Annotated in this window: 411 protein-coding genes, 10 tRNA genes, 7 rRNA genes, 1 other RNA gene and 3 pseudogenes (2 of these 432 only partly in view); 145 read left to right on the top strand and 287 right to left on the bottom strand. The window is 58.4% G+C overall.

Annotated elements, in window-relative coordinates; all coding sequences use genetic code 11:
• On the bottom strand, nucleotides 1-193 hold the 5' portion of the coding sequence (locus ACL2XG_RS19325) for a LysR family transcriptional regulator (protein ID WP_410013385.1). 698 nt of this gene lie to the left of the window's left edge; 193 of the gene's 891 nt are visible here — the first part of the coding sequence; it begins with the start codon at nucleotides 191-193; the stop codon falls past the left edge of the window.
• A gap of 196 nt (nucleotides 194-389) precedes the next feature.
• Here ACL2XG_RS19325 and ACL2XG_RS19320 point away from each other — a divergent pair, with 196 nt between their 5' ends.
• Nucleotides 390-1118 (top strand): pirin family protein, encoded by a 729-nt coding sequence (locus ACL2XG_RS19320; protein ID WP_410013384.1) that lies wholly within the window; start codon nucleotides 390-392, stop codon nucleotides 1116-1118.
• Between the two features lie 65 nt (nucleotides 1119-1183).
• Here the strand turns inward: ACL2XG_RS19320 and rnpB are convergent.
• Nucleotides 1184-1560: RNase P RNA component class A (gene rnpB, locus ACL2XG_RS19315), an RNA gene on the bottom strand.
• 25 nt (nucleotides 1561-1585) lie between these two features.
• Nucleotides 1586-2455, bottom strand: a complete 870-nt coding sequence (gene rsmI, locus ACL2XG_RS19310; protein ID WP_413721517.1) for a 16S rRNA (cytidine(1402)-2'-O)-methyltransferase — start codon at nucleotides 2453-2455, stop codon at nucleotides 1586-1588.
• Between the two features lie 62 nt (nucleotides 2456-2517).
• Between rsmI and ACL2XG_RS19305 the strand changes: the two genes are divergently transcribed.
• The 4 genes from ACL2XG_RS19305 to dolP are packed head-to-tail and all read left to right on the top strand — an operon-like array spanning nucleotide 2518 to nucleotide 6072.
• Entirely contained in the window at nucleotides 2518-4506 is a 1989-nt protein-coding gene (locus ACL2XG_RS19305; protein ID WP_413721518.1) for a penicillin-binding protein activator, read from the top strand.
• Nucleotides 4464-4859, top strand: a complete 396-nt coding sequence (locus tag ACL2XG_RS19300) for a YraN family protein (protein WP_413721519.1) — start codon at nucleotides 4464-4466, stop codon at nucleotides 4857-4859. Before ACL2XG_RS19305 ends, ACL2XG_RS19300 begins: the two co-directional genes overlap by 43 nt.
• Nucleotides 4860-4896: 37 nt before the next feature.
• Nucleotides 4897-5487 carry a DnaA initiator-associating protein DiaA gene (gene diaA, locus ACL2XG_RS19295; protein WP_162366285.1) on the top strand — a complete coding sequence of 197 codons (591 nt, stop codon included), beginning with the start codon at nucleotides 4897-4899 and terminating at the stop codon, nucleotides 5485-5487.
• 9 nt (nucleotides 5488-5496) lie between these two features.
• Nucleotides 5497-6072, top strand: coding sequence for a division/outer membrane stress-associated lipid-binding lipoprotein (gene dolP / locus ACL2XG_RS19290; RefSeq protein WP_413721520.1), 576 nt, complete (start codon nucleotides 5497-5499; stop codon nucleotides 6070-6072).
• 41 nt (nucleotides 6073-6113) lie between these two features.
• Here the strand turns inward: dolP and mtgA are convergent, their stop codons facing one another.
• The 4 genes from mtgA to ACL2XG_RS19270 all read right to left on the bottom strand — a co-directional run bounded on the left by mtgA (nucleotide 6114) and on the right by ACL2XG_RS19270 (nucleotide 11063).
• Nucleotides 6114-6842 carry a monofunctional biosynthetic peptidoglycan transglycosylase gene (gene mtgA / locus ACL2XG_RS19285; protein WP_413721521.1) on the bottom strand — a complete coding sequence of 243 codons (729 nt, stop codon included), beginning with the start codon at nucleotides 6840-6842 and terminating at the stop codon, nucleotides 6114-6116.
• The gene (elbB, locus tag ACL2XG_RS19280) at nucleotides 6839-7492 is read right to left on the bottom strand and encodes an isoprenoid biosynthesis glyoxalase ElbB (RefSeq protein ID WP_410013377.1); all 654 of its coding nucleotides are present in this window, start codon (nucleotides 7490-7492) and stop codon (nucleotides 6839-6841) included. The genes mtgA and elbB overlap by 4 nt, the downstream gene beginning before the upstream one ends.
• A gap of 229 nt (nucleotides 7493-7721) precedes the next feature.
• Nucleotides 7722-10055, bottom strand: coding sequence for an aerobic respiration two-component sensor histidine kinase ArcB (gene arcB, locus ACL2XG_RS19275; protein WP_413721522.1), 2334 nt, complete (start codon nucleotides 10053-10055; stop codon nucleotides 7722-7724).
• Nucleotides 10056-10136: 81 nt separating this feature from the next.
• Nucleotides 10137-11063: a TIGR01212 family radical SAM protein gene (locus tag ACL2XG_RS19270; protein WP_413723500.1), complete on the bottom strand. Its 927-nt coding sequence runs from the start codon at nucleotides 11061-11063 to the stop codon at nucleotides 10137-10139.
• A 678-nt stretch (nucleotides 11064-11741) separates the two neighbouring features.
• Here ACL2XG_RS19270 and gltB point away from each other — a divergent pair.
• Both gltB and ACL2XG_RS19260 read left to right on the top strand, forming a co-directional pair.
• A complete protein-coding gene (gltB, locus tag ACL2XG_RS19265; RefSeq protein ID WP_410013374.1) occupies nucleotides 11742-16202 on the top strand; it encodes a glutamate synthase large subunit in 4461 nt (1486 codons plus the stop codon).
• A gap of 10 nt (nucleotides 16203-16212) precedes the next feature.
• Entirely contained in the window at nucleotides 16213-17631 is a 1419-nt protein-coding gene (locus ACL2XG_RS19260) for a glutamate synthase small subunit (protein WP_410016723.1), read from the top strand.
• 103 nt (nucleotides 17632-17734) lie between these two features.
• Here the strand turns inward: ACL2XG_RS19260 and sspB are convergent, their stop codons facing one another.
• The 5 genes from sspB to zapE form a co-directional block, all read right to left on the bottom strand.
• Nucleotides 17735-18232 carry a ClpXP protease specificity-enhancing factor gene (gene sspB, locus ACL2XG_RS19255; protein ID WP_410013373.1) on the bottom strand — a complete coding sequence of 166 codons (498 nt, stop codon included), beginning with the start codon at nucleotides 18230-18232 and terminating at the stop codon, nucleotides 17735-17737.
• A gap of 3 nt (nucleotides 18233-18235) precedes the next feature.
• A complete protein-coding gene (gene sspA / locus ACL2XG_RS19250; protein WP_410013372.1) occupies nucleotides 18236-18877 on the bottom strand; it encodes a stringent starvation protein SspA in 642 nt (213 codons plus the stop codon).
• 336 nt (nucleotides 18878-19213) lie between these two features.
• Nucleotides 19214-19606 (bottom strand): 30S ribosomal protein S9, encoded by a 393-nt coding sequence (gene rpsI, locus ACL2XG_RS19245; protein WP_162366275.1) that lies wholly within the window; start codon nucleotides 19604-19606, stop codon nucleotides 19214-19216.
• Between the two features lie 15 nt (nucleotides 19607-19621).
• Entirely contained in the window at nucleotides 19622-20050 is a 429-nt protein-coding gene (rplM, locus tag ACL2XG_RS19240; RefSeq protein WP_410013371.1) for a 50S ribosomal protein L13, read from the bottom strand.
• Nucleotides 20051-20293: 243 nt separating this feature from the next.
• Nucleotides 20294-21421: a cell division protein ZapE gene (gene zapE / locus ACL2XG_RS19235; RefSeq protein WP_413721523.1), complete on the bottom strand. Its 1128-nt coding sequence runs from the start codon at nucleotides 21419-21421 to the stop codon at nucleotides 20294-20296.
• 210 nt (nucleotides 21422-21631) lie between these two features.
• Between zapE and zapG the strand changes: the two genes are divergently transcribed.
• From zapG to degS, 3 genes are all read left to right on the top strand, one after another.
• Entirely contained in the window at nucleotides 21632-22036 is a 405-nt protein-coding gene (gene zapG / locus ACL2XG_RS19230; protein ID WP_410013369.1) for a Z-ring associated protein ZapG, read from the top strand.
• A gap of 166 nt (nucleotides 22037-22202) precedes the next feature.
• Nucleotides 22203-23582 (top strand): serine endoprotease DegQ, encoded by a 1380-nt coding sequence (degQ, locus tag ACL2XG_RS19225; protein WP_410013368.1) that lies wholly within the window; start codon nucleotides 22203-22205, stop codon nucleotides 23580-23582.
• A gap of 341 nt (nucleotides 23583-23923) precedes the next feature.
• Complete coding sequence (gene degS, locus ACL2XG_RS19220; protein WP_410013367.1) at nucleotides 23924-24991, top strand: outer membrane-stress sensor serine endopeptidase DegS; 1068 nt, start codon at nucleotides 23924-23926, stop codon at nucleotides 24989-24991.
• A 106-nt stretch (nucleotides 24992-25097) separates the two neighbouring features.
• On the opposite strand, the gene murA is transcribed toward degS, so the two are convergent.
• From murA to mlaF, 7 genes are all read right to left on the bottom strand, one after another.
• Nucleotides 25098-26357 (bottom strand): UDP-N-acetylglucosamine 1-carboxyvinyltransferase, encoded by a 1260-nt coding sequence (gene murA / locus ACL2XG_RS19215; protein ID WP_410013366.1) that lies wholly within the window; start codon nucleotides 26355-26357, stop codon nucleotides 25098-25100.
• Between the two features lie 65 nt (nucleotides 26358-26422).
• Nucleotides 26423-26683 carry a BolA family iron metabolism protein IbaG gene (gene ibaG / locus ACL2XG_RS19210; RefSeq protein WP_413721524.1) on the bottom strand — a complete coding sequence of 87 codons (261 nt, stop codon included), beginning with the start codon at nucleotides 26681-26683 and terminating at the stop codon, nucleotides 26423-26425.
• A 92-nt stretch (nucleotides 26684-26775) separates the two neighbouring features.
• Complete coding sequence (mlaB, locus tag ACL2XG_RS19205; protein WP_413721525.1) at nucleotides 26776-27084, bottom strand: lipid asymmetry maintenance protein MlaB; 309 nt, start codon at nucleotides 27082-27084, stop codon at nucleotides 26776-26778.
• Complete coding sequence (gene mlaC, locus ACL2XG_RS19200; protein WP_410013363.1) at nucleotides 27077-27712, bottom strand: phospholipid-binding protein MlaC; 636 nt, start codon at nucleotides 27710-27712, stop codon at nucleotides 27077-27079. Before mlaC ends, mlaB begins: the two co-directional genes overlap by 8 nt.
• A 14-nt stretch (nucleotides 27713-27726) precedes the next feature.
• Complete coding sequence (gene mlaD / locus ACL2XG_RS19195; protein ID WP_410013362.1) at nucleotides 27727-28299, bottom strand: outer membrane lipid asymmetry maintenance protein MlaD; 573 nt, start codon at nucleotides 28297-28299, stop codon at nucleotides 27727-27729.
• A 4-nt stretch (nucleotides 28300-28303) separates the two neighbouring features.
• Entirely contained in the window at nucleotides 28304-29089 is a 786-nt protein-coding gene (gene mlaE / locus ACL2XG_RS19190; protein WP_410013361.1) for a lipid asymmetry maintenance ABC transporter permease subunit MlaE, read from the bottom strand.
• 7 nt (nucleotides 29090-29096) lie between these two features.
• Nucleotides 29097-29906: a phospholipid ABC transporter ATP-binding protein MlaF gene (gene mlaF, locus ACL2XG_RS19185; protein WP_410016722.1), complete on the bottom strand. Its 810-nt coding sequence runs from the start codon at nucleotides 29904-29906 to the stop codon at nucleotides 29097-29099.
• Between the two features lie 251 nt (nucleotides 29907-30157).
• Between mlaF and ACL2XG_RS19180 the strand changes: the two genes are divergently transcribed.
• The 11 genes from ACL2XG_RS19180 (at nucleotide 30158) to npr (ending at nucleotide 38200) form a co-directional block, all read left to right on the top strand.
• Nucleotides 30158-31123 carry a calcium/sodium antiporter gene (locus ACL2XG_RS19180; RefSeq protein WP_410013360.1) on the top strand — a complete coding sequence of 322 codons (966 nt, stop codon included), beginning with the start codon at nucleotides 30158-30160 and terminating at the stop codon, nucleotides 31121-31123.
• 34 nt (nucleotides 31124-31157) lie between these two features.
• A complete protein-coding gene (kdsD, locus tag ACL2XG_RS19175) occupies nucleotides 31158-32144 on the top strand; it encodes an arabinose-5-phosphate isomerase KdsD (RefSeq protein ID WP_410013359.1) in 987 nt (328 codons plus the stop codon).
• A 14-nt stretch (nucleotides 32145-32158) separates the two neighbouring features.
• Entirely contained in the window at nucleotides 32159-32722 is a 564-nt protein-coding gene (gene kdsC / locus ACL2XG_RS19170) for a 3-deoxy-manno-octulosonate-8-phosphatase KdsC (RefSeq protein ID WP_413721526.1), read from the top strand.
• Complete coding sequence (gene lptC, locus ACL2XG_RS19165; RefSeq protein ID WP_413721527.1) at nucleotides 32719-33288, top strand: LPS export ABC transporter periplasmic protein LptC; 570 nt, start codon at nucleotides 32719-32721, stop codon at nucleotides 33286-33288. Before kdsC ends, lptC begins: the two co-directional genes overlap by 4 nt.
• Nucleotides 33266-33847 (top strand): lipopolysaccharide ABC transporter substrate-binding protein LptA, encoded by a 582-nt coding sequence (gene lptA, locus ACL2XG_RS19160; protein WP_410013356.1) that lies wholly within the window; start codon nucleotides 33266-33268, stop codon nucleotides 33845-33847. The genes lptC and lptA overlap by 23 nt, the downstream gene beginning before the upstream one ends.
• A 14-nt stretch (nucleotides 33848-33861) precedes the next feature.
• Complete coding sequence (gene lptB, locus ACL2XG_RS19155) at nucleotides 33862-34587, top strand: LPS export ABC transporter ATP-binding protein (protein ID WP_410013355.1); 726 nt, start codon at nucleotides 33862-33864, stop codon at nucleotides 34585-34587.
• Between the two features lie 47 nt (nucleotides 34588-34634).
• Nucleotides 34635-36068, top strand: a complete 1434-nt coding sequence (rpoN, locus tag ACL2XG_RS19150; protein WP_410013354.1) for an RNA polymerase factor sigma-54 — start codon at nucleotides 34635-34637, stop codon at nucleotides 36066-36068.
• Nucleotides 36069-36091: 23 nt separating this feature from the next.
• On the top strand, nucleotides 36092-36379 hold the full coding sequence (hpf, locus tag ACL2XG_RS19145; protein ID WP_162366255.1) for a ribosome hibernation promoting factor: 288 nt from the start codon (nucleotides 36092-36094) through the stop codon (nucleotides 36377-36379).
• A gap of 106 nt (nucleotides 36380-36485) precedes the next feature.
• On the top strand, nucleotides 36486-36965 hold the full coding sequence (gene ptsN / locus ACL2XG_RS19140; RefSeq protein WP_410013353.1) for a PTS IIA-like nitrogen regulatory protein PtsN: 480 nt from the start codon (nucleotides 36486-36488) through the stop codon (nucleotides 36963-36965).
• Between the two features lie 111 nt (nucleotides 36966-37076).
• Nucleotides 37077-37931: an RNase adapter RapZ gene (gene rapZ / locus ACL2XG_RS19135; protein WP_410013352.1), complete on the top strand. Its 855-nt coding sequence runs from the start codon at nucleotides 37077-37079 to the stop codon at nucleotides 37929-37931.
• Complete coding sequence (npr, locus tag ACL2XG_RS19130) at nucleotides 37928-38200, top strand: PTS phosphocarrier protein NPr (protein WP_410013351.1); 273 nt, start codon at nucleotides 37928-37930, stop codon at nucleotides 38198-38200. Before rapZ ends, npr begins: the two co-directional genes overlap by 4 nt.
• Here the strand turns inward: npr and ACL2XG_RS19125 are convergent, their stop codons facing one another.
• The 9 genes from ACL2XG_RS19125 to ACL2XG_RS19085 form a co-directional block, all read right to left on the bottom strand.
• Nucleotides 38201-40114: a BglG family transcription antiterminator gene (locus ACL2XG_RS19125; RefSeq protein ID WP_413723501.1), complete on the bottom strand. Its 1914-nt coding sequence runs from the start codon at nucleotides 40112-40114 to the stop codon at nucleotides 38201-38203.
• Nucleotides 40115-40120: 6 nt separating this feature from the next.
• A complete protein-coding gene (gene dagF / locus ACL2XG_RS19120; protein ID WP_410013350.1) occupies nucleotides 40121-40861 on the bottom strand; it encodes a 2-dehydro-3-deoxy-phosphogluconate aldolase in 741 nt (246 codons plus the stop codon).
• Complete coding sequence (locus ACL2XG_RS19115) at nucleotides 40858-41976, bottom strand: DgaE family pyridoxal phosphate-dependent ammonia lyase (RefSeq protein WP_413721528.1); 1119 nt, start codon at nucleotides 41974-41976, stop codon at nucleotides 40858-40860. Before ACL2XG_RS19115 ends, dagF begins: the two co-directional genes overlap by 4 nt.
• The gene (locus ACL2XG_RS19110) at nucleotides 41960-43102 is read right to left on the bottom strand and encodes an amidohydrolase/deacetylase family metallohydrolase (RefSeq protein WP_413721529.1); all 1143 of its coding nucleotides are present in this window, start codon (nucleotides 43100-43102) and stop codon (nucleotides 41960-41962) included. The genes ACL2XG_RS19115 and ACL2XG_RS19110 overlap by 17 nt, the downstream gene beginning before the upstream one ends.
• An 86-nt stretch (nucleotides 43103-43188) precedes the next feature.
• Nucleotides 43189-43836, bottom strand: coding sequence for a DUF4310 family protein (locus tag ACL2XG_RS19105; protein ID WP_410013347.1), 648 nt, complete (start codon nucleotides 43834-43836; stop codon nucleotides 43189-43191).
• Nucleotides 43837-43856: 20 nt separating this feature from the next.
• On the bottom strand, nucleotides 43857-44633 hold the full coding sequence (locus ACL2XG_RS19100; protein WP_410013346.1) for a DUF4311 domain-containing protein: 777 nt from the start codon (nucleotides 44631-44633) through the stop codon (nucleotides 43857-43859).
• Nucleotides 44634-44664: 31 nt separating this feature from the next.
• Nucleotides 44665-44961 (bottom strand): DUF4312 family protein, encoded by a 297-nt coding sequence (locus ACL2XG_RS19095; protein ID WP_410013345.1) that lies wholly within the window; start codon nucleotides 44959-44961, stop codon nucleotides 44665-44667.
• The gene (locus ACL2XG_RS19090) at nucleotides 44961-45326 is read right to left on the bottom strand and encodes a glycine-rich SFCGS family protein (protein ID WP_413721530.1); all 366 of its coding nucleotides are present in this window, start codon (nucleotides 45324-45326) and stop codon (nucleotides 44961-44963) included. The genes ACL2XG_RS19095 and ACL2XG_RS19090 overlap by 1 nt, the downstream gene beginning before the upstream one ends.
• A gap of 19 nt (nucleotides 45327-45345) precedes the next feature.
• Nucleotides 45346-45690 (bottom strand): glycine dehydrogenase, encoded by a 345-nt coding sequence (locus ACL2XG_RS19085; RefSeq protein WP_410013343.1) that lies wholly within the window; start codon nucleotides 45688-45690, stop codon nucleotides 45346-45348.
• Nucleotides 45691-46361: 671 nt separating this feature from the next.
• On the opposite strand from ACL2XG_RS19085, the gene ACL2XG_RS19080 reads away from it, so the two are divergent.
• Nucleotides 46362-50459 carry a dermonecrotic toxin domain-containing protein gene (locus tag ACL2XG_RS19080; RefSeq protein ID WP_413721531.1) on the top strand — a complete coding sequence of 1366 codons (4098 nt, stop codon included), beginning with the start codon at nucleotides 46362-46364 and terminating at the stop codon, nucleotides 50457-50459.
• A 48-nt stretch (nucleotides 50460-50507) separates the two neighbouring features.
• Here the strand turns inward: ACL2XG_RS19080 and cybC are convergent, their stop codons facing one another.
• The 3 genes from cybC to ACL2XG_RS19065 form a co-directional block, all read right to left on the bottom strand.
• Nucleotides 50508-50876 carry a cytochrome b562 gene (cybC, locus tag ACL2XG_RS19075; RefSeq protein ID WP_410013341.1) on the bottom strand — a complete coding sequence of 123 codons (369 nt, stop codon included), beginning with the start codon at nucleotides 50874-50876 and terminating at the stop codon, nucleotides 50508-50510.
• A 36-nt stretch (nucleotides 50877-50912) separates the two neighbouring features.
• Complete coding sequence (pmbA, locus tag ACL2XG_RS19070; protein WP_413721532.1) at nucleotides 50913-52253, bottom strand: metalloprotease PmbA; 1341 nt, start codon at nucleotides 52251-52253, stop codon at nucleotides 50913-50915.
• Between the two features lie 202 nt (nucleotides 52254-52455).
• Nucleotides 52456-53610 (bottom strand): Gfo/Idh/MocA family protein, encoded by a 1155-nt coding sequence (locus ACL2XG_RS19065; RefSeq protein WP_413721533.1) that lies wholly within the window; start codon nucleotides 53608-53610, stop codon nucleotides 52456-52458.
• Between the two features lie 273 nt (nucleotides 53611-53883).
• On the opposite strand from ACL2XG_RS19065, the gene ACL2XG_RS19060 reads away from it, so the two are divergent.
• Entirely contained in the window at nucleotides 53884-54798 is a 915-nt protein-coding gene (locus ACL2XG_RS19060; protein ID WP_410013338.1) for a BadF/BadG/BcrA/BcrD ATPase family protein, read from the top strand.
• Between the two features lie 12 nt (nucleotides 54799-54810).
• The gene (locus ACL2XG_RS19055; RefSeq protein WP_413721534.1) at nucleotides 54811-55929 is read left to right on the top strand and encodes an ROK family protein; all 1119 of its coding nucleotides are present in this window, start codon (nucleotides 54811-54813) and stop codon (nucleotides 55927-55929) included.
• Nucleotides 55930-55934: 5 nt separating this feature from the next.
• On the opposite strand, the gene ACL2XG_RS19050 is transcribed toward ACL2XG_RS19055, so the two are convergent.
• A complete protein-coding gene (locus tag ACL2XG_RS19050) occupies nucleotides 55935-57020 on the bottom strand; it encodes an ABC transporter ATP-binding protein (RefSeq protein ID WP_413721535.1) in 1086 nt (361 codons plus the stop codon).
• 12 nt (nucleotides 57021-57032) lie between these two features.
• Nucleotides 57033-57635, bottom strand: a complete 603-nt coding sequence (locus ACL2XG_RS19045; RefSeq protein WP_413721536.1) for a GNAT family N-acetyltransferase — start codon at nucleotides 57633-57635, stop codon at nucleotides 57033-57035.
• Between the two features lie 556 nt (nucleotides 57636-58191).
• Here ACL2XG_RS19045 and ACL2XG_RS19040 point away from each other — a divergent pair.
• The 4 genes from ACL2XG_RS19040 to yjgA all read left to right on the top strand — a co-directional run bounded on the left by ACL2XG_RS19040 (nucleotide 58192) and on the right by yjgA (nucleotide 61923).
• Complete coding sequence (locus tag ACL2XG_RS19040; RefSeq protein WP_413721537.1) at nucleotides 58192-59547, top strand: extracellular solute-binding protein; 1356 nt, start codon at nucleotides 58192-58194, stop codon at nucleotides 59545-59547.
• Between the two features lie 81 nt (nucleotides 59548-59628).
• Complete coding sequence (locus tag ACL2XG_RS19035; RefSeq protein ID WP_413721538.1) at nucleotides 59629-60498, top strand: carbohydrate ABC transporter permease; 870 nt, start codon at nucleotides 59629-59631, stop codon at nucleotides 60496-60498.
• Nucleotides 60498-61313, top strand: a complete 816-nt coding sequence (locus ACL2XG_RS19030) for a carbohydrate ABC transporter permease (RefSeq protein ID WP_410013332.1) — start codon at nucleotides 60498-60500, stop codon at nucleotides 61311-61313. The genes ACL2XG_RS19035 and ACL2XG_RS19030 overlap by 1 nt, the downstream gene beginning before the upstream one ends.
• Nucleotides 61314-61371: 58 nt before the next feature.
• A complete protein-coding gene (gene yjgA / locus ACL2XG_RS19025) occupies nucleotides 61372-61923 on the top strand; it encodes a ribosome biogenesis factor YjgA (protein ID WP_410013331.1) in 552 nt (183 codons plus the stop codon).
• Nucleotides 61924-61930: 7 nt separating this feature from the next.
• Here the strand turns inward: yjgA and ACL2XG_RS19020 are convergent, their stop codons facing one another.
• The 5 genes from ACL2XG_RS19020 to aaeX all read right to left on the bottom strand — a co-directional run bounded on the left by ACL2XG_RS19020 (nucleotide 61931) and on the right by aaeX (nucleotide 67067).
• Entirely contained in the window at nucleotides 61931-62197 is a 267-nt protein-coding gene (locus ACL2XG_RS19020) for a hypothetical protein (RefSeq protein WP_410013330.1), read from the bottom strand.
• Between the two features lie 110 nt (nucleotides 62198-62307).
• Nucleotides 62308-63765 carry an NAD-dependent succinate-semialdehyde dehydrogenase gene (locus tag ACL2XG_RS19015; RefSeq protein WP_413721539.1) on the bottom strand — a complete coding sequence of 486 codons (1458 nt, stop codon included), beginning with the start codon at nucleotides 63763-63765 and terminating at the stop codon, nucleotides 62308-62310.
• Between the two features lie 175 nt (nucleotides 63766-63940).
• Nucleotides 63941-65908: a p-hydroxybenzoic acid efflux pump subunit AaeB gene (aaeB, locus tag ACL2XG_RS19010; protein WP_413721540.1), complete on the bottom strand. Its 1968-nt coding sequence runs from the start codon at nucleotides 65906-65908 to the stop codon at nucleotides 63941-63943.
• Nucleotides 65909-65923: 15 nt separating this feature from the next.
• Nucleotides 65924-66856 carry a p-hydroxybenzoic acid efflux pump subunit AaeA gene (gene aaeA / locus ACL2XG_RS19005; RefSeq protein ID WP_413721541.1) on the bottom strand — a complete coding sequence of 311 codons (933 nt, stop codon included), beginning with the start codon at nucleotides 66854-66856 and terminating at the stop codon, nucleotides 65924-65926.
• A 7-nt stretch (nucleotides 66857-66863) separates the two neighbouring features.
• Nucleotides 66864-67067, bottom strand: coding sequence for a p-hydroxybenzoic acid efflux pump operon protein AaeX (gene aaeX, locus ACL2XG_RS19000; RefSeq protein WP_413721542.1), 204 nt, complete (start codon nucleotides 67065-67067; stop codon nucleotides 66864-66866).
• A 347-nt stretch (nucleotides 67068-67414) separates the two neighbouring features.
• Between aaeX and aaeR the strand changes: the two genes are divergently transcribed.
• Nucleotides 67415-68341, top strand: coding sequence for an HTH-type transcriptional activator AaeR (gene aaeR, locus ACL2XG_RS18995; protein ID WP_410013325.1), 927 nt, complete (start codon nucleotides 67415-67417; stop codon nucleotides 68339-68341).
• Between the two features lie 19 nt (nucleotides 68342-68360).
• Here the strand turns inward: aaeR and tldD are convergent, their stop codons facing one another.
• The 8 genes from tldD to csrD all read right to left on the bottom strand — a co-directional run bounded on the left by tldD (nucleotide 68361) and on the right by csrD (nucleotide 81101).
• Nucleotides 68361-69806 carry a metalloprotease TldD gene (gene tldD, locus ACL2XG_RS18990; RefSeq protein WP_413721543.1) on the bottom strand — a complete coding sequence of 482 codons (1446 nt, stop codon included), beginning with the start codon at nucleotides 69804-69806 and terminating at the stop codon, nucleotides 68361-68363.
• Between the two features lie 123 nt (nucleotides 69807-69929).
• A complete protein-coding gene (gene yhdP, locus ACL2XG_RS18985; protein ID WP_413721544.1) occupies nucleotides 69930-73739 on the bottom strand; it encodes an AsmA2 domain-containing protein YhdP in 3810 nt (1269 codons plus the stop codon).
• A gap of 97 nt (nucleotides 73740-73836) precedes the next feature.
• Nucleotides 73837-75306: a ribonuclease G gene (gene rng / locus ACL2XG_RS18980; protein ID WP_410013322.1), complete on the bottom strand. Its 1470-nt coding sequence runs from the start codon at nucleotides 75304-75306 to the stop codon at nucleotides 73837-73839.
• Nucleotides 75296-75889, bottom strand: coding sequence for a Maf family protein (locus tag ACL2XG_RS18975; RefSeq protein ID WP_413721545.1), 594 nt, complete (start codon nucleotides 75887-75889; stop codon nucleotides 75296-75298). Before ACL2XG_RS18975 ends, rng begins: the two co-directional genes overlap by 11 nt.
• Before the next feature lie 8 nt (nucleotides 75890-75897).
• The gene (gene mreD, locus ACL2XG_RS18970) at nucleotides 75898-76386 is read right to left on the bottom strand and encodes a rod shape-determining protein MreD (RefSeq protein ID WP_410013320.1); all 489 of its coding nucleotides are present in this window, start codon (nucleotides 76384-76386) and stop codon (nucleotides 75898-75900) included.
• Complete coding sequence (gene mreC, locus ACL2XG_RS18965; protein WP_413721546.1) at nucleotides 76383-77633, bottom strand: rod shape-determining protein MreC; 1251 nt, start codon at nucleotides 77631-77633, stop codon at nucleotides 76383-76385. Before mreC ends, mreD begins: the two co-directional genes overlap by 4 nt.
• Nucleotides 77634-77727: 94 nt before the next feature.
• Entirely contained in the window at nucleotides 77728-78771 is a 1044-nt protein-coding gene (gene mreB, locus ACL2XG_RS18960; RefSeq protein ID WP_004385136.1) for a rod shape-determining protein MreB, read from the bottom strand.
• A 395-nt stretch (nucleotides 78772-79166) separates the two neighbouring features.
• Nucleotides 79167-81101: an RNase E specificity factor CsrD gene (gene csrD / locus ACL2XG_RS18955; protein WP_413721547.1), complete on the bottom strand. Its 1935-nt coding sequence runs from the start codon at nucleotides 81099-81101 to the stop codon at nucleotides 79167-79169.
• 204 nt (nucleotides 81102-81305) lie between these two features.
• Between csrD and msrP the strand changes: the two genes are divergently transcribed.
• From msrP to fis, 10 genes are all read left to right on the top strand, one after another.
• Complete coding sequence (gene msrP / locus ACL2XG_RS18950; RefSeq protein WP_410013317.1) at nucleotides 81306-82310, top strand: protein-methionine-sulfoxide reductase catalytic subunit MsrP; 1005 nt, start codon at nucleotides 81306-81308, stop codon at nucleotides 82308-82310.
• On the top strand, nucleotides 82311-82910 hold the full coding sequence (gene msrQ / locus ACL2XG_RS18945; RefSeq protein WP_410013316.1) for a protein-methionine-sulfoxide reductase heme-binding subunit MsrQ: 600 nt from the start codon (nucleotides 82311-82313) through the stop codon (nucleotides 82908-82910).
• A 241-nt stretch (nucleotides 82911-83151) separates the two neighbouring features.
• On the top strand, nucleotides 83152-83604 hold the full coding sequence (aroQ, locus tag ACL2XG_RS18940; RefSeq protein ID WP_413721548.1) for a type II 3-dehydroquinate dehydratase: 453 nt from the start codon (nucleotides 83152-83154) through the stop codon (nucleotides 83602-83604).
• A 21-nt stretch (nucleotides 83605-83625) separates the two neighbouring features.
• The gene (gene accB / locus ACL2XG_RS18935; RefSeq protein ID WP_410013314.1) at nucleotides 83626-84090 is read left to right on the top strand and encodes an acetyl-CoA carboxylase biotin carboxyl carrier protein; all 465 of its coding nucleotides are present in this window, start codon (nucleotides 83626-83628) and stop codon (nucleotides 84088-84090) included.
• A gap of 11 nt (nucleotides 84091-84101) precedes the next feature.
• Nucleotides 84102-85451: an acetyl-CoA carboxylase biotin carboxylase subunit gene (gene accC, locus ACL2XG_RS18930; protein WP_410013313.1), complete on the top strand. Its 1350-nt coding sequence runs from the start codon at nucleotides 84102-84104 to the stop codon at nucleotides 85449-85451.
• 131 nt (nucleotides 85452-85582) lie between these two features.
• Nucleotides 85583-85825: a YhdT family protein gene (locus ACL2XG_RS18925; RefSeq protein WP_410013312.1), complete on the top strand. Its 243-nt coding sequence runs from the start codon at nucleotides 85583-85585 to the stop codon at nucleotides 85823-85825.
• A complete protein-coding gene (gene panF, locus ACL2XG_RS18920; RefSeq protein WP_410016720.1) occupies nucleotides 85815-87260 on the top strand; it encodes a sodium/pantothenate symporter in 1446 nt (481 codons plus the stop codon). The genes ACL2XG_RS18925 and panF overlap by 11 nt, the downstream gene beginning before the upstream one ends.
• Nucleotides 87261-87281: 21 nt before the next feature.
• Nucleotides 87282-88163 carry a 50S ribosomal protein L11 methyltransferase gene (prmA, locus tag ACL2XG_RS18915; RefSeq protein ID WP_413721549.1) on the top strand — a complete coding sequence of 294 codons (882 nt, stop codon included), beginning with the start codon at nucleotides 87282-87284 and terminating at the stop codon, nucleotides 88161-88163.
• A 250-nt stretch (nucleotides 88164-88413) separates the two neighbouring features.
• Nucleotides 88414-89379: a tRNA dihydrouridine synthase DusB gene (dusB, locus tag ACL2XG_RS18910; protein ID WP_410013310.1), complete on the top strand. Its 966-nt coding sequence runs from the start codon at nucleotides 88414-88416 to the stop codon at nucleotides 89377-89379.
• A gap of 23 nt (nucleotides 89380-89402) precedes the next feature.
• Nucleotides 89403-89699: a DNA-binding transcriptional regulator Fis gene (gene fis / locus ACL2XG_RS18905; RefSeq protein WP_410013309.1), complete on the top strand. Its 297-nt coding sequence runs from the start codon at nucleotides 89403-89405 to the stop codon at nucleotides 89697-89699.
• Nucleotides 89700-89773: 74 nt separating this feature from the next.
• On the opposite strand, the gene ACL2XG_RS18900 is transcribed toward fis, so the two are convergent.
• The 5 genes from ACL2XG_RS18900 to cspA all read right to left on the bottom strand — a co-directional run bounded on the left by ACL2XG_RS18900 (nucleotide 89774) and on the right by cspA (nucleotide 92053).
• On the bottom strand, nucleotides 89774-90463 hold the full coding sequence (locus tag ACL2XG_RS18900) for a hypothetical protein (protein ID WP_410013308.1): 690 nt from the start codon (nucleotides 90461-90463) through the stop codon (nucleotides 89774-89776).
• A gap of 134 nt (nucleotides 90464-90597) precedes the next feature.
• Nucleotides 90598-90744 carry a hypothetical protein gene (locus tag ACL2XG_RS18895; protein ID WP_413721550.1) on the bottom strand — a complete coding sequence of 49 codons (147 nt, stop codon included), beginning with the start codon at nucleotides 90742-90744 and terminating at the stop codon, nucleotides 90598-90600.
• 88 nt (nucleotides 90745-90832) lie between these two features.
• On the bottom strand, nucleotides 90833-91219 hold the full coding sequence (locus ACL2XG_RS18890) for a carboxymuconolactone decarboxylase family protein (protein ID WP_413721551.1): 387 nt from the start codon (nucleotides 91217-91219) through the stop codon (nucleotides 90833-90835).
• Nucleotides 91220-91222: 3 nt separating this feature from the next.
• The gene (locus ACL2XG_RS18885) at nucleotides 91223-91585 is read right to left on the bottom strand and encodes a MerR family transcriptional regulator (protein ID WP_413721552.1); all 363 of its coding nucleotides are present in this window, start codon (nucleotides 91583-91585) and stop codon (nucleotides 91223-91225) included.
• 255 nt (nucleotides 91586-91840) lie between these two features.
• Nucleotides 91841-92053, bottom strand: coding sequence for an RNA chaperone/antiterminator CspA (gene cspA, locus ACL2XG_RS18880; RefSeq protein ID WP_410013305.1), 213 nt, complete (start codon nucleotides 92051-92053; stop codon nucleotides 91841-91843).
• 587 nt (nucleotides 92054-92640) lie between these two features.
• Here cspA and ACL2XG_RS18875 point away from each other — a divergent pair.
• From ACL2XG_RS18875 to ACL2XG_RS18860, 4 genes are all read left to right on the top strand, one after another.
• A complete protein-coding gene (locus ACL2XG_RS18875) occupies nucleotides 92641-93666 on the top strand; it encodes an amino acid ABC transporter substrate-binding protein (RefSeq protein ID WP_410013304.1) in 1026 nt (341 codons plus the stop codon).
• Between the two features lie 78 nt (nucleotides 93667-93744).
• Nucleotides 93745-94923, top strand: coding sequence for an amino acid ABC transporter permease (locus ACL2XG_RS18870; protein ID WP_410013303.1), 1179 nt, complete (start codon nucleotides 93745-93747; stop codon nucleotides 94921-94923).
• Between the two features lie 15 nt (nucleotides 94924-94938).
• Nucleotides 94939-96045, top strand: coding sequence for an amino acid ABC transporter permease (locus ACL2XG_RS18865; RefSeq protein ID WP_410016718.1), 1107 nt, complete (start codon nucleotides 94939-94941; stop codon nucleotides 96043-96045).
• A gap of 8 nt (nucleotides 96046-96053) precedes the next feature.
• A complete protein-coding gene (locus tag ACL2XG_RS18860) occupies nucleotides 96054-96815 on the top strand; it encodes an amino acid ABC transporter ATP-binding protein (protein WP_410013302.1) in 762 nt (253 codons plus the stop codon).
• A gap of 24 nt (nucleotides 96816-96839) precedes the next feature.
• Here ACL2XG_RS18860 and ACL2XG_RS18855 read toward each other — a convergent pair whose 3' ends face one another.
• Nucleotides 96840-98012 (bottom strand): ROK family protein, encoded by a 1173-nt coding sequence (locus ACL2XG_RS18855; protein ID WP_410013301.1) that lies wholly within the window; start codon nucleotides 98010-98012, stop codon nucleotides 96840-96842.
• Nucleotides 98013-98275: 263 nt separating this feature from the next.
• Between ACL2XG_RS18855 and ACL2XG_RS18850 the strand changes: the two genes are divergently transcribed.
• From ACL2XG_RS18850 to ACL2XG_RS18830, 5 genes are read left to right on the top strand one after another with little or no spacing between them, the layout of a single operon-like run.
• Complete coding sequence (locus ACL2XG_RS18850; RefSeq protein WP_410013300.1) at nucleotides 98276-99529, top strand: extracellular solute-binding protein; 1254 nt, start codon at nucleotides 98276-98278, stop codon at nucleotides 99527-99529.
• A gap of 10 nt (nucleotides 99530-99539) precedes the next feature.
• Nucleotides 99540-100442, top strand: a complete 903-nt coding sequence (locus ACL2XG_RS18845; protein WP_410013299.1) for a carbohydrate ABC transporter permease — start codon at nucleotides 99540-99542, stop codon at nucleotides 100440-100442.
• Nucleotides 100439-101278 (top strand): carbohydrate ABC transporter permease, encoded by an 840-nt coding sequence (locus ACL2XG_RS18840; protein WP_410013298.1) that lies wholly within the window; start codon nucleotides 100439-100441, stop codon nucleotides 101276-101278. The genes ACL2XG_RS18845 and ACL2XG_RS18840 overlap by 4 nt, the downstream gene beginning before the upstream one ends.
• 23 nt (nucleotides 101279-101301) lie before the next feature.
• A complete protein-coding gene (locus ACL2XG_RS18835) occupies nucleotides 101302-102252 on the top strand; it encodes a carbohydrate kinase family protein (RefSeq protein ID WP_413721553.1) in 951 nt (316 codons plus the stop codon).
• A 3-nt stretch (nucleotides 102253-102255) separates the two neighbouring features.
• The gene (locus ACL2XG_RS18830) at nucleotides 102256-103347 is read left to right on the top strand and encodes an ABC transporter ATP-binding protein (RefSeq protein ID WP_410013296.1); all 1092 of its coding nucleotides are present in this window, start codon (nucleotides 102256-102258) and stop codon (nucleotides 103345-103347) included.
• 30 nt (nucleotides 103348-103377) lie between these two features.
• Here ACL2XG_RS18830 and ACL2XG_RS18825 read toward each other — a convergent pair whose 3' ends face one another.
• Nucleotides 103378-104130 (bottom strand): SDR family NAD(P)-dependent oxidoreductase, encoded by a 753-nt coding sequence (locus tag ACL2XG_RS18825; protein ID WP_410013295.1) that lies wholly within the window; start codon nucleotides 104128-104130, stop codon nucleotides 103378-103380.
• A 208-nt stretch (nucleotides 104131-104338) separates the two neighbouring features.
• On the opposite strand from ACL2XG_RS18825, the gene ACL2XG_RS18820 reads away from it, so the two are divergent.
• Complete coding sequence (locus ACL2XG_RS18820) at nucleotides 104339-105262, top strand: AraC family transcriptional regulator N-terminal domain-containing protein (protein WP_413721554.1); 924 nt, start codon at nucleotides 104339-104341, stop codon at nucleotides 105260-105262.
• A 482-nt stretch (nucleotides 105263-105744) separates the two neighbouring features.
• Nucleotides 105745-106263 carry a hypothetical protein gene (locus tag ACL2XG_RS18815; RefSeq protein ID WP_410016717.1) on the top strand — a complete coding sequence of 173 codons (519 nt, stop codon included), beginning with the start codon at nucleotides 105745-105747 and terminating at the stop codon, nucleotides 106261-106263.
• 426 nt (nucleotides 106264-106689) lie between these two features.
• On the opposite strand, the gene rrf (ACL2XG_RS18810) is transcribed toward ACL2XG_RS18815, so the two are convergent.
• From rrf (ACL2XG_RS18810) to ACL2XG_RS18780, 7 genes are all read right to left on the bottom strand, one after another.
• Nucleotides 106690-106805 (bottom strand): 5S ribosomal RNA (gene rrf / locus ACL2XG_RS18810).
• 35 nt (nucleotides 106806-106840) lie between these two features.
• Nucleotides 106841-106916, bottom strand: a tRNA-Thr gene (locus tag ACL2XG_RS18805).
• A 58-nt stretch (nucleotides 106917-106974) separates the two neighbouring features.
• Nucleotides 106975-107090: ribosomal RNA gene (rrf, locus tag ACL2XG_RS18800) — 5S ribosomal RNA — on the bottom strand.
• Nucleotides 107091-107216: 126 nt separating this feature from the next.
• Nucleotides 107217-110130 (bottom strand): 23S ribosomal RNA (locus ACL2XG_RS18795).
• Between the two features lie 377 nt (nucleotides 110131-110507).
• Nucleotides 110508-110583, bottom strand: a tRNA-Ala gene (locus ACL2XG_RS18790).
• Between the two features lie 190 nt (nucleotides 110584-110773).
• A tRNA-Ile gene (locus ACL2XG_RS18785) sits at nucleotides 110774-110850 on the bottom strand.
• 75 nt (nucleotides 110851-110925) lie between these two features.
• Nucleotides 110926-112468: ribosomal RNA gene (locus ACL2XG_RS18780) — 16S ribosomal RNA — on the bottom strand.
• The 16S, 23S and 5S rRNA genes sit together here with 3 tRNA genes alongside, the layout of an rRNA operon.
• A 479-nt stretch (nucleotides 112469-112947) precedes the next feature.
• Between ACL2XG_RS18780 and ACL2XG_RS18775 the strand changes: the two genes are divergently transcribed.
• Nucleotides 112948-113490: a gamma carbonic anhydrase family protein gene (locus ACL2XG_RS18775; protein ID WP_410016716.1), complete on the top strand. Its 543-nt coding sequence runs from the start codon at nucleotides 112948-112950 to the stop codon at nucleotides 113488-113490.
• An 80-nt stretch (nucleotides 113491-113570) separates the two neighbouring features.
• On the opposite strand, the gene aroE is transcribed toward ACL2XG_RS18775, so the two are convergent.
• Genes aroE through dprA form a run of 5 tightly spaced genes read right to left on the bottom strand, consistent with a single transcriptional unit; the run spans nucleotide 113571 to nucleotide 117111 of the window.
• Nucleotides 113571-114389, bottom strand: a complete 819-nt coding sequence (aroE, locus tag ACL2XG_RS18770; RefSeq protein ID WP_410013293.1) for a shikimate dehydrogenase — start codon at nucleotides 114387-114389, stop codon at nucleotides 113571-113573.
• A 15-nt stretch (nucleotides 114390-114404) separates the two neighbouring features.
• On the bottom strand, nucleotides 114405-114974 hold the full coding sequence (gene tsaC / locus ACL2XG_RS18765) for an L-threonylcarbamoyladenylate synthase type 1 TsaC (protein WP_413723502.1): 570 nt from the start codon (nucleotides 114972-114974) through the stop codon (nucleotides 114405-114407).
• Complete coding sequence (locus ACL2XG_RS18760; protein WP_410013292.1) at nucleotides 114964-115521, bottom strand: topoisomerase DNA-binding C4 zinc finger domain-containing protein; 558 nt, start codon at nucleotides 115519-115521, stop codon at nucleotides 114964-114966. The genes tsaC and ACL2XG_RS18760 overlap by 11 nt, the downstream gene beginning before the upstream one ends.
• 23 nt (nucleotides 115522-115544) lie before the next feature.
• Complete coding sequence (locus ACL2XG_RS18755; RefSeq protein WP_410013291.1) at nucleotides 115545-116018, bottom strand: DUF494 family protein; 474 nt, start codon at nucleotides 116016-116018, stop codon at nucleotides 115545-115547.
• On the bottom strand, nucleotides 115990-117111 hold the full coding sequence (dprA, locus tag ACL2XG_RS18750; RefSeq protein ID WP_413721555.1) for a DNA-protecting protein DprA: 1122 nt from the start codon (nucleotides 117109-117111) through the stop codon (nucleotides 115990-115992). The genes ACL2XG_RS18755 and dprA overlap by 29 nt, the downstream gene beginning before the upstream one ends.
• A 126-nt stretch (nucleotides 117112-117237) precedes the next feature.
• On the opposite strand from dprA, the gene def reads away from it, so the two are divergent.
• From def to mscL, 5 genes are all read left to right on the top strand, one after another.
• The gene (gene def / locus ACL2XG_RS18745) at nucleotides 117238-117753 is read left to right on the top strand and encodes a peptide deformylase (protein ID WP_410013289.1); all 516 of its coding nucleotides are present in this window, start codon (nucleotides 117238-117240) and stop codon (nucleotides 117751-117753) included.
• A 22-nt stretch (nucleotides 117754-117775) separates the two neighbouring features.
• Entirely contained in the window at nucleotides 117776-118723 is a 948-nt protein-coding gene (gene fmt, locus ACL2XG_RS18740) for a methionyl-tRNA formyltransferase (protein WP_413721556.1), read from the top strand.
• Between the two features lie 82 nt (nucleotides 118724-118805).
• Nucleotides 118806-120131 (top strand): 16S rRNA (cytosine(967)-C(5))-methyltransferase RsmB, encoded by a 1326-nt coding sequence (gene rsmB, locus ACL2XG_RS18735; protein ID WP_410013287.1) that lies wholly within the window; start codon nucleotides 118806-118808, stop codon nucleotides 120129-120131.
• A gap of 10 nt (nucleotides 120132-120141) precedes the next feature.
• Complete coding sequence (trkA, locus tag ACL2XG_RS18730) at nucleotides 120142-121518, top strand: Trk system potassium transporter TrkA (RefSeq protein ID WP_413721557.1); 1377 nt, start codon at nucleotides 120142-120144, stop codon at nucleotides 121516-121518.
• Nucleotides 121519-121626: 108 nt separating this feature from the next.
• Complete coding sequence (gene mscL / locus ACL2XG_RS18725; protein ID WP_413721558.1) at nucleotides 121627-122085, top strand: large-conductance mechanosensitive channel protein MscL; 459 nt, start codon at nucleotides 121627-121629, stop codon at nucleotides 122083-122085.
• Nucleotides 122086-122150: 65 nt separating this feature from the next.
• On the opposite strand, the gene ACL2XG_RS18720 is transcribed toward mscL, so the two are convergent.
• The 30 genes from ACL2XG_RS18720 to rpsJ all read right to left on the bottom strand — a co-directional run bounded on the left by ACL2XG_RS18720 (nucleotide 122151) and on the right by rpsJ (nucleotide 136781).
• Nucleotides 122151-122405, bottom strand: coding sequence for an alternative ribosome-rescue factor A (locus ACL2XG_RS18720; protein ID WP_410016714.1), 255 nt, complete (start codon nucleotides 122403-122405; stop codon nucleotides 122151-122153).
• A gap of 148 nt (nucleotides 122406-122553) precedes the next feature.
• The gene (locus tag ACL2XG_RS18715; protein WP_410013284.1) at nucleotides 122554-122931 is read right to left on the bottom strand and encodes a DUF1992 domain-containing protein; all 378 of its coding nucleotides are present in this window, start codon (nucleotides 122929-122931) and stop codon (nucleotides 122554-122556) included.
• A gap of 175 nt (nucleotides 122932-123106) precedes the next feature.
• Nucleotides 123107-123502, bottom strand: coding sequence for a 50S ribosomal protein L17 (gene rplQ, locus ACL2XG_RS18710; protein ID WP_132923640.1), 396 nt, complete (start codon nucleotides 123500-123502; stop codon nucleotides 123107-123109).
• 40 nt (nucleotides 123503-123542) lie between these two features.
• The gene (locus ACL2XG_RS18705; RefSeq protein WP_162368674.1) at nucleotides 123543-124532 is read right to left on the bottom strand and encodes a DNA-directed RNA polymerase subunit alpha; all 990 of its coding nucleotides are present in this window, start codon (nucleotides 124530-124532) and stop codon (nucleotides 123543-123545) included.
• A 25-nt stretch (nucleotides 124533-124557) separates the two neighbouring features.
• On the bottom strand, nucleotides 124558-125178 hold the full coding sequence (rpsD, locus tag ACL2XG_RS18700; RefSeq protein WP_011412065.1) for a 30S ribosomal protein S4: 621 nt from the start codon (nucleotides 125176-125178) through the stop codon (nucleotides 124558-124560).
• A 30-nt stretch (nucleotides 125179-125208) separates the two neighbouring features.
• Nucleotides 125209-125598, bottom strand: coding sequence for a 30S ribosomal protein S11 (rpsK, locus tag ACL2XG_RS18695; RefSeq protein WP_131867908.1), 390 nt, complete (start codon nucleotides 125596-125598; stop codon nucleotides 125209-125211).
• Nucleotides 125599-125614: 16 nt separating this feature from the next.
• Nucleotides 125615-125971, bottom strand: a complete 357-nt coding sequence (gene rpsM / locus ACL2XG_RS18690) for a 30S ribosomal protein S13 (RefSeq protein WP_162368675.1) — start codon at nucleotides 125969-125971, stop codon at nucleotides 125615-125617.
• Between the two features lie 147 nt (nucleotides 125972-126118).
• Nucleotides 126119-126232 carry a 50S ribosomal protein L36 gene (gene rpmJ / locus ACL2XG_RS18685; protein WP_132923644.1) on the bottom strand — a complete coding sequence of 38 codons (114 nt, stop codon included), beginning with the start codon at nucleotides 126230-126232 and terminating at the stop codon, nucleotides 126119-126121.
• Nucleotides 126233-126265: 33 nt separating this feature from the next.
• On the bottom strand, nucleotides 126266-127597 hold the full coding sequence (gene secY / locus ACL2XG_RS18680) for a preprotein translocase subunit SecY (RefSeq protein ID WP_162368676.1): 1332 nt from the start codon (nucleotides 127595-127597) through the stop codon (nucleotides 126266-126268).
• Between the two features lie 7 nt (nucleotides 127598-127604).
• Nucleotides 127605-128039, bottom strand: coding sequence for a 50S ribosomal protein L15 (gene rplO / locus ACL2XG_RS18675; protein WP_162368677.1), 435 nt, complete (start codon nucleotides 128037-128039; stop codon nucleotides 127605-127607).
• A gap of 3 nt (nucleotides 128040-128042) precedes the next feature.
• The gene (gene rpmD, locus ACL2XG_RS18670) at nucleotides 128043-128222 is read right to left on the bottom strand and encodes a 50S ribosomal protein L30 (protein WP_162368678.1); all 180 of its coding nucleotides are present in this window, start codon (nucleotides 128220-128222) and stop codon (nucleotides 128043-128045) included.
• A gap of 6 nt (nucleotides 128223-128228) precedes the next feature.
• On the bottom strand, nucleotides 128229-128729 hold the full coding sequence (gene rpsE, locus ACL2XG_RS18665; protein WP_162368679.1) for a 30S ribosomal protein S5: 501 nt from the start codon (nucleotides 128727-128729) through the stop codon (nucleotides 128229-128231).
• 14 nt (nucleotides 128730-128743) lie between these two features.
• Nucleotides 128744-129097, bottom strand: coding sequence for a 50S ribosomal protein L18 (gene rplR / locus ACL2XG_RS18660; protein WP_162368680.1), 354 nt, complete (start codon nucleotides 129095-129097; stop codon nucleotides 128744-128746).
• Nucleotides 129098-129106: 9 nt separating this feature from the next.
• A complete protein-coding gene (gene rplF, locus ACL2XG_RS18655; RefSeq protein WP_413721559.1) occupies nucleotides 129107-129640 on the bottom strand; it encodes a 50S ribosomal protein L6 in 534 nt (177 codons plus the stop codon).
• A gap of 13 nt (nucleotides 129641-129653) precedes the next feature.
• Nucleotides 129654-130046, bottom strand: coding sequence for a 30S ribosomal protein S8 (rpsH, locus tag ACL2XG_RS18650; RefSeq protein WP_410013282.1), 393 nt, complete (start codon nucleotides 130044-130046; stop codon nucleotides 129654-129656).
• Between the two features lie 33 nt (nucleotides 130047-130079).
• Nucleotides 130080-130385, bottom strand: coding sequence for a 30S ribosomal protein S14 (rpsN, locus tag ACL2XG_RS18645; RefSeq protein WP_410013281.1), 306 nt, complete (start codon nucleotides 130383-130385; stop codon nucleotides 130080-130082).
• A gap of 12 nt (nucleotides 130386-130397) precedes the next feature.
• Complete coding sequence (gene rplE, locus ACL2XG_RS18640) at nucleotides 130398-130937, bottom strand: 50S ribosomal protein L5 (protein ID WP_162368684.1); 540 nt, start codon at nucleotides 130935-130937, stop codon at nucleotides 130398-130400.
• 14 nt (nucleotides 130938-130951) lie between these two features.
• Nucleotides 130952-131266, bottom strand: coding sequence for a 50S ribosomal protein L24 (rplX, locus tag ACL2XG_RS18635; protein ID WP_162368685.1), 315 nt, complete (start codon nucleotides 131264-131266; stop codon nucleotides 130952-130954).
• A gap of 10 nt (nucleotides 131267-131276) precedes the next feature.
• Nucleotides 131277-131648: a 50S ribosomal protein L14 gene (gene rplN, locus ACL2XG_RS18630; RefSeq protein WP_132923655.1), complete on the bottom strand. Its 372-nt coding sequence runs from the start codon at nucleotides 131646-131648 to the stop codon at nucleotides 131277-131279.
• Between the two features lie 169 nt (nucleotides 131649-131817).
• Complete coding sequence (gene rpsQ / locus ACL2XG_RS18625; RefSeq protein ID WP_410013280.1) at nucleotides 131818-132072, bottom strand: 30S ribosomal protein S17; 255 nt, start codon at nucleotides 132070-132072, stop codon at nucleotides 131818-131820.
• A complete protein-coding gene (gene rpmC / locus ACL2XG_RS18620) occupies nucleotides 132069-132263 on the bottom strand; it encodes a 50S ribosomal protein L29 (RefSeq protein WP_410013279.1) in 195 nt (64 codons plus the stop codon). Before rpmC ends, rpsQ begins: the two co-directional genes overlap by 4 nt.
• On the bottom strand, nucleotides 132263-132673 hold the full coding sequence (gene rplP, locus ACL2XG_RS18615) for a 50S ribosomal protein L16 (protein ID WP_162368688.1): 411 nt from the start codon (nucleotides 132671-132673) through the stop codon (nucleotides 132263-132265). Before rplP ends, rpmC begins: the two co-directional genes overlap by 1 nt.
• Before the next feature lie 12 nt (nucleotides 132674-132685).
• A complete protein-coding gene (gene rpsC / locus ACL2XG_RS18610) occupies nucleotides 132686-133387 on the bottom strand; it encodes a 30S ribosomal protein S3 (protein WP_162368689.1) in 702 nt (233 codons plus the stop codon).
• 17 nt (nucleotides 133388-133404) lie between these two features.
• The gene (gene rplV / locus ACL2XG_RS18605) at nucleotides 133405-133737 is read right to left on the bottom strand and encodes a 50S ribosomal protein L22 (protein ID WP_011412083.1); all 333 of its coding nucleotides are present in this window, start codon (nucleotides 133735-133737) and stop codon (nucleotides 133405-133407) included.
• A gap of 14 nt (nucleotides 133738-133751) precedes the next feature.
• Nucleotides 133752-134030: a 30S ribosomal protein S19 gene (rpsS, locus tag ACL2XG_RS18600; protein ID WP_132923660.1), complete on the bottom strand. Its 279-nt coding sequence runs from the start codon at nucleotides 134028-134030 to the stop codon at nucleotides 133752-133754.
• Nucleotides 134031-134044: 14 nt separating this feature from the next.
• Nucleotides 134045-134869, bottom strand: coding sequence for a 50S ribosomal protein L2 (gene rplB, locus ACL2XG_RS18595; RefSeq protein WP_410013278.1), 825 nt, complete (start codon nucleotides 134867-134869; stop codon nucleotides 134045-134047).
• A 17-nt stretch (nucleotides 134870-134886) separates the two neighbouring features.
• Nucleotides 134887-135189 (bottom strand): 50S ribosomal protein L23, encoded by a 303-nt coding sequence (rplW, locus tag ACL2XG_RS18590; RefSeq protein WP_162368692.1) that lies wholly within the window; start codon nucleotides 135187-135189, stop codon nucleotides 134887-134889.
• Entirely contained in the window at nucleotides 135186-135791 is a 606-nt protein-coding gene (gene rplD, locus ACL2XG_RS18585) for a 50S ribosomal protein L4 (RefSeq protein WP_410013277.1), read from the bottom strand. The genes rplW and rplD overlap by 4 nt, the downstream gene beginning before the upstream one ends.
• A gap of 16 nt (nucleotides 135792-135807) precedes the next feature.
• Nucleotides 135808-136437 carry a 50S ribosomal protein L3 gene (gene rplC, locus ACL2XG_RS18580; RefSeq protein WP_410013276.1) on the bottom strand — a complete coding sequence of 210 codons (630 nt, stop codon included), beginning with the start codon at nucleotides 136435-136437 and terminating at the stop codon, nucleotides 135808-135810.
• A gap of 32 nt (nucleotides 136438-136469) precedes the next feature.
• On the bottom strand, nucleotides 136470-136781 hold the full coding sequence (gene rpsJ / locus ACL2XG_RS18575; protein ID WP_001181005.1) for a 30S ribosomal protein S10: 312 nt from the start codon (nucleotides 136779-136781) through the stop codon (nucleotides 136470-136472).
• Nucleotides 136782-137127: 346 nt separating this feature from the next.
• On the opposite strand from rpsJ, the gene ACL2XG_RS18570 reads away from it, so the two are divergent.
• Nucleotides 137128-137871, top strand: a complete 744-nt coding sequence (locus ACL2XG_RS18570) for a prepilin peptidase (protein WP_413721560.1) — start codon at nucleotides 137128-137130, stop codon at nucleotides 137869-137871.
• A gap of 141 nt (nucleotides 137872-138012) precedes the next feature.
• On the opposite strand, the gene bfr is transcribed toward ACL2XG_RS18570, so the two are convergent.
• The 11 genes from bfr to fkpA form a co-directional block, all read right to left on the bottom strand.
• Nucleotides 138013-138492, bottom strand: a complete 480-nt coding sequence (gene bfr / locus ACL2XG_RS18565; protein WP_410013274.1) for a bacterioferritin — start codon at nucleotides 138490-138492, stop codon at nucleotides 138013-138015.
• 73 nt (nucleotides 138493-138565) lie between these two features.
• On the bottom strand, nucleotides 138566-138760 hold the full coding sequence (bfd, locus tag ACL2XG_RS18560) for a bacterioferritin-associated ferredoxin (RefSeq protein ID WP_410013273.1): 195 nt from the start codon (nucleotides 138758-138760) through the stop codon (nucleotides 138566-138568).
• A 174-nt stretch (nucleotides 138761-138934) separates the two neighbouring features.
• Nucleotides 138935-140119 (bottom strand): elongation factor Tu, encoded by a 1185-nt coding sequence (gene tuf, locus ACL2XG_RS18555; protein WP_410013272.1) that lies wholly within the window; start codon nucleotides 140117-140119, stop codon nucleotides 138935-138937.
• A 71-nt stretch (nucleotides 140120-140190) separates the two neighbouring features.
• A complete protein-coding gene (gene fusA / locus ACL2XG_RS18550; protein ID WP_410013271.1) occupies nucleotides 140191-142299 on the bottom strand; it encodes an elongation factor G in 2109 nt (702 codons plus the stop codon).
• 96 nt (nucleotides 142300-142395) lie between these two features.
• On the bottom strand, nucleotides 142396-142866 hold the full coding sequence (gene rpsG, locus ACL2XG_RS18545) for a 30S ribosomal protein S7 (RefSeq protein WP_011412093.1): 471 nt from the start codon (nucleotides 142864-142866) through the stop codon (nucleotides 142396-142398).
• A gap of 94 nt (nucleotides 142867-142960) precedes the next feature.
• Nucleotides 142961-143335: a 30S ribosomal protein S12 gene (gene rpsL / locus ACL2XG_RS18540; protein ID WP_162367223.1), complete on the bottom strand. Its 375-nt coding sequence runs from the start codon at nucleotides 143333-143335 to the stop codon at nucleotides 142961-142963.
• Nucleotides 143336-143592: 257 nt separating this feature from the next.
• Nucleotides 143593-143880 (bottom strand): sulfurtransferase complex subunit TusB, encoded by a 288-nt coding sequence (gene tusB / locus ACL2XG_RS18535; protein WP_413721561.1) that lies wholly within the window; start codon nucleotides 143878-143880, stop codon nucleotides 143593-143595.
• A gap of 14 nt (nucleotides 143881-143894) precedes the next feature.
• Nucleotides 143895-144254, bottom strand: a complete 360-nt coding sequence (gene tusC, locus ACL2XG_RS18530) for a sulfurtransferase complex subunit TusC (RefSeq protein ID WP_413721562.1) — start codon at nucleotides 144252-144254, stop codon at nucleotides 143895-143897.
• A 9-nt stretch (nucleotides 144255-144263) separates the two neighbouring features.
• Nucleotides 144264-144650, bottom strand: coding sequence for a sulfurtransferase complex subunit TusD (tusD, locus tag ACL2XG_RS18525; RefSeq protein ID WP_413723503.1), 387 nt, complete (start codon nucleotides 144648-144650; stop codon nucleotides 144264-144266).
• A 2-nt stretch (nucleotides 144651-144652) separates the two neighbouring features.
• On the bottom strand, nucleotides 144653-145375 hold the full coding sequence (locus tag ACL2XG_RS18520) for a transcriptional regulator (protein WP_410013268.1): 723 nt from the start codon (nucleotides 145373-145375) through the stop codon (nucleotides 144653-144655).
• A 282-nt stretch (nucleotides 145376-145657) separates the two neighbouring features.
• The gene (gene fkpA / locus ACL2XG_RS18515) at nucleotides 145658-146527 is read right to left on the bottom strand and encodes an FKBP-type peptidyl-prolyl cis-trans isomerase (protein WP_410013267.1); all 870 of its coding nucleotides are present in this window, start codon (nucleotides 146525-146527) and stop codon (nucleotides 145658-145660) included.
• A gap of 329 nt (nucleotides 146528-146856) precedes the next feature.
• On the opposite strand from fkpA, the gene ACL2XG_RS18510 reads away from it, so the two are divergent.
• Nucleotides 146857-147075 carry a protein SlyX gene (locus ACL2XG_RS18510; RefSeq protein WP_162367218.1) on the top strand — a complete coding sequence of 73 codons (219 nt, stop codon included), beginning with the start codon at nucleotides 146857-146859 and terminating at the stop codon, nucleotides 147073-147075.
• An 82-nt stretch (nucleotides 147076-147157) separates the two neighbouring features.
• Here the strand turns inward: ACL2XG_RS18510 and slyD are convergent, their stop codons facing one another.
• The 4 genes from slyD to kefG all read right to left on the bottom strand — a co-directional run bounded on the left by slyD (nucleotide 147158) and on the right by kefG (nucleotide 150424).
• On the bottom strand, nucleotides 147158-147745 hold the full coding sequence (slyD, locus tag ACL2XG_RS18505; protein WP_410013266.1) for a peptidylprolyl isomerase: 588 nt from the start codon (nucleotides 147743-147745) through the stop codon (nucleotides 147158-147160).
• Between the two features lie 94 nt (nucleotides 147746-147839).
• Nucleotides 147840-148043, bottom strand: coding sequence for a YheV family putative zinc ribbon protein (locus ACL2XG_RS18500; RefSeq protein WP_410013265.1), 204 nt, complete (start codon nucleotides 148041-148043; stop codon nucleotides 147840-147842).
• Nucleotides 148027-149871, bottom strand: a complete 1845-nt coding sequence (gene kefB, locus ACL2XG_RS18495) for a glutathione-regulated potassium-efflux system protein KefB (protein WP_410013264.1) — start codon at nucleotides 149869-149871, stop codon at nucleotides 148027-148029. The genes ACL2XG_RS18500 and kefB overlap by 17 nt, the downstream gene beginning before the upstream one ends.
• The gene (gene kefG / locus ACL2XG_RS18490; protein ID WP_413723504.1) at nucleotides 149864-150424 is read right to left on the bottom strand and encodes a glutathione-regulated potassium-efflux system ancillary protein KefG; all 561 of its coding nucleotides are present in this window, start codon (nucleotides 150422-150424) and stop codon (nucleotides 149864-149866) included. Before kefG ends, kefB begins: the two co-directional genes overlap by 8 nt.
• 132 nt (nucleotides 150425-150556) lie before the next feature.
• Between kefG and ACL2XG_RS18485 the strand changes: the two genes are divergently transcribed.
• Nucleotides 150557-152482, top strand: a complete 1926-nt coding sequence (locus ACL2XG_RS18485; protein ID WP_413721563.1) for an ABC transporter ATP-binding protein — start codon at nucleotides 150557-150559, stop codon at nucleotides 152480-152482.
• 5 nt (nucleotides 152483-152487) lie between these two features.
• Here ACL2XG_RS18485 and ACL2XG_RS18480 read toward each other — a convergent pair whose 3' ends face one another.
• Nucleotides 152488-153090, bottom strand: a complete 603-nt coding sequence (locus tag ACL2XG_RS18480; protein ID WP_410013262.1) for a LysE family translocator — start codon at nucleotides 153088-153090, stop codon at nucleotides 152488-152490.
• Between the two features lie 121 nt (nucleotides 153091-153211).
• Between ACL2XG_RS18480 and ACL2XG_RS18475 the strand changes: the two genes are divergently transcribed.
• Together ACL2XG_RS18475 and ACL2XG_RS18470 are read left to right on the top strand one after the other, a co-directional pair.
• Nucleotides 153212-153454 carry a YheU family protein gene (locus tag ACL2XG_RS18475; RefSeq protein ID WP_410013261.1) on the top strand — a complete coding sequence of 81 codons (243 nt, stop codon included), beginning with the start codon at nucleotides 153212-153214 and terminating at the stop codon, nucleotides 153452-153454.
• A 104-nt stretch (nucleotides 153455-153558) separates the two neighbouring features.
• On the top strand, nucleotides 153559-154428 hold the full coding sequence (locus ACL2XG_RS18470) for a phosphoribulokinase (RefSeq protein WP_410013260.1): 870 nt from the start codon (nucleotides 153559-153561) through the stop codon (nucleotides 154426-154428).
• A 418-nt stretch (nucleotides 154429-154846) separates the two neighbouring features.
• On the opposite strand, the gene ACL2XG_RS18465 is transcribed toward ACL2XG_RS18470, so the two are convergent.
• A complete protein-coding gene (locus ACL2XG_RS18465; protein ID WP_410013259.1) occupies nucleotides 154847-155269 on the bottom strand; it encodes an OsmC family protein in 423 nt (140 codons plus the stop codon).
• On the opposite strand from ACL2XG_RS18465, the gene ACL2XG_RS18460 reads away from it, so the two are divergent.
• The 3 genes from ACL2XG_RS18460 (at nucleotide 155229) to ACL2XG_RS18450 (ending at nucleotide 158343) form a co-directional block, all read left to right on the top strand.
• Nucleotides 155229-155417: a hypothetical protein gene (locus tag ACL2XG_RS18460; RefSeq protein ID WP_410016823.1), complete on the top strand. Its 189-nt coding sequence runs from the start codon at nucleotides 155229-155231 to the stop codon at nucleotides 155415-155417. The genes ACL2XG_RS18465 and ACL2XG_RS18460 overlap by 41 nt on opposite strands.
• A gap of 167 nt (nucleotides 155418-155584) precedes the next feature.
• Nucleotides 155585-156217 (top strand): cAMP-activated global transcriptional regulator CRP, encoded by a 633-nt coding sequence (gene crp, locus ACL2XG_RS18455; protein ID WP_034895576.1) that lies wholly within the window; start codon nucleotides 155585-155587, stop codon nucleotides 156215-156217.
• Between the two features lie 53 nt (nucleotides 156218-156270).
• Nucleotides 156271-158343 (top strand): YccS/YhfK family putative transporter, encoded by a 2073-nt coding sequence (locus ACL2XG_RS18450; RefSeq protein WP_410013258.1) that lies wholly within the window; start codon nucleotides 156271-156273, stop codon nucleotides 158341-158343.
• Nucleotides 158344-158359: 16 nt separating this feature from the next.
• Here the strand turns inward: ACL2XG_RS18450 and argD are convergent, their stop codons facing one another.
• Together argD and ACL2XG_RS18440 are read right to left on the bottom strand one after the other, a co-directional pair.
• Nucleotides 158360-159586 (bottom strand): bifunctional acetylornithine/succinyldiaminopimelate transaminase, encoded by a 1227-nt coding sequence (gene argD, locus ACL2XG_RS18445; protein WP_410013257.1) that lies wholly within the window; start codon nucleotides 159584-159586, stop codon nucleotides 158360-158362.
• Between the two features lie 158 nt (nucleotides 159587-159744).
• Nucleotides 159745-160320 carry an aminodeoxychorismate synthase component II gene (locus ACL2XG_RS18440; RefSeq protein ID WP_413721564.1) on the bottom strand — a complete coding sequence of 192 codons (576 nt, stop codon included), beginning with the start codon at nucleotides 160318-160320 and terminating at the stop codon, nucleotides 159745-159747.
• Nucleotides 160321-160520: 200 nt separating this feature from the next.
• On the opposite strand from ACL2XG_RS18440, the gene ACL2XG_RS18435 reads away from it, so the two are divergent.
• Nucleotides 160521-162296, top strand: a complete 1776-nt coding sequence (locus ACL2XG_RS18435; protein ID WP_413721565.1) for an ABCB family ABC transporter ATP-binding protein/permease — start codon at nucleotides 160521-160523, stop codon at nucleotides 162294-162296.
• A 241-nt stretch (nucleotides 162297-162537) separates the two neighbouring features.
• Nucleotides 162538-162921 carry a DUF427 domain-containing protein gene (locus ACL2XG_RS18430; RefSeq protein WP_413721566.1) on the top strand — a complete coding sequence of 128 codons (384 nt, stop codon included), beginning with the start codon at nucleotides 162538-162540 and terminating at the stop codon, nucleotides 162919-162921.
• Nucleotides 162922-162941: 20 nt separating this feature from the next.
• Here the strand turns inward: ACL2XG_RS18430 and ACL2XG_RS18425 are convergent, their stop codons facing one another.
• The 3 genes from ACL2XG_RS18425 to ppiA all read right to left on the bottom strand — a co-directional run bounded on the left by ACL2XG_RS18425 (nucleotide 162942) and on the right by ppiA (nucleotide 164423).
• Nucleotides 162942-163544, bottom strand: coding sequence for a putative adenosine monophosphate-protein transferase Fic (locus ACL2XG_RS18425; protein ID WP_410013253.1), 603 nt, complete (start codon nucleotides 163542-163544; stop codon nucleotides 162942-162944).
• Nucleotides 163534-163701 (bottom strand): YhfG family protein, encoded by a 168-nt coding sequence (locus ACL2XG_RS18420; RefSeq protein ID WP_410013252.1) that lies wholly within the window; start codon nucleotides 163699-163701, stop codon nucleotides 163534-163536. The genes ACL2XG_RS18425 and ACL2XG_RS18420 overlap by 11 nt, the downstream gene beginning before the upstream one ends.
• A 149-nt stretch (nucleotides 163702-163850) precedes the next feature.
• Entirely contained in the window at nucleotides 163851-164423 is a 573-nt protein-coding gene (ppiA, locus tag ACL2XG_RS18415; protein WP_413721567.1) for a peptidylprolyl isomerase A, read from the bottom strand.
• 317 nt (nucleotides 164424-164740) lie between these two features.
• Between ppiA and tsgA the strand changes: the two genes are divergently transcribed.
• A complete protein-coding gene (gene tsgA / locus ACL2XG_RS18410) occupies nucleotides 164741-165934 on the top strand; it encodes an MFS transporter TsgA (protein ID WP_413723505.1) in 1194 nt (397 codons plus the stop codon).
• Between the two features lie 36 nt (nucleotides 165935-165970).
• Here the strand turns inward: tsgA and ACL2XG_RS18405 are convergent, their stop codons facing one another.
• A complete protein-coding gene (locus ACL2XG_RS18405) occupies nucleotides 165971-166576 on the bottom strand; it encodes a LysE family translocator (RefSeq protein ID WP_410013250.1) in 606 nt (201 codons plus the stop codon).
• A 41-nt stretch (nucleotides 166577-166617) separates the two neighbouring features.
• Nucleotides 166618-166833, bottom strand: coding sequence for a DUF1127 domain-containing protein (locus ACL2XG_RS18400; RefSeq protein ID WP_413721568.1), 216 nt, complete (start codon nucleotides 166831-166833; stop codon nucleotides 166618-166620).
• Between the two features lie 176 nt (nucleotides 166834-167009).
• Here ACL2XG_RS18400 and ACL2XG_RS18395 point away from each other — a divergent pair, with 176 nt between their 5' ends.
• Nucleotides 167010-168434: a PLP-dependent aminotransferase family protein gene (locus ACL2XG_RS18395; protein ID WP_413721569.1), complete on the top strand. Its 1425-nt coding sequence runs from the start codon at nucleotides 167010-167012 to the stop codon at nucleotides 168432-168434.
• Between the two features lie 10 nt (nucleotides 168435-168444).
• On the opposite strand, the gene ACL2XG_RS18390 is transcribed toward ACL2XG_RS18395, so the two are convergent.
• From ACL2XG_RS18390 to pilM, 12 genes are all read right to left on the bottom strand, one after another.
• Nucleotides 168445-169728 carry a cytosine deaminase gene (locus ACL2XG_RS18390; RefSeq protein ID WP_410013247.1) on the bottom strand — a complete coding sequence of 428 codons (1284 nt, stop codon included), beginning with the start codon at nucleotides 169726-169728 and terminating at the stop codon, nucleotides 168445-168447.
• Nucleotides 169729-169893: 165 nt separating this feature from the next.
• Nucleotides 169894-170898 (bottom strand): tryptophan--tRNA ligase, encoded by a 1005-nt coding sequence (gene trpS / locus ACL2XG_RS18385; RefSeq protein ID WP_413721570.1) that lies wholly within the window; start codon nucleotides 170896-170898, stop codon nucleotides 169894-169896.
• Nucleotide 170899: 1 nt separating this feature from the next.
• Nucleotides 170900-171598 carry a phosphoglycolate phosphatase gene (locus ACL2XG_RS18380; protein ID WP_410016710.1) on the bottom strand — a complete coding sequence of 233 codons (699 nt, stop codon included), beginning with the start codon at nucleotides 171596-171598 and terminating at the stop codon, nucleotides 170900-170902.
• Complete coding sequence (rpe, locus tag ACL2XG_RS18375; protein WP_410013240.1) at nucleotides 171591-172322, bottom strand: ribulose-phosphate 3-epimerase; 732 nt, start codon at nucleotides 172320-172322, stop codon at nucleotides 171591-171593. The genes ACL2XG_RS18380 and rpe overlap by 8 nt, the downstream gene beginning before the upstream one ends.
• Before the next feature lie 22 nt (nucleotides 172323-172344).
• Entirely contained in the window at nucleotides 172345-173184 is an 840-nt protein-coding gene (gene dam / locus ACL2XG_RS18370; RefSeq protein ID WP_413721571.1) for an adenine-specific DNA-methyltransferase, read from the bottom strand.
• An 83-nt stretch (nucleotides 173185-173267) separates the two neighbouring features.
• Nucleotides 173268-174470 carry an SPOR domain-containing protein gene (locus tag ACL2XG_RS18365; protein ID WP_413723559.1) on the bottom strand — a complete coding sequence of 401 codons (1203 nt, stop codon included), beginning with the start codon at nucleotides 174468-174470 and terminating at the stop codon, nucleotides 173268-173270.
• Nucleotides 174471-174591: 121 nt separating this feature from the next.
• Nucleotides 174592-175677 carry a 3-dehydroquinate synthase gene (gene aroB / locus ACL2XG_RS18360; RefSeq protein ID WP_413721573.1) on the bottom strand — a complete coding sequence of 362 codons (1086 nt, stop codon included), beginning with the start codon at nucleotides 175675-175677 and terminating at the stop codon, nucleotides 174592-174594.
• A 41-nt stretch (nucleotides 175678-175718) separates the two neighbouring features.
• Nucleotides 175719-176240, bottom strand: a complete 522-nt coding sequence (aroK, locus tag ACL2XG_RS18355; RefSeq protein WP_131866394.1) for a shikimate kinase AroK — start codon at nucleotides 176238-176240, stop codon at nucleotides 175719-175721.
• 335 nt (nucleotides 176241-176575) lie between these two features.
• A complete protein-coding gene (gene pilQ, locus ACL2XG_RS18350; RefSeq protein WP_413721574.1) occupies nucleotides 176576-177820 on the bottom strand; it encodes a type IV pilus secretin PilQ in 1245 nt (414 codons plus the stop codon).
• A gap of 15 nt (nucleotides 177821-177835) precedes the next feature.
• A complete protein-coding gene (locus ACL2XG_RS18345) occupies nucleotides 177836-178771 on the bottom strand; it encodes a hypothetical protein (protein WP_413721575.1) in 936 nt (311 codons plus the stop codon).
• Complete coding sequence (locus ACL2XG_RS18340) at nucleotides 178758-179312, bottom strand: PilN domain-containing protein (protein ID WP_413721576.1); 555 nt, start codon at nucleotides 179310-179312, stop codon at nucleotides 178758-178760. The genes ACL2XG_RS18345 and ACL2XG_RS18340 overlap by 14 nt, the downstream gene beginning before the upstream one ends.
• Nucleotides 179312-180148, bottom strand: coding sequence for a pilus assembly protein PilM (pilM, locus tag ACL2XG_RS18335; RefSeq protein WP_413721577.1), 837 nt, complete (start codon nucleotides 180146-180148; stop codon nucleotides 179312-179314). Before pilM ends, ACL2XG_RS18340 begins: the two co-directional genes overlap by 1 nt.
• Nucleotides 180149-180277: 129 nt before the next feature.
• On the opposite strand from pilM, the gene mrcA reads away from it, so the two are divergent.
• Nucleotides 180278-182839, top strand: coding sequence for a peptidoglycan glycosyltransferase/peptidoglycan DD-transpeptidase MrcA (gene mrcA / locus ACL2XG_RS18330; protein ID WP_410013232.1), 2562 nt, complete (start codon nucleotides 180278-180280; stop codon nucleotides 182837-182839).
• 714 nt (nucleotides 182840-183553) lie between these two features.
• Here the strand turns inward: mrcA and nudE are convergent.
• Complete coding sequence (nudE, locus tag ACL2XG_RS18325) at nucleotides 183554-184105, bottom strand: ADP compounds hydrolase NudE (protein WP_410013231.1); 552 nt, start codon at nucleotides 184103-184105, stop codon at nucleotides 183554-183556.
• A gap of 422 nt (nucleotides 184106-184527) precedes the next feature.
• Between nudE and ACL2XG_RS18320 the strand changes: the two genes are divergently transcribed.
• The 4 genes from ACL2XG_RS18320 to pckA all read left to right on the top strand — a co-directional run bounded on the left by ACL2XG_RS18320 (nucleotide 184528) and on the right by pckA (nucleotide 189982).
• The gene (locus ACL2XG_RS18320; protein ID WP_410013230.1) at nucleotides 184528-186663 is read left to right on the top strand and encodes an IgaA/UmoB family intracellular growth attenuator; all 2136 of its coding nucleotides are present in this window, start codon (nucleotides 184528-184530) and stop codon (nucleotides 186661-186663) included.
• 176 nt (nucleotides 186664-186839) lie between these two features.
• Nucleotides 186840-187262, top strand: coding sequence for a ribosome-associated heat shock protein Hsp15 (hslR, locus tag ACL2XG_RS18315; RefSeq protein WP_410013229.1), 423 nt, complete (start codon nucleotides 186840-186842; stop codon nucleotides 187260-187262).
• A 29-nt stretch (nucleotides 187263-187291) separates the two neighbouring features.
• Complete coding sequence (gene hslO / locus ACL2XG_RS18310; RefSeq protein ID WP_410013228.1) at nucleotides 187292-188170, top strand: Hsp33 family molecular chaperone HslO; 879 nt, start codon at nucleotides 187292-187294, stop codon at nucleotides 188168-188170.
• A 192-nt stretch (nucleotides 188171-188362) separates the two neighbouring features.
• Nucleotides 188363-189982 carry a phosphoenolpyruvate carboxykinase (ATP) gene (gene pckA, locus ACL2XG_RS18305; protein ID WP_413721578.1) on the top strand — a complete coding sequence of 540 codons (1620 nt, stop codon included), beginning with the start codon at nucleotides 188363-188365 and terminating at the stop codon, nucleotides 189980-189982.
• A 349-nt stretch (nucleotides 189983-190331) separates the two neighbouring features.
• Here the strand turns inward: pckA and envZ are convergent, their stop codons facing one another.
• The 3 genes from envZ to greB all read right to left on the bottom strand — a co-directional run bounded on the left by envZ (nucleotide 190332) and on the right by greB (nucleotide 193194).
• A complete protein-coding gene (gene envZ / locus ACL2XG_RS18300; protein ID WP_410013226.1) occupies nucleotides 190332-191699 on the bottom strand; it encodes a two-component system sensor histidine kinase EnvZ in 1368 nt (455 codons plus the stop codon).
• On the bottom strand, nucleotides 191696-192415 hold the full coding sequence (gene ompR, locus ACL2XG_RS18295; RefSeq protein ID WP_003853014.1) for a two-component system response regulator OmpR: 720 nt from the start codon (nucleotides 192413-192415) through the stop codon (nucleotides 191696-191698). The genes envZ and ompR overlap by 4 nt, the downstream gene beginning before the upstream one ends.
• A 293-nt stretch (nucleotides 192416-192708) precedes the next feature.
• Complete coding sequence (gene greB, locus ACL2XG_RS18290; protein ID WP_410013225.1) at nucleotides 192709-193194, bottom strand: transcription elongation factor GreB; 486 nt, start codon at nucleotides 193192-193194, stop codon at nucleotides 192709-192711.
• 237 nt (nucleotides 193195-193431) lie between these two features.
• Here greB and ACL2XG_RS18285 point away from each other — a divergent pair, with 237 nt between their 5' ends.
• The 6 genes from ACL2XG_RS18285 to ACL2XG_RS18260 all read left to right on the top strand — a co-directional run bounded on the left by ACL2XG_RS18285 (nucleotide 193432) and on the right by ACL2XG_RS18260 (nucleotide 202032).
• A complete protein-coding gene (locus ACL2XG_RS18285; RefSeq protein ID WP_410016709.1) occupies nucleotides 193432-195756 on the top strand; it encodes a Tex family protein in 2325 nt (774 codons plus the stop codon).
• Between the two features lie 398 nt (nucleotides 195757-196154).
• Nucleotides 196155-196379 (top strand): ferrous iron transporter A, encoded by a 225-nt coding sequence (gene feoA, locus ACL2XG_RS18280; RefSeq protein WP_413721579.1) that lies wholly within the window; start codon nucleotides 196155-196157, stop codon nucleotides 196377-196379.
• 84 nt (nucleotides 196380-196463) lie between these two features.
• The gene (gene feoB / locus ACL2XG_RS18275) at nucleotides 196464-198770 is read left to right on the top strand and encodes a Fe(2+) transporter permease subunit FeoB (protein ID WP_410013223.1); all 2307 of its coding nucleotides are present in this window, start codon (nucleotides 196464-196466) and stop codon (nucleotides 198768-198770) included.
• Between the two features lie 12 nt (nucleotides 198771-198782).
• Nucleotides 198783-199031, top strand: coding sequence for a FeoC-like transcriptional regulator (locus ACL2XG_RS18270; protein ID WP_410013222.1), 249 nt, complete (start codon nucleotides 198783-198785; stop codon nucleotides 199029-199031).
• Nucleotides 199032-199314: 283 nt separating this feature from the next.
• Complete coding sequence (locus tag ACL2XG_RS18265) at nucleotides 199315-201000, top strand: alpha-amylase family glycosyl hydrolase (RefSeq protein WP_413723506.1); 1686 nt, start codon at nucleotides 199315-199317, stop codon at nucleotides 200998-201000.
• A gap of 66 nt (nucleotides 201001-201066) precedes the next feature.
• On the top strand, nucleotides 201067-202032 hold the full coding sequence (locus tag ACL2XG_RS18260; RefSeq protein ID WP_410013221.1) for a LysR family transcriptional regulator: 966 nt from the start codon (nucleotides 201067-201069) through the stop codon (nucleotides 202030-202032).
• Here the strand turns inward: ACL2XG_RS18260 and mdcH are convergent.
• The 10 genes from mdcH to bioH all read right to left on the bottom strand — a co-directional run bounded on the left by mdcH (nucleotide 201998) and on the right by bioH (nucleotide 210569).
• Nucleotides 201998-202927, bottom strand: coding sequence for a malonate decarboxylase subunit epsilon (gene mdcH, locus ACL2XG_RS18255; RefSeq protein ID WP_410013220.1), 930 nt, complete (start codon nucleotides 202925-202927; stop codon nucleotides 201998-202000). The two genes, ACL2XG_RS18260 and mdcH, sit on opposite strands and share 35 nt — an antisense overlap.
• A gap of 6 nt (nucleotides 202928-202933) precedes the next feature.
• The gene (locus tag ACL2XG_RS18250; RefSeq protein ID WP_413721580.1) at nucleotides 202934-203578 is read right to left on the bottom strand and encodes a malonate decarboxylase holo-ACP synthase; all 645 of its coding nucleotides are present in this window, start codon (nucleotides 203576-203578) and stop codon (nucleotides 202934-202936) included.
• Between the two features lie 17 nt (nucleotides 203579-203595).
• Entirely contained in the window at nucleotides 203596-204555 is a 960-nt protein-coding gene (locus ACL2XG_RS18245; protein ID WP_410013218.1) for an AEC family transporter, read from the bottom strand.
• Nucleotides 204556-204726: 171 nt separating this feature from the next.
• Nucleotides 204727-205533: a biotin-independent malonate decarboxylase subunit gamma gene (mdcE, locus tag ACL2XG_RS18240; protein WP_410013217.1), complete on the bottom strand. Its 807-nt coding sequence runs from the start codon at nucleotides 205531-205533 to the stop codon at nucleotides 204727-204729.
• On the bottom strand, nucleotides 205530-206366 hold the full coding sequence (locus ACL2XG_RS18235; RefSeq protein WP_410013216.1) for a biotin-independent malonate decarboxylase subunit beta: 837 nt from the start codon (nucleotides 206364-206366) through the stop codon (nucleotides 205530-205532). Before ACL2XG_RS18235 ends, mdcE begins: the two co-directional genes overlap by 4 nt.
• Entirely contained in the window at nucleotides 206359-206658 is a 300-nt protein-coding gene (gene mdcC / locus ACL2XG_RS18230; protein ID WP_410013215.1) for a malonate decarboxylase acyl carrier protein, read from the bottom strand. Before mdcC ends, ACL2XG_RS18235 begins: the two co-directional genes overlap by 8 nt.
• Before the next feature lie 25 nt (nucleotides 206659-206683).
• Complete coding sequence (locus ACL2XG_RS18225) at nucleotides 206684-207535, bottom strand: triphosphoribosyl-dephospho-CoA synthase (protein WP_410013214.1); 852 nt, start codon at nucleotides 207533-207535, stop codon at nucleotides 206684-206686.
• Complete coding sequence (mdcA, locus tag ACL2XG_RS18220; protein WP_410013213.1) at nucleotides 207535-209196, bottom strand: malonate decarboxylase subunit alpha; 1662 nt, start codon at nucleotides 209194-209196, stop codon at nucleotides 207535-207537. Before mdcA ends, ACL2XG_RS18225 begins: the two co-directional genes overlap by 1 nt.
• Nucleotides 209197-209441: 245 nt before the next feature.
• Nucleotides 209442-209711 (bottom strand): DUF1471 domain-containing protein, encoded by a 270-nt coding sequence (locus ACL2XG_RS18215; RefSeq protein ID WP_410013212.1) that lies wholly within the window; start codon nucleotides 209709-209711, stop codon nucleotides 209442-209444.
• 69 nt (nucleotides 209712-209780) lie between these two features.
• On the bottom strand, nucleotides 209781-210569 hold the full coding sequence (bioH, locus tag ACL2XG_RS18210) for a pimeloyl-ACP methyl ester esterase BioH (protein WP_413721581.1): 789 nt from the start codon (nucleotides 210567-210569) through the stop codon (nucleotides 209781-209783).
• A gap of 40 nt (nucleotides 210570-210609) precedes the next feature.
• Between bioH and gntX the strand changes: the two genes are divergently transcribed.
• A complete protein-coding gene (gene gntX, locus ACL2XG_RS18205; protein WP_413721582.1) occupies nucleotides 210610-211296 on the top strand; it encodes a DNA utilization protein GntX in 687 nt (228 codons plus the stop codon).
• 59 nt (nucleotides 211297-211355) lie between these two features.
• Complete coding sequence (nfuA, locus tag ACL2XG_RS18200; protein ID WP_410013209.1) at nucleotides 211356-211931, top strand: Fe-S biogenesis protein NfuA; 576 nt, start codon at nucleotides 211356-211358, stop codon at nucleotides 211929-211931.
• A gap of 121 nt (nucleotides 211932-212052) precedes the next feature.
• On the opposite strand, the gene malQ is transcribed toward nfuA, so the two are convergent.
• The 5 genes from malQ to glpE form a co-directional block, all read right to left on the bottom strand.
• Complete coding sequence (gene malQ, locus ACL2XG_RS18195) at nucleotides 212053-214155, bottom strand: 4-alpha-glucanotransferase (RefSeq protein ID WP_413721583.1); 2103 nt, start codon at nucleotides 214153-214155, stop codon at nucleotides 212053-212055.
• A gap of 9 nt (nucleotides 214156-214164) precedes the next feature.
• Complete coding sequence (malP, locus tag ACL2XG_RS18190; RefSeq protein WP_413721584.1) at nucleotides 214165-216570, bottom strand: maltodextrin phosphorylase; 2406 nt, start codon at nucleotides 216568-216570, stop codon at nucleotides 214165-214167.
• Nucleotides 216571-216907: 337 nt separating this feature from the next.
• Nucleotides 216908-217666, bottom strand: a complete 759-nt coding sequence (locus tag ACL2XG_RS18185) for a DeoR/GlpR family transcriptional regulator (RefSeq protein WP_410013206.1) — start codon at nucleotides 217664-217666, stop codon at nucleotides 216908-216910.
• A 24-nt stretch (nucleotides 217667-217690) separates the two neighbouring features.
• A complete protein-coding gene (gene glpG, locus ACL2XG_RS18180) occupies nucleotides 217691-218530 on the bottom strand; it encodes a rhomboid family intramembrane serine protease GlpG (protein WP_410013205.1) in 840 nt (279 codons plus the stop codon).
• 324 nt (nucleotides 218531-218854) lie between these two features.
• Complete coding sequence (gene glpE / locus ACL2XG_RS18175; protein WP_410016707.1) at nucleotides 218855-219187, bottom strand: thiosulfate sulfurtransferase GlpE; 333 nt, start codon at nucleotides 219185-219187, stop codon at nucleotides 218855-218857.
• 179 nt (nucleotides 219188-219366) lie between these two features.
• Here glpE and glpD point away from each other — a divergent pair, with 179 nt between their 5' ends.
• Nucleotides 219367-220878, top strand: coding sequence for a glycerol-3-phosphate dehydrogenase (gene glpD / locus ACL2XG_RS18170; protein WP_410013204.1), 1512 nt, complete (start codon nucleotides 219367-219369; stop codon nucleotides 220876-220878).
• A 185-nt stretch (nucleotides 220879-221063) separates the two neighbouring features.
• On the opposite strand, the gene glgP is transcribed toward glpD, so the two are convergent.
• The 6 genes from glgP to asd all read right to left on the bottom strand — a co-directional run bounded on the left by glgP (nucleotide 221064) and on the right by asd (nucleotide 232057).
• The gene (gene glgP / locus ACL2XG_RS18165; RefSeq protein WP_413721585.1) at nucleotides 221064-223511 is read right to left on the bottom strand and encodes a glycogen phosphorylase; all 2448 of its coding nucleotides are present in this window, start codon (nucleotides 223509-223511) and stop codon (nucleotides 221064-221066) included.
• Nucleotides 223512-223537: 26 nt separating this feature from the next.
• Nucleotides 223538-224968 (bottom strand): glycogen synthase GlgA, encoded by a 1431-nt coding sequence (gene glgA / locus ACL2XG_RS18160; protein ID WP_410013202.1) that lies wholly within the window; start codon nucleotides 224966-224968, stop codon nucleotides 223538-223540.
• Nucleotides 224969-225019: 51 nt separating this feature from the next.
• Nucleotides 225020-226306: a glucose-1-phosphate adenylyltransferase gene (gene glgC / locus ACL2XG_RS18155; protein ID WP_410013201.1), complete on the bottom strand. Its 1287-nt coding sequence runs from the start codon at nucleotides 226304-226306 to the stop codon at nucleotides 225020-225022.
• Between the two features lie 13 nt (nucleotides 226307-226319).
• Complete coding sequence (glgX, locus tag ACL2XG_RS18150) at nucleotides 226320-228305, bottom strand: glycogen debranching protein GlgX (RefSeq protein WP_413721586.1); 1986 nt, start codon at nucleotides 228303-228305, stop codon at nucleotides 226320-226322.
• Nucleotides 228305-230488, bottom strand: coding sequence for a 1,4-alpha-glucan branching enzyme (gene glgB, locus ACL2XG_RS18145; protein ID WP_413721587.1), 2184 nt, complete (start codon nucleotides 230486-230488; stop codon nucleotides 228305-228307). The genes glgX and glgB overlap by 1 nt, the downstream gene beginning before the upstream one ends.
• Before the next feature lie 465 nt (nucleotides 230489-230953).
• Nucleotides 230954-232057, bottom strand: coding sequence for an aspartate-semialdehyde dehydrogenase (gene asd / locus ACL2XG_RS18140; protein WP_410013198.1), 1104 nt, complete (start codon nucleotides 232055-232057; stop codon nucleotides 230954-230956).
• Between the two features lie 74 nt (nucleotides 232058-232131).
• Here asd and ACL2XG_RS18135 point away from each other — a divergent pair, with 74 nt between their 5' ends.
• Entirely contained in the window at nucleotides 232132-232269 is a 138-nt protein-coding gene (locus ACL2XG_RS18135) for a hypothetical protein (RefSeq protein WP_410013197.1), read from the top strand.
• Nucleotides 232266-232859, top strand: coding sequence for a YhgN family NAAT transporter (locus tag ACL2XG_RS18130; RefSeq protein ID WP_410013196.1), 594 nt, complete (start codon nucleotides 232266-232268; stop codon nucleotides 232857-232859). The genes ACL2XG_RS18135 and ACL2XG_RS18130 overlap by 4 nt, the downstream gene beginning before the upstream one ends.
• 91 nt (nucleotides 232860-232950) lie before the next feature.
• Here the strand turns inward: ACL2XG_RS18130 and gntT are convergent, their stop codons facing one another.
• The 5 genes from gntT to pldB form a co-directional block, all read right to left on the bottom strand.
• The gene (gene gntT, locus ACL2XG_RS18125; protein ID WP_413721588.1) at nucleotides 232951-234270 is read right to left on the bottom strand and encodes a gluconate transporter; all 1320 of its coding nucleotides are present in this window, start codon (nucleotides 234268-234270) and stop codon (nucleotides 232951-232953) included.
• A 285-nt stretch (nucleotides 234271-234555) separates the two neighbouring features.
• The gene (gene gntR / locus ACL2XG_RS18120) at nucleotides 234556-235551 is read right to left on the bottom strand and encodes a gluconate operon transcriptional repressor GntR (protein WP_410016706.1); all 996 of its coding nucleotides are present in this window, start codon (nucleotides 235549-235551) and stop codon (nucleotides 234556-234558) included.
• 320 nt (nucleotides 235552-235871) lie between these two features.
• On the bottom strand, nucleotides 235872-236567 hold the full coding sequence (locus ACL2XG_RS18115; protein ID WP_410013194.1) for a pirin family protein: 696 nt from the start codon (nucleotides 236565-236567) through the stop codon (nucleotides 235872-235874).
• A 196-nt stretch (nucleotides 236568-236763) separates the two neighbouring features.
• Entirely contained in the window at nucleotides 236764-237561 is a 798-nt protein-coding gene (gene yigL / locus ACL2XG_RS18110) for a sugar/pyridoxal phosphate phosphatase YigL (RefSeq protein ID WP_413721589.1), read from the bottom strand.
• Between the two features lie 9 nt (nucleotides 237562-237570).
• Entirely contained in the window at nucleotides 237571-238605 is a 1035-nt protein-coding gene (pldB, locus tag ACL2XG_RS18105) for a lysophospholipase L2 (protein WP_413721590.1), read from the bottom strand.
• Nucleotides 238606-238754: 149 nt separating this feature from the next.
• Here pldB and rhtB point away from each other — a divergent pair, with 149 nt between their 5' ends.
• A complete protein-coding gene (rhtB, locus tag ACL2XG_RS18100; RefSeq protein ID WP_413721591.1) occupies nucleotides 238755-239372 on the top strand; it encodes a homoserine/homoserine lactone efflux protein in 618 nt (205 codons plus the stop codon).
• Here the strand turns inward: rhtB and rhtC are convergent.
• From rhtC to pldA, 3 genes are all read right to left on the bottom strand, one after another.
• Nucleotides 239359-239982 carry a threonine export protein RhtC gene (gene rhtC / locus ACL2XG_RS18095; RefSeq protein ID WP_413721592.1) on the bottom strand — a complete coding sequence of 208 codons (624 nt, stop codon included), beginning with the start codon at nucleotides 239980-239982 and terminating at the stop codon, nucleotides 239359-239361. The two genes, rhtB and rhtC, sit on opposite strands and share 14 nt — an antisense overlap.
• A gap of 141 nt (nucleotides 239983-240123) precedes the next feature.
• Nucleotides 240124-241956, bottom strand: a complete 1833-nt coding sequence (recQ, locus tag ACL2XG_RS18090; protein WP_410013189.1) for an ATP-dependent DNA helicase RecQ — start codon at nucleotides 241954-241956, stop codon at nucleotides 240124-240126.
• A 64-nt stretch (nucleotides 241957-242020) separates the two neighbouring features.
• Complete coding sequence (gene pldA / locus ACL2XG_RS18085; protein ID WP_410013188.1) at nucleotides 242021-242890, bottom strand: phospholipase A; 870 nt, start codon at nucleotides 242888-242890, stop codon at nucleotides 242021-242023.
• 268 nt (nucleotides 242891-243158) lie between these two features.
• Here pldA and rarD point away from each other — a divergent pair, with 268 nt between their 5' ends.
• A complete protein-coding gene (gene rarD, locus ACL2XG_RS18080; protein ID WP_413721593.1) occupies nucleotides 243159-244100 on the top strand; it encodes an EamA family transporter RarD in 942 nt (313 codons plus the stop codon).
• Here rarD and ACL2XG_RS18075 read toward each other — a convergent pair.
• The 9 genes from ACL2XG_RS18075 to ACL2XG_RS18035 form a co-directional block, all read right to left on the bottom strand.
• A complete protein-coding gene (locus ACL2XG_RS18075) occupies nucleotides 244038-245093 on the bottom strand; it encodes an AbrB family transcriptional regulator (RefSeq protein WP_410013186.1) in 1056 nt (351 codons plus the stop codon). The genes rarD and ACL2XG_RS18075 overlap by 63 nt on opposite strands.
• Before the next feature lie 127 nt (nucleotides 245094-245220).
• Nucleotides 245221-246171: a magnesium/cobalt transporter CorA gene (corA, locus tag ACL2XG_RS18070; RefSeq protein ID WP_410013185.1), complete on the bottom strand. Its 951-nt coding sequence runs from the start codon at nucleotides 246169-246171 to the stop codon at nucleotides 245221-245223.
• A gap of 378 nt (nucleotides 246172-246549) precedes the next feature.
• Nucleotides 246550-248712, bottom strand: a complete 2163-nt coding sequence (gene uvrD / locus ACL2XG_RS18065) for a DNA helicase II (protein ID WP_410013184.1) — start codon at nucleotides 248710-248712, stop codon at nucleotides 246550-246552.
• Nucleotides 248713-248770: 58 nt separating this feature from the next.
• Nucleotides 248771-249487 (bottom strand): 5-amino-6-(5-phospho-D-ribitylamino)uracil phosphatase YigB, encoded by a 717-nt coding sequence (gene yigB / locus ACL2XG_RS18060; RefSeq protein ID WP_413721594.1) that lies wholly within the window; start codon nucleotides 249485-249487, stop codon nucleotides 248771-248773.
• On the bottom strand, nucleotides 249487-250398 hold the full coding sequence (gene xerC / locus ACL2XG_RS18055) for a tyrosine recombinase XerC (protein WP_410013182.1): 912 nt from the start codon (nucleotides 250396-250398) through the stop codon (nucleotides 249487-249489). The genes yigB and xerC overlap by 1 nt, the downstream gene beginning before the upstream one ends.
• The gene (locus ACL2XG_RS18050) at nucleotides 250395-251099 is read right to left on the bottom strand and encodes a DUF484 domain-containing protein (RefSeq protein WP_410013181.1); all 705 of its coding nucleotides are present in this window, start codon (nucleotides 251097-251099) and stop codon (nucleotides 250395-250397) included. Before ACL2XG_RS18050 ends, xerC begins: the two co-directional genes overlap by 4 nt.
• Nucleotides 251096-251920 (bottom strand): diaminopimelate epimerase, encoded by an 825-nt coding sequence (dapF, locus tag ACL2XG_RS18045; RefSeq protein WP_410013180.1) that lies wholly within the window; start codon nucleotides 251918-251920, stop codon nucleotides 251096-251098. Before dapF ends, ACL2XG_RS18050 begins: the two co-directional genes overlap by 4 nt.
• A 69-nt stretch (nucleotides 251921-251989) precedes the next feature.
• Nucleotides 251990-252181: an LPS translocon maturation chaperone LptM gene (gene lptM / locus ACL2XG_RS18040; RefSeq protein WP_410013179.1), complete on the bottom strand. Its 192-nt coding sequence runs from the start codon at nucleotides 252179-252181 to the stop codon at nucleotides 251990-251992.
• Nucleotides 252182-252322: 141 nt separating this feature from the next.
• On the bottom strand, nucleotides 252323-254875 hold the full coding sequence (locus ACL2XG_RS18035) for a class I adenylate cyclase (RefSeq protein ID WP_413721595.1): 2553 nt from the start codon (nucleotides 254873-254875) through the stop codon (nucleotides 252323-252325).
• A 295-nt stretch (nucleotides 254876-255170) separates the two neighbouring features.
• Here ACL2XG_RS18035 and hemC point away from each other — a divergent pair, with 295 nt between their 5' ends.
• The 4 genes from hemC to hemY are packed head-to-tail and all read left to right on the top strand — an operon-like array spanning nucleotide 255171 to nucleotide 259332.
• Nucleotides 255171-256121, top strand: a complete 951-nt coding sequence (gene hemC, locus ACL2XG_RS18030; protein ID WP_410013177.1) for a hydroxymethylbilane synthase — start codon at nucleotides 255171-255173, stop codon at nucleotides 256119-256121.
• Nucleotides 256118-256858 carry a uroporphyrinogen-III synthase gene (gene hemD / locus ACL2XG_RS18025; RefSeq protein WP_410013176.1) on the top strand — a complete coding sequence of 247 codons (741 nt, stop codon included), beginning with the start codon at nucleotides 256118-256120 and terminating at the stop codon, nucleotides 256856-256858. The genes hemC and hemD overlap by 4 nt, the downstream gene beginning before the upstream one ends.
• A 23-nt stretch (nucleotides 256859-256881) precedes the next feature.
• Nucleotides 256882-258090, top strand: a complete 1209-nt coding sequence (hemX, locus tag ACL2XG_RS18020) for a uroporphyrinogen-III C-methyltransferase (RefSeq protein WP_413721596.1) — start codon at nucleotides 256882-256884, stop codon at nucleotides 258088-258090.
• Nucleotides 258091-258093: 3 nt separating this feature from the next.
• Nucleotides 258094-259332, top strand: a complete 1239-nt coding sequence (hemY, locus tag ACL2XG_RS18015) for a protoheme IX biogenesis protein HemY (protein WP_410013174.1) — start codon at nucleotides 258094-258096, stop codon at nucleotides 259330-259332.
• A 608-nt stretch (nucleotides 259333-259940) separates the two neighbouring features.
• Here hemY and lpxL read toward each other — a convergent pair.
• Complete coding sequence (lpxL, locus tag ACL2XG_RS18010; protein WP_410013173.1) at nucleotides 259941-260864, bottom strand: LpxL/LpxP family Kdo(2)-lipid IV(A) lauroyl/palmitoleoyl acyltransferase; 924 nt, start codon at nucleotides 260862-260864, stop codon at nucleotides 259941-259943.
• A 476-nt stretch (nucleotides 260865-261340) separates the two neighbouring features.
• The gene (locus ACL2XG_RS18005) at nucleotides 261341-262186 is read right to left on the bottom strand and encodes a fumarylacetoacetate hydrolase family protein (RefSeq protein WP_413721597.1); all 846 of its coding nucleotides are present in this window, start codon (nucleotides 262184-262186) and stop codon (nucleotides 261341-261343) included.
• 500 nt (nucleotides 262187-262686) lie between these two features.
• Between ACL2XG_RS18005 and ACL2XG_RS18000 the strand changes: the two genes are divergently transcribed.
• The 8 genes from ACL2XG_RS18000 to tssG all read left to right on the top strand — a co-directional run bounded on the left by ACL2XG_RS18000 (nucleotide 262687) and on the right by tssG (nucleotide 273945).
• Nucleotides 262687-263325 (top strand): two component system response regulator, encoded by a 639-nt coding sequence (locus ACL2XG_RS18000; protein WP_410013171.1) that lies wholly within the window; start codon nucleotides 262687-262689, stop codon nucleotides 263323-263325.
• 164 nt (nucleotides 263326-263489) lie between these two features.
• Entirely contained in the window at nucleotides 263490-265970 is a 2481-nt protein-coding gene (locus ACL2XG_RS17995) for a type VI secretion system Vgr family protein (RefSeq protein WP_413721598.1), read from the top strand.
• 10 nt (nucleotides 265971-265980) lie between these two features.
• On the top strand, nucleotides 265981-268656 hold the full coding sequence (locus tag ACL2XG_RS17990; RefSeq protein WP_413721599.1) for a DUF2169 domain-containing protein: 2676 nt from the start codon (nucleotides 265981-265983) through the stop codon (nucleotides 268654-268656).
• Nucleotides 268653-269732: a pentapeptide repeat-containing protein gene (locus ACL2XG_RS17985; RefSeq protein ID WP_413721600.1), complete on the top strand. Its 1080-nt coding sequence runs from the start codon at nucleotides 268653-268655 to the stop codon at nucleotides 269730-269732. The genes ACL2XG_RS17990 and ACL2XG_RS17985 overlap by 4 nt, the downstream gene beginning before the upstream one ends.
• Before the next feature lie 23 nt (nucleotides 269733-269755).
• Nucleotides 269756-270388, top strand: a complete 633-nt coding sequence (locus ACL2XG_RS17980; RefSeq protein ID WP_413721601.1) for a DUF3540 domain-containing protein — start codon at nucleotides 269756-269758, stop codon at nucleotides 270386-270388.
• Between the two features lie 39 nt (nucleotides 270389-270427).
• On the top strand, nucleotides 270428-270979 hold the full coding sequence (tssE, locus tag ACL2XG_RS17975) for a type VI secretion system baseplate subunit TssE (protein WP_413721602.1): 552 nt from the start codon (nucleotides 270428-270430) through the stop codon (nucleotides 270977-270979).
• A 3-nt stretch (nucleotides 270980-270982) separates the two neighbouring features.
• Nucleotides 270983-272842 carry a type VI secretion system baseplate subunit TssF gene (tssF, locus tag ACL2XG_RS17970; protein WP_413721603.1) on the top strand — a complete coding sequence of 620 codons (1860 nt, stop codon included), beginning with the start codon at nucleotides 270983-270985 and terminating at the stop codon, nucleotides 272840-272842.
• Entirely contained in the window at nucleotides 272839-273945 is a 1107-nt protein-coding gene (tssG, locus tag ACL2XG_RS17965; protein WP_410013164.1) for a type VI secretion system baseplate subunit TssG, read from the top strand. Before tssF ends, tssG begins: the two co-directional genes overlap by 4 nt.
• Before the next feature lie 2 nt (nucleotides 273946-273947).
• Here tssG and ACL2XG_RS17960 read toward each other — a convergent pair whose 3' ends face one another.
• The 10 genes and pseudogenes from ACL2XG_RS17960 to ACL2XG_RS17915 form a co-directional block, all read right to left on the bottom strand.
• Complete coding sequence (locus ACL2XG_RS17960) at nucleotides 273948-274370, bottom strand: hypothetical protein (RefSeq protein ID WP_413721604.1); 423 nt, start codon at nucleotides 274368-274370, stop codon at nucleotides 273948-273950.
• A gap of 7 nt (nucleotides 274371-274377) precedes the next feature.
• On the bottom strand, nucleotides 274378-274905 hold the full coding sequence (locus ACL2XG_RS17955) for an Hcp family type VI secretion system effector (protein WP_410013162.1): 528 nt from the start codon (nucleotides 274903-274905) through the stop codon (nucleotides 274378-274380).
• A 36-nt stretch (nucleotides 274906-274941) separates the two neighbouring features.
• Complete coding sequence (tssC, locus tag ACL2XG_RS17950; protein WP_410016705.1) at nucleotides 274942-276420, bottom strand: type VI secretion system contractile sheath large subunit; 1479 nt, start codon at nucleotides 276418-276420, stop codon at nucleotides 274942-274944.
• A 60-nt stretch (nucleotides 276421-276480) separates the two neighbouring features.
• Nucleotides 276481-276948, bottom strand: a pseudogene (gene tssB / locus ACL2XG_RS17945) (type VI secretion system contractile sheath small subunit); the annotation flags it as partial.
• 5 nt (nucleotides 276949-276953) lie between these two features.
• Nucleotides 276954-277970, bottom strand: a complete 1017-nt coding sequence (gene tssA, locus ACL2XG_RS17940) for a type VI secretion system protein TssA (protein ID WP_413721605.1) — start codon at nucleotides 277968-277970, stop codon at nucleotides 276954-276956.
• Nucleotides 277967-281521: a type VI secretion system membrane subunit TssM gene (gene tssM / locus ACL2XG_RS17935; RefSeq protein ID WP_413721606.1), complete on the bottom strand. Its 3555-nt coding sequence runs from the start codon at nucleotides 281519-281521 to the stop codon at nucleotides 277967-277969. The genes tssA and tssM overlap by 4 nt, the downstream gene beginning before the upstream one ends.
• Nucleotides 281522-281537: 16 nt before the next feature.
• A complete protein-coding gene (gene icmH, locus ACL2XG_RS17930; protein WP_413721607.1) occupies nucleotides 281538-282716 on the bottom strand; it encodes a type IVB secretion system protein IcmH/DotU in 1179 nt (392 codons plus the stop codon).
• A complete protein-coding gene (gene tssK, locus ACL2XG_RS17925; RefSeq protein WP_413721608.1) occupies nucleotides 282713-284062 on the bottom strand; it encodes a type VI secretion system baseplate subunit TssK in 1350 nt (449 codons plus the stop codon). The genes icmH and tssK overlap by 4 nt, the downstream gene beginning before the upstream one ends.
• Nucleotides 284052-284564, bottom strand: coding sequence for a type VI secretion system lipoprotein TssJ (tssJ, locus tag ACL2XG_RS17920; RefSeq protein ID WP_413721609.1), 513 nt, complete (start codon nucleotides 284562-284564; stop codon nucleotides 284052-284054). Before tssJ ends, tssK begins: the two co-directional genes overlap by 11 nt.
• A gap of 26 nt (nucleotides 284565-284590) precedes the next feature.
• Nucleotides 284591-284983: a DUF4150 domain-containing protein gene (locus ACL2XG_RS17915; protein WP_410013156.1), complete on the bottom strand. Its 393-nt coding sequence runs from the start codon at nucleotides 284981-284983 to the stop codon at nucleotides 284591-284593.
• 253 nt (nucleotides 284984-285236) lie between these two features.
• Between ACL2XG_RS17915 and ACL2XG_RS17910 the strand changes: the two genes are divergently transcribed.
• Complete coding sequence (locus ACL2XG_RS17910; RefSeq protein ID WP_413721610.1) at nucleotides 285237-285401, top strand: hypothetical protein; 165 nt, start codon at nucleotides 285237-285239, stop codon at nucleotides 285399-285401.
• 28 nt (nucleotides 285402-285429) lie between these two features.
• Here the strand turns inward: ACL2XG_RS17910 and ACL2XG_RS17905 are convergent, their stop codons facing one another.
• The 5 genes from ACL2XG_RS17905 to bcsR all read right to left on the bottom strand — a co-directional run bounded on the left by ACL2XG_RS17905 (nucleotide 285430) and on the right by bcsR (nucleotide 294733).
• Nucleotides 285430-288696 carry a cellulose synthase subunit BcsC-related outer membrane protein gene (locus ACL2XG_RS17905; RefSeq protein WP_413723507.1) on the bottom strand — a complete coding sequence of 1089 codons (3267 nt, stop codon included), beginning with the start codon at nucleotides 288694-288696 and terminating at the stop codon, nucleotides 285430-285432.
• A 99-nt stretch (nucleotides 288697-288795) separates the two neighbouring features.
• Entirely contained in the window at nucleotides 288796-291144 is a 2349-nt protein-coding gene (bcsB, locus tag ACL2XG_RS17900) for a cellulose biosynthesis cyclic di-GMP-binding regulatory protein BcsB (RefSeq protein ID WP_413721611.1), read from the bottom strand.
• 10 nt (nucleotides 291145-291154) lie between these two features.
• Nucleotides 291155-293767 carry a UDP-forming cellulose synthase catalytic subunit gene (gene bcsA / locus ACL2XG_RS17895; RefSeq protein ID WP_410013153.1) on the bottom strand — a complete coding sequence of 871 codons (2613 nt, stop codon included), beginning with the start codon at nucleotides 293765-293767 and terminating at the stop codon, nucleotides 291155-291157.
• Complete coding sequence (gene bcsQ, locus ACL2XG_RS17890) at nucleotides 293764-294483, bottom strand: cellulose biosynthesis protein BcsQ (RefSeq protein ID WP_410013152.1); 720 nt, start codon at nucleotides 294481-294483, stop codon at nucleotides 293764-293766. Before bcsQ ends, bcsA begins: the two co-directional genes overlap by 4 nt.
• 43 nt (nucleotides 294484-294526) lie before the next feature.
• Nucleotides 294527-294733, bottom strand: coding sequence for a cellulose biosynthesis protein BcsR (gene bcsR / locus ACL2XG_RS17885; protein ID WP_410016703.1), 207 nt, complete (start codon nucleotides 294731-294733; stop codon nucleotides 294527-294529).
• A gap of 109 nt (nucleotides 294734-294842) precedes the next feature.
• On the opposite strand from bcsR, the gene bcsE reads away from it, so the two are divergent.
• From bcsE to bcsG, 3 genes are read left to right on the top strand one after another with little or no spacing between them, the layout of a single operon-like run.
• Nucleotides 294843-296564 (top strand): cellulose biosynthesis protein BcsE, encoded by a 1722-nt coding sequence (gene bcsE / locus ACL2XG_RS17880; protein WP_413723558.1) that lies wholly within the window; start codon nucleotides 294843-294845, stop codon nucleotides 296562-296564.
• A complete protein-coding gene (gene bcsF / locus ACL2XG_RS17875) occupies nucleotides 296561-296785 on the top strand; it encodes a cellulose biosynthesis protein BcsF (RefSeq protein ID WP_413721613.1) in 225 nt (74 codons plus the stop codon). The genes bcsE and bcsF overlap by 4 nt, the downstream gene beginning before the upstream one ends.
• Entirely contained in the window at nucleotides 296778-298430 is a 1653-nt protein-coding gene (gene bcsG, locus ACL2XG_RS17870; RefSeq protein WP_413723508.1) for a cellulose biosynthesis protein BcsG, read from the top strand. Before bcsF ends, bcsG begins: the two co-directional genes overlap by 8 nt.
• Before the next feature lie 73 nt (nucleotides 298431-298503).
• Here the strand turns inward: bcsG and ACL2XG_RS17865 are convergent, their stop codons facing one another.
• Nucleotides 298504-298743 (bottom strand): hypothetical protein, encoded by a 240-nt coding sequence (locus ACL2XG_RS17865; protein ID WP_410013149.1) that lies wholly within the window; start codon nucleotides 298741-298743, stop codon nucleotides 298504-298506.
• A gap of 352 nt (nucleotides 298744-299095) precedes the next feature.
• Here ACL2XG_RS17865 and kdpF point away from each other — a divergent pair, with 352 nt between their 5' ends.
• Genes kdpF through ACL2XG_RS17835 form a run of 6 tightly spaced genes read left to right on the top strand, consistent with a single transcriptional unit; the run spans nucleotide 299096 to nucleotide 307169 of the window.
• Nucleotides 299096-299179, top strand: a complete 84-nt coding sequence (gene kdpF, locus ACL2XG_RS17860; protein ID WP_410016701.1) for a K(+)-transporting ATPase subunit F — start codon at nucleotides 299096-299098, stop codon at nucleotides 299177-299179.
• Nucleotides 299179-300864, top strand: coding sequence for a potassium-transporting ATPase subunit KdpA (gene kdpA / locus ACL2XG_RS17855; protein ID WP_413721614.1), 1686 nt, complete (start codon nucleotides 299179-299181; stop codon nucleotides 300862-300864). The genes kdpF and kdpA overlap by 1 nt, the downstream gene beginning before the upstream one ends.
• A gap of 18 nt (nucleotides 300865-300882) precedes the next feature.
• On the top strand, nucleotides 300883-302931 hold the full coding sequence (gene kdpB, locus ACL2XG_RS17850; protein ID WP_410013147.1) for a potassium-transporting ATPase subunit KdpB: 2049 nt from the start codon (nucleotides 300883-300885) through the stop codon (nucleotides 302929-302931).
• An 11-nt stretch (nucleotides 302932-302942) separates the two neighbouring features.
• Nucleotides 302943-303518: a potassium-transporting ATPase subunit KdpC gene (kdpC, locus tag ACL2XG_RS17845; protein ID WP_413721615.1), complete on the top strand. Its 576-nt coding sequence runs from the start codon at nucleotides 302943-302945 to the stop codon at nucleotides 303516-303518.
• Nucleotides 303519-303526: 8 nt separating this feature from the next.
• Complete coding sequence (gene kdpD / locus ACL2XG_RS17840; protein ID WP_410013145.1) at nucleotides 303527-306217, top strand: two-component system sensor histidine kinase KdpD; 2691 nt, start codon at nucleotides 303527-303529, stop codon at nucleotides 306215-306217.
• Between the two features lie 28 nt (nucleotides 306218-306245).
• Nucleotides 306246-307169, top strand: coding sequence for a nucleoside hydrolase (locus tag ACL2XG_RS17835; protein ID WP_413721616.1), 924 nt, complete (start codon nucleotides 306246-306248; stop codon nucleotides 307167-307169).
• 16 nt (nucleotides 307170-307185) lie between these two features.
• On the opposite strand, the gene ACL2XG_RS17830 is transcribed toward ACL2XG_RS17835, so the two are convergent.
• The 17 genes from ACL2XG_RS17830 to trxA form a co-directional block, all read right to left on the bottom strand.
• Nucleotides 307186-308019 carry a YdcF family protein gene (locus ACL2XG_RS17830; protein WP_413721617.1) on the bottom strand — a complete coding sequence of 278 codons (834 nt, stop codon included), beginning with the start codon at nucleotides 308017-308019 and terminating at the stop codon, nucleotides 307186-307188.
• Between the two features lie 136 nt (nucleotides 308020-308155).
• A tRNA-Pro gene (locus ACL2XG_RS17825) sits at nucleotides 308156-308232 on the bottom strand.
• 35 nt (nucleotides 308233-308267) lie between these two features.
• Nucleotides 308268-308354 (bottom strand) — tRNA-Leu (locus ACL2XG_RS17820).
• 14 nt (nucleotides 308355-308368) lie between these two features.
• Nucleotides 308369-308444: transfer RNA gene (locus ACL2XG_RS17815), tRNA-His, on the bottom strand.
• A gap of 63 nt (nucleotides 308445-308507) precedes the next feature.
• A tRNA-Arg gene (locus ACL2XG_RS17810) sits at nucleotides 308508-308584 on the bottom strand.
• 183 nt (nucleotides 308585-308767) lie between these two features.
• Nucleotides 308768-309508: a lipopolysaccharide N-acetylmannosaminouronosyltransferase gene (gene wecG, locus ACL2XG_RS17805; RefSeq protein WP_413721618.1), complete on the bottom strand. Its 741-nt coding sequence runs from the start codon at nucleotides 309506-309508 to the stop codon at nucleotides 308768-308770.
• Between the two features lie 27 nt (nucleotides 309509-309535).
• Complete coding sequence (wzyE, locus tag ACL2XG_RS17800) at nucleotides 309536-310882, bottom strand: ECA oligosaccharide polymerase (RefSeq protein ID WP_413721619.1); 1347 nt, start codon at nucleotides 310880-310882, stop codon at nucleotides 309536-309538.
• Entirely contained in the window at nucleotides 310879-311961 is a 1083-nt protein-coding gene (locus ACL2XG_RS17795) for a TDP-N-acetylfucosamine:lipid II N-acetylfucosaminyltransferase (protein WP_413721620.1), read from the bottom strand. Before ACL2XG_RS17795 ends, wzyE begins: the two co-directional genes overlap by 4 nt.
• A complete protein-coding gene (wzxE, locus tag ACL2XG_RS17790) occupies nucleotides 311958-313208 on the bottom strand; it encodes a lipid III flippase WzxE (RefSeq protein ID WP_413721621.1) in 1251 nt (416 codons plus the stop codon). Before wzxE ends, ACL2XG_RS17795 begins: the two co-directional genes overlap by 4 nt.
• 1 nt (nucleotide 313209) lies before the next feature.
• The gene (gene rffA, locus ACL2XG_RS17785; protein WP_410013138.1) at nucleotides 313210-314340 is read right to left on the bottom strand and encodes a dTDP-4-amino-4,6-dideoxygalactose transaminase; all 1131 of its coding nucleotides are present in this window, start codon (nucleotides 314338-314340) and stop codon (nucleotides 313210-313212) included.
• A gap of 4 nt (nucleotides 314341-314344) precedes the next feature.
• A complete protein-coding gene (gene rffC / locus ACL2XG_RS17780) occupies nucleotides 314345-315109 on the bottom strand; it encodes a dTDP-4-amino-4,6-dideoxy-D-galactose acyltransferase (RefSeq protein WP_413721622.1) in 765 nt (254 codons plus the stop codon).
• A gap of 42 nt (nucleotides 315110-315151) precedes the next feature.
• Nucleotides 315152-316414, bottom strand: a complete 1263-nt coding sequence (gene wecC, locus ACL2XG_RS17775; protein WP_413721623.1) for a UDP-N-acetyl-D-mannosamine dehydrogenase — start codon at nucleotides 316412-316414, stop codon at nucleotides 315152-315154.
• Complete coding sequence (wecB, locus tag ACL2XG_RS17770; RefSeq protein WP_410013135.1) at nucleotides 316411-317541, bottom strand: non-hydrolyzing UDP-N-acetylglucosamine 2-epimerase; 1131 nt, start codon at nucleotides 317539-317541, stop codon at nucleotides 316411-316413. Before wecB ends, wecC begins: the two co-directional genes overlap by 4 nt.
• A gap of 106 nt (nucleotides 317542-317647) precedes the next feature.
• A complete protein-coding gene (gene wzzE / locus ACL2XG_RS17765) occupies nucleotides 317648-318694 on the bottom strand; it encodes an ECA polysaccharide chain length modulation protein (protein ID WP_413721624.1) in 1047 nt (348 codons plus the stop codon).
• Nucleotides 318691-319803 carry a UDP-N-acetylglucosamine--undecaprenyl-phosphate N-acetylglucosaminephosphotransferase gene (gene wecA, locus ACL2XG_RS17760; protein WP_413721625.1) on the bottom strand — a complete coding sequence of 371 codons (1113 nt, stop codon included), beginning with the start codon at nucleotides 319801-319803 and terminating at the stop codon, nucleotides 318691-318693. The genes wzzE and wecA overlap by 4 nt, the downstream gene beginning before the upstream one ends.
• Before the next feature lie 274 nt (nucleotides 319804-320077).
• Entirely contained in the window at nucleotides 320078-321337 is a 1260-nt protein-coding gene (rho, locus tag ACL2XG_RS17755) for a transcription termination factor Rho (protein ID WP_162367083.1), read from the bottom strand.
• 435 nt (nucleotides 321338-321772) lie between these two features.
• Complete coding sequence (gene trxA / locus ACL2XG_RS17750) at nucleotides 321773-322099, bottom strand: thioredoxin TrxA (protein ID WP_162367082.1); 327 nt, start codon at nucleotides 322097-322099, stop codon at nucleotides 321773-321775.
• Between the two features lie 118 nt (nucleotides 322100-322217).
• Between trxA and rhlB the strand changes: the two genes are divergently transcribed.
• A complete protein-coding gene (rhlB, locus tag ACL2XG_RS17745; protein WP_410013132.1) occupies nucleotides 322218-323513 on the top strand; it encodes an ATP-dependent RNA helicase RhlB in 1296 nt (431 codons plus the stop codon).
• 5 nt (nucleotides 323514-323518) lie between these two features.
• Nucleotides 323519-325018 carry a guanosine-5'-triphosphate,3'-diphosphate diphosphatase gene (gene gppA / locus ACL2XG_RS17740; RefSeq protein ID WP_410013131.1) on the top strand — a complete coding sequence of 500 codons (1500 nt, stop codon included), beginning with the start codon at nucleotides 323519-323521 and terminating at the stop codon, nucleotides 325016-325018.
• A 103-nt stretch (nucleotides 325019-325121) separates the two neighbouring features.
• Here the strand turns inward: gppA and rep are convergent, their stop codons facing one another.
• From rep to ACL2XG_RS17695, 9 genes are all read right to left on the bottom strand, one after another.
• On the bottom strand, nucleotides 325122-327149 hold the full coding sequence (rep, locus tag ACL2XG_RS17735; protein WP_413721626.1) for a DNA helicase Rep: 2028 nt from the start codon (nucleotides 327147-327149) through the stop codon (nucleotides 325122-325124).
• Between the two features lie 266 nt (nucleotides 327150-327415).
• Nucleotides 327416-328993 carry an IS66 family transposase gene (gene tnpC / locus ACL2XG_RS17730; RefSeq protein ID WP_413721627.1) on the bottom strand — a complete coding sequence of 526 codons (1578 nt, stop codon included), beginning with the start codon at nucleotides 328991-328993 and terminating at the stop codon, nucleotides 327416-327418.
• Between the two features lie 30 nt (nucleotides 328994-329023).
• On the bottom strand, nucleotides 329024-329371 hold the full coding sequence (gene tnpB, locus ACL2XG_RS17725; RefSeq protein WP_413721628.1) for an IS66 family insertion sequence element accessory protein TnpB: 348 nt from the start codon (nucleotides 329369-329371) through the stop codon (nucleotides 329024-329026).
• Nucleotides 329368-329769 (bottom strand): transposase, encoded by a 402-nt coding sequence (locus ACL2XG_RS17720; RefSeq protein WP_413721629.1) that lies wholly within the window; start codon nucleotides 329767-329769, stop codon nucleotides 329368-329370. Before ACL2XG_RS17720 ends, tnpB begins: the two co-directional genes overlap by 4 nt.
• A gap of 396 nt (nucleotides 329770-330165) precedes the next feature.
• Nucleotides 330166-330315, bottom strand: coding sequence for a hypothetical protein (locus ACL2XG_RS17715; protein WP_413721630.1), 150 nt, complete (start codon nucleotides 330313-330315; stop codon nucleotides 330166-330168).
• A gap of 257 nt (nucleotides 330316-330572) precedes the next feature.
• On the bottom strand, nucleotides 330573-341942 hold the full coding sequence (locus ACL2XG_RS17710; protein ID WP_413721631.1) for a hemagglutinin repeat-containing protein: 11370 nt from the start codon (nucleotides 341940-341942) through the stop codon (nucleotides 330573-330575).
• A gap of 75 nt (nucleotides 341943-342017) precedes the next feature.
• Nucleotides 342018-343742: a ShlB/FhaC/HecB family hemolysin secretion/activation protein gene (locus ACL2XG_RS17705; protein ID WP_413721632.1), complete on the bottom strand. Its 1725-nt coding sequence runs from the start codon at nucleotides 343740-343742 to the stop codon at nucleotides 342018-342020.
• Nucleotides 343743-344245: 503 nt separating this feature from the next.
• Nucleotides 344246-344995 carry an SDR family oxidoreductase gene (locus tag ACL2XG_RS17700; protein ID WP_410013126.1) on the bottom strand — a complete coding sequence of 250 codons (750 nt, stop codon included), beginning with the start codon at nucleotides 344993-344995 and terminating at the stop codon, nucleotides 344246-344248.
• A gap of 330 nt (nucleotides 344996-345325) precedes the next feature.
• Nucleotides 345326-345523 (bottom strand): hypothetical protein, encoded by a 198-nt coding sequence (locus ACL2XG_RS17695; RefSeq protein WP_410013125.1) that lies wholly within the window; start codon nucleotides 345521-345523, stop codon nucleotides 345326-345328.
• 80 nt (nucleotides 345524-345603) lie between these two features.
• Between ACL2XG_RS17695 and ACL2XG_RS17690 the strand changes: the two genes are divergently transcribed.
• A complete protein-coding gene (locus ACL2XG_RS17690; protein ID WP_413721633.1) occupies nucleotides 345604-345879 on the top strand; it encodes a helix-turn-helix transcriptional regulator in 276 nt (91 codons plus the stop codon).
• On the top strand, nucleotides 345876-347096 hold the full coding sequence (locus tag ACL2XG_RS17685) for a type II toxin-antitoxin system HipA family toxin (protein ID WP_413721634.1): 1221 nt from the start codon (nucleotides 345876-345878) through the stop codon (nucleotides 347094-347096). The genes ACL2XG_RS17690 and ACL2XG_RS17685 overlap by 4 nt, the downstream gene beginning before the upstream one ends.
• A gap of 129 nt (nucleotides 347097-347225) precedes the next feature.
• Here the strand turns inward: ACL2XG_RS17685 and ACL2XG_RS17680 are convergent.
• Together ACL2XG_RS17680 and ilvC are read right to left on the bottom strand one after the other, a co-directional pair.
• Nucleotides 347226-347708 (bottom strand): annotated as a pseudogene (locus tag ACL2XG_RS17680) (hypothetical protein).
• Nucleotides 347709-348185: 477 nt separating this feature from the next.
• Nucleotides 348186-349664, bottom strand: a complete 1479-nt coding sequence (gene ilvC, locus ACL2XG_RS17675) for a ketol-acid reductoisomerase (protein ID WP_410013120.1) — start codon at nucleotides 349662-349664, stop codon at nucleotides 348186-348188.
• 183 nt (nucleotides 349665-349847) lie between these two features.
• Here ilvC and ilvY point away from each other — a divergent pair, with 183 nt between their 5' ends.
• Nucleotides 349848-350735 carry an HTH-type transcriptional activator IlvY gene (ilvY, locus tag ACL2XG_RS17670; protein WP_410013119.1) on the top strand — a complete coding sequence of 296 codons (888 nt, stop codon included), beginning with the start codon at nucleotides 349848-349850 and terminating at the stop codon, nucleotides 350733-350735.
• 206 nt (nucleotides 350736-350941) lie between these two features.
• Here the strand turns inward: ilvY and ilvA are convergent, their stop codons facing one another.
• The 6 genes from ilvA to ilvL form a co-directional block, all read right to left on the bottom strand.
• The gene (gene ilvA, locus ACL2XG_RS17665; protein ID WP_410013118.1) at nucleotides 350942-352486 is read right to left on the bottom strand and encodes a threonine ammonia-lyase, biosynthetic; all 1545 of its coding nucleotides are present in this window, start codon (nucleotides 352484-352486) and stop codon (nucleotides 350942-350944) included.
• 5 nt (nucleotides 352487-352491) lie between these two features.
• A complete protein-coding gene (ilvD, locus tag ACL2XG_RS17660; protein ID WP_410013117.1) occupies nucleotides 352492-354342 on the bottom strand; it encodes a dihydroxy-acid dehydratase in 1851 nt (616 codons plus the stop codon).
• A 64-nt stretch (nucleotides 354343-354406) separates the two neighbouring features.
• On the bottom strand, nucleotides 354407-355336 hold the full coding sequence (ilvE, locus tag ACL2XG_RS17655) for a branched-chain-amino-acid transaminase (protein ID WP_410013116.1): 930 nt from the start codon (nucleotides 355334-355336) through the stop codon (nucleotides 354407-354409).
• 21 nt (nucleotides 355337-355357) lie between these two features.
• Nucleotides 355358-355615 (bottom strand): acetolactate synthase 2 small subunit, encoded by a 258-nt coding sequence (gene ilvM / locus ACL2XG_RS17650; RefSeq protein ID WP_410013115.1) that lies wholly within the window; start codon nucleotides 355613-355615, stop codon nucleotides 355358-355360.
• The gene (gene ilvG / locus ACL2XG_RS17645) at nucleotides 355612-357258 is read right to left on the bottom strand and encodes an acetolactate synthase 2 catalytic subunit (protein WP_410013114.1); all 1647 of its coding nucleotides are present in this window, start codon (nucleotides 357256-357258) and stop codon (nucleotides 355612-355614) included. The genes ilvM and ilvG overlap by 4 nt, the downstream gene beginning before the upstream one ends.
• 156 nt (nucleotides 357259-357414) lie before the next feature.
• Nucleotides 357415-357516 carry an ilv operon leader peptide gene (gene ilvL, locus ACL2XG_RS17640; protein WP_162367070.1) on the bottom strand — a complete coding sequence of 34 codons (102 nt, stop codon included), beginning with the start codon at nucleotides 357514-357516 and terminating at the stop codon, nucleotides 357415-357417.
• Nucleotides 357517-357898: 382 nt separating this feature from the next.
• Here ilvL and ACL2XG_RS17635 point away from each other — a divergent pair, with 382 nt between their 5' ends.
• Entirely contained in the window at nucleotides 357899-359422 is a 1524-nt protein-coding gene (locus ACL2XG_RS17635) for a YifB family Mg chelatase-like AAA ATPase (RefSeq protein ID WP_413721635.1), read from the top strand.
• Nucleotides 359423-359448: 26 nt separating this feature from the next.
• On the opposite strand, the gene ACL2XG_RS17630 is transcribed toward ACL2XG_RS17635, so the two are convergent.
• Nucleotides 359449-359787 carry a DUF413 domain-containing protein gene (locus ACL2XG_RS17630; RefSeq protein ID WP_410013112.1) on the bottom strand — a complete coding sequence of 113 codons (339 nt, stop codon included), beginning with the start codon at nucleotides 359785-359787 and terminating at the stop codon, nucleotides 359449-359451.
• Between the two features lie 120 nt (nucleotides 359788-359907).
• Between ACL2XG_RS17630 and hdfR the strand changes: the two genes are divergently transcribed.
• Entirely contained in the window at nucleotides 359908-360726 is an 819-nt protein-coding gene (gene hdfR / locus ACL2XG_RS17625; protein WP_410013111.1) for an HTH-type transcriptional regulator HdfR, read from the top strand.
• Between the two features lie 32 nt (nucleotides 360727-360758).
• Here the strand turns inward: hdfR and yjfF are convergent, their stop codons facing one another.
• The 16 genes from yjfF to ubiD all read right to left on the bottom strand — a co-directional run bounded on the left by yjfF (nucleotide 360759) and on the right by ubiD (nucleotide 378822).
• Complete coding sequence (yjfF, locus tag ACL2XG_RS17620) at nucleotides 360759-361820, bottom strand: galactofuranose ABC transporter, permease protein YjfF (protein WP_410013110.1); 1062 nt, start codon at nucleotides 361818-361820, stop codon at nucleotides 360759-360761.
• On the bottom strand, nucleotides 361813-362829 hold the full coding sequence (gene ytfT / locus ACL2XG_RS17615; RefSeq protein ID WP_413721636.1) for a galactofuranose ABC transporter, ATP-binding protein YtfT: 1017 nt from the start codon (nucleotides 362827-362829) through the stop codon (nucleotides 361813-361815). Before ytfT ends, yjfF begins: the two co-directional genes overlap by 8 nt.
• 14 nt (nucleotides 362830-362843) lie before the next feature.
• On the bottom strand, nucleotides 362844-364346 hold the full coding sequence (gene ytfR, locus ACL2XG_RS17610; RefSeq protein WP_410016698.1) for a galactofuranose ABC transporter, ATP-binding protein YtfR: 1503 nt from the start codon (nucleotides 364344-364346) through the stop codon (nucleotides 362844-362846).
• A gap of 322 nt (nucleotides 364347-364668) precedes the next feature.
• On the bottom strand, nucleotides 364669-365625 hold the full coding sequence (gene ytfQ, locus ACL2XG_RS17605) for a galactofuranose ABC transporter, galactofuranose-binding protein YtfQ (protein WP_410013108.1): 957 nt from the start codon (nucleotides 365623-365625) through the stop codon (nucleotides 364669-364671).
• Between the two features lie 780 nt (nucleotides 365626-366405).
• Nucleotides 366406-366481: transfer RNA gene (locus tag ACL2XG_RS17600), tRNA-Trp, on the bottom strand.
• Between the two features lie 8 nt (nucleotides 366482-366489).
• Nucleotides 366490-366566, bottom strand: a tRNA-Asp gene (locus ACL2XG_RS17595).
• Between the two features lie 274 nt (nucleotides 366567-366840).
• Nucleotides 366841-366956 (bottom strand): 5S ribosomal RNA (gene rrf / locus ACL2XG_RS17590).
• Between the two features lie 124 nt (nucleotides 366957-367080).
• Nucleotides 367081-370073, bottom strand: a 23S ribosomal RNA gene (locus ACL2XG_RS17585).
• 315 nt (nucleotides 370074-370388) lie between these two features.
• Nucleotides 370389-370464: transfer RNA gene (locus ACL2XG_RS17580), tRNA-Glu, on the bottom strand.
• Between the two features lie 114 nt (nucleotides 370465-370578).
• Nucleotides 370579-372121, bottom strand: a 16S ribosomal RNA gene (locus ACL2XG_RS17575).
• 348 nt (nucleotides 372122-372469) lie between these two features.
• Entirely contained in the window at nucleotides 372470-373045 is a 576-nt protein-coding gene (hemG, locus tag ACL2XG_RS17570) for a menaquinone-dependent protoporphyrinogen IX dehydrogenase (protein WP_413721637.1), read from the bottom strand.
• Nucleotides 373046-373058: 13 nt separating this feature from the next.
• Nucleotides 373059-374510, bottom strand: coding sequence for a Trk system potassium transporter TrkH (gene trkH, locus ACL2XG_RS17565; protein ID WP_410013105.1), 1452 nt, complete (start codon nucleotides 374508-374510; stop codon nucleotides 373059-373061).
• A 47-nt stretch (nucleotides 374511-374557) separates the two neighbouring features.
• Nucleotides 374558-375172 (bottom strand): IMPACT family protein, encoded by a 615-nt coding sequence (locus ACL2XG_RS17560; protein WP_410013104.1) that lies wholly within the window; start codon nucleotides 375170-375172, stop codon nucleotides 374558-374560.
• Nucleotides 375172-376503 carry a Xaa-Pro dipeptidase gene (pepQ, locus tag ACL2XG_RS17555; protein WP_410013103.1) on the bottom strand — a complete coding sequence of 444 codons (1332 nt, stop codon included), beginning with the start codon at nucleotides 376501-376503 and terminating at the stop codon, nucleotides 375172-375174. Before pepQ ends, ACL2XG_RS17560 begins: the two co-directional genes overlap by 1 nt.
• A 78-nt stretch (nucleotides 376504-376581) precedes the next feature.
• A complete protein-coding gene (fre, locus tag ACL2XG_RS17550) occupies nucleotides 376582-377283 on the bottom strand; it encodes an NAD(P)H-flavin reductase (protein ID WP_413721638.1) in 702 nt (233 codons plus the stop codon).
• A 51-nt stretch (nucleotides 377284-377334) separates the two neighbouring features.
• On the bottom strand, nucleotides 377335-378822 hold the full coding sequence (ubiD, locus tag ACL2XG_RS17545) for a 4-hydroxy-3-polyprenylbenzoate decarboxylase (RefSeq protein WP_410013101.1): 1488 nt from the start codon (nucleotides 378820-378822) through the stop codon (nucleotides 377335-377337).
• A 192-nt stretch (nucleotides 378823-379014) separates the two neighbouring features.
• Between ubiD and rfaH the strand changes: the two genes are divergently transcribed.
• Entirely contained in the window at nucleotides 379015-379506 is a 492-nt protein-coding gene (gene rfaH / locus ACL2XG_RS17540; RefSeq protein WP_410016697.1) for a transcription/translation regulatory transformer protein RfaH, read from the top strand.
• Nucleotides 379507-379582: 76 nt separating this feature from the next.
• Here the strand turns inward: rfaH and hemB are convergent, their stop codons facing one another.
• The 13 genes and pseudogenes from hemB to ACL2XG_RS17475 all read right to left on the bottom strand — a co-directional run bounded on the left by hemB (nucleotide 379583) and on the right by ACL2XG_RS17475 (nucleotide 391188).
• Complete coding sequence (gene hemB / locus ACL2XG_RS17535; protein WP_410013100.1) at nucleotides 379583-380602, bottom strand: porphobilinogen synthase; 1020 nt, start codon at nucleotides 380600-380602, stop codon at nucleotides 379583-379585.
• A gap of 106 nt (nucleotides 380603-380708) precedes the next feature.
• Nucleotides 380709-381488, bottom strand: coding sequence for a Sec-independent protein translocase subunit TatC (tatC, locus tag ACL2XG_RS17530; RefSeq protein ID WP_410013099.1), 780 nt, complete (start codon nucleotides 381486-381488; stop codon nucleotides 380709-380711).
• The gene (gene tatB / locus ACL2XG_RS17525) at nucleotides 381488-382147 is read right to left on the bottom strand and encodes a Sec-independent protein translocase protein TatB (RefSeq protein ID WP_413721639.1); all 660 of its coding nucleotides are present in this window, start codon (nucleotides 382145-382147) and stop codon (nucleotides 381488-381490) included. Before tatB ends, tatC begins: the two co-directional genes overlap by 1 nt.
• A 150-nt stretch (nucleotides 382148-382297) precedes the next feature.
• Nucleotides 382298-382531, bottom strand: a pseudogene (gene tatE, locus ACL2XG_RS17520) (twin-arginine translocase subunit TatE); the annotation flags it as partial.
• Nucleotides 382532-382590: 59 nt separating this feature from the next.
• Nucleotides 382591-384228 carry a ubiquinone biosynthesis regulatory protein kinase UbiB gene (gene ubiB / locus ACL2XG_RS17515; RefSeq protein WP_410013097.1) on the bottom strand — a complete coding sequence of 546 codons (1638 nt, stop codon included), beginning with the start codon at nucleotides 384226-384228 and terminating at the stop codon, nucleotides 382591-382593.
• Nucleotides 384225-384830 (bottom strand): ubiquinone biosynthesis protein UbiJ, encoded by a 606-nt coding sequence (ubiJ, locus tag ACL2XG_RS17510; RefSeq protein WP_413721640.1) that lies wholly within the window; start codon nucleotides 384828-384830, stop codon nucleotides 384225-384227. The genes ubiB and ubiJ overlap by 4 nt, the downstream gene beginning before the upstream one ends.
• Before the next feature lie 12 nt (nucleotides 384831-384842).
• Nucleotides 384843-385601, bottom strand: coding sequence for a bifunctional demethylmenaquinone methyltransferase/2-methoxy-6-polyprenyl-1,4-benzoquinol methylase UbiE (ubiE, locus tag ACL2XG_RS17505; RefSeq protein WP_413721641.1), 759 nt, complete (start codon nucleotides 385599-385601; stop codon nucleotides 384843-384845).
• 74 nt (nucleotides 385602-385675) lie between these two features.
• A complete protein-coding gene (gene rmuC, locus ACL2XG_RS17500; RefSeq protein ID WP_413721642.1) occupies nucleotides 385676-387313 on the bottom strand; it encodes a DNA recombination protein RmuC in 1638 nt (545 codons plus the stop codon).
• A 70-nt stretch (nucleotides 387314-387383) separates the two neighbouring features.
• Entirely contained in the window at nucleotides 387384-387914 is a 531-nt protein-coding gene (locus ACL2XG_RS17495; protein ID WP_410013094.1) for a DedA family protein, read from the bottom strand.
• Between the two features lie 140 nt (nucleotides 387915-388054).
• The gene (gene udp, locus ACL2XG_RS17490; protein ID WP_410013093.1) at nucleotides 388055-388819 is read right to left on the bottom strand and encodes a uridine phosphorylase; all 765 of its coding nucleotides are present in this window, start codon (nucleotides 388817-388819) and stop codon (nucleotides 388055-388057) included.
• 103 nt (nucleotides 388820-388922) lie between these two features.
• A complete protein-coding gene (locus ACL2XG_RS17485) occupies nucleotides 388923-389432 on the bottom strand; it encodes a hypothetical protein (RefSeq protein WP_410013092.1) in 510 nt (169 codons plus the stop codon).
• Nucleotides 389433-389774: 342 nt separating this feature from the next.
• Complete coding sequence (locus tag ACL2XG_RS17480) at nucleotides 389775-390284, bottom strand: hypothetical protein (protein ID WP_413721643.1); 510 nt, start codon at nucleotides 390282-390284, stop codon at nucleotides 389775-389777.
• A gap of 121 nt (nucleotides 390285-390405) precedes the next feature.
• Complete coding sequence (locus ACL2XG_RS17475) at nucleotides 390406-391188, bottom strand: hypothetical protein (RefSeq protein ID WP_413721644.1); 783 nt, start codon at nucleotides 391186-391188, stop codon at nucleotides 390406-390408.
• 251 nt (nucleotides 391189-391439) lie between these two features.
• Here ACL2XG_RS17475 and ACL2XG_RS17470 point away from each other — a divergent pair, with 251 nt between their 5' ends.
• Entirely contained in the window at nucleotides 391440-392267 is an 828-nt protein-coding gene (locus ACL2XG_RS17470; RefSeq protein ID WP_413721645.1) for a dienelactone hydrolase family protein, read from the top strand.
• A gap of 32 nt (nucleotides 392268-392299) precedes the next feature.
• Here the strand turns inward: ACL2XG_RS17470 and metE are convergent, their stop codons facing one another.
• Nucleotides 392300-394576, bottom strand: coding sequence for a 5-methyltetrahydropteroyltriglutamate--homocysteine S-methyltransferase (metE, locus tag ACL2XG_RS17465; RefSeq protein ID WP_413721646.1), 2277 nt, complete (start codon nucleotides 394574-394576; stop codon nucleotides 392300-392302).
• Nucleotides 394577-394678: 102 nt separating this feature from the next.
• Here metE and metR point away from each other — a divergent pair, with 102 nt between their 5' ends.
• The gene (gene metR, locus ACL2XG_RS17460; protein ID WP_410013087.1) at nucleotides 394679-395614 is read left to right on the top strand and encodes an HTH-type transcriptional regulator MetR; all 936 of its coding nucleotides are present in this window, start codon (nucleotides 394679-394681) and stop codon (nucleotides 395612-395614) included.
• Here metR and ACL2XG_RS17455 read toward each other — a convergent pair.
• On the bottom strand, nucleotides 395520-396419 hold the full coding sequence (locus tag ACL2XG_RS17455) for a carboxylate/amino acid/amine transporter (protein WP_410013086.1): 900 nt from the start codon (nucleotides 396417-396419) through the stop codon (nucleotides 395520-395522). The two genes, metR and ACL2XG_RS17455, sit on opposite strands and share 95 nt — an antisense overlap.
• A gap of 144 nt (nucleotides 396420-396563) precedes the next feature.
• The gene (gene ggt / locus ACL2XG_RS17450; RefSeq protein ID WP_413723509.1) at nucleotides 396564-398240 is read right to left on the bottom strand and encodes a gamma-glutamyltransferase; all 1677 of its coding nucleotides are present in this window, start codon (nucleotides 398238-398240) and stop codon (nucleotides 396564-396566) included.
• 215 nt (nucleotides 398241-398455) lie between these two features.
• Between ggt and ACL2XG_RS17445 the strand changes: the two genes are divergently transcribed.
• Entirely contained in the window at nucleotides 398456-398749 is a 294-nt protein-coding gene (locus ACL2XG_RS17445) for a DUF2756 domain-containing protein (RefSeq protein WP_413721647.1), read from the top strand.
• Nucleotides 398750-398940: 191 nt separating this feature from the next.
• Here ACL2XG_RS17445 and ugpQ read toward each other — a convergent pair whose 3' ends face one another.
• The 10 genes from ugpQ to ACL2XG_RS17395 all read right to left on the bottom strand — a co-directional run bounded on the left by ugpQ (nucleotide 398941) and on the right by ACL2XG_RS17395 (nucleotide 410345).
• Nucleotides 398941-399690, bottom strand: a complete 750-nt coding sequence (ugpQ, locus tag ACL2XG_RS17440; protein WP_410013084.1) for a glycerophosphodiester phosphodiesterase — start codon at nucleotides 399688-399690, stop codon at nucleotides 398941-398943.
• Nucleotides 399687-400763 (bottom strand): sn-glycerol-3-phosphate import ATP-binding protein UgpC, encoded by a 1077-nt coding sequence (locus tag ACL2XG_RS17435; RefSeq protein WP_413721648.1) that lies wholly within the window; start codon nucleotides 400761-400763, stop codon nucleotides 399687-399689. The genes ugpQ and ACL2XG_RS17435 overlap by 4 nt, the downstream gene beginning before the upstream one ends.
• 6 nt (nucleotides 400764-400769) lie before the next feature.
• Nucleotides 400770-401615: a sn-glycerol-3-phosphate ABC transporter permease UgpE gene (gene ugpE / locus ACL2XG_RS17430; RefSeq protein WP_410013082.1), complete on the bottom strand. Its 846-nt coding sequence runs from the start codon at nucleotides 401613-401615 to the stop codon at nucleotides 400770-400772.
• Nucleotides 401612-402502, bottom strand: a complete 891-nt coding sequence (ugpA, locus tag ACL2XG_RS17425) for a sn-glycerol-3-phosphate ABC transporter permease UgpA (RefSeq protein ID WP_410013081.1) — start codon at nucleotides 402500-402502, stop codon at nucleotides 401612-401614. Before ugpA ends, ugpE begins: the two co-directional genes overlap by 4 nt.
• 65 nt (nucleotides 402503-402567) lie before the next feature.
• Nucleotides 402568-403887 carry a sn-glycerol-3-phosphate ABC transporter substrate-binding protein UgpB gene (ugpB, locus tag ACL2XG_RS17420; protein WP_413721649.1) on the bottom strand — a complete coding sequence of 440 codons (1320 nt, stop codon included), beginning with the start codon at nucleotides 403885-403887 and terminating at the stop codon, nucleotides 402568-402570.
• 1577 nt (nucleotides 403888-405464) lie between these two features.
• Nucleotides 405465-406184: a high-affinity branched-chain amino acid ABC transporter ATP-binding protein LivF gene (gene livF / locus ACL2XG_RS17415; RefSeq protein WP_410013079.1), complete on the bottom strand. Its 720-nt coding sequence runs from the start codon at nucleotides 406182-406184 to the stop codon at nucleotides 405465-405467.
• Nucleotides 406184-406963, bottom strand: a complete 780-nt coding sequence (gene livG, locus ACL2XG_RS17410) for a high-affinity branched-chain amino acid ABC transporter ATP-binding protein LivG (protein ID WP_410013078.1) — start codon at nucleotides 406961-406963, stop codon at nucleotides 406184-406186. Before livG ends, livF begins: the two co-directional genes overlap by 1 nt.
• Entirely contained in the window at nucleotides 406960-408231 is a 1272-nt protein-coding gene (locus tag ACL2XG_RS17405; protein WP_410013077.1) for a high-affinity branched-chain amino acid ABC transporter permease LivM, read from the bottom strand. The genes livG and ACL2XG_RS17405 overlap by 4 nt, the downstream gene beginning before the upstream one ends.
• Nucleotides 408228-409154, bottom strand: coding sequence for a high-affinity branched-chain amino acid ABC transporter permease LivH (livH, locus tag ACL2XG_RS17400; RefSeq protein WP_331120756.1), 927 nt, complete (start codon nucleotides 409152-409154; stop codon nucleotides 408228-408230). Before livH ends, ACL2XG_RS17405 begins: the two co-directional genes overlap by 4 nt.
• A gap of 81 nt (nucleotides 409155-409235) precedes the next feature.
• The gene (locus ACL2XG_RS17395) at nucleotides 409236-410345 is read right to left on the bottom strand and encodes a branched-chain amino acid ABC transporter substrate-binding protein (RefSeq protein ID WP_410013076.1); all 1110 of its coding nucleotides are present in this window, start codon (nucleotides 410343-410345) and stop codon (nucleotides 409236-409238) included.
• A gap of 399 nt (nucleotides 410346-410744) precedes the next feature.
• Between ACL2XG_RS17395 and panM the strand changes: the two genes are divergently transcribed.
• Nucleotides 410745-411146 (top strand): aspartate 1-decarboxylase autocleavage activator PanM, encoded by a 402-nt coding sequence (panM, locus tag ACL2XG_RS17390; protein WP_410013075.1) that lies wholly within the window; start codon nucleotides 410745-410747, stop codon nucleotides 411144-411146.
• Nucleotides 411147-411230: 84 nt separating this feature from the next.
• On the opposite strand, the gene ACL2XG_RS17385 is transcribed toward panM, so the two are convergent.
• From ACL2XG_RS17385 to ftsY, 5 genes are all read right to left on the bottom strand, one after another.
• Nucleotides 411231-411734, bottom strand: a complete 504-nt coding sequence (locus tag ACL2XG_RS17385) for a hypothetical protein (protein WP_413721650.1) — start codon at nucleotides 411732-411734, stop codon at nucleotides 411231-411233.
• A gap of 357 nt (nucleotides 411735-412091) precedes the next feature.
• Nucleotides 412092-412949, bottom strand: coding sequence for an RNA polymerase sigma factor RpoH (gene rpoH / locus ACL2XG_RS17380; protein ID WP_410013073.1), 858 nt, complete (start codon nucleotides 412947-412949; stop codon nucleotides 412092-412094).
• 212 nt (nucleotides 412950-413161) lie between these two features.
• Nucleotides 413162-414148: a permease-like cell division protein FtsX gene (gene ftsX, locus ACL2XG_RS17375; protein WP_410013072.1), complete on the bottom strand. Its 987-nt coding sequence runs from the start codon at nucleotides 414146-414148 to the stop codon at nucleotides 413162-413164.
• The gene (ftsE, locus tag ACL2XG_RS17370) at nucleotides 414138-414806 is read right to left on the bottom strand and encodes a cell division ATP-binding protein FtsE (protein ID WP_410013071.1); all 669 of its coding nucleotides are present in this window, start codon (nucleotides 414804-414806) and stop codon (nucleotides 414138-414140) included. The genes ftsX and ftsE overlap by 11 nt, the downstream gene beginning before the upstream one ends.
• Before the next feature lie 45 nt (nucleotides 414807-414851).
• Entirely contained in the window at nucleotides 414852-416273 is a 1422-nt protein-coding gene (gene ftsY / locus ACL2XG_RS17365; RefSeq protein ID WP_413721651.1) for a signal recognition particle-docking protein FtsY, read from the bottom strand.
• Between the two features lie 227 nt (nucleotides 416274-416500).
• Between ftsY and rsmD the strand changes: the two genes are divergently transcribed.
• Together rsmD and ACL2XG_RS17355 are read left to right on the top strand one after the other, a co-directional pair.
• Nucleotides 416501-417109, top strand: coding sequence for a 16S rRNA (guanine(966)-N(2))-methyltransferase (gene rsmD / locus ACL2XG_RS17360; protein WP_410013069.1), 609 nt, complete (start codon nucleotides 416501-416503; stop codon nucleotides 417107-417109).
• Nucleotides 417099-417386 carry a DUF1145 family protein gene (locus ACL2XG_RS17355; RefSeq protein WP_410016695.1) on the top strand — a complete coding sequence of 96 codons (288 nt, stop codon included), beginning with the start codon at nucleotides 417099-417101 and terminating at the stop codon, nucleotides 417384-417386. The genes rsmD and ACL2XG_RS17355 overlap by 11 nt, the downstream gene beginning before the upstream one ends.
• 16 nt (nucleotides 417387-417402) lie before the next feature.
• Here the strand turns inward: ACL2XG_RS17355 and ACL2XG_RS17350 are convergent, their stop codons facing one another.
• Complete coding sequence (locus ACL2XG_RS17350) at nucleotides 417403-417726, bottom strand: DUF1820 family protein (protein ID WP_410013068.1); 324 nt, start codon at nucleotides 417724-417726, stop codon at nucleotides 417403-417405.
• Nucleotides 417727-417951: 225 nt separating this feature from the next.
• Here ACL2XG_RS17350 and ACL2XG_RS17345 point away from each other — a divergent pair, with 225 nt between their 5' ends.
• Nucleotides 417952-418578 carry a lysoplasmalogenase gene (locus ACL2XG_RS17345; RefSeq protein ID WP_413721652.1) on the top strand — a complete coding sequence of 209 codons (627 nt, stop codon included), beginning with the start codon at nucleotides 417952-417954 and terminating at the stop codon, nucleotides 418576-418578.
• Here ACL2XG_RS17345 and tusA read toward each other — a convergent pair whose 3' ends face one another.
• Nucleotides 418579-418821 carry a sulfurtransferase TusA gene (tusA, locus tag ACL2XG_RS17340; protein ID WP_410013066.1) on the bottom strand — a complete coding sequence of 81 codons (243 nt, stop codon included), beginning with the start codon at nucleotides 418819-418821 and terminating at the stop codon, nucleotides 418579-418581.
• A 181-nt stretch (nucleotides 418822-419002) separates the two neighbouring features.
• Here tusA and ACL2XG_RS17335 point away from each other — a divergent pair, with 181 nt between their 5' ends.
• From ACL2XG_RS17335 to ACL2XG_RS17325, 3 genes are all read left to right on the top strand, one after another.
• Entirely contained in the window at nucleotides 419003-419668 is a 666-nt protein-coding gene (locus tag ACL2XG_RS17335; protein ID WP_410013065.1) for a 7-cyano-7-deazaguanine/7-aminomethyl-7-deazaguanine transporter, read from the top strand.
• 47 nt (nucleotides 419669-419715) lie between these two features.
• Nucleotides 419716-420150, top strand: a complete 435-nt coding sequence (locus ACL2XG_RS17330) for a GNAT family N-acetyltransferase (RefSeq protein ID WP_410013064.1) — start codon at nucleotides 419716-419718, stop codon at nucleotides 420148-420150.
• 81 nt (nucleotides 420151-420231) lie between these two features.
• Complete coding sequence (locus ACL2XG_RS17325) at nucleotides 420232-420789, top strand: DcrB family lipoprotein (RefSeq protein WP_410013063.1); 558 nt, start codon at nucleotides 420232-420234, stop codon at nucleotides 420787-420789.
• A gap of 25 nt (nucleotides 420790-420814) precedes the next feature.
• On the opposite strand, the gene ACL2XG_RS17320 is transcribed toward ACL2XG_RS17325, so the two are convergent.
• Complete coding sequence (locus tag ACL2XG_RS17320; protein WP_410016694.1) at nucleotides 420815-422029, bottom strand: MFS transporter; 1215 nt, start codon at nucleotides 422027-422029, stop codon at nucleotides 420815-420817.
• A 409-nt stretch (nucleotides 422030-422438) separates the two neighbouring features.
• Between ACL2XG_RS17320 and aegA the strand changes: the two genes are divergently transcribed.
• The 9 genes from aegA (at nucleotide 422439) to ACL2XG_RS17275 (ending at nucleotide 433907) form a co-directional block, all read left to right on the top strand.
• Complete coding sequence (gene aegA, locus ACL2XG_RS17315; protein ID WP_413721653.1) at nucleotides 422439-424451, top strand: formate-dependent uric acid utilization protein AegA; 2013 nt, start codon at nucleotides 422439-422441, stop codon at nucleotides 424449-424451.
• Nucleotides 424452-424469: 18 nt separating this feature from the next.
• The gene (locus tag ACL2XG_RS17310) at nucleotides 424470-424997 is read left to right on the top strand and encodes a 4Fe-4S dicluster domain-containing protein (RefSeq protein WP_413721654.1); all 528 of its coding nucleotides are present in this window, start codon (nucleotides 424470-424472) and stop codon (nucleotides 424995-424997) included.
• 161 nt (nucleotides 424998-425158) lie between these two features.
• Complete coding sequence (locus ACL2XG_RS17305; RefSeq protein WP_413721655.1) at nucleotides 425159-426442, top strand: acid phosphatase; 1284 nt, start codon at nucleotides 425159-425161, stop codon at nucleotides 426440-426442.
• Between the two features lie 247 nt (nucleotides 426443-426689).
• Nucleotides 426690-428192 (top strand): glycine betaine/L-proline transporter ProP, encoded by a 1503-nt coding sequence (gene proP / locus ACL2XG_RS17300; RefSeq protein ID WP_410013059.1) that lies wholly within the window; start codon nucleotides 426690-426692, stop codon nucleotides 428190-428192.
• A 96-nt stretch (nucleotides 428193-428288) separates the two neighbouring features.
• Nucleotides 428289-429218 (top strand): LysR family transcriptional regulator, encoded by a 930-nt coding sequence (locus ACL2XG_RS17295; RefSeq protein WP_413721656.1) that lies wholly within the window; start codon nucleotides 428289-428291, stop codon nucleotides 429216-429218.
• A gap of 103 nt (nucleotides 429219-429321) precedes the next feature.
• Complete coding sequence (locus ACL2XG_RS17290) at nucleotides 429322-430518, top strand: MFS transporter (protein WP_410013057.1); 1197 nt, start codon at nucleotides 429322-429324, stop codon at nucleotides 430516-430518.
• Nucleotides 430519-430562: 44 nt separating this feature from the next.
• Nucleotides 430563-431180 (top strand): TetR/AcrR family transcriptional regulator, encoded by a 618-nt coding sequence (locus ACL2XG_RS17285; protein ID WP_413721657.1) that lies wholly within the window; start codon nucleotides 430563-430565, stop codon nucleotides 431178-431180.
• 253 nt (nucleotides 431181-431433) lie between these two features.
• Nucleotides 431434-432573, top strand: a complete 1140-nt coding sequence (locus ACL2XG_RS17280) for a hypothetical protein (RefSeq protein WP_413721658.1) — start codon at nucleotides 431434-431436, stop codon at nucleotides 432571-432573.
• Nucleotides 432574-432755: 182 nt separating this feature from the next.
• On the top strand, nucleotides 432756-433907 hold the full coding sequence (locus ACL2XG_RS17275) for a hypothetical protein (protein WP_413721659.1): 1152 nt from the start codon (nucleotides 432756-432758) through the stop codon (nucleotides 433905-433907).
• A gap of 15 nt (nucleotides 433908-433922) precedes the next feature.
• On the opposite strand, the gene ACL2XG_RS17270 is transcribed toward ACL2XG_RS17275, so the two are convergent.
• On the bottom strand, nucleotides 433923-435134 hold the full coding sequence (locus ACL2XG_RS17270) for an NAD(P)/FAD-dependent oxidoreductase (RefSeq protein WP_413723510.1): 1212 nt from the start codon (nucleotides 435132-435134) through the stop codon (nucleotides 433923-433925).
• A gap of 288 nt (nucleotides 435135-435422) precedes the next feature.
• Here ACL2XG_RS17270 and pitA point away from each other — a divergent pair, with 288 nt between their 5' ends.
• Complete coding sequence (gene pitA, locus ACL2XG_RS17265; protein WP_410013053.1) at nucleotides 435423-436928, top strand: inorganic phosphate transporter PitA; 1506 nt, start codon at nucleotides 435423-435425, stop codon at nucleotides 436926-436928.
• Between the two features lie 82 nt (nucleotides 436929-437010).
• On the opposite strand, the gene uspB is transcribed toward pitA, so the two are convergent.
• Nucleotides 437011-437346 carry a universal stress protein UspB gene (uspB, locus tag ACL2XG_RS17260; RefSeq protein WP_410013052.1) on the bottom strand — a complete coding sequence of 112 codons (336 nt, stop codon included), beginning with the start codon at nucleotides 437344-437346 and terminating at the stop codon, nucleotides 437011-437013.
• 583 nt (nucleotides 437347-437929) lie between these two features.
• Here uspB and uspA point away from each other — a divergent pair.
• Nucleotides 437930-438373 (top strand): universal stress protein UspA, encoded by a 444-nt coding sequence (gene uspA / locus ACL2XG_RS17255; protein ID WP_162367300.1) that lies wholly within the window; start codon nucleotides 437930-437932, stop codon nucleotides 438371-438373.
• 86 nt (nucleotides 438374-438459) lie between these two features.
• Here the strand turns inward: uspA and rsmJ are convergent, their stop codons facing one another.
• A complete protein-coding gene (rsmJ, locus tag ACL2XG_RS17250) occupies nucleotides 438460-439248 on the bottom strand; it encodes a 16S rRNA (guanine(1516)-N(2))-methyltransferase RsmJ (RefSeq protein ID WP_413721660.1) in 789 nt (262 codons plus the stop codon).
• Nucleotides 439248-441290 (bottom strand): oligopeptidase A, encoded by a 2043-nt coding sequence (gene prlC / locus ACL2XG_RS17245; protein WP_410013050.1) that lies wholly within the window; start codon nucleotides 441288-441290, stop codon nucleotides 439248-439250. Before prlC ends, rsmJ begins: the two co-directional genes overlap by 1 nt.
• Before the next feature lie 342 nt (nucleotides 441291-441632).
• Here prlC and ACL2XG_RS17240 point away from each other — a divergent pair, with 342 nt between their 5' ends.
• Nucleotides 441633-442055 (top strand): DoxX family protein, encoded by a 423-nt coding sequence (locus ACL2XG_RS17240; RefSeq protein WP_410013049.1) that lies wholly within the window; start codon nucleotides 441633-441635, stop codon nucleotides 442053-442055.
• A 105-nt stretch (nucleotides 442056-442160) separates the two neighbouring features.
• Here ACL2XG_RS17240 and ACL2XG_RS17235 read toward each other — a convergent pair whose 3' ends face one another.
• A complete protein-coding gene (locus ACL2XG_RS17235) occupies nucleotides 442161-442565 on the bottom strand; it encodes an ASCH domain-containing protein (protein ID WP_413721661.1) in 405 nt (134 codons plus the stop codon).
• Between the two features lie 196 nt (nucleotides 442566-442761).
• Between ACL2XG_RS17235 and ACL2XG_RS17230 the strand changes: the two genes are divergently transcribed.
• The 4 genes from ACL2XG_RS17230 to gorA all read left to right on the top strand — a co-directional run bounded on the left by ACL2XG_RS17230 (nucleotide 442762) and on the right by gorA (nucleotide 448378).
• The gene (locus ACL2XG_RS17230) at nucleotides 442762-444978 is read left to right on the top strand and encodes a glycoside hydrolase (protein ID WP_413721662.1); all 2217 of its coding nucleotides are present in this window, start codon (nucleotides 442762-442764) and stop codon (nucleotides 444976-444978) included.
• 264 nt (nucleotides 444979-445242) lie between these two features.
• On the top strand, nucleotides 445243-445695 hold the full coding sequence (locus ACL2XG_RS17225) for an RcnB family protein (protein WP_410013046.1): 453 nt from the start codon (nucleotides 445243-445245) through the stop codon (nucleotides 445693-445695).
• Between the two features lie 306 nt (nucleotides 445696-446001).
• Nucleotides 446002-446844, top strand: a complete 843-nt coding sequence (locus tag ACL2XG_RS17220; RefSeq protein WP_410013045.1) for a 23S rRNA (adenine(2030)-N(6))-methyltransferase RlmJ — start codon at nucleotides 446002-446004, stop codon at nucleotides 446842-446844.
• Nucleotides 446845-447025: 181 nt separating this feature from the next.
• Nucleotides 447026-448378, top strand: coding sequence for a glutathione-disulfide reductase (gene gorA / locus ACL2XG_RS17215; RefSeq protein WP_413721663.1), 1353 nt, complete (start codon nucleotides 447026-447028; stop codon nucleotides 448376-448378).
• A gap of 81 nt (nucleotides 448379-448459) precedes the next feature.
• Here the strand turns inward: gorA and ACL2XG_RS17210 are convergent, their stop codons facing one another.
• Nucleotides 448460-448780 carry a hypothetical protein gene (locus ACL2XG_RS17210; RefSeq protein WP_410013043.1) on the bottom strand — a complete coding sequence of 107 codons (321 nt, stop codon included), beginning with the start codon at nucleotides 448778-448780 and terminating at the stop codon, nucleotides 448460-448462.
• A 213-nt stretch (nucleotides 448781-448993) separates the two neighbouring features.
• Between ACL2XG_RS17210 and ACL2XG_RS17205 the strand changes: the two genes are divergently transcribed.
• A complete protein-coding gene (locus tag ACL2XG_RS17205; RefSeq protein WP_410013042.1) occupies nucleotides 448994-449422 on the top strand; it encodes a MarR family winged helix-turn-helix transcriptional regulator in 429 nt (142 codons plus the stop codon).
• Nucleotides 449419-450816: a DHA2 family efflux MFS transporter permease subunit gene (locus ACL2XG_RS17200; RefSeq protein ID WP_413721664.1), complete on the top strand. Its 1398-nt coding sequence runs from the start codon at nucleotides 449419-449421 to the stop codon at nucleotides 450814-450816. Before ACL2XG_RS17205 ends, ACL2XG_RS17200 begins: the two co-directional genes overlap by 4 nt.
• A 27-nt stretch (nucleotides 450817-450843) precedes the next feature.
• Here ACL2XG_RS17200 and ACL2XG_RS17195 read toward each other — a convergent pair whose 3' ends face one another.
• Nucleotides 450844-452217, bottom strand: a complete 1374-nt coding sequence (locus ACL2XG_RS17195; RefSeq protein ID WP_413721665.1) for a cation:proton antiporter — start codon at nucleotides 452215-452217, stop codon at nucleotides 450844-450846.
• 235 nt (nucleotides 452218-452452) lie between these two features.
• Here ACL2XG_RS17195 and ACL2XG_RS17190 point away from each other — a divergent pair, with 235 nt between their 5' ends.
• Nucleotides 452453-453574: a GNAT family N-acetyltransferase gene (locus ACL2XG_RS17190; RefSeq protein ID WP_410016692.1), complete on the top strand. Its 1122-nt coding sequence runs from the start codon at nucleotides 452453-452455 to the stop codon at nucleotides 453572-453574.
• Nucleotides 453575-453625: 51 nt separating this feature from the next.
• On the opposite strand, the gene ACL2XG_RS17185 is transcribed toward ACL2XG_RS17190, so the two are convergent.
• The 4 genes from ACL2XG_RS17185 to ACL2XG_RS17170 form a co-directional block, all read right to left on the bottom strand.
• Nucleotides 453626-455458, bottom strand: a complete 1833-nt coding sequence (locus ACL2XG_RS17185) for an ABC transporter ATP-binding protein (protein WP_410016691.1) — start codon at nucleotides 455456-455458, stop codon at nucleotides 453626-453628.
• Nucleotides 455459-455758: 300 nt separating this feature from the next.
• The gene (locus tag ACL2XG_RS17180; protein WP_410013039.1) at nucleotides 455759-457027 is read right to left on the bottom strand and encodes an arginine deiminase; all 1269 of its coding nucleotides are present in this window, start codon (nucleotides 457025-457027) and stop codon (nucleotides 455759-455761) included.
• A 15-nt stretch (nucleotides 457028-457042) separates the two neighbouring features.
• On the bottom strand, nucleotides 457043-458551 hold the full coding sequence (locus ACL2XG_RS17175) for an amino acid permease (RefSeq protein WP_413721666.1): 1509 nt from the start codon (nucleotides 458549-458551) through the stop codon (nucleotides 457043-457045).
• Between the two features lie 497 nt (nucleotides 458552-459048).
• A protein-coding gene (locus tag ACL2XG_RS17170; protein WP_413723511.1) for an ATP-binding protein crosses the window boundary here: on the bottom strand, nucleotides 459049-461373 show its 3' portion. Its footprint extends 291 nt past the window's final position; 2325 of the gene's 2616 nt are visible here — the last part of the coding sequence; the start codon falls outside the window, past its right edge; its stop codon occupies nucleotides 459049-459051.

Here is a 461373-nt window from a genome sequence, read left to right as displayed (position 1 = left end):
TGGTAAACTTGGTGCGATGCCCCGAACGGTCGAACAGCACCACATCCAGCTCTTCTTCCAGTTTTTGCATGGTATAGCTTAGCGCCGAAGGTACCCGGCCCAGTTCATCCGCCGCCGCGGCAAAACTGCCGCGCCGGTCGATGGCATCCATCACCCGTAATGCTTCCAGCGTTAACGCCCGTTCTCTAGCCATGCCCGGTCTCATTCAGGAAATTTGAATATACTGACCAGATTAACTTGCTAACAATCCGCCGTCCATACCCTTACTATTTATAGAGTAAAGTTTTGGCGCCGCCGTCCCTATGCCGCCAGGCGGATAATAAACACGCCATCCGACCCTACACATAAAAAATGGGCAGCTTGTCCATAGAAAATAAGCAGACAGAGCCATGATTACATTCAGAACGGCAAAACAATGCGGCCATGCCGACTACGGCTGGCTCCAGGCGCGTTACACCTTTTCCTTCGGTCATTTTTTCGATCCCAAGATGCTCGGCTACGCTTCCCTGCGCGTGCTGAACCAGGAGGTGCTGGCGGTCGGCGCCGCCTTTCAGCCGCGCGCCTATCCGCAGGTGGATATTCTTAACCTGATCCTTCAGGGACAGGCGGAATACCGCGACAGCGAGGGCCGCCATATCCAGGCCGCCACCGGCGACGCCCTGCTGCTGTCGGCACGCAACGGCGTCACCTATAGCGAACAAAACACCGGTTCGACGCCGCTGACCCGGCTGCAACTGTGGATGGACGCCTGCCCGACGCGGGAAAACGCCGCGGTCCAGCGCCTGGCGATACCCGACCAGCCCCATTTGCTGCTGGCCTCGCCGGATGGCGAAGGCGGCAGCCTCCAATTGCGTCAACAGGCCTGGATACATCACGTGGAACTGGCGGCGGGCCAAAGCCTGACCTTGGAATTAAGGGGATCGCGCGCTTACCTGCAATCGGTGCATGGCACGATTCACATCGATAACCCGGCGACAGATAGCCCCGCTCACCGCGAGGACACCGCCAATCCCACCTTGCTGACCTGCGGCGACGGCGCTTTTATCCACAATGAGCGCCGCGTCCGGCTACAGGCGCAAACGCCGCTGCGGGCGTTATTGATCGACCTGGCGGAATAAACGCGAAGGGGGGTTGCCGGGCAAAAAAAAACCCCATGCCATAAATAAGCATGGGGCTAACGCGATAATAGAGTTGACCGGTAAGCCGGGTTCTGTCGAGGACAATCATTCATCTAGGCCAGCGCTCGCGCGCTGGCTCAAGCAGCCTACCCGGGTTCAGTACGGGCCGTACCTTGTGAACCCCTATTTGGCCTTGCTCCGGGTGGAGTTTACCATGCCGCAAACTGTTGCCAGCCGCGCGGTGCGCTCTTACCGCACCCTTTCACCCTTACCTGATCCCGCTTGCGCGGGCCATCGGCGGTTTGCTCTCTGTTGCACTTGTCGTGGGTTTGCACCCCCCAGGCGTTACCTGGCACCCTGCCCTATGGAGCCCGGACTTTCCTCCCCATGACGTTGCTTCCCGAAGGAAGGTCGGTCAAGCGGCGATTGTCTGGTCAACTCCGGCGCGGAGTATAAAAGCTTTTCGATCAATTGTCATCCCCAAGCTGGTCCAGGGCATAACGATAAAGGGCATTTTTTTTCACGCCGTGGATTTCGGCGGCCAGGGCGGCGGCTTTATTCAGCGGCAGCTCCTTTTGCAGCAGGCCGAGCGTACGCAGCGCCTCCGGCGGCAGGGCGTCGTCCTTGACCTGGAAACCTTCGACGATCAGCACCATTTCGCCGCGCGCGCGATGCTCATCCTCGCCGACCCAGGCCAGGAGTTCGCCCACCGGCGCGCCGTAGATGCTTTCCCATGTCTTGGTCAGCTCGCGCGCCAGCACCACGTAGCGCGCCGGCCCCCATACGGTGACCATATCCTGCAGGCTCTCAAGCAGCCGATGGGTGGATTCGTAGAAGATAAGGGTGCGCGGTTCCTGTTCCAGGGCCAGCAGCGTATCCTGGCGGCCTTTGCGCTTCGCCGGCAGGAAACCCTCGTAGCAGAAACGATCGGAAGGCAGGCCGGCGGCGGACAGCGCGGTAATGGCCGCACAGGGACCCGGCAGCGGCACCACCCGGATACCCGCCTCGCGGCAGCGGCGGACCAAATGATAGCCCGGATCGTTGATCAACGGCGTGCCAGCGTCGCAGACAAGTGCGATACTCAGTCCTTCCTGCAGCTTTGCCAGCAAAACATCCGCTTTTTGCTGTTCGTTATGATCATGTAACGCGAACAGGCGCGCATTTATGGCAAAATGTTGTAACAATAGGCCGGTATGACGGGTATCTTCAGCAGCAATCAAGTCGACCCGCTGGAGTGTCGACAGCGCCCGCTGGGTGATGTCTTCCAGATTACCAATGGGAGTCGGTACCACATAAAGCGTTGATGCGGAAATATCTGCTTGTTGGTGTTGATTCATTGTCTCATCCGGATTGCCGATTTAATATTGAGCATCTTGAAAAAAACATCACTGGATACAGAATGCTTTACTCATATGTCATGGGTTTTAAAACAGGGCGTGTTCTACCCGTCGTGCTGGCTGCGCTGATCCTCGCCGCGTGTTCCAGCCAGGCGCCGCAGGCCCCTGCCGGCGGCGGCCAGGCCAAGCCCGGCGCCAATGCCGGCGCCAACGCCGATTATTACCTGCAGCAAATGCAGCAGGCGGGCAATGATAATAGCAAGACCGACTTTCAATTACTCGCCATTCACGCCCTGATCGGCGAAGGCAAGACCGATCGGGCGCAGCAGTTGCTCGGCACGCTACCCCAAGCGATGACCGATGTCCAACAGCGCGAGCAGCTTTTGCTGTCCGCCGAGCTTGCCGTCGCGCAAAAACGGCCGCAGGACGCAGCCGCCGCGCTGCAAAAACTCGACCCCGGCCAGCTTTCCCAGGAGCAACAGGCGCGCTTCCTGCAGGTGCGTATTGCCGCGGGCGCCGGCCAGCAGCCGTCGCTGGATTTGCTGCGCGCCTATATTGCCCAGGAGCCGCTGTTGGCCGACCCGGCGGCGCATCAGCAAAATATCGACCAGACCTGGCAAGCCCTGCTGGCCTTTTCAGCCCAGCCGCAGGCAAGCCTGGTGATTAACGCCAATGAAAATGTTCTCCAGGGCTGGCTGGATCTGCTGCATGTCTACCAGGACAATAAACAGGATCCCGCCCTGCTGAAAGCCGGCATCAAGGATTGGCAGACCCGTTATCCGCAGAACCCGGCGGCCAAGACCCTGCCGACCCAGCTCAACCAGGTCCTGAACTACCAGCCCTCGTCGGTCGGGCAAATCGCCCTGTTCCTGCCGATGAACGGCCAGGCCCAGGTGTTTTCCAATGCCATCCAGCAGGGATTCAACGCCGCGAAAAACGGCCTGAATACGGCCGCCGCCCCGGTGCCGCCCACCGATGCCTCCGCGGGCCAAACCTCGCAGGCGGTCACCGCGCCGGCCGACGCCACGGCGGCCGACGCCGCCACCGCCGTTACCGCCGGACCGGCAAGCAATGCGCAAGTGAAGGTCTATGATACTTCCAGCCAGCCGCTGCCGGCGCTGCTGGCACAGGCGCAGCAGGATGGCGCCACCCTCATTGTCGGGCCGCTGCTGAAAAATGAGGTGGAACAACTCTACAGCAGCCAGAGCACGATGAATATCCTGGCCCTCAACCAGCCCGAGCATCTGCAGAACCGGGCGAATATCTGCTATTTCTCCCTCTCGCCGGAAGATGAAGCCCGCGACGCCGCCAACCATATCTTCCAGCAGCACCGGCAACAGCCGTTATTGCTGGTGCCGCGCGGGTCGCTGGGCGATCGCGTCGTCAAGGCCTTTGCCGAGGCCTGGACCAAAGCCGGCGGCGGCACCGTGCTTGAGCAGCGTATCGGTTCCGTCGGCGAGCTGAAACAGGCCATCAACAGCGGCGCCGGCATCCAGCTTTCCGGCCAGCCGGTATCCACCGCGGCGCCGTCGGAACCGCAGTCGGTGACCATTGCCGGTCTGACCATCCCGGCGCCGCCAAGCGATGCGGCGATCTCGCCTTCCGCCGGCGGCGGCGTCGACGCGGTGTATATTATCGCCACGCCGTCCGAGCTGGCGCTGATCAAGCCCATGATCGACATGCGCACCAGCTCGCGCTCGCGCCTGGGCCTGTATGCCAGTTCGCGCAGCTACCAGGCCGAGGCCGGCCCGGACTACCGCCTGGAAATGGAAGGGCTGGAATTCAGCGATATCCCGCTGCTGGCGGGCGCCAATCCCGGACTGCTGCAACAGACCAGCGCGCAGTTCAAGGAAGATTATTCACTGGTGAGGCTGTACGCCATGGGCATGGACGCCTGGACGCTGGTTAACCATTTCTCCGAAATGCGCCAGATCCCAGGCTTCCAGGTGGCGGGCGAAACCGGCCAGCTCTCGGCGACACCGGATTGTGTCATCAACAGGAAGCTATCTTGGCTGAAATACCAACAGGGAAAACTGGTACAGGCACTCTAAACCGGCAGCGGTCCGGCGCGCGGGCGGAATATCTGGCGCGCCGGTATCTGGAAAACGCTGGCATGCGCTTCGTCGCCGCCAATATGCGGGTGCGCGGCGGCGAAATCGATTTAATCATGCGGGAATCCCGCGCCTGGGTATTCGTCGAAGTGCGTTATCGCCGTAATAACGCATTCGGCAGCGCCGCTGAAAGCGTCACCTTCCGCAAGCAGCGCCGGTTATTGCTGGCGGCGGCGGTCTGGCTGGCGCGTCGGGGCGAAAGCCTGGAAACATCCTCTTGCCGTTTCGATGTCCTGGCCATTACCGGTTGCCGCGTAGAATGGCTGGTAAACGCCTTCGGCGCAGCGGGATAACCGCTACTTCATTTATCACAGATTAGGCTTAACTACCGTGCTGGAAAGAATCAAAGGTTGTTTTACAGAAAGTATCCAAACCCAAATCGCGGCGGCGGAAGCCTTGCCCGACGCCATCTCCCGCGCCGCCACGGCCTTGGTGCAAGCGCTGCTCAGCGGCAATAAAATCCTGTGCTGCGGCAACGGGACATCCGCCGCCAACGCGCAGCATTTCGCCGCCAGCATGATCAACCGTTATGAAACCGAGCGGCCCAGCCTGCCGGCCGTGGCGTTAAACGCCGACAGCGTAGTGCTGACCGCTATCGCCAACGACCGCCTGCATCAGGAAATCTATGCCAAGCAGGTGCGGGCGCTCGGCCAGGCCGGCGATATCCTGCTCGCCATTTCCACCCGGGGCAATAGCCGTGATATTGTGAAGGCGGTGGAGGCGGCGGTAACGCGCGATATGACCATTATCGCCCTGACGGGTTACGACGGTGGCGAACTGGCCGGCCTGCTCGGGCAGCAGGACGTTGAAATCCGTATTCCTTCACACCGCAGCGCGCGCATACAGGAGATGCATATGCTGACGGTTAATTGCCTGTGCGATCTTATTGACAATTCATTGTTTCCTCACCAGGACGATTAAGGAGCTTACATGAAGGTTCGTTTCCCCTTTGTACTGCTGTTCACCGCCCTGTTGCTGCAGGGATGTGTCGGTGCGGTAGTCGTCGGCAGCGCGGCGGTGGCAACGAAAACCGCCACCGATCCCCGCACGGTAGGCACCCAGGTCGATGACGGCACGCTGGAAGCCCGCGTCGGCAACGCCCTGGCCAAAGACGCGCAGATCAAGAAAGAAGCGCGTATTGTGGCCACCGCCTACCAGGGCAAGGTGTTGTTGACCGGCCAGGCGCCCACGGCGGAACTGGCCAATCGGGCCAAACAAATCGTGGTAGGCGTGGACGGCGCCACGGAAGTGTATAACGAAATTCGCCTGGGGCAGCCGGTCAGCCTGGGACGCGCCTCGATGGATACCTGGATCACCACCAAGATCCGCTCGCAGCTGCTGGCCAGCGATGCGGTGAAATCATCCAATGTCAAAGTGACCACCGAAAATGGCGAAGTCTTTTTGCTGGGACTGGTGACCAATGAAGAGGGTAAGGCGGCGGCGCAAACCGCCAGCCAGGTCAGCGGCGTCAAGCACGTCACCACCGCGTTTACCTATATCAAATAAATAGCGGGGCGGGTTCTCCCGCCCGCCCTTTCCCCTGGAGCTCAGCGCAGGCGATTTTCCCTCAGGTAGTCCTCTCCCCCCATCTGGCGCATCTGGCGCATGATCCATTGCTGGCGCATCTGCACATAACGCGACGGGGCATTGGCGCGAAAAAGCAGCGGATTCGGCAATACCGCCGCCAGCAACGCCGCTTCCGCGGCGGTCAACCGGCTGGCGGGCTTGTGGAAAAAACGCTGCGCCGCCGCTTCCACGCCAAAGGTCCCCTCGCCAAATTCGGCGATATTCAGATATACCGTCAAGATACGCCGTTTGGTCCAGAGTCCTTCCATGGCCAGGGTAATACCGGCTTCCAGCCCCTTGCGCGTCCAGCTGCGTCCGTTCCATAACAGCAGGTTCTTCGCCGTCTGCTGGGAAATGGTGGACGCGCCGCGCATCCGCTGGCTGCGTTCATTATGCGCCGCGGCCGCCTGGATGGCGTCGATATCAAATCCCCAATGCCGGGCGAACTTCTGGTCCTCGGCCGCAATCACCGCCAGCGCCATGTTCGGCGAAATATCGCCCATGCCGACCCAGTCGGAATGGGCGACATAGGCAAAATCGCCGTGCAGCCAGGCGCCCAGTTGCCGTTCCATCATCACCGCCGAAAAGGGCACCGGCAGAAAAGCAAACAGCACCACCGCCGCCAGCCACGCGCCGACAAGCGCAGCGCACCCCGCCAGCAGCCATTTCGCCGCGCGCCATGCGGAAAACCGGCCGCCTGCGATCCTCATGCGGTGAATTCCAGTACCCGCGCCACCAGTTTATCGATGCCCTTCGCCGCCTCGGTGATGGAGGTGGCCAGCATATAGCCGGGCGTGGTGATCACTTTATTGTCGGCATCGACCACAATATCATCCACCGGGCACACCACATGGATGCCCCCCATGTCTTCGATCATTTCCGCGGTATCGTTATCCGTGCCGATGGTTAACCGCAGCGGCGTATCAATCAGTTTCGGCAACAGCGCCGGGGCGATGCAAATAAAACCGATTGCTTTACGTTGTTTATGTATTTCCTGCGTCAGGCGACGCAAATCGGCATCCACGTCGCCCTCGTTCCCTTTGCCGGCGATATCGCTCAGGTTCAGCACGGCGCCGAATCCCCCCGGCACGATCAGCGCGTCCAGCTCATCGGCGCGCGCCTCCGCCAACGGACGTATCTGGCCGCGCGCGATACGCGCGGATTCAACCAGGACATTGCGTTTTTCGGTCATTTCCTCGCCGGAAAAATGATTAATAACATGGGCCTGGAGTTTATCCGGCGCAAAACACACCGCCTGCGCCCCGGCGCGGTCCAGGGCCAGTAACGTCAGTACCGCTTCGTGAATTTCACTACCGTCATTCACGCCACATCCGCTTAAAACGACGCCAACGCGTTTCATAAATATCCTCGCTTCCATCAGGCCGGTGAAAATATTATTTCTATTGACAAAGTCTATTCTACATCCCAAATTTTAATGGTTCTTGTAACATTACAGCGTTCTTTTGCTATGTTGATAATTAACGCTTAACGAATTTTACCACCCCGCCAACCAACAACACCTGAGAATGGGCGGGCAACAGTTTCCCTGGTGTTGGCGCAATCTTCGCGCACCCCGGCCTAGGTCGGGGTCATTTTTTTTCAGCCTTACGTACCCACTCCCGCAGCGTCTGCACATCGTTACGCCACTCCTGCCCCAGTTCGTCCACCCACTCCTGCACGTTATCCCACCAGGCCGGCAGTTCCGGCGATTGGATCTGCTGGGCCAACTGCTGCAGGTGCAGCAGGCCGATGGAGCCGGCGGCGCCTTTGATCTTATGGCCTTCCTCGGCGATGCCGTGCCGATCGCGCGCGGTCATATTGGTCGACAGCAGAGTCATATACCCCGGCATCATCTTCTCGAACATCTCCAGGCCCTGGTATATCAGGGACGGTCCCACCAAGTCCAGATACTGCTCCAGCATCGCGGTGTCCAGTATGGCCTGCGCCGCCGGCGCTCCGGCGGCATCCTCCGCGTCGGCGGGCCGATCGCCGGGATGATCCCAGAAGCGCTGGATGACCTCGGTCAGGGCCGATACCGCCAGCGGCTTGCTCAGCACATCATCCATGCCGGCATCGAGGTACTCCTGTTTGTTTTTCAGTACGTTGGCGGTCAGGGCGATCAGCGGCGGCAAATCCCGTCCGGCGTAGCGCCGGCGCAGCTCGCGGGAGATATCCAGCCCGGTCATATCCGGCAACTGGATATCCAGCAGCACCAGGTCATATTCATCGGGATCAAACATCTCCAGCGCGTCGCGGCCGGTCATCGCCACATCCACGCTGCTGCCCAGTTTTTCCAGCACCGAACGCGCCACCACCACATTCAGCTCAATGTCCTCCACCAGCAGTACGTTGAGCGCCGGCAGCGGCAGGTCATCTTCGTCGTCCTTCGGCTCAGGCCGCACTTCCGGCGCCGTGATGGACAAGCTGAAACACGAGCCTTTGCCCGGCTGGCTTTTTACCTGGATATCGCCGCCCATGGCTTGCGCCAGGCGTTTTGACACCGCAAGGCCGATGCCGGTACCGGTGGCGGGCTTGCCGCCGTTCTGATCCTTGACCTGGTAATACATGGCGAAAATCTTGTCCTGCTCGTCCTCGGGAATGCCGATACCGGAATCCTCCACGTCAAAGCACAGCAGATCGTCTTTTTCGCGCCGGACGCGAATAATAATTTCACCGCTGCGGGTAAATTTCACCGCGTTGCCAATCAGATTCCACAGGATCTGGCGCAGGCGGGTGCCGTCGGCAAGAATGGCGTCCGGCAGCGGCGCGCAGGGCTGCATCACCAGCGTCAGCCCCTTGGGCTGCACCAAAAGGCCGGACAGGTTCTCCAAATCGGTCAGGAAGGCGTTGAAATCCATCGGCTGGTTATCCAACTGCACCTTGCGCCGCTCCAGTTTATCCATTTCGATAATATCGTTGAAGATATTGCCGAGGGTGATGGCGCTGACGTGAATGGTCTTCAGATAATTGAGCTGCTCCTGATCCAATTGGGTATCGAGCAGGATGCGGCTTAAGCCGACGATGCCGTTAAGCGGCGTACGCAGCTCGTGGCTGATCGTTGAGATAAAGGTGGTCTTCTCCCTGCTGGCGTTCTCCAGCGCGTCCTGGTAGCGCTTACGCTCGGTTATATCGCGGCCGAAACCCATCAGGCCGTGTCGTTTGCCCACCCGGTCGTAAAAAGGCACCTTGCGCAGTTCAAAACAGGCCTTGCGTCCGTCGGGATAGACCAGCCACTGCTCGTAGGTCAGCGAGACATTATGGCGGAACACCTTCTCATCGGTTTCGATCACTTTTTCCGCGATATCCGGCGCATACACATCGCGTGGGGTCAAGCCTACCAGTTGCTTCTCGCTTTTCCCCACCAACAGTTCCGTCGCGCGGTTGCAGCCGGAAAATTCCTTGTTTTCATTGCGGTAATACACCAGGTCGGGCGAGGCGTCCAGGAAAGAGCGCAGCAGCGAAGACTGTTGTTCCAGCTCGATTTGCGCCTGTTCGCGCCGGGCCATTTCCTCGGTCAGTTTATCCATGGCGCGCTGGCGGGCGTCCTCCGCCTTCTCGCGATCGGCAATCTCCTGGTTCAAATGCGCGATATTGTCCTGCAACTGCTGGTTGAGCTGCAGGTCGCGGTTGCGCATTTCCTCCAGTTTATCCACCAGCCGCGCCAGCCGCTGGCGGGATTCCTCCAGTTGCTCAACCACCACCGAGAGAAAATACACCGCCCAGGGCGTGATCAGCAGGCCGAAAAAGATCGAGCGCACCACGTCGATGCTTTCAACCTCGCCGCGCAGCAGCATGGTCACGGCCATCTGCACAATCATGGCCAGCACCACCAGCGCCGACGCCAGCAGCAGCGAAAAACGGACCAGCCCCAACTTGACCATCAGGTCGACGTAATATTGCGCCAGCAGGCGGATTTGCTTCATAGCGGTTTCCTTGGGTGACGATGCCGTCAATCATACCGTAAAAAACGATACCGTAGGTGACGTCGCGGGGGGAGAAGGCGGTCAGGCCCCGGGCAAGAACGGCATGCCCAGGGCGCTGCCCTGGCCGCCCTGCGCCTTGAGGTCATTATACAGCGCATTCATCCCGTTCCAGTGATTGGCGCACCACAAAGGTGCAAGCAGGGTCGGCGGACGGGCGCTGGCGCTAATACGGTGGAAAATCACCTGCGCGGGGGTATGGCGGATCATCTCGCCGGCAATGGCGGTATAGTCCTCCAGGCTTAGCGCGGCAAGACGCCCCGCCCGCCAGGCCCTGGCCATCACGCTGCCCTCGACCAGCAGCAGCGGATGCAGCTTCAGGCCGTCGACGCCCGCCGCCAACACCCGATCGAGGGTGGACAGGCATTCCGCCGCCCCCTCGCCCGGCAAGCCGACAATCAGGTGCGTGCACACGCGCAGGCCCCGCGCCCGCGCCGCCGCCACGGTATGGCGATAACAGGCAAAATCATGACCGCGGTTGATACGGCGCAGGGTTTTATCCTGCGCGCTTTGCAGCCCCAGTTCCAGCCAGACCTCATACCCCTGGCGCTGGTAGCCGGCCAGCAAGTCCAGTACCTCGGGCGGCGCGCAATCCGGACGGGTGCCGACGCAGATGCCGACGATATCGGCCTGCGCGAGGGCCTCGCGGTAGAGACGGTCTAAAACCCTCACTTCTGCATAAGTACTGGTATAGGCCTGAAAATAGGCCAGGTAGCGTTTGGCCCGGTCGGCGTTGCGCGCCTGGCCGGCTACCTGCTCGCCGACGCTGCGGAACTGGCTTTGTTCGTCGGCAAAAGAGGCGACATTGCAAAACGTGCAGCCCCCGCGTCCGAGGGTACCGTCGCGGTTGGGACAGCTAAACCCCCCGTGCAGCGAGAGTTTATACACTTTCTGGCCGTAGCGGCGCAGAAGATCGCCGCCAAACATATTGACTACCTGCAGCAACTGCATATTCTGGTTATCCCGGCCGGTTGAGGTCGTCCAGACTAGCCGGTTTGCCCGCCGGCCGTGATGATATCGATCAATACCCATCGCCGTCGCCGGCCGCATCGCATATTTATGCAAAGAAGGTGAGAATAAAATCAATTCTCATCGATTAAAATTTCTTATTTTCTCCCGGCGAATCATTCATAATGTCACTATCGCGACAAAACAGAGCCATACACGCCAGAAAACACGCTAGCCAGCAGATCCTGCTGTTATGGGGCCAGGCACTAGCATGGTGCAGAGATACTAGCGCTGCACTACAGTGAGACAGCGCATATCGGCGCCGGCCGCTCCCGCCGTCCAGACGACGGTCAAACCGGCTTTAATTAGATTATTATCAACTGGTTAATAGTGTTTTCAGGCGATTTAAGCCCCTTTATGACGGGATTTGACCTGCGTGGTGTTTATCGTTAATTTGGAAGGCCGCTGGAAGAATTCTGGACGGGTTAACGACTCGTCATAGTTATGCAGTTATGAAGACTCCTTCTTAAAGCAAGTCGTTTATCACGAGCAAAGACCGCCACGATGAGGTTACCTGGAGAGAGTGGAACAGCTGGACGTTTAATCCGCTGCCGCTCAATACGGATACGCCTCCTCGCAGTAGGTTGTGAGAGTCACCTGGAGCCTGGGGAGGTCCACGATATGTTGTACGATGAATCCCAAGAGAAGGACAACTGCGGCTTCGGCCTGATTGCCCATATAGAAGGCGAGCCCAGCCACAAGGTGGTCCGAACCGCTATTCATGCGCTGGCCCGTATGCAGCATCGTGGCGCCATCCTGGCCGACGGCAAGACCGGCGACGGCTGCGGCCTGCTGTTGCAAAAACCCGATCGCTTCTATCAGATGGTGGCGCTGGAGCGCGGCTGGCGGCTGGCTAAAAACTACGCCGTCGGCATGATATTCCTGAGCCGCGATGAAGACGAGGCCCGCGCCAGCCGCCGGATTGTCGAAGAGGAACTGCAAAACGAAACGCTGTCGATAGTCGGCTGGCGCGAGGTTCCCATCAATCCCGATGTGTTGGGTGAAATCGCGCTCTCCTCGCTGCCCCGTATCGAGCAGATTTTTGTCAACGCCCCGGCGGGCTGGCGTCCCCGTGATATGGAACGCCGCCTGTACGTGGCGCGCCGCCGTATCGAAAAGCGAGTGGCCGACGACAGTTTTTACGTCTGCAGCCTCTCCAATCTGGTGACTATTTATAAAGGCCTGTGCATGCCGGCGGACCTGCCGCGCTTTTACCTGGATCTGGCGGACCTGCGGCTGGAATCGGCCATTTGCCTGTTCCACCAGCGCTTCTCCACCAATACCGTGCCGCGCTGGCCGCTGGCGCAGCCGTTTCGCTACCTGGCGCACAACGGCGAAATCAATACCATCACCGGCAACCGGCAGTGGGCGCGGGCGCGCGCCTATAAGCTGAAGACGCCGCTAATCCCGGATTTGCAGGACGCCGCGCCGTTCGTTAACGAAACCGGCTCCGACTCCAGTTCGCTGGATAATATGCTCGAGCTGTTCCTGAGCGGCGGCATGGACCTGATCCGCGCCATGCGCCTGCTGGTGCCGCCGGCCTGGCAGAACAATCCCAATATGGACCCGGAGCTGCGCGCCTTTTTCGATTTTAACTCCATGCACATGGAACCCTGGGACGGACCGGCGGGGCTGGTGATGTCCGACGGCCGTTTCGCCGCCTGTAACCTGGACCGCAACGGCCTGCGCCCGGCGCGTTATGTCATCACCACCGATAAGCTTATCACCTGCGCCTCCGAAGTGGGCATCTGGGATTACCAACCCGACGAAGTGGTGGAAAAAGGCCGCGTCGGACCGGGCGAGCTGATGGTGATCGATACCCGCAACGGGCGTATCCTGCACTCGGCGGAAACCGATAACGACCTGAAAAGCCGCCATCCCTATAAAGAATGGATGGAAAAGAACGTGCGCCGCCTGACGCCGTTTGAGGAGTTGTCCGACGATCAGGTCGGTCACCGCGAGCTGGACAATACCCTGCTGGAAACCTACCAGAAGCAGTTCGGCTATTCCAACGAGGAGCTGGACGCCATTTTGCGCGTACTGGGCGAAAACGGCCAGGAAGCCACCGGCTCCATGGGCGACGATACCCCCTTTGCCGTGCTGTCGAGCCGCCCGCGCGTGATTTACGATTATTTCCGCCAGCAGTTCGCCCAGGTGACCAACCCCCCCATCGACTCGCTGCGCGAAGCCCATGTCATGTCGCTGGCCACCTGTATCGGCCGGGAAATGAACGTGTTCTGCGAAGCGGAAGGCCAGGCGTTCCGGCTGGCGTTTAAATCGCCGATCCTGCTCTACTCCGATTTTACCCAGTTGACCACCCAGGAAGAGCATCATTACCGCGCCGACAAGCTGGATATCACCTACGATCCCAGCGAGCGCAATATGCACGAGACGCTGCTCAAGCTGTGCGACGACGCGGAAGAGAAAGTGCGCCAGGGCACGGTGCTGCTGGTGCTGACCGATCGGGCCATTTCCCCCACCCGGCTGCCGGTGCCCGCGCCGATGGCGGTGGGCGCCATCCATACCCGCCTGGTGGAAAAAAACCTGCGCTGCGACGCCAACCTGATCGTGGAAACCGCCAGCACCCGCGACCCGCATCATTTTGCGGTGCTGATCGGCTTTGGCGCCACGGCCATCTATCCGTACCTGGCCTATGAAACCCTGGCGGCCATGATCGACAGCGGCACCATCGAAAAAGATTACCGTACCGTGATGCTGAACTACCGTAACGGCATCAATAAGGGCCTGTACAAGATCATGTCCAAGATGGGCATCTCCACCGTGGCGTCGTACCGCTGTTCCAAGCTGTTTGAGGCCGTCGGCCTGCATCGCGAACTGACGGATCTGTGTTTCCAGGGCGTGGTCAGCCGTATCGGCGGCGCCAGCTTCAGTGAATTTGAACAAGATTTGCTGAATCTCTCCAAACGCGCCTGGCTGAAACGCAAACCGCTGGATCAGGGCGGCCTGCTGAAGTATGTCCACGGCGGCGAATACCACGCCTACAACCCGGACGTGGTCAAGACCCTGCAGCGGGCGGTGCAAAGCGGCGAGTACGGCGAATACCAGCAGTACGCCAAGCTGGTCAACGAACGTCCCATCGCCATGCTGCGCGACCTGCTGGCCATCAAGCCCGACGGCAACGCCGTGTCCCTGGACCAGGTGGAGCCGGCGGAAAACCTGTTCAAACGTTTTGACACCGCCGCCATGTCCATCGGCGCCCTCAGCCCGGAAGCCCATGAATCGCTGGCGCAGGCCATGAACAGCCTGGGCGGCTTCTCCAATTCCGGCGAAGGCGGCGAAGACCCGGTCCGCTACGGCACCAATAAGGTCTCGCGCATCAAACAGGTCGCCTCCGGGCGCTTCGGCGTCACGCCGGCCTACCTGGTCAACGCCGATGTTATCCAAATCAAGGTGGCGCAGGGCGCCAAGCCGGGCGAAGGCGGCCAGCTGCCGGGCGATAAGGTGACCCCGTATATCGCCAAGCTGCGTTATTCGGTGCCCGGCGTGACGCTGATTTCCCCGCCGCCGCATCATGATATTTATTCCATCGAGGATCTGGCGCAGCTGATTTTCGATTTAAAACAGGTCAATCCAAAGGCGCTGATTTCGGTCAAACTGGTTTCCGAGCCCGGCGTGGGCACCATTGCCACCGGCGTGGCGAAGGCCTATGCGGATTTAATCACCATCGCCGGCTACGACGGCGGCACCGGCGCCAGCCCGCTGTCGTCGGTAAAATATGCCGGTTGCCCGTGGGAACTGGGCCTGGTGGAAACCCAGCAGGCGCTGGTGGCCAATGGCCTGCGCCATAAGATACGCCTGCAGGTGGACGGCGGCCTGAAAACCGGCCAGGACATCATCAAGGCGGCGATCCTGGGCGCGGAGAGCTTCGGCTTCGGCACCGGTCCGATGGTGGCGCTGGGCTGTAAATACCTGCGCATCTGCCATTTGAACAACTGCGCCACCGGCGTGGCCACCCAGGATGAAAAGCTGCGCCGCGATCATTATCACGGCCTGCCGGAACTGGTGACCAACTACTTCCGTTTTATCGCTCGGGAGACCCGCGAAATCATGGCGGAGCTGGGCGTGACCCGGCTGGTGGATCTTATCGGCCGCACCGATTTACTGCTGGAGCTGGACGGCATTTCCGCCAAGCAGCATAAGCTGGACCTGTCGCCGCTGCTGAAAACCGCCACCCCGCATCCGGGCAAGGCGCTGTATTGCACGGAAAGCAGCAATCCGCCGTTCGACAAGGGACTGATGAACAAAACCCTGGTCGAACAGGCCATGCCCCATGTGGAGCTGCGCCAGAGCAAGACGTTTTATTACGATATCCATAACACCGATCGCTCGGTGGGCGCCTCGTTGTCCGGCGCCATTGCCGCGCAGCACGGCGACCAGGGCTTATCCGCCGATCCGATCAAGGCCTTTTTCACCGGCACCGCGGGCCAGAGTTTCGGCGTGTGGAATGCGGGCGGCGTGGAGCTGACCCTGACCGGCGACGCCAACGATTATGTCGGCAAAGGCATGGCCGGCGGCAGTATCGTTATCCGTCCGCCGGTGGGCTCGGCGTTTCGCAGCCATGAAGCCACCATTATCGGCAATACCTGCCTGTACGGCGCCACCGGCGGCAAACTGTTTGCCGCCGGCCGCGCCGGCGAGCGCTTTGCGGTGCGTAACTCCGGCGCCATCACCGTGGTGGAGGGCATCGGCGACAACGGGTGTGAATATATGACCGGCGGCATCGTCTGCGTGCTGGGCCGTACCGGCGTCAATTTCGGCGCGGGCATGACCGGCGGCTTCGCGTATGTCCTCGACGAAGAAGGCGATTTCCGCAAGCGGGTGAATCACGAACTGGTGGAAGTGCTGGACGTGGAGCAATTGGCCATCCATGAAGAACACCTGCGCGGCCTGATTACCGAACATGTCCAGTTGACCGGCTCCCATCGCGGGGAAGAAATCCTGGCCGACTGGCCGGCCTGGGCATCGAAATTTACCCTGGTCAAACCAAAATCGAGTGATGTGAAAGCGTTGCTGGGTCACCGCAGCCGTTCTGCGGCAGAGCTTCGCGTGCAAGCGCAGTAAGAGGTTAATGATGAGTCAAAATGTTTATCAATTTATCGACTTGCAGCGTGTGGATCCGCCTAAAAAACCGCTCAAGATCCGGAAAATTGAGTTTGTGGAAATCTACGAGCCGTTCTCGGAATCGCAGTCCAAGGCGCAGGCGGACCGCTGTATTTCCTGCGGCAACCCTTACTGTGAGTGGAAATGCCCGGTACATAACTACATTCCCAACTGGCTGAAGCTCGCCAACGAAGGCCGGATTATCGAAGCGGCCGAGCTGTCGCACCAGACCAACAGCCTGCCGGAAGTGTGCGGACGCGTGTGCCCGCAGGATCGCCTGTGCGAAGGCTCCTGTACGCTGAATGACGAATTCGGCGCGGTCACCATCGGTAATATCGAACGCTATATCAACGATAAGGCGATTGAAATGGGCTGGAAGCCCAACGTGTCGGGCATTGTGTCCACCGGCAAGCGGGTGGCGGTGATCGGCGCCGGTCCCGCGGGGCTGGCCTGCGCCGACGTGCTCACGCGCAACGGCGTACAGGCGGTGGTGTTCGACCGCCATCCGGAAATCGGCGGCCTGTTGACCTTCGGCATCCCGTCGTTCAAGCTGGAAAAAGACGTGATGATCAAACGCCGCGAGATATTCAGCGAGATGGGCATTGAATTTCGGCTGAATACCGAAGTCGGCAAAGACATCATGATGAGCGATCTGCTGGGCGAGTTTGACGCGGTGTTCCTGGGCGTCGGCACCTATCAGTCCATGCGCGGCGGCCTGGAAAACGAGGACGCGCCCGGTGTTGTGGACGCGCTGCCGTTCCTGATAGCCAATACCAAGCAGCTGATGGGCTTTGAAAACCCCGAGTCGGCGCCTTACGTCAGCATGGAAGGCAAACGCGTGGTGGTGCTGGGCGGCGGCGATACGGCGATGGACTGCGTGCGCACCTCGATACGCCAGGGCGCAACCCATGTGATCTGCGCCTATCGCCGCGATGAGGAAAACATGCCCGGCTCGAAACGCGAGGTGAAAAACTCGCGCGAGGAAGGGGTGGAATTTATGTTCAACCTGCAACCGGTCAGCATCGAAATCGATGCCGCCGGTAAAGTGTGCGGTGTGAAGATGGTACGCACCGCCATGGGCGAACCGGACGCGCACGGCCGTCGGCGCGCCGAGATTATCGCCGGGTCGGAGCACGTGCTGGCGGCGGATACGGTGGTCATGGCGTTTGGTTTCCGTCCGCACAGTATGCAGTGGCTGGCGGATTTCAGCGTCGAGCTGGACAGCCAGGGACGGATTATCGCGCCGGAAGGCACCGAAACCGCGTTCCAAACCAGTAATCCGAAGATTTTCGCCGGCGGCGACGCGGTGCGGGGTTCCGATCTGGTGGTGACCGCCATTGCCGAAGGCCGCAAGGCCGCAGATGGCATCATGAACTACCTGGAAGTGTGATTGCCGCTAAGGCCCTCCCGCTCCGCCAGGGGCGGGAGGGCCTTGCCGTTACGGGCACGGATGAAATCGTTCCCGCCGTGATGGGCGCAGAGGGGCCTTTGGCTTATTTCACGACCCGCAGCGACGGACGCCCGCCACGCGGCGGCGTTGGCGGCTCGTCATCGGGATGATAGTCATCATCGCTATCAGGACGGTCGCCGTCAATAATGGACATGACCGTTTCCGGCGCGTTACCCAGGGTCGACGCATCTTCCGCCACGCCATTTTGCTCATAGCCGACTTCCGGCTCAAACATGGTGCCGGCGCCGTTTTCGCGGGCATAAATGGCCAGCACGGCGGCAATGGGCACATTGACCTGACGCGGGATACCGCCGAAGCGCGCGTTAAAACTCACTTCGGCGTTGGTGAGCTCGAGGCTTGCCACCGCCCGGGGGGCGATATTGAGGACGATTTGTCCGTCACGGGCAAATTCCATCGGCACCGAGACGCCGTCCACCGTGACATCCACCACCAGGTGCGGCGTCAGGTGGTTGTCCAGCAGCCACTCATAGAACGCCCGGAGCAGGTAGGGGCGGCGTGGGGAGAGTTGAGAGACTTCCATACCTTAGCCCCGGGTTTGCAGGCGCATTTCGCGCTCAGCTTCGGTTAAGGAGGCCAGGAAGGCGTCACGCTCGAATACGCGCGTCATATAGCCCTTGAGCTCCTTGGCGCCGGCGCCGGCCAACTCGATCCCCATCTGCGGCAAACGCCACAGCAGTGGGGCCAGGTAGCAATCCACCAGGCTGAACTCTTCGCTCATGAAGTACGGCGCTTCGTTAAATACCGGCGCTACGGCCAGCAGCTCTTCACGCAGCTGGCGGCGGGCGCCTTCCGCTTCCTGGGCGCTGCCCTGCTCGACCTTGCGCATCAGGGAGTACCAATCGTTTTCGATGCGATGCATCATCAAACGGCTGGTGCCGCGCGCGACCGGATAAACCGGCATCAACGGCGGATGGGGAAAACGCTCGTCAAGATATTCCATGATGATGCGCGATTCATACAGGGTCAGTTCGCGATCGACCAGGGTCGGCACGGTGCGGTAAGGGTTGAGGTCAATCAGGTCCTGCGGTAGATTATCAAGTTCTACCTGCTCAATTTCGACACTGACACCTTTTTCCGCCAGTACGATGCGTACTTGATGGCTAAAAATGTCGGTCGGGCCAGAAAACAGCGTCATCACCGAACGTTTGTTGGCAGCGACAGCCATGAAAACCTCCAAGTTTATCTAGAAAATACCGCGAATAGCCAACTAACCCGGCTACTATCCTGAAATTGTTTGACTGTTAATTCACCTGGCGCCACGCTGCCCATCGCAACCGCGGCAAGCGCTGCTTGCGGCATCATGATAAATCGCCGGCGACATCAACAGACATAAAAGTGTTTAACAGTTTACCAGATTTTTGCATGTTTAGGGGGATGGCGTGTGGCAAATCGCGTTGAATACATCGACGCAATCAGATATTTGGCGTTAAATCAACGCTCGGGAAATAAAAAAGCCCGGACCGTGCCGGGCTTTGTCAGCTGTAATAATAACAGCCGGGAATTAACGTTTGGAGAACTGCGGACGACGACGTGCTTTACGCAGACCGACTTTCTTACGTTCAACCTTACGGGCATCGCGGGTAACGAAGCCGGCTTTGCGCAGTTCTGCGCGCAGCGATTCGTCATATTCCATCAGTGCACGGGTGATACCGTGACGGATTGCGCCTGCCTGACCGGAAATGCCACCGCCGGTAACGGTGATGTACAAATCCAGCTTTTCAACCATGTCGACCAGTTCCAGCGGCTGACGAACTACCATGCGGGCAGTTTCGCGACCGAAGTATTGATCCAGACTACGCTGGTTGATAACGATGTTACCGCTACCCGGCTTCATGAAGACGCGTGCGGAGGAGCTTTTGCGGCGACCAGTGCCGTAGTATTGATTTTCAGCCATTGCCTATAATCCCGATTAAATGTCCAGAACTTGCGGTTGCTGAGCCGCGTGGTTGTGCTCGGTACCCTTGTAAACTTTCAGTTTACGATACATTGCACGACCCAGCGGGCCTTTTGGCAGCATGCCTTTAACCGCGATTTCAATCACACGCTCAGGGTGGCGGGCAATCATCTCTTCAAAGGTCGTTTCTTTAATACCGCCGATGAAACCGGTATGATGATAATAGATTTTGTCGGTACGCTTTTTGCCGGTGACGGCAACTTTTTCGGCGTTCAACACGATGATATAATCACCGGTATCAACATGCGGCGTAAATTCCGGTTTATGCTTCCCGCGCAGGCGACTGGCCAGTTCAGTAGCAAGACGACCCAGGGTTTTACCGCTGGCGTCGACAACATACCAGTCGCGTTTGACGGTTTCTGGTTTTGCTGTAAATGTTTTCATTAAAAGCTTACCCAATTAAAGTTACACGTTGGTGAACACCCAAACGCTTCAATGAATAGTTATGAGGCTCACACGGCTATCTAGTCCAGCAAACCTACCCCTTCGAATAGCCGTTGCTGGCGCGATCGAAGTTTTCGGGAAAAAAACTTCTTGTAACGTGGGGTCGCAAGATTATAGAGAAGACGAGGCCAAAGGTCGACTGTTATTTACGATTCCAGCCCAATCAGTCGGCGGGCGCGCCGCTCACGGCAAGTGCGGCAGGGCCAGGTACTCTTCGCTTTGCATCTCCTGCAGGCGCGACAGGCAGCGCTGGAATTCAAAACGCAGCAACTGGCCCTGGTACAAAGACGCCAGCGGCGCGTCGGCGGCAATCACCAGCTTAACCTGCCGTTCGTAGAACTCATCCACCAGGGCCACAAACCGCCGGGCGGTATTTTCATCCTGCGGGCCCATCGCATGCACATTGTGCAGCAGCACGCTGTGATAAAGGCGGGACAGGACAATATAATCATTCTGGCTGCGGGCGCCGGCGCACAGCGTGGCGAAATCCAGGGCCACCACGCCGTCCCGGGCGCCGAGCGTCGGCAACGGACGATGATTGACCGTCAGCACCGGCGCGCCGTCCGGCCGTGCGCCGGCCAGGCGGGTGAAAATGCGCGCCATATCGGCGGCGGTCTGCTGATCCAGCGGCGTCAGGTAGAGGCTCGCCTGGGTCAGGGTGCGCAGCCGGTAATCAATGCCGGCGTCTACGTTCATCACCGCGCAATGGCGTTTGATTAGCGCGATGGCCGGCAGAAAGCGGGCGCGCTGCAGACCGTTGCGGTACAGGTCGTCCGGCGGGATATTGGACGTGGCGACCAGGGTGATGCCGCGGGCGAACAACGCCTGCATCAGCGTACCCAACAGCATGGCGTCGGTAATGTCCGCGACAAAAAACTCGTCAAAACAAAGCACGTCGGTTTGCGCCTTGAAATCATCGGCAATCAGTTCCAGCGGGTCTTCATGCCCCTGCAAACGGTTCATCTCCTCGTGCACCCGCAGCATAAAGCGGTGGAAGTGCAGGCGCAGCTTACGTTCTCCCGGCAGGCTTTGAAAAAAAAGATCCATTAACCAGGTTTTTCCGCGCCCTACCCCGCCCCACATATATAATCCCTGTACGGGTTCGACGGCTTCGACGTTTTTTTTGCCGCGCAGGCGCTGGCCCAGGCGCCCCAACAGCCCGCCGGCGGCCGGCGCGGCGGCGGGCTTCGCCAGCAGTTGGCGGTGAAGGTGTTCAAGCTTATCGACGGCCGCTGCCTGGACGGCGTCGGCCTGGTATTCGCCTCCTGCCAGCATCTGCTGGTAGAGGGATAATGGCGATGTGACATGCATGGCGGCAAACGATCCCTGATACGATTATTTGTAACACTTTTGTTGCGGCCAGCTTAAACAGCCGCGCCGCGGAACACAAGGGCAACAAATAACAATGCTTTGCCCGCGGTGACGCTATCGGGATTCCCCACCGACCGGGTAAACGGTTATAGTGGGAAGTATAGAGTGTGAAAACCCTACGGGACAACGAAGTCAAATATAGGAGTCATTATGACCTGGGAATATGCGCTGATTGGATTAGTGGTCGGTATCATCATCGGTGCGGTCGCAATGCGGTTCGGCAACCGCAAACTACGTCAGCAGCAAACGCTGCAGCATGAGCTGGAAAAGAGCAAGGCGGAGCTGGAGGAATACCGCGAGGAGCTGACCGGCCATTTCGCCCGCAGCGCCGAACTGCTCGATAACATGGCCGACGATTACCGCCAGCTTTACCAACATATGGCCAAAGGCTCCAATAGCCTGTTGCCCAACCAGACCGGCGAGGATAATCCGTTCCGTTACCGCCTGACCGAGGCGGAATCGGATAACGATCAAATCCCGGCGGGCATGCAGCCGCGGGATTACCCCGCCAGCGCCACCGGCCTGCTGCGGGGCACGCGGGAACCACGTAAATAACTTTACAATAAGGCGGGATATCGCCAGCCCCCGCTGACATAACCTTACTGCGCCACCGCTGAACTTTAGCCGTCCCAACAGGGTCATAGAAGAACAAAAAGTGGCGTTTTAACATGGTTAATGATTAATGGCGTCGTTCACGGACAGCAAGCGAGTAATAAGTTTAATGAAAACCACACCTTTATTCAGCGCATTGGCACTTTGCATCTCATTCGGCTTAACCTCTTCCCTGCCTGCCCAGGCGGCGCTGCCGGCCGCGGTACCCGGGCAGACCATGCCCAGCCTGGCTCCCATGCTGGAAAAAGTGCTGCCGGCGGTGGTCAGCGTACATGTGGAAGGTACCCAGCAGGTGCAGCGCCCGACCCTGCCGAAGGAATTCAAATACTTTTTCGGCCCGGGCACCCCGCAGGGCGATCAGCAGCCCGGCGATTCCCGTCCGTTTGAAGGCCTGGGCTCCGGCGTTATCATCAACGCCGCCAAGGGGTATGTCATCACCAACAACCATGTGGTGAACGGCGCGGATAAAATCAAGGTGCAGCTTAACGACGGCCGCGAGTTCGACGCCAAGCTGGTCGGACGCGACGAACAGACCGATCTCGCGCTGCTGCAGCTGCCGGACCCGAAAGGCCTCAGTGAAATCAAGATGGCCGATTCGGACAGCCTGCGGGTCGGCGATTTTGCCGTGGCGGTGGGCAACCCCTTCGGCCTGGGGCAGACCGCCACTTCCGGTATTATTTCGGCGCTGGGGCGCAGCGGCCTGAACCTGGAAGGGCTGGAAAACTTTATCCAGACCGACGCCTCCATTAACCGCGGCAACTCCGGCGGGGCGCTGATTAACCTCAACGGCGAGCTTATCGGCATCAATACCGCCATCCTGGCGCCCGGCGGCGGCAATATCGGCATCGGCTTCGCCATCCCGAGCAATATGGTGCAAAACCTGAGCCAGCAGTTGATTGAATTCGGCGCGGTCAAACGCGGCCTGCTCGGCATCAAGGGCAGCGAAATGACCGCCGATATGGCCAAGGCCTTCAAGATCGATACCCAGCGCGGCGCCTTTGTCAGCGAAGTCCTGCCGGGCGGCGCCGCCGCCAAGGCGGGGGTGAAGGCCGGCGATATTATCGTGTCTATCGAAGGCAAGCCTATTACCAGCTTTGCCGAGCTGCGGGTGAAAATCGGCACCACCGCGCCGGGCAAGGCCGTTAAGCTGGGCCTGCTGCGCGAAGGTAAACCCGTGGAAGTGACGGTCACGCTTGACGACAGCGCCGCCACCACCAGCAGCGCGGAAATCCTGACCCCGGCCCTGCAGGGCGCCTCGCTCAGCAACGGGCAGTTGAAGGACGGCACCAAGGGCGTGGCGGTGGATGACGTGGCCAAAGACACCCCGGCGGCCCAGATCGGCCTGCATAAAGGCGATGTGATCATCGGCATCAACCGCGAACGGGTGGAAAACATCACTCAGTTGCGTAAAGTGCTGGAGGCCAAGCCCGCGGTCATGGCCATGAATATCATGCGCGGCGACGAGAGTATTTTCCTGTTACTGCGCTGATGCACCCTATAGCTTTCGGGTGACAGGCAGGCGGCAAGCGAGTGAATCCCGATGAGCTTACTCGTGTAAGTGATTCGGGTGAATAAGCGTAGCCAACGCACCTGTCGCGTGAAAGATGACGGGTATACCCTATAGCTTTCGGGTGACAGGCAGGCGGCAAGCGAGTGAATCCCGATGAGCTTACTCGTGTAAGTGATTCGGGTGAGTAAGCGTGGCCAACGCACCTGTCGCGTGAAAGATGACGGGTATAGGTCAAAACATAAAAAATCGGACACTGACCATGCAGCGTTCGATAAACTCATGTTATCCTGCCGCTATTTCCTTCCTCTTGTTCGGACATCATGCTGGTTAAGCTTCTACGTGCGGTTATTTTTGGACTTATCATCGCGGGCGTCATGCTGCTGGCGTTGCCTGGGCTGCGTTCCACCACCGGCACGCTGATTGCCGGCCATGCCGACAGCGACGACGAGACCCCGGTCAGCTATAACCAGGCGGTGCGCCGGGCCGCGCCGGCCGTGGTCAACGTTTACAACCGCAGCATGAATACCGGTTCCCAAAACGAACTGGAAATCCATACCCTGGGTTCCGGCGTCATCATGAACCAGAAGGGTTACCTGCTCACCAATAAGCATGTTATCAACGATGCCGAGCAGATTATCGTGGCGTTGCAGGACGGCCGGGTCTATGAGGCGCTGCTGGTCGGCTCCGATAGCCTCACCGATCTGGCGGTGCTGAAAATCGACGCCACCAACCTGCCGGTTATCCCCATCAATCCCCGCCGCGCGCCGCATATCGGCGATGTGGTCATGGCCATCGGCAATCCCTATAACCTGGGCCAGACCGTGACCCAGGGCATTATCAGCGCCACCGGCCGCATCGGCCTCAGTCCTTCCGGGCGCCAGAATTTTCTGCAGACCGATGCCTCCATCAACCGCGGCAACTCCGGTGGGGCGCTTATCAACAGCCTGGGCGAACTGGTGGGGATCAATACCCTGTCGTTCGATAAAAGCAATAACGGCGAAACGCCGGAAGGCATCGGTTTCGCCATTCCCACCGCCCTGGCCACCAAGGTGATGAACAAGTTGATTCGCGACGGACGGGTGATCCGCGGATATATCGGCATCGGCGGGCGCGAGGTGGCGCCCCTGCATACCACCGGCGCCAATATGGATCGCATCCAGGGCATTATCGTCAATGAAGTCACCCCCGGCGGCCCGGCGGCGCAGGCCGGCATCAAAGTCACCGACGTTATCCTTAGCGTCAACAATAAGCCGGCGATATCGGCGATTGAAACCATGGACCAGGTGGCGGAAATCAGGCCAGGCTCGGTGATCCCGGTGGTGATTTTACGCAACGGCGCCAAGCTGACGCTGAATGTGACCATCCAGGAATATCCGGCTTCGGATTAACAGGGGTGTTGACGGTGCGGATGAATACGCCAGCGGCCGACGCTTAAGCGGGGATGGAGCGGGGGAATAACGCCCTGCCTGAAAACACCGGCAGGGCGATAAGCGGTTATTCGCCGGTGACGCGTTCGATATTGGCGCCCAGCTTGCGCAGCTTGGCCTCGATGCAGTCATAGCCGCGATCGATATGGTAGATGCGATCCACCAGCGTAACGCCTTCGGCAATGCATCCGGCCAGCACCAGGCTGGCGGACGCGCGTAAATCGGTGGCCATCACCTGCGCGCCGGACAAGGTTTCCACCCCGTGGCAGATGACCGTATTGCTTTCGATCTCCGCCCGCGCGCCCATGCGGATCAGCTCCGGCACATGCATAAAGCGATTTTCAAAAATGGTCTCGGTAATCACGCCGGTGCCTTCGGCCACCAGGTTCAGCAGGCTGAACTGCGCCTGCATATCGGTGGGGAAGCCGGGATGGGGCGCGGTGCGCACGGTGACGGCTTTAGGCCGCTGGCCATGCATGTCCAGGCTTATCCAGTCGTCGCCGGTTTCGATATCCGCGCCGGCTTCGCGCAGCTTGGCCAGCACCGCGTCCAGCGTATCGGGACGGGTTGCCCGGCAGACTACGCGCCCGCGGGAGACCGCCGCCGCCACCAGGAAGGTACCGGTCTCGATGCGATCGGGCAGCACGCGATAAACGCCGCCGCCAAGGCGTTCCACGCCCTCGATGGTGATTTTATCGGTTCCGGCGCCGGCGATCTTCGCCCCAAGCGTAATCAGGAAGTTGGCGGTATCGACAATTTCCGGCTCGCGGGCGGCGTTTTCAATAATGGTGGTGCCTTCCGCCAGGGTGGCGGCGCTCATAATGGTTACCGTGGCGCCGACGCTGACTTTATCCATGACGATATGCGCGCCGCGCAGCCGCCCGTCCACCGACGCCTTGACATAACCCTCTTCCAGCTTGATGGTGGCGCCGAGCTGCTCAAGGCCGGTAATATGCAGATCCACCGGCCGTGCGCCGATGGCGCAGCCGCCGGGCAGGGAAACCTGTCCCTGGCCGAAACGGGCTACCAGCGGCCCGAGCGCCCAGATGGACGCGCGCATGGTCTTGACCAGTTCATAAGGCGCGCAGAACACGTCCACCCCGCCCGCATCCACATGCACCGACCCGTTGCGCTCGACTTTGGCGCCAAGCTGGCGCAGCAGTTGCATCGTGGTATCGATATCTTTTAATTTTGGTACATTTTGTATTTCTACCGGCTTTTCCGCCAGCAGCGCGGCGAACAATATCGGCAACGCCGCATTTTTAGCGCCGGAAATGGTCACTTCGCCATTCAGGCGGGTCGGACCCTGGACACGGAATTTATCCATCAACACTGCTCTCTGTATTTAACGGGCTTAGATATACAACGCCATAGCGCGGCATCGCCTACAACTTAAAAACCATTCAGCTTACGATCGCGCCGCCACTCTTCCGGGGTATACGCCTTGATAGAGAGTGCATGGATACGATTGTCCGAAATATATTCCATCAACGGGCCGTAGACCGCCTGTTGTTTTTTAATACGGCTCATGGAGGCAAACCGCTCGCTCACGACGATGACCTGAAAATGGCTGCCATCGCCCGTTACATGCGCTTCTTCCAATGCCAACGCCTCGGCGTTCATCAGCACTTCTTTGATTTCGTGGTTTTCCATAAGGGTCAAATCACTGTCATGGGTCGGGAAACAAGCCGATATCTTAGATGAATACGTCGTCATCGGAAACAGGCAATAATGTGTTCATTCTGTCAGCCGGGCGTATCGTCCGCGCAGGGCAGGATATTATGCAGGTTGTACAAGGTGATAAGGGTGCGCAGTTTATCGGTGACGCCGGTAAGCATGAGCGTACCGCCGCGCCTGGCCTGCAGCGCGCACAGGTGCAGCATCAGGGCCACGCCGGCGGAGTCCACCCGATCCAGCCGCGAGACGTCCAGGAAGCGGATGCCCTGCAGGGCCTGTTCGCGCTGTTCCCAAAACGGCAACAGCGTGACGCGATCAAGCTCGCCCCGCAGGACAAGCGTGTCTTCCTCGGCTTGCCAGCTCAGGGTTTCAGCCATTGCTTTTCTTATCCAGCGAGATAGGTTGCGCGGCGGCGGCCTGTAACTGCCTCGTCAGCCCCTCGATCCCCTGCTGGCGCAGCGTCGAGGCCCATTCATTCTGCTTGGTGGTGATCATGCTCACCCCTTCGGCGATCATATCGTAGGCCTGCCAGTTACCGGTCTGGCTGTTCTTGCGCCATTGAAAATCCAGCCGTACCGGCGGGCGCCCACCCTGATCGACGATGGTGACGCGAATGGCGACGATCGTGGCATCGCCCACGGGCTGCGGCGGGGCAACCTGGTAGGTCTGGTTGCTGTACATCGCCAGCGCCTGGCCGTAGGCCTGCTCCAGATAAGCCTGGAAAGCCTTGAAGTAGGCATCGCGCTGCGCCGGGGTGGCCTGGCGGTAATAGGTGCCGAGCACCAGCGCGCCGGCGTATTTGACCTGCACATAGGGCAGCAGTTCTTCACGCACCACATCGCGCAGCACGTTGGGATTGGCGCGAATCTGGCTTTGTTCGTTCTTGAGGCGGGTAAAGGTTTTATCCGCCGCCGCGTTCATCAGCGCATAGGGATTGGTCTGGTCGACGGCCTGGGCCAGCGGCGCGACCGCAAGCAGGGCCAGCAGTAAAAATCGTGTAAACATAAAACATTATCCTCTTATTTTGCCGCCGCCGCGGGGGCGTTGCCGTCGGCGGATGCAGGTGCGTGGGCCGCGCCGCTGGTCGGGGCGGGCCCGTTGTCGCCGGAAACAGGCGCGGGTTTGTCGCCGCTTTTGTACAGGAACTGGCCGATCAGGTCCTCCAGCACCAAGGCTGATTTGGTATCTTGAATAATACCGCCATCCTTAAGGATAGACGTTCCCATATCCGGGTCCTCGAAGCCGATGTTCAGCGCCAGGTATTGTTCGCCCAGCAGGCCCGAGGTGCGGATCGCCAGGGAGCTGGTATCGGGGATATGATTGTAGGTGTCCTCGATGTCCATCGATACCCTGGGCGCATAGGTTTTCGGGTCGAGGGTAATCTCCGCCACCCGGCCTACCACCACGCCGCCCACTTTGACCGGCGAACGCACCTTCAGCCCGCCGATATTATCGAAAGTGGCCGAAATACGGTAGGTGGACACGCTGCCCATCGAGCGGATATCCGCCACTTTCAGGCACAGGAAAATAACGGCGCACAGGGCGATGATCATAAAAACGCCGACCCAGATTTCACTCTTTTTCGTTTGCATTAACTCACTTCCCAAACATCAGTGCTGTCAGCACAAAATCCAGTCCCAACACCGCCAGGGACGCATGGACGACCGTTCTGGTGGTCGCGCGGCTAATCCCCTCCGACGTCGGGATCGCATCATAACCGTTAAACAGCGCGATCCAGGTGACCGTAATGGCGAAAACCACGCTCTTGATCAGGCAATTCACCAAATCCTGGTGCCAATCCACCGCGCCTTGCATGGCGGACCAGAAATAACCGTTGTCGATCCCCTTCCAGTCCACCCCCACTATGCCGCCGCCCCAAATGCCCACCGCGACAAAAATGGCCGTCAGCAGCGGCATGCTGATGACGCCGGCCCAAAAACGGGGCGCCACGATGCGCCGCAGCGGATCGACCGCCATCATCTCCAGGCTGGACAATTGCTCGGTGGCCTTCATCAACCCGATTTCGGCGGTCAGCGCCGACCCGGCGCGCCCGGCGAACAGCAGCGCGGTCACCACCGGGCCCAGCTCGCGCAGCAGCGACAACGCCACCATCATGCCCAGGCTGGCCTCGGCGCTGTAGGTGGTCAGGATAATATAGCCCTGCAGCCCCAGCACCATGCCGATAAACAACCCCGACACAATAATAATGATTAACGATTGTACCCCGACGCTGTAGAGCTGCTTTATCAACAGCGGCCACTGCTGCCGGAAGGCGGGTTTGCCCACCAGCGCGTTAAATAACATCACGCCTGACCGCCCGAAAGTATGGCAGACGCTGATGCCCCGGCGTCCAAAGGACGCTAATGCTTGTTGTAGTAGCATGGCTCGGTCAACTCCCTGAACCTAAAAGCTGTGTTTTATAATCTCTGGCGGGGAAATGAAACGGCACCGGACCATCGGCGATGCCGTCCAGGAACTGCCGCACCCGCGGATCCTGGTTGGCGCGCAGCTCGGCCGGCGTTCCTTCCGCGATAACATGCTGCTCGGCCACGATGTAAGCGTAATCGGCGATGCTCAATACCTCTGGCACGTCATGGGAGACCACGATGCAGGTGACGCCCAGCGCGTGGTTCAATTCATCGATAAGTTTGACCAGCACGCCCATGGTAATGGGGTCCTGCCCGACGAAAGGCTCGTCAAACATAATCAGTTCCGGGTCGAGGGCGATGGCGCGGGCCAGCGCGGCGCGCCTGGCCATGCCGCCCGAGAGTTCGGAAGGCATCAGCGACGCGGCCCCGCGCAGCCCCACCGCCTCAAGTTTCATCATCACGGTGGTGCGCAGCACTTCTTCCGGCAGCCGCGTGTGCTGCCGCAGGGGGAACGCCACGTTTTCAAACACGTTGATATCGGTAAACAGGGCGCCGGACTGGAACAGCATGCTGATTTTTTTGCGCACCTCGTATAGCCGCCCGCGCGATAAGGAGGGAATATTGTCGCCGTCAAACCAAATTTCGCCGCTGTCGGGCGGCAGCTGGCCGCCAATCAGGCGTAACAGGGTGGTTTTACCGATACCCGACGGCCCCATGATCGCGGTGATCTTTCCCCGCGGCACCTGCAGGGTGATGTTGTCGAATATCGGCCGATTGCCGCGCCGGAAGCTCAATCCGCGGATATCGACCAAATGCTCCGTCTGGTTCATGTCATTACTGCCCATATCTTGCCCACTTAAAGCCCATTGCCCTAGATATTAAAGCAATAGGACCGATTCATCGAACTTTTACATAAAATTACCCTGGCGGCGGTAAGATAGGATCAATAGCCGATGTTTTACTTTTGGCCCGCGGGCAGTCAAAATTAAGACGCGCGCCGGTTGCCGGCATCCTTACCCTTCCGCCCGGGAAGCGGCGGTGGCGACGGCGGCCCAGGATTCTTTCACATCAAGGACTTCATATGTTTTTTGCCACGTCATTATTAGTTATTGGTCTTATTCTACTGGTTTATGGCGCGGATAGATTGGTTTACAGTGCTGCCGTGATCGGCCGGTCGCTGGGTATGGCGCCCTGGCTGGTGGGCTGCACCATCGTCGCATTGGGCACGTCCCTGCCCGAACTGCTGATCGCGGTCACCGCCGCGCTGAATCATCAACTCGATATGACCGTGGGCAATATCCTTGGTTCCAATGTGATCAATAGTTTATTGATCGTCGGCGGCGCGGCGCTGATCCGTCCCATGGCCTTCCATTCGGACATCGTGCGGCGCGAGCTGCCGCTGCTGCTGCTCGCCACCGCGCTGTGCGGCCTGGCGCTGGCGGATCGCGCCCTGGGCCGCCTGGATGGTATAATACTGTTGCTGGCGGCGATAGGGTATATTGCCGCCATGATCGCCCTGACCCGCCGGGCGCAGAGCGCCGGCAACGACAGCCTGACCCGCGAACGGCTGGCTGAGCTGCCGCAGGACACGCCGGATAGCGGCACAACCGTGGCGGTGCTGTGGCTGGCGCTGGCCTTTATCATCATGCCCATATCGGCGCATATGGTGATTGATAACGCGGGCGTGGTGGCCCGGCATCTGGGGGTAAGCGAGTTGGTGATCGGCCTGACGGTGGTGGCCTTCGGCACCAGCCTGCCCGAACTGGCAACCGTTATCGCCGGCGCCCTGAAAGGGGAAAACGATATTGCCCTGGGCAATCTCATCGGTTCCAATATCGTCAATAGCCTGCTGGTGCTGGGCGTGCCGGCCCTGCTTTCGCCCGGCCGGTTCAATCCGCTGGCGTTTACCCGCGATTATTGGGTTATGCTGGCGGCAAGCATTATATTAACCGCCTTTTGCCTGGGAAAGCGCCGTAGGATCAACTCTGGCATGGGCGCTCTGTTATTATGTGGTTTTGCCGCCTATGTTACGGTGTTGTTTATTTAGCCCGCGGACGCTGCCGGGCGCATCAGGATACGTTATGTCACATTTGTCGTTAGCGCCGGATTTTGATTTCCCGGCAGCAGGTAAACAGGTCCTCGCCGCCGAGCGTGAAGGCCTGGCGCAGCTTGATCAATATATCAACGACGATTTTCGCCGCGCGTGCGAAAAAATATTTTATTGCAGCGGCAAAGTCGTGGTGATGGGGATGGGCAAATCGGGCCATATCGGCCGCAAGATGGCGGCGACCTTCGCCAGCACCGGCACGCCCTCCTTTTTTGTCCATCCCGGCGAGGCCAGCCATGGCGATCTGGGCATGGTATCGGCCCAGGACATCGTCATCGCCTTGTCCAACTCAGGCGAATCCAATGAAATCCTGGCGCTGATTCCGGTGCTCAAGCGCCTGCAGATCCCGCTTATCTGCATGACCGGCAATCCGGCCAGCGCCATGGGCAAGGCGGCGGATATCCATATCTGCGTCCACGTGCCCCTGGAAGCGTGCCCGCTGGGCCTGGCTCCCACCACCAGCACCACCGCCGCCCTGGTGATGGGCGACGCGCTGGCGGTGGCGCTGCTGCAGGCCCGCGGCTTTACCCCCGAAGACTTCGCCCTGTCCCACCCCGGCGGCGCGCTGGGCCGTAAACTATTGCTGCGGGTGACCGATATCATGCACAGCGGCGAAGAAATCCCGGTGACGCCGCGGGATGCGTCATTACGCGACGCCCTGCTGGAAATCACGCGTAAAAATCTCGGCATGACGGTGATATGCGACGATAAGCTGAATATCGCCGGCATTTTTACCGACGGCGACTTGCGCCGGGTGTTCGATATGGGCGTGGATTTAAACCAGGCGCGCATCGCCGACCTGATGACCGCCGGCGGTATCCGGGTGACGCCCAATACCCTGGCGGTCGACGCCCTTAACCTGATGCAGTCGCGCCATATCACCTCGGTGCTGGTGGCCGACCAGAACCGGCTTATGGGCGTGGTGCATATGCATGATATGCTGCGAGCCGGCGTTATTTAACAAGGAAACCCGCCATGCAAGAGACCACCCTTATCGCGACCTGTTACGGCCCGGTCGACCAGCGGATACTGCAATGCGCCCGGGATATCCGGCTGCTGGTGTGCGACGTGGACGGCGTCCTGTCGGACGGCTTTATCTACCAAGGCAACCAGGGCGAGGAGCTCAAGGCGTTTAACGTCCGCGACGGCTACGGCATCCGATGCTTACTGACATCCGGCATCGAGGTCGCTATTATTACCGGCCGGTCCGCCCAACTGGTGGAAGATCGCGCGCGTACCCTGGGGATCTCCCATCTCTACCAGGGCCGGTCGGATAAGCTTTTGGCCTTTGAGGATCTATTGGTTAAACTATCTTTAACAGCGGATCAGGCCGCGTATATCGGCGATGATCTTATTGATTGGCCGGTGATGTCGCGGGTGGGATTAAGCGTCGCCGTGGCGGACGCGCATCCTTTGCTGCTGCCGTTGGCCGATTATGTGACGCATATTGCCGGCGGTCGCGGCGCGGTTCGCGAAATCTGCGATTTAATTCTGCTGGCGCAAGGGAAGCTTGATGATGCCAAAGGGCAGTCGGTATGAGTAAAACAAGATGGTGGGTCACCCTACTGCTGGTATTGGTGGTCCTGGTGCTAATCGGCCTGAACCTGACCGATAACGACGGCAGCCAGAACGCGGTGGCGCCCGATGCCGGCGAACCCACCTACCAGAGCGAACATACCATTACCCTGGTATACAATCCGTTGGGCGCCATGAATTATCGCTTGATCTCCGAGCACGTCGAGCACTTCGCCGTCGAGCAGATTAGCTGGTTTACCCAGCCGGTGGCGACGATGTACGATGAGAATAAAGTCGCCACCTGGACAGTCCGGTCCGATCGGGCCAAGCTGACCAATGATAAAATGCTTTATTTATACGGCCATGTTCAGGTTGACAGTCTGACCGAAACCTCACAACTGCAGCGTATCAGAACCGATAACGCGGTGGTGAATCTTGTTACGCAGGATGTTTCCTCCGATGACGAGGTGACCCTATATGGCATCGGATTTAACTCTAAAGGCATGAAAATGCGCGGAAACCTGCGGAACAAGACTGCCGAGCTGATTGAAAAGGTTAAGACCTCTTATGAAATCCAAAATCCAAAATAACATCTGTTACGTTTTTGCGGCCGGCGCGCTGCTGCTGGCGAGCGCCAATGCCCTGGCGCTGACCGGCGATACCGACCAGCCGATCAATATTGATTCCGAGCAGCAGGCCGTCGATATGCAGACCAATGTCGTCACCCTTACCGGTACGGTGGTGGTCAAACAAGGCTCCATCGACATCCGGGCGGACAAAGTGGTCATCACCCGCCCCAACGGCGAACAGGGCAAGGAAGTGGTCGAGGGTTACGGCAATCCGGTGACGTTTTACCAGATGCAGGACAACGGCAAGCCGGTGAAGGGCCATGCGCAAAAGGTCCGCTATGAGCTGGCCAACGATTTTGTGGTGCTGACCGGCGACGCTTATCTCGAACAGCTCGACAGCAACGTCAAGGGCGATCGCATCACCTACCTGGTTAAACAACAGCAAATGGAAGCCTTCAGCGACAAGGGCAAACGGGTCACCACCGTATTGGTGCCGTCCCAGCTGCAGGATAAGAACCCGGCGGGCGCGGCACCCAAAGCGTCCTCAGCGCCCAAGGCGCCCAAATCCGGCACTAAATAAGAGTAATTGAACCCATGGCAACATTAATCGCAGAAAACCTGGCTAAAGCCTACAAGGGCCGACATGTGGTGGAAGACGTCAGCCTCAAGGTCAGCTCAGGGGAAATCGTCGGGTTGCTGGGGCCGAACGGGGCCGGCAAGACCACCACGTTCTACATGGTGGTCGGCATCATCCAGCGCGACGCCGGGCGCATTATTATCGATGACGACGATATCAGCCTGCTGCCGTTGCATACCCGCGCCCGGCGCGGCATCGGCTACCTGCCGCAGGAAGCGTCGATTTTCCGCCGCCTGAGCGTGTTTGATAACCTGATGGCGGTATTGCAGATCAGAAACGATCTCAGCGCTTCGCAGCGCGACGACCGCGCCAATGCGCTGATGGAAGAATTCCATATCGCCCATCTGCGCGATAACCTGGGGCAATCATTATCCGGCGGCGAGCGGCGGCGGGTGGAAATTGCCCGCGCCCTGGCGGCCAACCCTAAATTCATCCTGCTTGACGAGCCCTTTGCCGGCGTCGACCCGATTTCCGTCATCGATATCAAGAAAATCATTGAACATCTGCGCGATAGCGGCCTGGGCGTGCTGATTACCGATCATAACGTACGCGAAACATTGGACGTCTGCGAGCGCGCCTATATCGTAAGCCAGGGACATCTTATCGCCCATGGCACACCCGCCGAAATCCTTCAGGACGAGCAGGTGAAGCGTGTTTATCTGGGCGAAGAGTTCCGCCTCTGATAAGGTGTCCTGAAGTGAAAGCCCCAAGAGGTTAATTGACGCATTATATGAAGCAAGGTTTGCAACTCAGGTTTAGTCAGCAACTCGCCATGACTCCGCAGTTACAGCAAGCAATACGCCTGCTGCAACTGTCTACGCTTGAACTTCAGCAGGAGATTCAAACCGCGCTGGAAAGCAACCCCTTACTTGAGCAAACCGATGTCCATGAAGAAATAGACTCACACGACGTACCCGACAGCGAATCGCTTGATACCCGCGAGGCGATGGAGCAGAAGGACATGCCGGAAGAACTGCCGCTTGACGCCACCTGGGACGAAATGTACTCGGCGGGCACGCCCTCGGGCACCGGCACCGACTACCGCGACGAAGAACTGCCGATTTACCAGGGCGAAACCATCCAGACCCTGCAGGATTACCTGATGTGGCAGGTGGAGCTGACGCCGTTTTCCGATACCGATATCGCCATTGCCACCTCCATCGTCGACGCGGTGGATGAAACCGGTTACCTGACGGTGCCGCTGGAAGATATCCTCGAGTGCATCGGCGACGACAGCGTCACCATGGACGAAGTGGAAGCGGTATTAAAACGCGTGCAGCGCTTTGATCCGGTGGGCGTGGCGGCGCGGGATCTGCGGGATTGCCTGCTGATCCAGCTATCGCAGCTGTCGAAGGATTTCCCTTACCTGAACGAAGCCAGGCTTATCGTCAGCGACTATCTCGATCTGCTGGCCAGCCATGATTTCCGCAGCCTGCTGCGATCCACCCGCCTAAAGGAAGACGTGCTGAAATCCGCCATGGCGCTGATCCAATCCCTCGATCCCCGGCCCGGCCAGTCAATCAATACCACCGAATCGCAATATGTCATCCCGGACGTCCTGGTGCGCAAGGTGCATAATCGCTGGACGGTGGAGCTCAATACCGACAGCATTCCCAATCTTAAAATCAACCAGCAATACGCCGCGCTCGGCAATACCACCCGCAATGACTCGGACGGACAATTTATCCGCAGCCATTTGCAGGAAGCGCGCTGGTTGATCAAAAGCCTGGAAAGTCGTAATGACACGCTGTTAAAAGTGACCCGCTGCATCGTGGAGCAGCAACAGGCGTTTTTCGATCAGGGAGAGGAGTATATGCGGCCCATGGTGCTGGCGGATATCGCCCAGGCGGTGGAGATGCACGAATCGACGATATCCCGCGTCACGACGCAAAAATATCTGCACAGCCCGCGCGGCATTTTTGAACTGAAATATTTTTTCTCCAGCCACGTCAATACCGAGGGGGGAGGCGAAGCGTCTTCTACGGCCATTCGTGCGCTGGTGAGAAAATTAATCGCCGCGGAAAACCCGGCGAAGCCGCTAAGCGATAGCAAGCTGACCACCCTGCTTTCCGATCAGGGCATTATGGTGGCGCGGCGAACCGTGGCAAAATACCGAGAGTCTTTGTCCATCCCGCCGTCAAACCAGCGTAAGCAAATGGTTTGACCTCTACAGAGAAGGAAGACACTATGCAGCTGAATATTACCGGACAGCGCGTTGAAATCACCGATGCTTTGCGCGATTTCGTGACGACGAAATTTTCCAAGCTGGAACAATACTTCGACCGGATCAATCAGGTATATATTGTTCTGAAGATCGAAAAAGTCCAGCAGATTGCCGAAGCGACGATCCATGTCAACGGCGGTGAGCTGCACGCGACGTCAGAGGCGGACGATATGTATGCCGCCGTCGATTTGCTGATCGACAAGCTGACGCGCCAGTTGAACAAACATAAAGAGAAACTGAAACAGTACTGAATTCACTGTAGCCATTATCGCTACCTAACCTCACATCGGCTCGTTATCCGTACGATAACGGGCCGATGAGTCTTAAAGGTGAAACAAGCGCCTTAAGTGAAATGAAATGACTAACGATACAGCTTTGCAAATAAACACGGTGTTAAGCCTTGAGTGCACCCGCGGCTCCATCCACTGCCAGAGCAAAAAGCGCGCGCTGGAAATTATCAGCGAGCTGGCGGCCAAGCAGCTCAACCTGGCGCCGCAGGTGGTGTTCGAGGCCGTATTGACCCGTGAACGCATGGGCAGTACCGGTATCGGCAACGGTATCGCCATCCCGCACGGCAAGCTGGAAGAAGACACCCTGCGCGCGGTCGGTGTGTTTATCCGCCTGGAGCAGCCCATTGCCTTTGATGCGATAGATAACCAACCGGTGGATTTGCTGTTTGCGCTATTGGTGCCGGCCGAGCAGTGTAAAACCCATTTGCACACCCTGGCCCTGGTGGCCAAGCGCCTGGCCGATAAAACGGTCTGCCGTCGCCTGCGCGCCGCGCAAAGCGATGAAGAGCTGTATGCCATAATGACGGAAACGGAAGCCGGGTCTTAACGCGCCGGGTCGGATTGCCTGCCCGGCGCTGTACCGACCAGCGGGGAGTCATTGGCGCGATTACGGCAAGCGTGGCCAATGGGTCAATAAAAATACCAGAGGGGAGTCGTCATGGTGCTGATGATTGTCAGCGGTCGATCCGGTTCAGGGAAATCAGTCGCGCTGCGCGCGCTGGAAGATATGGGGTTTTATTGCGTCGATAACCTGCCGGTGGTGCTGCTGCCGCAATTGGCCAATACGCTGGCCGACCGGAATATCTCCGCCGCGGTGAGCATTGATGTGCGCAATATGCCCGAGACGCCGGAGATTTTCGAGCACGCCATGGACAACCTGCCGCAAAGCTTTTCGCCGCAGCTGTTGTTCCTCGACGCCGATCGCAGCACCCTAATCAGGCGGTATAGCGATACCCGGCGCCTGCATCCGTTATCCAGCAAGAACCTGTCGCTGGAAAGCGCCATTGATGAAGAGAATGAACTGCTGGAACCGCTGCGCTCCCGCGCGGATCTGATTATCGATACCACGGAAATGTCGGTGCATGAGCTGGCGGAAATGCTGCGTGCCCGGCTGCTGGGCAAACGCGAGCGCGAGCTGACCATCGTGTTCGAGTCTTTCGGCTATAAGCACGGCCTGCCCATCGACGCCGATTATGTTTTCGACGTGCGTTTCCTGCCCAACCCGCACTGGGATCCCAAACTGCGGCCGATGACCGGGCTGGATAAGCCGGTGGCGGCCTTTCTCGACCGCCATACCGAAGTGCATAATTTTATCTATCAAACCCGCAGTTACCTGGAGTTATGGTTGCCGATGCTGGAAACCAATAACCGCAGCTACCTGACCGTGGCCATTGGCTGCACCGGCGGCAAACACCGCTCGGTCTACGTGGCCGAGCAGCTGGCGGACTATTTCCGTTCACGCGGTAAAAACGTCCAGTCCCGGCACCGCACCCTGGAAAAGCGCAAACCATGACGGTTAAACAAACGGTGGAAATCAAGAACCGCCTGGGCATGCACGCCCGGCCGGCAATGAAGCTATTCGATCTGGTGCAAAGCTTTGACGCGGAGGTGTTGCTGCGCAACGATAGCGGCACCGAAGCGGAAGCCAGCAGCGTTATCGCCCTGCTGATGCTGGACTCGGCCAAAGGCCGGGTGATCGAGGTGGAGGCCACCGGCCCGGATGAGATACAGGCGCTGGCGGCGGTGATCGAGCTGTTTAACGCCGGTTTCGACGAAGACTGATCACGCGCGGCTCAGGCTATCGATGGCCACCGCCTTGAAGCCGGCGAAATCGCGACTGTCGCGCAGCCTGGGCATGGAGCGCTCGCGCACGAAGGTGACGAACAGCTCATAGATCGCCATCGCCTCTTCATAATCGGTCTTATTGATCGCCAGCAGGAAAATCACGTAGGCGGTTTCATTATCGCCCCAGGCTATGCCCTGCGGCGCCAGAATGGTGTAAATCACCGTCTGCCTGGCCAGCAGCCCCAGGGAATGCGGCAGCGCAATGCCGTCGCCCAACAGGGTACTGACGATAGCCTCGCGCTCCACCACCGAGGGATAAAAATCCTTATCCACAACCCCTTCCCGCTTCAGCTGGCCGCATACCTGCTTAAACAGCGCCTGCTGGGTCAGCGGCCGGTCGACAATCATAAAATGCTGTTCAGAAAAGAACTTTTCCAGCATATAAGGGCGGGTGCGATCCACCAGCACCAGTTTGCCCAGCTGTTCGAGCTGATAGTCGCTGGGGAACGGCGCCAGCACCATCACCGGTTTGTTTTTTTCACCGATCCTGACGGTGGAAATGACAAAATCCTCCTCCAGCGCCGGCAGCTTGTCATATTCCCGTAATGAAATCACCTGCGTCACGGCAATCTGCGGATATTTGCGCTTGAGCATCGCCTGGATCATGCGCACCGTCGAGTTGCCGCTGTCGCAGACCAGCAGCGCCTGCGGATGGCGCTGGTAGCCGATATTGTAGTGCCGTTCCAGGCCGACGCCGATATGCAGGACCAGATAGCCTATCTCGTTTTCACTGATGACATACGGGGTATATTTGCCCCAGCTGGTTACCGCCGCCAGCGTCACGTCATAGGCCATGGGATAGTGCTGCTTGATGTTGGCCAGCAGCGGATTGGGAATGGTGATTTGATAGCGCACCCGGGTGATCATGGTCTTGATATGGGTCAGCAGGTCGGCGCGCAGCTGGCTGTCGTTTTGCAGGTTATAGTTATAGTGGCTGTTGATATAGCTGAGGATATAGTCCACCAGCGTTTCGTCGTCGTCGGCGTTAATGGACGAGGGATTGATGTCCTGTATCCGCCGCGCGGCAATATGGATGCGCAGGTAATTTTCCTCCGCCGCCGAAAAGCCCTTGCCGGTTAACGGTTCGATCAGGCGCACCAGCTGCGCGGACGCCGTTTTAATCCCCTCGTCCACCTCCTCCATCGGGAAATCCGGCAGGGGGTAGCCTTGCCGGATGCGTTTGACCGCCACCGCGCTGTACAGGGCCAGATATTGTTCGCCCTCATCGGTAAGCTTGATGCCGCTGGCCACCAGGCTTTGGTGCCAGGCCGGCTTCAGCCGCGGCAGAATATCGAACGGCAGCTCGCTGCTGGCCAGCAGATAGCTGTCATGCTCGTCCAGCGACAGGGAATACATCAGATCGGTCAGGCACACCCGGATGGACGCTTCCTTGCCGAACAGCTTCATGCCGTGGCGGGGTTTGGTCTCGATGGTCAGATCGTAGCGCGACAGCCGTTCGCGCACTTCGCCCATATCGCTTTGCAGCGTGCCGCGGCTGACATACCATTCGTCGGCCACATCCTCCATCTTAAAGGCATAGGCCGAGCTTAAAAAGCGTACCATCAGCGCCGGGATACGCTCGGCGCTGGAATGAGGCGTGCGATTTTGGCGCGGCGTCTGCCGGGAGAGCGAGGCAAAAAGCGGCTCGTCGTCGATTTTCAACTGATAGCCGCTGCCGCGGTTGAGAACAAACTGCGCGCCATGGCCGGACAGGATGGCGTTCAGCGCCTGGATATCGGCCCGCACGGTGCGGGTCGATACCGAAAAACGTCTGGCCAGCTCTTCCTGCGGCAGCGATTCCGCCTGTAATGCGTCGAACATATTGGCCAGTCGCTGGTTAGGAAATCTCACCATGGCTTATGCAACCTGCTTTTTTACCAGCGCCAGCAATGTCGCCACGTCCTGGGGGCGGGTATTGCCGGTCTCTTTGTCGATAATCGAGCTGTAGATATGCGGAATGATGCGTTTGACCCCGGCGTCCAGCGCGATCTGCAGGATCGGGGCGAAGTTGTCCAGATCGATGCCGCCGGTCGGTTCCAGATAAAAATCATGACGCGCGCAGGCCAGCGCCACCGCCCGGTATTCATCCAGGTGATCCAGCCCGCCCATGGGGAAAAACTTAATGGAGCTGCCGCCCATGTCCTTTAGCAGGGCGATGGCCGTTTCAACGGGAACGATGCCGTCGGGCGACCTGGCGCTGAGCGGACCGGTGGAGATTTTCACCAGCCCCGGCCGGCCGGTGGGCGACACCAGGCCATTGACCAGGGTATCGGTCTGGCCGAGCAGCGCGCGGCTGGCGCCGACGCCGGTAAACACCTGGTTGACGTGCTGCGGCTGCAGGACGCCGGCAATGGCGGCGACCATCGCCGACTGGTTCGGATCGCCCGCTCCCAGGCCAACCGACAGCGCGTTGTCAATCAGGGCGGCGTAGGCGCGCATATCCTCGACGGCCGACGGCACGTCGGGATAGTTTTTCGAGAGGACGCCAACCAGCACATGGCCTTCCGCCGCCTCGTAGATGGCGCGCGCGTTTTCTTTGGAGCCGGCCAGAACGTTCAGGCAAACCCGGTCGCGGTAATAATTGGGGGTTAATTTCATGAACGGGATCCTTTTCCTATTTCACTGATGCGTGAACTAATGATATCAAGCTGGGCCGGGGTCACGCTGCGCACATCCACCTCGATAATGCCCGCGTTAGCCTTATACCCGCGAAAATAAATCGCCGGATTGCCCATTTTCAACGCCGAGACGATATCCGCCGTGGCGATGCCCAATACCGTCTCGTCAAAATGGATTTCGGCGCGGGCGATGTCGCGCCCCGCCCCATCCCACACCACCCGCGCGCTGATGCCGGCCAGGGTATTCAGCTGATCGATAAACGGCGTCATTTTGGCCACCATCTCGCCGCCCGACTCTTTTTCACGCGCCAGATAGCTTTCGATGGCCTGGGTCAGGCCCAGTATGCCTTCCTTGCCGATCTTCATTGCCCGGCCGATGCCGCCGCCCTGCCGCTTGACCCACTCCACCGCCTGCGTTTTGCCGATAACCAGCCCGCTGGTCGGTCCCTCGAGCGCTTTGGCGCCGCTGTAGATCACCAGGTCGGCGCCCTGGCGGTAATATACCGCCAGATCTTCCTCGGCGGCGGCGTCGACAATCAGCGGCAGATGGCGGCTATGGGCGATTTCCGCGGCCTGCGCCACGGACAATATGCTCTTTTGCACACAATGGTGCGATTTAATATACAACACCGCCGCCGTTTGCGGACCGATGGCCGCCGCCAGTTGCTCCGGGGAGCACTCGTTGGCATAACCGGCCTCCACCACCTTACCGCCGCCCAGCGCCACCATGGTGCCCACCGGCGCGCCAAAATTCACGTTATGCCCCTTGGGCAGCACTATTTCATGAGGCACGGCCAGCGGTGCGGCATGCAGGTTCACCAGCAGGTTCAGGTCGTCCTTAACGATAAACGCCGCCACCGACTGGGCGATGCCCGCCGAGGCGCAGGAGACGATAACCGCGCTCTCAACGCCCAGCAAACCGGCCAGGTAGGCGCCGGTCTTATCCACCAGATCCTTCATTTCAAAATAATGGTTCAGGCCCAGATTGACCGCGTCGACCACATCCTGCCGGGGTGTGGACACGCCCAGCAGGGTCATGCGGCCCGAGGCGTTGATCACTTCTTTCAGCTGATATTTTTCATAAATCGAAGACATGGGAGGTTTTTCCTTCGTCCGTTAACAAACAAACGCCCGCCACCACCGCCGCCAGCGGGATCAACTGCTGCTCCCCGGCGACGGAGTGTCCCTCGGCGTCGGTGAACACGCAGGGGGCGGTGCGAACGTCAAACAGGGTTATATCCGCATCGCAGCCGGGTACAAGCCGTCCTTTTTTGGTCAGGCGCAGCGCATCGGCCGCATGCAGGGTTACACAGTCAATCACCTGGGCGAGCGTCATGCCGAGGGTGAAAAATTTAGCCATCACCGCCGCCAGGCTATGTACAGGCCCGTCAATACGGTTGCGGCAATAGATATCGGAGCTGATGGTATAGGGATAGATACCCTGGGCTATCGCCAGGCGGGCCACCTCGAAGCTGAAGCTGGCGGTACCATGGCCGACATCCAGGCGCACGCCGCGTTGCAGCGCCTTGCGCACCGAGGCGCGCAGTTCGCCCGCGGGCGTCAGGATGCGGTTGGGCTTGCCGTTATAACAATGGGTGACAATATCCCCGGCGCCGAGCAGATCGACGATGCGCCCGAGATCCGGCGGATTATTGCCGATATGCACCATTAACGGCAGATTGCCGTTTTCCCGCTGGATTTCCTTGGCGCGCTGCAGGGGCTTGACGCCGTTGGCGCCCACCACGCTGCTGCTGATCCTGGCCTTGATACCGATAATAAAACCGCGATGACGGGCAATCGCCTCACCGGCCAGCGCTTTGTCGATGCGCGTCATATCCGCCAGTTCATCCTGGGTGACGATGCCGGTGCGCGCGATATTCAGCAGGGCATACACCCGGGTTTTGGCCGCCCGGGTCAATTGATAAAAATCGTCCACCGCGTCGGCACCGGTGCTGCCGGCGTCGACCACCGTGGTCACGCCGCAGGCGATACCCACCTTATCCGGCTCGTCATGGTATATCGGCGAGGCGGGATAGCAATGGACATGGGAATCAATCCAGCCGGCGCTGGCATAATAGCGCCCGCCCAGGTTAATCTCGCGCCGGGCGGAAGTCGGCACGGCGCCCACGGCGGCGATGCGCCCGTCCAGCACGGCGATATCGGCAAGGGTGCCGTCCGGCTGCCTGGCCTGCCGGATAATCAGATCATATAAGGGTGCCAAGGGTCCTCCTTATGTTATCCGCCCGCCGCCCCGTGGCGCGGCCGGATAATCAACACAGTGATGGCGTCCCGGCGGCGGGCGTTAGGTTACGCAATAGCTACCGGGAAAAACGCGCCCAGCAGCATCGCGCCGAGGATGGCGCCGCCGGTAATGGGTTTATTCCACAGATAAAACAGCAATGCCCCGGCCAGGGATCCCAGGCCGATGGGGATCGACGCGGTAATGGCCGACAGGATAATCAGCGGCCCGAGAAAACGGCCCGATGCGTTGCCCGCGCCCATCATGACATCCGCCCCGTAGGTGGCGTTGCTTTGGTTAATGGTGAATCTGCGCGCCAGGATAATCAGGCCGCCGATGGCCAGGCCCAGCACCATGCCGGTCGCCAGCGAGGCAAGGAAATTCTCCAGGGGAAATTTGATGCCCGCGCCCAGCAGCAGCGCCGGCACGCCCAGGCCGACCCCGGTCTGCAGCGCGCCGCCGATATCCAGGATCCCCACCAGGGATCCTTCGATAATGCGCGCAAACAGGAAACTGGCGCCGAAAGCGGCCACCGCGCCGTAAACGCCGGTATCGATACCAGTGCGCAGCATGGCGACAAAGGCGACTTCGTTAAAGGCGCCGATGCCGTACAGATAGTACATATGGGTCCCGGCAAAAATCCCGGCTGAAAGCAGTCCGACAAAAATCGGGAACGACCAGTCGGCATACCAAAAACCGCGTTTTGTTTCTTCCATTTTCTTAACCCCTGTAAAATTTATTTACCGCTTAAGGCGTTATGGATGCCGTTCAGCCAACCGGGCACGCCCAGGCTAAAGGACTGCAGCATTTTCATATCGAAACCACGGAAGAAACCGCTGAGGACAAACAGGGCGATAATCGCCGCCATCATGATGCCGGTGATTTTATTCCAGCCGCCCTCTTCCACGCCCTTGCCGATCAGGATGCCCAGCACCAGGCCCGGCACGGCGTTGCCCATGATAAGCTGCGCCAGGCCGCCGAAAATGGTGGCCCAGAAACCGGAGCGTTTGCCGGCGTCGATTGCCGCCAGCCAGAAGATCACCGGCATGACGGTATTCACCAGGATATTGGCGGCAGGCACCAGGACCTTCACGGCGGTCACCTGGAGCGCGGCGGGCACGGCGGAAGCGGTGGAGTTAAGAAACGCCACCACCAGCATGCCGATGATGCCGCAGGCAAACGCCATGCGTTTTGGATCGTGCATGGTTTCACTGAGCTGGCGGTTTTTAATCATCAGCGCCGCAGCCCCCCAGTGGGGAATGATGCGATGGTCGACATCCTGGGTAAACGAACCGGCGGCCACCGACGATGCCCAGGCGTTAAAGAAGAAACCCAGGCCGAAGGAAAAATGCGACGCGGGATCGCCCTCGCAGGAATTGAGTTCACCCAGGGTACGAAAGGCCCCCATGCCCTGAACGGTCGGCGCATGGAACATGCGCGCCGCCCCGGCCCCCACTCCGACGCCGACCAGCCCGCCGATAATAAGTGACTTTATTAAAATGATAAGAAACATCGGATTATCCTTTGATGATTTATCCGCATCGTTAACTGCGGGTAAAAGGGACTTTTTCGGTATCGATCATGATGATGCCGACCGTAATATCCAATATGACGCTGTAGCTTTTCTTTTCACGCGGCAAAAAGAAAAAAAGGAATTTTTCAGTAATACGCTTCTCTTCCGCCTGGATAATTTTGACTTCCTGCGGTTCAATACGCAGCAAAACACAGCCGGTGGATTTCATCACCGCTGGCTGCACCTGACTTAACGCGGCGGCAAAAGCGGCCGCTTTGGTTTCACCTTTTCCCGCCACCTGTACGGTTAAAACAGACTGCTCTTTCATCAGGCATTGCCATATTTTTTAAGCCAGGTTTCTACTAATTTTTGCCCCAATTCTTCTTTATCCATAAAACCAAAACCCAATACTTTATTGCCTTCCTGGATAGCCGTTACGCCTTCTTCAATCGAGCGCATGCCGTGTTTGGCTTTATAACCGTATTTATTCTGCGCGGTGATGGCGCCGGCGCCGCCGCTGCCGCAAAAGGAAATGCCGAAGTCGGCCTGCTGGCTGTTCATCACATCTCCCAGCTTCATATCCGCCGCCATGCCGGGCACGACTATTGCCTTGCCGCCCGCCGCTTCGATGCCCTTGGCCACTTTCTGCCCCTTACCCAGCCGATCGCCTATCACTACCGTTACCTGTGCCATTTGGTTCTCCCACACGTTATTAAGCGTTATTGTCTTTGGCCACTTCAAAATGAACCGATAATAAATACGCTTCTTCAATCGGTAAATTATCCAGCAAATTCACCACCGCCTCCGCCATCGCCATCGAATCCGCGGAAATTTCGTCAAATAACTCTTTATCCACTTCCGGTAACGGCTCGCCGGTTAAAGAACGCATCACCATGGCGCGCACATGGGAGTGCAGCATTTGATCCTGCACGTGATTGATCCGGATATTGCGCTCCGTCAGCATCTGCATGATTTCCAGCAGAACCTTTTCGGTCAATGCGGCGGCTAATGCATCACGTTCCGTTTCTCCGCCCGCTGATACGGCTTTATCGACCACTCTGTGCTCCTACGGCATCCATAATAAAAATATTCAGCGCGGTAAAGCAGTCTTGCTTTTGCCGCCTTTAATGATGATTTACCCTAGCCGGTGCGGCGGCAGGTTTGTAGCCGTTATATTTCCACTTTGAAGTGGAAATAAATCACGGCCAAGCGATCTCATTCGCATAATGGCTACAAACCGCATCATTTCACTGTATATATGGGATATCAGAGTCCAATTGCCCGGCGACGGGCATGGAAGGACGGATATTACGTCGTTATAGACCTATAAGAATAACCTATCTTGAATTTGGCCCTGGCGATAACGCCCGGCAACCCCAGACCATATACCGCGCAGGCTGGCGCCCACCGTCTGTCTTTATGCGCTGGAAAAAGCCTTAATCCGGCGGCCGTCGGGATAAGGATAAACAATGACGATGGACCATGCGCACCCTGCCACCTGATGTGCCGGCCCCGGCCTCAGTCAGTTCACCGGCTGGGAAGCGTAAACCCGGTACGGTTAAACCTTATCAGCCGCAAAGACTAATTAACCCGCCATTATGGCGATAGTGGCCGCCTACCTGTTTATCATGGCGGCATCCACCCCCAGGTCATTTTTCATCCTCCATATGGCTCTGCTGAAAGAGATGGTTTAGCGCCGAGCAACAGATTATATATAGAGAGAAATTAATGTACATTAACCATGAAGTTATTAAACATAACCATATTGATACAAATAATTCGGAAGATGTTTTTTATGATTGCGAGCCTTACACCTTATGGCCCGGCCATAATGATGATGAACATGCCGCCGTTGATGACATAATCAATCAACCCCAAACAGCCTTAGCGGAAGATTTAAAAATAGCGTTGACGAACCTGCTTAAAATAGCGGTTTCTCATGAGGCCAGTCGGTTCAGCATGAATATGGGATTGGATATTCCACAGGCGGTATTCAATACCGCCTGGTGCCTCTATAATGCCATAACAGCCAGACAAAGTATCAGTACAGTCCTGGAAGCCGGGCTGCCGTTGTGCATAAATGCTATTTTATCCCACTCACAATTTTTAGTTTCTGTATCCGTTTATGTAAGGGATTATATTGAAGAACAGCTCGGGCCCTCGCTGACCGGCGCATTAGATATCGGTGCGGATAATATCCTCACTCATAACAGCTATCTTTTTTTTGGCGCCCTGGCGCTGGCCAGTAAGTACTATTGCGATGGGGGGAATGAACGACAGCCGCAGCGGCGTTGTCTGAACCTGCCGGTAGCCATCGCGCGCCTGTTTAATAAGGCTTGCCAGTACTGGCAGGGATTATGCGTGGCGTCCGGGGTTCATCAACGGCAACCGACGGATGAAGGTGGCAGGATGTTATTAAACCCAACGGAAAAAACACAACAGGCCTTGGGGCGCAACCTGGCCCGGCAATGGGCCAGGCAAAGCCATTACAACCAGCTGCGCGCGGAGCGGGCGGCCGAGCAGTTTTATGGCATCAGCGCCAAGACCGGTAGCGCGGCGTCGCGGGCGCGTGTCGAGATCAACGCGCAGCCAAGGCCGCGCATTCCCCCCGTTCGGTGCCCACGATTAAGCGTGGCGCGGGATACCGGCGAGGTAACGGACTGTTTGCCGGGGACGCGCGCACCTCATCTGCTCACGATAACACCGTCGTTCAGCCGCGGGCTGGCCGGATTTTCACTGCCCCGCCTCTCTCTGCTGCCGATGACGGCGGCGGCCCCCATACTGGACGCGACACCCGCAAAGCAGATTATTACCGCCCTGGCGCCGGAGCGCGATACCCCCGCGCACAAAAGCGATATCCTGATTAACCGCCATCTGCAGCAGGCATTTCCCACCATCACCCGCATAGTCACGGCTTGGTTAAATCAAGAGATCAAAACCAGGTATCTACTTGATATTAAGACGGAAGAATGTTGGGTTCTGTATTTTGACCGTCCTTATCCCGACCGGGAGCCCACTTACGGCCGCAGCCAAATTGCGGTAATCACACAATCGATGCCGTTAACCGAATATGTTATCAACAATTTCTTTAGTAAAGAATGCCAAGATTTGAATTCCGTCGATAAATATCAGGGGATATATTTTACGGAACGGCCGGAACCGATGCTTCGCCATCATTCACAGGCGGCGATCAAACCTTCACAAATTATCGAGCTGTTGAATAATATGGATATTGCTTCCCGGTATTTAACGGCACTGGACGTCTATTGGCGTGAGAATAAACCTTACCATGTCATCGCCAATATCATTAATATATTGACTCATCTTAGCATCGAGCAGACATCATTGGCTGATAGCGTTGTAGCTATCATCCTGCATGCGCTGGGTTTGGAGAAAAATGATCAACTGCGGGTGAGGGTGAAGCTATTTGATATAAACGGTTATCCGGCCACGGATATGGTGGTGTTCAGCATGACCGGTGAAAATATGCTCATTCTTTACCAACCGCGCGGCGTCAGGCATTTTTGGGTGTTCAATGGCATCAACGATTTGAGAAACTGGGTAATAGAACAATGCCGGAACGAAACGCAGCGCATTGACATCGCCAGCCATTTCACGTTGCAGGATAGAGTGGATGGCATGTCGCTATTCGGTTTTTACTCTTGGGGCGTCGACCGTTGGCTGGCCCATGCCGGCGCATACCCTGACCGTATCATGACGCTGAATGAATCGCTGAGCGAACCTTGCCATCTGGCGCTGGGCAACCGGCAGCAGGCGCGCTCCTTAAGCGACGCCGCAAAACTTGGCTACGCGAGCCACCAGGGCCTGTGGACCCTGGCCGCAACGGCGCTGGATATTAGCGCAAACCTGTTTGCCATGCCCCTGGTCCCCTTCGTCCCCCTGGCAGCGCAGACCAATAAAACGGACGGCGTCGCAAAAAACTTCCTGCGCATGGCCCAGTATGCCGGCGATCAGGGCGATACCGTGAAACGAGCGTTATCCATACTCGCGTCGGTCCTGAGCGAAATAATGCCATACGATGAAAAAGGCGCAATTCAGCCGGCATTAAGCCTGAACTTTACACTGGCTGAATATTTTCATATCGTCCATACGGATATCGCCCTGTGGAAAACCATGCCTGAGGCCACCTCCGGCGAGAAACGCCTGGTGAAAAGGCTGAGCGTTTACCCGCTAGGGTACCGGCGGGTATTGCAGACCCACCAGCATGGAACCACGGATAACCATTTCACCTTAAGCCTGATGACCAAGGACGGTCTGCGCAGGGACGACATTATCGCCATCCGAATGTATAAAGCGGCGTTACCAATACGCTTTAATAGTAGGTTACAATTATTCGAAGTTTACGATATTGATCATATCAGCAAGGCGGGTTATCCGGTCTATATGTTCGTCACCAATAATATAACGCATTGGCAATTCGGCCGCGTGACGGACACCCGTAGTAACGTGGTGGGGGAAAGTGAAGTCATTATGGCTGATTACGCTTTTGTCTCGGTGCGTTTGTTTGACTTGATTATGGAAAATATTGATAACCTCTGCGCAAAGGTGAAATCACTGACCCCCATTAATAGCCAAGGTCTGGCACAGGACGCGCTTGGGCACAGCTATTTAAAAGTGGGCATACATTATATAAAAATTGAAATAGACGCCGAAAGAAATCATTATTATTTAGGCGATCGTGACGCCTGTTATCTATTGATTATCTATGATGGCAAATTAAAAAAATTCACCCTTTACTTAACGCCCGAGCAGAAGTTGTCGGCGCTCTACAACCAGCTGGCGGCGCATGAAAATGACCAATTCAAAAGCACCAATATATCTTTAAGTTACCGTAGCGGCTACCGGGGTGCTAACGAACAAGAATACTTTAGCGCCATGGTGGCTGACAACATCATCCTTGATGCCGGCGTTAAGGAGATTATTTGTTATGGTCTGTTACCACATGAAATAGTGACACACCCTGAAGCAACAGTTTTGGCTTCCCGGCTAAAAAATGTCATGAGCGCATGCCGTCATATCATCATGGACATGATGAACACTTCGGAGTGCGTACGGCAAGCGTTTTTGATGGATACTATATATACGTTGATAAGAGTCAAAAATCCCGACAAGGATATATTCCGCGCAAAAAACATCATACGATTTAACGAATTATTGGAAAAAATGCTCGATATTATTGAGCAGCATATTGCCGATAAATTCAGTCGGATCTGGTTAGCACGCTTTCATCAATCCGAGACCATAGTCATGACCGTCCATGGCGATCCGCTTAAACGATTATGGGTCAGCGCGGGAGATGGAGATAATGAGAGCGCGAGTCCATCGCAATGGTATCGCGCCCGCTTTTGCCGTTACGGTTGCAGCGAGCTGCCCCCAGCGCAGAATATCGCCATTCTCGACCGGGTAAACCTTATTAACGGCACCCACGCCGGGAGAAATTATGCGGCCCAGTATCAACATGAAAATTTTAAGTCAATTATCAACCGCTTATGGGCAGGCGAGATGACGGAGGGCGAGGTCAATTTCCTGATCAGTCTGCCGGAGGTCACCGCGGTCAAAAATTATTTGCTCATGACCGATAGAGAACTTGCCCGAAAGCTGTTTCGCAAGAAGGCCACGGTCCGGATGGCCATGATTTTCCGCAATGCCGACCTCTTCTGCGAACTGCTGGCGCATCTGCATCGGGGCATGAACAATGGTCATCCGCAGATTCGCCATCATCAGGATCCGTGGCTGATGTCCCTGCTTTTCGCCGTGGCATTTCATGCGACCGGTCCAGCAACATCCGCGCCGGCGCGGGTATAAAAAAACCGGCCTGCCGGGACCGGTTTATTGCCTGGCGCAGCCTTCATCCTAGCGGAATTTTGCGTGGTTTTCGTTGCGGGTTTGCTGAAATTGCTTTGCCATTGCCTGGGCCTGTTTAAGATCGCCTTTATCAGCCAACGCCTGGGCCTGCTCGATTTGACCGATCAGAGTGCTCATACCCTGGCGGAAATCCTTCATCTGCGGGCTATCCGCCGGTTGCCCCTTGAGCTTGGGCGGCGTGCCGTTACGGGCATCCAGCGCCGCTTCATGCATATTGGCCAGTGCCGGTTTAAGCGTATCGAGATTATCGCTTTTGACCACTTTACTATAGTTGGCGTTAAGGATATCCATATCCTCGCCCAGATCGCGCGCCTGCGTCGCCAGGGGAGCGGCGATAAACAGGGCTGCCGACAACATTGCTATTGCTTTGAATCTCATTATTATAAATTCCCGTTAAATACCTGCGATTTTCATCTGCGGTAATAACACCGATCCGCATTGGATATTGCTGCGGGTTTCGATATCGTCGCCGACCGAAACAATATTACGCCACATATCCTTCAGGTTGCCGGCAATAGTGATCTCGCTGACCGGATACTGAATTTCACCGTATTCCACCCAGAAACCCGCAGCCCCGCGTGAATAATCCCCGGTGATGGCACTCACACCTTGCCCCATCAGTTCGGTGACTACCAGTCCCCTGTCCATTTTTTTGATCAATGCCGCAAAATCAAGGCCCTGGCCCGCGATGCGCCAGTTATGAATGCCGCCTGCATGGCCGGTGCTTTTCAGCCCCAGCTTACGCGCCGAGTAGCTGCTTAACAGCCAGGTCTGGAGTACGCCGTCTTTGATGATGGCCCGATCCTGGGTACGCACGCCTTCGCTGTCAAAGGGTGACGATGCCAAGCCCTTAAGCAAGTGCGGATGCTCTTCTATGGACAGCCAGTCCGGCAAAATTGCCTTGCCCAGGTAATCAAGCAGGAATGTGGATTTGCGATACACGCTGCCGCCGCTGATAGCGCCGACCAGATGGCCGAACAAACCGGTTGCCGCTTCGGCGGCGAACAGCACCGGCGCCTGCTGGGTGGCAATCTTGCGCGGGTTCAGGTGCGCCAGCGTGCGCCTTGCGCACTCCTCGCCAACCCATTCCGGCGTGCGCAGATCGTCAAATGCCCTGCCGATGGTGTAGGCGTAGTTACGTTCCATATTACCGCCGCTTTCGGCGATAACGCTGCTGGAGAGGGAATGGCGGCTGCTGTTGTAGCTTGCCAGCATGCCATGGCTGTTGCCGTAGACCTTGGTACTGTAATGGCTGTTGAAACTACCGCCTTCGGTATTGGTGATGCGCTTATCGGCGTTGAGCGCCGCCTGTTCGGCACGGGCGGCCAGATCGGCTCCGCGCTCCGCGTCCAGCTCCGCCGGATGGAACAGGTCCAGTTCCGGCGCGTCGAAAGCCAGCAGTTCTTTATCCGCCAGGCCGGCGAACGGGTCGGGTGAGGTATAACGGGCGATATCCAGCGCGGCGCCCACGGTACGGGCAATCGCGTCCGGACTGAGATCGGTCGACGAGGCGCTGCCTTTGCGCTGCTGGTAAAAAACGGTGATGCCCAACGCGCCGTCGCTGTTGAATTCAACGTTTTCCACTTCGCCATAACGGGTGCTGACGCCGATACCGGTGGTTTTGGTCACCGCTACTTCCGCCGCGTCGGAGCCGGCGCCGGCCAGTTCCAATGCCTGGGCTACCGCGTTTTCCAATAACTTACGCTGTTCTGCAACTTGAGTGACTAATTTCATTGGGCCGCCATAATTGTGAGGGTTATACGCCGCAGGATGATGTATCAATTCTATCAGTCCACAGGCTGTTTCGCACGGTATCAGGGTGGGATGGTGAAAAGGCTGGGCGGCAGGCGACAAAAATCAATGAACGGCACAGGCGCGCCGCCGTCCCCCGCGCTGGGAATATAACGGCTGCGCGCCAGGGATAGCGCCGGCGGGGTCAGGCACCGCGTCCAAGCTTGCGGTCAAAGCGCCGCCAGCATTCCGTCAGGTCGATAAGACATTTCTTTTTACGCGCTTCGTCTATTTTAATCGCGGTCAGGCCGGCCTCCATGGCATCGATAATAGAGACCTTTAACGGTTCGCCGTGCAGCAAATGGTCGACCACGCCCTGCGCCATTTGCGTATCCGCGCCGTAATGACCGGCGTCGCCGTAGCCTTCATAGGTTTTATCCTCCAGCTTATCGCCGCTGCGGGCATCATGGACGCGAAAATAGTTGCGGACAAAATCCCCTTCCGCCATGCCGTCGCTGCCGATAACGCAAAAACGGCGAAAATAATCCGGCACATTCAGATTGGCATGGAAAGAAAGCGTTGCGCCGGTGGCGTATTCAACGATAGCGGTCTGGTAGTCGATAATATCCGCATCGCTGGTAAACACGTTATCGGTGCTATGCCAGCCGCTGGGCTTGCGGTGATACACGTCAGACGCAGCGGTCACCGGCCCGTGCGGTTCATGCGCCGCGGTAAAGGATTTGCGCCCGCCAAAGCTCGCCACGCTGGTGGCGCGCGCGCCGACCAGCCCCTGGTACAGGTCCAGGTCGTGGCAGCATTTTTCCAGCATATACGCCCCGGCGAAGCGTTCGAAGCGCCGCCAGTCGCGCATGAAAAAAGCGCCATGCCAGGGCGGAATATGCTCACAGGCCTCGATGGAGGTGATTTCGCCCAATTGGTTTTGCGCCTGGGCGTGGAGTAAATCCACATACAGCGGCGAATAACGCAGCACCAGGCCCACAATGATGCGATCGCTGCCGTACTGCCGCACCAGCTCCGCCAGCGCCATGGTCTGCTCTTCGTTTATCACCACCGGTTTTTCGGTAAAGACGATAAGCCCGGCTTCCAGCCCGGCGCGGATATGCTCCAGATGCAGGTAATTCGGCGAACCCACCATCAGTAGGTCAAAGCCGCCCGCGGCCAGCAGTTCGCCAAGCGTGCCGAATCCCCGTCCGGCATCGATGCCGAATTGCGTGAGCGTCTCCAGCCCGGCCGGCGCCGGGTCGGCGTATCCGGTTATGGTAAAATCCGCATCGGCTTGTTTAAATTCCCTGGCCACGTTCGCCATGCGAAAACCCAGTCCGACAATGCCTGCTTTCATGTTGGTTGCCCCTGCCGCCCATGATGAACCCACGTTTCTGAACCTTGAACTTATTACGATTACAAAAGTAATGTCAATTATTAACCAATACGTAAAAATGATGACCCTGGATATTGCATTGAAATTTAATAATTTATTAAAATAAAAGAATGTGATATTTTTTTCATTATTGCGATTTATGTTTTTTTACCCTATCTTTTCCGCTCGACACGTCAGTTCCACAGCGTCCCTGGCGGCAATTCATGTCATCAAGAGCCAAAAGGAGGGGGAACGTTGCAAGCAAATTTTTATGTGGGCGTAGATGGCGGCGGCACGGCGTGCCGCGTGCGCCTGATCGATAGTCAGGGCCGCCTGCTGGCGGAGTGCCGGGGCGGGGCGGCCAATATTTTCAGCGCTCCGGCGCAAGCCCTGGCCACGTCGCTGGCGCTGGTGGCCGAGGCCTTTCGCCTTGCCGGCCTGCCGTTGGCGGAACAGGCCGGCGCGCGGGCGGGGTTCGGTTTTGCCGGCGCCAATGTGCAGCGCGTAAGGGAACTGGCGGAAAGCTGGCCAATGCCGTTCGCGGCCCGGCATATTGCCTCCGACGTGGAAATCGCCTGTCTTGGCGCTCATCAGGGCCGCCCCGGCGCGGTGCTGATTACCGGCACCGGCAGCCAGGCCACGGCGTATGACGGCAGCCGGTTCCATTCTATCGGCGGCTGGGGCTTTAGCCTGGGAGACCAGGGCTCGGGCGCCATCCTGGGACGTCACGCGCTGCGCCGCACATTGCAGGCCCATGAGGGCATCCTGCCGGCGTCCGCATTAACGCAGGCCCTGATGGCGGATTTCGATCATTCGCCCGAGGTCATGTTGCACTGGGCCCAGTCCGCCGGCCCCCATGACTGGGCGGCGTTTGCCCCGCGCATCTTTGATTCCGCCCGGTGCGGCGATCCGAACGGCGTTCATTTGGTGCGCCAACTGGCACTGGAGATCGATCTGATGCTAGCCTGTCTGGTGGACGCCGGCTCGCCGCGGATTGCCCTGATGGGCGGTATTTCACAGCCGGTATTGCCCTGGTTGCACCCCCGCTGGCGCCAGCATATTGTCGCACCCTGCGCGGACGCCCTGGACGGCGCGCTGCGCCTGGCCGGCGGCGCCGGACCTTACGTCCAGGCCCGGCCGGCGCACCCGTTATCGTCGTCACAAGGATAAAACAGCCCAGCTATGAGCGCGCCGACCGTATCGCCACGCATTTTACGCCTGATCGTCGAACACTCGCCTATCAGTCAATCCGACCTGAAGGTTCGCAGCGGCCTGAGCATGTCCACGGTTTCACAGGCGACCAATCGGTTATTATCGAAAGGGATTATCCATGAACTCGGACTGCGCCGGGAATCCATGGGGCGGCCCAAGATCTTGCTGGGTATCGATCCCGCCTATGCCTCGGTGGTGGGCGTACAGCTCAACGCCGAGCGCAATGTGATCGTCATGACTGATTTAGTCGGCAAGCTGATCGGCGAACAGCAGATGCCGACCGGCGCGCTCACGCCGAAACAGCTCGGCGACGCGCTGGCGAAATTCCTTAAATCGGTGGAAACCAGCAAAGTGGGCGCGATCGGCCTGGCCATCTCCGGGATAGTGGATCCCCTCAGCGGGGTGTGCATTCGTTCCAAGGTACTGGACTGGAACCATGTCCCCATCGCCGGCCTGTTATCCGAGCGTTTCGCCATACCGGTCTATATCGAAAATGACGCCAACGCCATGGCGCTGGCTTCCCTGGTGTTTGGTCAGCTGGGCGACGCGCAATCGGCCATCATCGCCACTTATGGTAAAGGGATCGGCGCCGGCATTATTCTCGAACGCCAGCTTTACCGCGGCCGGCACGGCAACGCCGGTGAAATTGGCAACGCGCTGGTCGGCGACGGGTCGGCGGCGCTTCTTGAGGAAGTGGCATCCTCCAGAGCGATATTAAACAGTATCGCCGCCACGTTGCCGGAAAATGGCCCGCCGCGCAGCCTGCAGGAGGTGGACGGCTGGCCGTCGCACCAGGTGGTGGATATCCTCACCGCCGCCGGACGGCACATCGGCATTTCGCTGGCCAACCTGTCGATCGCGTTCGATCCGGACGTGGTGTACCTGGCGATGGAGCCGCAGATGGCCTCGCGCATCCTGCTTGATCAAATCATGACGCATTTTCAGCAATACCGGCTCAAACTCACGCCGCAGGTGATCCCGCTGCGCTACCTGACGGACTCCAGCCGCATGTGGGCGCTGGGGGCGGCGGGATTTGCGGTCAACGGGCTGATCGATGCGATAGCCTCGTCCGCGGACGAGGATGCCTAGCCTGTTTAGCGGATCCGCTCACCGGATTCGCTGAACAGAAGACATTTTGCCGCATCGATGCCCAGGGTCAGTGTTTCCCCGTTGCTAATAGCGGTCAGCGCCCGCTGTTCAATCACCAACGCCTCGTCCCGCCCGGTATGCAAATACAGGTAATTGGTATGGCCCAGCCGCTCGGCAAAATCCAGCACGCCGCTAAACCGCACCTCCGCCCCTTCAGCGGCCAGGAAATGCTCCGGCCTGATGCCCAAGGTAACCGGACGATCCCGGGCCAGCGCGCCGCTCACCCGTACCACCAGGTGATCCAACCCTAGCTCGGGGACCGCCAGGCGCGCCCAGCCCGGTTCACTGCCCACCACCGTGGCCGGTAGAAAATTGATTTTCGGCGAGCCGATAAATCCGGCGACAAAGATATTATCCGGATCATGATACAACTCGAGGGGCGCGCCCACCTGTTCAATGCGGCCCTGGCGCAGCACGACGATACGATCGGCCAGCGTCATCGCTTCCAGCTGATCGTGCGTAACATAAATCATTGTATTGCCCAGCTTTTCATGCAGGCGGGCAATTTCGATACGCATTTTCAGGCGCAGCTCGGCGTCAAGGTTCGATAGCGGCTCGTCAAACAGGAAGATGCGCGGCTTACGGATAATCGCCCGGCCGATGGCCACCCGCTGGCGCTGGCCGCCGGACAGGGCGCGGGGTAAACGATCGAGGAACTCGGTAAGATGCAGCACCGCGGCGGTGCTGTTCACCTGCTGTTCAATATCCCGTTTACTGTATTTCGCCACCTCCAGCGGATAGCGCAGGTTACCGCGAACCGTCATATTGGGATACAACGCATAAGACTGGAATACCATGGCGATGCCGCGATCGGTCGGCGCGCTGTGGGTAATATCCTGGCCATCGACGCTCAGGGTTCCGCCTGATATTTCCTCCAGACCGGCAATCATCCGCAGCAGGGTCGATTTACCGCAGCCGGAGGGACCGACAAATACCACAAATTCGCCGCTGTGGATCTGCAGATCGATGCCGTGGATAACATTGATTTTGTCATAGGATTTTTTTATCCCCCGAAGCTCTACGTTGGCCATCTATGTCCCCGTTTACAGTATTTGTCCCATATAGATGGCCTGGCTCCGGTGCAACAACCGGAACCCGAGCCGTTCATAAAACGCGCAGACGGGTTCATTCTTCAGGCTCACGCCGAGGTGAACGCCTGTGACGCCGGCGCGCCGCAGCGCCTCCAGCTCCGTTTCAATCATCCGCCGTCCCTGGCCGCCGCCCTGGGCCTGCGGCAGGATATTGATATGCAGGTGCGCCGGATACTGCTCGAGCAGGCCGGCTTCCTTGCTCTGCGGCTGGCGAATAAAATCCAGCACGCCTTCATCGAGCGGCAACAGCGCCCGGCGATCGGCCAGTTTTTCCCTAAGCCCCGGCCACCAGTCGCGCTGCAGCCGCTGCTCGAACGCCGCGGTATCGCGCGCGGCGACGACATACCCGAGGATATGGCCGTTTTCCTCCAGAACAAACGCCAGTTCCGGTTCAAAAATGGCGTACGGCATCACGAAACGCAGCCCGGGATAAGCCGGATCGCTGTAAAGCGCACTGGCGTCCGTGCCGGCATTCGCGGTTTTCAGGCAGATCTCAGACAGCGCGGCGCGATCGCGCTCCGCGGCCTGCCTGATCAAAAATGGGGAAGAGGACATAACAACCGGTCTCCATTGCGTTCCCAGGAATAAGGATTAATACACTAAGGAAAACATACTTAGTTCGCAAGTTATAATAATTATATTATATGGTTCAAAAAAATGACGGCAATCGCAACATCAACGCCACCAGACATAAAAGTGATGACCGCTTGCTGGGTGAATATCTTTAATGATGCATAATCATCGGTTTAGGATTTTACCGCTGAAAATACCGCGCCATCAGGGCGCTAAACTATAAGATAAAATGATAGAGCGATAAATAACTTAATGAAATACAAAACAAAAAAATGAACCCTTTACTTTTCGGTATAGAGATCCGTTATGCTGTCTCCTGATTGTTTTATCTCTCGATTGTCCTTGAATTCATTCTGTAGCCAGTTCTTTTATCCTGTATCCGCGCCGGACCGGCGATAAACAAAAGAACATTGACTTTATTTTTACCATAAAGTAAGTATTAAAGGAGAACCTGTCAGCCGTTTTCCGCCGGTGAATCCATGTCGTTTTCTCCCCGGCGCAATGGGCTTATTATCTTGTGATGGAGGTCAAAACCACCATGTCCTATTTAGTCACTACTTCCCGCCGGTCCTCTTACCGCGCAGACGGACTTTCCCTCCATCGCATCAAGCTGGCGCTGGCGGGAAGCCTGCTCGGTCTCTGCGCGCTCAGCGGCGCGCAGGCGCAAACCCTCACCACCTGGGATGTATGGAACTACCCCGCCCAGGATGCGTTGATGAAGCAGACCGTTACGCAGTTTGAGCAGCAAAATCCCGGTCTGAAGCTCGATCGTTCCGTCCATGCCTCCGCCGATACGCGCATCCCGCTGAAGCTGTCGCTGACCTCCGGCGAAGGCCCGCAGGTGGCGCAGGTTAATCAGGGCGGCGGCGATATGGGCGCGTTGGTACATGAAAAACTGCTCTATTCCTTGGATGATTACGCCAAAACCTATCATTGGGAGCAGCGGTTCCCCGCCTCCATTCTAAAACGCAACCGGTGGTCGGATCATAATGACTTCGGCGAAGGACATCTGTATGGGGTGGCCAGCCTCGGGGAAATGGTCGGCTTGTACTACAACAAGAAATTGCTTGATCAGGCGGGCGTCGCGGTGCCAAAAAATATGGACGAGTTTGAGGCGGCCCTGCCAAAACTGCAGCAGCAAGGCATCGCGCCCATGATGATGGGATTGCTTGACAGCAACGGCGGGCCCCATTTGCTGATGATGCTCTGGCAGGATCAAATCGACAGCAAGGATCGAAAACCCCTTGACGATCTGATCTATGGCAAAGGCGGCACGTTCCATGATGCGAAACTGTTAAAGGCCGCCACGTTAATGAAAACCTGGGCGGACAAGGGGTATTTCTTCCCCGGCTACCAGGGCATCGGCAACGATGACGCCGCCACGCTGTTCCAGAACGGCCAGGCGGCCTTTTTTATCAGCGGCACCTGGTACATGGGGCAACTACAGGAAAACAAAGATATCCACTTCGCCGACCTGCCGCCGTTTCCCGGCGTGACATCACCGCTGATGGTGGGCGGCACCGATTTGCCATTCTCTATTACCTCCACCGCCAAGACCCAGCAGCAGCGTGATATCGCGGCCAAATTCATCAATTACCTGGTCTCCGACCACATGGCCGAGGCCTGGCTGAAGGCGGGTTTCCTGCCGGCCAGCGCCGATAAAAACGCCAAAATTCCGGCTGATAACCCGTTATTGGCCGAGATCTACCGAGTCTGGATCAAGGTCAGCGACTATGACGGCCTGGGCCATTATATCGACTGGGCCACCCCCACCATGATCAACGCGCTGCAAGAGCATGTGCAACTGTTGCTGGCGGGCAAGGAGAGCCCGCAGCAGTTAACCGACAAACTCGATGAGAACTATCAGCAATACATCAAGACGCTAACGCATTAACCCCAGGACGCCGCTCCGGTGCGCGGGCATAACGCGGGCCGGGACGGCGGCTCCTTTTATTTCGCATCAAGAGGCGTATCAATGCTTAATAAGTCCAGTTTGCAAAATATGCTGTACATTTTGCCCTCGCTGCTTATCTACTCGGTGTTTTTATTGATACCCCTGCTGATCACCTTTTGGGCCAGCCTGACCGAATGGGACGGCACCTCATGGCCGGTCTTCATCGGCCTTGGCAACTATATCCGCATGCTGCTCGACCCCGTGTTCTGGATCTCCATCGGCAATAACGCCCTGCTGCTGCTGTTTTACACTTTATTTCCGATTATCATCGGCCTGGCATTATGCAGTTTCCTAAGCGACGCCCGTCCCGCCGAGCGCGGTTTGCTGCGCATCCTGTTTTTCCTGCCGTATATCATGCCGATGGCGGTGCTCGGCGTCGTCTGGCGCTGGCTGTATAACCCGGCGTTCGGCCCGATCGATCAGCTGTTGCGCGCCATCGGGCTGCCGCACCTGGCCCGCGCCTGGCTGGGCGATTTCGACTGGGCGCTGGCGGCGGTGGGCATGGTGGCCACCTGGTATTTCTTTGGTTTCTGCCTGGTGCTGTTTATGGCGGGCATCCAGCGCATGGACCCGTCGTTGCTGGAAGCCGCCGAGCTGGAAGGATCGTCCCATCGGCAAAAATTCATGCGCATCACCCTGCCGTCATTACTGCCGGAAATTCGCGTCGCGCTGCTGCTGACGGTGATTGCCGGCATCAAGGCCTTCGATCTGGTGTATGTAATGACGCGCGGCGGTCCCGGCACCTCTACCCTGGTGACCAATATTTATATGTTCCAGCAGGGGTTTGATTTACGCCATTTCGGTTATGCCTCGGCGGTGGCGATTGTCGGTATGGGACTGGTTTTTATTATCAACGGATTGATTCACTTTGCTATTCGGGAGCGACGCTAATGCGCGGTATTCCATTGTATACGCGGGGCTTGTTGTGGCTGTTTGCCCTCATTACCATCCTGCCGTTCGCCCTGGCGTTGTTAACCTCGTTCAAAACACAAACGGAACTGTTCCAGGGGGTATTTACCCTGCCCTCCGGCCTCAGTTTTGCCAACTACATTTCCGCCTGGCGCGACGGTCATTTCCAGATTTATTTTACCAATTCCGTGCTGGTGGTATTCCCGGTGATTATCATCAGCCTGCTGGCGGGTATTCCCTCCGGTTTCGCCTTCGCATTTTTGCGGCTGCCGGCGAAAAAATTTATCGCATTCCTGCTGGCCATCGGCATGGTGCTGCCGTCGGAAGCCTATATTATCCCGCTGTATCATGAGATCCACTGGATCGGGCTGAATAATAATTATCTGGCGTTAATACTGCCGCAGGTGGCGATGTCGATTCCTTTTACCACCCTGATGGTGGCCAGCGCCTTTTCACAGGTGCCGAAAGAGTTACTGGAAGCGGCGGTAATGGACGGGGCGAGCCGCTGGAAAATCTTGTGCGGCCTGCTGGTCCCGGCCATTGTGCCCACCTTGTCCACCCTGGCCCTGCTACTGTTTATCTGGACCTGGAACGAGTTCCTCATTCCCCTGATCCTGGTGAATAAAGAAGAGCTGCGCACCTTGCCTATCGGCATGATGTTTTTCCAGAATCGCAATACCATCAATATTCCGGTGCTGATGGCGGGCGCCACCATCGCCATATTGCCCCTGGTGGCGGTATTTTTACTGTTCCAACGCAGATTTATTCATGGCATCACCGAAGGTGCGGTAAAATAAGGGCGTGGATCCTCACGCGCAACCTGTTAGGATTAGCCTCTTTTTGAGGAACCGTATCATGAGTAAATTACCGGAAGACTGGCAAGACGAACAGCCCGCGGCGCAGCCCGCCGAAGAAGACGACGACGAGATTATCTGGGTCAGCAAAAGCGAAATCAAACGCGATGCCGAAGCCCTGAAGGAACTTGGCGTCGAACTGGTCGATCTTGGCAAGAACGCATTGGAAAAAATCCCGCTGGACGATGACCTGCTCGCCGCCATAGAACTGGCGCAGCGCATCAAAAAAGAGGGGCGCCGCCGCCAGATCCAGCTGATTGGCAAGATGCTGCGCGCACGCGATCCCGAGCCCATCCAGCAGGCGCTGGATAAGCTGAAAAACCGTCACAACCAGCAAATCACCCTGTTCCATAAGCTGGAAAACCTGCGCGACCGCCTGATAGATCAGGGCGACGACGTGGTGGAGGAAGTGATGGCGCTGTATCCCGAGGCGGACAGGCAGCAGTTGCGTTCGCTGGTGCGTAATGCGCAAAAGGAGAAAGCGGCCAACAAACCCGCCAAGACCTCCCGCCAGATTTTCCAGTACCTGCGTACCGTCGCCGGCGATAAATAAGCCGGCGTCAGCGCAGGTTAAAGCGCAGCCGGCCGTCCAGCTCCTCTTCCGCCTCGTCAAACAAGAGGATCAACGCGCCGAAACGGCGTTTTTTTGAAGCATTAAGATGCACGAACTCTATTTCCACCGGCAGCGGCAGCCGGCTGGTAACGGTTTGCCATAAATCATCCAGATTGGCGGCGCACGGCTCGCTCAGGGAGAACTGACGGCCAAAATCACGGTAAAAGGCCGGCAGATCGGGTATCTGGTTAAAATCAAAGGATACTTTCCCCATCAAGCTTTCTCCGCACTGCAGGTTGTTAATTTTATGTTGCCCATCGCTCCGTCAGTATGCCACACAACGATTACCGGTCATGGTGTAAAAGTGGCGGCGCAAAAAATTAATCATAAGCCACCAAGATGCAGCGTTTTCACTTCCAGGTAATCGTCCATGCCAAGCACGGAACCTTCCCGGCCCAGTCCGGATTCCTTGACGCCGCCAAACGGCGCCACCTCGGTCGATACCGCGCATTCATTTACGCCCACCATGCCGCTTTCCAGCCGGGCGGACACGCGGAATACGCGCTGCAGGTTTTGCGTATAGAAATAGGCCGCCAGACCGAACGGCGTATTATTGGCGCGTTCGATCACTTCCTCCTCGGTGTCAAAGCGGAAACACGCCGCCACGGGACCGAAGGTTTCCTCATGCGCCAGCTTCATCTCCTCACTGGCGTCCCTGATAACCGTAGGCTGGAAAAAATTACCCCCGAGCTGATGCGGCTTGCCGCCGGTAACCGCCCGTCCGCCTTTGGCCAACGCGTCGGCGACGTGCTCCTGCGCTTTTTCCAGGCCGGCGCGGTTAATCAACGGCCCGACCACCACGTCCTGCTCCATGCCGTTACCAACCTTTAACCGCTCCACCTCGCGCGCCAGGCGGGAAACAAATTCGTCGTAGACGCCGGACTGGATATAAGAACGGTTCACGCTGACGCATACCTGGCCGGCGTTGCGGAATTTATTGGCGATGGCGCCCTTTACCGCGGCGTCGATATCCGCATCGTCAAACACAATATACGGCGCGTTGCCGCCCAGTTCCATGGAGATCTTTTTCATGGTGTCGGCGGCGTTGCGCATCAGCGTCTTGCCCACCGCGGTGGAACCGGTAAAGGTCACCTTGCGCACGCGGTCGCTCGCCATAATGGCGTCGCTGATGGCGTGGGTATCCCCCGCCACGCCGTTAACCACCCCTGGCGGCACGCCGGCCTGCTGCGCCAGCGCCAGCAGGGCGAAGGCGGACAGCGGCGTATTGTTGGCCGGTTTTATCAGCGCGGTACAGCCCGCCGCCAGCGCCGGCCCAAGCTTGCGCGTCAGCATGGCCAGCGGAAAGTTCCACGGCGTAATGGCCGCCACCACGCCCACCGGTTCGCGGGTGGCGAAAATCCGGGAATGCGCTTTGGCCGGTGGGATGATCTCGCCGTTAACGCGCTTGGCCTGCTCGGCGAACCATTGGATAAAGCTTGCGGCATAGGCGACTTCGCCCTGCGCTTCCTTTACCGGTTTTCCCTGTTCCGCCGTCATCAGCCGCGCCAGATACGCCTGGTTCTCCATAATCAGGCCGTACCAGCGGTACAGGATTTCAGAACGTTCCTTGGCGGTTTTGGCGCGCCAGGCGGGGAACGCCGCGTCGGCGGCGGCGATGGCGGCCTCGGTTTCACGTTTGCCGCTTTTGGCCACGTTGGCGATAAGCTTGCCGGTGGCCGGATTCACGACCTCAAAGGTGTCCTGAGCGCCCAGCCATTCGCCGTTGACCAGATAGCCGGTCTTGAACAGCGGGTGGTCCTGTAGGTGTAAGTGCTCGCTCATTGTTATCCTCCCCTTTATGCCCCCCGTCGCGGGACGGCGTGCAGTTGCGGTGTAACGCCCCGGCCGCCGCAGGATACCGGCTCCCGGACGCGCCGCGGCGTAAGAAATATGGTTTAAGTATAGATGCTGGTTGCGGGATGGGCGGCCGGGTACGGGGAAAAGCCGCCCAGGCGGATTAATCGCTGAGCGCGTGACGGTAACGGAACAGGGTGTCGGTCAGGCGCCGCACGGATTCGGTAATATCGGGCGTGGCCTGGTAATGAAGCAGTTTGTCATGATAAATACGCAATTCCGCCAGTAATTGATCGAAATGTTTCCGGCGGCGGATGTCGCTGCGGGCGACCAGCACCCGGTCGGCGGTGGCGCGGATCTGGCGATGGTACGCCGAGAGATCGGCATTGGCCGGAATATCCGCCAGGCGCAGTCGCTGGTGGATAATGATAAGCGTCAGCGCCAGGCGGTATTTGGCGATATCCACAGGGAATAGCGTCAGTAGCTGGAACAGCTGCTGGTACAGCGCCGGCAGATGATTTTCCTGGCGCCGCGCCTTGTTGGTGGACAGGGCCGATACCGCGCCGTACACAAAGCGGTTCAGCAATACCCGACCGATGCGCGCCTTGGAACCGTCCCGGATGAGCAGGATCACCAGCGTCGCCAGGCCGCAGCCGATAATCTGGCCGATGGCACTGTCGAGGAAGGTGTTAATGGAAAAGCTCATGGGATTGGCCAGCACCAGCACATTGATGGTCCCCGCCAGGGTGCCGAGCGTGCCGAGGCGCCGCTTTTGCACCTCGATGCCGATGATAAACGCCAGTACCCCCAGCGCAATGCACAGCAACAGCAGACTTTGCTGGGTGGCGGGCATGATCACCATATAATACAGCGCGCCGATGGGCAGCGCCGCCGACATGCCGATCATAAAATCCTTGCAGACCATCCAGGGGTTGGGCAAGCGCATGGCCAGCGACGTCACCACGGCAATCATCACCATGCAGCTGCTGCCGGACGTCCAGCCGGTCCAAAGCCAGAACAGGCAGCCCAGCGCGGTGGCGACGCCGGTGCGCAGTCCGTTAATCATGGCGTGATGCCGTTCGGCGGAGGGGGCCGAAATGATCACCTGATCGACCAGCACCTGCTCCTCAATTTTGCTGATACGCGCGTTGCTCTTTACCCCTTTCGCCAGCAGCAAAAACCGGGTTGCCGCACCCACCCAGGTATACAGGACCTGCGGGGTATCGCGGGCGGGCGTGGCGGCGATGACCTGGCGCATCAGCTTCATGCGCTTATGGATATCCCCCACGGTGTCGACCGGCTCGTTTAACAGCAGCCGCAGATGCGGCGCGATAAAGTCAGGGCGCACCTGCAAGATCAGGAAGGCTTCGCAGGCCTGGGTAATCAGGGTCAGCGACAGGGTATTGATCGCGCGCAGGCGCCGGTTGCAGCGCTGCCAGCGCGAGGATTCCATCATCAGGTTGACGCGCATGCCGTCGAGGGCGGTGGTAAATTTCACCAGATCGCCCCAGGCTTTATCCACCTCTTCTTTCGCCGCGCCGTTAAGGCACAGTAGTAGCAGTCGGTACTGATCCAGCAGTAGCTGGTCCACCGCCCGGTCGATATCCTGTTTTATCGAGCGGGGCGAAAACAGGATATCCGCCAGGATGGCGCAGACGATACCCAGCACGATTTCGCTGCAGCGCTCAACGGCAAACTGCGGCGTCACCTGGGGCTGGCTTTGGATACTGACGATAATAATCAGCGCGGTGTATCCGGCCAGGCCCAGGGCATAGGAATTCTGTACCCGCACCACCGTGGAGATCCACATGCAGGCGCCGGCCCAGATACAGCTTAACAGCAGCATCACCACCGGGGCGCGGATGGTGAGGGTAATAATCACCAGCGCCCCGGCGCAGCCGATAAAAGTGCCGATGATGCGCAGCATGCCGCGATGGCGGATAGCGCCGGCAAAAGGCTCGCCGCCGGCGGCAAAGGCCGGGCCGGCGGCCACGATGGCGGCGGTCAGCACCGACCAGCGCGGCGTTTCCAACTGGAAATGAAAGCCCAGGAACAACGCCAGCAGAATGGCAAAGGTGAGCTTGACCGCAAAACGGCAGCGGAAAAATATCGGCGCCAGCAGTTGCAACATTATCGGGCCATCCGTTTAGCCGAACTCGCGCAGGCGATGCATCAGCTGCATCATCGGCGACAGCTCGCGCCGGTCGCGATCCTTACTGCCGGTGATCACCACCGTCGCGGTGGTGCCGGCCGGATAAAGATCTCCCTGCTGCGCGTCGAGGCGGATTTTAACCGGTACCCGCTGCGCCAGCCGCACCCATTCCAGGTTGGAGTCCACGGTCGCCATGCCCTTGGCATCCACGGCGCTGCTGCTGTTGGTCACCCCGGCGGCAATGCTGTCCACCGTGCCGTAGAGCACCAGATTGCTGCCCAGCGGCGTGATTTCCACACGAAAGCCCGGACGCACTTTTTCCAGTTTGGTTTCTTCCATATAGGCCAGCAGGTAGAACGAATTGCGTTTTACCAGCGCCACCGACACCGTGCCGCGGGTGATAAATTCACCGGCATGCACATTGAGGTTGGTGATCCAGCCTTCAGCGGGCGCGCGCACCGTGGTGCGCTCCAGGTCAATTTTCGCCAAATCCCTGACCGCCACCGCTTTCGCCAACTGATGGCCGACGGTGGTCAAATCATTGCTGGACTGATCGATGGCTTCCTGCGACATGGCATTGGTGCCCAACCGCAGCCGGCGTCCCGCCTCGCGACGTTTCTCGGCCACCAGGGCCTGGTAATAATCTACATCGGCCTGCGCTTCGTCCAGCGCCTGCTGGTAGCGCGGCTGATCGACCACGAACAGTACCTGCCCCCGCGTCACCAGTTGGTTATCGCTCACCCGCACATCGGTCAGCAGGCCGCTGACATCCGGGGAGATCGCCACCACATCGGCGGTAAATTTGGCATCGCGCGTCCAGGGCGATTCGGTATAGAACACCCATGCCCGGAAAATGGCGACGGCGGCAATCAGTACCAATAGCAGAGTAATCGCAATCCTGATTATTTTTATTGCAACAGTTTTCACAGCGACCTCAAACAAAAAGACACGAAATCAGATAAAACACGCAGCAATACAACGCGGTATTAAACAAGGCCGGATGCCAGACGAAATCGTAAATGCCCGTCGGCTGCAATAGGCGACGCAGCAGCATGAACACGGCCATCGACACCAGCAGCTCAAAAAACACCGGGGGAAACGACAGGCCGAAGATCACCATAACCGGCAGCAAACTCATGACATTTTCCTTACCTTTTCCCGTTTGACCGTTGCCGGCAACCCCAAACGCGTCCTGCCCGCCACGGCATCCTTCCTCACGGCCATGGGCGGCATACGCGGATGTAAACGCGGCTAAGTATAGAACTCAGGAAGGTGATCGAGGGTTATTCCCGGCGGATAAAACCCATTGAGGCAGCGTGGCGAAAACGCCCCCACAATGTTACTGTTTATTTCAAAGCAATAAAGACATCTGAAAAACAGGGGCGGCAATGCGCGATCAGATGAACCGACGGGTATATAGTAGCCTTTACTGACTGGCATTTTCAATATTATGTGATCTAAATCACTTTTCACTCAGGCTTAACAATGGAAAGACTGAAACGTATGATGGTATTCGCCAAGGTGGTGGAAGGCGGCTCGTTTACCTCCGCCGCCCGGCAACTGCAGATGAGCGTATCGTCCATCAGCCAGACCGTGGCGAAACTGGAAAACGAACTGCAGGTAAAACTGCTTAACCGCAGCACCCGCAGCCTGGGCCTGACCGAGGCCGGCAAGATTTATTATCAGGGCTGCCGCCGTATGCTGCTGGAGTTCCAGGAGGTGCATGAGCAGCTCTACGCTTTTAACAATACCCCGATCGGCACGCTGCGCGTCGGCAGTTCGTCCACCATGGCCCATAACGTCCTGGCGACCATCACCGCCGATATGCTGAAGGAATATCCGGGACTGTCGGTAAACCTGGTAACCGGCATACCGGCGCCGGATTTGATCGCCGACGGCTTGGATCTGGTGGTGCGGGTGGGCGCGCTGCAGGATTCCAGTCTTTTTTCACGCCGTCTCGGCGCCATGCCGATGGTGGTTTGCGCCGCCAAAAGCTACCTGGCCGCCCACGGCACGCCGGAAAAGCCCAGCGATATGGCTAATTTTTCCTGGCTGGAATATGACGTCAGGCCGGACAGCGAATTCGAGCTGGTGGCCCCGGAGGGTATCACCCTGCATCTGGCGCCGCAGGGCCGTTTCGCCACCAACGACTCACAGACGCTGATCCGCTGGCTGACCGCCGGCGCCGGCATCGCCTATGTGCCGATCATGTGGGTTCTGGATGAGATAAAGCAGGGCAATGTGGAGATTTTATTCAATCGCTATCTTTCCGACCCGCGGCCGGTGTATGCGGTGTATACCCAGAAGGATAAATTGCCGCTGAAGGTGCAGGTGTGCATCAACGCCATGCATGAATACTTTAACAATGTCACGGCGGTCTACCAGGCGTTCCGCCAGGATACCATGTTCTGATATCCCGGCGGGGCAGGACTCAGGCGGTGCCGCCGACGGTGATATTGTCGAGCTTAAGCGTGGGCTGGCCGACGCCGACCGGCACGCTCTGGCCTTCCTTGCCGCACACGCCGACCCCTTTATCCAGCGCCAGGTCATTGCCGACCATGGAGATTTTCTGCATCGCCTCGATGCCGGAACCGATCAGGGTCGCGCCTTTAACCGGATGGGTTACCCGGCCGTTTTCGATCAGATAGGCCTCGGACGTGGAGAAAACAAATTTGCCGGAGGTGATATCCACCTGGCCGCCGCCGAAGTTGGGCGCATACAGGCCATATTCGACGCTGGCGATAATCTCCTCGGGCGTGGACTGACCGGCCAGCATATAGGTGTTGGTCATGCGCGGCATCGGCAAATGCGCGTAGGACTCGCGCCGGCCGTTGCCGGTGGGCGCTACGCCCATCAGCCTGGCATTGAGCTTATCCTGCATATACCCTTTGAGAATGCCATTTTCGATCAGCATATTATATTGTCCGGGCACCCCTTCGTCATCGATGGCAAGCGAACCGCGCAGGCCGGCCAGCGTGCCGTCATCCACCACGGTGCATAACGGCGAGGCCACCAATTGGTCCATCTGTCCGCTGAACACCGAGCTGCCGCGACGGTTAAAATCGCCTTCCAGTCCGTGGCCCACCGCTTCATGCAGCAGCACGCCAGGCCAGCCGGCGCCCAGCACCACCGGCATGGCACCGGCCGGCGCCGCCACGGCAGACAGATTAACCAACGCCATGCGCACCGCTTCCCGCGCCCAGCTGTCGGCACGCACGTCGCCGTCGACGCTCTCAAGGAAAAAGTCATAACCAAAACGGCCGCCGCCGCCGCTGGAACCACGCTCGCGTTTGCCGTCCTGCTCAACCTGAACGCTGATGGACAGGCGCACCAGCGGGCGCACATCCGCCGCCAGGGTACCGTCGCTGGCCGCCACCAGGATCTGTTCATACACGCCGGACAGGCTGGCATTCACTTCCTGCACCCGGGGGTCGGCGGCGCGCGCGACTTTATCCACCCGATGCAATAAGGCGATTTTCTCTTCACGCGGCAGGCTGTTAAGCGGATCACGCTGCGTATAGAGGGATTTATAAGGAACTTCGCCCAGGGTATGCACCCGGCCGTTGCCCTGCTCGCTGACAATGCTGCGCGCCGCGTTGACGCTTAATTGCAACGCGTTAAGGGTGAGCTGATCGGCATAGGCGAAGCCGGTTTTTTCCCCGCTGACCGCACGCACGCCGACACCCTGGTCAATGTTATAGGATCCATCTTTGATGATGCCGTCCTCAATCACCCAGGACTCGTGGTAGCTGGATTGGAAATAGAGATCGGCATAATCCAGACGACGTTCGCTCATCTGGCCTAACAGCGAAAAAAGATCTTCGTGACTCAGGTTGTTGGCCGCGAGTAATTGCTCACTGACAAAAGTCAGACTCATAGGTTTTCACTCTTATTAATGATGGATTGGCCAGCAACGGCTGGAATAATAATCGTACTAACAATCGTTATAGTCATATTTATAGACTGCGGCAATTCAACGCCGGCGTCAAATGCACGCTGATTATTTACTATGACCCGCCGGTGTGCGCGGCTGGCGCAGCACTTCCTCGATTTTCGGCTGATCCAGGCTGCCGGTGATGTGATAGCGAATCACCGAGATTTTGTTCCACAGCGGCGCCAGGACCTTGCTGGCGGCGAATACCGCGGCGCCGACCACCGGATTGATGGCAAACGCGGCGGCAACCCCGACGGTGGCGGAGATTTCCGGCGCTATCACCGCTTCCATATCAATGCGCTGCGCGTTCAAATCCACCTGGCCGTTCATGGCGATGTCCGCTTCCAGGCCATCAATCAGCGAGTCGTTGGTATGCAGCACACCGTCTTTAATCCAGGCGGTACCTTTAATGGAGTCAAAATAGAATCCTTTACCGAAGGTGTCGCGGAAATCGAACTGGAGCTTGCGCAACAGCGCGTCGAAGCTAATCAGGCGCAATAGCCTGCCCGCCTGGCCGCTGCTGAGATTATCGATCTTGCCTTTGCCGAGATTGGTGTGCAATACGCCGTTCAGGCTGGCGATCTCGGGTGTCCAGGGCAGCGACTGCCAGTGAAGATCGTAATCCAGGTTAAAAGGCGCGTCGCGCAATGGGGTGTCGATGCCGACATAGTCCGCCGCCTCGCCGATATTTTTACCGCTCAGTTTGCCTTTGACCGAGGTCAGGTTTTGCCGGCCGGTGCGCGACCATCCGCCTTCAAGCGTCAGCCGGGATTTGCCGGTATCCACCAGGCCATGGCTCAGCGCCAGGGTATTTTTCTGCGGCGTCACATCCGCCTCGACCCGGCCCAGATTTTGCCCCAGCAGCCAGCACTCCTGGCAACGCAGCTGCAGTGCCGGCCAGTCGCTAAAGCCGGCGGCCGGGTCGTCATCCTGGAAGAGCGTATCGCCAGCCGCGCCGTTTTTCGGCCACAGCGGATTATAATAAAGGTAACGGATATCCGCCCGCCAGGGGCCTTGGTTCGCTAGCGCCAGCTTGCCGTCGATTTCCTTGCCGCGGGCTTCAACGACGCTGCCGCCCAGGGTATTGCGGCGCGTCAGAGACAGCGCGTGCCATTGCTGGCCGCCCAGGGCCAATAACGGTGTATTCAGCGTCAGGGCATCCGGGAAACGGAACCGGCTGGCCACCGCTTTGCCCGCCGAGCGGGACTGCGGCGTCATTAACGCCAGCCATTTTTCGCCGTCCAGCGCCGGTAGATTCAGCGTCAGGCTTTTGCCGTCCGGCAGCGGCGGTATCCTGGCGTTATCGGTGGCCCAGGCGCCGCGCGCAAGCGTAACCAGCTTGCCCAACTGCCATTCGCTGTTAAAGGCATTATTCTTGCCGGCATGCCCGCTCAACGTAAAGCCCGTCAGCCCGCCCTGGGCCTTGACCGCTAATGGGAACGGCTGGCCGGCCGCTTTATCCAATGGCGCAGGTAAGTGACTGCTTACATTTTTTAAATCGGCAGTGACATCCACGGTATATGTGGGTTTGCCTTGCAACGGCAAGGTTATCGCCATCACGCTCTGCCAGGAGGCCCGTCCCCCCAGCGCTTTCGCCATGGGTTCGGGCAGGCCGGACAAATGGGCCACCGACCAGTCCCCTTGCATATCGACGTTGATATCAAAGCTTTTTTGCAGCTCTTGCGTCGTGAAGCGCACCGCTACCGGCTGTCCCAGCCACTGTGCCGACAGCATATCGCTGTCCAGGTTGCCATTATGGTAGCGGAACTGGCCGTTCAGGTTGTTCATGGTGGTGCCCAGCGGCTTAATCAGCAGGCTGTTGTCGGCCAGATTCACCTGACCCGATGCGGTGACTGCCTGGCCGCTAAGGGGTATGGATAGGTGTAAGTCCCCACTAACATTGCCGCCGACCTGCAGCTCGGCAAGCGCCGCGCCAAGGGATTTCTGCAGCGGAGTCTGGTTAAAATAGGCGCCGATGGCCGGGCCGGACCCGCTGACATCCGCATCCACCAACAGCAGCTGTTTGGAATAATCGGGGATGGCGGCCACGATATTACTGCCGGTCGCCTCGCCCAGCTTCGCCTGCGGCGCGCGCATAAACAAACCGTCGTTCAGGAAGTCCAGATCGATACTCAGATCGGTCAGCCGCGGCCAGCCGGGTTCAAATTCATAGTCCGCATGGCGCAGCGGCACCAGTACCTCGAATTGCCCGTCGTTATGCTTAAACGGGAATTGTTTGGGATCGCCGGCAAAGACCAGCGTGGCGTTATCCACCTGCCCGCCTTTCAACGCGCCGGTGAGGTAATTGACCAGGTGGGTGCCCATTAACGGCTCGGGAAAATAGCGCCAGACCTGGGCGGCATCATACAAGCGCAGACCGGACAGCACATCCAGCCACGGATCACCGTTGAGGGGCTGATGAAAATAAAAGTCCCCGGTCGCCCACAGCGAGGTGGCCTGCAGATCGATATCGCTGCCCCATAACCGCAGGCCCTGCTCATCATTGCGCCAGTCAAGGGCGGCCCTGGCCCGCTGCACTTCCAGCGGCGCGCGGAACATATCTTTATACGGCAAGGTGCTGTTATCCAGCGCCAGGTTTAGCCGGCCGGCGGCAAGGGTTCCCGCCACCGAACCGCCGACATGATCCACGCCCGGCAGGAGTTGCCATTGCTGCCAGCTGAGATCGCGCCAGTCGCTCTGGAAACGGATTTTTTCCGGGTTATTAAGCGGAATATCCAGCGCCAGGGTGGACAGTACCCCTTTGGGCTGCAGATCCTGCCAGCGGGCGCGCAGGTTAGGTGTAATAATGGATATCAGCGGCAAGAAGGGACTGAAACGCTGCAGCTCCAGGTTTTTCGCCCGCAGGCGGATTTCCCCGGCCCTGTCGGGCGCGAACAGATGATTCTTTTCCGGCAGCCAGAACAGCGAGAGCGCGCCGGGCGCCCAGGATTCCCCGTCGGTGGCGATGTTGAGCACCGGCACGTCCATTTGCCATCCGTCGCCCTGTTTGCTCAGGTGCAGGGCCAATTTCGCCACGTCCACGCGGTGGTCCTGGCCTCCGTCCTGCCAGCTAGCCGTCCCCTGGCTGAAAAAGGCGTCGCCGCCGGTAATATCGCCATGATCCAGGCTCAGCCAGGCGGCCAGGCTGAAATCGGCCCGTTGCAAACCGGTCTGGCTTTGCACCCACTGGCTGAACCATGGCTTGAGATTGATATTATCGGCCTGCAAGTAGATCTTGCCGTTGTCCAGCAGACCGTTTTCATCATTGAGGTCCATGCGCAACTGGATCGCGCCCTGCTGCACATCAACGTTGGATAAGGCTATCTGTCCTTCCGCCCGGTGGCGCTGGCGTGAGTTGAGCCAGGTCAGTTGCGGCACCGAAAGCATGGTGCGCTCCCCCGAGGGCGTCAGGAAAGAGAGCTCGCTGTCGCGCAGGATAAAGTGATCGAACTGATGTAAAAACAGATCGGAAAGCTGGTCGGATTTAATGGGGCTGCCCTGATGGTCGCGGCCCAGCAGGGTGGTATTTAAATCCAGCTGCAATCGATAAAACGTGACGTCGCGAAATTGCCAGCGCCAGTGCAGCAGCGATTGCCAGACGTCCAGGGCCAGGGTAACGCGCTGGATACGCAACTGTTCATCGGCGGTAACGGATTCAATGGCGCGGATATCAAGCGTCGGGCCGAAGGACTGCCAGGTGCCGTGCAATTCACGTATCTGGACATGGAGTCCGGTAGCGGTGTTTAGGGTTTGGACAATTTGCGGGCGAAAGCTGTCCAGATGGGGCAACGCCAGGCGTAACGCACTGACCGCTAATGCCACCAGGACAATCAGGGTTGCACATAGGGCCAGCAATATCCCCGGCAGTCGCTTCACGCCTTTCTCCTTGCTTCCCGTCGCACCGCTTACGGCAAGTATTTATTTTTATCTCCTGCCCGCGTGTCATGCTCTACGCCGGGCCTGAATCCTCTGGCTACATCATCACGACGTCGAACTGTTCCTGACTGTAGAGCGGTTCGATCTGCACCTTAACCTGCTTGCCGACAAAAATCTCCACCTCCGCCAGCGCATGGGATTCGTCGCTTTTCAGCGCTTCGCCCACCGCCGCCGAGGCGTATACCAAAAAACGGTCGGATTCGTAGGCATGGTGCACCCGCACGATCTCGCGCATAATTTCATAACAAACGGTCTCAATGGTTTTCACCGTGCCGCGGCCATGACAAGTAGGACACTCGCTGCACAGCACATGTTCAATACTTTCACGGGTGCGTTTGCGGGTCATCTCCACCAGGCCGAGCTGGGAGAAGCCGTTGATGCCGGTTTTTACCCGATCCTTGCTCAGCGCCTGCTCCAGCGAATGCAATACCCGCCGCCGGTGTTCTTCATTAACCATATCGATAAAATCGATGATAATAATGCCGCCCAGGTTACGCAACCGCAGTTGGCGGGCAATGGCCTGGGTGGCCTCGATATTGGTGTTGAAGATGGTTTCATCCAGGTTCCGGTGGCCGACAAACGCGCCGGTATTAATATCGATGGTGGTCATCGCCTCGGTCTGGTCGATGATCAGATATCCCCCCGATTTCAGCTCGACTTTACGTTCCAGTGAGCGCTGGATTTCGTTTTCCACGTCATAAAGATCAAAGATAGGCTGTTTGCCGTTGTAATGCTCGAGCTTGTGGGTCATCTCCGGAATATATTCACCGGTAAACTCCACCAGCAGATCAAAGGTCAGGCGGGAGTCCACCCGGATGCGATCCAGCGCGGCGCCGGCAAAATCACGCAAGATGCGCTGCGCCAGCGCCAGCTCGCCGTAAAGCATATATTTGCTCTGGTTACGGCGTTTGCGCTCCATGACCTTGGTCCACAGGCGTTTGAGAAAAGCGGCATCCTGGGCCAGTTCCTCTTCGCCGATGCCTTCCGCCGCGGTGCGGATAATAAACCCGCCGTGCTCATCGCAGTAATCCGCCACGGTGCGCTTAAGGCGCTCGCGCTCTTCCTCGCTATCGATGCGTTGGGATACGCCGACATGGGACGCCCCGGGCATAAACACCAGGTAACGCGAGGGCAGCGTAATGTCAGTGGTCAGGCGCGCGCCTTTGGTGCCCAACGGATCCTTGACCACCTGTACAATGATGTCCTGTCCCTGCCTGACCAGTTCGGCAATATCGCGCACATGGAAGTTTTTCTGCTCTTCGCCGGCGACGCATTCGGTATGCGGCATGATATCGGACGCATGCAAAAACGCCGCCTTATCCAGGCCGATATCGATAAACGCCGCCTGCATGCCCGGCAGTACGCGGCTGACCCGGCCTTTATAGATATTACCAACAATACCCCGCCGGGCCTCGCGTTCAATGTGGATTTCCTGCAAAATGCCGCCGTCGATATAAGCGACCCGCGTCTCGGAAGGCGTGATATTAACCAGTAATTCAGCAGCCATGTTGTCCTCTCAGACTACGTAAAGCAATAAACTGGCAAAGCAATTCAGAGGTTTCCACCAGCGGCAAACCCACCACGCCGTGATAGCTTCCATTGATAGCCCTGACAAAAACCCCGCCCAATCCCTGGATGCCGTAAGCCCCGGCTTTATCCATGGGTTCACCGGAGGCAATATAGCGATGAATCTCCTGCGGCGACAACAGGCGGAATGTGACTTCGGTCACGACGCTGAGGCAAAGCTGATGCCCGGCGTCGGCAAAAGCGATCGCCGTCATCACCTGGTGGCATTGTCCCGAGAGGGCCGTTAACATCTCGGCGGCATGGGCGCCGTCGCGCGGTTTTTCCAGGATGCGGCCATCCAGCACCACGATGGTATCCGCTCCCAGCACCGGACGCGGTTCAGGAGCTATCGCCACGCCGGCCAACGCTTTTTCCAGCGCCAGCCGGCGCACATATTCCGGCGCCTTCTCCCCCGCGCGGCGCAGTTCCGCCACCGGGGCGCAGAGCACGTCGAACGGCACGTCCAGCAATGTGAGCAATTCCCTGCGCCTGGGTGAGCCGGAAGCCAGATATATCGCGGTCATAACAGCCCCTATTGCACGGAAAACTGGCGGCGCACTTTACGCATCAGTAAAAACAGCCACGGCCATAACACGCCGTCCACGACGCTGCTCCAGAAAATTTCCGGCCTGAATGAAATATTGATCACCAGGAACTCAGCCCAGAACACGATGACATGCATGGTCAATGATAGCATTACCACGATCAGCGACTGCTGCCATAGGGCCATATTCCTAAACAACTGGAATTTGAAGACCACCAGGTAGGCCAGGATGCTTAACGCCAGCGCCCTGACGCCCAGGATGGAACCCAGGATGAGATCCATGATAAGCCCCAGCACGAAGCCGGTGCCGACATTAACCCGGTGTGGTATCGCCATCACCCAGTAAATCAGCACCAGGCTGAGCCAGGAGGGCCTGAACAGGTAAAGCTGCTCGGGCCACGGCATGATTTGCAATACGATGGCGAGAAGAAATGAGAGCCAGATGACCCAGGTGCCGTTGCGGCGATAACGGTTCATTGCCGGGACCCGGAAAACGGATTCACTGCCGGCGTGGACCGCCCTGAAGCCGGCGCCGTATGGCCGGCTGCCGGCGCGTTGCCGGCGGGGGACGTCGGGTTGGCGTCCGGCGCGCTGCCGGCGGGGGCCGTACGGCTGGATGCCGGCGCAGCGCTATCCGCCGCGGTGCGATTGCCCGCCGGCGCGGCGCGACCCGTCGCCGCGTGATTGGCCGGCGACGCATTGCCGGCCGGTGCCGTGCGGGAGGTCCCCGCCCTGGCATCCGCCGCCGGCGCAGCGGCGGCGGGCGCCGCGGCCGGTGCGCTTGCCGGCGCTTCCGGCCCCATGATGCTATCCTGGGACGGCAACACCTGCGGCATCATCTGCATCAGGCGTTCATTGGCCACCCGATGGACCTCCGCCGGCGGCAGCGGCACCTCGCCCCGGGGGTCGGCTCCCCATAACAACAGCAAATAGCGCAGCCGCTGCAATTGGGCGGTCGGCCTGGCCTGGATCACGGTGTAGGCACGCTGGGTATCGACCTTAACCGACGACACCACGCCCACCGGATATCCTTCGGGGAAACGGCCGCCAAGACCGGAGGTCACCAGCACATCGCCGACGCGGATATCGGTGTTGCCCGGTAAATGCTCCAGCTGCAGATCTTCGGTGCAGCCGTTGCCGGCCACGATGACCCGGATATCGTTGCGTAAGACCTGGATGGGCAAGGCATGGGACGCATCGCAAATCAGCAACACCCGGCTGGTCATTTTGCCGGCGGCCACTACCTGGCCGACCACGCCTTTGTCGCTGATGACCGGCTGGCCGACATAAACGCCGCTGTCCAGACCTTTATCGATCACCACCTGGTCGCTGTAAGGATCGGTACTGGTGGAGATAACCTGGGTGACCATCTTCTGCTCATCCTGGCGCAGGGGCGAACCGAGCAGCTCGCGCAGACGCGCGTTCTCCTGCCGGAATTGCCCCAGCAGCAGCTGTTCGCTGTTCCTGAGCAGCAGTTCCTGGCGCAGGGTATGGTTCTCCTGCTCGAGCTGTCCGCGCGACGCCAGCGTTTCCGACACGTTGTCCAGCATCTTGCGCGGACCATTGGCCAGGAAATAGAACGGGCTGACGGCGGTATCCATGTATGTGCGTATCTGCACAAAGGTCCCGAGCCGACTGTCGGCGATAATAATGGCGATAGCCACCATCACGGCCAGGAACAGTCGGAGTTGCAGAGAAGGTCCCCTGCTAAAAATCGGCTTCATAAGCTATGCATTTTCCTCAACAAAAAAGGGGGGCGCCGACCAGGATGAGAAATCTCAGCGTTCACCCGGGTGGTTCCCCCCTTTTCGAGGCAGGTTATTCTTCGCTGAACAAATCACCGCCGTGCATATCGATCATCTCCAGCGCCTTGCCGCCACCACGGGCGACGCAGGTGAGGGGATCTTCCGCCACCACCACGGGTATGCCGGTCTCTTCCATCAGCAGACGGTCGAGATTGCGCAGCAACGCGCCGCCGCCGGTCAGGACCATGCCGCGCTCGGAGATATCGGAGGCCAGCTCGGGCGGGCACTGTTCCAGCGCCACCATGACCGCGCTCACGATGCCGGTTAACGGCTCCTGCAGCGCTTCAAGGATTTCATTGGAGTTCAGGGTAAAGCCCCGGGGCACGCCCTCGGCCAGATTACGGCCGCGGACTTCGATTTCCCTGACTTCATCGCCAGGATAAGCGGATCCAATTTCATGCTTGATGCGTTCGGCGGTGGCTTCGCCAATCAATGAGCCGTAATTGCGGCGCACATAATTAATAATAGCCTCATCGAAGCGATCGCCGCCAATACGCACGGAAGAAGAATAAACCACCCCGTTCAGGGAGATCACCGCCACTTCCGTGGTGCCGCCGCCGATATCCACCACCATGGAGCCGGTGGCTTCCGACACCGGCAGCCCGGCGCCGATGGCGGCGGCCATGGGTTCCTCAATCAGGAATACTTCGCGCGCCCCCGCCCCTTGGGCCGATTCACGGATCGCGCGGCGTTCCACCTGGGTGGCGCCGACCGGGACGCAAACCAGCACCCGCGGACTCGGACGCATGAAGCTGTTGCTGTGAACCTGTTTGATGAAGTGCTGCAGCATTTTTTCGGTGACGAAGAAATCCGCGATGACGCCGTCCTTCATCGGACGAATCGCCGCGATATTGCCGGGTGTGCGACCCAGCATCTGTTTGGCTTCATGGCCGACGGCGGCGACGCTTTTCGGCGAGCCGGCGCGATCCTGACGAATCGCGACGACGGAAGGTTCGTTCAGGACAATGCCCTGTCCTTTTACATAAATCAGGGTATTGGCTGTACCCAGGTCGATGGACAAGTCGTTGGAAAACATGCCACGAAATTTTTTAAACATAACTGAAGGATAATCCTGCAAGCTGGGGCGAAAGATAAAATCCGCCTACTTTACCAACCACGAGAAGCAGCGACAAGGCGCAATAACGCGCTGCTTCAATGAAAATACGTCCTCGTTAACATTCCCACACACCGAAGAAATCCCTGACGCGGTTTTTAGTCAGATGAAATGCGAGATTACTTCCGGCGCCGGTGTCGGCACTTATCGCTCTGCCTGCCGTATACGGGCGGACGCGCCGGCGGCGTGGCCACTGATAAACGGCAAAGGAGCGACAGATTGGCAACCGCAGGCAGAAAATCTGGCAGTGCACCTGATTCCAGGTAATGTAAGTACCTACTAACCAATTAGGTTAATGGGCGTATTGTACGTTAATTTTTCACGAACTTTTATACTATTCACGCATCCTGGCGTGAATATTTTTTTACCATCTCGTCCAGAGGCACTATCGGGGCAAAAAAGTCCCCTTGTCCCCCTGCGACCGCGTTATCCACCAGCGTTTGCCATTCCAGTTGGGTCCTTACGCCGGTGGCGAAAACCTGGGTCGCGGTGCCGACGCAGGCTTCGGGCAGGCTCTGGATGAACAGCTGGTTTTCAGCACGGCGATCGATTTCCCTTGCCAGGCCGGGATGCAGCTTGATGAGAGATATCGTCACCGCGCTGATATAGGCGGTACTCACCACCGTCAGCCCCGCCTGTACCACGCTTAGACGACAGCCCAGCGCGTCCAGCAAGCGTAACACCGGACGCAACCGCACCAAGTGTTGACAAAGATCGGCCTCCACAAGTTCAAACATAATTTGCCGACGCTGTGTTTTTTCGCATTGCATCAGCGTATTGCGCAGCCACAGCCGGAAGTCGCGTTGCAGCAGCGAGTCAACGCTCAGGGTTATCGCCAGCACCCGTTCCGGCAATTGCGCCAACAGGGGCAGGATACGGGTCAGCTGCTGCCGGTCGTAGCGCTCCATCAGTCCAAGGCGGCGCAGCATCGGCATAAATTCGGCGGCGGCCAACGCCTGGCCGCCTTCGGGGATACGGTTGATCACCACATGATGATCCAGACGGCCATCGCGCCGGTAGGCCGCGCGGGTAAACAGCTCCGGCCCGCCGCGCGCCAGGGTCTGTTCAAGCAAGGTGCGCCATTTGACATTGCCCCGCACCTGCTCCGGTACCCGCTTGTCGAATACCGACCAGGCGTTGCCGCCCTGCAATTCCGCTTCGCGGGCGGCCTGCTCAGCGGACTCCATCACCTCCACCGCCGTCTGGCCCTGGCGATAGACGCAAATGCCGATATGGAGCACATCGTCGCGGTGATGGCCTGCCACGCCCGGCAGGGTGGCAAGCGCCGCCACCAGTTGCGCCGCCAGCGACTCGGCCTCCTTGAGGGAGCAATGCGGCAGCAGCACCGCCAGATCGCGCCGGAAATAACGCGCCAGCAGCGCGTCGGGATAACGCATCACATAGGTGGCGATCAGCTGTATCAGCGCCTGTATCAGTTCCAGGGCCTGTGTTTTGCCCTGGCGCGTTTCCGGCAGCTCGGGATCCGGCGGCCGCAGCATCATCACCACGCCATGCGGCCCCATTTCCTGGCTGTCTTCCAGCTGGAGCGACAGCTGGTTGTCAAAAAACAGCCGGTTGCTCAGCCCGGTCTTGGCATCGCGCGCCGCGAACGCCCGGATCAGGATATCCACCCGGCTACGCTGCTCGCGGGCCTGCGCAAGGTCGCTGAGCAGGCGATCGATGGCGCTGCTGGTCAGCGACGGCGGCTCGCCGGCATTGCCCGACACGCTGTCACGCTCCCCATGCATAATCCGCCGGGCACGGTATTCCAGGGTTTCCTGCGGCTGGATTTGACGGCGCAGCCAGCGTAACCCCATCAGCAAAGAGAGCACCATCAGGACGATGGCGATGCTTACCGGCGCGGTCACTGCCAGCGAGCGCACCTCGCTTAACAGCGCCGTGGGATAGGTCAGCCGGACCAGCAAGTCGGGATGATGAGGCAACGCCAGGCTGCGGCGCAGGAAATCGGAGGGAGAATGGCCGCTCTCCGCCAGGCCCGCGGGCAGGAAACGGTTCAGCGTGGTCTCGCCGCGGCGGATTTCCAGCTCGCTGATGCCGCCGCTTTGCAGGGCAAACGGCAGCCAGCGCGCCAGGTCGGCGGGTGATTGGGTCGACAGCGCCTCATCGAGCGCCGCGGCAAGCGCCGCCATTTGCCGATCGGTACGGTGCTCATTGAGGTAAAAAAAACTTAACGCGCTGCCCGCCAGCATCAATAACATCACCAGCGCGCACAGCAAGGCCACCATAGCGGAAAGTCTGACGAGTAATCGCATCCCTGTGCCCCGGTAAAATATCTGAGGTAAGCCTGACGATATTTTATCGTCAGTACGGACAAAATGACATATTTTCAACCAAAGCGGGCAAAATATCGCCAGCCGACGGGTGGCGTGGAAAAATAGTCGCCGGGACGCGGGAATAAAAAAACGTTTTATACGTCATACTGGCTACAGAGCCTTAATTGCTTAATGGAGACGATTATGACCCGAAACCGCAAACTGCGGGAAGCCGACGTTACCGCCGAGGCCGTGTTTTTCCAGCGGCGTAAGGTGTTGCAAGCGCTGGGCATCACCGCGGCCTCGCTCAGCCTGCCGCTGTCGGCCCGGGCCAACGTATTGTCCTGGTTCAAGGGCGACAAGGCCGCCCCCGCCGCGCCGACGGGCAAGGATCTGTCTTTCAGCCGGCCCGCCGCCTGGCATGCCGATTTGCCGCTGACGCCGTATGATAAAGTCACCGGCTATAATAATTTCTACGAATTCGGCCTGGATAAAGCCGATCCGGCGGCCAACGCCGGCGGCCTGAAAACCGACGGCTGGAAAGTGGTCATCGACGGCGAAGTGGCTAAGCCCATGACGCTTGACATGGACGACATCCTGAAACGTTTTGCGCTGGAAGAACGTATTTACCGGCTGCGCTGCGTGGAGGCCTGGTCAATGGTCGTGCCCTGGACCGGTTTTGAGCTGGGAAAACTGCTTAAGCTGGCGGAGCCCACCAGCCAGGCGCGTTATGTCGCGTTCCAGACCCTGGACGATCCAGAGCAGATGCCGGGAGAAAAAGACCGTTATATCGGCGGCGGCCTGGATTACCCTTATGTGGAGGGGCTGCGGATCGATGAGGCCATGAACCCGCTGGCGCTGATGACGGTCGGCGTTTACGGCAAAACGCTGCCGCCGCAAAACGGCGCGCCCATCCGCCTGATTACCCCCTGGAAATATGGTTTTAAGGGCATCAAATCCATTGTCCATATCCGGCTGACGCGCGAGCAGCCGCCCACCACCTGGAATCTTTCCGCGCCGAACGAGTATGGATTTTACGCTAACGTGAATCCGCATGTGGATCACCCCCGCTGGTCCCAGGCAACGGAAAGGGCTATCGGCGCCGGCGGCATCCTGGATGTAAAACGCCAGCCGACCCTGTTGTTCAACGGCTACGCCGAACAGGTGGCCGGCTTATATCGTGGCCTGGATTTGCGGGAGAATTTCTGAGTGCGGCTTAACCTTAAACACATTTTCTGGCTAAAGGTACTGATTCACCTGGCGGCGTTCCTGCCCCTGGTCTGGCTGGTCTATGCGGTCAGCCAGGGCGATTTCAGCGCCGACCCGGCCAAGGATATCCAGCACTTTACCGGGCGCATGGGGCTAAAACTGTTGCTGGCGTCGCTGTTGATAACCCCGCTGGCCCGGTATGGCCGCCAACCCCTGCTGATCCGCTGCCGCCGTCTTATCGGCCTGTGGTGTTTCGCCTGGGTAAGCCTGCATCTGCTGAGCTATTCCGTGCTTGAACTGGGCATCGACAATCTCGGCCTGCTGGGCCGGGAACTGGTCTCCCGCCCCTACCTGACGCTGGGCATCATCAGCTGGCTGATTTTACTGGCGCTGGCGCTGACCTCCACCCAGCGCGCCCAGCGGCAATTGAAAAGCCGGTGGCAAACGCTGCACAATCTGGTCTATGTGGTGGCGATCCTGGCGCCGATACACTATCTCTGGTCGGTCAAAATTCTCTCGCCCCAGCCGGTGTTGTATGCTCTGGCGGCGGCGGTTCTGTTAGCACTGCGTTACAAAAAATTTCGCGGCTGGTGGCGCTAGCCGCGGAATTTTTTATTTCATTCCCCCGCCAAAATGCGCTATCTTGCACTCCACTTTGGATACCGCGTCCAGCTTATCTTCGCAGATAACGCCAGTATGTTGCTGCGAAAAGTTGCGATATCATTATAATGCTTGACCCTGTTAACACTCTGGCCCGGATTTTTCATCAAAAAGGTGACAAAACGGTTACGGAAGGTTATTTTTTACGGGGCTTCGTTAATTAACCGGAGATAGCGGCACGATGGCGGATAAGTTTCACATTTTGCTCCTCAATGGTCCCAACCTGAATCTGCTCGGGACCCGTGAGCCGGATAAGTATGGCCACACCACGCTCGCCGATATCATCAGCAGCCTTGAAACACAGGCGCAGGCTCTCGGCGTGACGTTAAGCCACCTGCAATCCAATGCGGAACATGTCCTGATAGATCGCATCCATCAGGCCCGCGGTAATACCGATTTTATCGTGATCAATCCCGCGGCGTTTACCCATACCAGCGTAGCGTTGCGCGACGCGCTGTTAGCGGTAAACATCCCATTTATTGAAATTCACTTATCCAATGTGCATGCGCGCGAGCCATTCCGACATCATTCCTATCTCTCCGATATTGCGGTTGGCGTTATCTGCGGCCTCGGCGCCGATGGTTATAATTTTGCTTTTCAGACGGCGGTCAATCGTCTGTCTGCATCCAATTAATTAGAGTATGGAACCCCACTCATGGATATTCGTAAGATCAAGAAGCTGATTGAACTGGTTGAAGAGTCCGGCATTTCAGAGCTGGAAATCTCCGAAGGTGAGGAATCGGTTCGTATCAGCCGTGCTCCGGCCATGCCTGCCTATCCCATGATGCAACAGGCTTATATCCCCGCGGCCCAGCAGCAGGTGGCCCCGGTGGCCGCCGCCGCGCCTGCGGCCGAGCAGGCCGCCGCCGTACCCGCCGCCATGAGCGGCCATTTGGTGCGCTCCCCGATGGTCGGCACGTTTTATCGCACCCCAAGCCCTGACGCGAAACCTTTTATCGAAGTCGGACAAAAGGTCAATGTCGGCGACACGCTGTGCATCGTCGAAGCCATGAAAATGATGAACCAGATAGAGTCCGACAAAGCCGGGGTGGTCAAAGCCATTCTGCTGGACAATGGTCAACCGGTTGAATTCGACGAGCCGCTGGTCGTCATCGAATAACGAGGCGCCACATGCTAGATAAAATTGTTATCGCCAATCGTGGTGAAATTGCGCTGCGTATTTTGCGCGCTTGTAAGGAATTGGGTATTAAGACCGTGGCCGTGCATTCCACGGTGGACCGCGATCTGAAACACGTACTGCTGGCCGATGAAACCATTTGTATCGGGCCCGCGCCTTCGGTAAAAAGCTATCTCAACATCCCGGCGATTATTTCGGCGGCGGAAATTACCGGCTCGGTGGCCATCCATCCCGGGTACGGTTTCCTGTCCGAAAACGCGGATTTTGCCGAGCAGGTTGAACGCTCCGGCTTTATCTTTATCGGGCCGCGCGCCGAAACCATTCGCCTGATGGGCGACAAGGTTTCGGCCATCAGCGCGATGAAAAAAGCCGGCGTGCCTTGCGTGCCCGGTTCCGACGGCCCGGTCGGCGATGATATGGAAAAAAACCGCGCGGTGGCCAAGCGTATCGGTTACCCGGTTATCATCAAGGCCTCGGGCGGCGGCGGCGGGCGCGGCATGCGCGTCGTGCGCGGCGACAACGAGCTGGAATCATCGATCAAAATGACCCGCGCCGAAGCCAAGGCGGCGTTTAACAACGATGTCATTTACATGGAAAAGTACCTGGAAAATCCCCGGCATATCGAGGTCCAGGTATTGGCGGACGGCCAGGGCAACGCCATCTACCTGGCGGAACGCGACTGCTCCATGCAGCGCCGCCACCAGAAAGTGGTGGAGGAAGCGCCCGCGCCGGGTATTACCGAAGCCATGCGCCGCTACATCGGCGAACGCTGTTCCAAGGCGTGCCGGGATATCGGCTATCGCGGCGCCGGCACCTTTGAATTCCTGTATGAGAACGGTGAGTTTTATTTCATTGAGATGAATACCCGCATCCAGGTGGAGCATCCGGTTACCGAAATGATTACCGGCGTGGATCTCATCAAGGAACAGCTGCGCATCGCCGCCGGCCAGCCTTTGTCCATCAAGCAGGACGAAGTACGGGTTACGGGGCACGCGGTGGAATGCCGTATCAACGCCGAGGATCCCAACACCTTTATGCCCAGTCCGGGCAAGATCACCCGCTTCCATGCGCCGGGTGGTTTCGGCGTGCGCTGGGAATCGCATATCTACGCGGGCTATACCGTACCGCCGTATTATGATTCCATGATTGGTAAATTGATTTGTTATGGCGAGAACCGCGACGTGGCCATCGCGCGCATGAAAAATGCGCTGGCGGAGCTTATCATCGACGGCATCAAAACCAACATTGATTTGCAGCTGAAAATCATGAACGACGAAAACTTCCAGCACGGCGGCACCAACATCCATTACCTGGAGAAAAAGCTCGGTTTAGTGGAAAAATAACCCGCGCTGCAAAAGGCCGGTTGTCACCGGCCTTTTCCGTTTAAATCCCCTTTAGCACTATGCAAATCGGCTGCATGCCGTAAAATCGCCTTTTTTTCGTTATCATTCATTCATCCCGGTACCAAGACATCATGGATAAACGATTTCTTCAGGCTCACCGCGAAGCCCGGTGGGCGTTTGGCCTGGCGGTGGCCTATCTGATTGCCTGGGTGCTGGCCGCCTACCTGCCCGACGACCGGCAGGGGATCACCGGCCTGCCCCATTGGTTTGAAATGGCCTGCCTGTGGGTGCCGCTGCTGTTCCTGGCGCTTTGCTGGCTGATGGTGCGCGTTATCTACCGCGATATCCCCCTGGAGGATAATGATGCAAAGTGAGATCCTTTTACCGCTGATTGCCTACCTGGTCCTGGTCTTCGCGCTTTCGTTCTATGCCTACCGCCGCCGCCAGAAGGGCGAGTTCCTGACGGAATATTTCCTCGGCAACCGCTCGATGGGCGGGTTTGTGCTGGCGATGACCCTCACCGCCACCTATATCAGCGCCAGCTCCTTTATCGGCGGGCCGGGCGCGGCCTACAAATATGGACTCGGCTGGGTACTGCTGGCGATGATCCAACTGCCGACGGTCTGGCTGTCTCTGGGTGTGCTCGGCAAGAAATTCGCCATCCTCGCCCGCCGCTACAACGCGGTCACTCTCAACGATATGCTGCTGGCCCGCTATCAAAGCCCGCTGCTGGTATGGCTTGCCAGTATCAGCCTGCTGGTGGCCTTTATCGGCGCCATGACGGTGCAGTTTATCGGCGGCGCGCGCCTGCTGGAAACCGCCGCCGGCATCCCCTACGATACCGGGCTGCTGATTTTCGGCATCAGCATCGCGTTGTATACGTCGTTCGGTGGTTTTCGCGCCAGCGTGCTCAACGACGCTTTCCAGGGACTGGTCATGCTGCTGGGCACTTTTATCCTGCTGTTCAGCGTTATCCACGCCGCGGGCGGCCTGTCCGCAGCGGTGACCAAACTCCAGCACATCCAGCCGGCGCTGGTATCCCCGACAGGCGTCGACCACGTGCTGACGCCGCAGTTTATGTCGTCGTTCTGGATCCTGGTGTGCTTCGGCGTTATCGGCCTGCCCCATACCGCGGTGCGCTGCATTTCGTACCGGGACAGCAAAGCCGTACATCGCGGCATTATTATCGGCACCCTGGTGATCGGCGTGCTGATGCTGGGCATGCACCTTGCCGGCGCCCTGGGCCGGGCGATACTACCCGACCTGACCATTCCCGACCAGGTGATCCCGACGCTGATGATCACCGTCCTGCCGCCGGTGGTGGCCGGCATATTTCTGGCCGCGCCTTTGGCGGCGATCATGTCGACAATCAACGCGCAACTGCTGCAATCCTCGGCGACCATCGTCAAGGATCTCTATCTCAGCCTGCGTCCCGCCCAGGCGGGCAACGAACGCTTGCTGACGCGGATGTCGGGCACGGTCACGCTGGCGCTGGGCCTGTTATTAATGGTGGCCGCCTGGCGCCCGCCGGAGATGATCATCTGGCTCAACCTGCTGGCCTTCGGCGGGCTCGAGGCGGTATTTCTGTGGCCGCTGGTGCTGGGGCTATACTGGGAACGCGCCAACGCGGCCGGGGCCCTGAGCGCGATGATCGCCGGCGGGGTCTGTTACGCCGTGCTCGCCACCCTTGATGTGCATATCGGCGGTTTCCATCCCATTGTGCCCGCCCTGGCGCTGAGCCTGGCGGCGTTCCTGGCGGGCAACTGCCTTCGCCCCGCCGCCCGGCCCGTTGCCCGGCCCGGCCTTTAATTTTTTTATTGGGAGCAACAGATGCCCTGGATTCAAATGAAGATCAACACCACCGGCGCCAACGCCGAGGAACTCAGCGACGCGCTGATGGAATGCGGCGCGGTATCGGTCACCTTTCAGGATACCCACGACAACCCGGTATTCGAGCCGCTGCCGGGCGAGACGCGGTTATGGGGCGATACCGATGTCATAGGCCTTTTTGCGGCCGATATCGACATAGCGGCGCTTATAGACGCCTTATCGGGCCATGCCCTGCTGGGACAGGATTTCCATCCTAAAATCGAGCAGTTGGAAGATAAGGACTGGGAACGCGAATGGATGGATAATTTCCACCCCATGCGCTTTGGCGAACGGCTGTGGATCTGCCCCAGCTGGCGCCCGGTGCCGGACGCCACGGCGGTAAACGTCATGCTCGACCCCGGCCTGGCCTTCGGCACCGGCACCCATCCCACCACCGCCCTTTGCCTGCAATGGCTGGACGGTTTGGACCTGGCGGGTAAAACGGTAATCGATTTTGGCTGCGGTTCCGGCATCCTGGCCATCGCGGCGTTGAAACTGGGCGCGGCGCACGCCATCGGCATCGATATCGATCCGCAGGCCATCCAGGCCAGCCGTGACAACGCCCAACGCAATGCGGTGGGCAATCGGCTCGACCTGTATTTGTCGCATGACAAACCCGACGACCTGAGCGCCGACGTGGTGGTGGCGAATATCCTGGCCGGCCCCCTGCGCGAACTGGCGCCGCTTATCTCCCTCCTGCCGAAACCGGGCGGCTATCTCGGCCTGTCGGGCATCCTGGCAAGCCAGGCGGAAAACGTCAAGGCGGCTTACGCCGACGCGTTTTCGCTCGACCCGGTGGCGGAAAAGGACGAGTGGTGCCGGATAACCGGCCGCCGCCGCTAATCCGGCGGCAAGCGCGTCCCGCCGCGTCGCCGGGGACGGGGCGGGAGCGATTCAGGAAAAAATCGCGACCGCACCAAATATTTTTCAGCTACAACTTTTTGTTTTTATTGTGAAAAATTCGAAAGATGACATGCAAAGAACAATTTCATTGATCTATAGCAGCGGATTGTTCAAAGTTTGGCCTTTCATCTGACGAAAAAAATGCGTAATATACGCGCCCTTGCGGACACAGTATGGTCTCTCTTTGTCTATGCGTATTGGACACCTGCAGCTCGATAATCGCCTGATAGCCGCCCCGATGGCCGGAGTGACAGACCGCCCATTCAGAGCACTCTGTCATGCGATGGGAGCGGGGTTGACCTTTTCCGAGATGCTTTCCTCGAATCCTGAGGTATGGCGCACGGATAAGTCCCGTCTACGTATGGTACATAGTGATGAACCCGGTATCCGGGCCGTGCAGATTGCCGGATGCGATCCTGCTGATATGGCCGCCGCCGCCGTCATTAACGTGGCAAACGGCGCGCAGCTGATTGATATCAACATGGGTTGCCCCGCCAAGAAGGTTAACCGGAAAATGGCGGGCTCCGCCTTGCTGCAGTTTCCGGATCTGGTGAAACAGATCCTGCTGACCGTGGTAAAGGCGGTGGACGTGCCGGTGATGCTGAAAATACGCACGGGCTGGTCGCCGGAACACCGAAATTGTGTAGAAATTGCCCAATTGGCCGAAGATTGTGGTATACAGGCCATCACAATACATGGCCGAACCCGCGCCTGCTTGTTCAACGGCAACGCGGAGTACGACAGTATTCGGGCAGTTAAGCAGTCTGTTACCATTCCGGTTATCGCGAATGGCGACATTACTGACCCGCATAAAGCCAGAGCGGTGCTTGACTACACCGGGGCCGACGCCCTGATGATAGGACGCGCCGCTCAGGGAAGACCCTGGATCTTCCGGGAAATCCAGCATTATCTGGATACGGGGGAGCTGCTGCCGCCGCCGCCGTTAGGCGAGGTGAAGCGTTTGTTGATAGAGCATGTACGGGAACTGCACGACTTTTATGGTCCAGGCAAAGGATTCCGCATTGCTCGTAAGCACGTCTCCTGGTATCTGCAGGAGCATGCCCCCGACAACCAGTTTAGGCGCACATTCAACGCCATTGAGGATGCCGGCGAACAGCTGGAGGCGTTGAAGGCATATTTTGAAAATCTTGCGTAATAGAAAAAAGAGCTGACAGAACTATGTTCGAACAACGCGTAAATTCTGACGTACTGACCGTTTCCACCGTTAACTCTCAGGATCAGGTAACTCAAAAACCGCTGCGGGACTCGGTGAAACAAGCACTGAAGAACTATTTTGCTCAATTAAACGGTCAGGATGTAAATGATGTGTATGAGCTGGTACTGGCTGAAGTAGAACAGCCACTGTTGGACATGGTCATGCAATACACCCGTGGCAACCAAACCCGCGCGGCCCTGATGATGGGCATTAACCGCGGTACACTGCGTAAGAAATTGAAAAAGTATGGTATGAACTAATACCACTGCTAACTGAATAAAAATAAAGGCGTTATTGGGCAACCAATAACGCCTTTTTATTGCCCTGCCGTCGGCTATTTAACCCATTGGCCGCGTCCGGCCGGCAGCGCCGCCAGGCTTCTTGCCATTGCGCGTCGATACTGTATTGCCGCCACCAACGCCAGGAACGGCAGCGACAGCTCCAGAAATTCTTCCTGCGAGGTTTGCAACGCCACCAGCCATTCAGGCGCGTGCCAGCCGAAAGTGCCCTTAATCATGCCCAGGGAACGGTCGATAATGTTGGTCAGCCCAATCAGGAACACAAAAGTGGCGATGGTCACCGCATGGGCTTTGCCCATGCGCACCGCGCGCAAAACAGGCAACGCATGCCTGACCAGCAGATACAGGCAGGCAACGACAATAGGCACCAGCGACAGCACGGCGTACAGCTTATCAAGCGTGGGCAGGGAACCGGTCCAGAAGCGCAGTTTAAGCATGCTCATATGATCGATATATTTATGCAGGTCCGCCTCGCGCGCCATCATCGCCAGCAGCGCCACGATGACGGCGACACGGGTGCGCCGCCGGCATAGCGGCAGGGGCAGCAGCGCCAGCGACAGGACGGCGATGCCGTATCCCACCAGAGTCAGGTTTTCCACCAGCTGCCCCTCTTCGACCAGATGCACCAATATGTCGGTGGGCATCAGGCACCATAGGATCAAGGTGAACAGGGACACGCCGACTGCCAGCCAGACAGAAAAGCGAGGGGTATCAAGAAAGGACATGGCGCCATCTCTAAAAAAAAGGAAACCATTATTACCGGTAGCAACCTATTTTTTTTAACAATCCATGCGCACTCATTACCCGTATTAATCTGTTTTGCCGTTTCCATCACAACATGTGCCCTCCAGCCAGGCGGTCAGCCCATCTTCACCGGCAGATCCGGCGATGCCGGGGACATGGCTATCGGCGCGCTACCCTGCTGCCGCAGCGTTTCCAGGTACGCCCGCTCGCGCCGCAGCCTGCTGCCGGCCGTTTCTATCCTCCCCGGATATAATTTACGCATAGGCTTATCACTCACTGTACCCGCCATTGCGCCGTGTTACTTCATCCGCCTCCCGCAGGACTAAGCGATCGGCAACGATACGGGGATATCAGGATGGATTAAACACCGTTTTCGCCACAAACAGCCCATTCAACGCCGCCGGGAAGCCCGCGTATATCGCCATCTGCATAATGATTTCGGTGATTTCCTCACGCGTTAACCCTACGTTCAGGCCGGCCTGGATATGGACGTTCAACTGCGGCGCGCAGTTGCCCATCGCCGTTAGCGCGGCGATGGTGGCGATTTCACGCGCGCGCAGGTCAAGCCCGGGACGTGAATAAATATCGCCAAACGGAAACTCAAGCAGATAACGCGCGAAATCGGGCGCGATATCGGCTAAGGCGTCAATCACGTTTTCTCCGGCGCGGCCGTCGATAGCGGCTAAGGCTTTTTTACCCTGTTCCAGTCTGGATAGGGTTATATTCTGTATCGTCATACATTATTCCTCGGTAACGTTGGCGTCGGTATAACCGGCGATTTTAGCGTCGAGGACGAGCAGTGAGGATTGCAGTTCCGTGATATGCGCCCGTACCTTTTGGCGATGCGCCTCCAGCAGGCGCCGGCGATCGGGTAGGGTTGCCGTGCCGCCGTCGCGCAGGGCGGCATAGCGCAACATGTCGCGTATCGGCATGCCGGTAGTTTTCAGCCGCTGCAAAAAGGAAATCCAGGGCAGGATGGCGCGGTCGTAATAACGCTGTCCGGCATCATCCCTCCGGGCATACGGCAGCAATCCAATGCGTTCGTAATAACGCAGGGTATGGGCTGTCAGCCCGGTTTTTTTTGCTATATCACCGATCTTCATATCTGTCCTTATTTCGTCCCGACCTTACCCATGCTAAGGGTTAGAGCGCGCGCTAAGTCAAGCGACAAAACAGGTTTTGATCAGGCGGTGGTTTCTGGGGACGAAAAAAAGCCCCGACGATGTCGAGGCTCTTTAATTCATTGTCAGGTTCCGGATGCTTTGGATTTTCTGGCGGCTGCGCCGCGCGACCAAAGGGCTATTCGTTTAAGAATGTCCGGTAACCTGCTTCTGCGTGGTTATGGCTGAGTAATTAAATTACAGAGCAACAACGTTGGCAGCAGACGGGCCTTTCTGGCCGCTTTCAATGGTGAATTCAACGCGCTGACCTTCGTCAAGGGTTTTGAAATCATTGCTCTGGATGGCAGAGAAGTGTACGAACACGTCTTTGCTGCCGTCAGCAGGAGTGATGAAGCCGAAACCTTTACCAGCGTCAAACCATTTAACGATACCAGTCATTTTGTCAGACATAGATACTTCCTTCATAATTATTTGTGCCACAATGTGGCGTGGTGAATAGGTCTGTTTGCCAGGGAATACTTACTTATGGGCACTTAAGAAGGAAATTCGTCGAAGAAGTGATGGTCTGCTATCGCTTTTACTTGAACAACTTTACTAAAATGACTTACATAAATAGGTCTGTACTACAAACCGTTGACGCTATTTACTCATAAAACCCCCCGCCGCGCAAGCTTTAATTATCAAATGAATTTTTAAGGTGCAATGACTGCACCCAAGGCGATGTTGCGCCCGCATCCCATGCGCCCAATCAAGGCGGTTCGACAACAATTTTTGCCAACCCGCTCCCAGATAACGGAACCCGGGGCGTCATAGTGGTGCGTCCGCCGAATCACTGCACTATATTTGTGCATAACTGTCCCGTTTTGGCGCGGCGCGGCTGTTAATAAAGTGTGAGTTCACCCGCCAGGCAAGCAACTGCCAGATTGGCATCCCCTTTGCTATAGAGGTAACTGGCACTATGCCAACAGACAGGATGGATGCGCAGCGAAAGTGCATCAAAACCACTGGCTTTAATTTTCTGCCTCACAGGATGCTTTATGAAAAAAATGATGATTTCCACCTTGGTTGCCGCAGCCACCCTTTTTGCGATAGCCAATCAGGCACATGCAGGCGCGACGTTGGACGCGGTAAAGAAAAAAGGTTTTGTGCAATGCGGTATCAGTGACGGTTTGCCCGGCTTTTCTTATGCCGATGCCAGCGGTAAATTTACCGGTATCGACGTGGACGTCTGCCGCGCCGTCGCCGCCGCCGTCTTCGGCGACGATACCAAGGTCAAATACACGCCCTTGACGGCAAAAGAGCGTTTTACCGCGCTGCAATCCGGGGAAGTGGATATCCTGTCGCGCAACACGACCTGGACCTCGTCCCGCGATGCGTCCATGGGCATGGTGTTCGCCGGCGTGAACTATTATGACGGTATCGGCTTCCTGACCCATACCAAGGCCGGACTGAAAAGCGCCAAGGATCTCGACGGCGCTACCGTCTGTATCCAGGCCGGTACCGATACCGAGCTGAACGTAGCGGATTATTTCAAAGCCAATAAAATGCAATTTACCCCCGTGACCTTCGATCGTTCCGACGAAAGCGCCAAGGCGCTCGAGTCCGGCCGCTGCGACACCCTCTCTTCCGACCAGTCACAGCTCTACGCGCTGCGTATCAAGCTGGGCAAGCCCGACGATTATGTCGTACTGCCTGAAGTGATTTCCAAAGAGCCGTTGGGACCGGTGGTGCGTCGCGGTGATGAAGATTGGTTCACCATTGTCAAATGGTCGCTGTTCGCCATGCTCGATGCCGAAGAAATGGGCGTGACCTCGAAAAACGTCGATCAGCTGGCGGCCTCGCCGGCAACACCCGATATGGCCCATCTGCTGGGTAAAGAAGGTAACTTCGGCGAACAGCTGAAGCTGCCTAACGATTGGGCATACAAAATCGTTAAACAAGTAGGGAATTACGGCGAAATTTTCGATCGTAACGTCGGCGCCGGCAGCGAGCTTAAAATCAAGCGCGGCCTGAATGCATTATGGAATCAGGGCGGCATCCAGTACGCGCCGCCGGTACGTTAATACCAGCCACAGTGCGAGAGCGCCGGCGTAGTCCGCCGGCGCTTTTCCAGCAGATAAATTTATACTGAGGCTTTGCGCATGCAACAACGCCAAACCGTAAAAGGTGCCTTTTCGTTGACCAACCCTGCGGTTCGCGCCTGGGTCTACCAGATACTGGCCGTGGTGGTGGTGGTAGCCTTTGGCGGCTATATCCTGCACAACACGCTGACTAATCTCAGCAACCGCGGCATCACGTCCGGCTTTGGTTTCCTGCATGACGCCGCCGGTTTCGGCATCGTGCAGCATCTTATTCCTTTCGAACAGGGCGATACCTACGGACGGGTGTTTATCGTCGGGCTCCTCAATACATTGCTCGTCTCCGCACTCTGTATCGTGTTCGCTTCCCTGCTCGGCTTTTTTATCGGCCTGTCGCGACTGTCGGAAAACTGGCTGTTACGTAAACTGTCGACCATCTATATCGAGACTTTTCGTAATATTCCGCCGCTGCTGCAAATCTTTTTCTGGTATTTCGCCGTGCTGCGCAACCTGCCCGGTCCGCGCCAGGCGGTTAATGCCTTTGACGTGGCCTTTCTCAGCAACCGCGGCCTTTATATGCCCACCCCGATGATGGGCGAAGGCGCAGCCGCCACCCTGGTTGCGCTGGTTGCCGCCATCCTGGCGTCGGTTATCCTGTTTCGCATTAACCGCCGCCACCAGATGGCCACCGGCGAACTGCGCCGCAGCTGGCCCTGGATTGTCCTGCTGTTGATTGCGCTGCCCGCCGGCGCGCAGTGGCTATTCGGCGCGGCCCTCCATTGGGATTTGCCGCAATTGCGCGGGTTTAACTTTCGCGGCGGCATGGTGCTTATCCCCGAACTGGCCGCCCTGACGCTGGCCCTTTCGGTCTATACCTCCACCTTTATCGCCGAAGTCATTCGCTCCGGCATCCAGTCGGTGCCCTTCGGCCAGCATGAAGCGGCCCGTTCGCTGGGGCTGCCTAATCCGGTCACGTTAAACCAGGTTATCCTGCCGCAGGCGATGCGCGTGATTATCCCACCCCTGACCAGCCAGTACCTGAATATCGTCAAGAACTCCTCGCTGGCGGCCGCCATAGGTTACCCGGATATGGTCTCGCTATTTGCCGGGTCGGTGCTCAACCAGACCGGCCAGGCGATTGAAACCATCGCCATCACCATGTCGGTCTATCTGGTTATCAGTTTGGGGATTTCGTTCTTAATGAACATTTACAACCGGCGTAAAGCATTGGTTGAGCGCTAAGAGACCTTCATGACCATGACAATCAATCCCCATGAACCCGTAGCGATAGCGTCGCGCAGCCGGCTGGCACTGGCTATGCTTTGGATACGCCAGAACCTGTTTTCCAGCCTGTCCAATAGCCTGCTGACCCTGTTTTGCCTGTGGCTGCTGTGGATTATTATCCCGCCCATGTTCAACTGGCTGATATTGCAAGCCAATTGGGTGGGCACCACCCGCGCCGACTGCACCCGCGACGGCGCCTGCTGGGTCTTTATCCACGCCCGCTTCGGCCAGTTCATGTATGGCCTGTACCCCTTCGACCAGCGCTGGCGCATTAACCTGACCCTGGTGGTCGGATTGCTGAGCCTGCTGCCGATGTTCTGGAAAGGCATGCCGCGTCGCGGACGTTATATTGCCTGCTGGGCGGTGTTGTTCCCCATTTTTACCTGGGTGATGCTGTATGGCGGCTTTTTCGGTTTATCCCGGGTGGAAACCCGTCAATGGGGCGGGTTGACCCTGACGCTCATCATCGCGGCGGTGGGCATTGCGGGCGCGCTGCCCCTGGGCGTGCTGCTGGCGCTGGGCCGGCGGTCGAAAATGCCGGTGGTGCAATGGTTTTGCATCATATTTATCGAGTTCTGGCGCGGCGTGCCGCTGATCACCGTGTTGTTCATGTCGTCGGTCATGCTGCCGCTGTTCCTGTCGGAAGGGACCAATATCGATAAGCTTATCCGGGCGCTGGTAGGGGTGATCATGTTCCAGTCGGCCTACGTGGCGGAAGTGGTGCGCGGCGGCCTGCAGGCCTTGCCCAAGGGCCAGTACGAGGCGGCCGAATCGCTGGCGCTGGGTTATTGGAAAACCCAGGGGCTGGTGATCCTGCCGCAGGCCCTGAAAATGGTGATTCCCGGCCTGGTCAACACCATCATTGCGCTGTTTAAGGATACCAGCCTGGTGGTGATTATCGGTTTATTCGATTTGTTCAGCAGCGTGCAGCAGGCCACGGTCGACCCGGCCTGGCTCGGGATGTCGACGGAAGGGTATGTCTTCGCCGCGGCAGTCTACTGGATTTTTTGTTTTAGCATGTCCCGCTATAGCCAACATTTGGAAAGGCGCTTTCAAACCGGGCATTCCTCCACCCATTGAGGTACATAATGAGCGACAATAACGCCATCCAGTCTGACCGTTTGATGATTACACTGGAAAACGTCAATAAGTGGTTCGGTCAGTTCCATGTATTGAAAGATATCAATTTGCAGGTAAAAGCCGGCGAACGCATCGTGCTGTGCGGCCCTTCAGGTTCGGGCAAGTCCACCACCATCCGTTGTATTAACCATCTGGAAGAGCATCAGCGGGGCACCATCGTGGTGGACGGTACCCTTTTGAATGACGATCTGCGCAATATCGAACGCGTGCGTACTGAAGTAGGCATGGTGTTCCAGCATTTCAACCTGTTCCCGCACCTGACGGTGCTGCAGAACTGCACCCTGGCGCCCATTTGGGTGCGTAAGATGCCGAAAAAAGAGGCCGAGGAGCTGGCCATGCATTATCTGCAGCGGGTGCGGATTGCCGAGCACGCGCATAAATTCCCCGGCCAGCTGTCCGGCGGCCAGCAGCAGCGGGTGGCTATCGCCCGTTCGTTATGCATGAAGCCGAAAATCATGTTGTTTGACGAACCCACCTCGGCGCTGGATCCGGAAATGGTCAAGGAAGTGCTCGATACCATGATCGGCCTGGCCAATGACGGCATGACCATGCTGTGCGTGACGCATGAAATGGGCTTTGCCCGTACCGTCGCCGATCGGGTGATCTTTATGGATCGCGGGGAGATCGTCGAGCAATCCGCGCCGGACGAGTTTTTCACCCAGCCGAAATCAGAGCGCACCCGCGCCTTCCTGTCCCAGATCCTGCATTGATCGACCACCGGGGCGCCGCCCCGGTTATTTCAGCAGCACCTCGTATTGCGGATTAAACTCATCGAATATCGGCAGCGCCGCGGCGCCCAGCGCGGCGGTGTCGGTACCGTTCAGCCCAATCCTGACGCGGTGGCCGTCGCTGTATTTGCTGCGCACCGAGCGCAGCAGCGGATGCAGGCGCCCGACAATTTTTTCCACCAGCGGCTGCGGCATTTGGCCGCCGATAATCACCGCTTCGGCGTCGAAAATGCATTCGAGGATATTGATTGCCTGCCGGGTTGCCGGCAGGACCGCGTCGATCCAGCGGTCAAAGCGGGCGTGTTCCACGTGCAGCAGGTCCCCGGGCATGGCGATCATGGGATCCAGCCCGCAGGCCTCATAAGCCGATTGCAGGGATAAATAGCGTTCCAGGCAGCCATGATTGCCGCAGGAGCACAGGCGCCCGCCGGGCTGCACCACCATGTGGCCGACCTCGCCGGCATTATGCGCATGGCCGGTGTAAATATGGCCGTCGGTGAAAATGCCCGCGCCCAGGCCAGTGCCGATATAAAGATAGATAAACGAATCCAGCTGCTTGGCAATGCCGTGGAACCGCTCGCCGATGGCGGCCACCGTAGCGTCGTTCTCCAGGGTCACCGGCAGGCCGGTTGCCGTCGTCAATTCCGCCACCACATCGACATGTTCCCAGCCGTGCAGGGTGGTGGGTCCTTCGGACGATAGGCCCTCGACGCCAAACGGCCCCGGCATCACCACCCCGATCCCCAGCATTTTGCCCCAGTCGACCGGCGCCTGCTGCTTCATCTCCGCCAGCAGCTCTTTGATCAGCGCAAGCGTTGCACCGGGCTGGGGCTTTTGCACCAGGCAAAGGCGCCGGAAGCGGACATTGCCGGTAAGATCGACCAAGACCATCAGCAGGGTCTGGTGATCGAGATGAATGCCTATCGAATAAGCGCTGTCCGGATTCAGGGTCATGGGTACCGCCGGCTGGCCGCGGCCGCCGACATGGCGTGGCGCATGGGAGGAGAGAATGCCGGCCTGGCCGAGCTCGGCCGCGATATTGGATACGGTCTGCGGCGTCAGCGCCGTCAGGCGCGCCAATTCCGCCCGCGTCAACTCGCCGTTTAACCGAATGGCCTCGATAACCACGCGCCGGTTGTGCGCCCTGGCATGTTCCAAATTGGTACCTGATGTTCTCATGAGTCCATACCCCTCACTGCCTGTGGCGCCAGTATGTGTGCTTGTTATAGAGCAATCAAATTGATTTATTAATTCCCGGGCAGTGTTTTCGGCATGGCTATTGCAAGTTTCTCTGCAGGATAGCGGCAATTGTTGCCAGGTATGTTAAGAGAATGTGGCGCGATAGCGATCACAAGCTGAGAAGTTAAGCATTGCTTTCGTCTATTAAAGCAATCAAATTGATTTAATTACCCACACGCAAACCATCTGATCCCGGAGAGAGCATGAACATAAAGACCTTCTACCCCGCCCTGACGCTCTGCGCATTGTCGGTCCTCTCGCTGGGACTCCCGGCACAGGCCCAGGCGAAAACCCAAATCAACGCGCTGTTCATGACCCAGGCCGCCTACAGCGAAAACGATATCCGCGCCATGACCACCGATTTCACCCAGCAGCATCCGGATATCGACGTCAACCTGGAATTTGTACCCTACGAAGCCCTGCACGACAAAATCGTCGCGGCGCGCGGCGCGGGCGGCAATGGGTACGATGTGGTGCTGTTCGACGCCATCTGGCCGGCGGAATTTACCAAATTCGGCCTATTACAGGATGTCACGGCACGGATTAACGCCGACGACAGCAAAAAGATTTTCCCCGGCGCCATGAGCACCGTTACCTATCAGGATAAGGTTTGGGGCCTGCCCTGGATCCTCGACACCAAATACCTGTATTACAACAAGGCGATGTTGAGCAAAGCCGGCATCACCACGCCGCCGCAGACCTGGCAGCAGGTGGAGCAGCAGTCCGAGATTTTAAAGCAAAAGGGCATCGTGAAGTATCCGCTGGTCTGGAGCTGGTCGCAGGCGGAAGCGCTGATTTGTGATTACACCACGCTGGTATCGGCCTTTAAGGGTGACTTCTTTACCGCGGGCAAGCTGAATTTCAGCAACCCGGGCTCGCTGCAAGCGGTAAATTATATGAAGGAAACGCTGGATAAGGGCCTGACCAATCCCAACTCGCGCGAATACCTGGAAGAAGATGTGCGCAAGGCATTCTCCAACGGCGACGCGGCCTTCGCGCTCAACTGGACCTATATGTACAACATGGCCAACGACCCGAAACAGAGTAAAGTGGCCGGCGACGTCGGCATAGTGCCGGCACCGGGCGCGCAGGCCGGCGGCGTTTCGGCGGTCAACGGCTCGATGGGCCTGGGCATTGCCAAGGCCAGCCAGCATCCCGAGCAGGCATGGCAATATATCAGCTATATCACCTCGCAGCCGGTACAGGATAAATATTCGCGCCTGAGCCTGCCTATCTGGAAATCCTCCTATGATGACCCCAAGGTGCAGCAAGGTCAGGAGCCGTTAATCGCCGCCGCGAAACAATCCCTGAATGTCATGTTGTCCCGCCCGGCCATTCCCGCCTATTCGCAGTTGTCCAACGTGCTGCAGCAAAACCTGCAGCAGGTGTTGCAGAACCAGGCTACGCCGGAAGCGGCCATGCAGGCGGCGACGAAAGGCGCGGAACGTTTGCGTTAAGGATTTAGCCATGCTCAGTTTGCCGCAACGTGAGCGTCGTCAGGCATGGGTGCTGCTGGCGCCCATGCTGGTGATGATGTTTTTGCTGACCGCCTGGCCGCTGGGCCGGACCCTGTGGCTCAGCTTTACCGACGCCGCGCTGATTGGCGGCGGCGCCGTGCCCGCTTACGTGGGTTTCGCCAACTATCTGTATGCGCTGACCGACCCGGACTTTCTGGCGGCGCTGGCGCGCACGCTTTATTTTACCCTGGTGTCGGTGGCCTTTGAAGGCGTTATCGGCGTACTGGTGGCCCTGCTGCTGAACCAGAAATTTTACGGCCGCGGCCTGCTGCGGGTGCTGGTAATCCTGCCCTGGGCGCTGCCGACCATCGTTAACGCCATGATGTGGCGGCTTAATTTCAATCCCGATTACGGCAGCGTCAACGCGTTGCTGACACAAACCGGTGTCATCGATCGTTACCGCAGTTGGCTCGGCTCCCCCGACTCGGCGATGAACGCGGTGATGATTGCCGATATCTGGAAAAACTACCCGCTGGTGACGCTGCTGACCCTGGCGGCGCTGCAATCGATCCCGGACGATCTGTTCGAGGCCGCGCGTATCGACGGCGCCTCCGCCTGGCGGCGATTTCGCGCCATCACCCTGCCGGCCATCCTGGCTCCACTTGGCGTGGCGCTGATCTTACGCACCATCGACGCCTTTAAGATCTTCGACATTATTTATGTCATGACGCGGGGCGGCCCGGTGGACAGCACCAAGACCCTGAGCTTTTTCGTCTATCAGGAATCGTTCAGCTACCTGCGCGCCGGCAGCGGCGCCGCCTATGCCATCCTGATGACCATTCTGTGCGGGATTTTGATTGCCGTTTACATGCTGATGCTGTCCCGTCAGCGCCGCCGGGGAATAGAATCATGAAACGCAGGATCCGCATTGTTTTACGCTATGCGGCGGCGGCGCTGCTGGCGATAACCATACTGGCGCCCATGCTGTGGCTGTTTTTAATGAGCGTCAGCTCGGCGGCGGATTTAGCCCGCATCCCGCTGGAATGGCTGCCGCGACAATGGGACTTCAGCCGCTACGCCCGCCTGCTATCGCTGGCGCCGGGCCAGCCGGGCGCGCTTTTCCTGCACGCGCTGGCCAACAGTATGGTGATTGCCACCGGCGCGACGCTGATTTCGCTGCTGCTGGCCGTGCCGGCGGCGTTCAGTTTTTCCCGCTATCCCGGCCGTGAGGGCTGGTTGATGGGCAGCCTGGCTATTTATATGGTGCCGCCGGTGGCGTTTGTCCTGCCGCTGTATTTTGTTTTGCAGCAGTTGTCGTTACTGAATACGCATCTGGGACTGGTGTTGGTGTACTGTTCGCTGATCCTGCCTTTTCTGACCTGGATGCTGAAAAACCAGTTCGACGCGCTGCCGCTGGATATCGAACAGGCGGCGCGCCTCGACGGCCTGCGTTTTTGGCAGGTGCTGTTGCGCATTACCCTGCCACTGGCCAAACCGGCCGTGGCCGCCTCGGCGGTGTTTGGCTGGCTGCTGGCCTGGGATGAATTTTTCTATGCCTTGCTATTTACCAACAATATCCAGGCGCAAACGCTGCCGGTCACTATCGCCGGGTTTACCGCCGGCCGGGCCACGGACGACGGGCTTATCGCCGCCGTCGGCATCCTGGCCTCGGTACCGCCGCTGTTTATCGCCATCTGGCTGCAAAAGTCCCTGGTCAGCGGTTTAACCAGCGGCGGCAGCAAGGGCTAAAAAGGGACGAACTGGATACCTTCATGACAACATCCGCGATCGACGCCACGCTGTATGTGGTGGGCAATATCAATATCGACCTGATTATGGGCACCCTGCACCATTGGCCCGCCCGCGGAACCGAGGCGATGCTGGAACACAGCGCCATGCGGCCCGGCGGCTCGGCCGGCAACTGCGCGCTGGCGCTGGCGGCGCTCGGCACGCCGCACCGGGCGGTGGCCAATCAGGGAGACGATCATTTTTCTTCCTGGCTGGCGGGTTATTTTACCGCCAGCGCGCCCTTCTGGCCGCGTTATGCCTGCGAAACCTCGCTGACGGTGGGCCTGACCCATCCTGATAACGAACGCACCTTTTTCAGCAACCAGGGACATATCGTGCGCCTGACGCGGCAAGACGTGCTGATGCAGCTGCCGCCGCAGGCGACGCCGGGGGATATCGTCTTATTATGCGGCACCTTTCTCTGCCTGCGGCTGCTAAAGGAGTATCCGGAGCTGTTGGCTACGCTGCGCCGCCGCGGTTTTCAGGTGGCGGTGGATACCGGCTGGCCCCCCGACGGCTGGAACGAGCGCCTGCGTAGGGATATCGCCCGCTGGCTCGGTTACTGTGACTATTTATTATTGAATGAAGTGGAAACGCTGGGCCTGGCGGACAGCGGCGATCTGGCGCTGGCCGGAAAAACGCTGGCGGCGCAGCTCACGCCCGGCGGCGCCTGCGTCATCAAGCGGGGCGCGTTGGGTGCCACGGTATATGAGAGGCAGGGGGAATTTTCCCACGCCGCCGAGCAGGTCGAAATCAAAGATACCATCGGCGCCGGCGACAGTTTTAACGCCGGTTTTCTCAGCGCCCTGCTGTACGGTTATAACCGCCGCCAGGCGCTGCGCTGGGGCATTCGTGTCGCCGGGCAGGCCATAGGCAGCTCGCCGCGTCAGTATCCTGACCGGGCATCCCTTCAATCCCTTGCCGGTGAGGAATAATCCATGGCCAGCGTCGAACTCGTCAAGATCGCCAAACGTTATGGCAAACATACCGTGCTTAATCCGCTGGATCTCACCATCCCCGACGGCAGCTTTACGGTGTTAGTCGGCCCCTCCGGCTGCGGCAAATCCACCCTGCTGCGCCTGCTGGCCGGGCTCGATACCGTCTCCGACGGCGATATCTTTATTGATAAACAGCGTATCAACGACCTGGATCCGGCGGATCGGGATATCGCCATGGTGTTCCAAAGCTATGCGCTTTACCCGCATTTGACGGTCGCGGAAAACCTGGCGTTTCATATGCAGGTAAAAAAAGTACCGCGCCAGGAACAGCAAAGCAAAGTTGAGCAAGTCGCCCGCATGCTGGGTATCGAACGCCTGTTGCGGCGGCTGCCGAAGGCGCTGTCCGGCGGGCAGCGCCAGCGTGTGGCCATGGGCCGCGCCATGGTGCGCAATCCCCGGGTATTCCTTTTTGACGAGCCGTTGTCCAATTTGGATGCCCAGTTGCGCATGGAGCTGCGCGCCGAGATTAAATCGCTGCATCAGCAGCTCAAAACCACCACGGTATATGTTACCCATGACCAGGTGGAGGCCATGACCCTGGCCGATCAAATTGTGGTGATGAAGGAAGGCAATATCGTTCAGCAAGGCAGGCCTCTGGAAATTTACGATCGGCCGGCCAATACCTTCGTGGCGCGTTTTATCGGCTCGCCGCCGATGAACCTGCTGGAAGGGAAGGTTGAGACACGCGATGGGATTGCGGGCGTAAGCTGTGGCGCACTGTGGTTCCCGCTGCCGGCAAAATGGCACGCTGCGGCAAAGCTTCAGGGCGGCGCGCCGGTGACGCTTGGCATTCGTCCGCATGATTTCTTGCGCCTTGATGCTTCGGAACAGCCCGCCGCCACGTTGCGCGTGATGGAGGTAACCGGCGAGACCAGCCTGCTGCACGTAGACTGGGGCGGTTTCCCGCTGCATGTCCAATTTGCCGGCCGGATCCTGTGCCAGCCCGGGCAACCGCTCTGGCTGGAAACCAAGGCGGAAAGCCTGCATTTGTTTGATACGCAAAGCGGCAACCGGCTTGGCGAGACCCGTTAAAGCGCAGGCGCGGGCGGCAATCCGCGTTGATCAGTAACCCACGCCTCGCACTCCGCCCGCGGCCCTAATGTATTCGCCTGTTACCCAATGTGCATCATCGGACGCCAGGAACACCGCAACGGGCGCAATGTCTTCCGGCTCGCCGAAACGGCCCAAAGGCGTTCCGGCAATAAGTTTTTCCCCCAGTTCGCCCGCAAAATGACCTTTCGTCGCAGGCGTATTGGTGTGGCCGGGCAGAATGGCATTGACCCTGATCCCACGGGGGCCCAACTCCCTGGCCAACGCCAGGGTCAGGGTATCGACCGCCCCTTTGGTGGCTGAATAAACACTGGATGCAAGATAAGGGTCGGTGCTGAGGATGGAGCTAATATTGATGATGCTGCCCCCTGATTTGCCGAAATGCTTTACCGCTTCACGAACAGCCAGTAGATACCCCAGCACATTGATATTAAACTGCTGATGGAAGGCTTCCTCCGTAAGGTCTTCAATCATTTGAAACACCGCGACCCCGGCGTTATTTACCAGAATATCCAGCCTACCGTAGTCCGCTCTGACCGTATCGAACAAGCGTGTGACGTCGCGTGCCTTGCTCATATCCGCCTGAATAGAGACTGCGGTGCCGCCCTGCGCCTGAATCTGCGCGACAACCGCGTCGGCCTCGTCCTTGCTTGACGCATAGTTTACGACGACCGTCGCGCCCGCAGCGCCAAACGCTTTGGCAATGCCGGCGCCGATGCCTTTTGATGCGCCGGTGACAACCGCTATTTTGCCTTTAAGTTTCATATAATTACCTTTTATATCGTTGAGTAATGGCTCGCGGGGGTGAAGGTGGTCAGATCTCAGAGATCCGGACGCAACGCCCGCTTGCCAATAGCATAGGGTCAACAGCCGGCCAGCGGCGTGCCCGTTCTTCTCTCATCCTTGCCTGATCTTCTCACTCCGCTTGCTTTGCCATCGGGTTTACCCCATAGTCAATTGCATGAACAATGCAATGGATGAGCTGCGCAGCATCGTTATGCGTGCAGGAAACACGTGGACAGATACCGGCCTATCGCACGTAATCATGGTGCGGGCCGAGGCGTGCGCGGATCGGGTTTATCAGCCCATGCTGCACTTGGTTCTACAGGGCTCCAAGACGCTCTCCATTGGGGATCAGGTTTTGGATTATGCAGCGGCGACCTATTTTCTCGTCCCCGTGGATGTACCCGCCACCGGCGAGATCCATTCGAGCGGACCGGGGCAGCCCTATCTTGCGATCGGCCTGGCCCTTGATGTCAAGGTCATCGCCACGTTGCTCGCTGGTGAGTCCGAAGCGGATGCGCGTCCAAACACGGGGGGCTTTTCCGCGGTGACCGCGCCTGCTGAAATGATTGATGCATGGTTGCGTATGATGAGACTTATTAATCGCCCGCGAGAAGCCGCGATCCTTGCCCCCATGATCGAGCGGGAAATTTTGTTTCGGGTACTGCAAGGGCCGCTGGGCGGTATGCTGCGCGAAATCGCCCGCCCCGAAGGCCGTTTGTCGCAGATTCGACGCGCCACCCTGTGGATCCGTGAGCACTACACCGAACCATTCCGCGTCGAGTCGCTCGCGGCAATGTCCGATATGAGCGTCGCGGCTTTCTATCGTCACTTCAAATCCATCACCGCCATGACGCCGATTCAATACCAGAAGCGTCTGCGTCTGCTTAGGGCCCGTTGGTTGCTGTTGTTCGATCCTCAGGACGCCGCTGCAATCGCATTTACCGTTGGGTATGAAAGCGCCTCACAATTCAGCCGTGAATATGCACGCCTGTTCGGCATGTCACCGGTGCGGGATGCCGCCAGGTTCAGGTCAGCGCCAGCCTCAGGCGGCGCTTCAATGATGGATGCGGGCGTTTCTGAAAGCTTAAGTCGCGTCTCTTCGTCCGGGTAGCGAACCGCCAGGGTTGATGTCTATGCAAAAGCCCGCTGTTGTCACCGAGGTTTTTTGCAATTGCATGCCTGACAATTGACGATTGCTTCTGACGCCAACGTTGCTGCGAAGATGCATAATGTCATCGGCACAGACGCCTTCCTGTACCTATCCGGCTGATAAACTATAAAATAAAAAACGCCTGGGCCAATGGGATTTATTACACAATGCTGTGCCATTATCTACCTCAGGGTAGCCGGTTATACTGACCGGGGGAATATGCTGAACGCAACCGGAAAGTGGTTAATCACAGGCTGGCAGCCAGGTTTGCAGCGGGTGGTCTCAGGCAAAATCTGATTGAAAAAATAAAGCCTTTTTCTTTGTGCGAATTTAAACTATATCTTAGATATATTCATTACAGAATTCTCTCTCCCCCTCTTGATGTTTTTTTTAATTATTTTCAGATAAAAGATATAATTTTTATTATCAAAGAGATTATTAAAATGTTTAAAAACTCAAGCAAAGCTTTATGTTTTTTTATACTTATCGTCGCCACCAGAACGTATGCCAGAGAGATAAACTTATATTCCGCCAATACCGGTTCGTTTGTGTATCACTTGACTGGTAATTATGGGCAATATAATGAGTTTTTTGATAATAAATTCTTATCAGTCGAGCGCAAATTTTCTGAAGATTCCAACTACAGTATATTGCTTGGGACGATGAACAACAGTTTCGGGGACCGCTGTCTGGCAATGGGATTGAGAAGGGACTGGATATCGGGTGACTCCGGCTGGGTTTTTAAAGGGATATATGGTTATACAGGGGAATTTTTTTTTGACGCTTTCAGTCGTTGCGGTGATCATGGCGCCTATAAAAATTTTAAGAAAGCGACTGGAATAGGATTTGCGCCATATATTTATCATGCTATTCAATACAATTTTACAGATTACTTCGGTATTGAAACTGGAATAATCATTCCTACCGTACTTGTCATCAGCGTGCAATGGAGCTTCAGATAAATGTTTGTTACCCGTTATACGCAAGCCGGGTAGCGAACCGCCAGGGTCACGGACATGAAAAAGCCCTCTGTTTGCACAGAGGGCTTCGCCAATGGGATGCCTTGCAGTGGATGTCCGCCTGCGGCGGCCACCCTGCGGGCCGCCGCAAGCGGCGTTCAACAGGCTCCGCCTGTTGTCCTACTCTCTTACTCGAGTAGCGAACCGCCAGGGTTACGGACATGAAAAAGCCCTCTGTTTACACAGAGGGCTTCGTCAATGGGATGCCTGGCAGTTGATGCCTGACGGCGTCAGGCACCCTGCGGGCCGCCGCAAGCGGCGTTCAACAGGCTCCGCCTGTTGTCCTACTCTCTTACTCGAGTAGCGAACCGCCAGGGTCACGGACATGAAAAAGCCCTCTGTTTACACAGAAGGCTTCGTCAATTGGATGCCTGGCAGTTCCCTACTCTCGCATGGGGAGACCCCACACTACCATCGGCGCTACGGCGTTTCACTACTGAGTTCGGCATGGGGTCAGGTGGGACCACCGCGCTAGTGCCGCCAGGCAAATTCTTTATTTGCCGAACTCTACCGTTAAAACTGGTGCTGATACCCAGAGTCGAACTGGGGACCTCACCCTTACCAAGGGTGCGCTCTACCAACTGAGCCATATCAGCGCTCAAAGCTTTTTTACCAACGCCTTTCGCTTCGCTCAAGGTATTGGTCTTAATGGATGCCTGGCAGTTCCCTACTCTCGCATGGGGAGACCCCACACTACCATCGGCGCTACGGCGTTTCACTGCTGAGTTCGGCATGGGGTCAGGTGGGACCACCGCGCTAGTGCCGCCAGGCAAATTCGTTTACCAACCGTCATCCTGCTTCTGATGACCATCGGCCTTTATCCGGAACTTCGCTGAAAATTCTCTCGCCACCCCTTGGGGCGACGCTCTCTTTGCGTCAAACACTTTAGGTGTTGTAAGGTTAAGCCTCACGGGTCATTAGTATCGGTTAGCTCAACGCATCGCTGCGCTTACACACCCGACCTATCAACGTCATCGTCTTTAACGTCCCTTCAGGTGACTTAAAGCCACAGGGAAGACTCATCTCGAGGCAAGTTTCCCGCTTAGATGCTTTCAGCGGTTATCTCTTCCGCACGTAGCTACCGGGCAATGCCATTGGCATGACAACCCGAACACCAGTGGTGCGTCCACTCCGGTCCTCTCGTACTAGGAGCAGCCCCTCTCAATCTTCCAACGCCCACGGCAGATAGGGACCGAACTGTCTCACGACGTTCTAAACCCAGCTCGCGTACCACTTTAAATGGCGAACAGCCATACCCTTGGGACCTACTTCAGCCCCAGGATGTGATGAGCCGACATCGAGGTGCCAAACACCGCCGTCGATATGAACTCTTGGGCGGTATCAGCCTGTTATCCCCGGAGTACCTTTTATCCGTTGAGCGATGGCCCTTCCATTCAGAACCACCGGATCACTAAGACCTGCTTTCGCACCTGCTCGAGCCGTCACTCTCGCAGTCAAGCTAGCTTATGCCTTTGCACTAACCTCACGATGTCCGACCGTGATTAGCTAACCTTCGTGCTCCTCCGTTACTCTTTAGGAGGAGACCGCCCCAGTCAAACTACCCACCAGACACTGTCCTCGACCCGGATTACGGGCCGGAGTTAGAACATCAAACATTAAAGGGTGGTATTTCAAGGTTGGCTCCATGCAGACTGGCGTCCACACTTCAAAGCCTCCCACCTATCCTACACATCAAGGCTCAATGTTCAGTGTCAAGCTATAGTAAAGGTTCACGGGGTCTTTCCGTCTTGCCGCGGGTACACTGCATCTTCACAGCGAGTTCAATTTCACTGAGTCTCGGGTGGAGACAGCCTGGCCATCATTACGCCATTCGTGCAGGTCGGAACTTACCCGACAAGGAATTTCGCTACCTTAGGACCGTTATAGTTACGGCCGCCGTTTACCGGGGCTTCGATCAAGAGCTTCTCCTTGCGGATAACCCCATCAATTAACCTTCCGGCACCGGGCAGGCGTCACACCGTATACGTCCACTTTCGTGTTTGCACAGTGCTGTGTTTTTAATAAACAGTTGCAGCCAGCTGGTATCTGCGACTGGCTTCAGCTCGGGGAGCAAGTCCCTCCACCTAATGCCAGCGTGCCTTCTCCCGAAGTTACGGCACCATTTTGCCTAGTTCCTTCACCCGAGTTCTCTCAAGCGCCTTGGTATTCTCTACCTGACCACCTGTGTCGGTTTGGGGTACGATTCGATGTGACCTGGAGCTTAGAGGCTTTTCCTGGAAGCGTAGCATCAATTCCTTCACCACCGTAGTGGCTCGTTATCACGCCTCAGTGTTGAATGAAAAAGCGGATTTACCTGCTCTTTCCACCTTCACGCTTAAACCGGGACAACCGTCGCCCGGCGAACCTAGCTTTCTCCGTCCCCCCTTCGCAGTCACACCCAGTACAGGAATATTAACCTGTTTCCCATCGACTACGCCTTTCGGCCTCGCCTTAGGGGTCGACTCACCCTGCCCCGATTAACGTTGGACAGGAACCCTTGGTCTTCCGGCGAGCGGGCTTTTCACCCGCTTTATCGTTACTTATGTCAGCATTCGCACTTCTGATACCTCCAGCAGCCCTCACAGGCCACCTTCGCAGGCTTACAGAACGCTCCCCTACCCAACAATACCCGAAGGTATCGCTGCCGCAGCTTCGGTGCATGGTTTAGCCCCGTTACATCTTCCGCGCAGGCCGACTCGACCAGTGAGCTATTACGCTTTCTTTAAATGATGGCTGCTTCTAAGCCAACATCCTGGCTGTCTGTGCCTTCCCACATCGTTTCCCACTTAACCATGACTTTGGGACCTTAGCTGGCGGTCTGGGTTGTTTCCCTCTTCACGACGGACGTTAGCACCCGCCGTGTGTCTCCCGTGGTAACATTCTTCGGTATTCGCAGTTTGCATCGGGTTGGTAATCCGGGGTGGACCCCTAGCCGAAACAGTGCTCTACCCCCGAAGATGAATTCACGAGGCGCTACCTAAATAGCTTTCGGGGAGAACCAGCTATCTCCCGGTTTGATTGGCCTTTCACCCCCAGCCACAAGTCATCCGCTAATTTTTCAACATTAGTCGGTTCGGTCCTCCAGTTAGTGTTACCCAACCTTCAACCTGCCCATGGCTAGATCACCGGGTTTCGGGTCTATACCCTGCAACTTAACGCCCAGTTAAGACTCGGTTTCCCTACGGCTCCCCTAAACGGTTAACCTTGCTACAGAATATAAGTCGCTGACCCATTATACAAAAGGTACGCAGTCACCCTGATAAATCAAGGCTCCCACTGCTTGTACGTACACGGTTTCAGGTTCTATTTCACTCCCCTCGCCGGGGTTCTTTTCGCCTTTCCCTCACGGTACTGGTTCACTATCGGTCAGTCAGGAGTATTTAGCCTTGGAGGATGGTCCCCCCATCTTCAGACAGGATATCACGTGTCCCGCCCTACTCATCGAGCTCACAGCACTTGCACCTTCGGATACGGGGCTATCACCCTGTGTTGCCGGACTTTCCAGACCGTTCTCCTGATGCAAACGCTGATGGTGACTCTGGGCTGTTCCCCGTTCGCTCGCCGCTACTAGGGGAATCTCGGTTGATTTCTTTTCCTCGGGGTACTGAGATGTTTCAGTTCCCCCGGTTCGCCTCAATACGCTATGGATTCACGTAATGATAGTGCAACGAATTGCACTGGGTTTCCCCATTCGGACATCGCCGGCTGATAGCGCTTCATATCAGCTCACCGGCGCATTTCGCGGATTAGCACGTCCTTCATCGCCTCTGACTGCCTAGGCATCCACCGTGTACGCTTATTCACTTAACCTCACAACCCTAAAGTGTCTGTGTTGCGACTGGCTGCACACTGCCATGGCATCGTTGCGCGATGCTCGCCATGCTCATGGACATTGAGTCCACTCCGCTGGCTGCGCGCCGTGCGCCTTGCCCTGACACTGTTCGCACAGTCTCACCCTGGTGAGAGTAAACCCTCGCCTGGGCTACAGAGATTGCCATCGACACGGCAATCATTAGGTTTGCTTGCTTTGAGAGAATCGCATACTGATTTTGCTCAGCATGTTTTTTTCAAATTTTCAGCTTGTTCCGGATTGTTAAAGAGCATGTATTTCGCAGCATACTCATAAGAGTGTGCTCTGAAATAAATAAGAAAAACCAGACAATCTTACCACCCATCCCATCAGGAAATGGTGGAGCTAAGCGGGATCGAACCGCTGACCCCCTGCGTGCAAAGCAGGTGCTCTCCCAGCTGAGCTATAGCCCCAAGTCGTTTAACCTTTTAACATCAACCAGACTCTTTCCCGCACTGAAATTGCTGTGCATCAATTAAGCTACAAAGCAATGGCATTTAGAAAGGAGAACAACTTGATAGCCCATTCGTTTCCAGGCAAGGCGTGGGGTCACGAAGTTTATTGAAATAAACGAGTGGCGCCGCAACGCAGCATGGGAAGGAATGGTAGGCCTGAGTGGACTCGAACCACCGACCTCACCCTTATCAGGGGTGCGCTCTAACCACCTGAGCTACAAGCCTATAGAAGGTTTTTCTTGCTCGTTACAGTTATCAGACAATCTGTGTGGACACTACACAATCTAGTATCTATTTCGGTAAGGAGGTGATCCAACCGCAGGTTCCCCTACGGTTACCTTGTTACGACTTCACCCCAGTCATGAATCACAAAGTGGTAAGCGCCCTCCCGAAGGTTAAGCTACCTACTTCTTTTGCAACCCACTCCCATGGTGTGACGGGCGGTGTGTACAAGGCCCGGGAACGTATTCACCGTGGCATTCTGATCCACGATTACTAGCGATTCCGACTTCATGGAGTCGAGTTGCAGACTCCAATCCGGACTACGACGCACTTTGTGAGGTCCGCTTACTCTCGCGAGTTCGCTTCTCTTTGTATGCGCCATTGTAGCACGTGTGTAGCCCTACTCGTAAGGGCCATGATGACTTGACGTCATCCCCACCTTCCTCCGGTTTGTCACCGGCAGTCTCCTTTGAGTTCCCACCATTACGTGCTGGCAACAAAGGATAAGGGTTGCGCTCGTTGCGGGACTTAACCCAACATTTCACAACACGAGCTGACGACAGCCATGCAGCACCTGTCTCAGAGTTCCCGAAGGCACAACCTCATCTCTGAAGTCTTCTCTGGATGTCAAGAGTAGGTAAGGTTCTTCGCGTTGCATCGAATTAAACCACATGCTCCACCGCTTGTGCGGGCCCCCGTCAATTCATTTGAGTTTTAACCTTGCGGCCGTACTCCCCAGGCGGTCGATTTAACGCGTTAGCTCCGAAAGCCACGGCTCAAGGCCACAACCTTCAAATCGACATCGTTTACAGCGTGGACTACCAGGGTATCTAATCCTGTTTGCTCCCCACGCTTTCGTACCTGAGCGTCAGTCTTCGTCCAGGGGGCCGCCTTCGCCACCGGTATTCCTCCAGATCTCTACGCATTTCACCGCTACACCTGGAATTCTACCCCCCTCTACGAGACTCTAGCCTGCCAGTTTCAAATGCAGTTCCCGGGTTAAGCCCGGGGATTTCACATCTGACTTAACAGACCGCCTGCGTACGCTTTACGCCCAGTAATTCCGATTAACGCTCGCACCCTCCGTATTACCGCGGCTGCTGGCACGGAGTTAGCCGGTGCTTCTTCTGCGGGTAACGTCAATCAACAAGGTTATTAACCTTATCGCCTTCCTCCCCGCTGAAAGTGCTTTACAACCCGAAGGCCTTCTTCACACACGCGGCATGGCTGCATCAGGCTTGCGCCCATTGTGCAATATTCCCCACTGCTGCCTCCCGTAGGAGTCTGGACCGTGTCTCAGTTCCAGTGTGGCTGGTCATCCTCTCAGACCAGCTAGGGATCGTCGCCTAGGTGAGCCATTACCTCACCTACTAGCTAATCCCATCTGGGTTCATCCGATGGCGTGAGGCCCGAAGGTCCCCCACTTTGGTCTTGCGACGTTATGCGGTATTAGCTACCGTTTCCAGTAGTTATCCCCCACCATCAGGCAGATCCCCAGACATTACTCACCCGTCCGCCGCTCGCCGGCAAAGTAGCAAGCTACTTTCCGCTGCCGCTCGACTTGCATGTGTTAGGCCTGCCGCCAGCGTTCAATCTGAGCCATGATCAAACTCTTCAATTAAAAGCTTGATGCTCAAAGATTGTCATACTGTTAATCTTATGAATTAACTGTTTGTTCACTCTTCAAGACTTGGTATTTTGTGTTTCGATACGGTCTTGTGAGTGCCCACACAGATTGTCTGATAAATTGTTAAAGAGCAGTGCGCCGCTGTAATCAGTCTGGCGCGAGGTGGCGTATATTACGCTTTCCTCTTTCAGTGTCAAGCCCGTTCGGCCTGTCTTCTGACTCGTTTCCGGTACCCCGCGATGTGCTGCACGGTGCCGGTCGATGGAGGCGCATTATAGGGATCCGGATATATTGCACAAGCGTTTTTTGATCTTTTCTTGCCAACTGTCTATTTTTCATCCCTTATGCCCCGATCTTGAGCGATCGCTTCCCCAAAAAGGGGATTTTTCCGGATCTCCAGTGTTGATATCTATGCCGTTACGGCGATACAGTCGATAAAAACAGATCGATGGAAAGGTAGAAACATGTCGGAATTGTCAAAATCATTGCGCCCCTTCCAGGAGCGGTTTCCGATCCTGGGTCAACGGGTGATGATCGATCCCTCAAGCGTGGTGATCGGTGAGATCACCCTGGCGGATGACGTCAGCATCTGGCCGCTGGTTGCCATGCGCGGCGACGTCAACAATATTATCATCGGAGCCCGCACCAATATCCAGGACGGCACGGTGCTGCATGTCACCCATAGATCAGAACATAATCCGGCGGGCAATCCGCTGGTTATCGGCGAGGATGTTACCGTGGGGCATAAGGCTATGCTGCACGGCTGTACCATTGGCAATCGCGTCCTGGTCGGCATGGGGTCTATCCTGCTGGACGGGGTGGTGGTGGAAGATGACGTCATGATAGGTGCGGGAAGTCTGGTGTCGCCGGGCAAAAGGCTGGAAAGCGGCTATCTGTATCTCGGCAGCCCGGCTCGCAGGGTCAGGGCGCTTACGCCCGCCGAAATAGCGGGCCTGCTCTATTCAGCCAATAATTATGTGCGCTGGAAGGATCAGTACCTGGCCCAGGAAAAATAGCCGCCGGCGCCACCGAGCAGACCGGATAGCGGATAACACCGCCTGCCCGGCGGCGGCAAAGGGCAGGCGAATTCGCCGTTTCAGACAGACAGCTCGCTGCGCAACTGTTCCAGTACCGGTGCGATATCGGGCATCACCCCATGCCACAGCATAAACGAATAAGCCGCCTGGCCCACCAGCATTCCCAGGCCATCGGCGCTATGCCCGGCACCCTGCACGGCGCACCAGCGTAAAAACGGCGTCAGTCCGCGCTGGTAATACATATCGTAGCAGCGAACCTCCGGGGTAATCAGCGTTGTTGCCAGTGACGGGATCTCGCCATGGATGCCGGAGGTGGTGGCGTTAATCACCAGATCGAAATCCGGTGCGGCCAATTCATCCAGCGGCCGCGCGCTGATTTCGCCGGCATGGTGATAGAAGGACACCAGTTCCTGCGCCCGTTTGAAGGTGCGATTGGTGAGTACTATCGCGCAGCCAAAAGAGAGCAACGGCAGGATGACCCCGCGCGCCGCGCCGCCCGCGCCAATAAGCAAAATCCGGCTGTCATGGGTTATCAGCCCCAGGCGCTGCAAATCCGCCAGCAGGCCGATGCCATCGGTATTATCCCCAAGCAACGTACCGTCCTGCTGTTTTTTAACGGTATTGACCGCGCCTGCCTGGGAAGCCCGTTCGGTTAACTGATCGCATAGCGCAAACGCCCGTTCTTTAAAAGGCATGGTGATATTGGCGCCTTCGCCGCCGGCGGCAAAAAAATCGCGCAGGGTTTGCTCAAACGCATCCTCCGGGGCCAACACCCGCCCGTACGGATGGACGATACCGGTTTGCGCGGCAAACAGCGCATGGATATGGGGCGATTTGCTGTGGTGTATCGGATTGCCGAAAACGGCGTAAGTATCCATAAGCGGTTCTCCTGATTAACCCTGCCGGATAAGGCTGCCGGTTAATGCATCGCGAATTTCCGAAGGGTTAAGCCGCCCTTCCACCCGGTCTTCCATCACGGGAAAGTTATCGCCCAACTGCTGGCGAACCTCGGCGGGCGTGCGGCCAGGCGGTTGGCCGGTGACATTGGCGCTGGTTGAAACCAGCGGTTTGCCGAACGCCAGGCAAAGGCGCCGCACCGGCTCATAGGCGGTAACCCGTACCGCCAGGGTGGAAAACCGGCCGGTTAGCCAGCGCGGCGTTTCCGGACGGGCGGGCATCACCCAGGTCACCGGCCCCGGCCAGCGGGCAAAGACACGCTCCCGCTGCTGCGGGGTAAGCGCGGTATCGTCGATATAAGGCAATAGCTGTTGATAATTGGCGGCAATGAGAATCAGGCCTTTGGTCCAGGGGCGCTGCTTAAGGGCCAGCAGCGCCTGGACCGCCGACTCGTTATCCGGATCGCATCCCAGGCCGAAGACCGCTTCGGTGGGGTAAGCGACGATGCGCCCTTGCCGCAGCGTGTCCACCAGTCCGGCCAATGCCGGCGGTTGATTATTTTTCATCATTTTCTTTTATCGATACCGGCTTGGCGCAGCGCTTATCGGCACAAAAAAGCCGGGGCCCGCGCGCGGTGTTTTTTTCATATAGCAGCGGAAAATGGCAAAATTCGCATTCACCCGCCACCGGTTTGAAATTAAGCACAAACCGGCAGTGGGGATACTGGTCGCACGCATAAAAGATTTTGCCAAACCGGGAAGTGCGTTGTACCAGTTTGCCCGTTTTGCATTCGGGGCAACTGAAGGCGGTTTCATCCGGCTGGTCCATGGCGGCAATATAATCACAGTCAGGATAATTGCCACAGCCGATAAACATGCCGTAGCGGCCCTGGCGCAGCACCAGGCTGCCCTGGCACACCGGGCATGACTGCCCCTCAAGCACCGTGACGATATGGCCGTCAGCCTGCTGTTTAAGCGATTTAATATAAGCGCAGCGCGGATACTGGGAACATCCGAGAAAGGGTCCATGCTGCCCGGAACGAATCACGAGCTCTGCCCCGCATTCAGGGCAGAGTTCGGTTTGCCTTGCGTTAAAGAGCGCAGCTTTTGCCATAGGGATATATCGTCAGTGATTCTCTAGTGCAGACGGCTCTCATCTTCTTCGAATACAAGATCTTCCATCTGCTGATAGGCATTTTCATATCCGGGGATATTAAACAGCACCATCAGGATTACCCATTTAAGATCTTCCAGATCGAACTCGACGGCATCCAGTGCCATGACGCGATCGATCACCATTTCACGCGTTTCAAGGTTTAACACCTGAATCTGTTCCAGAAACAATAAAAATCCGCGGCATTCCGTATCCAGGAACTGACTCTCTTCATCCGTGTAAATGCGTAATGCCAGCGGATCACCGCCCATGGCGAAGGATTTGCCCTGTCCGTCCTGCAGATCGGCCAACTTCTCCAGCCAGTTGAGCGCATTGTAGATATCGTCCTGATGAAAACCCGCGCGGGTGAGATCGTCGGTTAACTTGTCCTGATCGACCCGCATTTCCACTTCATTGTGGATGTATGTTTCAAACAAGTACATTAGAACGTCGAACATGGCATGCCCTCCTTAAACGGACATAGCCGCCGGGTACAACTGCGATCCAGCCTGCTAACTCCAGTTGCAATAGCTTTGACACTACCTCTGGTACAGACCGGCCGGCACGTTCAGCGACGACGTCAACAGGTGTAACCTCATCTCCTACGTTAGCCAACACCTCGGCAAATGGCAATTCAAGTTCGCATTCTGGCGCAGAAATAATTTCCGGTGGCGGCAAAGGCAGCCAATGCAGGCCGCCGCCGAGCTGTTCAATAATCTCCTTCGGCTGGGTTACCAGGTAAGCGCCTTGTTGGATAAGCCAATGAGTGCCGGCGCTCGCCGCGTTGCCCAGCGGACCGGGCAAGGCATAGACATCCTTGCCCTGATCGAGGGCGTAACGGGCGGTAATCAGCGAACCGCTGCGGGCGGCGGCCTCCACCACCAGCACCGCCTGGCTCAGCCCGCTGATAATCCGGTTGCGGTAGGGGAAATGCGCCGCCAGGGGCGGGGCGTCTAATGCCAGCTCGGATACCAGCGCGCCGCCCTGCGCCACGATGCGCCCGGCAAGCCCCCGGTGCCGCGACGGATAAATGTTCTGCAGGCCGCTGCCCAGTACCGCGATGGTTTTGCCCTGCGCGTCCAGCGCCGAGCGATGGCATATCCCGTCAATGCCGAGCGCCAGCCCGCTGGTGATGGCCAGGCCGCACCGCGCCAGATCGGCGGCAAAGAACGTGCCCCACTGCTCGCCGTAGCGGCTGCATACCCGGCTGCCGACCATGGCCAGCTGCGGGGAGGCCAGGCAGGCGGGGTCGCCGATGATAAATAGCGCCGGCGGCGGACAGGCGAGGGACCTGAGCGCATCGGGGTAGCCGGGATCGGTAAAGGGCACAAAATGATGCAGCGGATGCTCCAGCCAGCGCAGGGCGGCCTCAATGTCACCGGCGGGATATTGCAGGAAGCGTTGACGCTGGCCGGGGGTGAGACAGGCGTAAAGGAGCGGTTGCGGGCTAAAATCGCCGGGAAGGGGCAATTGTGACAGGCAACGCTGCACTTTGGCGCCGTTAACGCCTTTTACCGCCGCCATGCGCAGCCACATTTCCAGTTCAGTCATGGTTCCCCCGCGCCTTTTGCCGGCGTATGTCGTGACATTTGCTTGCGGATGCTGTCAATCAGGGCGGGAAATGTCTAGAATAAGAGACAGAATCGTTTTCATAATCGGACACAGATATAGACTCATATGCCAGTATTGCAGGTGTTACATTACCCCGACGAGCGGCTTCGCACTATTGCGAAACCGGTAAAAGAAGTTAACGACGCTGTTCGGCGTATCGTGGATGATATGTTTGAAACCATGTACGCAGAAGAGGGCATCGGCCTGGCCGCGACCCAGGTGGATATACATCAGCGGATTATCGTGATCGATGTGTCGGAAGACCACAACGAGCGCCACGTATTTATCAATCCCGAACTGATTGCCAAAAGCGGTGAAACCGGCATCGAGGAAGGCTGTTTGTCCATACCCGATCAGCGCGGTTTCGTACCCCGCGCGGAGAAGGTTACGGTGCGCGCGCTCGATCGCGACGGCAAGCCGTTCGAGCTGGAGGCGGACGGGCTATTGGCCATTTGCATCCAGCATGAAATGGACCATCTGGTCGGCAAACTGTTCGTTGATTACCTCTCGCCGCTAAAGCGCCAGCGCATCCGCCAGAAAATGGAAAAACTGGCCAAAATCAACGCCCGCGCCGAAAAATAACCGTCGCCATACAGGAATTAACGTGTCCGATTCTTTACGTGTCATCTTTGCCGGTACGCCGGATTTCGCCGCGCGCCATCTCCAGGCGCTGCTCGATTCCGCGCATCGGGTGGTGGGCGTCTTTACCCAGCCCGACCGCCCGGCGGGCCGGGGCAACAGGCTTACGGCCAGTCCGGTAAAAATTCTGGCGCAACAGCACCTGTTGCCGGTATACCAGCCCAAATCCCTGCGCCCCGCGGACAGCCAGCGCCTGGTGGCGGAGCTTGGGGCCGACATCATGGTGGTGGTGGCCTACGGACTGATACTGCCCCAGGCGGTGCTGGATATGCCGCGCCTGGGCTGCCTGAACGTCCATGGTTCGTTATTGCCGCGCTGGCGCGGCGCGGCGCCGATTCAACGCGCCCTGTGGGCGGGCGACAGCGTCACCGGCGTCACCATCATGCAAATGGACGCGGGCCTGGATACGGGCGATATGCTGTATCAATCAGCCTGCGACATAGAGCCCGGGGACACCAGCGCCAGCCTGTATGAAAAACTGGCTGCAATCGGTCCGCGGGCGCTGCTCGATACCCTGGCGCGCAGCGCCGCCGGCACCCTGGCGCCGGAAAAGCAGGATGAGAGCCTGGTAACCTACGCCGAAAAGCTGAGCAAAGAAGAAGCGCGCCTGGACTGGTCATGCCCGGCCGCTATGCTTGCGCGCTGCGTGCGTGCCTTTAACCCCTGGCCGATAAGCTTTTTTACCGTCGGCGGCCAGACCATTAAAGTCTGGCAGGCGGCGGCATTGGATTTACCGGCGCAGTCCGCCCCCGGCACGATTCTACAAGCCGATAAAAACGGCATTCAGGTCGCGACGTCCAGCGGCGCGCTCAATTTGACGCTGCTCCAGCCTGCGGGAAAAAAGCCCATGGCGGCGCAGGATTTACTGAATTCCCGCCGTGAGTGGTTTACCCCCGGCGCCATCCTGGATTGATGCCTCCCGGCTACCGCCCGGCAATGCCAGCAATGGCGCGGGCGGTTTAATTGCGGCCACCTTCACTTTCCTTCGGTCAACTATGAATAAACGATATAACCTCCGCGCCATTACAGCAAAGGCGGTGTCCCAAGTGCTGGATCACGGCCAGTCTCTGAGCCAGTTGCTACCGATGCTGCAGAGTCCTCTGGCCGATAAGGACCGCGCGCTGCTGCAGGAATTGTGCTTTGGCATTTTACGTACCCTGCCGCAGCTGGAATGGATAATCAGGCAGTTGATGGCAAAACCGCTGACCGGTAAACAGCGGCCGGTGCACTATCTGCTGATGGTCGGCATTTACCAACTGCTCTATACCCGCATCCCGCCCCATGCCGCGCTGGCCGAGACGGTGGAAGGCGCGGTAGTGCTGAAAACGCCGCAGTTGAAGGGCCTGGTGAACGGCGTGCTGCGTCAGTTCCAGCGTCAGCAGGAGGCATTGCTGGCCGCGTCCGCGCAAGAGGAAAGCCGTTTCCTCCACCCGTCCTGGCTGGTAAAACGTCTCCAGCAGGCATATCCCGCTCACTGGCAGGCCATTATCGAGGCCAATAACCAACGGCCGCCGATGTGGCTGCGGGTTAACCGGCTGCATCACAGCCGCGCGGCGTATCTCGCCCTGCTGGCGCAGGAGGGCATTGCCGCCAGCGCCCATCCAAGCCTGCCTGAGGCGGTTAAACTGGACGTTGCCTGCAATGTCGGCCGGCTGCCCGGCTTTGCACAGGGTTGGGTAACGGTGCAGGACGCGTCGGCTCAGGGCTGCGCGCTGCTATTGGCGCCGCAGGCGGGAGAGGATATTCTGGATCTGTGCGCCGCGCCCGGCGGCAAGACCACCCATATCCTTGAGCTGGCCCCCGACGCCCGTGTCACGGCGGTGGATATCGACCCCCTGCGTCTGGCGCGTATCGAGGAAAACCTGCAGCGCCTGGGACAGCGGGCCCAGGTGCTGGTGGGCGACGGCACCCGCCCTGGCGAATGGAACCAGGATCGGACCTGGGACCGCATACTGCTTGACGCCCCCTGCTCCGCCACCGGCGTGATCCGCCGCCATCCGGATATCAAGTGGCTACGGCGCGATCGTGATATCGGGGAGCTCGCGGCATTGCAGCGGCAGATCCTCACTGCGATCTGGCCGTTGCTTAAACCCGGCGGCACGCTGCTTTACGCGACCTGCTCAGTACTGCCCGAAGAGAACAGCGAACAAATCGGCGCCTTCCTGGCAAGCCACGCCGACGCCGTTTTGGTTGAAACCGGCGACGCCGACCACCCCGGCCGGCAATGTTTTCCCGCCGCAGATGACGGTGACGGCTTCTTTTACGCTAAGATGATAAAGAGTGACGCACCGGGCATATTGACCCGCACAGAATGGGCATGAAGAACCGACTATGAAAATAATAATCCTTGGGGCGGGACAGGTGGGCGGCACCCTGGCTGAAAACCTGGTAGGCGAAAACAACGATATCACCATCGTCGATACCAACCCGGCCCAGCTCCGCCAATTACAGGATAAATTCGATCTTCGCGCCATCCAGGGCCATGCCTCGCATCCACGGGTATTGCGTGAAGCCGGCGCGGAGGATGCCGACATGCTGGTGGCGGTGACCAATTCCGATGAAACCAATATGATCGCCTGCCAGATTGCCTATACGTTATTTAAAACGCCCAATCGTATTGCGCGCATCCGTTCGGCCGATTATATCCGCGAAGCCGCCAAGCTGTTTTCGCCCGAGGCGGTGCCCATCGATCATCTTATTTCCCCCGAACAATTGGTGATCGACAATATTTATAAACTGATCGAATACCCCGGGGCGCTGCAGGTGGTGAATTTTGCCCAGGGGAAAGTCAGCATCGCCGCGGTAAAAGCCTATTACGGCGGGCCGCTGGTGGGCAATGCCCTGTCCTCCCTACGCGAACATATGCCGCATATCGATACCCGCGTGGCCGCCGTGTTCCGCCAGGATCGCCCTATTCGCCCGCAGGGATCGACGGTGATCGAGGCCGGCGACGAAGTGTTTTTTGTCGCCGCATCGCCCCATATCCGGGCGGTAATGAGCGAGCTGCAGCGCCTGGAAAAACCCTATAAACGCATCATGATTGTCGGCGGCGGCAATATCGGCGCGGGGCTGGCGCAGCGACTGGAAAAAGATTACAGCGTCAAGCTTATCGAACGCGACCAGCAGCGGGCGGCGGAGCTGGCGGAGCTGCTGCATGACACTATTGTATTTTTTGGCGACGCCTCCGATCAGGAACTGCTGGCCGAAGAGCATATCGAGCAAATCGATGTCTTCATCGCCATTACCAACGATGACGAAGCCAATATTATGTCGGCGATGCTGGCCAAACGCATGGGCGCTAAAAAGGTCCTGGTGTTGATTCAACGCCGCGCCTATGTGGATCTGGTGCAGGGCAGCGTGATTGATATCGCTATTTCGCCGCAGCAGGCCACCATATCGGCATTGCTGGGCCATGTGCGCAAGGCGGATATCGTCAGCGTGTCCTCCTTGCGTCGCGGCGTCGCCGAGGCCATCGAGGCTATCGCCCATGGTGATGAAAGCACGTCAAAAGTGGTGGGACGCACCATTGATGCCATCAAACTGCCGCCCGGCACTATTATCGGCGCCATCGTCCGGGGCGACGATGTCATCATCGCTAATAAAAACTGCCGTATCCAGCAGGGCGACCATGTAATTATGTTCCTGACCGATAAAAAATTCATTACCGACGTCGAGCGTTTATTCCAGCCCAGCCCGTTCTTTTTATAAAATGCCGGCGCACCGGCACGCCCAATTGCCACAAATTGTTAAAGATTCTGGTAAAAACAGCATCCTTTGTTAGACTTAATTTGTCATTAACCAAGAAGGAGCAAGCCTATGAGTTTCCTGCAGGAATTCAGAAAATTCGCCATGCGCGGCAATGTTGTGGACCTGGCAGTCGGGGTAATAATTGGTGCCGCCTTCGGTAAAATCGTCACGTCGCTGGTGGCCAACGTCATAATGCCGCCGCTGGGTTTATTGATTGGCGGGGTGGATTTCCGCTCGTTCGGGTGGGTGCTGAAACCCGCGCAGGGCGATACGCCGGCCGTGGTATTGCAATACGGTATTTTCCTGCAGAATGTCTTCGATTTCCTGATCGTCGCCCTGGCGGTGTTTTGTGTTATCAAGCTGATTAACAGACTGCATCGCAAGCATGAAGAAGCCCCGGCGGCGCCGCCGAAACCGAGCGCTGAAGAAACGCTGTTGACTGAAATCCGCGATCTGCTCAAGCAACAGAACCAGTCGGTCTCCGCCTCCTCCACCTCGCTGCCACCGCAGCAGCCGCCGACGCTTTAGGACGTGATTCCAGTCAGTGCTGTTTAAAGCGCGCAAAACAAAGCGGTGAGTTATAGCGGGTCAGGCTAGACAGACTTCCGGTGCTGGCAACGTTCAATAAGGAATGCGCCGCAAACCAGAAAGCCAGTGGTAACGTTACGCTTGATGACGTTACCACTGGCCTCCCAGTTTTGGGCCTTAGCGTTTTTGCCTTTACGACAATAGCTGCCCTTACCCTTCACATTTTTCTCACGGCGCTGGCGAAACAGCGGATCGTGCAAAAGTGCCGCGATGGCATTGTCGTTAATAGTGCCTTTGGTATGGCGGTATTTCTCAGTCATCATATCCTCGCTAAATGATTTGTTTGCCGGCAGTAATACCAGCAAAGAGCCAACCCCCGGTATAAACCCAGCCGGTAAGCTGTGGGCGATATTATAGCAAACCGTACCAAACGCGAGAGCGGAAAAATAAAATATGTTGCCGGCTGGTTTAGCCTTTGGCCGCAGCGCCAAAGCGCCGCCGCAGCTGGTCATGATAGCCTTGATGCAAAAAATCGGTGCTGACTCCCGCCAGCCGCAGCTTGATTTCCAGCAGTCGCAGCCGCGCGCTGATTTCCTCATGACGGGCATCCTGCGCGTCTATGCCCCGCAGCAGATCGCTTAAACGCAGCGCATCCTTGCGATCCTGTAGCTCCGCCGGCAGATAACCGGCATTTTTCAGCAGCCGGTAGCCTACCCGCAAATCTTCGGGCACGGCGCTGTCGTCATCAAGCGTAAGGGGCTGGCCGTATCCCGGCAGGTTATCAAACTCGCCCTTTTGCTGGGCCTGCTGGATATGCCGCTCCGCCAATTCATCCACTAACCACATAACAACCGCTCCCTCTACAGACAGGTCATTGATGAGCATAACGCATTGCCGTGCGGATGATAAGCGCCGGCGGCGCACCGCCACAAACGCCCGGCATCGCAGCGGCGGCCGGCACTTTGTACCGGCAATAAAAAACCCGGCCGGAGCCGGGTTTTGGACGCGTACACGGGGCAGATTACTCTGTGACCGCTTCCGCTGGAACTTGGGATTCTGCAGCACGATCTAACAGCTCAATATAAGCCATCGGCGCATTGTCACCTGCACGGAAACCACACTTCAAAATGCGAGTGTAACCACCGGCACGGCTCGCGAAACGCGGGCCAAGTTCGTTAAACAGTTTTGCCACGATCTCGTTATCACGAGTACGGGCGAATGCCAGACGACGATTTGCAACACTGTCGGTCTTGGCAAGTGTAATCAGCGGTTCAACAACACGGCGCAGCTCTTTCGCTTTTGGCAGGGTCGTCTTGATTATCTCGTGACGAACCAGAGAGCCGGCCATGTTACGGAACATAGCCTGGCGATGGCTGCTGTTACGGTTCAGTTGACGACCACTCTTACGATGGCGCATGACCTTATCCTTCTCAGTAAAACCTTACCCTGTGATCGGGTTATTCATCAGCAATACTTGCCGGAGGCCAGTTCTCGAGGCGCATGCCCAGAGATAACCCACGGGAAGCCAACACGTCTTTAATCTCGGTAAGAGATTTTTTACCAAGGTTGGGCGTTTTAAGGAGCTCAACCTCGGTACGCTGTACCAGATCACCGATGTAGTGGATGGCTTCTGCCTTAAGGCAGTTAGCAGAGCGGACAGTCAATTCCAGATCGTCAACTGGGCGCAGCAGGATCGGGTCGAATTCTGGTTTTTCTTCTTTAACTTCTGGTTGACGTACATCACGTAAATCAACAAAAGCTTCAAGTTGTTCAGCCAGGATGGTTGCCGCGCGGCGGATCGCCTCTTCAGGATCGATCGTGCCATTGGTTTCCATTTCGATGACCAGCTTGTCCAGGTCGGTACGCTGTTCAACGCGTGCAGCTTCAACATTGTAGGCGATACGCTCTACAGGGCTATAGCATGCGTCGACCAGCAAACGACCAATTGGGCGCTCATCTTCTTCCGAATGAATTCGGGCAGAAGCCGGCACGTAACCACGACCACGCTGAACTTTGATACGCATATTAATCGATGCGTTTTCATCGGTCAGGTGACACAGCACATGCTGCGGCTTGACGATTTCGACATCCCCATCATGGGTGATGTCGGCTGCGGTTACAGGGCCAATGCCAGATTTATTCAGAGTAAGGATAACGTCATCTTTACCTTGAACTCTCACCGCCAGCCCTTTCAGGTTGAGCAGAATCTCCAGGATGTCTTCCTGTACACCTTCTTTGGTGCTGTACTCGTGCAGTACACCATCAATCTCAACCTCGGTCACCGCGCAACCCGGCATCGACGAAAGCAGAATACGGCGCAGTGCGTTACCTAGGGTATGGCCGAAGCCACGCTCTAAAGGTTCAAGGGTCACCTTGGCGTGCGTCGAACTGACTTGCTCGATATCTACCAGGCGCGGTTTTAGAAACTCTGTCACAGAACCCTGCATTGTGTCCTCTCTTTGGTACTAAGCCTTACTTAGAGTAAAGCTCGACTATCAGGTGTTCATTAATGTCCGCAGACAGATCGGTACGTTCTGGAATACGTTTGAACACCCCTTCCATCTTAGCAGCGTCAACTTCAAGCCAGGTCGGCTTTTCACGCTGTTCAGCCAGTTCCAATGAGGCACGAACACGGGATTGCTTTTTCGCTTTCTCACGGATGCTTACAACGTCATTCGGAGTAACCTGGTAAGAAGCGATGTTGACAACACGGCCGTTTACCATGATCGCCTTGTGGCTGACCAATTGGCGTGATTCAGCGCGAGTAGCGCCAAAACCCATACGGTAAACAACGTTGTCCAGACGACCTTCAAGCAACTGCAACAGGTTTTCACCGGTATTGCCTTTAAGACGCGCTGCTTCTTTGTAGTAGTTGCGGAACTGACGTTCCAGAACGCCGTAGATACGACGGACTTTTTGCTTTTCACGCAACTGCACCCCGTAGTCAGACAGACGCGGTTTACGCGCGCCATGCTGTCCAGGAGGCTGTTCAATTTTACACTTGGAATCGATCGCACGAACACCAGACTTCAGGAATAGGTCGGTGCCCTCACGACGGCTCAGCTTGAGCTTAGGACCCAAATATCTTGCCATTTTCTTTCTCCAACTAACCTAGAAGCGGCGTTATACGCGGCGCTTTTTCGGCGGACGACAACCGTTATGGGGAATCGGAGTCACATCAGTAATATTAGTGATGCGAAAACCAGCCGCGTTTAACGCGCGAACGGTAGACTCACGGCCCGGACCAGGTCCTTTAACCATAACTTCCAGATTCTTGATGCCATACTCTTTCACTGCTTCAGCGCAACGTTCTGCTGCAACCTGCGCGGCGAAAGGAGTGGATTTACGAGAACCACGGAAACCGGAACCACCGGCCGTCGCCCAACCCAACGCATTACCCTGACGATCGGTAATAGTAACGATGGTATTGTTGAAAGACGCATGGATATGAGCCACGCCATCTGAAACTTGCTTTTTAACACGCTTACGTGCACGAACAGGTGCCTTAGCCATTATTTACTCACCCCGATTATTTCTTGATCGGTTTGCGCGGACCCTTACGGGTACGGGCATTGGTCTTGGTACGCTGACCGCGAACCGGAAGACCACGACGATGACGCAAACCACGATAGGTACCAAGGTCCATAAGACGCTTGATACTCAGGGTTACTTCACGGCGCAGATCACCTTCGACCACAAATTTAGCAACTGCGTCACGCAGCGTGTCGATCTGCTCTTCAGACAGCTCACTGATCTTAACATGTTCAGCAATACCCGCGGTTTCACAAATTTTTTGTGAACGGGTCTTACCGATACCGTAGATTGAAGTTAACGCGATCACGGTATGTTTTTGATCAGGAATGTTAATGCCTGCTATACGGGCCACTATGCACTCCTAAAAATTTAAACGGCAACACCATTCTGAAAAGCCCGTTTTCAGGATACTCAAACAATGTTGCGTTGACCTACAAAAGATTGGCTGGCTAATCTAGCCAGCTCAACCCAACTTTGCAAGAAAAAAATGCCGAATTTATCAGCCTTGGCGTTGTTTATGCTTAGGCTCGCTGCAAATTACGCGAACGACGCCATGGCGACGAACGATTTTGCAGTTACGACATAACTTCTTGACGGAAGCACGAACTTTCATTTTTACTCTCCGTAACTTCTCAAGCTGGCCGGATTAGCGGTTATAGCCTTTCAGGTTTGCTTTCTTCAATGCGGACTCATATTGACTAGACATCATCAGAGTCTGCACTTGAGCCATAAAGTCCATGATCACCACAACGACAATCAATAAAGATGTGCCCCCAAAATAGAAGGGAACTTTCATTGCGTCACGCATGAACTCCGGGATAAGGCAGATAAACGTAATGTACATCGCACCGACCAGGGTCAGACGGGTCATTACTTTATCAATATATTTAGCCGTTTGCTCTCCCGGACGAATGCCTGGTACAAATGCACCGGACTTCTTCAGGTTATCTGCTGTTTCGCGCGGGTTAAACACCAATGCCGTGTAAAAGAAACAGAAGAATATGATTGCAGACGCATAGAGTAACACATAAAGCGGTTGTCCAGGCTGTAAATACAGTGAAATCGCTGTCAGCCATCCCCAACCGGTACCGCCGCCGAACCATGATGCAATCGTGGCCGGAAACAGAATGATGCTGGAGGCGAAAATTGCCGGTATAACGCCGGCCATGTTCACCTTCAACGGCAAATGTGTGCTCTGTGCCGCATAAACACGACGCCCTTGCTGACGCTTGGCATAGTTAACGACAATACGCCGTTGGCCACGCTCGACGAAAACAACAAAAAACGTCACTGCAAATACGAGTACTACAACCAATAGCAACAGGAGGAAGTGCAGGTCGCCTTGACGAGCTTGCTCAATGGTATGGGCGATAGCCGGCGGTAAGCCCGCTACGATACCCGCGAAGATAATGATTGAAATACCGTTGCCGATACCTCGTTCAGTAATCTGTTCACCTAACCACATCAGGAACATTGTCCCCGTGACCAGGCTCACCACCGCGGTAAAGTAAAACGCAAAGCCCGGATTATACACCAGGCCCTGCATCCCCGGCATATTCGGCAAACCGGTAGCAATACCGATCGACTGGAATATACCTAATACCAACGTGCCGTAGCGGGTGTACTGGCTAATCTTGCGACGGCCAGCCTCACCCTCTTTCTTGATCTCCGCCAGCGCCGGGTGAACAACCGTCAGCAGCTGGATAATGATCGATGCCGAAATATACGGCATGATCCCCAAGGCGAAGATCGAAGCACGGCTGAGCGCACCACCAGAGAACATGTTGAACATTTCAATGATGGTGCCTCTCTGCTGTTCGAGCAATTTCGCAAGCACAGTGGCATCGATACCAGGAATCGGAATAAAAGAGCCGATACGGAAGACAATCAAGGCACCAACAACAAACAAAAGTCTGCGTTTCAGCTCGCCTAATCCGCCTTTAGCACTTTGAAAGTCTAATCCTGGTTGTTTGGCCATCTGCTACTTATTCCTCAATTGTACCGCCAGCAGCTTCGATTGCAGCACGAGCGCCTTTGGTGACACGCAGACCGCGCAGGGTTACTGCGCGATTGATTTCGCCGGAAAGCATGACTTTCGCGAATTCAATCTGGGTGCCAACAATGTTAGCGGCTTTAAGCGTGTTGAGATCGATAACCTCGCCTTCCACCTGCGCCAGCTCGGACAGGCGAACTTCCGCCGTGACCATAGCCTTGCGCGAGGTGAAGCCGAATTTGGGCAGACGACGGTATAAAGGCATCTGGCCACCTTCAAACCCACGACGTACGCCACCGCCAGAACGAGACTTCTGACCTTTGTGACCACGACCTGCGGTTTTACCGAGACCGGAACCGATACCGCGACCTACACGCCGAGGAGCGTGCTTGGAGCCCTCAGCCGGAGACAGAGTATTTAAGCGCATCTCTTACTCCTCAACTTTGACCATGTAGGAAACCAAATTGACCATACCGCGTACAGCAGGAGTATCCTCGCGCTCTACGGTGTGACCAATGCGACGCAGGCCCAAGCCAACCAAAGTTGCCTTGTGTCTCGGCAGACGACCGATGGAACTGCGCGTCTGAGTTATTTTAATCATCTGTGCCATGGTCAATTACCCCAGAATTTCTTCAACGGATTTACCACGCTTGGCAGCGACCATTTCGGGGGACTTCATGTTAGCAAGGGCATCGATAGTTGCACGAACCACGTTAATCGGGTTGGTGGAACCATAGGTCTTTGCTAATACGTTGTGGACCCCTGCGACTTCCAGGACGGCGCGCATTGCACCACCGGCGATAATACCGGTACCTTGGGAAGCCGGCATCATGAACACACGGGAACCCGTATGAGCACCTTTAACAGGATGCTGCAGGGTGCCGCTGTTCAGCGCGACATTCATCATATTGCGACGGGCTTTTTCCATCGCCTTCTGGATCGCTGCCGGAACTTCGCGTGCTTTGCCGTAGCCAAAACCTACGCGGCCGTTACCATCACCAACAACAGTCAGTGCGGTAAAACTAAAAATACGGCCACCTTTAACGGTCTTGGAAACGCGATTTACCGCGATAAGCTTTTCCTGCAGTTCGCCAGCTTGTTTCTCAGTGTGTGCCATCTTACACCTCTACCTTAGAACTGAAGGCCAGCTTCACGGGCAGCATCTGCCAGTGCCTGGACTCGACCATGATATTGGAATCCGGAACGGTCAAAAGCGACAATCTTGATGCCTTTTTCCAGAGCGCGTTCTGCAATAGTTTTACCTACAGCAGTCGCGGCATCTTTATTACCGGTACCCTTTAATTGCTCCGCGATAGCTTTTTCTACTGTAGAAGCGGCTACCAGAACTTCAGAACCATTCGGGGCAATGACCTGCGCATAAATATGGCGCGGGGTACGATGTATAACCAGGCGGGTTGCGCCCAGTTCTTGGAGCTTGCGGCGTGCGCGGGTCGCACGACGGATACGAGCTGCTTTCTTATCCATAGTGTTACCTTACTTTTTCTTAGCCTCTTTGGTACGCACGACTTCGTCGGCGTAACGGACACCCTTGCCTTTGTAAGGCTCAGGACGACGATAGGCTCGCAAATCAGCCGCAATCTGCCCAACAGCCTGCTTATCAGCGCCTTTCAGCACGATTTCAGTCTGGGTCGGGCATTCAGCGGTGATGCCTGCCGGTAAAACATGGTCGATGGGGTGTGAATAGCCAAGGGCCAAATTCACCACATTGCCTTTTACCGCGGCACGATAACCTACGCCTACCAGCTGCAGCTTCTTGGTGAAGCCTTCAGTAACACCGACAATCATTGCATGCAACAGTGCACGGGTCGTACCCGCCAGGGCCCAGCCATTCGCTTCGCCTTCACGAGGCGCAAACGTCAGGTTGTTGTCCGCATAGTTAACATGAACAGCGTCGTGGATAGTACGACTCAGCTCGCCGTTTTTACCTTTGATCGAAATTTCCTGACCGTTGAGTTTTATCTCTACGCCGGCAGGAACTACGACATGTGCTTTTGCAACACGAGACATGTTTTCCTCCCGATTAAGCTACGTAGCAGATAATCTCGCCACCAAGACCAGCCTGGCGAGCCGCACGATCAGTCATGACACCTTTAGAGGTAGAAACAACAGCAATACCTAAACCGGCCATAACTTTCGGCAACGCATCTTTTTTCTTATAGATACGCAGACCAGGACGGCTGATACGCTGGATGGTTTCCACAACCGGCTTACCCTGGAAGTACTTCAGTACGATTTCCAGCGTAGGCTTGGTGTCGCCTTCGATTTTGAATTCTTCAATAAAGCCTTCTTCTTTCAGCAAATTGGCGATGGCCACTTTAAGCTTGGAGGAAGGCATGGAGACCGCTGTTTTGTTCGCGGTTTGACCGTTACGGATACGGGTCAGCATATCCGCGATCGGATCTTGCATGCTCATCTGTCTTTACTCCCGTGATTCAATTGGTGACAATTACCAGCTAGCCTTTCTCAGACCCGGGATTTCACCGCGCATGGCAGTTTCACGGACTTTGATACGGCTCAACCCGAATTTCCGCAGGAAAGCATGCGGACGACCAGTTTGGCGGCAGCGGTTACGCTGACGAGACGGGCTGGAATCACGCGGCAGAGTCTGCAGCTTGAGAACCGCATCCCAACGTTCTTCATCAGAAGAACCTACGCTTGAGATGATGGTTTTAAGTTCAGCGCGCTTTGCGAAGAATTTCTCAGCTAATTTCACGCGTTTGACTTCGCGTGCTTTCATGGATTGTTTAGCCATTAGTACCCTGCCTTACTTGCGGAATGGGAAGTTAAAGGCGGCCAACAGTGCACGACCTTCATCATCGGATTTCGCAGTAGTGGTGATGGTAATATCCAAGCCACGAACGCGATCGACTTTGTCATAATCGATTTCCGGGAAGATGATCTGCTCACGTACGCCCATGCTGTAGTTACCACGACCATCGAACGACTTGGTGGACAAGCCACGGAAGTCACGAATACGCGGTACAGCAATGGATATCAGTCGCTCAAAGAACTCCCACATGCGTTCACCACGCAGGGTTACTTTACAGCCGATCGGATAGCCCTGACGGATTTTGAAGCCCGCAACGGATCTGCGTGCCTTGGTGATAAGCGGTTTTTGACCGGAAATTGCCGCTAAATCGTTCGCAGCATTATCCAGCAGTTTTTTATCAGCAATCGCTTCACCAACACCCATGTTCAGGGTGATCTTCTCGACCCGAGGGACTTGCATGACAGAATGATAGCCGAATTCTTTCATTAACTTTTCGACTAGTTCGTCTTTGTAGTAATCATGCAGTTTCGCCATCGTACTACTCCAAGTTACTTGATTGTTTCGCCGTTAGATTTGAAGATACGGACTTTTTTTCCGTCTTCAATCTTAAAGCCTACACGGTCCGCCTTGTTGGAGGCACCGTTGAAGATAGCAAGGTTGGAAAGCTGAATTGCCGCTTCCTGTTCAACGATGCCGCCCGGCTGGTTCGTAGCCGGAACTGGTTTTTGGTGTTTCTTAACCAGATTGATACCTTCAACAATGGCCTTGCCCGTAGACAGGACATTCTTTACTTTACCGCGCTTACCTTTATCTTTGCCGGTTAGCACGATAACTTCGTCATCACGACGGATTTTCGCTGCCATGATTCGCTCCTTAAAGTACTTCTGGTGCCAGAGAAATGATTTTCATGAACTTTTCGGTACGCAGTTCACGAGTCACCGGCCCAAAAATACGCGTACCGATGGGTTGCTCACTATTGTTATTCAACAAAACACAAGCATTACCATCGAAGCGAACGACAGAACCGTCAGGGCGACGGACACCCTTCTTGGTGCGCACCACTACCGCCTTCAGGACATCACCTTTTTTGACCTTGCCACGCGGAATTGCTTCCTTGATGGTGATCTTGATGATATCGCCGACGCCTGCGTAGCGACGGTGCGAGCCACCTAGAACCTTGATACACATTACGCGACGCGCGCCGGAGTTGTCGGCCACGTTCAGCATAGTCTGTTCTTGGATCATGTTAGTGCTCCGCTAATGTCAACTACAACTTTAGGACCCATATTAGGTCGTTAAGAAAAACCCCATAATACAGGGCGCAGCATTATAACACCGCACTCAGGATATGGGTAGAAAAAATAAACGGCTCGTGCTTTGAGCCGTTTATCTTGTTTGGAGCGCGCTTACTGTATTACAGAATCGCTTTCTCTACAACGCGAACAAGTGTCCAGGACTTAGTCTTGGAGATCGGACGGCATTCGCGGATTTCCACGACGTCACCGATACCACTTTCATTGCTCTCGTCGTGTACGTGCAGCTTGGTCGTACGCTTGATGAATTTGCCGTAAATCGGGTGTTTCACAAAACGTTCGATGGCAACGACAATGGATTTCTCCATTTTGTCGCTGATCACGCGACCTTGCAGAGTACGGATATTGTCACTCATTGCGCACCCGCCTTCTCAGTCAATAACGTTTTAACGCGTGCAACATTGCGACGCACTTGCAACAACAGGTGTGTCTGTTGCAGCTGGCCACTGGCCGCCTGCATGCGCAGGTTAAACTGCTCGCGCAACAGGTTCAACAGCTCGGTGTTCAGCTCTTCAACGCTTTTTTCACGCAGCTCTTTTGCTTTCATTACATCACCGTCTTAGTTACAAAGGTGGTTTTAATCGGCAGTTTCGCTGCTGCCAGCTTGAAGGCTTCGCGGGCAACTTCTTCCGGAACGCCGTCCATTTCATACAGGACTTTGCCCGGTTGAATCAAGGCAACCCAATATTCCACGTTGCCCTTACCTTTACCCATACGCACTTCAAGCGGCTTCTCGGTGATCGGTTTGTCCGGGAATACACGGATCCAGATCTTACCTTGACGCTTAACTGCACGCGTCATTGCACGACGCGCAGCTTCGATTTGACGAGCAGTCAGACGACCACGGCCAACAGCTTTCAGACCGAAAGTACCGAAGCTAATATCCGTGCCCGCAGCCAGACCGCGGTTGCGGCCCTTATGCATTTTACGGAATTTTGTACGCTTTGGTTGTAACATCAGCGACTCTCCTTACTTGCGGCCTTTGCGCTGCTGCTTTTTAGGTTGAGCAGCCGGTTTTTCCGGTTGTTCAACGGCAGCCATACCACCCAGAATCTCACCTTTGAAGATCCACACTTTTACGCCGATGACACCATAAGTGGTGCGCGCTTCGGAGGTGTTGTAGTCGATATCCGCACGCAGCGTATGCAGCGGAACGCGACCTTCGCGGTACCATTCGGTACGTGCGATTTCAGCGCCGCCAAGACGACCACTGACTTCAACTTTAATACCCTTAGCGCCCAGACGCATGGCGTTCTGTACAGCACGCTTCATAGCACGACGGAACATAACACGACGTTCCAGCTGTGAAGATATGCTGTCAGCGACCAGCTTCGCGTCCAGTTCCGGTTTACGGATTTCGGCAATATTGATCTGCGCAGGCACGCCGGCGATATCCGCAACGACCTTACGCAGTTTTTCAACGTCTTCACCTTTCTTGCCGATAACGATGCCCGGACGAGCGGTGTGAATAGTCACACGGATGCTCTTGGCCGGACGCTCGATAACGATGCGAGAAACGGAAGCCTTCGCCAGTTCCTTGATCAGGAATTGACGAACTTTAAAGTCGCTGTCCAGGTTGTCAGCGAATTCTTTGGTATTCGCGTACCAGGTAGAGTTCCAAGGTTTGACAATACCCAGGCGAATACCATTAGGATGTACTTTCTGACCCATTGCTAGTCTCCAGAGTCTCAGCGATCGGACACAACCACAGTGATGTGGCTGGTGCGCTTCAAGATGCGATCCGCCCGACCTTTTGCACGAGGCATAATGCGCTTCATGCTTGGGCCGGCGTCGACGAATATTTTCGCGACTTTCAGATCATCGATATCTGCGCCATCGTTGTGTTCAGCGTTAGCAATGGCAGACTCCAGTACTTTTTTAACCAGACCAGCAGCTTTCTTGTTGGTGTAGGTCAAAACTTCCAGAGCTTGCGACACTTTCTTACCGCGGATAAGGTCAGCCACCAGGCGTACCTTTTGAGCAGAAGAACGAGCGTGGCGATGTTGAGCGATAGTTTCCATCTCTTCCTCCTACCTTAGCGTTTTTTAGCCTTACGGTCGGCCGCATGGCCGCGATAAGTACGCGTCGGCGCGAATTCACCCAGTTTGTGACCGACCATTTCGTCGGAAACAAATACCGGTACGTGCTGACGACCATTATGGACAGCGATGGTCAAACCGATCATTGTTGGAAAGATCGTTGAACGACGGGACCAAGTGCGTATAGGCTTCTTGTCACCGCTTTCCACCGCTTTCTCTACCTTCTTCAGCAAGTGCAGGTCTATGAATGGACCTTTCTTGAGAGAACGTGGCATGGTTTATCCTCTAATTATTTTTTACTACGGCGACGTACGATGAACTTATCGGTACGCTTATTACTACGGGTCTTCTTACCTTTGGTCTGCAGGCCCCACGGACTGACCGGGTGCTTACCAAAGTTACGACCTTCACCACCACCATGCGGGTGATCCACCGGGTTCATCGCCGTACCGCGGACGGTCGGACGAATACCACGCCAGCGGCTTGCACCGGCTTTGCCCAGTACACGCAGCATGTGTTCGGCGTTACCGACTTCACCCATGGTTGCGCGGCATTCAGACTGCACTTTACGCATTTCGCCGGAGCGAAGACGCAGAGTGACATAAGCGCCGTCACGGGCAACAATCTGAACGTAAGCACCGGCGGAACGCGCCAGCTGACCGCCTTTACCCGGTTTCATTTCCACGTTATGCACGGTGGAACCAACCGGAATATTGCGCATCGGCAGGGTGTTGCCGGCCTTGATGGCGGCGTCGACGCCAGACTGAATCTGGTCACCTGCTTTCAGGCCTTTCGGCGCCAGTACGTAACGACGTTCGCCGTCTTTGTACAGCACTAAAGCGATGTTGGCAGAACGGTTCGGATCATATTCCAGGCGCTCTACGATTGCCGGGATACCGTCTTTGTCGCGTTTAAAATCGACAACACGGTATTGTTGTTTATGACCACCACCGATATGGCGCGTAGTGATACGGCCATTGTTGTTACGTCCACCGGATTTAGTGAGTTTTTCCAGCAACGGGCCATAAGGCTTGCCCTTGTGCAGCTCAGGGTTGACCACTTTAACTACGTGGCGACGACCCGGAGATGTCGGTTTACATTTAACAATTGCCATTGTTCTTCTCCTCCGACTTACTCTGCGCCGCCGATGAAGTCCATGTTCTGGCCTTCCTTCAGGGTGACGTAAGCTTTTTTCCAGTCGCTACGACGACCGATACGCTGTCCATGACGCTTCGTTTTCCCTTTAACGATCAGGGTGCGAACGTCATTGACTTCGACTTCAAACAGTTTATGCACAGCGGCTTTAATTTCTGCTTTGGTCGCGTCTTTAGCTACTTTGAGTACGATGGTGTTATGCTTTTCCATCGCTGCAGACGCTTTTTCAGAAACGTGCGGCGCGCGCAAAACTTTCAGCAAACGTTCTTCACGAATCATGCCAGCATCTCCTCAACTTGCTTCACAGCGTCAGCCGTCATGACGACTTTGTCGAAGGCGATCAGGCTAACCGGGTCAATACCTGCGACATCGCGAACGTCTACTTTGTAGAGGTTGCGCGCGGCCAGGAACAGGTTTTCATCCAGTTCGCTCGTAATGATCAGCACATCTGCAAGCGACATGTCTTTCAGTTTCTGTACCAGCAGCTTGGTTTTAGGCGCTTCGACAGAAAAAGACTCAACGACGATCAGACGTTCTTGACGTACCAGCTCGGACAGGATGCTTTTCAGCGCCCCACGGTACATCTTCTTATTTACCTTCTGGCTGTGATCCTGCGGCTTGGCGGCAAATGTTACGCCACCTGAACGCCAGATTGGGCTCTTCACCGTACCTGAACGCGCGCGACCGGTACCCTTCTGACGCCATGGTTTCTTACCGGAACCAGTAACTTCAGCACGGGTCTTCTGAGCGCGAGTACCTTGACGGGCACCTGCTGCATAAGCAACAACAACCTGGTGTACCAGCGCTTCGTTGAAGTCACGCCCGAAGGTAGTTTCGGAAACAGTCAGCGCGCTTTGCGCGTCTTTCAATACCAATTCCATTCCTATCTCCTCGACGTTACGCCTTGACAGCCGGTTTAACGATCAGGTCGCCGCCGGTTGCTCCCGGGACAGCGCCTTTGACCAGCAGCAGGTTGCGCTCAACGTCAACACGTACTACGTCCAGGCTTAGAACGGTTACACGCTCGTTACCCATCTGGCCTGCCATTTTCTTGCCCTTGAATACCTTACCCGGAGTCTGGTTCTGACCGATTGAACCATGACCACGGTGGGACAAGGAGTTACCATGGGTAGCATCCTGGGTACGGAAGTTCCAGCGCTTTACAGTGCCTGCAAATCCTTTACCTTTGGACGTACCGGTAACGTCAACTTTTTTCACATCGGCGAACAGTTCGACGCTGATGCTTTGACCCGCAGTGATTTCTGCAACGTCTTCGACGCGGAATTCCCACAGGCCACGGCCGGCTTCAACGCCTGCCTTAGCGAAGTGACCGGCTTCAGGCTTAGTCACACGATTGGCTTTTTTGGTGCCGGTGGTGACCTGAATAGCGCGGTAACCGTCGTTGTCCAGGTCTTTAACCTGAGTTACGCGGTTGGCTTCGATTTCAATAACGGTTACTGGGATGGAAACGCCATCTTCAGTGAAGATGCGAGTCATGCCCACTTTACGACCGACTAAACCCTTCATTGTTTCAACCTCTCAATCGTTTGGTGACCTGATTAACCCAGGCTGATCTGCACATCAACACCAGCAGCCAGATCCAGACGCATCAGAGCATCAACGGTTTTTTCGGTTGGCTCAACGATGTCAACCAGACGCTTATGAGTGCGAATCTCATACTGATCGCGCGCATCTTTATTGACGTGCGGAGAAATCAGAACGGTAAAGCGCTCTTTGCGGGTCGGCAGCGGGATCGGACCCCGTACCTGAGCACCGGTACGTTTGGCAGTCTCGACTATTTCCGCGGTTGATTGATCGATCAAACGATGATCAAACGCTTTCAAACGGATACGGATTCTTTGGTTCTGCATGAGACCAGAGCTCCAATTATTTATAAACGTAGAAAATTACTCCTCGCACCCATTTCGATTGATGGGGGAGTGTAATCATTCAGTATTATCCCCATATCGGGGATGTTGTGTGCTGGCTTACCGCCTTCGCGGCCAGCGCGGACTCATTGAGTCGGCTTGTTTCTTATGTCTATGAGACAAGCCCGCGCATTATACGTTAATTTGCTCATGAAGCAAGCGACGATACGGTAAAAAACGCCGGAAACCGGCGCTCATTCCATTTCCGCAGGGGCAGAATGGGCGGCGGCGCCGATTTCAGGCAGGCTTATGCCAGCTGGGATGCCGGGATAAGGGAAGGAAGGCGCGCGTGATAACGGTATTGTCGGTTTTCTGCCTGCTCTTGTATGGCGTCATCATGGGCCATCTCGCCCGGCGCATTCTCGGATGGGCCCGCGCGCTGCCAGGCGCCACGGCGGCGCGGCGCGGGCCACTGCCGGGCGGCGGTTGCGCCGGCGGGGGACGGTTGGCGTATGGCCGGCTTACGGCGATCTCCGGCCAGCGGGCTTCCGCGGCGCCTGGGGCCCGCCGCGCCGCGTGGACAATGCTGTCCCGTCAGATGTGGAAACGGCGCTGCGAGGCAAGCTGCGCGCTGGCGTTCCTGGCGGCGTTCGCCGCCCTGCCGGCGGAACGCCTGGTGAGCGGCCTGGTGTTCAGCTGGTTTTTATTAACGCTGAGCTGGATTGACTATCATACCCTGCTGCTGCCCGACCGGCTTACCCTGCCCTTCCTGCTGTGCGGACTGCTAAGCCCGCTTGGCGAGCCGCAATCGCTCTATGTCGGCCTGCTGGGCGCGCTGTGCGGCGGCGGCGGCCTGTGGCTGCTGAACGGGGTGTTTTACCGGGTGAGAGGCTACGCGGGGCTGGGCGGCGGCGATATCAAGCTGCTGAGCGGGCTGGGGGCCTGGCTGGGATGGCAAGCGTTGCCGCTGTTATGCGCGAGCGCGGCGCTGACCGGGATAGCGTGGTGGCTGCGGCGCCGGACGGCGGATAAAGACATTCCCTTTGGTCCCTGCCTGGCGCTGGCAGGCTGGTGGATATACATCGGCCCTTAGCGCCACTGCCCGGCCGCACATGACAATGCGGCCAGGTTACGCCGGAAACGCGGCAGCCAGGAGCCGATGCGTATCGGTCATAACCGTCGCATCATGCGCAGGCGTTGCTTTATCATTATTTAGCGGGGAACAGCCTGACGCCTATTGCGCCGCATCTTTTAACTGGGACTGGAGATAGTTCTGCAGGCCGACCAGTTTGATTAAATCCAGTTCGGTTTCCAGGAAATCGATATGGTGCTCTTCGTCCGCCAATATCTCGATCAGCAGATCGCGGGTGACATAATCCCGGACGCTGTCGGCATAAGAGATGCCTTCGCGCAGATCCTGCGCGCCCTGCAGTTCCAGGTTCAAATCCGAACGCAGCATTTCCTCGACATTTTGCCCGATGTTAAGTGTGCCCAGATCCTGCAGGTTAGGCAGTCCCTCCAGGAAAAGAATACGCTCGATATAACGATCGGCGTGCTTCATTTCATCGATGGATTCGTGGTATTCAATGTCGTTCAGACGCATCAGCCCCCAGTTCTTAAACATACGGGCGTGCAGGAAGTACTGATTGATGGCTACCAGCTCGTTGCCAAGCAGGGTATTGAGATGGGTGATAATTTGGTCATCGCCTTTCATAATTCACTCCTCCGTTGCGGTAATGTACAGAATATAACCGCGTCAGAGTAAATCAAGGTAATAACCCTACTAATTATGCAATTTTTTCAAACGGCACTAACTGCTGTAATTCGTCTTCCATAACCAACCGGGCCTTGCATGCGCATTTACCGCATTTATTCGCCACCGGCACGACACTTTTAAGTTCTTGAAACGTCTTCGGTTGGTAGTTTCTTACCGCCTTGCGTATGGCAGTATCGCTTACCGCATTACACAAACAAACGTACATTTTTCATACTCATTAAAATCAAATTAGGCATAATTTAAATGAGAACGAGTGTCATTTCAATAGCAGAACTATTTTTGTTTTGTAAATATCCGTCGCCGGTAAATAACCGCTTCTTTTTGCAGCAAATAAAAAAAGGGCGCCAAGGCGCCCTTTTTTGCATAAAACGGAAATGTCTTACGCGATAACCTTGGCAACCACGCCGGCGCCAACGGTACGGCCGCCTTCGCGAATAGCGAAACGCAGGCCGTCGTCCATGGCGATCGGAGCAATCAGGTTAACAACCATTTTGATGTTGTCGCCAGGCATAACCATTTCCACGCCTTCCGGCAGTTCGATGGTACCGGTCACGTCAGTGGTACGGAAGTAGAACTGAGGACGGTAGCCTTTGAAGAACGGCGTATGACGGCCGCCTTCATCCTTGGACAGGATGTAGACTTCGGATTCGAACTGGGTATGCGGGTGGATTGAACCCGGTTTAGCCAGTACCTGGCCGCGTTCCACGTCGTCACGCTTGGTGCCGCGCAGCAGGACGCCGACGTTTTCACCGGCACGGCCTTCGTCCAGCAGTTTACGGAACATTTCAACGCCGGTACAAGTGGTCTTGATGGTGGCCTTGATGCCGACGATTTCAACTTCTTCGCCCACTTTAACGATGCCGCGTTCCACACGACCGGTTACCACGGTGCCGCGGCCGGAGATGGAGAATACGTCTTCGATAGGCAGCAGGAACGGCTTGTCAATCGCACGTACCGGTTCCGGGATGTAGGTATCCAGGGCTTCGGCCAGTTCGATGATTTTAGAGGTCCAGGCTTCGTCGCCTTCCAGTGCTTTCAGCGCGGAACCACGGATTACCGGGGTGTCGTCGCCTGGGAAGTCGTACTGGGACAGCAGTTCGCGCACTTCCATTTCAACCAGTTCCAGCAGTTCTTCGTCATCGACCATGTCGCATTTGTTCATGAAGACGATGATGTAAGGAACGCCTACCTGGCGAGCCAGCAGGATGTGTTCGCGGGTCTGCGGCATCGGGCCGTCGGTTGCGGCAACCACCAGGATTGCGCCATCCATCTGGGCGGCGCCGGTGATCATGTTTTTCACATAGTCGGCGTGTCCCGGGCAGTCTACGTGCGCGTAGTGGCGGGCCGGGGTATCGTATTCAACGTGGGACGTGTTGATGGTGATACCACGGGCTTTTTCTTCCGGTGCGTTGTCGATCTGATCGAAGGCACGGGCGCTGCCGCCGTAAGCTTTGGCCAGCACGGTGGTGATGGCGGCGGTCAGGGTGGTTTTACCATGGTCGACGTGACCGATGGTGCCGACGTTAACGTGCGGTTTTGTGCGTTGGAACTTTTCTTTAGACACGGCTATATTCCTTACTCTTATGCTCTCCCCCATTGGAAAGAGCACGGGATATTAATTGTAGACCCTAAAGCTTATTTACCGGCTTTACGGGCTTCGATAATGGCCTGAGCAACATTGTTCGGTGCTTCATTGTACTTCAGGAACTCCATGGAGTAAGAAGCACGGCCCTGAGTCTGTGAACGCAGATCTGTAGCATATCCAAACATTTCAGACAAGGGGACCTGCGCACGAACGGTCTTGCCGGTCGCAGTATCTTCCATGCCGTCGATCATGCCGCGACGACGGTTCAAGTCACCGATAACGTCACCCATGTAGTCTTCAGGCGTTTCAACTTCAACTTTCATGATAGGTTCCAGCAGAACTGGTTTCGCTTTCATGAAGCCTTCTTTAAACGCCATGGAACCGGCAATTTTAAACGCCATTTCCGAGGAGTCGACTTCGTGGTATGAACCATCGAAGGCCGCAACACGGACGTCCACAATCGGATATCCGGCCAGAACGCCGTTTTTCAGCTGTTCCTGGACGCCTTTATCCACCGCGGGCACGTATTCTTTTGGAACCACGCCGCCGACGATTTCATTAAGGAATTCGTAGCCTTTACCACCTGGTTCCATCGGTTCGATACGCAACCAGATGTGACCGAACTGACCGCGACCACCGGACTGACGAACAAACTTGCCTTCTTGCTCAACAGTATTGCGGATGGTTTCGCGGTACGCTACCTGCGGTTTACCGACGTTAGCTTCAACGTTGAACTCGCGACGCATACGATCGACGAGTATTTCGAGATGCAGCTCGCCCATACCTGCGATGATGGTCTGACCGGACTCTTCATCGGTCCAGACGCGGAAAGACGGATCTTCCTGCGCCAGACGGCCCAGGGCCAGACCCATTTTTTCCTGGTCGGCCTTGGTTTTCGGTTCTACAGCCACAGAGATAACCGGTTCCGGGAACTCCATGCGTTCCAGGATGATCGGCTTGCTCTGATCGCACAGCGTATCGCCGGTGGTCACATCTTTCAAGCCAATCGCAGCGGCGATATCGCCGGCGCGGACTTCCTTGATTTCTTCACGTTTGTTGGCGTGCATCTGCACGATACGGCCAAAACGCTCACGTTTGTCTTTAACGGAGTTCAGCACGGTATCGCCGGAGTTAACCACACCGGAATAAACGCGGAAGAAGGTCAGGTTGCCCACGAACGGGTCGGTGGCGATTTTAAACGCCAGCGCCGAAAAGGGTTCGTCATCGCTTGAATGGCGTTCGGCATGGGTCTCGCCGTCTTCCAGCACGCCGTTGATGGCCTGAACGTCGGTCGGTGCCGGCAGGTATTCGATTACCGCATCCAGCATCGCCTGTACGCCTTTGTTCTTAAACGCAGAACCGCAGGTAACCAGGATGATTTCGTTGTTCAGCACGCGTTGACGCAGACCCATCTTGATTTCTGCTTCGGTCAGTTCTTCGCCGCCGAGGTATTTATCCATCAGCTCGTCATTGGCTTCAGCCGCGGATTCAACCATATGTTGATGCCACTTCTGCGCCAGTTCCTGTAATTCAGCCGGGATCTCTTCGTATTCGAAGCTGATGCCCTGATCGGCCTCACTCCAGTTGATGGCTTTCATCTTCACCAGATCGACAACACCGGTGAATTTTTCTTCGGCGCCGATGGCCAGCTGGATCGGAACCGGGTTAGCGGCCAGACGGGTTTTCAGCTGTTCAACAACGCGCAGGTAGTTCGCGCCCATACGGTCCATTTTATTCACGAACGCGATACGCGGAACTTTATATTTGTTGGCCTGGCGCCACACGGTTTCGGACTGAGGTTGCACACCGCCTACCGCACAGTAAACCATGACCGCGCCATCAAGCACACGCATGGAACGTTCTACTTCGATGGTGAAGTCAACGTGTCCCGGGGTGTCGATGATGTTGATGCGATGGGCATCAAACTGTTTAGCCATACCGGACCAGAAACAGGTGGTCGCCGCGGACGTAATGGTAATTCCGCGCTCTTGTTCCTGTTCCATCCAGTCCATGGTGGCGGCGCCATCGTGGACTTCACCGATTTTATGGTTTACACCGGTATAGAACAGAATACGTTCAGTGGTGGTGGTTTTACCGGCGTCGATGTGCGCACTGATACCGATATTACGATAACGCACAATTGGTGTTATACGAGCCATTTGTATCCTCGATTACTGGGGCGTTCTATTCGAGCTAACCCAGGCAGGGCGAGCTGTCCGCACGCCCACCTGGTTAGCATGACTACAGCGGCATAATTACCAGCGGTAGTGGGCGAACGCCTTGTTGGCATCTGCCATACGGTGAACGTCTTCACGTTTCTTAACAGCAGTGCCTTTATTTTCTGCTGCATCGGAAAGTTCGTTCGCCAGGCGCAGGGCCATAGATTTATCACCGCGTTTACGAGCAGCTTCAACGATCCAACGCATTGCCAGGGCATTACGACGGACCGGACGAACTTCTACTGGCACCTGATAAGTAGAACCACCAACGCGACGGGACTTGACTTCGACAGTCGGGCGCACGTTGTCCAGAGCTACTTCGAAAGCTTCCAGATGTCCTTTACCGGAACGCTGAGCCAGGGTCTCCAGCGCGGTATAGACAATTGCTTCGGCAGTAGATTTTTTACCATCTACCATCAGGATATTGACAAATTTTGCCAACAGCTCGGATCCGAACTTAGGATCCGGCAGGATTTTACGTTGACCAATGACGCGACGACGTGGCATGGGATAACTCCGTTGTTAATTCAGGATTGTCCAAAACTCAATGAGTTCTTTGACATTAATAATAAAATGTTTGGCCTTACTTAACGGAGAACCATTAAGACTTGGGCTTCTTCACGCCGTATTTGGAGCGGCCCTGCTTACGGTCTTTAACGCCTGAGCAGTCGAGCGCACCGCGAACGGTGTGGTAACGCACACCGGGAAGGTCTTTTACACGACCGCCACGGATCAGGATCACGGAGTGTTCCTGCAGGTTATGGCCTTCACCGCCGATATAGGAAGTGACTTCAAAACCGTTAGTCAGACGAACACGGCATACTTTACGCAGCGCGGAGTTCGGTTTTTTCGGGGTGGTGGTATATACGCGGGTACATACGCCACGTTTTTGCGGGCATGCTTCCAGCGCCGGAACGTTGCTTTTAGCAACCTTCATGGTGCGTGGCTTGCGTACCAGCTGGTTAATTGTTGCCATTCGATAAAACTCCTGGTTTTTGCTTCGTAAACACGTAATAAATCGCCTCGTTAAGCCGCAAGGCAAAGAACGAGGACGCAGAATTTTATGGCCGACGGGTGAGGGTGTCAAGAAATATACAATATACCCGCTATCTTTCGCGCGGCGGATGCATTGGCTGCGTCCGTTTATCCCCCTCCCTTATCGCTGTACGCTGATCGCAATGCGTTCCCTTGACCGCCTTGCCGCAAGGCGAAATTCAGAGGGTAGCGCCCTGCTTACCATGCCATTTGTTGCGGTTGTTTTACCGTCAGCGAGACAAACCCAGTATAGCTTATAAGGGTGATTTTGTCCGAAAAATGAGCAAGCAGGCCGCGGGCGGCAACGTCGGCGTCAAGGGCATACAACCCGAGCGGCGAGGCGATAAGCCGCTCCAGCGCGACGGTCCCCGCCAGCCCGGCTATCACGCCGTCCTGTATCAGCAGCAGATCGTCGCCCCTGCGGGCGGTAAGCAGCAGCGCCGGCAGGTCGCGGGCGTAAGGGGAGCGGCTAAGGGTATAAAGCATGGCGTTTTCCCGGCTCAGAAGGTCAAGACAGTATCAAAAGCGGACAAGCGCTCGCGCCAGCGCGCGGCGGGCAACACCTCGGCGTCGAGCACCCAGCCCACGGCGCCGGCCAGCCCGCGCTCCGCCAGGGACTCCGCGCAGAGGTAAAAACGCGTGATATCGTAAATCGGCAATACGCCGAAGGTGGGGATGAAATTACGCGCCAGGATTTCCGCCGGTCGCTGCTGCGGCAATAGCAGCAGGACGCCATCGCCAATAAAAAACACGCCGATCTCAGCGGTTAGCGCCGACGCGGCCAGCAGCGCGTCCAGTCCCTCCCGTCCAGACGCGTCGCCGTGGGGGCCGTGGGTAAAAACAAAGGCAAGGCGTTTCATCAGGGCACCTTAAAACTGGATAAACCGATCGCATTCAAGCACGGCCTGCGCCAGCGCGCCCAGGCCGCTCAGGGTAAAGCCCGGCTGCAGGTTGCCCTGCTCCGGTGCCGGCGGCGCATCCTGCGCCCCGTCCGTCACGCCCCGGCGCAACGCCGCGGAGACACACACATCCAACGGCACCTGATGCTCCCGGCCAAGCTGCTGCCAGGCGCGTACGATATCCACCTCGTCGCCGGCCGGGGACGTATGGCGATTGGCGTTATAGACGCCGTCCTGATAAAAAAAAATGCTGTTGATCCGGTGGCCTGCGGCCAGCAAGGCCCGTGCAAACTGCAGGGCGCTGCTGGACTGCTGCGTGCCGTAGGCCGGCCCGCCGACCATCAGGCAGTAACGCAGGCTCACCGATCCAATCCCAGGAAATCACCGCTTTTAAACTGGCGGATATACAAATAGACCGTATGTTTGGAAATATTCAGCCGATCCGCCACCTGGTTGATGGCGTCCTTGATATCGAAAATGCCCTTTTCATACAGGTTAAGCACAATCTGGCGGTTCTTGGCGTTGTTGGACACGCCGCGATCGGCATTGACTTCCTCGATGGTGAACTCAAGGGTTTGCGCCACCAGGTCGTCCACCGAAGACGCGAAATTGACCGAGGTGGCGTTTTCCTGGGCTTCCGGCGGGACAAAGGTTTGCATGATTTGGGAAAAGGGCACGTCAAGATTCATATTGATGCACAGCAGGCCGATGACCCGTTGTTCGCGGTTGCGAATGGCGATGGTGACGGATTTCATCAGCACGCCGCTTTTGGCCCGGGTAAAGTAGGCTTTCGACACGCTGCTGTCCTCGCCCGCCATGTCATGCAGCATGCGCAGGGCCAGGTCGGAAATGGGCGAGCCGATTTTGCGTCCGGTGTGTTCGCCGTTGGCGATGCGCACGGCGGAGCTTTTCAAATCTTCCAGGGAATGCAGCACGATTTCGCAGTGTTCGCCGATTAGCATCGCCAGTCCATCCACCACGGCTTCGTAGGATGCCAGTATTTCATGATCAACCGGGCTGAATGGCCGTTCGTCCAAAACATCCAGTTCGTTGAATTCTGGGGTCGGAAGAGAAGTAGACATATGCAGACACCACCCGTTAAAGCGAGCCTGCCCGCATCCCTGGACAAACTCGGCTGTCAGTTGTATTTACCGGTCGCTAGTCTAGCAAATGATTTAAAACGCTGTCCTTGTGTTTGGACAGATTTTTACAACTTATTGGCCGACAAAGGCGCTATAACGCGCTTTTTTTGGGTTGGCATGCCCGGTTTCCGGCGGGAGAATGTGAATAAAAAAGGGCGGTGGCTGTTGAAACAGACACCGCCCTTCACCACCGACGACGCGTTTTATGCGCCGGCAGTGTGGTTATTTAGTGGTTTCAGCCGCGCCGGCCGGTGCTTCAGCCGCCGGCTTTTCGCCTTCGGCAGCCTTAGCCGCCGGTTTAATATCCAGCAGTTCCACGTCGAAAATCAGGGTGGAGTTGGCTGGGATTCCCGGGACGCCGGTTTTGCCATACGCCTGTTCCGGCGGAATCACCAATTCGATCTTGCCGCCTTTGTGGATCTCTTTCAGGCCTTCGGTCCAGCCGGGGATGACGCCGTCAAGACGGAATGACAGAGGTTCGCCGCGTTTGTAGGAGTTGTCGAATTCCGTACCGTCGGCCAGCGTACCCTTGTAGTTGACCACCACGGTATCGCTATTGGTCGGCGCTTTGCCGGTACCCGGTTTTTCAACTTTGTACAGAACACCGCTGGCCGTTTTCTTCACGCCTTTTTGCTTGGCGTAGTCGGCGCGGAATTTATCGCCTTTTTCGGCGTTGTCCTTGGCTTCCTGCTCCATTTTGGCCTGGGCGGCTTCTTTCACGCGCGCCTCGAAGCTCTGGAGAGTAGCCTCGATTTCTTCGTCAGTCAGCTTGCTCTTGTTGCCAAAAGCGTCCTGAACACCGGCGATCAGCTGATCTTTATCCAGCTTGATGCCTAACTTTTCCTGTTCCTTCAGGGAGTTGTCCATGTACCGACCCAATGAGGCGCCTAACGCGTAAGCAGCCTGTTCCTCGCTGCTTTTGAATTTGTCCGAGGTGGCGTTGGCCGGAGCAGTTGCCGGAGCGGTCGCTGTGGTGCCAGCCGCGGCGGGGGCATCAGCCGCTGCGGTGCTATCCGCGGCCATTACCTGGGCAGCATTGAGGGCTAGCGCCATGGTGGTAGCCAACAGCGTGACTTTAAACAGTGATTTCATCCATATCTCCATAGCCTGGGCTATCTTGTCCCAAGGTCGATAACTAAGTTAAGCCGATACTATAGCCGTGAGCGTAAACACAACACAATCGCTATCCCGATGAATTGAGTCTTTCTAAGACTTTTTTTACGTCAAGAAGTTTCTTTTTTAGCGGCGCCATTGAAGCCTGGTTCGGTGACGCGGGCATATAATAGGCTTTCGGCGGGCATTTATCGTCATTTACCGATAGAATAACACCTGGTTGTTGTCGCAGCTTAATCCGGGTATGAGGTCGGGCCGACGCGATCGCCCCTATTCCATGATAAACGGTATTGAGAGGAGGAGACACTATGGAGTTATCCCAATTGGAACAACGTCTTGATTTGCTGGAAGGCCGGCTTGCGTTCCAGGAAGTCACGATAGATGAACTGAATCAGACCGTCGTCGCGCATCAACGGGATATCGGCAGGCTGCAGGAGCAACTGCGCTTATTGTCGGAGAAATTGCGCACGCAGCAAACCTCGATTATCGCGTCGCAATCGGAAGAGACGCCGCCGCCGCACTATTAATTTTAATTAATTCGTTGAATAACCCATAAAACGGGGCGGAAAAACCCGCCCCATCGGCTATCGGGGTCCGAGCGAACCGGGTTTAGTGGCAACCGCAGCCGCCATTGCCGCCGCATCCGCCGCCTTTGTGCTCGTGGTCATGGCCGTGGCCGCCGCAGCAGTCGCCGCCGTGATCGTGGTCATGGCCTTCATGCTCGTGATCGTGTTCGCCGTGAACATGGCCGTGGGCCAGTTCTTCCGCCGTCGCTTCGCGAATAGCCAGCACCTCGACGTGGAAGTTCAAATCCTGGCCGGCCAGCATGTGGTTGCCGTCCACCACCACATGGTCGCCGTCGACTTCGGTAATTTCAACCGGCACCGGGCCTTGATCGGTCTCGGCCAGGAAACGCATGCCGACCTCAAGTTCCTCGACGCCCATGAACACCTCTTTCGGGACGCGCTGCACCAGGTTGTCGTCGTAATGACCGTAGGCATCGTCGGCAACGATATGCACATCAAAGCTATCGCCCTCATCGTGGCCGTCCAGGGCATTTTCCAGGCCCGAGATCAAAGAACCATGCCCATGGAGATAGTCCAACGGCGCACTCACCGGAGACTCATCGACCAACACGCCATCTTCTGTCCGTACCTGGTAAGCCAGGCTGACCACCAGGTCTTTTGCTACTTTCATGATATCTCCTACCGTTGGAAACTGAATTGGCGCAGATTCTAACGAAAATTTACGCGCATGTATCCTTCAGCTTAAAAAAATTGAGGGTATAAGGCTACTCCGGATCAAAAATACCGATAATGCGATCCTTTGCCGGCGTTTTATCCGCAGCCGCCGGGTCGGTTTGGCGCTGAGTAAAACCGCACTTTACACAAATGACGTTATCCGTCCCCTGGTCCTGCCAGACCGCCAGGGTATCCTTCGCCTGGCACTCGGGGCATACCGCGCCGGCAATAAAACGTTTACGCTTTGCCGTCATGGTGTTTATCTCCCTGCGGATGGTTATCTTCCCAGCCGTCAAGCTGGCGACGTTCATGCTGCATTTCGCGCTGGAAGATATCCTCCAGCTCGCGCCGGGCCTCCTTGACGCGGGATATTTGCGCCACATCCCCCTGCAGCTGCGGCATCAGCTCCCGCAGCATGCGGGTATCGATGCGGCGGAAATGCTGCTGGGCGCGATAGGCCTGGTGGGGATGCATCCCCAGTTCCAACAACGCCTTGCGGCCCAGATCCAGCGCGCTGGAAAAAGTTTCCCGCGAAAACTGATTCACCCCGGCCAGCAGCAGCTCATGGGCCTCGACGCGGCCCCGCGCCCGCGCCAGTATCTTCAGGTGCGGGAAATGCTGCTGGCACAGGTGCACGATGGTCATGTTGTCTTCCGGCGTATTGGCGGCGACCACGATGGCTTTTGCTTTCTCCGCCCCGGCGGCGCGCAGCAACTCAAGCTCGGTGGCATCGCCGTAATACACCTTATAACCATAGCTGCGCATCAGGCTTACCGCACTGATATCGCGCTCAAGTACCGTAATCCGCATCTTATTGGCCATCAGCAGGCGGCCTATCACCTGGCCGAAACGGCCGAAACCCACGATGATCACCTGCGGCTCGTCATCGTCGACGAAGGGTTTTTCACCCTCCTCGTCCTGGGCATTGTAACGTCGGACCAGGATAAGATCGATGAGTTGCATTAATAAGGGGGTGGTAATCATCGACAGCGTCACGGTGACTAGCAGCAGGGCCAGCTGATCGGGCGAGAGGATTTTTTGCGCGCCGGCGGCGGAAAACAGGACAAAGGCGAATTCTCCGCCCTGGCTTAGCACGCCGGCGAACTGTAGCCGCACCGAGCTGCGCAGACCGGATATCCGCGCCAGGATATACAATACCGTCCCTTTGACCAGCACCAGGACCGCCAGGCCGGCCACCACGGTCAGCAAGTGGACATATAAAATGCCCAGGTTGAGCGCCATGCCCACCGAGATGAAAAACAGGCCGAGCAGTAATCCCTTGAACGGCTCGATGGCGATCTCCAGCTCATGGCGGTATTCACTCTCCGCCAGCAGCACGCCGGCGATAAAGGTGCCCAGCGCCATGGATAATCCGAGCATATCCATAAACAGCGCCGCGCCCAGCACCACCATGAGCGAGGCGGCGGTAAACACCTCGCGCACATTAGCCATGGCGACATAACGGAACAGCGGCCGCAGCAGGTAGCGCCCGCCCACCAGCATGATAAAAAACGCCGCCACCTTCATGCCGATTTTCATCCAATCGCTCGGTTCGCTGCCGCCGCCGGCCAGGATAGGGATGAGGGATAACGTGGGGATTACCGCCATATCCTGGAACAGCAGGACGGAAAAGCCGAGCTGGCCGCCTTCATTGCGGTTCATGCCTTTGTCGCGCATCAGCTGCAGCGCGATGGCGGTGGACGACATGGCCAGGCCGATGCCGCCAATCAGCGCCGATTGCCAGGTGGCATGGGTCAGGTAAAGAGCCCCGCCCAGCAGCAACGCGGTAAAGAAAAGCTGCGCGGCGCCGACGCCGAAGATCGATCGCCTCAGTTCCCATAGCTTCGACGGATTCAGCTCCAGGCCGATGATAAACATCAGGAACACCACCCCAAGTTCGGAGAAGTGCAGGATTTCGTCCACATCGCGGATAAAACCCAGGCCCCAGGGGCCGATGGCGATACCCGCCGCAAGATAGCCGATCACCGCGCCGATCCCCAGGCGCTGGGCAATGGGCACCGCAACGACGGCGGCGAACAAAAACAACACCACGGCGGTCAAAAACGACGGACTGCTATCCAATGCGTTGTCCCCTTTCGTTAAGCGGCTCTTTCAGCCATTGGGCGTATTCGGCGGCATGGCGCGCCAGTACGACGGGATCTAGCCTTCTGGCCCAATAGATCACCTGCGGGCGCACCCAATGCATGCGACACATGGTGGCGGTCAATTCGAACGGACGTAGAATATCCTCCATGCCGTAGCGACTGTAGCCGCGGTTAAGATAAGCGCCCTCCGGTTCGCCGGTGGTGATAACCGTTCGCCAGTATTTCCCGGCCAGGGCGTCGCCGCCGATGCCGCTGGCAAATCCGCGCGCCAGCACCCGGTCGAGCCACTCTTTCAATAATGCCGGGCAACTGTAAGTATAAAGCGGGTGCTGGAACACAATGACCTGATGTTCACGCAATAATTGCTGTTCGTGGTGAATATCAATAAAAAAATCCGGATAAAAGGCGTAAAGATCATGTACGGTGACATGCTCGAGCGACGATGCCGCCTGCAGCAAAATCCGGTTGGCAACCGAATCCTGTGATTCCGGATGGGCATACAACAACAAAACTTTGGGTGGCTGCGCGATCAATTCCCCTCCAAAGCGTCGTCAGGGCGCGGCTTTTCCGCTACCATGCTTCGCAAAGTTGAAACCAGGACAGGTTATCCTGGATAGCATTCAATAATGTTAATTTAACATACTCTCAAACTATGGCGCTTTATGATTGTCTTCTCCTCACTGCAAATTCGCCGCGGTACCAACGTACTGCTGGATAACGCCACCGCCACGGTGAATCCCGGGCAAAAGGTCGGACTCGTCGGCAAGAACGGCTGCGGCAAATCAACATTATTGGCATTGCTGAAGCATGAACTCGGCTGCGACGCCGGCAGCGTGACCTTCCCCGCCAACTGGTCGATGGCCTGGGTTAACCAAGAGACGCCGGCCCTTGACGTGCCGGCGCTGGAGTATGTTATCGACGGCGATCGCGAGTATCGCCAGCTGGAAGCCGACCTCCAGCTCGCCAACGAGAAAAACGACGGCCACGCCATCGCCACCGTGCACGGCAAGCTGGACGTTATCGAGGCCTGGACCATTCGGCCGCGCGCCTCGAGCCTGCTGCACGGGCTGGGGTTCAGCCAGGATCAATTGCAACAGCCGGTGCGGGATTTTTCCGGCGGCTGGCGCATGCGCCTTAACCTGGCGCAGGCGCTGATTTGCCGCTCCGATTTGCTGTTGCTTGATGAACCGACCAACCACTTGGATCTGGACGCGGTCATCTGGCTGGAAAAATGGCTGAAAAATTATGACGGTACGCTGATTCTGATTTCCCATGACCGGGATTTTCTCGATCCTATCGTAAATAAAATCCTGCATATTGAACAGCAGACGTTAAACGAATATACCGGCAACTACTCATCGTTTGAGCAGCAGCGGGTGACCAAGCTGGCGCAACAGCAGTCGCTGTTCCAGCACCAGCAGGAAAAAGTGGCCCATTTGCAGCATTATATCGACCGTTTCCGCGCCCAGGCCACCAAGGCCAAGCAGGCGCAGAGCCGGATCAAGATGCTTGAGCGGATGGAGCTGATCGCCCCGGCCCATGTGGATAATCCTTTCCAGTTCAAGTTCCGTACTCCGGAAAGCCTGCCGAGCCCCCTGCTGAGCATGGAGAAAGTCAGCGCCGGTTATGGCGAGCGCACCATTCTTAATTCCATCAAGCTTAACCTGGTGCCCGGTTCGCGCATCGGCCTGCTCGGACGCAACGGCGCCGGCAAGTCGACGCTTATCAAGCTGCTGGCCGGCACCCTTGAGCCGCAGTCCGGCACCATCGGCCTGGCGAAAGGCATCAAGCTGGGTTATTTCGCCCAGCATCAGCTGGAGTTCCTGCGCGCCGACGAATCGCCGCTGGCGCATATGATCCGGCTGGCGCCGCAGGAGTATGAGCAGGCGCTGCGCGATTATCTGGGCGGGTTTGGTTTCCGTGGCGATAAGGTGACCGAACCGACCGCGCGTTTTTCCGGCGGCGAAAAGGCCCGGCTGGTGCTGGCGCTGATTGTCTGGCAGCGTCCCAACCTTCTGCTGCTCGATGAACCGACCAACCATCTGGATCTGGATATGCGCCAGGCGCTGACCGAAGCGCTGATAGATTTCGACGGCGCGCTGGTGGTGGTGTCCCATGACCGGCATTTACTGCGTTCCACCACCGATGAATTTTATCTGGTGCATGACGGGCGCGTCGCGTCGTTTGACGGCGATGTGGAGGATTACCAGCAGTGGCTGGTGGATCAGCAGCGCCAGGCGGCGGCGCAGGACGGCAATGATACCGAGACCCCGGCGCCGCAGGTCAATAATGCCCAGGCCAGGAAAGACCAGAAGCGGCGCGAGGCGGATTTCCGCAATCAGACCCAGCCGTTGCGCAAGTCCATTACCCGTTATGAACAGCAAATGGAAAAACGTGGCGCGGAGCTGGCGGCCATCGAGGCCGGACTGGCCGACGCGGCGCTGTATGATATCAGCCGTAAAGCGGACCTGGCCCTGGCCCTGCAACAGCAGGCCAAGGTTAAATCGCAGCTGGAAGAGGCGGAAATGGCGTGGCTGGACGCCCAGGAACAGTTGGAGACCCTGACCCGGGAGTTCGAGTCGCAATAAGCGCGTCAGCGCCAGATCAGCAATACGCAGGCCGCCGTCAGCAGGCCCATGGCGACGTTAAAAGCGATCCAGGCGCGTTTGCTGCGCAGCAGCCGGCCGATAAGGGTGCCGAAGCCGAGCCAGATAACGCCGGAGACGATATTGACGCTGACGATGCCGACGCTGATGGCGCCGACGGAGGTGATATAGGCGCTGCCGCTCAGGCTGAAGCTGGCCACCGCGCCCAGCGCCATCAGCCAGGCCTTGGGATTAAGGAATTGCAGCAGGCCGCCCTGGTAGAAGGGAATGGGCCGGGGGGGCGGCGCGTCGGTTTCCAGTTTTTCATAGGCGGCGGTGGCTATTTTCCAGGCCAGCCACAGCAGGTAAAGGCTGCCCGCCACCTTCAGCATAAAATGCAGGGACGGATAAAGCGTGATCAGGCCGCCGATGCCGAAGGCCACCAGCAGCAGGATACATTGCATGCCGAGCATGATGCCGATCATCAGCGGCATCGAGCGCCAGAAGCCAAAATTGGCGCCCGAGGCGGTAAGCAGCATATTATTAGGGCCAGGGGTAATGGCGGCCACCCAGAGAAACCCCAGCATTGACAGAAAAAGACTCAGTTCCACGTTTTGGCGGCTCCCCGTAAAATAACGCGTATGAAGCTACCAGTGCGCACGGGGATGTACAAGGCATAACAGGTGAAATTTACTCAACACCTTGATTTATTGACTATCGGGACACAATATCGTGATTATTCCCTGGGAACAAATCGATCCTGACACGCTCTATAACCTGATCGAGTCCTTTGTACTGCGTGAGGGCACCGATTATGGCGAGCAGGAGAAATCACTGGCGCAAAAGGTCGAGGATGTAAAACGCCAGTTGATAAGCGGCGAGGCGGTGGTGGTCTGGTCGGAACTGCATGAAAATATCAATATCATGCCGCGCGGCCGGTTTAATGACCAGGCCGGAGATACGCCGGGCGAATAGCGAAGCCCCTGGCCCCTAAGCGCTAAATATGCTAACACTCACTTCTGGGCCTTGATGCCGGGCGCACTTCTTCACGCCGCAATTCAACCAAGCGTAGGGTTACCATGTCGACAAAACACCCCATTATTGCCGTTACCGGTTCCAGCGGTGCGGGCACCACCACCACCAGCCTGGCGTTTCGTAAAATATTCCAGCAGTTGAATATCCACGCCGCCGAACTGGAGGGTGACAGCTTTCATCACTTTACCCGGCCGGAAATGGATATGGCGATCCGCAAGGCGCGGGATTTAGGGCGCCATATCAGCTACTTTGGTCCGGACGCCAATAACTTTGGCCTGCTGGAGCATACGTTTCATCAGTATGGCGATACCGGCCGCGGTCAGTCGCGTAAATATCTGCATACGTATGACGAGGCGGTGCCGTATAACCAGATCCCCGGTACCTTTACGCCCTGGCAGGCGTTGCCGGAACCGACGGACGTGTTATTTTACGAGGGGCTGCACGGCGGCGTGGTAACCGATAGCCATGACGTGGCGAAGCACGTGGATTTGCTGGTGGGCGTGGTGCCCATCGTCAACCTGGAGTGGATCCAGAAACTGGTGCGCGATACCGGCGAGCGGGGGCATTCGCGCGAGGCGGTGATGGATTCGGTGGTGAGGTCGATGGAGGATTATATTAACTACATCACGCCGCAGTTTTCCCGCACCCATATCAATTTCCAGCGGGTGCCGACCGTCGACACGTCGAACCCTTTCGCCGCCAAGGCGATTCCCTCACTTGACGAAAGTTTTGTCGTTATTCATTTCCGTAGCCTGGCGCATATCGACCTGCCTTATCTGCTGGCGATGCTGCAAGGCTCCTTTATTTCCAATATTAATACGCTGGTGGTGCCCGGGGGCAAGATGGGGCTGGCGATGGAGCTGATTATGGGGCCGCTGGTACAGCAGTTGCTGGAAGGAAAGGAAATTAAGTAAACTCGAGGCCTCGGGCGGGAACACCACGCCCGATTCGACCCCATCGGCATGCTTTCCCTTGAACACGCCAGGATTCGCTGCGGTGTTGGCGGGCCTAGCATACCGTGGGGCGCTCGGTCGGGCGGGAACACCACGCCCGATTCGACCCCATCGGCATGCTCTCCCTTGAACACGCCAGGATTCGCTGCGGTGTTGGCGGGCCTAGCATACCGTGGGGCGCTCGGTCGGGCGGGAACACCACGCCCGATTCGACCCCATCGGCATGCTCTCCCTTGAACACGCCGGGTTTGAGTGCGGTGTTGGCGGGCATACCGTGCCATGGGGCGCTCGGTCGGGCAGAGAAACCATGCCCGATTCGACCCCATTGGCGCGCTCTCCCTTGAACACGCCGGGTTTGAGTGCGGTGTTGGCGGGCCGGTTAGGCGGCGGGGGCGTGGTGTTCGTCGCGCACTTCAAAGCTGTGGGTCATATTGACCGACGCGCCGAGCATCAGTGAGACCGAGCAGTATTTTTCCGCCGATAGCGTCACCGCCCGCTCCACCGCCTTGTCGGTCAGCCCGGCGCCGGTGACGATAAAATGCAGGTTGATATGGGTAAACAGGCGCGGCGCCTCGTCGCGGCGCTCGGAGGTGAGTTTGACCTCGCAGTCCCGGACGTCCTGCCGCGCTTTGTGTAAAATCGATACCACATCAATGGCGCTGCAGCCGCCGACCGACATCAATACCATTTCCATTGGGCTGGGCGCTTTTTCGCCCGCGTTCCCATCCATCAAAACCTGGTGGCCCGAGGCGGATTCGCCCATGAAAGACAACCCTTCTACCCATTTGACCCGTGCCTGCATTATGATACTCCTGATGAAAAGCTTTCCAGCAGACTACATTTTTGTTGGAAAACTGGCAATGTTACTGAACATACTTCATGCTGAAGCAAGACAACAGAAGACACTGCTTCAAACCTATGCTAAAAACAAGGCTGGATCGGCCTCATGATAATGAAAGGGCAAGAGATCGATCGGAACATCACATTACCAGACCCTAATAAGTTCCCTTACGTCGCTCCGTTTAAACGCGGAGTCAGAGTGAATAATACAAGCGCCGTAACAGGGAATACGATGTCCCGAACCTGGGATAGCGATGACAAAAGAGGATAACAGCGAATGGTTCTCGGCAAACCGCAAACAGACCCGACTCTCGAATGGTTCCTGTCTCATTGCCATATTCATAAGTATCCATCGAAGAGTACACTTATACATCAGGGTGAAAAGGCTGAAACGCTTTACTACATCGTTAAGGGCGCCGTGGCGGTGCTGATTAAGGATGAAGAAGGCAAAGAGATGATTCTCTCCTATCTTAACCAGGGAGATTTCATCGGTGAGCTCGGCCTATTCGAGGAAGGTCAGGAACGCAGTGCCTGGGTACGGGCGAAAACCGCCTGTGAAGTCGCCGAGATTTCGTATAAAAAATTCCGGCAGCTGATTCAGGTGAATCCGGATATCCTGATGCGCCTGTCGGCGCAAATGGCCAGTCGTTTACAGGTAACGTCGGAAAAAGTCGGCAACCTGGCATTCCTGGACGTTACCGGACGCATAGCGCAAACCCTGTTGAACCTGGCGAAACAACCCGACGCCATGACCCACCCCGACGGCATGCAGATAAAAATCACCCGTCAGGAAATCGGCCAGATTGTCGGCTGTTCCCGCGAGACGGTAGGACGTATTCTTAAAATGCTCGAAGATCAAAATCTTATATCCGCGCACGGTAAAACCATTGTTGTTTACGGCACGCGCTGATAGCCCCGTTATACAGGCGTGGTGCTTCGTACCACGCTTTTTTTGCTGACAGTATGTGGCGCCGGTTAATCTACCACCCTGAAGTAAACTATGCCCTGCGGCAAACCATCGTGCTATGCCTGCCGGTGGCCGCCGGCCTGTTATTCGGCAGCTTGCAAAACGGCCTGCTGTTTTCGTTGGTCCCTGCCTGCTGCAATATCGCCGGCCTCGATACCCTGCATAAACGGTTTTTCAAGCGACTGGCCGTCGGCGGCGTGCTGTTCGCGCTGAGCAGCGTGCTGATCCAGGTGCTGTTGGCCGTGCCGGTGCCGTTGCCCTTGGTGATGCTCGGCCTGGCGCTGCTGTTCGGCGTTACCGGTGAAATCAGCCCGCTGCACGGCCGTTTATTGCCCGCCGCGCTTATCGCCGCCATCTTTACCCTGGGGCTGGCCGGCAATGTGCCGCCCGCCGTGCCGCCGCTGCTGTATATTGCCGGCACCGCCTGGTACGGGCTGTTCAACGCCCTGTGGTTCCGGTTGTGGAAGGAGCAGCCGATGCGGGAATCGCTTAGCCTGCTGTATCGGGAGCTGGCGGATTATATCGAGGCGAAATATACCCTGCTGACACAGCATACCGATCCGGAAACCGCCCTGCCGCCGCTGTTTGCCCGCCAGCAGGCGGTGATTGATCTGATTGCCCAGGTATACCAGCAGCTTTATATGCTGTCGGCCAATGATCAGCTGCAGTACAAACGCCTGCTGCGTTCTTTCCAGGTGGCGCTGGATTTGCAGGAGCATATCGCCGTCAGCCTGCACCAGCCGGACGAAGTACAAAAACTGGTGGCGCAAAGCCACGCCGAGGCGGTTATCCGCTATAACGCCCGGCTGATTGCCGCGCGGTTGCGGGTACTGGCGGATGATATTCTCTATCACCGGCAGCCGGGGCGTTTTAACATGGCCACCGCGCTGTCGGCCCTGGAAAAAATTGCCGACCGGCATCCGGATAATCCGGTCGGACAGTTTTGTTATTACCATTTCAGCCGTATCGCCCGGCTGCTGCGTACCCAGCGCCCGCTTTACCGCCGCGACCTGATGGCCGACAACCAGCAGCGGCTGTCGTTTTGGCATGCGCTGGTCAGCTACTGTTCCTTTAAATCCATGGCGCTGCGCAGCGCGGCAAGGCTTGGGATTATGCTGGCCATCGGCAGCAGCCTGGGGCTGGTATTGGATCTCCCCAAACCCTACTGGATTTTAATGACGGTGATGTTTGTCAGCCAGAACGGCTATAACGCCACCCGGGTGCGGATCCAGCATCGGGCCCTGGGCACGTTGGCGGGGTTGGTGATTGCCGCCGGCACGCTGCAATTCAGGCTGAGCGACGGCACGGTATTGCTGTGCATGTTGTTCCTGACGCTGGCGTCTTACCTGGTGTTGCGCAAAAATTACGGCCTGGCGATGATCGGCATGACGGTGACCGCGGTGTATACGTTGCAGCTACTGTCGCTGAACGGCGCGCATTTCCTGGTGCCCAGGCTGGTGGATACGCTGATCGGCTGTATGCTGGCGTTCGGCGGCATGCTGTGGTTATGGCCGCAGTGGCAAAGCGGTATGCTGCGCAAAAACGCCCATCTGGCGCTGGAGCGGGACCAGGACGCGCTGCGACTGCTGCTGCAACCCGCCCCCGAGCCGGCGGCGCTGGCCTACGCGCGCATGAAGGTCAACCAGGCGCACAACGCGCTGTTTACGTCGCTTAGCCAGGCGATGCGGGAGCCGGCGTTTAATTCGCGCTATCTGACCGATATGCGTTTATGGGTGACCCATAGCCAGTTCATCGTCGAGCACATCAATGCCATGACCATCCTGGCGCGGGATCACTACATGCTGACGCCGACGCTGGCGCAAAAGTACCTGGCCTCTTGCGAGGTGGCGCTGCAGCGCTGCCAGCAACGGCTGGAATATGACGGCCCAAGCTCAGACAGCCCGGTGATGGATGCCGCCGGCGAAACGCCGGAGCTGCCCGGCACCCTGATGGAACGCCATCTGCGGCGTATTCTGTTCCATCTGGGCGTGATGCATACGATTTCATCGGTAGCCTGGCGCCAGCGGCCGCAGCACGGCAACTGGCTGGCGCGCCGGTTAAGCCATTAGTCTCCCGCCGCGCGCCTTAGGGTTTGGCGGCGATAACCTGCGCCACCGCCTGTTCAAACCGGGCCATGCCCTGTTCGATATCGGCGAACTCCACCACCAGCGACGGCGCGAAACGGATGACGTCCGGACCGGCGTTGAGGATCATCAGGCCCTGCGCGGCGCTGGCGTGCAGGAACTCGCGCGCCCGGCCATGGAACTGCGGCCGCAGTTCGGCGCCCAGCAGCAGGCCCATGCCGCGCACATCCGAAAATACCTGATATTTGTCGTCAATCGCCTGGAGCGCGCTGACGAAACGATCGTGCCTTTCGTTAATGCCCGCCAGGACTTCCGGCTGGTTAATCACATCCAGCGCCGCCTCGGATACCGCGCAGGCCAGGGGATTGCCGCCATAGGTGGTGCCGTGGGTGCCCACTTTCATCACCGAGGCGATCTCTTCCGTAGTCAGCATGGCGCTGATGGGGAAACCGCCGCCCAGCGCCTTGGCGGTGGTCAGAATATCCGGCGTTACGCCATAGTGCATATAGGTAAACAGCTTGCCGGTGCGCCCCATGCCGCACTGCACTTCGTCCATCACCAGCAGCGCCTGATTTTGGTCGCACAGATCGCGCAGGCCCTGCAGGAATTCCGGCGTGGCGGGCATAATGCCCCCTTCACCCTGAATCGGCTCCACCACCACGGCGCAGGTATGATCATCCATCACCGCCTTGACGGCCGCCAGATCGTTAAAAGGCACATGGACGATATCCGCCGGTTTTGGCCCGAAGCCGTCGGAATATTTTGGTTGCCCGCCCACGGTAACGGTAAACAGCGTGCGGCCGTGGAACGCGTTATGAAAAGCGATGATTTTGGTTTTATAGGGGCTGTGGCGGGTAATGGCGTAGTGACGCGCCAGCTTAAACGCCGCTTCATTGGCCTCGCCGCCCGAATTGGCAAAAAACACCCGGTCGGCAAAGGTGGCGTTAATCAGCTTGCGCGCCAGGCGCAGCGCCGGTTCGTTGGTAAAGACGTTGCTGGTGTGCCATAGGGTTTCGCCCTGGGCTTTCAGCGCCGCGACCAGCGCCGGGTGGCAATGTCCCAGCGCAGTGACGGCAATGCCGCCGGAGAAATCAATATATTCCTTTCCGTCCTGGTCCCATACCCGGCTGCCCTTGCCCCGGACCGGAATAAACTGCGCCGGTGCATAAACCGGCAGAATAACCTGGTCGAAAGTTTCCCGCGTTACTGCGCTATTATCTGTATTCATATGTAATTACCCGGTCCGCAACAAATCAAGAAGTGATATTATAGTCATAAAATATGAATAAAAAATCACTCCAGTGCAATCGTTTTATCACTATCAGAGCGAAAAAAAGCCGCTGCCCGTGGCCTTGTCCGTTAATGCTATATCAACATGCCGATCGGCTAACACGCAAGAAAGTTCGCCAGGAGTTGATGTCCCTGCTCGCTGAGCACGCTTTCAGGATGAAACTGTACACCTTCAAGCGGCAGGGTTCGATGACGGATGCCCATAATTTCATCCCGCGCGCCGTCGCGCAGACTCCAGGCGGTCGCCTCCAGGCAATCGGGCAAGCCGGCGCGGTCGATCACCAGGGAATGGTAGCGGGTGACCGTCAGCGGCAGGGCCAGCCCGGCGAAGACGCCGCGGCCGTCATGGATAATGGCGGAGGTTTTGCCGTGCATCACCTGGTTTGCGCGCACGATGCGGGCGCCGAAAGCCTGCGCAATGGCCTGATGACCCAGGCAGACGCCGAGTATAGGTATCCTGCCGGCAAAATGACGAATAGCCGCCAGTGAAATGCCGGCCTCGTCGGGGGTGCCGGGACCCGGGGAAATCACCAGTTGCCGCGGGGCCATGCGCTCGATATCGGCCAGTTGCAACCGGTCGTGGCGCCATACCTCTACCTGCGCGCCCAGCTCGCAAAAATATTGGTACAGGTTGTAGGTAAAGGAGTCATAGTTATCGATAAGCAGCAACATCGCCGGTATATCCTACTGGTAAATAGATTTTTATTGAATAACAACAGGATGCATTTTAGATAGCGGCCCGTGCCCCGCCAGCTACACAGGATAGCGTCCTTTGCCTGGACAGGAGATCAGGACCTGTGTGATATTCACCCGACGCCCGCCCGCAGGCTACCGGCCATATTGTCATATCGTCAGGGATAAAAAAACAACGCATGTACCGTTATAAGCCGCTGAAAATACTGCTGCCTTACCTGTGGCCCAAGAATAACCCTAAGCTGCGCTACTATCTGGTGGCGGCGCTGCTGTTTATGATCGTGGCCAAGGTCGGCACGTCGCTGGTGCCGCTGGCCTATAAAGCCATCGTCGACCGGCTGGGCGGCGACCAGGCGCGGCTGCTGGCCGTGCCCATCGGGCTTATCCTCGCCTACGGTCTGGCGCGGGTCTGCGCATCGTTATTTGATGAACTGCGCAACGTGATGTTTATCTATGTCAGCCAAAACGCCACCCGGCTGCTGGGCCTGCGCGTTTTCCGCCAGCTGCATGCCCTAAGCCTGCGTTTTCATCTGGAACGGCGCACCGGCGGGTTGTCCCTGTCCATCGAGCGGGGAACCCAGGCGGTCTCGACGGTGCTGTCGCGCGTACTGTTCTCCATCGTGCCCATCTTATTTGAAATCAGCCTGGTGGCGGCCATTATGTGGCGGCTGCTGAACATCTGGTTCGCGGTGGCGATTATGGCCACCGTCGGCGCGTATATCCTGTTTACCATTACGGCGGTGGGATGGCGTACCCGCTTTCGCCGCGAATTAAACCAGGCCAATGCCGACGCCAGTAATAAATCCCTCGACAGCCTGCTTAATTACGAGACCGTGAAATATTTCGGCAATGAGGCGTTCGAGTGCCAGCGCTTTGACAGCTCGCGTCGGCTGTATGAGCGCGCCGCCATTAAAAACCAATTCAGCTTTACGGTGCTGAGCATTGGCCAGACGGCGGTGATTTCCGTCGGTTTGGTCACGATGATGGCCATGGCGGCGCGCGGCATTACCCAGGGCACCATGACCCTGGGCGACTTTGTACTGGTTAACGCTTATCTGCTGCAGTTGTATCAGCCGCTGAATTTTTTTGGTTTTATTTATGCGGAAATACGCCAGGCGCTGATCGATATGGATAATATGTTTGATCTGCTCACGCTGGAAAGAGAAATTGAAGATCGCCCTGGCGCCGCGCCGCTGCGCGTTACCCGCGGGGAACTGGCGTTCAACGCCGTCGGTTTCGGATATGACGCGCGCCGCCCCATCCTGGGCAATATCACATTTACCATTCCGGCGGGGAAAACCGTGGCGGTGGTCGGCGCGTCGGGCGCGGGCAAATCCACGCTGTCGCGCCTGCTGTTTCGTTTTTATGATGTCGATGCCGGCGCCATCACCGTGGACGGGCAGGATATCCGCGACGTTACCCAGGCGAGCCTGCACCGTGCCATCGGCATCGTGCCGCAGGATACCGTGCTGTTTAACGATACCCTGCGCTATAACATCGGCTATGGCAATACCGACGCCACGTTTGCCGAAATCGAGCGGGCCGCCAGGCTGGCGCATATCCATGATTTTATTGTCAGCCTGCCCGACGGCTACGAGACCCGCGTCGGCGAACGGGGCCTAAAACTGTCCGGCGGTGAAAAGCAGCGGGTGGCCATCGCCCGCACGGTGCTGAAAAATCCCGCCATCCTGGTCTACGACGAAGCCACCAGCGCACTTGATACCCAGACCGAACGCGAGATCCAGACGCATCTGCGCGAGGTCAGCCGCGATCATACCACCCTTATCATCGCCCACCGGCTGTCCACTATCGTCGATGCCGACGAGATTCTCGTGCTGGAGGACGGCGCCATCGCCGAGCGCGGACGCCATGGCGAGCTGCTGGCGCAAAACGGCCGCTACGCGGCGATGTGGCAGCATCAGCGCCGCGAGGAACAGGATCAACAGACGGCGTAAACAACGCCTTCGGGGCGGCGGCGCGGCTTCACGTGGCTTGCGTGCATCCTGCCGGTGGCCGAGGCCGCAGCCTGCTTGCCGGGAGAGTAAAGGCTAGGGAGCACTGGCGGTAACACGCCGCACGCGCAAAGGCGTAGGCTGCGATAGTACGCCATGGCCGGTCACAGGCCGGATACCCCCGCCGCGGTTTATTGCGGCGGGTCCCCCGGACGTCACGATAACGCACCGAGGTCATACCGTTATGAATACCAAACCCGTTAAAATACCAGGTCCCGATCATCCGATCACCATTGAGCCCAACCCGCAGCGCATCGTGGTGTCCGTCGGCGGCCATACCGTCGCCGACAGCCGAAAGTCGCTGACCCTGCGCGAAGCGGACTATCCGCCGGTGCATTATATCCCGCGCGCCGATGTGGACATGACGCTGCTGGAAAGGACCGACCATGCCACCTATTGCCCCTATAAAGGCGATTGCGCGTACTACAGCATAACGCCGGGCGGACTGCGCTCGCGCAATGCCGTATGGAGCTACGAATCGCCCCATGAGGCCGTCACCGCCATTAAGGATTACGTGGCGTTTTATCCCGATCGCGTCGACAGCATCGACCTGCGTCCCGGCGGATAATCAACGCGGCGCCGGCAGGCTTAATCGGGCTCGCCCGGTTCGGCGACCACGCGGGCAAACAGGGCGGCCAGGGGTCCCGTGTCGCCAAAGGCGCCGGCTTCATTGGCCGCCAGCCACTCCTCCCGTTCGATGGGCCGCCAGCGCACGTCGTAACCGGCATGGATAATCAACTGCTCAAAGAAGACCCGCTGCGCCCGTCCGTTGCCTTCCCGGAACGGGTGCAGCATATTGATATCGGCATAATATTGCGCCAGGCGCGGCACGATTGCGTCCAGGGACAACCCGCGCAGATAGTCTTCATCCTCCAAACGCTGCATCACCGCGTTGCCCTCCTTTTCCAGGTAGGCAAAATGGCAATAGCGGGTTTCATTTTGATAGATATCCACCGTGCGCAACTGCCCGGCCCAGTCGTAAACATCCTGGAACAACTGGCGATGCAGGGCGCATAGCCAGGGCAGTCCCCTCTTTGGCGGCCCCAGTTCTATCGTCGCGGCGCGCAGCCCGGTTAGCGCCAGTTCGGCCTCGCGCAGGCCGGCGGACTCATGAATATTAAGCCGGTTGGCCAATACCGGGAGGCCGGGATAAAAATAGGGATCGCGTCCGTCGCCGAATTTATCGTTCATAATGCCTCCTGAGCTCGTCAATGCGCAGCAAGGCCTCTTGCGCCGTCAGGGTAACCGGTTCGGCGGTAAAACCTTCGAGGCGGTTGCTGGCGTGGAAATTCTCATTGCGGCGTTGCTGGAACAACCTGGCTTTTTGTTTTTCAGTCATTTTTTTCATGTCATGCCTCCTGGCTGCGACCTTGAGGTAATAACATGAAGTATAACCGGCATTGGCGGGTTCGCCGGGAAGCGAGGCGCGGACGATGGCGACGGGCCGCCGGGGAAAGGCCATGGCGACCTTTCCCGTTAAGCTGGCCGCGGCGGGGATTATGGCATAATTTTAGCGGACAGGATGGTCACCGGTTTTACCGGCACATTCTGGTAAGGCCCGACGTTTTTGGTCGGCACCTGGGCAATTTTATCGGCCACATCCATCCCCTTGACCACTTTGCCGAACACGGCATAACCGAAATCACGCTGGCCATGATCGAGGAACGCATTATCGGCAACGTTGATAAAGAACTGGCTGGTGGCGCTGTCCTTGTCGTTGGTGCGGGCCATGGCGACGGTGCCGCGCAGGTTGCGCAGGCCGTTATCCGCTTCGTTTTTTATCGGCGCCTGGGTGGCCTTTTGCGTCAGATCCTGGTTGAAACCGCCGCCCTGGACCATAAAACCGGGGATGACGCGATGGAAGATGGTGTTGTTGTAAAAGCCGCTGTTCACATAATCGACAAAGTTTTTCACCGCCACCGGCGCTTTTTGATTATCCAGCGCCAGCTCAATATTCCCCGCCGAGGTCGTCAGCAGTACATGGGTGTCCTGACCGGCGGCGAACACCGGGCAAGAAGCCGCCGCCAGGGAGAAAACCAGTGCGGCGGTGGCCAGGTTTCGTTTCAGCATGAAGGGTTCCTTTTTAATACATGGGCAACAGGAAGGGCTCTGATTCTAAAGAGCGGACCGCGCTTACGCTACCCATTTACCGTTTTTTACGTAACAGGTTTTATATCGTCGCCGGGAAGGACCTCCCGCGCGGGCGGGATGGGTCTACCGCCGTTAAACAGATATTGCAAAAATCGCTGAAAAAGTCCGGCGGGGCGACTTTTATGTCCACGGCATAAATCGCCATGATAGTATTTGTGCCCTATCGGTGACAGTAAGGCAACAATGATGCCGGCGGGCGGCAAGCCGGTCGGGCGTCGACATTTAACAGGCCAATGATGAATAACAAAAATCGACTGCTGCTAACGTGGATTAGTTTTTTTTCGTACGGATTGACCGGCGCGTTGGTGATTGTCACCGGCGTGGTGTTAAGCAATATTGCCGCGTATTTTCAGGTCCCCGTTTCGGCCATGAGCGCCACCTTCACTTTTCTCAACTCCGGTATTTTGCTGGCGATTTTCCTGAACGCCTGGCTGATGGAGATTATCCCGCTCAAGCGCCAGCTGATTTTCGGCTTCGCGCTGATGGTGCTCGCCATCGCCGGCCTGATGAGCGGGCATACCCTGGCGCTGTTTTCGCTGTCGATGTTTGTCCTGGGCGTGGTGAGCGGCATTACCATGTCCATCGGCACTTATCTCATCGCTTACCTTTACACGGGACGGCAGAGGGGTTCGCGCCTGCTGTTTACCGACTCGTTTTTCAGTATGGCCGGGGCGGTATTCCCCATCCTGGCCGGCGTGCTGCTGGCGCGCCATATTACCTGGTATTGGGTGTACGCCTGTATCGGCCTGCTGTACGTGGCCATTTTTGTCCTGACGCTGCTGAGCGAATTTCCGGTGCTGGGCAAGAAAGACCGCGCGGGGGATCCGCTGGCCGTGCCGCCGGCCCGGGAAAAATGGGGCGCAGGGGTACTGCTGCTGTCGGCCGCCGCGCTGTGTTATATCCTGGGGCAGCTGGGTTTTATCGCCTGGGTGCCTGAATACGCGACCCACAGCTTCGGCATGGATATCGAGCAGGCCGGCGGGCTGGTGGGTAATTTCTGGACGGCGTATATGGTCGGCATGTGGTTTTTCAGCGCGGTACTGCGCCATGTGGATTTACAGCGCATCGTTACCCTGCTGGCCGCGCTGTCCGCCGTCCTGATGTATCTGTTTATCACCTCCGGCCATGGGGAACATCTGCATTATTACCTGCTGGGGCTGGGGTTTGTTTCCAGCGCCATTTATACCACCATTATCACCCTTGGCTCGCAGCAAACCCGGGTGACCTCTCCCAAACTGGTGAACACCATTCTCACCTGCGGCACCATCGGCACCATGCTGACATTTGTGGTTACCGGCCCTATCGTCGCGCATCTGGGGGTAAAATTCGCGCTCATAACCGCCAATGCGTTGTATCTCGCCGTGTTCGTCTTGTGCCTGTCGCTGGGTTTCGTCACCCGCCATAGGCTGCACGGACACGCGGGCGAATAACCGGCTGGCCACGCGCATGCCTGGCCCGGGCAGGGACTAGCGCACCAGCAGTGGATAGAGCGACAAGACCAGCGTCGCGGCCATCAGGCGATTGAACATCATCTGCCGGTGCGACTGGCCGAGCCTGTTTTTCAACATGCTGCCGAAGGCCGCCCAGGCGCTGACGCAGGGAGCGTTGATCAGGGTAAAAATCAGGGCGATCAGCACAATATCGCGAAAATGATATTGCAGCGGGGCATAGGCGGTGACGGCGCCTATCGCCATCAGCCAGGTTTTGGGATTCAGCCATTGAAAAACCACCGCGCCCCAGTAGCCCAACGGCACGGCCGCGCCGCTCAGGCCGCCCGACGGCGCCACGGCGTTGGCGATGCGCCACGCGAGATAGACCAGGTAACAGGCGCCGCTCACCCTGACCAGGGGAAACAGCATGGGATAGAGCTGGAACAACCGCTCCAGTCCCAGGCCGATGGCCAGTATCATCAAGCACAACCCGCAGCTAACGCCGAAAATATGGGGCAAGGTACGGTAAAAACCGAAATTCACCCCGGAACTGGCCAACATGGCATTATTGGGTCCGGGGGTGATGGACGTGACAAACGCGTACAGGCAAAAGGCGCTTAGTTCGGCAATGGTATTGGTCATGGTTCATTCAGTCCTTGTGATAGAAATCCTTTATCAATAACTTATTTTTTTTCGTCCCGATACGCGACTTCGCTGCGTGAAAGTCCGATATCCTTCAGCTGATCGTCACTCAGGGCGCTTAAGATCAGGCGGTTGCGCCGCCGCCGCTGCCAGTCGGTGAACCGGTGGTAGAACGCAAGCAGCGGATTCTGACCGACGGCGTGGCGCGGCTTTACGTCCAGGGGAAGGGTCCGGCCTATTTTTAACGTGTTTTTCATGATGGTTCCTCCTCGTCGGTTGATGGAACTATCATGCAACGGTATGCTGATACCGTACAGATTCAGAAATCCGGTATTTTCACCATACAAATAATAATAATCAGCGCTGTAATGCTTAGATTTCGTCCATTCTGTATTGCTTTTTACTTAGAAAATTTAACCTGTATGAGGGCGATATGACGCGTTATGACAACCTGGCCGGTATCATCGGCGAACGTATTGAGCAGGGGCTATATACCTGCGGTCAGCGGTTGCCCTCGGTGCGCGCCCTGAGCCTGGAGCATGAGGTAAGTATCAGCACCGTGCAACAGGCGTACCGGGTATTGGAGGAACGGCGGCTGATCGAGGCGCGGCCGAAATCAGGTTATTTTGTCAGCCAGCAGCATGAGCCGGCCGCGCTGCCGGCCATGTGCCGCCCGGCGCAGCGGCCGGTGGAAATATCCCAATGGGATCTGGTGCTTAAGCTGCTGCGATCCGATCCGGTTGACGGCATGGTGCATCTGGGGCCGGGTATGCCGGATATCAGTTCGCCCACGTTAAGACCGCTGACCAGACAGTTAAGCCGCATCGCCCTGCATCCGGACCTGCGCGGCATGACCTACGGCGATATCAGCGGCGCCCCGGCGCTGCGCGAGCAAATCGCCCGGCTGCTGGTGGACAGCGGTTGCCTGGCGCTGTCCGACGATATCATGATCACCACCGGCTGCCACGAGGCGCTGTCGATCGCCATTCACGCGTTATGCCAGCCCGGGGATATCGTGGCGGTGGATTCGCCCAGTTTCCATGGCGTGACCCAGACGCTGAAGGCCTTCGGCATCAAAGCGCTGGAAATCCCCACCGACCCGGTGACCGGCATCAGTCTTGACGCGCTGGAACTGGCGCTGGAACAATGGCCGATCAAGGCCATCCAGGTCACGCCCAATTGCAATAATCCACTTGGTTATATTATGCCGGACGCGCACAAGCAGGCGCTGCTGAATCTGGCGGCGCGCTACGATACGCCGATTATCGAGGACGATGTCTATGGCGATCTGGCCTACCGTTATCCGCGTCCGCACACCATTAAATCCTTTGACGACGACGGCCGCGTGCTGTTGTGCAGCTCATTTTCCAAAACCCTGGCGCCGGGCCTGCGGGTCGGCTGGATCGTGCCCGGCCGCTATATGGAAAAAGTGATTCATATGAAGTATATCGGCACCGGCGCCACCGCGTTGCAACCCCAGCTGGCGGTGGCCGAGTTTGTGCGCCAGGGCGATTACCAGAAGCATTTGCGGCGCATGCGCGCCCGCTACCAGCTTAACTGCGATATCATGACGGACTGGGTCAAGACCTATTTTCCGCCGGAGACCCGCGTCAGCCGGCCCCAGGGAGGATTTTTAATGTGGATCGAACTGCCGGAGCACTTTGATTCCCTCAGGCTGAACCGGCAGTTGGAAAAAGGGGGAATACAAATTGCCGTAGGACCGATTTTCTCGGCCTCCGGCAAATACCGCCATTGTTTTCGCCTCACCTACGCCACCCAGCTCACGGCGGAAATCGAGGCGGCGATCAAAAAAATCGGCGAGACGATTAAACGGCAGTTGGCCGACGTGACGGCTTGAACCAGCAGCGTCACCGCGTGAAATCGACCTTTTCCGCGGGGCCGTCGAGAAACAGCGTCGCCTGCGACGGCAGCGTCTGGGCAATCACCCTGCCCCGGCGGATCACGTAGCGCGGCGCGGTTTGCCGGCGCACCGCGTCAAAACCGTTTTCCGCCGGCAGGATCACCAGATTGGCGCTGTTGCCTTCCTGGATACCGTAATCATCAAGGTGCATAGCGCGGGCGCTGTTAACGGTAATCAGCTCCAGGCCCCGGTTAATTTGCTCATACCCCATCAGCTGGCAGATATGCAGGCCCATATGCAGCACCTGCAGCATATTGCCGGTACCGAGCGGATACCAGGGATCAAACACATCGTCGTGGCCGAAACAGACATTGATGCCCGCCGCCATCAGCTCCTTGACCCGCGTGACCCCCCGCCGTTTGGGATAATCGTCAAACCGGCCCTGCAAATGGATATTCACCAGCGGGTTGGCGACAAAATTGATGCCTGAAAGCTTCAGCAGCCGGAACAGGCGCGCGGTATAGGCGCCGTTATAGGAATGCATCGCCGTGGTATGGCTGGCGGTTACGCGCGCGCCCATGCCGTCGCGGTGCGCCAGCGCCGCGACGGTTTCCACGAAGCGCGACTGCTCATCGTCGATTTCATCGCAGTGCACGTCCACCAGCCGGTCGTATTTCAGCGCCAGGGCGAACGCTGTATGCAGCGACTCCACGCCGTACTCGCGGGTAAACTCGAAATGCGGGATAGCGCCCACCACATCGGCGCCCAGACGCAACGCCTCCTCCAGCAGTTCCCCGCCGCGCGGATAAGACAAAATGCCTTCCTGCGGAAACGCCACCAGTTGCAAGTCCACCCAGGGCGCCGCCTCGCGCTTGACCTCAAGCATCGCCCTGAGCGCCGTCAGCGTGGGATCGGAAACGTCGATATGGGTACGCACGTGTTGAATGCCGTTGGCGATTTGCCATTTAAGCGTTTGCCAGGCGCGCCGTTTTACGTCCTCGTGGGTCAGCTGCGCTTTACGCTCCGCCCAGCGTTCAATGCCCTCGAACAGCGTGCCGGACTGGTTCCAGTGGGGGTCGCCGGCGGTCTGGGTGGTATCGAGATGAATATGCGGCTCGACAAAGGGCGGAATAACCAGGCCGCCTCCGGCGTCCAGCGTTCCCGGCGCCTCCCCGGCGTCGGCGGGCGGCGTCTCCGGCGCGGCGGTGATCCGCGCGAAACGCCCCTGCTCGACGCTAATGCGCCACAGGCCTTCCCGCTGGGGCAGGCGGGCATTGATGATGTATTGCAATGGACATTCCGGCACGGTTCACCTCGTTACAGGACGGGACGCAAGGATTCATCCGGCAAGCTTAACGCAACCGCCGTCCCTTGTCCGCAGCTTCCTTTGATAACCACCGCAAGGCCCAAGTCTAGCCAAGCGCCGCTGTTTTTAGCCGGCGCGAGCAATGCTCAACTACGGGCGGGCGACAAATCCCACGGCCTGGTACACCTGGCGCAGGGTCTGCTGCGCGCGCGCGCTCGCCTTGGCCGCGCCGTCGCGCATAATCTGGTTAAGCAGGGCATCATCCGCGCGAAAATGGCGATAACGCGCCTGCAGATCGGTGAGCATGCCGGACACGGCGTCCGCCACCGCCCCTTTCAGGTGGCCGTACATCTGGCCCTCGAATTCATGTTCCAGGGCAATAATGGATTTGCCGGTGACGCCCGCGAGGATATCGAGCAGGTTCGACACCCCGGGTTTGGCTACGGGGTCGTAGCGCACCACCGGCGGCTCTTGCGAATCGGTCAGGGCGCGTTTCAGTTTCTTCGCCGCCGATTTTGGATCTTCGAGCAGCGTAATCACGTTGTTGCGATTGTCATCCGACTTGGACATTTTTTTGCTCGGATCGAGCAGCGACATCACCCGGGCGCCGGATTTGGGAATAAAGGGGTCGGGCAAGGTAAAGATAGGCCCATAGAGCGCGTTAAAACGCTGGACGATATCCCGCGTCAGCTCCAGATGCTGCTTCTGATCGTCGCCCACCGGCACCTGGTTGGTCTGGTAGAGCAGGATATCAGCCGCCATCAGCACCGGATAATCGAACAGGCCGGCGTTAATGTTATCGGCGTAACGGGCCGATTTGTCCTTGAACTGGGTCATGCGGCTCAGCTCGCCGAAATAGGTGTAGCAGTTGAGCAGCCAGCCCAGCTGCGTGTGTTCCGGCACATGGGACTGCACAAAGATGGTGCTTTTTTCCGGGTCGATGCCGCAGGCCAGGTACATCGCCAACAGATCCAGGGTGGCGTTGCGTAGTTTCTGCGCATCCTGGCGCGCGGTGATGGCATGCAGATCGACGATGCAATAAATACAGTCGTAATCATCCTGCATGGTAACCCACTGACGCAGCGCACCCATATAATTGCCAATGGTCAATTCGCCTGAGGGCTGCGCGCCGCTGAATACGATGGGTTTACTCATTTTACGCTTCCTGATTATCTGTAGATGACAACCCAAGGATGGGCAGGAGATCGGCAAAACGGTCCAGGACATAATCCGGATGGCTCGTTTCGATCGTTTCGCCATAGTTATAACCGTACGTCATGCCGACGCAGGGGCAGCCGGCGGCTTTGGCCGCAATGATATCATTGCGCGAATCGCCGACAAACAGCAGTTCCTCAACGTAGAGTCCCAGTTTGCCCAATACCAGGTAGATGGGCGCCGGGTGCGGTTTTTTCGCCGCCACGTCATCCCCGCCGATCAGCAGCGAAAAATAGCTGTCGATACCCAGCGATGCCAGCAGCGGCGCGACAAAAGGCGTGGGTTTGTTGGTCACCACCGCCATGGGCAGGCCGTGGGCGGCCAGACGGGCCAGCGTGTCTTTTACCTGCGGGAACAGCCGGCTGCCCTGCTCAACGGTCTGGGCGTAAAACTGGTCGAACAGCACGCGCGTCTCGCGGCACAGCGCGGGTTCGGGCGAGGCGCCGGCCCAAATCAGGGCGCGTTCGACTAAAACGTCGGCGCCATTGCCTATCCAGGTGGAAATCAGCGTCTGCCCCGCGGGCGGAAGTCCCTGTGCCTGGAGAGCCTGATCGAGCGCGCTGCTGAGCCCCGGGGCGGTATCGGTTAAGGTGCCATCAAGGTCGAAGGCCAGTCCGCGGATGTTGCAAAGCTTACTCATGGCTGTTTTTTCGCTCAAGGCGGCTATCCCCGGGTCTGGTGTTATCCGGCTCAGGACGGCTGGCGCCCAGCTCGCGACGCATGGCGTCGATAATGGCCCGGTAGTCGGGATGGCCGAAGATCGCCGAGCCGGCGACAAACATATCCGCGCCGGCGGCGGCGATGGCGCCGATATTATCGACTTTGACGCCGCCATCCACTTCCAGGCGAATATCGCGACCGCTGTCGTCAATCAGCCGGCGCACCTGGCGCAGCTTGTCGAGAGTGCCGGGAATAAACGACTGGCCGCCGAAACCGGGATTAACCGACATCAGCAGGATAATATCGAGCTGGTCCATGACATAATCCAGGTAACTGAGCGGCGTTGCCGGGTTAAGCACCAGGCCGGCCTTGCAGCCGTGGGATTTGATCAGCTGCAGCGAGCGGTGGACATGTTCCGAGGCTTCGGGATGAAAAGTGATGTAACTGGCGCCTGCGGCGGCAAAATCGGGAATCAGGCGATCTACCGGCTTGACCATCAAATGGACGTCGATGGGGGCGGTGATGCCGAAGTCGCGCAGGGCCTTGAGAACCATCGGCCCCATGGTGAGGTTGGGTACGTAGTGGTTATCCATCACATCGAAGTGAACCACATCGCCGCCGGCGGCCAATACCCGGGCGGTGTCTTCGCCCAGACGGGCAAAATCCGCCGAAAGGATGGATGGGGCGATTAAAAAATTTTTCATCCGCGTCTCCAATCATTAATGGTCAGTCAATGGCGCCGGAGCGGTCAGCATAATCATACAGCGCCAGCAGCTCGTTCACCTTGATGCGGCCAAGGATATTGCGGCTGATGGTGCGCCGGCCTTTCACCACATGCAGCACCGCGTCGCAATACCACTCCCGCGTCAGCAGAGTGTCATGGTTGGAAATCAGTACCGGCACCTGCGCTTCGCTGGCCAGCCGGTAGGCTATCCGCGCCAGGTTCTGCTGCTCAAGGTTATTGAAACTATTCGTATGGTACGCCGTAAAATTGGCCGTGGTCGACAACGGCACATACGGCGGATCGCAGTACACCACAGATCCCTGCGCCGCTTTATGCAGGGTCTGCTGATAATGTTCACAGACAAAAACCGCCTGCTGGGCTTTCTCTGCAAACCAGTTGAGTTCGTTTTCCGGGAAATAGGGTTTTTTGTAGCGGCCGAAAGGCACGTTGAACTCGCCGCTCAGGTTATAACGGCACAGGCCGTTATAACAATGGCGATTGAGATAAAGAAACAGCACCGCCCGCCGATAAGCATCGGTACAGAGGTTAAATTCGCTGCGCAGCACATAATACACCTGCGACGTATTGGTCTCGGCGTTAAACATCAGCCGGGCGTCGCCGATAAATTCACTGGTGCGTTCTTTGACGATGTTGTACAGATTGATGAGATCGCTATTGATATCAGCAAGGATGTACTTCTCGTAGTCGGTATTCAAAAATACCGACCCCGCGCCGACAAAGGGCTCGATCAGGCAATCCCCCGCGGGTAAATGGCGGCGGATATCTTCTATTAGCGGATATTTACCGCCAGCCCATTTCAAAAACGCGCGGTTCTTCTTCATGCCGTCGATTGTTACTCACACACTCTCAAGAGCCGCGGATTGTACTCTGTTTAGGACCCATACATCAGGTTAAATTCAGGAACTTATTTGTTTTGATCCTGCTTGACCTGGCCAATTTCCCTGGCCCACGGTTTTTTAGCCTGAATATCGGCCGGTAATTGCGCCACCGCGCTTTTGGCCTGGGCTGATGTCGGGTAGACCCCGCTCACCAGCACATACCAGGGCTTGCCGTCACGGCGGGTCTCATACACCCAATACTGGCCCAACTGCTGCTTCTTGGCATAGGCGTTAAGCGTAGTGGCCTGGGAAGCGCTGCTGATTTGCACGGTGTAATACCCCGCCGGGGCGGCTTGGATTGAACCACCGGCACTGGCGGGGGCGGCCGCGGCGGCTGGTGCCGACGTGGCTACCGGTGCCGCTGTAGCTGCCGGCGCGCGCTGCGCGGCGGCGGCGGGAGCGCGCGTGGCGGGTTCAATCACCATGGTATGGCGGGTGGGTGCTGCCGTGGGCTGCGGCGCGGCCACGGCCGGCGCACGCTGGACGGCGGCGGGCGCCTTGGCGTTATGCGTCGGCGCCGAATTTTTGGCGCTGGGGACCATGGCGGTCGTCTTCGGCGCTTTATGCGCGGCGGACGCGGGTTTGGTCGCCTTGGCGGCAGGTTCCCTGCCCGCCGGGGCCACCGTGGCCGGTGCGGTCGGCAGCGTCGAGGCCGGCTGGTCGCCGTTGACTTGCTGGGTCACGCCGTTAACCCGATCCCCTTGCTGTGACAGCGCGTCCGCCATATTGCCCGGCAGATCGATGCGGTGCTGCGGATTGCCGTCGGCTGACGGCGGCGCCTGGGTCGGCGCGGCGGCAACCGGCGGCGCGTTGAGCGTCTGCGGCTGCTGGGCGGTGCCGTTGCTGCCGTTCACCGTACCGGCGGTATTGCCGTTGCCGCCGTTCACGGTGCCGTTGGCCGCGGGCGTACTGCCTGGGCTATTGACGTCGGGGTTGGCGCTGTCCGGCACGGGTTTGAGATCGTTGGTCGCGGTATTTGCCGTACCGGGCAGTTCGATGCTCTTTTCCGCCACGTTCGGATTTTGCTGGTTAGCGTCCATCTGGGTAGGCGCCTTTAACGCCGAACCGATGGCAATAACCAATAGCAGCAGCACCAGGATGCCAATGCCTATCATCAGATGCTGTTTGGACATGGCCACTTTGGGAACTGAAGGACCTTTCCGTTGACGGGGTGGGCGGCGATCGCTGCTATCGGGTCTCAGTTCGTCTTCCGACTTGAACTCATCCATCTAAAACTCTCCAACTGAGAGATAATTTCCGCACGGCCCGGGGGTCGTGGGGAGGGTTAATGCGATTAAATCAAACTCATCCCCCCTTTCCCGCTCGCGGGATAAGGGGAACGGCCCTGACTCAAGCCTGGCAATCGGCGATTGATGCCAATACGATATCATTTGCTACACCGGTACGCACTTCCGCCTGGCCTATTGAGCGCGGCAGCACTAACCGTAATTGACCGGAAACCACTTTTTTATCCCGCATCATATGGGGCAGGTAATCCGCCGGGGCCATTTCTTTCGGTCCGGCCACCGGCAAGCCCGCGCGCGTCAACAACGCCTGCACGCGATCAATCTCATCCATACTGAACTGCCCTAAACGACGGGCGGTATGCGCCGCCATCATGATGCCCGCCGACACGGCCTCGCCGTGCAGCCAGACGCCGTAGCCCATATGGGTTTCGATGGCATGCCCATAAGTATGGCCTAAATTGAGCAAAGCCCGCTGACCATTTTCTCGTTCATCCGCGGCGACCACCGCCGCTTTCAGTTCGCAGCAGCGCCGCAGGCAATAGGACAACGCGTCGGGCTCAAGCGCCAGCACGTCGTCAAGATGATTTTCCAGCCAGCCAAAAAAAGCCTCGTCCAGAATGATGCCGTATTTGATGACTTCGGCCAGTCCTGAGGACAATTCGCGCGCCGGCAGGGTTTTAAGGCAGTCGAGATCGATAACTACGGATGCCGGCTGGTAAAACGCGCCGATCATGTTCTTACCGAGAGGGTGGTTAACCGCCGTTTTACCGCCCACCGATGAATCGACCTGGGAAAGCAGCGTAGTGGGAACCTGGATAAAGCGCACGCCGCGCTGATAACTGGCGGCGGCAAAGCCGGTCAGATCGCCGATGACGCCGCCGCCAAGCGCAATAAGCGTGGTATCGCGGCCATGGGGTTTTTTCAGCAGCGCGGTGAAAACCTGATCCAATACGGCCAGGGATTTGTATTGCTCGCCGTCGGGCAGAATGACCTGGTCGACGATGACCCCGGCGCTTTCCAGCACCGTGCGGACAGAGTGCAGGTAAAGCGGCGCCAGCGTTTCGTTGGTCACCACCATCACGTGATCGCCGCTTTTAAGCGGCATGAAAGAAGCCGGGTTGTTGAATAACCCGGCCGCTATCGTAATCGGGTAGCTGCGCTCCCCTAATGTTACCGTAATCCTCTCCATGGGGTGCTTAAGACCTTTTCGGCATCTCGTTACACACTAAATCAGTTGCTTTCCAGCATATTGATAATCTGGTTGGCGACAACTTTAGCACTTTGTTCGTCGGTACGGATGGTGACATCCGCAATTTCTTCATACAAAGGGTTGCGTTCCCGGGCCAGCGCTTCCAGTACTTCACGCGGCGGGGCTTCAACCTGTAGCAAGGGTCGTTTTTTATCACGCTGGGTTCTGGCCAGCTGTTTTTCAATGGTGGTCTCAAGATAAACGACCACACCACGGGCAGAAAGGCGGTTACGTGTTTCACGTGACTTTACTGAACCACCACCTGTAGCCAATACGATCCCTTGTTTCTCGGTAAGTTCGTTAATGACTTTTTCTTCACGATCGCGGAAGCCGTCTTCGCCTTCCACGTCGAATACCCAGCCTACATCAGCTCCGGTGCGTCGCTCAATCTCTTGATCAGAATCGAAAAACTCCATATTAAGTTGTTGAGCCAACTGACGCCCAATAGTGCTTTTGCCGGCACCCATAGGCCCAACCAGAAAGATATTGCGTTTCTCTGCCATGTTTTTCGGTATTACTAAGATTATTCGTTAATGACAACCCGCCCCGCCAATCAAATCAGCGGCGGGACCTAAACTGAAACCTCATGAGCGATAGTGCGAGAATCAGACGAAAAATTATCTCAACACTCGGGGTAGTTTGGCAACCGATTAAATCGATGCTCACACCGCAAGGAGGAATTCCGATATCTCTATCGTAATTACAGGTGACGCAAAAACAGCGATGCTCAATGGGTTACCCTTGTAAGCGAAATTGTGCACAGCGTCAAATCGAACGCGAAAAAAACGCATAATTTGTTGCTAAAACCGCAATTTTGCCCAAATTGAGGCAATCAAGTTTACCCCGTTATGCGGGTCGGCGTAATAAAAATAACCAGTTCACGCTGTTTATAGTGCGCACGCTGGCGTTTGAACAGCTGGCCGAGCAGCGGAATCTCCGCCAAAAGCGGTACCCTATCATGGGTTTGATGTTTTTGATGTTGAAAAATACCTCCTAAAACAATGGTTTCGCCGTCAGCAATGGTCACCTGGGTCTTGATTTCCTCCATATCGATGGAAACACTCTCATTTTCCCCTTGTTTGATTACCCGCCCCGGCACGTTCTGGCTCAGGCGCAAATTGAGGGTTACTTTGCCGTTGCGCAGTATTTTAGGGGTGACTTCCATGCTCAGTACCGCCTCTTTGAACTGAATGGCCGGTGATTTATTTTTACCGTTCGCCACCTGGTACGGAATCTCGGTGCCCTGCTTGATGCTGGCGGTTTGCTGATGCGCGGTATAGAGGCGGGGGCTGGCCAGGATATCCACTTTGTTTTCCTGCTCCAGCGCGGTCAGTTCCAGTTCAAGCAGCCGGCCGCTGAGGCGCGCCAGGCGAAACCCCATGCTGGCGTAATGCTCACTCAGGGGCAGATCGACCCCCAGGCGCGTGGCGCAAGGCGATGTGCCGCCGCCTTGCTGCCACTTTACCCCGATTTCCCGCAGGTTATCCCGGCTGATGGTAACGATATGGGCGGTGATCATCACTTGCTCCAGCGGCAGATCCCAGATTTTTATCCAGCCGGTAAGCGCAGACAATGCCGCGTCGGTATCGCGCAGCACCAGGGAATTAGTGCGTTTATCCAGCATCACGCTGCCGCGCGGGGACATCAGGGCGCCGCGCATCGAGCCGATGCTTTTCGCCACCTCGCCGGCATCGGCGTGCTCCAGCGTCACCAACTGGTTGCGCAAAGGAGTTTCACCCGGCGGCCCGTCCGCCTCGCCCCGCCGCGCGGGGAACACCATCAGCGCGTCATCCTGGCGCTCCAGGCGCAGGCGGCCGGTGCGCGCGATCAGATCCACCGCCTGCAGCCAGGACACATTGTGCAGATTAAGGCTGATATTGCCTTTGATGTCCGGGGCAATAACCAGATTCAGGCGCTGATGTTCCGCCAGGGCGCGCAGCACCTGCGGTATCGGCGCGTCGTCAAATACCAGCGTCACCGGTTTGCCGTCGCCGCCCGCCGTCCGTCCGGCCAGCGCGACGTCCCGCCATCCAACCGTCAGCAAACACAAGATCAACCCCACCATCCGCGCGTGTCCTTTCATTGTGCCTCGTCCTTTTTATCGGGTGATTCCATTATGATCTTGCTGATCTTCCTGATCTTTCCTGCCCGCCGGGCGCGTTGGTTCGCACCGGCGCCAGCGCCCCTGATCGTCAACGGTCCAGAATAACCAGCGCTCTCCCGCGCCCACCTTCCCTTTTATCCGATCGATCCGGCCGTCCGCGGCAGGCCGACCGGCGTGACCCGGCTGAACGTGCGGCGCCGGTTGAAAAGGATCGCGCTCCTGCGGCCGTTCATCGTCCGTTGCCTCTCTCCTCTCCTGGTCCTCCGCCGCCAAACCCGGGCTGGACGCCGTCTCCCGGTAATCTACCGCCGTGGCCCCGTCGTTACCGGCCTCCTCGTCATCGTCCCCCGCCTCCTCCGGCGCCTTTTCCCGCCGCCCGTTTTTCGTTTCCGTCCCGGGCATGGCAGACAGGATAAGCTCTGCCTCCAGCAACCCGCCCCGGCGCCTGACGGTAAGGGTTTCCAGGGGGAGTGCCCCCCGCAGGTCGCAGAGATGGCGCAGCATGCGCCGCAGTTGCGCATAGTCCGTGGTTACCACCAGTTGCCAGCGTTCGAAAACGTGCTGCCGGTCGCCGGCGGCGCCAAGCGCCCGCCAGGTGAGGTTCTTCCCCCGGCCCGGAGGGATAACGGCGGCCAAGGCGGCCGGATCCCCGCGCATTTTTTCGCCGGCGTCGACGGGGCGGCGTAAGCGCAGGATATCGGCTTCCAGGCGTTCCGGAGCGGGTAAGCCGGCCTGCGCCCGTTCCTGCCCAGCCACCACGGTTTTGCAATGGCCGATATCCTGGCGCAGCAACTCCGCCGCGTCCTGTCCAGGGCGCACGACCAGCAAAATACCCAGCGCGACGTAAACGCCCACGATGATCTGCGCCAGGGCCAGCGCGCGCCAGGGGCGCTCCATCCAGCGGCCGAACCCGCCCTCAGCGTCCGGCATCGTCCGCCGCCCCGGCGGGCCACGCCGCCTGTAACTCAAAGCTGAAGCGGCCGTTTTCCTGTTGTTCGATTCGTCGCCAGCGTATGGAAGCGAACCGAGGATGCCGGGAAAGCAGGCGGTCCGCCGTGCGGATATGCACATAGCGCTCGCTGCAGCCGCTTATATGTACTTCTGTGCCGCACAGCCGCAGCCGGGTTAACCACAATCCCGGCGGCAGCAGGCCCGGCAGTTGATCCCACAGCTGCCGGTAGCGCTGGTTGCCGGCGTTGGCCCGGCGCTGGCCGCGCAGCTTGTTTTCCAGCTTTTGCCGCCGTTCCAGCAGACGCTCCATCCGCTGCCGCTGTCCGCGGATTTGTTTTTCGCGCTGTTGCCACTGTGAGAGCAGTGCGCCAAGCTCGGCGAGCTGTTCATGGCCGCGCCGCGCCTGCAGGCCCAGCAGACCGGAGGCCAGCAGCAGTTCGACCGCCAGCGCCAGGGACACGATTCTTGCGCGCCGCCGCCGGCGTTGGCGCCGCCACGGCAGCAGGTTGACCTGATACATTATTCATCGCCGCGGCGCACGGCCAGCCCGCCCGCGATGGCGAATGCCGCCGGCCACGCCGGTAGCGGGGGATGCGCCTGCCACAGGGCGGAAAATGGCGACCATTGCAGGGCATCCGTCTGCGGCGGGCAGATGGCGTCGCTGCTGATATAGACCGGCTCACCCCTGCCGCAGGCATCAGGATAGCGCTGGTGGATGAGTCCGCGCGCCGCCGGCAGCGCCGCGGCCTCGCCGGTGGCGATAACGCCGAATTCCAGGGGACGCGCCAGCGGCGAGACCCAGTGCCATCCCGTGCGCGCAGCGTGGATCAGCAGCCGGTCCCGCGCCAGGCCCGCGGCGCTTGCCATGCAGCGCAGGGCGCTGGGCGCGATATCCAGCACGTGCGGAGCCAGACCGGCGCGCTCCAGACAGGATAGCCACCGCGCCACGGCCTCCTGGCGGGCTGCGGTCACCAGCAGCGTGCCGGGCGCCTGCGGATCGTCACGGTAATCGAGCAGCAGCTTTTCACGGCCGGCGGGGAAATGGCGGCGGGCCTGCGCGGTGATATACCACTCCCGTTCCGGCTCGCCGAGGCGATGGTCCGGCGCGGCCATGCGCCGGTGCAGAAACTCGGTTGACGGCAAACAAACTCGTAACGAAATGCGTCCGGGCAGTTGCCTGCGCCACACCGCCAACAGTTGCTCCAGGGCGGCGGACGGCGTGCCCTCAGCCCCCTCAGGCATGGGCTGCTGCCACCAATGGCGAAGCTGCCAGCCCTGGCGCCGCCGCTGCACCGCCAGCGCCCGCGCGGTGCCGTTTTCAAACGCCAATCCCACTTGCCAGGTGCAAAATTCCATGTTTGCCGAGCTCCTTCTCATTCGTTATCGTCCGTCATTAAAAGTACGTATCCAACGTGCTGGCTTACCTTTATACTAGCGCGCGGTTGTTTATAAACTGCCCAAATGACATGAAATGGGAAATCTCAGGTGAAGTTCGTAAAATATTTTTTAATCTTTGCAGTGTGTTGCATTCTGTTGGGAGCCGCCTCGATATTTGGCATGTACAAATATATCGAGCCGCAGTTGCCTGACGTCGCCACCCTGAAAGACATTCGGCTGCAGACCCCGATGCAGGTCTATAGCGCGGACGGTGAGCTGATAGCGCAGTTTGGGGAAAAACGCCGTATCCCCCTGAAGCTGCAGCAAATACCGCCGGAACTGGTCCACGCGTTCGTGGCCACGGAAGACAGCCGCTTCTATGAGCACCATGGGGTTGACCCGGTGGGCATCATGCGCGCCGCCTCCATCGCGCTGATGTCCGGCCATGCGTCCCAGGGCGCCAGTACCATCACGCAGCAGCTGGCGCGCAATTTCTTCCTCAGCCCGGAACGGACGTTGATTCGCAAAATCAAAGAAGCTTTCCTGGCCATCCGTATCGAGCAGTTGCTGACGAAAGATGAAATCATCGAGCTGTATCTCAACAAGATTTATCTGGGTTACCGCGCCTATGGCGTCGGCGCGGCGGCGCAGGTGTATTTTGGCAAGAATGTCGACCAGCTGACCCTGAGCGAGATGGCGGTCATTGCCGGCCTGCCGAAAGCGCCCTCGACCTTCAATCCGCTTTATTCCCACGATCGGGCGCTGGCGCGGCGTAATTTCGTGCTGTCGCGCATGCTGGATGAAAACTTCATTACGCGCGAACAGTTCGAACAGGCCCGCAACAGCGATCTGGTGGCGAATTATCACGTGCCGCAAATGGCGTTTTCGGCGCCTTATGTCTCTGAAATGGTGCGTCAGGACATGATGAAACGCTACGGGGAAAATGCCTATACCGATGGTTATAAGGTCTACACCACCATCACCAAAAAACTACAGCTGGCGGCGCAGGACGCCGTGCGCAACAACGTGCTCGATTACGATATCCGCCACGGCTACCGCGGACCGAGCAACGTGCTGTGGAAGGTGGGTGAAATGGCCTGGGACCAGAAGCATATCGTCGATACTTTAAAAACGCTGCCGGTTTACGGACCGCTGTTCCCGGCGGTGGTAACGCAGGCCGACGCCGAACAGGCCACCGCCGTAATGGCGGACGGCAGCAGCGTCGCCCTGCCGATGGCAGGGGTGCGTTGGGCGCGAGCGTTTAAAACCGATACGCTGCAAGGCCCTCTGCCGCGCAAGGTTTCGGACGTCGTCAAGCCGGGCGAGCAAATTTGGGTGCGCAAGGTCGGCGATATCTGGTGGCTGGCGCAGGTGCCCGACGTCAACTCGGCGCTGGTGTCCCTCAATCCGCAGGACGGCGCGGTCAAGGCGTTGGTGGGAGGGTTCGATTTCAACCAGAGCAAATTCAACCGCGTCACCCAATCGCTGCGGCAGGTCGGGTCGAATATCAAGCCGTTCCTGTATACCGCCGCCATGGATAAAGGGCTGACCCTGGCCACCATCCTTAACGACGTGCCCATTTCCCGTTGGGACGCCGGCGCCGGCGCCGACTGGCGGCCGAAAAACTCGCCTCCGACCTATGACGGCCCCATCCGCCTGCGCCAGGGGCTGGGGCAATCGAAAAACGTGATGATGGTGCGCGCCATGCGCGCCATGGGCGTGGATTATGCCGCGGAATACCTGCTGCGCTTTGGTTTTCCCGCGCAGAATATCGTGCATACCGAATCGCTGGCGCTAGGCTCGGCGTCGTTTACTCCGCTGCAGATGGTGCGCGGGTACTCGGTGCTCTCCAACGGCGGTTATCTGGTCGACCCCTACCTGATTACCCGCATCGAGGACGAAGCCGGCCATGTTCTGTTTGCAGCCAAGCCCAAAGTGGTCTGCGACACCTGCAACCTGCCGGTAATCTACGGCGACACCAACAAATCCGCCGTCCTGTCCGATGACAGCATGGAAAACGTCGCCGTGTCGCGCCAACCCGATAATAACGCCGCCGTGCCGATGCCCCGCCTGGAAACCGTTTCCCCGGCGCAACAGGCCGCTGACGGCAGCCAGCTTTATGCGCCGCACGTCATCAGTACGCCGCTGGCGTTCCTGATCCACGACGCGCTTAACAGCAACATCTTTGGCGAACCCGGCTGGATGGGCACCGGCTGGCGCGCGGGCAAGGACTTGAAGCGCCATGATATCGGCGGCAAGACCGGTACCACCAACGATTCCAAGGATGCCTGGTTCTCAGGCTACGGCCCGCAAACCGTCACCACCGTATGGATTGGCTTCGACGATCATCGCCGCAACCTGGGCCGGGCCACGGCGTCCGGCGCCATCAGCGATCAGATTTCCGGCGGCGAAGGCGGTGCCAAAAGCGCCCAGCCGGCCTGGGATGATTTTATGAAGGTCGCGCTGGAAGGAATACCGGAGCAAAAAGTCACGCCCCCGCCGGGCATTGTCACCGTCAGCATCGATAAGAGCAGCGGCAAACTCTCCGACGGCGGCGGCAACAGTCGCGAGGAATACTTTATCGACGGTACGCAGCCGAGGGACCGGGTGGTGCACGAGGTGGGTACCGTGGTGACGGATAACGGCGGCGAATCGCACGAACTGTTCTAATGCGGCGGCCTGCCACGGCAGGCCCGCCAACACCGCACTCAAAGCAGACGTGTTAAGGGAGAGCGTGCCAATGGGGTCGAATCGGGCGTGGTTTTCCCGCCCGACCGAGCGCCTCATGGCACGGCAGGCCCGCCAACACCGCGCCCAAAGCAGACGTGTTAAGGGAGAGCGTGCCAATGGGGTCGAATCGGGCGTAGTTTTCCCGCCCGACCGAGCGCCCCATGGCGCGGTATGCCCGCCAACACCGCACTCAAAGCAGACGTGTTAAGGGAGAGCGTGCCAATGGGGTCGAATCGGGCGTGGTTTTCCCGCCCGACCGAGCGCCCCATGGCGCGGTATGCCCGCCAACACCGCACTCAAAGCAGACGTGTTAAGGGAGAGCGTGCCAATGGGGTCGAATCGGGCGTGGTTTTCCCGCCCGACCGAGCGCCCCATGGCGCGTATGCCCGCCAACACCGCACTCAAAGCAGACGTGTTAAGGGAGAGCGTGCCAATGGGGTCGAATCGGGCGTGGTTTTCCCGCCCGACCGAGCGCCCCATAGCGCGGTATGCCCGCCAACACCGCACTCAAAGCAGACGTGTTAAGGGAGAGCGTGCCAATGGGGTCGAATCGGGCGTGGTTTTCCCGCCCGACCGAGCGCCCCATGGCGCGGTATGCCCGCCAACTCCGCACTCAAAGCAGGCATCCAAAGGGATAACCGGACTCCGGTTGTTTTATTTCCGCACCAGCCACGCATGGGCCAGAAACAGCGCGCTGACGTTACGCGCCTCGCGAAAATCCGGCTCATTAAGCAACTCCATCATGCGATCGATGGGCCAGCGCACCTGCGGCAACGGTTCGGGCTCATCGCCCTCGCGCTGCTGCGCATACAGATCCCGCGCCACCACGATATTCATTTTGCTGGAAAAATAGGACGGCGCCATGGTCAGCTTGGTTAAAATATCCATGCGCCGCGCGCCGAAACCCACCTCTTCCATCAGTTCCCGGTTCGCCGCTTCCAGGATCTCCTCGCCGGGATCAATCAGCCCCTTGGGAAACCCCAGCTCATAATCCTCAATGCCCACCGCATACTCACGGATCAACACCAGATGATCATCGATTATCGGTACGATCATCACCGCCTCCCGATCGGACGGCTGCATCCTTTCATAAATCCGCCGCGCCCCATTGCTGAACTCGAGGTCGACGGTTTCTACATTAAACAATCGGGAGCGCGCCACGGTTTCAACTTTATGAATTTTTGGTTTTTGCAGATGCTTATCCATAATGGTCCCGAGCAGACAAAATACATGTCACAGCATAACCGCCTATGCGCGCAAACAACAGGATCAGGGCATCCGCGTTAAATCCCCCGCCCGCCAGCGGCGCCGTTTTCGCGCCGGCTAACCCGATCTTTACCTGCCATTCCGCCAACGCGAGGCCGGGTAAAACGGATGCAATTAGTTATAGCATGGCAAGTAAAAGAAAAGAATTGGGATTAAAATAGGAAAATACCGATATGTCGCTAAAGAATGGATTGCTACCCTGAGATTAGCGTTGATAGTTGTCACGTTTTTTTTCCCGCGCGGCTGTCAATCAAACAATCGAGTGTTCGTTTCTCTATGACGAGCGTGGCGTCACGCCGCTTGCCGGATGCGTATCATATTATCGATGTATCGTCGTTTTTTCGTGTTTCGATGGGGATGGCATGAGCACAATAGTCATTGTATTGGCCTTACTGTTGACCTGTGCGATCGCGTTATCCGCTTACCGGGCCTACCGCCGGCGCCACATCCCCGCGCCGATAAAGCGCATGCCGTCGCTGCAACCCTTGCCCCGCAAACTGGCCCCGCAGGAACGCGAGGCCATCGAACACTATTTCCAGCTGAATAAACACCTCCAGTATAGCTTGCCCCTGGCCTCGCCCCCCGCGCCGGTGGCGGAGACCCTGGCGTTAACCCCGCAAAGCGAGAATATCTATGCGGTCACCCATGCCATCACCCGTTATGGCTTGGCCACCGACGCGCCCCATAAGTGGCGCTATTTCCTCGACAGTACCGAAGTGCACCTCCCCCCGCTCTGGGAACAGTATATTGCCGACGAAAATCATGTCGAACTGATAAAAACCGCCGGGATCCCCTTGGTGATTGCGCTCAACGGCCACTCGCTGGTGGATTACATGTCCGCCGACCCGCAAGCGCCCAGCCCGCCGCAGTTAGTACCGAACTCGTCCATGCGCGAGCAGGAAACCGAGCAGGTCGAATTGCTGAACATCCGCAAGGAAACCCCCGAGGAATATGCGCTCAGCCGGCCGAAGGGCATCTATGAGGCCGCCTTGCTGAGCGTGGCGCTATTATTGCTGTTTGTCAGCCTGCTGGCGCCGGTGCTGGCCGTGCCATGGCTGGTGGCCGTCGCCGGCGTGCTGATGGGTTGGGGCGGCTGGCGGCTGTTGCGCCGGCCGGCCGAGAGCGCGCTGCGGGATGTGCACTGCCTGCGCGGCACGCCCAAGCGCTGGGGCCTGTTCGGGGAATCTGACCAAAGCCGCATCAGCACCATCTCGTTCGGCATTATCGACCTGAACTACCCGCCCCACTGGCTGCCTTTTATCGGCCATGATATGGGCAAAAAGACCGATGTCGATATCTACGTCAACCGCCAGGTGGTGCGCCAGGGGAAATATCTGTCCCTGCATGACGAAATGAGGCATTTCCCGCTCCAGCGCTTTGGCGGCAACCTGGTATTGCTGTGCAGCTCGGCCCTGATCTTGTGCCTGCTGCTGATCTACGTGCCGCTGACCTTGCCGCTGACGCTGAGCACCGCCTGGTTAAAAGGCGCGCAGAATATCCAGGCGGTGGATGTCAATACGCTGGCGCAGGCGCAGCTGCGCATCGGCGATACGCTGCACGCCCAGGGCTCGGGCATGTGCTATATCAATACCGCCCTACCCGCGGATGCCCGGGAACCGTTTGTCCCTTTCGACTGTTCCAGCATTTATTGGAATAACGCCGAACCGCTGCCTTTGCCGGAGTCCGACACGGTGGATAAGGCGGTATTATTGCTCAATACCGTCAATACCCAACTGCATCCCCAACTGGATAACGATCCCAAGATCAATCCAGGCCTGGCGACCGCCATCCAGAAATCGGGCATGATACTGCTGGATGATTTTGCGGACATCGTGCTGAAAACGCAGGACCTTTGCCATGACGACAGCGCCTGCGGCCGGCTGAAAACCGCGCTGGTCAACCTGGCCAACGGCCGGGATTGGCCTTCGCTTGTAAAGCGGGCGCGCAACGGCACGCTCAAAGGCGTCAACGTCCTGCTGCGCCCGGTCAGCGCGGAAACGCTGCAAAACCTGGTGACCAGCGCCACCTCGTCCATTTTCACCGGAGAGACCCGCCAGGCGACCAATGCCCTTAACAGTCCCCCGCCGGGCGGATTCCTGATCCACAGCGACGAGGGAAAATTACTGGTGGATCATCCATTGCCGGCCAGTTCCTTATATGATTACACCGGGCTGGCGCAATGGCATGAACTGCAGCGCCTCTCCGCCATGCTGCTGCACACGCCGTTCCGCGCCCAGGGCGTCATTACCAATATCACCGTCGACGCCAACGGCACCCGCCATATTTCGCTGCACAGCGAACCCGATGTCATCACCGTCTGGCGCTACCTTGGCACCAGCGTACTGCTTTTCCTGTTGATTATCATCGCATTGGTCAACGCCGTACTGCTGATCCGCCGCCTGGGCAAAAGCCGGCATCGCGCCCAGGATATTCAGCGTTATTATGAAAGCTGTTTTAATACCCACCTGCCCACCGTGGCATTAAAAACGCTGCGTTAACCCGCGGCGCCCCGGTTTGCCCGGCGCGTCATGCGCACGGAATTTGCATGTCATCCGCCAACGACTGGTATAATACCCTAATGTATCCTGATACCGGCGGCACACCAGCGCGGCATCCACCCGGCGGACCGGGTACTGAAAAAGCGCCCGTTCCCGGCCAGCACACAGGAGGCACGATGAAAAACCAGGATAAGGACAAAGGCGGACAGGAAGAGGCCGTCCGCCTTGATAAATGGCTTTGGGCGGCACGATTTTACAAAACCCGCGCCATCGCCCGGGAAATGGTGGAAGGCGGCAAAGTCCATTACAACGGACAGCGCACCAAACCCGGCAAAATCATGGAGAGCGGCGCGGAGATCACCCTGCGCCAGGGTGATGACGAACGCACCGTGGTGGCGCTTACCCTCACGGTACAGCGCCGGCCCGCCAGCGAAGCGCAACTGTTCTACCAGGAAACGGCGCAAAGCGTGGCCAAACGCGAAAAGCTGGCCGCCGCGCGCAAAATCAATGCCCAGAACGTGACCCACCCGGACCGGCGGCCGGATAAAAAAGAGCGCCGCAACCTGATTAAATTTAAATATGGCGAGTCGGGGGAATAAGCCCGCCGCCACCGGCAAGAGAGAGGATTATGGCCATTCACGACCAGCTACACCGTTATTTATTTGAAGATTATGCCGTGCGCGGTGAACTGGTTTCATTGCATGATACCTACCGGCAGGTCCTGGGCCAGCATGATTACCCGCCCAGCGTCAAAAACCTGCTGGGGGAAATGCTGGTGGTCACCAGCCTGCTGACCGCCACGCTGAAATTCAGCGGCGAGATTACCGTGCAACTGCAGGGCGACGGGCCGCTGCGCCTGGTGGTCATTAACGGCGATCACCAGCAGAATATGCGCGGCGTGGCGCGCATCGACGGCGACATCGCCGAAAACAGCACGCTCAGACAAATGGTCGGCAACGGCTACCTGGTCATTACGCTCACCCCGGATGAGGGCGAGCGTTACCAGGGCGTGGTGGGCCTGGAAGGAGAACACCTTGCCGATTGCCTGGAAAACTACTTCCTGCAGTCTGAACAGCTGCTGACCCGCCTGTTTATCCGTACCGGCGAAGCCAACGGCCAGGTCGCGGCCGCCGGTATGCTGCTACAGGTGCTGCCCGCGCGCGATGCCAGCCACGACGACTTTGACCGCCTGGCGCAGTTGACCGCCACAGTCAAGGCGGAAGAGCTGTTCACCCTGCCGGCCGATGACGTGTTATATCGCCTCTATCATCAGGATAAGGTATCGCTTTACCCCGCCCAGGACGTCCGTTTTCTTTGCACCTGCTCCCGGCAGCGTTGTGCTGACGCGCTGCTGACGCTGCCGGAGCATGAGCTTGATGAAATGCTCGATCAGGACGAAACCATCGACATGCATTGTGATTTCTGCGGTAGTCATTATGTCTTTACCGCCGGGGATGTCGCGGCGATAAAGTCAGACCGCACGGGCCCTGAGACACAATTACACTGAGATAGGCGCCGGCGGGCACAGGACAGATAGACTTGCCTATGGTAGCGCATGCTGAAGCTTTATTTATGCGTCAGCTCCCAATACAGTGTAAAACTTGCTGACGTCGGTTATTTCATGACCTACCTCTCGGTGATCCACTGGGTAACCCTTACAATCGCTACAGGTAATAATTTAAAGCTAAGGAGTCGTCATATGGCAAGTCATGGTATCAACGCGCAAGACCTGGTCGGCTATGGCATTACTAACTGTAGCGAGGTGATTTACAACCCGGATTTTGCCTTATTGTTCCAGGAAGAAACCGCCGATTCACTGCAAGGATTTGAGCGCGGCACCGTCACCAGCACCGGCGCCGTGGCCGTCGATACCGGTATCTTTACCGGCCGCTCGCCGAAGGACAAATACCTGGTGCGCGACGACGTAACGCGCGATACCGTCTGGTGGTCGGATCAGGGTAAAGGCAACAACGACAATCATCCGCTCAGTCAGGAGACCTGGAGCCACCTGAAACAACTCGTCGGCAACCAGCTGTCGGGCAAACGCCTGTTTATCGTGGATGCGTTTTGCGGCGCCAATGAAAACAGCCGGTTAAAGGTACGCTTTATCACCGAGGTGGCCTGGCAGGCGCACTTCGTCAAAAACATGTTTATCCGCCCCGATGAAGAGGAACTGCGGGACTTCAAACCTGATTTCGTGGTCATGAACGGGGCCAAATGCACCAATCCGGACTGGCAACAGCAGGGCATGCACTCGGAAAACTTTATCGCCTTTAACCTGACGGAACGGATGCAGCTGATTGGCGGCACCTGGTACGGCGGCGAAATGAAAAAAGGCATGTTCTCGATCATGAACTACCTGCTGCCGTTAAAAGGCATCGCCTCGATGCACTGCTCGGCCAATGTCGGCGCCGCCGAAGATGTCGCCATTTTCTTTGGCCTGTCGGGCACCGGCAAAACCACGCTGTCCACCGATCCGCACCGCCGGCTTATCGGCGACGATGAGCACGGCTGGGACGACGACGGCGTCTTTAACTTCGAGGGCGGCTGCTACGCCAAGACCATCCATCTGTCGGAGGAAGCCGAGCCGGAAATTTTCCACGCCATCCGCCGCGACGCCCTGCTGGAAAACGTGGTTGTCCGGGCCGACGGCAGCGTAGACTTTGACGACGGCAGCAAAACCGAAAATACCCGCGTCTCATACCCTATCTACCATATCGAGAATATCGTCAAACCGGTATCGAAAGCGGGCCATGCGTCCAGGGTCATCTTCCTGACCGCCGACGCCTTCGGGGTACTGCCGCCGGTGGCCAGACTGACGGTGGAACAGGCGCAATATCACTTCCTGTCCGGCTTTACCGCCAAGCTTGCCGGCACCGAACGCGGCATCACCGCGCCGACCCCCACTTTCTCGGCCTGCTTCGGCGCGGCGTTCCTGTCGCTGCACCCGACCCAGTACGCGGAGGTACTGGCCAAACGCATGAACGCCGCCGGCGCCAAGGCCTATCTGGTGAATACCGGCTGGAACGGCACCGGTAAACGCATTTCCATCAAAAATACCCGCGCCATTATCGACGCGATCCTGAGCGGCGCTATCGACGATGCGGAAACCCTCACGCTACCGGTATTCAACCTGGCGGTGCCGATGACGCTGGCCGGCGTCGACAGCCAGATTCTCGACCCGCGCCATACCTACGCCGAACCCGGTCTGTGGCAGGAAAAGGCCGACGACCTGGCGAAACGGTTTATCACCAATTTTGATAAATACACCGACACGCCGGCAGGCAAGGCGCTGGTTAAAGCGGGACCGAAGCTTTAAGCACCCCGGCGCCGGGCTAAACCCCGGCGCGGTAAGCCCACTGACACCGGACGTAAATCCGGCGTGTTAAAGGCAGAGCGTGCCAATGGGGTCGAAGCGGCCATGGTTTTCCTGGCCGCCAGAGCGCCCCATGGCATGCTAGGCCCGCCAACGCCGAACCTAAAGCAGACGTGTTCAAGGGAGAGCGTGCCAATGGGGTCGAAGCGGCCATGGTTTTCCTGGCCGCCAGAGTGCCCCATGGCATGCTAGGCCCGCTGACACCGGGCTTAAATCCGGCGCTTGCCAGTCCACATCATGCCTCCGCGTAACGGAGGCTTTTTTTTGCCCCGCGGTCGTTGCCGCGGCGGGATTACGCCGTTTTCTTTACCGAGGTCACGACGGGAACGTCATGCGCATTCACAGGCAACGGCAGGTACGCGCGAATACGCAGGCCGCCGCGCTCGCTGCTGCCGATATCCAGCGTACCGTCGTGGGCGTCGACAATACGCTGCACAATAGCCAGCCCCAGCCCGGTGCCGCTGGTGCTGCGCGCGCTGTCCCCGCGCACGAAGGGCTGGAACAGATATTTCAGCTGCGAAGGTTCGATGCCCGGCCCATCGTCCTCCACCTCAAACCAAACCCGGTGCGCGTCCCGCCCGCTGTTCACGCGGATCCAGCCGTTACCGTAACGGGCTGCGTTAACCACCATATTCACCGCCGCCCGTTTAATCGACAACGGATTCACGTTAACAATCAGCTCATCATCGAACAGCGCGGTTTCGATAATACGTTCATAACCGCTTTCAGCCGCCACCACTTCCGCCAGGATGCCGTTCAGATCCGCCATCTCGGTCTGCATCTCCTGCCCGGTACGCAGATAATCGATAAATTGCTCGATAATGGCGTTACACTCTTCAATATCCTTATTGATCGACTCGGCCAGATAGCCATCCTCGGCGTTCATCATCTCGGTGGCCAGGCGGATACGCGTCAACGGCGTGCGCAAATCGTGGCTGACGCCGGCCATCAGCAGGGTCCGATCGTCGGCCAGCATCTTGACGCCGGAGGTCATCTGGTTAAACGCCCGGGTGACCGAACGCACCTCCGAGGCGCCGTATTCCCGCAGCGGCGGCGGTATAATGCCTTTGCCCACCTGCAGCGCGGCGTGCTCCAGGTCCACCAGCGGACGGTTCTGCATCCGGATAAACAACCAGGCGCCGCCTATTGCCAGCAGCATAATGGCCAGGGTATAGCGGAATAAAGGCGAAAAATCGCCCTGATGGATTTCTGTTAACGGAATGCGCACCCAGATATCCGGCGACAGCCAGGTCTTCAGCCAGACCACCGGCGAATTCTTGGTGACCTCCACCCGCACATCGGTGGGGCCGCCGAGCTGCTGCGCCATCTGCTGGCTGAGGAACTCATAATGCTGAGCCCACCGCAGCCCGCTGTCCTCGGCCGCTGCATTGGTATAAAGGGAAATGCCCAACTCCCGGTAAATCTCGCGCCGGAACGCCGGCGGGACTTCAAGCAGCGTACCGTCCTCAAGCTGCAGACGGTCGGTCATCAGCATGCGCACTTCGTACGCCAGCACTTTATTGAACTGCTGCAGGCTGGGTAATATCGCGAAATTCAGTACCACAAGATAGGTCGTCACCAGGCTGACGAACAGCAGGGTAACGATTAACAACAGACTCCGTGCAAAAGAACTGCGCGGAGAGAAGCGCCATCGCCTCATGCTTTACTGCCGTCCGGCACGAATACGTATCCCAAACCCCAAACGGTCTGGATATAGCGCGGGTGGGCGGGGTCTTCCTCGACCATACGGCGCAGGCGGGAAATCTGCACGTCTATGGAGCGCTCCATGGCGCTGTACTCCCGGCCACGGGCCAGGTTCATCAGCTTATCGCGCGATAACGGCTCGCGGGGATGGCTTACCAGCGCCTTAAGTACCGCGAATTCGCCGCTGGTCAACGGCATGGGCTCATCCTCGCGGAACATCTCGCGGGTGCCGAGATTCAGCTTGAATTTACCGAAGGCGATAATCGCCTCTTCCTGCGAAGGCGCGCCCGGCAGCTCATTGGCCTGGCGCCTGAGCACCGCGCGGATGCGCGCCAGTAGCTCGCGGGGATTAAAGGGCTTGGGAATATAGTCGTCAGCGCCGATTTCCAGACCGACGATCCGATCCACCTCTTCGCCTTTGGCCGTGACCATAATGATCGGCATCGGATTGCTCTGGCTGCGCAGCCGGCGGCAAATGGACAGGCCATCCTCGCCCGGCAGCATCAGGTCCAGCACCATCAGATGGAAGGACTCGCGCGTCAGCAGGCGATCCATCTGCTCGGCATTGGCGACGCTGCGCACCTGGAATCCCTGTTCGGTTAAATAACGCTCCAGCAGGGCCCTTAAACGCATATCATCGTCCACGACCAGAATCTTGTAATTCTCTTGCATTGTTCTCTCTCCCAAAGGCGATACGCCCGTAAGCGTATTGTTCAGAAACCTGTAAGGCACTGACAGCGGTTTCAGGTGTATATTCTAAGCAAAATTGTTACAAAGCATATGGAAATACGTAGTTATCCACATATTCGGCAAAAAAAAGCGCTTTATGACGATCATCGCCGGTCTTTACCGGTATTTATCCACAAATGCCGGCATGACGATAATTAAACCGACCGGGTAGGATGATTGTTCACTTTACCCCTGGCAAAGTAAACCTTAGCGGCCTTATATTTCGCATATTTCATTTATTCTCCCAACGGTTCCTGATAAGAAATTTTATTCACATACCAGGTTTTTAAACCGGTGGGCGTGGCGACCACCGCTTCATCGTCCACCGCTTTTTTGATTAAAGCCCGCGCCATGGGGGAATCAATGGAAATATAAGATTTGTGCTTGAAGATTTCATCCGGCCCGGCAATGCGGAAGCGGAGCCGCTCACCCTGATCATTTTCCACCTCCACCCAGGCGCCGAAAAATACCCGGCCTTCCTGCTGCGGCGAATAATCCACGACCCGCGCTTCTTTTAGTACCCGGCGCAAATAGCGCACCCGGCGATCGATTTCACGCAGGATCTTTTTGTTGTAATGATAATCGGCGTTTTCGCTGCGATCGCCAAGACTGGCGGCCCAGGACACCTTTTCGGTAATTTCGGGACGATAGTGCTTCCAGAGGTGATCTAACTCTTCCTGGAGTTCCCGATAGCCCTGACGGGTAATTAGATTGGTTTTCATCGTGACCGTTTAGCAAATGTGAGAAGCCGTACCCGGGAAATATACCATAGACCGCCGCCTCGCGACGCTGCGCCGGCGCCCATCCCCGCGCCCCGGCCGCGGCTTCTTGAACAATCGCGCAATTTTCGCCGCTTACCGCGCCCGCATCCATCAGATGACTGGCATTTTGGCGGCGCAATACGTATAACTGTCCACTGCATAAGTAACCCATAACGTGATGACGAACAAAACAGAATGATGAATGATCCTTTGAATCGCCTCATTGCCGCCGAGCTGAAGGCCCGCCCGGAGCAGGTCGACGCCGCTATCCGCCTGCTGGACGAAGGCAATACCGTGCCTTTTATCTCGCGCTATCGTAAAGAGGTCACCGGCGGCCTGGACGATACCCAGTTGCGCCAGCTGGAAACCCGCCTTGGTTACCTGCGCGAGCTTGAGGAACGGCGCCAGACAATTCTGAAAGCCATAGACGATCAGGGCAAGCTGACCGAACAGCTGGCGACGGCTATCAACGGCACGCTGAGCAAAACCGAACTCGAGGATCTCTACCTGCCCTACAAGCTCAAACGCCGCACGCGCGGGCAAATCGCCCTTGAGGCCGGCCTCGAACCCCTGGCCGAGACCCTATGGCGGGATGCCAGCCGGCAGCCGGAAGACGTGGCCGCGGCGTATGTCGACGCCGAAAAAGGCGTGGCCGATGTCAAGGCGGCGCTGGACGGCGCGCGTTATATCCTGATGGAGCGTTTTGCCGAAGACGCGGCGCTGCTGGCGAAAATCCGCCATTACCTATGGAAAAACGCCCATCTCGTGGCCAGCGTGATTGCCGGCAAAGAAGAGGAAGGCGCCAAGTTCCGCGATTATTTTGCCCATCACGAGCCGCTGGCGCAGGTGCCCTCCCACCGTGCCCTGGCTATGTTCCGCGGCCGTAACGAGGGTATTTTGCAACTTTCGCTGAATGCCGATCCGCATTCGGACGAGCCGCCGCGTGAAAGCCACTGCGAGCAGATGATTATCGATCACTTGCAGGTGCGCCTCAATCAGGCCCCGGGCGACGCCTGGCGCCGGGCGGTGATTAACTGGACCTGGCGCATCAAGATCCTGCTGCACCTGGAAACCGAACTGATGGGCAGCATCCGCGAAAAAGCCGAAGAAGAGGCCATCCAGGTCTTTGCCCGCAATATGCACGACCTGATGATGGCCGCGCCGGCGGGCCTGCGTCCGACCATGGGACTGGATCCGGGGCTGCGCACCGGCGTCAAGGTGGCGGTGGTGGACGCCACCGGCAAGCTGGTGGCCACCGATACCATCTATCCTCATACCGGCCAGACGGCAAAAGCCGTGGCGGCGGTGGCGGCCCTGTGCCTGAAGCATCAGGTGGAACTGGTGGCCATCGGCAACGGCACCGCGTCCCGGGAAACCGAACGCTTTTTCGCCCTGGTCAAGGAACAGTTCCCCAAGGTCACCGCGCAGAAGGTGATTGTCAGCGAGGCCGGGGCATCGGTCTATTCCGCCTCGGAGCTGGCGGCGCTGGAATTCCCCGACCTGGACGTCTCGCTGCGCGGCGCGGTGTCCATCGCCCGCCGGTTGCAGGATCCGCTGGCGGAACTGGTCAAGATCGACCCGAAATCCATCGGCGTCGGCCAGTATCAGCATGACGTCAGCCAAAGCCTGCTGGCGAAAAAGCTCGATACGGTGGTGGAGGACTGCGTGAACGCCGTCGGCGTGGATCTGAATACCGCCTCGGTGCCGCTGTTGACCCGGGTGGCGGGACTGACGCGCATGATGGCGCAGAATATCGTGAACTGGCGCGATGAAAACGGCCGTTTCCGCGATCGCAGCCAGTTGCTGAAAGTGGGCCGGCTCGGGCCGAAAGCCTTTGAACAATGCGCCGGGTTCCTGCGCATCAACCATGGCGACAATCCGCTGGACGCCTCCACCGTGCATCCGGAAAGCTATCCGGTGGTAGAGCGCATCCTCAAGGCCACCGAGCTTACCCTTGACAAGCTGCTGGGCAACGCGGGCGCGCTGCGCGGCATCGACCCGGTTCGCTTTACCGATGAGCGCGTCGGCCTGCCCACGGTGACCGATATTATCCGGGAACTGGAAAAACCGGGACGCGATCCGCGGCCGGAATTCAAGACCGCTACGTTCGCCGAGGGTGTGGAAACCCTGCAGGATTTAACCCTGGGCATGATACTGGAAGGCACCGTCACCAATGTCACCAACTTCGGCGCGTTCGTGGATATCGGCGTGCATCAGGACGGGTTGGTGCATATCTCCTCCCTGTCGGCGAGCTTTGTCGAGGACCCGCATAAAGTGGTCAAGGCCGGGGATATCGTCAAGGTGAAAGTGATGGACGTGGATTTGCCGCGCAAGCGTATCGCCCTGACCATGCGCCTGGACGAGCAGCCCGGCGAAACCTCAAGCCGTCGCGACGGCGGCGGCGATAAACGGCGCGACGCGCCTGCGCGTCCGGCGGCCAAACCCCGCCCCGGCAGCCCGTCCGCCGCCGGCAACAGCGTGCTAGGCGATGCACTGGCGGCCGCGCTCGGCAAAAAACGCTGAGGTCATCACTCTCCCCGCGGTGCCGGCGCGCGAGTCAATGCCGGCGCTGATTACCGGCGTGCGGCGCAAAACATCGCGCCGCTATTAATGAAGCTCCGGTTTAACATTCTTATTTCATCACATCAACATTCATAACGTTAATCCCGCTTATAATAACGTGACCGCCAAAAAAACACTCAACAAATATATTATATTAATAATGCATTAATATTATTTTGAAATAATAATTATTATTTCAATTAATGTATTCCTGCCTGCGCGAATCTATTTACGAATAAGTTTCATTTGCCAATGCGAGCCATTGATGTTAAAACAGGGAAATAAAATCAAAAAAAGCGTTTTTTATTGGGCGCAGGCTTTATTCAAAGAGCAGTACGTGAATTGTTTAAGAAGGTTATATGCAGCTGTTACCCCACCACCATTATGAAATTATCGGCTATGCCGCAGAGATAAGCCCGGCATACCGGCAAAAGCTATTGTCGCTGGGCATGCTGCCCGGCGCCTCTTTCCAGGTCATCCGCGTGGCGCCGCTGGGCGATCCGATCCAGATAGAGACACGCCGGATGCAGCTGGCGGTGCGCAGGAAGGATCTCTCCCAGCTGAGACTGGCCGTCCAGGCCTGACCCGGCCAGCCGTCCCCTGGTCCTGACGCCGAACGCGGTTCGCCCGATATAGGGATCATTTCTGTTTATGGATATTTACAGGCTATGAAAAAGCTCAGCATTGGTTTAATCGGTAATCCGAACGCCGGCAAAACCACGTTATTTAATCAATTAACCGGCGCGCACCAGCGGGTCGGCAATTGGGCCGGCGTCACGGTTGAACGTAAAGAGGGCTTTTTTGTCAGCGCTGGCCATCAGGTGGCGGTAATTGATTTACCGGGCACTTATTCATTAACCACCCTGTCGCCGCAATCCTCGCTTGACGAGCAAATAGCCTGTCGTTTTATATTCAGCGGGGAAGCCGACGTGCTGGTGAATGTGGTCGACGCCTCCAATCTTGAGCGCAACCTGTACCTGACCCTGCAGATCCTCGAGCTGGGCATTCCTTGCATCCTGGCGTTGAACATGCTGGATATCGCCGAAAATCAGCGGGTGGTCATTGATATCCCCATGCTGTCACGGCGGCTCGGTTGCCCGGTGGTGCCGCTGGTCTCCACCCGCGCCAGGGGCATCGGCGCGTTAAAACAGGCGATAACCCTGGGAGCGCGGCCGAGGGAACCATTCCAGGCGCCCTATCCGGCGGATATCCTGCGGGCGGTGCGGCATTTACTGCCCATGCTGCCGGCCGAACTGCCCAGGGTCCAGCGCCGCTGGCTGGCGCTGCAACTGCTGGAGGGGGATGTTTACGCCCGCGCCCGCTTCAGCGCCGCGGCCGGTCAGCTAGACCGGATGACGGCCACCCTGGCGGACGATCCGTCGCTGCTGATCGCCGATGCCCGTTATCGCGGCATCGCCGCGATCTGCACGGCGGCCAGCAACGGCCATCTGACGGCGGCAAACGCCATGACCGCCAGGCTTGACGCCGTGGTGCTTAACCGCTGGCTCGGGGTGCCCATCTTCTTTTTTGTCATGTACCTGATGTTCCTGCTGGCCATCAATGTCGGCGGCGCGCTGCAGCCGCTGTTTGACATCGGATCCGCCGCCCTGTTTGTCGACGGCGCCCAATGGCTCGGGCATACGCTGGCGTTTCCGCGCTGGCTGACGGTGTTCCTGGCCCAGGGCGTTGGCGGCGGCATTAATACGGTGCTGCCGCTGATTCCGCAAATCGGCATGATGTATCTGTTTCTCTCTTTCCTCGAGGATTCCGGCTACATGGCGCGCGCGGCGTTTGTCATGGACCGGATGATGCAAGCGCTCGGGCTGCCGGGCAAATCCTTCGTGCCGCTGATTGTCGGCTTCGGCTGCAACGTCCCCGCGGTGATGGGGGCGCGCACGCTGGATGCACACCGCGAACGCCTGATGACCATCATGATGGCGCCCTTTATGTCCTGCGGTGCCCGGCTGGCGATTTTCGCGGTGTTTGCCGCGGCGTTTTTCGGCCAGGAGGGGGCGACGGTGGTCTTTTCGCTCTATCTGCTCGGCATTGTCGTCGCGGTGCTGACCGGACTGATGCTCAAGCACACCATCATGCGTGGCGAGGCCATGCCGTTTATCATGGAGCTGCCGGTGTACCACGTGCCGCATCTCAAAAGCCTGCTGTTGCAAACCTGGCAAAAGCTCCAGGGATTTGTACTGCGCGCGGGCAAAGTGATTATCGTCGCCAGTATGTTTATCGGCGCGCTCAACAGTTTTTCGCTGCGCGGCGCGGCGGTGGATGATATTAACGACTCGGCGCTGGCGTCGGTCAGCAAAGTGCTGACGCCGCTGCTGGCGCCGATGGGCGTTCACGCGGATAACTGGCAGGCGACGGTGGGCCTGGTGACCGGCGCCATGGCCAAGGAAGTGGTGGTCGGCACGTTGAATACCCTATACACCGCCGAACATATCGCCGCCTCGCCCTTCGACCCGCAGCGTTTTGATCTGGCGGCGGAATTGACCGGTGCGCTGGCCGAAACGTGGCGCAACCTGAAAGACACCTTCAGCCTCAGCGTGCTGGCCAATCCGATTGAGGCCAGCAAAGGCGACGGCGAGATGAACGGGCGCTCCATGGGCGTGATGGCCGGAAAATTCGGCAACGCCGTTGCCGCCTACAGTTACCTGATTTTTGTGCTGCTGTATGTTCCCTGCGTGTCGGTGATGGGCGCCATCGCCCGTGAAAGCAGCCGGGGCTGGATGACGCTGTCCATCGTCTGGGGCGTTAACGTCGCTTATTCCCTGGCCACCCTGTTTTACCAGGCGGCGACATTCACCGCGCACCCGGCCTATAGCGCCCTTTGTATTGGCGTGGTCCTGCTGTTCAACATGGTGTTTATCGCAACGCTTTACCTGATGCGCCGCCGATTTGACGTTTCCCTGCCGCCGGACGGAGGATGCGCGCGCTGCGCCACGCCAACCGGCGGCGGTTGTCATTAAGGCGCGCCGCCGATGGCCGATCTGTTGCGATTACGCGATGCCCTGGCGCTCCGGGGCCAGGCCGACGCTCGCCAGTTAAGCGCGCAGCTCAATCTGTCCGCCGCCATGACGCAGGCCATGCTTGAACAACTGGTGATGATGGGCAAGGCTGAACGCCTGCGCGTCGCGGCGGGAGCCGACCTGCCTGCCGGGTGCCGGCACTGTCCCCAGGGCGGCGGTTGCCGAACGCCGGTTTACCGGCTGACGCCACGGCGGGATTAACCTTCCCGGCGCCGCCCCTCCCCCCCCCCGCTCCGCGCCGCAGCGTATCGGACTGCTCCGCAAATGTGTTTCCCCCTCTCCGGCGGCGCACGGACCGCCAAGACCCTAACCCGCTGTTAATCGGGTTATTTATCGACCCGTCGCGGCCAATATCGCCGGCGGGGGCGTCATAAGAAGAAATAACAGGGTTTGCGCTTTTCTTGCGAATGGCTACATTGACAACATGGCGTCAACGCCACGGTCATGCTGTTTCAGGACGTCGTCACTTTTACAAGGTGCCATGATGGAAGCCATTACCCATTTACTTGAAGAGATTTACGCCTCATCCCTGACCCAGGCGCAGCTGGACACCATCAAGAGTAAAATCAGCTTTGCCAAATCGACGCAACAGCAGCCACGCAAATTACACTGGGATGAGCAGGACGTCGTGCTGATTACCTATGCCGATCAGTTTATGGAAGCGGAACAACCCACCCTGGCGACCCTGACCACCTTTTTTGAACAGCGGCTCCAGGACACGTTTAACCTGGTGCACCTGTTGCCGTTTTATCCCTATTCGTCGGACGACGGTTTTTCGGTCATCGACTACCATCAGGTCAATCCCATCGTCGGCAGTTGGCAGCATATCAGCCGGCTGAATCAATCCACCCGGCTGATGTTCGATTTCGTCTGCAATCATATTTCCGCGCACAGCAAATGGCTGGCGGGCTACCGGGAACAGCAAACGGGGTTTGAAAACTTTTTTATCAACGTGCCGCCCGCCACTGATTTAAGCACCGTGACCCGCCCGCGCACCTCGCCGCTGTTGACGCCCTTTACCATGAAGGAGGGGGAAACCCGCTATCTGTGGACCACCTTCAGCGCCGATCAGGTTGATCTTAACTTTGCCGATCCCCACGTGCTGATAAGCATTATCGGGGTCTTGCTGCATTACCTGACGCAGGGGGCGGATTACATCCGCCTCGACGCGGTGGGCTATCTGTGGAAGGAAATCGGCACGCGCTGCATCCACCTGCCCAAGACCCATCTGCTGGTCAAGCTGATGCGCGCCATCGTTGACGAAGTGGCGCCCGGCACGGTGATCATTACCGAAACCAACGTGCCGCATAAAGATAACATCAGCTATTTCGGCAATGGGCGGGACGAGGCGCAAATGGTCTATCAGTTCCCGCTGCCGCCCCTGGTGCTGCACGCCATCCATAACGGCAGCAGCCGCGCCCTGCGCCAGTGGGCGGCAACCCTTGACACCAGCAATCCCCACATCACCTTTTTCAATTTCCTCGCCTCCCACGACGGCATCGGCATGAACCCGCTGCGCGGCATCCTGCCTGAAGTGGAAATCAACAGCCTGGTGCGCGATCTGGAATCCGAGGGGGCGCTGGTGTCCTATAAACAAAATACCGACGGCACCACCAGTCCTTATGAAATCAACGTCACCTTTCTTGATGCCCTTAACCGGCGCCAGGACACCGACGATACGCGCCTGGCGCGTTTTTTGCTGGCGCACGCCATTCTGCTGGCGTTTCCCGGCGTACCGGCGGTGTATATCCAAAGCATCCTCGGCTCGCGCAATGATTACGAAGGGGTAAAGGCCGCCGGCTACAACCGCGCGGTGAACCGGGAAAAATATCCGCTGAAGGCTATCGAAGCGGCGCTCGCGGACGAAACCTCGCTGCGCTCGCGGGTATTTCATCATCTCAGCGATGTGATCCAACGGCGCCGCGGACAGCCGGCCTTTCATCCGGATGCCGCCATGGAGGTGCTGGAATGGGATAACGCGCTGTTTGCTTTTTACCGCCGCGCCGCCCGGCAGGCCATTTTGTGCGTTTTTAACCTCAGCGCCAAAACCATGACCTGCACTTTACCGCCGGGACGCTACCGGGACGTGGTAAATTATCGGTTATTGACGGGCGATACCCCGCTGAGCCTGGCGCCGTATCAATTCTTCTGGCTGGAAAACCTCGCCTGACTCCACGCGACCGGTTTCGGGGCCGCCCGTGCCGAACACTTTTCCCGTCGGGATGGGACCCCTGTTATGATCGATAACGATATCACTTTCCGTAAGCTTGAGATTTTCCTGGCATTTATGGATAAGCGCAACATCAGCCGCACCGCCGATCTGCTGGGGCTCAGCACCGTCAGCGTCCATCGCGCCCTGCATACCCTGGAAGAAGGCGTACGCTGCCCGCTGTTTATCCACCAGGGACGTAATCTTTCACCGCTGCCGGCCGCCGAGACCCTGGCCGAGTATGCCCGCGAGGTCTCGGACCTGATGCGCAAGGGCATTGAGGAAACCCGCAAATGCGGCGGTATCGGCCAGGGCCGGCTGAAACTGGGCACCATGTACTCCCTGACCCTCGATACCATCCCGCGGCTGATTATGGGCTTAAAACTGCGGCGCCCGGAGCTGGAGCTGGAACTGCTGATGGGATCCAATCAGGATCTGCTGGTGAAGCTTGAGGATCAGCAGTTGGACGCTATCCTGATTTCCATCAGCGATACGCAGATCGATCCCGCCCGCTTCGAGACCCTGCCGCTGTTTATTGATGACATTTACCTCGCCGCGCCGGCCTCGTCCCGGCTGTATGCCACGGGACCGGCGGATCTGCGCGATTTCAAACACGAAAAATTTGTTTCGCTCACCGAAGGATTCGCCACGTATCATGGTTTCCAGGAAGCGTTCCATATCGCCGGATTCGAGCCGCAGATCGTTACCCGGGTCAATGATATTTTCTCGATGATCAACCTGGTGCAGGCGGGAGTGGGTTATACCCTGCTGCCGGGCCGCATGAAGCGTATTTATGAACATTCGGTGCGCCTGATGACGCTGTCCGCCCCGTATCAAATGCGCCAGACCATCGCCCTGGTATTTGCCCGCAGCCGCGAGCATGACCCCGATATGCTGGCGTTGGTGGCGGAAGGCCGCATGTACGCGCGCGATCACGGCGACATCGGCGGCGGGCCGCTTAACGCCGCGTCAACCGCCCGGCCAGCGCCGTAATCAGCGACAGCGGATTCTGGCTGAAGGCAATGGCCTCGCCCTGCGCCATCACGCGCTTGGTCAGGCCGGTGAGTACCGCGCCCGGCGGCATTTCCACCGCCAGGCGCACGTCGCGCTCATAGGCGCTGATCATGGCGTCGCGCCAGTGCACCGGCCGCGCCATATTCAGCGCCAGATCCTCGGCGATGCGGTCCGGCTGCCATAAAACGCGGCCGGTGCTGCCGCTCAGGTACCCGATGTCCGGACGCCTGAGCGCGACCCCGGCCATGGCGGCGGCCAGTCGACGCGCCGGTTCGCTGAGTAATTCGCAGTGCGACGGCACGCTGACCGCCAGGCGCTGGGTGCGCCCCGCGCCCTGTTCACGGCACAGCGCGCAGGTTTGCGCCATCGCCGCCTCGCTGCCCGCGATGACAAACTGATCCTCGGCGTTAAGATTGGCCAGGTATACCGGATTATCCGGCCGATGCACCCGGGCGATAATACGCTCAAGCTGCGGCTGGAGCAGGCCGCTGATGGCCGACAGGCCGTAGCCGTCAGGATAGGCCTGCTCCATCAGCTCGCCGCGCAGGGCCACCAGCCGCAGCCCCGCCTCGAACTCCAGCGCCCCGGCGATGACCGCCGCCGGAAAGGCGCCGATGGATAATCCGCTGGTATAATCCACCTGTACGCCGGCGCGCAGGATTTGCCGGGCATAGACCACCCCCGCGATAAACAGGCATATCTGTACGGCGCGCGTGGCGCGCAGCGCGTCGCCGCTATCGAGATCAAGCACCGGCTCGCCCAGGATGGCCGACGCGCGGTCCAGCAGGCGGCGGGTGTCGCCATCGTCGGGTAGCTGGTGCAACATGCCGGGGACCTGCGGCCCCTGGCCGGGAAAGGTCAGTAACATTTTCATAGGGCATTATGTTCCAGTAGGGTGCGCATGGCCGCTATCCCAGGGATTGTCCGTCAGGATGGGACCGCGCGCGGTCTTAACCATCACCCTGCCGCCGCGCAGCCATTCCGTCAGCGCGCAGCCGCCCTGCGGCGTCTCCAGCTGAATATCGGTCCGGCAGGGCAACGACGGCAATAGGTTCAGCAATGCGGCGAAGTCCCCGGGCGCCACCGGATGCGGGCAACGAATCAGTAAATCCAGATCGCTGTCCGGCCGGCTGACCGGTAAACCAGTGGCCAGCATATAACCGCAGCTGCCGGTGACGCCCCACGGCCACGGCCAGTGCTTCGCCGCCAGCAGGCGCAGCGCGCGCATTACCGGCAAGGCCTGGGCATCGGGGGGGGCGGCGGATAATAACCGCGCGATCAGCATCTCGGGGGTCACGACATGGGTAACGGCGTCCGCCGGCACCCAGGCCGCGGCGCGCTGCGAGCGCAACGCCCCGCGCAGGCCGACCGGCACCCGTTCCCCGCTGGGATCGCTGTCGCGCCGCACGACCAGCGGCAGCGCCGCCAGCCCCAGCGCCGCCGCCCAGGCGGGCGCGGCCTGGCGCCAGATAAGCCGCTGCGGATTATCAATCCATAACAGATCGTGCGGCCGGGGCATTGGCATGGTCTTGCTCCTGCCGGCTACAGGCCGGCGGTCAGTGAGATAAACAGCGGCAGGGTCAGGATACAGAGCACGGAGCTTATCAATAAGGTCGCCTCGGCATCCGGCGACTGCACGCCGAAACGGTTGCCGAACACGATGCCAAAAAAGCCCGCCGACAGCGCCACCATCAGCACCGCGGTAATCGCCACCGTGCCGGTGATGCCGAACAGGTACAGCAGTCCCCAGGTAATAAACGGCTGCACCAGGTTTTTCGTTACGCACGAGAGCAGCACCGGCGCGTTAATCTTCAACTGGCGCGCGGAGAGGATCACCCCGGTCAAAAACAGCGCCGAAGCGGTGGCGGCCAGGCCGAGGGGCTTGATCGACGCCAGCACGATATCCGGCATTTTGATCCCAATGGCCGAGAGCAACACCCCCAGCAGCGGTCCCCAGACGATGGGTTTGGTCACCGAGCGCCACATCAGCACCGGCAGCAGCATCAGCGTGGATTTTTGGTTTTCACCGCCGGCGCGCGCCTTTTCACGTTCCAGGATCAGCAGGCAGAACGGCGTCATCAGCACCGAACCGCAGGCGATGGAGACCGCCACCGACAAAGAGGTTCCCGGGGTTTCACCCAGCACGCTGCCTAAAATCGGCAGGCCCAGGGCGGCATAGTTCGGCAAGGCCACCGTCAGGGTTAACACCGCGGCGTCCTGGGGGGATTTCTTAAAGCCCAGGGTGCAGATAAAATACAGCGCGGCATACGCAATCCACATGGACAGCACCAGCAGCAGGATCAACGGCGACTGCGAGATAATGCCGTGCCAGGACGTTTGTACCGTGGCGCTGAACAGGGCGGCGGGCAGCGCGAAGTCCATAACAAAAACGTTAAGCAATGAAACGTTGGAGTTCACCACCATTTTCGCCTTGCCGGCATAATAGCCCAGCAGCATAATCACAAAGATTGGCGCCAGGGCATGAATAATAATATAGGTCATATAACCGCCTGAAATTAAGCAATAAAATAAATGGCCAGCACCGGCGCGATGTGTTTTTTATGATACGTTCCCCGCCGGCGGCGCGCGGCGGACCAGGATAGCGCTAACGCTATCCCCGCTTACGCCGGCCGCCGGGGGGACGGCAGATGTGTTACCGGTGCTGGTTCGTGGCTACCATTCCTGGCGCATGCGTTCCCTGACAAGCACAGAGCTGCGCCGGTTTTCCGCGCCCAGCCGGTTGGCCAGGCCGGTGCCCTGCTTCAGCGCCTGGTCAATGGCCTGTGAGAGCGCGGCGCGCACCCGGGCCAGATCGTCATCGCCGGCCCGATCGGGATCGCGGATATCCATCAGCTGCGCCAGCAGGCCGAGCGTGGCGTAATTGTTGATGTCGTAGGCCATCGGCGGGATGGTCTTGGCCAGTTTTTCCAGCGCGTCCACCGAGCGCAGGGTAATGCGCGCGGCGGATTCTTTGCCCATGGCATGGACCATCACCGCCGGATCGTTAAAGGCGATCAGCGCATTGGCCTGATACCCGTGGGCCAGGAACGCGCCGGACATGGCTTTACCGACAATCAGCGCAATCACCGGGTGACCGGCCAGACGCGCCTGGGCATAGGCCGCGGCGGCCCCCGCCAGCGCCTGGTGGATGCCAAAGGCTTCCTCGCGGCGGCCGTAGGCCTGGCTCGGCACATCCACCACCGCCACGATGGCGCGTTTAACCGCGTTATCCCGATCCTGTGCTATGGCCTCCGCCACCACTTCCCCCAGCGTCCAGCCCTCCAGTAGACCCACTTCGCCGCGCGCCGCGCGCGGATAATGATTGCCGGCATCCGGCACCACGGCGACGTAGCGCACCGGCCGATCGTTAAGGGTGCCGTCGGCGACTTTTACCGAGGCGCATTGGCCCTGGCGTTGGCGCGCGCCGTCGGTCAGCAGGGAGAACCAATAATCTCCCCGGCTCAGATAGGTGCTGTTCATAGGCGATCCTCCCGGGTAAACAGCGCCAGTACCTGCTGCTTATCCACTTGTTTACGGGTATCGAATTGATTGAGGCGATCCAGGTAGGCGCGGTAGTCGTCGGTACGCAGCCGGGCGGGCACGCCCTGGCGCAGGAAGGCCAGCGCGGCCTGCTTCACGTCCGCCACGGAATCCGCCACCAGCGCGTCGACAAACCCGGACTGGTAACGCGTTTCGCCGCCGGTGAGGCTCCAGATAAACGGCCGATCGCGGGAATCGTATTCCTCGATGCCCGCCTCCTGCTCAATCACCTGCGGGCCGTTCAGCCCCAGGCGCGCTTCGCGGGTGACGATCAGCCGGCTGCACAGCGCGGCGGCAATGGACATGCCGCCGAAGCAGCCTACGGTGCCCGCCACGATACCGATAACCGGCGTATAGCGCCGCAAATCGACAATCGCGGCATGGATATCGGCGATGGCGGCCAGGCCCAGGTTGGCCTCCTGCAGGCGCACCCCGCCGGTTTCCAGCATCAGCACCGCCTGGGTGGGAATGCCGTTGCGGTTGTCTTCCGCCGCCAGCTCCAGGGCCGCGGCCATTTTAGCGCCGGACACCTCGCCCATGCTGCCGCCCTGGAAAGCGCCCTCGATGGCGACCGCCACGGCGGGCTTGCCCTCGATGGTTCCACGGGCCACCACCATGCCGTCGTCCGCCTGCGGGACAATGCCCTGCGGTTCAAGCCACGGCGAGGTGATGTGCTCATAAGGGCCCAGCAGTTCGCGGAAACTGCCCTCGTCAAGCATGGCGCGGGCGCGCTGCCGGGCGCCCAATTCAATAAAACTGGTGCGTTCAGACATGGCTGGCCTCCTCGAAAACCTGTTCGATCCTAAGACGGGCCACGCCCGGCGTGGCGCCAAAATCATTGATATCCAGGCGTCCGCCCGGCAAGGCGCGCGCATTGCCGACCCGTTCGAACAGATGTTGCCAGCGCTGTCCGCCGCCCTCCACCGACGAGGTAATAATCACGCGCAGCGATCGGCCCGGGGCCGGTTGGTATATCGCCTCCAGATCGCCGGAGCCCACCACGCCGGCCAAGGCCTTGGCGGGCAAGGCGTCGCCGGCGGGAAAATGCAGTTCGATTCGTTCCATAACATCCTCTTGATGATGTAGATGATCAGGCGCTAACCCAATCGAGGAAAAACGTGGCCGCCAGCAGGTCGGCCGCGCCGCCCGGCGAGGCGTTATCCGCCAGCATGCGCCGCTCGAGCGCGGCCAGCGCCGCGCGTCCGGCCGGACTGCCGGTGCCGCCCGCCGCCAATACCGCCGCCGCGCCCCGGTGCATGGCGGCTAGCGCCGCCATGCCGCCCCGGCTCAGCACGCAGGTATCGGTCAGGGTGGTCATAATGGCCATTAACGCGTCCAGCCGGGCCTGCGGCTCACCGGCGCCCGCCAGCCGGCTGCGCCGCAGCTGCGGCAACGCCCGGTCGGTGATATGGGGAAATCCGCCGATGGCCTCTTCGCGCGCGCCGGGAACCTGATAGCGCTGCGTGGCCCGCTGCCCCTTGCTGAAGCTTTTCGGCTGCGCGGCGTCGGGCAGTACGGCCAGCCGCGCCGCGTGGGCGGCGATGTCCGCCGCCGTTCCCCGGCCCCCCAGCATGGCGCTGGCGCTGACCAGTAATCCCAACGCCCAGATCGCGCCGCGATGGGTATTGACGCCGCCGGTGGCGCTCATCATATGCCGCTCGCCCATCCGCCCCAGCCGGCCGATTTCCTGGCGCAGCGCCATATCGGGCGGGCGTTGCCAGCTGTGCAGCGCCAGGCGGTAAAACGTCGGCCGCAGGCTATGCGCCGAGCGCTCCATCAGCGCCAGGCTCAAATCCTGATGCGCCCCGGGACCGCGGCTGTCCACCAGGCCCGGTTTCGGGCTAAGGCGCGCTTCCTCGATCAACGCCGTTACGGCAAGCGCCGCGAGGGCGGCGGCCCGCGCCTCGGCATCGTACGGCTGGCCTAAGGGCAAGGCGTTCATTACCAGCTCCGGAATTTAGCCGGGGGCTGATATAAGCCGCCGGACCACTCGACCAGATCGGCAATGCTGCCGGCGGCCAATAAGGAACGGCTGGCGTCGGAACGACGGATGCCCATATCTTCCGGATAAACCACCAGCTCGCGGCGGCGCAGATCGTCCACCCGTTTGGCATCGACGCCCAGGCCGATATCGGTGATGCCCGCCACCGCCGCCACCATGGCCCGGCGTTCCTCCATCGAACGCGCGCGGTAGAGATAGGCGATGCCTTCCTCGGTCAGCACATGGGTGACGTCCTGGCCGTAAATCATTACCGGCGCCAGCGGCATGCCTGCGCCTTTGCCGACCTCCACCGCCTCGAGTTTTTCCACAAAGGACGGTTTAGCGCCGGCCTGATAGGTTTCCACCATTTGCACCACCAGCTTGCGGCCGGGTAGCATCGGGTCAGGCTCTTCGATCATATCCAGCCAGGCCGGGGTGGCGTGGCGCCGGCCGTGAGGATCATGGCCCATATTCGGCGCGCCGCCGAAACCGGACAGCCGACCGCGGGTGACGGTGGAAGAATTGGCAAGTCCGTCGATCTGCAGGGTGGAGCCGATAAACATATCCACGGCATATTGACCGGCCAGCTGGCAGAAGGCGCGGTTGGAGCGCATCGAACCGTCGGCGCCGGTAAAAAAGACGTCCGGACGGGCGCGGATATATTCTTCCATGCCTAATTCGCCGCCAAAGCAGTGCACCGTTTCCACCCAGCCGCTTTCAATGGCCGGGATCAGCGTCGGATGGGGATTCAGGGTCCAGTGCCGGCAGATTTTGCCTTTCAGGCCCAGCTGTTCGCCGTAAGTCGGCAGCAACAGCTCAATGGCCGCGGTATTAAACCCGATGCCGTGGTTAAGGGACTGCACCTGGTGTTTGGCGTAGATGCCTTTGATCGCCATCATCGCCATCAGCACATGCACCGGCTTGATTAAACGCGGATCGCGGGTAAACAACGGTTCGATAAAGAACGGCCGGTCCGCCACCACCACAAAATCAACCCAGGAGCCGGGAATATCGACGCGCGGCAAATCATTTTCGTCATCCACCAGTTCATTCACCTGGGCGATAACGATGCCGTCCTTAAACGCCGTCGCTTCCACCAGCGCCGGGGTATCCTCGGTGCTGGCGCCGGTATAAAGGTTGCCTTTGCGGTCGGCCTTGAAACCGGCAATCAGCGCGACATTAGGCACTAAATCGACAAACAGGCGGGCATAAAGCTCGATATAGGTGTGAATAGCGCCGATTTCCAACTGCCCGTCTTCCAGCAATTGAGAAATGCGCAGGCTTTGCGAGCCGGAAAAGGCAAAATCCAATTTGCGGGCAATGCCCTGCTCAAACAGATCCAAATGCTCCGGCAGGCTGACGCTGGGCATGATCATATGCAAATCGTGGATTTTTTGCGGGCTGACTTTCGCCAGCATGCGCGATAAAAAATCAGCCTGCTTCTGGTTATTGCCTTCCAGCACCACCCGATCGCCGGGCAGGATCAGCGCTTCGAGCACGGCGGTAATGGCGTCGGTGGGCAACACCTTGCCGTCGGCTATAGCGCGAACCTGCTCCAGCCGGCGTTTCTTTTCAGTGCGGCGGGTATCCCAGACTCTGGGGGACGCTTGATGAAGCGGCATTATTGACCTCCTCGGTTCATAAACTGTCGCAACATGGGACAGTGGTCATAAACGGTAGAGGGAGTGTAAGGCGGTCAAGATGGGCTCATCAATTAACCCCGGCGGTCAATCGTTAGCGTAAGGGTAACGAATGCGTTGTGCCGCCCCGCGGCGGAAAAAGACAAAAAAAAACCGGTATCAGCGTGAAGACCGCTACCGGATCAGGATGGAATTTATTGGCCGCGTCCGGCCCGGGGCGTCAGTCTTTATTTATAGACATCGGCGGTAGCGCTGAACCTGCCATGCTGGCGGCCGGCGATAATGACATAATATTTACCGCCTTTTTCATCCGCCCGTTTGGAGAGTATGGCCTTGGCATCCATCGGCGAGGTCGTCTTGGCGGTGGTATGCACGGTGGCAATTTTCTCGTAGCCTTTTTCCTTGGCCTCCTGCGGGGTAATTTCTTCCGCCGCCAGGGCGCTTAGGGTAAATAGCGTGCCGGCCAGTGTCATTGCCATAAAGGTTATCGTCTTCATCGGTATTCCTTCATCTCTTTTACGGTGGAACGTGCCACTAACTATAGAAGAGTTTTTGTTTAATCCTTTTCACCTGGCGTCAGGAAGTGTTTTCCCGCCGGCAAAGTCGATAATGTATTGGCAAAACAAATCGGGATGGGAAATAAAGGGCGCGTGGGCGGCTTTGGGGATCACCACGCCGCGGCTATGAGGCCAGCGCGCGTCCAGCAGCGCGGCCACCTTGCGCGGCACCAGTCCGTCCAGATAGCCGTACAGACGCAGCAGCGGCAGATCGAGCGCGTCAAGCTGCGCGCGCAAATCCGCGGTGCGCAGGATCTCCAGCCCGCCGGTTAATACCGCCACCGGCGGCAGCGGGTGCTCAAGCACCACCTGCTTTAACCGGCGGGCATCCTGGCGGGCGGTGTCGGTGCCGAGGGTTTGCAGGGCCAGGAAACGCTCCACCGTGCGGTGAAAATCCTGGCTCAGCTGCTGCGCAAAACCCGCCAGCACCTCGGGTTTGATGCCCGGCCATTGGTCGCCGGCGCTGAACCTTGGCGACGAGGCGACGGTAATCAGGCCGGCGACTCGATCCGGGCGCGCCAGCGCCGCCTGCGCCGCCACCAGGCCGCCCAGCGACCAGCCCAGCCACCACGCGCCCTCCGGCGCTCCGGCGGCCACTTCCTGCGCCATCTGCTGCAAGGACAACGGCCCATAACCCTGGCTGCGGCCGTAGCCCGGCAGATCCACCAGATGCAGGCGAAAATGCGGCGACAGCCGCGCTTCGATGCAAGACCAGACGCCGGCGTTCAGGCCCCAGCCATGCAGCAGCACAAGATCAACAGAACCGCTGCCGAGGGTCTGCCAATAGAGAGATGTCATCAGTTATAGTTCCCGGTACCCAGGTTATGGAGGACCTCCCATGCTAACAATCAACGCCCTTTGTTGGCTATGCCAACAGCCATTATGGTTTAGCCACCAGGGAATTTGCCGGTGCTGCGCCGGCCACCTGCTTAACCGGCGCGAGACCTGCTGCCCGCGCTGCGGGCTGCCGGCCGGAAGCCGCAGGCTTTGCTGCGGACGCTGTGTGATGAAATCGCCTCCGTGGCAATCATTGCTGTATGTCGCTGATTACCGGCCGCCGCTGAGCCGGCTGGTAAAAAAACTCAAATACCAGGGCGGCACCGGCCTTGCGCGCGTGCTCGCCCGCCTGCTGGTGTTGCGCTGGCAGGAAGAACGCCATTTGTACGGGCGCGATAAGCCGGATCTTGTACTAAACGTGCCTTTGCATACTTACCGCCACTGGCGCAGGGGCTATAATCAAACAGATCTTCTCGCCCGGCCGCTGGCGCGCTGGCTGGGCGTGGAATACCTCAGCCAGGGACTGGAGCGCACCCGCGCCGTGGCGCCGCAGCAAACGCTGCATGCCGGCGCCCGCAGGCGCAACCTGCGCGGCGCCTTTGCCTGCCATGCCGATGTGGCCGGCAAGACCGTGGCGCTGGTGGATGACGTGGTCACCACCGGCAGCACCATGGACGAAATTACCCATCTCCTGCTGGCCCGACAGGCCAGGGCGGTGCAGGTCTGGTCAGTTTGCCGGACCTTGTAGTGCTCAGGTTAATGGGAGTATTATAACCGACTAGATTAGTCAACTATTGAGTGAATGATATGATCCGGATTACCGATGCTGCCCAGGAACATTTTGCTAAATTACTGGCCAATCAGGAAGCTGGCACCCAGATTCGTGTATTTGTCATTAATCCAGGCACGCCGAATGCGGAATGCGGCGTGTCATATTGTCCTCCCGACGCGGTTGAAGCCACCGATACCGAGCTGAAGTTCGAGAAAATCAATGCGTATGTCGATGAGCTCAGCGCGCCTTATCTTGTGGATGCGGAAATCGATTTTGTTACCGACAAGCTCGGTTCGCAGCTCACCCTGAAAGCGCCAAACGCCAAGATGCGTAAAGTCTCCGACGACGCGCCGCTGATTGAACGGGTGGAATATGTGTTGCAATCGCAAATCAACCCGCAGCTGGCAGGCCACGGCGGCCAGGTTTCGCTGATGGAAATCACCGACGATAACCTGGCTATCCTGCAGTTCGGCGGCGGTTGCAACGGCTGTTCCATGGTCGATTACACCCTGAAGGAAGGCATTGAAAAAGAGCTGCTGGAAAAATTCCCCGAGCTAAAAGGCGTGCGCGATCTGACCGAGCACCAGCGCGGCGAGCACTCGTTCTATTAACGGCGGCGCGGCCGTCGGCCTTACCGTGAATTACCGGTCCGCTGCGACGGGCCGGCGCATCCCTGCCCAAGCCTCTTTTTACCCGCCGCACGGCGCCTGAGCGCCACTGTATAACATGCGTTTACCGCTCACCCGTCGGCGTATTGCCTATCGCTGCCTTGCGCAGGCGATCTACTTCCCTGAGCAGGCGCATCAAGGTGGGGTCGTCAAACATTTCGTCCACCTCCCGCGTCAGCTTACGCCGCCAGTTCGGATATTGATCGGTGGTGCCCGGCACATTGACCGGCAGCGCCATATCCAGCCAATCCTCAGGCTGTAGCCCCAACAGCGCCGAATTGCTGCGCGCCACGTAGCGGTGCAGCCCGCGGTTCAGCAATGGCGACATCATCACCCGGTCCGCATTGGCGCTCATCTTTGCCGGTACGCATTTCCAGGCGTGCAGGGCCGCCAGCAGCGCCTGACGCGCTTTCTGCCTATCGTCCAGCAAGAGCTGATACACCTCCTGCGAGGGGTAGATTTTCAGTTCCCGTCCCAGCCGCAGATCCTCCTGCTGCCAAAAGCCGCGCAGGGTGGCGAGATCGTGTGTGGTCAGGGTGGCCATGGCCTGCGCCATATATTCATCGGGCGGGCGGAAATGGGTGGCGTCGGTACGCTCGAACAGCAATACCTTGTAGGAGTACACGCCGGCGGCCTGCAGTTTACCGGTGATTTCGCGCGGCACGGTACCCAGGTCCTCGCCGATAACCATGCACTGCTGCCGGTGGCTTTCCAGCGCCAGCACCGCCAGCAAATCATCCACCGGATATTGCACGTAAGCGCCGTGCTGCGCCGTCTGCCCGCGCGGTATCCACCACAGCCGCAGGAGCGACATGACATGATCGATACGCAACGCGCCGCAATGGCGCATATTGGCACGCAGCATCGCGATAAACGGCTCATAGGCCCGGGCGATGAGCACGTTCGGGTCCTGCGGTGGCAGGCACCAGTTCTGGCCCTGCGGTCCCAGCTTGTCCGGCGGCGCGCCCACCGAGGCCGCCAGGCAATACAACGTGCGATCGCTCCAGGTCTCCATGCCCCCTTCACTCACGCCGACCGCCAGATCGCGATACAGGCCGATGGGCATTTCCAGACGCCGGCTCAGGCGAAAGCAGGCGTCGAACTGGCGCGCGGCCTGCCATTGCAGCCAGCTGAAAAACAGGATTTCGTTTTCGTGCCGTTGACAGAATTCCCGCACCGCGGCGCCGTCAGCCTGCTGATACTCCGGCGGCCACTGCTGCCAGCCCGCCGAGGGATGGCCCTCGCGGGTCAGGTAACGGTGGAGCGCATCGAAGGTGGCCTGCTGGCGCAGGCTGTCGCCGCCGTCGTGGATAAAACCGCTAAATGCCCGCCGCTCGGGGTCATCGGGCGCGCGGGTGTTGAACTGCGCATAAGCGTGGGTCAGCGCCGCCAGCTTGCATTCCGTCACCTGCGGATAATCCACCAGCTCATCGGCGCGCAGGGCGGCAAGGCGCTGCTGGGTCCGCGGCGATGCCAGCCACTCTTGCGCCGCCGGGCTTTGCTGGAAGTCCTCCAGCGCGCCGACATCGATATACAGGATATTGAGCCAGCGCCGGGAGGACGGACTATAGGGGCTGGCCCAGCCGGGCGCGGCGGGATACAGCGCATGGATAGGATTCAGGCCGACAAAGGCGCCGCCGTGGCGCGCGGTGCCCTCGATCATCAAGGCCAAATCGCCGAAATCGCCGATGCCCCAGTTATGGCGCGAACGCAGGGTATACAGCTGCACGCAGGCGCCCCAGAGCTTATGCCCCGCCAGCAGCGCCGGCGGTTCATAACAGCGCGGCGGCGCCACGATAATCTGGCAGGACCATTGGCTGTCGCCGGCGCGCAGGGTGAGCCGGTGATAGCCGGGCGGCAGCGCGGCAGGCAACGCCACGTGGCCATCCACCGTCCCGCCCTGATGGCGGCGGCCCGATTCCTCGATAAGCTCCCAGCCGGCCGGCTGCGCAAGCATCACCGGCAGCGGTCGTTCTTGGCCGGTCCTGACCACCCACACCGGCGGCAGCGCCGCCGTTCGATCGGCATCGTCGCTTAACCCCGCCATGGCGGCCAGCAGCTGCCGCTTGGTCTCCTCGCTGATGATTTTGCGCTGTCCCCAGGCATCCACATATTCCGGAATAATTCCCGCCCGTCCGGCGGACCGCTCCAATACCTTGGGATCCATCAAAACTCCTTAACGTTTTGCTTGCCAGATGCGTTGCTGATAATCGCGTATCGAACGATCCGAACTGAAGAACCCTACCCGGGCGGTATTCAGCACCGCGCTGCGCGTCCAGTCGTCCGGACGGCGGAACAGGGCATCCACCCGCCGCTGCGCCTCGCAATACGCGGCGAAATCCGCCAGCACCAAGTAGGGATCGCCGCCCTCCTGCAGGCTGTGCAGCAGCGGTTCGAACGCATGTTTATGCTTATGGCTGAAAACACCGCTGCCCAGCTCGGTCAGCAGGCCTTTCAGCGCTTTATCCTTTTTCAGGTACTGAGCCGGTTTATACCCCCCGGCCAGCAGCGCTTTGACCTCCGGGTCGGTCAGGCCGAAGATGAATATATTCTCCTCGCCGACCTGTTCGGCAATTTCCACATTGGCGCCGTCCAGGGTGCCGATGGTCAGCGCGCCGTTAAGCGCCAGCTTCATGTTACCGGTGCCGGACGCCTCCTTGCCGGCGGTGGAAATCTGTTCCGACAGGTCCGCCGCCGGGATCATCCACTCCGCCACCGATACCCGGTAATCGGGCAGGAAGATCACTTTAAGCCGATCGTTTATCTTACGATCGTTGTTGATCTTCTCCGCCACCTGATTGATGGCATAAATAATATTCTTGGCCAGGGCATAGCCCGGCGCGGCCTTGGCGCCGAACAAAAACACGCGCGGCACGATATCAAGCGCCGGGTTATCGCGCAGCTGGCGATAAAGCGACAGGATATGCAGCAGGTTAAGATGCTGGCGTTTATATTCATGCAGCCGTTTGATTTGCACGTCGAACAGCGCTTCCGGGTTGACGGTGACATCGGTCAATTGCCTGATTTTCGCCGCCAGGTAGTGCTTATTGTCGCGCTTGATTTGCTGGAACCGCTGGCGGAACTCGGTCTGGTCCGCATAGGGTTCCAGCTCCCTGAGTTTTTCCAGCCGGGTCACCCAGCCCTTGCCGATGGTGGCGTCGATAAGCTTCGCCAGCGCGGGATTGCACGCCTTCAGCCAGCGGCGCGGCGTAATGCCGTTGGTGACATTATGGAATTTTTCCGGCCAGAGCGTGAAGTATTCCGGGAACAGGTCGGTTTTCACCAGATCGGAATGCAGGGCGGCTACGCCGTTAACCGCAAAACCGCACACCACGCACAGATTGGCCATGCGCACCTGTTTGTCATAGTTCACCGCCACCTTCGGCCATATCTCTTTATCATCCGGCCAGCGCTGCCGCACCACTTTCTTAAATTCGCGGTCTATCTGCCTGATAATGTCGAAATGGCGCGGCAGCAGGGCGCGTACCAGCTTTTCGTCCCAGCGCTCCAGCGCCTCCGGCATCAGGGTATGGTTGGTATACGCGAAAGTGCGCGAGGTAATCGCCCAGGCGTCCTGCCAGGAAAGCTGATGTTCATCAAGCAGCACGCGCAGCATTTCAGGGATGGCGATGGTGGGATGGGTATCGTTGAGCTGGATGACTTCGTAATCAGGCAAGCTCTGGATCGTCCGGCCCGCCAGATGGTGGCGGCGCAGGATATCGGCTACCGCACAGGCGCACTGGAAATATTGCTGCATCAGGCGCAGCTGTTTGCCTTCCAGGTGATTATCGTTAGGATACAGCACCTTGGTCAGCTTGGCGGCGTCGATGCCGGCCTGCTCCGCTTTCAGGAACTTGCCGTCGTTAAACAGCCCCAGGTCAAAGGGATGGGGATGGGTGGCTTGCCACAGGCGCAGCGGCAGGATGATGCCGTTTTCATAGCCGACCACCGGCAGGTCCCAGGCTTCGCCGTTGAGGGTAAACGCCGGTTCCCAGTTCACGCCGCCTTGCTCATTTTTCACCAGTTTGCCGCCCAGCCCCACCCGCACCGTCAGCGCCGGGTTGTGCCTGAACCAGGGATACTGTTCCCGCTGCCAGTCATCCGGCGTTTCGCATTGCCTGCCCGCGGCAAAATGCTGGCGGAACAGGCCGTACTGATAATCCAGGCCGTAGCCGGTGGCATCTTGCCCCACCGTCGCCATGGAATCCAGGTAACAGGCCGCCAGACGCCCCAGTCCGCCGTTGCCCAGGGCCGGGTCGATCTCCTGCTCCAGCAGGTCGGCAAGCTCGATGCCGTAGCCCCCCAGCACCTTTTTCACCGTATCGTACCAGCCCAGGTTAATCAGGTTGTTGCCGGTCAAGCGGCCAATCAGGAATTCCATGGAGAGATAGTTGACGTGCCTTGGATTTTTTTGGTCCTGCTGACGCGCCGGCTGCCGGGAGATTAATTCATTCACCGCCGCGCTGACCGCGTGCCACCATTGATAGGAGGTCATTTCCTGCGCTTCCTGCAGGCCTAAACGTTGCCACTGGCGGTCCAGGGCCGATTGAAAGGCGACTTTATCAAGCTTCATTTTTGGCATAAAAGCGTCTCTATCCTGTTGATAAAAGTGGGTCAACGCCGGAAACGGGCCGACAGCCTGCGCGGACTGTCATATTCACGGGATATCTCTACCGGGCGGCCGTCGCGGGAGCGACGGACCCATGTTATAAGTTATCGTAAAACAACGGGGTTTGTTCGTTTATGATCAAAGAATAGTCAAGGGCGTTAAAAAGAGGGGCGCTGGCAAAAAATTTTAATTAATTAGCGAAAAAATAATCTACCGGGGCGCGCGGCCGGTTAAAACGACCGGCGCGCCGGGGCCGGCAAGCGGCCCGCGCCCACGATGGCGCGGCCTGGCGGAACGGGGCATCCTGCCCTCAGCACAGCTCCAGCTTAACCTCGGACTGTTCGATAATGCTCATTACGCTCGGCGGCGGCAGCTCGTCGGTAAACAGAAAATCCACCAGGGACATTTTGCCCAGGTTGACCATGGCGTTGCGGCCGAATTTGGAATGGTCGGTGACCAGCATAACGCAGCGGGAGTTGTCGATAATCGCCCGCTTGGTGCGCATTTCGTGATAATCGAACTCCAGCAGCGATCCGTCCATATCGATGCCGCTGATGCCGAGGATGCCGAAATCCAGGCGGAACTGGGAAATAAAATCCAGCGTGGCCTCGCCCATAATGCCGCCGTCGCGGGTGCGCACCTCGCCGCCGGCCAGGATCAGGCGGAAATCCTCTTTGGCGGTCAGCAGCGTGGCGACATTGAGGTTATTGGTGACCACCCGCAGGTTCTTATGGTTCAGCAAGGCATGGGCCACCGCCTCGGGGGTGGTGCCGATATCGATAAACAGCGTGGCGCCGTCCGGTATCTGACTGGCTACCCGCTGGGCGATGCGCGCTTTTTCCGCCGACCACATGATCTTGCGATCCTGGTAGGCCGTATTCACCGAACTGGACGGCAACGCCGCGCCGCCATGATGACGATGAATCTTATTGTGCTCGGCCAAATCGTTCAGATCGCGCCGGATGGTTTGCGGGCTGACCGAGAAATGCTCCACCAACTCTTCGGTACTGACATAACCCTGCCGCCGTACCAATTCAATAATGGCATCATGCCGCTGCGTTTGCTTCACGTTAAATCCTCTGCTGCCTGGACCCTATCGCCGGCGACCAATCGCATGGCGCGTATCCCAGAAAGCCATTAATAATCCGATAACCAGCCCCGCCACATGGGCGGCATTAGCCACGGCAATGCCGAAAATATCGAAATAACCGGCGATAAGCCACAGCAGGGCAAACACAATGACACCGCGAGGCATCATCAGCGGGCCGTTGGGGTTTTTCTCGCCATACCACCAGACATACCCCATCAAGGCATACACCACGCCGGAAAGACCGCCGAACAGGGCGCCGCTGAAATGGGATTGCACCAGGCCGCTGACCACCGCTGAGACCAGGGTCAATATCGCCAGGGTCGTCACGCCGCGGTATTTTTCCACCGCGCTGGCGAGATACCACCACCACACTATATTGAACAATAAATGCAGTAACGAAAAATGCAACAAAATATGGCTTACCCAGCGCCATACCTGCAGGTAGCGCGACGGACCGGCGGGAAACGCCAGCCAGTACATAACGACATCATCGCCCAGGACGTTCATTAAAATAAACACCAGGACGCAGCATAACAACACGCCGAGGGTCAGCGGCCCCGCCTGGCTGCGCAGCGCCGGCAGCCAGGCGGTGCGCTGATAATGAAACTGCCCGCGCTCGGCGCTGCCCGTGCGCCAGCTGGCCGCCTGGTAACGTGGGTGCGTCGGGTCCAGCAGAAAGATTTCCAGCGCGGCCTCTACCCGGGCCAGCTCCGCGTCATCTGCAAGCCATAGCTCGGCTATCCTGCCTTGCTGCTGCATTTCAATCGTCACGCCCTGGGTTTTCATATAGTCGATAAAAGCCTGGGCAAGGCGGGCATTGGACAGGGTCGTTACACGAATCATAGCGTGGGGCGAGTCCTTTAATCATGATGTTCGGGCGCCGGCAAGACCGGCGATATCGTGCTGGCATAGCGCTGGCATAGCGCCCGCGGCGCGATAATCAGCTGATTACTATCATAACATGTTCCCTGCGGCATCCCCCATCATGGCATCAACGGCCGCAGGGTTTTTTGCTTACGGGGAAAATGAACGGTTTTGATAAGAAGGGGAACAGTATCCGCTTGCGGGCAGGGATAATCGCGAGCGCGTCACAATCGACGCACCGGTGATTATCGCCCGCTGAAAAAAGCGGCGCCCGCGCAGGGAAACGCCGGCGCCTGGCGCGGGTCAGCCTGCCGTCGGGGTGGCGACGTCGGAGGGAAACGCTTTCTGCCAGGCATCGAAACCACCGTCTATGCTATAGGCGGCGTTAAACCCCTGTTGCAGAAGGTACTGCGCAGCGCCCTTGCTGCTGTTGCCGTGATAGCACATCACCATCACCGGACGGGTAAAGTCCGTCTGCTGCATAAACGCGCCCAGGGTTTCGTTGGTAAGGTGAACCGCCCCCGGCGCATGGCCGACGGCAAAACTCTGCGGATCGCGGATATCCACCAGAATCGCGTCGCCCTGCCGCCAGCGTTCATACGCCTGTTCCACGCTTATTGCCTCGAAGTGTTCCATCGCCTGCGTCGCCTCGCTTGTTAACGTTTTTTCCACATAGTGTAAACATAAACTGTTACCTGCGTCACGCATAGACGTTTTTTTCAGCATGGGCCTTGGCGCTGATGTTGGTTTTCGATTACAATTATGAGCGAAAACGAAAATAAAAGAACTGTAACGAGCACCTGGAGGAAGGTAACGTGGAAACCAAAGACTTGATCGTGATCGGCGGCGGCATTAACGGCGCCGGCATCGCGGCAGACGCAGCGGGGCGCGGCTTATCCGTGCTGCTGCTTGAGGCGGATGACCTGGCCTGCGCGACCTCTTCCGCCAGTTCAAAACTGATTCACGGCGGCCTGCGCTATCTCGAGCATTATGAGTTCCGCCTGGTCAGCGAAGCGCTGGCGGAACGCGAGGTGCTATTAAAGATGGCGCCGCATATCGCCTTCCCCATGCGCTTTCGTCTGCCGCACCGGCCGCATCTGCGGCCGGCCTGGATGATCCGCATCGGACTGTTTATGTACGATCATCTGGGCAAACGCACCAGCCTGCCGGCCAGTAAAGGGTTGCGTTTCGGCGCGGATTCCATCCTCAAGCCTTCCATCGTGCGCGGTTTTGAATACTCCGACTGCTGGGTGGACGATGCCCGGCTGGTGGTACTGAACGCGCAGGAAGTGGTCGCCAAGGGCGGCGAAGTGCGCACCCGCACCAAAGTAACCCGCGCCTGGCGCGAGAACGGCCTGTGGACGGTGGAAGCGCAGGATGTGATTACCGGCCAGACCCTGACCTGGCAGGCCAAGGGCCTGGCCAACGCCACCGGCCCATGGGTAAAGGAATTTATCGACGACAGCCTGAAGCTGCCCTCCCAGTATGGTATACGCTTAATCAAAGGCAGCCATATCGTGGTGCCGCGCGTGCATAACGGCCAGCACGCCTATATCCTGCAAAATGAAGACCACCGCATCGTGTTTGTCATTCCCTGGCTGGACGAGTTCTCCATCATCGGCACCACCGACGTGGAATACCACGGCGATCCGAAAGCGGTGCATATCGACGACGGCGAGACGGATTACCTGCTTAACGTCTATAACGCGCATTTCAAGAAGCCGCTCAGCCGCGCGGACATCGTCTGGTCCTATTCCGGCGTGCGTCCTCTGTGCGATGACGAGTCCGACTCGCCGCAGGCGGTGACCCGCGACTATACCCTCGCGGTCACCGACGACCACGGCAAGGCCCCCCTGCTATCGGTGTTCGGCGGCAAGCTGACCACCTACCGCAAACTGGCTGAACACGCTTTGGAAAAGCTGCATAAATATTATCCTGACGCCTACGGCGCCTGGACCAAAGGGGCGGTATTGCCGGGCGGCGATTTTAACGGCAGCCGCGACGATTATGCCGCCCAGCTGCGGCGCAAATACGCCTTTCTGACTGAAAGCCTGGCACGCCGCTACAGCCGCACCTACGGCACCCAAAGCGAGCAGATCCTGAAAGGCGCGGCCACGTTCGCCGACCTTGGCGAGCATTTCGGCCACGAATTGTACGAGGCGGAGCTGCATTACCTGGTGGAAAAAGAATGGGTGGTTACCCTTGAAGACGCCATCTGGCGCCGCACCAAACTCGGCATGTGGCTTGATGACGGCGAAAAACAGCATGTGAGCGAATGGCTGGCCCATCATGCGCGCGGCGGGAGGAAGCTGTCGCTGGCCTCCTAGGCAAGGGCGGCCGGATTCGGCCAGCGCATTTTAAGCAACAAGGCCGCGTAACGACGCGGCCTTGTTTGATCACCCGGATCGCTGTTTATCGATAAATCATGAGCGGCGCCAGGCCATAAACACGCCAACTCCGCATGTCCATTTAAACGTCAATATGAGGACATCTTGCCGCTCGCCATGCTTCGCTACAGCCGGATCGGCTTCACATGCCATATCTCATCGGCATATTCCTGGATGGTCCGGTCCGACGAGAAATAGCCCATACTGGCAATATTCATTACCGCCCGCCTTGTCCACTCCTCCGGTTGCTGATAAAGCTGGTCCACCCGATCCTGGGTATCGACATAACTGCGATAATCCGCCAGCAACTGGTAATAATCGCCGAAATTCACCAGTGTATCGAACAGATTGCGGTAGCGATTGGCCTCGCCCGGACTGAATACGCCGGTGGCGATCTGGGTCAGGGCCTGGTTAAGCTCCGCATCCTGCTCATAGAACTGGCGCGGGTTATAACCGTCGCGGCGCAGCGCTTCCACCTGCTCGGCGGTATTGCCGAAGATAAAGATGTTTTCCTCGCCCATGCGGCTGCTCATCTCGATATTGGCGCCGTCCAGGGTGCCGATGGTCAGCGCGCCGTTAAGCGCGAACTTCATATTACTGGTGCCGGAAGCTTCGGTGCCCGCCAGGGAGATCTGTTCCGATAAATCCGCCGCCGGGATAATCAGCTGCGCCAGGCTGACGCTATAGTTGGGAATAAATACCACCTTCAAGCGGTTCTTCACCTGCGGATCGCTATTAATCACCGTGGCCACATCGTTGATTAAATGGATAATCTGCTTGGCCATATGATAGGCCGAGGCCGCTTTGCCGGCAAAGATATTCACCCGCGGCACCCAGTCGGCATCGGGATCCTGTTTAATCCGGTTATAGCGGGTAATAATGTGCAGCACATTCATCAACTGGCGCTTATATTCATGGATACGCTTGATTTGCACATCAAATAACGCCGCCGGGTCGGCCACCACATTAAGCTCTTTGGCCATATAGAGAGCCAGCGTCTTTTTATTTTCCAGCTTGGCCTTTTGCACATCCTGGATAAACGCCGGGAAATCGATATGGGATTTGATTTCCTCCAGCTGGCTTAAATCGGTACGCCACATCTGGCCGATGGCGTCGTCCAGCACCGCCGACAGCGGCCGGTTCGCCAGCGCCAGCCAGCGGCGTGGCGTGACGCCGTTGGTTTTATTGCAAAACTTGTCGGGATAGATGCGCGCGAAATCGGCAAACAGCGATTGCACCATCAGGTCGGAATGCAGTTCCGATACCCCGTTGACCTTATGGCTGGCAATCACCGCCAGCCAGGCCATGCGTATCATCCGCCCGTCATGTTCATCAACGATCGACACGCGTGACAGCAGGGCGCTGTCGCCGGGAAATTGTTCCTGCACGCCGGTTAAAAAATGATCGTTGATTTCAAAGATAATCTGCAGCTGGCGCGGCAGGATCTTGCCCAGCATGTCCACCGGCCACCTTTCCAGCGCTTCGCTCATCAGGGTATGGTTGGTATAGGAGAATACCTTGCCCACCACGTCCCATGCCTGTTGCCAGGTAAATTTATGCTCGTCGATCAAAAGCCGCATCAGCTCGGGAATCGACAGCACCGGGTGGGTATCGTTGAGATGCACCGCGATTTTATCCGCCAGGTTGTCGAAGGTCTGATGCATCATCCAGTGACGGGTGAGAATATCCTGCATGGTGGCGGAGACTAAAAAGTATTCCTGGCGCAGGCGCAATTCGCGGCCTGAATAGGTGGAATCATCCGGATAGAGCACCCGGGAAACGTTTTCAGAATAGTTTTTATCTTCCACGGCGGCGAAATAATCGCCCTGGTTGAATTTGCCCAGGTTGATTTCATTGCTGGCCTGGGCGCTCCACAGCCTTAAGGTGTTGGTGGCGTCGGTATCAAAGCCGGGAATAATCTGGTCATAGGCGCAGGCCAGCACTTCCTCGGTCTCCACCCAGCGGGTTTTCGCCCCCTCCTGCTGCACGCGGCCGCCGAAGCGGACCTTATAGCGGGTGGAGTGGCGGGGAAACTCCCAGGGATTGCCGTATTCAAGCCAGTAATCCGGCGATTCCGCCTGCTGCCCGTTGATAATATTCTGCTTGAACATACCGTATTCATAACGAATGCCGTAACCCCGTCCCGGCAGCGCCAGCGTCGCCATGGAATCGAGGAAACAGGCCGCCAGCCTCCCCAGCCCGCCGTTGCCTAACCCCGGGTCGTTCTCTTCCTCCAGCAGATCGTCCAGCTCGAACCCCATATCCTCCAGGGCGGCCTTGGTATCGTCGTAAATCCCCATCGCCAGCAGCGCGTTGGACAAGGTCCGGCCGAGCAGAAACTCCATCGACAGGTAATAGACCTGGCGCACGTCCTGCGACAGTTGGGCGCGATTGGAGCGCAACCACCGCTCCACCATACGATCCCGTACCGCCAGCAGCGTGGCGTTCAGCCACTCATGCTTATTGGCGGCGGAAGGATCTTTACCGATGGTAAACATCAGCTTATAGGCAATCGAATGTTTCAGCGCTTCCACGCTGAGGGTGGGTGAAGCATAAATAAACGGAGAGTTCATGGCATTCATTCCCAATCAGTGAATATCTACAAGCGTTGATAAAGAGACTGATAAGCCCGGGCGGCGACATGCCAACTGAAATCTAAACCCATCGCCTGACGCTGGACATAACGCCACAGGGCAGGCCTTGACCATAACACAAAAGCGCGGCGGATAGCCCGTTGCAACGCGCTGGCGGTGGCATCTTCGAAAACAAAACCGCTGGCGATGCCGTCGGAGAGGTTCTCAAGCGAGCTGTCGGTCACCGTGTCCGCCAGCCCGCCGGTGCGCCGTACCAGCGGCAGGGTACCGTATTTCAGGCCGTAGAGCTGCGTCAGGCCGCAGGGCTCGAACCGGCTCGGCACCATAATCACGTCCGCGCCGCCGATAATGCGGTGGGAAAACGCCTCGTGATACCCTAACTGTACCCCCACCTGGCTGGGATATTCCGCCGCCGCCGCCAGGAACCCCTGCTGCAGGTTGGCGTCGCCGGCGCCGAGCAGCGTCAGCTGGCCGCCCTGCTCCAGCAGGTCCGGCAGGACTTCCAGCACCAGATCCAGCCCCTTTTGGCTGGTCAGGCGGCTGACCACGGCAAACAGCGGGACCTTTTCGTCCACCGTCAGGCCCATGGCGGTCTGCAGATGGCGCTTATTGTTGACTTTCGCCTCCAGCACATCACGGTTATAGCGCGTGGACAGCATGGCGTCATGGGTCGGATTCCAGATGGCATCGTCCACGCCGTTGAGGATGCCGGTCAGCCGTCCCTGGGACTGCAGCGACGCCAATAGCCCTTCCATACCGTAGCCGTAGGCCGGCTGGGTGATTTCCCGGGCGTAGGTAGGGCTGACGGTGGTGACGTGATCGGCATAGAACAGCCCGGCCTTCAGATAGGAGATCTGGCCGAAAAACTCCATGCCGTAGGTGTGGAAAAACTCATCCGGCAGGCCCAGCTCCGGCAGGTGTCGGGCGTTGAACAATCCCTGGTAAGCCAGGTTATGCACCGTAAACACCGATTTCGCCGGTCGTCCCTTGGCCGCCAGGTAAGCACAGGTCAGGCCGGCGTGCCAGTCATGGGCCTGGATGATATCCGGTTGCCAGGCCCGGTCCAGTCCGCTGGCCATTTCGGCGCCGACCCAGCCCAATAGCGCAAACCGCAGATAGTTATCCATATAGGCATACTGATCCTGGTCATGGTAAGGGCTGCCGGGGCGATCGTAAAGATCGGGGGCATCGATAAGATAGATGCCAACGCCGTTGAAACGACCATATAACAGTTTGACGCGGCGTGAAAACGCGTCGAATTCATTGACCACGCGGGTATCCGGGATACCTTTGCGCAAATCCGGAAACGCCGGCAATAAAACCCGCACGTCATCCCCTTCCACAATCTGAGCCGCGGGTAATGCCCCGACCACATCTGCCAGTCCCCCGGTTTTCAGTAGGGGAAACAGTTCAGAACACACATGTAAAACCTGCATTATCGCTCCTGTTAAGGCCTATTATTTTTTGACTGATGGCTACAGATCTTCCTAATTGACGTTGGCCAGCATCTTACGTGTTACCAGCACGATTCCTTCCTCAGAGCGATAGAATCGTCGTTCATCGTCCGCGGCGTTTTCACCGATCACCATGCCTTCCGGTATTTCGCAGGCACGATCGATAATGCACCGCCGCAATCGGCAAGAGCGTCCCACGATCACATCCGGTAAAATTACCGCGCCGTCCAGCGTGCAAAACGAATTAACGCGCACGCGGGGAAACAGTACAGAGTGCGTGACATGCGCACCGGAAAGGATGCAACCGCCGGAAACCAGTGAGTTCAGGGTCACGCCGTGGTTACCGGCGCGATCCTGAACAAATTTGGCCGGCGGCAGCGGTTCCATATGCGTGCGTATCGGCCAGTTTTGATCGTACATATCCAGTTCCGGGGTTACCGAAGCCAGATCCAGATTCGCCCGCCAGTAAGCGTCCAGCGTGCCCACGTCACGCCAGTAGGGCGGGGTTTGGTCATCGTCGGCGGAAGAGACGCACGACAGGGTGAACGGATGCGCCCAGGCTTCGCCCAGGGCGGTGATTTTCGGGATAATGTCCTTGCCGAAATCATGATTGGAGCCTTCGGTGCGCATATCCTCTTCCAGCAGGGCAAAGAGATAATCGGCATCAAAGACGTAAATACCCATGCTGGCCAGCGCCAGATCCGGGAAACCGGGCATGGCCGGCGGTTCCGGCGGTTTTTCGACAAAGTCCAGCACCCGGTATTCATCATCGACCGCCATAACGCCGAAGTCCCTGCCCTCCATGCGGGGCACAGGCAGGCAGGCCACGGTGCATTTGGCGCCTTTTTCCACATGATCGATAAGCAGGCGGGAGTAATCCATTTTATAGATATGATCACCCGCCAGGATGACGATGTATTTGGCGCGGTAGCGGCGGATGATATCCAGGTTTTGCGATACCGCGTCCGCCGTGCCGCGATACCAGTGTTCGGTGGCAAAACGCTGCTGCGCCGGCAGCAGATCGACAAATTCGTTCATCTCCTCGTTGAGGAAAGACCAGCCGCGCTGGATATGCTGCACCAGGGTATGCGACTGGTACTGGGTTATCACGCCTATCCGGCGGATACCGGAGTTCAGGCAGTTGGAGAGCGCAAAATCAATAATACGGAACTTACCGCCGAAATGAACCGCGGGCTTGGCACGCTTGGCCGTCAAATCTTTTAACCGCGAACCGCGTCCGCCCGCCAGGATCAGCGCGACGCTTTGGATCGGCAATTGTCTGGCCAGCATCACCGGGTCACTACCTTCATACCTAACCATCGCCGACTCCTTATTATTGTTTTACCAGCACATTAACCGTCCGGGCCGCCAGCGGTAAGCGGCGCTCCGGATCCGGTTGCCCTGGGCGCTGAAACGGTGCCGCCAGCGCCCATGTCCCTTCAGGTAAGGTCATTTCGCAGGCTTTTGTAGTGGCATTGATCACAAACAGGTAATCTCGTGACAGACGGATCTGCAATCGATGTTCTCCCCGCTCCCACTCCCCGGCGCTCAGCGCCTCGCCATGCTCGTTCAGCCATTCGACCGTTTGCGGGTCGCTTTCACGCCACCAGCGGTTCTGCATCAGGGCGGGAATACGCCGGCGCAGGCTGATAAGGTCGGCGGTATAACCTATCAGGCCGGCATCCGCGCGCGGCCAGTCCAGCCAGGTCAGTTCATTATCCTGGCAATAGGCGTTATTGTTGCCCTGCTGGCTATGGCCGAACTCGTCCCCCGCCAGGAGCATCGGCGTGCCCTGCGACAGCAGCAGCGTCGCCAGCAGCGCCTGCTGGCTGCGGCGGCGGCGTTCCCGGATATCCTGTCCGGCGTCGGGGCCCTCGACGCCGTGGTTGTCGCTAAGGTTATCCCAGGCGCCGTCGCGGTTATCCTCGCCGTTGGCCTGGTTGTGTTTTTCGCTGAAGCTGACCAGGTCCTGCAGGGTAAAGCCATCATGGGCGGTCAGCATATTGACCGTGGCGCAGGGTAAGCGCCCGGTCGTGTTGAACAGGTCGCTGGACGCGGCAAAACGGCGGGCAAAATCTCCCGGCGCCAGGTCGCCGCGCAGCCAGAAGCGGCGCATATCGTCGCGAAAACGGTCGTTCCATTCCGCGAACGGCGGCGGGAAAGCGCCGACCTGATAACCGCCGGGTCCGATATCCCAAGGTTCGGCGATCAGTTTGCAGCCGTTAAGCGCCGGATGCTCCTGCAGCGCGGCGAATAGCCGCGCGCTGGCGCTGAATTCCGGCGTGCGCCCCAGCACCGTGCCTAAATCAAAACGAAAGCCGTCGACATGGCACGTCTCGCGCCAGAAGCGCAGGCAGTCCAGCACCCAGGCGGTAACATCGGGATTATCGAGGCGCAGCGTATTGCCGCAGCCGGTCCAGTTTTGATAATCCCCGCGTTCGTCCAGCCAATACCAGCCGGGGTTGTCGATGCCGCGCAGCGACAGCACGGGACCGGTCAAATCCAGCTCGGCGCTGTGGTTGAACACCACGTCGAGGATGACTTCGATACCGGCCTGGTGCAGGGCGCGCACCATGGCGCGAAACTCGTCCAGCGCCGACAGATCCTGATGGCCGCAGGCATAGCCCGGCTCGACCGCATAGGGCGCCAGCACGTTGTATCCCCAGTAATTGCGCAGCCCCAGGCGTTGCAAACGCGGTTCGTCCACGTGCTGCTGCACCGGCAGCAGCTCGACTGCGGTAATGCCCAGTTGCCGCAAATACCCCGTCATCAGCGGATGGGCCAGGCCGGCATAAGTGCCGCGCAGCCCCTGCGGGATCCCGGGATGCAGCCGGGTCAGTCCGCGCACATGGGCTTCATAAATTACCGTCTCGCCCCAGGGCGTCGCGGGCGGCGTATCGTCACGCCAATCATAGCGCTCATCCACCACCACGCTTTTCGGCGCCGCCGCGGCGCTGTCGGCCCCGTCCGGCGTGTCGCCCGGGTCATACAGCGACGGATGGTCGCCGACCGCGCCGTCAAGCGCGCGGGCGCAGGGATCGATCAACAGCTTGGCCGGATTAAAGCGCAGTCCCTTTCGCGGCTCAAACGGGCCCTGTACCCGATAGCCATAACGCTGGCCGGGGCCGGCGCCCGGCAGGTAGCCGTGCCAGATATTCCCGCTGCGCGCCGTCAATGCGATTTGCCGTTCATCGCCTTTGTCGTCGAACAGGCACAACAGCACGCGCTCGGCATGGGCCGAATACAGGCTGAAGTTGACGCCTTTGCCGTCAAATCGGGCTCCCATGGGGCTGGCTGAACCTGCGGACAGCGTCTCCATTAATTCTCCCGTACCAGGAAAATCGTCGCCAGCGGTGGTACGGTCAGTAGCAGCGAATGCTCCCGGTGATGACTGGAAACAGGTTCGCTGTACAGCTCGCCGCTATTGCCCATATTGCTGCCGTTATAATAATGGGAGTCGGTATTCAGCACCTCGCGCCAACGTCCGGGGGACGGGATGCCGATGCGATAGCCGGGGCGCGGCACCGGGGTAAAGTTGCTGACCACGATCATTTCGCCGCCGCTGGCGTCGCGGCGCAGAAAAGCGAATACCGAGTTTTCGCTGTCGTCCGCCACCAGCCATTCAAAACCGTTATAGCGATAATCCACTTCATACAACGGCGCATGGGTGCGATAGCACTGGTTTAAGTCGCGCACCAGCCGCTGCACGCCGCTGTGCATGCCGTCCGGGTCGTCCAGCAGGTGCCAGTCGAGACTCATGTCGTGGTTCCATTCACGCAGCTGCGCGAACTCGTTGCCCATAAACAGCAGTTTTTTACCGGGGTGTCCCCACATAAAGCCGTAGTAGGCGCGCACATTGGCGAATTTTTGCCACATATCGCCGGGCATGCGGTTCAGGATGGAGTGTTTGCCGTGCACGACTTCATCATGGGACAGCGGCAGCACGAAATTTTCGCTGTAGGCGTATACCATGCTGAACGTCATCTGGTGATGATGGTATTTGCGGTGAACCGGATCGAGCTGCATATATTTCAGCGTGTCGTTCATCCAGCCCATATTCCATTTGTAATGGAAACCGAGGCCGCCGTTTTCCGGCGGCGCGGTCACGCCGGAAAATGAGGTGGATTCCTCGGCCACGGTAATGGCGCCGTCGCGCTGGGTGCCCACGGTATGGTTGGTATAGCGCAGGAAGGCTATCGCCTCGAGATTCTCGTTGCCGCCATAATGGTTGGGCACCCATTGCCCCGCAGGACGGCTGTAGTCGCGATAGATCATCGAGGCCACCGCATCGACGCGTAAACCGTCGATACCGTATCTTTCCAGCCAAAATAGCGCATTGCCCGCCAGGAAGTTGCGTACTTCGTTGCGACCGTAGTTGTAGATCAGCGTATTCCAGTCCTGGTGCAGCCCTTCGCGCGGGTCGGCGTACTCATACAGCGACGTGCCGTCGAATTTCGCCAGGCCAAATTCGTCGCCAGGGAAATGGCCGGGCACCCAATCGAGCAACACGTTGATGCCCGCCCGGTGGGCGGCGTCAATCAGTACCCGGAAATCCTCGGGGGTGCCGAACCGGCGGGTGGGCGCATAGATGCCGAGCGGCTGGTAGCCCCAGCTGCCGTCAAAAGGGTGCTCGTTAATCGGCAGCAGCTCAATGTGGGTAAACCCCATATACTTGACGTAATCGACCAGTTGCTCCGCCAGTTCCAGGTAACTGAGCCAGAAATTATTGTCGGCGTGACGCCGCCAGGATCCCAAATGCACTTCATAAATGGCAATCGGCTGGTTGAACGTATTGGCCGCGCTCCTGGCCGCGTCCGGCGCTATCACCGGCGGCAATCCCCGGGTCAGGGACGCGGTTTCCGGGCGCATTTGCGCCTCGAAGGCATAGGGGTCGGCCTTCAGGCGCGTTTGTCCGTGACAGTCGATGATTTCGTATTTGTACAGTTGGCCGACGGTGACGGAAGGCAGGAACAGTTCCCAAATGCCGTTTTCGCGCCGCTGGCGCATAGGATGCCGGCGGCCGTCCCAATAATTAAACTCGCCCACCACCGATACCCGCTGGGCATTGGGCGCCCAAACGGCAAAACGCATGCCCGCCACCCCGTCCAGCTCGTCCGGGTGGGCGCCGAGACGTTCATAAGGACGTAAATGGGTGCCTTCCGCCAGTAGCCAGCTGTCGATATCCTGCAAGAGCGGTCCGAAACGGTACGGGTCCTCAATGATATAAGTATGCTCATGCCAGGTGACGGCCAATTGATAGGTAAAAGGTTTTTTACGCCGGCCTAATTGCGCCATAAACAAACCGCGGTCGTCTTCACAGGTTAATTCTGTGATCTTGCGCCCATTTTTTTTATCAATAAGCGTTACCGCACTGGCATCCGGTAATAACGCGCGCACCACCAGCCCTTCGCTGGTCTGATGCATGCCTAATAATGAAAACGGATCGGCATACCGGCCGGAAACCAAAGCTGTAATGACCTCATGGTCGGGAAATCCTGACATGGTGTTATTCCTTTCATTACTCCATGAAATAAAACAATATTTCCAAAAAATTATCCGATGCTTACACCACCCCCATGGTTTCCCTAAGGCACGGGCGCCCGCGACGGCGGGACCGGCGCGGGTGCATAAAACGGTGCAGAGATTCGGGGTAGTATTGATTACATCTTATGCGCAATCATAGATCTCACAATAATAAGCATAGACAAAGGTTTAAAAGAAAGAATAACCTTAGCTGATGAAAATTTTAATTATCTAATAAGCTATTGAAATACTTTGAGTTAGAAAAAAAGATTCTTATATTAATCAGAGAAATATGAAATAGTGTCTTTGCACAAAAGTTAAAAAAGTGAAATTTTGTCGCTCACTTATTTTTAACTTTGCTCAAGCGGCGCAAGGAAATAGGGGAGGCAATCGCGGCCCATCCGTCGCGAAACGGACGGGCTTTGTCGGCAGGGTCGTATCAGGTCAGGCCAGTAAGCGCAGCATGCGCCGCAATGGTTCCGCCGCACCCCATAACAATTGATCGCCCACGGTAAACGCCGACAGATATTCCGGCCCCATGTTCAGTTTACGCAACCGCCCGACCGGCGTTTTCAGGGTGCCGGTGACGGCGGCCGGCGTTAATTCCCGCATCGACAGCTCGCGATCGTTGGGCACCACATGCACCCAGTCATTATGGGTGGCAAGGATTTGCTCGATTTCCGGCAGGCCGACATCGCGTTTAAGCTTAATAGTAAACGCCTGGCTGTGGCAGCGCAGCGCGCCGACGCGCACGCACAGGCCATCCACCGGAATGACCCGGCGGGTATTGAGGATCTTATTGGTTTCAGCCTGGCCCTTCCACTCTTCACGGCTCTGGCCGTTGTCCAGCTGTTTGTCGATCCAGGGGATCAGGCTGCCGGCCAGCGGCACGCCGAAGTTATCGACAGGCAGGGTGCCGCTGCGGGTTAGCGTCGTCACTTTACGCTCGATATCCAGAATGGCCGAGGCCGGATCCTGCAACTCTTTCGCCACTTCATTATACAACTGGCCCATTTGCGCCAGCAGCTCGCGCATATGGCGCGCCCCGCCGCCGGAAGCGGCCTGGTAGGTGGCGACGGACACCCAGTCCACCAAATCCTGGGCGAACAGGCCGCCAAGCGACATCAACATCAGACTCACGGTGCAGTTGCCGCCGACAAAGGCCTTGACGCCATCGTTCAGGCCCTGCTGGATCACCGCCTGGTTTACCGGGTCAAGAATGATAATGGCGTCATCCTGCATACGCAGCGAGGACGCCGCGTCGATCCAGTATCCCTGCCAGCCGATTTCCTTAAGCTTAGGGTAGATTTCGTTGGTATAATCGCCGCCCTGGCAGGTGACGATAATATCCAGGGCGCTCAGGGCGTCCAGGGAATAGGCATCCTGCAACGTCCCTTGCTGCCCGCCGAATACCGGCGCGGCCTGGCCTGGCTGGGAAGTTGAGAAGAATACCGGACGGATGGCGTCAAAATCGCGTTCTTCGTTCATGCGTTGCATGAGCACCGAACCGACCATACCGCGCCAGCCAATAAAACCAACGTTTTTCATGTTAACTGTCCTGCCTTGGAGGGTGACAAAGGATATTCTGGCGTCAGCCGCGGCAAAAACACGCCGGCTATACAATGACCACCTTACAAAATGTGGCCGAACAGCTGCAAGCGAAATTAATCGATAAGGAAAAGTTTTTCAGCAGTGACGCTAATAATCATCCCGGCTGGAGGAGTCAGGGGAAAAAACGGAAAAAAAAGAGGCAAAAATGACTGAAATGATTTCGGCAACCGTATTGCTGTTTTTAATAATGGATCCGCTGGGCAATTTACCGATTTTTATGTCGGTATTAAAACACCTTGAACCGAAACGGCGCCGCGCGATCGTGATCCGCGAGCTGTTAATCGCATTATTGCTGATGCTGCTGTTTTTGTTTGCCGGTGAAAAGATCCTCTCTTTTCTTAACCTGCGTTCGGAAACCGTGTCTATCTCCGGCGGCATCATTATGTTCCTGATTGCCATTAAAATGATTTTCCCGTCGCAAGAGGGCAACAGCAGCGGATTGCCGGCCGGCGAAGAGCCGTTCCTGGTGCCGCTGGCCATTCCGCTGGTGGCCGGGCCCTCGATTCTGGCCACCCTGATGCTGTTATCCCACCAGTATCCGCACCAGATTAATCATCTGGTGGTGGCATTGCTGATAGCCTGGGGCATGTCGGTGTTTATCCTGATGCAATCGTCGCTGTTTATACGGCTGCTGGGCGACAAAGGCGTCAACGCATTGGAAAGATTGATGGGGTTGCTGCTGGTGATGCTGTCCACGCAAATGTTCCTGGACGGCGTGCGGGTCTATTTGCGCAGTTGACGACGTGGCCGTCAGCATAAAAACAGGGGCGCGTGATGCGCCCCTGCGATTGCTGATATCCCCCGCAGCGGCATGCCGCGGGCGGTATGGGTTAAGAAATGGCCATATTCATCAGCAGGCAACCTATCAGGCCGCAGACCGAAATAATGGTTTCCAGCGCCGACCAGGATTTGATGGTTTCCAGAATGGTCAGGTTGAAATATTCCTTGAACAGCCAGAAGCCCGGATCGTTGACGTGGGAGAAAATGACGCTGCCGGACCCGACGGCGATGACCATCAGTTCGGGGCTGGCGCCGGTGGTGGCGATCAGCGGCGCGGCGATGCCGCCGGCGGTGATGGCGGCGACCGTGGCGGAGCCGAGGGCGACACGCAGTACGGCGGCAATGCTCCAGGCCAGCAGTAACGGCGAAATGGTGCTGCCTTCCATCAGCGAGGCAATATAAGTACCGACGCCGCTATCCACCAGAACCTGCTTGAATGCGCCGCCACCGCCGATAATCAGCAGGATCATGGCGATAATCTTGATGGAATCGCTGATGGTGTCCATAACCTGCTGCACGCTGCGGCCACGGTTGATGCCGAAGGTGAAGATGGCGATAAGCACCGAAATCAGGGTTGCCATGATCGGATCGCCAAAGAATTCGGCGTAAGGCAGGATGGGATGCCCGGCGGGCAGTGCCATCTCAGCCACGGCGCGCAGCGCCATCAGCACCACGGGGACCAGCGCGGTCCAGACGCTGACCGCGAAGCTCGGCATTTCCTGTTCGGTAAAGATTTTCGGATTGTACAGACCTTCAGGCACCGGCTTATCGATCCCTTTCAGGAACCGGCTGTAGACCGGCCCGGCCAGGATCACCGTGGGCACCGCCAAAATGGCGCCGTACAGCAAGGTCTTGCCCATATCCGCATGGAAAATGGTGGCGATGGCGGTCGGCCCCGGATGCGGCGGCAGGAAACCATGGGTTACCGATAGCGCGGCCGCCATCGGTACGCCGACATACAGCAGCGGAATGCGCGCCGTCGCGGCCAGGCTGAACACCAGCGGCAGCATCAGGACAAAGCCGATCTCATAAAACAGGGCAAAACCCACGGTAAAACCGGTGACCACCACGGCCCACTGGATATTCTGCTTGCCGAATTTATCGATAAGGGTAGTGGCGATACGCTGCGCGCCGCCACAATCCGCCAGCAGCTTACCCAGCATGGCGCCAAAACCGATAATCAGCGCCAGGCTGCCCAAGGTGCCGCCGACACCGTTCTTGATGGATACCAATACCTTGCTGACCGGCATTCCCTCAAGCACGCCGACAATCAGCGCCACCAGAATTAAAGCGATAAAACCATTCAGTTTAAAACGAATCATCAGCAACAGCAGCAACGCCACGCCGATAGCAACGATAAAGAGCGGCATAAAAAGTCCTCAATGGCTTTTTTCCCGGCAAGGATTTGGAATACCTTGCCTTCGAGTAGTTATGCATTTGGGTTAGTGATGTGCAAGTCGGGGATATTCCCCGGCCAACCGTAAGAGCATAGTGTGTATCGTGATGTTACCGGTATCATGATACGGGTAACATCACGATAAGGAATCCACCTGCGGGACAAAATTAACGTTTTGGGAGGTAGATCATAATTATGATGAGATAAAATGACGTAACGATGAACTTCACGGCGCGCGGGGAGAGGTTAAGGCGGAAATTCAGATGCTGTCCCCTGGCAATAAGGTAAAACCGACGTCCGTTTTTAGCGGATCAACCGTTTCGCCGCGCAGGCGGGCCAGGAGCTTTTCGGCGCTCAGGCGGCCCATTTCCTCACGGGGCGTGAGCACGCTGGCGAGCCGCGGCTGCATCGCCTGGCCGACATCGTGACCGTGGAAGCCGGCGATAGCCATATCCTCGGGGATACGCAGCCCCTGGCGCTGGCATTCAAATACCGCGCCGATGGCCAGGTCATCGTTAGTGCAAACGATACTGTCCATGACGGGATATTCACGCTGGGCCTGGCGTAACAGCTCGGCGCCGGTGGAGTAAGAGGACGATTCGGTAATCATGACGCTGTGGGCCCGTAGTCCCTGCTCCGCCATCGCCTGCTCATAACCCCGCTGCTTAATGATGGTGCGCTCATCGAGGCGTGCGCCGAAATACACCACATGCCGGTGCCCGCGCGCAATGATATGCAGGGTCATTTGCCGCGCCGCCTCGAAGTTGTCGAAGCCCACCGCGATATCCAGGCAAGGGGAAACGCTGTCCATGATTTCCACCACCGGGATGCCGGCCACTTCGATCATCTTCAGGGTGCGCGGCGTGTGGGTGCGCTCGGCTAGGATCAGGCCGTCGATGTTATAGCTCAGCAGCGAGGTCAGGCGTAATTCTTCGGTTTCAGGCTGGTAGCCGTAGTGGGCCAGCATGGTCTGGTAGCCGTGGGCGTCGGTGACTGTTTCGATGCCGCGCAGCACTTCGGCGAATACCTGGTTGGTCAGGGAAGGCAGCAGCACGCCGATAGCCCGGCTGGTGGCATTGGAAAGGATATCCGGCGCCCGGTTGGGAATGTAACCCAATTCATCCAGGGAATGGGCTATTTTCAGCTGCAATGCCTCCGATACCAGCGCCGGATTGCGCAAATAGCGGCTGACCGTCATTTTAGTGACGCCGACTTTATCGGCAACGTCCTGAAGTCCCGGTCTTTTTTTCTTGATTGGCGACATGACAGCTCCTACCTGGAATGGACGGAGTTTAGCAAAAAAAAGACGCGGCGAGTATGTTTATCCGGCGGCGCAGTCCCCAGGCATAAAAAAGCGGGCCGTGGCCCGCTTCAGACTGCCGACAAACTCGCCCATAAGCGTGAAGCGGGTATGTTGGGCATGGAGAGTAACGCGTAGCGCGCCAGGGATGACGCGCCCGAGCCTACATGGACGTATTTACGGCGTCATTACGAGCTTGTCCGGCATACCTGCTGGCAAGGTTTGGTCATTCAATTCAAGCGGGCCGTGGCCCGCTTGCTGTCACTCATGCGCTATCACACCGGCGGCAGGTCGAATACCAGGATTTCGCTGTCCGGCCCCGCCTTGAGGGTCAGTACGGTTTCGTCCCAAACGGCGAGCGCATCGCTGGCGCCGGCCCGCTGGCCGTTGATATCCAGTTCACCGCGCACCACCTGGATCCAGACACGCCGTCCCGGCGCCACGTCCAGCGTTTCCTGCTGGCCGGCGGGCAACGCCCAGCGCGACAGGGTCATATCCTGGAACACCTTCAGCGAACCCTCGCGCGCATCCGGCGAGAGCACCAGTTGACGGCCCTGCGGGGCGTCAAAACGGCGCTGCTCATAACGCGGCGTCAGGCCGGTTTGCTGCGGGATAATCCAGATTTGGTATAAATGCAGCGCCTTATCGTCACGTCCGTTATATTCGGAATGGCGTATCCCGGTGCCGGCGCTCATGATCTGGAATTCCCCGGCATGGATTTGTTCTTTATTACCCATGCTGTCCTGATGTTCCACCGTACCGTCCAGCACATAGGTCAGAATTTCCATATCCTTATGGGGATGGGTACCGAAACCCTGGCCTTGCGCGATGCGGTCTTCGTTAATCACCCGCAGCGCGGAAAAACCCATGAATTTGGCGTCATAATAGTCGGCAAAAGAAAAGGTATGCCAGCTGTCGAGCCACCCATGGTTAGCATGACCGCGATCGTTTGCTGCTCTTAAGTAAATCATGTTCAACTCTCCTCAACGTTTTTTTCTAGTCTAGACTTACGTCGGGAATATAAAAGGGTAAAAATCTCATCGCTCTATTCAAAAAAACTGAACATAGGGTCTGGCCGAATTCAGCGGTGTTGCGCATGGGGGACGGCGGGAATACCGATAAAAAAGCCGGCGTCAGGGCCGGCTTAGAAACGACTGGAGGCAATGTTCACAAAAACATGTTGCGCAGAAAGCGCGGCACCGATTCATCGGCGTTGGTGCCGATGATCTCCAGCTCCGGCAGCAGATCTTTCAGGCGCTGCTGCGAATTTTTCATGATGCAGCCCTTGCCGGCCATGGCAAGCATTTCTTTATCATTCATGCCGTCGCCAAACGAAATACAGTCGGATAAGGCAAACCCCAGCGTTTTCGCCACCTGATCCAACGCATGCCCCTTGGAGACGCCGCCGGCCATCACTTCCAGGCATACCGGCAACGAAAAACTGACGTTGACCCGATCTCCCCAACGCGCATTCAGCGCATTTTCCAGCGCCACCAGCCGTTCATGGTTGTCGCTGGTGTAATACACCTTGCAGATACCGTCGGTAGGCAGCATCCCCGGTTCGAACAGTTGGTAGTTAAATTCGGACTCGCGGAAAAAGTCCTGTTGATCTAACCGGTTACGATTCATATACCAGTCATCGCGGCGATAGACGTTGGTGAGGATTTCCGGATCGTCGTGCACCAGGCCGAACAGATCGGCGGCGATATCTTCGTCCACGTCATGGGCAAAAATCATCTCGCCGTCAGGACTATGTACCCGCGCGCCGTTGGAGGTGATCATATAGGCTGAAATACCGAGGCCGTCGCGAATTTGGGAAACATCAATATGATGACGGCCGGTGGCAAAGACAAAGTTGATGCCCCGGGCGGTCAGCAGTTGCAAGGTTTCCTTAGTGTAAGGTTTGAGAGTATGGTCCGGCGCAAGCAGGGTACCGTCAAGATCGGAAGCAACAACGTAATACATAAGCCTTTATTAAACCTCTGGTGTTATCGGCGATTGATCACCGCCGGGAATAAAGTGATCGCGGCCAAAAAACGCGACAATTTTCTCCAGCGCCTCGGCGCGCAGGCTGTCTTTTTCAAACAGGATTTCATGTCTGGCGCCTTCGATCCTGACCGGTTTATTTTCCGCGCACGGATGTCCCGCCGCCGCCATGGCCTGGCAAAAAATATCGTGGCTGCGGTTATCGACAATCCGGTCTTCCCCGGCCTGCAGCAGCAATACCGGGGTGGTGATGGCGGCGGCCTTGGCCAGCACGTCATGACCCGCCAACACCCCTTCCCTGACCCAATGATAGGTCGGTCCGCCGACCCGCAATTCAGGATCGTCGGCGTAAAAACGCAAACTGCGCCGATAGCGCTGGCCGCTGTGCGTCAGCATATTGAGCATAAACGGCATGGGCCGCCACTGACCGGTGCCGATGGCATAATAATCGCGCATGGCCGGGCGCTGCTCGGTCCACTCCAGGATTTGCCAGGCCAGCCAGTGCGGCATCGGCAGGCGGATGCCGAACATGGGCGCGCAGAGCACCGCGGCGTCGCAGGCGTCCGGCATGGCCGCCAGAAACAGGGCCAGAATCGCCCCGCCCATGGAATGCGCCAGGGCAAAACGGCGTTTATAGCGCCCGGGAGCCACATACTGCTGCCAGAACTGGGTAAAATCGCTGACGTAATCGCCAAACTGCAGCACATGCCCGCGGTGGGTATCTTCGAGCAGGCGGCCGGAACGCCCCTGGCCGCGGTGATCGATAATCATCACGTCGTAGCCGCAGTGAAAAAGATCGTAGGCCACCTCAGGGTATTTGACGTAGCTTTCAATACGCCCGGTGCTGATGACGATGACTTTATCGTGCCGGGGCGAGCGCAGTCGGACAAAGCGAATCGGCATGCCCTGCGCCCCGACAAACTCGCCCTCTTCCCGTTGATGCCAGAAATCCAGTAACGGACCGGTGGAAAAGGCGGCAAACTGTTGTTCGCGGTTTAACCATTTTTTTTTATGTACCGACACCACCTGCGCTACTCCTGGCACTGGCAAAACACGGGGCAGTTGAGACTGTCCTGCGCGCTGGAAAATCATTGCCGTCCTGGCGGGGAAAAGGCTACTCTACCCTATCGACATAGTGTGACATAAAAATAACATTTCAGGGAGCGCAATTAATGACCTGGGACTGGTGGCTGACCTATCTGCTCACGACCACCCTGTTGAGCCTGTCGCCCGGCTCAGGGGCGATTAACACCATGAGCACCGGCATCACCCACGGTTATCGCGGCGCGGCGGCGTCCATCGCCGGCCTGCAGGTCGGGCTGGCCACGCATATCGTACTGGTGGGCATCGGGTTGGGGGCATTGTTCGCCCATTCGCTGTTGGCGTTTGAAATCCTGAAATGGCTGGGGGTCGCTTACCTGGTCTGGCTCGGCATCCAGCAATGGCGCGCCGCCGGCAGTTTCAGCCTGGACGTCGCGGGGGCCGCCCTGCTGTCCAGACGCCGGTTATTTCAACGGGCGGTTTTCGTTAACCTGACCAACCCGAAAAGCATCGTCTTCCTGGCCGCGCTGTTCCCGCAGTTCGTGCTGCCGCACCAACCGCAGGCATCCCAATACCTGGTGCTCGGCGTCACCACCCTGGCGGTGGATACTATCGTGATGATTGGCTACGCGACCCTGGCGACCCGCCTGGCGCATTGGCTTAAGGGGCCGCGCCAGCTGCGGCGTCTTAACCGCACCTTCGGGTCGCTGTTTATCATGGTCGGCGCGCTGCTGGCTAGCGCGAAATAATCAGGCTGATGCCGAAGCCGGCAAAAAACACGCCCGCCACGCCGTCAATCCAGCGCGCCAGGCGCTGGTAGCCGCGGCGCATGGCCGGTAAGGCAAACACCACCGCCACGATGCTGAACCACATCAGGGTTTCGGCGATGATCAGGATAAATAAGCCCCAGCGCGCCCCGGCCGGCACATTATCGCCGACAAACAGGGAGAACACGCTGCCGAAATAGATCACCGCCTTGGGATTAGCCAGATTGGTCAGCAGGCCGCGCACAAAGGTGCGGCCTGAACGCGGTAACGCGGCGGCCGGATGGCCGTCCATCTGCGGCGCGGCCGGACGCCGGGCCGCGCGCAGCAGTTGCCACCCCATCCAGCACAGGTAAAGCCCGCCGCCGACGGTGATAAGGCTGTGTAGCCACTTCATCTTCATCAGCAGCAGGTGCAGGCCCATCAGCGCCACGGCGGCCCATACCGCCACGCCCAGGCTAATGCCCAGCACGCCCATCATGGCGTCGCGGCGCGAACGGCTGGCCGCGGTCTGGGAGATAAAGAAAAAATCCGGACCCGGGCTCATCAGGGCAATCAAATGCACCATGGCCACGGTAACAAATAAAATTAACATCAGTGGACGCTCCTGGTAACGGTTGCCGCCCCGGCAACCGGTTTACGGCTTGCATAAAACCCTTGGCTAACGCTGGTCCCGCTTCACCCCGGCCGCCGCGCCGGACGCGGATAACGGCATACGGCTGTGCACGGCCGGCCCCTATAGGGGGTCGTCATCAACCAGATGTTCGCGGATCATGGTAAGGAACGGCATACCGAAGCGATCGAGTTTACGATTGCCGACGCCGTTCACCCGCAGCATGTCCCCGGGCGTCACCGGCAGCTGTTCGGCCATTTCCAGCAGCGTCGCGTCGTTAAATACCACGTACGGCGGCACGTTGGCCTCATCCGCCAGGGATTTGCGCAGCTTGCGCAGCTTGGCGAACAGCTGGCGGTCATAATTGCCGCCATAGGTTTTCGGCGCGGTGCTGCGCGCCTTAAGGTTGGGCAGCCGCGGCTCGGCCAGCATCAGCGGCACTTCGCCGCGTAACACCGGACGCGCCGACTCGGTCAGCTGCAGCGCCGAATGCTGGGTAATGTTCTGGCTGACCAGCCCAAGATGGATAAGCTGGCGCAGCACGCTGACCCAGTGCTCGTTGGTGCGGTCGCGGCCGATGCCGTACACCGGCAGTTTATCATGGGCGTAGTCGCGGATGCGCTGGCTATTGGCGCCGCGCAATACTTCGACGATATACCCCATGCCGAAACGCTGGCCCACCCGATAAATACAGGACAACGCCTTGCGCGCTTCCTCCAGCCCATCGTAGCGCTTGGGAGGATCGAGGCAAATATCGCAGTTGCCGCAGGGCTGTTGGCGCCCCTCGCCAAAATAATTCAGCAACACCAGGCGGCGACAGGTCTGCGCCTCGGCGAACGCGCCCATGGCGTTAAGCTTATGGCGCTCGATATCCTGCTGCTCGCCGGGGGCCTTTTCTTCCAGGCACCGGCGCAGCCAGGCCATATCCGCCGGATCGTAAAACAAAATGGCCTCGGCGGGCAAGCCGTCGCGGCCGGCGCGGCCGGTTTCCTGGTAATAGGACTCGATATTGCGCGGGATATCAAAATGCAGCACAAACCGCACGTTGGGCTTGTTGATGCCCATGCCGAAGGCGACGGTCGCCACCACCACCTGCAAATCGTCGCGCTGGAATGCTTCCTGCACCTGCCCGCGCCGGTCATTGCTCAGGCCGGCATGATAAGCGTCGGCGCTCACCCCGCGGCTTTGCAGGCGCGCGCTGACGTCCTCCACCTTGGCGCGGCTGTTGCAATAGATAATGCCGCACTTGCCGCGCTGGCCCTGCACATAGTGCCAAAGCTGCTCGAAGGGTTTATATTTTTCCACCAGGGTATAGCGGATATTGGGGCGATCGAAACTACTGATTTGGATTAGCGGGTCGCGCAGGTCCAGCAGGCGCACAATATCAAGACGGGTGGTTTCGTCGGCCGTGGCGGTGAGCGCGATAAACGGCAGGCCGGGGAAATGCCGCTTGATTTGCCCCAGGGTGCGGTATTCCGGGCGAAAATCATGCCCCCACTGCGAGATGCAGTGCGCTTCGTCCACCGCAATCATCGCCGGATGCCACGTGAGTAGCTGCTCCAGCATATTGTCCATCATCAAGCGTTCCGGCGCGATATAGAGCAGCTTGATGCGGCCATCGCGGCAGCCGGTCATCACTTCATGCTGCTGTTCGCGGGTTTGCGTTGAATTCAGGCATCCCGCGGCCACGCCATAGGCCAGCAGTTGATCCACCTGATCCTTCATCAGGGAAATCAGGGGCGACACCACGATAGTCAACCCGTCCATCACCAGCGCCGGAATCTGGTAGCACAAGGATTTGCCGCCGCCGGTCGGCATGACCGCCAGGCAATCCCTGCCGCTCATCACGGCGTTGATCAGCGCTTGCTGACCCGGGCGGAACTGCTGGTAGCCGAAGGTATCATGCAGTATCTGCTCCGCCAGCGCTTCCCGATCTATTACAGCCACCGTTGACACATCTTCCCCAATTTATTACGTTCATGCGCCGGACATTCCGGCGCCTGTAAGAATACCTGCCGGCTTACATAAAGTCGTTAAGCATAAAACCGACCCCGACGCGGGTTTGCCGGTGATCATAATCGATGAGCGACTCGCCGTACCCGCTGAATACCTGGGTATAAAAGCGCACATGGCGGGAAATGGGATAACTCCAGCCCAGTTGGCCGCTGCCGTAGCCGCTGTTCCAGTTGTAGTGGCTTTCAACGCTGAACACGCTTTCACCCCACGCATAGCCTATCTTGAGCCGATAATAACCCAAATACTTGGTGATATCAGGGTTGTCATCGGTGCTACCGAAGGTAAACCAGGGCTTCACTTCCACCTGCCAGTTGCCGTTTTGCGCCATCAGGCGGGTGTAGGCGCGGTCCCAGCTGCGCGAGGTGGGGTCGGATCTGCCGTTGGACTGATGATTGACGCCGACTTCGATATCGCGCAGGGTCCAGCCGGCAAAATCATAATCCGTTGCCCAGCCGAGGAACAGCTGGGGTTCATAATTCGTTTCACGAAACGGCGACGATTCGTCGGTATTGGACGTCTGCCAAAAGGAATGCTGGGTATAGGACGCGCCCAATACGGAATTATCCCCGGCGATGCCGCGCCACAGCGGGAAGCCCAGGCTCAGTTGGAAGTCCAGTTCGTCGCGGCGGGCGCCATCGGCCCAGTCATAGGATTTAATGGCTTCTTTGTTAATATCGCTGGTATAGGTGTACATGACGAAATTGCTTTCATACGGATACAGCACAAAAGCATTATCATGCTCCTGCAGCATATTAGCGATAATACTGCCCCTGACAGCCGGCGCGTCGTGGATTTTAACCACCGTCGCTTCTTGTGCATTCGCAAACGTCGTTGATCCTAAAAAGAAAACAGCGGCTCCCAACAGCTTACGCATATATTTTTCTCCGAAGTGCGCAATGTAAGAATGCATAAAACCCATGCAAGCGGATCATTTTACACACTATCAACTATTTCTTTTAGCGAATTACACACTATTCGTACATGCATGTAAGCGATCGCTTGCACTTAAAATCCTATGGCTGCCGCCTGCGGCGCCCTATCAACGCCTGCGCCGCGGGAAGGCGCCGGCGATGATCCGCAGGTGAATAAGTCATAACTTTCGCTTATACTGGCCAGCTTATTTTTGCTAACCAGGTTAACCCATGAATGAAACATCCACGCGCCAGGGCGTGCTATGCGCGCTGGGCGCGTATCTTATCTGGGGGTTGGCGCCGGCGTATTTCAAACTGATCCAACAAGTTCCCGCCACGGAAATCCTTACCCACCGCATTATCTGGTCGGTTTTTTTTATGCTGGCGTTGCTGACCCTGTGCCGTAAATGGCGGCAGGTGCGCGAGGTATGCCGCCGACCCAAGGCGCTGCTGCTGCTGGGCGTGACGTCATTGCTGGTGGGCAGCAATTGGCTGCTGTATATCTGGGCGGTTAATCATCACCATATGCTGGAAGCCAGCCTGGGCTATTTTATCAATCCGCTGGTCAATATATTGCTGGGAATGGTATTTCTCGGCGAACGCTTTCGCAAATTGCAGTGGCTGGCGGTAGGCCTGGCCATCTGTGGCGTGCTGATACAGCTGTGGAAATTCGGCTCGCTGCCCTGGATTGCCCTGGGCCTGGCCTTCAGCTTTGCGTTTTACGGCCTGCTGCGCAAAAAACTGGGCGTCGACCCGCAGACCGGCATGCTGATCGAAACGCTCTGGCTGCTGCCGGCGGGCGCCTGGTATCTCTTTATCTTCGCCGACAGCCCCACCAGCCATTTGAGCGCCAATCCGTGGCAGCTCAATATGCTGCTGGTGGCGGCGGGCATTATCACCACCATACCGCTGCTGCTGTTTGCCGCCGCCGCCAACAATCTGCGCCTCTCGACGCTGGGCTTTTTCCAGTATCTCGGCCCGACGCTGATGTTCCTGCTGGCGGTGGTGTTTTACGGCGAAGCCATGACGGAGGACAAGCTGTTCGCCTTTGGATTTATCTGGCTGGCGCTGGCGGTGTTTATCTTTGACGCGGCACTCACGCAGCAAAAATCACGTCATGGGCGGCACGGCGTGGCGGGAGATAAAGCGCGCCATGGCCGGGCCGATCAATAAAATCGAGAACAGCCGCAGGCTTTGCATCGCCATGACAAAACCGATATCGGCGTGGCTGCCCGCGGCGATAATCGCCACGGTATCCAGCCCGCCGGGGCTGGTGGCGAGATAGGCGGTGAGCAGATCCACCGGCAGCACCAGCGTCAGCACCCAGGCCATAAACCCGCATAACAGAATTAATCCCACGATGGACGCCACCATCTGCGGCAGCGTTTTTAACGCCAGCATCACAATGGCGGGGGTAAAGCGTAGCCCGACGGTCCAGCCGATAAACGCATAGGCCAGCGCCAGCAGCCATTCCGGCACCTGCATCGTCAGCGTGCCGGTGATGTGCAGGGCGGCGCCGGCCAGCATAGGAATCAGCAGCGCGCCGGCGGGAATATGCAGTTTCCGCCCCAGCCAGGCGCCGGCGACGGCAATGGCCAGGGTGGCGGCAAAACGGTAATCGAGCGCCGGAAACCATATTACGTCCGCCGCCGCGACACCCTGTTCCCCCATGCTGATATGCGCCACCAGGGCCGCCGCCGCCGCCACAAACAGCACGCGCAGATACTGCATGAACGCCACCAGCCGCACATCCGCGCCGAACTCCCCCGCCATGGCCACCATGGCCGACGCCCCGCCCGGAGACGCCCCCCAGGCCCCGGTAGGGCCAGGCAGGCTGCTGAACCGCACCAGAAGCCAGCCCGACAGGCCGCTGGCCAACAGGGTCAGCGCCAGCACAATCAGCACCAGCAGCCAGTCGGAGATGAGGACATGCAGGATCGTGGGGGAGAGGGTCAGGGCTATCATGCAGCCCAGAACCGCCTGGCAGCCGACAAAAATGCGCGGGGGAATATCAATGGTGGCGCCGCAGAGCGCCATGACCACCCCCACCAGCATCGGTCCCATCAGCAGGGCGGCCGGGAAGTGGAAATATTGCAGGGTAAATCCCAGGGACAGCGAGCAAAACAGTAACACGGCCCATTGGGCGGTAAGCGGCAAATGTTTCATCGGCAACGTTCGCAACGTTTATCAGGTGCGCTAAAGCAGGATGTTTTAGCCAGGCCATCCTGTTTTATCATATTCGCCCGGCGGGGCAATCATTTATCGTACAATAATATCCGTTGAACCGCCGCCGCTATAGCCAGTTCTTGCGCTTAAAGTAGAGATAAGGCGCCAGTCCCGCCAGGATCATCAGACCGATGGCGCCGGGATAACCAAACGACCATTTCAGCTCGGGCATAAAGGTGAAATTCATGCCGTAGCTGGAGGCCACCAGGGTGGGAGGCAGGAACACCACCGAGACCACCGAGAAGATTTTGATGATGCGGTTTTGCTCGATATTGATAAACCCCATCGCCGCCTGCATCAGGAAGTTCACCTTCTGGAACAGCGATTCGTTGTGGGGCAGCAGGGACTCGATATCGCGCAGGATTTCCCGCGCCTGCTCCAGCTGCCCCGACGGCAGCCGCGCCTTGCGCACCAGGAAGTTGAGGGCGCGCTGGGTATCCATAAGGCACAGCCGTACCTTCCAACCGACGTCTTCCAGCTCCGCCAGGGTGGAAAGCGCCTCGTCGTACTCGTCGCCCTGGTGCCCTTCCATAATAACCAGGCTCAAGGCTTCCAGATCGCTGTAGATATTTTCTATTTCGTCGGCCAACTGCTCGATTTTCGTTTCAAACAGATCCAGCAGCAGCTCGTAGGCGTTGCCGTCGGTAAGCCGCTGGCTGCGGGCGCGCATGCGGTAGAGGCGGAATGCGGGCAGCTCCCGCTCGCGCAGGGTATAGAGGCGCCCGTCGCGGATGGTGAACGCCACGGTGGCGTTGCCGGCGTGATCTTCGGCGTCCTCGTAAAAAAAGAAGGAGTGGATATGCAGCCCGTCTTCGTCTTCGAAAAAACGCGCCGACGCCTCGATATCCTCCAGGTCCAGCCGGGTCGCCAGGCTTTGGCCCAGCTCATCCTGCACCCGGTCCCGCTCATCGTTGCCGGGTTCAATCAGATCCACCCAGACGGAATCAGCTAACCTGTCGGCTTCATCCAGCTCAAGGCGGGACAAGCGATTGTGATCCAATTTAAACGCGTTAAGCATACGCCATAGCTTCCTTAGCGGTGACAATCGGGAAACGCATTAGAAAGCAGAAACCGGGGGTGAGAATGTCACCGGCAAGTTTCAGACCATCACAGATCTGACTCAGAGCGACACATAAACGCGGGTCGCTGACAACCACTGAGGCCATCAGCAATAGGGATAGCCTTAGTGGGTGTACCTGATAAACAGATTAACGAGCCAGTATCTACTGGGGGCGTCCAAGGCGTAATCCTCTAATCATAATAGTGCGCGCATGTTACGCCGAGATGAAAAAGACTGTCAATACGCAAGCGGCGCAAAACTGTATATTTCGCGTACGATCGGCTGATTTAATCAGTAACCGCGCGTGAACGGACCCGTTAGCCGAAACCAGGGGGATTATACCGTTTCCAGGCGGGCGTAAGCCGCCACCAGCCACTTGATGCCCTGACCCTGGAAAGCAATCTGCAACCGGCTGTGCTCGCCGGTGCCCTCGAGGTTTATCACCGTGCCTTCGCCGAACTTGGGATGGCGCACCCGCTGCCCCAGCGTAAATCCGCTGTCGTTTTCACTGACCGGGGTACCCATGCGCTGATGGTTGGCCGGCCGGGTGACGCTTGCGCGCAGCCGCACCTCCTCGATACATTCCTCGGGCAGTTCGCCGACAAATCGCGAGGGCCGGTGAAAGGCCTCCTTGCCGTACAGCCGGCGGGTTTCCGCGTAGGTGATGGTCAGCTTTTCCATGGCGCGGGTGACGCCCACATAGGCCAGGCGGCGCTCTTCCTCCAGCCGACCACCCTCGTCCAGGGACATTTGGCTTGGGAACATGCCCTCCTCCATGCCGACGATAAACACCTGGCGGAATTCCAGCCCCTTGGCGGAATGCAGGGTCATCAGCTGCACCGCGTCCTGGTTGGCATGGGCCTGTCCTTCCCCCGCCTCCAGGGCGGCGTGGGATAAAAACGCCTGCAGCGGCATCAAATCCTGGTCTTCATCCTGGTAGCTGTACTGCCGCGTGGCGGTCACCAGTTCCTCCAGGTTTTCGATGCGCGCCTGGCCCTTCTCGCCCTTTTCCTGCTCATACATGATCCACAGGCCCGAGTTCCTGATCACCCGGTCCGTTTGCACATGCAGCGGCAGGTCGACCGTTTCCTCCGCCAGGGCATCCACCAGTTCGACAAAGCGCTGCATGGCCGACGCGGCGCGCCCGGCCAGCACCCGATCGCGCAATAACTCGCGGGTTGCCTGCCAGAGGGTCAGTTGCCGATCCCGGGCCGCCTGGCGCACGACGTCCAGCGTACGGTCGCCGATGCCGCGCGTCGGGGTGTTGACCACGCGCTCGAACGCCGCGTCGTCATTCCGGTTGGCGATCAGGCGCAGGTAGGCCAGCGCGTCCTTGATTTCCTGGCGTTCAAAAAAGCGCTGGCCGCCGTAAATGCGGTAAGGCATGGCGTTTTGCAACAGCGCCTCTTCCAGCACCCGGGACTGGGCGTTGCTGCGATAGAGGATAGCGCTGTCGCTAAGCGCATTGCCCGTTTCCTGCCAGGTGCGGATGCGGTTGACCACAAAGCGCGCCTCGTCCAGCTCGTTGAACGCGCAGTAAACCGAAATCGGCTCGCCCTCGGCGTCCTCGGTCCAAAGGTTTTTCCCCAGCCGGCCGCCGTTATGGGCGATGAGGGCATTGGCCGCTTTGAGGATATTGCTGGTGGAGCGGTAGTTCTGCTCCAGGCGCACGGTGTGGGCGCCGGGAAAATCATCCAGGAAGCGCTGGATATTCTCCACCTGCGCGCCGCGCCAGCCATAGATTGACTGGTCGTCGTCGCCGACAATCATGACGTTGCCGCTATCGCCGGCCAGGAGCCTTATCCAGGCATACTGGATGCGGTTGGTGTCCTGGAATTCGTCCACCAGGATATTGCTGAAGCGTTCGCGGTAGTGCTTGAGAATATGGGGTTTGTTCAGCCACAGCTCGTGGGCGCGCAGCAGCAGTTCGGCAAAATCCACCAGTCCCGCGCGATCGCAGGCTTCCTGGTAGGCCTGGTAGATGCGCAGCCAGGTGGCCTCCACGGGGTTGCCGTAGCTCTCCACATGCTGCGGGCGCAGGCCCTCGTCTTTTTTGCCGCCGATATACCACATGGCCTGGCGCGGCGGCCATTGCTTCTCGTCGATATTGAGCGCGCGGATAATGCGCCTGAGCAGCCGCAGCTGGTCCTCGCTGTCGAGGATCTGGAAATCCTGCGGCAGATTGGCGTCCATATGATGGGCGCGCAGCAGGCGGTGGGCCAGGCCGTGGAAGGTGCCGATCCACATGCCGCCCTGGGCGGTGCCGATCAGATGTTCGATGCGATGGCGCATTTCCGCCGCCGCCTTGTTGGTAAAGGTCACCGACAGGATAGAATAGGGCGAGCAGTTCTCCACCGACAGCAGCCAGGCGATGCGATGCACCAATACCCGCGTTTTGCCGCTGCCGGCGCCCGCCAGGACCAGCAAATTGCCGCGCGGCGCCGCTACGGCTTCGCGCTGTTTGTCGTTCAGGCTGTTGAGCAGATCGGAAACGTCCATAGAAGGCCTTCTTTATCCGGCGTTAAGGTACTGGTTATTTATACAGACATAGTGAGGATTATAACAAGGCTGTCAGGGAAGCCAACTGCGAAATTTCAATATGAGGCAACAAACGGGCATCCGCGGCCTGGAAAAAATTGCCGCCGCGATCGTTTACCCAGCACGCCTGCAGGCCCGAAGCGACGGCGCCGGTGATATCGGCGGTTAAATCATCACCGACGTGCAGGATGTTTTCCGGCGCCAGCCCCAGCCTTTGCGCCGCGATATGATACATGTCCCGGTACGGTTTGGCGCGTCCGTCGGGACCGGCGCGCAGCACAAAAGCAAAATAGCCGCCCAGCCCGCAGGCCTCGGGGGAGGCGTTGCCGTTGGTGATGGCCACCAGCGGCCAGCGTTCGCCCAAAACGCTTAAGGTCCGGTGGGTGTCGGCTGGCACATCGATGTCGCTGCGCCAGCGGGCAAAACTCGCCATAAAGGCGTCCGCGCCGGCCCGGGCCGCGCGCGCGTCCAGCCCCTGGTTGCGCATGGTCAGCTCGACCGCGCGCCAGCGCCACTGGCTGACGTCATGGTAGATATCCGGCTCGCGCCGGCGCAGCTCGGCGCGGATGCGCTGGAAGTGGCCGGCGTCCAGATCTTTCAGCGCCGGATGGTACCGTTGCAGGAAAAGCGTCGATTCCCGCTCGGTACGGGCGATAACCGGACGGTTATCATACAGCGTGTCGTCCAGATCGAAGGTCAATGCGCGAATCTCGCGCAGGGGGCGATAAAAATGCATCAGCTTTTACCTCGTTTGGCTCGTGGATGCGCCGCATCGTAAACCAATGCCAGGTGCTGGAAATCAAGGTGGGTATAGATCTGGGTGGTGGATACATTGGCGTGGCCGAGCAATTCCTGTACCGCGCGCAGGTTGCCGCTGGATTCCAGCATATGGGTGGCGAACGAATGGCGCAGCTTATGCGGATGGACATGGCTCTCCAGTCCCTGTTTGACGCCCCACTCGGCAAAACGCTTTTGCACGTTGCGCATGGAGATGCGCTTGCCGGTCCTGGCGACAAATACCGCGTTATCCACCGGGGCGAACCGCTCACGCAGCGCCAGCCAGTGCTCCAGCCAGACGATGGCGGTCTTGCCCAGCGGCAGCTTGCGTTCTTTGTTGCCCTTGCCCACCACCCAGACTTCGCCCGCCGCCAAATCGATATGGCCGCGGTCCAGGTTGACCAGCTCCGCCAATCGCAGGCCGTCGCCATACATCAGTTCCAGCATGGCGCGATCCCGTACCGCCAGCGGATCGTCGGTATTGATATCCAGCAGACGGTTCACTTCGTCCACATCCATGTTTTTCGGCAGGTGGCGGCCGCTGCGCGGCGCCGGCACGCCTTTGGCCGGATTGGCCTTCAATTCGCCGCGTCCGACCAGCCAGTCGAGAAAGCTGCGCAGCGCCGAGAGCCGCAGCGCCAGGCTGGCGGCCTGCAGACCGCGGCGTTTGCTGCGGGTGGCCATCGCGCGGACATGGGTCACGTCGAGCTGGGGCCAGGCGGTCAGGCCCAGCTCGCCGGCTATATCGATCAAGGCGGTTAACTGGCGATCGTAACTGGACTGCGTCAGCGGACTGAGCTGCCGCTCCACCCGCAGGTAGCGCAAAAACGCATCCACCTCCGGGCGCAGCGGCGAGACCTGGAGGGTCATGAACGCCCGACCCAGCGGGCCAGCAGGCCGGGCAGCAGGATGGCCAGTTGCTGTAACAGCACCGTGCCCATGCCGGACTGATAATGCTGGCTGTCGCGGCTGGTAAAGGTCAGCACGCCCAGGTCGCCTTTTTCCCCCATCAGGGAAATCGCCACCGAGCCGACCTGCCGCGCCTGGGGCAACAGCTGCAGCAGTTCGGGGCCGTTCAGGCCACCCAGATAATGGTTGCCCTGCCCCAGCCGCTGGATGCGCAGGGGCTCAAACGCGGTGCGGGAAATGCCCAGGTGGGTAAAATCCGACGGCGCGCCGATATACCATTTATCGGTGAACAGCCTGACATGCGCCCCGGACAAGCCCAGGCCGCGCGCCCAGCGCTGCAGGCGGTTAAGCATATCCAGCAGGCTGTCGGCGGCCGCCAGATCGGACTGCAGATGCAACAGCCGGTTAAACAGCTGCTCGTTGGCGCTCGCCTGCTCCATCAACAGGGTAATCTCTTCCTCCAGCTGGCGGATATGATTACGCTGGCGGGCCAGTTGCCACTCCAGCAGGGAAACGCTGCCCCGGTTGACATGGGGCACGCGCATCTGCTCGACCTGGCAAGCGTTGCGGATAAAAAAATCCGGGTTTTCCAGCAGAAATTGCGCCACCGTGCTGTCGTCCAGCCGCGCCGCGGTCTCCAGTTGTTCCCCGACATGCTTCATAGATGTATAAATCCGTCGTAGATATGGGTTGCCGGCCCGGTCATATACAGCGGATTGCCCGGTCCTTTCCAACTGATGTCCAGCGTGCCGCCCGGCAGGTCGACGCTGACGCGCTCCGCCAGCAGCGCCTGCTGAATGCCGATGGCCACCGCCGCGCAGGCGCCGCTGCCGCAGGCGCGTGTTTCCCCGGCGCCGCGCTCGTAAACCCGCAGGCGGATGTGCTGCGGGTCTATCACCTGCATAAAACCGATGTTCGCCCGCTCCGGGAAACGCTCGTGGTTTTCAAGCAGCGGCCCCAGCGTCTCCACCGGCGCGGTATCGATATCCTCCACCGTTATCACGCAGTGGGGATTGCCCATGGATACCACGCCGCACAGCACGGTTTGCTCCGCCACCCGCATGATATAGGTCTTTTCCGCCTTGGTGGCGCGGAAGGGCACCATCTGCGGGTCAAAATTGGGTTCGCCCATATTGACCCTTACCAGTTCATCATCGGTAATGGTTAATATCATACGGCCGGTTTGGGTACTGACGTGTATTTCACGTTTGTTGGTTAAACTTTTCATCCTGACAAAACGGGCAAAACACCGCGCGCCGTTGCCGCATTGCGCCACTTCGCTGCCGTCGGCGTTAAAAATACGGTAATGAAAATCCAGTTCCGGGTCGTAGGGAGGCTCCACTACCAGCAGTTGGTCGAACCCGACGCCATAATGCCGGTCCGCCAGGCGACGGATCAGCTCCGGCGAAAAGTAGACATTTTGCGTCACGGCGTCCACGACCATAAAGTCGTTTCCCAGACCGTGCATTTTGGAAAACTGCATAATTCACTCCGCTGAGTAACCTTACGCGCAGCATAGCGCGTCTCTAAAGCCGATGCGACTGAATCGCGGTTACGGCTGCGCCGACGTCGAGGCGCCACCGGGATTCGCGGTTTGCACAGGCGTTGGCGTAACCGTCCTGGCGGGTTTCGGTTTGGCGGTGGTTTTCTCGGCCGGCGGGTAATATAGCGGACCTTTCAGCCCACATCCGTTCAATCCCAGAACTAAAAACGCCAGGGTAATAAGGCGTAACGGGTTTTTCATGCGCTTAGCTACCTGTTATTCATACTTTCAGGCTAACTATCATCGCAGTTAGATGCTGAAAAGCAATAGGAATCGAATGCCGGCGCCGCCGGGCGCCGGGCATCGGCGGGGGGAAACAGGCGCGCCACACGGGCGGGGCGGCTAGTTCAACCGTGCCTGCTGCGGCAGTGACGACGCGTCATGCTCATAGGCCGGCGCGCACAAATGGGACAGTACGCTGCTGCGAAACGGCACCACCTGGATACGGCCGTCCAGCTGCACAATCTGGTAAAACTGCGGCAGGTTGAAGTTGATAAAGCTGGAACCGTAGGTGAAGCGGTCGTGGGACGACGAATAAAAACGGCTCACATCGCGCACCAGCTCTTCCTTGCTGCCTTCGCAATGGTGGTAAGCCTCGACCCGGTTGGTCTCGTCCAGGATATAAATGTTAAAGCCCTGGTCGTCGGCGCTGTCTTCAAAAAAGAACTGGATTATGCCTTCGCTGGCGAAACCGTCCACCACCGGCGGTAAATGAATTTTTTCCGTTTCCATCTGGATCGACAGGCCATGCAGCTTATTGTTGGAAATGGCGCCGTAGAATTCAATGGCGTTTTCCAGTTTCTGCACCGAGACGCTCAGGCGTTCAAAAAACAATCCCCAGGTCTGGCCGGCTACCCGGACCGCTTTAAACCGCGCCGGATCCTGGCGGGTGCTGGATAGACGCAGTTCGATGCAATCCGCCACCAACTGCTGCACCCGGGTGCGGATAAGTCCGCGCAAATGCTGGCTGTAGCAGAACACTTCCACCGTATCAGGCGGCGCGGCGTCCTGATGCATCTTGCCGAGGATGGTTTTCAACGCTTCCAGTACCGCCTGCTCGCCGTTGAAATGCAGGGTGCGCACCTCATTCCACGAATTGCGGTACAGCAGGTCGATACTGCCCACCAGGCACTCCTGCTGTTGGCCGAAGCTGAACACGTCCAGCTTGCGGAAATCAAAATGCACCACCTGGTTGCGGAAAACCGCGGTCGGATCGTGTTCAAGGTTGACGATGATCGCCAGATGGCGGATTTCGCAGGGGCTGTAGAGCGCCTTGGGCGTCGGCGCCGGCACCCGCAGCGGGAAATTGCGCGACACATCCGCCACCAGTTCCTGCAGCCGGGGCAGATCGCACAGGTCGCTGCCCTTGATATGCAACTGGGTCTTTTCGGTCAGCAGGCCGTTAAACCACGCCCAGGCCACCAGCTTGTTCAGGTAGCGGTTATATTCCAGCGGCTGGTGGCTGATGATGGATTCCATCGCCGGCGACTGGTTATACAGGTACCAGCCGGCCCGGTTGGCCCGGCCCTGGGGCACATGGATAAACGTGAGGTTCGGTTCGGACAGATCGGGGGAGATCTGCGGGTTAATCAGCGTCACCTTGCCCGGCAGCGCTTCAAACGCCGCGTAGAGTTTACGGGTCAGCACCCCGATATCCTGCGGGCTGGCGCTGACGCTCAGGTTATTGCGGCGCGCAAAGCGAATCAGGTTACGGTAGCTTTGCATCATGGCGTCGAGCAGTTCGTTATGCGCCTCACGCACCTGGCCGATTTTCCAGTTGGCGCGGTCGTCGAGCATGCTCAGGCGCGCTTCGTCCCAGCCCCACTCCTTGACCTGCTGGCTTAGGATCTCGCGGCGCCAGACGACGCTTTCAGGCGTCAGCGAGAGCTTTTCGCAGACCTTGAGGTAGAAACAGCGCCGCACCAGGTCCAGCCGGGTGGTGTCGTTAATCTGGGTCAGGTAGTGGGTCACGCGCTCCAGCATCATGCAATAAGGATCGAGGCCGTAGGAGACTATCTCGCCGTCGTGCAAATGCTGCTTGATATTCATGGCCAGCAGCTGGGTATGGGGATATTCCCAGGAATAGGCCTCCAGCAGCAGGGTCTTGAGCACCGCTTTGTACGGGGAATCGATGCTTTTATACAGTTGCCACAGGCTGGCGCCGAAATATTCTTCGGCGGACAGCGTGCCCAGCCCGCCCAGATCGAGCCATTCATTGGGGGTCAGCGCGCCGCGGGCATAAAGCGACATGACGTAATCGTCATAATGCTCTTCTTCGTCGCCCGGCACCATATTCCATAAAATGCGCTTGCCGGCCATGCGCACCGCGGTGCGGTAGAATTCGTCCAGCAACAGGATATGCTGGGTGGAACCGCAGTCTTCATCACCCAGGCTGCCGCTTTCGTTATGGCGGAAGCGGTTTTCATCAATCAGGAAGAAGTTGACGTCCACGCCCTTGGTGCCGGCCCATTTTTCCAGCAGGGCGCATTTGCGCTGCAACTGATAACGTTCTTCGTTATCCAGCCAGGACTGATGGCAGACCCAGATATCCAGGTCGGAATTGGCGTTCTGCCCGATGGACGAGGTGCTGCCCATGGAGTAAACCCCGGTGATCGGCCTTTCCCCGCTGGCGGGCGTCACCATCGGCTGCGCGGACTGGCGCTCAATATCGGCTATCCAGGCGGCCTGGCTTTCATCGCACGTGTAGAAGCAAACGCCGCACGGAACGTTACCTTCTAGGTAACCCGGAAGCATTGGATGATGATAATGTAATAAGGTTGGCAGCAGACTGTAGACTTGCTGAAAGGCCGGCCCCATGGCCGCCAACGCCCGATCCACCCGTAATTGGTTGATCGCGTCCAGTCTCTGTTTCAATGTCTCGATGTAGAAGTACAAGACGTCTCGCCTGGTTATCCCGGTGCCTAAGAGCCTATTTCCATACCCGGCCGGAGTGTTGTTTTGAAGATGGGTCGGCCGGTAATTGCTGGAAACGTGATCAATTTAACACCTTGCTGTTTGACCGTAAAGAAAGTTAAGCTACCCGTTAATTATAACACTTTTCCCCGCGGCAACCTTTAATTCCCGATTATCGGCACTTCACCCCATGCCGCCATCACCGGATCCTGATAACTTACAGCGTTTTACTATCGATGGTAGAATGGTTAAAGAATGTGAGAAACGGTAACCCAGAATGCAAGATACCCTGATACGCATCGCCACCCGGCAGAGCCCGCTGGCGCTATGGCAAGCACAGTATGTTCAGCGCCAGCTGCAGCTTCATCATCCCGATTTACGGGTGGAACTGGTACCCATGGTGACCCGCGGCGACATTTTGCTGGATACGCCGCTGGCCAAGGTGGGCGGCAAAGGGCTTTTTATCAAGGAGCTGGAGCGCGCCCTGCTTGAGGATCGCGCCGATATCGCCGTGCACTCCATGAAGGACGTGACCGTCTCATTCCCCGACGGGCTGGGGCTGGTGACCATTTGTGAGCGCGAGGATCCCCGCGACGCCTTCGTCTCCCCGGCCTACGCCAGCCTGGACGAGCTGCCGCCGGGCGCCGTGGTGGGCACGTCCAGCCTGCGCCGGCAGTGCCAGGTACGGGAACGCCGTCCGGATCTGGTGATCCGCGATCTGCGCGGCAACGTGGGCACGCGCCTGGCCAGGCTGGATCGGGGCGAATACGATGCGATCATCCTGGCGGTGGCCGGACTGAAGCGCCTGGATCTGCAGGATCGCATCCGTACGCCGCTGGAACCCGAGCTGTGCCTGCCCGCTGTCGGCCAGGGGGCGGTCGGCGTGGAATGCCGTCTGGACGACCGACGTACCCGCGCGCTGCTGGCCCCGCTGCATCACCGCGCCACCGCCACTCGCATCAGCGCGGAGCGCGCCATGAACGCCCGTCTTGACGGCGGTTGCCAGGTGCCTATCGGCAGCTACGCCGAAATTCAGGGCGACCGGATCTGGCTACGCGCGCTGGTGGGCAGCCCCGACGGCGGCAGGGTTATCCGCGCCGAAAGCAGCGCTCCCCTGGAGGAAGCGGAAGCGTTGGGCATCCGCCTGGCGGAGGAATTGCTCAGGCAGGGCGCCCGGGAAATCCTCGATCAGGTCTATGCGGCGGAAAACCAGGATTCGCCGCAATGAGCATCCTGGTCACGCGCCCGTCCCCCGCCGGCGAAGAGCTGGTGAACCGCTTGCGCGCGCGCGGCCGATCCGCCTGGCACCTGCCGCTTATTGATTTTGCCCCCGGAGACGAACTGGCCCGGCTGCCCGAACGCCTGGGCGCGCTGCGGCCGGGCGATCTGGTGTTTATCGTCTCGAAACATGCGGTCAATTATGCCCACCCGTTTCTGACCCGCCGGGGCCTGTCCTGGCCGGAAACGCTGCAATACCTCGCAGTCGGCCGCACCAGCGGCCTGCTGATGCACACCGCCTCCGGCCTGCCGGTGGACTACCCCCACGACGGCGAAAGCAGCGAACATCTGCTGCGCCTGCCGTCGCTACAGCGCGTCGCCGGACTGCGGGCGCTGATCCTGCGCGGCAACGGCGGGCGGGAAGTACTGGAGGAGACGTTGCGGCAACGTGGCGCCGAGGTCGCGTATTGTGAATGCTATCAGCGCAGCCCGGTGCATTACGACGGCGAACAGCAAAGCCGGCGCTGTCAGCAACTGGGCATCAATACTTTGATCATTACCAGCGGCGAAATGTTACAACAATTCTATACTTTAATTCCTGAGTACTATCGCGTCTCATGGCTGTTGCAATGCCGGCTGGTCGTGGTGAGTGAACGAATCGGGGCTTTAGCCCGCCAATTGGGCTGGACGGACATCGTCGTAGCAAACGCGGCAGACAACGATGCGCTTATGCGTGTGCTGCTCTAAATCTAATCATGGGATAGGCCAATATGACGGAACACACTACTCCAACGACTCCGCAGGAAGATGCAACCCGAGCGGCGGATACGCCTAAGCCCTCGTCATTCGCGCCCGGCGATACGGCGGCGGGTACCGCCAAGGCCAATCCTCCGGTCGGCGGGACGAAGGCCCCCAAGAGCGGCAAAAAGCCCCTAGGCGTCATCCTGGCGGCTATCGCCATTATCCTGTCCCTGCTGCTGGCCGCCGCGCTCTATATGTACGGCGTCCGGCAGGCAAAAACGCAAAACGCGCTGAATCAACAGCTGCAATCCCGCATCGAGGCATTGCAGCAGGCGCAGCAACAGCAGCAGCAGCAATCCCAGGCGGCGTTGCAGCAGCAGGGCCGGCAGCTTGGCGCCGCCCAGCAGCAGGCGGCCGTCCAGGACAGGCAGTTAAGCGAATTGCGTGATAAAGTCGCCACCATCTCCGGCTCCGATGCCAATACCTGGCTATTGGCCCAGGCGGATTTCCTGGTCAAGCAGGCCGGCCGCAAGCTCTGGAGCGATCAGGATATCGTCACCGCCGGCGCGCTGCTCAAGAGCGCCGATGCCAGCCTGGCGGATATGAACGATCCCAGCCTGATGAACGTGCGTCGCGCCATAACCGAGGATATTGCCGCCCTCTCAGGCGTCAGCCAGGTGGATTTTGACGGGATTATTCTGAAAGTGAATCAGTTGTCAAACCAGGTGGACAACCTGCGTCTGGCCGACAACGACAGCGATGAATCCCCCATGGACAGCGACGGCGGCAGCGAGCTGTCAAGCTCGGTGCGTGAATGGCGGCAAAACCTCAGCAAAAGCTGGCACAACTTTATGAATGACTTTATTACCATCCGCCGTCGCGATACCAGCGCCGAGCCGCTGCTGGCGCCAAACCAGGATATCTACCTGCGTGAAAATATCCGCTCGCGCCTGCTGATTGCGGCGCAAGCGGTGCCGCGCCACCAAAATGAAATCTACCGGCAATCCCTGGAAAGCGTCTCTACCTGGGTACGCGCCTATTTCGACGCCGATGATGCCAATACCCGCGCCTTTCTCAGCGAACTGGACGACCTGAGCCAGCAGAATATCAGCATGGATGTGCCGGCACAGTTAAGCAGCCAGCCGCTGCTGGAGAAACTGGTGCAGACGCGCGTGCGCAACCTGCTGGCGCAGCCGTCGGCCGCGGTTGCTAATGCCCCCGCCGCTCAGGGAGAATAAACGATGCTACGCGTATTGTTGCTGTTCATCCTGCTGATTGCCGGGATTGTGATCGGGCCGATTATCGCCGGCCATCAGGGTTATGTACTGATCCAGACCGATAATTACAATATCGAGACCAGCGTGACCGGTCTGGTGATTATCCTGATTGTGGCGCTGGTGGCGCTGTTTATCGTGGAGTGGGTGTTGCGGCGCGTTTTCCGTACCGGCGCGCGTACCCGCCGCTGGTTCCTGGTGCGTAAAAACCACCGTGCCCGCAAACATACCAAAGCCGCGCTGATGAAACTGGCGGAAGGCGATTACCGGCAGGTGGAAAAATTGCTGACCCGCAACGCCGACCACGCCGATCAGCCAGTGGTCAATTACCTGCTGGCCGCCGAGGCGGCGCAGCAACGGGGCGACGATATTCGCGCCAACCAGCATCTGGAGCGGGCCATGGAGGCGGCGGATAACGATCAGCTGCCGGTGGATATCACCCGGGTGCGCATCCAGCTGGCGCGCAATGAAAACCATGCCGCCCGTCACGGCGCCGACCGTTTGCTGGAGATCGCTCCGCGTCATCCGGAGGTGCTGCGCCTCGCCGAGCAGGCGTTTATCCGCACCCGCGCCTGGCAGGCGCTGCTGGATATCCTGCCGGCCATGCGCAAAGTGCGGGTCTATGAAGAGAGTAAAATCCAGTCGCTGGAGCACCAGGCCTACAGCGGATTGATGGACCAGATCATGGAGAACGAGGGCAGCGAGGGCCTGAATAGCTGGTGGCGCAATCAAAGCCGCCGCACCCGCAACGATCCCCAACTACAGATCGCGCTGGCGGAACATCTGATCGTCTGCAACGATCATGAAACCGCCCAGGCTATTATCGTCAAAGGATTGAAGGACCATTACAACGAACAGCTGCTGTTGCTGGTGCCGCGCCTGAAAACCGGCGATCCGGAGCAGCTGGAAAAAGTCCTGCGCCAGCAGATCAAGCAGCAGGGCGCGTCCCCATTGCTTAACAGCACCATGGGTCAGCTCTTGATGAAGCGCGGCGAATGGCAGGCCGCCGCCGACGCGTTCCGCGCCGCGCTTGCCCAGCGTCCGGACGCCCATGACTACGCCTGGCTGGCCGATGTGCTCGATCGCCTGCGTCTGCCGGAAGAGGCCACGCAAATGCGCCAGGAATCCATCAACCTATCGCTGCAAGCCCCGCAGCAGGCGCAGCCCGTCCCGCAGCCAGACCCGGCGCTGAAACCTTTGCCATAGGTAACCCGCCCCGGTTTGGATTAAAAAAAACACTTGCCATCACGGCAAGTGTTTAACAAGGTCAGGTCATAAGACAACAGTTTGGCGCCTCACTCAACGTTTTGTCCGAAGGTTCTGATGAGGGACTCATCATGGAGCTGGACAATAGGCGCCACAAGTTTGGCTCTGCGTCATTCCGGGGTTTATGAGGCGTAAACGCGAACATAAGAGGGTGGAATGAGCATCTACAACAAGGGTAGTGCAGTTTGCGTGCCAGGACAGGTTTTGCCGCGGGATATTTTTTTACCCGCGGCTGAAGCGCATCAATAAGGGTACGGCCGGCCTCATTCTTTCCGCATCATGGCTGCGAATAACAATATCAACATATTGATAAACAATAACTTAAATTGATTTCGCCGGACTTTGCCCGCCATCGCCGTGCAAATCATTGCCGCCTGCCGGACAGACGATAACAGACAGGCCGCGCTTATTGCGCGGACGCCGCCGGCGGAACCTGTTACCTGTGAGAGACACAAATAGGCTGAAATAATTATTTATATTTAATTCAAATGGTTATATGTCTCTATTTCGAGACATATACCCCTAGAGTATACGCAACGCCGCCCGCGCTAAATATATAATGACTTCTCCCCCAGCGGCCGGGTTTTAAACCGCCGGTGCAGCCATAGATATTGGCCGGGGGCTTTCATGATTTCAGTCTCTATCACCCGGTTGACATAGTTGGCGGCCGCCAGGCTGTCGTCGTAAGGGTAGTTTTGCAGCTCCGGCGAAATAATTAACTGGTAGCCCAGGCGGTCGGGTTTGCGGATGACCACGGCGCTGACCAGCTTCGGCCGGGCCAGCTTGGCGATGGTAAAGGTGCCGTTGGTGGTGGCGGTTTGATTGACGCCGAAAAACGGCACAAATACGCTGCCCTTCGGGCCGTTATCCTGATCCGGGGCAAACCAGACCACGCCGCCGCGTTTTAACGTGTGTACCATGCAAACCAGTTTTTTACGGCTGACCAGGGAATTCCCCGAGCGGGAACGGCCCCACTTCTGCACCAGTTCCATAATTTTGCTGTTATGGGGACGATACATGACGGTCATGGGTTTGCAGTGGCCTAAAATACGAAAATGCAGCTCCAGCGTCATAAAATGCACGCCGATAACGATAACCCCATTTTTCTCCCCTATGGGGGAATCCAGGTTTTCCAGGCCGACCACATCGAACCATTTTTTTATACGCTGGTCGGACCAAAACCACGCCATTCCAGTTTCCATCAGGCCCATGCCCAGGGAAGAAAAGTTATCGGCCAATTTTATTTTGATTTGTTCCGGCTCGAGAGTAGGGAAACTGAGCTCAAGATTACGTTTGGCGATGGCAACGCGCCTTTTTAAAAAGCGCATGGATAACAACCCCATACCCCCGCCCAGGCGCAGTAGCAGCGGATAAGGCAGCTGCACTAATAAAAACAACAGGCCAAGCCCCAGCCAAAGTAACCAATACCTGGGGTGCATATAACTTAACGGCAATAGCCAACGTTGGATCATAGGGATGGTTCCGCAGCACGGGACGGCGTCAATAATTCGGCATAGGTAATAACCTGGGTTATTACTTACTACGATGAGCTTAACGAGGACACTGACTCTCGCCGCATGGGTGCATTAAAAGATATTCAATTATAAAAAAACAGGCTTTTCCGGCCGTTCACCAAGCGTCAAAAGAAAAATAGAACCGAATAATACTAGCCGTTTTATTTTACAGAAAAAAGACAACCTAGCACGGACCGGCACGTTTAAACAGCCCGGGGAGGGGCAGGTATCGTAATTTCCTCTGACCTTAACTTATTCTGACACCGGCGGTGAAACTTAATTCATTAACCGCGTTAATCCATCCGCCCAGAAAACGGTGAAAAAAATAAAGTAAAAGCATTGCGGCAAAACAATGCCGCGCGCCCCGCGGCCCAAAAACCGGCCTGGGGCAAGCGGGGCCGCCCCTCCAGAGAGAGGCCCCTGCCATCCCGCGATCAGGCCGAGACCGTGCGCGCAAACTGCTCGCCCAGGCCCTCCACGCCCAAACGCAGGGTCTGCCCGGCGCGCAGGAAAATGGCTTCCGGCTTATGTCCCATACCCACTCCCGGCGGCGTGCCGGTGGCGATAATATCCCCGGGCCGCAGGCTCATAAAACGGCTCAGGTAGCTGATAATATGCCTGACGCCAAAAATCATGGTGGCGGTATTCCCATTCTGGTAACGCGTGCCGTCCACCTCCAGCCAAAGGTTCAGCGCCTGCGGGTCGGCTATTTCATCCGCCGTGACCAGCCAGGGGCCAATGGGACCGAAGGTATCGCAGCCTTTTCCTTTATCCCAGGTGCCGCCGCGTTCTATTTGCCACTCCCGCTCGGAAATATCGTTCACCACGCAATAACCGGCCACATGGTCCATGGCTTCCCGCTCGTCGATGTAACGCCCGCCCTGGCCGATGACCACGCCCAGCTCCACTTCCCAATCGGTCTTACGCGACTGGCGGGGAATCTGCACATCGTCATTGGGGCCGTTGATGGCGCTGACCCATTTATTAAACACGATAGGCTCGGTGGGAATGGCCGCCCCGGTTTCCGCCGCATGGTCGGCGTAGTTGAGGCCGATACAGACAAACTTGCCTACCTGGCCGACGCAGGGCCCCAGCCTGGGCTGGCCGGCCACCAGCGGCAGCTGGGCGATATCCAGGGCGCGTAATGTGGCGAGCGCGGCGGGCAGCAGGGCGTCCCCGCCGATATCGGCGATATGACCGGCCAGGCTCCGTATGCGTCCCTCGTTATCCAGAATGCCTGGGCGTTCCTCGCCGGGCGGGCCATAGCGCAATAATTTCATGACGTACTCCGTTTTTTTAAAATGACAACGGGTGAAAATATATGCCCCGTAACCGCTGCCGGCCATCAAAACCACCGGACAGACATCAAATACTTGAAGAAGATCACTTTCAGGCGGGTTGCCCATCAAGGTGCGATGAATGAGTAACGCGCCGCAACCATGAACGTTCGCTGCTGCCATTTCTTTAACAGGAAGCGCTAATTAAGCACAGCGCCTAAACCGCATTGAAATATGCTGAATATAGCCTTATTTTTTCCTGTCTCGTCCTTGATTTATTTCAGGGTTCCATTATGCTCGTGGCGTTTCATTATCCAGATGATAACGTAGAATATTTTATTTAAAATCATTTCCCGAATGTGTAATTGCCAGCTTTTAAGCCTGTATCCGTTATTGTCTTTAGCGCTGTCCGCGATAATAGTAGCGGCCGGCGGTTCTGTGCGTTTTTTATTTCAACAATATGCCAATAAATACTCTTCATGTATTTTCCAGGGAATCGTTTTATGAACATAAAACTGGTGCTGGTTGACGATCATGAACTGATCATCAACGGCATTAAAGCATTGCTTACCCCCTATCCGCGTTACCAGATAGCGGGCCAGGTGGACAATGGACTTGAGGTCTATCGCCTGTGCGGCGAGACCCACCCGGATATCGTGATATTGGATTTGGGATTGCCCGGCATGGATGGGCAGGATGTGATCGCGCAATTGCTTAAGCGCTGGCCCGCCCTGCGCATTATCGTGCTTACCTCCAGGCGGGGAGAGCATTATGCCGCCGGGGTGCTGCGCCTGGGCGCCCTGGGCTTTGTGCTGAAAAGCAGCCCGCAGCATTGCCTGCTGACCGCGCTGCAGTACGTTTTTAACCGCAAGCGTTACCTTGATCCGGCGCTGGATCATTTTCGCGTGTTCCAGCTGATGAACGAAAGCGGCCATCACCCTTTGTCCCTGACGCTGAGGGAGCGCCAGGTATTAAAGCAAATCGCCGAGGGCGCGGGCAACCACGCCATCGCCGGTAACTTATCCATCAGCCCTAAAACAGTCGAGACCCATCGTTTGAATATTATGCGTAAACTTGACGTGCATAAAGCCATTGACCTGGTGCATTGGTCGTTCCGGTTGGGATTGGTGGAATACCGTTAGACAAAAATTCAGGAAGGATGTCAGGGAATTACCTGATGTTTCATCTTCATTCGCCGCCTATGATGGCAATAGTCTTATAAAGCCAATAGTTAGCAGAATAAAATAGAGACGTTGTAAAAAATAATTCGGCTTATTACCGACGATCTCGCGTATTGGGGAACAGCATGCCCGACTGGATTAATGTTCATACGCCGTTAAGCGGCAACGCCGAAAGTGAGCTGATATTTAAACGGCTGACCGGCCGGGAATCCTTTTCGGCCTTATACCGGTTCAACGCGGAATTTCTTAGCACTCATAACGATTTAGATATGAATGCATTATTAGGAAAGGATATCACCATTGAAATAAAGCTCATTAATGACGAGCGCCGTTTTTTGCATGGCCATATCACCCGCATTGATTTCAACGGCTACGATCTGCTGCATGAAAAATATAAGCTGTATACCTTCACCCTGCATCCCGCCCTGTGGTATCTGACGCAAAATCGCGATTGCCGCGTCTGGCAGGAGAAAACCCTGCCGGATATTATTACCCATGTCCTGGCCGACTATAATATTGACTGTGAAAATCGGCTGACCAGCGCCTATCATCGCTACCCCTACATCGTGCAATATCGCGAAAGCACCTTCGATTTCCTGAGCCGTCTGATGGAGCATGAGGGCATTTATTATTTTTTCCGCCACCATGACCGGGGCCATACGCTGGTGCTGGCCGACGCCCCCCAGGCGCACCAGCCTTTCCCCGGCTACGAGGATCTGGTTTACCGGCAGCCGGGCGCCGGTCTTAACGCACATCGCGAAGCCATTCACCGCTGGACATTGTCCCATGAAATCACCCCCCGGTTGTGCAGCATGGACGATTATGACTTTCGGCAGCCGCGCGCCCATCTGGGGCAAACGTGCCAAAACCGCGCCTCGTTTGCCGCCAACAAAAGCGAAATCTACGACTGGCCGGGGGGGTATGCCGATCATGGGCATGGGGAGTTCCTGGCGCAAATCCGCCAGCAGGAGCTGGCCTCCCGGCAATGCCGCGTCTCGGGACTGGCAACGGCGCGCGGCATGGCGCCCGGCTACACTTTCCGGGTTCATCACTGTCCGCGCCCGCAGGATGAGCAATCTTATCTGGTCACCGGCGTCGATTACAGCATCCAGGATAACCGCTGGCATGCCGCAGATGCTCAATCCGCACCCGGCGCCGCCATGGCTGAGTTCAGCGTGGCTTTTACCGTTATACCGGCCCAGGTCACCTGGCGTCCGCCCCGCGCCACCCCCTGGCCTAAAACCCAGGGGCCGCAAACCGCCGAGGTGGCCGGTCCGCCCGGCAACAGCATTTGGACCGATAAATATGGCCGCGTAAAGCTAAAATTCCGCTGGGACCGGCACGGCGCGGGCGACGACACCGATTCCTGCTGGGTGCGGGTATCCAGCCATTGGGCCGGGTGGAAATATGGCGGCGTACAGGTGCCGCGGGTGGGCGAAGAGGTGATCGTGGATTTTATCAACGGCGATCCCGATCGTCCCATTATTACCGGACGGGTCTACAACGAAGACGCCCTGCCGCCCTGGGAACTGCCGGCCGCCGCCGCCCGCATGGGATTTATGAGCCGCAGCAGGGATGGCGGCACGGGCAACGCCAGCTACTGGTTTATGGAGGACGCGCCGGGACGCGAGTCCTTTAACCTGCATGCCGAGCGGGATATGACCCTCTCGGTGGAACATGACCAACGCATCAGCGTCGACGGCGATCTGGCGCAGGAGATAAAAGGCCAGAGCCGCTTTATCCACCAAGGTCCCTGCGCCACCTTCAAATTTAAACCCGATATACAGACCTTCCACTTGGGCAAAACCAGCCTGATTACCGCCGGCGGCAGGGCAGACGCCGTTACCGGCGGCGAATACCGGCAGGTGACCGGGCACGCGGCGCAGATTGTCAGCGGCAGCCTGACCCAGCATGCCGGTGATACTATCAGCCACCATGCCCTGAATGATCTGATGTTTGACGCCGGCAATAAAATCGTGTTCGGCCGGACGCGCTATCCCGGCGTGCTGGCGGCGGATGCGCCAGGGCCGTCCCAGGCCGCCCTGGCGCAGGCCCGGCCCGCCACCGCGCAGGAGCTGGCGGATCGCCGCCGGGCCGAGCGGCAATACCAGCGCCCGGATCCCACCCGGGTGGAATATGCCAAAGGGGTGGATACCACCATCAATGGCGTGGATCGGCAATCCATCGCCGGCAATCGGCACGTGGAGATAAAGGGCGACGCGCGCCGCCATATCCACGGCAGGCTGGATGAGCAGGTTGACAGGGATCTGGCCGTGTGCGCCGGCGGCGATATCAGCATTGACGGCGGCAATGAGATTCAGGTGACAGCCAAAAAACGGGTGCTGAAAATCAAGGGAAGCAGCGAAACCCATGCCGGCAATATGCTTCACGTCGCCGGCGCGGCGGAAAGCATCTATAACATGCGCGTTGCCATGACAAAAATGGCGGTAACCACCGATGAGGTATTGACGTCCAGCACCCGGCTGAACCTGGCCACGACCGCGGTGCGGGTCGAAACGGTGGGCGTCAATATCAGCCAGGGCCAGTTGGATATCCGCACCACGCTGCTGAGCCTGCACACCAGCGCCATCACCCTTTTTATCTGAGCCGGCCGCCATGAACATCATCAAACCCCTGCGTCTGGGCGTGCTGCACCGCCCCTGGCGCTGGCTGGGCCAAAACCAGTTAGGCGTGTCCGTGCTGGCCCTGGCTGACATGGGGCCCGCGCCACGGCTGCGTCCCGAACCGGAGCTGTGGCAACTGGCGGCGCGGGAACTGGCCGGCGACGGCGGTTTGCTGGACCTGGCCATTCCCAAAGCCTGCGCGGAATTCCTGGCCACCGGTTATGCCTATACTCGCCATCAGCGGCAAAATAATGCCTGTATGGTTAAAATCCAGGTGGACGCGCTGGAAAAGAGCCTGATGGTGTTCGGGGAACGTTTCTGGGTCAGCGGACGCCCCACCGAGGCGCTGCCGTTTGCACGGCTGCGCCTGGACTGGCAAAACGCCTTCGGCGGCGAAAACGATGCCCGCAACCCGCGTGGCCTGGGCGCGCACCCCGTAGAGCGTAACGGCGTCATATGCCATCCGCTGGCCCATATCGAACCGGAGGCGGGTTATGGCGCATCGCGTCGCAGGATAAAACCCGACTGTTTCGGCCCGCTGGACTTTTGCCTGCCGGAGCAGTTCAGCCGTATCGGCAAAAGCTACGACCGCCGCTGGCTGGAGCAGGAGTACCCCGGGTTCGCCCGCGATATCGACTGGCATGTATTTAACCGGGCCGGACGCGATCAGTGGTGGCCGCGGTCGCCGTCATTACCGCTGGGCGCGCCCTGGCGTATCTGGAATATGCACCCGGAGCAACCGCTGCAGCAGGGCGTGCTGCCCGACTGGCGCGCCCGGTGTTTTATCACGCGCGCCGCCGTTCCCGACGATCATCACGCTTGCGCGCCGCCGGCGCTGGAAGAAATCACCCTGCGCGCCACCACCTTGTGGTTTTTTCCTCATGTGGAACAGATGGTGCTGATTTGGCAGGGCAGCTGCGGGATCCAGGAAGACGATGCGCTGGACGTCGACAATATGCTGGTCGCCCTTGAAGCGGCACGGGAGAGCCGGCCCCTGGCGCATTACCGGGACGTTCTCCAGGCCCGCAGCCGAAAGGCTACCGCCGCCGCCCATGCCCTGTGTGAACAGGATTTGGTCACGGAAAGCCTGATCGGCCCATGGCTGGATACCGCCCCCCGGCCGCCGGAAAGCCCGCTGGCGGCCAATCTGGCCCGCCGGGAAGCGGACCTGCGGGAAAAGCGCGGACAGCCCCTGCCGGACAGCGGCGTTCATACGACCTTACCCGGGCAGGCAACCCCGGCTGACCGGAGCCCCGGCCGGCACCAGGGCGCCGCTGACGCGCGGATAAGCCTGCGCGACGGCGACACGGGCGCAGGCGACGGCGATACGGACGCAGGAGATAGCGCCGGTAACCTGGTGGCCCGCGCGCAGGAGCCGGGGCCGCTGCCCGGCGAGCTGCCGCGGTATATGGCGCGGGTGGAACGACAGGCGGCGGCGCTGCAACAACGGGCGCTGGAAAAAGCCGCGGCCCTGGGCGCCGATATGACGGATGCCGGGGACGGCGCCGGGCCGGCGCACTACCACCGGATGCTGGCGGCGCTGCGGCGGGAGGCTGAGGACAGCGCCGGCGCCGGGCCGTCTATTGATACGCCTGAAGCCCGCCTGGCCCTGCACCAGATGTACCGGCTGGCCGCCGCTGCCCGCCCTGCGGCCCCGCAGGCGGCGGCGGAGTGGCGCCCTCGCCTTCAGGCCCTGCTGGCGCAAACGCGCGATCTCGGCGACATGGATTTGACCGGCGCCGATCTGCGCGGCCTGGATCTACGCGGCGTTAATCTGCAGCGGGCCCTGCTGGAAAGCGCCAGGCTGGATAACTGCCTGCTGGACGGCGCCGATCTCAGCGACGCCATGCTGGCCCACGCCTCGTTGACCGGCGCTTCGCTGCGCGACGCGCGCCTTGCCGAAGCCTGCCTGACCGGCGCCCGCTGTCACAACACGCTGTTCTCCGGGGCGCAGCTGTCCGGGACGACAGTGACCCGGGCGGCGTTTGCAGACTGTTGTTTTGATCGGGCGCAGCTCAGCGGGCTGCTGTTTTACCACACCGCCATCCACCGCTGCCGCTTCAGCCATGCCGCCTTGACGAACTGCACGTTTCTTGATGCCGACGCCACGGCGCCGGATTTCAGCCATTGCCGCCTGGAAAAGGTGACGTTCAACCAGGGCCGTCTGGACGCGGCCTGTTTTAACGCCGCGCGGTTGTCCGGCTGCTCGTTTATCACCCTGGCGTTGGATGAGATCCGGTTTCAGGAGGCCGCCCTGGACAGCTGTGTTTTTACCGGCGGCACCCATGCCGGAGGCGCGGCATTCCGGCGCGCCCGGCTAACAAGCTGCAACTTCCGGCAAACGCCGCTAGACCGGGCGGATTTTTCACAGGTCGAGGCGCAAAGTTGTGACTTTAGCGGCGCCGTGCTTACACGCGCGCGCCTGGACGGTATCAACGCCGGCGGCTGCCTGTTTATCCGCGCCGACCTCAGCCACGCCTCGCTGACCCGCGCCGACCTGATCGGCGCCCTGTTGCAAAAATCCCGGCTCGCCGGCGCCGACCTGCGCGCCGCCAACCTGTTTCGCGCCGATCTGTCGTTAGCGACCATCGACCGCCATACCCGCCTGCAGGGCGCCTATACGCACCAATGCAAAACCCTGCCGCGCGCGCAGGAGCCCTCGTCATGACTCACCTCACCGCGCGGGAATTACAGCGCCGCATCGACCGGGGGGAAGCGGTCGACTCGGTGACGCTGGGCGAGGAACAGCTTGCCGGCGTACGGCTGCGCGGCGCGGTATTCAGCAACGTGGATTTCACCGGGGCGGACTTACGCCGGCGCCAGCTGGAAGACACGCTGTTTGATCATTGCCGGCTGGAGCGGGCCAGCTTTTGCGGCGGGAATATCAAGGACTGCCGGTTTAACCACTGCGCGCTGCCCGCGGCCGATTTCAGCGGGTGCGATATTACCGGCACAGTATTTAATCATTGCCGGCTGATGGGCAGCCGATTTGGCGCCAGCGGCCTGACATTAACCCAGTTCCTGGAGTGCCTGCTGACCGGCGCGACTTTTGATACCTGCTCGCTGGAGCAGGTAACACTGTTTAAAACGCCGCTGCTCCAGGCCCGGCTGCATCAATGCCGGGCGGTCCTGACCACGTTGTTCGGCATCGACCTTACCGCCACCACGTTCAGCCAGAGCCAATTCGACCGCGTTATCTTTGCCGAATGCGACCACCGCCATAACGACTATCGCCGCCAGACCTTTATCGCCTGCCAGTTTACCGGTAATGCCATGGATAACGTCGATTTCAGCCACGGCACGCTGACCCGCAGCTGTTTTAAAGGCGCCTCGCTGGGCATGGCGCGTTTCAATCACGCCCGGTGCGGCCAGGCGCTGTTTATCGACAGCAGCCTGGCGCGGGCGCAATGCCGCCGCGGCCATTTTGACCAGGGGCAGTTTATCGGCGCCGACCTGCGACAGGCGGATTTTTCCCACGCCAGCCTGAAGCAGGCCCTGCTGCATCGCGCCGCGGCCGGACAATGCCGATTTACCGGCTGCAACCTGGCGTATGCGGATTTTCGCGAGGCCGATCTCCAGGACGCCGACCTGCGGCACGCGCGCTTTATGCGCACCAGCATGCACCGCGCCCGGCAAACGGCGGCGCTGTTTTCCAGCCGCAAGGGGCTGCTGGAGGCGGATGCAGCGCTCCATGCCGCCGAAGAGTGGAGCCGCCGGCGGCCAGATGTGACCCCGGACCCTTAGCCATCCCTTATTTGAGACACCTTATGATGAACCAACAGGCATTGCGCGACCAGATTGCATCGCCGCCCGGCCAGGCCGTAGGCCGGGTGGTCAACCTGCTGCCGGACGGCTGCTATATCGTGCGCCATGAACAGCGCGGCTGGCAGTGCCGCCGGGCCGCCAGCTGCCTGCTGGCGCCGCAGCCGGGCGATACGGTGCTGGTTGCCGGCAACCGGGCGCAGCTGTGGCTGCTGGCGGTGCTGGATCGCGCGGACACGCTGTCGCCCTGGTCCCTGACGGTTGCCGGCGACCTGCATATCGCCGCCCGGGGCGAGTTAAGCCTGCATGGCGCCGAACGGCTGGCGTTGCGCGCCCCGGCGCTGGATATCGGCGCCGATCGCGGGGAATGCCGTATCGGGCGGATGCGCTACCAGGGCAAGTCGTTGTCGGCCCGGGTGGATGTCGGCTGCATCGTCGGCAAGCGGCTGGAATCGGTATGGCGCACCCTGGTGCATATCAGCCACCGGTGGCTGCGCAAAGTGACGCAAACGGAGCACGCCAGGGTCGGCCAGCTGGATTACCAGGCCGCCGATTATGCCCGCCTCCACGGCCGGAACCTAATGATCACCGCCGACGCCGTCACCAAGATCGATGCTGAACACATTCATATGGGCTGATGCGGCAGCCGCCGGATTTGCCGTAAAAATGGAGCGGAAATGGCGAAAAAAATAAGCCACCCCCCGGCGCAACGCGCCGCCGGACAGACTAGCACGGCCGGCGGCCGGCAACGCGCCGCGCCCTTGTTATGGGAACGGCTGCTGGACGACGATCCGGAAAATCCGGACGACTCGCCGCCGGACATGGCGTGCCTGCGCGACAGGCTGAAACAGTCGGTGTTAACCAACCTGCAGGCGCTGTTCAACTGCACGCGTTTCGCCTCCCGCGGCGAGCTGGCGCGCTGGCCCCATATTTACGCCAGTACGCTGAACTTCGGCTTGCCGCCGCTGGCCGGCAAGGTGCGCACCGAGATCGCCTGGCAGGATATCGAAGTCGCCATCGCCAGGGCGATCGCTTGCTTCGAGCCGCGCATCATCGTCCCGGAGCTGTGTATTGATTGCATTGATGACGATGCCGGGCTGGCGTCGCATAACCTGCTGTCGTTTATTATCCAGGGGCGCCTGTGGTGGTCGCCGGCGCCGGTGGAGTTCAGGTTTACCAGCCGCGTGGATCTGGAAAACGGCCATTTTGAACTGAGTGATAAGGGATAACTGATGGATAGCCGGCTATTGGACTACTACAACCGGGAATTGGCCTGGCTGCGGGAAATGGGCACGGAGTTCGCCGAACAGTATCCCAAGGTCGCCGGGCGCCTGGGCTTACACAGCGCCGAACCGGCCGATCCGTATGTCGAGCGGCTGCTGGAAGGCGTTGCTTTCCTGACCGCGCGCGTCCAGTTGAAAATGGACGCGGAATTTCCGCAGTTCTCCCGGCAACTGCTGGAGATGCTGCACCCTAATTATCTGGCCGCCACGCCGTCGATGGCCATCGTGGAACTGCGGCCGGATGTCGCCAAGGGAGATATCAGCCAGGGTTACCGGGTGCCGCGCGGCACGGTGATGGACAGCCTGGAACGTAAGTCCCGCGGCGTCACCTGCCGCTTTCGCACCGCCCATGACGTCGACCTCCAGCCGTTACGCATCGAGCAGGTGGCGTTGGGCGGGATTCCGGCGGAGATCCGGCCCGGCGCGCTGGGTCTGGAGGGCTGCGCCTGCGCGCTGCGCATCAGGCTTTCCTGTATCGGCCCGGTTACGCTTGGTGAAATGCGTTGCGATCGGCTAATGTTTTATCTCAGCGGCGGCGATATCCCGGCCCGGCAACTGCTGGAGCTGATCATGCAGCATACGCAAACGGTGCTGGCGCAGACCGGCGGCGGCGCGTCCGTGCGCCTGAACCTGGGCCGGGAGGCGCTGCGCCATGAAGGACTTGACGCCGATCAGGCCATGCTGCCGCCGGACCTGCGCAACCTGGACGCATTTCGCCTGTTGCAGGAATATTTTTGTTTTCCCGCCCGGCTACAGTTTTTCAGCCTGGGGGGATTGCAGCCCTTGTTCGACCGCGGCGGCAAACAGCAACAGCTGGAGATTATCCTGCTGCTGGATCAGGCCGCGCCCGAACTGGAGCGCCAGGTAGATCGGCAGCATCTGGCGCTGCACTGCACGCCGGTCATCAATCTGTTCCCCCGCACCGCTGAACGCATTGTTCTCAATGAACGCCAAACTGAATACCCGGTTATCGTGGATACGCTGCATCCGCTGGATTATGAAGTCCACTCCGTCATACAGCTGCACGGCTTCGGCAGCAAAGGCGAAAACGGCTACCGGCGGCTATTCAGGCCGGTTTACGATCGCCACGATGAAGAGGGGCCTGAGGGCCCGGGCTGGTTTTCCCTGCGCCGGGAGCAGCGCCACTGGCCATCGGCCGCCGATCCGTCGATGGCGTATACCGGCTACAGCGGTTCGCTGGCCTATGTCTCCCTGGCAGACGAACGGCATCCGCCCTGGCATGGAGAACTGGCCTATCTCAGCCCCGAGGTGCTGTGCTGCAATCGCGACCTGCCGCTCACGTTGTTGCAGCAAGATAGGCAATTCGTGATGCGCGACTCTCTGCCGGTGCAACGGGTGGTGTTACGCAACGGACCCAGCCAGCCCCGCCCGGCGCTGGCGGAAAGCGCGTCCTGCTGGCCGCTGATTAACCAGCTGCGCCTCAATTACTTCAGCCTGATGGATAACCAAGACGGCGGCGCGGCCCTGCGCCAGCTAGTAGACTTCCACGCCCGCAGGGCCGATATGACCGTCAGGCAGCAAATTGCCGGCATTCGTCAGTGCCAGCTCCTTCCCTGCCATCGCGTCATGGCGTCCCCGGCCCTTGCCGTACGCGGCATCAGCGTGCGGCTAAGCGTCGATGAACAGGCATTTTCCGGCCTGAGCCCGTGGCTGCTGGGCAGCGTGCTGGCGCGGCTGTTTACGCGTCTGGCCACCATTAACAGCTTTACCGAAACCACGCTCAGCTCGATACAGCGGGGCGCCATCGGCTATTGGCCGCCGCGTCCCGGGGCGGCGACACCTTTATGAAAATTCACCGCGTCCGTCCCTGCCCCGCCCAACGCCGCTTATCTCCGGTTTCACGCCGCCGCGTCACTGCGCCATCCGCTCCAGCCGCTGATGGCGATACCAATAGCTGGGCCCTGCGCGAGCGCCATCCCTGGGAGTATGATCTGTTTCAACTGCTGCGCCGCGTTGATGCGCAGGGCGGGCTGCGCTACGCGCTGGGACGCGCGCCGCTGCCGCGCGACGAACCGCTGCGCCTGGGCCAGCGGCCGGCGCTGGGTTTCGCCGCCGCCAATATCGCCGCCATCGCGCCGGGGACAGACGCGCGGTTGCGGCGGGTGGATATTAACGGCTTCGGGCTGTTCGGCCCCAACGGTCCCCTGCCGCTGCATCTGACCGAAGAGGTTTACCAACGCCGGCGCCCCGGCCAGGAACCGGCGCTGACGGCCTTCGCCAACCTGTTTCACCACCGGTTGATTACGCTGTTTTATCGCGCCTGGGCCGACGCCCAGCACTGCGTCTCGTTCGATCGGCCGGACAGCCGGCGCTTCGATGGGTATGCCGCCTGCCTGTTGGGAACAGGCCAGCCCGCCGCGCGCGTTGGCGCGCCGGACGCGCAGGCGCGTTATTATATGTCGGGGCATTTAACCCGCGGCCCGCGCAGCGCCGAGGGGCTACGCTCGCTGATACGTCACTTTTTTGCCGTGCCGGCCAGGCTGCGGGAAAACCTGTTCCATTGGCTGCCGCTGCCAGCCGGCGCCCGGCTACGGCTGCACGCCGGTCAACACCGCGCCCGCCTGGGGGGCACACATTGCCTGGGCCTTGCCGTTCCGGACAGGCAGTCCCGGTTCGCCGTCGATATCGGTCCGCTGCCGTGGCGGCAATACCGTCGTTTTTTACCCGCCGGGCATTCCGGCACGCTTGACCGGTTGCGCAAGTGGGTGAGCCATTACGCCGGGGTGGAATTTTCCTGGGAGCTAAGAGTGGTCCTGGCGCGGGAGGAATATCGCGGCTGTACGCTGGGAGGCGGCCAGCCGCTGGGACAAGGCAGTTGGCTGGGATATAACCTGCCGTCGGCCCACCGCGACGATTTTGTTTATCGTCCCGATGAGCCGATGGGTTGGTAAACTCAGCAGGCGTTATGGGTCATTTCCCGCTGATAGACCGGTAAAAAAGTCTGGGTAAACAAGGCGTCGACATCGTTTTGCGACAGCGTGCCGAGACAGGCGCCCAGCGCCGCCAGCATCGCCCGCCGCTGCGCCGGAGTCACCCCGCCCGTGGCGATATCCGCCGGCGGCAGCGCGCCCGGGCCATGTTCCGCCGCGGACGCATCATCCGCCCGTGCCGTGAACAACCGCAACGGATCGGTTTCCCCAGCGCCGTAAAGCCGCGATCCGCCGGGCGCCTCCGCCGCCGCGATCCGGCCGGACGCGGGGGGCGCGTCGAAAAGCGCCCCCAATACCCGATCGATATCATTTTCCCGTACCGTCGCGCCCGGAAATTCATTGAGAAAGTTTTCCCAGGTCTCTTGCGGGCGGCGGTCGTCTATCAATGGGTCATTATTTAAACTTGACTTGGGCAGCGGCATTTTTTTTCACATCCCAACCAAATTCAACCTTCGCGCTCAGGGCGCCGGTGCTTAACTGTTCTCCGCAGGTCACGCCCATCACGGCGGGTGAAAAGCGATACAGCACCGCCATGGCGCCGGGCGCCACCGCGTGTCCTTCCCCCGCGCCGGTGCCGGTATGGGGCACGATTTCCACCGCGCTCAGCATCACCTCCTGCAGTTTAATCAGCAGGTAATCCTCGCTGGACTCGGCCGCCTTTCTCAGCCCCAGGGTTACCGCGGGCAGATGCGTGCCCTCGACGCATTTTTTCATCATGGTGGGCAGGGCCTTATCAATCCGCGCCAGCACCTCCAGCTCGCGCACTACCGCCTTGCCGATACCGCCGCCGCCGCCCACGCTGTTCTCCGAGGGCTGGACTATCTGCCAGCGGAAATGCTGCACGTCGATCCAGTCCTTATGTTCCTCGTCCTTGGCTTCGCCTTTAACGCTGTCAACCTGCAAATAAATACTGTTATTCATACTCAGGAATCCTTTCTTACCGCGGGAAAAGGGATGTTAATTGCCACCTTTCAGCGACGGCAGCTTGGACACCAGGCGTAGCGACACCGTCAGGCCCTCCAGTTGGTAATGCGGGCGCAGGAAAAATTTCGCCTGGTAATAACCCGGATTGTCCGCCAGCTCGCTCACCTGCACCTCGGCCGCCGCCAGCGGGCGGCGCGCTTTGGTTTGCTGCGATGAGTTAACCGGATCTCCATCAACATAATTTATTATCCAATTATTTAGCCATAGCTCCATTTCACTGCGGGTTTGGAAGGTTCCCACCTTGTCGCGCACGATGCACTTCAGGTAATGGGCGAAACGGCAGCAGGCGAAAAGATAAGGCAGGCGCGCGGCCAGGTTGGCGTTGGCGCTGGCGTCGGGATCGCTGTATTCCGCGGGTTTTTGCAGCGACTGGGCGCCGATAAACGCCGCGAAATCGGAGTTTTTACGGTACACCAGCGGCATAAAACCGTTTTTGGCCAGCTCCGCCTCGCGCCTGTCACTGATGGCGATTTCGGTCGGGCATTTTAGATCCACGCCGCCGTCGTCGGTGGGGAACATATGGCATAAGAGATTATCCACCGCGCCGCCCGACTCCACGCCGCGAATGGAAGTACACCAGCCGTATTCCTGGAACGAACGGTTGATATTCACCGCCATGGCGTACGCGGCGTTCATCCAGGTGAAATTGGCATGGGTGGCGCCGTCGGTCTGCTCTTCAAACAAAAAGGCGTGGACGGGATTGCCGGCCAGGCCATAAGGCAAACGCGCCAGCAGGCGCGGCAATACCAGCCCGAGATAGCGGGAGTCTTCCGATTCCCGCAGCATGCGCCAGGCGGCGTATTCGGTATTCTGCACGATCTTGCCCAAGTCGCGGGGATTGGACAGCTCCTGCCACGACTCCATCTGCATCACCCCGGGCGACGCGCCGCTGATAAAAGGGCAATGGGCGGCGGAGGCGATAAGCGACAGCTCGCGTAACAGTTCCACATCCTGCGGACTGTGATCAAAATAATAATCGCCGACGAGACAGCCCAGCGGCTCGCCGCCAAACTGGCCGTACTCCTCTTCATAAACGCGTTTAAAGATCGGGCTTTGATCCCAGCTGGCGCCTTTATAGCGTTTAAGCGTGAGCCCCAGTTCTTTTTTGCTCAGGTTCATCACGCGGATTTTCAGCATATCGCTGCTGGCGGTATTGGCGACCAGATAATGCAGCCCGCGCCAGGCCCCTTCCAGCCGCTGGAATTCGGGATGATGGAGGATGATGTTGATTTGCCGCGACAGGGTTTGATCGATAAGCGCAATCAGGCCCTGAATGGTGCTGAAGGCATCCCGGGATAATGTCACTCGGTAGGCCAGCGCCTGCTGCGCCATGGCCCTGACCGCCAACTCCAGCGCGGCGCGCGCTTCGTCGGTCTTGGTACGGAACTGCTCTTCGATCACCGCGCCGATGGCCGGCGGCAAAATGCGTCCGCCGCCCCCGGCGGCGTACATCGGCGAGTAGGGTAATAGATCCTGCCCGCCGGTATCGGCCGACGCGCCGGCCAGGCCCCGCAGCAGCTGGTCATCATTCAGCACCGAGGCCATCAGTTCCTCGGCGCCATGTTTGCCATCCATATAGGAAAGCAGGTTGGAGAGCTGGATGTGCGCCTCCAGCAGCGCGTTCAGCGGTTCGACCTGGTGCGCTATCGCCTCCGGCAAAAAGTCGTCCATCTCGTTAAAGACGAGCGACACCGGCAGGTCGTCGACGCCGGTCAGGGTATTTTCCACCCGGATGGCGATACCCGGCTGGAACGATTTCATCCGTTCATTAAAATTATCACTATCGATATCGAGGAATTTCCGGTCATCGATCCGTACCGGCGGTTCGTGCGCCCCGCCGCTCAAATCCGCCATGACGCCCATGACAAACGGCAGTTGAACCGTGCGTTCGGCGCCGTATAATTCCACCTCATACTCGATTTGCACGCGCGGCGCGCGATGGCGGGCGATCAATTTTTGTCCGCTGTGTGCTTCTTTCATCTCTCTTACTCCTTAAGGCTCTCGCAGCCGAAAAAATGCTCTAACTGGCTTGCCGCCTCCGGCGCCAGGTTGCGCACTATCGCCAGAAAGTCCTGGCTCATTAACCGCTGGATACGCGCAATCATCAACGGCGCCGGATGGCTGGACTCGTAGCGCCGGAAATAGATCTTTACCTGTTCCAGCGCCTGGTAGGCGTCGTCGCGGGTGAGGATATCGCCCTCGCGCCGGGACGACGGTGTGGCCGCCGCGCCGTTATCGGGCGGGATGCGGCGGGGAAATAAGGAACCTTCCGCCGGCGCGGGAGGCGGCGGCGCGGTATCGTGGACCACCAGCGGCTGGGACAAGGCGCGCAGGGAAGCCAGCACGCCGGGCATGTCCGGGATCGCCGTTTCGCCCAAATGCGTGCGCAGCAGGTTGAAAAGCCGCTCCAGGGCGGAACAGATCAACGGTAGATAGCGCGCGTGCGTCTCCAGCCCCCGCCGCAGGAGGACGGACAGCCGCGCCGATTCGCCGGGGGGCTCCGCGGCCCTTATACCGTCGAGGGCGGCCGCGGCATCGGCAAACGACAGGCTGTGGCCCGCTTCGCGTACAAACAGGCTATGGCGCAGCAATTTCGCCAGCTCAAAGCCATCGCCCAGCTCACGCAGCACGTTAATGCGCATCAGGGGATCGGACTCGCCCTCCAGCGCCAGCGGCGGCAACAGCGTCGGCCAATACCGCTCGAGCGCTTCGCCCATCAGCATAATGCCGTCGGCGTAACCGGGCACGCCGCGCAGGGCGGTCCAAGATTGCGCCAGCAACAGCATCACGCGCAGATCCTTGCTGTGCGCCAGCAGTCCGAGGGCTTGTTGCTCCACCCGGCGCCAGTCCGGTTCCAGCGCCGGGATCAGCATATCGCCGAACTGTTGTTCCGCTTTACCGCGCGCCAGCTGGTGCAGTTGAATAAAGGCCAGATCGTATTCCAGGTTTTCGCCGCAGGGCGCGTCGGTGCTTACCGGCGTAAGCAGGGCGTCGATGTTCATAACGGTTCCGGTTGCGCGGCACAGCTGAAGTGCGGCAGGGTAAAGGGGTTGCGCACGTTGTCCGGGATAATTTCCAGCGTCACGTTGCGGCCAGCCAGGGTGAAGGTGATATGCTGCGCGCCGTCGTTGCCCGTCCGCCGGCTTTGGCCGCCGTCGAGCAGCCGGTTCAGCGCCCACGGCCCCTCCCGTTCCAGGGTGGCGATGGTGCCGTCGGCCAGGCCGGCGCTCAGCCGCGCTTTGCCCGTACCCCGCGCGCCCGGCCAGTTCAGGTGATAGGCAATCGACGGGCCGTGGTTATAGCTGAGCATCTGCCCGTCGATATCAAGCGACAGGCTGAGAATGCCGTTGTCCATCTTTACCGGGCGCAGGGTAAAGGAAAAGACGGGGCGGGTCGCGCCCGGCGGGAAGAACGCATCGCCGATAGCACGGGCGGCGCGGAAAAAGTGCAGCAATGCCTCCCCGGCCGCCTCGTCGCCGGCGTTGATCCCGGGGAAAAAATGCCAGCGATTGGCGCCTGTTTCCACGCTGTCCGCCAGGTGCTGTCGCCAAAAACGATCGGCCAGCCCCGTTTCCGGCGCAAACAGACGCGCCATATCGTCCGGACTAAGATCGATCGCGCCCTGCGGCGATAAAGGATAACGGCCATCGGCGACCTGCCGGCAATACGCGCCGATCTGGGTATCGAACAGCCGCCGCAGCTGCCGCTGCGTTTGGCGCCGGGTATCATGGCCGGCGCCCTCGGCAAGCTCAAGGATCAGGCGGCGCATCGGCTGCGGCAAACGCAAGGCATCCGCCCGCAGCCGGGAGAGGATCTCTCCTGGCGCAGGCGCCGTATCGCCGCTGTTGTGCAGCGCGACCAGATAGCGGTATACGCAGCCCAGCTGTGTGAGAATAGCGTCAAAGGCGATGGCGGCGCCGTTTTCATCGCCCGGGCGGGACAGCGCGATAAGATCCCGGTAGTGGTGCCTTACCTTCAGCTCGGGCCCTTCCTGACCTTCCCGGTTCCCCCGCTGGGGAAACAGTGTGTTCAGCAACCCGCGGGTGCCGGCGCCGAGCTGCCGCCCGAGGTCCGGCGATGACGCCTGCGCATCGCCCGGCGGCGACAAGGCGAGGATGTCGCCGATACGCGTCACCAGGCAACGCAGCGGCGAATGTTCGCCGGACAGGATACGCGCGCTGTCGATGCGCCGGTTCAGGTCCGGCGCGGGCATCAGGCCGATATCGCCGAGAAAGTTATCCCAGCGGGTAATAAATTCGTTCATATAACAATGCCGTACGTTGGCGGCCAGTTCGTCCTCATCCGCCGCCAGGGTCTGGTTCAGCACCCAGCGGTCCTCCTCCTGTAGCCGGCGCAGGGCGACGGCAACCCGGGGATGAAAGCCCAGCCAATACCCTGCGGGGGTAAACAGACCGGGGAGCGTATCCGTGGCCGGAAGGCCGCTGTTGCGTATCAGTACCTGCTCCGCCTCGGCGCCCGCCAGATCGATAAGGCTGATGGCCTTGAACCGGCTGTCGTTAATAAGCAATGGTTTCAGCCGCTGGTAGACGCGCTGGGCAAGCGGGTGCTGACGGATGGCAGACTGAGCCGTCTCGATCAGACGCTGGTCTTTGTCGTTGGGCGACAGCAGCGGCGCGTCGGTTATCAGTTGCGCGAGATGCCGGCGCAATTGTTCATTCCCGGCGCTGTCGAGCTGCGCCGCGCCCGGCATCGCCGGCAGGGTCATCAGCACCCAGGAGCGTAAAAACCCGCCGTCGTAATGCTGCGGCTCATACAGCATTTGATAGGCTTTCAGCGCCTGATAAGTGAAATCCGTCTCGCCGCCATGCGCCCGGGCCAGCACCGCGGCAAGCTGCTGCGTCACCAGCGGCAGCAGCACGCGCTTCAGGGCGTGCCGGTAGACCAGTTCGCCGGCGCCGTGCAGCATCCGGCCCCGGTACAGGCCCATACGATGGTCCAGCGGGGGGCGGCGATAATCAAAGACCCCGGTTTCGGCCCAGACGCCCAGTCCGTTAAAGAAGGGCATTATCTGGGCCAGCCCGGGGTCGGGCGCACGCAAGATAGCGGCGCTAAGCTGTTCCAGCGCCTGGGTGCGCGCCTGTACCCGTGCCAGGTACTGATGGTTATTATGGTAGCTGGCGATACCCAGGCTCCCCGCCGCCAGCAGCAGCGCCGATAACAGGCCGTAGCCCGCGAGGTAACCCAACCGGCGACGGCATATGGCCCAGCGGCGGGTGCCCGCCAGGTCGCCTTCGGCCAGGATAATGTCCCGAAACAGCGTCTTGAGGAAATAGCTTTGCGGCGTCGGCGCGGCCACATTGGCCGTGGCCATATCCGCCGGCGTGAAGCGGTAATCGAACAAATCGTCCTGGCGGGCCGTTAACGCGCCGGCGGCCGGTCCGGTTTTCTGGTTGGCGCTGGTAAACCAGACGCCCCGTGGCGCGGGCGCGGCCCCCTCGGGAAAGGAGGCAAAGATAATCTCCAGGTAACGCAGCAGCGGCTGGCGCAGCGCGGCAAAGGCCTGGGGCAGGGCCAGGCATTTGCCGCGCTGCCTGGCATCGGGCTCCGCCAGCAGCGTATCCGCCAAGGCGTCATCTAACCGCCGCTGCAACCGGTCGAAGGCCTGCGCAAAGGCTTCTGGCAGCGAGAACCCATCTTCGGACCCGCCCCGCCAAGGAAAATCCATGCCCCAGGGCTGCGCCAATTCAGGACCGTCGAAGCGGCTGAAATACTGGCTAAACCCCGCCAGGCAATCGGCCTTGGTGATCATGATATACACCGGCAGGACAATTTTAAGCTGCCGCCCCAGCTCCAGCAGGCGTCGGCGCAACAATCCGGCCTGCCGGCAGTGCTCTTCCCGCGAGGGCTGCAGCAGATCCTGCGCGCTTATTGTCAGCACCACCCCGTTAAGCGGCCGGCGGGCGCGATGGCGCTTGAGCAATGCCAGCATCTGTTGCCAACGGCTGTCGCCGTCGGCCAGAAAGCTGCCGCAGGGACTGATCACCACGCCCAGGGAGGTAAAATACCAGTCGCAACGGCCCGGCCCGTCCGCCGCGCCGGCGTCCGGGGCCTGGGGTTCGAGAAAATCGAGCTCAGCGTTTTGCAGGGCCCTGGACTTGCCGCTGCCGCCGGCGCCCAGCATCAGGTACCACGGCAGCCGATACAAATACGCGCGCCCGAAGACCGGCAGTCCCTCCTTTTTCAGCCCGGCGCCATAACCATGATGCCGCTTGAGGATCCTGGCCGCCAGTTTAAACCCTGCGGCAAGCGGGGTTTCCTCCCGTGCTGACGGCGTCCGCTCCGCCGTCAGCAGTTGCCGTCGCACACTGCGCCGGAAACGGGCCTGACGCATTGAGGAGAGGGATCGCGACAGCAGCCAAAACGCCGTCACCGCGCCGATAACCTGATAACGGACAGCGTCAGACGCCAGGGGATGCACCCCGCCGACGTCAAGCCGGGGGCCCACAAACCAGACGGCCAGGCCAACTCCCGCCGCCGCGCAAACGCCACGCCAGATTCCGCCGCCGTACAGCGCCCCCATCATTTTTAACATGTTCGTGCTCCCCGCCTCATTCTGTGTCGCCGCCGGCCAGGTTAAAGGCAATATCGATGCGTCGGTTAAGGGCGCGATTTTCCGCCGTGGTATTCGGCACCAGCGGCGTCTTGCCGGCGGCGCTTTGCGCCACCACCCGTCCCGGCTGATCCAGCGCCTGGCGCAGCATCAGGGCGACGGTTTCGGCGCGCGCCAGCGCCAGCGCGTCATTAGAAGTAAAAGCGGCGCCATGGATCGGCTGGTTATCGCTATGCCCGCGCACCGTTACCACGCCGGTGGTCTGCGCCAGATGCCGGGCAATCAGGAAGATAACGTCTTGATACGATGGGTGGAGCGTCGCGGAGGCCGACGCGAATACGTCGCCGCCGCGCAGCGTGATAACCCCCTGCTCATCCCGCAGGGACACCGCCACGCGGTTAGCGGCAATATCCGCCGCCAGGGCCTGCATCAGCTCCGGCAGCGACATCCCGGCCACCGACGGGGGCGCCTTGGGCAGTTGCAGGCTGAACAGCCTGTTTTGCACCCCGGTGGCAGCGACGTCCAGCCGGTTATTAAGGACGATATACAGCAAGCCAAGCAGCATCCCGCCCAACAAGACGCATAGCGGCGGCGCCAGCCGCGCCCTGGAGGTCCGCCGGGGGGCGGGGTGTTGCGCGCGCGGTTCACCCAGGGGACGGGCGTATTCACCCCTGATGCTGCGAATCTGCCGCGCCAGCCGCTGGGTCAGGATTTCCAGCCGGTAAATGCCGTTTTCCATGACCCGGTAGCGGCCGCCGAAACCCAATAACAAACAAAAATAGAGCAGCTCCAGCAGATCGATATGCTGCTCGGGCTGTTGCAACAATGTCGCCATCAGTTGGAAAAATTTCTCGCCGCCGTTGGTTTCATTATGAAAAGCCACCAGCAGGCCGTTGCCCGCCCAAATGCTGCTTTGCCCCCAGGAGGTCAGCGCCACCGCCTCGTCCAGGGCGGTACACAGGCAATAGCGCGCGCCGATAATCACGTTATAGCCCAGCGCCGCTTCCTGGCAAACCTGCTCGAAACGGCGCATTTCATCGATCATCCGCAGGCGCAGCGCCCCGGCATCCTCGGGCGGCTGCGCGTAACGTAAATGCGCCACGGCGTTCAGCAGCGGACCGGCCGCCGCCAGCAGCCGGTTGGGCTGCGCGTGCTGCATGCGAGCGTGGTCTGTCATGGCGGTGGTCCACCCGGCGGGGATTGACGCCTTATGGCCCATAATTGAATGTCCAGCCGGGCGAATTCGTCGGTAAGGTACAGGGCGAAGGCCCCGGTTTTGGCCAACTGCGGCCATAATGCGCCGCTATTTTCCAGGGCAAAGCAGTTGGCGCCCGTTCGGGAAGGCAGCTGGCGCGGCGCCTGCGCCAGGGGCCGCAAGGGGATACCCGGCAATTGCAGTTGCACCACGTCGCGGATGCAGCACGCCGGCGCAATCTTGATTTGCGCCAGAAAAGCGCTCGTTTGCGCCCCGCCCTCGAGTTCCGCCACCCTTAAGACAAAGTCAAACCGGTCCGGCATCTCTTTATCCGGCAATGTGGCCACGCTCAAGCCCGGCATCTTCTCGGTCAGCGGCAGGGGGATGGCGCTGTCTTCAAGCGCGATAAACAATCCCTGGCGCAGCAGCGACATCAAGAGGCCAAAGCAGCCGCCGATATCCGCATGGTCATACACCGGGATATCGCCTGCAAAGACATGCGGCGCCCGGTACACCGCCAGCTCCAGCGCAAACGGCAGCCATGCGGAGAACAGGCGCTCCGGATGTACCCTCGGGGCGTGCAGCAGATGATCTACCCTGGCGCTGAACCGATGGATAAGCGCCTGCAGCATCAGGTCCGCCGCCCTATTGTGCCCTTCGTCCCGCTGTTGCAGTTGGCGGCCCAGCCGCTGGCGTCGCTGTTGCAGCAAGCCCGCCAGCTCCCGGACATATTCCTGCAGCGCCGGGCTGGCGCGGCTGTCCAGCAGGGGAGGAAGATAACCGGGATCCAGCAACACGCCGCCGTCCCGATCCTTCGCCAGCACCCGTACCGCGCCCATGGCTATCCATTCGCCGTTAAGTTCATGTTCCGGCAGCAGCCGCAGACGCAGCCTGCCGCACTGGATCTTCGCGCCGCCCGCGGACAACGCGTTGGTGTCGGCAACCTCTTTTTCAAACGCCAGGTGACGGGCCAGCGAATCCGCCGCTTCGGTAAAAATGACCGCTTCCCGTCCCGCGCGCCGGACCGGCAATGCCAGAACGATGGTCACTCCGCCGCAGCCGGCGCGGATATCCAGCGCCGCCGGCGCATCGCAGGGATCGGTGAAGTCGAACAGCGTACCGTCCGGCAGGATGCCGGCGCCGGCGGCCAGCGCCACCTTGCCCAGCGCCAGCAGGCTTTCATCCACCCGCAGGATGGAAAATCCCCAGGGATAGCGGCCATCCCGCAGGTGCCATTGGCGCTGCTCCAGATACTCCTCGGCCTGCTGGAAATGATGGGGACGCAGGAACATCCCCTCCACCCACAGCACTTTATGGTTATTTTTCATTATCATTTCCCTGCAAACCGTCCGGGGTCACGGTAACCCGGCGCAAAACGGGCGGAGGCGGCCGGAGCATCGTCCATACCGAGGCCGCAGGCCGCGGCGGCAGAGGCAATAGCAGCCGCCAGCGTTTATGGGCGAGATCCTGGTACTCGGCAAAGATGCCCAGGTAATGAACATCGTCCGCCGTTGGCAGCGGCAGGACCCGGCACTTATCGTCGGGCAGCAGGAAAATTTCTTCTCCGGCGCGCACCTGCCCGCGCAGCGTCTTATGCGCGTCACGTTGCAGGTCCTCATAGCCGGCCGACAAAAAGCGGGAGGGATCGGTAAGCTGCAATACGGTTATTTTTAGCGGTGATCCGTTATTCAGCCGGCCGCGGGCGTTCAACGCCAGGCGATCGCCGCCGCCACTGTCTTGCGGGGTTATTTCCGCCGGCGCGCAGGCGCTGATAAACGCCGTCAGCGCCAGGAGGCCGGGAAAACGAAGCCGAAAAAACAGTGAAGACATATAAAGAATCCTGTTACCGGCGGGGGTTACATTCCAAGCATCATGATTTTCAGCTGGCTGGGAAGCAGCCGCATGCCCACCATATTGGTACCGTTCTGCAGGCTCAGGCTGGTCATGCGGGTGGCGGGAGAACCTTTGATCAGGGTGGTGAACGCGCCGGTTAAATGGCGCGAGGTCCCCATTACCGTACCCGACATTACCCCCAGGCTAATGCCGGCATTGTCGCCGAAACTGGCATAGGTCAGGGTGGCCATATTATGCGCGGGCAGCCCGCCGAACAGGATGGTATAGGTATGCGGCGTCGCCGTGCAGCCCAGCGCCATATTGGGGTAAGGCACCGGTACGGGCACCGGCGCCGGCGTCAGGCAGACGTCGGGAAACGCCAAATCCATGCCGAATAATTGACAATTCGCAAACATACCCCTATTCCCTTTTCGCCAGCGGCGCCAGGCCAAAAACAGTGGCGACCACGCTATCAAACAACGGGAAAAAACCGCTACGGCGTTTACCTGATTTTATGCTCAACCATTGCGTTGCCGGCGTGGTCTGCAACCCGCTAATATTACCGGAACCACGAGCCCCACATTAAAACAGACGTGGTCTGGCATGGTCCGCTGTACAGCAAAAGCGCGACGCGTGCGGATCGCCATGGGCCCGCCGAGCGGATACGCGATGAACGCACTTGCGCGCGGCATCGTCAATCACGGCCATTGTGCTGCAAAAACGGCTGGGGGAAACGCTGGTGGTGGACGACGACGGGCCATTATGGCATTGGCCGGCGCGCTGATTCTTTTGCTCACCGGCGGAAAACCGTTCAACCAGGCGCGCCGGGGATGACGACACCGGAGGGGATTTTCCGGCCGGGTTATTTAAAATCCGCATAGGGGTTCAGCGGCTGCGGCGGCATTGCGAGGTCGCCCTGCCAGCCCGCCATCGAATAGCGCAGGTAAGCAAGGATATGGCTGGGCGTGTAGTCCTTGGCCTGCTGGATATCGATACCGGCGCCAAGGGTCCAGTGCGACGACAGGCGCCGTTCGATTAACGCCTGGACGGTATAGCCAAACCCGGAACTGTCGCCGCCCGACGATAGGATGTCGGCGGCGCCCACCCCCGCCAGGGGATAACGCCGCCGCTCTTCCGTCGAGGCGTGCGACCAGGATAACGAGGCGCCGAGCTGCCAGGAGACATTTTCCGCGCGCGCGCGATAATTTACCGGCACGGCCAGGGAAAAATAGCGCTGCGGGCTATAATACCCGCCCTGCCCCAGCGTATAGCCGCTCAAATCGCGGCGATAATGCCACAGCATCGAATTCAGCCCCACGGTGGCCCGGCGGTCCTCTTCGTTAATCACCTTATAATAATACCCGCCCATCAGCCGTTCGCGGCTATTGTCGGCCACGTTTTTACCGGTCAGCTGATGCGCGCTCAGATCGCCCCACAGGCCGTTGGCGTTACCCTGATCATAACTCAGGCCCAGGCCGCCGCCGGTGGCGCGCACGCCGCCCCAGGTCATGCCGGTGCCGGGATCGCGAGCGCCGGCAAAGGACAGCAGCGAGCTGGAAACCGGCCGGCGCGAGGCGGTGGCGGTCCAACCGAGACTGCGCCAATCGCCGCGATAAGCGACACCGCCCACCCAGTCGACCACCGGAAAACCCAGCGGCGTGGTGCCGATATCGGTTTTCCATTGGTCATTTTCCCACCCGGCGCCCAGGCTAACGCCGGTCGCCGTTTGGCGGCGATTGCCGTGACAGGGCAAATCGGCGCACGTGCCGAAGGTGCCGCCGTAATCATTAGCCAGCGTTCCCGCGTCCATACGCACAATATCGGCGCGGCCAAAAGCCCGCCCCTGATCCCAGGGCATATCCGCCTGCAGCATGGTGGTATTAGCGCTCAGATCCGATTTGCCGGGGGTTCCGCCATCGCTCCAGAAATCATGGTCCAGGGTAAAGTTAACGTCCTGTTGACGATACAGCCCGCCTGCGTCGGCGCGGATACCGCGGCGCAGCCAGTCGTCGCCGGGGTTATGACGCGTCAGGCGGGTATACTCATCGTTATTCGCGGGGACGCCGGCGCTGAGGCCCGCGGCCTGCATGGCAGATTGATAGTCCGCGCGCGCTGCTTCCGGCTGGCCGCCCCGTTGCTCGACACGCGCTAAATCACGGTAAATCAGTGTTTTATCCTGCCCGTTCGGCGCTGTTTGTACCCGTTTTTTCAGTTGCCGCAGCCCGGCCGCCGCCTGCGCCGCATCGCCGGCGTCCAGCCAGGCCATGGCGATGCGCCGCTGCTGATACAGGCTCAGTCCATCGGTCGTCGATCGCAGGTATTGCAACGCCCCGCGCGCTCCTGCCGGGTCGCCGTCGGCAAGCCTCCGCTCGATGACGTCAAGCCGGCGGTCTATGTCTTCCGCGCGTTTCTCCCGCTCCAGCCGCTGCGCCAGCTGGCGCATCCCTTCGCTCCACTGACCGGACGGCAGCCCGCGCAGATGGGTCAGCGCCGCATCGTCCCGCCCGCTGCCCGCCAGATACAGCGCATAAGCGTACACCTGTGCGGGATCGCCGGGATAGCGCCGCGCCAGCGCGGCCATCAGGGTATCAGCCTCTGACACCCGGGCCGTATGGCGCAGCGCCTGGGCATAATGATACGCGGTCCAGATAGCGCCCGGCTCCAGGTCCAGCGCCTGCCGGTAACGCTGCGCCGCCTGCGCCCAGTGTCCCGCGCCGGCGTCGCGCCCGCCCTGGTCCGTGAGTAATGTCAATTGGATAGCGAGCTGCTTATCCCGCAGCTTTTGCCGCTGGCCCGGGGGAAGCTGCCCGAGATAATCCAGCGCCAGCTGCGGCGAGCGGCGCTGGTAAAGATTGACCAGCCCGCGCTGGGCGCTGCCGTTGTCGTGCTCAAGGGCCAGCGCGCGGCGATAAGCATATTCGGCCGCCGAGTCATTATCGCGCGCCACCGCCACATCGCCCAGGCCGACCCAAGCCCAGGCGTCCCGATCGTCAATACCGCGCGCCTGCCGGTAATAGCCATCCGCCTCGGCGAGATGCCCGGACTTAAGCGCGCGATCGCCCTGCTCCAACGCCCACCAGTAACGGTTGGTTTGAATCAGGCCCCGCCATTTTGCGCCATTAAAGCCATTTTGTTCGGCCCGCTGCGCCCGCGTAAAATAGTCCAGCGCCCGCAGGCGTTGGCCGGAGCGCGCATAGGCCAGCCCCATGGCGCCCAGCACTTGGGCATCGTCCGGCGTGGCGGCCAAAGCCTCGGTTAACGGCGCAATGGCGCCGGAGGAGGCGCCCTGTTCAATTTTTGCCAAACCCACCATCCTGGCCTGATAGCGCGGGTCGGCCAGCAGCGCCTGCCGCCGCCGCAGTTCCTGCTGCGCGGCGTCGGCAGACGCGCCGTCGTTGAATACCCTAAGGTAAAATTGCAGGGCCGACACGCTTTGCGCGTCCACCGGCGCTGCCTTTATCCGCGCCAGCCACATTTCGGCGGCGGGCTGCCGGCCCGCCGGGGTATTCGCCACCTGCCGCAGCCAGTCGATAGCCTGTTCGCTCCGGCCGGCGGCAAAGGCGTATTGGGCCAGTTGCAGGCGCAGGGCGACATTGCCCGGGTACTGCCGGTCAAGGTCGGCCAATTGACGTTCGGCCTCGTCTTGGTGGCCGGGTACGCGGGCCACCAGTTGCCAATATTCCAGCGCCAGCTCCACCGGCGGCGGCTGGCCGCCGAACACCTGGTCGTACAACGCCCGGGCCTCCGCCAGCCGGCCCGCCGTGGCCAGCAGGCGCGCCTGCTGCAGCCGCTGCTGTGTTTCCGGCCGCGCCAGCTCCAGGCTGAGCCGCGCCTGGCGAAATTCCGTTGAATCCGGCGCCAGCCGCTGGATTTTTTCCAGCCGCTCCCGCGCCTGGTCCTGGTTGCCTTCACGCAGATCCAGACGCAGCTGGGCCGCCAGCACTTGCGGACTATCGGGCGCGATTAACGCTAAACGGTCCAGTGACTGGCGCACCAGTTGATCCTGATGATTAGCCTCGCCCAGTCTGACCTGCGCCAGCAGCCACTGCTCCGGCGCTATGGCCGGCGGCGGCTCGGCGCGTACGGGCGGCATAACGGCTAGCGACAAGGCCACGCCCAACACCATCATCAGCGCCTTGCCCACCGGCCCTTGTGCGGGGCGGCGTATGGCGGCCGGAAGGCTGCCCCCGGCGCCCCATGGAGCGATAAAACGAACGGTGGGCATGCGTTATTCCCCGTCGCCCGCGGATAAACGACGGCGGCTGAGGGCGCGTAAACCACACCAGAGCACCATGGCGGCCAGCACCACGGCGATCACCGCCATCAGCGCCAGTATTACCGGATGATGGGCCAGGGCATTCCAGACACGTTCCCACCAGGGCAAATGACCGACGTAATAGGTGTCGCCCACCTTCAGGCTGTTGACGCCGGAATCGCGGATAAGCGCCACCGAACCGAAAACCCGCGCCTTTTGCAGATTATCCGCCATGGCTTTGTTAAGCAGGGCGTTGCCGTCCGGTCCCTTCGCCAGCAGCGCCACGATGCTGCGCTGATTGAAGTAAGGCGACTGCAGGCCGACCACGGCGGCGATGGATCCCTGCGCGGCGATCTGGGTACTGGTATCGGCCAGGGCGTCCACGTCCGGCGTGGTATTGTCCGGCAGCGCCGCCTGGCGCACCGGCTGGTTGATCCAATCGCGGGCGGCGGCCAGCAGCAGCTGGGCTTTTTTGCCGTCGCGCATGCCGTCGTTTTGCAAGACCGCGGGCAGATCACCTATCAGCAGGATATCGGCATCGACGGCGCTCACCTGCGACCCGTCCTCGCTCAGGCGTATGCCCAGGGCCGGATAACCGGTTAGCGCGCCGATATTACCCAGCGTGTTCAGCAGGGTGGTCAACTGTAGCGGCTGCGGTTTCGGCGGCACCAACACCAGCGTCTGGGACAGGTCGGCCAGGCGGCTGAAGGGATAACCCGCGTTGGCGAAAGCGCGCAGATCCGGCATCGCCATAAAATGCCGGTAGCCGGAAAAATCGATAGTCGAACTGTCGTCGATCACCACATGATTGGGCACCGTGGTGTAGGTTTCGCAACGCCCCTCCGCGCCGCCGGCCAATAGCGAGGTATAATCGAAAGCAAAACGGATCTGATTAACCGCGCCAAGCTTCAGCGCCGGAATCATCAAGTCCCGGTGATCGGCCAGCAGGCCCCGCAACAGCGACAGGTGCAGCAGTTGCGGACCGTCGTCATGGCCGGGCAGCAGGATAAAGTCCTGCACAAACTGATTATTCAGGCTGACGCTCAGCCGCGAGGTATTTTTCAGCTGGGGCGAGGTGTAGCGGTAGCGCAAACGCATATCGATACCCTGGCTGTTGATCAAAAACAGATCGGGCGGCAGGTTCATATTCAGGCTAATGGGCGTGGGCACGATCCCGTCCGCCTGCAGCTGTTCGGGGTACTGCTTAAGCTCGCCAAAATTCATCGGCCGGTCGGTGCGGACCCAGTTGGGCGCGTCATAGGGCTGGCGCGGCTGAAGCTGCTCCACGCTTTCCACCGCCACCGCCTGCCCGCGAAACAGCATGTTGCCCTGCGCAATGCCTTTCACCGCCGTAAGCAGATCCGCATCATCGCGCCCGGTTATCAGCAGCAGTTTAATAAAAGGATTATCGCGCGGGCTGACCATCGCCACCGCCGGGCCGGTGGCCGGCGGCATATCACGCAGGAAATCCGGCCGGCCGGCGTTGGTGGCGAACACCACCGCATGGCGATCGGGCTCGCGATTGTACAACACCGGGAACGTCTGGCCGCGCCATTGCGCCCTGACGCCGAACCAGGAAGCCAACATCGCCGCGGCCTGCTGCTGGCCCGCATCCGGCGCGGCGGCAAAGACCATCGGCAGCGTCAGCGGCCCGGTATCGCGCGCATCGAAAAACGGCATGGGGAAACGCGATAAATCATTCTTCAGCGGCAGTGTTTGATAGCGCAGCGCCAGCGAGCTGCCTTTGCCGATCTCCAGCCACAGGGTGGTATTGGCCGGATTCTCGCAGATATTCTGGTAGTGGCCGACAAACTCCAGCCGGATACGATTAAAATCGGTGATATAGCGCGGATCTATGGGTACCTGTACCTGGTTTTCCTTGCCCAACTGCTGCTGACCGATAGCCTGCACCGCCATCAGCTGATCGTTAAGATAAACCTTCAGATGCGACTGCACCGGGATAAGCGACGGCGACGGCGTATAGTGTAAATTCAGCATCGCCTGGGTAACCACCTCATCGCCGCGCACGCCGAATTCAACCTGGCCGTTAGGCTGGATGCCGCGCAGGGTCATGGTGCCGGGCGGCGGCGCGATGACGGCAAAGGGCAGCGTGATGTCGCGCACCGGGGCGCCTGGCATCGGCGCATCCGGCCCGCGGAAAGCCGCATCGGGCGCAGGCGCCTGCTCATCCCGCGTCCCGGTTGCGGCCCCGTTTAACGTCAACGCCGGGGGCGCCGCCTCTGCCGGGCCGCCGGCGCCGGATACCGGCGCCGCGCTGGCGAATAGCGCGACGGTGAGCAAAGTCCATATCAGGTTTTTCATCGGTTAGTCATCATTGAGGGGTTTCATCGCTGCGGACGGGCCGCGGGGGATTGCGTGGCAGGAAAGAAGCGATCCAGCCACCGGCGTTAAAAATAAGGACGATTAGCGGACGCAGCGCCGGCGGCGCGATATCCAGCATGCGCAGATAGCCGCGCGCGCCGAGGGCCAGCACTTCGCCCAGGCTTTCCAGCGGCTTGTCCTCCGGAAAGCTATCGCCGCGCACCACCCAGCTGTCGGCGCGGGCAAAGGTACACTGGATAAAATCCACATGCTGCTGAAGCGTCAGGGGTGCCAGCTGGATGCCGGCCTGGCGGCCGCCCGCGCGGCTAACGCGGCAGGGAAAGGCATACTCCTGCCGTCCGCGGCTGAGCAGCAGGGTGATATCCTGACCGGGCTGCAATACATCGCAGGTGTGCATCTCAAGCCCCGCGCCGCTGTCCGAAAAATTGTGCATGACGCAGCCGTGCACATGGCCGTCCCGGGTGGCGATCGCCGCCGGCAGCACGGTATCCACCCGGTGCGCCGCGCGAATCTGTTTAGCCTCGAAGGCCACGGCAATGGCGCCGCCAAGAATAATCAGGTTGTACAGCACCCAGGCAAGGCTTATCACCACGGTCAGCAGTTCGTCGCCGCGGCTATAGGTCAGGCGCCAGGCGCCGGCCGCCAGCCCGGCGACGTTCAGCAGCATCAGCACCAGATAGGGACGGGTGATTGTCCAGTCGATATAGGATTGATCGTTCAGGCGGCCCTTGGCGGTGACGTTAAACGTGCCGGCGTAGGGATTGAGCAGCGCCATGGTGGTCGGCCGCGCGATATACCAGGCCAGCACCGTTTCGTAGATCTCGCTCCAGAACGAGTGGCGGTACTTGCCCTGCACCCGGGAGGTCGTCAGGCTGGCATGGACCATATGGGGCAAAACATACAGGGCGATAGCGACGGCCGGCGCGTAGATGATATAGGCATGCAGCAGCAGAAACGCCAGCGGCGCGGTCAGGAATATCAGCCGGGGGATGCCCGCTAGGAAATGCAGCATGGCGTTGGCGTAACATAAACGCTGCGCCAGTTTCAGCCCTTTGCCGAGCAGCGGGTTATCGATGCGGAAAATCTGCACCATGCCCCGCGCCCAGCGAATGCGCTGGCTGATATGCGCCGACAGGCTTTCGGTTGCCAGGCCGGCGGCCTGCGGAATACGGATGTAGGCTGAACTGTAGCCATGCCGGTGCATCCGCAGCGACGTATGGGCGTCCTCGGTGACGGTTTCCACCGCAATACCGCCGATCTCATCCAGCGCAGAGCGGCGCAATACCGCGCAGGAGCCGCAGAAGAAACTGGCGTCCCACAGGTCGTTGCCGTCCTGTACCAGGCCGTAAAACAGCTTTCCCTCGTGCGGCGTGCGGCGTACACGACCCAGGTTGCGCTCAAAAGGGTCCGGCGAAAAAAAGTGATGGGGCGTTTGCAGCATGCCCAGGCGCGCGTCCTTGAAAAACCAGCCGACGGTCAGTTGCAGGAACGAGCGCGTCGGCACATGATCGCAGTCAAAAATAGCCACCAGCTCGCCTTTGGCCTGTTGGAGCGCGTAGTTGATATTGCCCGCCTTGGCGTGTTCATGACGAGGCCGGGCGATATATTCCACGCCGATTTCCCGGGCAAACTCGGCGAATTCCGCACGGTTACCGTCATCAAGCAGATACAGGGTGATTTTCTCTTTCGGCCAGTCGATGCCGAGAGCCGAATACAGCGTGGGTTTCACCACGCTGAGGGCTTCGTTATAGGTGGGGATCAGCACATCAATGGTCGGCCAGCTGGCGATATCCGCCGGCATGGGCGTCGGCTGGCGATTAAGCGGCCACAGGGTCTGGAAATAGCCCAGCACCAGCACCGTCCAGGAATACGTCTCCGCGCCAAGCAACAGCAACCCCCATACCAGGCTCACCGGATCGCTCCAGTTCAGCGTGGCGGTATAGCGCCACCACAGATACCGGCATGACACGGTTAACGACAAAACAATCAGCATCAGGGCCGGGAAGCGCCCCGCCATATCGCGCACGATCATCGCGATGCCCCACAACAGCATCACAAACACAAACTGCGCCAGATAGCCGAAGGGCTGGGAAATGCAAAAACCGGCCAGCACCGCCGCGACAAGCCCGGCCAGGATCATTAACGCGCGGCTTAACAGGCGGCGCAGACGCGCGCTTGCAACCGGCGCGGCGGCAATCCGCGCGGCAGGCGCCCGGCGCCCGGCCACAGTACGCAGCCGGCGGCGCAAACGCGCCCGCCAGCGCCGGGAAATATCGCCATAAAGCGCCCGCTGGCGCACGCCCCCGGCGGGCATAATCAGCAATAGCCACAGCGTTTGCAGCACATAGCGGACCAGATCGAGCGGGCGGGGACGCGCGGCGGAAACATGGGGATACCAGCGCCCGCGCTGGCGACGGATGCGTTGCCAGGCCGGCGTTTCGAACCGCAGCAACAGCCAGCCGGCAATCACGCAAACCATCATCAGCGCCGCGGCCGGCCGGGAAGCGCCCGCCCGGCGGTAGCCACGGTAGCGGTCACGCAGCGCCGAATGCACCGGCGGCGGCAAGAACACCGACAGGACGCCGGGCCGCCGGGAATTCATTGTTCACCGTTGCGCAAATGGATCAGGCACCAATTGGCCAGAGTAGTCAGCTCCTGGCTGATTTTGCTGTGCGGCATAAATGCGCCCACCGGTTGCAGCGCCGCCAGGGACTCCGCCATCGCCTCGTCGCGATGCAATACCACCGGCAGCAAGTTCGGCAGGCTTTGCTGCCAGAGCAGCAGCAGGTCCTGCTGCAAGGCGCTGGCGGGAACAAATTGGTTAACCACATAATGAGCATGCCGGGGCAAGGATTGCTGATGCAGGCGCACATGGCACTGGGCGTCGGCCTGCAGGAGGGTAAACACGCCGTCGGCCAGGGATACCGCCTGGGTCGCCAGGGCAGACTCGCCGGCGGGGACGTCCAGCACGATCCAATGATAGGCCGACAGGGATTTCAATTGGGCAATGTTCTCCCGCCAGTCGGTCAATGAGTCCAACGCCTGCGTCCCGTCGGCCAGCCGGCCGAAGGGCAGAAAATCGAGCAGTTGGCTATAGCGCATGGCGCCATGCTGCCAGCCGGCGCCGGCCTGCACGGCGCTGGCCCAACCGCGCGGGGCGGAAAAAGGCATGGCGAAATGCAGGCGCAACAGGTTATCCGGTGAAAAATCAATTGCCAATACGTTCTCGCCCAATTGGGCCAGCGCCCAGCTCAGGCCGGCGGCCACCGATGTCGTGCCCGTCGCGCCCCGGATACCCCGCAGGGCTATGACCGGCATGATATGACTCCGCAAGAACGGTAAACCATGGCCACGGCAGGCTTCATGAAGCTTCCGCCTGGGATGCGTCATACGCCACGCCGGCCAATTCGGCCAATAGCGGCCAGCGCGACATCATCAGCGGAATTTTTTCCGCCCGGGTTATATCGACATAATTTAATTCCGGCAGGGAAAAGAGGTGACTTAACACAGCAAAATCATCACTCTCATCATGCGCTGCCGCGCCAGGGTCTATGCTATCCAGTTTTATTTTCCTTTATACGGTGCCATTACCTGGGTTTGGCATTAATCCAGCAAAAATTAAATCAGCGTAAAATAGGGTTCTGATGTAGCTAATTAACTGGTCATTTCATTCCAGAATGGTAATATTTATTATACTCCAGTATTCGATGCCGGCCCAAGCACACTTTAAAGACTTTCAATCCCGTTGCTTTTACACCTACTGCAAGCAGATAAAAATGGCACTGTCTTTTCCTTTTGGCATAAAAAATTGTTGGGATGATACGTCTTTAATGCAACCCCGGGGGCTGTACTGGGTCAATACCGATACCGAGCCGGCCGCCTATGAGCTGTGCGGGCAAGTGGTGGACGCACAGCGGCCAGATGTAATAATTTCAGTTATATATCAGAAAGATAACCCCACATCCCTCCCCTGCACCTCGACATTGCCGCCTGAACATGCCCTGATCGTCCGTTTATTATCAGCCGAGGATAAAACCCATTATTATCATCAGGCGGCAGGGAAAAAAGCGTTAACCGGCTTGCCGGTTGATATCAGTCGCCTGCCGCAGATCAAAAATCAACTGTTGATATTTATGTTGACCGCCGCGGCAGGGAATGATCTGGCGCCAAATGATTTTAACCAGTGGCTGCTTGAAATTGCCAGCCAATGCGCGCGCCAGAATTGCGCTATGCTCATTCTCTGTTATGGCAAGGGAATTCATGCCCTCATTCCGCGTTTATATGTCCAAAACCGCGTATTATATGGATTGGCTATGCTAAATTCAGCCCATTACCCACCGCAATATGTAATGTCCTGGTGGCACAATCAATTCGGCGTGGAAGCAAATACCGCGTACGCTTTACAGCCGCGCAGTCCCGGCTGGGAAATAGCGGCCTCTCCGGCATCCGCGCAACATATTAATAACCACAGTGACGATCAATGGATGTATCTTGCGGAAAACAGTATTTTGGAAGGCGCGCCGCCCTTATCGGATAAGTGGTTTATTTTTGCCGACAATCAGCACCTGGTGGACCGTGGCCTGCGCGCACGCGCCGCCACGCTGATTTTCGCCCTCAGCGCCAACGACCAGATTGAAACGCTGGCCCGGCAAATTCATCTCCTGCGTATCCGGCGCGGCAACGCGCTCAAAATTGTCGTCAGGGAAATGTACCCCGCCCTGCGCTATATCGATCAACGCTTATTACAGGCCTGCGGCGCTAATTTAATCGTGCCGCACGCGGCGAGGCTATCCAGCTTCCTGACGCTGCTGGACGACATCCAGCAAGGCACGTTTAATCGCTATGTACCGGAAAATATTGAATTATTGCTGCAAGGGCGGCTGCCTGACCGCCACAAAGGTTTTTTGCCGCTGCCGGTATTTTGCGAGGTGATGCAATCCATCCTGGGACAGCCTACCCTTGCGGTAGAAACCCGCGGCGTACTGCTTGCCCTGCGCCCGGTCGGCGGCATCAGCCCGCAGCAGGCCATGTCGTTGTGCCATCTGCGCCGCGACGGCGACGTGCTTACCCTCACCGACAGCCATCTGTATTTGTTTTTATCCAACTGCCAGACCAGCGATGTGGATAGCGTGCTTAATTTCTTGTTCAGCCTGCCTGCCGCCGACATGTTCCAAAACCGCACCCTGTGGTATCAGGATAATGCCATCCAGGCGGAGGTTCGCCGCCTGTCGGGGCTGGCCGTGCCGCCTGAGCCGCCGCCAGCCGCCGCCGAGCCGACCCGGGATGCGCCGCCGGGTAAAAGACGCCGGCTACCCGTACCCCTCATCGTGCAACTGGACGGTAAGCCATTACCGCCTTCGTTTTCACCCCCGCGCAATAATAAAGGTTACGGACAATGAACATCGTCGATATCCTGCAAATGTTCTGCTTGGCGGCGGTGATATTTATCCCGCTCGGGTTTATCGCGCATAAATATTTGCCGCTGTGGCGTAATCGCTTTAATGCATGGTTTTTATCCCCCCGCTATCTGCGTCCGATCAGGGCAAGCCATGTCAAAACCCACCTGGCGATGAAAATAAACCACCGGTCAACGGCGGATAAGCCGGCACATGATGAATAACCCGCGCGTTAACACCTCCGTTTTTCAGATCGGGCGGACCTGGCGCGGACTGGGTGGCTGGAATTATTATTTTTTACTGAAATTTATCCTGCTCTGGCTGGGCTATTTGCATGTCGACGCGCTGGCCAACCTGTTTTTCGCCTCCTGTCTGCTGTTTCCCCTGCCCACGGCGCGTCTGCACCGCTGGCGCCAATGGCTGGCGCTGCCGTTTGGCCTGGCCTTGTTTTACCATGATACCTGGCTGCCGGGCTGGCGTTCCATTCTCCATCAGGGCGCGGATGTCAGCGGCTTTAGCATCGACTATTTGCTGGAATTGACCGATCGGTTTATCAACTGGCGATGGATTGGCGTCGCCTTCGTGCTATTGGTAGGGTATCTGTTTGTGGCGCAATGGCTGCGCATTACCACCTTCACGGTGGCGGGCCTGCTGTGGCTCAACCTGAGCCTGCTGTTGCCCCCGGGGCTGACCCAGGCGCCGCCCGCGGCCGCCACGCCCGCTCCCATCGCCCAGCGCGCGCAGGAAACGGCGCCGGCGCAAAACCTGCCCAATACGGTCAGCGGCCCGCCGACTAACGCCAATCTCGATGCCTACCTGCAGCAATTTTATCAGCGCGAGCAGGCCAGGCAAACGCCGTTCCCGCAGACGCTGCCCCCCGATGCCCAGCCGTTTGATTTACTGGTGATCAATATCTGTTCCCTGGCCTGGTCGGATCTGGATGCCGCCCAGCTGTCCGCGTCCCCGCTGTGGTCGCGATTTGACCTGCTGTTCACCGACTTCAACTCCGCCACCGCCTACAGCGGCCCGGCGTCAATTCGTCTGCTGCGCGCCAGCTGTGGTCAAACGTCCCATCATGATTTGTACCAACCCGCCGCCCGGCAATGCTATCTGTTCGACAACCTGGCGAAACTGGGCTTTGGCGAACAGCTGGCGATGGATCATAGCGGCGTCTTCGGTAATTACATCGGCAACCTGCGCCAGGACGCTGATATGCAGGCGCCTATCATGTCGCAGGCGGGCCTGGGTCATGAACTGGCCTCCTTCGACGGCGAGCCTATTTTTGACGATGGGCAACTGATGGCCCGCTGGCTGGCAAACCAGTCCCGGGCGGCCACCGGGCGCAGCGCGACATTTTTTAACCTGATCGCGTTGCACGACGGCAATCGTTTTGTCGGCGCAGCCAAAGGCGCCGATTACCGTACACGCGCGCAAACCCTGCTTTCCCAGCTCAACGCCTTTATGGACCAGTTGGATAAATCCGGCCGCCGGGTGATGCTGATCGTGGTGCCGGAACACGGCGCCGGGCTTGTTGGCGATAAAATGCAGATCTCCGGCCTGCGCGATATTCCCAGCCCCGCCATTACCCATATTCCGGTCGGCGTAAAATTCTTCGGCACGCGCGCGCCGCATCCGGCCCAGGCGCTGAACATCACCGCCCCCAGCAGCTATCTGGCCATTTCCGAACTGGTGGCCCGTTCGGTGGACGGCAAGGTTTTCACCACGTCCCTCCTGGACTGGCCGGCGTTAGGCGCCAATCTGCCCACCACCCCCAAGGTGGCGGAAAATGAAAACGCGGTGGTGATGGAATACCAGGGCAAAGTGTATATCCGCCTCAATGGCGGCGGCTGGGTGCCCTACCCGCAATAATGTATAATCCCCGGGCGATGGCCTCCGCCGCCCGGCGCGGGTAGACGGCGCCCCACATCGCCACCATGCCGGCTCAACGCACTGGCCGGCAGCCACCCGGGCTGACCGGCGGCGGGTTCATTTTCGCCAGGATGTCCGGATGGGCGACTAAATAGTTTTCCACGATATGTTCAATCTCCGCCTGTTGTTGCGGCGAAAAATCGCCGCTCGCCGGCCTCTGCGCCGGCGCGGGCACCGGCGACACCGCCCATAGCAGACCGGATGCCAGCAGGCAGGCTAAAAACAACAGTATATTAACGACGATATATTTCATTTTCTTGTCGACCTCTTACCGCTGCCGGACATATTCTCAATACGTTATAGACGCGCCGTCGAATATCGTTAACCAGGCAAATATCTATTGAGCTGGTTATTCGTCTTGCCTTACGCGTTCCTGATAAAGCCAATATAACCAAGCAACTATAAAACCTGTATAAAAATAAAGGGCCGGGCTATAAATTTTTTATATACATTTCTGGAATTAAACCATCTCCAAAGCCTGCCGCGGCATTTGCGCTATTTTTATAAAATTTTTACACCCGGCAGGAGTAATTTTACATTAACTTTTCAGACAAAAATTTACACTCGCAGCACCTGAGAATTTCCTCTGGAGGTGCACTGTGGGTATGGCTTTGATAACCGGTATCGTGCTGGTGTTTTTACTGTTGGGCTATTTGGTTTATGCCCTGATTAACGCGGAGGAATTCTGATGGCTTCCAGCGCGTTTTTGTTGATTTTCAGCTACATGGCCGTGCTGCTGATCCTGGCGCGCCCTTTGGGGCTAGGGCTGAGCAGATTCATTAACGATCGGCCCGCGCCCGGTTTCGCCGGCATCGAGCGCCGGTTATGGCGATTGTGCGGCGTGTATAAACAGGACATGAACTGGCGCGGCTACCTGTTGGCCATTTTATTGTTCAATGTGCTCGGCATTATCCTATTGCTGGCGATGTTAATGCTCCAGGATCGCCTGCCGTTAAACCCGCAGCATTTGCCGGCCCTCTCCTGGCATCTGGCGCTGAATACCGCCATCAGCTTCGTCACTAATACCAACTGGCAGTCCTACGCCGGCGAAAGCACCATGAGCTATTTTAGCCAGATGGTGGGTTTAACCGTGCAGAACTTTCTGTCGGCGGCCACCGGCATCGCCGTGGCGTTTGCGCTGATCAGGGGGTTTGCCAGCCGGTCGGTGGCCACGCTCGGCAACGCCTGGCGCGATATGGCGCGCATCACGCTTTATATCCTGCTGCCGCTGGCGCTGCTGATCGCCCTGATCAGCATCAGCCAGGGCACCCTGCAAAATTTCAGTGATTATCTCAGCCTGACGACGCTTGAGGGCGCCAAGCAAACGTTGCCGATGGGGCCGGTAGCGTCGCAGGAAGCGATAAAAATGCTCGGCACCAACGGCGGCGGCTTCTTTAACGTTAACTCCGCCCATCCGTTTGAAAACCCGAATTACATCACTAATTTTATCCAGATGATTGCCATCTTCCTCATTCCGGCGGCGCTGTGCTTTGCCTTCGGCAATGTCGTGCGCGACCATCGCCAGGGCCATGCCTTGCTCTGGGCCATGTCGCTGATGTTTATCGCCGCGGTAGCGGTGGTGATGTGGGCGGAGCTGAACGGCAACCCGCACTTCCTGCAATTCGGGGCGGACAGCGCCATCAACATGGAAGGCAAGGAAAGCCGTTTCGGCATCCTTAATTCCAGCCTGTTCGCGGTGATCACGACATCGGCCTCCTGCGGGGCGGTTAACGCCATGCACGATTCCTTTACCGCGCTCGGCGGCATGATGCCGATGTGGCTGATGCAAATCGGCGAGGTGATATTCGGCGGCGTCGGCTCGGGCCTGTACGGCATGCTGCTGTTTGTGCTGCTGGCGGTGTTTATCGCCGGGTTGATGATCGGCCGTACTCCGGAATACCTGGGTAAAAAGATCGAAGTGTGGGAAATGAAAATGACCGCCATCGCCATCCTTATTACCCCCGCCCTGTCGCTGCTGGGCACCGCGCTGGCCATGATGACCGAAGCCGGGCGCGCCGGCATGTTCAATCCCGGCGCGCACGGCTTTAGCGAGGTGCTCTACGCCGTGTCCTCCGCCGCGAATAACAACGGCAGCGCCTTCGCCGGCCTGAGCGCCAACACCCCGTTCTGGAACCTGCTGCTGGCGGTCGCCATGCTGCTGGGCCGTTTCGCGGTGATTGTGCCGGTGATGGCGATTGCCGGCTCGCTGGCGATCAAGAAGGTGCAGCCGGTCGGCAGCGGCACGTTGCCCACCCACGGCCCGCTGTTTATTTCCCTGGTCATCGGCTCGGTGCTGTTGGTCGGCGCGCTTAACTTTATCCCCGCGCTGGCGCTTGGCCCGGTGGCGGAACATTTGCAACTGCTTGGTCATTAATCGCGGGAGTTTGAAGCCATGAGTCGTAATCAAAAAGCGCTGTTTGACGGAGCGCTGATGCGCGTCGCTCTTGCGGATGCGTTTAAAAAGCTGGATCCGCGCGTGCAGTTTCGCAATCCGGTGATGTTTGTCGTGTACCTGGGCAGTATCCTGACGCTGCTGCTGGCGGCAGGCATGGCGGCGGGACTGACCGCAGGGAATGTCGGTTTTACCGCCCATGTTTCGCTCTGGCTGTGGTTTACCGTGTTGTTCGCCAATTTTGCCGAGGCGCTGGCGGAAGGGCGCAGCAAGGCCCAGGCGGAAAGCCTGAAAGGCGTGAAAAAAACCAGCTGGGCGAAAAAGCTCGCCGAGCCGCGTTACGGCGCCGCCACCAGCAAAGTGGCCGCCGACGCGTTGCGCAAGGGTGATGTGGTGTTGGCCGAGGCCGGGGATATTATCCCCTGCGACGGCGAAGTGATTGAAGGGGGCGCGTCCGTGGATGAAAGCGCCATTACCGGTGAATCCGCGCCGGTGATCCGCGAGTCCGGCGGCGACTTCGCCTCGGTGACCGGCGGGACGCGCATTCTGTCCGACTGGCTGGTGATAACATGCAGCGCCAATCCCGGCGAAACTTTCCTGGATCGCATGATTGCCATGGTAGAAGGGGCCAAGCGGCGTAAAACCCCCAATGAAATCGCCCTGACCATCCTGCTGGTGGCGCTGACCATTGTGTTCCTGCTGGCGACGGCGACGCTGTATCCGTTCTCGGCCTGGGGCGGCGCGCCGGTGAGCATCACGGTGCTGGTGGCCCTGCTGGTCTGCCTGATCCCCACCACCATCGGCGGCCTGCTGTCGGCCATCGGCGTGGCCGGGATGAGCCGGATGCTGGCGGCCAACGTTATCGCCACCAGTGGGCGCGCGGTGGAGGCGGCCGGCGATATCGATGTCCTGCTGCTGGATAAAACCGGCACCATTACGCTTGGCAACCGTCAGGCCACCCGCTTTATGCCCGCCCCCGGCGTCAGCGAAGAAGCGCTGGCGGACGCGGCCCAGCTGGCGTCGCTTGCCGATGAAACGCCGGAAGGCCGCAGTATCGTGGTGCTCGCCAAGCAGAAATTTAATCTGCGCGAACGCAATTTACAGAGCCTTGACGCCACCTTTATCCCGTTCTCGGCCCAGACGCGCATGAGCGGCGTCAATATCCAGCAGCGCATGATCCGTAAAGGGGCGGTGGATTCCATTCGCCGCCATATCGAAAGCAACGGCGGCCGTTTTCCCGCCGGGGTCAGCAGCCTGGTGGAAGAGGTGGCGCGCAGCGGCGGCACGCCGCTGGTGGTGGCGGAAGATGCGCGCGTTCTGGGAGTTGTGGCCCTGAAGGACATTGTTAAGGGCGGCATAAAAGAACGTTTTGCCGAACTGCGCAAGATGGGCATCAAGACCGTGATGGTGACCGGCGATAATCCGCTGACCGCCGCCGCCATCGCGGCCGAGGCCGGGGTGGATGATTTCCTCTCCGAAGCGACGCCCGAGGCCAAGCTGGCCTTGATTCGCCAATACCAGGCCGAGGGACGGCTGGTGGCCATGACCGGCGACGGCACCAACGATGCGCCGGCGCTGGCGCAGGCGGATGTGGCGGTGGCGATGAATTCCGGTACCCAGGCGGCAAAAGAGGCGGGCAATATGGTCGACCTGGACTCCAACCCCACCAAGCTGCTGGAAGTGGTGCATATCGGCAAGCAAATGCTGATGACGCGCGGGTCGCTGACCACGTTCAGTATCGCCAACGACGTCGCCAAATATTTTGCCATCATCCCGGCCGCGTTTGCGGTGACCTACCCGCAATTGAATATGCTGAACGTAATGCATCTGCACTCGCCCGGCTCCGCCATTTTGTCGGCGGTGATATTTAACGCCCTGGTGATCGTCTTCCTGATCCCGCTGGCGCTGAATGGGGTAAGTTACCGTCCCATGGGCGCCGCCGCCCTGCTGCGCCGCAACCTGTGGATCTACGGCATGGGCGGGCTGCTGATACCTTTTGCCGGCATCAAGCTGATTGATTTGATTTTGACCGTTTTAGGTCTGGGCTAAGAGGAACCATCATGAGCCAATTACGACCCGCCTTGATTTTACTGGTGCTGCTGACACTTATCACCGGCGTTGTTTATCCTTTATTGACCACCCAGTTGGCGCAGTGGTGGTTTCCCGCGCAGGCCAATGGCTCATTGCTGGAGGCCGGCGGCGAAACGCGGGGTTCCGCGCTTATCGGGCAGAATTTTACCCGGCCCGAGTATTTCCAGGGCCGTCCGTCGGCCACCGGCGATACGCCCAATAACCCCCTGGCCTCGTCGGGCAGCAATCTGGCCGCGAGCAATCCGGCGCTGGACGAAGCGGTAAAACAACGCGTGGCGGCGCTGCGCGCGGCCAACCCGCAGGCCGGCGGCCCCATCCCGGTGGATCTGGTGACGGCATCGGGCAGCGGCCTGGATCCGCATATTTCGCCGCAGGCCGCCCTTTGGCAGGTGCCTCGGGTCGCGGCAGCGCGTAGACTGGCCCAGGAACAGGTGCGCCAATTGGTTGAACAACAGACGTCGCGGCCGTTGCTCGCTTTTCTCGGCGAACCGACGGTAAACGTACTGGAACTTAACGTAGCGCTGGATAAACTTCCCCAGTCTTAAGGACCGCCATGAGCGACGATGAACCCCAGCGTCCCGACCCGGACGCGTTATTGCTGCAGGCGGCCAATAAGCAACGCGGCAAACTGAAAATCTATTTCGGCGCCTGCGCCGGCGTGGGAAAAACCTGGTCGATGCTTACGGAAGCCCGTCGCCTGCGGGCGCAGGGGCTCGATGTGCTGGTGGGGGTGGTGGAAACGCACGGCCGCGCTGAAACCGAGGCCTTGCTGGACGGGCTGACCGTGCTGCCCCGGCGCCCCACCGGCCGGCACCGGCATCAGGAGTTTGATCTGGACGCCGCGCTGGCCCGGCGTCCGGCGGTGATCCTGATGGACGAGCTGGCGCATACCAACGCGCGCGGCTCGCGCCATCCCAAGCGCTGGCAGGATGTCGACGAGCTGCTGGATGCCGGCATCGACGTGCTGACCACCATCAATGTCCAGCATCTGGAAAGCCTGAACGACGTGGTGAGCGGCGTCACCGGCATCCGGGTACGGGAAACCGTGCCGGACCCGTTTTTCGATTCGGCGGATGAAGTGGTGCTGGTGGATCTGCCCCCCGACGATCTGCGCCAGCGATTAAAAGAGGGCAAGGTGTATATCGGCGATCGCGCCGAACGGGCCATAGAAAATTTTTTCCGCAAAGGCAACCTGTTCGCCCTGCGCGAACTGGCCTTGCGCCGCACCGCCGATCGGGTGGACGACCAGATGCGGGTCTGGCGCGACGCCAGCGGCGGCGAGGACAAGGTGTGGCATACGCGCGACGCCATCTTGCTGTGCATCGGCAATAACACCGGCAGCGAAAAGCTGGTGCGCACGGCGGCCAGGCTGGCGGCCAAGCTCGGCAGCGTCTGGCATGCCGTCTACGTGGAAACCCCCTCGCTGCACCGCCTGGCCGAGTCGCGCCGGCGCGGCATCCTGCGCACCCTGCAGCTGGCCCAGGAATTGGGCGCGGAAACGGCCACCCTATCCGATCCCAGCGAGGTCAACGCGGTGCTGCGCTACGCCCGCGAGCACAACCTGGGAAAAATCATCACCGGCCGCCGCCCGGCCAAACCCTGGCGCAGGGACAGCTTTGCCGACCGGCTGGGCCGCCTTGGGCCCGACCTGGACCTGATCATCGTGGCGCTGGATGAACCGCCGGCCGATCCTCCCGGCAGGCTGGCGGACAGCCGATCTTTTACCGATAAATGGCGGGTGCAGCTGCGCGGCTGCCTGGCGGCGGCGGCGCTCTGCGCCCTGATTACCGTCGGCGGCCACTGGCTGCTGCCCGGCGTGGATCCCACCAATATGGTGATGATCTATCTGCTCGGCGTGGTGATCGTGGCCCTGCGCTACGGCCGCTGGCCGTCGGTAGTGGCGACCGTGCTGAACATCGTTATTTTCGACATGGTGTTTATCGCGCCTACCGGCACCATGGCGGTATCGGATGTGCAATACCTGTTCACCTTCGGCGTGATGCTGACCGTCGGCATCATTATCGGCAACCTGACGTCGGGGGTACGTTACCAGGCGCGCGTGGCGCGTTATCGGGAACAGCGCGTGCGCCATCTTTATGAAATTTCCAAGGCGCTGAGCGGCGCGCGCGGCATGGACGAGATTGCCCAAACCTGCCAGCGCGTCATCGACAGTACGTTACAGGCGCGCAGCGAGCTGCTGCTGGCGCAGGAAAATGGCGAGCTGAAGGCCATTGGCGCCGCCGGCAACCTGACGACCCTGCCCGACGCCGCCATTTCCCGCTGGAGTTTTGATAAAGGGCAGCCGGCCGGCGCCGGTACCGATACGCTGCCAGGCGTGCCCTATCAGATACTGCCGCTGAAAACCACCGGCAAAACACTCGGGCTGCTGGTGATTGAACCCGCCAACCTGCGCCATCTGCTGATCCCCGAACAGCAGCGTATGCTGGAAACTTTTACGGTACTTATCGCCGGCGCGCTGGAACGCATGGCGCTGACCCGCAGCGAAGAACACGCGCGCCTGGCCGCCGAGCGCGAGGAGCTGCGCAATGCCCTATTGTCGGCCCTATCCCACGATCTGCGCACCCCGCTGACGGTGCTGTTCGGCCAGTCGGAAATTTTGACCCTTGACCTGGCGGCGGAAGGATCGAAATACGCGCCGCAGGCCAGCCAGATCCGGCAACAAACCCTGAGCACCATCCGGCTGGTCAACAATATGCTGGATATGGCGCGCATCCAGTCTGGCGGACTTAACCTGCGCGCCGAATGGGTGGCGCTGGAGGAGGTGATCGGCAGCACGCTGAAAATCATGAAACCGCTGCTGGCCCAGCGTCAGGTCAGGCTGGAGTTGCCCGACCATCTGGTATTGATCAAAGCCGACGGCGCGCTCTTGGAGCGGGTGTTCACCAACCTGTTGGAGAATGCGTTAAAGTATGCCGGCGATAACGCGCAACTGGGCATCCGGGCCTATGAACAACGTCATCGGCTGGAAATCGAGGTGTGGGACAACGGGCCGGGCATCCCGGTGGGGCAGGAACAAAAGATTTTTGAAAAATTCGCCCGCGGCAATAAGGAATCGGCCGTGCCCGGCGTTGGACTGGGGCTGGCCATCTGCAAGGCGATTATAGAAATGCATGAAGGGCAGATTCGCGCCGGCAACCGGCCGGAAGGCGGCGCCTGTTTTTACATCTCCCTGCCGGTAGCCCAGGCCCCTTCGCTACCCGAAGATGCGGAAGAGACACAGTAAAATACCTTTTCATAGGACGGAGTCGTTTATGCGTAAAATTATTATCGATACCGATATTGGCGTGGATGACGCTTTTGCGCTTGCCTACGCCGCCCGCCATATGGAAATCCTGGGTGTCTGCGCGGTATTTGGCAATGTTACCCTGGATCAGGCGGTTAAAAATGCCCGGCTATTCTGCGCCAAAATGGCGATCCGCGCCGACATTTATCGCGGCTGTTCGCGTCCGCTGGCTCTTGACCCCACGCCTGTTAGCGGCAAGATACACGGCAAAGACGGATTGGGTGACGCGTTTGACAATCCTTATGACGCCTCGGCGCAAGATGGCATCCGCTTTATTATCGACAGCGTAAAGGCCAATCCCGGCGAAATTACCCTGGTGGCCATCGGGCCGCTGACCAATATCGCCACCGCCATCAACCTGGCGCCGGAGATTGTTCCGCTGGTGAGGGAAGTGGTTATCATGGGCGGCGCCTTCGGCACCCACGGCCATGCCGGCAACGTGACGCCCCACTGCGAATTTAATATCTGGAAAGATCCCCACGCTGCGGATCAGGTTCTCTCCTCCGCCCTGCCGGTGGTGATGCTGCCGCTGGACGTTACCCATGAAGTATTAATTACCGGAGAGGAAATTCGCGCAACCGGGCAGCCGGTATTGACCGCCATTTCCCGCGGCTACCTGGACTACAGCTTGCAAAGCGAGGGGTTCGAGGGCATGGCGCTGCATGATACCCTGACCCTATCCTATTTGATCAATCCCGACTGGTTCAGGGTGTCGACCTCGCCGATAAGGGTAGTGACCGAAGGCCTGTCGCGCGGCCAGACCTTGCGCCGTACCACCGCGCTCGCCACGCGCTTTGATCCTTTTGCCGGCTGCGGATTGCAAAAAATCTGCCTGGGCGTGGAGGCCGCGCCGCTAAAAGCGCATTTCCTGCAATCCTTGACCTTAATATAGCGGCAATTGTCGTGGCTTATCCATTGAGCGTTGGAATCTCAATACGATCGCGCCATTCACCCGGGATCCCCTGGTTATGCATCAGATATTCCCAGGCGTCTTCAATCTCGTTCGGAATATCCACATGGCAGATATAATCTTTCCCTTTCGGGCCATAGCCATGTTTATCATCCCGCAGACGGGCAATTTCGCCCAGTAACAAGGATATAAACCGGTTTACCGGCCAGAGGCCATCGCTATCATGGGTAAAGCCGGTCCCGTTTATGTCACTCACCAGTTGCGGGACACAGGTCGGCCAGTTAATAAAATGCGGACTTTGGGCAGAATCAACCCAGCAGCGGCGAAAGGTGGCGTCGGTCCGGCGCTGCAGCAAGGGATCCTGAATAAGAATAATATCTTGCGGCGTACATCCCCGTTCTTCCAGCAGGGCGCGCGTAAAGCCGGCATTTTCGCCGGAATTGCGCGACGCGGTTTCCATAACGACCTGTTTTCCAGGTAATTCCCAGAATCGGCAGGCAATCTCATGCAATATGGCGGCTTCAGGCCGGGCGGCGGTTTCAATGGCCTGATAACGGGGATGTTGGGCCACCGCCGCGATGAGAAACGAGGTGGAATGGCCGATGCCGCCGGAGATAACCAGGGGAATATGGCGGGCCCGCGCCAGTGCGCACGCGCCGTCAATGGTGGCTAATACTGCATTTCCCGCCAGGATGATGGCATCGGCGCTTAAATGGTCCTGCCGGGCGGAAAAATCGTCAACCGCCAGCCAGGACGCTATCAAGTTGATCTTGGAGACAATATCGGCTGGAAGCGGCGGCAGCTCAGAGGCGGCAAAAATGTCGGCGTGCATAATTTTAGTTCCCCTTTTGCTTTCATTTTACCAGCGGGTATATGACAGACAACAAAAAACGGCAGGTCATGATGACCTGCCGCTCTTCTTTTTTCTGGCCCTGCCCGCTACCGCTTGGGCAACACCATCGGGAATGTGGTCGGCGAGAGAGGATTCGAACCTCCGACCCACTGGTCCCAAACCAGTTGCGCTACCAAGCTGCGCTACTCGCCGTACTGCAACATCTTAAAAAGGGTACTTAAAGGTTGTGGTGCGAAGAGAGGGACTTGAACCCTCACGTCCGTTAAGACACTAACACCTGAAGCTAGCGCGTCTACCAATTCCGCCACCTTCGCATGGCCACTAATGTTGGGGTGACTGATGGGGCTCGAACCCACGACAACTGGAATCACAATCCAGGGCTCTACCAACTGAGCTACAATCACCATTACTGATACTGCTTACCGCAACGTGAAGATACTGCTGACACGGCACTTGCGCACTAAATATGGTGCGCCCGACAGGATTCGAACCTGAGACCTCTGCCTCCGGAGGGCAGCGCTCTATCCAGCTGAGCTACGGGCGCTTAGCGCCGTTGCGGGTGGGGATAGTACGGAATCGCGGCCTGACTGTCTAGTGCTTTTTACTACTTTTGCCGGGTTTAATGACCCTTTGCTCATTTCCTGCCCGCTTAGGTCGTTTTCCCCGCCGTCAAAACGCCATGAGCCCTTCTTTTCGGGTACTTACCCCCCGGCGGGGGGCCGCGCGCCTACAAACGTCCGCTGATATAATAGCCGATAAAGCGTAACAGTTTCAGTTGGCGCCGGAAACGGCTGGGCTGGCTGAACAGGCGGTATAGCCACTCCAGGCCCATGCGTTGCCAGAGGAGGGGCGCGCGCTTTACATGGCCGGTAAAAACATCGTAGGTGCCGCCCACGCCCATATAGAGCGCGTCGGGATAGCTGGCGCGGCAATCGCGCATCAACTTTTCCTGCCTGGGAGAGCCCATCGCCACGGTAACGATAGCGGCGCCGCTGGCCCGGACCCGGGCGAACAGCGATTCCTGCCCGGCCGGGGCAAAAAAGCCGTCCTGCATCCCGACGATGTTAACGTTCCATTTCGCGCGCAGGCGCTCGGCCGTCTGCCCGAGCACATCCGGCCGGCCGCCGATAAGAAAAACCGCCGTGCCCTCCTTGCCCGCCCGCGCCATAATACCCTCCCACAGATCGGCGCCCGCGATGCGCGCCACCTCGGCGGCGGGATATTTGCGGCGAATCGACCGCACGATGCTGATGCCGTCGGCGTACTTGTATTGCGCCTCCGCCAGCAGTTGGGCAAGCGCGGCATCCCGCTCCGAGGTCAGCACCTTTTCCGCGTTGACGGCCACCAGGGTGCCGGTCTTGACCCGTCCGCCGGCAAACAGGTAATCGACGCACTGCCGCTGATCGCGAAAACCCCAGATAACCAAACCGCGAATACGGTATAGGGCGATTCCGTCCTGAATTTCCATTTATTATCCTTACAAAGGCTGACGCGCTTACGATGATGCCTCTGTCGCCCCACGCGCGCGCCTGGGACGGATCAGCCCCGCGCGGTTAAGCAGCCAAAAGAGTAATTTTGCCAGCAGCAGGCACATGCCGAATACCAGGGCGAAAAACACCACGCGCGACGTAAAGGCATCCAATCCCTCGCGGGCCAGTACTATCATATTAAACACGGCGCCAAAACAAAATGCCTGCAGCACCGCCGAACGATAACGGTCCGACGCCGCCTTGCCCCGTTCATACAGGGTATCGAATCCTTTCAGGATAAGCCCCACCAGGATGGCGCCTAAGGGAATAAACACCACGCCGCCCATGACCAGCAGCGAACCGATAAGCGTGGGCGAAATCGCCAGGCCGGAATGATTGTCCAAAACCTCCCAGGTAAAATAATTGGCGGTATTGAGCACCAGGCTGGGGCGGTCCGGCCATAACCAGCCAGGGATAAAGACATAAAAGTCGCGAATCACAGGCGCCAGGCCCTGGAAGGCTATCTTAGGGTAGTTTTGCAGTAACAGCGCCAGATTTTCCCAGGGGGAGAAGGTGTCGCGCGTCAGATACAAAAACGTATAAAACCCCTCGTCGCCGCTGACGTTCAGGCCGTAGCGCTTTAACGCCAGCCAGAACATGGCGGCCACGGCCACCAGACCGGACGCGCCCAGCATCCACAGGCTTATCCAGTTGCGCTGGATGCCGATAAACAAAAACAAGGCGAAGGCGATAATGATATTGGCCCGGGTCCCGCCGACCACCATATAGGTGAAAATACCGAAGGCCACGGTGCTGCATAAAAATAATAGCCAATTGCGCCGGGTGGGGTTAAGGAAATAAATAATTAACATTGCCGGGATAAAAAAATAGAAAAAGCGCTTCAGCGCCACCCCGGTAACATCGCGGGAAAATATCTGGCTGTAGGACTGCAGGCGGAATAATAAAAACCCGTTATGCATAAAGAATATCGCCACCGTGCCGACGGCGGTCAGCGCCAGCAGGATCCAGGTCAAATGCGTTTCCACCCGGTTCAGGGACAATACCGGCCCGGCGGCGGACCGGGAAGAAGAAAACCAGCGGGTTTTATAACTGACATAATAAATCCCGTAAAAAGCGGTGGCGGCCAGCAGCGCTTCCAGCAGGTTTTCCACCGGCGCCACCTGGACATTAAAGCGAAACGCGAGAATGCAGGTCAGCGGAAAACCCAGATAGAAGGTCAATAAATAAAGCAGTGAAAAAAAGACGTTGAAATTAAAGCGTATCCGGCGAAATTCCCGATAGGTCAGGGTCAGCACCAGCAGCACCGAGAGCACATAGACCACCAGCAATCCGCCGAACTGGCCAAGGGTCATGAGCTTGTCCCCGCGGCGGCGGCCAGTGCCCGGCGCCATCCCTGCAGATAATTGGGATAAAAAAAGGCGATACGGCTTTTATCCACGCCGGCCAGTTGCCGTTGCGCCGCGCGCACCACCGATCGGTCGAGCCTGTCGCCGTGAAAAAGCACCGGCACCTGTTCCGCGGCCAAATCCTGCCAAAACGGGTTGCGCCGACTCAGGACAAACGGCACGCCGAACTGGATCAGCAGGCAGAGCGTGCCGATGCCCTGCTGGCGGTTAAACAGGAAATACCCCACATCGCACTGGCGCAACAGCGTCAGGTAAGCGTCAAACGCCACCGGGCGCGTCAGCAGCTCCAGCCGGTCCGCCGGAAACAGTTTCTCCCCTTGCGCCCGCACCCGGGCGATATAGGCCTCGTTATTGGCCGGATACCCCAGCGGCACAATCACCCGCACGTCGGCGCCGAACTGGCGGTGAATCGCTTCCAGCGCCTCCAGGTGGCGATTGGCGGCATCGCCGGAGTTTCCCACCAGCACAGTGAGGGTTTTACCCACCGGCGGCGGCCGGTCAAAACCCAGCGCCGGGTCCATGCGGGTGGGAAAATACAGCGGCGCCGCCGGCACCTGGGGATAGCGCGGGCGATAGACCGACAAATCGCCGAGAGTGGCGAACACATGGCCGACCCGCCCCTGGGCGCGGCGGCGCAACAAATAAAACAAACGGTGTTTTACGCTCTGGGATTCTTCATAGAGATCGGCGCCCCAGATATGCCAGCTGACCCGGGCGGCGGGCAAGGTCCCCAGCAGCAGGGCCAGCCAGAGCCGCGGATTGAACTGCCCGTGCAGGAAGAAACGCCTCGCCGGTTCGGCGGCGGCTAAACGCACCACCGCCCGCGCCAGCGCCCGTTTATCCGCGTAGGTAGCGATAATAAGCCGCGTAAAGGGCGCGAACGGTGCGCTGTCGGCGGCGGCCACCATAAAATGATGGGGTTGTCCCTCGGGGAGATCGCCCGCCAGCCGATCGTTGAAAAAACGCAGCACCGTCAGGTTATGATGCGGGATATCCGCGCCAAGCACATGGGTTAATGGGATCATTTTTCCCTGCAATAAAGAAGAAATACGCCGCTACAAAGTAAAAAATACACTATATAGGTTGCCATATAAGCCTGCGTCGCGCCAAGCGCGCCATGCAGGGGAATCAGCCAGTGCGAAAAACCGGTCAACAACGCGAACTGGCTGATTTCCGTCAGCAGGTAAAAACGCAGCGAGGCCCGGGCTATGACCAGATAACCGAATACGTAAGCGCCCACTTTCAATACGTCGCCTACCAGCTGCCAGGCGAACAGGTCGCGCATCGCCTCGAACTCGGCGGAAAACAGCAGGCGGATAGCCACATCCCTTAACAGCCACAAGACCAGGCTAACCACCGCCACCGCGGGCATCACAAACAGCAGCGACCGCCCGATTTCCCGGGCGACGGCGCGCTTATCGCTTAAACGCGACAGAGTCGGCAGCAGGTAAACGGTAAACGAGGCGGTAATAAACTGCAGATAAGCGTCGGAGATACTGCTGACCCCCTGCCAGATACCCACCTCTTCCCAGCTATAGCGCTGGGCCAGGAGATTACGCATCAGAATATAGGCCAGCGGCAGGGTGAACGATGTCATCAGCGCCATCAGGGTAAATTTGCCCAATTGGCCGACAAGCTGCCTATCCCATGACGGACGCAAATCGCCCGGGCTAATCCACCGCCGCCGGGCCACCACCAGGGCCGCGGGCAGCAGCGTCACGGCCGGCACCAGCGCCAGTCCGGCCAGCGCCCCGGGGTAACCGCCCAGCCTATAGCAGAGGAAAAAAGCGCCCGCGCCCAGCACGCTGCCGCAGCTGACGGCCAGGGCGTTGCCGGCGGCGTCGCGAAAACCTTTCAGAATAGCCAGCATCAGGTTGGCATAGGCGATACCCAACTGGATAAAGGCCACCGCACGCACCACGCCGGCATAGTCGCCATGGCCGAACAGCCCGCGGCTGATGGATTCGGCGGCCGTTAAAAAAATCACCGCCAGCAGCGTGGAAAACCCCAGCACCATGGCCGACCCGGTGCCCAGCACGGCGCGCAATTGTTGCGGCTGGTGCTGGTACTGCGCCACATATTTGGTGATGCCGTTAAAAATACCCGCGCCGGACAGCACGCCGAGCACGGTCACCAGCTGCCGGAAGTTGCCCGCCTGGCCGACGCCGGACGGCCCGAAAGACACCGCCAGCAGTTTGACCACCAGCAGGCCGACGCCAATCTTGACAAGCGTCGAACCGGCAGTCCATAACGAGGCGCGGGCCAGCGACATATCAGGCGAAATACCGGTTAATCGCGCCGATGACCTGGGATTGATGCTCGTCGGTTAAGTTGTAGAACAACGGCAGCCGCACCAGGCGCTGGCTCTCCAGGGTGGTATAACGATCCTCGCCGCTGAAACGGCCGAATCGCAGCCCGGCCGGGCTGTCGTGCAGCGGAATATAATGAAATACCGTCAGGATATCCGCCGTTTTCATATGCGCGATAAACGCCGAGCGATCGGCGATATCCCGCAGCTTTATATAAAACATATGGGCGTTTTGCCGGCAGCCTTCCGGCACCGTCGGCAGTTCGATACGCCCCCGTTCCGCCAGCGGGAGCAGCGCGTCGCGATAGCGGTTCCACAGTTCCAGGCGGCGGCGGTTAATGATATCAGCGGCATCCAGTTGCCCCCAGAGATAGGCGGCCTGCAAATCGGCCATCAGGTAGCTGGAGCCGATATCGCGCCAGGTGTATTTATCCGCCTGGCCGCGAAAGAACTGGCTGCGATTGGTGCCTTTTTCACGCACGATCTCGGCCCGGTCAACCAGGGTGGCGTCGTTGATGAGCGTGGCGCCGCCCTCGCCGCCGGCGGTGTAGTTTTTGGTTTCATGGAAACTGAAACAGCCGATATGTCCCAGGGTACCGAGCGGTTTCCCGCGATAAGCGGACATCACGCCCTGGGCGGCATCCTCGATGACCGCCAGGCGGTATTTCGCCGCCAGCGCCATGATGGCGTCCATTTCGCAGGCGATGCCGGCATAATGCACCGGCACGATAGCGCGGGTTTTCGCGGTGATGGCCGCCTCGATAAGCGTTTCATCCATGTTCATGGTGTCGGGTCGGATATCGACGAACACAATGGTCGCGCCGCGCAGGACAAACGCGTTGGCGGTGGAGACAAAGGTATAGCTGGGCATGATCACTTCATCGCCCGGCCGGATATTCAACAATATGGCCGCCATCTCAAGCGACGCGGTGCAGGAAGGCGTCAGGAGTGCCTTGGGGCTGCCAAAACGCTGCTCCAGCCACCGCTGGCAACGCTTGGTAAAATCGCCGTCGCCGCACAGCTTGCCGCTGCCCATCGCCGTGCGGATAAAGTCGATTTCAGTGCCCACCACCGGTGGGGAATTAAACGGGATCATGTTGTCACCTGTATAACCAGTAGGCGGTGCTGTCAACGTTGGCACCGCATGCGATGTAGAGTCGTAGCGCGGCGATATTGCCGGCCTGGGTGGCGACACGCAGGCGCGATATCCTCTGCAGGCGGCACCATGCCAGCGCGCCGGCGCATAGGATGCGCCCGATGCCCCGGCCGGTAAGCGCCGGGTCCACCGCCAGCAGGCCGATACGCGCCTCATCCGTGCCGAGTCGCCGGAGCGTCACCATGCCTTCGACGGCCCCGGGCCGGCCCTTGACCAGGCAGAGATCGTCAAAAGCGCCCAGGATGGCATTTTGTGCCCAAACGGCATAGAAACGACGGCAGTCCGCGCCGCGGTACCAGGGTTCGCGAAACCGGCTTAGCCTGAACGCCGCCGACGCCAGCAGGCCGACGGCCGCCATGTCGTCGCGGCCGGCCATGCGCAGCGCGCCGCTGCGCCCGCTTTGGGCGCGGTTTCGCGCCGCGCCGGTGGTCGCGCCGTTAATGACATCCTGGGCATCACCGCCGCCGTCCCGTTTCGGCACCCGCAGGCAGCAATCAATTTCGCCTTCCACCAGCCGGAAGCCCAGCACAGCCAGCGCATCCGCCAGCGCCAGGCTGTCGGCCGCCACCTTGGCCTGTACCACCTGGAACGCATCCAGGGCGGAAAGGGTCAGCGGCGCGGCGGCGGGATCAAAATTGAGTTTGCCGCTGGTTAAGGTGAAAAAATCACTTTCCCACTCCAGCGGTTCGATAGTGGCATGCACGGACATAGGGTCCACCCGATGGCTAGCGGCCGAAGCCGGGGTTGCAGCTTAGCGCCAGACACCTTTGGTATCGATAATCCAGCGTTGCGTAATATCGGCCGGGGGGCGCGCCCTGAATTGACGGTGATCCACCAGCATTACCAGTATATCCGCGCTATCCAGCGCGCTGTCCAGCCCCGCCAGGGTGGCGAGACCCGCGAGCGACGCGGGCAGTTGCGTCACGTTCGGCTCCACCGCAAGGGTCTTGCCCACATGCCATTGGGCTATCAGCCGGGTAATGGCGACCGCGGGGCTTTCGCGCAGATCGTCGATATCCGGCTTAAACGCCAGGCCGAAGCAGGCGATGGTCAGCTCATGGGCGCGTTTGCCGCTGTGCGCCAGGCAATCAGCCACCGCCGCCTTGACCCGGTCCACCACCCAGAGCGGCTTGCCGTCGTTGACCAGGCGGGCGGTATGGATAAGGCGGGCCTGGCCTGGATTCTGCGCGACGATAAACCAGGGGTCGACCGCGATGCAATGCCCGCCGACGCCGGGACCCGGCTGCAGGATATTGACCCGCGGATGGCGGTTGGCCAGACGGATCAGTTCCCAGACATTAATATCCTGATCGGCGCAAATCAGCGACAGCTCATTGGCGAAGGCGATATTGACATCCCGAAAGCTGTTTTCGGTCAGCTTGCACATCTCGGCGGTACGGGAGTTAGTGACCACACACTCACCTTGCAGAAAAATCCGGTAGAGCTCGCTGGCGCGCGCCGAACAGCGCGCGGTCATGCCGCCGATCACCCGATCGTTTTTGATCAGCTCGGCCATGATTTTGCCGGGCAGCACGCGCTCGGGGCAATAGGCGATATTGATATCCGCCTCCTCGCCCGCCGTCTGCGGAAAACGCAGGTCGGGGCGCGCCTCGGCCAGCCATCGCGCCATCTGCTCGGTGGTGCCCACCGGCGAAGTGGACTCCAGGATAACCAGATCCCCGGCTTTAAGGACCGGAGCCAGCGAAAGCGCCGCCGCGCGCACATAGTTAAGGTCGGGTTCATGCCCGTCCATAAACGGTGTCGGCACCGCAATCAGAAACGCGTCGGCCGCCACCGGCCGGGTTACCGCCGTAAGATGTCCCTCTTCGACGGCGCGTTGCACCACGTCGGCCAGGTCCGGCTCGACAATGTGAATTTCGCCGCGGTTAATGGTCTCCACCGCACGCTGGTTCACGTCCACACCCACCACTTTTTTGCCGCGCGAAGCAAAGGCGGCGGCAGTGGGCAGGCCAATATAGCCCAGGCCGATAACGGAGATCTGGTCAAAACTCATACTGTCACCTGATTATTCTTTAACGCGTCGATAATTCGCTGGCAGGCCTGCCCATCCCCATAGGGATTATGCGCCCGGCTCATGGCCAGATATTCATCGGCGTCGGTCAATAAACGGGAGACCGCCGCCTGGATGGTTTTGGGATCGGTACCCACCAATCTCACGGTACCCGCCGCCACCGCTTCCGGGCGCTCGGTGGCGTCGCGCATCACCAGCACCGGTTTACCGAGGGACGGCGCCTCCTCCTGGATGCCGCCGGAATCCGTCAGGATCATATAGGCCCGGTCCATCAGGTAAACAAACGGCAGGTAGTCCTGCGGATCGATAAGTTTAATATTGGGGATACCGCTTAAAATGCGGTTAACCGGCTCGCCGACATTGGGATTGAGATGGACCGGGTAGACCACCTGCACCTCGGGATGATGGCGGGCAATATGCGCCAGCGCGCTGCAAATGCGCTCGAAGCCGTCGCCGAAGCTTTCGCGCCGGTGGCCGGTGACCAGGATCATCTTTTTCTGCGGGTCGAGAAAATCGTAGCGCGTCTCAAGCCCGGCGCGCAACCCGGCGTCATTTAAAATGCTATCGCGAACCCAAAACAGCGCATCGATAACCGTATTACCGGTAACGAATATCCGTTCCCCCGCCAGTCCTTCGCGCAGCAGGTTTTGCCGCGCGTTCTCGGTGGGCGAAAAGTGATACATCGCCAGATGGCCGGTTAATTTACGGTTGGCTTCCTCCGGCCAGGGCGAATAAAGATTGCCGGTGCGCAATCCGGCCTCCACGTGGCCGACCGGGATTTGCTGGTAAAATGCCGCCAGGCTGGCGGCCAGTGTCGTGGTGGTGTCGCCGTGTACCAGCACCACATCTGGACGAAATGACGCCAGCACCGGTTTCATGCCGGTGAGGATACGACTGGTGATTTCCGTCAGGCCCTGATCCGGACGCATGATATCTAAATCATAATCAGGTACGATTTCAAACAAACGTAACACCTGATCGAGCATTTCCCGGTGTTGGGCCGTGACGCAAATCCTGGATTCAAAGGCCGGGTCCTTGGCCAGGGCCAGGATAAGCGGCGCCATTTTTATGGCTTCCGGCCTTGTGCCGAAGACTGTCAACACTTTCACAGCAAATTCCTTTCCGTCTCAAATAAGCCGTACGCGTGGCTTCTCTATTCTACCGCGTAGTGGCGGCGCACCCATTCGGATTAATGGCAGTCCCGGGGCTTTGCCCTTAGCGGCGGCGGCCCAGCGCAACGCCGGCCCCGACCAGGCCGCCCATAGCGCCCCAGAGAATGAGCAGGAAAACCCGGCGCGGTTTATCGCGTTTAACCGGTTCCTCGGGCGTCCTTAAATAACGGTAAGTCTGGAATGTATTCTGCAGCGTCGGGCCGACATTAAGCGTGGCCAGCATGGCCCGATTCTGATCGTATTCCACATCAAAACCGGGACCGGCCGCCTGCAGGGCTTCCAGCCGCGCCTGCAGCACTTGTTCTCCCAACAGGAACAACCCCGACTGCGGCAATTGCTCCTCGGGGACCGTGATCTGACTATGACTGATGCCCTGCCGCTTGGCAATATCCAGGGCATGGCGCAGCGCGCTCAGGTCGCGATCATAAACGGCATTGGCCACCGCCTCCTGGCGCTTGACCTGCGCCTTGAGTGAGATGGTGCGCGCCGTCCAGGCGCCGATGATATCTTCATTCAGATGACCGGCGGCGCGCTGGCTGGCAAACGCCACATAACGACGCAGCAGCAGATTGGCGTCCGCCGCCGTTTCGGCGGTGAGGGTCACCTGATCCGGCAATTTTTTGGCATCATCCCTCGGCGAAAACTGGATATTGCCGATCATTTCATCCAGCAAGACCGCATCGGCATGGGCGTCGCCCTGTTTGCGCGAGGTATAGTAATCGGCTGCCAGCCAGAAATCGCGGCGGGTGTCATAGGAGGACAGCTGGCGGATAAATTCCTGGTACGCCTCGTCGCCGATGCCCGGCATATCCGAGGTGGGCAAGGCGGTATTTTTCACATCCAGGTTACGCAGGAACTGCTGCTGGGAAAAATAGCTGCCGAGCATGTTCACCGTCGGTTTATCGGTGACCGCCGCCGCGGTCCATTCCTGCTTTACCAGATAAGAATAGACCAGGGCAAGAACCGCAAACACCAGGGCGGTGCCGATAATCCAGCGCTTGCCGCGCCACAGGGCGCAAAAAAGCCCCCGGATATCCAGCTCGTTATCCAGCGCCGCATCGCGGGCCGTCGGTTGGGTTTCTGATCTCATTTTTGTCCCGCATTACGGTTAGTGGGTCTCTGTTTGGCGCCGAACCGCCGCTTGGTGCGTTTAACGAAGCGCGCCACCCGCCAGGCGCATTTCAGCAAATAGCCGTAGAGTAAAAAAACCAGGATGAACAACATAAACATCAGCCAATCGGGCCAGATGAACCACTGTTCGCCCGCCACGCCGAACGCGGCCAGGATGGCGGCGGTAACGGTAATAATAACAAAGGCTTGCCGTGAACTGAAGCCGGCGCGCATGATAAGGTGGTGGATATGCTGCCGATCGGGAGAAAAGGGGCTCATGCCTTTACGCATGCGGCGGTACATGATGGCAATCATATCCATCAGGGGGATGGCGATAATCCACAGGCCGGTGACCGGGTTCATGGGATGCCCGGTGCCCTGGGTGCTTTGCAGGATAATCCAGATAATGCTGAAGCCGATCATGGTGCTGCCGGCGTCGCCCATAAACACTTTATAGTGGCGGCCGAACAGGCCGAGATTCAGCAGGATATACGGCAAAATGGCGGCAATCAGGGCAAAACACCACAAGCCGAGGCTGGGATTGTTGTCCTTGAACATCAGGATGCCCATGGCGCCGAGCGAGACGCAGGATAACCCGCCGAGCAGCCCGTCGATGCCGTCCACCATGTTAAACGCGTTGATTGCCGCCCACACGGCGAACAGCGTGACCGGATAACCAAAATAAGGTCCGAGCACCATTTCCCAGGGGCCGAACACATATCCCAGGCTATTAATATATAAGCCGCCGAAGTACATCATGGTGACGGCGACCAGTGCCTGGATGGTGGCGCGGGACTTGACGCTGATATCAAAACGATCGTCGAGCGCCCCGGTCAGCACCAGGACGCCGGAGCACAGCAGATACAGGCCAATATGCGGCACGAAGTGATCGGTATAAATGAACGTGAAACAGATGCCGGCATAAATGGAGATACCGCCCACCAACGGGATTTGCCCATGGTGTCGTTTGCGGTAATTGGGTTTATCAACCAGGCCGATCTTTTGCGCAACCTTGCGGGAGAAAAACAAAAAAACCATTGAAAACAAAAAAATAGCGAAAAAATCAGTACTCATATTGAGTAGGTTCACAATAGAAAGCTCTCTGCATCCATCAGGCTGTTAGAAGCGCCACCGATGTAGACGCCCCCCACTCTCTGCCTCAATCGTCACTGGGTTAGGTGACACTGAAATATTGATTTGTCATCTTTTTCGTCACACCCGAATCTCCGTCGGGTGAACTGAAGCAAAAGGCCGCTTGGCTAAACCTCTATTCGTCAGGCAGCGGCAAGTAAGAACTCACTATCCTAGCATCAGAAACAAAAAACGCCACGTCTTGACGTGGCGTTACCCGAGTTTTTGTGAATTACGAGCGTTTCATCATATCGAAAAACTCGTCATTGGTTTTGGTCATCGCTAATTTGTTCATCAGGAATTCCATGGCGTCGGTTTCGCCCATCGGGTGGATGATCTTGCGCAGGATCCACATTTTCTGCAGCTCTTCCTGGGTAGTCAGCAACTCTTCCTTACGGGTACCGGAGCGGTTATAGTCAATCGCCGGGAAGACACGTTTCTCGGCGATTTTGCGCGAGAGGTGCAGTTCCATATTACCGGTACCTTTAAATTCTTCGTAAATCACTTCATCCATCTTCGAGCCGGTGTCAATCAACGCCGTGGCGATGATAGTCAGGCTGCCGCCCTCTTCCATATTACGCGCCGCGCCGAAGAAGCGTTTTGGCCGGTGCAGGGCGTTGGCGTCCACGCCACCGGTCAGCACTTTACCCGAGGCGGGGACCACGGTGTTGTAGGCGCGGGCCAGACGGGTAATGGAGTCGAGCAGGATGATGACGTCTTTTTTATGTTCGACCAGACGCTTGGCTTTTTCAATCACCATTTCGGCGACCTGAACGTGGCGGGACGCCGGCTCATCGAACGTTGACGCAATCACTTCGCCTTTGACCAGTCGCTGCATTTCGGTCACTTCTTCCGGCCGCTCATCGATCAGCAGGACCATCAGGACGCAATCCGGATGGTTGTAGGCGATGCTCTGCGCGATATTCTGCAACAGCATGGTCTTACCGGCCTTCGGCGGCGCCACGATCAGGCCGCGCTGGCCGCGGCCGATAGGCGCGGCCAAGTCCAGCACGCGCGCCGTCAGATCTTCGGTGGACCCGTTGCCTCGTTCCATGCGCAATCTGGAGTTGGCATGCAGCGGGGTTAAGTTTTCAAACAGGATTTTGTTACGGGCATTTTCCGGTTTGTCGTAGTTGACTTCATTCACCTTCAGCAGCGCAAAGTAACGCTCGCCCTCTTTCGGCGGACGGATCTTGCCGGAAATGGTATCGCCGGTGCGAAGGTTGAAGCGGCGGATCTGGCTGGGGGAAACATAGATATCATCAGGGCCGGCCAGGTATGAGCTGTCGCCGGAGCGGAGGAAACCGAATCCATCCTGCAATATTTCCAACACGCCGTCGCCAAAGATATCCTCTCCACTTTTCGCATGCTGCTTTAAAATGGCGAAGATGATGTCCTGCTTGCGCATACGGGCCAGGTTTTCCAGCCCCATGTTTTCGCCGAGAGTAATTAGCTCAGAAACCGGCGTATTTTTTAATTCGGTAAGGTTCATAATGGTGGGTTCTTAAACTCGGGGTATTTCTCGAACTGTTTTTGTGAATGGTATGGCAGCGTAAAATCGTGCCTGTCTAACGGCATTTAATCCCAGCGCATCCCGTTTGGGCTGATGAACAGCAATTCATGCAAAATGAGTACAAGAAGACTGAAGATTGAGAGCGCCTAAAAACGGATCAATTCAAATCCAGGTGGCTTGAACACCTTGCTTGTAACGCCTGTGCCGTTTATCAGCCGTTTATGGTTCAACAAACGGTTCGACCAACTGTTCAACAACAGGACTCGGACAAAGAGTAAAGCTCAGATTCAAACTACAGGTAAGATCTAAATGCAGTGGACATAAACTTAGCACGGTTCTTGGCGGGCGTCTAGCGGTCAATACGAGAAAACATAGTGAACGTCAGGGCCCGTTGAGATAACCGTTTTTTGCCGATTACAGGTTTTTATTCAGGAACTCTTTCAACTGGCTGCGGGACAGCGCGCCGACTTTAGTCGCCACCACTTCGCCGTCTTTGAACAACAGCAGGGTGGGAATGCCGCGGATGCCGTATTTGGGCGCGGTGGCCGGATTTTCGTCGATGTTCAGCTTGGCGATAGTCAATTTACCTTCGAATTCATCAGCGACTTCCGCCAGGATGGGCGCGATCATCTTACAGGGGCCGCACCATTCCGCCCAGAAATCCACCAGGAACAGTCCCTTTGCCTGCAACACGTCCTTTTCGAAGCTGTCGTCACTTACGTGAATAATTTTATCGCTCATGTTCTACTCCACAGGATTATCATTACCCGGCTGGTTTAAGGTTAACCAACGACGGGTTGACTTTATTTCACTGGATACGCTTTCGTAATGCAATAGTTAACTGTTATTCTACCACACTATGAGCAAAACACACTTAACCGAAAAGAAGTTTTCCGACTTCGCCCTGCACCCGCTGATTGTTGAATCTCTTGAAAAACAAGGATTTAATAATTGTACGCCTATTCAGGCGCTGACATTACCCATCACCCTTGACGGGAAAGATGTCGCGGGACAAGCGCAAACCGGTACCGGAAAAACGTTGGCATTCCTCGCCGCCACGTTTCATCATCTACTCACCCAGCCTGCCAGCGAGCAGCGCCAGACCAATCAGCCAAGGGCGCTGATCATGGCGCCAACCCGCGAACTGGCGGTGCAAATCCACTCCGACGCTGAACTCTTAGCCCAGGCCACCGGCCTGAAAATGGGTCTGGCCTACGGTGGCGATGGTTACGACAAGCAGCTGAAAGTGCTCGAATCCGGGGTGGATATCCTGGTTGGCACCACCGGCCGCCTGATCGATTATACCAAGCAGAATTATATTGATATGGGCGCTATCCAGGTGGTGGTGCTCGACGAAGCCGATCGTATGTTCGATTTGGGCTTTATCAAGGACATCCGCTGGTTGTTCCGTCGTATGCCCGCCGTTGAACAACGTTTGAATATGCTGTTCTCCGCCACCCTTTCATATCGTGTACGTGAGCTGGCGTTTGAACATATGAACAACGCTGAGTATGTGGAGATCGAGCCGCTGCAAAAAACCGGCTATCGTATCCAGGAAGAGCTTTTTTATCCTTCCAATGAAGAAAAGATGCGCCTGTTACAGACGCTGATTGAAGAAGAGTGGCCGGATCGCTGCATTATTTTCGCCAACACCAAGCACCGGTGCGAGGATATCTGGGGCCATCTGGCCGCCGACGGCCATCGGGTCGGGTTATTGACCGGCGACGTATCGCAAAAAAGGCGCCTGCGCATCCTGGAGGATTTTACCCAGGGCACGCTGGACATCCTGGTAGCCACCGACGTGGCGGCGCGCGGCCTGCACATCCCTTTGGTCACGCATGTGTTCAACTATGATTTGCCCGATGACTGCGAGGATTACGTGCACCGCATCGGCCGCACAGGACGCGCCGGCGAAAGCGGCAGCTCCATCAGCCTGGCATGTGAGGAATATGCGTTGAACCTGACGGCGATTGAAAGCTATATTGGCCATCAGATCCCTGTCAGTAAGTATAACAGCGACGCGCTGATGACCGACCTGCCGGCGCCGAAACGCCTGACCCGCGCACGGCCGGGCACGGGTCCGCGCCGCCACTCGGCATCCCGCCGCAGCGGTGCGGGCGGGGCGCCACGTCATAACCGTAAACGTCCGGGCTGAACACCATGCTAAGTTGCACCTCGCTCTATGCCGCCATTGACTTAGGTTCCAATAGTTTTCATATGTTGGTGGTGCGCGAGGTGGCCGGCACCGTCCAGACGCTGGCGCGCATCAAGCGCAAGGTGCGCCTGGCCTCCGGGCTCAATGCCGGCAAGGCGCTGACTCCCGAGGCCATGCAGCGCGGCTGGCAATGCCTGCGGCTGTTCGCCGAACATCTGCAGGACATTCCCGCGGCGCATATCCGCGTGGTCGCCACCGCCACCCTGCGCATCGCCACCAACGCCGAGACGTTCCTGGTGACCGCGCGGGAAATCCTGGGTTGCGATGTCCAGGTGATTAGCGGCGAAGAGGAGGCCCGGCTGATTTATCAGGGCGTGGCCCATACCACCGGCGGGTCGGATGAGCGCCTGGTGGTGGATATCGGCGGCGGCAGCACGGAACTGGTGGTGGGACGCGGCGCGCAGGCGCTTGAGCTGTTCAGCCTGGAAATGGGCTGCGTCACCTGGCTCGATCGCTGGTTCAGCGATCGCAGCCTGACCAGGGAAAATTTTGATCAGGCGGAACAGGCGGCGCGCGCCATGATCCGCCCGGTGGTGTCGAAACTCCTGGCCTGCGGCTGGCAGGTCTGCGTGGGCGCCTCGGGCACGGTGCAGGCGCTGCAGGAAATCATGGTCGCCCAGGGCATGGACGAACAGATAACCCTGAGCAAGCTGTTGCAGCTCAAACAGCGGGCTATCCAGTGCGGTAAGCTCGAAGAGCTGGAAATCGAAGGCCTGACCCTCGATCGGGCGCTGGTTTTCCCCAGCGGCCTGTCAATCCTGCTGGCGGTGTTCCATGAGCTGGGCATCAAGACCATGACGCTCGCCGGCGGCGCGCTGCGCGAAGGCATTATGTACGGTATGCTGGATTTACCGGTGTGCGAGGATATTCGCGAACGCACGCTGCAGAATATGCAGCGCCGCTACCTGCTGGATACCGAGCAGGCGCAGCGGGTCAGTTCCCTGGCGGCGGATTTCGCCCTGCAGGTGGCCAAGGCGTGGCAGCTGGACGAACGATGTTTTGCCATCCTGCACTGTGCGACCATGATTCATGAGATTGGACTGAGCATCGATATTAAAAACGCCCCGCAGCACGCCGCCTATTTGGTGCGCCATACCGATTTACCGGGTTTTACCCCGGCCCAGCAAAAGCTTATCGCCACCCTGTTGCAAAACCAGAGCCATCAGATCGATGTGGCGCAGCTCAGCCAGCAAAACAGCCTGCCGCCGCGCATGGCGCAGCGGCTGTGCCGGTTGATGCGCCTGGCGATTATCTTCGCCAGTCGCCGTCGGGACGAAACGGTGCCGGAGGTGAAGCTGCGGGCCCTGGACGATACCCTGCACGTGCTGTTACCCCACGCATGGCTGGCGCAGCATCCGCTGCGCGCCGAATACCTGGAGCAGGAAAGCCAGTGGCAAAGTTATGTCCACTGGCCGATGCTGCTTGAGGAAATGGAGCCGCTTTAGCACAAACTGCCGTAACCCGCACTGCGCGGGGTTACGCGCCGGTTCCCCGGCACGGTGCGCAACCCAATCGGCCGGCACCGCTATCCGCTGCGGTGCCGGGCGGTCAGTGTTCCTGTCCCTTGGCTTTCGCCAATTGCGCCTTGATGCTGGCCAGATGGCTTTGTCCCCGTGACATACGATCCTCCGGGCTGACCACTTTGCGCACGCTTTCCCAGGCCAGATCGTCCTGCGGTAGCTCCAGCAGGAAACGGCTCGGCTCCGGCCGGATAGTCTCGCCGTACTGACGGCGCTCGCGGCATAACGTGAAGGTAAGCTCTTTTTGCGCCCGGGTGATGCCCACATACGCCAGCCGCCGCTCTTCATCAATGTTATTTTCATCAATGCTGCTTTGATGGGGCAACAGGCCCTCTTCCATCCCCACCAGGAACACGTAGGGAAACTCCAGCCCCTTGGACGCATGCAGGGTCATCAGCTGTACCTGGTCCAGTTCTTCATCGTTCTCGCCCCGCTCCATCATTTCGCGCAGGGTAAAACGGGTTACCACCTGATCGAGGGTCATCGGCTCGTTAAGATCCGACCCCTCCAGCATCTCGGTCATCCAGCTGAACAGCTGGTTGACGTTTTTCATGCGCATTTCAGCGGCCTTGGGGCTGGGCGAGGTTTCATGCAGCCAGCTTTCATATTCCATACCGTGGATCAAATCGCGCACCGCCGGCACCGGTTCCTGCTCCGCCAGCCGGGCAATGCCGGCCATCCAGTGGGTAAAACGTTGCAGGGATTCCAGGCCGCGCCCGGTCAGCGTCTGGCTTAAACCCAGGTCAAAACTGGCCTCAAACAGGCTTTTATTGCGCGCCGAGGCCCATTCCCCCAGCTTTTGCAGGGTGGCCGGACCGATTTCCCGCCGCGGCGTATTCACCACGCGCAAAAAGGCGCTGTCGTCATCCTGATTGGTCAGAACGCGCAGGTAACACAGCAGGTCCTTGATCTCCGGCCGGGAAAAAAACGAGGTGCCGCCGGAAATTTTATAGGGAATGCGGTTTTGCATCAGCATTTTTTCAAACAGCCGCGACTGATGGTTGCCCCGGTAGAGAATAGCGTAATCGCGATAACGGGTTTTACGGATAAAATGGTGGGCGATCAGCTCCCCGACCACCCGCTCCGCCTCGTGATCCTCATTATTGGCGGTGATCACCTTCAGCGCCTCGCCGTAGCCCAGTTGGGAAAAAAGCTTTTTTTCAAACAGATGCGGGTTATTGGCGATCAGGATATTGGCGGCTTTCAGAATACGCTCCGTGGAGCGGTAATTTTGTTCCAGCTTGATCACCGCAAGCGCTGGAAAATCGCGTTGCAGCAGTTCCAGGTTTTGCGGGCGCGCGCCGCGCCAGGAGTAAATGGACTGGTCGTCATCCCCCACCACGGTAAAACGCGCGCGGCTGCCCACCAGCATCTTCACCAGTTCATACTGGCTGGTATTGGTATCCTGATACTCATCCACCAGCAAATAGCGCAGGCGGTTCTGCCAGCGTTCCCGCACCTCGGCGTCGCGTTGCAGCAACAGGGTTGGCCGCAGGATCAGGTCGTCGAAATCCAGCACGTTGCAGGCGCGCAGATGGGCGTCATAGAGCGCATAGCAATGGGCGAACAGTTTGTCGCGTTCGGTACGCGCCGCAGCCTGCGCCTGGACAGGATCGAGCAGATCGTTTTTCCAGTTGCCGATCGCCGACGCCAGCTGCTTGAGCAGATCCTTATCCCCTTCCAGCCACTGTTCCGTCAGATCTTTTAACAGGGCCGATTGATCGTGCTCGTCAAACAGCGAGAACTTCGCCTTCATGCCCAGCGCTTTGTATTCCCGCTTGATAATCTCCAGGCCCAGGGTATGGAAGGTGGCGATGGTTAAACCGCGCGCCTCCTGCCGTCCCAGGGTCTGCGCCACGCGCTCCCTCATTTCCCGCGAGGCTTTGTTGGTAAAGGTCACCGCCGCGATATGCCGCGCCTGATAGCCGCACTGGCGGATAAGGTGGGCGATTTTATTGGTAATGACGCGCGTCTTGCCCGATCCGGCGCCGGCCAGCACCAGGCAAGGCCCGGTAACAAATTCGACGGCGTGCTGCTGGCTGGGGTTCAGGCGCATGGTGATTTCCTGGGATTGATAATGATAAACGACGGCCTGGGATTGTAGCAGAAAGGCGGGACGAGGTTGATACCTAACGCAGGACGATGCCCGCATAGTATCCAACCAGATTATGCGCGGGATTTTCTCCGGGCGCGGATGAAAGAACCCCACAAACGGAACCGGCCTGGTCGTTAAAATATCCGGGCCCCTACAGCCCGGCCGGCAACATTAGCCTGCCGGAAGTCCACGGCAGAGTAAGCGCACGCCCAGCGCCGTATTGACAGTTATTCAGCAGGAATATTGAGATTCCATGGCAGGAGCTCTTTGATCTTATTGATGGGATGATCCCCGATAATGGCGAGCACATGGCGCAGATACGCTTCGGGCTCCACCCCGTTCAGTTTGCAACTGACGATCAGCGTATACATCAGCGCGGCGCGTTCGCCGCCGCTGTCCGACCCCATGAAGAGATAATTTTTCCGGCCCAGGCTCACCATCCGCAGCGCGTTTTCCGCGATATTGTTATCGATCTCCGCCCAGCCATCGCCGGCGTAGTAACACAACGCCGGCCAGTGGTTCATCAGGTAATTGAACGCCTTTGCCGTATCGGCCTGTCGCGGCAATGTGGTGAGTTTTTCCCTGATGCAGCTCTCCAGGCCCATCAGTAACGGCTGGGATCGCGCTTCGCGCACCTGTTGTCGTTCTTCGGCCGGGCGCCCCCGGATGTCGGCTTCGATAGCATACAGTTCACCGATCCTCTGCAGGGCTTCGGTGGTGGTTGGCGACGGATGGCGAACATGGATATCATGGATTTTACGCCGGGCGTGGGCCATGCAGCCGACCTCGCGGATAGGGCCTTCTTCGTATAGCGGGTTGAAGCCCGCGTACGCATCCGCCTGCAACAGTCCGCTGAACCCGGCCAGATGCGTTGGCGGATGAATCCCCTTGCGGTCCGGGCTGTAGGTGAACCACACCGCGGGTGGAAGTCGCGAACCGGCGTTGCGGTCGTCACGCACATAGACCCACAGCCGGCCGGTTTTCGGTTTACCTTTGCCGGGTTGCAGCACGTCCACCGGCGTGTCGTCGACGTGCACCTTGCCGGTGTCCATAACATAGTCGCATACCGCGTCGGCCAGCGGCGCCAGCAGATTACTGCACAACCCCACCCAGCCGGCCATGGTGGCCCGGCTCAGTGTGACGCCCTGACGGGCAAAGATTTCCGATTGTCGATATAGCGGCGAGTGCTCGGCGTATTTCGCCGTCATCACGCGCGCCAGCAGGCCCGGACCGGCGATGCCACGTTCGATGGGGTGCGACGGCGCCGGCGCCTGGACAATGACGTCGCAGCGGGCGCAAGCCTTCTTTTTCCGCCGGGTTTTTATCACCTTGAACGCACTTTTAATCAGTTCCAACTGCTCGCTGACATCCTCGCCCAGCGGCTTAAGGTCGCCGCCGCAGGCGGGACAGGCCGGTTCGTGCGGCTCCAGGCAGCGCTCTTCACGCGGCAGGTGTAACGGCCAAGGCCGACGTACCGGTGAGGGGCGTAAGGCCGGCGGCACCGCCGGGTCCTCGACACGCGCAGACTGGGACGTCTCTTTCGTCAGCAGCGCTTCCAGGCGATGCTCCAGTTGGACTATCTGTCGCCCGGCCTTTTCCGAGCTGCGGCCGAAGTACAGGCGCCGCAGTTTCGCCAGTTGCGCCAGTTGCGCCAGCAGGCGGTCGATTTCTGCTTTGCGTGCGTTAAGGTCATTATGCAGGGATGCGATGGTCGCCTGTTGTTGCGCGACCAGCGTTTGTTGTTGCAGTACCAGCGCTTGCAGCGCGGGCACATCAGTGGGCAAGGCATGATTTTTTCGTTTCATGCCAGGATGTTAAGGGAAGCTATCGGGTTATTACAATATCGCCAGGTTAAACGAAGTGCGTTCCGGTTGTTTCCAATTTATTTCTTTAAACAGCATCGATAACCGGGCTGGCGTCAGGAAGACTTTTCCCTCCCGGGATTGCGGCCAGACCAAGCGGCCGCGCCCAAGGCGTTTTGCCGGCAGGCACAGGCCGTCCCCGGTCGACCAAAACACCTTTGTCAGGTTGCCGCGTTTTTCCCGGAAGACGAAGACATGGCCGGACAGCGGGTCTTGCTGGAGGGCGGATACGACCTGGCCGGCGAGGCCCTGGAAGCCCTTTCGCATGTCAGTCTGACCGGCGACCAGCCAGATACGGGTGCCCGCCGGTAAGCCGATCATGATTGCGGGCCTTGCATGAGCTCACGAACCAGGACGGTCAGCAACTTGGCCGAAGGTGCCGTCACCATCATCCGTCCCCGGGGAAATGTGATTTCACAGGAACAGGGGTGCTCCAGCTGAGATCTCTGCGGGGCCGCAGGCGTCGCGGGATTCCCGGTGATATGGATAGGTAAAAGCGTGGTGGCGGGCCGGGCGTGACCGGCTTTGGGCTGACGGCGGGTAACCCGTCCTTCACACTCGAACAAGCGTATCCATTTGAACAGGACATTGTCATTCACGTTCTCGTCAACGGATGCGCCTGGTTGTAGCGCAAGCTGAACCAGCTTTAACTTCAGTTCTGGAGAGTAGAACTGGCGAGGCGCTGAACGCCAGTCCGTCTTGGTCTGGAGAGTTTCCATGAGAGATGTCCGTCTGATACAGATGGGCACCAAGGTTAACTAACGGCTGCGGTTAAAAACAGACGGCGCTGGGCTTACGCTTACTAACAACACCGGTGATGTGCCGGTGTTCAGGCGAGGGAACGGGCATTTTTCGGGAGAGTAGTGACTGGTAACATCCCAGCCAGAGCGTTCTGGCCGGAATTTTTTGGACTGCTTATTTATGTAAATTGAATCGATAGAGCAGCCATATCGCAATGCCGCTTACTAACCCATAGCAAGCGCCAAAAATAGCATAATGAATAAAATCTATTTCAGAAGTATCTTTCAAAGCTAACCAAAGAGCAGTAGGTACCGCTAAACCAATACCCACTGAACAATAACTCATCATTGTTAATAACATCAAAAGTGGCCGCTTCATTGTTTACTGTCACTTTTTTGGATAGCATTTCCAGTAGATTCCTGGACAATGGCCCCAGTCATTTCACCTAAAGCATCACTGCGCTTATCAGCATTTTCCAATTGCAAATACTCGTTGGCGGTTTGTAATGTTTTGTCACCCTGCATGATTTTTTCCGCTAAAGCATCGCGGCTTGAGTGCTCAGGAAGTTATTCTCCACATCATTTTCTAAGATTTATTTGAATTATTAACCACATTGCGCCCCCCCCGAAAGCGCCAATAACTAAGCCCATTTTGCAATACTTCATTACCTGCTCAACCGATAAAGGCTGCGTAGCAATCACCCAAACTATACTAACGAAAGCACATGCACATGCACATGAGTAACAAGCAACTACGAAAAGGAAATATAGAAAAGAATTGATCATTCTTTTTCCTTCCTTATATCTCCTTGTACGAAAGAGTTACTGACTTCTGAAGTGCCCGCCCCAACAAACCCGCCAGATATGCCCGGTATGGAGCTAAGTTTTGACTCTTTGAATAAGTAACCAGGACCAAAAGCAGAGTCACTATATTTCAAAGCATTTTTACTTGCTGTCATACCAAAATGCTCTTTGATAAGTTTGGCTTCCCAAGAGCTGGTAATAGTAGTTCCTACACCAAAGCCTAAGGCCGCTCCTCCTGCAGCCCCCATCATTGCAGCCTCTGAGTTTTCGCCCGTTACATGGCTGCTAAAATAGGCTCCCCCTACATTCAACCTGACATTAGAGTTAAGCGATTTCCCTACCCCGGCGGTTCCACTCACACCTGACGTGAAGAAACTGGTGTAATCAAATTTTTCGCCTGTTTTCCCCTCTAACACCTGTACACCGGCATTTGCCCCCAGACTCATGGCGGCACCCGTGGCTTTCGCTGTTGTGGTCGCGGATGAGGCCACGAATGACTTCGCTGTTCCGGCAAGTCCTAGGACATTTTCCGGCTCCGCCACAAACGATCCCAGTCGGTCCCAGTTATCGGTGTTTTTATGGATATACTCCAACGCCTTGGCATTTTCCGTCTGTACCACGCCACGGATCTCATCATCTCGTATTGGCGCACCGAACCAGTCTGGCATCCATGTGGGGCGTGTGGCCGCATCGATACCGGTATCAACCAGCTGTTTTTGATAGCTCGCACAGGTGAGGGGGCTGTCGGTACATATTTGCTGGAGTTCTTCGTTGCGTCGGGCATTTATCGCTGCGTATTTGTCCCGAACTGCGCCACAGTCACCGCCCGTAGCCTTGCATTCCGTCCACTCTTTCTCAAACGCACGGGCTTCATCACCATTCAGGAAGTTATTCTCCACCGCGTTTTTGCCAGCCTGCGCCCCCGCAGTCGCACCTGATATGCTGCCGCTGCTGACTCCCGCCGCGATCCCCGACGCCAGCGTCGACAGCGCGCCCAGGTTCTCCTTTTGTTGCGATGTCAATTTATCGCTGTCCGCCGTGCCGTATAATGCCAGTGCTATCGCCGGCGCGGCCATTTCGCCGCTTGCCGCACCGGTCGCTCCCGCTACGGCGTTGGCGCCGCTCAACTCGGCTATCACCCCGCCCAGGATGGCATGCGCCACCACGTTATTCCGCTTCTCCTCATCGCTCAGTTCGCTATGCGGCTTGCCCTGCGTGGTAATAGTCTTGACCTTGTCCGCCAGGTAGGGCGCCGCACCCTGCGCCAGCGCCGCCTTGATATCCCCGCCGGCCAGTCCCTGCAGCGCGCCCACCACGGCATTGACCCCCGTCCTGACGCTGCCGCCCATCCCGGCGCTTTGTGCTAAGAGGGCATTGTCGTAAGCCATCTGCCAGGCCTTATCCCTTACTGCCTGCGGGCCATTCTCAACTGCGGGGTTGGCACGCTTCACCGTATCGAGCTCCATTTTCGCCTGCGCCTTAAGTTGGGAAAGGGCCGCATTATCGGACATCACAGCCGTGGCCTCGCGGGTGGCTTTCGTCTTCGCATGGGTATTATAGATATCAAGCGCCTGCGTGCCAATATCACTAATAAGTTGTGTCTTTTGCAGCCGTTTCTGCTCTTTTTCTTTATCAAAGGTGGGGCTGATGCTGCCGTCGTTGGCATGGTCTGGATCCCGGCTGAGCTGGCTGATATCCTGTTGCTGATTCACCTGATCCCGAACGATCAGACTGCCTGCCGATACCGCCGCTTTCGTCGTGCCGGAAGCATGATTCTCATGGTTCGTGCCCGCCAGCGGCAGCGCGCTGACGTTACTTAGCACATTACCGCCAACCGGTCCGCCGCTGTTAAAGCCCGCGCTCTGATGTTCAGACTTATAGTCGGCCTGGTTATCAATGTCCGTCCAGCCCAGCGTGCCGGTGTCCAGCGTGTTTTTGTCCGGCGTTGCCGTGGCAGCGATAACCGCTCCGTCCAGTTGGGTGTGATCTTTAACCTTGATATCATAGCCGCCTTTTCCCGCAAACAGCCCGGTCTGTTCCGTAACCGAGTCATAGTTGCTGTGCAGCGTATTCCGGCTGACGTTCACGCTGGCAGAACCGGTCATCGATCCAAAGGTAAAGCTGCCGCCGGCGCTGGCGTTCTGCTGCTGACTATCATAGCGATCGCTGTCCTGCTCGGAGGTTAGGGTTAGATTGCGGCCGACATTAGCGCTGATCATCTCTCCGCTGACCTGCGCCCCTTTCAGGGTAGTATCGCGACCGCTGGTGAGGGAGAGAGATTGTCCCGCATCAAGGGTGGTTACCGAATGGGTCAGGCTGCGGCCTTTCTCATGCCCTTTGCCGGCATTGACGCTCGCCGATACGCTGACGCCGTAACCGCCGGCTCCGACGCCGATGCCGACACCAACGCTGCCGCCCTTACTGCTGTTTTTACTGTCGATGCGTTCGGTATTCTGTGCAGACAGCAGGGTGATATCCTGTGTGGCGGCAAGCGCAATATCCGCGCCCGCTTTCAGTTGGCTACCCTGAACGCTGATATTTCCCCGACCGTCCGCACCGTTTCCGGTGGCCGTAATCGTCAGGTCTTTGCCTGCATTGAGCGTACTTCCGCGTGACCGTGCGCTTTCCGTACGCGTTTCGCTCCGGGATGACTGGCTACCATAGGACAGGCTAATGCCAACCGTGTTGGTGGCTCCTTGCTGTGCACCTTCGTCGCCTGCCTTGAGCCCGGCGGCGGCGTTTTTAGCATCCGCCGCCTCCGTCAGGGCGTTATCTTGCCCATACGCCAGTGCCGCCTGGGTACCCGAAAGCGCTGCCTTGGTGCCCTGCAGGGCCCTCAGGCGGCCGTCGCTCTCTTTGTTTGCCTGCTGCGCCGTGCTGACGGCGGTATTAAGCGCGCCGCCCACCGTTCCCGATAGCGCCAGACTCAGGCCGCTTTGTTTTGACTCAAATGTCTCTTTACGGGTGCGTTTGTCATACCCCGGATCAATTTGCACGCTGTCGCCGGTGATCGTCAGGTCCTGTCCGGCAACCAGATCGGCTCCGCCGATATACATTCGGTTGCCGGCCGTAAGATTCAGGTTGCCCTTGCTGCTGCCCAGCGTGCTGACGCTTTGGCTTTGCGTGGCCCCATCTTCCTTGACCTGGTGGCGAGATGACTTACTGCCCACGGTAAAACCGATGCCTCCGCTGCCCATCAACCCGCTTTTTTTCTGCTCTTCCAGTAAATAGTGGTATTGCGTTTCAGTGGCGGCAGTAATGGCGATATTGTTTCCCGCCTGCAGGGTGACATCATTGTCGCCCACCACCGCCGACCCGGTCACAGTCAGGTCGTTGCCAGCGGAGAGCAATACCGTATTACCGCTCAGCAGAGTGCCTGTTTCGCGGGTGACGTGATCTTCCTTAACCCTGTGGCTGCTGCTCTTCGACAGGTATCCCTTTTTCTCCGAGCGTTCATCCGAGAATTGGTACTGGCTTTCAGTGGCGCTATTAAGATGAATATCCTTGCTCGCCTGCACAACCAGCCCCCCTTGTTCGCTGTGCAGCGTACTGCCCGTTACCGATATATCACCGTCACGAGCCACGATCATCATCTTGTCACGGGCGGTGAGAGTGCTGCTCACGGCGCTATCACTCGTCGTTACCATATCCCGCCGGCTTTGCGTTTTGCCATCACGTTTGCGCTCGCTGTCCCGATCCGAGACACGCTGACGCGCTTCCCCGATCGTGACCTGCCGCGCGCTCAGGCCAATACTGCCGGAGGTACTGTCGATTTGTGCCCCTTTGGCCAAAAGGGTTGTTCCCGCCTGAACAGTTAAGCCCTTATCTCCACTCAGGGTGCTGAGATGCAGCCTATCCTCCTCACGGCGGTTACTCACCGACGATGTACGGCTGCCCGCGCTGAGGTGGGTAGTGTTGGTGGTAGTATCCGCCAATAGCTTCACGTCCCCGCCGGCCCGTACATGTGTGTTGCCTCCGGCTTGGGCCTGACTGCCTAGCAGGGAGAGATTCTGACCCGCCTTAAGGCTGAGATTGCCACCCGCGCTTAGCTCACTACCCAGGGCCTGTTGCCACTCGCCGCTGACCTGTGCCAGACGATTTCCGTCCTCTCTTAAAGAATCACCGGCCCGGTTACCTATCGTTCCGGTTAATACCCTAAGATCCGCCTCCGTGCTGTTTTTGGCCGTGGTGATATCAAGATTATTGCGCGCGTTCAGGCTGAGGTTCTGTGCCGCCTTCAGTCTGGCCCCCCGCAGGAGGATATCCCCACTGGTGAGACTGAGTTCACGCGCGGTCATTGTCGCCTGGCGCAGCGCATCCTGCAGACGGGTACTCAGGGTAAGGCTGTCGGCATGGATGCTGATGGCATCAGCACGGACTTCACCACCCTCTTGCAGGAAGTGACTGGTGTCTATTTTGAGCGCCTCATCGGCAAACAGGTTGCCGGCATTGTCAAGGCTTCGGGTCGACACAGACAGATTGCCCCCGCCAATCAATGCGCCCTCCCCCGTCAAACGTAATGTGTTCCCGGCCAGGTATACCTTCGGCACCCAAACCGTTTGTGGCCCTTCAGCAGTGTCGACCGTTTCGCTCACCAGCCAGACGATATCCTGTTGCAACGCGGCAATTTGCGCCGGCGTCAGCGCTATTCCCGGTACCAGCTGAAAGTCTGAAGCCACGCGGCTCCCGTTGTTCATCAATGACTGATATTGTGCCATTGCATTTTCGCCGCGCACGGAGGGACGACCGGTCAACTGCAGCAATTGCTCGCGCACCAGACGCTGTTCATAGTAGCCATCGCTCAGGCGCTTATGGACTTTTGCGGGGTCATATCCTATACGCTGCAATAAGTAATCACTGCTGATGAATTTGCCTCGATCGGTGAATCGGCGGTCTGTCACCACCAAATAGGCGCTTCCCGCGTCGGGCTGCTGACGGAACAGTCCATTATTGGGAATAGACGTCGCCACTCTGCCAAGGTGCTGCTGGTGGGTCAGGGTAATTTCAGCCGGCGTGAGCGGCCTACTGCCCGGCGTAAGCGTCAGATTAGCCGTCGGGAGATTTCGTTGCGCCGACGTAAGAGCCCATTCTCCCGGCGCGAGCCTTCTTCCGGCCGGGATGAGCTCAAGTTCTGACTGTGTGAGCGGCCGGCTACGGGGCGTCAGCTGGAAATGGGTCGTGCTCCATTTGGCTTTATCAACCGCGAACGCCAGCGGATTGTGTTGCCATTCTGCGCGCTCGGCTTCTGCTGCTTTCTGTGCTGCCTGCACCGTGCTGATTTGCGCCGGGTTGACCGTGGTATTCTCAATATGAGTACCTTTGATGGCGACATTGCCGTGGCCGGTTAATATGCTGTCAATTGTGGCCAGCGCCGTGGTCTCGTCGCGATTGAACGTTGGATACCAATGTATTGTGTCCTTGTCATAATGATCGACGATATACTCCTGATCGCGTCTATTTACCGAATACCCCTGGTTGATCAGCTTGCCGTCGCCCTCAACCGACAGGTCGCGGTTGGCGCTCAGCGTACTGGCGTCATTGAATAACTGACCGGCAATGCGCAACACCATGTTGCCGCCCGCCAGAATGTGGGCGCCGGAGCCCGCTGATACCAGCTTGTCCGTGGACGAACTACCTGTGACCGTCCGCTCACGGAAATTGCTGTAGTCGGTTACAAAAGGAGCCTCGGCAACGTCGATGTATCGGTCAGGATCCCACGTATCAATCCGGCCGCGATCGTGTTCACGCCAGAACGTATTATGGTAAGGCGTCGGAACCCCTTTCTGCCGAAAACCCCGCGTCTCATAAAACGTCATGTCGTAGCCACCGTCGCTTCCTGGCGTCAGCTCCAGGTAATTCACCCACACACTGCGCATCTTCCCCTTATTATCCTTAACATAAAGCTGCGCCTTTTTGCCGGCGGCATCTATTTCCAGCAGGGTACCGTAACGGCTGTTTGCCGCCGCATCGTCATCGTTGAATGTCAGTCGCTGGGTGGTGGGCGCGATAGTGCTTTTATCGGGATTAACCTTTGAGCCGTAAGAACGCCAGTAGAGGTTGGCACGGCGCCATTTATAGTCGCTTTTTTCCGCATCGTGTTCGATATCCAGTCCTTCGCGCAGATTATCCAGTCGCTGGGCATCGACCAAAACATCTCCATCGGCCTCGATTCTGCTTGCACGATTCTCAATGTTGTCATCACTAACAAGCTGCAGTGTGTTGGCGCTGTAGATCAGGCCACCATCCCGGTTGGTCAGGCGCTCGCCGGCCGTAAGGTTGAGACTCTCCGTGGCGGCCATCACCACATCGCGTCCGTCGTTGTCGATAATCCTGCTGCGCACATTCACGTCACCGCCAACTAGGGTCGCGCGGTTATTCGTGGTGTCGCTGATAAGTGTCACACTGTCGGCTTCAATGCGGCCTTGATTGATTAACGCGCCGGTTGTCAAGTTCAGCGTTTTCCCGACCAGGGAGCCCAAATTGGTGAAATGGGCGCTGTTGACGGTCAGGTCACCGGATAGTAGCCAGTCGGCAAGATTAATCAGCACGCCGCCGACAGATAATATTGTCTCACCATTACTATTAATCGTATCGCCAACCTGGTGGGTGTAGTCCTGTTGCACGGTTGCCGTTAATGCCTGCTGGCTAAATATTGTTCCACCCTGGTTATTCAGAGTTTGTGTGTTGACAACGGTTCTATCTCCGCTCTTGATGTTGCCGCCCTGATTGAACAGCACTAGCGCGTTAGGATCGGTGGCATTGATACTCAACGTACCGTTGGCCAGAAGATGCCCCTGTCGGTTATCCAATCGCGTCATTTGCGACAAGGTCAGCGTACCGACACTTTGTACCCACCCCGCGCTGTTTTCCAGCTCATGGGCCGTTATATCAGTGTGTGTTGTACCCAACAGCAGTCCGCCATCGCGGTTGTTCAGCCGGTTTACCCCCACGTCCAGCGCATCCCGGCTGGTAATTTTACCCTGGCCGCTGTTATCCAGCTGCGCGCTGACAAGCGTCAGCGTCCCGGTCGATGCCAAATCCCCCGCCGGGTTGTTGATTTGATCGCCGTTCAAAGTCAGCGTACCGTCACTGTGGATTTTTCCCTCCTGATTATTAAGCACATCAATACGGTATACGCCTGCGCTCCGGCTGATAAGCATACCGCCCAGATTGGACAGCGTCCGCGCGGCAAGCGTCAGCGCATCCAAACTGCACAATACCCCCCCCTGCAGGTTGTCTACCCGGTCCGCTGAAATTTGCTGGTCACCGCTGCTTTTCAGCGTTCCCTGCGTATTCAGCAGCGACCGGGCGCTAATCTGTACTCCCTCACCGCTTACCAGTTTACCCTGACGGTTATCCAGGGCATCGGTCAAAGCCAACCTCATCTGCTTCTGACTATAGATTAAGCCGTTTTGTTGATTATCCACGCTCTGCGCCGTCACATTGAGAGCGTCACCAGACGTCAATTGGCCGCCGGCGTTACGCAGCTTACCCCCTGCCGCCCCGTCGGTGACACCTTGCACATCCAGGCGCGCCTGGGCGCTGATTTTTCCCAGTTCGTTGCGGATGTCCTGCACTGCTCGCAACATCAGCGAACCCTTCGACTGCAGCGAGCCCTGCCGATTATCCAGGCCGGTGACGGTAAGCGCCGCATCCTGCATGCTCAGTACGCTGCCCTCGCTATTGTCAAACCGCCGGGTGACTGCGGACCAGCCGCCCTGGCTGCCCATTTCCCCCCCCGCGTTGAGAATGTTTTCCGCCCTCAGGGACTGAGAGCCCTGGCTGGAGACGAGGCCATTACTATTATCAAGCGTGCGAATGAGATGCACATCCAGTGCGTCGAACGCCTGGATATCACCCATTGCGTTAAGGAGGCTGAGGGCGCGTATCGCGCCGTGATCCATGCTAATCAGTTTGCCGCCCTGATTATCCCAAACGCCATCCAGATCCAACGTCACCGCCTGCTGGCTTTGTATGGTTCCCTTCTGCCGGTTGTGCAGATGCCCGCCCCGCAGCGACATCTGCGCGCCGCTGAGCAATGTGCCCGCATCGTTCTCCAGCAGGCTGTCCGTGCCGCCCTGCCAGCTTAACCCCTGCGTTGCCGACAGGGTTCCGGCCTGATTGATGAGGTTGCCGGCGGTGCTGAGCATCATGCCGCCCCCCGAACGCACCTTGCCGGCGGCGTTATTGAGATCCCTGGCCACAACGTTGACCTGGCCGGCGCCTAACGCTGTACCTTCGCGGTTGTCCCAGCCGCCGCCGGTGCGCATATCCAGAGTCCCAGCCGCTTCGATAAGCCCGTTTCGGTTATCCACCGCCTGATGCGCATTGAGGTGCAGGCTCCCCTCGCTGACCAATTCTCCGCCCTGATTATCCCAACCCCCCTCCAGATCCAACGTCACCGCCTGCTGGCTTTGTATGGTTCCCTTCTGCCGGTTGTGCAGATGCCCGCCCCGCAGCGACATCTGCGCGCCGCTGAACACTGTGCCCGCATCATTTTCCAGCAGGCAGTCCGTACCGCCCTGCCAGCTTAACCCCTGCGTTGCCGACAGGGTTCCGGCCTGATTGATGAGGTTGCCGGCGGTGCTGAGCATCATGCCGCCCCCCGAACGCACCTTGCCGGCGGCGTTATTGAGATCCCTGGCCACAACGTTGACCTGGCCGGCGCCTAACGCTGTACCTTCGCGGTTGTCCCAGCCGCCGCCGGTGCGCATATCCAGAGTCCCAGCCGCTTCGATAAGACCGTTTCGGTTATCCACCGCCTGATGCGCATTGAGGTGCAGGCTCCCCTCGCTGACCAATTCTCCGCCCTGATTATCCCAAACCCCCTCCAGGTCCAACGTCACCGCCTGCTGGCTTTGTATGGTTCCCTTCTGCCGGTTGTGCAGATGCCCGCCCCGCAGTGACATCTGCGCGCCGCTGAGCAATGTGCCCGCATCGTTCTCCAGCAGGCTGTCCGTGCCGCCCTGCCAGCTTAACCCCTGCGTTGCCGACAGGGTTCCGGCCTGATTGATGAGGTTGCCGGCGGTGCTGAGCATCATGCCGCCCCCCGAACGCACCTTGCCGGCGGCGTTATCGAGATCCCTGGCCACAACGTTGACCTGGCCGGCGCCCAGCGCCGTACCTTCGCGGTTGTTCCAGCCGCCGCCGGTGCGCATATCCAGCGTCTCGGCCGCTTCGATAAGGCCGTTTCGGTTATCCACCGACTGATGCGCATTGAGGTGCAAGTCTCCTTTGCTCACCAGTTTGCCACCCTGATTACTCCAGTCGCCATCGGTACTGACATCAAGCGCGTTACCGGCATCGATAAGGCCGTGTTGATTGTCCACAGACTGATGCGCACTCAGATGCAGGTGTCCCCCGCTGACCAAGTGCCCATGCGCATTATTCAGACCTTGTGCCCTAAGTTGCAGATGCCCGCCCTGCACCCTTCCGGACCGGTTGTCGACTGTTCCCAAAGTATTCAGCGTCAGTTTCTGACCGGCCAGCAGCTTACCACCCAGGCTATGGATATTTTCCTGCACCCTGATGCTAAGCTCGGACTGACTTTTCACCGTGCCATCCTGGTTATCCAGGTCCCCTAGCTCAAGCGTCAGATTGCCATGGCATCCTACCACGCCCTCGTGGTTGCTCAGCCGGCCTCGCACCCGCCAATGCTGCGCTATCTCGTCTAACGCGGCCAGGCGGCCATGCCGGTTATTAACGGATGCCACATCCAGGGTGAGTTGCCGGGCATCGATGTCGCCATCGGTATTATCCAGTGAGCCGGTTAGGATGAGTCGGCTACCGCCAGGGCCGACCTGCGACCAGACGCCTCCCGGAGTAAACAGACTATCGGCATTAATATCCCAATGGCCGGCGCGCACTTGGGCCTTCTGCGCATCAATATTGCCCGTCGTGTTGATCGTGAGCTGACCGCTGTCGACCGTTGCCTGCTGCAGGACGACTCCGCCAGCTTGTGCCACAAAGACGGCGCGTTCGGCCGCCAGGCGACCTTGACCGATATCTATTCGGCGCCCGGTTATATTGACATCTTTCTGGCTCAACAGGCTGCCGCTGACCCGAATGTCGTCCTGACTATGCAACGTCAAGTCCGCCCCACGTATCAGCGCACTATTCTCATTGCTCCCCGCCAGTATATGCCCGCTGCCTTGAATGCCCCTGGCAGCGTCCAGCCGGACGTCACCCGTCGCCGCCAGGGTGCCCGACTGGCGAATAACCCCCTCGCGGCTTTGCACCACCAGCCGCCCTCCGCTGTGGAGTTTGCCGTGATGTTCGATAGTGCCTCTGGCGGCAAGAGTGATATCGCCTCCGACCTGGGTAACCATCTCCACCGCGCCTGATTGCCAGCTAAGGCGGCCTTCGCTGCTCACAGCCAGGGTCGCGCCCGCGCGCAGGTGTCCGCCCTGGCCGCGCACGCCAACACCCGCTTCGGTGCCTATCATGCGGATCTGACCGCTATACATGCCTCCCAGTTGTCCCATATCTATCGCCAGCTCGGGTGCCGTGCTGTCAGAGGCCAGGGGCGTCACCGCCTGACCGTTCGCACTGATATGGTTGCGGCCCGCCACCACTAAGATTTCATTTTCGGCCCTGACGGAGGCATTCAATTTCACCGCGCGCGCCAGAATATCGACATACCGGGTATCATGCCGCGCATCGTTGTTAAGTCCGCCGCCCTCGACTCGTACCAAGCCCCGTTCGACCTGGTATCCTGCCAGACTACCGTCGGCGTTTAACTGCGGCCTCCCGGTGGTAAGGGTCATGCGTCCGGCATTAATGGTGCCGCAGCCGTCACACACAATCCCCGACGGGTTGGCCACAATCACCTGCGCCATGCCGCCCGCCACTTCCAGAAAACCCCGCAGTTGGCTGGGATTGTCACTGTTAACTTCATTAAGAATGACCCGTGCCGGCGCGGCATTCGGATTAAGGTTGGGATTGCCCTGAATAATCCCTGCCATCTGGGTCGTGATCATCTCCGCCGAATTGTTAAGGATGGCGCCCTGAGGGCCAACATCGAACTGCTGAAAATGATTATGTGACAACCCGGCCTGATTAGGTGCTGTGATATTCACCTGCGGCAGGCCATTCCGCGTGGATATCACTTCCGGACGCAACTCATGCGCCACGCGCCCATCAGCAACAATGCCATGCGCCAGCGCCGGCCCGGCAAACAGGGCCAGCCCCAGCAGCCACTCGGCCCGGCGCACCGTCACCCAAAGACGCGAGGCGCCGGTTCCGCGCCTTTGACCGGGCCAGATGCTGCAACCGCGCGCCAGCTCGGACACCACCCGTAATTCACCCTGGCTGCGGCTAAAGATAAGACGATAGCAATGTTTGTTCATGGGTTCCGTCCCTGTGAAAATACAGCCCAAGCAGCAAAAGTGTTGATCTGACACGGACAAACATGCCGGTTGACATTAAATTTGCAGGTTGAGGTTAAAACCGCTGGTAACGCCTGAGGTATGAAAGCCTTCCGGTTTATAAAGGGGCATTCCGGCAAACACGTCGTAGCTGAACCGCCCCCAGAACGCGCCGCTCAGCCCCAGGGCGCCGCCCGCCAGCTGGCGTCCGGCCAACTTGTGGGCAGCCGGCCCGCCGACACGTCCGAAGTCCACTGCCCAGTAAAGCTCGTGACCGCGCGACATCACATTCCAGGCCAGTTGATTACGCCAAAGCAGGCCTTTTTCACCTGCTAGCATTTGCTCGCCGTCAAACCCGCGCACGGTATAACGCCCGGCAATGGCCATGCGGTCTTGCGGCGTCAGTGGATACTTGCTCCACTGACCGCGCAGGCTGGTGTAATAGCGCCAGGGCTGCGCAACACAGGCGAATGGATAATTCAGGCTGATATCCCCCACGGCGAAGCCCGTGCGGGCGCTGCCGCGGTCAGTGGCCTCTTCGGGCGCCGACCGGGCGCCAAACGCCCCCGTCCCCCGACGCCAGTTAATGTTTGCATCCAGCGTGGCCTTGCCGAGATAGCTGCGCTGGTTAAGTCCCAGTTCCCAGGCAGCGGTACGGCGATGCTGAGTATCCATATCTTGACCGTTCACGGCATTGGTGGAATGCCGACGATGGGCACGCACGTTGAGAGTGGTTTTATGCGACTGATTGCGAAACAGCAGCCGGGACACCGTCAACTGCATGTTCTCGCTCTTGCCGCTGTAGGTCAGTAGCTGGTTGGCGTTGGCGATATTCTGATGATAGGTGTAATCGTTGTAGTTGGCGGAAAACCCCCAGTACCCGATTGGAATTGCATAATTAAGGGTACGGGAGCGGTTACCAAACGGCCCGCGCTGAAACACATCACTGCCCATATTGATATAAAACAGATCGTTATGAGCTAAAGGCGCGTCAATCGCCAGGGTCGCGGATCTCAGATAACGGCCGGTGCTTTTGGCGCCGCTGTCATCCAGCCCTAAACTGAGACGAATCGGGCGGCCTTCTTTCCAGCTCACGACGAGATCGCTGGTGGCCTCTTGCTCGCCGGGCATAATCTTGATATCGACCGCAACGCTGGGCGCCCGTTTCAAGTTCTCCAGCGCCTGCTCGATATCGCGCAGATTAAGAAGGTCGCCTGATGCCGCCGGCATGGCATTCCATAATCTGGCGCGCCAGGAAACCGGCCCATCAAAGCGGATGCTGCCAATGCGTCCGGGCTGAAGCGTCAGCGTCAGCACGCCTGTCGTCAGATCTTGCTCCCGGGCCATCACGCGGGTGGTGACATAGCCTTTTTTCAGGATGGCATTCTGGACTTTATTGATGACCAGCGTTATCCCCTGACTCCCCAGGCAGCGGCCTTTGGCGTCGCCGGCGGCTTCCAGCGCCCACTGGAAATTGCTGGCGGAATCGCCATCCAATTGAAGAGTATTAATAGTAAAACAGGGATGTTCATCGACAGGATAATCAGGCAGAGTTATGCCGGGACGGTCAAGGTGGATGTCTGAAACAGGGGCATTTTGCTTTTGTAACGCGCGCGCACGTTCCTGCTGTCTAAACTGTTCCTGGGCGTCAATAGCCGACGCGCTTTGTGCGGCCCCCCCAGAAAAGGGGCCGGCAATCAGCGGAGCAGAGATGAAGATGGACAGCAAAAGAAATGCCCATCTGGTTAGCAGCGGTATACTGCCGGCGTAATCATGGCCCATCCATGGCTCCTTATTCAATGTCAATCAATGGACATCTTGTCCATTACTCAAATATCGCAGGACAATGGTTCTCACCCGATAAAGTGAGTCATTTGCATCAAGATATAACGCAGGGTGAATATCCGTTTTGAGATAGTGGCATTATGCGTATGAGCCCAGAAAAAAATCAATTCAAAATCGGCAACATTGTTAAACCATTATTAAACCTTGAGTTGAAGCAAGCCACTGATGGGGAGTTATAATTTCACGGGCTAAGCTATATATCGCCGAAAAGTCGGCCTGATGAAAGAAAAGTGAAATTATTAATCTATTCCGCGGAAAATAATAAAACAACCACCAAAGATCCAGCATGAATAATATATATGACAAGGCTGACTGATGAGGTTGATATTCATTAAGTTCATCAGCGAAATACTGGTAAGCGCAAAGGACGCCAGTAATTGAGAAATAGTGTCAGATCAGTGATGAGCCCCGCAATATTTTTTGTTCTTTTATTATGCGAACTATTTTCCTCCCGCAAGATCAAGGAAACTGCCTGTGACATAGGAAGCCTCATCAGACAATAACCATGCGATAGCCTGAGCCACTTCTTCTGGCTGGCCGCCGCGTTGCATCGGCAAATTACCTTTAACACGATCCACCCGTTTTGGCTCGCCGCCATCGGCGTGCATTTCGGTGTAAATAAAGCCGGGGCGCACGGCGTTAACGCGAATTCCCTGGGCCGCGACCTCCAGGGACAGGCCAATGGTTAACGTATCAATGGCGCCTTTCGAAGCGGCATAATCCACATATTCATGGGGTGAACCGAGCCGTGATGCCGCCGAGGATACGTTAACGATGGCTCCCCCCTGGCCGCCATGGCGATGCGCCATCCGTTTAACCGCTTCCCGGGCGCAGATAAAGCTGCCGCTGACATTGGTGGCAAACAGGGTGGCTAGCCGTGTTGCATCCAACTGTTCGATAGAGGCTTGAGGCATCAGCATTGCCGCGTTATTGACCAACCCGGTAATGGGGCCAAGCTGTTTATCTATTTGCCTGAACAGTTCCACCACCTGTTCTTCCTGGGCGATATCTACCTGAACCGCAATGGCATTCCCGCCGCCATGGCGAATGTCATCGATAACCGCTTGCGCACTGGCTTCACGGGTATGATAGCCAATACAAACCTGGTGTCCTTTGCTGGCGAGGCATAATGCCGTAGCCCGGCCGATGCCGCGATCGCCGCCGGTTATCAGGGTAATTTTATTTTTCATATGCTGTGTATCCGGTCGTAAGTGGAGCGTCACGATAGCGTTTCCGCGCCAAGGGGGGTGCCCGGTCAGGTAAGCACTCAACATTTATCAGACTGAACGGCTGAAAGCAATGGGCAGTAAACAGCCAATGTGGCCCTGATGGCGATGGCTCAGCCGTCAATATTAAAATGTTATGTGATAGCGTCTGGCTGAGATCGGGGTATTGATGTCACGCTTCCGGCGGGGAAAACGATTGCTATCGCGCTTTAAAAAAGTTTTCTCTCATTGAGTCCGACACCACAATGAAGAAATCCGCCCTGATGACGGATTTTGATAACGTGGCACGTATCTTTATCCTGCCATCTCCACTTCTATTATAAACTTTATCACTTCGGCGATACATATCCAGCACGGCGCTTTCAGTTCATCGGCAAGATAGCTCACCACGTCGAACAGCAACCCTGTGAGGATGTGCTCTATTTTAACGGTGGTAAACAAACAACCTGAATTCTCGACCGCTGTCTCTATTTCTTTATGAAATGTCGTCATTCTGTATGCTATATTTAGCAATATAAACTTTAGTGTATCACAGAGTATACAAAATGAGGGTATTCCGGGTAGAGCAGGCATTGAAGAAACTGGGCCGCGATATACAGGATGCGCGCAAACGCCGCCGCATAAGTACCTCGCTGATGGCTGAGCGAATCGGTATCACCCGCGCCACGCTCAGCAGGCTTGAGGCCGGCGATGCAAAAGTGTCAATGGGGAGTTATGCAATAGCGCTGTATGTGTTTGGTAAGTTGGATCAGTTGGAAAACATCATAGACCGGACTCAGGATCCACTCGGGCTGGATTTGATGGATGATGAGTTGCCCGTCCGTATCCGCACACGGAGAACAGAATGAAGAGCATTAACGTCACCATTGACTGGCAAGATAACGCGCGACTTGTCGGCCAACTGGACGTGTATGTCGCCAGAGGCACGGAACGTTATCAATTTACCTATGCGGCAGACTGGGCCAGGAACGGATTCGCCATTGATCCGGCGCTGGAGCTTATCCCCAGAACACCTTATGTAGATAATAAGCTGTGGGGCGCATTCCAGGCTATTTCCCCTGATAGATGGGGGCGCCTAGTCCAGACCAGGGTCAACAACCGCCATCTGTCCGAGTGCGATTTTCTTCTTGGCGTCAGCGATTATATGAGAATGGGGGCGTTACGCCTCAGCGATGCCGCACAGCCAGACGTTTTTTTAGCGGATAACCATGACGTGCCAAAACTGGTCAATTTGCGGGAACTGGAAGCCGCCGTTCACCGCTTTGAAGCCGGGCGGGAAAGCGCGTCAGATCTGGCTATGATTGCGCAACCCGGTTCTTCTCTGGGGGGCGCTCATCCCAAAGCCTCGGTGGAAGACAAGCATAAGCTGTGGCTGGCGAAGTTTCAAAGCAATACCGACACAGAACGCGTATCACTCTGGGAAGCCACCATGCTGGGTCTCGCAAGAAAAGCGGGTATTCGCACCGCACATCACCGGGTTTTGAATGCCGGTGGTGACAGACCAGTGCTTCTGGTGGAGCGTTTTGACCGCCTGGACGGTAAACGCATCCCCTTTATTTCCGCCATGACGTTACTGGAACGTAACGAAAATAATAAAGAAGGCGCCAGCTATATTGAAATTGCGGATGCTCTCACCCATTACTCATCGCGACCCGGGGCAGACCGGCTGGAACTGTTTAGCCGTATGATCTTTAATGCCATGACGGGCAACATTGATGACCATCTGCGTAATCATGGTTTTTTACGCGAACCACAAGGTTGGCGGCTTTCTCCAGCTTACGATATCAATCCGACAACGGAACATTTTGCGCGCCGTAATCATAACTTGTCATTCGATGGTGAGCGCTCCAAACCCTCTCTGGACACCTGTCTGGCGCTAGCTGAATTTTTCGATGCTGGGAAAGCTGAAGTTAACGCAGCGTTGACCAAGATTGCCCAAGCAGTTTCACAATGGCGAAATATAGCGAAAGGCAATGGTCTGCGAGGCGAGGAAATTATGCGAATGGAAAGGTCGTTTGAACATGACGATACAGAGCGATTGTTGCGTTATTTGCCCTCACGGTGACAGTATTGAACGTCCCAGGCGCTTTTGTATGCCGCTATTTCTAGCCTTTCCCTGTGCAATCTAAGTCCTGGCCTAGGGCTCCGGACTTTTTCTACAATATTAACACGCGGTAAGGGCGTGTTCCTTTATTCAGGATATTCCGCTTTCCCCCGCCCTCTCCACCTCCGCGATAAATTTCACCCCATGGGCGGTACGTATCCAGCGCGGCGCTCTCAACTCATCGGCAAAATAACTGACCAGTTCAAACAGCAATCCGGTGAGGGTGTGCTCCATTTCCGCTAATAGCGCCCGGTCCATCAGAATTCGCGCCAGCGCCTGGCAATATTCGCAAAGTAGCTCGGCGTCAGGTTCAAAGCGGGGCGAGGTCACCGGGAAATCATCCACGGTCAGGCTTACAATCAAGTGAGGCGGGATCGGGTCGTTCAGCGTGGGTTGCAATCGGGCAAGGCATTCGGCAAGCCGTGCGCTAAGCGCCTGCCGGCGTGTGGTATCGCTACTTTCACGCAGGGTTTCAGCGAACTGTTCGCAATGCCCGGCGAGCACGGTGTAATCCGTGGTTGAACGGAAGGGGACAGAAAGTCATGCATGAGTTTGGGTTGGGATCGTAGCCATAAGGCAGCCGCCACTAAGTGATATTCATAAACCACCACTGAATTACCTGAATTACGTAATTTCAGGGTGAGCTGAATTCACGACATCAAAATACGCATAAGCGTCAAATGCCGCCACTAGGTTTTGTATCAGGGAGACCAATCCCAGCGCCTGATTTGCAGGCGCAAAAGCACGATATAATGGCGGGCGACTATCCGCCATGCCTTTCGCCGTGAGTATCATTATCGTCTAGGTCCGTCTCGAAATTGAACGCTATATTGCACGTTATTACGTTTAATGAATCATGGGTTATACATTATTCATAGCCTGCCGCATCGGCGCAGATTGCGATCGTAACGTATAAAGATTATCCCAATGGGATCAGCGTCCTGTCTACGGTGTCGGGCCGTTGTCGGCAATCTCACGCGCTGAAAAAAAAAGCCCCGCGCATCAGCGCGGGGCCTTGTGAAATATCAGCGACTGTCGCCGGTGGAAGAATCAGCCGGCAACCGCAATGCGCTTCATATCTTTCATATACCCGCGCAGGGTGGCGCCGATAATTTCAATCGGATGGTGGCGGATGGCTTCGTTGACATCGCGCAGCTGCGCATTGTCAATCTCGGCGGCAGGCGCGGCCTTGCCGATATCGCCCGGCTGCAGGCTGTCCATAAAGTTGGCTTTCAGCAGCGGCACGGCGGCGTTGGCGAACAGGTAGTTGCCGTATTCGGCGGTATCGGAAATCACCACATTCATTTCATACAGGCGCTTGCGCGCCACGGTATTGGCGATCAGCGGCAGCTCATGCAGCGATTCGTAGTAAGCCGATTCGGCGATGATACCGGAGCGGGTCATGGTTTCAAACGCCAGCTCCACGCCGGCCTTGGCCATGGCTATCATCAGCACGCCGTGGTCGAAATATTCCTGCTCGCTGATTTTGCCTTCAAACTGAGGGGCGTTTTCAAACGCCGAGGCGCCGGTCTCTTCGCGCCAGGTCAGCAATTTCACGTCGTCATTAGCCCAGTCTTCCATCATGCCGCTGGAGAAGGCGCCGGTGATGATGTCGTCCATATGTTTTTCGAACAAGGGCTGCATCAGGGCTTTTAACTGCTCGGACAAGGCAAAGGCGCGCAGCTTGGCGCTATTGGACAAACGGTCCATCATCAGCGTAATGCCGCCTTGCTTAAGCGCTTCGGTGGTGGTTTCCCAGCCGAACTGCACCAGTTTCCCGGCGTAGGCCGGGTCGATGCCGTCCGCGACCATTTTATCGAAGCACAGCAGCGAGCCGGCCTGCAGCATGCCGCACAGGATGGTCTGTTCGCCCATCAGGTCGGATTTTACCTCGGCGACAAACGATGACGCCAGGACGCCGGCGCGATGGCCGCCGGTAGCGGCCGCCCAGGCCTTGGCCAGCGCCATGCCTTCACCCTGCGGGTCGTTTTCCGGATGTACCGCAATCAGGGTCGGCACGCCGAAACCGCGTTTGTACTCTTCGCGCACTTCGGTGCCGGGGCATTTGGGCGCCACCATGATAACAGTGATGTCTTTACGGATTTGCTCGCCCACCTCGACGATGTTAAACCCATGGGAGTAGCCCAGCGCTGCGCCTTTTTTCATCAGCGGCTGCACGGCCTGCACCACGACCGAATGCTGTTTGTCCGGCGTCAGGTTGACCACCAGATCGGCCTGCGGGATCAGTTCTTCATAGGTACCGACCTTAAAGCCGTTTTCGGTGGCCTTGCGCCAGGACGGGCGCTTCTCGTCAATGGCCGCCTTGCGCAACGCGTAGGAAATATCAAGTCCGGAATCACGCATGTTCAGGCCCTGGTTCAGCCCCTGCGCCCCGCAGCCGATAATGACCACTTTTTTACCTTTCAGGTAGCCCGCTTCATCGGCGAATTCATCCCGGGCCATAAAGCGGCATTTACCCAGCTGCTCCAGCTGCTGGCGCAGGTTCAGGGTGTTAAAATAGTTAGCCATGGTGCTACTCCGTAATAGGGTATGGTACTTCTGGTATAAGGGTTCCCGCCGGACGGGAATAGGATGTTTGCCACTATAAAGCAGGAATCGTGTTGCTTAAATTGATATATTAACAATCTGATATTGCATATTGTGCAACGTGCGCGCTGCGCATGGAAAAAGCGGTTTAAAGGTGCTGCCCCTATGGATCTGCGCGATCTTAAATTGTTCCTTCACCTCGCGGAAAGCCGCCATTTCGGCCGCACCGCGAAAGCGACCCACGTTAGCCCGTCGACGCTGTCGCGCCAGATCCAGCGTCTGGAGGAAGACGTGGGACGGGTCTTGTTCCTGCGCGACAACCGCACGGTACAGCTTACCGACGCCGGCGAGCAGTTGAAGATTTTTGCCCAGCAGACGCTGCTGCAGTACCAGCAGCTGTCCCATCGCCTGGGCCAGCACGGTCCGTCGCTTAGCGGCGAGCTGCGGCTGTTCTGCTCGGTTACCGCCGCCTATAGCCATCTGCCGCCGATCCTCGACCATTTCCGCGCCCGGCATCCGTTGGTGGAAATAAAACTGACCACCGGCGACCCCGCCGACGCCGTGGAAAAAGTGCAGTCCGGCGACGCCGATTTAGGCATTGCCGGCCATCCCGAAATCCTGCCGGCCAGCATTGATTTTACCCCGATCGGCGCAATACCGATGATCCTGATAGCCCCGGCCCTGCCCTGCCCGGTACGCGCGCAGGCGCTGGTCGCCACGCCGGACTGGTCGCATATCCCCTTTATCTTACCGGAGCACGGTCCGGCGCGCCGCCGTATCGATCACTGGTTCCGCGCCAACCGCCTCGCCAATCCGCAGATTTACGCCACCGTCGCCGGGCACGAGGCCATTGTTTCCATGGTGGCGCTCGGCTGCGGCATTGCGCTGATCCCCTCGGTAGTAGTAGACAACAGCCCCGAACCGGTGCGCAACCGCGTGCAGATTGTCGAGCACGGTACGCCGGTAGAACCGCTGGAATTAGGGGTATGCGTACAGCGCAAACGCTTGCAGGAACCGTTGATTGAAGCGTTCTGGCAACTGCTGGAACGTTAAGGGGCAACGCAGCCAGGGTGCAATGACCTGGTTAATGGCGGCGAAGCGCCATTGCTGAATTTTTTTCGACGGTCGCGCCCTTCCGGCAGGAGCCGCTTAAGATCGTTGCGCTATAGCGGCCCGGAACGCCGGGACGGGACGCTACCCATCCCGGCGCCGGGAAGCATGCCCGTTATCCTGGTTGCCGGCCAGGCCGGGATGCCCGGTTATCCTTGCAGAAAGAAGCGGAAAGCTGGATTTTGGGTTTCGTCGTGGCATTCATAACCCAGCGCGGACAGGTGGCGGTCAAACTCCGGCTCCTGCTCGCCCAGCTCGAAACCCGCCATGACGCGACCGTAATCGGTGCCGTGGCTGCGGTAATGGAACAGCGAAATATTCCAGTGGGTGCCCAGAGTATGCAAAAACTTCAGCAAGGCCCCCGGCGATTCCGGGAATTCAAAACTATAGAGCCGTTCGCGCAGCGGTTTCGACGGGCGTCCGCCCACCATATAACGCACGTGCAGCTTGGCCATCTCGTCGTCGGACAGATCCACCACCTGGTAGCCGCCGGCGGTCAGCTCGCTTAAGATCTCATCGCGCTCCACGCGTCCCCGGGTCAGGCGCACGCCGACAAAAATGCAGGCGTTATCCGCGTCGGCGTAGCGATAGTTAAACTCGGTTACCGCGCGGCCGCCCAGCAGCTGGCAAAATTTCAGGAAACTGCCCTTCTGCTCGGGAATGGTCACCGCCATCAGCGCTTCGCGCTGCTCGCCAAGCTCGCAGCGCTCGGAAACATAACGCAGGCCGTGGAAATTGACGTTGGCGCCGGACAGCACATGGGCCAACCGTTCGCCCCGGATATTATGCTGCTGAATATATTTTTTCATGCCCGCCAGCGCCAGCGCGCCCGCGGGTTCCGCTATCGCCCGCACGTCCTCGAACAGATCCTTGATTGCCGCGCAGATGGCGTCGCTGTCCACGGTAATCACGTCATCCAGGTACTCGCGGCATAAGCGGAACGTTTCGTCGCCGATACGCCTGACCGCCACGCCTTCGGCGAACATACCGACCCGGGGGAGGTCCACCGGTTCGCCGGCCTTGAGCGCCGCGCACAGGCAGGCGGATTCCTCGGCCTCCACGCCGATCACCTGAATCTGCGGCATCAGGTGCTTGATCAGCACCGCTACGCCCGCGGCCAGGCCGCCGCCGCCCACCGGTACAAAAATCCGGTCCAGATGCGCGTCCTGCTGCAGCAGTTCCATCGCCAGCGTACCCTGGCCGGCGATCACCGCCGGATGGTCGAACGGCGGCACGAAGGTGTAATTACACTCGCGCGCCAGCTCGATCGCCTTGGCCTTGGCTTCGTCGAAATTGGCGCCGTACAGGAAGGCTTCGCCGCCGAAACTGCGCACGGCGTCCACCTTGATATCCGCCGTGGCAACCGGCATCACGATCAGCGACTTGATGCCAAGCCTGGTCGCGGAGAGCGCCACGCCCTGGGCATGATTGCCCGCCGAGGCGGTCACCACGCCATGGGCTTTTTGCTCTTCATTGAGGCCGGAAATCATCGCATAGGCGCCGCGCAGCTTAAAGCTGTGCACCGGCTGCCGGTCTTCCCGCTTTACCAGGACGGTATTGTCCAGGCGCGCGGAGAGTTTTTCCATGACTTGCAACGGGGTGACCTGGGCCACCTCGTATACCGGCGAACGCAGCGTGGCGCGCAGGTATTCCGCCGCGCAGGGCGCGGCGGGCAACGGTAGGGAGTCGGCCATGACCGTTAGCCTCCCAGCTTGCTTTTATCGCGCACTGCGCCCTTATCGGCGCTGGTGGCGAGCAAGGCGTAGGCCCGCAGGGCAAAGGACACCTGACGCTGGCGATCCACCGGTTTCCAGGCGTCCGCGCCGCGTGCCGTCTGTCTTTCCCGCCGGGCGGCCAGTTCGCTGTCCGCCACGGCCAGCGCGATGCTGCGCTCATGGATGTTGATGTCGATAATATCGCCGTCCTGTACCAGTCCGATCAGGCCGCCGCTGGCGGCTTCAGGCGAAACATGGCCGATGGACAGGCCGGAGGTGCCGCCGGAAAAACGGCCGTCGGTAATCAGCGCGCACTGCTTGCCCAACCCCATGGATTTCAGGTAGGTGGTGGGATACAGCATTTCCTGCATGCCCGGCCCGCCTTTGGGTCCTTCGTAACGGATGACCACCACGTCGCCGGCCACCACTTTGCCGCCCAGGATGGCCTCGGTGGCGGCTTCCTGGCTTTCATACACTTTAGCCGGGCCGCTGAAGATCAGGCTGCCCTTATCCACGCCGGCGGTTTTGACGATACAGCCGTCTTCGGCGATATTGCCGTACAGCGTCGCCAGCCCGCCGTCCTGGCTATAGGCGAACTCGCGGGAGCGGATACAGCCCTCCTGACGGTCGGTATCCAGGGACGGCCAGCGGCAGTCCTGCGAGAACGCCTTGGTGGTGCGGATGCCGGCAGGGCCGGCGGAATACATGCTTTTCACTTCCGCGTCTTCGGTCAGCATCACATCATACTGTTGCAGCGTTTCCGGCAGCGTCAGCCCGAGGATATTGCCGACCTCGCGGTTCAGCAGGCCCGCGCGGTCCAGTTCGCCCAGGATGCCCCAGACGCCGCCGGCGCGGTGGACGTCTTCCATATGGTATTTCTGCGTGCTTGGCGCCACCTTGCACAAATGCGGCACCCGGCGCGATAAACGGTCGATATCGGCCATGGTGAAATCCACGTCCCCTTCCTGCGCCGCCGCCAGCAGATGCAGTACGGTATTGGTGGAGCCGCCCATGGCGATATCCAGCGTCATGGCGTTTTCAAACGACGCTTTACAGGCAATGCTGCGCGGCAGCGCGCTTTCATCATCCTGTTCATAATAGCGCTTGGTCAGTTCGACGATGCGCTTGCCGGCATTGAGAAACAGCTGACGCCGGTCGGCATGGGTGGCAAGCAGCGAACCATTGCCAGGCTGGGACAGGCCCAGGGCTTCGGTCAGGCAGTTCATGGAGTTGGCGGTAAACATGCCGGAACAGGAGCCGCAGGTGGGACAGGCGGAACGTTCGATCTGGTTGCTGTCGGCATCGGACACGTTCGGATTGGCGCCCTGGATCATAGCGTCAATCAAATCGAGCTTGATAATTTTATCGGACAGCTTGGTCTTGCCGGCTTCCATCGGGCCGCCGGAGACAAATATCACCGGGATATTCAGGCGCAGCGCCGCCATCAGCATCCCCGGGGTGATTTTATCGCAGTTGGAAATACAGACCATGGCGTCGGCGCAGTGGGCGTTGACCATATACTCCACCGAATCGGCAATCAGCTCGCGCGACGGCAGGGAATACAGCATGCCGCCGTGACCCATGGCGATGCCGTCGTCCACCGCGATGGTATTGAATTCTTTCGCCACGCCGCCGGAGGCTTCAATCTGCTCGGCAACCAGTTTACCCAAATCGCGCAGGTGCACATGGCCCGGCACAAATTGGGTAAAGGAGTTGACCACGGCGATAATCGGCTTGTCGAAATCATCGTCGGTCATGCCGGTGGCGCGCCATAAGGCACGGGCGCCGGCCATATTGCGGCCGTGGGTGGTGGTAGCGGAACGATACTTTGGCATGCTCAATACTCCAGTTAATCTTTTGGCAGGCGGTTAACCCGCCTGCTGTTAAAAACCTATAGTTTTAGTTATTGACCGGGTCCAGCCAGCCCCATTTGTCTTCGGTCTCGCCGGTGAACAGGCCGAAAAACGCCTGCTGCAGCTGTTTGGTCACCGGACCGCAGCGGCCGATGCCCACCTGAATGCCGTCAACGCTGCGCACCGGGGTGATTTCCGCCGCGGTGCCGGACATAAACACTTCGTCGGCCAGATAAAGCGATTCACGGGAAAGCACCTGCTCGCGCACTTCGAGACCGCGATCTTTCGCCAGTTTGATGATGGCGTCGCGGGTAATGCCCGGCAGGGCGGAAGAGGTGAACGGCGGCGTAAACAGGATGCCTTCCTTCACTTCAAACAGGTTTTCCCCCGCGCCTTCGGAAACATAACCGTGGACATCCAGCGCGATGCCTTCCTGATAGCCGTGGCGGCGGGCTTCGCTGCCCACCAGCATGGAAGAAAGATAGTTGCCGCCGGCCTTGGCCGCGGTCGGGATGGTATTGGCCGCCACGCGGTTCCATGACGACACCATGGCGTCGATGCCCTGATCCAGCGCGTCTTCACCCAGATAGGCGCCCCAGGGGAACGCGGCGATAATCACATCGGTGGTATAACCGGCCGGCGGGTTAACGCCCATGCCCACGTCGCCGACAAACACCAGCGGACGGATATAGGCGCTGACCAGCTTATTCTTGCGCAGCACTGAACGGCAGGCTTCCATCAGGTCATCAACACTGTGGCTTACCGGCATACGGTAGATCTTGGCCGAATCATGCAGGCGTTGCATATGTTCACGATGGCGGAACACCACCGGCCCTTTATGCGAGTCGTAGCAACGGACACCTTCGAAGACTGACGATCCATAATGCAGCGCATGGGACATCACATGGACCTTGGCCTCCGCCCATGGAACCATCTCGCCGTTGAACCAAATAAAATCAGCTTTCTTCGTCGTCATTTTCTTTTCCTTACTCGTGCCTTAGGCGCGTATTTGTTGTGATGTCAATTGCTGGATCTCGACACAGGCGACATCCATAAGTTTACTTAATTGTGAAGACAGTAAATCGACCGGGCGAATGCTTGCAACCGTCAATTGAATATTTATACATTCCGGATTGATCTGCGGCGTCATATTTAATGCGCAAACCCGGAATCCGCGGTGGCGCACCACGCGCAGGACGCGTTCCAGGATTTCCGGACGGGAACGCGCCTCGATGGAAAGCTGATGTTGCATCATGATAATTTCTCCAGCATGGTTTCATTGCCGGCGCCGGGCGGCACCAGTGGCCAGACATTTTCGTTTTCGTCGATGGAGACATGCAGCAGGTAGGGGCCCTGGTGGGAAAACATGGCGTCAAAGGCGGCATCGATCTGGTCTTTTCGGGTAATTCGTTGGCCGGGGATATCAAACGCGCTGGCCAGGATGAGAAAATCGGGGTTATCTGTCAGGGTGGTCTCGCTATAGCGTCCGTCGAAAAACAGTTGTTGCCACTGTCGGACCATGCCTAATCGCTGATTGTCGATCAAGACGATTTTCAGCGGCAGCCGTTTTCGCTTGATGGTGGTCAATTCCTGGACATTCATCATAAACGAGCCGTCGCCGGAGACACAGACCACGGTGTCATCGGGACGCGCCACCTGGGCGCCGACCGCGGCCGGCACGCCGAAACCCATGGTGCCCAGGCCGCTGGAGGTGATGAAGTTCTCCGGACGGGTGAAGCTCATATGCTGGGCGGCCCACATCTGGTGCTGTCCGACGTCGGTGGTGATCACGGTATTATCCGGTACCCGCCGGGAAAGCGCGTTCAGCAATGCCGGCGCGTAAATAGCCTCGCCCGGATGATCGTAACGCCAGCGGTATTCCGATTTCAGCGCCTGGGTTTCACGACGCCAATCGTCAATCGACAGCGCCTGCGCCAGGGCGGGAAACAGCTGGTTTAAATCACCCTGCAACGCCACGTGGGGCTGACGCAGTTTACCCAGTTCCGCCGGGTCGATATCCAGATGGATCACTTTGGCGTGGGGCGCAAAGGAATTCAGCCGGCCGGTAACCCGGTCGTCAAAACGGGCGCCGACCGCCATAAGTAAATCGCAGGACTGCACCGCCAGGTTGGCCGCCTGGTTGCCGTGCATGCCCAGCATGCCCAGGTAACAGGGATCTTCACGGTCAGGCGCGCCCAGGCCTTTCAGGGTCGCCACGCTCGGGATGCCGGTGCGATGAATGAAATCACGCAAGGCCGGCACCGCGCGCGCCATGCCGACGCCGCCGCCCACATACAGCATGGGTTTGCGCGCCAGGCGCAGCAGGTCGCGGGCCGCCGCCACGTCCCCCTGGACGGCCCCGTCCTGACTGTCCATGGCGACCAGATGCGGGCTGAGTTCGCCGGTGGCCAGCTGGATATCCTTGGGGATATCGATCAATACCGGCCCCGGACGCCCGCTGGTGGCGACGGCGAAGGCCTCGGCCATGATGGCCGGCAGTTCGTCCAGGCTTTCCACCAGGAAACTGTGTTTGGTGCAGGCCAGGGACAGCCCGAGCACGTCGATTTCCTGGAACGCGTCGGTGCCGATAAGCGCCGAGCCGACCTGGCCGGTAATGGCCACCAGCGGCACGGAGTCCAGCAGGGCATCAGCCAGGCCGGTGATGAGATTGGTCGCCCCGGGGCCGGAGGTGGCGATACAGACGCCGACTTTACCGGTAGCTCGCGCATAGCCAATCGCCGCCATGGCCGCTCCCTGTTCATGTCGGCATAGGAGATGTTCCACCCCGCCGTCAAAGAGCGCATCGTATACCGGCATGATGGCGCCGCCGGGATAACCGAAAACCATATCCACACCCTGTGCGCGCAACGCTGACACTACCCACTGAGCACCGTTCATAGTTAGTTCCCCGCCTGTCTGCGCTGGGAACAGGATTTTATGCTGTTAATCATTTTTCTGTTCCTTATTCATAATATATCTTGGTGGCCATAAAAAAGTGCCAAAAAAAAACCCCCGTCCTTTCGGTGCGGGGGTTTTCTTGAGATTTAAGCTTGTTTAATAAGCTTTTCTTCGTCCAAGTGCAGCCCCGCACGGTGGGATAATAATCACCACCACGCTAATCACGACTAGGCTTATCACTTGGACAAAGGCTTTCATAAATAGGGTTTCATCACTTCTGGTCGAATGAATACCTACAGAGTTATCACAGTAAATGGGGTTATGACAATCTTTTTTATTATTTTCGCTGGGATCGCGCGGCGGCGAAAATTCTAAATAGACCGTTTTTCAATAATTTGATGAGTCATGAATATTTTTCATCTTCGGCGGCATTCTCCCCCGCCACGCTCTCTTCTCTGCACAGGATTAACCTTGGGGCGCCGCCGCGCACGGCTGCGAAGCACGGCAAACGCCGAAATTTTTTTACGGGCCGTTCCGCAGGGCGGGAGCCTGCCCCTGGGCTGCAGGCGCAAAGCGGGCATGATAAGGGCCGATGCCGTCATCGCGGGTGCGGCATCCAGGATGGTGATGGAGGATGGGCATGTCCCTTGCGTTAATTTATACCCGGGCGTCGATCGGCGTCCAGGCGCCGTTGATTTCAGTGGAGGCCCATATCAGCAAAGGTCTGCCCGGCTTTACCCTGGTGGGGTTGCCTGACGCGACGATAAAAGGGGCGCGCGATCGGGTACGCAGCGCGCTGCTGAACAACGGTTTCGATTTTCCCGCCCGGCGGATAACCGTCAGCCTGGCGCCGGCCGATCTGCCCAAGGAAGGCGGGCGCTATGATTTGCCTATTGCGCTGGCGATCCTGGCCGCGTCGGAACAAATTGCCGCCGATAAGCTCGCTTGCCATGAATTTCTCGGCGAACTGGCGCTGTCCGGCGAACTGCGGCCGGTGCAGGGCGCCATTCCGGCGGCGCTGGCGGCACAACAGGCCGGGCGGCGTCTGATCCTGTCTAGCCATAACAGCGGCGAGGCGGCCCTGATACCGGATAGCCGCGTGCTGGTCGCCGGGCATCTGCGCGATGTATGCGCCTTCCTGCAGGGCGGCGCCGAACTCAATGCCGTGCCGGGCCAGGACCCGACGCCGCCGGCATACGACGGCGCCGATCTCAGCGACATCACCGGCCAGCCGCAGGCCAAACGCGCCCTGGAAATCGCCGCCGCCGGCGGGCATAACCTGCTGCTTATCGGTCCGCCGGGCACCGGCAAGACCATGCTGGCCAGCCGGCTGCCGGGGTTGATGCCCCCCTTAAGCGATGCGGAGGCCGTAGAGACCGCCGCGCTGATCAGTCTGATGAGCGCCGGGGCCGCCCGCCGGCATTGGCGCCAAAGACCGTTTCGCGCCCCGCATCACAGCGCCTCGATGGCGGCCCTGGTCGGCGGCGGTTCCCTACCCCGGCCCGGCGAGATATCCCTGGCCCATAACGGGGTGTTATTCCTGGATGAGCTGCCGGAGTTCCAGCGCCGGGTGCTGGACGCGCTGCGCGAACCGCTGGAAGCGGGTGAAATCGTTATCTCCCGCGCCCAGGCCAAGGTACAATACCCGGCGCGTTTCCAACTGGTGGGCGCCATGAACCCCAGTCCGTCCGGCGATTACCAGGGCGTCCACGGCCGCAGCGGCCTCGCGCAGACCCTGCGTTACCTGAACCGGTTATCCGGCCCCTTCCTGGATCGTTTTGACCTGTCCATCGAGGTGCCGCTGCTGCCGCCGGGAATGCTGCGCCGGCAGAACCCGGCGGGCGAGACCAGCGCGATGGTGCGCGCCAGGGTGCAAGCGGCGCGCGACATCCAGCTGCGGCGCGGCCGGAAAATCAATGCGTATCTCAATAACCAGGAAGTTGCATTATATTGCCGGCTTGCTGAAGAGGACGCGGTTTTCCTGGAAGAGGTGATGGAAACGCTGGGTTTGTCGGTACGCGCCTGGCACCGGACGCTCAAGGTTGCCCGAACGCTGGCGGATTTGGCGGGCGCGGCCGAAATACAGCGCGATCATCTGGCGGAGGCCGTCAGCTATCGCACCATTGATCGTCTGCTGCAACAGCTTTGGCGGCACATGGAATAACATGGGGCCGCAGCCCCATGCCGGGATTAATCTTCGCTGTCGGTATAGTCTTCCACCACGTCCATCTGCGGCTTGCCGCCGGATAAGGTATGGAAGCGCTTGGGACGACGAATGTGCTCGATATACTTGAACCACACTTTTTCGTGCTCGGTGGAAGGCTCGCGCTGACCCTGGCATACCGCGACAAATTGCGTCTCTTCATCGGTAACCGGTTCGCGCTTGCCGCTGTCCAGATCGTTGTAGGCATGCCCATAGCGCTCCAGCAGCTGGGCTTCCCGAATGGTGAAATGACCATGCCGGGAAAAGCCACGCGGGTAATTTTTGTTATCAAAATAACGATTGGTACTAGAAAAGCTGTCCGCCATCTTAAGCGCTCCCCATCCTTTCATAAGCCGTACTGTTTATGGCGCGGAGTATTAGATAGGCTTGACTTTCTGTAAAACAAAACATTTAAATCGTTACGATAAAAATTTCTGGAGATGGGCGTGGATACGGAATTACTGAAAACCTTTTTGGAAGTTAGCAGGACCCGCCACTTTGGTCGCGCCGCGGAAGCGCTTTATTTGACGCAGTCGGCGGTGAGCTTCCGCATTCGTCAATTGGAAACGCAATTGGGCGTCAGTTTATTTACCCGGCACCGCAATAATATCCGCCTGACGCCTGCGGGAGAAAGCCTGTTGCCTTATGCGGAAAACCTGATGTCCACCTGGCAACTGGCCAAAAAAGAGGTGACCCGATCGCTGCAGCATAGCCTGTTATCCATCGGCGCCACCGCCTCGCTGTGGGAGGCCTGGTTGGGGCAATGGCTGCACGTGTTATACCAGCAGCGCCCCACCCTGCAGATAGAAGCCCGCATAGCGCAGCGCCACGCGCTGATAAGCCAGCTGCATGAGCGCCAGCTGGATTTGCTGATCAGCACCGAAGCGCCGAAGATGGAGGAGCTGACCTGTCAGTTGCTGGGGAATTTTTCGTTGTCGCTGTTTACCGCCTCGGCACCTCCCGAAACGGGGGATCGGCCTTATATCCGTCTGGAATGGGGGGCCGATTTCCATACCCATGAAAGCCGGCTGCTGGTGAATAACCCCCTGCCGGTCATGAGCACCACCTCGGCCCTGCTGGCCCGCAGCCTGCTGCCGACCACCGGGGCATGCGTATTTTTACCCAGCCATTGGGGCGAGTTATATCCCGACCTGGCCGCCATCGCCGATATCCCTCCCCTGGTCAGGCCGCTCTATGCCGTATGGCTGCAAAACAGCGATCAGCGCACCCAGATACGGCAGCTGTTGAAAACACCGGTCATTTAAGCCTGTGAAGCCCGTCACGTCCCTGGCGGCCATCAGGACGAGCCATCCCCCGGGTAGCCGGCCGCGGGTGCCTTATGAGCCTGCTGTTGGCTTTCCGCCGGGATGCCGGTGCGGGGAATACTGGTGACCTTGGCATTTTGCTTATTCTCCCACAGCGAGTTCAGCAGCCGTTGCAAGGCGATAAACGCAAACAGCAGGATGCCGATGACGATTTTGGTCCACCAGGAACTCAGGGTGCCGTCAAAGTTGATATAGGTCTGGATAAGCCCCTGGATCATGACGCCGAACAAGGTGCCGAACACCGTGCCGATGCCGCCGCTCAACAGCGTGCCGCCGATCACCACCGAGGCGATGGCGTCGAGTTCCACGCCCATGCCGGCCAACGCGTAGCCGGCCGAGGTGTAAATCGAAAACACAATGCCCGCAAGCGTCGCCAGCCCCGTGGACAGCATATAAATACGAATCGTGGTGCTGCGGGTCGATACCCCCATCAGGTTGGCGGCCGTCGCATTGCCGCCGATGGCGTACACCTGATTGCCGAACTGCGTATACCGCGCCAGCAGGATGCCGAACACCATCACCAGCAGCATCAGCACCCCCATGGCGCTAAGACGTCCGCCGCCGGGCATTTGCCAGGCGAGGCCCGAGAGGGTTTCATAGATCGGATGGTCGATGGGCAGGGACTCTTCCGACACCAGGTAACTGGCGCCGCGCAGGAAAAACATGCCGGCCAGGGTAATGATAAACGCCGGGATTTTTAATGTATCGATAAGCCAGCCCATAAACGCGCCGAATCCGCAGCCCATGATCAAGATCAGCGGAAACGCGACCAGCGGCGACAGATGATAATCGCCGATCACGCGCGCCAGGAAGACGCCGGTAAACGCGATAACCGACCCCACGGAAAGATCGATGCCGCCGGAAATAATCACAAAAGTCATGCCGACGGCGATAATGCCCAAGAACGCGTTATCCGTCAGGATATTGCAGATAACCCTGGTGGAGGCGAAACCGGGAAAACGGCTCAGGCAAAACAAATAACCGACAATAAATACCGCGATGGTAATGACCAGGGGAAGGTTACGTTTAAGCATGGCGACGGCTCCTGCGAATAAAAGCGATAAAGCTGGAGGACTGCATGACCAGCACGCAAAGCACCACCACGGCTTTCACCACCTGGTTAAGCTCCGGCTGGAAGCCCGACAGCAAAATGCCGGTATTCATCCCCTGGATAATCAGCGCCCCCAGGATTGACAGAAACAGGTTAAAACGCCCGCCCATCAGCGAGGCCCCGCCGATCACCACCGCCAGAATAGCGTCCAGTTCCAGCCACAGGCCGGCATTGTTGGCATCCGCGCCACGAATGTCGGCGGTGACGATCAGTCCGGCGACCGCGGCGCACAATCCGCTCAGGATGTAAGTGGACATGACGATAACCCGTGTCTTCACCCCCGCATTCTTGGCCGCGCGGATATTGATGCCCACCGCCTCGATAAACAATCCCAGGGCGGTTTTGCGCGTCAGCAGCCAGGCCAGTACCAGCGTAATCAGGGTAATAAACACCGGCACGGGGAAATAGAACAGCGAGCCGCTGCCGATCCAGGACAGCGACGGATTGTTGAAAGTAATGATCTGGCCTTCGGTCACCAGCTGCGCCACGCCGCGCCCGGCCACCATCAGGATAAGCGTTGCCACGAAGGGCTGTATTTTCAGCAGCGCCACCAGGACGCCGTTCCATAAACCCGACAGCACGCCCACGCCCAGGGTCGCCAGGATGATAACCGTCAGGCTATAGCCCTGTACGGTTAACGTCGCGGTCACCGCGCCGGCGATGGCCATGACGGCGCCCACCGACAGGTCGATCCCCCCGGTGGCGATAACCAGCGTCATGCCGATGGACAGCAGGGCGACCGGCGCACAGCGATTTAAGATATCAATGAGACTGCCGAACAACCGTCCATCCTGGATATGGATGGAGAAAAAATTATTGGCGACAATACTGTCAACCACTAACACAACCACCAACGCGGCCAGCTGCGGCATTCCCACCGGCCAGCGTTTGGCGACAACGACTTTAGTATCGGATGACATTGAACCAGACATAACAGTCACGCTCCTTAGGCGGCAATGGCATTCATAATGGCGCTCACCGATAGCTTATCGAGCGGAATATCCGCGATATGTTTCCGGTCGCGCAGAATAACAACCCGGTCGGCATAACCCACCAGTTCTTCAAGCTCTGAGGAGATCACCAGCAGGGCCAGCCCATCGGCGCACAAGGATTCGATTAAACGGATGATTTCGGCATGGGCGCCCACATCAATGCCCCGCGTCGGTTCGTCCAGGATCAGGAACTGCGGTTTGGTCAGCAGCCAGCGCGACAGCAGCACCTTTTGCTGATTGCCGCCGGACAGGAACTCAATCGGCTGCTCGGCGCTGGGCGTGCGGATATCCAGTTGGCGGATAAAACGCTCGGCAATGTTATTTTGTTCCTTGCGCGGGATGGGCCGCAGCCATCCGCGCTGTACCTGCAGGGCCAGGATAATATTTTCCCGCACCGAGGCGGCGGCGATAATGCCGTCTGTTTTACGATCTTCCGGACAGAAGCCCAGTCCCAGCTTTCCCGCCTGGTTGGGCGAACGGATCACCCGCTCGGTGCCCTTGATCCAGGCGGTGCCCGAATCCGCCGGGCGAATGCCGAAAATCACTTCGGCGGTTTCGGTACGCCCCGACCCCAGCAATCCGGCAAGCCCGACGATCTCGCCCGGCCTGACCTCCAGATCAAAGGGAGCGATCGTGCCTTTCTTGCCATAACCGGCAAAGGCCGCCACCGGCTTTTCGCTATGCAGGGTACGGCCGGCGCGCTGCAAGGCATGCTCATCCAGTTCACGACCCAGCATCATCTTGATCAATTCAATATGGGGCAATTCGCGGGTATAACGCGTGCCGACAAACTCGCCGTTGCGCAGCACGGTGATGCGATCGGTAATTTTATAGACCTGGTCGAGAAAGTGGGTCACAAAGATCAGGCTGATACCCCGGTCGCGCAGCTGGCGCATAATGGTAAACAGCATCTCGACTTCGTTGGCGTCCAGGCTGGCGGTCGGCTCATCCAGGATCAGCACCTTGGCCGACAGATCCACCGCCCGGCAAATGGCTACGATCTGCTGCATCGCCACGGAAAAATGCCCCAACGGCTCCGTTACGTCCAGCGCAAAACCATAACCCGCCAGTAATATTTCCGCGCGGCGATTAACCTCTTTACGATCGATAAAACCAAACCGTCGCGGTTCGCGACCGATAAATAAATTATCCGCCACCGACAGATTCGGCAGCAGATTGACTTCCTGGTACACGGTGCCGATGCCAAGCTCTTGCGCATGGGCGGTATTCTTGGGATGAATATCTTGCCCATCCAGGTTAATCGTACCGCCGTCACGTTGGTAAACACCGGTTAACGCTTTGATAAGGGTTGATTTCCCCGCGCCATTCTCGCCGAGCAATCCCATGATTTCGCCGCGATTGAGAGTTAACGACACGTTGTTTAACGCTTTTACGCCGGGAAAGGTTTTGCTTAGGCCGGTAATGTTGAGTAATACATCATCATGACTATCGATAATACCCACGGTAAATGCTCCTAAAGACGTAGCCGGATAAACACGCTATCAGTACCGTTACACCCCGACCCTGTGCCCCGGTATTGAAGGTTAACGGTCATTATTGGGGTAAAAGAAATGGATGCTATTCGCCAGCTACCAATGCGCCTGGAGTGCATGCAAACAACAGGGTAGAGATGCGCCCTGGCGGCTGGGGTCTTGGCGCCAAAACCCCAATCCCAGGGACGCGTTTACAACATATTTCTTTTTGCGCCGATCCAGGTCGCTCCCTGGCTACGCGGACGCAGGCTTAATCCCCATCGCTGCCGGCAGGATCCCCTGAGCTTTAGTAACCCATGCCGCTTTTCTTATCCAATTGGGCCTGGGCATCGGCCGGCAGGAACAGTTTGCTTTCCGTCTTGATGATTTTGGTGGGCTTGGTGCCGTCTTTTTTGTATTTCGCCAGGGCGTCAAACGCCGGTCCGGCCATATTCGGCGTTAACTCCACATTGGCGTTGGCCTCGCCCGCAAGCATGGCTTTATAGATATCCGGAACGCCGTCGATGGAGCCGGTAAGAATATCTTTACCCGGTTTCAGGCCGGCTTCTTTAATGGCCTGGATGGCGCCGATCGCCATATCGTCGTTATGGGCAAAGACCATACAGATATTTTTGCCGTTGTTTTCGGCCTTGATAAAGCTTTCCATGACCTCTTTCCCTTTGCTGCGGGTAAAGTCACCGGACTGGGAACGAATGATTTTGATGTTATGCGCCTTGGCAATGGCGTCGGCAAAACCTTTCTTACGGTCGATGGCGACGCTTGCACCCACGGTTCCCTGCAATTCCACCACATTACAGGGTTTATCGCCCACGGTCTTGACCAGCCAGTCGCCAATCAATTGGCCTTCAAGCACGTTATCGGCGGTAACCACCGTTAAATAGAGAGAATCATCTTTCACTTTAATAGCCCGGTCGAGCAGGAATACCGGGATCTTGGCGCTCTTGGCTTCCTGCAGTACCGGCTCCCAACCGGTCTGAACTACCGGCGCGATAAAGATGGCATCGACGCCTTGGGCAATAAATGAACGGACCGCCTTAATCTGGTTTTCTTGTTTTTGCTGCCCGTCGGCAATTTTTAAGGTAATGCCGCGCTTCTGGGCTTCACTTTTCGCCACCGACGTTTCCGCCGCGCGCCAGCCCGATTCAGAACCCACTTGCGAAAAACCGACGGTCAACGACTCGGCAAAAGCCACTGAAGACATGGCGACAGAAATGGCGGACACTAAAAGTAAACGCTTCCACATAGTCATCATCCTCTTATAATCATAAAATGTGCTGGTATCATTAGTTTGATAGCAATAATAAAACTAAACAAAAAACCGCTTTTTTATATCGGGGCGCATCACACTTTTGATAAATAAGAGCCGGGTCTAACAGCAACTTCTTTATTTAAATCTGTAGCTTATGGATATATTTTTGTCCAGTCCCAGAGAGTATGACGACATAATTGCTTTATTAATAAGCAATTACACGCCATCTGTTTTTTTTGCTTTACCCGTAACATGGGCGCGGCTATGTATAAATCAGCTGGTGTTTTTTATGTCTTCATCAGAAGAGAGAGGGTGTATTTAACGATGGTGCGCAGGGTGGGATTGTGGCATTTTCCCGATAACTAGAATTACCATAGCTGAATCAATTTTTTTATATGGATAATTTTGCTTTTATCTTTCAGCCGCGCGGTGCAGCTATTCCCAGCGGGCAACGAGAAAAATTGTGGGCAGGATGGCGTTAAACCGGCCAAGAGTTATTTAATAAATACCCGGATAAAAATGCTGGCAGGATTATTTATCCCCAATATTTATTAGGACAATGAAGCCCATTTCTGTAATGAGTCACCGCACACTGCCGGTCGTCAAAAAAACGTCCGGGAAATATAATCGAAGATTGCGTTATTGAGTGAAAACGAGCAAATAAAGCGCGTTTTAGCGCCCAATAGTCCCAACGCCAGGGGATGGACTGCGTTGCGTTTACAGTAATGCAGACGAAAAAAGCCCCTCGCGTAAGCGAAGGGCTTTTTTTTTATCTGGCAGGGGCGGAGAGACTCGAACTCCCAACACCCGGTTTTGGAGACCGGTGCTCTACCAATTGAACTACGCCCCTAAATAGGGTGGCGGTGCGGACGGGACTCGAACCCGCGACCCCCGGCGTGACAGGCCGGTATTCTAACCGACTGAACTACCGCACCACGATTCGGTACTACACCCAAACATAACATTTGCGGGGTCAACGCCTGTTAAAACCGTTTGCGGTGCTTGACCAACGCCCCTCGCTTCGCTCAAGGTATTGGTCTTAATGGATGCCTGGCAGTTGATGCCTGACTGCGTCAGGCCCCCTTCGGGCCGCCGCAAGCGGCGTTCAACAGGCTCCGCCTGTTGTCCTGCTCTCTGACTCGAGTAGCGAACTGCCAGGGTTACTTCACAACGCCTCTCGCTTCGCTCAAGGTATTGGTCTTAATGGATGCCTGGCAGTTCCCTACTCTCGCATGGGGAGACCCCACACTACCATCGGCGCTACGGCGTTTCACTGCTGAGTTCGGCATGGGGTCAGGTGGGACCACCGCGCTAGTGCCGCCAGGCAAATTCGTTACCGTCCGCCGCATATCCTTCTATGCCACGTCCGTTTATCCGGAACTTCGCTGAAAATTCTCTCGCCGCCCCTGGGGGCAACGCTCTCTTCGCGTCAAACACTTTAGGTGTTGTAAGGTTAAGCCTCACGGGTCATTAGTATCGGTTAGCTCAACGCATCGCTGCGCTTACACACCCGACCTATCAACGTCATCGTCTTTAACGTCCCTTCAGGTGGCTTAAAGCCACAGGGAAGACTCATCTCGAGGCAAGTTTCCCGCTTAGATGCTTTCAGCGGTTATCTCTTCCGCACGTAGCTACCGGGCAATGCCATTGGCATGACAACCCGAACACCAGTGGTGCGTCCACTCCGGTCCTCTCGTACTAGGAGCAGCCCCTCTCAATCTTCCAACGCCCACGGCAGATAGGGACCGAACTGTCTCACGACGTTCTAAACCCAGCTCGCGTACCACTTTAAATGGCGAACAGCCATACCCTTGGGACCTACTTCAGCCCCAGGATGTGATGAGCCGACATCGAGGTGCCAAACACCGCCGTCGATATGAACTCTTGGGCGGTATCAGCCTGTTATCCCCGGAGTACCTTTTATCCGTTGAGCGATGGCCCTTCCATTCAGAACCACCGGATCACTAAGACCTGCTTTCGCACCTGCTCGAGCCGTCACTCTCGCAGTCAAGCTAGCTTATGCCTTTGCACTAACCTCACGATGTCCGACCGTGATTAGCTAACCTTCGTGCTCCTCCGTTACTCTTTAGGAGGAGACCGCCCCAGTCAAACTACCCACCAGACACTGTCCTCGACCCGGATTACGGGCCGGAGTTAGAACATCAAACATTAAAGGGTGGTATTTCAAGGTTGGCTCCATGCAGACTGGCGTCCACACTTCAAAGCCTCCCACCTATCCTACACATCAAGGCTCAATGTTCAGTGTCAAGCTATAGTAAAGGTTCACGGGGTCTTTCCGTCTTGCCGCGGGTACACTGCATCTTCACAGCGAGTTCAATTTCACTGAGTCTCGGGTGGAGACAGCCTGGCCATCATTACGCCATTCGTGCAGGTCGGAACTTACCCGACAAGGAATTTCGCTACCTTAGGACCGTTATAGTTACGGCCGCCGTTTACCGGGGCTTCGATCAAGAGCTTCTCCTTACGGATAACCCCATCAATTAACCTTCCGGCACCGGGCAGGCGTCACACCGTATACGTCCACTTTCGTGTTTGCACAGTGCTGTGTTTTTAATAAACAGTTGCAGCCAGCTGGTATCTGCGACTGGCTTCAGCTCGGGGAGCAAGTCCCTCCACCTAATGCCAGCGTGCCTTCTCCCGAAGTTACGGCACCATTTTGCCTAGTTCCTTCACCCGAGTTCTCTCAAGCGCCTTGGTATTCTCTACCTGACCACCTGTGTCGGTTTGGGGTACGATTCGATGTGACCTGGAGCTTAGAGGCTTTTCCTGGAAGCGTAGCATCAATTCCTTCACCACCGTAGTGGCTCGTTATCACGCCTCAGTGTTGAATGAAAAAGCGGATTTACCTGCTCTTTCCACCTTCACGCTTAAACCGGGACAACCGTCGCCCGGCGAACCTAGCTTTCTCCGTCCCCCCTTCGCAGTCACACCCAGTACAGGAATATTAACCTGTTTCCCATCGACTACGCCTTTCGGCCTCGCCTTAGGGGTCGACTCACCCTGCCCCGATTAACGTTGGACAGGAACCCTTGGTCTTCCGGCGAGCGGGCTTTTCACCCGCTTTATCGTTACTTATGTCAGCATTCGCACTTCTGATACCTCCAGCAACCCTCACAGGCCACCTTCGCAGGCTTACAGAACGCTCCCCTACCCAACGGACATATCCTTAAGTCAACTCGACGTGATGAACGCATTGACGTCGCTGCGCTCCGTCAATCGTTTTCCGTACAATTGTCTTAAGTGATATGTCCGCTGCCGCAGCTTCGGTGCATGGTTTAGCCCCGTTACATCTTCCGCGCAGGCCGACTCGACCAGTGAGCTATTACGCTTTCTTTAAATGATGGCTGCTTCTAAGCCAACATCCTGGCTGTCTATGCCTTCCCACATCGTTTCCCACTTAACCATGACTTTGGGACCTTAGCTGGCGGTCTGGGTTGTTTCCCTCTTCACGACGGACGTTAGCACCCGCCGTGTGTCTCCCGTGGTAACATTCTTCGGTATTCGCAGTTTGCATCGGGTTGGTAATCCGGGGTGGACCCCTAGCCGAAACAGTGCTCTACCCCCGAAGATGAATTCACGAGGCGCTACCTAAATAGCTTTCGGGGAGAACCAGCTATCTCCCGGTTTGATTGGCCTTTCACCCCCAGCCACAAGTCATCCGCTAATTTTTCAACATTAGTCGGTTCGGTCCTCCAGTTAGTGTTACCCAACCTTCAACCTGCCCATGGCTAGATCACCGGGTTTCGGGTCTATACCCTGCAACTTAACGCCCAGTTAAGACTCGGTTTCCCTACGGCTCCCCTATTCGGTTAACCTTGCTACAGAATATAAGTCGCTGACCCATTATACAAAAGGTACGCAGTCACCCTGATAAATCAAGGCTCCCACTGCTTGTACGTACACGGTTTCAGGTTCTATTTCACTCCCCTCGCCGGGGTTCTTTTCGCCTTTCCCTCACGGTACTGGTTCACTATCGGTCAGTCAGGAGTATTTAGCCTTGGAGGATGGTCCCCCCATCTTCAGACAGGATATCACGTGTCCCGCCCTACTCATCGAGCTCACAGCACTTGCACCTTCGGATACGGGGCTATCACCCTGTGTTGCCGGACTTTCCAGACCGTTCTCCTGATACAAATGCTGATGGTGACTCTGGGCTGTTCCCCGTTCGCTCGCCGCTACTAGGGGAATCTCGGTTGATTTCTTTTCCTCGGGGTACTGAGATGTTTCAGTTCCCCCGGTTCGCCTCAATACGCTATGGATTCACGTAATGATAGTGCAACGAATTGCACTGGGTTTCCCCATTCGGACATCGCCGGCTGATAGCGCTTCATATCAGCTCACCGGCGCATTTCGCGGATTAGCACGTCCTTCATCGCCTCTGACTGCCTAGGCATCCACCGTGTACGCTTATTCACTTAACCTCACAACCCTAAAGTGTCTTCGGAATGGCTGCGAAAGGCCCCTGCCGGTGTTGCGCGGTGCTCGCCATGCTCATGGACATTGAGTCCACTCCGCTGGCTGCGCGCCGTGCGCCTTGGCCGGGACTTTCTCGCTCATCCCTCAACAAGGTCACCATCGACACGGCGACCTTATTAGGTTTGCTTGCTTTGAGAGAATCGCATACTGATTTTGCTCAGCATGTTTTTTTTCAAATTTTCAGCTTGTTCCGGATTGTTAAAGAGCATGTATTTCGCAGCATACTCATAAGAGTGTGCTCTGAAATAGACAGCGGGATATGGCGTCCCCTAGGGGGTTCGAACCCCTGTTACCGCCGTGAAAGGGCAGTGTCCTAGGCCACTAGACGAAGGGGACAAAGATAGGATCACGAAGCAGTGCTGCTTCGCAAAAAAAACCATACGAGCTGTTTGCTCATTACAGTTATCAGACAATCTGTGTGGACACTACACAATCTAGTATCTATTTCGGTAAGGAGGTGATCCAACCGCAGGTTCCCCTACGGTTACCTTGTTACGACTTCACCCCAGTCATGAATCACAAAGTGGTAAGCGCCCTCCCGAAGGTTAAGCTACCTACTTCTTTTGCAACCCACTCCCATGGTGTGACGGGCGGTGTGTACAAGGCCCGGGAACGTATTCACCGTGGCATTCTGATCCACGATTACTAGCGATTCCGACTTCATGGAGTCGAGTTGCAGACTCCAATCCGGACTACGACGCACTTTGTGAGGTCCGCTTACTCTCGCGAGTTCGCTTCTCTTTGTATGCGCCATTGTAGCACGTGTGTAGCCCTACTCGTAAGGGCCATGATGACTTGACGTCATCCCCACCTTCCTCCGGTTTGTCACCGGCAGTCTCCTTTGAGTTCCCACCATTACGTGCTGGCAACAAAGGATAAGGGTTGCGCTCGTTGCGGGACTTAACCCAACATTTCACAACACGAGCTGACGACAGCCATGCAGCACCTGTCTCAGAGTTCCCGAAGGCACATTCGCATCTCTGCAAACTTCTCTGGATGTCAAGAGTAGGTAAGGTTCTTCGCGTTGCATCGAATTAAACCACATGCTCCACCGCTTGTGCGGGCCCCCGTCAATTCATTTGAGTTTTAACCTTGCGGCCGTACTCCCCAGGCGGTCGATTTAACGCGTTAGCTCCGAAAGCCACGGCTCAAGGCCACAACCTTCAAATCGACATCGTTTACAGCGTGGACTACCAGGGTATCTAATCCTGTTTGCTCCCCACGCTTTCGTACCTGAGCGTCAGTCTTCGTCCAGGGGGCCGCCTTCGCCACCGGTATTCCTCCAGATCTCTACGCATTTCACCGCTACACCTGGAATTCTACCCCCCTCTACGAGACTCTAGCCTGCCAGTTTCAAATGCAGTTCCCGGGTTAAGCCCGGGGATTTCACATCTGACTTAACAGACCGCCTGCGTACGCTTTACGCCCAGTAATTCCGATTAACGCTCGCACCCTCCGTATTACCGCGGCTGCTGGCACGGAGTTAGCCGGTGCTTCTTCTGCGGGTAACGTCAATCAACAAGGTTATTAACCTTGTCGCCTTCCTCCCCGCTGAAAGTGCTTTACAACCCGAAGGCCTTCTTCACACACGCGGCATGGCTGCATCAGGCTTGCGCCCATTGTGCAATATTCCCCACTGCTGCCTCCCGTAGGAGTCTGGACCGTGTCTCAGTTCCAGTGTGGCTGGTCATCCTCTCAGACCAGCTAGGGATCGTCGCCTAGGTGAGCCATTACCTCACCTACTAGCTAATCCCATCTGGGTTCATCCGATGGCGTGAGGCCCGAAGGTCCCCCACTTTGGTCTTGCGACGTTATGCGGTATTAGCTACCGTTTCCAGTAGTTATCCCCCACCATCAGGCAGATCCCCAGACATTACTCACCCGTCCGCCGCTCGCCGGCAAAGTAGCAAGCTACTTCCCGCTGCCGCTCGACTTGCATGTGTTAGGCCTGCCGCCAGCGTTCAATCTGAGCCATGATCAAACTCTTCAATTAAAAGCTTGATGCTCAAAGATTGTCATACTGTTAATCTTATGAATTAACTGTTTGTTCACTCTTCAAGACTTGGTATTTTTGTGTTTCGATACGGTCTTGTGAGTGCCCACACAGATTGTCTGATAAATTGTTAAAGAGCATGGCCAGCGTGATAACAAAACTCACCCGGCGCGGGTTGCGTATATTACGCTTTCCCGTTGAAGAGTCAAGCTTTTATTTGCCCGTACCGGGCGCTTTTCCCTTCCCGACCCGGCGTCGCGTTAGCGTTTGTTCCCGGTCAGTGGAGGCGCATTATAGGGAATTCCCGCAGCGTGACAAGCGCTAATTGCTTATTTTAAGTTGATTGGTTTAATTTTCGACAAACTGATGCGTTTCTCGTGACTTGAGCCCGTTTTTACCGGTTAACCCGGCAAAACCGCGGGCAAAATCGCCCACCTGTTGCCAGTCGGTATATTCCACTTCTTTTGTGCTGTCGGTTTCGCCGCCGGTCATGCGCATGATCAGCTGGATCATGACACGATCGAGCCAGCGGTAATGCGGATAGCGCAGCGCACCGGCGAAAACCGCGCAACTATCCGGTTGCCAGGGCGTAGCCGCGAGAAATTTGCGTGTATAGGCATTGGTTTGCGGCGTGCGTTTATCCGCTTTGCGGGCGGTCAGGTTGACGGCAAAAAACGCGCTGGGCAACCGGTTAAGCCAATCCAGGTGCTGTTTGATAAAATCATGCAGCTCGGCGGCAAAATGTCCGTAGCGGATCGCGGCCCCGATCAGCACCCGATCGTAACGTTGCAAATCGCATTGCCCAGCCAGGCCCAGGTCGACAACATCGCAGGCGTGATTATCCGCGATAAGGCGTTCGGCGATAAACCGGGCGATTTTCAGCGTCTGCCCATCCCGGGTGGAATACAGAATCAGAGTGTACATAACAAATCCTCGGTTATTCGCGCCAGAACGTCGGGGTAAACAATACCAGCAAGGTAAAGACCTCCAGGCGGCCGAACAGCATGGTCAGGATCAGAATCCATTTCGCCACCGCGTTCATGGAGGAGAAATTTTCCGCCACCACCCCCAGGCCGGGACCCAGGTTGTTCAGCGTCGCGGTCACGGCGGCAAAGGCGGAAAAATTATCAACGCCGGTGGCGATAATCGCCAGCATGCTGACGATAAAGACTAATACATACGCGGAAAAGAACCCCCAGACCGCCTCCAGGATACGCTCCGGCAGCGCCCGGTTGCCGAGCTTGATAGTATAGACGGCGTTGGGATGGACCAATCGCTTCAGTTCCCGCGAACCCTGCAGGTACAGCAGCAGGATACGGATTACTTTCAAACCGCCGCCCGTCGAACCGGCGCAGCCGCCGATAAATGCCGAGCAAAGCAACAAAATAGGCAGGAACAACGGCCAGCGGGCGATGCTGTCGGTAGTAAAGCCGGCAGTGGTCGCCATGGAAACCACCTGGAAAAAGGCTTGGTTGAGGGTTTGCAAGCCGCTTTGGTAAACATCGTAGCGCCAGAGGATAAGCGTACACACCATTACCAGGATAAACTGCACGCTGATAAACATCCTGAATTCCGGATCGCGCCAGTAGACCCGCAGGTTATGGCCGCTCAGCACGGCGAAATGCAGACCGTAGTTGCAGCCGGAAATCAGCAGGAACACCGCTACGATGGTGTTGATCATCGGACTGTTGTAATAGCCGATACTGGCGTCGTGGGTGGAAAAGCCCCCCAGCGCAATGGTGGAAAAGCTATGGCTGATGGCATCGAAAACCGACATGCCCGCGCCCCACAGCGCCAGCGCGCAGGCGATGGTCAGGGTGATATAGATAAGCCATAACGTTTTGGCGGTTTCGGCGATCCGCGGTCGCATTTTGTTATCTTTCAGCGGGCCGGGCATTTCGGCGCGGTAAAGCTGCATGCCGCCGACGCCGAGAATCGGCAGGATCGCCACCGCCAGTACGATGATACCCATGCCGCCGAACCACTGCAGCATCTGGCGGTAGAACAGGATGGCCTTGGGCAGGCCGTCAAGCCCCACCAGGGAGGTGGCGCCGGTGGTGGTCAGGGCGGAAAACGACTCAAAAAATGCATCGGTTACCGACAAATCGGGATGTTCGGCAAACAAGAACGGCAAGGCCCCTACGCTGCCTAATACGGTCCAGAACAGGACGACTATCAGAAACCCCTCCCGTGATTTCAGCTCATGTTTCTGCTGACGATTGGGCAACCATAATACCAATCCAATCAATAGGGCGAAAAAAAAGGTTTGCGTAAAAGCGCTGCCGGCGCCGTCACGGTAGATCAGCGCCACCAGGCCGGGAACAATCATCGTTCCCGAGAAGAGCATGACCAGTAGGCCGACAATACGGGTTATGGCGCGAAAATGCATTTCAGCACGATCCTTAATATTTTATTTAACTGTGGCCGGGTATGGAGCTATTGCGCAACGGGCGCTAATTGCAATGCCCCCCGGCTGAGATCGCGCAGCTTTTCCTCGGCCATTGCGACCCGGGCGATAGGAATGGCTACCCTGAGTATAATGGATTCGCCATAATCGCACTGGACGACGCGTCCCCCGGTCTGGTTGACCACCGCGTCAATCCAGGCCTGCTGCTCATAACGACATGACACCATAAACTCGGCCTGGGGAACCCTCTGCGTGCGGGCCATGCGTTGTAACGCCTCCCGCACGCCGCCGCCGTAGGCCTTCACCAGCCCGCCGGTGCCAAGCCTGATGCCGCCATAGTAACGCACCACCACCGCGGTAATCTCGCCGAGTCCCGACCCCATCAGTTGCGCCAGCATAGGTTTGCCGGCGGTTCCCGACGGCTCGCCGTCATCGGAAAAACCAAGCTGTTGCGAATCCTGCGGAGGCCCGGCGATATACGCCCAGCAATGATGGGCCGCCCCGGGATGCTCGCAGCGGCTTTGCCGGATCAGCTCCCTGGCGGCCTCGATGCCCGGGGTGGGGGCAAGGAGGGTGATAAAGCGGCTTTTTTTGATCTCCATAGACGCCGTTACCGGCGCCGCGGGAACAAAATAGGCGTGCATTATGCCAGTTTCAGATTGCGTGTCATATTTTCGATCTGCTTATCCATGATAACGATATTATCCTCGATACGGATACCGCCATAGGGTTTAAACAGTTCGATGCGCCGCCAGTTGAAATGCCGGCTAAAGCTGCCCGCGCGCCACGGGGCAAGCAGTGATTCAATAAAATAGAAACCCGGTTCGATGGTCATCACCATGCGCGGTTCCATAACGCGGGTACAGCGTAGATAAGGGTACAGGGCCGGCGCCGCCAGGCGGGTGCCGCGATCGTCCTGCAAAAAGCCGCCGGCGTCATGCACCTGCAGCCCAAGCGGATGTCCCAGCCCGTGGGGAAGGAACGGGCCGGTGATGCCTTCGCTCACCATGGTCTCTTCATCAAGACCGGTCACGAGATCAAACCGGGCCAGCAGACGGGCGATGCGCCGGTGCATCTGGATATGATATTCAATGTAATTGACGCCCGCCTCCATGGTACCGATAAGGGCCTGCTGCTCGGTATTCATGGCGGCGACCAACTGAGCGAACTCGGAATCTTTTTGCGCCGCGTAGGTACGGGTCAGGTCGGCCGCATAGCCATTGTATTCGGTACCGGCGTCAATCAGGAAGCTGTGTACCCGCTCGGGCAGGCGCTGATCGAGTTTAGTGTAGTGCAATACCGCGGCGTGCTCATTCAGGGCAATGATGTTGCCGTAGGGTACATCGATATCACGATGGCCGGTTGCCGACAGGTAAGCAATATTGATATCGAACTCGCTCATGCCGGCCTGAAAGGCCTCATGCGCCGCCCGATGCCCGATGACCGCGGTCTTTTGCGCCTCGCGCATACAGGCCAGCTCGTAATCGGTCTTATAGGCGCGGTGGTAGTGGAAATAATCCAGTACCGGTTGGGGGTTAAGCTGGTCGGCTTTCAGGCCCAGGGACGACGCCCTTTGCGGCGACGAGCCAATATAGGCCGCGTTGCCGCGTCCGGACGGCAGCAATGAACCGATATCGTCGGGATTCGCAATCGGGATGATATCGATGAAAGGGGTCCAGAAACTCTCAGGCAACGGCTCGACGCTGTACCAATAATCGACCGGCGCATAGAACCAAAGTTTAGGCTTATTGACACCGTCGACCCAGAGCCAGCAATGCGGCACGCCGGTGACCGGCAGCCAGGCCTTGAACTGAGGATTGACCTTAAAGGGGTAATCATGATCGTCGAGAAACGCCGTGATCGGTTCGCCGGAATGGATCAGCAGCGCATCCAGGTTATGCAGGGCCAGCACCTCGCGCGTGCGTTTTTGCAGCGTCGCGAGATGGTCCTGGTAAAGAGTAGAAAAAGATTCCATGGTCTGACCTTATTTTACCGCGCAATTGCCGCCATCTTAGCATAGCGTCCCGGCGGATGAACCCTCCCGCCGCAGCGATCAGATAAAGGCAAACGCATCGCCGAAGATCCGGCCGGGAATGGCGTCGCGTTCCGCGCAAAAACGCTCGCGGGCGATTTTAGCCATTTCGAAACGGCCGGCGATATAGATATCGTACGCCGCCAGGGAACCGTAGTCCTGCAGCACCGCGCTGAGCACCGTTCCGGTCCGGCCCTGCCAGTTTTCGTCCGGCTGTTCGACCACCGGCACCACTTTCAGGCGCGGATGCAGCAGGGTCAGCGCTTCCAGTTCGCCCAGATCGTAGAGATGTTGCAACTCCCTGCCGCCCCAATAAATAGCCACTTCCCGCTCAGGTTGATTGGCGAGTACGGTCAGGAGGATTGAGCGGGCATAAGAAAAACCGGTGCCGCCGGCGATAAGGACCATGGGCCGCTCGGTATCGTCACGCAGCCAAGCCTCGCCATGCGGGATATCGACGGTAATTTCACGATCTTTCAAGATACGATCCATAACGGCCATCGCATACAGATTCAGTTCGGAAGCCCCAATATGCAGCTCGATTATCGAATTCTCCATGGGCGTCGACGCCAGGGAAAAGGGGCGTTTGTCGCGTTCATCCATCACTACCATCAGATACTGACCGGCGCGAAAACTAAAAGCCGCTTCCGGGACCAGGCATACCCGATAGACCGTATCGGTGATGGCATCCACGGAAGTGACCTTACAGGTCAATGTTGTCATGCATTCCCTCTGTCGGGCTAATAAGCAAAATGGAATGGAGGGCTGTAACTATCATCGCCCTTTACCACTGTCTTTTAATATGGCCAGTTCGTCCCACAACGCATCAACGCGGGCGCGAACCCCGTCGTCCATGCGAATCGGGGTGCCCCACTCGCGCGAGGTTTCCCCCGGCCATTTGTTGGTGGCGTCCATTCCCATTTTTGAACCCAATCCGGAAACCGGCGAGGCAAAATCCAGGTAATCTATCGGCGTATTTTCCATTAACACCGTATCGCGCGCGGGGTCCATCCGGGTCGTAATGGCCCAGATAACATCCTGCCAGTTACGCGCGTTGATATCATCATCGCATACGATGACAAATTTGGTATACATGAATTGACGCAGAAACGACCACACCCCCATCATGACCCGTTTGGCATGGCCCGCATATTGTTTCTTGATGGTCACTACCGCCAGGCGGTAGGAACAGCCTTCGGGCGGCAGATAAAAATCGACGATTTCCGGAAACTGTTTTTGTAAAATGGGAACGAAGACTTCGTTAAGCGCCACGCCCATGACCGCCGGCTCATCCGGCGGCCGGCCGGTGTAGGTGGAATGATAAATGGCGTTCCGCCGCTGGGTGATATGGGTAATGGTGAATACCGGGAACTCATCCACTTCGTTATAATAGCCGGTGTGATCGCCATAAGGACCTTCGGGAGCCGTTTCACCCGGTTCAAGATATCCTTCCAGCACGATTTCGGCGCTGGCGGGCACCTCGAGATCGCAGGAGATGCACTTTACCACCTCGGTCTTATAGCCGCGCAGCAGGCCGGCGAACGCATATTCGGACAGGCTGTCGGGCACCGGCGTGACGGCGGCCAGGATGGTGGCCGGATCGGCGCCCAGCGCCACCGCCACCGGAAAGCGTTCGCCCGGATGGGCCGCGCGCCATTCCTGGAAGTCCAGCGCGCCGCCGCGATGCGACAGCCAGCGCATGATGACTTTGTTTTTACCCAGCACCTGCTGGCGGTAAATGCCCAGGTTCTGGCGTTCCTTGTGCGGTCCGCGGGTGACCGTCAGGCCCCAGGTGATAAGCGGCGCCACGTCGCCCGGCCAGCAGTGCATAATGGGAATACGGCCGAGATCGACATCCTGGCCCTGCCAGATTTGCTCCTGGCACGGCGCGGAGCTAAGCCGTTTGGTCGGCATATTCAGCACCTGGCGGAATTTCGGCGCCTTATCCAGCAGATCGCGAAAGCCTTTTGGCGGCTCCGGTTCTTTCAGGAAGGCCAGGAGTTCCCCCACCTCCCTGAGCGCCGCCACGCTCTCCTGGCCCATGCCCAGCGCCACCCGTTCCGGCGTGCCGAACAGATTGCACAGCACCGGCATGGCATAGCCTTTGGGGTGTTCAAACAGCAGCGCCGGCCCGCCCGCGCGTAGAGTACGGTCGGCGATTTCCGTCATTTCCAAATAGGGATCAATGGGCAGGGTGATTCGTTTCAATTCTCCCCGCTGTTCCAGCAAGGATAAAAAATCGCGCAAGTCTCGGTATTTCATAGCGTCATCGGATGCCGGGTTATATTTGCATTATAAAGTCTGTTTAACAGCCATGCCGCCCTTTTGTCAAAATTGATGGTAAATATGCTGTTTTTTTATGCGCCGCGCGCTGCGGCCTATAATAATGTCACGCTATTTATTTAGGGAGGCCTTTGTTATGCTGGGCCACCGGAGATAGGGGTGCATCAGATTATGGAAGCATGGTATTTATTGTATTGTAAACGCGGCCAGATGATGAGGGCGAAAGAGCATTTGGAAAGACAGGCGGTGGCGTGTATGAGTCCAATGGTCACCCTGGAAAAAATCGTCCGCGGCAAACGCACGACCGTCAACGAACCGTTGTTTCCCAACTATCTGTTTATTGAGTTTGATCCGGAACGTATCCATACCACCACCATCAGCGCCACCCGCGGCGTGAGCCATTTCGTGCGTTTCGGCAACCTGCCGGTGACCATTGCGGCCGAGGTTATCGAGGAGCTGCGCGATCATGCCTACGAAGGGGTGACCGACCCGCAAACGCCGTATGTCGGCGATCTGGTCGTGATTACCGACGGCGTCTTCGAAGGGCTCCAGGCGATTTATAGCGAGCCCGACGGCGAAGCGCGCTCCATGCTGCTGCTCAATTTCCTCAACAAACAGGTCTGTCAAAGCATAGACAACAAACAGTTTCAAAAGATTTTGTAGCCTGATAAACCGCCGGGAATTAGCCCCTGAGGACTAAGCCGCCCGCTGACGCGTTGCGAAGGAGCGGCTTGTTTATTCAGCGCCTCAGGTGATCGTCATGCAGCCATTGGGCGACGCGTTTGGAGAAGTAGGTCAGGATACCGTCGGCGCCGGCGCGCTTGAAGCACAGCAGCGATTCCATGATGGCCGGCTTTTCCTGCAGCCAGCCGTTCTGGATCGCCGCCATATGCATGGCATACTCGCCGGACACCTGATAGGCAAAGGTCGGCACGCCGAAGGTTTCCTTCACCCGATGGATCATATCCAGATAAGGCATGCCCGGTTTCACCATCACCATATCGGCGCCTTCCTGCAGGTCCTGCGCCACTTCCTGCAACGCTTCGTCGCTATTGGCCGGATCCATTTGATAGGTTTTTTTATCGCCGCCCTTCAGGTTGGCGCTTGAGCCTACCGCATCGCGAAACGGGCCGTAATAGCAAGACGCATATTTCGCCGAATACGCCATGATCTGATTGTTGACCAATCCCTGCTGCTCGAATTTTTCGCGTATCGCGCCGATGCGCCCATCCATCATATCGCTGGGCGCGACGATTTCCGCGCCCGCTTCGGCGTGACACAGCGCCTGGCGCACCAGGATTTCCTTGGTGATGTCGTTAATCACATAACCCTGGTCGTCGATGATGCCGTCCTGGCCATGGGTCGTGTAGGGATCCAGCGCGACATCGGTCAGCAGCCCCAATTCCGGTACCGCGTCTTTCAGCGCGCGGATAGTGCGCGGAATCAGGCCCTCGGGATTATAGGCTTCTTCCGCCAGCAGCGATTTGTAGGGCGCTTCAATAACCGGAAACAACGACAGCACCGGCACACCCAGCTTGGCCACCGCTTCCGCTTCCTTGATCAGCAGATCAAGCGTCATGCGATACACTCCCGGCATGGACGGCACTTCCTGCTGGCGCTGTTTGCCTTCCATGACAAATACCGGATAAATCAGATCATTGACGGACAGATGGTTTTCCGCCACCAGGCGGCGGCTGAAATCATAGCGTCTCACCCTGCGCAGGCGGCGATGGGGGAAGTTGCCAAATACAGTGCTCATAGTCTTTCTCCTGAATAACGCCGTCCGTGACGCTGGCGGCGTTTAGATTATTCTGTTTAAAACCAGAACCGCCCGAAAGGGCGGTTCAGAAGCTGACAAACGACGCTTAGTCCCCATCCTGGGGATCTTCGGTATTGTCGTCCGATGTGCCCTCCTGGCCGCGCCGTCCTTTGCCGACGTAAAACCGGGCGCAAAAAAGGCCGATTTCAAACAGCAGGTACATCGGGATCGCCAGCAGCGTTTGGGAAAAAACGTCCGGCGGCGTCAAGAGCATACCGACCACAAAGGCGCCGACCAGTACATAAGGCCGTTTTTTCTTCAGATCGTCGGGTGTGACCACGCCGGTCCAGCATAACAGCACTATGGCTATCGGCACCTGGAACGACACGCCGAAGGCCATAAACAGCGCCATGACAAAATCGAGGTAATTATTGATGTCGGTGGCGATCAACACCCCGCGCGGCGCGGTTTGGGCAAAGAAGCTAAAGGCCAGTGGAAAGACGATAAAATAAGCAAAGGCCATGCCCGCATAAAACAACAGCGTGCTGGAGAACAGCAGCGGCATCATCAGACGCCGTTCATGCTTATATAACGCCGGCGCGATAAAGGCCCAGACCTGGTACAGCAGCAGGGGCGCGGAAGCAAATACCGAAACGATAATCGTCAGCTTGATAGGCGTAAAAAACGGCGACGCCACATCGGTTGCGATCATACTGGCGCCGGCCGGCAAATGTTTGATCAAAGGTGCCGAAACGATCTGATAGATATCATTGGCGAAATAGACCAGCGCCAGGAACACCGCCAGCACACTGAGAATGCAGTACAGTAAACGCTTACGCAGCTCGATTAAATGGCTGATAAGCGGTTGGGTATCTTCAACGGCCATTATTCGCGATCATTATTTTTAAGGGGTGTGGGGGCGGCCGCGCTGTCCGGCGCCGGAGCCTGTCCGTGCCGGAGCAGGGTAGCATCATGTGGGAACGGGCCGTTATTGGCCGGCGTGGGCGTCGCCGGCGGCGCTTCGGCCTGAGCGGGCTTGGGCGTCGCAGGCGGTGCTTCGGCCTGGGCCGGCTTGGGCGTTGTCGGCGCTTCGGCCGTCATCGGTCCGGGTGTCGCCGCCGGCGCCATCGGCGGCGCGTCTGCTTGAGTTGCGCCTTCCGCCGGCGTCACGCCGTCATGAATCGCTTCCGGATCGGTTATCAACGGGTTATGGATCGTCTGGGGCGTGGTTTCGCTATCGGGGACCATTTTACTGTGAAAGCTTTTTTTCATGGAGTCGGCCGCTTCGCGCAGCTCTTCCATTGAGGCTTTCAGTTCCGGCGACAGGTTATCCTTGCTGGCCTGCTCGACTTTTTTCAGGCTGTCCTGCAATTCCTGCAGCTTAAGCTCCTGGCTCAATTCGTTTTGTACCGTGGAGGCCAGCGAGCGTAGCGCCCTGACCCAACCGACCACGGTACGCACGGCCACGGGCAAACGCTCGGGGCCGAGAACCACAAGCCCAATCACGAACACCAGGGCCAGTTCACCAAATCCAATGTCAAACACAGCTTATACCTGCTTGTTGTCTTTGTTTACCGTTTCGTCCGGCCGCGGCGGCTGCGGCTGCGGCTGAAGGGGTTGCTGCGGCGGCTGGGATTGCTGCGGCTGCGGCTGGGGTTGCTGCGGCGGCTGGGATTGCTGCGGCTGCGGCTGGGATTGCTGGGGTTGAGGCTGCTGTGGTTGTGCGATGGTCTTCGCCGCAAAGTCAGCATCCTGGCCGGTTTTATCCGTGTCCCGCGGAGCAGGTTTGTCATCATCGTTCATGGCCTTTTTGAAGCCCTTGATGGACGCGCCCAAATCCGCGCCCATGCCGCGCAGCTTGTTGGTGCCGAACAGCAGCACCACGATGACCGCGATAATTAATAATTGCCAAATACTGATGCCGCCCATGATATTACCTCTGTTTAGGGGTTAATTCGAGTTACCGGATTTTGCCGGACCCGCAAAATTTACGCAGTGCGTTTCCAGCCAACGATCCAGCTTACTATGCCGGCAGCCATTAACCAGGCGGGAAACGATGACATCTCGTTGCCCAATGATAATAGAAAAGTACCGCACAGCAGCAGCGTGGCGCCGATACCGAATAAAAACCGCGCCTGCCCCTGCCGGACGTGCTGTCCTTTTAGCTCGACGGTCAGCTTGTCGACGCTCTTTTGCAGCGATCTATGATGTTTGAATCCTTCATAAATCAGTTCCGGCAGTTCGGGCAGTTTTTCCGCCCAGAACGGCGCCTTTTCCTTCATCGCCCGCAAAATGGCCGGGATGCCCACCTGATCCTTGATCCAGGTTTCCAGGAAGGGTTTGGCCGTTTTCCATAAATCCAGCTGCGGATAAAGCTGGCGGCCGATACCCTCAATGTAGAGCAGCGTTTTTTGCAGCAATACCAGCTGCGGCTGCACTTCCATATTAAACCGCCGGGCGGTGTTGAACAGATTCAGCAAGACGTGGCCGAAGGAAATATCCGCCAGGGGTTTTTCGAATATGGGCTCACACACGGTACGGATGGCAAACTCAAAATCCTCCACGTTGGTATCGGGCGGCACCCAGCCCGAATCTACATGGAGTTCCGCCACCTTACGGTAATCGCGATTGAAAAAAGCGATAAAATTCTCAGCCAGATAGCGCTTATCTTCTTTATTCAGCGAGCCGACGATGCCGCAATCTATCCCGATATACTGCGGGTCGTCCGGATGTTCAAAACTGACGAAAATATTGCCGGGATGCATGTCCGCATGAAAAAAACTATCACGAAACACCTGCGTAAAGAAGAGCTGCACGCCGCGTTCCGCCAATAATTTCATATTGGTTCCCTGTTTTTCCAGCGCCGCCACGTCGGAAACCGGCACACCGTAGATGCGCTCCATCACCATCATGGTTTCACTGCAATAATCCGGGTAAACCTCGGGGATATACAGCATCGGACTGTTCTCGAAGTTGCGCCGCAGCTGGATGCAGTTGGCGGTTTCGCGCAGCAGGTTCAGTTCATCAAGCAGGGTTTTTTCATATTCCAGCACCACTTCCACCGGCCGCAGGCGGCGGCCGTCCGGCAACAGCCGGGGCAGCCAGCTGGCCAGGCGGTACATCAGGCGCATATCGGCCTTGATCATCGGCATGATATCCGGGCGGATCACTTTGATCACCACCTCTTTGCCGTTTTCTTTTAAACGCGCGGTATGCACCTGGGCAATAGAAGCCGATGCCAGGGCGACCTGATCGAAATCATCGAACCAGGCCTCCAGCGGCTGTCCCATGGCTTTTTCAATATGCTGGCGCGCCAGCGCGCCGTCGAAAGGCTTGACCCGATCCTGCAGCATGGCCAGCTGATCGGCAATCACCGGGGGAAACAAATCACGCCGGGTCGACAACATCTGGCCGAACTTGATCCAAACCGGCCCCAGTTCCTGAAGCGCCAGGCGCAACCGGACCCCCAACGGCTCATCAAGATGCTCATTGGGAAGCCAGAATATCAGCCGGCGTCCCAGGCGCAGCGGCAGGGTGAGGCGTATTTTGGGAATCAGCTCGTCCAGCCCGTAACTGAGCAGCACCCGCACGATAAAATAAAGGCGACGCAGTTCTCCCACAATCATCGGCCGGACTCCAGTTTTGCCAGGCGGGCCGTTAAGGCGGCCCCAGCGCGGTCTATCGCATCGACTTCGTCACTGAACCACGCCAGCTCCAGGGAGGAAGGCGATAAGCGCCACTCCTCGGTTACCGCCTGGCCCAGCCGGGTTTGCTGTTCGCCCAGACGCCGTCGCAGCCCGCAGGCATGGGCGCGTAATTTTTGTGTCAAGCCTTCGGCGACGATATCGCCCACATAAGGCGCCAGTAGCTCCGCCGGGTCTACCTCGGCCATGTCCAGCAGCGCGACAAACTGCTGCACCACCTGCAAATCCCCGTCTACGTCCAGTGAGCCTTGTTTGATTAATAACGGCAACTGCTGGCGCCGGCGCAGGGCCGGCAGGGCGGAGAAGTGCGTTCTGACGGTACAGTCGGCCGGTCCGTCCCAGGCGGCCAATACATCCGCCTGGCTCTCGCCGAACACCAGGATAACCGGGCTGTCCAGTTCGGCCAGCTCAAAGCGCAGCACCTTGCCCTTCAGGCGTTGGCGTGCCGGCTTCAAAAACCCATCTTTATACAGCAGGCGTTTCAGCGCGGTTTCAAGCGTTGCGGTAATCAATAACATCAGCATGTCATTTCCCGATCAGAATTTGTAACCGCGATGCAGGGCAACGATACCTCCGGTCATATTAAAATATTCGGCGCTGTCAAAACCGGCGTCCAGCATCATGGCTTTCAGCGTTTCCTGGTCCGGATGCATGCGGATGGATTCGGCCAGGTAACGGTAGCTGCCGGCGTCGCGCGCCACCATCTCGCCGATGCGCGGCAAGACATGGAAGGAGTAGAGGTCGTAGGCCTTGTTCAACGGCTTGAACAATGGCGTGGAGAATTCCAGGATCAGCAGGCGTCCGCCCGGCTTAAGCACCCGGTACATGGAGCGCAGCGCCTGCTCTTTTTCGGTCACGTTACGCAATCCGAACGAGATGGTGATGCAATCGAAGGTGTCGTCCGGGAACGGCAATGCCTCGGCATTGGCCTGCACATAACGCACGTTGCCGATGATGCCTTTGTTACGCAGCTTTTCGCGGCCCACCTTTAACATGGAATCATTGATATCGGCCAGCACCACTTCGCCCTCCTCGCCCACCAGGTGGGAAAACTTGGCGGTCAGATCGCCGGTGCCGCCGGCCAGATCCAGAACCTTCTGCCCGCGGCGCACGCCGCTGCAATGAATGGCGAAACGTTTCCACAGACGGTGGATGCCAAACGACATCAGGTCATTCATCAAATCATATTTTGCCGCAACGGAATGAAAGACATCCGCCACCATGACCGCCTTCTCGTCCTTAGCAACGGTGCGGAAGCCGAAATGGGTCGTTTCACGCTGGTCTTCATCTGCCATGTTTTTATGCCCTGCTTGATCAGTTATCAGAGAAGTGTAACAGAAGCGGGCTGAAAGCCCCACTCCGACACCCCCTACCTGAGCGGGTATTCTTCCTGCTCCCGGTGCGAAGTCTCCGCCGCCGGGGCGTCCCCGTCAACCGGCGGCGTTAATTCATCCCCGCCGGGTTTCAGATCGCCGCCGCGCCCGCCCGCTTCGTCCGCGGACAGCGCGCCGTCATCGTCATACAGCCCTGAGACCGCCCCTTCCCCCGGCGGGTCGGTATAGGGTTGGCGCCCGGATTCCTCCGCCAGGACCGGATTGATCGGACGTTTGATTTCAACGCCGAGCGCCCTGAACCCTTCAGCCTGGCTGATGAGATTACCACGCCCCTGCGCCAGTTTATTCATGGCCTGGCGATAGACTGCCTGCGCTTTGTCCAGGCTTTGGCCGACGGCGGTCATATCGTCGACGAACAGCCGCATTTTGTCGTACAGCCGCGCCGCCCGCTCGGCAATATGCTGCGCGTTGCGGCTCTGGTGCTCATAGCGCCACAGGTTATTAATGGTGCGCAGCGCCACCAGCAGCGTAGTCGGGCTGACGAGCATGATATTCTGCTTCAGCGCCTCGCCAATCAGCTCCGGCTGCTTATCTATAGCCAGCATAAAGGCCGGTTCGACGGGGATAAACATCAACACATAATCCAGCGAGCGTAAACCAGGCAATTGTTGGTAATCTTTTCTGCCGAGCAAACGCATGTGCCCGCGCAGCGAATTGATATGCTCCAGCAGCGCGGCCTGGCGCTCCAGGTCGTCATCGCTGTTGAAAAAACGTTCATACGCCACCAGGGACATTTTGGCGTCGATGACCACATCCTTGCCCTGCGGCAGGCGCACGATCACGTCGGGCTGCATGCGGTGGACAGCATCGACCTGGATATTCACCTGGGTCTGGTATTCATACCCTTCCCGCAGTCCCGAGGCTTCCAGCACCCGGCTCAATACCACCTCGCCCCAATTGCCCTGGGTTTTGTTATCGCCTTTCAACGCGCGGGTAAGGTTAACCGCTTCCCGCGCCATTTCGGCGTTAAGCTGCTGCAGGCTGCGGATTTCATGGGTGAGGGTATGGCGCTCGCGCGCCTCCTGCCCGAAACTGTCCTGGACCTGCCGGCGAAAGCCGTCCAACTGCTCGCGCAGGGGGATAAGCAGCAAATCCAGGCTTTGCCGATTGAGTTCATCCACTTTACGCCCGCTTTGTTCGAAGATCCGGTTGGCCAGGTTTTCAAACTGCGCCGCCAGCCGCTGCTCGCTGTTGACCAGCAGGCGCTGTTTTTCCTCGGCGGCCAGACGGGTTTCCTCCAGGCGAATGGTGACTTCGCGCAGTTCCGCTTCCTGCGCGCTGTTCACCTCGCGCTGCGCCCGCAGTTCCTGGTTCAGTTGCTCGCATTCGCCGCGCCAGTGCGCCAACGGCGCCAGCCGTTCCTCGGCGGTGGCGAGACGCCCGTACAGGTCGCGCATCTCCCGCTCAGCGGCGCGCAGCTGCTGCTCGCACTGGCGATAAGCGGCCTGCGCACGTTCCACCTCCTGCTGCGCCGTCGCCAGAGATTGCGTGCGCAGGCGCAGCTCCGCCTCAGCGCGCCCCTGCTGCCGCTGATAACGGGTCGCGGCGATAAGCAGACCGGCCAGCACCCCGATTGCCAAGCCGCCCAGGCCGTAAAACAGGCTGAAATCCATGTTACCTCCGCCTAAAACAATACTGACTGCCACGTTAAGGGCGAACTGTATAGATGTCCAGCGGGTTTTATCAGCCGATGAAACGGCTAAGCCATTGGATGCCAAACGCCCCGGGCGCCAGCAGGCCGAAAGCCCAGACCGCGGCCGAGCCGAGATTGGCCAGTTGGAAATAGAATCTGGGCATGCCGCAAATGCCGGCTACCAACGGCACCACCGCGCGCAGCGGGCCGAAAAAACGCCCGAAAAAGGCGCCGGCGATACCCCAGCGGTCGAAAAAGGCCTGCCCGCGCGCCAGCATATGGGGATGCCGGGAAAACGGCCAGAGATGCTCTAGCCGCTCCTGGTAATGATATCCCAGCCAATAGGAGAGCCAGTCGCCAAAAAAACCCCCGGCCACCGCCGCGGCATAGACCGGCCAGAAAGCAATGCCGGCCTCGCCGATAAGTGCGCCCAGCGCCAGCAAAATGACGGTGGCGGGCAGCAGCAGCGATAAAAACGCCAGGGATTCGCCAAAAGCGAGAATAAACACGAGCGGAATGGCCCAGAATTGCTGCTGGCGGACAAATTCGGTGGTATGGGCAATGATTTCATCCAATGACAAGGCGGCTCCCTTGGCGCAGGGCGGTAAAGTACCGGGAAGACCGGTAGGGGGAGTTTGTATCCTATGATGCCATGATAAAGCGCGGGTAGATTAAACAGGGGGCAAACGACCGGGAATTTTATCCCGGCCGCGAAAAAGGCTCAGGCAAGCAGCAGCCGGGCGGCTTCAACCACAATGCTTACCGCCGCGCTTTCCGTTTGCTGCATCGTCAACGCGTCGGGGATTTCCTGTTGGGTGCGGTTGACGATCACCCCCGCCACCATGCCGGCGCGTAACCCCTGGGTGGAGCACATGGTCAATAAGGTGGCGGATTCCATTTCATAATTCATCACCCCCATTTCCTGCCATTCGCGCATGGACCCCTTGAAGCGGCTGACCACCCGTCCCGAAAAGGTGTCATACCTTTCCTGCCCCGGATAAAAAGTATCCGACGAGGCGGTAACGCCGATATGGACCCCGGCCCCGAGTCGCCGGGCCGCCGTCACCAGCGCGGTGGTACAGTCGAAATCGGCCACCGCGGGATATTCCATGGGCGCGAAATGCAGGCTGGCGCCGTCGAGTCGCACCGCGGCGGTGGTCACCAGCACATCCCCTACCGGGATTTGCGGCTGTATGGCGCCGGTGGTGCCCACCCGCAAAAATGTCCGGATGCCCAATTGCGCCAATTCCTCGACGGCGATGGAGGTGGACGGGCCGCCGATGCCGGTGGAACAGACAATCACCGTCTGACCGGCAAGACCCGCGCGCCAGGAGGTGAATTCGCGGTGGCTGGCCAGCGGCTCGGGATCGTCCATCAAACGGGCGATTTTCTCCACCCGCTGCGGATCGCCGGGAATGATGGCCAGGGTGGCGCCGCGCAGATCGGCATGCGTCAGGCCAAGATGAAAGACATCGGAAGCGGACATGGCAGATACCTCTGAGAATAAAATGTTAGCACGCAGATAATATCGACATTATCCATTTTTTATCCGCCATTGTCCGGTGGCATGTCACATTCACTGAGACAGGCTAAGCCGTCGCCACCTCATGGAACAATAGCTTCATTTTCTCATTGTCCCGAATGGCCGTAATCAGGCTGGCGAAGACCTCATAAGGCGTCATATGCCCCCCATCGTCGATGATTCCCCTCAGCCAGGTACCGATTATGGTCCACGCCTGCTCTTTCATCAGGGACATCACCTCATACAGCAGTTTCTGGACGCCGTATTGCGCAACTTTTATTCCTGTAGCAAACAAAGACGCGACTGACGAGACCTCGCGGCCGATACCGAACAGGCGCCCCACCGCGTTGCCGACGCCGGCAAGCCCCGAGACCAGTTTCGTCAGCCCGCTGGCGTTAACTATTTTTTGCGCGAAGCGGGCGACGGCCGTAAAGGGCGAGGTGGCGGAGGCCTCCGGAGCGTTTTTAACCCCGACAACAGGATAGGCTAATATCTTTTTGCCCGGACCGCTGTTTTGTTCAGTGGTTTTTGGGACTACAGTACTGTCTGGCATGGAATGACTGGCAGAGATATACATGACAATTCTCCCGTGACATGGAATTTGATAAGGCCTGCCCTTTTAACATAGCTATTAATTACTCCTGATAATAGTTTCTTGGCTATCATAAAAGGAAATATCCTTTTTCTGGGTAGTGAAATGCAAAAAATGAGAATACGGAATATAATTCAAGCGCAGCACTTTGAATGAACGTTGCATTTTCGTCAAAGACAATTTTCATTTAATGCTATTTTTATTGGGCGCTATATAAGTAAGATTAATGGCGCCCAAACCGGCCGAGATATTTATAGAGAGAGCCATTCCCCGAAAGGAGGCTCACCGGCCGGGGAAATCAGCTCTATATCCCCCTCCCCAAACACGTTAGGACATAGAGAAGGTTATCAGCAGATAGTTGATTATGGGATGTTCACTAATACATGCCGCTAAGTACTCACGAACGACTCCCGCGCCGACATTCATCATCTCGCTCACTTTATCAAGGCAGGTTTGCAGCATAGGGTATAACGTTTCCCGGGAGAAAGAGGTTATTTCCTCCAGTAGGGGCGATGCGCCTTTTTGCACCGCGTCGGCAAGATAATCATAGACTTTGGCCAGGATAGCCATCGAACCGCTTACCGTTCCCGCAATCACGAATGCCCTCCCGGCTCCCGCGAATGAAGCGGCCAGGGGACTGGACCCGAGCCCGATAACGGCGCAACCGAGCGCCGCGCCTTGCATGAGTGTGACCAGTTGTGGCGCAATGGTGGACAGGGTGTCGACACCGTTCCTGACCATTTTCAGCATACCCGCCAAACCGCTGGGGGCGTTATCGGCGGCGGCGTTTACGCCGATCGCCACCGGTGGGGGTAGATGGGCAATGGATATCGTCATGAAAAAACCTTTAAAATTGTAAAAACACCCGGCAGAATTTGTCTCATCCTGCAAACTTTAGTACGTGAATATAAATAAACTACTCACTTGTTGCGTTATTATTACCACGTCAAAATTATCTTCATTGCCTCGATGGCTGCATAAAAAGGTGGCTGAGCAAGAGGAATATTTTTTGCGTCATATTTTTCAGCGCATCAAAAAAAGGATTGATGATAAGATCTTTTATCGTCAAAACTGCACGCTCAATAGCTGTATTTATCTTACCGTTTAGGAATTTGAATGCGGCCACTATATTATCTATTAAATTTTTCGCTTGAATAAAAAAAGCCACTGATTTCTGCAATGCTTTTAAAAAAAACAGACCTTTTTCATAGTCGTTTTTTTCTTTCTCAACGAGATTGATAATATCATGTGTGCTCTTGCTCACCAGTTCGGCCATACTCAACGGGACGCAAAATGCTTTCTCATGTTCGGGGTTTACTATTCTATTAATAAGATCAGGTAAATGGCTATGGGTGATAAATTTAATCATGCCGACAAGGGGCATATCCTGATTTCTAGGGCCATGGCCCGGATAATGCTCGGTTGCATTTAGGGCGAACCCGCCTATTGCCGGCATTTTCTGCATAAAAAGGCCCCCGTTAGCGCAAAAATGAGTCACATTTCCTACGTATTTCATAAGAGTTGACATTTTACGGAAATACATTCGCTCACATAAATGTTCGGCAGCGAAGGCGATCTGGCTTATATAATAAAATGAATTGGCCATGCTTATTACGCTATTCACAATCTCTTTTAGGCTGTTTTTTAATCTATCAAGGCAATGTGATCCACGGAGGTGAAGAAAGCCATCCGCCAAGGCGGGGGGGTGGTGATTTATATATACAGTGTCCATATTAACCATATTGAAATATTCCTGTCAGAAGCAATAGATAAACTAAATACTTAAAATATTCTTATCTGTTAAACCAAGCTGACCTTAACTAACAAAAACCATAAAAACTTTAAAAAAAAGCTCTTTTCGCCGGTGACGTGATATTTATCACCTATTTAGAAAGCTTTTCCATGCAAAAAAATGGCCGTTCTCGACGGTTCAATAACCCGCCGACTTGACTATAATAAGGGCTGCAATCACTGGATAACCAAGGTATCCCAATGACTCCTGACGACACCATCGCTTCGGTAACCTCCCGCGCCGGATTTGCGCCGGCCGCCGGTACACCGGCTTCCTCTGCGATCCATACCGACGACATCGGGCTGATTGCGGCCATGACGACGATTACCACCCAGGGTAAGGAAATGCCGGCCTATATGGCGCGTCCCGCCGGGGATGGCGAACGCTTTCCGATAGTGCTGGTCGTCCAGGAAATTTTTGGCGTGCATGAGCATATCCGCGACCTGTGCCGCCGCCTGGCAAAACAGGGCTATCTGGCCGTGGCCCCGGAGCTTTATTTCCGCCAGGGCGATCCGAGCGCTTATGATGATATTCCTACATTATTCCAACAGTTGGTCAGCAAGGTACCGGATTCTCAGGTGATGGCCGATTTGGATCATACCGCGCACTGGGCGGCGCGCCATGGCGGCGACAGCCGGCGCCTGGCGATCACCGGTTTTTGCTGGGGAGGGCGAATCGCGTGGCTGTATGCCGCCCATAATCCGCAGCTCAAGGCGGCGACGGCCTGGTATGGCAAACTGGTGGGTGACAAAACCCTGACTACGCCACGCCATCCGGTGGATGTCGCCGCGGAGCTCACCGCGCCGGTGCTGGGTTTGTACGGCGGGCAGGATACCAATATTCCGCAGGCGAGTATTGATGCCATGCGCCAGGCGGTCAGCGCCGCCAACGCGGTTGCGGAGATTATGGTCTACCCCGATGCGGGACATGCGTTTAATGCCGATTACCGCGCCAGTTACCATGCGCCGTCGGCCATCGACGGCTGGCGGCGTATGCTGGCATGGTTTGATAAGTACGCCGTGAAATAAATTAAGGCGCCGGAAGGCGCCTCTTAATTGGCTTATCTTTGTTCGGCGCGCAGTCGTTTCGCGGCGCTGACCATATTCGCCAGTGACTGGCGGGTTTCCGGCCAGGCGCGGGTTTTAAGTCCGCAATCCGGATTGACCCACAGGCGTTCCGCCGGAATACGCTCGGCGGCCTTGCGCAGCAGCGTGACGATCCACTCCTCGCTCGGCACGTTCGGGGAATGGATATCATAAACGCCGGGTCCGATTTCATTGGGATAATCAAATTCCTTAAAGCTTTCCAGCAGCTCCATATCCGAACGCGAAGTTTCGATGGTGATCACATCGGCGTCCAGCGCCGCAATGGCATCCATGATGTCGTTAAACTCGCAGTAGCACATATGGGTATGGATCTGGGTGTCGTCGCGCGCCACCGCGGCGTTCAAACGAAAGGCCTCCACCGCCCATGCCAGGTAGGCCGGCCACTCGCTTTGCCGCAGCGGCAGCCCTTCACGCAGCGCCGGTTCGTCGATCTGGATAATGCCGATGCCCGCCTGCTCCAAATCCGCCACTTCATCGCGCAGCGCCAAAGCTATCTGGCGCGCAATCGTCTTACGGCTGACATCCTCGCGCGGGAACGACCAGCACAGGATGGTCACCGGACCGGTAAGCATGCCTTTCACCGGCTTGTCGGTCAGCGACTGGGCATATTGCGCCCATTCCACGGTGATGGGCGACGGGCGGCTGATATCGCCGATGATAATCGGCGGTTTTACACAGCGGGAGCCGTAGCTTTGCACCCAGCCGTTTTGCGTAAAGACAAAGCCGTCCAGATGCTCGCCGAAGTACTCCACCATATCGTTGCGCTCGGCCTCGCCGTGCACCAGCACATCAAGCCCCAGGCGTTCCTGTTCGGCGATGGCGTGTTTAATATGCTCGCCAATCCCGGTGCGGTAACGCGCTTTATCCAGGCGCCCGCGTTTGAAGTCCAGGCGCAGGCCGCGGATATCGGCGGTTTGCGGGAATGAACCTATGGTAGTGGTCGGCCATGCCGGCAGGTCAAAACGCCGGCGCTGCACCTGGGCGCGCTGCGTATAAGGCTGTTGGCGCCGGCTGTCCTGCGCGGTGATTTTTTCCAGGCGGGCGCTGACCTGCTGATTATTGACCCGGCTGGAATGACGGCGATTGCGGATAGGCTGGCTGTATTGCGCCAGTTCCCGCAGATGCGCGTCATCGGGCTGCGCCAGCGCCGCCCGCAGCAGTCCCAGCTCGGCGCATTTTTGCAGGGCAAAGGCGAACCAGCTTTTCACCTCGTCGTCCAGACGGGTCTCGACGCTTAAATCTATGGGGCTGTGCAACAGCGAACAAGAGGTTGCCACCCATAGCGGGCGCTGGCCGGCCAGCGGCTGGATGCGCTCAAGGCAGGCGGCAAGGTCGGCGCGCCAGACGTTGCGGCCGTTGATGATGCCCAGCGACAGCAGCCAGTCCGCCGGCAACTGCGCGTGCAGTACAGCAAGATTATCCTTGCCCGCCACCAGGTCTACATGCAGGCCCTGGACCGGCAACGCGCGAATCTGGTCCAGATGGTGGCCGATACTGTCGAAATAGGTGGTCAGCAGCAGCTTGACCGATCCCTGCAAATCCTGATAGGCGGTTTGATAGGCGTCACGCCAGGCCTGCGGCAGTTCCAATACCAGCGCCGGCTCGTCGATTTGCACCCATTCGATACCGCGTTTAGCCAGCTCCGCCAGTACCTGGCGATACACCGGCAATATTCCGGCCAGCAGCGACAGGCGGTCGAAGGCTTCACCCTTTACCTTACCCAGCCACAGATAGCTGACAGGCCCCAGCAGCACCGGCTTGACGTTATGGCCCAGCGCCAGGGCTTCGTCCACTTCGTCCAGCAGTTGCGTCCAGCCCAGGCGGAAAGATTGGCCGCGGGAAAACTCCGGCACCATATAGTGATAATTAGTATTAAACCATTTGGTCATTTCCGCGGCGGCGGCGGGTTCACCGGTAGGCGCCCGGCCGCGGCCGATGCGAAACAGGGTATCAAGATCGGACGCATTGGCGCCGTCGCGATGGCGCGCCGGCACATTATCCAACATCAGGCTGGTGGTCAGAACATGATCATACCAGGCAAAATCGCCCACCGGCAGCAGGTCCACGCCGGCATCTTTCTGCTGTTGCCAGTGGCGCGCGCGCAGTTCGCGGCCCACGGCCAGCAAGTCCTGCTGCGACGATTTCCCTGCCCAATAGCTTTCCTGCGCTTTTTTCAGTTCGCGGTGCAAGCCCACGCGCGGAAAACCCAGTGTGTGACTTAAAATTGCCATTGCTCTCTCCCATTTAGACGTCCGGATGTTTACACATCCATATTCACCATGTACTGTATTATCCACAAGCGCAAATTATTCACTTCCAGGTGAAACACCCTCATGATCGAACTTAAACATCTGCGCACGCTGCAGGCGCTGCGTAACAGCGGCTCGCTGGCCGCCGCGTCGGCGCAGCTTCACCAGACGCAATCCGCGCTCTCGCATCAGTTCAGCGATCTGGAGCAGCGGCTGGGCTTCCGGTTGTTCGTGCGCAAAAGCCAGCCGCTGCGTTTTACCCCTCAGGGCGAGATCCTGCTGCAGCTGGCCGAACAAATCCTGCCCCAGGTGCAGCAGGCGCTGCAAAACTGCCTGGAGCCGCGCCAGACCACGCTGCGCCTGGCCATTGAGTGCCATAGCTGTATTCAATGGCTAACGCCCGCGCTTACCGAATTTCGCGAGCTATGGCCGCAGGTACTGGTGGATTTTCGCTCGGGCGTAACCTTCGATCCGCAGCCCGCCCTGCAGCAGGGCGAGCTGGACCTGGTGCTGACCTCGGATATCCTGCCGCGCAGCGGGCTGTTTTATGTGCCGATGTTTGATTATGAAGTGCGGCTGGTGCTGGCGCCCGATCATCCGCTGGCGTTAAAAGAGCGGATAGCGCCCGCGGATTTAAGCGAGGAAGTGCTGATGATTTACCCGGTTCAGCGCCAGCGTATGGATATCTGGCGGCATTTCCTGCAGCCGGCGGGCATAAGTCCGGTACTCAAGAGCGTGGACAATACCCTACTGCTGATACAGATGGTGTCGGCGCGCATGGGCATCGCCGCGCTGCCACATTGGGTGGTGGAAAGTTTTGAGCGCCAGGGACTGATTGTGACCAAGACCCTGGGTAAAGGGCTGTGGAGCCGGCTTTACGCCGCGGTCAGGGACGGCGAGCAGCGCCAGCCCGTCATCGAGGCCTTTATTCGCTCGTCTCGTCAGCATGCCTGCGCGCATTTGCCGTATGTGCGGGATGCCCAACGATCCAGCGGCGGTGAACCCACAGCGACGCCATGATCACCAACGCGCCGACGATAAAACTCGGCCAGTGCGGCTGTTGTTGCCAGATGGCGAAATTGACCAGCAGGCCGGCGGGAACATGAAAGTTATTCATAATACCGAGCGTACCCGCATCCACCTGGGTGGCGCCGTAGTTCCACATAAAATACCCCAGCGCCGAAGCGCCGACCCCCAGCCAGATCAGCACGCCCCATTGCAATGAGGTGGCGGGCAACTGCTGCGCATTGCCGAACAGACACCAGCCCGCCAGCGCCACGATAAACGAACCGAGGTAAAACCAGGAAAACGCCGTATGCTGCGGCATCGGGTATACCTCCATCAGCCGTTTGTAGCCCACCTGGCCGATAGCGAACATCAAATTGGCCGCCTGCACCAGCAGCAGGCCGTGCCAATAATGCGCACTGACGCCGTCGTAGCGGATGATAGCCGCGCCGGCCACCGCCAGCATGGCGCTGAGCACATATCCCCAGCGCAGCCGGCGACGGCGCAGCAGGTCGTATACCAGCGTCACGTATAAGGGCGTCATGACGGTAAACAGTAAAAATTCCGGCACCGACAGATAGAGATAGGCCCGGTAGCTAATCATATACATGATGCCCAACTGGCAGGCGCCGATCGCCATATACAGCAGCAGCGGCTTGACGCGGTAGCCGCGCCAGCGCAAGAACGGCAGGAAAACCAGCGCCGCAAGCGTAAGACGCACCAGCACCGAAAAATAGCTGTCGACCTGTCCGGCCAGGTATACGCCGATCAGGCTGAATGAAAACGCCCATAAAATGGTGGTGATGATAAGCAGCGGCACGTTGGGTTATCCTGTAAAACCAAAGCGCTATTCTAGCGGATTCGTTCAGATAATTTTGATTAATCGGGTTTACAGATGGATGTTTAATGAGCACACAGGCGGAGACCGGCCGCCGGCCCCAGCCTGCGCCGCCCCAAGGCGGCGTTAATAACCGGCGGTCAGGTCATCAATGGTGCGCGGGTCCGAGGCGCCGGTAAACGTGCCGTCGGGCATCACCATGATGCTCTGCGTACTGCCCATTACCGGCAAGACCTTGATGTGCTGTCCCCGTTCGCCCAGCAGCTTGAGGGTATCGGGGCTAAAGCCTTTTTCCACCCGGAGCTCGTCCGGGGTCCACTGCTGATGAAACCGCGGCGCGGCGCTCGCCTCGGCGACATTCATCTGAAAATCGATGGTATTGACCAGCATTTGCAGCACGGTGGTGATAATGCGGCTGCCGCCGGGGCTGCCGGTAACCAGCCAGGTCTTGCCGTCCTTTACCACGATGGTGGGCGACATGGAGGACAACGGCCGCTTACCGGCCTGGACGGCGTTGGCGTCCCCGCCCACCAGCCCATACATATTCGGCACGCCGGGTTTGGCGGAAAAATCATCCATTTCGTTATTGAGCAGAATGCCGCTGTCGCCGGCCATGATGCCGCTGCCGAAATACGTGTTGAGGGTATACGTTACCGCCACCGCGTTGCCCTGCCCATCCACCACCGAGTAATGGGTGGTCTGATCGCTCTCGTAGGGCTGCAACTGGCCAGGCTTGATGGTGACCGACGGATTGGCCCGGTTGACATCGATGCGCTGCGCCAGGGTTTTGGCATAGGCCTTGCTGGTCAGCGCCTGGACCGGAACCTTGACGAAGTCCGGATCGCCGAGATATTCCGAGCGATCGGCATAGGCGAATTTCATCGCCTCCGCCATCACCTGGATGGCGTCAGCGCTGCCGGCGCCCATATGCGCCAGGTCAAAATTCTCCAGGATATTCAGGATCTGGATAATATGGATGCCGCCGGAGGAGGGCGGCGGCATGGAAAAGACCTGATATCCCCGATAGTTGCCGGATACCGGCTGGCGCGCCACCGCCCGGTAGGCGGCGAGATCGGCCTTGCCGATAAGCCCGCCGTCACGCTGCATCTCGGCGGCGATTTCATCAGCGATGGCGCCCTGATAGAACGCCTGCGGCCCCTGCTCGGCGATAAGCGTAAGGCTGTGGGCCAGCTGCGGCTGGCTGAGTCTCTCCCCCTCGGCATAGGGCTGGCCGTCGGCTTTAAAAAATACCGCCTTGCTGTTCGGATGGTTGATAAGCGCTTCTCTGCCATAAGAGGCCAGGTCGTCGGCCAGGGCCTTATCAACGCTAAACCCCTCCCGGGCCAGCTTAATGGCCGGTTGCATCACCCGGGCCAGCGGCAGGGTGCCGAAACGGTCCAGCGCCAGCGACATACCCGCGACGGTGCCCGGCGTACCGGAGGCCAGCGGACCGGTCAGCGAACGTTTGCTGTCGGCGTTGCCGTCCGGGCCGATAAACATATCGCGCGTGGCCCCGGCCGGCGCCATTTCACGAAAATCAATCGCCACCGTTTCGCCCTGTCGCGTGCGCACCAGCATAAAACCGCCGCCGCCCAGGTTGCCCGCCTGCGGGTGGGTTACCGCCAGCGCGTACCCTACCGCCACCGCCGCATCCACCGCGTTGCCGCCCGCGCGCAGGATATCCAACCCCACCCCCGTTGCCGTCTCGTCTACCGTGGAAACCATGCCGTGCCGGGCATACACCGGATGCTGGATATCATTTTCAATGCCGTAGGACAACGGCGCGGCGCCGGCAGGCGGCATGATCAGCAACAGGGCAAGGACCAGCGACAACAAGCGACCGGAGGAAAGAATAGGCATAAGGTTTTCTTCCTGATGGTTTTATTTATTTACTTATTAACCAATTTAACGGCAGTTTCAATATTTACCTGGGACGCCGCACGCAAATACGCACGCTTCACCCTGCGTTTGGCGCGTTTAACGGTTAAAATGATAAAGTCATCATCACGGAGCCACTCATGAAAACCTATTTTTGGCTATTGCTGCCGGTCATGCTGGCGTCGTTTGCGGTTACGGCGGCGGTTAAACCCCTCACGCCCGCGCAGCGCAACGATCCGTTTGCGCAAAACCCGGCCCAGCAACAGTTGAAACAGCAGATGCAATCCAGCGCGCAGCAGCAGCAGCTCCGCTTGCAACAACAGCAGCAAGCCCAGCAGCAACAGCAGCGCAGCCAGCTGCAATCGCAGCTTAACAACGATCGTCAGCGGGCGCAGCAGAACACGCCGCTAAAACAGCCGCAGCAAAATCCCTGAGCCAGGGGTCAACCCGGCGCGAAATTCGCGTTGCCTGTCGTCAGGCGAGGAGCCCGGGTTGGTGCGGGTTTATGCCGCGGACCCTACCGGTGGCGGCCTGGTGGTTCGCAGGATATAGGATGTCAGCATGCCAGGCGTCAGCGCGCCCGCATAGCTAAAAGGTGGCGCTAGCTATTGGCCTAGCTATTGGCCTAGCTATTGGCAAAATTGGGCCCGATCAAATCAATCCGGTCAGTACACAGGGTATCAACCCCCCAGCTCAGCAGGGCGCGCGCTCTATAAGGGCTATTCACGGTATAAGCCAGGATATGCAGGCCGGCATCGGTGATTTTCGCCACCCGCTCTTCAGTCAGCACTTCATGATTCAGGTGCAGCGCGCTGCACTGGAGTTCCTGGGCGAGCCGCGGCCAATTATCATCCCAAAAGTGCAGCAACAACCCGCGCGGCAGTTGGGGAGCAACCTGCAAAGCGGCCGCCAGCGCGTCGACGGAAAACGAGGATAACAGCGGCGGCACGTCGCACTCTTGCCACAGCTGAACCGCCGCCTGCGCCACGGCGCGACCGGTGCCGATATCGGTGCCGGTGGTGGGTTTGATTTCGATATTCACCGCCAGGCCATGCCGCTCGCAGCGGGCGGCAACGTCCGCCAGCAGCGGCAAGGGTTCGCCGCGGAACTTATCGTTGAACCAGGCCCCGGCATCCAGCAGCGCCAGATCGTCCCAGGCAAAGTGGCCGGCGATGCCATGGCCGTTGCTGGTACGATCCAGCGTATCGTCATGCAATAAAAAAATCTGTCCGTCGGCTGAAAGCTTCGCATCCAGCTCAATCATTTTATGGCCATAGCGTGCGCCGGTATCAATGGCCGCCAGGGTGTTTTCAGGTGCCAGCGAGCCGCCGCCGCGATGCGCGACGATGGTCGGATAAGGCCAGTTTTTTGTCATAAGTCCACCCGGGATCCGCTTAAGGGATCAAAAAAGTGCCATGCATGGGCAGGACACCGTAAATAAAGTATCGTCCCAATGGCGGGCTGCTCATCATGCGGCAGTCGTATTACCATGGAACGCCCACCCCAGCGCCCATGGACCAGGTTATCCGCACCCAGTTGCTCAAGTGAAATAATTTCCAGCGCCGGGCCGTCAGTTGCGCGCCCTGACTGTTCAATATGCTCCGGACGGATACCCGCGGTCAACTCGCGCCCGCGCCATTGCGCGCCGACGGCGGGCAAGGGCAGCGACGGGCCGCCGCTGACCTGGAAGCTGCCGCCATCCTCGCTTACGCGTCCCGGCAGCAAATTCATGGCGGGAGACCCCATAAAACCGGCGACAAACAGCGATGCCGGGCGGCGATAAATCTCCGTCGGGGTGCCGATTTGCTCCACCCGCCCCTTATTCATTACGATCACCCGCTCCGCCAGCGTCATGGCCTCTACCTGATCGTGGGTCACATACAGACTGGTGGTCCTCAGCCGCCGATGCAGTATTTGCAGTTCCAGCCGCATCTGGGTGCGTAATTTGGCGTCAAGATTGGATAACGGCTCATCAAACAGGAATACCGCCGGCTCCCGCACCAGCGCTCGCCCCATCGCCACGCGCTGGCGCTGCCCGCCGGACAGTTCGCGCGGCTTGCGTTTCAGCAGTTCCCCAAGTTCCAATATCTGCGCCACGCGCTCCACCAGCCGTTGGATATGCTGTTTGCCGAAACCGCGAATTTTCAGGCCGTAGGCCATATTGTCATAGACGCTCATATGGGGGTAGAGCGCATAATTCTGAAACACCATGGCAATGCCGCGATCCTTGGGTTCACGCTCCGTCACCCGTTCGCCATCGATATAAATATCGCCGCTGCTGACGCTCTCCAGCCCCGCGACCATGCGCAGCAGGGTCGATTTGCCGCAGCCGGAAGGCCCGACCAGTACGATAAACTCCCCGTCGGCCACGTCCAGGTTTAAGGGCGCTATCACCGACGTCTTGCCGTCATAGGTCTTTTCGACCGCTTGTAAAATCAAACTCGCCATAATGTTTTATTTCTCGCTATCAACCAGGCCGCGCACAAACCAGCGCTGCATCAGCAATACGATTGCCAGGGGCGGGATCATGGTCAGCAGCATCGCCGCCATCACATAATTCCACTGCGTGGCGCTGTCGCCGCTGGCGATCATGCTGCGGATGCCCGCCACCGCGGTGCCCATCGCGCTGTTGTTGATAATCAGGATCGGCCACAGATACTGGTTCCAGCCGTAGATAAAGATGATCACAAACAGCGCCGCCAGATTGGTTTTCGACAGCGGCAGCAGGATATCCCACAAAAACCGCAGCGGCCCGGCGCCGTCGATGCGCGCCGCCTCCAGCAGTTCATGGGGAATGGTCATAAAGAACTGGCGGAACAGGAATGTTGCGGTGGCGGAGGCCATCAACGGCAACGTCAGGCCGGTATAGCTATCAAGCAAATGCAGATTGGCTATCACATCGACGGTGGGAAAAATACGCACTTCCACCGGCAGCATCAGCGTCATGAAGATCAGCCAGAAAAACAGGTTGCGCAATGGAAAGCGAAAATAAACGATGGCGTAGGCGGATAACATCGACACGCTGATCTTGCCCAGGGTGATTCCCAGCGCCATGACCAAGCTATTGAACAGCAGCCGGCTGAACGGCACCGCCTGGCTGCCCACGCCCTCTTGCCAGACATGGCGGATGTTTTCCCACAGATGGCTGCCCGGCACCAGGCTCAACGGCACCTGGAACACCTGGCGGTTGTCCATGGTGGCCGCCACCAGCGCGATATATAACGGCAGCAGAATAACGGCAACGCTTAGTATCAGTATTAAATGGCTGAAGATATCCAGTCCGCGGCGATGTTCTATCATTGATATCGCACCTTACGCTCGACAAAACGAAACTGGATGACCGTCAGCACAATCACCACCATCATCAGCACCACCGACTGCGCGGCGGAACTGGAGAGATCCAGGCCGGCAAAACCCTCGCGGTAGATTTTGTAAATCAGGGTAGTGGTGGCCTGCACCGGCCCGCCGGCGGTTGCCGCGTCGATGACCGGAAAGGTATCGAAAAAAGCGTACACCAGGTTGATGACCAGCAGGAAAAAGCTCACCGGCGTGATAAGCGGCAGCGATAAATCGATAAATCGCCGTACCGGGCCGGCGCCGTCGATGGCTGCGGCCTCCACCAGTGAACGCGGAATGGATTGCAGCGCGGCGAGGAAAAACAAAAAGTTATAGCTTACCTGCTGCCAGATGGAGATCAGCACCACCAGGAACATCGCCTGCCCGCTGTTTTGCGCATGATTCCAGTGATACCCCAGATTATTGAGCAGATAGGCGATAAGCCCCAGCCCGGGGCTGAACAGGAACATCCATAATACCGCAGCCACCGCCGGCGCCACCGCGTAGGGCAATAGCAGCAGCGTCTGGTAAATACGTTTGCCGCGCAGCACATAATCCACCAGCGCCGCCAGCAACAGCGCCACCAGCAGGCCGATGCCGGTCACCAGGCCGCTGAAGATAAGCGTCGTGACCAGGGAATCCAGATAATATTCATCCTGTGTCAGCTGGACAAAATTATCCAGGCCGACAAAGGTATTCTCTATTCCAAACGGGTCCACCCGCTGCACCGAATACCACAGCGCGGTCCCCGCCGGCCAAAGAAAAAAAATCGCGGTAATCACCAACTGCGGCAGCACCAGAAGATAGGCCAGCCAGCGTTGTTTGAATCCGCGATGGGGCGCGATAGCCATAAACAACCCAACCCGCAATGCAAAAATGTACCCGCCGCACGGCGCGGCGGGTCGCCAACTGAGGTTTACTTCAGCGATTGTTCAAACCGGCGCAGCAACTGGTTGCCGCGTTTAACCGCGCTGTCCAGGGCCTCCTGAGGCGTGGCCTTGCCGGTCCAGACGCGTTCCAGCTCTTCGTCCACCACGGTGCGGATTTGCTGCATATTGCCCAACCGCATGCCTTTGGTGAACGGCAACGGCGGTTTATTCAGCATCTGGCGGGTGGCGATATCGGCGCCGGGGTTTTTGTCATAAAAACCCTGGGATCGGGTCAGCTCATACGCGGCGGTGGTGATGGGCAGGTAACCGGTTTTCTGATGCCACTCGGCGGCGATATCAGGCTGGGCAAGGAACTGCAGGAACTCCGCCACCCCTTTATAGGTCGCGTCATCCTTACCGCTCATCACCCACAGGCTGGCGCCGCCGATAATAGCGTTTTGCGGCGCGTTCTTCACGTCGGCGTCATACGGCATCATACCCACGCCGTAATTAAACTTGGCATACTGGCGAATCGCGGCCAGGGAGCCTGACGAGGCGGTGGTCATGCCGCATGAGCCGTTGTAAAACTTCTCGGTGGACTCGTCCTTACGACCGAAATAGCTGAAATCCCCTTTCTTGTTCATGTCCGACAGCAATTGGATATGCTTCACCTGCTCGGGCTTATTAAAAATCAGCTCCGCGTCGTTGCCGGCAAAGCCGTTATCCTTGGTCGCCACCGGCAGGCCATGCCAGGCGCTGAAGTTCTCGATTTGGATCCAACCCTGCCAGCCGCTGGCATAACCGCATGCCATACCGCTGGCGCGCAGTTTAGCGGCCGCCGCGGCCAGTTCCTGCCAGGTTTGCGGGGCATGTTCCGGATCCAGTCCGGCTTTTTTAAAGGCGTCCTTGTTGTAATACAATACCGGGGTCGAGCTGTTGAAGGGTTGGGACAGCAGATGCCCGGTCTTACTGTCGCTGTAGTAGCCGGAAACGGTGGGCACAAACGCCGACTCGTCATTCTTGATGCCGGCCTGTTCAAACACCTGGTACACCGGCTTATAGGCCTTGCTGGCCATCATGGTGGCGGTGCCGACTTCATACACCTGCAAAATCGCCGGCGCGGTGCCGGTACGGAATGCCGCGATGCCCGCCGTCAGACCCTGCTCGTAATTCCCCTTGTACACCGGCACGACATGATAATCAGGATGCGTCTGGTTAAAGCGCGCGGCCAGGGAATCCACCTCGGTGCCCAGCACGCTATCCATTGAATGCCAGAAAGGAATTTCGGTCACTGCCTGGGCGCTGGTGCTCACGGCCAGCGTCAACGCCACGCTTAAGGCGGCGATACGAATTGAGTGCTTCAACATGCCATGCTCCTGAATGCCGGAAAAGTTCATCGGCCTGTAACATGACATGCTGAAATGACAGAAAAATAACACCCTTATGACAGCGGGGTGACAGCGCGCGGCGAATTCTCCGCCCAGCGCGTCGCCAGGCGGGCCTGACGGTGTCGGAATTAACCGGCGAGTCGGCTTAACGCCCTTAATTCCCAGCAGGAAAGCCTGCCGATGGGGGCGAAGGGGCAGTCTCAGTTCACCGGAGCGCACCCCGGCGCGGCAGGCCCACTGCGCTTTGAGCTTACAGGCGGGCCGCATCAAAATTAATCTGCTGGCGGCTGGCGGCGGGGAGGTTTATGTTGCCGCGGCGAAGGTTTCGCTGACGCTTGCGGGGAGGTTTATGTTGCCGCGGCGAAGGTTTCGCTTGCCGTGCGTTCGGCGGTTATATGGAATGCCGGGTGCCGGCAAGCGACAAAGAGGCCGTACCGCGACGGCCTCCTTGACCTCCGCGCGCCCGGCAGATCGCGCGTCGCTGCGCGATGCCTTCCGCCGCCCATGCCCCCGTGATGCACCGGCCCGGTTAGCGCTCCCGGCGCAACCGGGCCTTTCGCCGCTCCCGGCGGCTCATGCCGGGGTCACAGGCGCCGTCAGCGCGCTTTATGCCGGTCCCTATGTCGCTGTTCGCACGGCATATTATGAAGCGATTGCGGCGCTGTTGTTTTGGATGGGGGCTGGCGTCGGCATAGGATTGACTGTTATGGAATGCAACACGTATGGCAAACCGTTGGCACAGCGAACATCAGGCATACAGTCATGCAGTCATGCAGTCATGCAGTAAGGCATTCATCATTCAGTTTTGAGTTTTGAGTTTTGAGTTTTGAGTTTTGAGTTTTGAGTTTTGAGTTTTGAGTTTTGAGTTTTGAGTTTTAACATTAAGCATTAGCCATTAGCCATTAGCCATCAGGCTGTAAACATTAGCGCAAAAGGAATACTGAGACCTTTCCCGGTAAGCGCATACCGCTAAGGACCCCAAAACGCTGTTTTGCTGGCAGGCGATGGTGTTGACGTGGTGCCGGCATAGAGTGCGCCGGCGGCGCACGTCACGGCTGGATGAGCCGCCGGGAGCGGCGAAAGCCCGGGCTGCGCCGGGAGCGCATGCCGGGCGGTCCACAAGCCGGGATGGGTGATGCCGGGCACCGCGCAGCGGCGCACGATCTGCCGGACGCGCGGAGGTCAAGGAGGCCGTCGCGGTACGGCCTCCTTGTCGCTTGCCGGCACCCGGCACGACATAAAATAGCCGAACGCATGGCAAGCGAAGCCCTCGCCGCGGCAACATAAACCTCACCCGCAAGTGTCAGCGAAACCCCAGCCGCGGCAACATAAACCTCCCCGCAAGCATCAGCCAAGCCCTCGCCGCGGCAACATAAACCTCACCCGCAAGCATCAGCCAAACCCTCGCCGCGGCAACATAAACCTCCCCGCAAGCGTCAGCCAAACCCTCACCGCGGTAACATAAATCTCCCCGCAAGCATCAGGCCAAACCCTCGCCGCGGCAACATAAACCTCCCCGCAAGCATCAGCCAAACCCTCGCCGCGGCAACATAACCTCACCCGCCCAGATAAGCGCTGCGCACCGCCTCGTTCGCCAGCAACGCCTCGCCGCTATCCTCCAGCACCACATGGCCGTTTTCCAACACATAGCCGCGGTCAGCCAGTTTCAGCGCCTGGTTCGCATTCTGCTCCACCAGGAAAATGGTCATCCCCTCCTGACGCAACTGCTCGATGGTATCGAATATCTGCTGGATAATAATCGGCGCCAGTCCCAGCGAAGGCTCATCCAGCAGCAGCAATCGCGGCTGGCTCATCAACGCCCGCCCAATGGCCAGCATCTGCTGCTCGCCCCCGGACATGGTGCCTGCGCGCTGCACACGACGCTCATACAAACGCGGGAAAAGCTCGAACACCCGCTTAATCCGCTGCTGATACTGCGGACGGTCGGCAAAGAACCCCCCCATCGCCAGGTTCTCTTCCACCGTCATCCGCGAAAACACCCGCCGCCCTTCCGGCACGATGGCAATCGAGGCACGCATGATCCGCGCCGTTGGCCAATCGGTAATATCGCCGCCCTCAAACATAATCCGGCCCTTGGAGGCGCGCGGATCACCACACAGCGTACCCAACAACGTGGTTTTGCCGGCGCCGTTGGCGCCGATAAGCGTCACGATCTCGCCCGGATTAATATGCAGGCTCACCTCATGCAACGCCTGGATTTTACCGTAATGCGCCGACACCCGGTGCAATGACAGCATAGCGGTATCCTGAGTCATCAGGCCTCTCCCAAATAGGCCCGAATCACGTCCGGGTTACTGCGAATCTCGGCGGGCGTACCCTTTGCCAGCGGCATGCCCTGGTTAACCACATAAATGCGATCGGAAATACCCATCACCAACTTCATATCATGCTCAATCAATAACACCGATACATTATGCTGTGACCGCAGTTCGGCAATCAGCAGGTTCAGCTCGGCGGTCTCGTTCGGGTTCAGGCCGGCGGCCGGTTCATCAAGCATCAGCAGCGACGGGCGCGTCACCATGCACCGGGCAATCTCCAGCCGGCGCTGCTGGCCATAGGCCAGATTACCCGCCTGACGGTTAGCCAACTCCAGTAAACCCACGCGGTCAAGCCAGGCGCCGGCATAATCCTGCGCCTCGGCTTCCGCCTGGCGGAAGGCGCGGGTTTTCAGCAAGCCGGCAAATACGCCGCTTTTAAGATGCTGATGCTGCGCCACCAGCAGGTTTTCGATTACCGTCATTTCCCGGAATAAGCGCACATGCTGGAAGGTACGCACCACCCCCATACGGGCGATGGTTTGGCCCGGAAGCCCTTCCAGATGCTGATCGCGCAGCATGATAGTGCCGCCGGTGGGACGATAAAACCCGGTCAGGCAGTTAAACACCGTCGTTTTACCGGCGCCGTTGGGGCCGATCAGCGACACGATTTCGCCGGGGAATAATTCCAGTTCAACCTGGTTAACCGCCAGCAGACCGCCAAAACGCATGGTCAACGCCTTAACGGATAACAGGGGCTGCAATGCCGTGGACGTCATGCCTGCGCTCCTTTACCGGTCTTCATTTTCATCTGCGGACGTTTCATCGGCAACAGGCCCTGCGGTCGCCAGATCATCATCAGCACCATCAACGCGCCCAGCAGCAGCATGCTGTACTGGTTCAGGTCGCGCATCAGCTCGCGGGACACCACCAGCAGGATGGCCGCCAGGATCACCGCGAACTGCGACCCCATACCGCCCAACACCACAATGGCCAGCACAAAGGCGGATTCGACGAAGGTAAACGACTCCGGGCTGACAAAACCCTGGCGCGCGGCAAACAGCGTCCCGGCAAAACCGGCGAACGCCGCGCTGATGGTAAAGGCGGTCAGTTTGATACGGGTCGGGCTCAGGCCCAGCGAACGACAGGCGATTTCATCCTCGCGCAGCGCCTCCCAGGCCCGGCCCAGCGGCATGCGCAGCAGACGGTTTATCACAAACAAGGTTAAAATCACCAACAGCAGCGCCACCATATATAAAAAGATAATCCGGTCGCTGGGGTCGTAGGTCAGGCCAAAAAAGTTATGGAAGGTGTCCCAACCGCCGTCGCGCGGGCTGCGGTTAAACTCCAGGCCAAAAAAGGTGGGTTTCGGGATCTGGCTGATCCCGTTCGGCCCGCCGGTTATCTCGGTATTGTTAAGCAGCAGGATACGGACGATCTCGCCAAATCCCAGGGTAACGATGGCCAGATAATCGCCACGCAGGCGCAGCACAGGAAAACCCAGCAACAGGCCAAAACCGGCGGCGACCAGCCCCGCCAGGGGCAGGCTTTCCCAAAAACCCAGGCCGCAGTAATGATTCAGCAACGCATAGGTGTAGGCGCCGATGGCATAGAATCCACCGTAGCCCAGTACCAGCAGGCCGGATAATCCCACCACCACGTTCAACCCCAGGCCCAGCATCACATAGATAAGCGTCAGGGTGGCGATATCCACCGTGCCGCGCGATACCAGGAACGGCCAGGCGATGGCGGCCAGGATCATCACCAGCGCGAGCCATTTCTGGCGCGGCGTGGAGCCGTCAAAGCTCGGCAATACCCAGGACGGCCCGCTGATTTTTTTCAGGCTATGCTGGAAAACCGGCCGCAATAGCTGGAACACGAACACCACCGCGCAGCCGGCACCGATCCAATACCAGCGTACCGCACCGGCGTTATGCACCACCAGGTGGGTACCGTCCAGGCTCAGGCGCATACCCATCATAAAGGCGGCCAGCACCAGCAGCATAAACGCGCAGAACAGCGCGTTTAATAAATGGTTGATCTTCATACCTTCTCAACCTCCGGACGGCCCAGGATGCCGGTGGGCAGCACCAGCAACACCACGATAAGCAACGCAAACGAGACCACGTCTTTATATTCGCTGCTCAGGTAGGCCGAGGTCAGCGCCTCTGCTACCCCCAGGATCAACCCGCCCAGCATCGCGCCGGGAATGCTGCCGATACCGCCCAGCACCGCGGCGGTAAACGCCTTCATGCCGGCCATGAAGCCGATATAGGGGTTGATGACGCCATAAAACTGGCCCAGCAGCACGCCGGCCACCGCCGCCATCGCCGCGCCAATCACAAAGGTCAGTGAAATAACCCGGTCGGTGCTGATGCCGAGCAGGCTGGCCATTTTCAAATCTTCCGCGCAGGCGCGACAGGCGCGGCCCATGCGTGAATAACGAATAAACAACGTCAGGGCCAGCATGGCGACAAAGGTCACCGCCCAGATGGTAAATTGCATGGTGCTGATGCTGGTGACAAAACCATTGCTTTCGCCCAGCACCCATTGGCCGCTGGCCAGGCTCGGCAGCGCCAGATCCCGCGAACCCTGCGTCAGGCTAACGTAGTTTTGCAGGAAAATAGACATGCCGATGGCGGAAATCAGGGCAATCAGGCGCTTGGAGGAGCGTACCGGCTTATAGGCCACCCGTTCTATGCTCCAGCCGTAGGCGCTGGAAATCACGATGGCGGCGATAAACCCGGCGCCGATCAGCAGCCAGCCGGCGTCGATGCCCATCATCATCAGCGCGGCAATAACAATAAAGGAGACATAACTGCCGATCATATAGACTTCGCCGTGGGCGAAGTTAATCATGCCGATAATGCCGTAAACCATGGTGTAGCCAATGGCAATCAATGCATAGGTGCTGCCCAACGTCAGGCCGTTGAACAACTGCTGCATAAAATAAAGGAACTGCTCGGACATACCTTAACCTTCGAAGCCGCTCCCGGTGACGCGAGGCCAACGGGAGCGGCGATATTTTTTTAACCAGGGAGGAACGGCAGATTATTTAATCGGTGTGGAAGTACCGTCTGCGTGCCATGTAAATACGCCGAACTCAAATCCTTTCAGATCGCCCTTCTCATCCCAGCTCAATGGACCCATAACGGTTTCCACGGTCCTGGCTTTCAGGTCCTTGACGATATCGGCCGGTTCCATGCCGGCGCTTTCCATACCGGCCGCCAGGGACTGTACCGCCGCATAGGTAGTCCAGACGAACGGACCGGTGGGATCGAGCTTTTTCGCCTTCAGCGCGGCGACTATCGGCTGGTTGGACGGTACCTGATCATAACGCTTCGGCAGGGTCACCAGCATGCCTTCGGAGGCGGCGCCGGCGATGTTGGATAACGAGGAATTGCCTACCCCTTCCGGCCCCATGAATTTGGTGGTCAGTCCGGCCTGTTTAGCCTGGCGCAGGATTTGCCCCATTTCCGGGTAATACCCGCCGAAATAAACGAAATCAACGTTCTCTTTCTTCAGGCGCGCCACCAGGGTTGAGAAATCCTTATCACCGGCGGTGATCCCTTCGAACAGCACCACGTTGCCGCCATTTTTCTTCAGGCTGTCCTGTACCGAACGCGCCAGACCCTCGCCGTACTGCTGTTTGTCGTGAACCACGGCGATGCGTTTAGGTTTGACCGCGTCAAGGATGTATTTCGCGGCGGTCGGCCCCTGATCGGAGTCCAGGCCGGTGGTACGCATAATCATCTTATAGCCGCGCGTGGTCAGGTCGGCATTGGTGGCCGCCGGGGTGATCATGATGACGCCCTCGTCTTCATAGATATCGGACGCCGGCTGGGTGGAGGAGGAGCAAAGATGGCCGATGACATACTTTATGCCATCGTTGATGACTTTATTGGCCACCGCCACCGCCTGCTTTGGATCGCAGGCGTCATCATATTCGACGCCCACCAGTTTGTTGCCCTTTACCCCGCCCTTGGCGTTAATATCGGCAATGGCCTGGCGCGCCCCGGTAAATTCCATGTCGCCATATTGGGCAACCGGACCGGACATTGCGCCGACCACGGCGACCTTGATATCTTGTGCCCAGACGGAATGGCTCATTGCCATGGCCATACAGCCGGCCAGCAAAGCGTTGCCTTTGTTGAATTTCATCCACTGTTCTCCGTTTTGTTGTGTTTGCTGCCTGTTTTTTGGCCGGTTTTTCACCGCTATTTGGTATTTTTATTATATGTAATAATGCTTTAGCCTACAGATTGCGAAGATTCTCTAATAAGCTTTATTTTTCATATTATTAAACAGAAATATTATGCTGTAAATCAACTTATACTTTCAGAAATAACCTGCATGGACAGCACAAAATAATGATATTATTATCGGTATTTTCATCATCTTCTAGCGGGTCGTGCTAGGTTAGGCTATTCAGGGAGATCGTTTACCCGGAATTATTGTGATGGGCATCACTTATTGCTATTTTAATCATCGCAAGATTTAGACAATCTTTTGTCAACAAATTCGCTACATTATTTTTTTATGTCTTAAGTGATTACACGTATGAAATTGACTATTGAGCAGTTATCCCGTTTTACCCCGCAGGATATGATTGATTTGGCGAAAATTTGGCCAAATACCGATATCGCGTTGCTCAACGCCCGCCTTTCCGGCTCGCACGCGGTGTTCGCCGCCCGTTTTAACGACAGGTTATTAGGCGCGGTGCAGGTGATCATTGATAACGAATGGAACGAAGGCCGCCTGGTGGCGCCGCAGGTGCGCGCGGTAACCCGCCGCCGCGGCGTAGGGCTCTATCTTATGACGGAAGTGCAGCGGCTGCTGCCGGAAATCAATCATTGGTGGCTAGGCAATAACCAATACTTCGAAGACCTGGCGGTGATGGCGCAGTTTATGGATGCCTGCGGTTTTTGCCAGGAGCCGGACGGCTGGCACAAACGCCGTTGATTCCAGCCGGCTTCCGGGAATGCATTAGGGCGGGTAAAGCGGCAGCATGATCACATACCACTATGGCTATTTATATTATTCCGCTCACTTTAATATGAATTTCTTATTTTCATTTAATGAGCCGGTATCAATAGCTGAGTCAACAGGATTAGGCATGGACGGCTTAGCGATATCTTTCTTGTTGCGTAGCGGGCCGCGATAGGTACCTTGGAACCGGCTGGGAAAAACCGGGAGTCTTTCTTTACCAACGGCTTGCTGCCGGCTCTCTTGCGGATAAGCGGCTATTTCAGGCGAAGTGCAGACAGACAGGTTTATTTGGTTATGCACCATAGCCCGGGGCGGATAAACATATCCCGGCGTATAACATCCCATATAGACGGGATAAACGGGGAGATAGATGGCCGTTGGCATTGGATAATGGCCCATGGGGTGATGACACTGATTCAGTGCTGTGCAACCGGGCGCGTTTCCGGCGTTGCGTAGTCTTCCGGCCAGTATCGTATTATGTGCGACCATGCTGTCGGCAGGTGGGGGCGTAAATGCGATCACTCCATTGTCAGTGGGAATATTCCCATTAACCTTTTCCATATTATCTCCTGTTACTATTTTATTTCTCTATAGCAGAATATTATAAGCGGATTATGTATAACTTTACCCGTTAAGTTTATCGACTTCAATAGGGATGATAAAGGCAGACTTGTTCAATAATAAAATAACGATGACTACATCAATCAGAAAATTGTTATTCCCTGCCTTTTTTTAGTAAAAATAATATTCATCATTAAGTACAAAAAAATATTCCATTACATTCATAATTTATTGCAGAGTTATTTAACTAAATAAATATTTAATACGGCACTTATTGATGAGCGGGAGGGAGTTGAAAATGAGAACGGCCGGTATATATACCGGCCGTTTGGAATTATGATTTGATTGAAAAACCCGTCAGGATTCTATCGCCAGACGCATCTTTTTCATGGCGTTTTTTTCCAGCTGGCGCACGCGTTCCGCCGAGACGCCATATTTATCCGCCAGCTCCTGCAGCGTGGATTTGTTGTCATCATCAAGCCAGCGCGCGCGGATGATGTGCTGGCTGCGTTCATCCAACCCTTCCAGCGCCACGCTGAGCTTATCCGCCGCATGATCGTCCCAGTTATCCTCCTCGATACCGTCGGCAAAGTCGGAGGACTTGTCCTGCAGGTACAGCATGGGGGACATCGCTTGCCCGTCACGGGCTTCTTCATCCGGCGTTGGATCGAAGGTCATATCCTGCGCCGCCATGCGCGATTCCATTTCCCGCACGTCCTTGCTGGTCACGCCCAGGGTTTTGGCCACCATCTCCACTTCGTCCTGGTTAAACCACCCCAGGCGCTGCTTGCTCTTGCGCAGGTTGAAGAACAGCTTGCGCTGCGCCTTGGTGGTGGCCACCTTCACGATGCGCCAATTGCGCAATACATATTCGTGGATTTCGGCCTTGATCCAATGGACGGCAAAGGAAACCAGGCGCACCCCGACTTCGGGGTTAAAGCGGCGGACCGCCTTCATCAGCCCGATGTTGCCTTCCTGGATCAGGTCGGCCTGCGGCAGGCCGTAGCCGGAATAATTACGCGCAATATGAACGACAAAGCGCAGGTGTGACAGGATTAGCCGCTTGGCCGCCTCCAGGTCGCCCTGATAATGCAGCTGTTCAGCCAATGACCGCTCTTCCTCCGCTGTAAGCATAGGATAGGCGTTGGCTGCCCGGATATAGGCTTCCAGACTGCCTTGGGGAATCAGGGCTAAAGCTTGCATATCTTTAATCATTCAAGTCCTCTCGTAATATGTTCTGATGCTGCTGCCTGATGGCGCGCCCGGTTGATGGGCCTCATTAATCAGCTAGCCATTAATGAGACCGGGGATGAACACCTTAGTTCATTGCCATTTTTAGCTCACAGCGATTTTAGTTCATAACCATTATCTACGGGGATCAGCTCGTGCGGTCGCAACATCCGATGCCCTATTATAACAAAAAAACGTTATTGGGGTGTAAAATGACGTAAATGTTGCACCGTCGCCATCCAGGCGGCCACCCAGCCTATCATGGCGGAAATCAGCAGCAGCAGCAGCGTCTCTTCCCAGTCCAGTCCGTGCAGCGCAAAGGAGGTGCCGAATACCGCGGCGACCTTCGCCACCACCGACTCCAGCCGCCAGACCAGTGTTTCCGAAAGGATCAGCGACAAAATCGCGCCCCCCAGGCCCAGCAGCGCGCCGCCGTTAAGAAACGGCCGCAGGATAAAGCCGTCGGTGGCGCCCAGCAGCTTCATTACATTAATGGTTTCGCGGCGGCTGAAAATACTCAGCCTGATGCTGTTGCCGATAACCAGGAACACCGCGATAATCATCAGCAGACCAATGGTGGCGGCAACCTGCCCCACCAGCCCGGTTAACGCCGCCAGGCGAGCAAACCAGCTGTCGTCCATGCGGACTTCATCCACTCCCGGCACCGCAGCGACCCGGTCGCGCAGGGTCTTGAGGGTGTCGGCGCTCTGAAAATCCAGCTTAGGCGTAATAATGGCCACCGCGGGCAACGGATTTTCCTCCAGCATATCAAGCGCGCCGCCGAAGCCCGACCAGTTACGGAATTCCCCCATCGCCTCCTCGCGGGACAGATAGTTGACCTTTTCCACGCCGGCTTCCTGCTTAAGCCTTCCCAGCACCTTAAGCGCCGCGTCGTCGTCCAGGGCCTTGTCCAGGTAGACGGTCAACTGCGGCGCGGGATACCATTGCTCCGCCGCCTGGCTGACATTTTTCCATACCAGATAACATACGCTGGGCAAGGTCAACGAAATGGCAATTACCGCAATAGTTAATAAGGTCGCCAGGGGCTGCAGGCGCAAATCCGCCAGCGCGCTTTTCCAGGCATAGCCCCATTGCTCGCGCCAGCCGCTTTGCAGCGCCTTACTTTTGTTTTTTAACGGCTTGGCGCTGCGCGCGCCCTTGGGCCGGTTAAGCTTATTCACCATCCTGGCCCCCGTCTAACCTGCCCTGGCTAAGGGACATGATGCGATAGCGCCGCCGGGCAATCAGGCTCAGGTCATGGGTGGCCATCAATACCGTCACGCCGGCCCGGTTAAATTCCTCAAACAAGCGTAAAATCTCCTCCGACAAGGCGTCATCCAGATTACCGGTAGGCTCGTCCGCCAGCAGCACCGCGGGTTTATTCACCACCGCCCGGGCAATGCCGACCCGCTGCTGTTCGCCGCCCGACAGCTGGATGGGGAAATTACGCGCCTTATCCAGCAGGCCGACCTTGTCCAGAGCCGCCGAAACGCGACGCCTGATATCCTCGACGCTGGCGCCGGCGATAATCAGCGGCATCGCCACATTGTCATAGACGGTGCGATCGAGCAGCAAATGATGATCCTGAAAGATCATGCCGATCTGGCGGCGTAAAAAGGGCACCTCGCCATTTTTCAGGCGACTGATGTCGTGGCCGCCGAAAAATATATGACCCGCGCTAGGCCGTTCAATACCGCATATCAGTTTCAGCAGGGTACTTTTCCCCGCGCCTGAATGGCCGGTCAGAAAGGCCATCTCGGCGGGACGAAGATGAAAATTGACGCTTTGCAGCGCCTGTCGTCCGCCAAGATACGCTTTGCTGACCTGTTCAAAGCGAATCATCCTAATTAATCCTCTCGGGCAAAATGGACCCTGTTGGGCAACCAATCAATGTTCTTGTGTAACATCCCGTGAAAATAGCGCCTCAATAAAATCCGGGGCGTTAAACGGCCGCAAATCCTCAATGCCCTCGCCCACGCCGATATAACGGATCGGGATACCGAACTGGTCGGCCACCGCGAAGATCACGCCGCCTTTGGCGGTACCGTCCAGTTTAGTCAGGGTAATGCCGGTGAGCGGCACCGTTTCGTTAAATAACCGCGCCTGACTGACGGCGTTCTGGCCGGTGCTGGCGTCCAGGGTCAGCATAACCTCATGGGGGGCGTCGTCGTCCAGCTTTTTCATGACCCGCACGATTTTCTTCAGTTCATCCATCAAATGGCTTTTGTTCTGCAGGCGCCCGGCGGTATCGGCGATAAGGACATCAACGCCGCGGGCCTTGGCCGCCTGGATGGCATCAAAGATGACCGATGCGGAATCGGCGCCGGTGTGCTGGGCGATAACCGGGATCCGGTTACGCTGGCCCCAGACCTGCAGCTGCTCCACCGCCGCCGCGCGGAAGGTGTCGCCGGCCGCCAGCATCACGGTTTTGCCCTGCGCCTGGTACTGGCGCGCCAATTTACCGATGGTGGTGGTCTTGCCGACGCCGTTGACGCCGACCATCAAAATGACAAACGGCGTCTTGCCGCCCACGTCCAGCGGCCGATCGACCCTGGCGAGGATGGCGCCCATTTCTTCTTTTAATTTGACGTAAAGCGAGTCCGCGTCCTTCAGGTGCCGGCGGTCGGCATGCTCGATAAGGCCGGCGATAATCTTGCGGGTGGTTTCCACCCCCACGTCGGCAATCAGCAATTGTTCTTCAAGCTGTTCAAACAGATCATCGTCTATTTTCTTACCGGTAAACAATCCGATAAATCCGGATCCGAGGTTTTGTTTGGTCTTAAGCAGCCCCCGCTTCAGGCGGGCGAAAAAACCTTCCCGGGTCGGGCGTTGCTGCTCGGTCAGGGGCACGCCGCCGGCCCCGTCGATCTCCGGAACGCCGACGCTATCCTCGTCGCGCCAGGCGAGATCTTCCGCGGCCGCCAACGCCCCTTCGCCGGGACGGACGTCTTCTGCGAGGGCCAGGCCTGATTCGCCATATCCGGCGCGATCCCCGTCGGCCACGGCGATATCGTCCTGCGCCGGCGGTTGCGTATCTTCAGGACGGACATCTTCGGCAAGGGCCAGACTCGCGTCATCACGCCCGGCGTGGTCGCCCTCCGTTTGTCGCGCCGATACCTGTTCGGTGATATCGACGATATCCCGTGCCGTATCGCGAGCCGCCGCCTCGCCGGCCGGGGGCGATGACGCGGCGGCGTCATCGGCCGCGATCGGCGCATCCTGGTCAACCGGTTTTTCCTGTTCCGGTTCGTCATCCTGACGCTTAATGCCTAACCAGGAAAGGAAACCGCGTTTTTTCTCTTTTGCCATTTGCGACTACACTCCTCGCCGAAGAATCATGGCGGATGAATAACGTGACTGATAAACCTGATAGTTTATCACCTTCGCGGCCGCTCAACACGCCTGGCGTTGGCTTTTCCCCGCCGTCGGCGAACAAGAGCGAATTAACATTCCCCAAGCGTCGCCGGCCCGGTAGAATAGCCGGCAACAGACCCTGACCCGGTTTTTTGACTGATTTGGCGAACAATAAGACATCTATGGCAAAAAAAATCCCTTCGCGTCCCGCCGGGCAAATCCGCATTATCGGCGGTCAATGGCGCGGGCGTAAACTGCCGGTGCCGGATAGCCCGGGGCTGCGCCCTACCACCGACCGGGTGCGGGAAACGCTGTTCAACTGGCTGGCGCCGATGATCCAGGGCGCGCGCTGCCTGGATTGTTTTGCCGGCAGCGGCGCGCTGGGCCTGGAGGCGCTGTCCCGTCACGCCGGCGCCGCCACGCTGCTGGAACAAGACCGATCCGTAGCCGCCCAGTTGGATAAAAACATGCAGTTGCTGGGCGCCGCCAACGGCCGGGTTGTCGTGACCGACAGCCTGCGCTGGCTGGCGCAGCCGGGTACCCCGCACGATCTGGTCTTTCTCGATCCCCCTTTTCGCCGCGGGCTTATCGGCCAGACGGTGCAATTACTGGAACAGCATCACTGGCTGGCGCCCGGCGCCTGGATTTATCTTGAGACCGAAACGGAAAACCACGACGTCGCGACGCCCGCGCACTGGCGCCTGCACCGCGAAAAAGTCGCCGGCCAGGTGGCCTGCCGGTTGTACATTCGTCAAGATGGCCCCTTTCAGGAGCGACATGATGTGGATTAATCTGGGCCGTTTACTGATGTTGCTTATCTGGGGATTCCTGGTGTTTAACCTGATCCATCCATTTCCGCGCCCGTTAAAATATTTCCTTGATATCGCCATGATTTTTATGGTGATTATGCACGGGTTACAGCTCACGCTGCTCAAAGCCACCCTGACCCGCGACGAACCCAAGCTCAGCCGTCTTTTCCAGGCGCGCATGTTTTTATTCGGCGTATTTGAAATGCTGGCCTGGCAAAAGAAACAACGCGCGCAAAAGCCGGCCGGCCTGGATAAATAGCGCGCGGGACGAGCGCTTAAGAGGGTTTTTTGCCGGGAAAATAGGGGAACGTGGTGACATTATCGCCAAGATCGGAAATACGCGCGCTGCCTTTTTCCGTCACGACATCAATACGGATCACCGCGTGCAGCGGAATATAGCTGCGGCTGACGCCGGCAAATTCGGTTTTCAGTTTTTCTTCGGACGGGTCGACCAACACGGCGCTTTGGCTGTAAAACACAAACTCGCCGATTTCGATAAAGCCGAACATAGGGCTTTGGCTGAGTTCGCGCACATAAAGCTGATAGTTTTTGCCGTTATTGATAAATTGAATCCGATATAAGGGCAGTTCGCTGCTCATAACCCGGCTATCTCCCACATTTCTGGGTAATTGTCATTTGCATGGAAAAATTCTGGCGCTAACATAGCATAAAGCGCCGTAACAACACACTCAGTCCCTAAATCTGGGTTAAACCCATATCGATCCCCTACACTGAATTTACGATCGTCATAATTTCTCTGCGCTAATCGTACCAAATGAGACATCAGGGAACGCCCCCTCACTGCACATAAGGATAAAAACACTATGCTCTGGTCATTTATCGCTGTCGTTTTTTCAGGTTGGTTGTTTGTCGACGCCACCTATCGAGGCCCGGTATGGCAACGCTGGTTATTCAAGCCGGTTACCCTGCTGCTGCTCCTGGCCCTGGCGGCGCAGGCGCCGGTGCTGACCGTCGCCGGTTACCTGATTATCCTCGGCCTGGTGGCGACCATGGTGGGCGATGCGCTGCTGCTGCTGACCAATGAACGCATGATGTACGTTATCGGCGCCTATTTCTTATCGTACCTGCTGTATACCATAGGGTTCGCCAGCCAGATGACCTTTACCGTCTTCTGGCCGCTGCCCGTGGTGCTGCTGATTATCGGCGCGGCGCTGATGGCCGTGCTGTGGTCGCGCCTGGCGGAGCTGCGCTGGGCGATTTGTACGTATATCGGCATGACCCTGCTGATGGTATGGATCGCCGGTGAACAGTACTTTGCCCGCAGCACCGATCACAGTTTTTCACTGCTGGCGGGCGCGAGCCTGCTGCTGCTGACCACCGTGCTGTGGCTTATCAGCCATTTCCGTTACCCTTTCGGGGCGGCGAAAGCGGTGATTGCGGCCAGTTATTTCGCCGGCCACTTCCTGATTGTGCGGTCCCTGTATTTTTGATTAGCCTTTGCGCAACAGATAACGGTAGGGTAATTCCCCGGTCGACTGCGCCAGCAGGGCATGTTCCATGTACCGGCAGAAGCCGGGAATGTCGCGGGTTGTGGCCGGATCGTCGGCGATGACCAGCAGCGTTTGGCCGGTTTGCATCTGGCGGACGGTTTTACGCACCATCATAACCGGCTCAGGGCAGCGCAGGCCCTGGGCATCAAGGGTGAGGTCGGCATCGGCAAAGCAGTCAGACATAACATTTCCAGCGTTCGTGAGTCTGTGCAAGCTTGGCTGAATTTGATGATAAACTCAACGGTTGCATTTTAAATACAAGCAGGTATTATGCGCGCCGCGCCCATAAGTGGTTAATTAATAGCTGAACGGCGCATCTCTTGTTCTGGGTTCCCTCACCCCATTTATCAAAAAAAGGCCATATATGTTCAAATTTACCCCGCGCCAGCGGCTGCATGCGCTGCTCTGGCTGGCGCTGTTCCACATTATCATTATCACCTCAAGCAATTATCTGGTGCAGTTGCCGATTGCTGTTTTCGGCTTCAAAACCACCTGGGGCGCCTTTACTTTTCCTTTTATCTTCCTGGCAACCGACCTGACGGTACGGATATTCGGCGCGCCGCTGGCCCGCAGGATTATCCTGGCTGTAATGGTGCCGGCGCTGGTGATCTCCTATATCGTTTCATCGCTGTTTTACCAGGGGGAATGGCAGGGTATGGCCGTACTCGCGCAGCTTAATCTGTTTGTCGCCCGCATCGCCTGCGCCAGTTTTATGGCCTACGCCCTGGGCCAGATCCTGGATGTCCATGTCTTTAACCGGCTGCGCCGCGGTTTTCCGTGGTGGGTGGCGCCGACGGCCTCCACGCTGCTTGGGAATATCAGCGATACGCTGGCGTTCTTTTTTATCGCGTTTTATAAAAGCACCGATCCGTTTATGGCCGCGCATTGGGTGGAGATCGCCTTGGTGGATTATAGCTTCAAGCTACTGATAAGCATGGTGTTTTTTCTGCCGATGTACGGTATCTTGCTGAATATGCTGCTTAAACGGATGGCACGGCCGGGCAATAACGGATTTCTCCAACTGAGTTAACCTCCATATTGCGTTATTCTTGGCTTACTCGCTTTTGGGAGATTGCCATGATAATTAACCACCGTACTGCCAGCGCGAAAGAGATCCATCTATTGTATGCTCAGTTGCCGGAGCTGAATGCGCACCACTCCCTGATGGATATCGAAATGCGGCTGCAGCACCGGCCGCATCAATTGCTTATCGCCGAGATCAACGGCCGCCCCGTAGGCTTTATTGCGGGATATGCCCTTAATGCCGGCGAATTTCACCTGTGGCTGGCGGGCGTTTTGCCCGATTTCCGCCGTCAGGGAGTGGCGCGGGCGCTGCTGGCCGCGCAGGAAACATGGGCAAAAGCGCAGGGATATCACACCATTAACGTAAATACGCGCAGCAGCTTCCAGGGGATGCTATTGTTTCTTATATCAAATCATTACCTGCCGACGCGGAACGGAACGCAGGATGATGAAGGGGAAAATCAGGTTTGGCTTGAGAAAAAGTTATGACAATCAGTTGGTTGCCTTTCCCAAGCGCATCGGATTATAAACAGCTGAACGGCTGAATAAATGGAGTCATTAAGGAAATTTATGCAGAAAGCAGCGAAGTATCTCGGCATCGGTTTACTGGTTTTCGGGCTGGCGGCCTGTGACAATAAAAACGATCGCAACGCCACGGTCGACAACGGCGCGGCGCATAGCCAGGCACAAACCAAAGTCAGCCTGCTTGACGGCAAGCTCACCTTCGCCCTGCCCGGGGATATGAGCGATCAGAGCGGCAAGGTGGGCACCCAGGCCAATAATATGCACGTCTATGCCGATGAAACGGGCCACAAGGCGGTGATCGTCATCCTCGGCGATAATACCACCGAAGGGCTGGATGTACTGGCCCAGCGGCTGGAAGATCAGCAGCGCTCGCGCGACCCGGACCTGCAGGTCGTCACCAATAAAGCCGTTACCGTCAATGGCCAAACGTTTCAGCAGCTGGACAGCATCGTCTCCAGCGGCGGCAAACCGGCCTATTCGTCGGTGGTCATCGGCCGGGTGGATAATCATCTGCTGACCATGCAAATCACCCTCCCCGCCGAAAACCAGCAAACGGCGCAAACCGCGGCTGAGTCTATCCTCAATACCCTGGTGGTAAAATAAACCGTCCGGCCCCCGCGGGCCGGCTCTAACGCGCCTGGCCGGACGCGTGGTTGCGCAGCACCCGCCGCCTGAGCGACAGCGTCATCAACAGTGCCAGCAGCACCAGCAGGGCGGCTGAAAGATAAATCGACGAAACGCCTGCATGGGCCATCAACACGCCCGCCAGCGGTCCGACGATACCCAGCGATAAATCCATAAACGCGGTAAAGGTGGCCAGCGCGCTGCCCTGGTTCTGCGGCGGCACTTCCTTCATCGCCACCACCCCCAGCGCAGGGAAAACTAACGAGAAACCGGCGCCCGTCAGGAACGCGCCCACCTCCGCCATCCAGGGCGAGCCAGAGAGCCACACCAGCAGCAGGCCGGCGGCTTCCACGCTAAAACAGGCCATGGAAACCCGTAATCCGCCATAGCGGTTAATACTGTTGGGAAAAAATAGCCGGGTGCCGACAAACGCAACGCTGAACAGCGTCAGGGCGAAAGCGGCGCCGTCCCAGCCTTTATCGCCATAAAACAGGGTAATGAAGGTGGCGATCACGCCAAACCCGCAGGACGCGAACGCCAGCACCAGCCCGTAACGCCAGATAAGCCCAACCACCGCGCTAAAGGGAATCTGCTTACCGGTGGCGGTCTTCACCGGCGGTTTGCGCACCGCCGCCATAATCGCCATGGCGCAAACCACAATGATCGCCGCCGCCATTAATCCCAAGCCGCCCAGATAGTACAACCATACCCCCAGCGGCGCGCCTACGGCCAGGGCGCCGTAGCTTGCCACGCCGTTCCAGGAGATCACCCGGCCGATATGCAGCGAGCCGACCGCGCCCACCCCCCACAGGGTGGCGCCGGTGCCGACAAAACTTTGCCCGATGCCCAGTATCACCCGTCCGGCGCATAACAGGATTAACGCCGCGACCGGCAGGGCGTCGCCCAGCAATGACAACAGGTAAAATACCCCGCTCAGCAGGCAGCCGAACAAGCCCAGCACCACGATGCGTTTCGGCCCGACCCGGTCGGCATAACGCCCGGCCCAGGGACGGCTCAGAAGGGTAGCGAGATATTGCAGGCTGATCACCAGGCCGGCCCAAAACGCACTGTAGCCCATATGGTTATGCACATAACCGGGCAATACCGCCAGCGGCAGGCCAATGGATAAATAATTCACGAAGTTGAAGACAACGATGGAGAGAATATTCAGATTAAGACGCCATCCGCTGGCGGCCTGCTGAGGTGAAGAACCAGGCATCGACATCATACTCACGGCAAAGGGCGGCTGTACCGGGACCCGCCCGGTGAACAAATAATTAACAAGTATAACGAAATGTCCCCGGGCGATCATGGTGGCGATGCCTAAATTTCCAGACATTTGCCCAAAAAAGCATCTTTTGCCGACCGGGCGATACCTGAAAATCCGCGCCCTCCCGCCTTGGGCATTTACCCCAACGACCGCCGGTTTATTTCACGACCTGCACAAAACGGCTGCATCCAGGTAGCAAAAGCAGCGAACTTTCGCCTTTCGCCGAGAAAAAAGATTGCATTGAAGAAACAGTAACCATTATAAAGATAGGGCTATTATTTTGGCGGCACGCCCGTACCGGCACGGGCAAAATACCTATAACGCTGCGCCGTGGGGCCTACCGCGGCAGGAAAGACGTATGAACCGATTTATCGTGGCAGAGTCAGAAACCTGTATCGGCTGCCGCAGTTGCGAAGTGGCCTGTGTTGTTGCCCATCATGGCGGCCAGTTCCCCAGCAAACGCGAATACTTTACGCCGCGGCTTAGGGTCATCAAGGGCACAAAAGCCAGTATCGCGGTTTCCTGCCATCATTGCGAAGACGCCCCCTGCGCCAGCGCCTGTCCCAACGACGCCATAGTGCGCAGCCATGATTCCATCCAGGTATTGCAGGAAAAATGCATCGGCTGCAAAAGCTGCGTTATCGCCTGCCCGTTCGGCATGATGACGGTGGTGACCGAGACCGTACAGCCCGCCAGCCAGCGTCTGGCCGAGGCCTATGAAAGAACCGAGGCGCAAAAATGCGATTTGTGCGCGGCGGAAAATTACACGCCCGCCTGTGTCGGCGCCTGCCCGACACAGGCACTGACATTGGTGGATGAGCAGGAGATCGCCGTGCGTCAGCAGCAAAAGCGCTTCGCCGCCGCGTTAAAAGATCCCGCCAGCTACCTGCTGGCCGGCGCACGCCCGGTCAGCTCGCCGCCCGCAAGCCAGGCGCGCAGCCGGCATCCCAGGGTTAACCTGCTTGATATGCCGCGCACGCCCAGGCTGGAAGCGGCCAAAATCCCGCTTGAACAGCGCAAAACCAGTTTCGCCGAAATCTACCAGCCGTTTAACGAAACGCAGATTGGCGAACAGTCCGAGCGCTGCCTTAACTGCGGCGAACGCACCATTTGCCAGTGGACCTGCCCGCTGCATAACGCGATTCCACAGTGGATTAAGCTGGCCCATCAGGGACGGATCCTGGAAGCGGCCGAACTGAGCCACAAAACCAGCAGCCTGCCTGAAGTCTGCGGCCGCGTCTGTCCACAGGATCGCCTGTGCGAGCAGTCCTGTACCTTAAACGACCGCCAGGGAGCGGTGACCATCGGCCATATCGAGCGTTATATTACCGAAACGGCGTTCACTATGGGCTGGCGGCCGGATATGTCGCAGGTGATACCCAGCGGCAAACGGGTGGCGGTCATCGGCGCCGGACCGGCCGGCCTTGGCTGCGCCGATATCCTGGTACGCAACGGCATTACGCCGGTGGTATTCGACCGATACCCGGAAATCGGCGGGCTGCTGACGTTCGGCATCCCGGCCTTTAAGCTGGAAAAAAGCGTTATGAGCCGCCGGCGCGAGATTTTCAGCGCCATGGGCGTCGAATTCCGGCTCAATACGGAAATTGGCCGGGATATCACCATGGAGCAACTGTTAAGCGAGTTCGATGCGCTGTTCCTGGGCGTCGGCACGTACCAGTCGATGCGTTCCGGGCTTGACAACGAGCAGGCCGAAGGCGTGCTCGACGCCCTGCCTTTCCTGATCGCCAATACCCGCCACCTGATGGGATATCCCGATACCGACGAGCATACCTATATCAGCCTGGAGGGTAAAACCGTGCTGGTGCTGGGCGGCGGCGATACCGCCATGGACTGCGTGCGGACGTCGCTGCGCCACGACGCGCGCCAGGTGATCTGCGCCTATCGCCGGGATGAAAAAAATATGCCCGGCTCTAAGCGCGAGGTAAAAAACGCCCGTGAGGAAGGGGCGGAATTTATGTTCAACCAGCAGCCGCTGCGCATTGAAGTCGACGGGGCGGGCCGGGTTACCGGCGTCACCATGGTAACCACCGCCATGGGCGAACCGGATGAAAACGGCCGGCGCAAGGCGGTGCCGGTGGCCGGCTCCGAGCATTTGATCGCCGCCGACGCGGTGATCATGGCTTTTGGGTTCAAGCCGCACCGCATGAACTGGCTGGCGGATCATAACGTGGTGCTGGATAAGCAGGGACGGGTCGTGGCGCCCACGGTCTCCGGCTATCCCTACCAGACCAGCAATGCCAAGATTTTTGCCGGCGGCGACATCGTGCGCGGCGCGGATCTGATCGTGACCGCCATCGCCGAAGGGCGCAAGGCCGCCGAAAGCATCAGCTGTTATTTGCATGTGCGCTAAGGGCGGCGGGAGCGAACGATGAACCAGTTTATTATCGCCGACAGCAGCCAGTGCATCGGCTGCCGCACCTGCGAGATCGCCTGCGCCACGGCGCACGGCGGTGAACGCGGCATCAGTCCGCAGAATTTTGCGCCGCGCCTCAAGGTGGTCAAAACCTCTCGCATCACCACGCCGGTGCTTTGCCGCCAGTGCGAAAACGCCCCTTGCGCCAACGCCTGCCCCACCGGCGCCATTCGTTATCTCGACAATAGCGTCCAGGTGCTGCAGTCGTTATGCGTCGGCTGCAAATCCTGCGCGCTGGCCTGCCCCTACGGCATGATTTCCGTTAGCGCCGTCTCCGTGGCCGCGACCGCGACCCGGCCGGCGTCGTATTGGGCCACGGCGCACAAATGCGATATCTGCAGCGGGCGCGCGCGGGGACCTGCCTGTGTCGAAGCCTGTCCCACCGGCGCGCTGGAACTGATGCGCGCGGACGAATTGGCACGCCGGCTGCGGCAAAGGCAGCGGGATGCGGCCAACGGCGCGCTGCCCGGCCTCGGTGGATAATATCGCGGCCGCGGCCGGGTTGAACTGATGCCCGCGCCATGGCGGCAAACCGCCTTTTATCGCCAGTGCCCCGCTGACATTAAACTGTCATAAATCCGGCCTAGTTTTATTTCGTGATGTTAATTGCTTTTCCCCCACGAAATAAAACAGAAGGATTCGCCATGCGCTCTCTCACTTCCCTGGTTATCGCCTCCACGGCGATATTATTTATCGGCCCGGCCCTGGCGCAGCCCACGACCCTGGATCCGCGCCGCATCGTCGCCATCGTCGACGCCACCACGCCGGCCAGCCAGGATCCGCAATTTGCCGCTCTTGAGCAGCGTATCCAGCAGGACTTGCGCCAGGCCCTGCAAGGCGGCGCCGCCACGCTGGCCCGGTCCCAATTGGACAAAGCCAAACAAACGCCAAAACAAGCGGATAAGCAGTGGCTGGCCGCCAGCGGTTATGATTTTGCCGTCAAGCAGAACCAGCAGGCCGACATCGCGCTGCTGGAGGAATTCACGCGGTTATCGCCGGCGGTACAGGCGCAAAGCCTGGCCACGGTCACCCAGATTAACCGCGACGCCACCCAGGGACAGCGCCGGCAGGCGCTGGTGGACGCCGAAGGGCAGAATTACCTGTTTTTCCTCGCCGACGCGTTGGGCCCGCGCCTGGGCAAAGCCTTTCTCGACGCCTATGAAAAAGGCGAAATCGCCAAGGCCGCCGCATTAATCAAAAACTCGGAAATCAGTACCTCGGCCGCCAAGGATCATTTTAATTATGACCGGCCCTTTTTACGTCCGGCCAATCAAATCCATCTGGTGCCGGACGACAGCGTGGTAAAAGACGGCCATCCCTATACCGCCACCGCCGGCGCCTTTCCCAGCGGCCATACCAATACCGGTTATACCGATGCCCTGCTGCTGGCGGAGATGCTGCCCGAGCGGTTTGTGCCGCTTCTCGATCGCGGCGCCCGCTACGGCTATTCCCGTATCGTGCTGGGCGTACATTATCCATTGGATGTCATTGGATCGCGGATGGTTGCCGAGCGCAACGTGGCGCATTTCCTGAATGACGCGCCATACCGCGCGCTGTTCGAGCAGGCCAAAAGCCAACTGCGCGGCGCGCTGGAAAAAGAATGCGGCATGGCGCTGGCGGCTTGCGCCCAAAGCGACGCCGGGAGCGACCCCTATCGCGATAGCGCCATGACGGCGTTTTATCGCTATACCATGACCTACGGCCTGCCGGTGCAGAAAACCGCCGCCAGGCCCGTCAGCGTGCCCGCGGGCGCGGAGGTGCTGCTGGAAGCGCCGCTGCCTGGCCTTTCCGGCGCGCAGCGACGCGCGTTGCTGGTAAAAACCGCCCTGGCGGACGGCTATCCCCTGTCCGGGGGCAACGGCGAGCAGAATTTTTGGCAACGCCTTGATTTACATGACGCGGCGATCGGCACAGCGGCCCGTCGATAAAGGCCGGCGCGGCCGCCGGTTCTCCGCCCCATTGCGGCAATCCGGCGGCGGACCAAACCCGCGGAATAAAACGCCAAAAATGCCGCCATTGGCGCCAACCAGGCCGCTAAATTGACGAAATGAACGATATATTCTGCCAGCCTGGTCATTTAACACTATACTCCTCGCGAATTTAGTCCTACCGGCATCATGGCATAGTGACTGTCCAGGCTGTCGGGAGAGCGCTTATGGACCGAGGAACCGAGCAATGCTATTAAGAAAAAAACGCATGAAACCCATGCGAATACAAGACATCACGATCATCGACGACGTGAAGCTCAAAAAGGCCATTACCGCGGCCGCGCTGGGCAACGCCATGGAATGGTTCGATTTTGGCGTATATGGTTTTGTCGCCTACGCGCTGGGACAGGTATTTTTTCCCGGCGCCAATGCCGGCGTGCAAATGATCGCGGCGCTGGCGACCTTTTCGGTGCCGTTTTTGGTCAGGCCCCTGGGCGGCCTGTTTTTTGGCGGGCTGGGCGATAAGTTCGGACGGCAGAAGGTGCTGTCGGTAACCATCATTATTATGTCGGCCAGTACGTTTTGTATCGGTCTTATCCCTTCTTACGCCTCGATTGGCATCTGGGCGCCGATCCTATTGCTGACGGCCAAACTGGCGCAGGGATTCTCGGTAGGCGGCGAATATTCCGGCGCAGCCATCTTTGTCGCCGAATATTCTCCCGATAGGAAGCGTGGCTTCCTCGGCAGTTGGCTTGATTTCGGCTCCATTGCCGGCTTCGTGTTGGGGGCGGGTTGCGTGGTGTTTATTTCCAGCATGGTGGGAGAAGACAATTTTATCAGCTGGGGCTGGCGGATTCCGTTTTACCTGGCCGCGCCACTGGGGCTTATCGGCATCTATCTGCGTAATGCCCTGGAGGAGACGCCCACCTTTCAGCAGCATATCGATAGCATCGATAAAGACGCCAAAACCACCCTCCAGGCGCCGCCCAAGGTGTCCTTTCGCGAGATAGCCACCACCCAATGGAAAAGCCTGCTGAGCTGCGTAGGCCTGGTTATTGCCACGAATGTCACCTATTACATGCTGCTGACCTATATGCCGAGCTATCTGTCCCATAGCCTGCATTATTCGGAAAACCGCGGCGTACTGATTATTATCGCCATTATGGTGGGCATGCTGTTTGTGCAACCCCTTATCGGCCTGATGAGCGATAGGTATGGACGCAAACCTTTTGTGATTGGCGGCAGCATCGGGTTGTTTATTTGCGCTATTCCCTGCTTTATCATGATCAACAGCGGCATTATCGGGCTAATTTTCCTGGGACTCTTGATCCTGGCGGTATTGCTGAACGCGTTTACCGGCGTGATGGCCTCTACCTTGCCGGCTATGTTCCCGACGCATATCCGCTATAGCGCGCTGGCCATTTCGTTCAATATCTCGATTCTGGTGGCGGGCCTGACGCCTACGCTTATCGCCTGGATTGTCGAGGAGACGCGGAATCTGTATATGCCCGCCTATTACCTGATGCTGGTCGCCGTTATCGGCCTGCTGACGGGGCTGTATATGAAAGAAACCGCCAATCTGCCCCTGAAGGGCGCCGCGCCGGCGGCCTCGGACAAAACGGAAGCCAAGGAACTGTTGCAGGAACAATACGATAATATCGAGCAACGTATCGAGGATATCGATAGTCAAATCAAGGAGCTGGAAATCAAACGGCAGGCGCTGGCGGTTCAGCACCCCCAAATCGATTAGCGATGCCCCCGGGGCGCACCTCACCCGGAACTGGCGGATTACGGCTTAAGACGGGTAAACTGCGGGCAGTGATATCCCATTCCCCGGAGGAATAGCGTGGATCGATTAGCGGCGATGGAAGCTTTGGTCTATGTCGTGGAAACCGGCTCTTTTTCCGCCGCCGCCCGCCGGCTTGCCATCGGCCAGCCGGCGGTATCCAAGACCATCGCGCAACTGGAGGAGCGGCTCGGCGTCAGGCTGCTGTTGCGCTCGACCCGCGGCCTGACCCCCACCGCGGCGGGCGAAGAGTATTACCAGCGCGCCAAACGGGCCATCGACGACATCAATGACGCCGATGCGTCGGCGCGCGGCGCGGGCCATGGTTTGACCGGCCGGTTGCGGATCTGCGCGCCGGTGACCTTTGCCCGGATGAATGTCTTGCCGCACCTCGGTCTTTTTTTGTCCCGTCATCCCGAACTGCACGTCGACGTCGTGCTTGATGACCGCAATATCGACCTGATTGCCGAAGGGATCGACGTGGCGCTGCGCCTGGGCGCGCTCAGCGACTCCAGCCTGATTGCGCGCAAGCTCAGCTCGGCGCCGCTGCAGATTGTCGGCACGCCGGCGTATTTTGCCCGCTGCGGCAAACCCGTTAAACCGGAGGATCTCCTCGGCCACCAGGCGGTGGTCTACACCCAAAGCCGGGGCGGCGGCGCGCGATGGGTTTTTACCCGTGGCGAAGAGACGCGCACTATCAATGCCCAGGGACGGGTACAGGTCTCGGCCGCAGAGGGTATTCGCACCCTGGTGCGCTCGGGCGTTGGCCTGGCCATGGCATCGCTTTGGATGTTCGCCCCGGAGCAGGCGCGCGGCGAAGTGATCACGGTGCTCGACGACTGGCATCTGCCGATGATGGATTTGTGGGCGGTATTTCCCACCGGCCGTCTGGCCAGCGCCAAGGCGCGCGCATTCGTCGAGTATTTTGCCGCTATCCTCGGGCCGGGCCCCGCCGCCGCGCTGAACGCCACCTATTCCCCAGCGGAATAAAAGCTATCGATTTCCACGGTCTACCGGCGCACTCCGCCGACCGGTAGTCTTAACGTCAACGGTCGTCGCGGTGGCGACGGCATTTCACTTGACGGAAAAAATCATGTCTATTGTAACCAATGCCTCCCAGAGGCAAACCGGCGTCATCAGCCAACTGTTGATTTTCGCCATGGCGGCGGCCAGCGGCATCGCCGTGGCGAATATTTATTACAACCAGCCGATGATGGTGGTGATCGCGGCGAGTTTTCCCGGTCAGTCTGCCCCCGGCCTTATACCGACCATCACCCAGCTGGGCTACGCGGCCGGGCTGCTGCTGCTGGTGCCGCTGGGCGATTTGTTTGAACGGCGCCGGCTGATTGTGCTGCAGTTCCTGATGCTGGCGCTAGCCTCGCTGCTGGCGGCGTTCGCGCCTACGGGCTGGACGCTGCTGGGCGCGTCGCTATTGCTGGGCATTGGCGCCACGGCGGCGCAGCAGATCGTGCCGGTGGCGGCGACCCTGGCCTCTCCCGCCCGGCGCGGCGCGGTGGTGGGCAGCGTGATGAGCGGGTTGTTAAGCGGTATTCTGCTGAGCCGCACCCTGGCCGGCCTGGTGGCCGAATATGCCGGCTGGCGCGCCATGTTCCTGCTGGGCGTGCCGCTGGCGCTGCTCGGCGCGCTGCTGATGTACCGCATGCTGCCTAAAACGACCGCGACGGCGCGCGCCGCCCTGAGCTATCCGGCGCTGATGGCTTCCCTGATCCACTTATGGCGCGAAGAGCCGCGCCTGCGCCAGGCGACCCTGACCCAGGCCGCGCTGTTTGCCTCTTTTAGCGCCTTCTGGACTATCCTGGCTATTTATCTGGATCATTCGGCCTACCATCTGGGATCCGGTATTGCCGGATTGTTCGGGGTCGTGGGCGCGGTGGGCGTATTTGCCGCTCCGGCCGCCGGCAGGATGGCCGATCGCCTCGGCGGACGCCCCGTGATTATCATGGGCGCCGCGCTGACGCTGATTGCCTGGCTGGTATTTATGGGCTGGACGTCGCTTATCGGCCTGACGGTCGGTGTGATTTTGCTCGACCTCGGCGTACAGAGCGCGCTGGTCGCCAACCAGCATGTCATCTACGGTCTGCGGGAAGAAGCCAAGGGACGGGTAAACACCCTGTTTATGGGCGGCATGTTCCTCGGCGGCACCCTGGGCTCCATGGGCGCGATGATGGCCTGGGAACGGGCCGGCTGGCATGGCGTGGGCTATTTTGCCATCACGCTGGCAATCCTGGCCGGCGTCTTTATGGCGGCTACGCCGCGCCATAGGGTGTAAAATAACCCTTGTTTGGGAAACGACCATTTCCTTATAATGGCACAATGAATACAGACACTGTTCCCCACCACGCCCGCAGCCCCGGGCGACCGCGCGGGTTCGCGATGGACCTGGCGCTTGATCAGGCCATCCTGATCTTCAGATCCAAAGGCTACACCGCCGCCTCCATCAGCGATCTGGCCCAGGCGATGGGGTTGTCGGCCGGCAGTATTTACAAAGCCTTCAGCGATAAGCGCACCCTGTTCCTGGCGGCATTCGATCGTTATACGTCCCTGCGTAACGCGGATTTGGCCGACCGGCTCGCCGCCGTCGCCACCGGCCGCGAGCGCCTGCGCGCGGTACTGCGGTTTTACGCCGAATCATCCCATGATATCGAAGGACAACGCGGCTGCCTGGTCGTCGGCAGCGCCATCGGGCTGGATACCTTTGATCCGGCACTGGCGGAGGCTGTCGCCGGGACGCTGCGAGGCAATGAAAACCTGCTGGCGGCGCTGATTGATCAGGGCAAGGCCGACGGTTCAATTAAACCCGGCGTTAACAGCGCGGCCGCCGCCAGGATGATGTTAACCATCCTGCTTGGGATGCGGGTGGTGGGGAAAACCGGCCGCTCGCTTGACGACATGGCGGAGCTGGTGGCGCTGGCGTTAAAAATCCTGGATTAAAATACCGGACAGCCCGCCGACAACCCCTTCAGTTGCGGTAAGAGATCCGAGTATTGTTCCAGGCCGGAAAGCTGTCATCATCGCGCCGTGAAATACGCGGCGGCGTCTGTGGCCTGATGCCCGCAGATAACGTTGTCTCAACCCTCTCCCTCTCTTGCCGCAGGGCAAAAACTCTCTCCCGCCAGACTGCTTGCCAGCCCTGTTTTAGCCGTTTAGCTTTAGCTCCACCTTATGACGATAAAAACAGGAACGGATGATGGACCAAATCGCTTCGCCCTATCTCAAGGAATTTATCACCTTGCGCAGCCTGTCGGCACCGCAACCCGCAAAGGCGTTAACCCGGATCGCGAGCCATTTTGCCCGGATACAAAATTGCTGTGAAAGATGCGCGACCCTCTGGGAAAGATGGAATCAGGAAGTCGCTAAAATGGAGGACGGCATGCTGACCGCGCCGCATCCACCGGCAAGGATGCTGCATAGCATGCAGGCCAGATATGACATTGCCGAACGGCTGGTGAGCGCGGCGGACGAGAATATACTTGGCGTCAGCCTGTTAGTAACCGACCTGCACGAAAAACAGCTTCTCGACCATATCTTTGCGCTTGCGGGCAGAAAAAAACAGCATGAACAAAAACCGGAAGAACGCGCAGCGACTCATCTGTTCGCCAAACTACTGATGAGAGGCTTGCTTGATGAATTTTTGCACGCCAAGTTCCACCAGGCACAATTGGAACGAAGCCGCTGCTACGAGCCCCTCCTGAACGGCCTTTATCCGTTTCGTCGCTCGGACGACACGATATTGAAAATAAAAAGCATCAGCGCCGACTCAAAAAAAGTCGTTTCAGGCAAAGTTTACGCCAATGATGGGGTTAAACCGTTTATAACCTCGACAACGGCGCCCTTGGCGAGATTGAAATTATATGCGCAGGTTATGTTGCGCCATGCAGCATTGGATAAACCGTCGCGACCGGAGGCGGAGGCGGCGCCACAGTGGAGGGTGATGGCGCGCAGCCCGATCGCTAAGGATACCTGCGTAGGCGTGCTGTCAGGGACGCTGGTCGATGAATATCTTATGGCGCACCGGCAGTTTTTCAATATGGAATATATCGTCGATATTTCAGTGTGTGGCGGGCCTGACACTTATCTGGACAGTGATGGCATTTTGGCGAAAATAAGGGCCGGTTTCGCTTACGACGATCCCAGGGCTGCGCATAAGCCCGCAGCGAAAAGCTGCAATGTCGAGGCGGCCAAATTTTTGGCGGAACTGGCGGATGGCAGGAAAATTTATGTATTGGCGATATTTGCCTTAAGGAACATCGCCGCCGGTGAGGAACTGCGTATTTATTCCCTGACGCCGCCGGAATATAACACCACTGCCGATAACAGAACCTGATGAACAATAGCGGCTAAACGCGAAGCCGCGAACCCGGCGCGGGGAAAAATCTTATGTCAGCCGGCCTTGTTGTGCCGCGTATCCCCTCCCGATAAGCTCCGTATGAAAGCCACGTCCATGGCTTACCGGCTGTAAAGCAGAGAAGCGACGCGCAGCAATGATGATAGGGAGGTCCACTTAGTATGTACAATATTCATTCCCCCGGCGGCCCACCCGCCATACATTCCCTCCCGGCGGGCAAGGTCCGTCGGCCAGGCGGGCTGTCCAGGCTAACCAGTCACCTGAAGGTGGCGGAGAACTGCTGTGACCGGTGCCGCCCGGTTTGGCGCCAGTGGCATGCCATTCTGGAAAGTACCTTGCGTAAGGCGGGTGAAAAGGAAAAGCACCCCTATCGCGCGGTCAGTATCGGGCTGCAGTGTGTCCGGGCATTGGCTGACAAATTGATGACGCCGCAAGACCATGCCGCGCTTGCAGGAATGAGCATACACGTTAACCGCCGCCATGGTTTGAATTGGAGTGCGCGGTTGCACGCGCTTAAATTAGTGGATGGCCGGGCCGGGCAACCGCCCGACCAGGCCAGTGAAGAAGAACGCGCGGCGACGCATTTGATTGCCCGGGTGTTTATGAACGGCGTGCTGAACCAATTCATGAAAAGCGAGATCCGCAGCACCATCATTGCCAGGAACAGAAGTTATCACACCGGTCTCGATGCCCTGCCGCCCTATCGGGACGTGGACGGCAATGCCGTGACGATCATCCATCTCAACCGTTTCTCGCTGGCGACCACCGCCAATAACCGCTATGCCAATGACCAGGTAGTGCCCTTTGCCAGCGGAGATGTGAGCGGCGCCGATCGGGCCGCGCTTTATGCAGGCTTGTTGCAGTGCCGTAAGCTCACCAGGAACGATGTGCCGGAGCGGGAAAAATCCCTTATCGGCCAATGGGGGGTGATGGCCGCCAGGCCGTTGGCGAAAGGGACGTGCGTGGGAATCTACGCCGGTGTCCTGGTACCGGAAGGGGTGTGCGACAAAACCGTTTTCGATCATGACTATCTGATATCCATAGCGGCCGATGATCAGGAAGAGGAGATCATTCTTGACGGCGACGGCATCATATCCAAAATAAACACCCTGGTTGAATATGACGAGCATGGCCGTCCCTGCCGCCAGGCCCGATCCGGCTATAATGTGGAAATGGCCCGGTTTCCGGCGATTCTGGCGAATAAGCGCACGGTATCGGTTATCGCGGTGTTCACGCTGGCTGATATCCCCGCAGGCGTGGAACTGCGCTGTAACTACAAGTACCGGGATCATGAGATCAGGCGTCTGCGTTAAGTCACCGCGTGACCCTCAGGCAGGGTTAGGGCGTTCCGCGGCCCCCAGCGCCTGCGCGCAGGCCCACGCCGAGCTCCAGGCCCATTGGAAGTTATAGCCGCCCAGCCAGCCTATCACATCCACCACCTCGCCGATAAAATACAGTCCCGGCACCTGCCGGCTTTCCATGGTTTTGGACGAGAGATAGCGGGTATCCACGCCGCCCTGGGTGACCTCGGCGGTGCGATAGCCCTCGGTGCCGTTCGGCTGCACCCGCCACTGCTGCAGGGCCAGAACCCAATCGGCCTGCTGGCGGTGGGTGAGCTGTTTTAGCGTGCATTCCGGAATGGCCAGCAGGGCGAACCACATCTCGACAAAACGACGCGGCAACAGTTTTGCCAGGGTGTTTTTCAGGCTTTGGTTGGGGTGTTCGCGCAATTCAGCCGCCAGGAACGTGGCTAAATCGGTATCAGGCAGCAGGTTAAGCGTCAGGTACTCGCCGCTTTGCCAGAAGCTGGAAATCTGCAATATGGCGGGTCCCGACAGTCCACGATGGGTAAACAGCAGGTTTTCCCGGAACGAGACGCCGTTTTCAGCAACGACCACCGCGGGCACGCCGATGCCGGACAGCACGCTTAACTGTTCCAGCAGGGGCTTATGCAGGGTAAAAGGCACCAGCGCGGCGCGGGTGGGGATGACCGGCAGTCCGAACTGTTGGGCAATTTTATAACCGAAGGGCGTGGCGCCCAGGCCGGGCATGGACAGGCCGCCTGTCGCGATCACCAGGCGGGCGGTTTTGATGGCGCCGCCCGGCAGGGTCAGGAAAAAATCATCGCCGCGTTTTTCCACGGCCCCTACCTCGCTGCGACACCGCAGCGTCACCTGGCCCAATTCGCACTCCTTGAGCAGCAAATCCACCACCTGCTGCGCCGAGTCGTCGCAAAAAAGCTGGCCGAGGGTTTTTTCATGCCAGGCGATGCCGTATTGCTGCATCAGGGCAATAAAGTCCCACTGGGTATAACGCGACAGGGCGGACTTGCAGAAATGCGGATTTTGCGAGAGGAACGCCGCCGGCTCGACATACAAATTGGTGAAATTACAGCGGCCGCCGCCGGACATGAGAATTTTCCGTCCCGGCTTTTTGCCGTTATCCAGCAGCAATACCCTGCGGCCCAGCCGGCCGGCCTGCGCGGCGCAAAACATGCCCGCGGCGCCGGCGCCGATCACCACTACGTCAAACTGTTCCACCATACTTGCTCTCTGCTTATGCCTGCTTAATCATGAAAAAGGGCGTCCGTCCGGCTATTGTGCGTTCCACGCGGGGGCCGATTGTAATGTCCCCGGTGGCCTTATGCCAACGTAACAGGATGATAAAATCAGTAAGCATAGTTATCCTCATGATTTTACAGAGTAAAGTGCGGACAAGCCCGCGCAGTGCCGACAGAAATGTCATAAAAAGGTCATATTTCTCTTTTCCACGGCCCCTGTTGTCGCAGATAATGCGCCCCGTTCATGTCCAATCTATGGCGTAACCCTATGCTACATCTATTTACCGGCCTGGAGTTTCATACCGGTCTTATGCTGGTGCTCGCATTGATTTTTGTCCTGGTGTATGAAGCCATCAACGGGTTTCATGATACCGCCAATGCGGTAGCAACCGTAATCTACACACGTGCCCTGCGCTCGCAGCTGGCCGTGGGCATGTCGGGAATCTTCAATTTTCTCGGCGTGCTGCTCGGCGGCCTGAGCGTGGCGTATGCCATCGTGCATCTGCTGCCGGTCGACCTGTTGTTAAACGTCAGCTCCACCCACGGCCTGGCAATGATGTTTTCCATGCTGCTGGCGGCCATTATCTGGAACCTGGGAACCTGGTACTTCGGTTTGCCGGCCTCCAGCTCGCATACCTTGATTGGCGCCATTATCGGCATCGGCCTGACCAACGCCATGGTAACCGACTCGTCGGTGCTGGACGCGCTGAATATCCCGAAGCTTATCGAGATCTTCCTGTCGCTGATCATTTCGCCCATCGTCGGGCTGGTGGTGGCCGGTATCATGGTCTTCGCGCTGCGCCGTTACTGGAGCAGCACCCCGAAACGGCGCCGCATTCATTTGACGCCGGCGGAACGGGAGAAGAAAGACGGCAAACGCAAACCGCCGTTCTGGACCCGCACTGCGCTTATCCTGTCGGCCGCCGGGGTGAGTTTTGCCCACGGCGCCAATGACGGACAGAAAGGTATCGGCTTGATCATGCTGGTATTGATAGGCGTCGCGCCGGCCGGGTTCGTGGTGAATATGAATTCCACCGGCTATGATATCGCCCGCACCCGCGACGCGGTCGGCAACCTGCAGCAATTTTACCTGCAGCATCAAGGCGCCCTGCCGCAGGTGGTTAACGCCGAACCGCCGGCGATTCCGACGCCGGATGTCAACGCCCTGCCGTCCACGCCGGCCGAGTTTCACTGCGACAGTTCCCGGGCGCTGCTGGCCATCACCCGCGCCATGGCGCTGCTGGATAATTTGCAGAGCTACGATAAGATCACGCCCTTCGAGCGCGCGCATGTGCGCCGCCTGTTGATGTGCGTCGCCGATACCGCGGACCGGACCGCCAAGCTGCCGCAAACCACCGGCGAAGATAAACGCTTCCTGAATAATTTGCGTAAGGATCTGCTGGCAACCGTGGAGTACGCGCCGCTGTGGATTATCGTTGCCGTGGCGCTGGCCTTGTCGCTGGGCACCATGATTGGCTGGCGGCGCGTTGCCACCACCATCGGCGAAAAGATCGGCAAGAAGGGCATGACCTACGCGCAGGGACTGTCGGCGCAGATGACCGCCGCCGTGTCCATCGGCGCCGCCAGCTATACCGGCATGCCGGTTTCCACCACCCATGTATTGTCCTCCGCGGTGGCGGGCACCATGCTGGTGGACGGCGGCGGCGTCCAGGGTAAGACCGTGCAAAATATCCTGCTGGCATGGGTACTCACCCTGCCGGTGGCTATCGTGCTCTCGGGTAGTCTTTACTGGCTGGCATTGAAGCTGATTTAACGCATCCGGCAGGCGTAGTGAAAAGGGCGGCCTGCGGGTCGCCTTTTTAATTGTTTGATTCCCAGCACGGTTTCTTTACGTCTCAGTGCCAGATAGCCAGGGCAATCAGGCTGACGACGATGAATCCGCACAGCGCGCTGGTCAGCATAAATTGCCGGCGCACCCGCTCGCAGCGGCGGATAAATTCCGGATCGTGATGATCGAGATACCGCTGGGCAATGATGTAGCGTACCAGCCTGAGCTGCTTGCTGGGCTGTCCGTGCGCGGTGAAAAACCCGCCGCCGTCCACGTACTGGTAGAGCAGCGGATCGCACCCCCGCAGTACCACCAATAATGCCCGCAACGATGAGTAATAACGCGCCATATTAACGACACAGACGACACATAAAGCCCAGAAAAGCGCAACGGTGTTGATCATAAATCCCCCCCGGCAACGCGACTCCACACAACCTTCCGACATCCGGGCCGGCAGCGGTTTACGCGCGATAGCAACTAACCACAGAGCTGAAGAAGCCCACCCCAAAAATTGATATAACCGAGAATGGATATACGCAGTAAAAATACTGCCGGACCTTGCAATATTGAGTGTAGAAAAGTTTGTCTAAAGAAAGCAATCGAAGCGACAAAAATTGTTCTTTTAGCCGGTTTTTTTTCAGCAACGCGACCGCGCCTTGCCGGGTCACCCCGGCATACGGGCTACGTCGCATCCTCCCCGGATAATGCGCGATGCCCTTTCTAATAAAAGCTATACTAAATTTAGTGCGTTGAAAAATTAATAATTATAATTCAATTATGTTAGTTATTGCTGTTAAGGTTTTACCGCCGGAGTATCGCCCCAGCCGAAAATGCTGGGCGGGTTGATAAATATCATACGGATAGGTGTGATCACGGCATCACTTCTGGAACGCCGCCGAGTGTTAAACTTAAGGCGTCACAGACATGCCGGATGAGTACCCACGTCGCGCGGAGTTAACGAGTGACATTTTGCAAGGAGTCTGATTATGTCTTATAAACACATCCTTATCGCCGTTGACCTTTCACCGGAAAGCAATGTGTTGGTGGAAAAAGCAGTATCGATGGCCAGACCGTACAACGCGAAGATTTCGTTGATCCATGTTGACGTCAATTATTCCGATCTCTATACCGGACTTATCGACGTCAATCTCGGGGATATGCAAAAACGCATCTCCGAGGAAACCCAAAATGCGATGACGCAGCTGTCGCAGAACGCCCATTATCCGATTGCCGAAATCCTCAGCGGCAGCGGCGATTTAGGCCAGGTGCTGGTGGATGCCATCAATAAGTACGATGTCGATCTGGTCCTGTGTGGACATCATCAGGATTTCTGGAGCAAGCTGATGTCGTCGGCCCGCCAGCTGATCAATACCGTCCATGTGGATATGCTGATCGTGCCGTTGAACGACGAAGAAGTCTACGAGGATTAAGCGTGTTGATGCGCACAGCCTCCGCCCTACGGGGCGGGGGCCGGCGCATGCATGGTTTCACCCGATATTCCGCCTCTCCGGCGGGTTTAATCCGCCGTAACCTGTTGCTCTGCGGGGATTGCTTGTGGGGTATAGATATCGAAACGATGATTTTTTGTGGTGACATGGGCCTGGGCGGCAATGCCCGCCAGCGGCGGAGCATAGTCCGGGCGTTTGACCACCACCCGCCGGGTCGCCAGCGCGCGCGCGGGTAGAAGCAGTTCGTCGGCGTCCTCGTCGGCGCCCACCAGCGATTGAAACACCCGCATCTCTTTTTTAACCAGCGCGCTTTTCTGCCGGTGCGGAAACATCGGATCAAGATAAACCGCATCCGGACGCGGCCGCAGCCCGGTTAACCCGATCAGGCTGGAGCCGTGCACCAGCGTCAGGCGCTCACGCAGCCATGTCCCCACCTCCGGGTCGTCATAGGCCCGTTGCAGCCCGTCGTCCAGCAGCGCCGCCACCACGGGATGGCGCTCGAACATGCGCACACGGCAGCCGAGGGACGCCAGGACAAACGCATCGCGCCCCAGGCCCGCCGTCGCGTCCACCACGTCCGGCAGCGTTTTACCCTTTACACCCACCGCCCGGGCGATGGCTTCGCCGCGTCCGCCGCCGAAGCGGCGGCGATGTGCCATTACCCCGCCGGTAAAATCGACGAAGATGGCGCCGAGCTTCGGCTCATCGCGCTTGCGCAGCTCAAGGCGCTCCGGCGTCAGCACCAGTTCCATCACCGCCGACGCATCGTGCAGCAGGCCCCAGCGTTCAGCCAGGGCCGCTAAACGCGCCTTGTCCACGCCCGGTTCACAACGCAGCGCCAGCGGCTCCAGCGGCATTATCCGCGGATACCGTAATGATGCAGCATGGCGTCCAGCTCGGGTTCACGGCCGCGGAAACGGACAAACAGCGCCATCGGCTCCTCGGAACCGCCGCGCGAGAGAATATTGTCCAGGAACGACTGGCCGGTTTGCCGATTGAAGATCCCCTCTTCCTCAAAGCGCGACCAGGCGTCCGCCGCCAGCACGTCGGCCCAGAGATAGCTGTAGTAGCCCGCCGCGTAACCGCCGGCGAATATATGGCTGAACGCATGGGGGAAACGGCTCCATTCCACCGCCGGCATGACCGCCACCTGCTGTTTCACCTCCGCCAGCGTTTGCAGGATGCGCGCGCCCTGTTCCTGGCTGTATTCGAAATGCATGCGGAAATCAAACAGGCCGAATTCCAGCTGGCGCAGGATAAACAGGGCCGCCTGGTAATTTTTCGCCGCCAGCAGCTTATCCAGCATGGCTTTGGGCAACGGCTCGTGGGTTTCATAATGGCCGGAGATAAAGGCCAGCGCCTCGGGCCGCCAGCAGAAGTTTTCCATAAACTGGCTGGGCAGTTCCACCGCGTCCCAGGGCACACCGCTGATGCCGGCAACCCCGGGAGTGTCGATGCGGGTCAGCATATGATGCAAGCCGTGGCCGAATTCGTGGAACAGGGTGGTGACCTCGTCGTGGGTAAACAGCGCCGGCTTGCCGCTGACCGGGCGGTTAAAATTGCAGGTCAGGTAGGCCACCGGCTTTTGCAGGCTGCCGTCGGCTTTGCGCAGCATGCCGACGCAATCGTCCATCCAGGCACCGCCGCGCTTATTGTCGCGGGCATATAAATCCAGGTAGAAACTACCGCGCAGCTCGCCCTGTTCGTCGAACAAATCGAAAAAACGCACCTCGGGATGCCAGGTATCCACATCCGTACGCTCCTCGGCGGTGATGCCATAGATGCGGTTCACCACCTCAAACAGGCCGTTTACCACCCGCTGCTCGGGGAAATAAGGCCGCAGCTGCTCATCGCTGATGGCGTAAAGATGTTGTTTTTGCTTTTCGCTATAGTAGGTAATATCCCAGGGATTTAACGCATCGCGGCCGTGGTGTTTGGCCGCGAAGGCGCGCAGCTGCTCCAGTTCCTGCTCGCCCTGCGGACGGGCGCGCCGGGCCAGATCGGTGAGAAAATCCAGCACCTGCTGCGGATTTTGCGCCATTTTGGTCGCCAGGGACTTATCGGCATAGCTGGCGAAACCCAGCAGTTGGGCGAATTCGTGCCGCAGCGCCAGGATTTCCTCCATGATCGGGCCGTTGTCCCATTTGCCGGCGTTGGGACCCTGGTCGGAGGCGCGGGTGACATAGGCGCGGTACAGTTCTTCACGCAGGGCGGCGTTATCGCAATACGTCATCACCGGCAGATAGCTGGGGATATCAAGGGTAATCAGCCAGCCTTCCTGCCCCTTCGCCTCCGCCTGGGCGCGGGCCGCGGCCAGCGCGCTTTCCGGCATGCCGCCGAGTTCGCCTTCGTCGGTAATCAGCTTGCTCCACCCCATGGTGGCGTCCAGCACATTATTGCTATAGGCCGAACCCAGCTCCGACAGGCGCGCGGCAATCTCGCCATAGCGCTTTTGTTTCTCGGGTGAAAGGCCGATCCCCGACAGCTCGAAGTCGCGCAGGGCGTTATCAACCGCTTTTTTTTGCGCCACGCTCAGCTCATCGTAGTATTCGCCGTTGCGCAAATCGCGATACGCGTCGTACAACCCCTTGTTCTGGCCCACCCAGGTACTGTATTCCGACAATAACGGCAGGCTTTGCTCATAGGCTTCGCGCAGCTCCGGGCTGTTCTGCACCGCGTTCAGATGGCCGACCGGCGACCAGATGCGGCCCAGGCGATCGTCCGCTTCCGCAAGCGGCTGGCATAAGGTGTCCCAGGTATACGGACCCGATAGCGCAACGATGCGCTCAACGGTCTGTCGGCAGTCGGCAAGGGCGGATTTTACCGCCGGGACGATATGCTCAGGAAGAATGGCGGAAAACGGCGGCAAGGAAAATGGAGTCAACAACGGATTTGTCATAGCGCGGCCCTGATCATTGTTTAAAAGATATGAAAGTAACATGAGGCTAACTATAGCGAAAATCAATGGCGGGCAACGGAATGTGTTATGCCGTTAACGCCGACGACGGCTAACGGCCCGTGGAAAATAGCGGCGGCGCGGGGAGAGAACAGCGCGGTTGCTGCCCCACACCCCAGGCTGAGGGATGCCAATATGCCCCGCGGCCGTAGGGGAAATTTATTTTCGTTATTGCTGCTATTTGGTTGATCTGGCTCATTTAAGCGGTGGGCTTTTGTCGCTGAAAAGAGTAATAATGGTTACAACGATAATCATTCAAATTTATTGCAAATGGGATGGTGTAAAATGATTGCTGCTTTTAACCGTATGCTGGATAAACCGGATTTAGGAAGATTAGTGCTGCGCGTCGCTTTTGGCGGCATGATGATGCTTCATGGCATCCATAAAGCGATCTATGGTATTGACGGTATCGTCGGCATGGTGGAGCGGCACGGCATGCCGGCGTTTGTTGCCTACGGTGTGTTTCTCGGCGAGATAGTGGTGCCGGTGCTGTTTATCCTCGGCATCCTGGTACGCCCCGCCGCGCTGGTATTTTGTTTTACCATGCTCTTTGCCTGGCTGATTACCAATCCGGGCATGATATTGACCCTGGACAAAGTGGGCGGCTGGGGTTTTGAGGTTATCGCCGTTTACCTGTTCGCCGGCATCGCCATAGCGCTGTTGGGCTGCGGCCGGTATAGCGTGATGAGCAATCCTAACCTGCGTTAAACGCCCGCCCCCGCCGGCTTGGATGGCCGGCAAGGCATGGCGCCGTGCGGGAAATACCCCGCCATCCCGGCCCGGGGACGGCGGCTGCGGGCGATATGCCGTTTTTCATTGAAGTCTTTCTATCAGCGTGAATTGCTCGAATACCAGCAGCATCTTCGGTGAAAAGCCGCCCTCGCGCTGAAAAAAATCCCGATGCGCCGCCCGCCAGTAGTCCAGGCTCTTATCTCCCTCGCCTTCCAGGGCGGCCATGTCGGCGGTCACGTCGCAATAACGCACCAACCGTTGCGCCACGGTGCGGATGACGCAGGCGGGATTGTCGGCGCCGTCCAGTATCACATGATAACCGCCGACAGCCGGGGCCCCGTCCTGCCGGAAAGCGGTATAAGAACAGCAGGACGCGGTTTTTTCGCCGCGCAGGACCAGGGCCAGCAGAGTATCGGCCATCTCGGCGCTGTCGCCAAAAGCCCAGAATTGGGCGCCGGGATAACGGTCCGCAAGAACAATCCGCATGATAACCCCATCCTTTCAATAAATTACCTGGAAAAAATCTAAACGATCCATTAACAGAAAAGCCGTATTGAGTAAAGTAAATGGCATTGCCACGCCGCCATGCTAGGGTTCACGACATCGCCAAATCCGGCTGAAGCAACAGCAAGCATTCCCCCTATAAATATAAAATAGTAACGCGGTATCCCGAGGTGACATCATGAACAAGACGCCCCGCCTCGCCGGGCAATGGCATTGCCTGGCCAAAAGCGTGACCTGCGGCCTGTTACTGCTGGCGGGATCGGCCAGCGCGTTAACCTTGCAACGCGATGACATGATCTTTACCGTCGACCCGTCCACGCTTGCCATCCGTATCGGCAATATGCCAGTAAATCAGCCGCAGGCGCCGCAGAAAGTCACTGCATTGAGCCACGGCCCCACCCAGGCCAGCTGGTACTGGCCGCAGCGGGCAATGAACGTCGCCCTGCGGCTGGGGGATAACGAGTTATATCTTGATTTCACGACCGCCAAGCCGCAGCGCTTTATCTGGTTTTCCCTGCCCGAGCCGGTGAAAACACTGCTGTTGCCGCTGGCCGAAGGCAGCCGGGTGTCACTTAGGGATCCGCACTGGCAACAGTATCTGTTGGGCGAGATGTCATCGCTCAATACCAATATGGATTTAAAACTGCCGTTATGGAGCCAGTTGCAGGGCGGCCAGGTCGTCAGTTGGCTCTTACTCACGCCGATGCATAATGAGGTGGCATTTTCCGGCGCAGAAACCGCGGTGAAGATGGTCGCCGCGCATGAATTCAATCGATTTAATCAACATCAGCCTTTGCAGGTCCTGCTTTATGCGGGGCGTTCAGAGCTTTCCGGCGCCTTGCGCTATCGGCAATATCTGCAGCAAACCGGTCAGTTCACACCATTACAGGATAAAATCCGCCTGGCGCCGGAGGGCGAAAAACTGATCGGGGCCACCCATGTTTATCTATGGGGCAACGGCCCGCTCGATGTGTCCGATGTTATTGACTGGCCCGGACTGGCGCTGTATCTGCAATCGCCAGGGGGATTATCCCTGTGGGATAAAATCGATAAAGAGGGCAGGCAAACCCTTGAGACCGTTAAAACCCGGATTCCGCAGCCATGGCAGCAAGCCTCGCTGACCGCCGCGCTGAATGCAGCCTTAATCGACAGCGTTCCTGTTAACGCCACGCCCGATGATCCTGATTTCCTGCCGGCGCAGCAGGCACAGGCCAACGCCATACGCCGGCTTGCCGAACAGCGCCTGGGCCCCTTTCTTGCCCCTGCCGCAGCCTGGGGCCAGGGGTTAAGCACGCCATTGATAACCGCATTGCATCAGGCGGGGCTGCCGCGGTTATGGCTGGCAACTGAAAAGTGGACCGCTAATTTTATGGCGGCGCGGGCGGTGGCGCTGGCAAAAAAATCAGGCTATCTGATCGCCACCTATGATTCATACGATACGGCTATCCCGCGCGGCGTTAATGACAGCTGGTTAAGCGCGCAGATACCCGCGGCGCTGCGCGAAAACTGCGCCATCGTGGAAGCGCATGGCGGCAAAAAGCCCGGTTTTGGCCAAAAAGGGTATTATCTTAACCCCAGCTGTATGCTGTCCTTTTCGCAGCGAAGAATAAGCGAACTGATGCATCTGGGGAATCTGAACAGCCTGTTCCTGGATGTCGACGGCACCGGCATGGCCGCGGATGACTATCATCCGGTCCACCCGAGCGGCGCGCAGCACACCATTGCCGCCCGCAATGCCCGCATGGCCTGGTTTAATACCACCTTTAAACTGCCCTTGGGATCAGAGGACGGCAACGCGGCCAATGCCGGTCAGCTGATGTTTGCGCATGGCACCCAGACCTGGGGATTTGGCTGGGGCCGCAAGGATATGTATCAGGATCGCCGTTCCCCCTGGTATCTCGGCGCCTGGTGGCCGGATGCCCAGCCGGCATTCTTTTTTGCCCCGGCAAAGGTGAAGGAGCCTTATCGCAGCGTTGTATTCGACCCGCGCAATCGTATCCCGCTTTATCAGGCCGTTTTTCACGATGCCCTTATCAGCAGCCATCACTGGCACACCGACAACCTCAAGTTAAGCGAGGTGAAAACGACCCGGACCTTGCTTAGCGGGCTGTATAACACGGCACCGATGTATCATCTTAATCGCGCCACGCTCGCCGCCAGACTACCGGAAATACTCAAAACGGATGCTGTCTTCCGCCCGCTGCATACCGCACTGTGGAATCAAGCGCTGACGGGTTTCCGCTGGCTGGACGACGCCGGCTGGGTGCAGCAAACCACGTTTAGCGACGGGTCGGTGATTGTCGCCAACTTCAGCCAAAGCGCCTTTGCGGATATTCCCGCCCAAGGCCTGCGCGCAACCCTGGCCGACGGCCGGATACTGGATTTTAAAGGATAGCGTCATGCGTAACGCCTAAGGAAGCCGGTTCCTTCCCGCGGCATCACCACCGGGGCCGGACACTATGCCGCGCGCGTTTAACCATGGCTGATAGCCGGGGGGCGCCCGCATTACCTTCACATATGTAAGGAATGCGATAAGGGCGGTAAATCATTGTCAGTAGGGCATTTTTTTAAGATATTTCCTGATGTCGTCCCGTCTGATCTCGCTGATAGTGTGCTTACTGGCTTGGCGAAGCAGTCGCTTAATTGAGGGTGACAAAAAATGAAAAAATCTACGCTGCTAATGGTAATCACATTAATTTCAGCAAGCGCCTGCCTCCCGACAGCGTCATACGCCGACGGTCCCGGCGGACACGACGGCCAGGATTGGCAGCCCCGCAACGGGGGCGGCGACCATCACGGTAATGGCGGCCCGGGCGGACAAGGCGGCCATGACAACCGGGGCGGCCATGATAACCGGGGCCATGGCGACCGGGGCGGCCCGCGCGGCCGTGAACGCGACCATTTCGCCTGGAACGGCCATGATTTCAGGCGCGGACATCCGGTACCGCGCTATTACCGCGAACATTACCGCGTTGATGACTGGCGTAGCCGTGGCCTGTACGAGCCGCCCAGAGGCGAGCAATGGGCCTATATCGACGGTAATTATGTACTGATGGCGGTGGCGACCGGAGTGATAACGTCCATTATCGTCGGTAGCATGCTGCATAACTAACGCCTTTTCCTGCCGATGGGTTAACGCCCATCGGCAGGCTTTACCTGGTTTTCCCCCTCGTTTTCCCCCGCCCTGGCGCTATCCAGGCATAAAAAAGCCCGCAGGTCGCAGGCAATGCTTTTCCCTTTTTATCCCCAAGGCGGTTTATACTAGCGCCCATGATATGCTGTGCCCTGTAGCGCGCCCCGTACCTGTCTTGCCGTTAGGGCCGTAAATCTTCAGCACCGCAACGACGCACAGTAGTCACTTTCGGTAACGCACTGATTATACTGTAAATAACAACATCATCTGAAAGCGCAAAACACTATGTTAAGTTATCGCCACAGTTTTCATGCCGGTAATCACGCCGATGTGCTGAAACACACCGTCCAGAGTCTGATCCTGACGGCCATGAAGGAAAAAGAAAAACCTTTCCTTTATCTTGATACCCATGCGGGCGCCGGGCGCTATTTGCTCAGCAGCGAGCGCGCCGAACGCACCGGGGAATACCTGGATGGCATCGGCAAGATCTGGCAGCGGGACGATTGTCCGGCGCTGCTGGACCCCTACCTGACGGTAATCCGTCATTATAACCGCAGCGGTACCCTGCGTTATTACCCCGGCTCGCCGCTGATTGCGCGCCAGATGCTGCGCGCGCAGGACAAGCTGCACCTGACGGAACTGCATACCAGCGATTATCCGCTGCTGCGCAATGAGTTCCAGAAAGACGCGCGCGCCGAAGTATTGCGCGCCGACGGTTATGCCCAGTTAAAATCCCAACTGCCGCCGCAGAGCCGGCGCGGGATGATCCTGATGGACCCGTCCTATGAGCTGAAATCCGATTATCCCGACGTGGTGTCCGGCATTGAGGAGGGCTACAAGCGTTTTGCCACCGGCATTTACGCCCTGTGGTATCCGGTGGTGCTGCGCCAGCATGTGAAAAAAATCCTGGCATCGCTTGAGAAAACCGGCATCCGCCGCATCCTGCAAATCGAACTGGCGGTCAGGCCGGACAGCGACCAGCGCGGCATGACCGGCTCGGGCATGATTGTGATCAATCCGCCGTGGATGCTGGAGCAACAGATGACCGAGCTGTTGCCCTGGCTGCACCAGGCGCTGGTGCCCACCGGACACGGCCATACGCTGGTGCGCTGGGTGGTTCCGGAATAACCGCGGGCGAATCCGGCGTCGGCCAACGCCGACAGATCGGGCAACGCCGGGCCTACGCCCGGGCCGGCGCATCGCCACGGCGCCCCGCTCTCCGCCTATCGGAGGGATTGATGCAAACTTTGCGACAAATGCGTTTTGCGCGTTAAACTTGTGCCCATCAAAAGACCAAAAGGGAATCCTGATGACCAGACATTACGACTATCTTGCTATTGGCGGCGGCAGCGGCGGTATCGCCTCGATTAACCGTGCCGCATCGTACGGCCGGAAGTGCGCGCTGATCGAGGCCAAATATCTTGGCGGCACCTGCGTCAATGTCGGTTGCGTCCCGAAAAAAATCATGTGGCACGCGGCGCAAATCGCCGAAGCGATCAAGCTCTACGGTCCGGATTATGGTTTCGACACCACCATTAACCATTTTGACTGGCAGACCCTGGTCAAGAGCCGCAGCGCCTATATCGACCGCATCCATCAGTCCTACGAACGGGTGCTGGGCAATAACAACGTCGATGTTATCGAGGGTTTCGCCACCTTTGTTGACGCGCATACCGTAGCAGTCAACGGCGAACACATCACCGCCGATCATATTCTGATCGCGACCGGCGGACGCCCCAGCCATATCGATATCCCCGGCGCCGAATACGGTATCGATTCCGACGGTTTTTTCGCGCTGGACGCCATGCCGCAGCGCGTGGCGGTGGTCGGCGCCGGTTATATCGCGGTGGAGCTTGCCGGGGTGGTGAATGCGCTGGGCGCGCAGACCCATTTGTTTGTGCGTAAGCACGCGCCGCTGCGCACCTTCGATCCGCTGGTGGTGGATACGCTGGTGGAAATCATGCAGGCGGAAGGCCCGAACCTGCATACCGGCTCAATTCCCGAAACCATTGTGAAAAACCAGGACGGCAGCCTGACGCTGACGCTGGAAAACGGCCAGGTATTTACCGTCGACGCGCTGATTTGGGCCATCGGGCGCGAGCCGTCCACTGATAACCTCAACCTGGCCGCGGCCGGGGTGGAAACCGACAGCAACGGCTATATCCGGGTGGATAAATACCAGAATACCAATGTCCAGGGCATCTACGCCGTCGGCGACAATACCGGCGCGGTGGAACTGACCCCGGTGGCGGTGGCCGCGGGTCGCCGCCTGTCGGAACGCTTGTTTAACGGCAAGCCGGAAGAACATCTGGATTACAATCTCATCCCAACCGTCGTGTTCAGCCATCCGCCCATCGGCACCATCGGCCTGACCGAGCCGGAAGCGATCGCCAAATACGGTGAAAAACAGATCAAGATATACAAAACAGCGTTTACCTCCATGTACACCGCCGTGACAAGCCATCGCCAGCCATGCAGGATGAAGCTGGTGTGCCTGGGGCCGGAGGAAAAAATTATCGGCCTGCACGGCATCGGCCTGGGCATGGATGAGATCCTTCAGGGCTTTGCCGTGGCCATGAAGATGGGCGCCACCAAGCGTGATTTTGATAATACCGTGGCGATTCATCCCACCGCGGCGGAAGAATTGGTCACCATGCGATAAGGCTATACCCCATCGTCCCATCCCGGTAAAAATCCGGAAAATGCGTTCACTGGCGATAGATCCCCTGATCTACCGCCAGTGTCATTTTCCGGCACCGCCATGGAAACGCCCGAACGCGCGGGCGCACACCAGCGCCATTAACAGCGCGCCCAGGCCGGCGGCGCCCGCGTCCGCCATAGCGCGTAGAGTGAAAGATCCCACCTGGTAAATCAAAAAATAGGCCAGCGCCACATTGAATGCCCCCCACAACACATTAACGGTTGCCGATGACAGCCCCTGGCCCGGCGGCGTGGCAAAGGGACTTTGGAAAGACCGCCCCATCATTCCGCTGACCAAATGTGGAATCGCGTTGGCGACAACGGCTCCGCCCAAGAAATACGACAGGTAGTGATACCACGGCATGCGGGGATCCTCCAATGGCCATATCAGTGTGTTGCCCGCCGCTTGCCGCGCAGCGGCCGATGGCTTCGCCCGGCGGCGCGGGTTGACGGCGCCAGGTGCGCGGCGCCAGGAATGAGATTTGCACTTAACAGTCAAACTTGCAAGTTTATCTTGCAAGTTTGACTGGCAACATTCATGCTTTCCCTATCATTTACCCATTATGGTGACCAGGTCATGTCAGCCAATACCCCGGAGCAAGACGTTTTCGATTTTATGCAGGCGATAGGGATGCTTATCCGGCGTACCCGCAATGAATCCGGGGCGGGAGAACTTTCAATGACCGAGTCTGTCGTCATGTCGCGGCTGGCTAACGACGGCCCCGCCACCACGGCGGCGCTGGCGCGTGCCGAAAGGATGAAGCCGCAGTCTATGGGCGCGACCATTGCCGCGCTTGAAGACATGGGCATCGTCAGGCGTACGCCGCATGCCACCGACGGCCGCCAGGTGCTTATCGAGCTGACGGCGCGCGGGGTTGAGCTACGCAAGAAAAACCGCGAGGCGAAACGGCTGTGGTTATCGCAGGCGATCGCGGAACTTGACGTGGAAGAACGCGCCATGCTTTTCAAGGCCGGCGGGATCATCAAACGACTGGCCGAAAAATGAACCCGGGAACGAAGCGCGGCAACGCGCCCGGCGAAATCGGCTCATCCGTGTGGAAAGTGGCCGTCGTCGTCTTGATCGGGTCGTTTATGACGCAGCTCGATTCGACCGTGGTCAACGTTTCACTCCCGGCCATCAGCCATACGCTCGGCTCATCGATTGCGACGGCGCAGTGGATCGTCAGCGGCTATCTGCTGGCGATGACCCTGATGCTGCCGCTCAACGGCTGGCTCGTGGATCGCATCGGCGCAAAGCGGCTTTATCTTATCTGTTTCGCGGTATTTATCCTGGCGTCCGTTCTGTGCGGCGCGTCGCAAACGATGGGCGGATTGATCGCCGCCCGGGTGTTCCAGGGTCTGGTGGGCGGCGTGCTGGCGCCCATGACGCAGATGATGATTGCGCGCGCGGCGGGGAAAAACATGGCGCGGGTGATGGGCTACGCCACGCTGCCTATCCTGCTCGCACCCATTCTCGGCCCGGTGGTGGCCGGGACGATCCTGACGCAGGCCACCTGGTCCTGGTTGTTCTACCTTAACGTACCGGTGGGGGTGGCAGGTGTCGCACTGGCGGCGTTACTGCTGCCGGGCGATGCCGTCACCTTGCCATCGCGGCCGTTCGATCTTCCCGGTTTCGCGCTGATTTCCCCCGGCCTCGTGGCGTTGATTTACGGGCTGCAAAATGCGGCGCACGCCGGGGGACGATGGCTGCTGCTTGCGGCCGTCGTGGTCCTGGCCGGGTTCGTCCGCTATTCCTGGCGCAAGGGGGATTCAGCGCTGATCGACGTACGGATTTTCTCGCACCGGACCTTCTCTGTCGCCGCGATCACACAATTTTTCGCCAGCGGCATCATGTACGGCCGGCAGCTGATCGTCCCGCTGTACCTGATAGCCGGCTGTGGGTTATCCGCCGCGCACGCGGGCTGGCTTATCGCCGCGACGGGGATCGGCATGATGTGCTCGTTTGCGTTGCTGGGGGCGTTGACCGACAGGTACGGTTGCCGCGCGGTCTCGGCGGGCGGCGCGTTGCTGGCGTTCCTGAGCACCCTGGCGTTCCTGTGGATGGCAAGCCATCTGTTCTCCCCCGCCTGGGCCATGGCAAGCCTGTTTCTCGCCGGCGTGGGCCAGGGAACCATCAGCATACCGTCCATATCGGCCGCGTATGCGTCGCTACCGAAAGCGAGGCTTGCCGTGGCGAACACCGCGCTGAATATCGCACAACGGATCGGCGGGCCGGTGGCGACCACGCTCCTGGCCATGGCCGTCTCGTTAACCCCGCCACACCCCGCCCATGCCCAGCCGCGGCAATTCTTGCTGGCCTTTGCGCTGCTTTCGGGCCTGCACCTGTTGGCGTTCGTGGCGGCGATGTTCCTGCCGTTGCGCATATCGCGCGCAGCCTGAGCCAGAAACACCGGCGCGGCAACCGGCTCAGCCCTCGCCGGAGGAGTCGGGCCTGTCCCCGCGTTGCGCGGCCGCCGCCATTTTGTCCTGCCGCCAGTTAAGCAGCGGCGAAACCGAGATGCCGTGCACGATAACGCTTGCCACAATCAGCGTAAACGCCATATTGGCCATGCGCTCGGCATCAGGGCCGGACAGGCCGTGGATATAGGCCCAGGTAATATAGTTGATGCTGCCGATGCCGCGGATACCCAGCCAGCCGATCAAGACCCGGTGCAGGCGCGGCGTGCCGCTGCCGATGGTCGCCGCATACACTGCGAGCGGGCGAACCAGCAAAAATACGATCGCCGCCAGCACCAGTCCCATGGGATCCCAATGCAGCGCCAGGGTGACGCCCAACACGATAACGATACCGGCGGCAAACAACCGTTCCATGGTATCGCCAAAGGAGAGCGCGTCGCTGACCACCAGGCCGACGGAGCGCAGCGGCCCCGACGCACCGGACTCATGGCGCTGGTTGGGATTGACCAGGGATTCCGCCGTGCCGCCGCGCGCGTCCTCCGGCAAATGGTCCGGCGAATGCCGGGAAAAGATGCCCAGCTCGGTGCGCCTGAGCCCGACGCCGGCGGCAAACGTGGCTAAAAAGCCCGACGCGTCCAGGCTTTGCGCCGCGGCGTAGCTTAATGCCACCAGCGCCAGGGCCAGGAAATCATTGGGCGCGGTGTCGTTCCGGGTACTTTTCAGGTGCGTGGCCAGATGGCCAATCAGCCGGCCCATGCCAAAACCGATGCCCAGCCCGCCCAGCAGCGCCCAGGCGACATCGCGCAGCGCCCAGTGGCCCAGCATGCCGAACGACAGCGGCTCATGGGTGGTCAGCAGCAGCATGGCCAACATCAAAATCGGCAGCGCCGTGCCGTCGTTCATGCCCGCTTCGCTGGACAGGGAGACCCGCAGGCTATCGTCGTCGCGGGCGTCGTTAACCGAAATCAGGCTGGCCAGCACCGGATCGGTCGGCGCCACTATCGCGCCGAAGGCCAGGGATAGCGGCCAGGAGAATCCGGTCAGCCAGTGGGCGGCCAGCGTCACGCCGCCGACCGTCAGGATCATCGCCGGGAAAGCCAGGCGCAGTCCCATGCGCCAGCCCGGGTCCTGGAACGGCAATCGCAGCTTGAGGCCGGTAATAAACAGCGAGGCGGCCATGGCAATTTCGGTGACATGCGCGATTAACATCGCGTGGGCGGCCACATCCACCCGCAGCAGGTTCAGCACCCAGGGACCGCAGACGATGCCCGCCAACAGATATACGCCGAATGAGGTGACGGGCCCGCGATGGATCCAGCCGGACGCCAGCGACATGACTAATAACAAGCCGCCCACGGCCGCTGTCCATCCCGTAAAACCCATGCGTTCCCCTGATAATGTCGTTATTCCCCTCTAAGTATGATCTATTTTTTTTATTCGCTCTGATTATGTGTGGACGGACTATCGGCACCCCGGCACGGCATATCGCGTCACGCGGGAAAACCGAACCGCCTTACGATGCCGCGCCTTTGCCACTGCGTGCCCCCGCCCTTGCGTATCGCGCGGCAACTGGCTACTGTTCTTTCTGATTGTCGGCACTTCACCGGAGCATATTGTGATGTCTTTAACGTCCCTGGCGCGCCTGCGCGATATTCCCGCCGGCGAGTGGGATGCCCTGGTCCCGGCCGGACAACCCTTTCTGCGCCACGCCTTTTTGTCGTCTCTTGAGGACAGCGGCAGCCTTGATCCGCGTTCGGGCTGGCAAGCCGACCATCTGTTATGGGTGGAGGACGGCCGTACCCTTGCCGCCATGCCCGGCTACCGGAAACACCACTCCTATGGCGAATATGTTTTCGATCAGGGCTGGGCGGAAGCCTGCGAACGCGCCGGTATTCAGTATTATCCCAAATGGCTGGGCGCCGTGCCCTTCAGTCCGGTAACCGGCGCCAGGCTGCTCGGCGACCCGGCGGCGGGCGCCCGGCTGCTGGCGGCGCTGCCGGGGCATCTGGCCCGCCACGGCCTCTCGGGCGCGCATATCAACTTTACCGATTCCCGCGCCAACGGTCTGCTGGCGGCCGAGCCGGACTGGCTCAGGCGCCTGGGTTGCCAGTATCATTGGTTTAATCGCGGCTACCGGGATTTCCAGGATTTTCTTGATGCCCTGACCTCGCGCAAACGCAAGCAAATGCGCAAGGAACGCGGGCAGGTCCTGGCGCAGGGCATTGAGTTCGCCTGGCTTGCGGGCGGGCAGGTGAGCGAGGCGCAGTGGGACTTTATTTACGCCTGCTACGCCAATACCTATGAGGTGCGCGGCCGCACGCCCTACCTGGCACGGGACTTTTTTAGCCTGCTGGCCGCACGGATGCCCGACGCCGTCCGGGTGGTGCTGGCCAGCCAACGGGGCCGCCCGGTGGCCATGGCCTTCAGCCTGGTGGACGGCGATACGTTTTACGGGCGCTATTGGGGCTGCCTGGCGGAATTCGATCGGCTGCATTTCGAAACCTGTTTTTACCAGGGCATTGATTATGCCATTGCCCATGGGCTGGCGCGTTTTGACGCCGGCGCCCAGGGCGAGCATAAGCTTATCCGCGGTTTCGAGCCGGTGCTGACCGACTCATGGCACTACCTGCGTCACCCCGGCCTGCGCGAGGCGGTGGCCGATTTCCTGACGCAAGAACAACAGGCCGTGCGCGCCTGGGCGCAGGACGCCAGGCAGTCGCTACCCTACCGCCAGGACTGAGCAAAACGTGGCGATAACCGGCACCGACCAAGCGCCATGCCGCCGCCCTGATTACTCCGCCCCGACAAATCCGCCGGTCTGGTATTGCCATAACCGGGCATACAACCCCTGGCGGGCCAGCAGTTCGTTATGGCTGCCGACCTCGGCGATGCGCCCATTATCCAGCACCACCAGCCGATCCATCTTGATAATGGTCGACAGCCGGTGGGCGATGGCAATGACCGTCTTGCCGCGCATCAGCAGCTCCAGGCTTTCCTGGATGGCCGCCTCCACCTCCGAATCCAGCGCCGAGGTCGCCTCGTCCATAATCAGGATCGGCGCGTCCTTCAGCAATACCCGGGCGATGGCGATACGCTGGCGCTGCCCGCCGGAGAGCTTCACGCCGCGCTCGCCGACATGGGCATCCAGGCCGGTACGGCCCTGCGGGTCGGACAGCAGCGGGATAAACTCGTCGGCGCGGGCGCGGCGAATGGCATCCCACAGTTGCTCGTCGCTGGCACCGGGTTTGCCATACAGCAGGTTATCGCGGATAGAACGGTGCAGCAGGGAGGTATCCTGGGTGATCATGCCGATCTGCGCCCGCAGGCTTTCCTGGCTGACGTGGGCGATATCCTGCCCGTCGATAAGAATCCGGCCGCCGTCCAGGTCGTACAGGCGCAGCAGCAGGTTCACCAGCGTCGACTTGCCGGCTCCGGAGGGGCCGATCAGACCGATTTTTTCGCCGGGTTGGATAAACAGATCCAACCCGTTTATCACCGGCCGCTCCCGGCCGTAGTTAAAATCAACATGATCAAACCGAATGGCGCCGCGGTCGACCACCAGCCGCTGCGCCCGCGGCCGGTCGGTGACGCTGACCGGTTGGGCGATGGTTTCCAGGCCGTCCTGCACCATGCCGATATTTTCAAAAATGCCGTTAACCACCCACATGATCCAGCCCGACATATTGACGATGCGGATCACCAGGCCGGTGGCCAGCGCAATGGCGCCCACGCTTAACAGCGACTGGGTCCATAACCACAGCGCCAGCCCGGTGGTGCCGACGATCAGCAGGCCGTTGAGCGTGGTGATCACCACGTCCATACTGGTGACCACACGGCTTGCCAGCTGGGTTTTATACGTCTGCTCGCTGATAGCCTCGCGGGCATACTGCTGCTCCAGCGCCGTATGCGCGAACAGTTTCAGGGTGGTGATATTGGTATAGCCGTCGACAATACAGCCCATCAGCTTGGAACGCGCCTCTGAAGACGCCACCGAGCGGGCTTTGACCCTGGGCACGAAATAATACAGGCAGACCAGGTAGCCGAAAATCCAGGCCACCAGGGGGATCACCAGACGCCAATCCGCCTCGGCAAACAGCACCAGCGTGGTGATGGCGTAAATCAGCACATGCCACAGGGCGTCCACCGCCTGCACCAGCGAGTCGCGCAGTGAATTGCCGGTTTGCATAATGCGCTGGGCGATGCGGCCGGCAAAATCATTCTGGAAAAAATTCAGGCTCTGGCGCAGCACGTAGTTATGATTTTGCCAGCGGATCAGGCTGGTCATACCCGGGCTGATGGTCTGGTGCACCAGCAGGTCGTGCAGGCCGATGAACACCGGACGCAGCAACAGGATCACCACCGTCATCCACAGCAGTTCGCCGCCGTGCTCGCTGAAAAAACGCGTGCCGGGCGTGCCGTTGACCAGGTCGATAATCCGGCTCAGGTAGCTGAACATCGCCACCTCGATAAGCGCGCCGACCAAACCCACCACCAGCAGCGCGGCAAAGCTCGGCCAGACCTGGCGCAGATAATACCAATAGAAAGGCCATACCCGGCCGGGTGGCGCCTTCGTCGGCGCTTCCTGGAAAACGTCGATAAATTTTTCGAAACGGCGGTACAGCATCACAATCCTCTCATCTCGTTTAAGCTGGGCGTACCCGGGATAAAGAAGAGTAGTGCATTTTGCGCCGGATTTTTGACTCAATTCACCGCTCATTAAGCCACAGTATCTTATGGCGGCGAGGAAACGCGGCGGGGCTCATGACGTAAAAAACGGCGCGCTCCCCGGCGCCCGCCGTCAGGTTGCCGCCGGCAGGCGTTATGCAGAGCGCGCCGTTCCACTGCTTCTCTTATTGATGCCGCCGCGTGAACGGGCGGATGTTATCGGCGCAATCCCGACGGCCTTGTCCCTTGGCGCGCGGGATCACTCAACCGCGTCGCGAATCAGCGGACAGGTCATGCAATGACCGCCGCCGCGTCCGCGGCCCAGCTCGCTGCCCACGATTTCAATGACCTCCACCCCTTCTTTACGCAGCCGGGTATTGGTTTTGGTATTGCGATCATAGGCCATGACCTTGCCGGGAGACAGCGCCACCATGTTATTGCCGCTGTCCCACTGCTGGCGTTCGGTATCGTAATCATTGCCCTCGGTTTCGACCACGCGCAGCGTATCCAGGTTTAACGCCGCGGCCACCGCCTCGACAAAGGAGCCCGGGTCGCGGCTGAGCTTCATGCCGGTCGGGCCGTCGTCCGGACGCAGGGAAAACGTTTTGATTTGATTGACGATGGCCGGATACAGCGTCACCACATCCCGATCGCAGAAGGTGAATACCGTATCCAGATGCATCGCCGCGCGCAGTTTCGGCATGGCGGCAATCATTACCCGTTCCACCCCGGACTGTTTTTTAGCGAACAGCGACGCCGCCAGTTGGGTAATGGCCTGGTGCGAGGTACGTTCGCTCATGCCGATGAGCACCGTTTTATTGCCGATAGGCATCACATCGCCGCCTTCCAGGGTGGCGGTGCCGTGGTGAACCGTCGGATCGCCATACCAGACATCGAAATGGGCATGGGCAAAATCCGGATGGAATTTATAGATAGCCGCCATCAGCAATGTTTCCTCATGGCGGGCCGGCCAGTAAAGCGGGTTAAGCGTGACGCCGCCGTAGATCCAGCAGGTCGTGTCGCGGGTATACAGGGTATTGGGCAACGGCGGCAGCAGGTACTCGGTAATGCCCACCGCTTCACGGATCAGCGTCAGTTCCTCATGATCGGCATATCCCTGCGCGGCCAGTTCGGTGGTGGAGAGGCCGCCTATCAGCACTTCGGCCAGGATCCGCGGCGGCAGGCCATCGAGGAAACTGCGGGTTTCGCTTAATATCCCAAGCGTTACCTCATCGGGCACGATTTGCTGATCCAGCAGCCAGCTCCTGGCCAAAGGATTTTCCAGGGTCGTCGCCAGCAGGTTATGCATTTCCACCACCTCGACGCCCTGCTCGCGCATTTTGGTCATAAAGTCGAAATGATCGCGTTTGGCGCGCTCCACCCACAGCACGTCGTCAAATAACAGTTCATCACAGTTACTGGGCGTCAGGCGATTATGCGCCCTCCCCGGCGCGCACACCAAGACCTTGCGCAGTCGTCCCACTTCCGAATAAACGCCATACTCCGCAGGTTTTTGCTTCTCTGTCATATCAGCTCCCGTCATTTAGATGGTGATAACCCCGGTGGCGAGACTCCACAGCGCCGCAATGGCCGCCAGCATCACGACGATAAAGACTGTCCGTTCCGCCGCGGTGAATAATTCCGCCTTCTGTTCACGTTTTGCGAGAATAAACAGCACGGTGCCGGGTCCGTAGATCACGGCGGACAACAGCAGATACTTTAATCCGCCGGCATAAATCATCAGCAACGCGTAAAAGGTAGCGATTGCCGCAAAAAGCAGGTCTTTTTTATGCCCCCGCCAATCGGTTTCATAGGTCTCGCCGGTCCAGGCCAGCTTTAAGGCGTAGGCGCCGACCAATAAATAAGGGATAAGCGTCAGCGAGCTGGTCAATTCAAGCGCCAGCTGAAAGGCATAATCACTAAACAACGTCAGGACCAGGAAAACCTGGATGGTGATATTGGTCAGCCATACGGCGGCGGAGGGGACCGCCCGGCTATTTTCCGTGGCGAATATCTTCGGCATGCTTTGGCTTTTGGCGGCGCAGAACAGCACTTCCGCCGCCAGCAGCGACCAGGAGAGATATGCGCCGAGCACCGAAATAATCAGCCCCGCGCTGATAAACACCGCACCCCAGCGGCCCACCACCGCTTCCAGCACGCCGGCCATGGACGGCTGGCGCAAGGCGGCCAGGTCCGGGCGCAGCAATACGCCGTAGGACAGCATGGTCACCAGGATCATCAGGCACAGCACGCCGATAAAACCCAGCACCGTGGCAATGCCGATATGGCTGCGCTGCCGGGCATAGCGGGAATAGACGCTGGCGCCCTCGATTCCTAAAAAGACAAATACCGTCACCAGCATGGTGCTCCGTACCTGGGAAAACAGCGATTCGGGCTGCGCCGCCGGCGCCATCGCCAGGGCGGCATGGCCGGCATAGCCGTAGTCGTTGAGGTGCGATACGTCGCCGCCGCGCGCCAAATCCGGGACGCCCCAGAAATTGGCGGCAAAAAAATCGCCTTTGAAGGCGAAAATCAAGACAATGACAAAACAGAATATCGGAATAACTTTGGCGAAGGTGGCGATGGTATTGATTGATGCGGCGCCTTTTACGCCACGCAACAACAGCACATGGAATGCCCAGAGAATAACCGAAGCCACCAGTACCGCCGGCACGGTATTGCCATTGCCGAATATCGGGAAAAAGGCGCCGAGCGTGGATTTTATTAAAACATAATAAGAAACGTTGCCTATACAGGTGCCCGCCCAGAATCCCAGGGCGGAGGCAAAACCTAAATAATCGCCGAATCCTTCCTTGGCATAAATAAATACCCCGGAATTGAGTTCAGGCTTGCGCTGGGCCAGCGTCTGGAAGACAAAAGCCAGCATCAGCATACCGCCGCCCGCGATACACCAGGCGATCAGGGCGCCGAAGCCGCCGGTGGCGCGACCGAAGGTGGCCGGCAGGGAAAATATACCGGCGCCGATCATCGACCCCACCACCAAAGCCGTAAGCGACCATAGAGACAATTTCGCGTCTGCTGAGTTTGTCATATATATTCTCAATGTCTTGCGGTAAATCATAAATTAACTCATTTTTTACGCAATGTATTGTGATCTTTTCGTGATTTTAGATTTTTGCAATATATCCATTCCATGCCTTTGGCGGCATGCCTGTCGCCATGATTTCTATATCCATAGAAACTAAATGATGAATTATTTTTAATACGAAAGTTAATTTTAGAAGGAAATCATATTAATTATATTTATTACATATTACCTAACAACATTAAAAAAACGCGGTGGAATATCCGCCGATATCATAGTTATTATTTCTCGCACCGCTGCGCCTTTAAATATGCCGCGAAGACCATTATGCCGTTTTTTATCATGCCGGGTCCGCTACGCGGCGGCATGGGCGCTTGACCGGGGCCGTGGTTTTTCTGTTTTCCACGCGAGGGGATTTGCCGGTATCATCCGGCGCGTTATCGTCGGACCAAACAGTTTTTTTTATTGATCGAAACGTCTTATCAATGGGTAACCGTTAAGCATCACCCATGGCCGTTTAGCCTTGCGCCTAAGGCCTGCCGCAGCGCCTGGGCCAATTGCGCCAGGCTAAACGGCTTGCGCAGCAGCGTGACGGCGTCGGGCAATCCGCAGCCGTCGCGGCGCATATCCTGACCGCTGATAAGCAGGGTAGCCAGCGCCGGATTCGCCCGGCGGGCCAGGCGAATAACATCGGCGCCGCTGTGCGCGCCGGGCAGCATTAAATCGCTAATCAGCAGGGCGATATCCGGCGTGCGCCCGAGCAGCATCAGGGCCTCGGCGCTGTCGCCGGTGGCGAGCGTCAGGTATCCCAACTGATGCAGCTGTTCGCGCAGGGTTTCGCGCACATCGTCCTGATCGTCAAGGATCAGCACCAGCAAGTCCTCGCGCGCCTCGGGAGCGGGTTCGGCCGGCGGCGCCGGGACCGGGGTCGCGGCCGGCGCGCGCGGCAGTTGCAGGCGCACCAGCGTGCCGGCGCCCGGTGACGATTCAATCTGCACCCGGCCGCCGGACTGGCGGATAAAGCCATAGACCATCGACAGCCCCAGGCCGCTGCCGCTGCCGACCGTTTTGGTGGTGAAAAAGGGCTCGAATACCTGCGATTGCACCTCGGCCGACATACCGCAGCCGCTGTCGGCGACCTCCAGCGTCACCATATCCTGCTTCCTGCCGCCGGCGCGCACCACCCGCTGGTTATAGGTACGGATAATAATTTCGCCGCCGCGTCCCTCCATGGCGTCGCGGGCGTTGACCACCAGGTTCATAATGGCGTTTTCCAACTGGTTGACATCGATCCAGGCAAACCAGCCGGGCAGTTGAGGCTCAAGCTTCAGCGCGAGGTTGACCGCAAGCGTTTGGCGCAGCAGTTCGCTCAGGTTATCCACCAGCCCGGCCAACTGCACCGCCTGGGGATGCAGCGCCTGTTTGCGGGAAAAGGCCAGCAGGCGCTGCGTCAGCTGGGCGCCGCGCCCGGCGGCTTTCAGGGCGCGATCGATGCGCTCGCCGTCGCGGCCGTCGCCGTTTGCGCACAGCTCAAGGCTGCCGATAATCACCGCCAGCAGGTTATTGAAGTCATGGGCCAGGCCGCCGGTCAGCTGTCCCACCGCCTTCATTTTCTGGCTATGGACCAGCGCCTGCTCCAGCGCCTTGCGCTCCGAGCGGTCCAAGACCACATTGACCATGCCGTGGCGCGGCACCGGGCTGAAACGCAGCTCGAGGATAGGGCCGTTTCCCAGGTGTATTTCCAGCGCGCGGGGTTGAAGCGCGCGCAGGTGGGCCGCCACCTCGCGCCAGTCGCGATAACCGGGCGCCTTTGCCTGGTTGCGGCCGAGGAACGCCAGCAATTCCCGGTAATGCTGGCCACGAAACAGCAGCGTTGCCGGCAGCCCCAGCAGCAGCGGGTATTGCGGGTTCCACACCACCAGGTGGCCGCGCCGATCGAACAGGGCAAACCCGTCGCGCATGGCCAGGAAGGTATTTTCCAGCTGGGTGCTTTTTTCTTTCAGCAGACGCGAGGTATGCTCCAAAGACGCGGTATTGCCGGCAAAGACGTTAAAGGCCCGCGCCAGATCGCCCAGTTCGTCGCGCCGGTGCAGTCCCGGCACGCTGACCTGGCGCTCGCCCCTGGCCAGACGGGACATGGCGTCGGCGATAACCGACAGGTTGGACCCCAGGTTGCGATAGATATACCAGCCGGCGAACAGGGTGATGACCAGCGACAGCAGGGCAAACAGGCCGATGAAATAGATGATTGACGCCAGTTCGTTATGCGTCTGGCGCATCCGCTCCCGCGACTCCCCCGCCACTTTTTGCACATACAGGTTGATATCGCCGTTCAGCATGCCGACCAGCGCCTTAATATGATAGGTGTAATAGGCGATGGCCAGATCGCTGCCGGACAGCTCGCGGCCCAGGGGGCCGAGACTGTGCTGGCTCAGCATAAATAACCGGATTTTATCGCCCAGCAGGGCGCTGGCGTCGCCGGCCGGCGGCCAGCCGGCCATCACCTGATCCAGTTGGATTAGCGCCGACCGGGGGCTGGTGGTGTGAATGGCGATATCCAGCAAGCGGTCGATTTCGCCCCTGAGGGCGACTGTCGGCGCCAACTGGTGTTCACGGGCCGCGATGGTATCAATCTGGCGCAGGTACATTTGGCACTGGTACAGCTCGCTCAGCAGCTGGTTGCGCTGCATATGCCGCTGATGGCCCAGCTCAAGCAGGCGGGTGACGCTGGCTTCCAGGGCGCCGCTGCGCCCGGTGATGCGCTCCACCAACGCCGGTTCGCTCCCGGCCAGCGGCGATTGCGCCAACCGGCGCAGGGAAGATTGCAG

Source organism: Sodalis sp. RH24, assembly GCF_047324145.1.
Taxonomy (GTDB): Bacteria; Pseudomonadota; Gammaproteobacteria; order Enterobacterales; family Enterobacteriaceae; genus Acerihabitans.
This window is presented reverse-complemented; position numbering and strand designations above follow the sequence as displayed.

Coding starts and splice junctions, on each gene's coding strand:
- ACL2XG_RS18835 (WP_413721553.1), top strand. CDS start 101,302: ATGACAACATCCGCGATCGACGCCACGCTGTATGTGGTGGGCAATATC.
- rpsH (WP_410013282.1), bottom strand. CDS start 130,046: ATGAGCATGCAAGATCCGATCGCGGATATGCTGACCCGTATCCGTAAC.
- ACL2XG_RS17320 (WP_410016694.1), bottom strand. CDS start 422,029: ATGCCTGGTTCTTCACCTCAGCAGGCCGCCAGCGGATGGCGTCTTAAT.
- ACL2XG_RS19305 (WP_413721518.1), top strand. CDS start 2,518: ATGCTTTACTCATATGTCATGGGTTTTAAAACAGGGCGTGTTCTACCC.
- rplX (WP_162368685.1), bottom strand. CDS start 131,266: ATGGCAGCGAAAATCCGTCGTGATGACGAAGTTATCGTGCTAACCGGC.
- ACL2XG_RS18870 (WP_410013303.1), top strand. CDS start 93,745: ATGCAACAACGCCAAACCGTAAAAGGTGCCTTTTCGTTGACCAACCCT.
- ACL2XG_RS18260 (WP_410013221.1), top strand. CDS start 201,067: ATGATCGATAACGATATCACTTTCCGTAAGCTTGAGATTTTCCTGGCA.
- ACL2XG_RS18720 (WP_410016714.1), bottom strand. CDS start 122,405: ATGACTGAGAAATACCGCCATACCAAAGGCACTATTAACGACAATGCC.
- ACL2XG_RS18440 (WP_413721564.1), bottom strand. CDS start 160,320: ATGTTGCTGCTTATCGATAACTATGACTCCTTTACCTACAACCTGTAC.
- ACL2XG_RS18405 (WP_410013250.1), bottom strand. CDS start 166,576: ATGACCAATACCATTGCCGAACTAAGCGCCTTTTGCCTGTACGCGTTT.
- dusB (WP_410013310.1), top strand. CDS start 88,414: ATGCGTATTGGACACCTGCAGCTCGATAATCGCCTGATAGCCGCCCCG.
- ACL2XG_RS19020 (WP_410013330.1), bottom strand. CDS start 62,197: ATGGGGAAAGTATCCTTTGATTTTAACCAGATACCCGATCTGCCGGCC.
- fkpA (WP_410013267.1), bottom strand. CDS start 146,527: ATGAAATCACTGTTTAAAGTCACGCTGTTGGCTACCACCATGGCGCTA.
- glgB (WP_413721587.1), bottom strand. CDS start 230,488: ATGTCAGGATTTCCCGACCATGAGGTCATTACAGCTTTGGTTTCCGGC.
- asd (WP_410013198.1), bottom strand. CDS start 232,057: ATGAAAAACGTTGGTTTTATTGGCTGGCGCGGTATGGTCGGTTCGGTG.
- mscL (WP_413721558.1), top strand. CDS start 121,627: ATGAGTTTCCTGCAGGAATTCAGAAAATTCGCCATGCGCGGCAATGTT.
- tnpC (WP_413721627.1), bottom strand. CDS start 328,993: ATGAAACGAAAAAATCATGCCTTGCCCACTGATGTGCCCGCGCTGCAA.
- pilQ (WP_413721574.1), bottom strand. CDS start 177,820: ATGAAAGGACACGCGCGGATGGTGGGGTTGATCTTGTGTTTGCTGACG.
- ACL2XG_RS19090 (WP_413721530.1), bottom strand. CDS start 45,326: ATGGCACAGGTAACGGTAGTGATAGGCGATCGGCTGGGTAAGGGGCAG.
- ACL2XG_RS17995 (WP_413721598.1), top strand. CDS start 263,490: ATGCCCGACTGGATTAATGTTCATACGCCGTTAAGCGGCAACGCCGAA.
- bcsG (WP_413723508.1), top strand. CDS start 296,778: ATGAATAACCCGCGCGTTAACACCTCCGTTTTTCAGATCGGGCGGACC.
- gntX (WP_413721582.1), top strand. CDS start 210,610: ATGCTAACAATCAACGCCCTTTGTTGGCTATGCCAACAGCCATTATGG.
- lpxL (WP_410013173.1), bottom strand. CDS start 260,864: ATGATCCAACGTTGGCTATTGCCGTTAAGTTATATGCACCCCAGGTAT.
- ACL2XG_RS18050 (WP_410013181.1), bottom strand. CDS start 251,099: ATGAAGCATGTCGGGGAACAACTGGAGACCGCGGCGCGGCTGGACGAC.
- ACL2XG_RS17240 (WP_410013049.1), top strand. CDS start 441,633: ATGATTGCTGCTTTTAACCGTATGCTGGATAAACCGGATTTAGGAAGA.
- ACL2XG_RS18500 (WP_410013265.1), bottom strand. CDS start 148,043: ATGACGGCAAAGCGTAAACGTTTTATTGCCGGCGCGGTATGCCCCGAG.
- ACL2XG_RS17435 (WP_413721648.1), bottom strand. CDS start 400,763: ATGGCGAGTTTGATTTTACAAGCGGTCGAAAAGACCTATGACGGCAAG.
- rpsL (WP_162367223.1), bottom strand. CDS start 143,335: ATGGCAACAATTAACCAGCTGGTACGCAAGCCACGCACCATGAAGGTT.
- accC (WP_410013313.1), top strand. CDS start 84,102: ATGCTAGATAAAATTGTTATCGCCAATCGTGGTGAAATTGCGCTGCGT.
- rplN (WP_132923655.1), bottom strand. CDS start 131,648: ATGATCCAAGAACAGACTATGCTGAACGTGGCCGACAACTCCGGCGCG.
- tnpB (WP_413721628.1), bottom strand. CDS start 329,371: ATGATCGGCTTACCGGCGGGCACCCGTATCTGGCTGGTCGCCGGTCAG.
- ACL2XG_RS17345 (WP_413721652.1), top strand. CDS start 417,952: ATGCTCTGGTCATTTATCGCTGTCGTTTTTTCAGGTTGGTTGTTTGTC.
- ggt (WP_413723509.1), bottom strand. CDS start 398,240: ATGCCGCCTGCCGGCGCCGCGCCGTTGTCCTACGGCATTGAAAATGAT.
- ACL2XG_RS17795 (WP_413721620.1), bottom strand. CDS start 311,961: ATGATCCCATTAACCCATGTGCTTGGCGCGGATATCCCGCATCATAAC.
- ACL2XG_RS17830 (WP_413721617.1), bottom strand. CDS start 308,019: ATGCACGCCGACATTTTTGCCGCCTCTGAGCTGCCGCCGCTTCCAGCC.
- aaeR (WP_410013325.1), top strand. CDS start 67,415: ATGGAAAGACTGAAACGTATGATGGTATTCGCCAAGGTGGTGGAAGGC.
- ACL2XG_RS19030 (WP_410013332.1), top strand. CDS start 60,498: ATGCGCGGTATTCCATTGTATACGCGGGGCTTGTTGTGGCTGTTTGCC.
- envZ (WP_410013226.1), bottom strand. CDS start 191,699: ATGAGGCGATGGCGCTTCTCTCCGCGCAGTTCTTTTGCACGGAGTCTG.
- hpf (WP_162366255.1), top strand. CDS start 36,092: ATGCAGCTGAATATTACCGGACAGCGCGTTGAAATCACCGATGCTTTG.
- livF (WP_410013079.1), bottom strand. CDS start 406,184: ATGACTCAGGATACCGCTATGCTGTCATTGCACCGGGTGTCGGCGCAT.
- rhtB (WP_413721591.1), top strand. CDS start 238,755: ATGACCTGGGACTGGTGGCTGACCTATCTGCTCACGACCACCCTGTTG.
- ilvC (WP_410013120.1), bottom strand. CDS start 349,664: ATGGCTAACTATTTTAACACCCTGAACCTGCGCCAGCAGCTGGAGCAG.
- hslR (WP_410013229.1), top strand. CDS start 186,840: ATGAAAAACCAGGATAAGGACAAAGGCGGACAGGAAGAGGCCGTCCGC.
- ACL2XG_RS19055 (WP_413721534.1), top strand. CDS start 54,811: ATGAGCGCGCCGACCGTATCGCCACGCATTTTACGCCTGATCGTCGAA.
- ACL2XG_RS17305 (WP_413721655.1), top strand. CDS start 425,159: ATGCGCTCTCTCACTTCCCTGGTTATCGCCTCCACGGCGATATTATTT.
- ilvM (WP_410013115.1), bottom strand. CDS start 355,615: ATGATGCAACATCAGCTTTCCATCGAGGCGCGTTCCCGTCCGGAAATC.
- ftsE (WP_410013071.1), bottom strand. CDS start 414,806: ATGATTCGCTTTGAACAGGTCAGCAAAGCGTATCTTGGCGGACGACAG.
- livG (WP_410013078.1), bottom strand. CDS start 406,963: ATGACGTCCACGGCATTGCAGCCCCTGTTATCCGTTAAGGCGTTGACC.
- ftsX (WP_410013072.1), bottom strand. CDS start 414,148: ATGGTGAATAAGCTTAACCGGCCCAAGGGCGCGCGCAGCGCCAAGCCG.
- mreC (WP_413721546.1), bottom strand. CDS start 77,633: ATGAAGCCGATTTTTAGCAGGGGACCTTCTCTGCAACTCCGACTGTTC.
- ACL2XG_RS18755 (WP_410013291.1), bottom strand. CDS start 116,018: ATGTTCGACGTTCTAATGTACTTGTTTGAAACATACATCCACAATGAA.
- rarD (WP_413721593.1), top strand. CDS start 243,159: ATGAATGAAACATCCACGCGCCAGGGCGTGCTATGCGCGCTGGGCGCG.
- ompR (WP_003853014.1), bottom strand. CDS start 192,415: ATGCAAGAGAATTACAAGATTCTGGTCGTGGACGATGATATGCGTTTA.
- msrP (WP_410013317.1), top strand. CDS start 81,306: ATGACCCGAAACCGCAAACTGCGGGAAGCCGACGTTACCGCCGAGGCC.
- kdpA (WP_413721614.1), top strand. CDS start 299,179: ATGGCTTCCAGCGCGTTTTTGTTGATTTTCAGCTACATGGCCGTGCTG.
- secY (WP_162368676.1), bottom strand. CDS start 127,597: ATGGCCAAACAACCAGGATTAGACTTTCAAAGTGCTAAAGGCGGATTA.
- tusB (WP_413721561.1), bottom strand. CDS start 143,880: ATGCTTTATACCCTTAGCCGCTCCCCTTACGCCCGCGACCTGCCGGCG.
- mreD (WP_410013320.1), bottom strand. CDS start 76,386: ATGAACCGTTATCGCCGCAACGGCACCTGGGTCATCTGGCTCTCATTT.
- tatC (WP_410013099.1), bottom strand. CDS start 381,488: ATGGCCGTTGAAGATACCCAACCGCTTATCAGCCATTTAATCGAGCTG.
- mlaE (WP_410013361.1), bottom strand. CDS start 29,089: ATGCTACTACAACAAGCATTAGCGTCCTTTGGACGCCGGGGCATCAGC.
- elbB (WP_410013377.1), bottom strand. CDS start 7,492: ATGAAACGCGTTGGCGTCGTTTTAAGCGGATGTGGCGTGAATGACGGT.
- pitA (WP_410013053.1), top strand. CDS start 435,423: ATGCTACATCTATTTACCGGCCTGGAGTTTCATACCGGTCTTATGCTG.
- tssE (WP_413721602.1), top strand. CDS start 270,428: ATGGCGAAAAAAATAAGCCACCCCCCGGCGCAACGCGCCGCCGGACAG.
- wecC (WP_413721623.1), bottom strand. CDS start 316,414: ATGAGTTTTGACCAGATCTCCGTTATCGGCCTGGGCTATATTGGCCTG.
- rffC (WP_413721622.1), bottom strand. CDS start 315,109: ATGTCCGTGCATGCCACTATCGAACCGCTGGAGTGGGAAAGTGATTTT.
- rffA (WP_410013138.1), bottom strand. CDS start 314,340: ATGATCCCGTTTAATTCCCCACCGGTGGTGGGCACTGAAATCGACTTT.
- rplP (WP_162368688.1), bottom strand. CDS start 132,673: ATGTTACAACCAAAGCGTACAAAATTCCGTAAAATGCATAAGGGCCGC.
- bcsF (WP_413721613.1), top strand. CDS start 296,561: ATGAACATCGTCGATATCCTGCAAATGTTCTGCTTGGCGGCGGTGATA.
- tssM (WP_413721606.1), bottom strand. CDS start 281,521: ATGTTAAAAATGATGGGGGCGCTGTACGGCGGCGGAATCTGGCGTGGC.
- malQ (WP_413721583.1), bottom strand. CDS start 214,155: ATGGATCCCAAGGTATTGGAGCGGTCCGCCGGACGGGCGGGAATTATT.
- glpG (WP_410013205.1), bottom strand. CDS start 218,530: ATGATTCGTGTAACGACCCTGTCCAATGCCCGCCTTGCCCAGGCTTTT.
- glgX (WP_413721586.1), bottom strand. CDS start 228,305: ATGGAGACGCTGTCCGCAGGTTCAGCCAGCCCCATGGGAGCCCGATTT.
- ACL2XG_RS17700 (WP_410013126.1), bottom strand. CDS start 344,995: ATGAAAAATAAAATTACCCTGATAACCGGCGGCGATCGCGGCATCGGC.
- ACL2XG_RS17695 (WP_410013125.1), bottom strand. CDS start 345,523: ATGACGACATTTCATAAAGAAATAGAGACAGCGGTCGAGAATTCAGGT.
- argD (WP_410013257.1), bottom strand. CDS start 159,586: ATGAATACAGATAATAGCGCAGTAACGCGGGAAACTTTCGACCAGGTT.
- ACL2XG_RS18840 (WP_410013298.1), top strand. CDS start 100,439: ATGAAACGCAGGATCCGCATTGTTTTACGCTATGCGGCGGCGGCGCTG.
- ACL2XG_RS17325 (WP_410013063.1), top strand. CDS start 420,232: ATGCAGAAAGCAGCGAAGTATCTCGGCATCGGTTTACTGGTTTTCGGG.
- ACL2XG_RS17470 (WP_413721645.1), top strand. CDS start 391,440: ATGACTCCTGACGACACCATCGCTTCGGTAACCTCCCGCGCCGGATTT.
- ACL2XG_RS17865 (WP_410013149.1), bottom strand. CDS start 298,743: ATGAAATATATCGTCGTTAATATACTGTTGTTTTTAGCCTGCCTGCTG.
- bioH (WP_413721581.1), bottom strand. CDS start 210,569: ATGACATCTCTCTATTGGCAGACCCTCGGCAGCGGTTCTGTTGATCTT.
- sspB (WP_410013373.1), bottom strand. CDS start 18,232: ATGGAAGTCTCTCAACTCTCCCCACGCCGCCCCTACCTGCTCCGGGCG.
- ACL2XG_RS17630 (WP_410013112.1), bottom strand. CDS start 359,787: ATGGCGGACAGCTTTTCTAGTACCAATCGTTATTTTGATAACAAAAAT.
- ACL2XG_RS17350 (WP_410013068.1), bottom strand. CDS start 417,726: ATGAGCAGCGAACTGCCCTTATATCGGATTCAATTTATCAATAACGGC.
- ACL2XG_RS18345 (WP_413721575.1), bottom strand. CDS start 178,771: ATGCCGGACGCTGAGGGCGGGTTCGGCCGCTGGATGGAGCGCCCCTGG.
- rapZ (WP_410013352.1), top strand. CDS start 37,077: ATGGTGCTGATGATTGTCAGCGGTCGATCCGGTTCAGGGAAATCAGTC.
- mlaC (WP_410013363.1), bottom strand. CDS start 27,712: ATGTTTACACGATTTTTACTGCTGGCCCTGCTTGCGGTCGCGCCGCTG.
- ACL2XG_RS17445 (WP_413721647.1), top strand. CDS start 398,456: ATGAAAACCTATTTTTGGCTATTGCTGCCGGTCATGCTGGCGTCGTTT.
- mreB (WP_004385136.1), bottom strand. CDS start 78,771: ATGTTTAAAAAATTTCGTGGCATGTTTTCCAACGACTTGTCCATCGAC.
- ACL2XG_RS17230 (WP_413721662.1), top strand. CDS start 442,762: ATGAACAAGACGCCCCGCCTCGCCGGGCAATGGCATTGCCTGGCCAAA.
- cspA (WP_410013305.1), bottom strand. CDS start 92,053: ATGTCTGACAAAATGACTGGTATCGTTAAATGGTTTGACGCTGGTAAA.
- tusA (WP_410013066.1), bottom strand. CDS start 418,821: ATGTCTGACTGCTTTGCCGATGCCGACCTCACCCTTGATGCCCAGGGC.
- tssK (WP_413721608.1), bottom strand. CDS start 284,062: ATGAAAAATAACCATAAAGTGCTGTGGGTGGAGGGGATGTTCCTGCGT.
- yjfF (WP_410013110.1), bottom strand. CDS start 361,820: ATGCTTAAACGTAACCTTCCCCTGGTCATTACCATCGCGGTATTTATT.
- gppA (WP_410013131.1), top strand. CDS start 323,519: ATGCTAAGTTGCACCTCGCTCTATGCCGCCATTGACTTAGGTTCCAAT.
- ACL2XG_RS18895 (WP_413721550.1), bottom strand. CDS start 90,744: ATGCGTAAATTATATCCGGGGAGGATAGAAACGGCCGGCAGCAGGCTG.
- icmH (WP_413721607.1), bottom strand. CDS start 282,716: ATGACAGACCACGCTCGCATGCAGCACGCGCAGCCCAACCGGCTGCTG.
- ACL2XG_RS18250 (WP_413721580.1), bottom strand. CDS start 203,578: ATGCCAATGCCCCGGCCGCACGATCTGTTATGGATTGATAATCCGCAG.
- zapE (WP_413721523.1), bottom strand. CDS start 21,421: ATGCATGTCACATCGCCATTATCCCTCTACCAGCAGATGCTGGCAGGA.
- degS (WP_410013367.1), top strand. CDS start 23,924: ATGCTGGTTAAGCTTCTACGTGCGGTTATTTTTGGACTTATCATCGCG.
- rplE (WP_162368684.1), bottom strand. CDS start 130,937: ATGGCGAAACTGCATGATTACTACAAAGACGAACTAGTCGAAAAGTTA.
- ACL2XG_RS19115 (WP_413721528.1), bottom strand. CDS start 41,976: ATGTCTTCGATTTATGAAAAATATCAGCTGAAAGAAGTGATCAACGCC.
- ACL2XG_RS17280 (WP_413721658.1), top strand. CDS start 431,434: ATGATGGACCAAATCGCTTCGCCCTATCTCAAGGAATTTATCACCTTG.
- yjgA (WP_410013331.1), top strand. CDS start 61,372: ATGAGTAAATTACCGGAAGACTGGCAAGACGAACAGCCCGCGGCGCAG.
- rpoN (WP_410013354.1), top strand. CDS start 34,635: ATGAAGCAAGGTTTGCAACTCAGGTTTAGTCAGCAACTCGCCATGACT.
- uspA (WP_162367300.1), top strand. CDS start 437,930: ATGTCTTATAAACACATCCTTATCGCCGTTGACCTTTCACCGGAAAGC.
- ACL2XG_RS17290 (WP_410013057.1), top strand. CDS start 429,322: ATGTCTATTGTAACCAATGCCTCCCAGAGGCAAACCGGCGTCATCAGC.
- ACL2XG_RS17175 (WP_413721666.1), bottom strand. CDS start 458,551: ATGACAAACTCAGCAGACGCGAAATTGTCTCTATGGTCGCTTACGGCT.
- ACL2XG_RS18435 (WP_413721565.1), top strand. CDS start 160,521: ATGTACCGTTATAAGCCGCTGAAAATACTGCTGCCTTACCTGTGGCCC.
- fre (WP_413721638.1), bottom strand. CDS start 377,283: ATGACAACATTGACCTGTAAGGTCACTTCCGTGGATGCCATCACCGAT.
- ACL2XG_RS18245 (WP_410013218.1), bottom strand. CDS start 204,555: ATGACCTATATTATTATTCATGCCCTGGCGCCAATCTTTGTGATTATG.
- rpsQ (WP_410013280.1), bottom strand. CDS start 132,072: ATGAGTGACAATATCCGTACTCTGCAAGGTCGCGTGATCAGCGACAAA.
- ACL2XG_RS17185 (WP_410016691.1), bottom strand. CDS start 455,458: ATGCTGTACCGCCGTTTCGAAAAATTTATCGACGTTTTCCAGGAAGCG.
- dagF (WP_410013350.1), bottom strand. CDS start 40,861: ATGAAATTAACCCCCAATTATTACCGCGACCGGGTTTGCCTGAACGTT.
- mdcH (WP_410013220.1), bottom strand. CDS start 202,927: ATGAAAATGTTACTGACCTTTCCCGGCCAGGGGCCGCAGGTCCCCGGC.
- hemB (WP_410013100.1), bottom strand. CDS start 380,602: ATGAGCACTGTATTTGGCAACTTCCCCCATCGCCGCCTGCGCAGGGTG.
- glgA (WP_410013202.1), bottom strand. CDS start 224,968: ATGCAGGTTTTACATGTGTGTTCTGAACTGTTTCCCCTACTGAAAACC.
- lptA (WP_410013356.1), top strand. CDS start 33,266: ATGAAATCCAAAATCCAAAATAACATCTGTTACGTTTTTGCGGCCGGC.
- ACL2XG_RS17275 (WP_413721659.1), top strand. CDS start 432,756: ATGTACAATATTCATTCCCCCGGCGGCCCACCCGCCATACATTCCCTC.
- ACL2XG_RS18395 (WP_413721569.1), top strand. CDS start 167,010: ATGACGCGTTATGACAACCTGGCCGGTATCATCGGCGAACGTATTGAG.
- rpsD (WP_011412065.1), bottom strand. CDS start 125,178: ATGGCAAGATATTTGGGTCCTAAGCTCAAGCTGAGCCGTCGTGAGGGC.
- glpE (WP_410016707.1), bottom strand. CDS start 219,187: ATGGAACACTTCGAGGCAATAAGCGTGGAACAGGCGTATGAACGCTGG.
- bcsB (WP_413721611.1), bottom strand. CDS start 291,144: ATGAAAAACCTGATATGGACTTTGCTCACCGTCGCGCTATTCGCCAGC.
- ubiE (WP_413721641.1), bottom strand. CDS start 385,601: ATGGCAGATGAAGACCAGCGTGAAACGACCCATTTCGGCTTCCGCACC.
- aroK (WP_131866394.1), bottom strand. CDS start 176,240: ATGGCAGAGAAACGCAATATCTTTCTGGTTGGGCCTATGGGTGCCGGC.
- glgP (WP_413721585.1), bottom strand. CDS start 223,511: ATGAACTCTCCGTTTATTTATGCTTCACCCACCCTCAGCGTGGAAGCG.
- npr (WP_410013351.1), top strand. CDS start 37,928: ATGACGGTTAAACAAACGGTGGAAATCAAGAACCGCCTGGGCATGCAC.
- ACL2XG_RS17210 (WP_410013043.1), bottom strand. CDS start 448,780: ATGCCGTGGTATCACTACCTGTCGTATTTCTTGGGCGGAGCCGTTGTC.
- ACL2XG_RS18365 (WP_413723559.1), bottom strand. CDS start 174,470: ATGGATGAGTTCAAGTCGGAAGACGAACTGAGACCCGATAGCAGCGAT.
- lptM (WP_410013179.1), bottom strand. CDS start 252,181: ATGAAAAACCCGTTACGCCTTATTACCCTGGCGTTTTTAGTTCTGGGA.
- ACL2XG_RS17710 (WP_413721631.1), bottom strand. CDS start 341,942: ATGAACAAACATTGCTATCGTCTTATCTTTAGCCGCAGCCAGGGTGAA.
- ACL2XG_RS19180 (WP_410013360.1), top strand. CDS start 30,158: ATGTTTTTTGCCACGTCATTATTAGTTATTGGTCTTATTCTACTGGTT.
- rplM (WP_410013371.1), bottom strand. CDS start 20,050: ATGAAAACATTTACAGCAAAACCAGAAACCGTCAAACGCGACTGGTAT.
- nudE (WP_410013231.1), bottom strand. CDS start 184,105: ATGGATAAGCATCTGCAAAAACCAAAAATTCATAAAGTTGAAACCGTG.
- aaeB (WP_413721540.1), bottom strand. CDS start 65,908: ATGTTGCAACTGCTGGCGCCGATATTTTTCCGCTGCCGTTTTGCGGTC.
- ACL2XG_RS18460 (WP_410016823.1), top strand. CDS start 155,229: ATGAAAGACAACCCTTCTACCCATTTGACCCGTGCCTGCATTATGATA.
- rplO (WP_162368677.1), bottom strand. CDS start 128,039: ATGCGCTTAAATACTCTGTCTCCGGCTGAGGGCTCCAAGCACGCTCCT.
- ACL2XG_RS17560 (WP_410013104.1), bottom strand. CDS start 375,172: ATGCACGCCTATTTTGTTCCCGCGGCGCCGGTAACGGCGTCTATGGAG.
- ACL2XG_RS19065 (WP_413721533.1), bottom strand. CDS start 53,610: ATGAAAGCAGGCATTGTCGGACTGGGTTTTCGCATGGCGAACGTGGCC.
- yigB (WP_413721594.1), bottom strand. CDS start 249,487: ATGCATTTTTATCGCCCCCTGCGCGAGATTCGCGCATTGACCTTCGAT.
- rpe (WP_410013240.1), bottom strand. CDS start 172,322: ATGAAAAATTTTTTAATCGCCCCATCCATCCTTTCGGCGGATTTTGCC.
- ACL2XG_RS18925 (WP_410013312.1), top strand. CDS start 85,583: ATGGATAAACGATTTCTTCAGGCTCACCGCGAAGCCCGGTGGGCGTTT.
- rfaH (WP_410016697.1), top strand. CDS start 379,015: ATGGAAGCATGGTATTTATTGTATTGTAAACGCGGCCAGATGATGAGG.
- kdpD (WP_410013145.1), top strand. CDS start 303,527: ATGAGCGACGATGAACCCCAGCGTCCCGACCCGGACGCGTTATTGCTG.
- rpsI (WP_162366275.1), bottom strand. CDS start 19,606: ATGGCTGAAAATCAATACTACGGCACTGGTCGCCGCAAAAGCTCCTCC.
- mlaB (WP_413721525.1), bottom strand. CDS start 27,084: ATGGCTGAAACCCTGAGCTGGCAAGCCGAGGAAGACACGCTTGTCCTG.
- bcsE (WP_413723558.1), top strand. CDS start 294,843: ATGGTAATATTTATTATACTCCAGTATTCGATGCCGGCCCAAGCACAC.
- ACL2XG_RS18705 (WP_162368674.1), bottom strand. CDS start 124,532: ATGCAGGGTTCTGTGACAGAGTTTCTAAAACCGCGCCTGGTAGATATC.
- dolP (WP_413721520.1), top strand. CDS start 5,497: ATGAAGGTTCGTTTCCCCTTTGTACTGCTGTTCACCGCCCTGTTGCTG.
- ACL2XG_RS18235 (WP_410013216.1), bottom strand. CDS start 206,366: ATGTCTGAACGCACCAGTTTTATTGAATTGGGCGCCCGGCAGCGCGCC.
- ACL2XG_RS17335 (WP_410013065.1), top strand. CDS start 419,003: ATGTTCAAATTTACCCCGCGCCAGCGGCTGCATGCGCTGCTCTGGCTG.
- ACL2XG_RS18715 (WP_410013284.1), bottom strand. CDS start 122,931: ATGTGGTTAGTGGATGAATTGGCGGAGCGGCATATCCAGCAGGCCCAG.
- wzxE (WP_413721621.1), bottom strand. CDS start 313,208: ATGTCGCTGGCCCGCGCCTCGTTATGGACTGCCGGTTCGACGCTTGTC.
- ACL2XG_RS19095 (WP_410013345.1), bottom strand. CDS start 44,961: ATGAAAGAGCAGTCTGTTTTAACCGTACAGGTGGCGGGAAAAGGTGAA.
- bfd (WP_410013273.1), bottom strand. CDS start 138,760: ATGTACGTTTGTTTGTGTAATGCGGTAAGCGATACTGCCATACGCAAG.
- aroB (WP_413721573.1), bottom strand. CDS start 175,677: ATGGAGAGGATTACGGTAACATTAGGGGAGCGCAGCTACCCGATTACG.
- degQ (WP_410013368.1), top strand. CDS start 22,203: ATGAAAACCACACCTTTATTCAGCGCATTGGCACTTTGCATCTCATTC.
- ibaG (WP_413721524.1), bottom strand. CDS start 26,683: ATGGAAAACCACGAAATCAAAGAAGTGCTGATGAACGCCGAGGCGTTG.
- ACL2XG_RS18000 (WP_410013171.1), top strand. CDS start 262,687: ATGAACATAAAACTGGTGCTGGTTGACGATCATGAACTGATCATCAAC.
- aegA (WP_413721653.1), top strand. CDS start 422,439: ATGAACCGATTTATCGTGGCAGAGTCAGAAACCTGTATCGGCTGCCGC.
- ACL2XG_RS19320 (WP_410013384.1), top strand. CDS start 390: ATGATTACATTCAGAACGGCAAAACAATGCGGCCATGCCGACTACGGC.
- hemX (WP_413721596.1), top strand. CDS start 256,882: ATGACGGAACACACTACTCCAACGACTCCGCAGGAAGATGCAACCCGA.
- ACL2XG_RS18485 (WP_413721563.1), top strand. CDS start 150,557: ATGATTGTCTTCTCCTCACTGCAAATTCGCCGCGGTACCAACGTACTG.
- cybC (WP_410013341.1), bottom strand. CDS start 50,876: ATGTTGTCGGCAGCCCTGTTTATCGCCGCTCCCCTGGCGACGCAGGCG.
- wecG (WP_413721618.1), bottom strand. CDS start 309,508: ATGGAAATTCAGGACGGAATCGCCCTATACCGTATTCGCGGTTTGGTT.
- prmA (WP_413721549.1), top strand. CDS start 87,282: ATGCCCTGGATTCAAATGAAGATCAACACCACCGGCGCCAACGCCGAG.
- gntT (WP_413721588.1), bottom strand. CDS start 234,270: ATGCCGCTCTTTATCGTTGCTATCGGCGTGGCGTTGCTGCTGTTGCTG.
- rsmJ (WP_413721660.1), bottom strand. CDS start 439,248: ATGCCGCTGGAGCCGCTGGCGCTGCGTTGTGAACCGGGCGTGGACAAG.
- rpmD (WP_162368678.1), bottom strand. CDS start 128,222: ATGGCACAGATGATTAAAATAACTCAGACGCGCAGTTCCATCGGTCGT.
- ptsN (WP_410013353.1), top strand. CDS start 36,486: ATGACTAACGATACAGCTTTGCAAATAAACACGGTGTTAAGCCTTGAG.
- murA (WP_410013366.1), bottom strand. CDS start 26,357: ATGGATAAATTCCGTGTCCAGGGTCCGACCCGCCTGAATGGCGAAGTG.
- ugpA (WP_410013081.1), bottom strand. CDS start 402,502: ATGGCTATCGCGCCCCATCGCGGATTCAAACAACGCTGGCTGGCCTAT.
- ACL2XG_RS19080 (WP_413721531.1), top strand. CDS start 46,362: ATGTACATTAACCATGAAGTTATTAAACATAACCATATTGATACAAAT.
- ACL2XG_RS18450 (WP_410013258.1), top strand. CDS start 156,271: ATGTGGCGCCGGTTAATCTACCACCCTGAAGTAAACTATGCCCTGCGG.
- metE (WP_413721646.1), bottom strand. CDS start 394,576: ATGGCAATTTTAAGTCACACACTGGGTTTTCCGCGCGTGGGCTTGCAC.
- malP (WP_413721584.1), bottom strand. CDS start 216,570: ATGCCAAAAATGAAGCTTGATAAAGTCGCCTTTCAATCGGCCCTGGAC.
- mlaD (WP_410013362.1), bottom strand. CDS start 28,299: ATGCAAACGAAAAAGAGTGAAATCTGGGTCGGCGTTTTTATGATCATC.
- ACL2XG_RS17405 (WP_410013077.1), bottom strand. CDS start 408,231: ATGAAGATCAACCATTTATTAAACGCGCTGTTCTGCGCGTTTATGCTG.
- hemG (WP_413721637.1), bottom strand. CDS start 373,045: ATGTACACTCTGATTCTGTATTCCACCCGGGATGGGCAGACGCTGAAA.
- ACL2XG_RS19050 (WP_413721535.1), bottom strand. CDS start 57,020: ATGGCCAACGTAGAGCTTCGGGGGATAAAAAAATCCTATGACAAAATC.
- aroE (WP_410013293.1), bottom strand. CDS start 114,389: ATGGATACTTACGCCGTTTTCGGCAATCCGATACACCACAGCAAATCG.
- rpsK (WP_131867908.1), bottom strand. CDS start 125,598: ATGGCTAAGGCACCTGTTCGTGCACGTAAGCGTGTTAAAAAGCAAGTT.
- livH (WP_331120756.1), bottom strand. CDS start 409,154: ATGTCCGAGCAGTTCCTTTATTTTATGCAGCAGTTGTTCAACGGCCTG.
- ACL2XG_RS18470 (WP_410013260.1), top strand. CDS start 153,559: ATGTCGACAAAACACCCCATTATTGCCGTTACCGGTTCCAGCGGTGCG.
- ilvG (WP_410013114.1), bottom strand. CDS start 357,258: ATGAACGGTGCTCAGTGGGTAGTGTCAGCGTTGCGCGCACAGGGTGTG.
- ACL2XG_RS18865 (WP_410016718.1), top strand. CDS start 94,939: ATGACAATCAATCCCCATGAACCCGTAGCGATAGCGTCGCGCAGCCGG.
- ACL2XG_RS18320 (WP_410013230.1), top strand. CDS start 184,528: ATGAGCACAATAGTCATTGTATTGGCCTTACTGTTGACCTGTGCGATC.
- trxA (WP_162367082.1), bottom strand. CDS start 322,099: ATGAGCGATAAAATTATTCACGTAAGTGACGACAGCTTCGAAAAGGAC.
- panM (WP_410013075.1), top strand. CDS start 410,745: ATGAAATTGACTATTGAGCAGTTATCCCGTTTTACCCCGCAGGATATG.
- ACL2XG_RS18135 (WP_410013197.1), top strand. CDS start 232,132: ATGACCACCTTACAAAATGTGGCCGAACAGCTGCAAGCGAAATTAATC.
- bcsA (WP_410013153.1), bottom strand. CDS start 293,767: ATGAATTCCCGGCGGCCCGGCGTCCTGTCGGTGTTCTTGCCGCCGCCG.
- ACL2XG_RS18285 (WP_410016709.1), top strand. CDS start 193,432: ATGAATGATCCTTTGAATCGCCTCATTGCCGCCGAGCTGAAGGCCCGC.
- ACL2XG_RS19015 (WP_413721539.1), bottom strand. CDS start 63,765: ATGAGCGAGCACTTACACCTACAGGACCACCCGCTGTTCAAGACCGGC.
- metR (WP_410013087.1), top strand. CDS start 394,679: ATGATCGAACTTAAACATCTGCGCACGCTGCAGGCGCTGCGTAACAGC.
- ACL2XG_RS18005 (WP_413721597.1), bottom strand. CDS start 262,186: ATGAAATTATTGCGCTATGGCCCGCCCGGCGAGGAACGCCCAGGCATT.
- ftsY (WP_413721651.1), bottom strand. CDS start 416,273: ATGGCAAAAGAGAAAAAACGCGGTTTCCTTTCCTGGTTAGGCATTAAG.
- rhlB (WP_410013132.1), top strand. CDS start 322,218: ATGAGCAAAACACACTTAACCGAAAAGAAGTTTTCCGACTTCGCCCTG.
- ACL2XG_RS18430 (WP_413721566.1), top strand. CDS start 162,538: ATGAATACCAAACCCGTTAAAATACCAGGTCCCGATCATCCGATCACC.
- slyD (WP_410013266.1), bottom strand. CDS start 147,745: ATGAAAGTAGCAAAAGACCTGGTGGTCAGCCTGGCTTACCAGGTACGG.
- ACL2XG_RS17915 (WP_410013156.1), bottom strand. CDS start 284,983: ATGTTTGCGAATTGTCAATTATTCGGCATGGATTTGGCGTTTCCCGAC.
- ACL2XG_RS18510 (WP_162367218.1), top strand. CDS start 146,857: ATGGAGTTATCCCAATTGGAACAACGTCTTGATTTGCTGGAAGGCCGG.
- ACL2XG_RS18270 (WP_410013222.1), top strand. CDS start 198,783: ATGGCCGATCTGTTGCGATTACGCGATGCCCTGGCGCTCCGGGGCCAG.
- rpsG (WP_011412093.1), bottom strand. CDS start 142,866: ATGCCACGTCGTCGCGTCATTGGTCAACGTAAAATCCTGCCGGATCCT.
- ACL2XG_RS18420 (WP_410013252.1), bottom strand. CDS start 163,701: ATGAAAAAAATGACTGAAAAACAAAAAGCCAGGTTGTTCCAGCAACGC.
- ubiD (WP_410013101.1), bottom strand. CDS start 378,822: ATGAAATACCGAGACTTGCGCGATTTTTTATCCTTGCTGGAACAGCGG.
- ppiA (WP_413721567.1), bottom strand. CDS start 164,423: ATGCTGAAACGAAACCTGGCCACCGCCGCACTGGTTTTCTCCCTGGCG.
- kdpF (WP_410016701.1), top strand. CDS start 299,096: ATGGCTTTGATAACCGGTATCGTGCTGGTGTTTTTACTGTTGGGCTAT.
- ACL2XG_RS17835 (WP_413721616.1), top strand. CDS start 306,246: ATGCGTAAAATTATTATCGATACCGATATTGGCGTGGATGACGCTTTT.
- ACL2XG_RS17220 (WP_410013045.1), top strand. CDS start 446,002: ATGTTAAGTTATCGCCACAGTTTTCATGCCGGTAATCACGCCGATGTG.
- ACL2XG_RS17200 (WP_413721664.1), top strand. CDS start 449,419: ATGAACCCGGGAACGAAGCGCGGCAACGCGCCCGGCGAAATCGGCTCA.
- ACL2XG_RS18830 (WP_410013296.1), top strand. CDS start 102,256: ATGGCCAGCGTCGAACTCGTCAAGATCGCCAAACGTTATGGCAAACAT.
- rplW (WP_162368692.1), bottom strand. CDS start 135,189: ATGATTCGTGAAGAACGTTTGCTGAAAGTTTTGCGCGCGCCGCACGTT.
- ACL2XG_RS17395 (WP_410013076.1), bottom strand. CDS start 410,345: ATGAAATTCAACAAAGGCAACGCTTTGCTGGCCGGCTGTATGGCCATG.
- xerC (WP_410013182.1), bottom strand. CDS start 250,398: ATGACCCTCCAGGTCTCGCCGCTGCGCCCGGAGGTGGATGCGTTTTTG.
- ilvY (WP_410013119.1), top strand. CDS start 349,848: ATGGATCTGCGCGATCTTAAATTGTTCCTTCACCTCGCGGAAAGCCGC.
- rho (WP_162367083.1), bottom strand. CDS start 321,337: ATGAACCTTACCGAATTAAAAAATACGCCGGTTTCTGAGCTAATTACT.
- pldA (WP_410013188.1), bottom strand. CDS start 242,890: ATGCGTAAGCTGTTGGGAGCCGCTGTTTTCTTTTTAGGATCAACGACG.
- ACL2XG_RS19040 (WP_413721537.1), top strand. CDS start 58,192: ATGTCCTATTTAGTCACTACTTCCCGCCGGTCCTCTTACCGCGCAGAC.
- ACL2XG_RS17980 (WP_413721601.1), top strand. CDS start 269,756: ATGATGAACCAACAGGCATTGCGCGACCAGATTGCATCGCCGCCCGGC.
- ACL2XG_RS18890 (WP_413721551.1), bottom strand. CDS start 91,219: ATGACGATACAGAATATAACCCTATCCAGACTGGAACAGGGTAAAAAA.
- rpsS (WP_132923660.1), bottom strand. CDS start 134,030: ATGCCACGTTCTCTCAAGAAAGGTCCATTCATAGACCTGCACTTGCTG.
- tsaC (WP_413723502.1), bottom strand. CDS start 114,974: ATGAAAAATAATCAACCGCCGGCATTGGCCGGACTGGTGGACACGCTG.
- rsmI (WP_413721517.1), bottom strand. CDS start 2,455: ATGAATCAACACCAACAAGCAGATATTTCCGCATCAACGCTTTATGTG.
- gorA (WP_413721663.1), top strand. CDS start 447,026: ATGACCAGACATTACGACTATCTTGCTATTGGCGGCGGCAGCGGCGGT.
- lptB (WP_410013355.1), top strand. CDS start 33,862: ATGGCAACATTAATCGCAGAAAACCTGGCTAAAGCCTACAAGGGCCGA.
- ACL2XG_RS17225 (WP_410013046.1), top strand. CDS start 445,243: ATGAAAAAATCTACGCTGCTAATGGTAATCACATTAATTTCAGCAAGC.
- ACL2XG_RS17715 (WP_413721630.1), bottom strand. CDS start 330,315: ATGCAGGGTGACAAAACATTACAAACCGCCAACGAGTATTTGCAATTG.
- panF (WP_410016720.1), top strand. CDS start 85,815: ATGCAAAGTGAGATCCTTTTACCGCTGATTGCCTACCTGGTCCTGGTC.
- pilM (WP_413721577.1), bottom strand. CDS start 180,148: ATGGAATTTTGCACCTGGCAAGTGGGATTGGCGTTTGAAAACGGCACC.
- sspA (WP_410013372.1), bottom strand. CDS start 18,877: ATGGCTGTCGCTGCCAACAAACGTTCGGTGATGACGCTGTTTTCTGGC.
- gltB (WP_410013374.1), top strand. CDS start 11,742: ATGTTGTACGATGAATCCCAAGAGAAGGACAACTGCGGCTTCGGCCTG.
- rplB (WP_410013278.1), bottom strand. CDS start 134,869: ATGGCAATTGTTAAATGTAAACCGACATCTCCGGGTCGTCGCCACGTA.
- trkH (WP_410013105.1), bottom strand. CDS start 374,510: ATGCATTTTCGCGCCATAACCCGTATTGTCGGCCTACTGGTCATGCTC.
- kdsD (WP_410013359.1), top strand. CDS start 31,158: ATGTCACATTTGTCGTTAGCGCCGGATTTTGATTTCCCGGCAGCAGGT.
- hemY (WP_410013174.1), top strand. CDS start 258,094: ATGCTACGCGTATTGTTGCTGTTCATCCTGCTGATTGCCGGGATTGTG.
- arcB (WP_413721522.1), bottom strand. CDS start 10,055: ATGAAGCAAATCCGCCTGCTGGCGCAATATTACGTCGACCTGATGGTC.
- dprA (WP_413721555.1), bottom strand. CDS start 117,111: ATGACTGAACTGGAAATGTGGCTGCGCATGGCGGCGGTAAAAGGCGTT.
- rpsE (WP_162368679.1), bottom strand. CDS start 128,729: ATGGCACACACTGAGAAACAAGCTGGCGAACTGCAGGAAAAGCTTATC.
- ACL2XG_RS17910 (WP_413721610.1), top strand. CDS start 285,237: ATGAACGCACTTGCGCGCGGCATCGTCAATCACGGCCATTGTGCTGCA.
- rpsN (WP_410013281.1), bottom strand. CDS start 130,385: ATGGCTAAACAATCCATGAAAGCACGCGAAGTCAAACGCGTGAAATTA.
- ACL2XG_RS17330 (WP_410013064.1), top strand. CDS start 419,716: ATGATAATTAACCACCGTACTGCCAGCGCGAAAGAGATCCATCTATTG.
- ACL2XG_RS17180 (WP_410013039.1), bottom strand. CDS start 457,027: ATGACAGAGAAGCAAAAACCTGCGGAGTATGGCGTTTATTCGGAAGTG.
- ACL2XG_RS18760 (WP_410013292.1), bottom strand. CDS start 115,521: ATGGCAAAAGCTGCGCTCTTTAACGCAAGGCAAACCGAACTCTGCCCT.
- ytfQ (WP_410013108.1), bottom strand. CDS start 365,625: ATGTGGAAGCGTTTACTTTTAGTGTCCGCCATTTCTGTCGCCATGTCT.
- rpsC (WP_162368689.1), bottom strand. CDS start 133,387: ATGGGTCAGAAAGTACATCCTAATGGTATTCGCCTGGGTATTGTCAAA.
- mdcA (WP_410013213.1), bottom strand. CDS start 209,196: ATGCCGCTTCATCAAGCGTCCCCCAGAGTCTGGGATACCCGCCGCACT.
- ACL2XG_RS18820 (WP_413721554.1), top strand. CDS start 104,339: ATGGATGAGCTGCGCAGCATCGTTATGCGTGCAGGAAACACGTGGACA.
- ACL2XG_RS19035 (WP_413721538.1), top strand. CDS start 59,629: ATGCTTAATAAGTCCAGTTTGCAAAATATGCTGTACATTTTGCCCTCG.
- ACL2XG_RS19105 (WP_410013347.1), bottom strand. CDS start 43,836: ATGGAAGAAACAAAACGCGGTTTTTGGTATGCCGACTGGTCGTTCCCG.
- rplF (WP_413721559.1), bottom strand. CDS start 129,640: ATGTCTCGTGTTGCAAAAGCACATGTCGTAGTTCCTGCCGGCGTAGAG.
- ACL2XG_RS18425 (WP_410013253.1), bottom strand. CDS start 163,544: ATGAACGATAAATTCGGCGACGGACGCGATCCCTATTTTTATCCCGGC.
- tssG (WP_410013164.1), top strand. CDS start 272,839: ATGAAAATTCACCGCGTCCGTCCCTGCCCCGCCCAACGCCGCTTATCT.
- ACL2XG_RS17635 (WP_413721635.1), top strand. CDS start 357,899: ATGTCCCTTGCGTTAATTTATACCCGGGCGTCGATCGGCGTCCAGGCG.
- ACL2XG_RS17310 (WP_413721654.1), top strand. CDS start 424,470: ATGAACCAGTTTATTATCGCCGACAGCAGCCAGTGCATCGGCTGCCGC.
- aaeX (WP_413721542.1), bottom strand. CDS start 67,067: ATGAGTTTGCTGCCGGTTATGGTGATCTTCGGCCTGTCGTTTCCCCCG.
- glgC (WP_410013201.1), bottom strand. CDS start 226,306: ATGGTTAGGTATGAAGGTAGTGACCCGGTGATGCTGGCCAGACAATTG.
- ACL2XG_RS17955 (WP_410013162.1), bottom strand. CDS start 274,905: ATGAATAACAGTATTTATTTGCAGGTTGACAGCGTTAAAGGCGAAGCC.
- ACL2XG_RS18265 (WP_413723506.1), top strand. CDS start 199,315: ATGGAAGCCATTACCCATTTACTTGAAGAGATTTACGCCTCATCCCTG.
- ACL2XG_RS17285 (WP_413721657.1), top strand. CDS start 430,563: ATGAATACAGACACTGTTCCCCACCACGCCCGCAGCCCCGGGCGACCG.
- ACL2XG_RS18465 (WP_410013259.1), bottom strand. CDS start 155,269: ATGCAGGCACGGGTCAAATGGGTAGAAGGGTTGTCTTTCATGGGCGAA.
- ACL2XG_RS18815 (WP_410016717.1), top strand. CDS start 105,745: ATGTTTAAAAACTCAAGCAAAGCTTTATGTTTTTTTATACTTATCGTC.
- ACL2XG_RS17205 (WP_410013042.1), top strand. CDS start 448,994: ATGTCAGCCAATACCCCGGAGCAAGACGTTTTCGATTTTATGCAGGCG.
- mdcE (WP_410013217.1), bottom strand. CDS start 205,533: ATGAACAGCACCTATCTGAGCCGGGGAGATTATTGGTTCTCCCTGCTG.
- ACL2XG_RS17195 (WP_413721665.1), bottom strand. CDS start 452,217: ATGGGTTTTACGGGATGGACAGCGGCCGTGGGCGGCTTGTTATTAGTC.
- ACL2XG_RS18215 (WP_410013212.1), bottom strand. CDS start 209,711: ATGAAGACGATAACCTTTATGGCAATGACACTGGCCGGCACGCTATTT.
- ACL2XG_RS18340 (WP_413721576.1), bottom strand. CDS start 179,312: ATGTATCAGGTCAACCTGCTGCCGTGGCGGCGCCAACGCCGGCGGCGG.
- ACL2XG_RS18860 (WP_410013302.1), top strand. CDS start 96,054: ATGAGCGACAATAACGCCATCCAGTCTGACCGTTTGATGATTACACTG.
- ACL2XG_RS18075 (WP_410013186.1), bottom strand. CDS start 245,093: ATGAAACATTTGCCGCTTACCGCCCAATGGGCCGTGTTACTGTTTTGC.
- ubiJ (WP_413721640.1), bottom strand. CDS start 384,830: ATGCTGATGTTATTGATTACCGCAACGCTTGAAACCGCGCTGAAACGC.
- kdpC (WP_413721615.1), top strand. CDS start 302,943: ATGAGCCAATTACGACCCGCCTTGATTTTACTGGTGCTGCTGACACTT.
- zapG (WP_410013369.1), top strand. CDS start 21,632: ATGACCTGGGAATATGCGCTGATTGGATTAGTGGTCGGTATCATCATC.
- udp (WP_410013093.1), bottom strand. CDS start 388,819: ATGTCCGCTTCCGATGTCTTTCATCTTGGCCTGACGCATGCCGATCTG.
- wzyE (WP_413721619.1), bottom strand. CDS start 310,882: ATGACCCTTGGCCAGTTCGGCGGATTGCTGGTGGTCTATGTGCTCTCG.
- kdpB (WP_410013147.1), top strand. CDS start 300,883: ATGAGTCGTAATCAAAAAGCGCTGTTTGACGGAGCGCTGATGCGCGTC.
- ACL2XG_RS18845 (WP_410013299.1), top strand. CDS start 99,540: ATGCTCAGTTTGCCGCAACGTGAGCGTCGTCAGGCATGGGTGCTGCTG.
- ACL2XG_RS17990 (WP_413721599.1), top strand. CDS start 265,981: ATGAACATCATCAAACCCCTGCGTCTGGGCGTGCTGCACCGCCCCTGG.
- tusC (WP_413721562.1), bottom strand. CDS start 144,254: ATGAAACGCCTTGCCTTTGTTTTTACCCACGGCCCCCACGGCGACGCG.
- dapF (WP_410013180.1), bottom strand. CDS start 251,920: ATGCAGTTTTCCAAAATGCACGGTCTGGGAAACGACTTTATGGTCGTG.
- lptC (WP_413721527.1), top strand. CDS start 32,719: ATGAGTAAAACAAGATGGTGGGTCACCCTACTGCTGGTATTGGTGGTC.
- hemD (WP_410013176.1), top strand. CDS start 256,118: ATGAGCATCCTGGTCACGCGCCCGTCCCCCGCCGGCGAAGAGCTGGTG.
- ACL2XG_RS17385 (WP_413721650.1), bottom strand. CDS start 411,734: ATGGAAAAGGTTAATGGGAATATTCCCACTGACAATGGAGTGATCGCA.
- ACL2XG_RS18225 (WP_410013214.1), bottom strand. CDS start 207,535: ATGAACGCCTTGCCCTTAGGCCAGCCGTACGATGCCGAGGCGCGGGCC.
- rplC (WP_410013276.1), bottom strand. CDS start 136,437: ATGAAGGGTTTAGTCGGTCGTAAAGTGGGCATGACTCGCATCTTCACT.
- ubiB (WP_410013097.1), bottom strand. CDS start 384,228: ATGATTGTGGGAGAACTGCGTCGCCTTTATTTTATCGTGCGGGTGCTG.
- trpS (WP_413721570.1), bottom strand. CDS start 170,898: ATGAGTAAACCCATCGTATTCAGCGGCGCGCAGCCCTCAGGCGAATTG.
- mdcC (WP_410013215.1), bottom strand. CDS start 206,658: ATGGAACGAATCGAACTGCATTTTCCCGCCGGCGACGCCTTGCCCGCC.
- mlaF (WP_410016722.1), bottom strand. CDS start 29,906: ATGAACCAGACGGAGCATTTGGTCGATATCCGCGGATTGAGCTTCCGG.
- uvrD (WP_410013184.1), bottom strand. CDS start 248,712: ATGGACGTTTCCGATCTGCTCAACAGCCTGAACGACAAACAGCGCGAA.
- rep (WP_413721626.1), bottom strand. CDS start 327,149: ATGCGCCTGAACCCCAGCCAGCAGCACGCCGTCGAATTTGTTACCGGG.
- tssF (WP_413721603.1), top strand. CDS start 270,983: ATGGATAGCCGGCTATTGGACTACTACAACCGGGAATTGGCCTGGCTG.
- yigL (WP_413721589.1), bottom strand. CDS start 237,561: ATGTATTACGTTGTTGCTTCCGATCTTGACGGTACCCTGCTTGCGCCG.
- aroQ (WP_413721548.1), top strand. CDS start 83,152: ATGGCGGATAAGTTTCACATTTTGCTCCTCAATGGTCCCAACCTGAAT.
- hslO (WP_410013228.1), top strand. CDS start 187,292: ATGGCCATTCACGACCAGCTACACCGTTATTTATTTGAAGATTATGCC.
- ACL2XG_RS17705 (WP_413721632.1), bottom strand. CDS start 343,742: ATGGGCCATGATTACGCCGGCAGTATACCGCTGCTAACCAGATGGGCA.
- ilvL (WP_162367070.1), bottom strand. CDS start 357,516: ATGAAAGCCTTTGTCCAAGTGATAAGCCTAGTCGTGATTAGCGTGGTG.
- ACL2XG_RS19270 (WP_413723500.1), bottom strand. CDS start 11,063: ATGCAGTTGCTGCAGGTAGTCAATATGTTTGGCGGCGATCTTCTGCGC.
- fusA (WP_410013271.1), bottom strand. CDS start 142,299: ATGGCTCGTATAACACCAATTGTGCGTTATCGTAATATCGGTATCAGT.
- rpmC (WP_410013279.1), bottom strand. CDS start 132,263: ATGAAAGCAAAAGAGCTGCGTGAAAAAAGCGTTGAAGAGCTGAACACC.
- tssJ (WP_413721609.1), bottom strand. CDS start 284,564: ATGTCTTCACTGTTTTTTCGGCTTCGTTTTCCCGGCCTCCTGGCGCTG.
- ACL2XG_RS19260 (WP_410016723.1), top strand. CDS start 16,213: ATGAGTCAAAATGTTTATCAATTTATCGACTTGCAGCGTGTGGATCCG.
- csrD (WP_413721547.1), bottom strand. CDS start 81,101: ATGCGATTACTCGTCAGACTTTCCGCTATGGTGGCCTTGCTGTGCGCG.
- ugpE (WP_410013082.1), bottom strand. CDS start 401,615: ATGATAGAACATCGCCGCGGACTGGATATCTTCAGCCATTTAATACTG.
- ACL2XG_RS17485 (WP_410013092.1), bottom strand. CDS start 389,432: ATGTATATCTCTGCCAGTCATTCCATGCCAGACAGTACTGTAGTCCCA.
- pckA (WP_413721578.1), top strand. CDS start 188,363: ATGGCAAGTCATGGTATCAACGCGCAAGACCTGGTCGGCTATGGCATT.
- ACL2XG_RS18400 (WP_413721568.1), bottom strand. CDS start 166,833: ATGAAAAACACGTTAAAAATAGGCCGGACCCTTCCCCTGGACGTAAAG.
- ACL2XG_RS17475 (WP_413721644.1), bottom strand. CDS start 391,188: ATGGTTAATATGGACACTGTATATATAAATCACCACCCCCCCGCCTTG.
- rhtC (WP_413721592.1), bottom strand. CDS start 239,982: ATGTTAATTTTATTTGTTACCGTGGCCATGGTGCATTTGATTGCCCTG.
- ACL2XG_RS18900 (WP_410013308.1), bottom strand. CDS start 90,463: ATGTCCTTTCTTGATACCCCTCGCTTTTCTGTCTGGCTGGCAGTCGGC.
- rpoH (WP_410013073.1), bottom strand. CDS start 412,949: ATGATTAAAGATATGCAAGCTTTAGCCCTGATTCCCCAAGGCAGTCTG.
- ACL2XG_RS19045 (WP_413721536.1), bottom strand. CDS start 57,635: ATGTCCTCTTCCCCATTTTTGATCAGGCAGGCCGCGGAGCGCGATCGC.
- dam (WP_413721571.1), bottom strand. CDS start 173,184: ATGAAGAAGAACCGCGCGTTTTTGAAATGGGCTGGCGGTAAATATCCG.
- pepQ (WP_410013103.1), bottom strand. CDS start 376,503: ATGGAATCTTTTTCTACTCTTTACCAGGACCATCTCGCGACGCTGCAA.
- trkA (WP_413721557.1), top strand. CDS start 120,142: ATGAAAATAATAATCCTTGGGGCGGGACAGGTGGGCGGCACCCTGGCT.
- ilvD (WP_410013117.1), bottom strand. CDS start 354,342: ATGCCAAAGTATCGTTCCGCTACCACCACCCACGGCCGCAATATGGCC.
- kdsC (WP_413721526.1), top strand. CDS start 32,159: ATGCAAGAGACCACCCTTATCGCGACCTGTTACGGCCCGGTCGACCAG.
- corA (WP_410013185.1), bottom strand. CDS start 246,171: ATGCTTAACGCGTTTAAATTGGATCACAATCGCTTGTCCCGCCTTGAG.
- tssA (WP_413721605.1), bottom strand. CDS start 277,970: ATGAACATCGACGCCCTGCTTACGCCGGTAAGCACCGACGCGCCCTGC.
- ACL2XG_RS17905 (WP_413723507.1), bottom strand. CDS start 288,696: ATGATGGTGTTGGGCGTGGCCTTGTCGCTAGCCGTTATGCCGCCCGTA.
- feoB (WP_410013223.1), top strand. CDS start 196,464: ATGAAAAAGCTCAGCATTGGTTTAATCGGTAATCCGAACGCCGGCAAA.
- ilvA (WP_410013118.1), bottom strand. CDS start 352,486: ATGGCCGACTCCCTACCGTTGCCCGCCGCGCCCTGCGCGGCGGAATAC.
- ACL2XG_RS19100 (WP_410013346.1), bottom strand. CDS start 44,633: ATGTTTCTTATCATTTTAATAAAGTCACTTATTATCGGCGGGCTGGTC.
- ACL2XG_RS18855 (WP_410013301.1), bottom strand. CDS start 98,012: ATGAGAACATCAGGTACCAATTTGGAACATGCCAGGGCGCACAACCGG.
- ACL2XG_RS17355 (WP_410016695.1), top strand. CDS start 417,099: ATGTGGATTAATCTGGGCCGTTTACTGATGTTGCTTATCTGGGGATTC.
- uspB (WP_410013052.1), bottom strand. CDS start 437,346: ATGATCAACACCGTTGCGCTTTTCTGGGCTTTATGTGTCGTCTGTGTC.
- ACL2XG_RS17985 (WP_413721600.1), top strand. CDS start 268,653: ATGACTCACCTCACCGCGCGGGAATTACAGCGCCGCATCGACCGGGGG.
- rsmB (WP_410013287.1), top strand. CDS start 118,806: ATGAATAAACGATATAACCTCCGCGCCATTACAGCAAAGGCGGTGTCC.
- ACL2XG_RS18975 (WP_413721545.1), bottom strand. CDS start 75,889: ATGACCGCGATATATCTGGCTTCCGGCTCACCCAGGCGCAGGGAATTG.
- tldD (WP_413721543.1), bottom strand. CDS start 69,806: ATGAGTCTGACTTTTGTCAGTGAGCAATTACTCGCGGCCAACAACCTG.
- ACL2XG_RS18850 (WP_410013300.1), top strand. CDS start 98,276: ATGAACATAAAGACCTTCTACCCCGCCCTGACGCTCTGCGCATTGTCG.
- ACL2XG_RS17480 (WP_413721643.1), bottom strand. CDS start 390,284: ATGACGATATCCATTGCCCATCTACCCCCACCGGTGGCGATCGGCGTA.
- ACL2XG_RS17685 (WP_413721634.1), top strand. CDS start 345,876: ATGAAGAGCATTAACGTCACCATTGACTGGCAAGATAACGCGCGACTT.
- ugpB (WP_413721649.1), bottom strand. CDS start 403,887: ATGTTGAAGCACTCAATTCGTATCGCCGCCTTAAGCGTGGCGTTGACG.
- wzzE (WP_413721624.1), bottom strand. CDS start 318,694: ATGAGATCAGAAACCCAACCGACGGCCCGCGATGCGGCGCTGGATAAC.
- ACL2XG_RS18115 (WP_410013194.1), bottom strand. CDS start 236,567: ATGATTTACTTAAGAGCAGCAAACGATCGCGGTCATGCTAACCATGGG.
- tsgA (WP_413723505.1), top strand. CDS start 164,741: ATGAATAACAAAAATCGACTGCTGCTAACGTGGATTAGTTTTTTTTCG.
- bfr (WP_410013274.1), bottom strand. CDS start 138,492: ATGAAAGGCGATGACCAAATTATCACCCATCTCAATACCCTGCTTGGC.
- fis (WP_410013309.1), top strand. CDS start 89,403: ATGTTCGAACAACGCGTAAATTCTGACGTACTGACCGTTTCCACCGTT.
- bcsQ (WP_410013152.1), bottom strand. CDS start 294,483: ATGCCGGTCATAGCCCTGCGGGGTATCCGGGGCGCGACGGGCACGACA.
- rplR (WP_162368680.1), bottom strand. CDS start 129,097: ATGGATAAGAAAGCAGCTCGTATCCGTCGTGCGACCCGCGCACGCCGC.
- rplV (WP_011412083.1), bottom strand. CDS start 133,737: ATGGAAACTATCGCTCAACATCGCCACGCTCGTTCTTCTGCTCAAAAG.
- pmbA (WP_413721532.1), bottom strand. CDS start 52,253: ATGAAATTAGTCACTCAAGTTGCAGAACAGCGTAAGTTATTGGAAAAC.
- ACL2XG_RS18885 (WP_413721552.1), bottom strand. CDS start 91,585: ATGAAGATCGGTGATATAGCAAAAAAAACCGGGCTGACAGCCCATACC.
- rpmJ (WP_132923644.1), bottom strand. CDS start 126,232: ATGAAAGTTCGTGCTTCCGTCAAGAAGTTATGTCGTAACTGCAAAATC.
- ugpQ (WP_410013084.1), bottom strand. CDS start 399,690: ATGACAAAAAACTGGCCTTATCCGACCATCGTCGCGCATCGCGGCGGC.
- ACL2XG_RS18130 (WP_410013196.1), top strand. CDS start 232,266: ATGACTGAAATGATTTCGGCAACCGTATTGCTGTTTTTAATAATGGAT.
- crp (WP_034895576.1), top strand. CDS start 155,585: ATGGTTCTCGGCAAACCGCAAACAGACCCGACTCTCGAATGGTTCCTG.
- prlC (WP_410013050.1), bottom strand. CDS start 441,290: ATGACAAATCCGTTGTTGACTCCATTTTCCTTGCCGCCGTTTTCCGCC.
- rsmD (WP_410013069.1), top strand. CDS start 416,501: ATGGCAAAAAAAATCCCTTCGCGTCCCGCCGGGCAAATCCGCATTATC.
- ACL2XG_RS17235 (WP_413721661.1), bottom strand. CDS start 442,565: ATGCGGATTGTTCTTGCGGACCGTTATCCCGGCGCCCAATTCTGGGCT.
- ACL2XG_RS18520 (WP_410013268.1), bottom strand. CDS start 145,375: ATGTCTACTTCTCTTCCGACCCCAGAATTCAACGAACTGGATGTTTTG.
- ACL2XG_RS18875 (WP_410013304.1), top strand. CDS start 92,641: ATGAAAAAAATGATGATTTCCACCTTGGTTGCCGCAGCCACCCTTTTT.
- accB (WP_410013314.1), top strand. CDS start 83,626: ATGGATATTCGTAAGATCAAGAAGCTGATTGAACTGGTTGAAGAGTCC.
- feoA (WP_413721579.1), top strand. CDS start 196,155: ATGCAGCTGTTACCCCACCACCATTATGAAATTATCGGCTATGCCGCA.
- tssC (WP_410016705.1), bottom strand. CDS start 276,420: ATGTACGCCGCCGGGGGCGGCGGACGCATTTTGCCGCCGGCCATCGGC.
- proP (WP_410013059.1), top strand. CDS start 426,690: ATGCTATTAAGAAAAAAACGCATGAAACCCATGCGAATACAAGACATC.
- def (WP_410013289.1), top strand. CDS start 117,238: ATGCCAGTATTGCAGGTGTTACATTACCCCGACGAGCGGCTTCGCACT.
- ilvE (WP_410013116.1), bottom strand. CDS start 355,336: ATGACGACGAAGAAAGCTGATTTTATTTGGTTCAACGGCGAGATGGTT.
- greB (WP_410013225.1), bottom strand. CDS start 193,194: ATGAAAACCAATCTAATTACCCGTCAGGGCTATCGGGAACTCCAGGAA.
- rng (WP_410013322.1), bottom strand. CDS start 75,306: ATGGCTGCTGAATTACTGGTTAATATCACGCCTTCCGAGACGCGGGTC.
- rpsJ (WP_001181005.1), bottom strand. CDS start 136,781: ATGCAGAACCAAAGAATCCGTATCCGTTTGAAAGCGTTTGATCATCGT.
- rmuC (WP_413721642.1), bottom strand. CDS start 387,313: ATGGATTTCAGCCTGTTTTACGGCCTGGGCGGCTTGGCAATCGGGGTG.
- rplQ (WP_132923640.1), bottom strand. CDS start 123,502: ATGCGCCATCGTAAGAGTGGTCGTCAACTGAACCGTAACAGCAGCCAT.
- mtgA (WP_413721521.1), bottom strand. CDS start 6,842: ATGAGGATCGCAGGCGGCCGGTTTTCCGCATGGCGCGCGGCGAAATGG.
- nfuA (WP_410013209.1), top strand. CDS start 211,356: ATGATCCGGATTACCGATGCTGCCCAGGAACATTTTGCTAAATTACTG.
- rplD (WP_410013277.1), bottom strand. CDS start 135,791: ATGGAATTGGTATTGAAAGACGCGCAAAGCGCGCTGACTGTTTCCGAA.
- ACL2XG_RS17720 (WP_413721629.1), bottom strand. CDS start 329,769: ATGGAAACTCTCCAGACCAAGACGGACTGGCGTTCAGCGCCTCGCCAG.
- hemC (WP_410013177.1), top strand. CDS start 255,171: ATGCAAGATACCCTGATACGCATCGCCACCCGGCAGAGCCCGCTGGCG.
- ACL2XG_RS17190 (WP_410016692.1), top strand. CDS start 452,453: ATGTCTTTAACGTCCCTGGCGCGCCTGCGCGATATTCCCGCCGGCGAG.
- ACL2XG_RS18825 (WP_410013295.1), bottom strand. CDS start 104,130: ATGAAACTTAAAGGCAAAATAGCGGTTGTCACCGGCGCATCAAAAGGC.
- ACL2XG_RS18380 (WP_410016710.1), bottom strand. CDS start 171,598: ATGAGTAAGCTTTGCAACATCCGCGGACTGGCCTTCGACCTTGATGGC.
- ytfT (WP_413721636.1), bottom strand. CDS start 362,829: ATGTCTGGTTCAATGTCATCCGATACTAAAGTCGTTGTCGCCAAACGC.